The 461,373-nt window shown below is 50.2% G+C and carries 424 protein-coding genes, 5 pseudogenes and 1 other annotated feature (1 of these 430 running past the window's edge); of the genes and pseudogenes, 336 read left to right on the top strand and 93 right to left on the bottom strand.

Annotated features, from left to right (window positions below):
• The first annotated feature begins 313 nt into the window (after positions 1-313).
• The 3 genes from AC3RCL_RS19280 to AC3RCL_RS19270 are packed head-to-tail and all read left to right on the top strand — an operon-like array spanning position 314 to position 2,122.
• Positions 314-907, top strand: coding sequence for an RNA polymerase sigma factor (locus AC3RCL_RS19280; RefSeq protein WP_015734542.1), 594 nt, complete (start codon positions 314-316; stop codon positions 905-907).
• Positions 904-1,506 (top strand): anti-sigma factor family protein, encoded by a 603-nt coding sequence (locus tag AC3RCL_RS19275; RefSeq protein WP_036665620.1) that lies wholly within the window; start codon positions 904-906, stop codon positions 1,504-1,506. Before AC3RCL_RS19280 ends, AC3RCL_RS19275 begins: the two co-directional genes overlap by 4 nt.
• Before the next feature lie 28 nt (positions 1,507-1,534).
• The gene (locus tag AC3RCL_RS19270; protein WP_096773290.1) at positions 1,535-2,122 is read left to right on the top strand and encodes a histidine phosphatase family protein; all 588 of its coding nucleotides are present in this window, start codon (positions 1,535-1,537) and stop codon (positions 2,120-2,122) included.
• A gap of 71 nt (positions 2,123-2,193) precedes the next feature.
• Here the strand turns inward: AC3RCL_RS19270 and AC3RCL_RS19265 are convergent, their stop codons facing one another.
• Complete coding sequence (locus AC3RCL_RS19265) at positions 2,194-2,952, bottom strand: class I SAM-dependent methyltransferase (RefSeq protein WP_492531404.1); 759 nt, start codon at positions 2,950-2,952, stop codon at positions 2,194-2,196.
• A gap of 364 nt (positions 2,953-3,316) precedes the next feature.
• On the opposite strand from AC3RCL_RS19265, the gene AC3RCL_RS19260 reads away from it, so the two are divergent.
• From AC3RCL_RS19260 to AC3RCL_RS19225, 8 genes are all read left to right on the top strand, one after another.
• Positions 3,317-4,471: a hypothetical protein gene (locus AC3RCL_RS19260; RefSeq protein WP_192572468.1), complete on the top strand. Its 1,155-nt coding sequence runs from the start codon at positions 3,317-3,319 to the stop codon at positions 4,469-4,471.
• Positions 4,472-4,578: 107 nt separating this feature from the next.
• Positions 4,579-4,758, top strand: coding sequence for an IDEAL domain-containing protein (locus AC3RCL_RS19255; protein WP_009595190.1), 180 nt, complete (start codon positions 4,579-4,581; stop codon positions 4,756-4,758).
• A gap of 104 nt (positions 4,759-4,862) precedes the next feature.
• Positions 4,863-5,300: a DUF2487 family protein gene (locus AC3RCL_RS19250; protein WP_213577775.1), complete on the top strand. Its 438-nt coding sequence runs from the start codon at positions 4,863-4,865 to the stop codon at positions 5,298-5,300.
• 169 nt (positions 5,301-5,469) lie between these two features.
• Positions 5,470-6,015, top strand: a complete 546-nt coding sequence (locus tag AC3RCL_RS19245) for a Rieske (2Fe-2S) protein (protein WP_015734548.1) — start codon at positions 5,470-5,472, stop codon at positions 6,013-6,015.
• A gap of 15 nt (positions 6,016-6,030) precedes the next feature.
• Entirely contained in the window at positions 6,031-6,702 is a 672-nt protein-coding gene (gene qcrB / locus AC3RCL_RS19240) for a menaquinol-cytochrome c reductase cytochrome b subunit (protein WP_006209500.1), read from the top strand.
• A 21-nt stretch (positions 6,703-6,723) separates the two neighbouring features.
• On the top strand, positions 6,724-7,611 hold the full coding sequence (locus AC3RCL_RS19235; RefSeq protein WP_009595210.1) for a menaquinol-cytochrome c reductase cytochrome b/c subunit: 888 nt from the start codon (positions 6,724-6,726) through the stop codon (positions 7,609-7,611).
• A gap of 133 nt (positions 7,612-7,744) precedes the next feature.
• Entirely contained in the window at positions 7,745-8,377 is a 633-nt protein-coding gene (locus AC3RCL_RS19230; protein WP_015734550.1) for a DUF1405 domain-containing protein, read from the top strand.
• 66 nt (positions 8,378-8,443) lie between these two features.
• Positions 8,444-9,301, top strand: a complete 858-nt coding sequence (locus AC3RCL_RS19225; protein WP_015734551.1) for a sporulation protein YpjB — start codon at positions 8,444-8,446, stop codon at positions 9,299-9,301.
• Between the two features lie 42 nt (positions 9,302-9,343).
• On the opposite strand, the gene AC3RCL_RS19220 is transcribed toward AC3RCL_RS19225, so the two are convergent.
• Positions 9,344-10,213 carry a YitT family protein gene (locus AC3RCL_RS19220; protein WP_015734552.1) on the bottom strand — a complete coding sequence of 290 codons (870 nt, stop codon included), beginning with the start codon at positions 10,211-10,213 and terminating at the stop codon, positions 9,344-9,346.
• A gap of 223 nt (positions 10,214-10,436) precedes the next feature.
• On the opposite strand from AC3RCL_RS19220, the gene AC3RCL_RS19215 reads away from it, so the two are divergent.
• The 31 genes from AC3RCL_RS19215 (at position 10,437) to AC3RCL_RS19065 (ending at position 39,228) form a co-directional block, all read left to right on the top strand.
• On the top strand, positions 10,437-10,766 hold the full coding sequence (locus AC3RCL_RS19215; RefSeq protein WP_015734553.1) for a nucleotide pyrophosphohydrolase: 330 nt from the start codon (positions 10,437-10,439) through the stop codon (positions 10,764-10,766).
• A 49-nt stretch (positions 10,767-10,815) separates the two neighbouring features.
• A complete protein-coding gene (locus AC3RCL_RS19210; protein WP_009595137.1) occupies positions 10,816-11,361 on the top strand; it encodes a tetratricopeptide repeat protein in 546 nt (181 codons plus the stop codon).
• Positions 11,362-11,372: 11 nt separating this feature from the next.
• Positions 11,373-12,176: a 4-hydroxy-tetrahydrodipicolinate reductase gene (gene dapB / locus AC3RCL_RS19205; protein ID WP_009595251.1), complete on the top strand. Its 804-nt coding sequence runs from the start codon at positions 11,373-11,375 to the stop codon at positions 12,174-12,176.
• Positions 12,177-12,194: 18 nt separating this feature from the next.
• Positions 12,195-12,614 carry a methylglyoxal synthase gene (gene mgsA, locus AC3RCL_RS19200; protein WP_015734554.1) on the top strand — a complete coding sequence of 140 codons (420 nt, stop codon included), beginning with the start codon at positions 12,195-12,197 and terminating at the stop codon, positions 12,612-12,614.
• Positions 12,614-13,321: a bacillithiol biosynthesis deacetylase BshB1 gene (bshB1, locus tag AC3RCL_RS19195; RefSeq protein ID WP_036665612.1), complete on the top strand. Its 708-nt coding sequence runs from the start codon at positions 12,614-12,616 to the stop codon at positions 13,319-13,321. Before mgsA ends, bshB1 begins: the two co-directional genes overlap by 1 nt.
• 31 nt (positions 13,322-13,352) lie before the next feature.
• Entirely contained in the window at positions 13,353-14,516 is a 1,164-nt protein-coding gene (bshA, locus tag AC3RCL_RS19190; RefSeq protein WP_015734556.1) for an N-acetyl-alpha-D-glucosaminyl L-malate synthase BshA, read from the top strand.
• 44 nt (positions 14,517-14,560) lie between these two features.
• Complete coding sequence (locus AC3RCL_RS19185) at positions 14,561-15,859, top strand: CCA tRNA nucleotidyltransferase (RefSeq protein ID WP_192572464.1); 1,299 nt, start codon at positions 14,561-14,563, stop codon at positions 15,857-15,859.
• A complete protein-coding gene (locus tag AC3RCL_RS19180; RefSeq protein ID WP_492531395.1) occupies positions 15,846-16,835 on the top strand; it encodes a biotin--[acetyl-CoA-carboxylase] ligase in 990 nt (329 codons plus the stop codon). Before AC3RCL_RS19185 ends, AC3RCL_RS19180 begins: the two co-directional genes overlap by 14 nt.
• A gap of 281 nt (positions 16,836-17,116) precedes the next feature.
• A complete protein-coding gene (gene panB / locus AC3RCL_RS19175; RefSeq protein WP_492531393.1) occupies positions 17,117-18,004 on the top strand; it encodes a 3-methyl-2-oxobutanoate hydroxymethyltransferase in 888 nt (295 codons plus the stop codon).
• Entirely contained in the window at positions 18,001-18,891 is an 891-nt protein-coding gene (gene panC / locus AC3RCL_RS19170; RefSeq protein ID WP_492531391.1) for a pantoate--beta-alanine ligase, read from the top strand. Before panB ends, panC begins: the two co-directional genes overlap by 4 nt.
• Entirely contained in the window at positions 18,884-19,267 is a 384-nt protein-coding gene (panD, locus tag AC3RCL_RS19165; protein WP_015734561.1) for an aspartate 1-decarboxylase, read from the top strand. The genes panC and panD overlap by 8 nt, the downstream gene beginning before the upstream one ends.
• 110 nt (positions 19,268-19,377) lie before the next feature.
• Entirely contained in the window at positions 19,378-20,007 is a 630-nt protein-coding gene (locus tag AC3RCL_RS19160; protein WP_009595155.1) for a hypothetical protein, read from the top strand.
• Positions 20,008-20,176: 169 nt separating this feature from the next.
• Positions 20,177-23,053, top strand: coding sequence for an ATP-dependent DNA helicase DinG (gene dinG / locus AC3RCL_RS19155; protein WP_492531388.1), 2,877 nt, complete (start codon positions 20,177-20,179; stop codon positions 23,051-23,053).
• A gap of 65 nt (positions 23,054-23,118) precedes the next feature.
• Complete coding sequence (locus AC3RCL_RS19150; protein ID WP_009595150.1) at positions 23,119-23,784, top strand: redox-sensing transcriptional repressor Rex; 666 nt, start codon at positions 23,119-23,121, stop codon at positions 23,782-23,784.
• Entirely contained in the window at positions 23,759-25,060 is a 1,302-nt protein-coding gene (locus AC3RCL_RS19145) for an amidohydrolase (RefSeq protein WP_096773303.1), read from the top strand. Before AC3RCL_RS19150 ends, AC3RCL_RS19145 begins: the two co-directional genes overlap by 26 nt.
• A 31-nt stretch (positions 25,061-25,091) precedes the next feature.
• Positions 25,092-25,610: a cell wall elongation regulator TseB-like domain-containing protein gene (locus AC3RCL_RS19140; protein WP_192572459.1), complete on the top strand. Its 519-nt coding sequence runs from the start codon at positions 25,092-25,094 to the stop codon at positions 25,608-25,610.
• 257 nt (positions 25,611-25,867) lie between these two features.
• Entirely contained in the window at positions 25,868-26,401 is a 534-nt protein-coding gene (locus AC3RCL_RS19135; RefSeq protein WP_492531385.1) for a hypothetical protein, read from the top strand.
• Entirely contained in the window at positions 26,394-27,896 is a 1,503-nt protein-coding gene (locus tag AC3RCL_RS19130; RefSeq protein WP_015734565.1) for an AAA family ATPase, read from the top strand. The genes AC3RCL_RS19135 and AC3RCL_RS19130 overlap by 8 nt, the downstream gene beginning before the upstream one ends.
• 134 nt (positions 27,897-28,030) lie before the next feature.
• Entirely contained in the window at positions 28,031-28,903 is an 873-nt protein-coding gene (locus tag AC3RCL_RS19125; protein WP_036665598.1) for a 3-hydroxyacyl-CoA dehydrogenase family protein, read from the top strand.
• On the top strand, positions 28,900-30,108 hold the full coding sequence (locus tag AC3RCL_RS19120) for an acetate/propionate family kinase (RefSeq protein WP_015734567.1): 1,209 nt from the start codon (positions 28,900-28,902) through the stop codon (positions 30,106-30,108). Before AC3RCL_RS19125 ends, AC3RCL_RS19120 begins: the two co-directional genes overlap by 4 nt.
• A 30-nt stretch (positions 30,109-30,138) precedes the next feature.
• Positions 30,139-31,434, top strand: coding sequence for an asparagine--tRNA ligase (asnS, locus tag AC3RCL_RS19115; protein WP_009595170.1), 1,296 nt, complete (start codon positions 30,139-30,141; stop codon positions 31,432-31,434).
• Between the two features lie 18 nt (positions 31,435-31,452).
• Complete coding sequence (locus tag AC3RCL_RS19110) at positions 31,453-32,199, top strand: DnaD domain-containing protein (RefSeq protein ID WP_213577796.1); 747 nt, start codon at positions 31,453-31,455, stop codon at positions 32,197-32,199.
• Positions 32,200-32,678: 479 nt separating this feature from the next.
• Positions 32,679-33,368 (top strand): HAD family hydrolase, encoded by a 690-nt coding sequence (locus AC3RCL_RS19105; protein ID WP_249732679.1) that lies wholly within the window; start codon positions 32,679-32,681, stop codon positions 33,366-33,368.
• Between the two features lie 19 nt (positions 33,369-33,387).
• Positions 33,388-34,053 (top strand): HAD family hydrolase, encoded by a 666-nt coding sequence (locus tag AC3RCL_RS19100; RefSeq protein ID WP_492531380.1) that lies wholly within the window; start codon positions 33,388-33,390, stop codon positions 34,051-34,053.
• A 286-nt stretch (positions 34,054-34,339) separates the two neighbouring features.
• On the top strand, positions 34,340-34,609 hold the full coding sequence (locus AC3RCL_RS19095; protein ID WP_492531378.1) for a CD3324 family protein: 270 nt from the start codon (positions 34,340-34,342) through the stop codon (positions 34,607-34,609).
• Between the two features lie 146 nt (positions 34,610-34,755).
• Entirely contained in the window at positions 34,756-35,790 is a 1,035-nt protein-coding gene (locus tag AC3RCL_RS19090) for a phosphotransferase enzyme family protein (RefSeq protein WP_492531376.1), read from the top strand.
• Between the two features lie 63 nt (positions 35,791-35,853).
• Positions 35,854-36,678, top strand: a complete 825-nt coding sequence (locus AC3RCL_RS19085; RefSeq protein ID WP_492531374.1) for a CPBP family intramembrane glutamic endopeptidase — start codon at positions 35,854-35,856, stop codon at positions 36,676-36,678.
• Between the two features lie 232 nt (positions 36,679-36,910).
• On the top strand, positions 36,911-37,402 hold the full coding sequence (locus tag AC3RCL_RS19080) for an RNA polymerase sigma factor (RefSeq protein WP_255250451.1): 492 nt from the start codon (positions 36,911-36,913) through the stop codon (positions 37,400-37,402).
• Entirely contained in the window at positions 37,399-37,857 is a 459-nt protein-coding gene (locus tag AC3RCL_RS19075) for a hypothetical protein (RefSeq protein WP_492531372.1), read from the top strand. Before AC3RCL_RS19080 ends, AC3RCL_RS19075 begins: the two co-directional genes overlap by 4 nt.
• 23 nt (positions 37,858-37,880) lie before the next feature.
• Positions 37,881-38,996 (top strand): hypothetical protein, encoded by a 1,116-nt coding sequence (locus tag AC3RCL_RS19070; protein WP_096773308.1) that lies wholly within the window; start codon positions 37,881-37,883, stop codon positions 38,994-38,996.
• Positions 38,997-39,087: 91 nt separating this feature from the next.
• A complete protein-coding gene (locus AC3RCL_RS19065) occupies positions 39,088-39,228 on the top strand; it encodes a hypothetical protein (protein ID WP_009595238.1) in 141 nt (46 codons plus the stop codon).
• Positions 39,229-39,283: 55 nt separating this feature from the next.
• Here the strand turns inward: AC3RCL_RS19065 and AC3RCL_RS19060 are convergent, their stop codons facing one another.
• The 8 genes from AC3RCL_RS19060 to AC3RCL_RS19025 all read right to left on the bottom strand — a co-directional run bounded on the left by AC3RCL_RS19060 (position 39,284) and on the right by AC3RCL_RS19025 (position 47,121).
• Positions 39,284-39,577, bottom strand: a complete 294-nt coding sequence (locus AC3RCL_RS19060) for an SdpI family protein (RefSeq protein ID WP_015734579.1) — start codon at positions 39,575-39,577, stop codon at positions 39,284-39,286.
• A 124-nt stretch (positions 39,578-39,701) separates the two neighbouring features.
• Positions 39,702-40,358 carry a methylthioribulose 1-phosphate dehydratase gene (locus AC3RCL_RS19055; protein ID WP_009595132.1) on the bottom strand — a complete coding sequence of 219 codons (657 nt, stop codon included), beginning with the start codon at positions 40,356-40,358 and terminating at the stop codon, positions 39,702-39,704.
• A complete protein-coding gene (locus tag AC3RCL_RS19050) occupies positions 40,359-41,039 on the bottom strand; it encodes a 2-hydroxy-3-keto-5-methylthiopentenyl-1-phosphate phosphatase (protein WP_096773310.1) in 681 nt (226 codons plus the stop codon).
• Positions 41,036-42,250, bottom strand: a complete 1,215-nt coding sequence (locus AC3RCL_RS19045) for a 2,3-diketo-5-methylthiopentyl-1-phosphate enolase (protein WP_492531368.1) — start codon at positions 42,248-42,250, stop codon at positions 41,036-41,038. Before AC3RCL_RS19045 ends, AC3RCL_RS19050 begins: the two co-directional genes overlap by 4 nt.
• Positions 42,247-43,116: a pyrroline-5-carboxylate reductase gene (gene proC, locus AC3RCL_RS19040; RefSeq protein ID WP_213577813.1), complete on the bottom strand. Its 870-nt coding sequence runs from the start codon at positions 43,114-43,116 to the stop codon at positions 42,247-42,249. Before proC ends, AC3RCL_RS19045 begins: the two co-directional genes overlap by 4 nt.
• Before the next feature lie 36 nt (positions 43,117-43,152).
• Complete coding sequence (locus AC3RCL_RS19035; protein WP_492531365.1) at positions 43,153-44,400, bottom strand: glutamate-5-semialdehyde dehydrogenase; 1,248 nt, start codon at positions 44,398-44,400, stop codon at positions 43,153-43,155.
• A gap of 57 nt (positions 44,401-44,457) precedes the next feature.
• Positions 44,458-45,561, bottom strand: a complete 1,104-nt coding sequence (gene proB, locus AC3RCL_RS19030; RefSeq protein ID WP_217993017.1) for a glutamate 5-kinase — start codon at positions 45,559-45,561, stop codon at positions 44,458-44,460.
• A gap of 366 nt (positions 45,562-45,927) precedes the next feature.
• Complete coding sequence (locus tag AC3RCL_RS19025; protein WP_096773313.1) at positions 45,928-47,121, bottom strand: pyridoxal phosphate-dependent aminotransferase; 1,194 nt, start codon at positions 47,119-47,121, stop codon at positions 45,928-45,930.
• Between the two features lie 254 nt (positions 47,122-47,375).
• On the opposite strand from AC3RCL_RS19025, the gene AC3RCL_RS19020 reads away from it, so the two are divergent.
• Entirely contained in the window at positions 47,376-48,188 is an 813-nt protein-coding gene (locus tag AC3RCL_RS19020; protein ID WP_492531363.1) for a carbon-nitrogen family hydrolase, read from the top strand.
• Positions 48,189-48,280: 92 nt separating this feature from the next.
• Entirely contained in the window at positions 48,281-48,466 is a 186-nt protein-coding gene (locus AC3RCL_RS19015) for a hypothetical protein (RefSeq protein ID WP_009595149.1), read from the top strand.
• Between the two features lie 133 nt (positions 48,467-48,599).
• Here the strand turns inward: AC3RCL_RS19015 and AC3RCL_RS19010 are convergent, their stop codons facing one another.
• Complete coding sequence (locus AC3RCL_RS19010; RefSeq protein WP_015734588.1) at positions 48,600-49,532, bottom strand: LysR family transcriptional regulator; 933 nt, start codon at positions 49,530-49,532, stop codon at positions 48,600-48,602.
• A 184-nt stretch (positions 49,533-49,716) separates the two neighbouring features.
• Here AC3RCL_RS19010 and leuC point away from each other — a divergent pair, with 184 nt between their 5' ends.
• The 20 genes from leuC to AC3RCL_RS18910 all read left to right on the top strand — a co-directional run bounded on the left by leuC (position 49,717) and on the right by AC3RCL_RS18910 (position 78,630).
• Positions 49,717-51,141: a 3-isopropylmalate dehydratase large subunit gene (leuC, locus tag AC3RCL_RS19005; RefSeq protein WP_036665580.1), complete on the top strand. Its 1,425-nt coding sequence runs from the start codon at positions 49,717-49,719 to the stop codon at positions 51,139-51,141.
• Positions 51,142-51,161: 20 nt separating this feature from the next.
• On the top strand, positions 51,162-51,764 hold the full coding sequence (gene leuD, locus AC3RCL_RS19000) for a 3-isopropylmalate dehydratase small subunit (RefSeq protein WP_015734590.1): 603 nt from the start codon (positions 51,162-51,164) through the stop codon (positions 51,762-51,764).
• A gap of 235 nt (positions 51,765-51,999) precedes the next feature.
• Entirely contained in the window at positions 52,000-53,436 is a 1,437-nt protein-coding gene (locus tag AC3RCL_RS18995) for an N-acetylmuramoyl-L-alanine amidase family protein (protein WP_452519515.1), read from the top strand.
• Between the two features lie 41 nt (positions 53,437-53,477).
• A complete protein-coding gene (locus AC3RCL_RS18990) occupies positions 53,478-54,173 on the top strand; it encodes a GerMN domain-containing protein (protein WP_096773316.1) in 696 nt (231 codons plus the stop codon).
• Positions 54,174-54,374: 201 nt separating this feature from the next.
• Positions 54,375-55,760 (top strand): N-acetylmuramoyl-L-alanine amidase family protein, encoded by a 1,386-nt coding sequence (locus tag AC3RCL_RS18985; RefSeq protein WP_096773317.1) that lies wholly within the window; start codon positions 54,375-54,377, stop codon positions 55,758-55,760.
• 38 nt (positions 55,761-55,798) lie between these two features.
• Complete coding sequence (locus AC3RCL_RS18980) at positions 55,799-56,401, top strand: GerMN domain-containing protein (RefSeq protein ID WP_452519512.1); 603 nt, start codon at positions 55,799-55,801, stop codon at positions 56,399-56,401.
• Between the two features lie 78 nt (positions 56,402-56,479).
• A complete protein-coding gene (locus tag AC3RCL_RS18975) occupies positions 56,480-59,209 on the top strand; it encodes an S-layer homology domain-containing protein (RefSeq protein ID WP_492531357.1) in 2,730 nt (909 codons plus the stop codon).
• An 85-nt stretch (positions 59,210-59,294) separates the two neighbouring features.
• Positions 59,295-59,966 (top strand): endonuclease III, encoded by a 672-nt coding sequence (gene nth / locus AC3RCL_RS18970; RefSeq protein ID WP_009595169.1) that lies wholly within the window; start codon positions 59,295-59,297, stop codon positions 59,964-59,966.
• Positions 59,967-60,224: 258 nt separating this feature from the next.
• Positions 60,225-60,506: a hypothetical protein gene (locus AC3RCL_RS18965; protein WP_015734596.1), complete on the top strand. Its 282-nt coding sequence runs from the start codon at positions 60,225-60,227 to the stop codon at positions 60,504-60,506.
• Between the two features lie 204 nt (positions 60,507-60,710).
• Entirely contained in the window at positions 60,711-64,352 is a 3,642-nt protein-coding gene (locus AC3RCL_RS18960; RefSeq protein WP_492531354.1) for a dynamin family protein, read from the top strand.
• A gap of 542 nt (positions 64,353-64,894) precedes the next feature.
• Positions 64,895-66,673 (top strand): ABC transporter ATP-binding protein, encoded by a 1,779-nt coding sequence (locus AC3RCL_RS18955; RefSeq protein ID WP_015734598.1) that lies wholly within the window; start codon positions 64,895-64,897, stop codon positions 66,671-66,673.
• Positions 66,670-68,535 carry an ABC transporter ATP-binding protein gene (locus tag AC3RCL_RS18950; protein ID WP_492531352.1) on the top strand — a complete coding sequence of 622 codons (1,866 nt, stop codon included), beginning with the start codon at positions 66,670-66,672 and terminating at the stop codon, positions 68,533-68,535. Before AC3RCL_RS18955 ends, AC3RCL_RS18950 begins: the two co-directional genes overlap by 4 nt.
• A gap of 141 nt (positions 68,536-68,676) precedes the next feature.
• Entirely contained in the window at positions 68,677-69,138 is a 462-nt protein-coding gene (locus tag AC3RCL_RS18945; protein WP_009591358.1) for a GNAT family N-acetyltransferase, read from the top strand.
• A 343-nt stretch (positions 69,139-69,481) separates the two neighbouring features.
• On the top strand, positions 69,482-70,240 hold the full coding sequence (locus AC3RCL_RS18940) for a CAP domain-containing protein (RefSeq protein WP_192572443.1): 759 nt from the start codon (positions 69,482-69,484) through the stop codon (positions 70,238-70,240).
• Between the two features lie 144 nt (positions 70,241-70,384).
• Positions 70,385-71,236 carry a GDSL-type esterase/lipase family protein gene (locus AC3RCL_RS18935; protein WP_492531349.1) on the top strand — a complete coding sequence of 284 codons (852 nt, stop codon included), beginning with the start codon at positions 70,385-70,387 and terminating at the stop codon, positions 71,234-71,236.
• A 35-nt stretch (positions 71,237-71,271) separates the two neighbouring features.
• Positions 71,272-72,240, top strand: coding sequence for an ABC transporter ATP-binding protein (locus tag AC3RCL_RS18930; protein WP_213577834.1), 969 nt, complete (start codon positions 71,272-71,274; stop codon positions 72,238-72,240).
• Entirely contained in the window at positions 72,233-73,222 is a 990-nt protein-coding gene (locus tag AC3RCL_RS18925; RefSeq protein WP_375119436.1) for an ABC transporter permease, read from the top strand. Before AC3RCL_RS18930 ends, AC3RCL_RS18925 begins: the two co-directional genes overlap by 8 nt.
• A 114-nt stretch (positions 73,223-73,336) precedes the next feature.
• Complete coding sequence (parE, locus tag AC3RCL_RS18920; protein ID WP_492531346.1) at positions 73,337-75,316, top strand: DNA topoisomerase IV subunit B; 1,980 nt, start codon at positions 73,337-73,339, stop codon at positions 75,314-75,316.
• A gap of 11 nt (positions 75,317-75,327) precedes the next feature.
• Complete coding sequence (gyrA, locus tag AC3RCL_RS18915; RefSeq protein ID WP_036665571.1) at positions 75,328-77,787, top strand: DNA gyrase subunit A; 2,460 nt, start codon at positions 75,328-75,330, stop codon at positions 77,785-77,787.
• 411 nt (positions 77,788-78,198) lie between these two features.
• Positions 78,199-78,630 carry a MarR family transcriptional regulator gene (locus AC3RCL_RS18910; RefSeq protein ID WP_036671860.1) on the top strand — a complete coding sequence of 144 codons (432 nt, stop codon included), beginning with the start codon at positions 78,199-78,201 and terminating at the stop codon, positions 78,628-78,630.
• Between the two features lie 153 nt (positions 78,631-78,783).
• On the opposite strand, the gene AC3RCL_RS18905 is transcribed toward AC3RCL_RS18910, so the two are convergent.
• The 5 genes from AC3RCL_RS18905 to AC3RCL_RS18885 all read right to left on the bottom strand — a co-directional run bounded on the left by AC3RCL_RS18905 (position 78,784) and on the right by AC3RCL_RS18885 (position 84,835).
• Positions 78,784-80,145: a lytic polysaccharide monooxygenase gene (locus AC3RCL_RS18905; protein WP_492531342.1), complete on the bottom strand. Its 1,362-nt coding sequence runs from the start codon at positions 80,143-80,145 to the stop codon at positions 78,784-78,786.
• 410 nt (positions 80,146-80,555) lie between these two features.
• A complete protein-coding gene (locus AC3RCL_RS18900; protein ID WP_492531340.1) occupies positions 80,556-81,275 on the bottom strand; it encodes an RluA family pseudouridine synthase in 720 nt (239 codons plus the stop codon).
• 4 nt (positions 81,276-81,279) lie between these two features.
• Entirely contained in the window at positions 81,280-82,143 is an 864-nt protein-coding gene (locus tag AC3RCL_RS18895) for a class I SAM-dependent methyltransferase (protein WP_015734608.1), read from the bottom strand.
• A gap of 123 nt (positions 82,144-82,266) precedes the next feature.
• Entirely contained in the window at positions 82,267-82,785 is a 519-nt protein-coding gene (locus tag AC3RCL_RS18890; protein WP_492531338.1) for a GNAT family N-acetyltransferase, read from the bottom strand.
• 88 nt (positions 82,786-82,873) lie between these two features.
• On the bottom strand, positions 82,874-84,835 hold the full coding sequence (locus AC3RCL_RS18885) for an endonuclease MutS2 (RefSeq protein ID WP_192572438.1): 1,962 nt from the start codon (positions 84,833-84,835) through the stop codon (positions 82,874-82,876).
• 554 nt (positions 84,836-85,389) lie between these two features.
• On the opposite strand from AC3RCL_RS18885, the gene pepF reads away from it, so the two are divergent.
• The gene (pepF, locus tag AC3RCL_RS18880; protein ID WP_492531336.1) at positions 85,390-87,189 is read left to right on the top strand and encodes an oligoendopeptidase F; all 1,800 of its coding nucleotides are present in this window, start codon (positions 85,390-85,392) and stop codon (positions 87,187-87,189) included.
• 113 nt (positions 87,190-87,302) lie between these two features.
• On the opposite strand, the gene AC3RCL_RS18875 is transcribed toward pepF, so the two are convergent.
• Positions 87,303-90,317, bottom strand: a complete 3,015-nt coding sequence (locus AC3RCL_RS18875) for a PAS domain S-box protein (protein WP_492531334.1) — start codon at positions 90,315-90,317, stop codon at positions 87,303-87,305.
• Positions 90,318-90,532: 215 nt separating this feature from the next.
• Positions 90,533-90,814, bottom strand: coding sequence for a GNAT family N-acetyltransferase (locus AC3RCL_RS18870; RefSeq protein ID WP_492531332.1), 282 nt, complete (start codon positions 90,812-90,814; stop codon positions 90,533-90,535).
• Positions 90,815-90,946: 132 nt separating this feature from the next.
• On the opposite strand from AC3RCL_RS18870, the gene AC3RCL_RS18865 reads away from it, so the two are divergent.
• The 4 genes from AC3RCL_RS18865 (at position 90,947) to AC3RCL_RS18850 (ending at position 93,378) form a co-directional block, all read left to right on the top strand.
• Positions 90,947-91,267 carry a hypothetical protein gene (locus AC3RCL_RS18865; RefSeq protein WP_492531330.1) on the top strand — a complete coding sequence of 107 codons (321 nt, stop codon included), beginning with the start codon at positions 90,947-90,949 and terminating at the stop codon, positions 91,265-91,267.
• Positions 91,268-91,390: 123 nt separating this feature from the next.
• Complete coding sequence (locus tag AC3RCL_RS18860) at positions 91,391-91,846, top strand: VOC family protein (RefSeq protein WP_492531328.1); 456 nt, start codon at positions 91,391-91,393, stop codon at positions 91,844-91,846.
• A 277-nt stretch (positions 91,847-92,123) separates the two neighbouring features.
• Positions 92,124-92,708 (top strand): TetR family transcriptional regulator, encoded by a 585-nt coding sequence (locus AC3RCL_RS18855; protein ID WP_375119440.1) that lies wholly within the window; start codon positions 92,124-92,126, stop codon positions 92,706-92,708.
• A 127-nt stretch (positions 92,709-92,835) separates the two neighbouring features.
• A complete protein-coding gene (locus tag AC3RCL_RS18850) occupies positions 92,836-93,378 on the top strand; it encodes a DUF6022 family protein (protein WP_096773515.1) in 543 nt (180 codons plus the stop codon).
• A 155-nt stretch (positions 93,379-93,533) separates the two neighbouring features.
• On the opposite strand, the gene AC3RCL_RS18845 is transcribed toward AC3RCL_RS18850, so the two are convergent.
• Together AC3RCL_RS18845 and AC3RCL_RS18840 are read right to left on the bottom strand one after the other, a co-directional pair.
• The gene (locus tag AC3RCL_RS18845; RefSeq protein WP_492531325.1) at positions 93,534-94,475 is read right to left on the bottom strand and encodes an aldo/keto reductase; all 942 of its coding nucleotides are present in this window, start codon (positions 94,473-94,475) and stop codon (positions 93,534-93,536) included.
• Positions 94,476-94,498: 23 nt separating this feature from the next.
• On the bottom strand, positions 94,499-95,494 hold the full coding sequence (locus tag AC3RCL_RS18840; RefSeq protein ID WP_486047472.1) for a Gfo/Idh/MocA family protein: 996 nt from the start codon (positions 95,492-95,494) through the stop codon (positions 94,499-94,501).
• A gap of 122 nt (positions 95,495-95,616) precedes the next feature.
• On the opposite strand from AC3RCL_RS18840, the gene AC3RCL_RS18835 reads away from it, so the two are divergent.
• A complete protein-coding gene (locus AC3RCL_RS18835; RefSeq protein WP_096773335.1) occupies positions 95,617-96,453 on the top strand; it encodes a helix-turn-helix transcriptional regulator in 837 nt (278 codons plus the stop codon).
• A 172-nt stretch (positions 96,454-96,625) separates the two neighbouring features.
• Positions 96,626-97,216 carry a hypothetical protein gene (locus AC3RCL_RS18830; RefSeq protein ID WP_192572430.1) on the top strand — a complete coding sequence of 197 codons (591 nt, stop codon included), beginning with the start codon at positions 96,626-96,628 and terminating at the stop codon, positions 97,214-97,216.
• Between the two features lie 119 nt (positions 97,217-97,335).
• Here the strand turns inward: AC3RCL_RS18830 and AC3RCL_RS18825 are convergent, their stop codons facing one another.
• Both AC3RCL_RS18825 and AC3RCL_RS18820 read right to left on the bottom strand, forming a co-directional pair.
• Positions 97,336-98,148 (bottom strand): hypothetical protein, encoded by an 813-nt coding sequence (locus tag AC3RCL_RS18825; RefSeq protein ID WP_492531322.1) that lies wholly within the window; start codon positions 98,146-98,148, stop codon positions 97,336-97,338.
• A 183-nt stretch (positions 98,149-98,331) separates the two neighbouring features.
• Positions 98,332-98,952 carry a DUF1796 family putative cysteine peptidase gene (locus tag AC3RCL_RS18820; RefSeq protein ID WP_492531320.1) on the bottom strand — a complete coding sequence of 207 codons (621 nt, stop codon included), beginning with the start codon at positions 98,950-98,952 and terminating at the stop codon, positions 98,332-98,334.
• A 529-nt stretch (positions 98,953-99,481) separates the two neighbouring features.
• Here AC3RCL_RS18820 and AC3RCL_RS18815 point away from each other — a divergent pair.
• Complete coding sequence (locus AC3RCL_RS18815; RefSeq protein ID WP_492531318.1) at positions 99,482-100,867, top strand: MATE family efflux transporter; 1,386 nt, start codon at positions 99,482-99,484, stop codon at positions 100,865-100,867.
• Between the two features lie 200 nt (positions 100,868-101,067).
• Complete coding sequence (locus AC3RCL_RS18810) at positions 101,068-102,390, top strand: IS4 family transposase (protein ID WP_492531316.1); 1,323 nt, start codon at positions 101,068-101,070, stop codon at positions 102,388-102,390.
• Between the two features lie 248 nt (positions 102,391-102,638).
• Here the strand turns inward: AC3RCL_RS18810 and AC3RCL_RS18805 are convergent, their stop codons facing one another.
• Positions 102,639-104,291, bottom strand: coding sequence for an FAD-dependent oxidoreductase (locus tag AC3RCL_RS18805; protein WP_492531314.1), 1,653 nt, complete (start codon positions 104,289-104,291; stop codon positions 102,639-102,641).
• A gap of 245 nt (positions 104,292-104,536) precedes the next feature.
• Here AC3RCL_RS18805 and AC3RCL_RS18800 point away from each other — a divergent pair, with 245 nt between their 5' ends.
• From AC3RCL_RS18800 to AC3RCL_RS18760, 9 genes are all read left to right on the top strand, one after another.
• The gene (locus AC3RCL_RS18800) at positions 104,537-104,797 is read left to right on the top strand and encodes a metal-sensitive transcriptional regulator (RefSeq protein WP_492531312.1); all 261 of its coding nucleotides are present in this window, start codon (positions 104,537-104,539) and stop codon (positions 104,795-104,797) included.
• 129 nt (positions 104,798-104,926) lie between these two features.
• Positions 104,927-105,154: a sulfurtransferase TusA family protein gene (locus AC3RCL_RS18795; RefSeq protein WP_036665542.1), complete on the top strand. Its 228-nt coding sequence runs from the start codon at positions 104,927-104,929 to the stop codon at positions 105,152-105,154.
• Between the two features lie 89 nt (positions 105,155-105,243).
• Positions 105,244-105,729 (top strand): DsrE/DsrF/DrsH-like family protein, encoded by a 486-nt coding sequence (locus AC3RCL_RS18790; protein ID WP_015734628.1) that lies wholly within the window; start codon positions 105,244-105,246, stop codon positions 105,727-105,729.
• A 43-nt stretch (positions 105,730-105,772) separates the two neighbouring features.
• Positions 105,773-106,138: a rhodanese-like domain-containing protein gene (locus AC3RCL_RS18785; protein ID WP_492531310.1), complete on the top strand. Its 366-nt coding sequence runs from the start codon at positions 105,773-105,775 to the stop codon at positions 106,136-106,138.
• A gap of 30 nt (positions 106,139-106,168) precedes the next feature.
• Complete coding sequence (locus AC3RCL_RS18780; RefSeq protein ID WP_492531308.1) at positions 106,169-106,465, top strand: rhodanese-like domain-containing protein; 297 nt, start codon at positions 106,169-106,171, stop codon at positions 106,463-106,465.
• Between the two features lie 112 nt (positions 106,466-106,577).
• The gene (locus AC3RCL_RS18775) at positions 106,578-107,165 is read left to right on the top strand and encodes a sulfurtransferase TusA family protein (protein ID WP_486046930.1); all 588 of its coding nucleotides are present in this window, start codon (positions 106,578-106,580) and stop codon (positions 107,163-107,165) included.
• 109 nt (positions 107,166-107,274) lie between these two features.
• Positions 107,275-108,402, top strand: a complete 1,128-nt coding sequence (locus AC3RCL_RS18770) for an MBL fold metallo-hydrolase (protein WP_492531305.1) — start codon at positions 107,275-107,277, stop codon at positions 108,400-108,402.
• A gap of 169 nt (positions 108,403-108,571) precedes the next feature.
• Positions 108,572-109,354, top strand: coding sequence for a sulfite exporter TauE/SafE family protein (locus AC3RCL_RS18765; RefSeq protein WP_096773346.1), 783 nt, complete (start codon positions 108,572-108,574; stop codon positions 109,352-109,354).
• Between the two features lie 113 nt (positions 109,355-109,467).
• Positions 109,468-110,073, top strand: coding sequence for a class I SAM-dependent methyltransferase (locus AC3RCL_RS18760; RefSeq protein WP_492536409.1), 606 nt, complete (start codon positions 109,468-109,470; stop codon positions 110,071-110,073).
• A gap of 17 nt (positions 110,074-110,090) precedes the next feature.
• Here the strand turns inward: AC3RCL_RS18760 and AC3RCL_RS18755 are convergent, their stop codons facing one another.
• On the bottom strand, positions 110,091-110,894 hold the full coding sequence (locus AC3RCL_RS18755) for a helix-turn-helix domain-containing protein (protein WP_492531303.1): 804 nt from the start codon (positions 110,892-110,894) through the stop codon (positions 110,091-110,093).
• 245 nt (positions 110,895-111,139) lie between these two features.
• Between AC3RCL_RS18755 and AC3RCL_RS18750 the strand changes: the two genes are divergently transcribed.
• The 3 genes from AC3RCL_RS18750 (at position 111,140) to AC3RCL_RS18740 (ending at position 114,802) form a co-directional block, all read left to right on the top strand.
• Positions 111,140-112,600 (top strand): sulfatase family protein, encoded by a 1,461-nt coding sequence (locus AC3RCL_RS18750; RefSeq protein WP_492531301.1) that lies wholly within the window; start codon positions 111,140-111,142, stop codon positions 112,598-112,600.
• A gap of 83 nt (positions 112,601-112,683) precedes the next feature.
• A complete protein-coding gene (locus tag AC3RCL_RS18745) occupies positions 112,684-113,670 on the top strand; it encodes a formylglycine-generating enzyme family protein (protein WP_096773349.1) in 987 nt (328 codons plus the stop codon).
• A 130-nt stretch (positions 113,671-113,800) separates the two neighbouring features.
• Positions 113,801-114,802: a phosphotransferase gene (locus AC3RCL_RS18740; protein ID WP_492531298.1), complete on the top strand. Its 1,002-nt coding sequence runs from the start codon at positions 113,801-113,803 to the stop codon at positions 114,800-114,802.
• A 90-nt stretch (positions 114,803-114,892) separates the two neighbouring features.
• Here AC3RCL_RS18740 and AC3RCL_RS18735 read toward each other — a convergent pair whose 3' ends face one another.
• Positions 114,893-115,489, bottom strand: coding sequence for a YjgB family protein (locus tag AC3RCL_RS18735; protein ID WP_192572421.1), 597 nt, complete (start codon positions 115,487-115,489; stop codon positions 114,893-114,895).
• 328 nt (positions 115,490-115,817) lie between these two features.
• Here AC3RCL_RS18735 and AC3RCL_RS18730 point away from each other — a divergent pair, with 328 nt between their 5' ends.
• A complete protein-coding gene (locus tag AC3RCL_RS18730; protein ID WP_090911724.1) occupies positions 115,818-116,615 on the top strand; it encodes a formate/nitrite transporter family protein in 798 nt (265 codons plus the stop codon).
• 28 nt (positions 116,616-116,643) lie between these two features.
• Here AC3RCL_RS18730 and AC3RCL_RS18725 read toward each other — a convergent pair whose 3' ends face one another.
• The 4 genes from AC3RCL_RS18725 to AC3RCL_RS18710 form a co-directional block, all read right to left on the bottom strand.
• The gene (locus AC3RCL_RS18725; RefSeq protein WP_096773351.1) at positions 116,644-117,171 is read right to left on the bottom strand and encodes a GNAT family N-acetyltransferase; all 528 of its coding nucleotides are present in this window, start codon (positions 117,169-117,171) and stop codon (positions 116,644-116,646) included.
• A gap of 212 nt (positions 117,172-117,383) precedes the next feature.
• Positions 117,384-119,222, bottom strand: coding sequence for a UbiD family decarboxylase (locus AC3RCL_RS18720; RefSeq protein WP_492531295.1), 1,839 nt, complete (start codon positions 119,220-119,222; stop codon positions 117,384-117,386).
• 107 nt (positions 119,223-119,329) lie between these two features.
• Positions 119,330-119,971, bottom strand: a complete 642-nt coding sequence (locus AC3RCL_RS18715) for a GNAT family N-acetyltransferase (RefSeq protein WP_492531293.1) — start codon at positions 119,969-119,971, stop codon at positions 119,330-119,332.
• The gene (locus tag AC3RCL_RS18710) at positions 119,968-120,525 is read right to left on the bottom strand and encodes a hypothetical protein (RefSeq protein ID WP_492536407.1); all 558 of its coding nucleotides are present in this window, start codon (positions 120,523-120,525) and stop codon (positions 119,968-119,970) included. The genes AC3RCL_RS18715 and AC3RCL_RS18710 overlap by 4 nt, the downstream gene beginning before the upstream one ends.
• 168 nt (positions 120,526-120,693) lie before the next feature.
• Here AC3RCL_RS18710 and AC3RCL_RS18705 point away from each other — a divergent pair, with 168 nt between their 5' ends.
• Both AC3RCL_RS18705 and AC3RCL_RS18700 read left to right on the top strand, forming a co-directional pair.
• A complete protein-coding gene (locus AC3RCL_RS18705; RefSeq protein ID WP_375119481.1) occupies positions 120,694-121,293 on the top strand; it encodes a TetR/AcrR family transcriptional regulator in 600 nt (199 codons plus the stop codon).
• Between the two features lie 140 nt (positions 121,294-121,433).
• Positions 121,434-121,895: a hypothetical protein gene (locus AC3RCL_RS18700; RefSeq protein ID WP_192572418.1), complete on the top strand. Its 462-nt coding sequence runs from the start codon at positions 121,434-121,436 to the stop codon at positions 121,893-121,895.
• A gap of 396 nt (positions 121,896-122,291) precedes the next feature.
• On the opposite strand, the gene AC3RCL_RS18695 is transcribed toward AC3RCL_RS18700, so the two are convergent.
• The 5 genes from AC3RCL_RS18695 to AC3RCL_RS18675 form a co-directional block, all read right to left on the bottom strand.
• The gene (locus AC3RCL_RS18695; protein WP_009591356.1) at positions 122,292-122,570 is read right to left on the bottom strand and encodes a YxcD family protein; all 279 of its coding nucleotides are present in this window, start codon (positions 122,568-122,570) and stop codon (positions 122,292-122,294) included.
• A gap of 3 nt (positions 122,571-122,573) precedes the next feature.
• Complete coding sequence (locus AC3RCL_RS18690) at positions 122,574-123,017, bottom strand: membrane protein (protein ID WP_015734645.1); 444 nt, start codon at positions 123,015-123,017, stop codon at positions 122,574-122,576.
• Positions 123,018-123,072: 55 nt separating this feature from the next.
• Complete coding sequence (locus AC3RCL_RS18685; RefSeq protein WP_096773357.1) at positions 123,073-123,651, bottom strand: PadR family transcriptional regulator; 579 nt, start codon at positions 123,649-123,651, stop codon at positions 123,073-123,075.
• 204 nt (positions 123,652-123,855) lie between these two features.
• Positions 123,856-124,425 (bottom strand): beta-class carbonic anhydrase, encoded by a 570-nt coding sequence (locus tag AC3RCL_RS18680; RefSeq protein ID WP_492531289.1) that lies wholly within the window; start codon positions 124,423-124,425, stop codon positions 123,856-123,858.
• Between the two features lie 51 nt (positions 124,426-124,476).
• Positions 124,477-124,806: an iron-sulfur cluster biosynthesis family protein gene (locus tag AC3RCL_RS18675; protein ID WP_492531287.1), complete on the bottom strand. Its 330-nt coding sequence runs from the start codon at positions 124,804-124,806 to the stop codon at positions 124,477-124,479.
• Positions 124,807-124,935: 129 nt separating this feature from the next.
• On the opposite strand from AC3RCL_RS18675, the gene AC3RCL_RS18670 reads away from it, so the two are divergent.
• From AC3RCL_RS18670 to AC3RCL_RS18560, 23 genes are all read left to right on the top strand, one after another.
• Positions 124,936-126,456, top strand: a complete 1,521-nt coding sequence (locus AC3RCL_RS18670; RefSeq protein WP_096773359.1) for a carboxypeptidase M32 — start codon at positions 124,936-124,938, stop codon at positions 126,454-126,456.
• 198 nt (positions 126,457-126,654) lie between these two features.
• Positions 126,655-127,659: an ABC transporter substrate-binding protein gene (locus AC3RCL_RS18665; RefSeq protein ID WP_096773360.1), complete on the top strand. Its 1,005-nt coding sequence runs from the start codon at positions 126,655-126,657 to the stop codon at positions 127,657-127,659.
• Positions 127,660-127,699: 40 nt separating this feature from the next.
• On the top strand, positions 127,700-128,473 hold the full coding sequence (locus tag AC3RCL_RS18660; protein ID WP_492531284.1) for an ABC transporter ATP-binding protein: 774 nt from the start codon (positions 127,700-127,702) through the stop codon (positions 128,471-128,473).
• Between the two features lie 5 nt (positions 128,474-128,478).
• The gene (locus AC3RCL_RS18655) at positions 128,479-129,312 is read left to right on the top strand and encodes an ABC transporter permease (protein WP_015734651.1); all 834 of its coding nucleotides are present in this window, start codon (positions 128,479-128,481) and stop codon (positions 129,310-129,312) included.
• A gap of 138 nt (positions 129,313-129,450) precedes the next feature.
• On the top strand, positions 129,451-130,431 hold the full coding sequence (locus AC3RCL_RS18650) for an aromatic acid exporter family protein (RefSeq protein ID WP_192572413.1): 981 nt from the start codon (positions 129,451-129,453) through the stop codon (positions 130,429-130,431).
• Positions 130,432-130,559: 128 nt separating this feature from the next.
• Positions 130,560-131,120, top strand: a complete 561-nt coding sequence (locus AC3RCL_RS18645; protein ID WP_015734653.1) for an outer spore coat protein CotE — start codon at positions 130,560-130,562, stop codon at positions 131,118-131,120.
• A gap of 106 nt (positions 131,121-131,226) precedes the next feature.
• On the top strand, positions 131,227-132,492 hold the full coding sequence (locus AC3RCL_RS18640) for a putative amidoligase domain-containing protein (protein ID WP_492531281.1): 1,266 nt from the start codon (positions 131,227-131,229) through the stop codon (positions 132,490-132,492).
• A gap of 61 nt (positions 132,493-132,553) precedes the next feature.
• Complete coding sequence (gene mutS, locus AC3RCL_RS18635; RefSeq protein ID WP_492531279.1) at positions 132,554-135,325, top strand: DNA mismatch repair protein MutS; 2,772 nt, start codon at positions 132,554-132,556, stop codon at positions 135,323-135,325.
• 38 nt (positions 135,326-135,363) lie between these two features.
• Positions 135,364-137,346 carry a DNA mismatch repair endonuclease MutL gene (gene mutL, locus AC3RCL_RS18630; protein WP_492531277.1) on the top strand — a complete coding sequence of 661 codons (1,983 nt, stop codon included), beginning with the start codon at positions 135,364-135,366 and terminating at the stop codon, positions 137,344-137,346.
• A gap of 17 nt (positions 137,347-137,363) precedes the next feature.
• Positions 137,364-138,143: a class I SAM-dependent methyltransferase gene (locus AC3RCL_RS18625; protein ID WP_015734657.1), complete on the top strand. Its 780-nt coding sequence runs from the start codon at positions 137,364-137,366 to the stop codon at positions 138,141-138,143.
• Positions 138,133-139,080, top strand: coding sequence for a tRNA (adenosine(37)-N6)-dimethylallyltransferase MiaA (gene miaA / locus AC3RCL_RS18620; protein WP_492531274.1), 948 nt, complete (start codon positions 138,133-138,135; stop codon positions 139,078-139,080). The genes AC3RCL_RS18625 and miaA overlap by 11 nt, the downstream gene beginning before the upstream one ends.
• A gap of 53 nt (positions 139,081-139,133) precedes the next feature.
• On the top strand, positions 139,134-139,373 hold the full coding sequence (hfq, locus tag AC3RCL_RS18615; protein ID WP_009590863.1) for an RNA chaperone Hfq: 240 nt from the start codon (positions 139,134-139,136) through the stop codon (positions 139,371-139,373).
• 188 nt (positions 139,374-139,561) lie between these two features.
• Positions 139,562-142,249 carry a transglycosylase domain-containing protein gene (locus tag AC3RCL_RS18610; protein ID WP_492531272.1) on the top strand — a complete coding sequence of 896 codons (2,688 nt, stop codon included), beginning with the start codon at positions 139,562-139,564 and terminating at the stop codon, positions 142,247-142,249.
• 99 nt (positions 142,250-142,348) lie between these two features.
• Entirely contained in the window at positions 142,349-142,906 is a 558-nt protein-coding gene (locus AC3RCL_RS18605; protein ID WP_015734660.1) for a ribonuclease FAU-1 family protein, read from the top strand.
• Entirely contained in the window at positions 142,906-143,559 is a 654-nt protein-coding gene (locus AC3RCL_RS18600) for a YdcF family protein (RefSeq protein ID WP_192572408.1), read from the top strand. The genes AC3RCL_RS18605 and AC3RCL_RS18600 overlap by 1 nt, the downstream gene beginning before the upstream one ends.
• A gap of 82 nt (positions 143,560-143,641) precedes the next feature.
• A complete protein-coding gene (locus AC3RCL_RS18595; protein ID WP_213577879.1) occupies positions 143,642-144,625 on the top strand; it encodes an AAA family ATPase in 984 nt (327 codons plus the stop codon).
• Between the two features lie 121 nt (positions 144,626-144,746).
• Positions 144,747-146,039, top strand: a complete 1,293-nt coding sequence (gene hflX / locus AC3RCL_RS18590; RefSeq protein ID WP_492531268.1) for a GTPase HflX — start codon at positions 144,747-144,749, stop codon at positions 146,037-146,039.
• Between the two features lie 146 nt (positions 146,040-146,185).
• Entirely contained in the window at positions 146,186-147,439 is a 1,254-nt protein-coding gene (locus AC3RCL_RS18585) for a methionine gamma-lyase family protein (protein ID WP_192572406.1), read from the top strand.
• A gap of 81 nt (positions 147,440-147,520) precedes the next feature.
• Positions 147,521-147,931 carry a MerR family transcriptional regulator gene (locus AC3RCL_RS18580; protein WP_006209652.1) on the top strand — a complete coding sequence of 137 codons (411 nt, stop codon included), beginning with the start codon at positions 147,521-147,523 and terminating at the stop codon, positions 147,929-147,931.
• A gap of 60 nt (positions 147,932-147,991) precedes the next feature.
• Entirely contained in the window at positions 147,992-149,320 is a 1,329-nt protein-coding gene (gene glnA / locus AC3RCL_RS18575) for a type I glutamate--ammonia ligase (RefSeq protein WP_015734665.1), read from the top strand.
• Between the two features lie 210 nt (positions 149,321-149,530).
• A complete protein-coding gene (locus AC3RCL_RS18570) occupies positions 149,531-150,214 on the top strand; it encodes a stalk domain-containing protein (RefSeq protein WP_492531264.1) in 684 nt (227 codons plus the stop codon).
• A 141-nt stretch (positions 150,215-150,355) separates the two neighbouring features.
• On the top strand, positions 150,356-150,892 hold the full coding sequence (locus AC3RCL_RS18565) for an RNA polymerase sigma factor (protein WP_492531262.1): 537 nt from the start codon (positions 150,356-150,358) through the stop codon (positions 150,890-150,892).
• Positions 150,885-151,691 (top strand): hypothetical protein, encoded by an 807-nt coding sequence (locus AC3RCL_RS18560; protein WP_213577884.1) that lies wholly within the window; start codon positions 150,885-150,887, stop codon positions 151,689-151,691. The genes AC3RCL_RS18565 and AC3RCL_RS18560 overlap by 8 nt, the downstream gene beginning before the upstream one ends.
• 70 nt (positions 151,692-151,761) lie before the next feature.
• Here AC3RCL_RS18560 and lexA read toward each other — a convergent pair whose 3' ends face one another.
• Positions 151,762-152,388: a transcriptional repressor LexA gene (gene lexA / locus AC3RCL_RS18555; protein ID WP_009596010.1), complete on the bottom strand. Its 627-nt coding sequence runs from the start codon at positions 152,386-152,388 to the stop codon at positions 151,762-151,764.
• Between the two features lie 176 nt (positions 152,389-152,564).
• On the opposite strand from lexA, the gene AC3RCL_RS18550 reads away from it, so the two are divergent.
• From AC3RCL_RS18550 to AC3RCL_RS18530, 5 genes are all read left to right on the top strand, one after another.
• Positions 152,565-152,936, top strand: a complete 372-nt coding sequence (locus tag AC3RCL_RS18550) for a LysM peptidoglycan-binding domain-containing protein (RefSeq protein WP_492531258.1) — start codon at positions 152,565-152,567, stop codon at positions 152,934-152,936.
• A gap of 291 nt (positions 152,937-153,227) precedes the next feature.
• Positions 153,228-153,434, top strand: coding sequence for a DUF896 domain-containing protein (locus AC3RCL_RS18545; RefSeq protein WP_015734670.1), 207 nt, complete (start codon positions 153,228-153,230; stop codon positions 153,432-153,434).
• A 158-nt stretch (positions 153,435-153,592) separates the two neighbouring features.
• Positions 153,593-154,117 (top strand): hypothetical protein, encoded by a 525-nt coding sequence (locus tag AC3RCL_RS18540; protein ID WP_009596012.1) that lies wholly within the window; start codon positions 153,593-153,595, stop codon positions 154,115-154,117.
• A 43-nt stretch (positions 154,118-154,160) separates the two neighbouring features.
• Positions 154,161-154,952 (top strand): HAD family hydrolase, encoded by a 792-nt coding sequence (locus tag AC3RCL_RS18535; protein ID WP_015734671.1) that lies wholly within the window; start codon positions 154,161-154,163, stop codon positions 154,950-154,952.
• A gap of 294 nt (positions 154,953-155,246) precedes the next feature.
• Positions 155,247-155,651 carry a FixH family protein gene (locus tag AC3RCL_RS18530; protein WP_090911668.1) on the top strand — a complete coding sequence of 135 codons (405 nt, stop codon included), beginning with the start codon at positions 155,247-155,249 and terminating at the stop codon, positions 155,649-155,651.
• 99 nt (positions 155,652-155,750) lie between these two features.
• On the opposite strand, the gene AC3RCL_RS18525 is transcribed toward AC3RCL_RS18530, so the two are convergent.
• On the bottom strand, positions 155,751-156,287 hold the full coding sequence (locus AC3RCL_RS18525; protein WP_090911665.1) for a cupin domain-containing protein: 537 nt from the start codon (positions 156,285-156,287) through the stop codon (positions 155,751-155,753).
• 169 nt (positions 156,288-156,456) lie between these two features.
• Here AC3RCL_RS18525 and metH point away from each other — a divergent pair, with 169 nt between their 5' ends.
• From metH to AC3RCL_RS18415, 22 genes are all read left to right on the top strand, one after another.
• Positions 156,457-159,897 carry a methionine synthase gene (metH, locus tag AC3RCL_RS18520; RefSeq protein WP_492531254.1) on the top strand — a complete coding sequence of 1,147 codons (3,441 nt, stop codon included), beginning with the start codon at positions 156,457-156,459 and terminating at the stop codon, positions 159,895-159,897.
• A gap of 86 nt (positions 159,898-159,983) precedes the next feature.
• Complete coding sequence (gene rnz, locus AC3RCL_RS18515; protein WP_096773378.1) at positions 159,984-160,910, top strand: ribonuclease Z; 927 nt, start codon at positions 159,984-159,986, stop codon at positions 160,908-160,910.
• Between the two features lie 359 nt (positions 160,911-161,269).
• The gene (locus AC3RCL_RS18510) at positions 161,270-162,058 is read left to right on the top strand and encodes a TIGR01457 family HAD-type hydrolase (protein ID WP_492531251.1); all 789 of its coding nucleotides are present in this window, start codon (positions 161,270-161,272) and stop codon (positions 162,056-162,058) included.
• 54 nt (positions 162,059-162,112) lie between these two features.
• Positions 162,113-162,931 carry a DNA-formamidopyrimidine glycosylase gene (mutM, locus tag AC3RCL_RS18505; RefSeq protein ID WP_492531249.1) on the top strand — a complete coding sequence of 273 codons (819 nt, stop codon included), beginning with the start codon at positions 162,113-162,115 and terminating at the stop codon, positions 162,929-162,931.
• Positions 162,921-163,769, top strand: coding sequence for a deoxyribonuclease IV (locus AC3RCL_RS18500; RefSeq protein WP_096773381.1), 849 nt, complete (start codon positions 162,921-162,923; stop codon positions 163,767-163,769). The genes mutM and AC3RCL_RS18500 overlap by 11 nt, the downstream gene beginning before the upstream one ends.
• A 15-nt stretch (positions 163,770-163,784) precedes the next feature.
• Entirely contained in the window at positions 163,785-164,123 is a 339-nt protein-coding gene (locus tag AC3RCL_RS18495) for a cyclic-phosphate processing receiver domain-containing protein (RefSeq protein WP_096773382.1), read from the top strand.
• A 53-nt stretch (positions 164,124-164,176) separates the two neighbouring features.
• Positions 164,177-164,467 carry a thioredoxin family protein gene (locus tag AC3RCL_RS18490; protein ID WP_492531246.1) on the top strand — a complete coding sequence of 97 codons (291 nt, stop codon included), beginning with the start codon at positions 164,177-164,179 and terminating at the stop codon, positions 164,465-164,467.
• Positions 164,464-165,237 (top strand): ABC transporter ATP-binding protein, encoded by a 774-nt coding sequence (locus AC3RCL_RS18485; protein ID WP_433939348.1) that lies wholly within the window; start codon positions 164,464-164,466, stop codon positions 165,235-165,237. Before AC3RCL_RS18490 ends, AC3RCL_RS18485 begins: the two co-directional genes overlap by 4 nt.
• A gap of 5 nt (positions 165,238-165,242) precedes the next feature.
• Positions 165,243-166,319, top strand: a complete 1,077-nt coding sequence (locus AC3RCL_RS18480) for an SAM-dependent methyltransferase (RefSeq protein ID WP_213577898.1) — start codon at positions 165,243-165,245, stop codon at positions 166,317-166,319.
• 159 nt (positions 166,320-166,478) lie between these two features.
• The gene (locus AC3RCL_RS18475; protein WP_492531243.1) at positions 166,479-167,945 is read left to right on the top strand and encodes a serine/threonine protein kinase; all 1,467 of its coding nucleotides are present in this window, start codon (positions 166,479-166,481) and stop codon (positions 167,943-167,945) included.
• A 28-nt stretch (positions 167,946-167,973) separates the two neighbouring features.
• The gene (locus AC3RCL_RS18470; RefSeq protein WP_492531241.1) at positions 167,974-169,077 is read left to right on the top strand and encodes an SAF domain-containing protein; all 1,104 of its coding nucleotides are present in this window, start codon (positions 167,974-167,976) and stop codon (positions 169,075-169,077) included.
• Positions 169,078-169,131: 54 nt separating this feature from the next.
• Positions 169,132-169,839, top strand: a complete 708-nt coding sequence (locus AC3RCL_RS18465) for a hypothetical protein (protein ID WP_015734685.1) — start codon at positions 169,132-169,134, stop codon at positions 169,837-169,839.
• Positions 169,836-170,705 (top strand): CpaE/TadZ family protein, encoded by an 870-nt coding sequence (locus AC3RCL_RS18460; protein ID WP_096773388.1) that lies wholly within the window; start codon positions 169,836-169,838, stop codon positions 170,703-170,705. The genes AC3RCL_RS18465 and AC3RCL_RS18460 overlap by 4 nt, the downstream gene beginning before the upstream one ends.
• Positions 170,692-172,605 carry a pilus assembly protein CpaF gene (locus tag AC3RCL_RS18455; RefSeq protein ID WP_492531238.1) on the top strand — a complete coding sequence of 638 codons (1,914 nt, stop codon included), beginning with the start codon at positions 170,692-170,694 and terminating at the stop codon, positions 172,603-172,605. The genes AC3RCL_RS18460 and AC3RCL_RS18455 overlap by 14 nt, the downstream gene beginning before the upstream one ends.
• Positions 172,595-174,667, top strand: coding sequence for a hypothetical protein (locus AC3RCL_RS18450; protein WP_492531236.1), 2,073 nt, complete (start codon positions 172,595-172,597; stop codon positions 174,665-174,667). The genes AC3RCL_RS18455 and AC3RCL_RS18450 overlap by 11 nt, the downstream gene beginning before the upstream one ends.
• An 83-nt stretch (positions 174,668-174,750) precedes the next feature.
• Complete coding sequence (locus AC3RCL_RS18445) at positions 174,751-175,209, top strand: hypothetical protein (protein ID WP_009596009.1); 459 nt, start codon at positions 174,751-174,753, stop codon at positions 175,207-175,209.
• Positions 175,210-175,233: 24 nt separating this feature from the next.
• Positions 175,234-175,629 carry a hypothetical protein gene (locus AC3RCL_RS18440; RefSeq protein WP_492531234.1) on the top strand — a complete coding sequence of 132 codons (396 nt, stop codon included), beginning with the start codon at positions 175,234-175,236 and terminating at the stop codon, positions 175,627-175,629.
• A 5-nt stretch (positions 175,630-175,634) separates the two neighbouring features.
• Entirely contained in the window at positions 175,635-176,189 is a 555-nt protein-coding gene (locus tag AC3RCL_RS18435) for a hypothetical protein (RefSeq protein ID WP_492531232.1), read from the top strand.
• Positions 176,176-177,165 carry a hypothetical protein gene (locus tag AC3RCL_RS18430; RefSeq protein WP_492531230.1) on the top strand — a complete coding sequence of 330 codons (990 nt, stop codon included), beginning with the start codon at positions 176,176-176,178 and terminating at the stop codon, positions 177,163-177,165. The genes AC3RCL_RS18435 and AC3RCL_RS18430 overlap by 14 nt, the downstream gene beginning before the upstream one ends.
• A 122-nt stretch (positions 177,166-177,287) precedes the next feature.
• The gene (locus AC3RCL_RS18425; RefSeq protein WP_492531228.1) at positions 177,288-178,841 is read left to right on the top strand and encodes an ABC-F family ATP-binding cassette domain-containing protein; all 1,554 of its coding nucleotides are present in this window, start codon (positions 177,288-177,290) and stop codon (positions 178,839-178,841) included.
• 313 nt (positions 178,842-179,154) lie between these two features.
• Complete coding sequence (locus tag AC3RCL_RS18420; protein WP_492531226.1) at positions 179,155-179,964, top strand: aminoglycoside phosphotransferase family protein; 810 nt, start codon at positions 179,155-179,157, stop codon at positions 179,962-179,964.
• Between the two features lie 183 nt (positions 179,965-180,147).
• Positions 180,148-181,224 (top strand): ThiF family adenylyltransferase, encoded by a 1,077-nt coding sequence (locus AC3RCL_RS18415; RefSeq protein ID WP_492536406.1) that lies wholly within the window; start codon positions 180,148-180,150, stop codon positions 181,222-181,224.
• 84 nt (positions 181,225-181,308) lie between these two features.
• Here the strand turns inward: AC3RCL_RS18415 and AC3RCL_RS18410 are convergent, their stop codons facing one another.
• On the bottom strand, positions 181,309-184,671 hold the full coding sequence (locus AC3RCL_RS18410; RefSeq protein WP_492531224.1) for a discoidin domain-containing protein: 3,363 nt from the start codon (positions 184,669-184,671) through the stop codon (positions 181,309-181,311).
• Positions 184,672-184,938: 267 nt separating this feature from the next.
• Between AC3RCL_RS18410 and AC3RCL_RS18405 the strand changes: the two genes are divergently transcribed.
• Positions 184,939-185,658, top strand: a complete 720-nt coding sequence (locus tag AC3RCL_RS18405) for a response regulator transcription factor (protein WP_192572338.1) — start codon at positions 184,939-184,941, stop codon at positions 185,656-185,658.
• Between the two features lie 40 nt (positions 185,659-185,698).
• Here the strand turns inward: AC3RCL_RS18405 and AC3RCL_RS18400 are convergent, their stop codons facing one another.
• Both AC3RCL_RS18400 and AC3RCL_RS18395 read right to left on the bottom strand, forming a co-directional pair.
• Complete coding sequence (locus tag AC3RCL_RS18400) at positions 185,699-186,193, bottom strand: C40 family peptidase (RefSeq protein ID WP_009596005.1); 495 nt, start codon at positions 186,191-186,193, stop codon at positions 185,699-185,701.
• 268 nt (positions 186,194-186,461) lie between these two features.
• On the bottom strand, positions 186,462-187,106 hold the full coding sequence (locus AC3RCL_RS18395) for a thiamine diphosphokinase (RefSeq protein ID WP_492531221.1): 645 nt from the start codon (positions 187,104-187,106) through the stop codon (positions 186,462-186,464).
• A 137-nt stretch (positions 187,107-187,243) separates the two neighbouring features.
• Here AC3RCL_RS18395 and AC3RCL_RS18390 point away from each other — a divergent pair, with 137 nt between their 5' ends.
• Entirely contained in the window at positions 187,244-187,891 is a 648-nt protein-coding gene (locus tag AC3RCL_RS18390; RefSeq protein ID WP_009595985.1) for a trimeric intracellular cation channel family protein, read from the top strand.
• 70 nt (positions 187,892-187,961) lie between these two features.
• Positions 187,962-188,426: a low molecular weight protein-tyrosine-phosphatase gene (locus tag AC3RCL_RS18385; protein WP_096773396.1), complete on the top strand. Its 465-nt coding sequence runs from the start codon at positions 187,962-187,964 to the stop codon at positions 188,424-188,426.
• A 303-nt stretch (positions 188,427-188,729) separates the two neighbouring features.
• Here the strand turns inward: AC3RCL_RS18385 and AC3RCL_RS18380 are convergent, their stop codons facing one another.
• Positions 188,730-189,458, bottom strand: coding sequence for an alpha/beta hydrolase (locus AC3RCL_RS18380; RefSeq protein ID WP_036665370.1), 729 nt, complete (start codon positions 189,456-189,458; stop codon positions 188,730-188,732).
• Positions 189,459-189,714: 256 nt separating this feature from the next.
• Between AC3RCL_RS18380 and pdhA the strand changes: the two genes are divergently transcribed.
• From pdhA to AC3RCL_RS18340, 8 genes are all read left to right on the top strand, one after another.
• On the top strand, positions 189,715-190,782 hold the full coding sequence (pdhA, locus tag AC3RCL_RS18375) for a pyruvate dehydrogenase (acetyl-transferring) E1 component subunit alpha (RefSeq protein ID WP_036665657.1): 1,068 nt from the start codon (positions 189,715-189,717) through the stop codon (positions 190,780-190,782).
• Between the two features lie 166 nt (positions 190,783-190,948).
• Positions 190,949-191,926, top strand: coding sequence for an alpha-ketoacid dehydrogenase subunit beta (locus tag AC3RCL_RS18370; RefSeq protein ID WP_009589183.1), 978 nt, complete (start codon positions 190,949-190,951; stop codon positions 191,924-191,926).
• A 29-nt stretch (positions 191,927-191,955) separates the two neighbouring features.
• On the top strand, positions 191,956-193,278 hold the full coding sequence (locus AC3RCL_RS18365; RefSeq protein ID WP_015734700.1) for a dihydrolipoamide acetyltransferase family protein: 1,323 nt from the start codon (positions 191,956-191,958) through the stop codon (positions 193,276-193,278).
• Between the two features lie 3 nt (positions 193,279-193,281).
• Complete coding sequence (gene lpdA / locus AC3RCL_RS18360) at positions 193,282-194,697, top strand: dihydrolipoyl dehydrogenase (protein ID WP_009589200.1); 1,416 nt, start codon at positions 193,282-193,284, stop codon at positions 194,695-194,697.
• A 196-nt stretch (positions 194,698-194,893) separates the two neighbouring features.
• Positions 194,894-195,688 carry a thymidylate synthase gene (gene thyA / locus AC3RCL_RS18355; RefSeq protein WP_492531217.1) on the top strand — a complete coding sequence of 265 codons (795 nt, stop codon included), beginning with the start codon at positions 194,894-194,896 and terminating at the stop codon, positions 195,686-195,688.
• 68 nt (positions 195,689-195,756) lie between these two features.
• Complete coding sequence (locus AC3RCL_RS18350) at positions 195,757-196,245, top strand: dihydrofolate reductase (RefSeq protein ID WP_492531215.1); 489 nt, start codon at positions 195,757-195,759, stop codon at positions 196,243-196,245.
• A 341-nt stretch (positions 196,246-196,586) separates the two neighbouring features.
• Positions 196,587-198,074: a glutamate synthase subunit beta gene (locus AC3RCL_RS18345; protein WP_015734702.1), complete on the top strand. Its 1,488-nt coding sequence runs from the start codon at positions 196,587-196,589 to the stop codon at positions 198,072-198,074.
• Between the two features lie 115 nt (positions 198,075-198,189).
• Positions 198,190-200,481 carry a type IA DNA topoisomerase gene (locus AC3RCL_RS18340; protein ID WP_492531213.1) on the top strand — a complete coding sequence of 764 codons (2,292 nt, stop codon included), beginning with the start codon at positions 198,190-198,192 and terminating at the stop codon, positions 200,479-200,481.
• A 73-nt stretch (positions 200,482-200,554) separates the two neighbouring features.
• Here AC3RCL_RS18340 and AC3RCL_RS18335 read toward each other — a convergent pair whose 3' ends face one another.
• Positions 200,555-201,292 carry an HAD family hydrolase gene (locus tag AC3RCL_RS18335; RefSeq protein WP_213577925.1) on the bottom strand — a complete coding sequence of 246 codons (738 nt, stop codon included), beginning with the start codon at positions 201,290-201,292 and terminating at the stop codon, positions 200,555-200,557.
• A gap of 16 nt (positions 201,293-201,308) precedes the next feature.
• On the bottom strand, positions 201,309-202,226 hold the full coding sequence (locus AC3RCL_RS18330) for an ArsR/SmtB family transcription factor (RefSeq protein ID WP_015734705.1): 918 nt from the start codon (positions 202,224-202,226) through the stop codon (positions 201,309-201,311).
• Between the two features lie 129 nt (positions 202,227-202,355).
• Between AC3RCL_RS18330 and AC3RCL_RS18325 the strand changes: the two genes are divergently transcribed.
• From AC3RCL_RS18325 to AC3RCL_RS18300, 6 genes are all read left to right on the top strand, one after another.
• The gene (locus tag AC3RCL_RS18325; protein WP_277748629.1) at positions 202,356-203,537 is read left to right on the top strand and encodes an MFS transporter; all 1,182 of its coding nucleotides are present in this window, start codon (positions 202,356-202,358) and stop codon (positions 203,535-203,537) included.
• A gap of 83 nt (positions 203,538-203,620) precedes the next feature.
• Positions 203,621-204,340: a phosphonate ABC transporter ATP-binding protein gene (locus AC3RCL_RS18320; RefSeq protein WP_009589188.1), complete on the top strand. Its 720-nt coding sequence runs from the start codon at positions 203,621-203,623 to the stop codon at positions 204,338-204,340.
• A gap of 140 nt (positions 204,341-204,480) precedes the next feature.
• Positions 204,481-205,725, top strand: coding sequence for a hypothetical protein (locus AC3RCL_RS18315; protein WP_139083827.1), 1,245 nt, complete (start codon positions 204,481-204,483; stop codon positions 205,723-205,725).
• A 3-nt stretch (positions 205,726-205,728) separates the two neighbouring features.
• Positions 205,729-206,427, top strand: a complete 699-nt coding sequence (locus tag AC3RCL_RS18310) for a response regulator transcription factor (protein ID WP_009589197.1) — start codon at positions 205,729-205,731, stop codon at positions 206,425-206,427.
• Positions 206,424-207,878 carry a sensor histidine kinase gene (locus tag AC3RCL_RS18305; protein ID WP_492531208.1) on the top strand — a complete coding sequence of 485 codons (1,455 nt, stop codon included), beginning with the start codon at positions 206,424-206,426 and terminating at the stop codon, positions 207,876-207,878. The genes AC3RCL_RS18310 and AC3RCL_RS18305 overlap by 4 nt, the downstream gene beginning before the upstream one ends.
• A 185-nt stretch (positions 207,879-208,063) precedes the next feature.
• A complete protein-coding gene (locus AC3RCL_RS18300; RefSeq protein WP_277748631.1) occupies positions 208,064-208,591 on the top strand; it encodes a GNAT family N-acetyltransferase in 528 nt (175 codons plus the stop codon).
• 147 nt (positions 208,592-208,738) lie between these two features.
• Here AC3RCL_RS18300 and AC3RCL_RS18295 read toward each other — a convergent pair whose 3' ends face one another.
• Entirely contained in the window at positions 208,739-209,953 is a 1,215-nt protein-coding gene (locus AC3RCL_RS18295) for a glucose-1-phosphate adenylyltransferase (RefSeq protein ID WP_096773405.1), read from the bottom strand.
• A gap of 223 nt (positions 209,954-210,176) precedes the next feature.
• On the opposite strand from AC3RCL_RS18295, the gene glgB reads away from it, so the two are divergent.
• Together glgB and glgA are read left to right on the top strand one after the other, a co-directional pair.
• Entirely contained in the window at positions 210,177-212,156 is a 1,980-nt protein-coding gene (gene glgB, locus AC3RCL_RS18290; RefSeq protein ID WP_492536402.1) for a 1,4-alpha-glucan branching protein GlgB, read from the top strand.
• Positions 212,153-213,586: a glycogen synthase GlgA gene (gene glgA, locus AC3RCL_RS18285; RefSeq protein WP_096773407.1), complete on the top strand. Its 1,434-nt coding sequence runs from the start codon at positions 212,153-212,155 to the stop codon at positions 213,584-213,586. Before glgB ends, glgA begins: the two co-directional genes overlap by 4 nt.
• 91 nt (positions 213,587-213,677) lie before the next feature.
• On the opposite strand, the gene AC3RCL_RS18280 is transcribed toward glgA, so the two are convergent.
• Entirely contained in the window at positions 213,678-215,426 is a 1,749-nt protein-coding gene (locus AC3RCL_RS18280) for an alpha-glycosidase (RefSeq protein WP_492531205.1), read from the bottom strand.
• 577 nt (positions 215,427-216,003) lie between these two features.
• On the opposite strand from AC3RCL_RS18280, the gene AC3RCL_RS18275 reads away from it, so the two are divergent.
• From AC3RCL_RS18275 to AC3RCL_RS18265, 3 genes are all read left to right on the top strand, one after another.
• Entirely contained in the window at positions 216,004-217,446 is a 1,443-nt protein-coding gene (locus AC3RCL_RS18275; protein WP_036665363.1) for an ABC transporter substrate-binding protein/permease, read from the top strand.
• Positions 217,433-218,155, top strand: a complete 723-nt coding sequence (locus AC3RCL_RS18270; RefSeq protein WP_192572328.1) for an amino acid ABC transporter ATP-binding protein — start codon at positions 217,433-217,435, stop codon at positions 218,153-218,155. Before AC3RCL_RS18275 ends, AC3RCL_RS18270 begins: the two co-directional genes overlap by 14 nt.
• Before the next feature lie 186 nt (positions 218,156-218,341).
• Positions 218,342-219,073: a 3D domain-containing protein gene (locus tag AC3RCL_RS18265; RefSeq protein WP_492531202.1), complete on the top strand. Its 732-nt coding sequence runs from the start codon at positions 218,342-218,344 to the stop codon at positions 219,071-219,073.
• An 80-nt stretch (positions 219,074-219,153) separates the two neighbouring features.
• Here AC3RCL_RS18265 and AC3RCL_RS18260 read toward each other — a convergent pair whose 3' ends face one another.
• Positions 219,154-220,002, bottom strand: coding sequence for a polysaccharide deacetylase family protein (locus AC3RCL_RS18260; RefSeq protein ID WP_492531200.1), 849 nt, complete (start codon positions 220,000-220,002; stop codon positions 219,154-219,156).
• A gap of 166 nt (positions 220,003-220,168) precedes the next feature.
• On the opposite strand from AC3RCL_RS18260, the gene AC3RCL_RS18255 reads away from it, so the two are divergent.
• From AC3RCL_RS18255 to mobB, 7 genes are all read left to right on the top strand, one after another.
• Positions 220,169-221,191, top strand: a complete 1,023-nt coding sequence (locus tag AC3RCL_RS18255) for an NADH:flavin oxidoreductase/NADH oxidase (protein WP_036665360.1) — start codon at positions 220,169-220,171, stop codon at positions 221,189-221,191.
• A gap of 160 nt (positions 221,192-221,351) precedes the next feature.
• On the top strand, positions 221,352-222,020 hold the full coding sequence (locus AC3RCL_RS18250; protein ID WP_009589445.1) for a PspA/IM30 family protein: 669 nt from the start codon (positions 221,352-221,354) through the stop codon (positions 222,018-222,020).
• A gap of 199 nt (positions 222,021-222,219) precedes the next feature.
• Positions 222,220-222,624 carry a DUF350 domain-containing protein gene (locus tag AC3RCL_RS18245; protein WP_009589371.1) on the top strand — a complete coding sequence of 135 codons (405 nt, stop codon included), beginning with the start codon at positions 222,220-222,222 and terminating at the stop codon, positions 222,622-222,624.
• A gap of 31 nt (positions 222,625-222,655) precedes the next feature.
• Complete coding sequence (locus AC3RCL_RS18240; protein ID WP_009589430.1) at positions 222,656-223,162, top strand: DUF4178 domain-containing protein; 507 nt, start codon at positions 222,656-222,658, stop codon at positions 223,160-223,162.
• A gap of 10 nt (positions 223,163-223,172) precedes the next feature.
• Positions 223,173-223,904, top strand: a complete 732-nt coding sequence (locus AC3RCL_RS18235; protein ID WP_015734720.1) for a DUF4247 domain-containing protein — start codon at positions 223,173-223,175, stop codon at positions 223,902-223,904.
• 187 nt (positions 223,905-224,091) lie between these two features.
• A complete protein-coding gene (locus tag AC3RCL_RS18230; protein ID WP_213577944.1) occupies positions 224,092-225,381 on the top strand; it encodes a molybdopterin molybdotransferase MoeA in 1,290 nt (429 codons plus the stop codon).
• Positions 225,378-225,881, top strand: coding sequence for a molybdopterin-guanine dinucleotide biosynthesis protein B (gene mobB / locus AC3RCL_RS18225; protein ID WP_492531196.1), 504 nt, complete (start codon positions 225,378-225,380; stop codon positions 225,879-225,881). The genes AC3RCL_RS18230 and mobB overlap by 4 nt, the downstream gene beginning before the upstream one ends.
• Before the next feature lie 10 nt (positions 225,882-225,891).
• Here mobB and xerS read toward each other — a convergent pair whose 3' ends face one another.
• Entirely contained in the window at positions 225,892-226,974 is a 1,083-nt protein-coding gene (gene xerS, locus AC3RCL_RS18220; RefSeq protein WP_015734723.1) for a tyrosine recombinase XerS, read from the bottom strand.
• A gap of 201 nt (positions 226,975-227,175) precedes the next feature.
• Here xerS and AC3RCL_RS18215 point away from each other — a divergent pair, with 201 nt between their 5' ends.
• From AC3RCL_RS18215 to AC3RCL_RS18190, 6 genes are all read left to right on the top strand, one after another.
• Positions 227,176-227,679: a GNAT family N-acetyltransferase gene (locus tag AC3RCL_RS18215; protein ID WP_213577947.1), complete on the top strand. Its 504-nt coding sequence runs from the start codon at positions 227,176-227,178 to the stop codon at positions 227,677-227,679.
• A gap of 82 nt (positions 227,680-227,761) precedes the next feature.
• Positions 227,762-228,535: an SDR family NAD(P)-dependent oxidoreductase gene (locus AC3RCL_RS18210; RefSeq protein WP_492531193.1), complete on the top strand. Its 774-nt coding sequence runs from the start codon at positions 227,762-227,764 to the stop codon at positions 228,533-228,535.
• Positions 228,536-228,659: 124 nt separating this feature from the next.
• Positions 228,660-229,547, top strand: coding sequence for an aldo/keto reductase (locus AC3RCL_RS18205; protein WP_192572321.1), 888 nt, complete (start codon positions 228,660-228,662; stop codon positions 229,545-229,547).
• A gap of 532 nt (positions 229,548-230,079) precedes the next feature.
• The gene (locus tag AC3RCL_RS18200; protein WP_096773417.1) at positions 230,080-231,426 is read left to right on the top strand and encodes an ABC transporter substrate-binding protein; all 1,347 of its coding nucleotides are present in this window, start codon (positions 230,080-230,082) and stop codon (positions 231,424-231,426) included.
• Positions 231,427-231,543: 117 nt separating this feature from the next.
• Positions 231,544-232,401: a carbohydrate ABC transporter permease gene (locus AC3RCL_RS18195; RefSeq protein ID WP_009589479.1), complete on the top strand. Its 858-nt coding sequence runs from the start codon at positions 231,544-231,546 to the stop codon at positions 232,399-232,401.
• A 21-nt stretch (positions 232,402-232,422) separates the two neighbouring features.
• Positions 232,423-233,295, top strand: a complete 873-nt coding sequence (locus AC3RCL_RS18190) for a carbohydrate ABC transporter permease (protein WP_096773418.1) — start codon at positions 232,423-232,425, stop codon at positions 233,293-233,295.
• Positions 233,296-233,415: 120 nt separating this feature from the next.
• Here the strand turns inward: AC3RCL_RS18190 and AC3RCL_RS18185 are convergent, their stop codons facing one another.
• Entirely contained in the window at positions 233,416-234,354 is a 939-nt protein-coding gene (locus AC3RCL_RS18185) for an NAD(P)-dependent oxidoreductase (protein ID WP_492531190.1), read from the bottom strand.
• A gap of 285 nt (positions 234,355-234,639) precedes the next feature.
• Between AC3RCL_RS18185 and AC3RCL_RS18180 the strand changes: the two genes are divergently transcribed.
• Entirely contained in the window at positions 234,640-235,074 is a 435-nt protein-coding gene (locus AC3RCL_RS18180) for a MarR family winged helix-turn-helix transcriptional regulator (protein ID WP_096773420.1), read from the top strand.
• A 56-nt stretch (positions 235,075-235,130) separates the two neighbouring features.
• Positions 235,131-235,766, top strand: coding sequence for an NAD(P)-dependent oxidoreductase (locus AC3RCL_RS18175; RefSeq protein WP_213577953.1), 636 nt, complete (start codon positions 235,131-235,133; stop codon positions 235,764-235,766).
• Positions 235,767-236,106: 340 nt separating this feature from the next.
• On the opposite strand, the gene AC3RCL_RS18170 is transcribed toward AC3RCL_RS18175, so the two are convergent.
• Together AC3RCL_RS18170 and AC3RCL_RS18165 are read right to left on the bottom strand one after the other, a co-directional pair.
• Complete coding sequence (locus AC3RCL_RS18170) at positions 236,107-236,325, bottom strand: alpha-crystallin domain-containing protein (protein ID WP_492531187.1); 219 nt, start codon at positions 236,323-236,325, stop codon at positions 236,107-236,109.
• Positions 236,326-236,333: 8 nt separating this feature from the next.
• Positions 236,334-236,567: a hypothetical protein gene (locus AC3RCL_RS18165; protein ID WP_492531185.1), complete on the bottom strand. Its 234-nt coding sequence runs from the start codon at positions 236,565-236,567 to the stop codon at positions 236,334-236,336.
• Between the two features lie 120 nt (positions 236,568-236,687).
• Between AC3RCL_RS18165 and AC3RCL_RS18160 the strand changes: the two genes are divergently transcribed.
• The 5 genes from AC3RCL_RS18160 to AC3RCL_RS18140 are packed head-to-tail and all read left to right on the top strand — an operon-like array spanning position 236,688 to position 238,399.
• Positions 236,688-236,909, top strand: coding sequence for a spore germination protein (locus tag AC3RCL_RS18160; protein ID WP_090911556.1), 222 nt, complete (start codon positions 236,688-236,690; stop codon positions 236,907-236,909).
• A gap of 18 nt (positions 236,910-236,927) precedes the next feature.
• Entirely contained in the window at positions 236,928-237,155 is a 228-nt protein-coding gene (locus AC3RCL_RS18155; RefSeq protein WP_096773422.1) for a spore germination protein GerPB, read from the top strand.
• Between the two features lie 47 nt (positions 237,156-237,202).
• Positions 237,203-237,820, top strand: a complete 618-nt coding sequence (gerPC, locus tag AC3RCL_RS18150) for a spore germination protein GerPC (RefSeq protein WP_213577958.1) — start codon at positions 237,203-237,205, stop codon at positions 237,818-237,820.
• Positions 237,798-237,983, top strand: coding sequence for a spore germination protein GerPD (locus AC3RCL_RS18145; RefSeq protein ID WP_015734741.1), 186 nt, complete (start codon positions 237,798-237,800; stop codon positions 237,981-237,983). The genes gerPC and AC3RCL_RS18145 overlap by 23 nt, the downstream gene beginning before the upstream one ends.
• Positions 237,980-238,399, top strand: a complete 420-nt coding sequence (locus AC3RCL_RS18140) for a spore germination protein GerPE (RefSeq protein WP_492531182.1) — start codon at positions 237,980-237,982, stop codon at positions 238,397-238,399. Before AC3RCL_RS18145 ends, AC3RCL_RS18140 begins: the two co-directional genes overlap by 4 nt.
• 60 nt (positions 238,400-238,459) lie before the next feature.
• Here AC3RCL_RS18140 and tlp read toward each other — a convergent pair whose 3' ends face one another.
• Positions 238,460-238,687 carry a small acid-soluble spore protein Tlp gene (tlp, locus tag AC3RCL_RS18135; RefSeq protein WP_492531180.1) on the bottom strand — a complete coding sequence of 76 codons (228 nt, stop codon included), beginning with the start codon at positions 238,685-238,687 and terminating at the stop codon, positions 238,460-238,462.
• Between the two features lie 222 nt (positions 238,688-238,909).
• Between tlp and AC3RCL_RS18130 the strand changes: the two genes are divergently transcribed.
• The 4 genes from AC3RCL_RS18130 (at position 238,910) to AC3RCL_RS18115 (ending at position 242,048) form a co-directional block, all read left to right on the top strand.
• Positions 238,910-240,208: a WD40/YVTN/BNR-like repeat-containing protein gene (locus tag AC3RCL_RS18130; RefSeq protein ID WP_492531178.1), complete on the top strand. Its 1,299-nt coding sequence runs from the start codon at positions 238,910-238,912 to the stop codon at positions 240,206-240,208.
• A gap of 207 nt (positions 240,209-240,415) precedes the next feature.
• Positions 240,416-240,598 carry a hypothetical protein gene (locus AC3RCL_RS18125; RefSeq protein WP_492531176.1) on the top strand — a complete coding sequence of 61 codons (183 nt, stop codon included), beginning with the start codon at positions 240,416-240,418 and terminating at the stop codon, positions 240,596-240,598.
• Between the two features lie 218 nt (positions 240,599-240,816).
• Complete coding sequence (locus AC3RCL_RS18120; RefSeq protein ID WP_015734745.1) at positions 240,817-241,233, top strand: DUF2500 domain-containing protein; 417 nt, start codon at positions 240,817-240,819, stop codon at positions 241,231-241,233.
• Positions 241,234-241,298: 65 nt separating this feature from the next.
• Positions 241,299-242,048 (top strand): SDR family NAD(P)-dependent oxidoreductase, encoded by a 750-nt coding sequence (locus tag AC3RCL_RS18115; RefSeq protein WP_486046985.1) that lies wholly within the window; start codon positions 241,299-241,301, stop codon positions 242,046-242,048.
• Between the two features lie 110 nt (positions 242,049-242,158).
• Here AC3RCL_RS18115 and AC3RCL_RS18110 read toward each other — a convergent pair whose 3' ends face one another.
• A complete protein-coding gene (locus AC3RCL_RS18110; RefSeq protein ID WP_492531173.1) occupies positions 242,159-246,577 on the bottom strand; it encodes a cadherin-like domain-containing protein in 4,419 nt (1,472 codons plus the stop codon).
• A 200-nt stretch (positions 246,578-246,777) separates the two neighbouring features.
• On the opposite strand from AC3RCL_RS18110, the gene AC3RCL_RS18105 reads away from it, so the two are divergent.
• From AC3RCL_RS18105 to AC3RCL_RS18070, 8 genes are all read left to right on the top strand, one after another.
• Positions 246,778-249,111 (top strand): AraC family transcriptional regulator, encoded by a 2,334-nt coding sequence (locus tag AC3RCL_RS18105; RefSeq protein WP_492531171.1) that lies wholly within the window; start codon positions 246,778-246,780, stop codon positions 249,109-249,111.
• 137 nt (positions 249,112-249,248) lie between these two features.
• Positions 249,249-250,880, top strand: a complete 1,632-nt coding sequence (locus AC3RCL_RS18100; protein ID WP_492531169.1) for a type 2 periplasmic-binding domain-containing protein — start codon at positions 249,249-249,251, stop codon at positions 250,878-250,880.
• Between the two features lie 84 nt (positions 250,881-250,964).
• Positions 250,965-251,924, top strand: coding sequence for an ABC transporter permease (locus tag AC3RCL_RS18095; protein WP_009589453.1), 960 nt, complete (start codon positions 250,965-250,967; stop codon positions 251,922-251,924).
• A gap of 13 nt (positions 251,925-251,937) precedes the next feature.
• The gene (locus AC3RCL_RS18090) at positions 251,938-252,819 is read left to right on the top strand and encodes a carbohydrate ABC transporter permease (RefSeq protein WP_036665327.1); all 882 of its coding nucleotides are present in this window, start codon (positions 251,938-251,940) and stop codon (positions 252,817-252,819) included.
• A 14-nt stretch (positions 252,820-252,833) separates the two neighbouring features.
• Positions 252,834-253,961, top strand: a complete 1,128-nt coding sequence (locus AC3RCL_RS18085) for a glycoside hydrolase family 88 protein (RefSeq protein WP_492531166.1) — start codon at positions 252,834-252,836, stop codon at positions 253,959-253,961.
• Positions 253,962-254,134: 173 nt separating this feature from the next.
• Positions 254,135-254,770: a copper resistance CopC family protein gene (locus tag AC3RCL_RS18080; RefSeq protein ID WP_277748641.1), complete on the top strand. Its 636-nt coding sequence runs from the start codon at positions 254,135-254,137 to the stop codon at positions 254,768-254,770.
• Positions 254,770-255,858 (top strand): copper resistance D family protein, encoded by a 1,089-nt coding sequence (locus AC3RCL_RS18075; protein ID WP_492531164.1) that lies wholly within the window; start codon positions 254,770-254,772, stop codon positions 255,856-255,858. The genes AC3RCL_RS18080 and AC3RCL_RS18075 overlap by 1 nt, the downstream gene beginning before the upstream one ends.
• A 145-nt stretch (positions 255,859-256,003) precedes the next feature.
• A complete protein-coding gene (locus AC3RCL_RS18070) occupies positions 256,004-256,438 on the top strand; it encodes a GNAT family N-acetyltransferase (protein WP_492531162.1) in 435 nt (144 codons plus the stop codon).
• Between the two features lie 125 nt (positions 256,439-256,563).
• Here AC3RCL_RS18070 and AC3RCL_RS18065 read toward each other — a convergent pair whose 3' ends face one another.
• Positions 256,564-257,436, bottom strand: a complete 873-nt coding sequence (locus AC3RCL_RS18065) for a helix-turn-helix domain-containing protein (protein WP_492531160.1) — start codon at positions 257,434-257,436, stop codon at positions 256,564-256,566.
• Between the two features lie 200 nt (positions 257,437-257,636).
• Here AC3RCL_RS18065 and AC3RCL_RS18060 point away from each other — a divergent pair, with 200 nt between their 5' ends.
• From AC3RCL_RS18060 to AC3RCL_RS18040, 5 genes are all read left to right on the top strand, one after another.
• The gene (locus tag AC3RCL_RS18060; protein ID WP_492531158.1) at positions 257,637-260,321 is read left to right on the top strand and encodes a family 78 glycoside hydrolase catalytic domain; all 2,685 of its coding nucleotides are present in this window, start codon (positions 257,637-257,639) and stop codon (positions 260,319-260,321) included.
• Between the two features lie 132 nt (positions 260,322-260,453).
• Positions 260,454-260,876: a cell wall hydrolase gene (locus AC3RCL_RS18055; protein WP_009589484.1), complete on the top strand. Its 423-nt coding sequence runs from the start codon at positions 260,454-260,456 to the stop codon at positions 260,874-260,876.
• An 88-nt stretch (positions 260,877-260,964) separates the two neighbouring features.
• Positions 260,965-261,366: a spore coat protein GerQ gene (gene gerQ, locus AC3RCL_RS18050; RefSeq protein ID WP_374705876.1), complete on the top strand. Its 402-nt coding sequence runs from the start codon at positions 260,965-260,967 to the stop codon at positions 261,364-261,366.
• Between the two features lie 443 nt (positions 261,367-261,809).
• Entirely contained in the window at positions 261,810-263,129 is a 1,320-nt protein-coding gene (locus tag AC3RCL_RS18045) for a hemolysin family protein (RefSeq protein ID WP_192572301.1), read from the top strand.
• 162 nt (positions 263,130-263,291) lie between these two features.
• Positions 263,292-263,789, top strand: a complete 498-nt coding sequence (locus tag AC3RCL_RS18040; protein ID WP_009589388.1) for a hypothetical protein — start codon at positions 263,292-263,294, stop codon at positions 263,787-263,789.
• A gap of 68 nt (positions 263,790-263,857) precedes the next feature.
• On the opposite strand, the gene AC3RCL_RS18035 is transcribed toward AC3RCL_RS18040, so the two are convergent.
• The 4 genes from AC3RCL_RS18035 to AC3RCL_RS18020 all read right to left on the bottom strand — a co-directional run bounded on the left by AC3RCL_RS18035 (position 263,858) and on the right by AC3RCL_RS18020 (position 268,246).
• Complete coding sequence (locus AC3RCL_RS18035) at positions 263,858-264,676, bottom strand: DUF4367 domain-containing protein (RefSeq protein WP_492531155.1); 819 nt, start codon at positions 264,674-264,676, stop codon at positions 263,858-263,860.
• On the bottom strand, positions 264,654-265,244 hold the full coding sequence (locus tag AC3RCL_RS18030) for an RNA polymerase sigma factor (protein WP_036665307.1): 591 nt from the start codon (positions 265,242-265,244) through the stop codon (positions 264,654-264,656). The genes AC3RCL_RS18035 and AC3RCL_RS18030 overlap by 23 nt, the downstream gene beginning before the upstream one ends.
• 370 nt (positions 265,245-265,614) lie before the next feature.
• Complete coding sequence (locus AC3RCL_RS18025) at positions 265,615-266,844, bottom strand: aminopeptidase (RefSeq protein WP_277748646.1); 1,230 nt, start codon at positions 266,842-266,844, stop codon at positions 265,615-265,617.
• Between the two features lie 169 nt (positions 266,845-267,013).
• Positions 267,014-268,246, bottom strand: coding sequence for an aminopeptidase (locus AC3RCL_RS18020; RefSeq protein WP_036665303.1), 1,233 nt, complete (start codon positions 268,244-268,246; stop codon positions 267,014-267,016).
• A gap of 145 nt (positions 268,247-268,391) precedes the next feature.
• On the opposite strand from AC3RCL_RS18020, the gene AC3RCL_RS18015 reads away from it, so the two are divergent.
• On the top strand, positions 268,392-268,679 hold the full coding sequence (locus tag AC3RCL_RS18015) for a hypothetical protein (RefSeq protein WP_009589418.1): 288 nt from the start codon (positions 268,392-268,394) through the stop codon (positions 268,677-268,679).
• An 88-nt stretch (positions 268,680-268,767) separates the two neighbouring features.
• Here the strand turns inward: AC3RCL_RS18015 and AC3RCL_RS18010 are convergent, their stop codons facing one another.
• Positions 268,768-270,120: a TrkH family potassium uptake protein gene (locus AC3RCL_RS18010; protein ID WP_192572296.1), complete on the bottom strand. Its 1,353-nt coding sequence runs from the start codon at positions 270,118-270,120 to the stop codon at positions 268,768-268,770.
• A gap of 77 nt (positions 270,121-270,197) precedes the next feature.
• Between AC3RCL_RS18010 and AC3RCL_RS18005 the strand changes: the two genes are divergently transcribed.
• From AC3RCL_RS18005 to AC3RCL_RS17990, 4 genes are all read left to right on the top strand, one after another.
• Positions 270,198-271,115 carry a DMT family transporter gene (locus tag AC3RCL_RS18005; RefSeq protein ID WP_192572295.1) on the top strand — a complete coding sequence of 306 codons (918 nt, stop codon included), beginning with the start codon at positions 270,198-270,200 and terminating at the stop codon, positions 271,113-271,115.
• A 111-nt stretch (positions 271,116-271,226) separates the two neighbouring features.
• Positions 271,227-272,363: a zinc-dependent alcohol dehydrogenase gene (locus AC3RCL_RS18000; RefSeq protein WP_492531151.1), complete on the top strand. Its 1,137-nt coding sequence runs from the start codon at positions 271,227-271,229 to the stop codon at positions 272,361-272,363.
• Between the two features lie 169 nt (positions 272,364-272,532).
• Positions 272,533-273,267 carry an AzlC family ABC transporter permease gene (locus tag AC3RCL_RS17995; protein WP_036670975.1) on the top strand — a complete coding sequence of 245 codons (735 nt, stop codon included), beginning with the start codon at positions 272,533-272,535 and terminating at the stop codon, positions 273,265-273,267.
• Complete coding sequence (locus AC3RCL_RS17990; RefSeq protein WP_009589408.1) at positions 273,258-273,584, top strand: AzlD domain-containing protein; 327 nt, start codon at positions 273,258-273,260, stop codon at positions 273,582-273,584. The genes AC3RCL_RS17995 and AC3RCL_RS17990 overlap by 10 nt, the downstream gene beginning before the upstream one ends.
• A 102-nt stretch (positions 273,585-273,686) precedes the next feature.
• On the opposite strand, the gene AC3RCL_RS17985 is transcribed toward AC3RCL_RS17990, so the two are convergent.
• The gene (locus AC3RCL_RS17985; RefSeq protein WP_277748648.1) at positions 273,687-274,628 is read right to left on the bottom strand and encodes an NAD-dependent epimerase/dehydratase family protein; all 942 of its coding nucleotides are present in this window, start codon (positions 274,626-274,628) and stop codon (positions 273,687-273,689) included.
• A gap of 173 nt (positions 274,629-274,801) precedes the next feature.
• Here AC3RCL_RS17985 and AC3RCL_RS17980 point away from each other — a divergent pair, with 173 nt between their 5' ends.
• The 6 genes from AC3RCL_RS17980 to AC3RCL_RS17955 all read left to right on the top strand — a co-directional run bounded on the left by AC3RCL_RS17980 (position 274,802) and on the right by AC3RCL_RS17955 (position 281,601).
• Positions 274,802-276,727, top strand: coding sequence for an LTA synthase family protein (locus AC3RCL_RS17980; protein ID WP_375119532.1), 1,926 nt, complete (start codon positions 274,802-274,804; stop codon positions 276,725-276,727).
• A 200-nt stretch (positions 276,728-276,927) separates the two neighbouring features.
• Positions 276,928-277,926: a biotin synthase BioB gene (bioB, locus tag AC3RCL_RS17975; protein WP_492531148.1), complete on the top strand. Its 999-nt coding sequence runs from the start codon at positions 276,928-276,930 to the stop codon at positions 277,924-277,926.
• A 127-nt stretch (positions 277,927-278,053) separates the two neighbouring features.
• Positions 278,054-278,443, top strand: a complete 390-nt coding sequence (locus tag AC3RCL_RS17970; RefSeq protein ID WP_015734771.1) for a rhodanese-like domain-containing protein — start codon at positions 278,054-278,056, stop codon at positions 278,441-278,443.
• A gap of 150 nt (positions 278,444-278,593) precedes the next feature.
• A complete protein-coding gene (locus AC3RCL_RS17965; protein ID WP_492531146.1) occupies positions 278,594-278,932 on the top strand; it encodes an antibiotic biosynthesis monooxygenase in 339 nt (112 codons plus the stop codon).
• A 172-nt stretch (positions 278,933-279,104) separates the two neighbouring features.
• Positions 279,105-280,358, top strand: coding sequence for a DHH family phosphoesterase (locus AC3RCL_RS17960; RefSeq protein ID WP_492531144.1), 1,254 nt, complete (start codon positions 279,105-279,107; stop codon positions 280,356-280,358).
• 73 nt (positions 280,359-280,431) lie between these two features.
• A complete protein-coding gene (locus tag AC3RCL_RS17955; RefSeq protein ID WP_492536400.1) occupies positions 280,432-281,601 on the top strand; it encodes a cell wall-binding repeat-containing protein in 1,170 nt (389 codons plus the stop codon).
• Between the two features lie 281 nt (positions 281,602-281,882).
• Here AC3RCL_RS17955 and qoxD read toward each other — a convergent pair whose 3' ends face one another.
• From qoxD to pdxR, 5 genes are all read right to left on the bottom strand, one after another.
• Positions 281,883-282,170: a cytochrome aa3 quinol oxidase subunit IV gene (qoxD, locus tag AC3RCL_RS17950; protein WP_009589381.1), complete on the bottom strand. Its 288-nt coding sequence runs from the start codon at positions 282,168-282,170 to the stop codon at positions 281,883-281,885.
• 1 nt (position 282,171) lies between these two features.
• On the bottom strand, positions 282,172-282,768 hold the full coding sequence (gene qoxC / locus AC3RCL_RS17945) for a cytochrome aa3 quinol oxidase subunit III (RefSeq protein WP_009589471.1): 597 nt from the start codon (positions 282,766-282,768) through the stop codon (positions 282,172-282,174).
• Positions 282,765-284,708: a cytochrome aa3 quinol oxidase subunit I gene (gene qoxB, locus AC3RCL_RS17940; RefSeq protein ID WP_009589459.1), complete on the bottom strand. Its 1,944-nt coding sequence runs from the start codon at positions 284,706-284,708 to the stop codon at positions 282,765-282,767. The genes qoxC and qoxB overlap by 4 nt, the downstream gene beginning before the upstream one ends.
• Positions 284,709-284,771: 63 nt before the next feature.
• Complete coding sequence (qoxA, locus tag AC3RCL_RS17935) at positions 284,772-285,776, bottom strand: cytochrome aa3 quinol oxidase subunit II (RefSeq protein ID WP_492531141.1); 1,005 nt, start codon at positions 285,774-285,776, stop codon at positions 284,772-284,774.
• A gap of 1,005 nt (positions 285,777-286,781) precedes the next feature.
• Entirely contained in the window at positions 286,782-288,230 is a 1,449-nt protein-coding gene (gene pdxR, locus AC3RCL_RS17930; protein WP_492531139.1) for a MocR-like pyridoxine biosynthesis transcription factor PdxR, read from the bottom strand.
• 145 nt (positions 288,231-288,375) lie between these two features.
• On the opposite strand from pdxR, the gene AC3RCL_RS17925 reads away from it, so the two are divergent.
• On the top strand, positions 288,376-288,993 hold the full coding sequence (locus AC3RCL_RS17925) for a LysE/ArgO family amino acid transporter (protein WP_492531137.1): 618 nt from the start codon (positions 288,376-288,378) through the stop codon (positions 288,991-288,993).
• Between the two features lie 98 nt (positions 288,994-289,091).
• Positions 289,092-289,904: a sugar phosphate isomerase/epimerase family protein gene (locus AC3RCL_RS17920; protein ID WP_492531135.1), complete on the top strand. Its 813-nt coding sequence runs from the start codon at positions 289,092-289,094 to the stop codon at positions 289,902-289,904.
• Between the two features lie 101 nt (positions 289,905-290,005).
• Here the strand turns inward: AC3RCL_RS17920 and AC3RCL_RS17915 are convergent, their stop codons facing one another.
• Together AC3RCL_RS17915 and AC3RCL_RS17910 are read right to left on the bottom strand one after the other, a co-directional pair.
• Positions 290,006-291,853 (bottom strand): ABC transporter ATP-binding protein, encoded by a 1,848-nt coding sequence (locus AC3RCL_RS17915; RefSeq protein WP_492531133.1) that lies wholly within the window; start codon positions 291,851-291,853, stop codon positions 290,006-290,008.
• Positions 291,846-293,582, bottom strand: coding sequence for an ABC transporter ATP-binding protein (locus AC3RCL_RS17910; RefSeq protein WP_492531131.1), 1,737 nt, complete (start codon positions 293,580-293,582; stop codon positions 291,846-291,848). The genes AC3RCL_RS17915 and AC3RCL_RS17910 overlap by 8 nt, the downstream gene beginning before the upstream one ends.
• A 193-nt stretch (positions 293,583-293,775) precedes the next feature.
• Here AC3RCL_RS17910 and AC3RCL_RS17905 point away from each other — a divergent pair, with 193 nt between their 5' ends.
• The 3 genes from AC3RCL_RS17905 to AC3RCL_RS17895 all read left to right on the top strand — a co-directional run bounded on the left by AC3RCL_RS17905 (position 293,776) and on the right by AC3RCL_RS17895 (position 295,704).
• Positions 293,776-294,702, top strand: a complete 927-nt coding sequence (locus AC3RCL_RS17905) for a M15 family metallopeptidase (RefSeq protein ID WP_332294265.1) — start codon at positions 293,776-293,778, stop codon at positions 294,700-294,702.
• Complete coding sequence (locus tag AC3RCL_RS17900) at positions 294,699-295,259, top strand: VanZ family protein (RefSeq protein ID WP_492531129.1); 561 nt, start codon at positions 294,699-294,701, stop codon at positions 295,257-295,259. Before AC3RCL_RS17905 ends, AC3RCL_RS17900 begins: the two co-directional genes overlap by 4 nt.
• A gap of 61 nt (positions 295,260-295,320) precedes the next feature.
• Entirely contained in the window at positions 295,321-295,704 is a 384-nt protein-coding gene (locus AC3RCL_RS17895) for a hypothetical protein (RefSeq protein ID WP_096773521.1), read from the top strand.
• 132 nt (positions 295,705-295,836) lie between these two features.
• On the opposite strand, the gene AC3RCL_RS17890 is transcribed toward AC3RCL_RS17895, so the two are convergent.
• On the bottom strand, positions 295,837-297,063 hold the full coding sequence (locus AC3RCL_RS17890) for a nitrate/nitrite transporter (RefSeq protein WP_096773461.1): 1,227 nt from the start codon (positions 297,061-297,063) through the stop codon (positions 295,837-295,839).
• Positions 297,064-297,500: 437 nt separating this feature from the next.
• Here AC3RCL_RS17890 and nirB (AC3RCL_RS17885) point away from each other — a divergent pair, with 437 nt between their 5' ends.
• The 4 genes from nirB (AC3RCL_RS17885) to AC3RCL_RS17870 all read left to right on the top strand — a co-directional run bounded on the left by nirB (AC3RCL_RS17885) (position 297,501) and on the right by AC3RCL_RS17870 (position 303,408).
• Positions 297,501-299,654: a nitrite reductase large subunit NirB gene (gene nirB / locus AC3RCL_RS17885; RefSeq protein WP_492531126.1), complete on the top strand. Its 2,154-nt coding sequence runs from the start codon at positions 297,501-297,503 to the stop codon at positions 299,652-299,654.
• Positions 299,655-299,685: 31 nt separating this feature from the next.
• Positions 299,686-301,806, top strand: a complete 2,121-nt coding sequence (nasC, locus tag AC3RCL_RS17880) for an assimilatory nitrate reductase catalytic subunit NasC (RefSeq protein ID WP_492531124.1) — start codon at positions 299,686-299,688, stop codon at positions 301,804-301,806.
• 74 nt (positions 301,807-301,880) lie between these two features.
• Positions 301,881-302,103 (top strand) — a binding site (T-box leader).
• A 43-nt stretch (positions 302,104-302,146) separates the two neighbouring features.
• Positions 302,147-302,614 carry an HIT family protein gene (locus AC3RCL_RS17875; RefSeq protein ID WP_192572280.1) on the top strand — a complete coding sequence of 156 codons (468 nt, stop codon included), beginning with the start codon at positions 302,147-302,149 and terminating at the stop codon, positions 302,612-302,614.
• On the top strand, positions 302,611-303,408 hold the full coding sequence (locus AC3RCL_RS17870) for a PP2C family serine/threonine-protein phosphatase (RefSeq protein WP_492531122.1): 798 nt from the start codon (positions 302,611-302,613) through the stop codon (positions 303,406-303,408). The genes AC3RCL_RS17875 and AC3RCL_RS17870 overlap by 4 nt, the downstream gene beginning before the upstream one ends.
• A 75-nt stretch (positions 303,409-303,483) precedes the next feature.
• On the opposite strand, the gene AC3RCL_RS17865 is transcribed toward AC3RCL_RS17870, so the two are convergent.
• Positions 303,484-304,704: an RNA polymerase sigma factor gene (locus AC3RCL_RS17865; RefSeq protein ID WP_492531120.1), complete on the bottom strand. Its 1,221-nt coding sequence runs from the start codon at positions 304,702-304,704 to the stop codon at positions 303,484-303,486.
• Between the two features lie 194 nt (positions 304,705-304,898).
• Here AC3RCL_RS17865 and AC3RCL_RS17860 point away from each other — a divergent pair, with 194 nt between their 5' ends.
• A complete protein-coding gene (locus tag AC3RCL_RS17860; protein ID WP_192572277.1) occupies positions 304,899-305,300 on the top strand; it encodes a hypothetical protein in 402 nt (133 codons plus the stop codon).
• Between the two features lie 91 nt (positions 305,301-305,391).
• Here the strand turns inward: AC3RCL_RS17860 and AC3RCL_RS17855 are convergent, their stop codons facing one another.
• A complete protein-coding gene (locus AC3RCL_RS17855) occupies positions 305,392-306,303 on the bottom strand; it encodes an aminoglycoside phosphotransferase family protein (protein ID WP_492531118.1) in 912 nt (303 codons plus the stop codon).
• Between the two features lie 238 nt (positions 306,304-306,541).
• On the opposite strand from AC3RCL_RS17855, the gene AC3RCL_RS17850 reads away from it, so the two are divergent.
• Both AC3RCL_RS17850 and AC3RCL_RS17845 read left to right on the top strand, forming a co-directional pair.
• Entirely contained in the window at positions 306,542-306,856 is a 315-nt protein-coding gene (locus AC3RCL_RS17850; protein ID WP_192572275.1) for a DUF1904 family protein, read from the top strand.
• Between the two features lie 151 nt (positions 306,857-307,007).
• Positions 307,008-307,952 carry an aminoglycoside phosphotransferase family protein gene (locus AC3RCL_RS17845; protein WP_492531115.1) on the top strand — a complete coding sequence of 315 codons (945 nt, stop codon included), beginning with the start codon at positions 307,008-307,010 and terminating at the stop codon, positions 307,950-307,952.
• 91 nt (positions 307,953-308,043) lie between these two features.
• Here the strand turns inward: AC3RCL_RS17845 and mraY are convergent, their stop codons facing one another.
• The gene (gene mraY, locus AC3RCL_RS17840; RefSeq protein WP_492536398.1) at positions 308,044-308,994 is read right to left on the bottom strand and encodes a phospho-N-acetylmuramoyl-pentapeptide-transferase; all 951 of its coding nucleotides are present in this window, start codon (positions 308,992-308,994) and stop codon (positions 308,044-308,046) included.
• A gap of 244 nt (positions 308,995-309,238) precedes the next feature.
• Between mraY and AC3RCL_RS17835 the strand changes: the two genes are divergently transcribed.
• The 15 genes from AC3RCL_RS17835 to AC3RCL_RS17765 all read left to right on the top strand — a co-directional run bounded on the left by AC3RCL_RS17835 (position 309,239) and on the right by AC3RCL_RS17765 (position 319,218).
• Positions 309,239-309,532, top strand: coding sequence for a phage integrase N-terminal SAM-like domain-containing protein (locus AC3RCL_RS17835; RefSeq protein WP_492531113.1), 294 nt, complete (start codon positions 309,239-309,241; stop codon positions 309,530-309,532).
• Between the two features lie 71 nt (positions 309,533-309,603).
• A complete protein-coding gene (locus tag AC3RCL_RS17830; protein ID WP_492531111.1) occupies positions 309,604-309,969 on the top strand; it encodes a tyrosine-type recombinase/integrase in 366 nt (121 codons plus the stop codon).
• A gap of 60 nt (positions 309,970-310,029) precedes the next feature.
• Positions 310,030-310,569, top strand: coding sequence for a P-loop nucleotide/nucleoside kinase family protein (locus tag AC3RCL_RS17825; protein ID WP_492531109.1), 540 nt, complete (start codon positions 310,030-310,032; stop codon positions 310,567-310,569).
• 245 nt (positions 310,570-310,814) lie between these two features.
• Positions 310,815-311,261: a GrpB family protein gene (locus tag AC3RCL_RS17820; RefSeq protein ID WP_492531107.1), complete on the top strand. Its 447-nt coding sequence runs from the start codon at positions 310,815-310,817 to the stop codon at positions 311,259-311,261.
• A gap of 196 nt (positions 311,262-311,457) precedes the next feature.
• A complete protein-coding gene (locus tag AC3RCL_RS17815; protein ID WP_492531105.1) occupies positions 311,458-311,964 on the top strand; it encodes a hypothetical protein in 507 nt (168 codons plus the stop codon).
• 389 nt (positions 311,965-312,353) lie between these two features.
• Positions 312,354-312,698 carry a DUF6602 domain-containing protein gene (locus AC3RCL_RS17810; RefSeq protein WP_492531103.1) on the top strand — a complete coding sequence of 115 codons (345 nt, stop codon included), beginning with the start codon at positions 312,354-312,356 and terminating at the stop codon, positions 312,696-312,698.
• A 700-nt stretch (positions 312,699-313,398) separates the two neighbouring features.
• Positions 313,399-313,938 carry an NUDIX hydrolase gene (locus AC3RCL_RS17805; protein WP_192572664.1) on the top strand — a complete coding sequence of 180 codons (540 nt, stop codon included), beginning with the start codon at positions 313,399-313,401 and terminating at the stop codon, positions 313,936-313,938.
• Positions 313,939-314,076: 138 nt separating this feature from the next.
• Complete coding sequence (locus AC3RCL_RS17800) at positions 314,077-314,412, top strand: HIT family protein (RefSeq protein WP_492531100.1); 336 nt, start codon at positions 314,077-314,079, stop codon at positions 314,410-314,412.
• An 11-nt stretch (positions 314,413-314,423) separates the two neighbouring features.
• The gene (locus AC3RCL_RS17795; protein WP_492531098.1) at positions 314,424-314,726 is read left to right on the top strand and encodes a GNAT family N-acetyltransferase; all 303 of its coding nucleotides are present in this window, start codon (positions 314,424-314,426) and stop codon (positions 314,724-314,726) included.
• A gap of 377 nt (positions 314,727-315,103) precedes the next feature.
• The gene (locus tag AC3RCL_RS17790; protein WP_492531096.1) at positions 315,104-315,613 is read left to right on the top strand and encodes a P-loop NTPase family protein; all 510 of its coding nucleotides are present in this window, start codon (positions 315,104-315,106) and stop codon (positions 315,611-315,613) included.
• Positions 315,614-315,847: 234 nt separating this feature from the next.
• Entirely contained in the window at positions 315,848-316,372 is a 525-nt protein-coding gene (locus tag AC3RCL_RS17785) for an ATP-binding protein (protein ID WP_492531094.1), read from the top strand.
• A gap of 279 nt (positions 316,373-316,651) precedes the next feature.
• Positions 316,652-317,104 carry a hypothetical protein gene (locus AC3RCL_RS17780; RefSeq protein ID WP_492531091.1) on the top strand — a complete coding sequence of 151 codons (453 nt, stop codon included), beginning with the start codon at positions 316,652-316,654 and terminating at the stop codon, positions 317,102-317,104.
• 200 nt (positions 317,105-317,304) lie between these two features.
• Positions 317,305-318,072 (top strand): nucleotidyltransferase domain-containing protein, encoded by a 768-nt coding sequence (locus AC3RCL_RS17775; protein WP_492531089.1) that lies wholly within the window; start codon positions 317,305-317,307, stop codon positions 318,070-318,072.
• A 232-nt stretch (positions 318,073-318,304) separates the two neighbouring features.
• Entirely contained in the window at positions 318,305-318,535 is a 231-nt protein-coding gene (locus tag AC3RCL_RS17770) for a hypothetical protein (protein WP_492531087.1), read from the top strand.
• A 293-nt stretch (positions 318,536-318,828) separates the two neighbouring features.
• The gene (locus AC3RCL_RS17765) at positions 318,829-319,218 is read left to right on the top strand and encodes a hypothetical protein (RefSeq protein ID WP_492531085.1); all 390 of its coding nucleotides are present in this window, start codon (positions 318,829-318,831) and stop codon (positions 319,216-319,218) included.
• Between the two features lie 103 nt (positions 319,219-319,321).
• Here AC3RCL_RS17765 and AC3RCL_RS17760 read toward each other — a convergent pair whose 3' ends face one another.
• Positions 319,322-320,515, bottom strand: coding sequence for a transposase (locus AC3RCL_RS17760; RefSeq protein ID WP_487717185.1), 1,194 nt, complete (start codon positions 320,513-320,515; stop codon positions 319,322-319,324).
• A gap of 343 nt (positions 320,516-320,858) precedes the next feature.
• Between AC3RCL_RS17760 and AC3RCL_RS17755 the strand changes: the two genes are divergently transcribed.
• From AC3RCL_RS17755 to AC3RCL_RS17715, 9 genes are all read left to right on the top strand, one after another.
• Positions 320,859-321,095 (top strand): hypothetical protein, encoded by a 237-nt coding sequence (locus tag AC3RCL_RS17755; protein ID WP_492531083.1) that lies wholly within the window; start codon positions 320,859-320,861, stop codon positions 321,093-321,095.
• A gap of 171 nt (positions 321,096-321,266) precedes the next feature.
• The gene (locus AC3RCL_RS17750) at positions 321,267-321,863 is read left to right on the top strand and encodes a chloramphenicol phosphotransferase CPT family protein (protein WP_492531081.1); all 597 of its coding nucleotides are present in this window, start codon (positions 321,267-321,269) and stop codon (positions 321,861-321,863) included.
• A 202-nt stretch (positions 321,864-322,065) separates the two neighbouring features.
• On the top strand, positions 322,066-322,719 hold the full coding sequence (locus tag AC3RCL_RS17745; protein ID WP_492531079.1) for a lysozyme inhibitor LprI family protein: 654 nt from the start codon (positions 322,066-322,068) through the stop codon (positions 322,717-322,719).
• Positions 322,720-322,894: 175 nt separating this feature from the next.
• Positions 322,895-324,088, top strand: a complete 1,194-nt coding sequence (locus tag AC3RCL_RS17740) for a transposase (RefSeq protein ID WP_028407136.1) — start codon at positions 322,895-322,897, stop codon at positions 324,086-324,088.
• Between the two features lie 178 nt (positions 324,089-324,266).
• The gene (locus AC3RCL_RS17735) at positions 324,267-324,803 is read left to right on the top strand and encodes a GNAT family N-acetyltransferase (RefSeq protein WP_492531076.1); all 537 of its coding nucleotides are present in this window, start codon (positions 324,267-324,269) and stop codon (positions 324,801-324,803) included.
• A gap of 194 nt (positions 324,804-324,997) precedes the next feature.
• Complete coding sequence (locus AC3RCL_RS17730) at positions 324,998-325,558, top strand: RNA polymerase sigma factor (RefSeq protein WP_228468945.1); 561 nt, start codon at positions 324,998-325,000, stop codon at positions 325,556-325,558.
• Positions 325,519-326,481, top strand: a complete 963-nt coding sequence (locus AC3RCL_RS17725; protein ID WP_277748714.1) for a hypothetical protein — start codon at positions 325,519-325,521, stop codon at positions 326,479-326,481. Before AC3RCL_RS17730 ends, AC3RCL_RS17725 begins: the two co-directional genes overlap by 40 nt.
• A gap of 107 nt (positions 326,482-326,588) precedes the next feature.
• Entirely contained in the window at positions 326,589-327,371 is a 783-nt protein-coding gene (locus AC3RCL_RS17720) for a hypothetical protein (protein ID WP_375119589.1), read from the top strand.
• A gap of 122 nt (positions 327,372-327,493) precedes the next feature.
• The gene (locus AC3RCL_RS17715; protein ID WP_009593567.1) at positions 327,494-327,610 is read left to right on the top strand and encodes a hypothetical protein; all 117 of its coding nucleotides are present in this window, start codon (positions 327,494-327,496) and stop codon (positions 327,608-327,610) included.
• A 50-nt stretch (positions 327,611-327,660) separates the two neighbouring features.
• Here AC3RCL_RS17715 and AC3RCL_RS17710 read toward each other — a convergent pair whose 3' ends face one another.
• Together AC3RCL_RS17710 and AC3RCL_RS17705 are read right to left on the bottom strand one after the other, a co-directional pair.
• Positions 327,661-328,719, bottom strand: coding sequence for an anthranilate phosphoribosyltransferase (locus tag AC3RCL_RS17710; protein WP_492531073.1), 1,059 nt, complete (start codon positions 328,717-328,719; stop codon positions 327,661-327,663).
• A complete protein-coding gene (locus AC3RCL_RS17705) occupies positions 328,716-329,339 on the bottom strand; it encodes an ANTAR domain-containing response regulator (RefSeq protein WP_015734881.1) in 624 nt (207 codons plus the stop codon). The genes AC3RCL_RS17710 and AC3RCL_RS17705 overlap by 4 nt, the downstream gene beginning before the upstream one ends.
• Before the next feature lie 351 nt (positions 329,340-329,690).
• On the opposite strand from AC3RCL_RS17705, the gene nirB (AC3RCL_RS17700) reads away from it, so the two are divergent.
• The 6 genes from nirB (AC3RCL_RS17700) (at position 329,691) to AC3RCL_RS17675 (ending at position 335,727) form a co-directional block, all read left to right on the top strand.
• Entirely contained in the window at positions 329,691-332,123 is a 2,433-nt protein-coding gene (gene nirB, locus AC3RCL_RS17700; RefSeq protein WP_492531070.1) for a nitrite reductase large subunit NirB, read from the top strand.
• A gap of 13 nt (positions 332,124-332,136) precedes the next feature.
• Positions 332,137-332,457 carry a nitrite reductase small subunit NirD gene (nirD, locus tag AC3RCL_RS17695; RefSeq protein WP_015734883.1) on the top strand — a complete coding sequence of 107 codons (321 nt, stop codon included), beginning with the start codon at positions 332,137-332,139 and terminating at the stop codon, positions 332,455-332,457.
• A gap of 83 nt (positions 332,458-332,540) precedes the next feature.
• The gene (locus AC3RCL_RS17690) at positions 332,541-332,753 is read left to right on the top strand and encodes a hypothetical protein (protein ID WP_492531067.1); all 213 of its coding nucleotides are present in this window, start codon (positions 332,541-332,543) and stop codon (positions 332,751-332,753) included.
• Between the two features lie 89 nt (positions 332,754-332,842).
• Positions 332,843-333,007: a hypothetical protein gene (locus AC3RCL_RS17685; RefSeq protein WP_492531065.1), complete on the top strand. Its 165-nt coding sequence runs from the start codon at positions 332,843-332,845 to the stop codon at positions 333,005-333,007.
• 8 nt (positions 333,008-333,015) lie between these two features.
• Complete coding sequence (cobA, locus tag AC3RCL_RS17680; protein WP_249732696.1) at positions 333,016-333,771, top strand: uroporphyrinogen-III C-methyltransferase; 756 nt, start codon at positions 333,016-333,018, stop codon at positions 333,769-333,771.
• Between the two features lie 306 nt (positions 333,772-334,077).
• A complete protein-coding gene (locus AC3RCL_RS17675) occupies positions 334,078-335,727 on the top strand; it encodes an FAD-binding dehydrogenase (protein WP_492531063.1) in 1,650 nt (549 codons plus the stop codon).
• Between the two features lie 127 nt (positions 335,728-335,854).
• Here the strand turns inward: AC3RCL_RS17675 and AC3RCL_RS17670 are convergent, their stop codons facing one another.
• Together AC3RCL_RS17670 and AC3RCL_RS17665 are read right to left on the bottom strand one after the other, a co-directional pair.
• The gene (locus AC3RCL_RS17670; RefSeq protein ID WP_492531061.1) at positions 335,855-336,772 is read right to left on the bottom strand and encodes an aldo/keto reductase; all 918 of its coding nucleotides are present in this window, start codon (positions 336,770-336,772) and stop codon (positions 335,855-335,857) included.
• Positions 336,773-337,006: 234 nt separating this feature from the next.
• Positions 337,007-337,309: pseudogene (locus AC3RCL_RS17665) on the bottom strand (cytochrome P450); the annotation flags it as partial.
• Positions 337,310-337,468: 159 nt separating this feature from the next.
• Between AC3RCL_RS17665 and AC3RCL_RS17660 the strand changes: the two are divergent.
• Positions 337,469-337,990 carry an AraC family transcriptional regulator gene (locus tag AC3RCL_RS17660; RefSeq protein WP_492531059.1) on the top strand — a complete coding sequence of 174 codons (522 nt, stop codon included), beginning with the start codon at positions 337,469-337,471 and terminating at the stop codon, positions 337,988-337,990.
• 158 nt (positions 337,991-338,148) lie between these two features.
• Here AC3RCL_RS17660 and AC3RCL_RS17655 read toward each other — a convergent pair whose 3' ends face one another.
• Entirely contained in the window at positions 338,149-338,868 is a 720-nt protein-coding gene (locus AC3RCL_RS17655) for a glycosyltransferase family 2 protein (RefSeq protein ID WP_492531057.1), read from the bottom strand.
• Positions 338,865-339,356, bottom strand: a complete 492-nt coding sequence (locus AC3RCL_RS17650; RefSeq protein ID WP_492531055.1) for a hypothetical protein — start codon at positions 339,354-339,356, stop codon at positions 338,865-338,867. Before AC3RCL_RS17650 ends, AC3RCL_RS17655 begins: the two co-directional genes overlap by 4 nt.
• On the opposite strand from AC3RCL_RS17650, the gene AC3RCL_RS17645 reads away from it, so the two are divergent.
• Positions 339,342-340,535 carry a transposase gene (locus AC3RCL_RS17645; protein WP_492531053.1) on the top strand — a complete coding sequence of 398 codons (1,194 nt, stop codon included), beginning with the start codon at positions 339,342-339,344 and terminating at the stop codon, positions 340,533-340,535. The genes AC3RCL_RS17650 and AC3RCL_RS17645 overlap by 15 nt on opposite strands.
• A gap of 89 nt (positions 340,536-340,624) precedes the next feature.
• Here the strand turns inward: AC3RCL_RS17645 and AC3RCL_RS17640 are convergent, their stop codons facing one another.
• Positions 340,625-341,050, bottom strand: coding sequence for a glycosyltransferase family 2 protein (locus AC3RCL_RS17640; RefSeq protein WP_492531051.1), 426 nt, complete (start codon positions 341,048-341,050; stop codon positions 340,625-340,627).
• Between the two features lie 277 nt (positions 341,051-341,327).
• Here AC3RCL_RS17640 and AC3RCL_RS17635 point away from each other — a divergent pair, with 277 nt between their 5' ends.
• Positions 341,328-342,239 carry an NAD(P)/FAD-dependent oxidoreductase gene (locus tag AC3RCL_RS17635; RefSeq protein WP_492531049.1) on the top strand — a complete coding sequence of 304 codons (912 nt, stop codon included), beginning with the start codon at positions 341,328-341,330 and terminating at the stop codon, positions 342,237-342,239.
• Between the two features lie 237 nt (positions 342,240-342,476).
• Positions 342,477-344,213 (top strand): ABC transporter ATP-binding protein, encoded by a 1,737-nt coding sequence (locus AC3RCL_RS17630; RefSeq protein WP_492531047.1) that lies wholly within the window; start codon positions 342,477-342,479, stop codon positions 344,211-344,213.
• A gap of 120 nt (positions 344,214-344,333) precedes the next feature.
• On the opposite strand, the gene AC3RCL_RS17625 is transcribed toward AC3RCL_RS17630, so the two are convergent.
• On the bottom strand, positions 344,334-345,158 hold the full coding sequence (locus AC3RCL_RS17625) for a TerC family protein (RefSeq protein WP_096775504.1): 825 nt from the start codon (positions 345,156-345,158) through the stop codon (positions 344,334-344,336).
• A gap of 275 nt (positions 345,159-345,433) precedes the next feature.
• A complete protein-coding gene (locus AC3RCL_RS17620; RefSeq protein WP_492531044.1) occupies positions 345,434-346,348 on the bottom strand; it encodes a DMT family transporter in 915 nt (304 codons plus the stop codon).
• Positions 346,349-346,475: 127 nt separating this feature from the next.
• Between AC3RCL_RS17620 and AC3RCL_RS17615 the strand changes: the two genes are divergently transcribed.
• The 3 genes from AC3RCL_RS17615 to AC3RCL_RS17605 all read left to right on the top strand — a co-directional run bounded on the left by AC3RCL_RS17615 (position 346,476) and on the right by AC3RCL_RS17605 (position 349,252).
• Entirely contained in the window at positions 346,476-347,345 is an 870-nt protein-coding gene (locus AC3RCL_RS17615; RefSeq protein ID WP_192572199.1) for a LysR family transcriptional regulator, read from the top strand.
• A gap of 157 nt (positions 347,346-347,502) precedes the next feature.
• On the top strand, positions 347,503-348,096 hold the full coding sequence (locus tag AC3RCL_RS17610) for an RNA polymerase sigma factor (RefSeq protein ID WP_492531042.1): 594 nt from the start codon (positions 347,503-347,505) through the stop codon (positions 348,094-348,096).
• Positions 348,062-349,252: a DUF4179 domain-containing protein gene (locus tag AC3RCL_RS17605; protein ID WP_492531040.1), complete on the top strand. Its 1,191-nt coding sequence runs from the start codon at positions 348,062-348,064 to the stop codon at positions 349,250-349,252. The genes AC3RCL_RS17610 and AC3RCL_RS17605 overlap by 35 nt, the downstream gene beginning before the upstream one ends.
• Before the next feature lie 64 nt (positions 349,253-349,316).
• On the opposite strand, the gene AC3RCL_RS17600 is transcribed toward AC3RCL_RS17605, so the two are convergent.
• The gene (locus tag AC3RCL_RS17600; protein ID WP_492531038.1) at positions 349,317-349,937 is read right to left on the bottom strand and encodes a flavin reductase family protein; all 621 of its coding nucleotides are present in this window, start codon (positions 349,935-349,937) and stop codon (positions 349,317-349,319) included.
• A 97-nt stretch (positions 349,938-350,034) separates the two neighbouring features.
• Here AC3RCL_RS17600 and AC3RCL_RS17595 point away from each other — a divergent pair, with 97 nt between their 5' ends.
• Complete coding sequence (locus tag AC3RCL_RS17595; protein WP_492531036.1) at positions 350,035-350,724, top strand: ArsR/SmtB family transcription factor; 690 nt, start codon at positions 350,035-350,037, stop codon at positions 350,722-350,724.
• A 93-nt stretch (positions 350,725-350,817) separates the two neighbouring features.
• Here the strand turns inward: AC3RCL_RS17595 and AC3RCL_RS17590 are convergent, their stop codons facing one another.
• On the bottom strand, positions 350,818-351,357 hold the full coding sequence (locus AC3RCL_RS17590) for an NADPH-dependent FMN reductase (protein ID WP_009593544.1): 540 nt from the start codon (positions 351,355-351,357) through the stop codon (positions 350,818-350,820).
• Between the two features lie 309 nt (positions 351,358-351,666).
• On the opposite strand from AC3RCL_RS17590, the gene AC3RCL_RS17585 reads away from it, so the two are divergent.
• Complete coding sequence (locus tag AC3RCL_RS17585) at positions 351,667-352,839, top strand: GNAT family N-acetyltransferase (protein ID WP_492531033.1); 1,173 nt, start codon at positions 351,667-351,669, stop codon at positions 352,837-352,839.
• 127 nt (positions 352,840-352,966) lie between these two features.
• Here AC3RCL_RS17585 and AC3RCL_RS17580 read toward each other — a convergent pair whose 3' ends face one another.
• Positions 352,967-353,659 (bottom strand): DUF421 domain-containing protein, encoded by a 693-nt coding sequence (locus AC3RCL_RS17580; protein ID WP_036663446.1) that lies wholly within the window; start codon positions 353,657-353,659, stop codon positions 352,967-352,969.
• Between the two features lie 309 nt (positions 353,660-353,968).
• On the opposite strand from AC3RCL_RS17580, the gene AC3RCL_RS17575 reads away from it, so the two are divergent.
• From AC3RCL_RS17575 to AC3RCL_RS17460, 24 genes and pseudogenes are all read left to right on the top strand, one after another.
• A complete protein-coding gene (locus AC3RCL_RS17575) occupies positions 353,969-354,115 on the top strand; it encodes a hypothetical protein (RefSeq protein ID WP_186326410.1) in 147 nt (48 codons plus the stop codon).
• 450 nt (positions 354,116-354,565) lie between these two features.
• Positions 354,566-356,476, top strand: a complete 1,911-nt coding sequence (gene thrS / locus AC3RCL_RS17570; RefSeq protein WP_492531030.1) for a threonine--tRNA ligase — start codon at positions 354,566-354,568, stop codon at positions 356,474-356,476.
• A 132-nt stretch (positions 356,477-356,608) separates the two neighbouring features.
• Positions 356,609-357,118 (top strand): ClbS/DfsB family four-helix bundle protein, encoded by a 510-nt coding sequence (locus AC3RCL_RS17565; protein WP_492531028.1) that lies wholly within the window; start codon positions 356,609-356,611, stop codon positions 357,116-357,118.
• Positions 357,119-357,340: 222 nt separating this feature from the next.
• Positions 357,341-358,462: a glycoside hydrolase family 88 protein gene (locus AC3RCL_RS17560; protein ID WP_492531026.1), complete on the top strand. Its 1,122-nt coding sequence runs from the start codon at positions 357,341-357,343 to the stop codon at positions 358,460-358,462.
• Positions 358,452-360,047, top strand: coding sequence for a heparinase II/III family protein (locus AC3RCL_RS17555; protein WP_492531024.1), 1,596 nt, complete (start codon positions 358,452-358,454; stop codon positions 360,045-360,047). Before AC3RCL_RS17560 ends, AC3RCL_RS17555 begins: the two co-directional genes overlap by 11 nt.
• Positions 360,044-361,519, top strand: coding sequence for a spore germination protein (locus tag AC3RCL_RS17550; protein WP_492531023.1), 1,476 nt, complete (start codon positions 360,044-360,046; stop codon positions 361,517-361,519). Before AC3RCL_RS17555 ends, AC3RCL_RS17550 begins: the two co-directional genes overlap by 4 nt.
• 62 nt (positions 361,520-361,581) lie before the next feature.
• Positions 361,582-362,790 (top strand): Ger(x)C family spore germination protein, encoded by a 1,209-nt coding sequence (locus tag AC3RCL_RS17545; protein WP_452519166.1) that lies wholly within the window; start codon positions 361,582-361,584, stop codon positions 362,788-362,790.
• A complete protein-coding gene (locus AC3RCL_RS17540) occupies positions 362,787-363,008 on the top strand; it encodes a hypothetical protein (protein WP_192572182.1) in 222 nt (73 codons plus the stop codon). The genes AC3RCL_RS17545 and AC3RCL_RS17540 overlap by 4 nt, the downstream gene beginning before the upstream one ends.
• Before the next feature lie 21 nt (positions 363,009-363,029).
• Positions 363,030-364,124 carry a GerAB/ArcD/ProY family transporter gene (locus AC3RCL_RS17535; protein WP_492531020.1) on the top strand — a complete coding sequence of 365 codons (1,095 nt, stop codon included), beginning with the start codon at positions 363,030-363,032 and terminating at the stop codon, positions 364,122-364,124.
• Positions 364,125-364,270: 146 nt separating this feature from the next.
• A complete protein-coding gene (locus AC3RCL_RS17530) occupies positions 364,271-365,050 on the top strand; it encodes a MerR family transcriptional regulator (RefSeq protein WP_492531018.1) in 780 nt (259 codons plus the stop codon).
• Positions 365,047-365,703, top strand: coding sequence for a GAP family protein (locus AC3RCL_RS17525; protein WP_492531016.1), 657 nt, complete (start codon positions 365,047-365,049; stop codon positions 365,701-365,703). Before AC3RCL_RS17530 ends, AC3RCL_RS17525 begins: the two co-directional genes overlap by 4 nt.
• A 185-nt stretch (positions 365,704-365,888) precedes the next feature.
• Positions 365,889-366,476, top strand: coding sequence for a biliverdin-producing heme oxygenase (locus tag AC3RCL_RS17520; protein ID WP_096775530.1), 588 nt, complete (start codon positions 365,889-365,891; stop codon positions 366,474-366,476).
• 269 nt (positions 366,477-366,745) lie between these two features.
• Positions 366,746-369,034, top strand: coding sequence for a 5-methyltetrahydropteroyltriglutamate--homocysteine S-methyltransferase (gene metE, locus AC3RCL_RS17515; protein WP_492531013.1), 2,289 nt, complete (start codon positions 366,746-366,748; stop codon positions 369,032-369,034).
• A 299-nt stretch (positions 369,035-369,333) separates the two neighbouring features.
• Positions 369,334-370,776 carry an N-acetylmuramoyl-L-alanine amidase gene (locus AC3RCL_RS17510; protein ID WP_492531011.1) on the top strand — a complete coding sequence of 481 codons (1,443 nt, stop codon included), beginning with the start codon at positions 369,334-369,336 and terminating at the stop codon, positions 370,774-370,776.
• Positions 370,777-370,866: 90 nt separating this feature from the next.
• Positions 370,867-371,445 (top strand): annotated as a pseudogene (locus tag AC3RCL_RS17505) (response regulator transcription factor); the annotation flags it as partial.
• 809 nt (positions 371,446-372,254) lie between these two features.
• Complete coding sequence (locus tag AC3RCL_RS17500) at positions 372,255-372,707, top strand: hypothetical protein (protein ID WP_492531009.1); 453 nt, start codon at positions 372,255-372,257, stop codon at positions 372,705-372,707.
• A 73-nt stretch (positions 372,708-372,780) separates the two neighbouring features.
• A complete protein-coding gene (locus AC3RCL_RS17495; RefSeq protein ID WP_492531007.1) occupies positions 372,781-373,668 on the top strand; it encodes a YwqG family protein in 888 nt (295 codons plus the stop codon).
• Positions 373,669-373,755: 87 nt separating this feature from the next.
• The gene (locus AC3RCL_RS17490; RefSeq protein WP_492531005.1) at positions 373,756-374,487 is read left to right on the top strand and encodes a class I SAM-dependent methyltransferase; all 732 of its coding nucleotides are present in this window, start codon (positions 373,756-373,758) and stop codon (positions 374,485-374,487) included.
• 235 nt (positions 374,488-374,722) lie between these two features.
• Positions 374,723-376,342 (top strand): histidine kinase N-terminal 7TM domain-containing diguanylate cyclase, encoded by a 1,620-nt coding sequence (locus tag AC3RCL_RS17485; protein ID WP_492531003.1) that lies wholly within the window; start codon positions 374,723-374,725, stop codon positions 376,340-376,342.
• 123 nt (positions 376,343-376,465) lie between these two features.
• The gene (ytxJ, locus tag AC3RCL_RS17480; RefSeq protein WP_009591778.1) at positions 376,466-376,804 is read left to right on the top strand and encodes a bacillithiol system redox-active protein YtxJ; all 339 of its coding nucleotides are present in this window, start codon (positions 376,466-376,468) and stop codon (positions 376,802-376,804) included.
• Positions 376,805-376,843: 39 nt separating this feature from the next.
• Complete coding sequence (locus AC3RCL_RS17475) at positions 376,844-377,176, top strand: thioredoxin family protein (protein ID WP_036663416.1); 333 nt, start codon at positions 376,844-376,846, stop codon at positions 377,174-377,176.
• A 490-nt stretch (positions 377,177-377,666) separates the two neighbouring features.
• Positions 377,667-379,439: a methyl-accepting chemotaxis protein gene (locus AC3RCL_RS17470; protein ID WP_492531000.1), complete on the top strand. Its 1,773-nt coding sequence runs from the start codon at positions 377,667-377,669 to the stop codon at positions 379,437-379,439.
• Positions 379,440-379,485: 46 nt separating this feature from the next.
• On the top strand, positions 379,486-383,217 hold the full coding sequence (locus AC3RCL_RS17465) for a non-ribosomal peptide synthetase family protein (protein ID WP_492530998.1): 3,732 nt from the start codon (positions 379,486-379,488) through the stop codon (positions 383,215-383,217).
• Positions 383,218-383,372: 155 nt separating this feature from the next.
• Entirely contained in the window at positions 383,373-384,050 is a 678-nt protein-coding gene (locus tag AC3RCL_RS17460; protein ID WP_015734929.1) for a serine/threonine protein kinase, read from the top strand.
• A 147-nt stretch (positions 384,051-384,197) separates the two neighbouring features.
• Here AC3RCL_RS17460 and glsA read toward each other — a convergent pair whose 3' ends face one another.
• A complete protein-coding gene (gene glsA, locus AC3RCL_RS17455) occupies positions 384,198-385,139 on the bottom strand; it encodes a glutaminase A (RefSeq protein WP_015734930.1) in 942 nt (313 codons plus the stop codon).
• Positions 385,140-385,667: 528 nt separating this feature from the next.
• Here glsA and AC3RCL_RS17450 point away from each other — a divergent pair.
• Together AC3RCL_RS17450 and AC3RCL_RS17445 are read left to right on the top strand one after the other, a co-directional pair.
• A complete protein-coding gene (locus tag AC3RCL_RS17450) occupies positions 385,668-386,018 on the top strand; it encodes a DUF2512 family protein (protein ID WP_015734931.1) in 351 nt (116 codons plus the stop codon).
• 203 nt (positions 386,019-386,221) lie between these two features.
• Positions 386,222-386,680 carry a hypothetical protein gene (locus tag AC3RCL_RS17445; protein WP_015734932.1) on the top strand — a complete coding sequence of 153 codons (459 nt, stop codon included), beginning with the start codon at positions 386,222-386,224 and terminating at the stop codon, positions 386,678-386,680.
• An 88-nt stretch (positions 386,681-386,768) separates the two neighbouring features.
• On the opposite strand, the gene AC3RCL_RS17440 is transcribed toward AC3RCL_RS17445, so the two are convergent.
• Positions 386,769-388,565, bottom strand: coding sequence for a hypothetical protein (locus AC3RCL_RS17440; protein WP_492530994.1), 1,797 nt, complete (start codon positions 388,563-388,565; stop codon positions 386,769-386,771).
• A 485-nt stretch (positions 388,566-389,050) separates the two neighbouring features.
• Between AC3RCL_RS17440 and AC3RCL_RS17435 the strand changes: the two genes are divergently transcribed.
• The 12 genes and pseudogenes from AC3RCL_RS17435 to aac(2')-IIb all read left to right on the top strand — a co-directional run bounded on the left by AC3RCL_RS17435 (position 389,051) and on the right by aac(2')-IIb (position 407,278).
• A complete protein-coding gene (locus tag AC3RCL_RS17435) occupies positions 389,051-389,464 on the top strand; it encodes a YugN-like family protein (protein WP_009592953.1) in 414 nt (137 codons plus the stop codon).
• 267 nt (positions 389,465-389,731) lie between these two features.
• A complete protein-coding gene (locus AC3RCL_RS17430) occupies positions 389,732-393,196 on the top strand; it encodes a glycoside hydrolase family 2 TIM barrel-domain containing protein (protein WP_492530991.1) in 3,465 nt (1,154 codons plus the stop codon).
• Positions 393,197-393,348: 152 nt separating this feature from the next.
• Complete coding sequence (locus AC3RCL_RS17425) at positions 393,349-394,125, top strand: alpha/beta hydrolase (protein ID WP_492530990.1); 777 nt, start codon at positions 393,349-393,351, stop codon at positions 394,123-394,125.
• A 97-nt stretch (positions 394,126-394,222) separates the two neighbouring features.
• A complete protein-coding gene (locus AC3RCL_RS17420) occupies positions 394,223-396,607 on the top strand; it encodes a polyprenyl synthetase family protein (RefSeq protein ID WP_492530988.1) in 2,385 nt (794 codons plus the stop codon).
• A gap of 138 nt (positions 396,608-396,745) precedes the next feature.
• On the top strand, positions 396,746-397,540 hold the full coding sequence (locus AC3RCL_RS17415; protein ID WP_492530986.1) for a DUF2935 domain-containing protein: 795 nt from the start codon (positions 396,746-396,748) through the stop codon (positions 397,538-397,540).
• A gap of 312 nt (positions 397,541-397,852) precedes the next feature.
• Positions 397,853-399,196, top strand: a complete 1,344-nt coding sequence (locus tag AC3RCL_RS17410; protein ID WP_492530984.1) for a helix-turn-helix domain-containing protein — start codon at positions 397,853-397,855, stop codon at positions 399,194-399,196.
• A 15-nt stretch (positions 399,197-399,211) separates the two neighbouring features.
• Positions 399,212-399,715 (top strand): VOC family protein, encoded by a 504-nt coding sequence (locus AC3RCL_RS17405; protein ID WP_249732698.1) that lies wholly within the window; start codon positions 399,212-399,214, stop codon positions 399,713-399,715.
• Between the two features lie 351 nt (positions 399,716-400,066).
• Positions 400,067-401,299, top strand: a complete 1,233-nt coding sequence (locus tag AC3RCL_RS17400) for an RICIN domain-containing protein (protein WP_486047804.1) — start codon at positions 400,067-400,069, stop codon at positions 401,297-401,299.
• 129 nt (positions 401,300-401,428) lie between these two features.
• Positions 401,429-403,025 (top strand): annotated as a pseudogene (locus tag AC3RCL_RS17395) (amidohydrolase).
• 655 nt (positions 403,026-403,680) lie between these two features.
• Positions 403,681-404,766, top strand: coding sequence for an aspartate-semialdehyde dehydrogenase (gene asd / locus AC3RCL_RS17390; RefSeq protein ID WP_192572152.1), 1,086 nt, complete (start codon positions 403,681-403,683; stop codon positions 404,764-404,766).
• Between the two features lie 235 nt (positions 404,767-405,001).
• Entirely contained in the window at positions 405,002-406,378 is a 1,377-nt protein-coding gene (nhaC, locus tag AC3RCL_RS17385) for a Na+/H+ antiporter NhaC (RefSeq protein WP_492530981.1), read from the top strand.
• Positions 406,379-406,549: 171 nt separating this feature from the next.
• The gene (gene aac(2')-IIb, locus AC3RCL_RS17380) at positions 406,550-407,278 is read left to right on the top strand and encodes a kasugamycin N-acetyltransferase AAC(2')-IIb (RefSeq protein WP_096775562.1); all 729 of its coding nucleotides are present in this window, start codon (positions 406,550-406,552) and stop codon (positions 407,276-407,278) included.
• A gap of 68 nt (positions 407,279-407,346) precedes the next feature.
• Here aac(2')-IIb and AC3RCL_RS17375 read toward each other — a convergent pair whose 3' ends face one another.
• The 3 genes from AC3RCL_RS17375 to AC3RCL_RS17365 form a co-directional block, all read right to left on the bottom strand.
• Entirely contained in the window at positions 407,347-407,556 is a 210-nt protein-coding gene (locus AC3RCL_RS17375; RefSeq protein WP_492530978.1) for a hypothetical protein, read from the bottom strand.
• Positions 407,557-407,656: 100 nt separating this feature from the next.
• Positions 407,657-408,508: a serine/threonine protein kinase gene (locus AC3RCL_RS17370; RefSeq protein WP_192572149.1), complete on the bottom strand. Its 852-nt coding sequence runs from the start codon at positions 408,506-408,508 to the stop codon at positions 407,657-407,659.
• A 125-nt stretch (positions 408,509-408,633) separates the two neighbouring features.
• Positions 408,634-409,506, bottom strand: a complete 873-nt coding sequence (locus tag AC3RCL_RS17365) for a helix-turn-helix domain-containing protein (RefSeq protein WP_375119633.1) — start codon at positions 409,504-409,506, stop codon at positions 408,634-408,636.
• A 145-nt stretch (positions 409,507-409,651) separates the two neighbouring features.
• On the opposite strand from AC3RCL_RS17365, the gene AC3RCL_RS17360 reads away from it, so the two are divergent.
• Positions 409,652-411,211: a HEAT repeat domain-containing protein gene (locus AC3RCL_RS17360; protein WP_492530975.1), complete on the top strand. Its 1,560-nt coding sequence runs from the start codon at positions 409,652-409,654 to the stop codon at positions 411,209-411,211.
• Positions 411,212-411,417: 206 nt separating this feature from the next.
• Positions 411,418-413,502 (top strand): DUF5054 domain-containing protein, encoded by a 2,085-nt coding sequence (locus AC3RCL_RS17355; RefSeq protein ID WP_492530973.1) that lies wholly within the window; start codon positions 411,418-411,420, stop codon positions 413,500-413,502.
• A gap of 84 nt (positions 413,503-413,586) precedes the next feature.
• On the opposite strand, the gene AC3RCL_RS17350 is transcribed toward AC3RCL_RS17355, so the two are convergent.
• The 3 genes and pseudogenes from AC3RCL_RS17350 to AC3RCL_RS17340 form a co-directional block, all read right to left on the bottom strand.
• Positions 413,587-414,126 (bottom strand): 4-hydroxyphenylacetate 3-hydroxylase C-terminal domain-containing protein, encoded by a 540-nt coding sequence (locus tag AC3RCL_RS17350; RefSeq protein WP_492530971.1) that lies wholly within the window; start codon positions 414,124-414,126, stop codon positions 413,587-413,589.
• A gap of 163 nt (positions 414,127-414,289) precedes the next feature.
• A pseudogene (locus tag AC3RCL_RS17345) lies at positions 414,290-415,048 on the bottom strand (4-hydroxyphenylacetate 3-hydroxylase N-terminal domain-containing protein); the annotation flags it as partial.
• A gap of 197 nt (positions 415,049-415,245) precedes the next feature.
• Entirely contained in the window at positions 415,246-416,031 is a 786-nt protein-coding gene (locus AC3RCL_RS17340) for a M15 family metallopeptidase (RefSeq protein ID WP_340966245.1), read from the bottom strand.
• Between the two features lie 178 nt (positions 416,032-416,209).
• Here AC3RCL_RS17340 and AC3RCL_RS17335 point away from each other — a divergent pair, with 178 nt between their 5' ends.
• The 23 genes and pseudogenes from AC3RCL_RS17335 (at position 416,210) to AC3RCL_RS17225 (ending at position 442,127) form a co-directional block, all read left to right on the top strand.
• Entirely contained in the window at positions 416,210-416,773 is a 564-nt protein-coding gene (locus tag AC3RCL_RS17335; protein WP_036663379.1) for an SMI1/KNR4 family protein, read from the top strand.
• 36 nt (positions 416,774-416,809) lie between these two features.
• On the top strand, positions 416,810-417,784 hold the full coding sequence (locus AC3RCL_RS17330) for a phosphotransferase enzyme family protein (RefSeq protein ID WP_492530968.1): 975 nt from the start codon (positions 416,810-416,812) through the stop codon (positions 417,782-417,784).
• Between the two features lie 121 nt (positions 417,785-417,905).
• Complete coding sequence (locus AC3RCL_RS17325) at positions 417,906-418,502, top strand: hypothetical protein (protein ID WP_015734956.1); 597 nt, start codon at positions 417,906-417,908, stop codon at positions 418,500-418,502.
• A 32-nt stretch (positions 418,503-418,534) separates the two neighbouring features.
• Entirely contained in the window at positions 418,535-419,296 is a 762-nt protein-coding gene (locus AC3RCL_RS17320) for a class I SAM-dependent methyltransferase (protein WP_492530966.1), read from the top strand.
• 166 nt (positions 419,297-419,462) lie between these two features.
• A complete protein-coding gene (locus AC3RCL_RS17315; protein ID WP_492530964.1) occupies positions 419,463-420,683 on the top strand; it encodes an amidohydrolase in 1,221 nt (406 codons plus the stop codon).
• 7 nt (positions 420,684-420,690) lie between these two features.
• The gene (locus AC3RCL_RS17310) at positions 420,691-422,163 is read left to right on the top strand and encodes a sensor histidine kinase (protein WP_492530962.1); all 1,473 of its coding nucleotides are present in this window, start codon (positions 420,691-420,693) and stop codon (positions 422,161-422,163) included.
• A gap of 3 nt (positions 422,164-422,166) precedes the next feature.
• Positions 422,167-422,863 (top strand): annotated as a pseudogene (locus tag AC3RCL_RS17305) (response regulator transcription factor).
• Between the two features lie 130 nt (positions 422,864-422,993).
• Positions 422,994-424,475 (top strand): S-layer homology domain-containing protein, encoded by a 1,482-nt coding sequence (locus AC3RCL_RS17300; protein WP_492530960.1) that lies wholly within the window; start codon positions 422,994-422,996, stop codon positions 424,473-424,475.
• Between the two features lie 163 nt (positions 424,476-424,638).
• Complete coding sequence (locus tag AC3RCL_RS17295; protein WP_492530958.1) at positions 424,639-425,400, top strand: DUF4253 domain-containing protein; 762 nt, start codon at positions 424,639-424,641, stop codon at positions 425,398-425,400.
• Positions 425,401-425,811: 411 nt separating this feature from the next.
• Positions 425,812-426,288 (top strand): hypothetical protein, encoded by a 477-nt coding sequence (locus AC3RCL_RS17290; RefSeq protein WP_051425366.1) that lies wholly within the window; start codon positions 425,812-425,814, stop codon positions 426,286-426,288.
• Positions 426,197-426,784, top strand: a complete 588-nt coding sequence (locus tag AC3RCL_RS17285; protein WP_251495129.1) for a hypothetical protein — start codon at positions 426,197-426,199, stop codon at positions 426,782-426,784. Before AC3RCL_RS17290 ends, AC3RCL_RS17285 begins: the two co-directional genes overlap by 92 nt.
• A 31-nt stretch (positions 426,785-426,815) precedes the next feature.
• Complete coding sequence (locus tag AC3RCL_RS17280) at positions 426,816-429,242, top strand: glycoside hydrolase family 95 protein (RefSeq protein ID WP_492530955.1); 2,427 nt, start codon at positions 426,816-426,818, stop codon at positions 429,240-429,242.
• A 241-nt stretch (positions 429,243-429,483) separates the two neighbouring features.
• Positions 429,484-431,199, top strand: coding sequence for an alpha,alpha-phosphotrehalase (gene treC / locus AC3RCL_RS17275; RefSeq protein ID WP_036663371.1), 1,716 nt, complete (start codon positions 429,484-429,486; stop codon positions 431,197-431,199).
• A gap of 27 nt (positions 431,200-431,226) precedes the next feature.
• The gene (treP, locus tag AC3RCL_RS17270) at positions 431,227-433,263 is read left to right on the top strand and encodes a PTS system trehalose-specific EIIBC component (protein ID WP_492530952.1); all 2,037 of its coding nucleotides are present in this window, start codon (positions 431,227-431,229) and stop codon (positions 433,261-433,263) included.
• Between the two features lie 63 nt (positions 433,264-433,326).
• Entirely contained in the window at positions 433,327-434,064 is a 738-nt protein-coding gene (treR, locus tag AC3RCL_RS17265; protein ID WP_015734967.1) for a trehalose operon repressor, read from the top strand.
• Positions 434,065-434,245: 181 nt separating this feature from the next.
• Positions 434,246-435,028: an SDR family NAD(P)-dependent oxidoreductase gene (locus AC3RCL_RS17260; protein WP_036663369.1), complete on the top strand. Its 783-nt coding sequence runs from the start codon at positions 434,246-434,248 to the stop codon at positions 435,026-435,028.
• Positions 435,029-435,564: 536 nt separating this feature from the next.
• Entirely contained in the window at positions 435,565-436,647 is a 1,083-nt protein-coding gene (locus AC3RCL_RS17255; RefSeq protein ID WP_015734969.1) for a Gfo/Idh/MocA family protein, read from the top strand.
• 159 nt (positions 436,648-436,806) lie between these two features.
• On the top strand, positions 436,807-437,322 hold the full coding sequence (locus tag AC3RCL_RS17250; RefSeq protein ID WP_015734970.1) for a DUF3189 family protein: 516 nt from the start codon (positions 436,807-436,809) through the stop codon (positions 437,320-437,322).
• Positions 437,323-437,526: 204 nt separating this feature from the next.
• Positions 437,527-437,742 (top strand): hypothetical protein, encoded by a 216-nt coding sequence (locus tag AC3RCL_RS17245; protein WP_015734971.1) that lies wholly within the window; start codon positions 437,527-437,529, stop codon positions 437,740-437,742.
• Between the two features lie 156 nt (positions 437,743-437,898).
• On the top strand, positions 437,899-439,494 hold the full coding sequence (locus tag AC3RCL_RS17240) for a spore germination protein (RefSeq protein ID WP_492530948.1): 1,596 nt from the start codon (positions 437,899-437,901) through the stop codon (positions 439,492-439,494).
• 36 nt (positions 439,495-439,530) lie between these two features.
• Entirely contained in the window at positions 439,531-440,736 is a 1,206-nt protein-coding gene (locus AC3RCL_RS17235) for a Ger(x)C family spore germination protein (protein WP_015734973.1), read from the top strand.
• 9 nt (positions 440,737-440,745) lie between these two features.
• Entirely contained in the window at positions 440,746-440,985 is a 240-nt protein-coding gene (locus AC3RCL_RS17230; protein ID WP_015734974.1) for a hypothetical protein, read from the top strand.
• A 17-nt stretch (positions 440,986-441,002) separates the two neighbouring features.
• Entirely contained in the window at positions 441,003-442,127 is a 1,125-nt protein-coding gene (locus tag AC3RCL_RS17225; RefSeq protein ID WP_492530945.1) for a GerAB/ArcD/ProY family transporter, read from the top strand.
• A gap of 200 nt (positions 442,128-442,327) precedes the next feature.
• Here AC3RCL_RS17225 and AC3RCL_RS17220 read toward each other — a convergent pair whose 3' ends face one another.
• On the bottom strand, positions 442,328-442,723 hold the full coding sequence (locus tag AC3RCL_RS17220; protein ID WP_015734976.1) for a CopG family transcriptional regulator: 396 nt from the start codon (positions 442,721-442,723) through the stop codon (positions 442,328-442,330).
• Positions 442,724-443,049: 326 nt separating this feature from the next.
• Between AC3RCL_RS17220 and AC3RCL_RS17215 the strand changes: the two genes are divergently transcribed.
• Positions 443,050-443,613 (top strand): dihydrofolate reductase family protein, encoded by a 564-nt coding sequence (locus AC3RCL_RS17215; RefSeq protein WP_145036043.1) that lies wholly within the window; start codon positions 443,050-443,052, stop codon positions 443,611-443,613.
• 80 nt (positions 443,614-443,693) lie between these two features.
• Here the strand turns inward: AC3RCL_RS17215 and AC3RCL_RS17210 are convergent, their stop codons facing one another.
• The gene (locus tag AC3RCL_RS17210) at positions 443,694-444,500 is read right to left on the bottom strand and encodes a phytanoyl-CoA dioxygenase family protein (RefSeq protein WP_036663364.1); all 807 of its coding nucleotides are present in this window, start codon (positions 444,498-444,500) and stop codon (positions 443,694-443,696) included.
• Positions 444,501-444,633: 133 nt separating this feature from the next.
• Here AC3RCL_RS17210 and AC3RCL_RS17205 point away from each other — a divergent pair, with 133 nt between their 5' ends.
• The 11 genes from AC3RCL_RS17205 (at position 444,634) to AC3RCL_RS17155 (ending at position 457,972) form a co-directional block, all read left to right on the top strand.
• The gene (locus AC3RCL_RS17205; protein ID WP_492530942.1) at positions 444,634-445,440 is read left to right on the top strand and encodes a helix-turn-helix domain-containing protein; all 807 of its coding nucleotides are present in this window, start codon (positions 444,634-444,636) and stop codon (positions 445,438-445,440) included.
• Between the two features lie 607 nt (positions 445,441-446,047).
• Complete coding sequence (locus AC3RCL_RS17200; protein ID WP_492530940.1) at positions 446,048-449,287, top strand: NHL repeat-containing protein; 3,240 nt, start codon at positions 446,048-446,050, stop codon at positions 449,285-449,287.
• Between the two features lie 428 nt (positions 449,288-449,715).
• Complete coding sequence (locus AC3RCL_RS17195) at positions 449,716-450,675, top strand: ABC transporter permease (protein ID WP_015734981.1); 960 nt, start codon at positions 449,716-449,718, stop codon at positions 450,673-450,675.
• 37 nt (positions 450,676-450,712) lie between these two features.
• A complete protein-coding gene (locus tag AC3RCL_RS17190; RefSeq protein ID WP_096775595.1) occupies positions 450,713-451,609 on the top strand; it encodes a carbohydrate ABC transporter permease in 897 nt (298 codons plus the stop codon).
• Positions 451,610-451,674: 65 nt separating this feature from the next.
• Positions 451,675-453,267 carry an ABC transporter substrate-binding protein gene (locus AC3RCL_RS17185; RefSeq protein ID WP_145036051.1) on the top strand — a complete coding sequence of 531 codons (1,593 nt, stop codon included), beginning with the start codon at positions 451,675-451,677 and terminating at the stop codon, positions 453,265-453,267.
• A 119-nt stretch (positions 453,268-453,386) separates the two neighbouring features.
• Complete coding sequence (locus AC3RCL_RS17180; protein WP_009590558.1) at positions 453,387-454,514, top strand: GntR family transcriptional regulator; 1,128 nt, start codon at positions 453,387-453,389, stop codon at positions 454,512-454,514.
• Positions 454,515-454,709: 195 nt separating this feature from the next.
• Positions 454,710-455,675, top strand: a complete 966-nt coding sequence (locus AC3RCL_RS17175) for an AAA family ATPase (RefSeq protein ID WP_492530936.1) — start codon at positions 454,710-454,712, stop codon at positions 455,673-455,675.
• A gap of 15 nt (positions 455,676-455,690) precedes the next feature.
• Complete coding sequence (locus AC3RCL_RS17170) at positions 455,691-456,341, top strand: RNA ligase family protein (protein WP_340966279.1); 651 nt, start codon at positions 455,691-455,693, stop codon at positions 456,339-456,341.
• A gap of 232 nt (positions 456,342-456,573) precedes the next feature.
• Entirely contained in the window at positions 456,574-457,035 is a 462-nt protein-coding gene (locus tag AC3RCL_RS17165) for a hypothetical protein (RefSeq protein ID WP_492530934.1), read from the top strand.
• 40 nt (positions 457,036-457,075) lie between these two features.
• Positions 457,076-457,426: a DUF4181 domain-containing protein gene (locus tag AC3RCL_RS17160; protein WP_015734987.1), complete on the top strand. Its 351-nt coding sequence runs from the start codon at positions 457,076-457,078 to the stop codon at positions 457,424-457,426.
• 96 nt (positions 457,427-457,522) lie between these two features.
• Entirely contained in the window at positions 457,523-457,972 is a 450-nt protein-coding gene (locus AC3RCL_RS17155) for a DUF1569 domain-containing protein (RefSeq protein ID WP_492530932.1), read from the top strand.
• Between the two features lie 109 nt (positions 457,973-458,081).
• On the opposite strand, the gene AC3RCL_RS17150 is transcribed toward AC3RCL_RS17155, so the two are convergent.
• Entirely contained in the window at positions 458,082-458,567 is a 486-nt protein-coding gene (locus AC3RCL_RS17150) for a hypothetical protein (RefSeq protein WP_492530930.1), read from the bottom strand.
• Positions 458,568-458,832: 265 nt separating this feature from the next.
• On the opposite strand from AC3RCL_RS17150, the gene AC3RCL_RS17145 reads away from it, so the two are divergent.
• Both AC3RCL_RS17145 and AC3RCL_RS17140 read left to right on the top strand, forming a co-directional pair.
• Entirely contained in the window at positions 458,833-460,641 is a 1,809-nt protein-coding gene (locus AC3RCL_RS17145; RefSeq protein WP_036663348.1) for a sensor histidine kinase, read from the top strand.
• A protein-coding gene (locus tag AC3RCL_RS17140; protein ID WP_492530927.1) for a response regulator crosses the window boundary here: on the top strand, positions 460,638-461,373 show its 5' end (the start). The gene runs 911 nt beyond the window's last position; the window shows 736 of its 1,647 coding nt (coding positions 1-736); the start codon lies at positions 460,638-460,640; the stop codon falls past the right edge of the window. Before AC3RCL_RS17145 ends, AC3RCL_RS17140 begins: the two co-directional genes overlap by 4 nt.

Raw genomic sequence — 461,373 nt, 5'->3', positions numbered from 1 at the left:
TCTCCACTCCTATCCAAAATATTGCACTTTGTGCAACCGCCTTCAATGATGAAGGCGGATTTTTTTTGCCGATTTTCCTATCCGTGGAAAACCTTCTGCCACAAACCTGAACTTTTCTCCAATATGTGCTATAATGCTAGAGTGCTAGTGTAGAAGATTTGGGGAAATTGCCAAATACATAGAATAGTCAGACAACATGAGGCGTAACTATATATGGTTTGACGGTACTTTTGCACAAATCCTTGATTTTCCTCATGAAGGTGGAAATGACAAGGAATGGGCACCGGTGGGTGAAGGAGGAACGAAAAATCATATGACGGATTCCCAACTAATCCAAGAAATTAAGCAAGGCAATACCGAACTTTATTCCGAATTAATGAGGCGTTATCAGAGAAAAATATTGGCATTTGTCTATCATATGTTAAAAAGCTCGCACATGGAGCTAATGGCTGAAGATTTATGCTCGGAAACGTTCTACAAGGCTTTCCGGAGCCTGCATTCCTTCCGGGAAGTGGATGCATCCTTCTCGACTTGGCTCTACACCATTGCGCGCAACACCGTGCTGAGCGAACTTCGCAAGCATCGCAGCGGCACATTGCCCTTGGAGGAGAGCGGGGTCGTGCCAGTGGCGCCGCTGGAGGTCGCCCCGGAGCAGGCGATCCTGCGCAGTGAACGAGTACATATGGTAAGGGAAGCGATTAACAATTTACCGGAGAAACAGAGATCTGCGCTGATTCTTCGGGAGTATGATCAACTGGATTACCAGGAAATCGCAGATATTTTAGGTCAAAGCGTCAGTTCGGTTAAGTCACTGTTGTTCCGGGCCCGCGGCAGCGTCAAAATTCAGCTCGAACCCTATTTTTATGAGCCGGTTTTTGAGGATCTGAGAGGGATGAAGAACAGATGACTTGCAATGAAGCCCAAGAGCTGATGGAAACGGTCTGGGATTTACCGGACAACGATCTGCGGCGACAACGGCTGATTGCACATGTTCAAACCTGTAGCTCATGTGCAGCGGAGTACGAAATGTGGGTGGAAAGCCAGAACATGGTTCATGCCCTGGAGCATGAGATTCCCGACATGGACGCTGAACAGATCAACCGCAACGTGATGGACCGCATTTATCGCGATTTTCCCTGGCTGGTGGAGGAAACGTCCAAGAGCCGGGCGGTAAGCCGGGTGTTCCGGAAGCGGCTGACGCTGATGATTGCCGGTTTTCTGGCCTTGTTCGTTTGCAGCTTTGTTTATTTTGCAGCGACGGGCAATCAACCGGATCCGGTTCCGGAAGCCGTAACGACAGGGATTATCCCTACAGGCGTAGCGGATACGGCCCAAGGCTTGAATACCAAGGACGATTACAACATCCCAAAAACCAACAGCGGCATTATTGATCCTTTTGTGGTTGATATGAGTCCCACTCAGCCAGAATACTGGATGATACTTTCCCTTTTGGGAATCGGATGCGCTTTGTTTTTCCTAAAAAGACTAAATCGGGTCAGAAGATAAAATATGGATAGGATGGAGGAGAGGCGGCATGCAGATCGGCTTGGTTCGCCATGGATTAACGGATTGGAACGCTCTAGGCAAAATCCAAGGCCAAACGGACATACCACTGAATGAGGAAGGCCGTCGTCAAGCGCGTTTGCTTGGGGAAAGGCTTCTGCAGGAGCATTACCGATGGGACTTCGCGATCAGCAGCGGGCTCTCCCGCGCTGAAGAAACCGCGAAAATTATTTCGTCCATGCTGAACATTCCCTTGGCGCCGCCGGATAACCGCTTGCGTGAGCGCAAGTACGGTCAGGTGGAAGGCTTGACAGCGGAAGAGCGTGAAACCCGGTTCGGTGCCGATTGGCACATGTTGGATCTGGGCCAGGAAACGGATCTGGAGCTTCAGTCCAGAGGGCTTGTCTTTCTCGATGATATGTGGCATAAACATCCGGAAGCCAATATTCTTGTTGTCAGTCATGGCGGTTTTTTAGCGCAGTTATACAAGCTGGTGTGCCGTGGTGCCCTGAGCGAACGGATCGGCAATCTGTCGCTCACCGTCCTGGAGAGAAAAGAGGATGACTGGTCTCCCTTGCTGTTTAACTGTACCAAGCATCTGTTGACGAACCAATCGTAAATATGAGCGTGTATTAGTAGAAGGAGCCTTCCGACGGGAAGGCTCCTTCTTTATGTTGGATAGGTTGAGGTTTACACTTCGGCGATTAAAATAAACCGGTGCTGCTGGACCTCGAAGTAGCCATTGGTCCGGATCATCCGGTGAATATGATGTAAAGGCTCGATATAGCGCTCCACCTTAAAATCAGGAATCTGCCAGGGAATCGCTATCAAATAATAAACCAGTGCGCCGATGTCGTAAAATCGCTGCGGTAAAAAGTCCTCGCGGCTGAAGGTAATCTTGAACCCGTGATCCTGCAGCTCTTGGGCCGCTATGGCCAGGTTCCAATGAGCGAACTCTTTATTCAGCGGAACGCCAAGCGATTCGTTAATCCCATAACAATCGGTTCCGCCGGATTGCTGGGTTACAAACACCCCGCGATCGTTCAATATTCTTCTTACTTCCGCTGCCGAATAGGATTCATGCTGATTGATGATCAGGTCAAAATAACGATCCTTTAAAGGAAGCGAGGAATCTTCTTCAAAGTAGACAACGTTTACACCCAGCGGCTCGAGTCTTTGCTTTGCAATCTGAACGTTCGGTTTGTACCCTTCGGTGGCATAAACGGATTTCGGGAGCGGCTGCAGGGAGGATAAGAATTCTCCTCCTCCCGTACCCATGTCCAGCATCGTAGCGGCATTTCGCATCAAAGGAAGCACCACGCTGCCCAAAGACCAGGGGAGAGCGTGGGACTGCATGCGGCCGGAAGCGGTAATACGCGAAAAATCCCATCCCGAAAAATGGTGATCCATGTTTTGAATGAACTTTAAAAATTCAGCATCTTTTATCATCTCTGCATAACCTCCAAGTCATTTATCATGAATAAGTTTCTTCATATAAAATGCTCTTAAGGGAGGTCCGCGGATTCGATTCGCACCAAGTTATATTTCGTGTTCCTGCGTTCTTATCATGATGATCCTCCTGTATGGATGGAATCAGCCCGTCTTAAAAAAGCTGGGCTTCATTTTGTATTCGTTATAAAAACATCAAGTGCGGTTTCCTGTAACCGTTTGTATGTATTCTATCATTTAATAAGAGAGCATAGTCATTTCTATATAGAAATAATCAAAAAATATTTCATCAAACCGACGAGCATCAGGTATCAAAAGTCCGAAACCTTCCCATAATGGTTGTAAAACGGCGAGGCGATGGAAGATGAATCTAGCGGATATGCTCACATATGCCGATATTGGACAGCTTAGCAATATAGCGAATCACTATGATTGTGACGCTAAGCGGAATTCGAAGCACGAATTGATCCAGAGCATCCTGTCCAAGCTCGGGCGAAGAGAGTTTTTCGAGGAGCAGGTCAGCAGCTTGTCACCGAGCGATTTGCGTTTTCTGAACAATCTGGTCTTTGACACTCGAACAGGCTACAGCCTGGAAGAACTGACGGCCGCCATCCGTCATACGGCGGATTTGGAGGAGAAAGAAGATAAAGCCTCTTCAAACAAGAAGGCAGCTGCCGCCAAAACGGAAAGTCCGCGGGAGGCGGTCGCGCGTTATCGCCGGAGCGGCTGGCTGTTTAACGGTTTTACCCATTCCACTAAGTATTTGTTTCAAGTGCCCTCGGATTTGAAGGAGCGGTTCCGCGATGTGCTGCGGGAGCGGCTTCATCAAAATCTGCAGCGATTGCCGCATGATCCGGAAGCATACCGGGATGAGCAGGGACTAGCCGCGGAAGATCTCAAGCTGATTCTTAAATATGTAGGCGGGCACGATATCGAGCTGAACCAGGAAGGATTCATGTACAGGCGAAATCAGCAGCAGCTCATGAGTACGCTGCATATTTCGGAGCCGTTGATTACCAAAGGAGCGTGGCGGTTCGGGTATGGCCGTTCCTGCATTGAATATCCCGACCGATTTGCGCTGCTGTACGATTATGCCTACGCCAAAAAATGGATCAGGGAAAACCACGCCCGGTTGATCCTGAGTGAAACCGGAGCCTCGTTTCTTGAGGAAGGAAATCAAGTTAGCGTGATACAGATATTCCGGTTTTGGTTAAGACTGTATAAAGGCGCAATTCCCAATATATCTTCTCTTGTTTACTGGATAAGTCAGTGCGCAAGAGATTGGGTCACGGCAGCCTCGCTTTACGAATCGCTGGGCTGGCTAATCCGTCCTTTCTATTATGATAGTCCGCAAAACATCTTGGAGCAGCGGATTATCCGCATGCTGATGCATTTGGGGATGCTCAGAATAGGGGAGAGCCAGAGCATGGGAACATCATACAAAATGACCGCGCTTGGATTGAAGGCAGCGGAAGCCGGCATACATATCAGCGATTCGAATGATGATCTGATCCTCTAGCATGGTTGTTTGGACAAGTTCGCAGCAGCCGTAAATATGTTGGAAGTTAAGCAATTAAAGGGAAAGAATATAAGCTATACGCAAATTTAGTTTGGAGGTGCATCCTAATGGATAAGATGAAGGTTACTTACGAGGTTATGTTAGGTCTGGCGGCCGAAATGGTGTGGGACGAGGCATTGCGCAAGCATCGGAGCGAAGAGCTGTACAAGGAAATCGACGAAGCGCTGGCTTCCGGCGACGAAGTGGCTTTCCGAACCCTGACGGATGAACTGAGGACTTTGAATTGAAGAAATGCTTTATCGCATTTCTTCTTTTTTTTGCCTAACCTGCCCTTTCACTCGTATAATGAAGACAAAATCATGATGAGTGAGCAGAAAGGAATGTATCTTGCATGAAATTTAGTGAAGTGGACGAGCAGACGTGGCCGGAGCTGAAACCTTATTTTGATACCTGTCTGATTCCGTTTACCGGACTTTCGGGTACGGAAACGCCATGGGAGGCGACAGCCGCGCTGGAACGGCTCCGGGATTTTATGGATATGGCAGAAATTCCGTTTAAGGGAAGATTGGTTACATATCCTGCCGTACAATATGGAAATACTGAAGATATGAAGCTTCTAAATGAAGTTTGTCACAATGTCAAATCCATCGGCTTTAAGTTCGTGGTGGTCATGACAGCCGATTCCGAGCTCTCTATAGAGGATGTGCCCGAAAGCACGCTTGTCCTGTCGCGGCGCAGGCTGGAAGGCAGTGACTCGATCCCTATGCCTGCCATCGTATCAGGACAGATCAGCGAAATGTGGCAGCAGGAAAGCCGTGTTGAATTGTGACAAAAAACCAACAATTTATGAAAGGGCTATTGGAAGCGAACCCAAATTTGGGATTCAAATTCTTGACGGTCTTGGGTGCCTAAGATATTATTAGTATGTCCTAGTAAGTCGTGTGATTTTAATCATTGATGACACTTAAGAACGGTTGACAAAGGGGGTTGAACACAGAATGAGCAGCAACCACAATGACGAGCATGAAGAATCGCACAATCCACCCCGACAGAAAGAGATGTCCCGCAGACAATTTCTTACATACACGTTGGGCGGTGCCACAGCTTATATGGCTGCTGGAGTAGTTTTGCCAATGCTCCGCTTTGCCGTTGATCCGATTCTTCAAAATAAGGAAGAAGGGTCTTTTGTAAAAGTCGCGGAAGAGAGCAAAATTACCAACGATCCACAGGAATTCCATTTCGAGCTCAAACAGCAGGACGGCTGGTACAACAGTACAGCTACTTTGACGGCGTGGATTCGTAAGAACGATCAAGGTGAAATTGTAGCGCTTTCACCGATTTGTAAGCATTTGGGATGCCTTGTTGGATGGAATAACAACAAGAATTTCCCGGATGAATACCACTGCCCTTGCCACGGTGCGCGTTATACACCGGACGGTAAGAACCTGGCAGTCGCGCCGAAGCCGCTTGACCAGTACGAGACGAAAATCGAGAACGGCTGGATTTACCTCGGCGCCATCGTGCCAAATACCGTAGTTAAATAGGAGGCGTAGATTCAGATGTTGAAGAATGTCTACAACTGGATTGATGAACGTCTCGATATCACGCCGATTTGGAGAGACGTTGCAGACCACGAGGTACCGGAACACGTAAACCCGGCGCATCATTTCTCCGCGTTTGTGTACTGTTTCGGCGGCTTGACGTTTTTTATCACAGTCATCCAGATTCTGTCGGGAATGTTCCTGACGATGTATTACGTACCGGATATCATAAACGCTTACAACAGTGTCGAGTACCTGCAAACACAGGTTGCCTTCGGACAGATTGTCCGCGGCATGCACCACTGGGGCGCAAGCTTGGTAATCGTTATGATGTTCCTGCATACGATGCGCGTGTTCTTCACCGGCTCTTACAAAGCGCCGCGTGAAATGAACTGGGTCGTTGGTATGCTCATTTTCTTTGTTATGCTCGGCCTTGGTTTGACAGGCTACCTGCTGCCATGGGATAACAAAGCTTACTTCGCTACAAAAGTTACACTGGAGATTGCGAACTCCGTACCTTGGCTTGGACCTATCATTAAAGAATTGCTGCAAGGCGGTACGATCGTAGGTGCCGAAACGCTGACGCGTTTCTTCGCTATTCACGTATTCTTCCTTCCGGCTGTCCTTCTTGCCTTATTGGTAGGACACTTTATCATGATCCGCAGACAAGGTATTTCCGGTCCACTATAAGAAGAAGGGAGGCGCATATTTATGGCACATGGTCATAAATCTGATGAAAAAGTAGTTTATGTCGGCGATTCGCGTGTGAAAAAAGGCAGCGGTTGGGTTACGCCGCCGGATTACACCGCATATCCCGGCAAATCAGAAGCGTTCATTCCTAACTTCTTGTTGAAGGAATGGATGGTTGGTGTAGTTGTATTGGTCGGTTTCCTTGTTCTGACCATCTCGGAACCGGCACCGCTTGGTTATCCGGCGGATCCGGGGGCTTCGGTCATTCCGATGCCGGACTGGTACTTCCTGTTCCTGTATGAATATTTGAAGCTTCCGTACGCATCCGGTGATTATGTGGTACTCGGCACGATTGGCGTTTCCGGCGTGGCCTTTGGCTCATTGCTCCTGGTTCCGTTCCTGGATACAGGGAAAGAGCGGAGGTTCTACAAGAGACCTATCACTTCGGCGCTTATGATTCTGTCGTTGTTTGCCGTCATTTATCTGACCAATGCTGCATGGACGCATTATCAGCATGAACTGGAAGCTACAGGCCAGAAGCCGGAGCATATTCAGCGGGAAGAAGAAGCTCACGAGAAGCGTGCCGCTGGTCTGCCAACTACCAGCGGCAAGCAGCCTGAAGACAGCATCGTAGCGATTGTGGATAAGGATAATCCTGCAATGGAGACCTTTAAAACGGCTACTTGTATCTCCTGTCATGCTGCAGATTTGAAAGGGGCATCCGGACCGTCGCTGCGCGGCGTCGGTGACACCCATACAAAAGAAGAGATTGTGGCGATCATCGAAAATGGCCAAGGCAGCATGCCGGCTATGAAAGAAACGGCACTCTCTGCTGGAGTTACTGAAGAACAACTCGACCAGCTGGCGGATTGGCTCGCAAGCCAAAAAGCAGAAGCGGCTGCAGAGTAGCATGCATTAAAGAACCTGACCGTATTACGGTCAGGTTCTTTTTTAAATGCGTACGATAGATGAAATATGTCCCTGGTTTAGGTATAATCGGCATTAGTCTAAAGAATACAGGAACAGGATTGGAGGACCGAGTTTGTCAATTTCGTTTTTATGGAGCCGGGAATTTCTAAGCAAGCGATCGATTCTCTGGCTGCTGCTCGTATGCAACGTACTTGGAACGATCTATGGATACATATGGTACGGCGCTCAAATGGCCGATACGGTGGAACATGGCTACATATGGCAGGTCGTATTCGTGCCGGACAGCCCGACGGCCAGTTTGTTTTTCAGTTTGGCGCTTTTGCTGCTTCTCTACCCGCCTCGGAGCCTCGGCGGCGCGTTGTTTCAGCAATTCATAGAGGCACTGGCAGTCGTCACATCGGTGAAGTATGGCATATGGGCAGTTGTTATGATATTTGCCGGACAAGCCCAAGGAGATGTGCTGGCATGGCAGGATTGGATGCTTGTCGCTTCGCACACGGCGATGGCAGTAGAAGCCTTGCTGTTCGTCCGATTGTTTCATTACCGCTGGACAGCCCTAACCGGGGCCATTGCCTGGACGCTGCTGAACGACACCGTCGATTATACATATGGCGTGTTTCCGTGGCTGCCCGGTCCGTTATATGATGACCTGCCAGCCGTCCAGCTGTTCACTTATCTATTGACGCTCTTCAGCGGTTTCGCCGGCTGGATCTTCATGAAATACGGGAATCCCAAGCAACGCTAGCTGTTTCGCCGGCACGGTTCTATGAGCATCCCTTCTGCCATACATATACGGTAGGAGGGATGTCCCATGTTACGAATCTTTCCGAAGCTCCTTCTGTGCCTGTCCGCACTGCTTCTGCTGGTTACCGCAGGCTGGGGTAATCCCATATGGGCTAGCCCGGCGGCAAACGGACAGTCGGAGTCTTCGCCCGCTGCATCCATTCAGGCCAAAGCGCTGAACAAGGAGGTGGAGCAGTTATACCGCCATGTGGAGGAAGGCAATGTACAAGCCGTGTTAGAGGATATTCGCCGGGTATCCGGGCTGTTTGAGGCTTCCTCATTTCAAGGATTGACCGGCGTCGAAGGGATCCACGCGTTGGCTGAGAGCATTCTGGAGATGAAAGAAGCTACGGCACGGGCGACGCAGGAGCCCCAGCACTGGATGGTGTCCGCCGGCAAGCTCCGAATGGCAGCGGATAGCCTGATCCATGCCAGGGATGCGTTATGGCATCAATATTACAAGGTCATACGCGAAGACCTGAGAGTCATGGGACAGTATGCGCAGCAGCACGATCAGGCTGGCATGAGACGAGCCTACGACAGCCTGAGCGAGCATTATGAGCTCATCCGTCCTTCCGTTGTCATTCAGCGCAAGCCCGAGGATGTCAACATGATGGAATCTTGGATTTCCTATGCAGGGGGGCTGGTGGCATCCGGAGACGCGGCGCAAGTGGAGAAAGTGGTCCCGCAGGGCGAGGAAATGATGAATATGTTATTCGGCAAGAAAAAAGACGAGCCTGCGCTTGCTCCGCTGGGAGAGGTTAAAGAGCCATGGACTTGGCAGCTGGTCATTGCCGCTTTTATTTTGGCGGCATTAACGTTTGCAGGGTACCGCAAATACCGCGGCCAGCTGTACAGCGCAAAGCCGATGTTCCCCCGAAAGTAGTCGAATATCCATCATGGTCCGAATAGCCCGGTGCAAACCGGGCTATTCCTCTTTAAAACCTTCCCCGTGCACGTCATTGACATCATTAATGATAATAAAAGCCCGAGGGTCCAAGGATTTGGCGATTCCCGTAAGGCGGCGAATTTCCTGCCTCGATACGACGCAGTATACCATATGCTTGGCTTGCATGGAGTAGGCGCCGATAGCCGGGATCAGCGTGACCCCACGATCCATTTCCGTGGATATGCGATTTGCGATATCAGGCGCACGGTCACTGATGATGGTGAAGGCTTTGGCAGCATAAGCCCCTTCCTGTATGAAATCGATCACCTTAGAAGCGATGAACACGGCGACCAGGGTATACAATATGCGCTCGAGCGGGATAAAGAATAAGGATAGACCGATAATCAAAATATCGAGGGATAAAATGATCTGGCCCATGCTGAAGCCGAATTTCCGGTTGATGATTCTGGCAATGATGTCGGAGCCGCCAGTCGTCCCGCCGAACCGGAAGACGATGCCGAGCCCGGCCCCCAATGTCACTCCAGCATAAAGCGCAGCCAGAATATAATCATGCTCGGTGTGAAAAGGCACGACATACCCGCGGTCGATCAGTAATTCGAACAGCCACAGAAACAGGGTTAAGGATGCGATGCCGAGTCCTGTATAGACAGACTGGCGTTTGCCGAGTATTTTCATTCCGACCAGGAACAGCGGGATATTCAATGCCATGGTTGAAATGGACGGCGATATGTTAAAGGCGTAATTTAGCAGTACGGTAATGCCGGTGACCCCACCCTCCATGAGTTCATTCGGAATGATGAAATACAGCAGTCCGAATGCGTATATGGCGGAACCGGCGATGATCGGAATGATCGTTTGCAGCTGATGGAGCAACTTGGACGTTTTCATAAGACCCCTCGCATTTCCAATAGTGGATATTTCCGATTGTCTGCAGATTGCTTCGCACCTGTCTAGTATGCGCCGATATGGTTTCAGCAATAAAAAATTATTTGTTTTCAAATCCGCTTTACGATAACATAGGTTTAAAACCAATCGCTCGTATGAAAGAAGACTGCCCCAGCTTGAAGGTTACAAGCTGAGGCTGACTGTGCAGTGAAGGGAGTTAAGAGTCTTGGGAAAATCAATGGCTGAAATGCAGCAGGAAGTCGATCGATACATATCACAATTCAAGGAAGGTTATTTCAGTCCTTTATCCATGATGGCCCGAATGTCGGAAGAGGTGGGGGAACTCGCCCGAGAGGTTAATCATCAGTTCGGCGAGAAGCCGAAAAAAGCGGATGAAGCGGAAAATTCCATCGAAATGGAGCTCGGAGATATATTGTTTATTACGATCTGTTTTGCCAATTCCCTCGGCATCGATCTCGCGGAAGCGCATGATAAAGTGATGCATAAATTTTCTACGCGCGATGCCGATCGTTGGACGAAAATAAACACCGATTAGGCAGCTGCTACATATGCTGTACCAAACCCGCTGTGGGGAGGGACAGCCCGTGAAACCTGAAAGTTATATACAAAAAGCATATCGATGCATACTTCAAAATGATTTCGAAGAAGCGTTGCGTTGGTTTGAGCAAGCGATCATCGCGAATCCGGGAGATGCCGAAGTGCATTATCGGTGCTCCATTACCTACGGCAGAAGCAACAAGCTGGAGATGGCGATTACGCATGCGGAGGAAGCCGTCAGGCTGCAGCCGGACAAACCGGAATATGCTCTTCATTTACAGCATATCAAGGCTGCGGAGCTGGTGCAGCGAGCAAGAAAAATGGTGGAAAACCGCAAGGATGTGACCAAGGCTGAATTGTATCAAGCCGTTGGACATCTGAAATCCGCCGTAGCCATGGACCCTTTGTATGCTCAGGCTTATGTATGGCTTGCTCTTGTTTACAGTGAACTCGATGAGCATGCGCTCGCCATTACCACGCTTAAAGAGGTGATTTCGTTGTACCCGCAGGAGAGCGGGCTGCAGCATATTATGGAGGAACTCAAACAGCGCTTGAAATCATATATGCAGGATACAGCATCGGATGGAAAGTGAGGATATGTAACATGGCAAACAAATGGACAGTTGCGGTCGTCGGTGCCGGCGGCCGTATGGGTAAAGAAGTAGTGAAGCTTGTATTGGGCGACGAGGAACTGGAACTGGTTGCTGCCGTCGGCTTGTCGGATGCGGGTGCCGATGCAGGAACGCTGGTAGGTCTGCCTGCTTGCGGCATTACGGTGACATCGGATCTGGAGATGGCGCTTGTCGAGTCCAAACCGGACGTCATGGTTGATTTTACGGCGCCTCAATTTGCATACAGCAATACGGCGTTGGCCATCAAGCACGGCGTTCGCCCGATCATGGGCACGACCGGCTTCACGCCGGAGCAAATCGAAGAGTTGGACAAGCAATGCACGGAACAGAACATTGGCGGTTTGATCGCGCCGAACTTTTCCATCGGAGCCATTCTGATGATGAAATTTGCAGCCCAGGCGGCCAAATATTTGCCTCACGTTGAAATTATCGAAACCCATGGCGACCAGAAGCTGGATGCTCCGTCCGGAACATCGATCAAAACAGCGGAAATGATTGCGGCGAACCGCGAGGAGATTCGTCAAGGCAATCCGAAGGAAGAGGAAGTCATTGAAGGTGCAAGGGGCGGGTATTACAACGGCTTCCGAATTCACAGCGTTCGTCTGCCGGGCGTTTTTGCCCAGCAGGAGGTCATTTTTGGCGGTTACGGTCAAAGCCTGAAGATCCGACATGATTCGTATGAACGTGCAGCTTATATGCCGGGCGTGAAAATGGCTATAGAGAAGGTAATGGGCTACACCGGATTGGTCTATGGATTTGATCATTTTATTGACTAACATAGGGGAGAAATTACTATGAATATTGCATTTATCGCGCATGACCGCAAAAAAGAGGAAATGGTCAATTTCGTTATCGCTTATGAAAATGTATTCGAAGATCATAAATTATACTCGACTGGAACGACGGGAACCCGGATTATGGAGCAAACCAAACTCAGCATTCACCGTTTTGCCTCGGGACCGCTGGGCGGCGATCAGCAGATCGGAGCTCTTGTGGCGGACAATGAGATGGACCTGATTATTTTTCTGCGGGATCCGTTGATGGCACAGCCTCATGAACCGGACATCAATGCACTCCTCCGTTTGTGCGACGTGCAGGGAATACCGCTTGCTACCAATGTGGCGACGGCTGAGATTCTCGTCAAGGCGCTGGACCGCGGCGATTTTGCATGGCGCGAACTCGTTCATAAATATAAACCGGGTGTGGATAGCTGATGAACACCAAACTGGACATATTAATCTTCGGAGCACATGCAGACGATGCCGAGATCGGAATGGCAGGAACGATTGCAAAGCATACGGCAGCTGGGCTGTCGGTCGGGATCTGCGATCTCACGCAGGCGGAAATGTCGTCGAACGGCACCGTCGATCTTCGCAAGCAGGAGGCAGAGCAAGCTGCCGGTATTTTGGATCTCAAGGTCCGAACGAATCTGGGGCTGCCGGATCGCGGTTTGTTCGTGACGCCGGAGCATATTGAACGGGTAACGGCCGAGATTCGCAAGTTTTCTCCTTCTATTGTATTTGCTCCCTACTGGGAGGATCGCCATCCGGACCATGTCGCTTGCAGCCGGTTGGTTGAGGAAGCGGTATTCAATGCCAAGCTTCGCCGATACATGCCCGAGCAGCCGCCGGTTAAGGTGGACGAGCTTTATTTTTATTTCATAAACGATATCGGAAGAACGGATTTGGTCGTTGACGTTACGGAGCATTACGGCGTTAAGGAGCAGGCTTTGTCTTGTTACCGTTCCCAGTTCGAGAAGGCTGAAGAAGATGCAGTCTCAACCCCGTTGACCGAGGGGTACATCGAGCGTGTGCGGGCCAGGGATTCACTGCTTGGGGCGCGCAGGCTTATTCCTTATGCAGAGGGCTTTGCTTGTAAAAGTCCGTATGTTGTTCATCTATTCGGCCCCAAGCAGGCATAATATATAGAGGCGTACATAAAGGAGGCCTGACATGAATCAACAACCATTAAAAATCGGCATTACCTGTTACCCATCGCTCGGCGGGTCAGGAGTCGTGGCGACCGAGCTGGGCAAACTCCTCGCGGAGCAAGGCCACCAGGTTCATTTTATCGCTCACAGCATTCCGTTCCGATTAGGAACTTTCCATAAAAATATTTTTTATCATGAAGTTGAAGTAAACGACTATTATGTGTTTCGTTATCCCCCATATGACCTTTCGCTGGCGACCAAAATGGCTCAGGTGGCAAAAATGCAGCAGCTTGACGTGCTTCATGTGCACTATGCCGTGCCGCATGCCGTATGTGCCTTCTTGGCCAAGCAGATGGTCGGAGATCAGCTGAAAGTCGTTACGACGCTCCACGGAACCGATATTACGGTGCTGGCGCAGGACGAGTCGCTGAAGGATTTGATCCGGCTTGCCATTAATGAAAGTGATGCCGTTACCGCCGTTTCTCAGGATCTTATTCGTGAGACGAGGGAGCTGCTGGATATAAGCCGTGACATCGACCTTACCTATAATTTCGTGGATCCGCGGGTGTATTATCCGCGGGATTCGAGATCGCTGCGTAATGATTATGCCGATCCGAACGAAAAAATCATGATGCATATTTCCAACTTCCGTCCCGTGAAACGGGTGGGCGACGTATTGGAAATATTCGCCCAGGTGCAGGAGCAGGTACCCGCTAAACTGCTGTTAGTCGGGGAAGGGCCAGAGCTTCCGAAGATCCAATGCCGGATCAATGAGCTGGGGCTTGGCAGCAAGGTGCATTTTCTCGGCAAACAAGACGAGATTGCCCATGTGATCTCGATGGCGGACGTGCTTCTGCTCCCATCCGAGAAAGAAAGCTTTGGCCTGGTCGCCCTGGAAGCAATGGCGTGCGGAGTGCCAACGGTCGGATCCACGGCAGGCGGCATTCCCGAGCTGGTTACCCATGGGGAAACCGGGTATCTGGCTCCAATCGGAGACACGCATTCGATGGCTCAGCACGTGCTTGAAATATGTAAGGATGAAGCCCTTAGCGAACGGCTGCGCAAGGCATGCCTGCAGCGCTCCAAAACGATGTTCTGCAATGAATTGATACGGGGCAAGTACGAGGAAATCTATTACCGAGTATTGGGACGGGAGGTTAGCGAGCTGAAGCCGGTTTGCGGCTAAGCTCGACCCTCTCGTTGTTTTTCGGATAAAAGGAACGGGAAACTATGGCAGATATGTATAATTCGATTCGATGGCGCAACGCGGACCCCGACATGGCCGAGCGGAGTGCGGATGTGATCCGTACTCTGCTTCGGCATGGACATGAAGCGTATTGGGTCGGAGGCTGTGTCCGTGATGAATACATGGGGCGCAGGGTCAGCGACATGGATATTACCACCTCCGCCTTGCCGGAAGTCACCTGTTCCGTCTTCCCCAAAGTAATTCCAACAGGAATCAAGCACGGAACCGTGACGGTGCTGATGGAAGGCCAGTCTTTTGAAGTGACGACATATCGGGTGGAGAGCGGTTATGAGGACCATCGTCATCCGACGGAGGTCGCTTTCGTCGGGGAAGTGAAGGAAGATTTGAGGCGTCGCGACTTCACCATGAACGCAATGGCCAGAGGAATTGACGGTTCCTGGGTTGACCCCTTCGGCGGACGAGAGGATATTGACCGGAAGGTGATTCGCTGCGTGGGCGATGCCCGTGTTCGTTTTCGCGAAGATGCCCTGCGCATGGTGCGCTGCATCCGTTTTGCCTCCGTGTTCGGTTTCTCCATCGCACTCCGTACATGGAGAGGGATCCTCTCGGAGAGAGACACCTTAGGATGGATTGCGATGGAACGCATCCGCAGCGAATTCGAGAAAATTCTGGCTGGGCCGTCCCCGCTGCGCGGATTGGAGATGTTTGTCCGGAGCGGACTGCATTCCCGGATGAAAGCGCCCTTTCCCTATACCACGCATGATAGGAAGACGATCGAAGCCATGGAGCGGATTGAACCGGACCATGCGACGATCCGTTGGTCCTTGCTCCTGCTCGGATGCGGCATTACAGCTCAGCAAGCAGAGGAGCTGCTGCGATCATGGACCTTCTCCAATAAGCAGCGTGAATCCATCGTGAAACTGCTCTCGCTGCATGAATCCTATCTGCAGCAACCGAATGCGGGCGATGCCGAAAGCAGCAGGCTTAAGTGGATCAGTCTAGTCCTTGCCTACGGGGTCGAGGCAGCCCAAGGATGGCTGGAAATGCAAACGGCTTTGCATCACGCGGGAGCGTCTTCTGCTCCCCTGACCTTCATCCGGCAGCTTGACGTGTGGCTGCAGGATCTCCGGATCCGCAGCTTGAAGGATTTGGCCATCACCGGCAGCGAATTGCTTGAGACGCTGGGCAGACGCGGAGGCCCATGGCTTGGGGAACTTCTCGGGCTGCTGCTGGGGAAAGCGGCGGCAGGTTTGATTAACAACGATAAGGAATCGTTGATTGAAGAAGCAAAGCGGGTGGTAATTCATAATGAAGGATCATGATCAAGACAACGCACTTTTGAAAATGTTCCAGGAGAATGCCGGTCAGTTTCTGTCCGGGGAAGAGATTAGCCGAAAATTGTCCATCAGCCGGACGGCCGTATGGAAGCAGATCAATAAGCTTCGGAATGCAGGGTATGATTTCGAGGCCGTTCCGCGGCTTGGCTACCGCATGTTGGACGAGCCGGACCGACTGAGCTGGGATCAACTGACAGCGGGCATGACCAGTCGGTACTTCGGCAAATCGATCAAGCTGCTGGACAAAACGACGTCAACTCAGGAGGATGCCCGGCAGTTGGCAGAAGAAGGGGCAGCCGAAGGCACGCTTGTCATCTCGGAAGAGCAGACAGGCGGCCGGGGCAGAATGGGAAGGAAATTTCATTCCCCGAGAGGCAAAGGCATATGGATGAGCCTGGTGCTCAGGCCGAAGCAGCCGCTGCATCTAACCCAGCAGCTTACCTTATTGACAGGCGTGGCGGTATGCCGCGCCATCGCTAAATCCGCCGGCGTGCAAACCGACATCAAATGGCCGAACGATATTCTGTATCAGGGCAAAAAGGTTTGCGGCATTCTGCTGGAGTCCGCAACCGAAGATGAAAGAGTACGCTACTGCATTGCCGGCATCGGAATCAGCGCGAATCTGAAAGAAGCGGATTTTCCAGAGGAATTGCGGAACGTTGCGACGTCGATTCGCATCGCCGGCGGGAAAACCGTCAACCGGTCATCTCTGATCCAGTCCATCATGACGGAGATGGAGGTTTTATACGAATTGTACAACGAGCAGGGTTTCGAGCCCGTAGCCTCGCTCTGGGAAGCTTTATCCGGTACGGTGGGCCGCGAGGTTCAAGTACAGACGGCCCGTGACCGTTTTAGCGGGATTGCGACGGGACTCAACCAGGACGGCGCTCTGTTGGTCCGCAACCAGCATAATGAACTCGTTCCCGTGTATTCGGGCGATATTCTTTTTAATACCAGGTAAATGAAACATGGTGAAATCGGAGCTGGAATTTGATATACTACAACTATAGAGGCGGTATCGCCATGAGCGAATTGCACTCTGCAGCAAATGGGAATTATGATTTAGAACACCTTCATAACTGTTATGCCGGTTACGTTGGATTCTGCTCTGAGCCGAAAGGACCGAGACAGAAGGGACGATCGCGAGTGACTCTTTTTTGCCTTTCGGACTTTTTAGCAAGTACGTGCTAAAAGGTTTTTTTTATTGTGTCTAACTACATCACACAGGGAGGCTGTGTCACAATGGCAGGCAAACAAGCACTGAACATCGTGAAACTGAAGAACATGAAGAAGAAGGGCGTACCGATCACGATGCTGACCGCGTACGATTATCCTTCCGCCAAGCTGGCGGAAGAAGCGGATATTGATATGATACTGGTGGGCGATTCCCTCGGCAACGTCGTGCTGGGTTATAACTCCACGATTCCCGTCACGCTGGACGACATGGTGTACCACACGCGCGCCGTCGCTCGCGGAGCCGAGGATACGTTCATCGTAGCGGATATGCCGTTCATGACTTATCATGGAGGCATCGATAAAAGCTTGCGCGGCGTTCGGCGATTGATGCAGGAAGGTCATGCGCATGCCGTGAAAATGGAGGGCGGCGAAGAAATCGCCGATACCGTAAAACGGATCGTACAATCCGGGGTCCCGGTGCTGGGCCATATCGGTCTGACGCCTCAGTCGGTAAACCAGATCGGCGGCTACCGGATTCAAGGCAAGGATGCCCAAGACGCGCAGCGGCTCATGAACGATGCGAAGGCGCTTGAAGCGGCCGGCGCATTTGCTATCGTGTTGGAGCTGGTTACGGAAGAAGCGGCTGCTGACATATCCAAAGCGCTGAGCATCCCGACCATTGGCATCGGCGCCGGTCGTTATTGTGACGGCCAGGTGCTGGTATTCCATGATATATTGAAATACGCGTCCCCTTATCGGGACAAACGCTTCGTGAAAACCTACGCCGATGTCGGCTCCGTTATCCGCGAGGGTATCACGCAGTATGTGAAGGAAGTGAAGGACCGCGCATTCCCTGCCGAGGAGCATGTGTTCAAGACGGAGAACAATGCCGGTTCCGAAACGACAACGGCATTATATGGAAGCCAAAAGGAAAAGGTGGGCACGACATCATGAAAGTGATTCGCAGCATTGCGGATTTAAGATCAGAGCTTCGGGACCGGCTGGAATCCGGCAGAGGCCCGGTAGGTCTCGTGCCTACGATGGGTTATTTGCATGAAGGACACGCCAGCCTGATGCGCAAGGCGCGGGAAATGTCAGGCACGGTGGTCATCAGCATCTTTGTCAATCCGATTCAGTTCGGACCGGGCGAGGATTATGAAACTTACCCACGGGATGAAGCGCGTGACCTGGCGTTGGCGGAATCCGAAGGGGTGGACGTGGTATTCATTCCTGCGGTAGAGGAAATGTATCCTCAGCCGACCAAAACCAAAATTGCCGTAGCTGAAATTACGTCATTGTTGTGCGGGGCCTCCCGCCCCGGACATTTTGACGGTGTCACCACGGTTGTTAATAAATTGTTCAATATCGTAAAGCCCGACTATGCCTTCTTCGGGATGAAGGATGCGCAGCAGGTGGCCGTCATAGAACAAATGGTACGGGATTTGAATATGGATGTGACCATCGTGCCATGTCCGATCATTCGCGAATCCGACGGCCTTGCCCTAAGCTCGCGGAACGTGTATCTGAAGCCGGAAGAGCGGGAACAGGCGCTTGTGCTGTCGGGCTCGCTGCGGACGGCTCAGGAGGCAATCCGGCAGGGACAAGCGACGACGGCAGGAGAGATCCGCGCTCATCTTCGGGATTATATATCCCGTTCTCCGCTCGCTGATATCGATTACGCGGAATTGCTCACCTTCCCGGAGCTTGCGCCCGTGGAAGATTCATACCGCATTGTGGATGAAGACAGACCCGTCATCATGGCGCTGGCCGTGCGTTTTGGCCGCACCCGTCTCATTGACAATGCATTACTTCAACCAAAAGTAGGGGGATCCCATGTTTAGAACGATGATGAAATCCAAAATCCACCGCGCAACGGTGACGGAAGCCAATCTGAACTATGTGGGCAGCATTACCATTGATGAGGATCTAATGGAGGCTGCAGACCTTCTGGAGAATGAAAAAGTTCAAATCGTGAACAATAACAACGGCGCCCGTCTGGAAACGTACGTAATCAAAGGCGAGCGCGGCAGCGGCGTCATCTGCTTGAATGGGGCAGCCGCACGGCTCGTACAGCCCGGCGACAACGTCATTATCATTTCTTATGCCATGATGTCCAAAGAGGAATACGACCATCACACCCCGACGGTCGTGATCGTCGACGAATCGAATAAGCCGGTTACGACGGAGTATCGCGAAGTTCACGCCGCCATTCTCTGAAGAACCAAAATGTGTCGGGACCCTAAAGGGATGAAAAGACCGTCTTCTACAGAAAATGAGTTCAGGTCGACGCACTGATCTCATTTTTCCGCTAAGGGTGGGATGCAGCTATGTTTCAACATGTATTCGCCGAAATGAACAACATGTTAGATGAAATTGTGAAGCATTACCCTTCTGCTCAAGGTCCCCAAAAACAGGCGCTGGTACAAAACTGGAACATGCTCAAAAGCATGAGCGAGGGCATTATCGAGGAGTGGCTGCATTTTGAAGAAAAAATGGCCATCTTCCGCGAGAGTGCAGCGTCACCTCCGGTTTTTCCGCCGACCGAAGCGCCTGAATTGCAGCTGGATGCGTTCGTTCGCGGTCAAGGTTACTACAAGCTGTTGATGTTCCAGCCGGCCATACAGCAGTTTGAGGCAGCCGCTGCGGTATTTCCGGACAGCCTTCTGATCAAGTTGTACATTGCCATGTCCCATCTGTATTTGGGGCAAACCGCCCAAGCATCCGACGTACTGATCTCCATCCTGCCCCTGGCTGACAACAGAAAGCTTCGGGCGATGATCTACAATGCGCTTGGATGCATCGAGGTGTTGAATGGACAGCAAGCAAAGGCCGAGGAACATTTTGCACTGGCAATTCATAGCGATCCAACGCTTCCCGACCCCATGATCAACCTGGAGGTCTGCAAGCAGAATCGCGGTGAGCTCCAGTACGGCAGCCAATTGATCTCTTTGCTGTAGAAATCAAGCCACAACAAGAAGCGATGCCAGAGCTCACCTTGAGACTTTGGCATCGCTTTTTGCGTACGGGAGCGGTACAGAAAGCCAGGGGATTTTTTACCCGGAATGTTCAAAACCCGCAACTTCTGGTATGCTGTTAATTAGTCTGGAGGAAAGGGATTTTATCGAAATGAAATTTGCCGTATTGGATTTTGAAACCACGGGCAACCAGTCTGCAGATGAAATCATTCAGGTTGGACTGGCCATCATCGAAGAGGATCGAAGCATATCCCGCGTATACGGCACCTATGTCAATCCCGGGATTCCGATCCCTCCTTTTATTACCGGTTTGACCGGCATTTCCGACAGTGATGTAGCGGATGCTCCGTCATTGGAAGAAATGATGATGGAGCTTGTGCCCATGCTCGACGATGTCGTATTGGTTGGACATAACGTCGCTTTTGATTTTAACTTTTTGCAAAACGCGCTCGATCGCTGCGGCTATTTACCGTTCAGCGGCCGTATTCTAGATACGATGCACTTCTTAAAAATATGCTTTCCCTCGCTCCCGTCCTACCAGCTCGGGATGGTGTCCTCTCATTTCGGCCTGGAGCATGACCGTCCGCACCAGGCGGACAGCGATGCGCTTGCCACAGCCTATGCGCTGCTGAAATGTTTGGAGGAGATCGACGAGCTTCCGCTGCTCACCATTCAGCGTTTAAGCGACCTGTTTGCCGACGAGGACAGCGATTTGGCCTGGTTCTTTGACGGCATTCGTTCCGACAGGGAGCACCGAGCCGTACAAGCGGGAGACACCCATACGTACTACCGCCAGTTTGCCTTGGCGGTGGATGATTGGAACGATATAGCACCTGTCAGAGATGAGACGGAGCCCAACCCTTTGGCCGATGTAAGCTTCGAGCAATACATGAACGATGTCCGTGAACGCCTGAAGGAAACGCTGCCTCATTATGAGAGCAGGGATGCCCAGGACATGATGTTCCAGGAAGTGATGCAGGCGCTGGATGACAATAAACATCTATTGATCGAAGCGGGCACGGGAACCGGCAAATCCCTTGGATATTTGCTGCCGTCGATCTATCAAAGCGTGAAGCAGGAACAGAAGGTTATGGTGAGCACGCATACGATCAACCTTCAAGAACAGCTGCGTGACCGGGATATTCCCCTGCTCACCCAGGTTGTTCCTTTTCCTTTTAAGGCGGCCATTTTCAAGGGCAGGGGACATTATTTGTGTTTGAGAAAATTTGAACATAAAATAAATAGAAGAGATTTTCATTCCCCGAAGGAAGACGTAATCACGGCGGCCCAGATGCTGGTCTGGCTGACCCAGACGGAGAACGGGGATGATGAAGAGCTAAACCTTGGCGGACGCGGAGGGGATTTCTGGGAGACCATATCCAGCGATTCGGATTCTTGCCTCGGACGCGCCTGTCCTTGGTTCCGCAAATGCTACTATCACAGGGCCAAGCATGAAGCAGGCATCGCGGATGTCGTCATTACGAACCATTCGAAGCTGTTCACCGACGTGAAGGCGAATCATCAGCTGCTGCCAAGCTATGAGCGCCTCGTCATCGACGAAGCGCATCATCTTGAGGATGTCGCCGGCAAGCACCTTGGCTTGCAGATGAAGTATTTTTCGGTGGTCCATACCTTGACCCGTTTGTACAAAGACAGCCGAAGCGGGCAGCTCCCGGCTCTGCGCCAGCTGCTGCAAGCTTCGCCGCACGAGAAGGCAGTCGAATGGTCTTCCGTCATCGACCGTTTGTATCCGGACCTCATTACCGCAAAAGAGAACTGGGATCGGCTCAGCGATCAATTGTTCGGACTGCTTCCGGAACGCGGAGACGCTTCTCCGGGAGATGCCGGCCAATTCTCGCTCCGCCTGTCCCCGCTTAAGAAGCCGAAGGATTGGGATTCGATGGCCGAACTGGAGCATCAAATTCATCTGACGCTGGGCGATGTCGTGCGCAAGGGCGATAAGCTGATCGCCGAAATGAAGGAAGATTTGGATGACTACAGCGCGGACAGCCTGTTAACCGACCTATCGGGCCTATTTAAGGACCTGGCCTCGCATCGCGAAGACCTGCGCTCCTTCATGGCCCTGAACGATGAGGGCACGGTATACTGGATGGAGGCGAACGGCAATTTCCGCAGCAAATCGCTGCAGTTGTATGCCGTGCCCGTCGACGTGAGCGCTCATCTGAAGGAATTGTTTTTTGACAAGAAACAAAGCGTGATTCTGACATCGGCGACCTTGTCGGTGGACAAATCGTTTCAGTTCATGATCGAAAACCTGGGTCTTCAGGAAGCGGCTGAAGCGGGGAACCTGAACACGGTTCAGCTCCCGTCCCCGTTTAATTACAGGGAACAGGCCCTTCTTGTCGTGCCGCGCGATTTTCCGAGCGTGAAGGGATCGGTCGGGGATGCACTCTTTGTGAATACGCTCGTGAAGTCTTTGGCCGATACGGCCGTCGCTACGCATGGCCGCATGCTCGTCCTGTTCACTTCGTACCGGATGCTGCGCCAGGTGCACGAGCCGCTGAAAGAAGCGCTGGCATCAAGCGACATCACGGTATTGGGACAAGGTATGGACGGAACCAGCCGTACCAAGTTAATCCGAAGATTTCAGGACAGCAGCGCTTCCGTGCTGCTGGGCACCAGCTCCTTCTGGGAAGGGGTAGACATCCCGGGTGAGGCGCTGACTTGTCTTGCCATCGTCCGGCTGCCGTTCCAGCCGCCGAATCACCCCTTGGTCGAGGCCAAGAGCGAACTGCTGCAGCAGCAGAAGAAGAATCCCTTCATGAAGCTTTCGGTTCCGCAAGCGGTCATTCGTTTCAAACAGGGGTTTGGGCGTCTGGTGCGAACAGCACAAGATAAAGGGATCGTGATCGTGTACGATACGCGGGTCATTGAATCCTATTACGGGAAGTATTTCTTATATTCCTTGCCGGGGCCGAAGATGGAGCATATGCCGACAGAGGGGATCGTTCCCCGAATTTCGGAATGGCTGCAGGAAGAGGCAAGCGCGGGAAACCAAGCGGAATAAAGTGAAACCAAGCACGATCAACAAAAAAAGATGTAGTTATTAACCTATTATTAGGGGGAGCATGCATGAAATCGGAAAAAATTTCGGAAGCCGTGGTCCGCAGATTACCTGTATACTTGCGCTATTTGAATGAGCTTCAGAAGAGGGAGGTTTCCACGGTTTCCTCCCAGGAGCTGGGACAGAAGCTGGACCTCAATCCTGCTCAAATTCGTAAGGACCTGGCGTATTTCGGTGATTTTGGACGGAAAGGGATCGGATATGATGTTTCTTATCTGATCGAGAAGATTCGCCAGATTCTGAAGCTGGACCAGAAGATCAATGTCGCATTGGTCGGGGCCGGTAATCTTGGACATGCATTATCGAATTACAATGCATTCCTGAAGGATAATATGAAGATTGTGGCGATTTTCGATTCGTATTCTCCCAAAGTTGGTATGAAAATTAACAATTTGGTCGTACAGCCGATGGAAGAGCTGGAGAAGACGGTTCATGAGCACGGCATTCGAATCGGGATTATTACCGTTCCGGATTTCGAAGCGCAGAACGTAGCGAATCAGCTTATCGCCTCAGGGATCGAGGCGATTCTGAACTTTGCGCCAACCATCCTGAAAGCCCCAGCCCATATCCGGATTCATACGGCTGATTTTACAACGGATTTGCAAAGTTTGGCCTATTATTTGGATAACGGCAAGGAGGATGCAGCACATGACAACAACGAAGTGGATGGTTAAGAACGGAACGTTTGCAGTACTGGAGGAAGGCCAATCCGTGCTTCGCGGATACCTGGTGGTTGAGAACGACCGGATCACGTACCTGGGCGAGGAGGAGCCCGTCGTGGAAGAGGGGACAGAAATTATCGACGGAACCCATCTGTTCTTCCTGCCCGGATTGGTGAACACGCATGGACATGCCGCCATGTCGCTTCTTCGCGGCTATGGGGACGATCTGGCACTGCAGGTATGGCTTCAGGAAAAAATGTGGCCGATGGAAGCCAAATTCACGTCAGACGACGTATATTGGGGCACATCGCTCTCCGTGCTGGAGATGATCAAGGGCGGAACCACGACGTTTGTGGATATGTATGACCATATGGATCAGGTCGCGAAGGTTGTCCAGGACTCGGGAATGCGCGGCGTCCTGACGCGCGGCGTAATCGGTTTATGCCCGCCCGAGGTACAGCAGCAGAAGCTGGATGAGGCGGTGGCATTCGCGAAGGATTGGCATGGCAAGGCTGACGGCAGAATTACGACGATGATCTCGCCGCACGCGCCTTATACCTGCCCGCCGGATTTCATCGAAAAATTCGTTCAAGCATCCCATGACTTGAACCTGCCTTTGCATACCCATATGTCCGAAACGGAAACTGAAGTGGCTCAGAACGTTAAGGATTACGGGCTTCGCCCCGTTGCCCATTTGGAGAAGCTGGGCATGTTCTCCCGTCCTACGCTCCTTGCGCATGCCGTTCATCTGACCGATGAGGAAATCGAAGTCTTGGCCAAGCATCAAGTAGCCGTATCGCATAATCCCGGAAGCAATTTGAAGCTTGCCAGCGGAGTCGCCCGCGTACCTGCGCTGCTGAAAGCCGGCGTAACGGTGTCGCTCGGTACCGACGGACCTGCTAGCAACAATAACCTGGATATGTTCGAAGAGATGCGGCTGGCTGCCCTGATCCATAAAGGAGTAAGCGGGGATCCGACGGCCATTCCGGCCTCCGAAGCGCTCCGAATGGGCACGGTATACGGAGCCAAGTCCGCTTTCCTTGAGGATATCGGTATGCTCGCGGTTGGGATGAAGGCCGATATGATCGCATTGAATACGGATCAGGCGCATTTCCTTCCACGGACCGACTATATTTCTCACGCGATCTACTCTGCCAGCGCGAAGGATGTAGAGCATGTATGGGTTGACGGCAAGCAGGTGGTGAAGAATGGCGCGAGCCTTACTCTCGACGAGGAACGCATCCGCCGGGAAGCGCAGCGTGCATTTGAGCGTCTTACAACCCTCTAGGGAATAATCAAGGGGAGCGAGGAAGACGGATTTGAAGAAAAAAACGAAGTGGATATTGCTGAGCGTGTCCGGCGTCCTGCTATTATTGCTTGGCCTACAGCTCTATTATTCCTATGTTATGAAAGATACGTGGAATGAAGAAAGAATGGCGATCCTTGCAGCGAAACAGCATGGCCAATTGGTCTCGTCCGACAAGACCTATAAATCGGTATGGGGCGAGGACAATAACTATTGGGTGGTCAGCGGGAAAGATAAAGACAATCAAGACCGCATGGTCTGGGTGAAGTTTACGGACGATAACGTTCCTGTTGAAGGGACAGATGCCGTTCAGTCGGTGTTATTGAATACGGGCATGTCAGAGGCCGTGATGCGGGACCAGATCCGTAACGAAATGCCGGGTGCGGTCATCAAGCGATTGCTGCCGGGAATGTATGAAGGCGAGTATGCCTGGCAGCTGCAATATGAAAACAACGGTCAGCGCGGCTACAGATTCTATCGTTTTCAAGACGGAAACGCCATCGGAAATGATATTATTCTTCCTAATCAATAAGAAAACAAATGAAAGGCGTCCCCTCATAGGGATGCCTCTTTGGCACATAAACATGTAAGCGCATACAGAAATAAATTGGTAAAACTGTTCTAAATATTTTCACAGACAAGCATGAAAAAGTATATAAGATATGATATACTCATACTTGTACGAATTGAGCAGATCAATTACATGCCTCACCATATATCGTTGTTATATGTATTATTGTGCTGCAATTGCTATACAAAATTTCATATCGAAATTGAAGGAGGAACTTCATGAAACTGCGCATTGTACCTATCATGCTGACTGTCGTGATCTCAGCATCGGTCCTCTTTGGCGGTTGGTTTCTGTATCGGCAGATGGCTTTGCAGAATCCGCTCGCAACTGTTGTGTCACAATACGATGGCGTGAAAAGTTCTCATATAGATATTAAACAGGATACCGTGACTTTGAATCTTGATTTGGCTCCGAATGCGAATTTACAAGGTTTGGTTCAGCATATTAAGCAGGAAGGCAAGTCCGTGATCGGGAAGCGGGAATTGAGAATCCAGGTGGAGGACCATTCCTCGGAAGCATTGGATCAATGGTGGGAGCAAGCGATGCTGTCGGTTGCCGAAGCGATGGACAATAAGCAGTATACCGATATTCAATCATCGCTCGAGCAGCTGGCTGCCCAGTCGCCGAATTTGAAAGCAAAAGCAACGATCGATGACACCAATGTCTATGTCAGCTTGTCGGACGGCAAGTCTGGTAAATTTATAATCTTGCCGCGTCAACCTGGCAAAATGGAGGTGTGGAATCATGCCTAAATTAGCTAAAGAAATCATGTTAGGCTTCATTCCGGTTTTGTTGGTATTCCTTGTGTTTGTCGGCGTGAACATCGTGCCTCTCTTAATAGCGGCAGGACTCGTAGGCGGCTTGCTGTTTATAGCCAAGATGAAGGGCGGCATCGCGGTTGGTGCGGGAAATGAGCGAAAGCGGAAGAAGAGCGGCCCGGCCAAGCTGACGTTCGAGGAAATCGGCGGGCAGGATAACGCTAAGCAGGAGCTGCGGGAAGCATTGGATTTTCTGATTCGTCACGAGGATATCAAGAAATTCGGCATACGTCCATTGAAGGGGATTCTTCTCACAGGGCCTCCGGGAACAGGGAAGACCTTGATGGCCAAGGCCGCTGCCCATTATACCGATTCTATATTTGTCGCTGCTTCCGGCAGTGAATTCGTGGAGATGTATGTCGGCGTCGGTGCAGGGCGTATCCGGGATTTGTTCAAGGATGCCCGCAACCGCGCGGCCAAAGAAAACAAGCAAAATGCCATCATCTTCATCGATGAGATCGACGTCATCGGCGGTAAACGCGAAGGCGGCCAACAGCGAGAGTACGATCAAACGCTGAATCAGCTGCTGACCGAAATGGACGGCATCTATTCGCAGGACACGCCTCGCATTCTGGTGATCGCCGCAACGAACCGTAAAGAAATGCTGGACAGCGCGCTGCTGCGTCCAGGACGATTCGATCGCCATATTCAAGTGGATCTGCCTGATAAGAAGGGCCGGACGCATATCTTGAACCTGCATGCGGGCAATAAGCCGCTGCATCAAGATGTCGACCTGGAGAAAATAGCAGAGGAAGCCTACGGCTTCTCGGGTGCACAGCTGGAGAGCGTCATGAACGAAGCCGCCATCTATACGATGCGCGAGAACGAACAATTTATCCATCAGCGTCATCTGTCCATGGCGATTGACAAGGTCATGATGGGCGAGCGTTCCGACCGTGAATCGAATTTGGAGGAGAAAAAGCGTGTTGCCATCCACGAATTGGGACATGCTATCATGGCAGAGCTGGTGCGCCCAGGCAGCGTGAAGCAAGTCGCGCTCAGCCCGCGCGGCAAGGCGCTTGGTTATGTTCGCCATAATCCGCAGCAGGAACAGTATTTGTACACAAAAACCTTCCTGGAAGAGCAGATTATGATCGCTCTTGGCGGCGCGGCCGCCGAAGAGATCTATTACGGGGGCCGAAGCACGGGCTCCAGCAATGACTTCGAGCAGTCGCTGAACATCGTGGAGACGATGATGAAGTCGGGTCTGACGTCGCTGGGTATCGTTAACATGAACATGGTTACTACCGAAGAGCTGATGAAAGAGAACAATGTGATATTGGAAGAGCTGATGAATCGCACCAAAACTCTTTTGGAGCAGAAACGGCCGATATTCGACAATTCTCTTGACATCCTGTTGAAGGAAGAAATTCTCTCGGGAGAACAATTTCGTTGTCAATTTCGTGAAAACGCGCTTTTACCAGCATAAATTGTTATGCTGGTTATTTTTTTTTACTTTTTTGTCGTGCTAAGATATTATTATACTTTGTGCTCTAAAATGTATTTTTCGACAAATGGGGTACAATTAAAGTATAGAGATAAGGAAAGGGTGGAGTAGAAACCATGTACTTCAAAAAAATCGGCGTTGTAGGCGGCGGGACCATGGGGCAGGGCATTGCGGAGATGCTGGCAGCCAAGGGCCTTGACGTACTGCTCGTAGAGAAAACTCCAGAGAAACTGGACTATTCATACCGAATGATCGAGACCAGTCTAGATAAACAACTGGAGAAATGGGGAATTACCCAGGCAGAGAAGAAACTGATCCTGAACCGGATTCAAAAAGTAACTCATTTTGCGGAGCTTAGCACCTGCGATATGGTAATTGAGACGATCATAGAGGACTTGGATGCAAAGAAAGAAGTATTTACACAGCTGGATCAGGTTTGTCCAAGCCACGTAATATTAGCAAGTAATACATCCACGCTTAGTTTGACGGAGCTCGCCAGCTCCACCAAATATCCTGAGCGTGTTATTGGCATGCACTTCATACATCCCGTTTCCAAGGTCGACCTCGTTGAAATCATTCGCGGCTTGAAGACTTCAGATCATACGTTTAACGAAACCAAACGCTTTGTTGAGGAAGTTTCGGATAAAAAGGGCATCATGGTCTATGAATCTCCAGGTTTCGTCACCACCCGCATGATCACGCTCATGATCAACGAAGCGATGCATCTCCTGCAAGAAGGCGTAGCCTCCGCGGAAGATATCGACGACGCCATGAGAATCGGATATAACTTCCAGCACGGACCGCTGGAAATGGCCGACCGTTTCGGCCTGGATTCCATTCTCGCCGCGCTGGAGCGCATGTTCCGCGAGTACGGCGAACTGAAATACCGTCCATCGATTGTCTTGAAGAAATTGGTTCGCGCAGGACAACTGGGCGTCAAAACCGGAGAAGGCTTTTTCAAGTACGACAAGGATGGTGACCGGGTATGAATATTCTCGTAATTAATGCAGGCAGTTCTTCGCTGAAGTATCAACTGTACGATATGACGGATGAATCCGTGCTGGCCAAAGGATTGGTTGAACGGATCGGCATGGATTCCTCGATTCTGACGCATAAGCCGACAGGAAAACAGGACGTAACCGAAGTCAGCGAAATTCTGGAGCATACTACCGCGATCCGCAAAGTGCTTGGCATGCTGACAAACGAGGAGCACGGCGTGATCGATTCCATCGAAAGCATTCAGGCCGTAGGGCATCGCGTGGTGCATGGCGGGGAATCTTTTAAAGAGTCCGCTCTCGTAGACAGTGACGCCAAAGCGGAAATCCGCCGCTTGTTCGATCTGGCTCCGCTTCACAATCCGGCCTCGATGATGGGGATCAAAGCCGCAGAAACCAATATGCCTGGCGTTCCGCAGGTCGTTGTGTTTGATACGGCGTTCCATCAGACGATGCCGGAGAAATCGTACCTGTACGCTATTCCGAGAGTACTTTATAATAAGTATAAAGTACGTCGTTACGGTGCGCACGGTACTTCCCATGCCTATGTCAGCCAGGCAGCGGCAGAATTCCTGAACCGTCCGCTGGAGGATCTGAAGATCATTACCTGCCATATCGGGAACGGGGCTTCCCTCACAGCGGTAAAAGGCGGCAAGTCCATCGATACTTCCATGGGCATGACGCCGCTGGAAGGGCTCATGATGGGTACGCGCAGCGGTGATTTGGATCCTGCGATCGTGCCGTTTGTCATGAATAAGGAAGAGCTGACCGTCAACGAAGTGAACTCCATGCTGAACAAGCACAGCGGCTTGCTGGCGATTTCCGGAATCAGCAGCGATATGCGCGAGATCACGGAAGGCATGGAAAAAGGCGATCCGAACTCCACATTAGCTTTTGAAATGTACGAGTATCGTGTCCGTAAATACATCGGTTCTTATGCTGCCGCCATGAATGGCGTGGATGTCATCGTATTTACGGCGGGCGTCGGCGAGAATTCGATCGTTCTTCGTCAAAGAGTGCTTGAGCAGCTTACCTATCTCGGAGTAGAATTGGATGAGGAGCTGAACAGCATTCGATCCGGCGAGCCGCGCCGTATTTCCGCGGCGAACTCGAAGGTTGAGGTACTCGTGATCCCTACCAATGAAGAATTGGTTATCGCGCGGGATACGCATCGTATCGTTCAAGCTTCCAACCGTTAAATAGTAGTGATATAAGGGAGAGATTTATGCATGGCCACCAAAAGTGTGATTCGTAACGTCAACCAGCATGTCGGCGAGACCGTCACGATCGGCGCCTGGATCAACAACAAGCGTTCCAGCGGGAAGATTCAATTCCTGCAGCTTCGCGACGGCTCCGGCTATATCCAGGGCGTTGTAGTGAAGAGCGAAGTATCCGAACAGGTATGGGAAGACGCGAAAAGCCTGACACAAGAGAGCTCTTTATATGTGACGGGTGTTATACGTGAAGAGCCGCGGAGCCAATCGGGTTATGAGATGACGGTTACCGGCATTGAAATTATACATCTTACGGAAAACTATCCGATTACGCCTAAAGAGCACGGTGTCGATTATTTGATGGACCATCGTCATCTGTGGCTTCGTACGCAGAAACAACGTGCGATTATGGTGATCCGTGCAGAAATTATCCGCGCCGTTCAAGAGTACTTTGATACCAACGGCTTTACGCTTGTGGATCCGCCGATTTTGACTCCGACTTCTGCGGAAGGCACAACCAATCTGTTCCACACGAAATATTTTGATGAGGATGCCTATTTGACCCAAAGCGGACAGCTGTACATGGAAGCTGCTGCCATGGCCCTCGGCAAGGTATACTCCTTCGGGCCAACATTCCGCGCCGAGAAGTCCAAAACCCGCCGTCACCTCATCGAGTTCTGGATGATTGAGCCGGAGATGGCCTTCACGGACCATGAGGAGAGCCTTCAGGTGCAGGAGCAGTTCATCAGCCATGTGGTGCAATCCGTCGTTAAAAACTGCCGTCAGGAGCTTGAAACCATCGGTCGCGACATATCGAAGCTGGAGGCGATCCAGGCGCCGTTCCCGCGGATTACGTACGATGAGGCGATTGAATTCCTGCACACGCAGGATTTTGATATTCCTTGGGGCGAGGATTTCGGCGCGCCGCACGAAACGGCCATTGCCGAGAAGTATGACAAGCCGGTCTTCATTACCCATTATCCGGCGGGCATCAAGGCTTTCTACATGAAGCCGGATCCGAATCGTCCGGAGGTCGTGTTGTGCGCGGATATGATCGCGCCGGAAGGTTACGGCGAGATTATCGGAGGATCGCAGCGGATTGACGATCCACAGCTGCTCGAAGAGCGCTTCAAGGAGCATGACCTATCGATGGAAACTTATCAATGGTATATGGATTTGCGTAAATACGGCACCGTGCCTCATTCCGGATTCGGCTTAGGCCTTGAGCGTACCGTTGCGTGGATTTGCGGCTTGGATCATGTTCGTGAAACGATTCCGTTCCCACGGACCCTGTACCGGATGTACCCGTAAGCCGTGAGAGGTGAGTCCATGGACCACGGCAACGCGGAAACCGGCATGAACGGTTGGACGGCCGGCGCCGCTGCCGGCATGAGCCAAGGGATGGCGATCATTCCTTATGCCCTGCTCCGGCATTACCGGTCACTTGGTTTAAGCGATCGCGAAGCGATGCTGGTCATCCATTTGATCGGGTATCAGCAGGTGGAGTTTAAGACGTTTCCTTCGCTGGAGGAGCTTGCGGAGGTAACGGGCTCTCCTGCCGCCTTCATCGCTGCAAGCCTGCAGCGCCTGATGAAGGTAGGACTGATCGGCATTGATGAATATGTCGACGAGGGCCAGGGAATTCATTATGAGCGATACAATCTGAACGGATTGTATGAGAAGCTTGCTGCGTGCCTGGCCCAAGAGGGCAGGGACAAAAGCCCTGAAGCAGCCAAGTTTGCTTCACCTCTGTTGAATGCCCGTCCAGCTTCCGGTAAAACAGCTGCATCGGAGAAACCCGCTCCGGAGAAGGAAGAGCGGAATCTGTTCACCATTTTCGAAAAGGAATTCGGACGTCCGCTATCGCCGATGGAGCTGGAGACAATCTCCGGCTGGGTCGACGCGGACCGCTACCCGGACGAGTTGATCCTGTTAGCGCTAAAAGAGGCGGTATTTGCGGGCAAATTGCATTTCCGCTACATTGACCGGATCCTGCTCGAATGGAGCCGCAACCGGGTGCGTACCGCACAGGATGCCAAAGCCTATACGCAGAAATTCAGAAATATCGGAAGATAGCTCAGAAGCACGTCCATGAAGGACGTGCTTTTTTTGTATGTGATGGAAATATTCCATTTCCAAGAGATCTGACTCATGATGGAAAATGCGGTCTTATACGATAAATTTGCAAAATGCAGAAACTAGCTGTCCCTTTTTTCCGCTGTCATGTGTTATAAATCATGAAGGCACCTTCAGTGATGATTTGCTGATGAGAGGGGAAGGCCTAGCATGGGTGGATTAGGCCCAAAATCTTTATTACCATATCACATTGAACAGCAAAGGGAAGCTAACAAAAGAGAACATGATAGAAATCGCAGAGCGCTTTATTAACTAACGACATGTACATGTCCCAAAGGTTTTGTGAAACCTAAGCCCTTGGGACTTTCTTTATGCAGCCGGCCGGGTCCAGCGGCCGTTTCAGGTCCTGATTAGCAGGAGAACCCCTCCGGATTAGCGAATGCATATAGTTGCAGCATCGGCCGGAGGGGGAGATGGAGATGAGATACAAGGCCATTATTTTTGATCTGGACAACACGTTGCTAGACTACAGCCAGAGCGAAAAGAAATGCATGCAGCAGGCGCTGGAGTTATACCGTCTGCATGAGGATTTGACGTGGGATGAGTTCTGGGGGACATTCGGACCGATCAATTTTAATTACTGGATGAACCGAGTTCAGCATAATCACGACATTAGGCAGGTGTTGGAGCATTCCTTCACGGACACGTTCCTTGGATTGAAGCGGGAATTTAACCAGTGCCGGGAGATCTCGGAAACATACTGGGGGTTATTTTGCAGTTCTCCCCATTTGGAGCCGCATGCCGATCTTATACTGGAGCACCTGCACGGCAATTTTGCGCTCGGCGTGATCTCCAACGGCATTGGTGAAGCACAGCGCAAACGTCTTGCGGCAGGAGGCTTGTTTCATTATTTTGATTCCTTCATCATTTCGGATGAAGTAAAGTACTGGAAGCCGGATCCGCATATCTTTGAGCTTGCTTTGCAGGAATTAGCGGTTGACTCAAGCGAGGTGCTGTACATAGGGGATTCGCTTACGGATGATTATGAAGGAGCAGCGAATGCAGGAATTGACTTTTGTTATTATAATCGCCGGGGCGCCCCTTTAAGCGACCGTCATCGGCCTGCTTATACGATCAAGGATCTTATGGAGCTTAAGGATCTGACTTAGGAATCATGAAAGAAGGAGAATGATCGAATTGAAATACAAGCATATTCTATTTGATTTGGACGGAACCCTGACCGATCCGCGCGAAGGCATCACGAAAGCTGTGAGGCACGCACTCGGTCAGCAAGGGATTATCGTCAACGATCTTTCCGAGCTGGAATGTTTTATCGGTCCCCCGCTCCAGGAGACCTTCACCGAAAAGTACCATTTCAACGAGGCCGAGGCTTGGGAAGCAATTCTCAGCTATCGCGAATATTTCAAGGACACCGGTCTGTATGAAAATGAAGTATATGTCGGCATTCGCGATGTATTGGATTTACTGTTATCGCAAGGGCGACAGTTGTATGTCGCTACCTCCAAGCCTGCGGTTTTTGCGGAAACGATACTTGAGCATTTCCAGCTGTCCGCTTATTTTACCATGGTGTGCGGAAGCGAACTGGACGGCACCCGGTCCGCCAAAACCGAAATCATTCAGCATGTTCTGGATACCTGCCGCATTGATGCTTCGGAAGCCGTCATGATCGGAGATCGGATGCATGATTTAATAGGAGCACGGAATTGCGGGATACACAGCATGGCTGCAGGTTACGGCTATGGTTCGGAGGAAGAGCTGACGGCATGCCAGCCGACCTATTTCTTCAAAACGGTGGAGGAGATGCTCCGGTCGTTTGCAAGCTTAGCGGTTTAGGATCTCCTGCCGATGAGACGGAGGCTTCGATTTTTCGCCTAACATCGGTTATAATGGTCATAACCAGTCGGAATGTCATAATTTGTGAAGGGAGGGGCATGATCATGATCATGATGGGAAGATTGACGATGAGCTCTATGCAAAGTCTATATGATGAACAACGGCGGTTGTTTGCATGGAGCGATGAGAAAGTTACCGCCTGATTACCTCGCGTAGAGAGGGCCGTTTATCTATTGGACTTTGCATCCTTAAAACCTTTATTTTAATTTTAAGGAGCAGAGCTACCATGAAATATATAAACGCGGATATTATACTTCCCGAGGAATTGCTGAAAGAAGTGCAAAAATATGTACAGGGCGGGATGGTATACATCCCGAAACCCGAAGGATTGCGCAAGAAATGGGGAGAAAACTCGGTCAGCCGGGTGTATTTGAAAAAAAGAAACCTGGAAATCCGGCAGCTGTTTGCTTCGGGCACCACGATTGACCAGCTTTCTTCTCAGTATTGTTTATCCTGCGATTCCATCAAAAAAATCGTGTATACCAAAAACAAGTAAAAGCAGGTCACATTGGAACTGATTCTGATGTGGCTTTTTTCTTGTGTTTAAAAGTCATTTTAAACTAATCGTTATATAGGAAATGCAGCTGTTGAGCAATTATAATCATACAAGAACGTTCAAATCAATAGAGCAGAGGTGAGTTCATGAATGAGTTTTTTCAATTTGAAACAGAAGAACAAAGATGTGCGCTGCTCGAAAGAGCCAAAAGGGTTGCGGTATCGGCACTTCAGCAATATAACCTGAGATGGGTTGAGATTGAATTTATCGGTATTTCGGACACGATTACATATCAAGTTAGGACGAACACAGATGAAACCTGCTTGTTAAGAATTCATTCGGATCGGCGGTGCAGTAATGAAATCGACCTGGAGCTTCAATTTCTGGATGCCCTTATTACCGCAGGTATCAAAGTGCCGACAGGTATAACCACTCCAAGTGGGTTAAGATGGTTGACAATCGATACAGATCATGGATTCAAAGCACCTCTTGTCACCGTTATGAAATGGGTGGATGGTGTGCATGCGCATGAAAGACTTACAGAAGACCAGGCTTATCAGGTAGGTGTTTTGATTGCCCGACTGCATGAAGCGGCACTTGGCTTCGAAAGACCTTCTGATTGCCGGGGGCCCGTATGGGGGATAAACACTTATAGAGAAGCGCTCGCCAAGTTGGAACGATATGTGGGGACTTTTTTGTCGGAAGCCTCATTTACACTGTACCAACTCGCAGCTGAAAAGGTTATATCCCAGCTTGATCATATGAACGCTGACGATTGCAACTACGGTCTCATTCATGCCGATTTGCATTTGGGGAATCTGGTATTTGATGGGGGAATTCCTCACCCGATCGATTTTGGTAGATGTGGCTACGGTTATTTTCTTTACGATTTGGCAGCGGTAATGTTGTCACTCGTTCCGAAACAACGTTTAAAAGTGCTTCAAGGATATGAAAGCGTGCGGAAGTTGGGCTCGGATTATATTCAGTCTCTGGAATGCTTTTTCATCATGATCATGATGGAGAATTATAGTCACCATGCCTCCAATCCAAGAGAGACAGAAAGTCTGAAGAGTGAGCAAATCTATGCGCTAGCCTATATCCATGAATATTTGCGCGGGAGCGCGTTTCTGCTGAATGTGGTGGAGCCCATAGAAATAGACGAAGCACCAATCTCTAGTTGATCCGGCCATGATAGAAGGGTATCATGATATCATCATAAGCGTTACAGAACGGGAGAGAAAAGCTTGCAAGTTACGCACCGCTCAGGTGAACATATCACCTGCTTGATCATCATGATCGCCACCATCGTATGGGTTCAATGGACATCATTCCTTCTATCCGTGGCGTGGGGAATCGGACTGATCCTGTTAATATATACTTTGTTCAAGTTTATAAGAGTACGCAAGATATCGATTCAGATAAATGACACGGCCATCGTGGCGCTTATCATAGTGATAGGTTATTTGCTCTATCATTCTTCTGGTGAAATCATCAAAAATGGATTAGCGGGCCACGATGCCTGGGCGATCATCCTATCGAGGTTAAGCCTGATATTATTTGTATTACCCTTTGCGCTCGCGGCCATGTTAACGAAGAAAAAACCGCTTTATCTTGCCAAAGGCACCTGGAGGTCAACGATTTATTTTCCATGGATTTTCAAGGGCCCGCTCAAGGACCCGATCTGGCGGTTTATGCTGATATTCCTGGTTATGGTTTGTGCCGTATTTTCATTTTTTATGGACTGGGGACAGCCTGAACTCCTGGCTCTTGCCGGTTATGCCCTTTCTTTTGCGCTGATCAATGCCGTCCTTGAGGAACTGTTATGGCGGGGATACATACTTAGTCATTTTGTAAGTGGGTTTGGGGAACTGAAAGGGCTTGTCATCGCCGGAGTTACCTTTGGTTTATACCATTACCACCTCGGTTTTTCATGGCCCGTTTGCCTGTTGTTTTCCATCTTTGGTATCATGATGGGAGGCGTAGCTATTCGTTCGAAAGGATTGGCTCCCGTCATGGTCATGCATTTTGCGATGAACGTTCTATTCGTCCTTAGCGGTATGATTCTGTAACCTTCCTAAGGGCGTCGATAGACGTTCTTTTTTGTTTTGGCCGGTACGGGTAAACTAGGGGACAAGCTGTGTTGGTCTTGTTTTTAGATTCATCCATATTTTTTTTGAAAAAAGTGCAGGGGCAGCTCATAAAGCTGACGTCTATGTATTTGGGAAGGAGGGGAGAGTTATTGATGCAGAAACGTTAATTGCGCGCATCCTGCAAGGTGAGCAAGAAGCCTTTCGGGAACTGGTGAACCAATACAGCCAGCACGTGTTCCATACGGCATATTCGGTCCTGCGGGATGCCAAGGAAGCGGAGGATGCGTCGCAGGAAGTGTTCATACAAGTATACAAAGCTCTCCCCCAGTACAGATCTGAAGGTTTTAAGACCTGGATTACTCGCATCGCCTTGAACAAAGCGATTGACATGAAGAGGAAGCTTTCCCGTAAACCGCCGGAGCAGCTGCCCGGCGAACATGAAGAAGTGCTGGATAAACTCCCTTCCCGGGACGAGGATGTGGTTTCTCTGCTCATACATAAGGAGAGAAGAGAGGAACTTCGAGAGAAAATTGAAGCATTGCCGGACAATCACCGCGCCATTATTACGGCTTTTTATTTGGAAGAGAAAAACTACGAACAAATCGCAGCCGAGCTGAATGTCACGGTCAAGACGGTTGAATCGAAATTATACCGGGCCAGACAATGGATTCGGAAATCGTGGAAGGAGGAGGAGTGGAAATGAACGCCAAGGATCACGAGCTCAAGCTGCTGACCGAACGTTATGTTAGAGGGGAAGGCTCGCCCGAAGAACGAACTTCATATGAAGAGCTCATGCTAACGGATGACGTCGTGCTGGAGATCTATATGCAGGTTCTGTCGGAGCTTGATGCCGAACTTCCCGGTATGGCAGATCCGGAAGCATTTGCCGAGCAGGTGGTGGAACATGAACAGATTAAGCCATACACCCCGAAAGCACCGCTGCGGATTCAGGAACGGCCCAAGCGCTGGTACGAACGCGCCATCGTCCATTATGCCATAGCGGCGTCCATTACGATGCTGTTCCTCTTCACCGGGGCATTCGACCGGCTGCTTCCCAGTGAGATTAGCGGTCAGGTCCCTTTATCCGATACGCCTTCCTATAGTGAGCAATGGGTGGAAAAAACAACGGGCTGGCTGGACCGGCTATTAACCAGATAAGAAAAATGAAAGGAAGATGCTTAGTGCAACCGCAACGAAGTAAAGGTTTTGCCTTTATACTCAATATCCTTCCGGGTCTCGGCCATTATTACTGGGGGAGGAAGGGACGGGCGCTGTTATATCCGCTGCTGTTCTTCGGAAGCCTGTTCGGCGGGATATTGCTTGGAATCATGTCGGCTTCCGACGCAGTATTTGCGCTGGGACTTCTCGGTGCTTTAATGATCTGGGGGATCAGCATGCTCGATCTGCTCATTGCGTTGATCCGTTATACCCCCGTCACGATTATTCATGATGAATTCGGGCGGCCGATGGAGATTCGCCAGGACAAGAGCGATGAGTCCGAGCGCTTTTATACCATCCTGCTGTCCTTCATTCCCGGCCTTGGCCATTTTCAACTGGGCTTGATGCAGCGCGGGCTGTCATTCCTGATCGCCTTTTTCGGACTTGGAACGATTCTGGTGTTCCTGACGGGGTTGACTCATGAATCGGTGTTCCTGCTGTTTTTGGGCATGCTGCCGATCATATGGCTTTATTGCATGTTTGACGTGGTACAGCTGGTTCACCGCAAGCAAGCCGGGGACCTGCTCATAGACCGCACGCTGTTTGATGAGCTGGAGAGCGGCCGGGAGAGCGGGCGCCGCAGCAAAGTGTTTGCCACCTTGCTATCGGCGTTTCCCGGAGCGGGTCAAATGTATTTGGGTTTGCAAAAACGCGGACTGCAACTCATGGTTCTATTTCTTGGCAGCATCTATGTACTGGATGTGCTTAAGCTCTCGGTATTCCTGTTTTTGATCCCGTTGATCTGGTTTTATGCCTTTTTCGATGGTTTGCAGCAAGTCAGCCGCTATGGCCGGGAGCCGCTCCGGGATCGGCCGATCATCTCGGGCCTTGGAAATCAGCAGCGCTGGCTCGGGCTTGGCCTGCTCATTCTTGGCATCTATTTCGTATTTACGAGCGTAGTGATGCCTTATGTTGAAACGCTGTTTCCGGATTTGCACCTGGATTACCGGATTCGAACCTACATGAAAACCGTGATCGTAGCGGTGCTTCTCATCGGAGGAGGAATCAAGCTGATGACAGGCTCGAAGAAGGATTCACGGAGTGGAAATCGTCCATTTTATGATTCCGACAACGATTGAAATGTCTGATCATCACCTGAAAGATTCCAACCGATGATCAAGCGTGCGCAAATCAACCAGTATTGATGAACGAGACATGGGGGGAGATATTGTGGCCAAGAATCTGTATTATTTGTTGTATATTGCTCTGTTTGTTGGGACCTGTTTGTTTGTCGTCAATGCCTACTCCTCGCCGGATCCGGTACCGTCGCCTTCGATCTCTTTATCGGAGCAGGATCAGAATCGGCTATGATTCACCTAGCGTTTAGCGTTCCAAAGAAAAAACCTGTAAAACGATTGTGATCGTTTTACAGGTTTTTTAGCTTTCGTTCAACGAGAATATAAATCAGGATAAAAACGATGACGGTTGAAATCACGGTCGTCATGAAATGGCCGGTAAGCCTGGCGATCAACAGCAGGATGACTCCGAAAATCATCAGCAGCAAGCTGACGTAGGCGTTGGCAACTTTAAAATTCCGTTCATTTTTGAGTGAAGACGTCGTTTTGTAAGCATAAAAACTTGTGGAGCTTTTAGGCGGAATCAAAAAGAGGACCAACCCGTACAAAATAAACACGACGCCGATGGCTAAGCTTTCAAGCACCCTACACACTCCTCTGGAAGGATAAGCCGGATGCACCCCGAACCGAAGCGTTCGGATTTCAGGGTGCCAGGACCTGTCGCGCGGGATATCCGGCTGATTAAGCTCAATCCCCGCAAGGCTAAAATTACTTGGAACCTGCTGCATTCAGAAGCAAACGGCGGTAGGAATATTCGAATATAAACTCAAAGGCCTCCAGATGTTTTTTGGCTTCGAACGCATTTTTGCCCCAGGCATAGATGCCGTGGTTACGCAGCAAAATGCCGGGTACCGCCGGATCGAGCGCGCCGGGAACGAGCTCTGCAATCCGCGGAATGTCCGCATAGTTCGGCAGGATCGGAATGCGGATCGCCGCGTCCTCTTCCCAAATGTTAAAGGCTTTGATCAGCTCGATTCCTTGGGCAGGCACGTAACCTTGTTCACCATACCAATCGCTGATCAGGTTGTTGTCGATGGTGTGCACATGGAAAATGGCGCCGCAGCCGGTTTTCCGGTAGATTTCACAGTGGATTAAAGTTTCCGCGCTGGGCTTTAAGCCGGTTGCTTCGCAAGGGACACCGTTCTGGTCCACAAAGAGATAATCCTCCGGCGTATGTACGGATTTGTCTTTTCCGCTGGCCGTGACGGCAAAATAAAACTGCTCCGGATGGAATTCGCCAACACGGACGGAAAGATTGCCGCTGGTACCCGGGAACCAGTTTCTGGATGCAAACAGTTCCTTGATTCCTCTAAGTTCCTGCAGCGCAGCCTGCTTCTGTTCGAGCTGGATATCTGAAAATGCCACTTACAGCACCTCCTGCGTAAACTTGTCTTTCATGTCGTTCTGAATATCGGTAAATGTCTCGAATGGTACATGAAACACGCCAAGCTTCTTGCACTGCTCGGTGAGCGTGGAGCGGGAATAGACCAGGTCGGCCTGCTTGGCGCCTTCAAAATCGGTAAGGCTGTCACCGATGAGAATCCGGTAATATCGGTCGGCTGGAAAACGGTCCATCACCGTAACCTTGCACATGCCGCAGTCGTTATGGCAGGATTCCTTGCAAGGATGCGGCCAGGTAATCTCAATGCGATCCCCTTCGAAATCGGCACCGTTGCAGAAGATATGGTCCGCCGGAATGCCAAAGGGCTTCAGCAGAGGATCGACAAAGAAATCGATGCCGCCGCTTGTGACATAGAACTCGATCTGCTCGGATTTCAAATAGTCAAGGAACGCTGCGAAGCCTTCCCGTATCCCGGCATGGCTCAGCACATACTCGGTAATTTCTTCTCTCATGGAGGAAGGGAAGAGCGCGAACATGCGGCCAACGCCTTCCCGAATTGAAATGGTGCGGTCAACCGTATCCTGCATGATCGGCTCGAAGCCTTCCGGTTTGAAGTGTTTCATGATGGCAACGATGTTATCGTTGTTCGTGATAGTTCCGTCGAAATCGCAAAAAATAATCGGCTGTTTTGCTCCTGATGTCATGCTTCTCCTCCCCAGATGTCCAGCGCGGCTTTCAGTTCTTCGTGCTCTTCGGCATAGTGGGCAAGCGGCACGGATTTCATCGTTGCCTCAATCGCCTGTACAAAGGCTTTGCCGCCCGCTTCGGTTCCCATCGGATGACCGTGGATTCCGCCGCCTGCGTTAACGACCACATCGGTACCGAAATCCCGGATGATACGCGGAACGAGTCCCGGATGAATTCCCGCGGACGGTACCGGCATGCTTCGCTTCACGCCAAGCTTAGCGCTATGCAGCTCGTCGCGAATGGCGAGATTCTCTTCCCTCGGCATCGTAACGGAGCCGTAAGGAGAAGGGAAGAGCACCAGATCGGCTCCGGCGATCCGCATCAGCTGGCCGAGCAGCACAGGTGCCGCAATCCCATAGTGCGGAGAAGGATAGATGGCGCCGGCAAGCGCTGGGTGAGCCGCGATGGGTACCGTAATCTCCGAATCGCTGCTCAGCTCGTGCAGGACGTCATACCCGTAGGACAGCACATTGAAGAGCAGGGCATTGGCGCCTGCATCGATCGCGCGCAATGCTTGCTCGCGCAGCTGCGATGTACGGCCGGTCAAATTGGCCGCGTACAGCAGTTTTTTGCCCGTCTGCTGTTCGATGTCCGCAGCGGCTTGAATGCACATGCTGACCCGTCTTTCAATCGGGGTGAGGTCGTTCTCGAACAGGATTTCGTCATCCTTGATCAGATCCACGCCGCCGAGCGCCTGGCGGATAAATTGGGCTCTAAGCTCGTCCGCATTCAGTCCGATCACCGATTTGAAGATGCTCATGAGCAGCGGACGGTCATGGACGCCGAGAGGGCTTCGGATGCCGTCGATGCCATGCTTCGGTCCGGGAAATGCACTCAGGAAGTCGGGAGACAGATCCAGGGACGTCAGCTTGATGCGCCCGTCCATGGAGATTTTGCCGAACACGGTCACCAGCAGGGCAGGAATATCCCGGCTAAAATTGATGTCCGGGTAAGCGATGCTGACATCCGCATAACGGCTGCCCGGCTCCCAGCCCTCGTGAACCTGAATGTCAACGACCTCGCCAAGATGTTTCTGCATGGCTTCGCGTTTGGCCTGCGGCAGCTCGGTCCAGCTGCCAACCGTCATGCCAACGGCAATGGAGGTCGCTTTCTTACGGAAATCCGCCTGGTCGTCATAAATTCGGTACGTTGCAATACAGCGGCTCATGAGATCTGCTCCTTCAGCATGGCGCCCATTTCTTTGGAGCGCTCAGCGCAGCGGTTTACGGCGGCAATGACCGTTTCGAAGAAATCGCCTTTGTCGAGCGTTTCCAGGGCAGCTTGCGTCGATCCGTTCGGCGATGTAATCTTCGCGCGCAGCGACGACGGCTGTTCCCCGGTCTGCTGGACCATGCGGGCGGCACCCAAAATGGTTTGAAGCGTCAGCTCGCGGCTTTGCTCCGGCGTCAGGCCGCCGCGGATTCCCGCTGCGGTCATGGCTTCCATCATGTAATAGAAGTAAGCCGGGCCGCTGCCGGATATCCCGGTCAGGATGTCCATCTTCTCTTCTTCGATGACCGTCACGTGGCCAACTGCCTCGAACAAAGTCAGCACGAGATGACGCTGTTCTTCGCTGATTTCCTTCGAGAACGCAATGCCCGTGGAACCAAGCCCGATCGAAGCGGATGTATTCGGCATCGTTCTAGCAATGGGCTGCTGGTTTCCTAGCAGCGTCTGCGTCGTATAAATCGAAAGTCCGGCGATCACGGAGATGATCAATTGGTCGCTGGAGAGCTTGGGTCCCAGTTCTTTCAGCGCTTTGGCGGCATCCTTCGGTTTCATGGCCAGCACGATCACCGGCGAGGTTTTCAAAATTTCGATTTTGGCGGCCTCGTCGTTGTTGATCTGGACGCCGTAGCGTTCGCTCAGTTCCAGAAGGCGCTGGGCGTTGCTACGGTTCAGCATCGTAATATTCTCGGGAAGCACGACAGAACGGCTCACTAATCCTCGTACGATCGCTTCGGCCATCGAGCCTGCGCCGTAGAAGGTGATTGCTTTATCTATTAAAGGTCGGTTCTGCGGGGATTGGCACATCGTTTTGTTCCTCCTTAATGGCTTGGGATGAATGATTTATTCGCGTATTTGACCACTACCGATAATAACATATTTGGAGGAAGTAAGCGCGGGTAACCCCATAGGTCCCCGGGCATGCAGCTTCTGGGTGCTGATCCCGATTTCGGCGCCGAAGCCGAATTCAAAGCCGTCGGTGAAGCGGGTCGAAGCGTTATGATAGACAGCCGCTGCGTCTACTTCCTGCAGGAAACGCTCCGCATGATCCTCGTTCTCCGTTACGATGCATTCGGAATGCTTCGTGCCATATACCGAAATGTGCTCGATGGCTTCATCCAAGCGGTCCACGACTTTAATGTTCAAAATATAGTCGTTATACTCTGTCGCGTAATCCTCGGATGTTGCGACGGCAGCCCAAGGAATATATTCCAGGGTTCGCTCGCATCCGCGCAGCTCGACGTTACGCTCACGGAAAACTTCGGCCAGCGAAGTCAGGTGCGATTTGGCATACTCCGCATGGACGAGCAGGGTTTCCATGGAATTGCAGACCGAAGGACGCTGCACCTTGGCATTGATGCTGATGGCGGCGGCCATGTCCGGCCGTGCCGATGCGTCCAGGTACGTATGGCATATGCCCGCCCCGGTTTCGATGACCGGCACGGTCGCGTTCATCACGACGTTCTGGATCAGGGAGCTGCCGCCGCGCGGGATGATGACATCCAGCAGTCCGTTCAGTTTCAGCATTTCATCCACGGAGGAGCGGTTCGGGTCCTCGATAAGCTGAAGCGCTTCTTTAGGCAGCGCAGTGCGTTCCATAGCTTCGTGAAGCACTTCGATGATTTTGCGGTTGGAGGAGAGGGCGGATGATCCGCCCCGCAGGACGACCGCATTGCCCGTCTTCAAGCACAGCCCGGCGGCATCGACCGTCACATTGGGACGTGCTTCATATATGATGCCGATCACGCCAAGGGGAACGCGTTTCTTCACGATGTTCAGTCCGTTCGGACGATCGATCGTTTCCAAGGTGTCGCCGATCGGGTCCGGCAGCTCCACGATTTGGCGCAACCCTTCGGCAATGCCCTCGATTCTGGCTTCGTTCAGTGCCAGCCGATCCAGCAGGGAAGCAGAGGTGCCAAGTTCCTTCCCGCGCCGAAGATCCTCTGCGTTGGCTTCCATGATATCTGCCGTCCGCTGGATCAGGGCGTCGGCCATGATCAGCAGCGCCTGGTTTTTCTCCTCCGTGCTCAGTCTGCCAAGACGAAATGCAGCCTGCTTGGCGAGCTGAGCTTTATTGCGTACCTCACTCATAATGATTCCTCCTTCGTATAGGTGATAAAAAGATTTAACTTCGGAATGCGATACGGACTATTTTAACGTAATCCATTCATCGCGGTGAATAACCTCGAGCCGATGGATTTCGCCGATAATACCGATGACTTGGCTGCTTGGCAATCCGAGCACGGCCTGCAGCTGGTCCTCGTCGTAATTGACGATGCCTCTGCCGAGCCTTACGTTGTCCATATTGACGACTTCCACCACATCGCCTGCATGGAAACTGCCTTCGATCCGTTTAACGCCAACGGGAAGGAGGCTGTGCCCCCCGTGGATCAGCGCCTTCTCGGCACCGGGATCGACTACGATCCGACCCAGCGGCGAGGACATAAAGCCGAGCCATTGCTTTTTCACAGGCAGGGCCGACAGGTGAGTGGCAAAATACGTACCTTTGCCGCTGTGCCCCAATGCTTTCACCAGATCGCCGGGCTCGTTGGCTTTGCCGATGAATACGGGAACGCCGCCGCGGGTGGCGATTTTGGCGGCATCGATCTTCGAGCGCATGCCGCCGGTTCCGACGCTGGAGCCGGCCCCCCCAGCCATGCTGTAAATTTCATCGGTAATGTCATGAATTTCCTCGTATTTTATGGCATCCGGCGACTTGCGCGGATCGGCCGTGTATAAGCCGTCCGTATCGGTCAGGATGATTAATTGCTGAGCGCGGACCAGGTTGGCGACTAGTGCGGATAACGTATCGTTATCGCCGAATTTCAGCTCGTCAATCGAAACCGTGTCGTTCTCGTTAATGATAGGGATGACGCCTTGCTTCAAAAGCTCCGTAATCGTCATGCTGGCGTTGTTCATGCGTTTGCGGTTCGCAAAGTCCATTCTCGTCAACAGAATCTGGGCCGCTTTCAGTTGATGGGAGGCCAGCGCATTCTGGTAAGCCCGCATGAGCAGCGCTTGGCCCAATGCAGCGGATGCTTGCTTCTCATGGAGCAGCTTGGGCCTCGTCTCGTACCCGATCTCCCTAAACCCTGCTGCGACGGCTCCGGAGGTCACGAGGAGAACTTCATGGCCGGCCTCGCGGAGCCCGGCAAGTTCCCCGGCAAAAAACGCGACCGAATCCAGATTAAGTCCGCCTTCGTCTGTCGTTAGGGAGCTGCTTCCAATCTTTACGACGATGCGCGAGAGCATCGTGATCACTTCCTTGTATTTATGATGGTAGGAATGGCTGTTACGAATCCATTTCCCTGAAAATAAAAAAACTTTCGTCCTGTATGAGAAAGGACGAAAGTTGGACTTCCGCGGTACCACCTTTATTGATGAGCGCAGCCCATCCGGCTTTGGCCCTGTAACAGAAGGCGCTGTCCTGGCAAGCCAGGCCGCTCGGGGGTAGGATTCGGAAAGGGGTCACGGCAAATTCTTTCAGCCCATGGAATTTGCTCTCTGATCATCGTGCCGCATGCTTTCGTACTGGTCCCGTCTTTGCGTTTGGGAAACTGCATTCGATTGTTATTGCAAGAATAGCACATCGTTTTTGATTTTTCAAAAGGAATTAGGTTAGCCGAACAGGTTCAGCTTGCCGATCCGGTAGGCGGCTTCCCGCATTCGTTCCTCGCTGCTTAACAGGCCGACGCGGACATACCCCTCGCCGTGATCCCCAAAGCCTACGCCAGGCGCGACGGCCACCTTGGCCTCCTCCAGCAGCAAGTCGGCAAAAGATACCGAGGTGTATCCCTTCGGCACGGGCAGCCAGCTAAAGAAGGAGCCGGCCGGTTTCGGGGCCTGCCACCCGATTTCGGACAGGGCGCCGAAGAAGGCATCCCTTCTCGACTGGTAGCGCGACACCAGTTGGTCGACGCAGTCCTGCGACGAGGTGAGAGCCGCAGCAGCAGCCGCTTGGATGCCGCCGAACAGACTGACATAGATATGGTCCTGCAGCATATTGATCAGCGAGATGATGTTTCGGTTCCCCAGGGCGAAGCCGACGCGCCATCCTGCCATATTGTAGGTTTTGGAGAGGGTGTAGAATTCCACGCCCACCTCCTTGGCGCCTTCCGCTTGCAGGAAGCTGACCGGACGGTCTCCGTCAAAACCGATCGCCCCATATGCAAAGTCACTGGCTACCACGATCCCGTGTTCGGCGGCGAATGCCACCGTATCCTCGTAGAAGGATAAAGGAGCGACGGCGGATGTGGGGTTGTTCGGGTAATTCAGGAACATCAGCTTCGCTTTTTCCCGGTCTGCAGGCGATATAGCGCCATAGTCGGGAAGGAAGCGGTTATCTGCGGTTAAAGGCATGAACTTCATTTGCGCGCGGGCGAGAGCAACGCCTGACCAGTAATCCGGGTAACCCGGGTCCGGGACAAGACAGACATCCCCGGGATTCAGGAGGATTTGCGGCAGCTGCACCAGCCCGGTTTTTCCCCCGAACAGAATGGCGACTTCCGTTTCCGGATCCAGATCGACGTTATAGTCCTCCTTGTATCGATGCGCGATGGCTTCCTTCAGAAAGGAAAAGCCGGTAAAAGGCGAATATTTGTGAAACTGCGGATTGTCGGCCGCCTCCTTCAGGCTCGATACGATATGAGGCGGCGTGGGCTGATCGGGATTTCCCTGCCCGAGATTGATTACATCATGCCCTTGAGACACTTGGCGGTTTACCTTGGAGACCAGGGTCGCGAAAAATTGCGTAGGCAGCTGGGCCATGATCTCGGCCGGCTCTATGTGGAAAACGTCTGGCTTTTTGTTCATGCAGGTTCATCACTCCGTTATCTGATTACACTCTAAATATGTCTATAATGGAAAACAATTAGGATTAATTTAACACGATTTATCAGGGGTGTATAGAGGGAAATGGGGCTAGGGTGTTGCAGCAGCGGCGCTGGAGAGGCTATGATGATGACATATAAGAGAAGGTTGAACCCTGGAAGAAGAGCCGGCCCATGCGTTTCATGATCGCATGGAGGCCGCCCTTGGATTCAACTCAAACAACGGGAGGCTGCAAGATGACTGGAGAAACAAAGGCTCAGCTTCATATCGCACTTATTCAAGCTGACATTGAAATAGGCAACGTCCAGGCCAACATGGATAACATGCTCGGCATGATGGAGAAGGCGGCAGCGGCGAACCATAAGCCGGACGTGATCGTGCTGCCGGAGATGTGGAACACCGGATATGCGCTGGACCGGATCCAAGAGCTCGCCGACCCTATGGGGCAAGAAACCTCTTCGATGCTGAGCGAGTTTGCTCGAAAGCACCGCATCCAAGTCGTCGGCGGTTCCGTAGCCGAACGGATCGAAGACCGGATTTATAACAGCATGTACGTATTTAACCGGAACGGGGAGCAGATCGCCAAATATTCCAAAATCCATTTGTTCCGCCTGATGGACGAAGAGAAGTTCCTGCAAGCCGGACAGCATACCGTAACCTTTGATCTGGAAGAAATGAAGGCGGGCGCGTCGATCTGTTACGATATCCGGTTCCCGGAATTGTCCCGCACCCTCGCGCTCGGCGGCGCTCAAGTGCTGTTCGTGCCTGCGGAATGGCCCCATCCGAGGCTGCATCATTGGAGAACGCTGCTCATCGCCAGGGCGATCGAGAACCAAATGTATGTCGTTGCCTGCAATCGCGTAGGAACCAGCGGCGAAACGGACTTTTTCGGTCATTCCTTGATCATTGACCCATGGGGCGAGATCATCGCCGAAGGGGATGAGCGGGAAACGATCGTGACAGGCATGCTGGATTGCAAGCTCACGGATGAAGTGAGAGGACGCATACCGGTTTTTGAGGACCGTCGGCCTCATTTGTATTTCCAATAGAACATGTAAGATCCAAACCTCCAAATATGAAGTTTCATCTGGGCAGCGGCGGGTATACTATGGGTAATCCGTCTGAGAGGAGGCTTTGAATCATGGCAGAGAACAACCAATTCGACAGCCGAAACAATGAACAGGAACAAGAACAGAAAGAGCAGTTCCGCAATTTTGTTGAGAGCGTAGCCGGAGGCGGGAACGGGAAAAACGAATCGATTCAGGATCAGTCCCGTACCGCGGACGAACAGAACCGAATGATCGACCAGCATAATTTGCGAAAATAGGGTTCGGTTTATGATGATCATGGGTAATCTTTTGGCTTTCAGGTAAAAAAGAAGAAGAGGCACAGCCGTTTGTCGTTTGACGATGGCTGTGCCTCTTTGCTTATTATTCGTTTTAAACTGCATCCATTTGCGATTATTTATCTTGAACGCCTTCTACCACAAGCTTGTCCATGACCTGCTTGAACGTGTCGATGAACGCATCCGCCGCTTTGGACAAATACCGGCCGTTTCGGTAAGCGACGACCAGCGTGCGGCTCGGCACCGGATCCGCGAGCGGCAGATATACCGGAATAAACTCGCTGCGTTTCGCACGGGCAATGAACCGGGGAACCAGCGTGATCCCCATCCCGGTAGCGACCAGAGACTGGAGGGTCTCGATGTTGCTGCTCTCGAATACAACGTTCGGCTCGAAGCCGGCCTCCCGGCATATATCGAAGGTTAGCTTCCGGAAGCCCTGACCCTTCTTGAGCACGACAAACGCTTCGTTCCGGATTTCGTCGATCGTAATGGGGCGTACGGGATCGGAGGCCGCCCGCAGCGCAAGCGGGTGCTGGGGAGGAACCGCCAAATCGATCATTTCCTCGCCGATCGGAATCCAGGACAGGGACGGCTCCGCCAGGGGCAGCGCAAGCAGGCTGAGATCCGCCTTGCCGCTGGCCGTCAGCTTCTCCAGATTCATGGAGGAGTCCTCCAAAAGGGTGATTTCGATATCCGGATATCCTTTTTTGAAAGCAGGCAAAACTCGGGGCAGCAGATGAGAGCCGGTTATCGGCATGCTGCCGACGACGACTTTCCCCTTGCGTAGCTGGGAGATGTCCGACATCTCCTGTTTCAGCTGCTCGACGGCGTCCATGATCTTCTGCGCATGCTCGACAAAGCTGGCACCGGCATGGGTAAGCTCGACGTTGCTCGTATTGCGCTGGAACAGCAGCACCCCGAGCTCTTTCTCCAGCTTGGAGAGCTGCTGGCTCAGGGAAGGCTGGGCGATATGAAGCTTCTCCGCGGCGCGCGAAAAGTTTTTGTCCGCCGCGATTTGCAGCGTATATTGCAGTTGTCTCAATTCCATGTAAGCATCACTCCGTTATAGCTGAATCCTATTACATCTATAGATATTATATCTTGGAACAATGAAGAAGGAAATGATATATTACTATCAACGTAAAGATGATGCGTTGCAGGCCTTCCCAATAGGGATAAGGGACTCAAGCAATTATCTTCTCATGGACGTAAAGAACAATGGGGTGATTATGATGAGTAAGAAGACAATGTTCGAAAAAATTTGGGATAACCACGTGATTCATCAGGAAGAAGGCAAGCCGGGTATTTTGTATATCGACCTGCATTTGGTCCACGAGGTGACTTCCCCTCAGGCATTCGAAGGTCTGCGTCTCAGCGGCCGCAAAGTGCGCCGCCCGGAACTTACCTTCGCCACGATGGATCACAACGTACCAACGAAAGACCGTTTTAACATCACGGATCCGATTTCGAAGCAGCAAATCGACACCCTGACCAAGAACTGTCAGGATTTTGGCGTTACCCTGTATGATCTGGACACGATTGACCAAGGCGTAGTGCACGTTATGGGCCCTGAACTTGGCTTGACGCATCCCGGCAAAACGATTGTGTGCGGCGACAGCCACACATCCACTCACGGCGCATTCGGTGCGCTGGCGTTCGGTATCGGTACGAGCGAGGTTGAGCACGTCCTGGCAACCCAATGTTTGCAGCAGGCTAAAGCGAAAACCATGGAAGTTCGTTTTGTTGGCCGCCGCAATCCGGGCGTAACGGCGAAGGACATGATCCTTGGCGTCATTGCGAAGTACGGAACCGATTTTGCAACAGGCTATGTCATCGAATATACGGGCGAAGCCATCCGCGAGTTGTCGATGGAAGAGCGTATGACGGTGTGCAACATGTCCATTGAAGGCGGAGCCAGAGCGGGCATGATCGCTCCGGATGAAACGACGTTTGAATATTTGCGCGGACGTCAATATGTTCCGCAGGGCGAAGCTTTTGATGCCGCTGTAGCAGCTTGGAAAGAGCTTGTGACAGACGAAGGCGCCGAGTTCGACGTGGTGGTTGAATTCGACGTGGAAACGCTGATCCCTCAAGTAACCTGGGGAACGAGCCCGGGAATGGGTACCGACATTTCCTCGACGGTTCCTAACCCTGCAGACTTCAAGACCGAGAACGAGCGCAAGGCAGCGGAGAAGGCGCTGGAATACATGGCGCTTGTGCCAGGGACTCCGATGTCCGAGATTCCGATCGACTATGTCTTCATCGGTTCTTGCACGAATGGACGCATCGAGGATTTGCGGGCAGCAGCAGCTGTAGCGAAGGGACATAAAGTGTCCAGCAATGTGACCGCCATCGTCGTTCCGGGATCGGGCCGAGTGAAGATTCAGGCCGAAAAAGAAGGGCTCGACAAAATTTTCGTCGAGGCAGGTTTCGAATGGCGCGAAGCAGGCTGCAGTATGTGCCTTGCGATGAATCCGGATGTACTGAAGCCTGGACAGCGCTGCGCTTCCACATCCAACCGGAACTTCGAAGGTCGCCAGGGCCGCGGGGGCAGAACGCATCTCGTATCGCCGGCAATGGCAGCGGCAGCTGCGGTTAAAGGACGCTTCGTGGATGTACGTGATTGGAACTTTGCAGCCGAAGAAGTTGTGAGCTAAGAAGGACGGAGGAGAAGTTTATGCAAGCATTTACGAAATTAAACGGTATTGTCGCACCTGTCGACCGGGTGAATGTAGATACGGACGCAATTATTCCTAAACAGTTTTTGAAACGGATTGAACGCACGGGATTTGGACAGTTTCTGTTTTACGAGTGGCGGTTTGATGAAGAGGGAGGCAACATCGACAGCTTCTCGCTGAACCAGCCCCGCTACCAGGGTTCGACCATCCTGATCTCGCGTGCCAACTTTGGCTGCGGATCTTCCCGCGAGCATGCGCCTTGGGCGATTCTCGACTACGGGTTCCGCGTGGTCATCGCTCCATCGTTTGCTGATATTTTCTACAACAACTGCTTCAAGAACGGAATTCTGCCGATCAAATTGTCGGAGGAGCAGGTCGAAGAGCTGTTCCAGCGGACGGAATCGAACGAAGGCTATAAACTGAACGTGGATCTGGAGAACAAAACGATTACCGATGATCAGGGATTGCACATCGACTTTGACCTCGACGAGCACCGCCGTCAATTCCTGCTTCAAGGATTGGACGATATCGGTTTGACGCTGCAGCATGAAAGTGCAATCGATGCTTACGAGAAAAAACATGGGGAGCGCTTGTTCGCCTAATTTCGCAATCAGGCTTCAAAAGTTTACAAGACTATTAAACTTCCATTTCCTGTGTAGGAAATGGAAGTTTTTTTTGGTATTATGGAATTAATATGCAGAAGCAGCCAAGATAGATCTACGTTTGATGTCAGTATTTGTCCGGAAGCATGCATACGGGAATACTGATTTACATAGTTTAAGTTTTTTTGCTAGATTTGCTTTTCAAATTCAATCATGGGATGATCGAGGTGGATTCATGAAGAAGTTAGGGTTTGTAATGGTGTTGATAGTCTTCTTGCTGGCGTTTCCGAAGAGCGGCGAGGCCAGTTCTTCAAGTGCGACCATATTTCTTGACGGGGAACCATTGAATTTGTCTTCGGGCGTCCAGGTCGCCAACATGAAGGGCAATGTGATGATTCCGATACGCGTGGTATCCGAGAATCTCGGTTTCAAGGTGGGCTGGGAGAAGGCCAGCCAAACCGTAACGGTTGAAAACAGCGAGAAGACGGTCCGCATGGTGGTCGGCAGCCAGCAGGCCGAGCTGAACGGGGCCCAGGTCGATCTGAATTTGGCGCCTGTCTTGAATGGGCCTACCACGCTTGTGCCCCTCCGTTTTGTAAGCGAGCAGATGGGGCTTGACGTGAAATGGGACAACCAATCGAAGGCGGTGTACCTTTCAAGCGCCGCGCTGCCTACAACCGGAGCCGAGATTGATCCAGGTGAAGGAACCAATCCGGGCAGTCAGACGCCTCCGCCTGCGGAATCTGGAAATAAGGGTTCATTGACGGGGCTCAGCTTTAGCGATAACCGTCTCATGATTGCAACGGAAGGCGCTGTGACGCCGAAAGTGTTCAGCATGACGGGGCCTGACCGGATTGTTATCGATCTTCCGGACACCGTCTACTCTGCTTCATTCCTAAGCGGACATGCCGTGAACGCGCAGAACGGCGGCAGTATGGAAGCTGCGGATTATTCCGACGTTACGAATATTCGATATGCCGTGTTCAGCGACAACCCGCCAACCGTGCGTATCGTATTGGATTTGACTGGACCTAAGAATTTTGCGGTGACCCAGGAATCGGGCATCATCATCGTTGATCTGAACGCAGAGGGCGAAATTCTCGTACCGCCGGTGCCGCCGGTTACCGGGAATGGCAAGAAAACGGTTGTCATTGATCCCGGTCACGGTGGTATCAAGCCGGGGTCGATCAGCCTTACGGGAAAAACGGAGAAATCATTTAATTTGGATATTTCCCTTAAGGTTGAAGCACTGCTCAAAAAAGAAAAGAATATCAATGTAGTGATGACTCGCAGCGACGATTCACATCTTGAGCTCAGCGATCGCGTGAAAATCGCAAATAATTTAAAAGCAGATATTTTCGTGTCTATTCATGGAAACAGCAACGCGTCCAGCAGTCCCAGCGGTACGGAAACGTATTATACGAGAGATTCCAGCAAGTCATTGGCGGATGTGATCCATAAACATCTTGCAAAAGCGACAGGTCTCAAAGATCGTGGAGTTAAATACGGTAGCCTTCATGTTACGAGGGAAACGACGATGCCGGCTGTCCTGCTCGAGATTGGCTTTTTGAGCAACAAGGGTGACGAAGCCCAGTTGTTTAAAGACGATTTCCAAAATCGTGTTGCACAAGGTATTGTAGAGGGTATTAAAGAATATCTTAAAGTACAATAATGTGTACAAGATTTGATGTAACTTAGAGGGGGACACAAGCCATGAACAAAAAATATTGGATGACCGGATTGCTGGCGCTTCTGCTTGCATTTAGTGCCGGCTGCGGACAGAAGCCGACTGCGGCCCCCGCCGAGACGGGCCCGGATACTGAAGCTGGACAAGTACAGACGCCGCAGGACGAACCGGGCGATGACAAGGCGGCGGATGATCAGAAGCAGGGCGAAGCCGAAGCAACTACCGTGAACGCGAGCGAAGGAACAAGCACGCCGCCGGAGAAAACATCCGCTGGAAGTACGGGTACGCCAGTCGATACGAAGGACGTGAACGCTGCGGAGGATCAAGCGAAGAAAGCGAATATTAAACTCTATTATACGGACCCGGAGATCATGGATTTGAAAGAAGCCAGCAAAGAGATCACGTACTCGGGCGAAGAGGATAAATATAAGAAAGCCTTTGAAGGTCTTCAAAAGAGCGGAGATGCCGAATTGAATCCATTATGGTCGGATAAAATCACGCTGAAATCACTTAAGTTCGACAACGGAGCATTGACGCTGGATATCACCAAGCCGGCAGAGGCGAATCTTGGAGCTGGAGGGGAAATGTTTGCGATTGATGCCTTGCAAAAAACGTTCTTCCAGTTCGATGAAGTGAAGTCCTTGGAATTGCTTGTAGACGGTAATCAGATTGAGAGTTTAATGGGGCATGTTGAGCTGGAGCATCCTATGACTCGAAAATAGAACAAAGGAACTAATTCTGAATTTCATATGAAGGACTAAACACCTATTTCGCTTGTCGAAATAGGTGTTTTTTTGGTAAATAGGGAACAATTTCGCAACTTTCAGTGAGTCTAAGCGTCTATAGGTTGTCAGGTAATGTCGGACAGGCCGAGTGCAGAAACGCCAATCTATGGCAAAATAATAGGATGGTAGGGGTGAAGGATGAAGAAGTTCGGTTTTTTAATGTTTCTCGTTGTCATCATGATTGCGTTTCCTAAAATGGCGGATGCGAGTTCGTACAGCGCAAGGATTTACCTGGATGGTCAACAAATCAATCTGTCATCTGGCGTGAAGGTGGAGAACAACAACGGTACCGTCATGGTCCCGATCCGCGTCATTTCCGAAAATCTCGGTTTTAACGTGAATTGGAACAAGGCAGCGAAGACGGTAACGGTTGAAGACGCCTGGCAAAAAGTGACGATGGTGATTGGAAGTCAGTATGCCGACATAAACGGCCAGCGTGTTCTAATGACGAAGGCGCCTGTTCTTCGAGGCGGAACGACCCTCGTTCCGATTCGCTTTGTAAGTGAGCAAATGGGCCTTCAAGTAAGATGGGATAACACGCAGAAAGCAGTCTATCTTACCTCGTCTTACGATGGCAGTAACCCTGGCGAAGAACCCGGCGTCGCTACGTCGACCGTGGACGGCCTCAGCTTCAGCGAAAACAGGCTGATGGTCGCCGTTACGGGCAATGCGAAGCCAAAGGTATCGAAGCTCAGCAGTCCGGACCGCATCGTCATTGATATGGCGAACACGAATTTCTCCGAGACGTTCAGCAGCAACGCCGATTTCGATGACGTGACGAAGAGCGGCCAGATGACGGTGTCGGGTTACCCGGACGTCAAAGCCGTCCGTTACTCCCTGTATAACAGCAACCCGATGACCGTGCGGATCGTCATTGATCTGAACTATGCCAAGAACTACACCGTATCAGGCCTTGAGAACGGATCGGGCCTGTTCATTGTGGATCTCAACACGACCTCTAACCCTGCGCCGGAACCCGGTACGGGCGGAAAGAAACTCGTGGTCATTGATGCGGGACATGGAGATCATGATCCGGGAGCGATCGGGGTAACGAAGAAGAGGGAGAAGGATTTCAACCTCGCGATGGCGCTGAAAGTTGAGAAGTTGTTGGCCAAAGAAAAGAATATCGAAGTCGTTTTGACTCGCAGTAACGATACTTTCCTCGAGCTGAAGGATCGCGCGAAGATTGCGAATGATCTGAAGGCTGATGTTTTCATATCGATACATGCTAATAGCGGCCCATCCACTGCAAGCGGAACCGAAACGTATTATTACAATGAATCTGACAAAGCGCTGGCGAATGCCCTTCATAAAGAAATCGTGAAGGCCATGGGTTTAAAAGACCGCGGAGTGAGATACGGCAACTTCCATGTTATTCGCGAGACCAAGATGCCTGGCGCCCTGCTGGAAGTCGGGTTCCTGAGCAACAAGACCGATGAGAGCAAGCTGTTTGATCCGGCAACGCAGGATCGGGTAGCCGAGGCAATTGTCAGAGGCATCAAAAATTATTTGAAGGTTGATTAACGATACGACAGTGATCGTGATTGCAGGAGGTGGCTATTTTGAATAGAAAAATTTGGGCAGTCGGACTTTTGGCAGCCGTTATGCTGATTGGTGCCGGTTGCGGACAGAAACCCGGAGCAGCACCGGACGATACGCCGGAGCAAGTGACACCTGCACCTGATGATCAGACAGGACAGAGCAATGGGGGAACATCGAACGGTTCGGGGGGCACGTCAACAGGGAACGGCGGCAATGAAGCGACAGCGCCGGAATCCAAAACGGAGAGCATTAAAGCTTACTATACGGACCCGGATTTGATGGAGCTGGTTGAAGGCTCGGCAGAGATCTCGTATAAGGAAGATCAGGAAAAATACGAAGCCGCATATCAAGCATTGCGAAAGAGCGATAAGGCCGACATGGTTCCCCTATGGGAGAAAATCGAGCTGAATTCGTTGAAATTCGAGAACGGCGCTCTGACGCTCGACGTGACGGTCCCTGACGAAGCCAACTTGGGTGCAGGCGGCGAGTCGTTTGCCGTCGATGCCATCAAGAAAACGTTCTTCCAGTTTGACGAAGTAAAATCACTTCAAATTCTGGTCGATGGTCAGCAGACCGAATCGTTGATGGGGCATGTCGATTTAGAAAATCCAATGACTCGGTAATGATGGTTGAAGGAGATCACGATCTGCTGTCGAATATTAGTATATGATGAAGCAGTAGTAATTGAGAGGGGAAAGAAAATGGTACTTAGACACAGCAAACATGTTCATTCCAAAAAAGTGGTCTCCGCCGTCATGGCCGGACTTATAGCATTCGGAGGCGGAGCTTCGATCGTCTCGGCAGATGAAGAAGCAGCAAATGCGACAACGGCAAATGCACCCCAAACGGCCATTAACGTATTCAGCGACGTGAATGCCGGTTATTGGGGAGAAAAGTACATTTATCAATTAGCAGCACAGGGGATCGTGACCGGGAATAACGGAAAGTTTCGTCCGAACGATCCTGTAACGCAGCAGGAAGCTGTGACGATGGCGATCCGGTTCTTAAGCATGCAGGATCAATTAAGCAGCGGCGCTGCGACATTACCGACAAATGTTAAAGTGAACGATTATTTTACGAAGTATGTTGAACTGGCTTTTCAGCAAAACCTGCTCGACAAGCAAAAAGAATCCGGATACACGGACGAGAAAGTCATCTGGGGCGCGCAGAAAGCATCCCGGGAATGGATAACCGAAGTGCTTGTCCGTTCCATTGGACGTACCGCGGAGGCCAATGCCGCCAAAAATAAAGCGACAGGCTTTGCGGACAACGCCAAGATATCCCCGGATCGTTTGGGATACGTTAATGTGGCGGTTGAGCTGGGCCTTGCCAAAGGCGTGAACGGAAACAAATTCGATCCGCAAGGGGCGGTTACCCGTGCCCAGCTTGCAACGTTCTTCAGCCGGGCTCAAGCGTACATTACCACGAATTACGAGAATCAGTACAAAGGCTCCATCGCTTCGATCGAGAACGGCAAGCTGGAGCTGTATGCCGACGGCAAGCTGAACTCATTCAAGCTGGATTCTTCCACGGCTTATTTTGCGTCCGATTCGGAGAAAAGATTGCAGTTTTCAGACATCAATCCATACACGCAAGCGGTGGTCGTCGCGAATAACGGAACCGCTGCTTACGTGGAAATTACGGATTCAACCCAGCAGGTGGAGCGGTTTGACCGCACCTATGCCCGTTTGTCTCCGAACAACGTGATTTGGCTTGATACAGGCAGTACATTTGAAGAGCTGAGTTACGAGCCAAGCACGGTTTTCCTGGACCAGAACGGTATCCAAATCGATCCGAAGACGCTTGCTGCAGGCAGCTTACTTACCATTGAGCGCGAAACCTACAGCCCGCAGAAAAAAATCGTGTCGATTCGCGTGAAGAGCGGCTTGGTGAACAAGACGGGAGCGGGCGTCGTCCAAAACGTGGACACGGCGAACAAAAGAGTAACCCTTAAGGACAGCACCGGTTATGAGGACACGTACACGTGGGCCGATGCTACCGTCATTCGCTATCAGAATCAAATTCTGTCACCGGCGGAGCTGAAGAATGGTTATGCCGTGAATTTCACGGTAAAAAACAGCATTCTTCAATCGGTGGAGGTCACGCAAAGCGTCGACCGCACGATACAGGCGATGCTGTATTCTGTTGAAGAGAACGGAAAAACCATCACGTATAAGCGCAGCGGAAGCACGCAGCTCGAAACGAAGTTTCTGGCAGAGAAGCCGGAAATTATTATGAGTGGCGTGGCGAAGCCCGTTTTGTCCGATTTGCTCGCTGACGCCGTATCCGGCGATCAAGTGACGCTGACCATCAATGGCGAGGAAAAAATCACGAAGATCGAAGTAACGGGCCGTCAAATGGAACAGCTGGATGCCGTCACCATCGTCAATTACGATGCGAAGACGCACTGGCTGACCGTCAAGGATGCTAACAATCAGCCTCGCGTCATCATCCTGGACGATAAGACGAAGCTGGAATCGAGCAACGGAACAACGCTGGATAAAGTGGAGCCGCTGCTCGGAGCAGGACGCAAGGTCAGCGTATCGCTCATTGGCACCCGTGCGCTTTCACTGGAAGTGGTTTATAAAGTTGAAGGTAAAATCAGCAGTATTAACACAGCCAAGAAAGTGATATCGATTGTGGCCGCCAACGGAAAAGTGGAGGAAATTCCATACAACAGCACGCTGCTTGTAGAAATCTTCGGCAAATCGAACGCTTCCCTGGCGGATGTGCGTGTCGGCGACGAGGTTTCGGCGCAGCTGTCGACCAACCAGGATTACTTGCAGAGCCTGAAACTCAAGACATCCGCGCAGTTCGAGGTCGTATTCACCGAACCGGCAAAAAACCGCATTCGAGTGAAAGCGAATGGCGCTACAAGCGATATTTACACGGACAAAGCAACATTGACCGGCGATAGCGGACAAGCGATCCTGCTTGCAGACCTGCGTCCCGGAACTCTCGTTAATATTACGCTTCAAGGCTTAACGGCTGTTTCGGTTGCCGAAGTCAAATTAACGCTTGGCGAAGTCACCAGCTTGGATGCTTCGGGCAATGTATTGACCGTGAAGGATCATTCGGGCAACAGCCAGACCCTAGGCGTAAGCGGCGGCGTCAAGGTCGTCAAGAATGGTTCGACGGCTTCAAACTTAAGCACGTTGACGCAGGGAGATCGCGTAGAGATTCGAAAAGACATTCAAGGCGTAACGATCATCCAAGTCCTGGAGAAAATCGAGCGTGCGTTCTGGCAGGCGAACAACACCGAAATTCAAGTGAAACGCAAATCGATTAACGATAATTACCGATTTACGTTATCCGATAAAGTATTTGTTCATCAAGGTGACACGACTTTGTCCGTGCAATCCCTTAAGGAAAATGATAATATTGTACTGTACTTAAACAACGGTGTCGTTGTTGAGATCGTAAAACAGTAAATTATCGACCTGGGATTGCTCGAGAAACACCGTCTTGATGCGGGGATTTCCGCATCAAGATTTTTTTTTGCGGGAGGGAAATCATATGAATGCGGCAACGGTGCGGCATATTTTGGACACGATGGAGAGCATGTTTCCGGATGCACATTGCGAACTGAATCACAGCAATGCGTTTGAGCTGACCATCGCCGTGCTGCTGTCCGCCCAGTGCACGGATGAAACGGTAAATAAAGTAACAAAGGATCTGTTTCAGAAATACAAAACGCCTTTGGATTACGTATCGGTACCGATCGAGGAGCTTGAGCAGGATATCAGACGGATCGGGTTATACCGGAACAAGGCCAAACATATTCAGAACTTGTGCAGGATTCTGATCGAACAGTATGGCGGGGAAGTACCGGAGGCTCATGACGAGCTGGTCAAATTGCCCGGGGTTGGACGCAAGACGGCCAATGTCGTCGTATCCAACGCCTTTGGCGTGCCTGCCATTGCGGTGGATACGCATGTGGAGCGGGTATCCAAACGGCTTGGACTGGCTGCTTGGAAAGATTCCGTGCTGGAAGTGGAGAAAAAGCTGATGAAGCGGGTGCCGCGTGAAGAATGGACGATGACGCATCATCGGATCATTTTTTTCGGAAGGTACCACTGTAAAGCTCAAAATCCGCAATGCCCGGTATGCCCGCTGCTGGATGTTTGCCGCGAAGGAAAGAAACGTATGAAAACCTTAGCAGTCAGGAAGAATAAGGAACAACCGTAACACCAGCTAGAAACAGACAAAAAAAAGAAACAGTTCATCTGATTCGGGGGAACACCGAACTTTGACAGCCGGCGAATGGGCATCATTGCAAGCAAGCCAGCGCGCTTGCCTTTGTCTCCGGATTTCTATTTCGGCCGCATGGGCGAATGGAAATCTGGAAACAACTGTGCCGAATAGAAATGCCGGATATTCGCAAGGTGAAAAAGGAATGCACCCCGGATCAGCAGGAGCTAAATTTAAAAGAGGATGGGATTACACATGAAATGCATCTCTGTTTACACCGACAATTTTGAATTGTTCTCGGATATTTTTGAACATGTGGTGGAGAGCCAGAACCAACTGAGCGAGAATGAAGAGCAGGAAGTGGAAGGCGTGACGTTCAGCCACTCCGGGGATGCTCCCGAGCATTATTTGGAGCGTATGTCTCAGAAGCCGGAAGTGGTCGTGATGCGCGATAAGTCTCGCGGTTTAACCATTTTGCAGCACGGAAACGTGTTCGAAATTTTGATTCCGGCAGAAGAGAACACCGTCGTATCTTAAGTTCTTCAAATTTGATGTTTTAAAAAATGAGATGTTGAACCCATGGCAGGCAAGGAAGCGATTCTTCCTTGGCCTGCCATTTTGCATAGAGCGGGACAAACGGCGGATCATGAAATGATTCCTTTACGGCGCAAGCGGTGATAAAATAAAATGATGTGAACAGATGGTGTCAGAGATGGAGAGATCAATGGACAGGAGCGAGAAATGACATTGAAGTTGATGACTGATGAAATCGGATACAGCATGACGGAACTAAATAGAGTCCGGGACCGTTTTTTGGACTGGAATGACGAGTCTTCCTCCGCATTGACCGAGGATTTGATACGCAAGGGTACTGGCGGCGAGCTCACGCTTGCCTTCTGCGGTCATTTTTCAGCTGGGAAGTCAAGCATGATCAATGCGCTTTGCGGCAAAAAGGTGCTGCCCTCGGGTCCGGTGCCGACGAGTGCCAATGTGGTCACGATTCGAAGCGGCGAGCCCCAGGCATTGATTCACCGGACTGTCGCGGACCATGGGGAGCCTATCAAGGTAACGATCGACGAACTTGCGGAATACTGCAAGGAGGGCCGGGAGTATTCCGCGATTGAAGTGTGGGATGACGTGCCGCTGCTTGGCGCGGACGGAGTATTGATGGATACCCCCGGCGTCGACTCGACCGACGACGGGCATCGGCTAGCGACCCATTCCGCTTTGCATATGGCGGATATCGTGTTTTACGTCATGGATTACAATCATGTGCAGTCGGAGAGTAATCTGATGTTTGCCAAGAGCCTGTCGGATTGGGGGAAGCCGCTATATTTGATCGTGAATCAGATCGACAAGCATCGTGATGACGAGCTGACGCTGTCCTCTTACCTGAACGACGTCAAGAAGGCGTTCGCCCAGTGGAAGATCACGTACAAAGGGTTGTTATGCACCTCGCTTAAAGTGCAGGACCATCCCTATAACCAATGGGAGACGCTGAAGTCTTTGATCGGCGAACTGATATCCCGGAAGGAGCCGCTGCTGCGCCATAGCGTTTCCTGCTCCGTTCGTCATGCTGCGGATCAGCATGTGGAAGCCTATACCCGCAGTCATCAGGAGGAGAAGGAACGGCTGCTGGAGGAAATGGGCGGCGAGGAGGCCGCAGCGGCGCTGCAAGCGCGCTTGCAGGAGCTGGAAGAACAAAAAAGAACCGTAGCGGGGCTGCCGGAATCGGTTCGCGCAGAACTCCGCAAGGAAGCCGATAAGCTGCTGGCCAATGCCAATCTAACGCCGGCGGATGTTCGGGATTTAAGCCTGTCTTTCCTGGAGAGCCGGAAATCCGGCTTTAAGGTCGGGTTCCTCTTCTCGGGCGGCAAGACGGAGGAAGAGCGCCGTCGCCGTCTGGAGGCCTTCCATCATCGTTTGGAGGAACAGACCTCTTCGCAGGTCGACTGGCATCTGCGTTCGCTGTTCCGCAATAGCGTCGAGCAGCATGCGGAATGGAATGCCGAATGGGAACGTTTGATGGACGCCGAACTTCCGGGCGTGCGGGAGGATATGATTACGCGAACCGTGAATCCGGAAGCCACGGTGTCGGGCGAATATGTATTGAACTATAACCGGGAGCTGGCCGAGGAAATCAAGGGCAGCTACCGCATGGCCGTGTTGGTGCTTGCCGACCGGCTGAAGGCGGCATTGACGGACGCTGCGGCCGTCCGTCTGCAGGAGCTGGAGCGCCAGGGCGCCGAGCTCCTGGCGCAATCCGCGGCTTCCGCCAGCTACGCAGCCCTGCAGCAGGCGGAAGCCGCCCGCGCGGCCGAGCTGGCCGAGCTGCTCCCGCCGCGCACCTCCCTCACCCCCGGCCTCCTGCCGGAGGTGAGGGAGCCGGAGGGGCAGCCCGCGCATGCGGCTGCCCAGGGCGGCGCCCCGGCGGCGCAGCCGGGGCAAGGGCGCACGGCGCCCCGGGCCGCCGCTGCGCAGGCGGCACCGCAGCGGCGCCAGCGGCTTGAGGCCGCGGCAGCCGAGCTGCGCGCAGCGGCGGCGCTGCTGGCGCCGCACCCCGCGCTGGCGTCGGCCGCGCGGGATCTGACCGCCCGCGCGGATGCGCTTGCGGGCGGCTCGTTCACCCTGGCGCTGTTCGGAGCGTTCAGCGCCGGAAAGTCCTCCTTCGCCAATGCACTGCTTGGCGAGTCGGTCCTGCCGGTATCGCCGCATCCGACAACGGCGGCGGTGAACCGCATATTGGCACCGGCCGAAGGAAGATCACATGGTACCGCAGACGTGCGTATGAAGAGCCGCGATATGTGGTGGGACGATTTGAAGTATTCCTTCGGCGTGCTGGGTCTCCAAGAACCGAATCCGGCCAATTGGCGGAGCGTGGCTGAAGGTTTGAATCCGGCCGGAATTCACCCGGCAGGCCTGCCGCATTACGGGTTCCTAAAGGCCGCCGCCTCCGGCTGGGATGAGATGGAGTCCAGGCTCGGCACCACGGAAACGGTAGAATTGGCCGAATATCGGGGATACGTGGCGGACGAAACCAAATCCTGCTTTGTCGACGGGATCGATCTGTATTACAGCTGTCCGATGACGGAGCAAGGGATCGTGCTGGTGGATACGCCGGGAGCGGATTCCCTGCATGCCCGGCACACCGGCGTCACCTTCAACTATATTAAGAATGCGGATGCGATTGTTTACGTAACGTATTACAACCATGCGTTCTCCAAAGCGGACCGGCAATTCCTGTCCCAGCTGGGCCGGGTCAAAGACAGCTTTGCCTTGGATAAAATGTTCTTTATCGTCAATGCGGCTGATCTAGCTCAGTCCGAAGACGAGCTGAATGAGGTGGTAAAGCATGTGCGCACCAATCTTACAGCCAGCGGCGTAGGCAGCCCGCATATCTTCCCCGTCTCCAGTCTGGCTGCGCTGGACAATAAGCGGCAAGGGGACGAGGAGAAATTGCAGGCATCGGGATTCCCTGTTTTCGAAGAAGCACTGGGCCGATTTGCGGTGGAAGAGCTGCCAAGGCTGTCCCAGCGTGCCGGTTATGATGAGATCGCTTCTGTGAGGGACCGTATCCGGGGGTGGGCAGAAATGGCCGCTCAGGATGAGACCACGCGCAAGCGGAAAATCGGGGAGCTGGAAGAGGTGCAAAACCAAGCCATGGCCCGCCTTAACGCTTTGGCGGAGCAGGAAATGGCACGCGACATCGGTCAAGAAAGCAGCGAGCTGCTGTTTCACGTGCGGCAGCGGCTGGATTATGCCATGAACCGTTTCTTCCAGGAGTCGTTTAATCCTTCCGTGCTTCGGGAGGATGCAGGGCATTTGAAATCGGCATTTGCGGCTTGCGGACGTGATTTGATGCGAACGATGTCCGTAGAGCTGGATCAGGAACTATGGGCCACCACGCTTCGTTTGGAGACGGCCGGCCGCAAATTAACCGAAGCCGCGGCATTTAAGGCCGCAGCCGATATCAACGGCATGGCCGAGGGCCTGTCACTGGCCATACGCCGGGATCCGGACTGGGCACCGCCGGAGCTGGACGAAACGGAGCTGCAAATCCAAGGGGATTGGTTAACCTTCTGGTCGACCTTTAAGAATCCCAAGCATTTCTTTGAGGGCGGCGGAAGTTCCAAGCTGCGCGAAGCGGCTGAGCCGAAAGTGAAGGAAGCCGTGGCGGGTGTGGTCGGCCTGCGGGAAGAGCAGCTGACGGACCACTATGTTCGAATGAGTGAACGTTCACTGCAGCATCATGTATCCGCATTGGAGGAACAGCTGAAGGAATCCATGGCTGCCATACTGGGTTCGCTGCAGGACGGCCAGTCTCCGTTGATGTGGCGTCAGCTGGCGGATGATTTGGAAGCCATGATAAAGTCAGCGCAGTAAAGACGGAACATTCCCGTCTAGCATGAAGCAAGAGTTGCAATAGAATAGCAGCATGGTGCGAACTTCTGGTAAGGTCCGTTCCCTTTTACCGGATGAATGAACGCCAACCACATGTTGAACCTTCGAAAGACGTCCCATATGCCATCCGTGGCGGGGCGTCTTTCGTCCTATTATTATCGATGGACCGCTCTCCTGATGAAAGCGGCATAGGACGATATGGCATATTTTTATCCGCTGCAGCGAACGTGAATAGGATGAAACCAGCTTAGGATATTACCCTTTTTCAAGCATGTTCAAAAAAGTCGAAAATAGCGGATAAAGCCTAACGGTTGAAGGGACTGACAATGTGATTATATCCCCTAGTAATGATGAGAATTCCCGATGATTTCATCATGAAACAATGATAAGTTATACTATTTGCCCCCTTTAGGTCCTTTTGGCTCATTTATGACGTTTTTCTCTCTTTGCCGTGGGTTCGGGTCGATGATAAACTTCATAAATGCTACATAACCTGAACGTAAAAAATCCAAAGGAGGATAAACATGAATGTTCTCAGGCAACTGCAGGGCTTCTTTTGGGAGAAACGAAGTTATCTTTTTCTTTCCATTCTGTGTCTGGCGATTGCAACCGCTTTAGGTCTTGTCTATCCGCAGCTGTTAAAAGTGCTGATTGACGATGCAATCAAGCTGGAGAATTACGGCATCGTACCGCAGCTGGCACTCACCGTGCTGGGCGTGGTCATCCTTAAAGCTTTCATGCAGTTTTTGCATGGATTCTTTGGAGGGAGGCTGGGGAATTACCTGGCTTACTCGTTGCGAAACGCCTGCTATGAAAAGTTGCAATTTCTATCGTTCCGCTATTACGACACGGCTCGGACAGGGGATTTGATGTCGCGGCTGACGGGGGATTTGGAAGCAATCCGGATGTTTATCGGCTTCGGTTTTGCCCAACTCCTCAACCTCGTACTGATGGTGACTTTCGGTTCCATCATGATGTTCACCATCAGCTGGAAATTGACGCTGGTTACTTTGGTAGCGATGCCATTTCTGGTGTTCGCAGCTCTGAAATTCGAGTCCAAGATCCATCCGGCGTTCCAGGAGATGCGCCTGGCGCTCAGCTCGCTGACTACCGCGGTGCAGGAGAATATTACGGGTGTTCGTACCGTTAAATCCTTTGCTCGCGAGCCTCACGAAGTGGAGAAATTCTCCGAACGGAATGAGCGTTACAAAACCAATCAGATATTCGCCTCTTCCCTGTGGGCCCGTTATTTCCCGATGATGGAGCTCTTTGCGAATGTCAGCGTCGTCATTTTGCTTGCCGTCGGGGGCGCCATGGTTATCCAAGGTTCCATGACGGTAGGGGAGCTGGCAGCATTCTTCACCTTAATTTGGTACATAATCGGACCTCTTTGGGGGATCGGGTTCCACATTAACAACTATACGCAGTCGAAGGCTTCGGGTGAACGGGTGCTGGAGCTGTTGAATCAGCCCATTGATGTCGAAGACCGTGAGCGTGCGGTAGATTTGGTGCCAAGCCAGGTGAAGGGTCATGTCGTGTTCGACAATGTCACCTTTGCTTACGGCAACAAGATGGCTGCTGTCAAAGATATCAATCTGGATGCTCGTCCCGGCTCCGTGATCGGTTTGCTGGGGGGAACAGGTTCAGGGAAGTCAACCATTATCCAGCTCTTGATGCATGCCTATAACGTGAATCAGGGCAGCATCAAGTTAGACGGCGTGAACATCAACGATATTAAGGTCCGGAGTCTGCGCAGCCAGATTGCAACGGTCTTCCAAGAGACTTTCCTGTTCTCGTCCAGCATCCGCAACAATATTTCTTACGGGATGAAGGACGTCAGCATGGATGAAATCATTCGGGTAGCCAAGCTGGCCAAGGCACATGATTTCATTATGGAAATGAAGGATGGCTACGATACCATTGTCGGTGAACGGGGGATGGGTCTTTCCGGCGGACAGAAGCAGCGGATCGCGATTGCCCGTGCCCTTCTGAAGGACCCGAAAATCCTGATCCTGGATGATGCCACCAGCGCAGTGGACATGGAAACAGAGCATGAAATCCAATCCGGTTTCCAGGAAGTCATGAACGGCAGAACGACCTTTATTATCGCTCACCGTATTTCTTCCTTGCGTCATGCGGATGAAATTCTCGTTCTGGATGAAGGTAGAGTCGTGCAGCGCGGCAAGCATAACGATTTGATTGCGGTGCCGGGACCTTACCAGGATGTGTACAAAATACAATATGCGGACCTGATTGCAAAGCAAGCTCAAGCAGGAGGTACGCCAGGGCAGGTGCAAGCATGAACGCCAACGTAAATACTGAACCGCATCAGAAACAAAAGATTCCGAGGCCGCGGAAGCCTTCGGAAGAAACCAATGAACGTTTTGTATACAAGGACGACGATGCGATCGAGAAGCCGTTTAACTGGACGCAGCTGACGCGTCTGATCTCGTATATGAAACCATATGCCAAACAGATTCTCCCGTTGATCGGCCTCATGATGATTATCGGCACGATTACGAAGCTTGCCATTCCATTCCTGACGAGTTTGGCTATCGACCAGGCCATTGACCCGAAGGAAGGAAATCCGAGCCTGACCCTGCTGTATCAGATTACGATCGCCGTTCTGGCGATGTATATCATTCAATGGGTTGCCGGGATATTCCGGATCAAGTTTACGAATATCATTGGTCAGCGGGTTATCTATGACCTTCGAGCAGATTTGTTCCAGCATATACAGCGCCTATCCTTTAATTTCTTTGACAAGCGTCCGGCGGGATCCGTGCTGGTTCGCGTTACGAACGATGTCAACTCCCTGCAGGATTTGTTTACGAACGGGGTTGTCAATCTGATCATCGACTGCGTGCAGCTTGTCGGTATCGTAGTCATCCTGCTATTAATTAACTGGAAGCTTGGTCTAGCTGTTATCGTTACCGTTCCGATCATGTTCTTTATCTCTACGAAACTCCGTGTGCGCATCCGGCGTGCATGGCAGGAGGTACGGATCCGGAACTCGCGGATTAACTCCCACTTGAACGAATCCATTCAGGGAATCCGCGTTACCCAAGCTTATACGCAAGAAGAAGAAAATATGAAATTTTTTGATAACATGAACCTGGACAGCAAAAAGTCCTGGGATAGGGCGTCGGCCATGAACCAAGGGTTTGGGCCTCTTATCGAGATTACCGGGGGGTTCGGTTCCCTGATCTTGTTCTGGCTTGGTGCCGTATTGATTCAGCAAGGCGAGCTCACGATCGGTCTGTTGATTGCCTTTACCCAATATGTCGGGAACTTCTGGGAGCCGATCAATCGGCTTGGCCAAATGTATAACCAGCTGCTTGTCGCGATGGCATCGTCCGAACGTATCTTTGAATTCATAGACGAGAAGCCGAGCATCGATGATCAGCCTGGCGCGAAGAAATTGCCGACCATTAAAGGGGACATCAAGCTGGAGAATGTGGTGTTTGAATACGAAAAAGGACGCCAGGCTCTAAAAGGCATCAATTTGGACGTGAAGGCAGGCCAGTCGATTGCGTTGGTCGGTCATACCGGATCAGGCAAAAGTACCATCATTAATTTGCTCAGCCGCTTTTATGATATTACGGACGGTAAGTTAACCATCGACGGGTACGATATTCAATCGGTGACGGTAGAAAGCCTCAGGAATCAGATCGGCATCGTGCTGCAGGATACCTTTATATTCTCGGGTACGATTCGGGATAATATCCGCTTTGGCCGTCTGGATGCGACCAATGAGGAGATTGAAGACGTGGCCAAGGCTGTGGGCGCCCATGAGTTTATAGTCCAGATGCCGGGCGGCTACGATACCGAGGTCGAGGAACGCGGTAACATGCTGTCCATGGGGCAGCGGCAGCTGCTATCCTTTGCGAGGGCGCTCCTTGCCGACCCGCGGATTTTGATTCTGGATGAGGCAACGGCAAGTATCGATACCGAGACGGAATTAAAAATCCAGAGTGCCCTTAAAGTGCTGCTTCAGGGACGTACCTCCTTCATCGTGGCGCACCGTTTATCAACGATCCGCCATGCCGATCATATCGTTGTGCTGGATCACGGGAAGATCATCGAAGAAGGAAATCACGACCAGCTTATGCAGAAGCAGGGGACATATCATGGGCTGATTGAAACACAATACCGATTTTTGTAAAAACGGCTTAACAAAGGTTTAACAAAACGGACACAAATGTAAAAAAAATGTCGCTTGATACTTGCAATCTTCTTCATAAACTTACAAAATAGAAGTAGAGTTTACTCAGAATTCATAGAAGAAGGGAAGCATGAGGGTATAATGAGCATCGAAAGCGTAATTTCTGCGCCTGCACTGCTGATTCGAAACTTTGAGAAGAATGATTTGGAAGCTGTCACATCCTTGATGCGAGAACTGAATTATCCGACCACGCTCAACGTCATGCGTGAACGGATGGAGTCCATGAACGACAACCCGTTATACGGCAACCTGGTTGCCGAGGTTGATGGAGACGTCGTCGGCATGATCATGCTTCGTCAAGTCAAATCCTTCACTATGACCGAACCGGTCACTCAAATTACTTCGGTTATTGTAACCTCAAGCTACCGCGGCCAAGGAATTGGCAAACGACTGATTCGCGGTGCAGAGACATGGGGAAGACAGCATGGTAGCCACCTCTTGTTTCTCACAAGCGGCAACCGGGAAGAACTTGCTCCCGCACATGCATTTTATGAACATATTGGATTTGAAAAGGCTGGTTACCAGTTCAGCAAAAAGCTGTAGCCTGGGCCTTTTCATTAACCCACCCCGTTTTCGGGGTGGGTTTTTTCTTGTTATGACCTAGATTCTATGGAAGTTTAGAAGATTTTACTGCTTATCACAGATACAAGGAAGTCATTCGATCAGGACCGGTATTGGTTTCTGGGGCCCTGAGCATAAAGTAGGAATTCAAGGACTCCTTTCCAACAATTGTAGGATTGCCGAAGGTATCAAATGTGTTACAATGTGTTCGTACCTGATTACAAAAATGTAACCAATGCCTGACCGCCCCACACCCAACTAGTTCAACATCTTAGAACGGCGGTCAAGCAAACTCTACAACTATGAGCATAGGAGATGAGTATTCATGAACAACCATTGGATAAAGAAAATCGCAGGCGGCAGTATCGCGGCTGTATTGGCTGTTGGCATCATGCTGCCGACAACGGCTTCGGCTGCACCTGCTGATAGCAATAATTATGTAAACTGGCAACAGAAGATCCAGAAATTCCTGGAGAGCCAAGGCTTGGAGTCGCAGTTTAAATGGGTGGTCGTCCAACAACCGCAAACGGAAAAGCCTCAGGCGGACAAGCCTGCAGAGACGCCTCAAACAAGCAAGCCTGAGACCAGCAAACCGGAAGCAAGCAAACCGGAAGCAAGCAAACCGGAAGCAAGCAAACCGGAAGCAAGCAAGCCTGTGAGCAAGCCATCTACGACTCCGTCCCAGCCTTCCGAATCTGCGGGCACAACGGAGCAATCGAATTTTGCTTCCGAAGTTGTCAACTTGGTGAACCAAGAGCGTTCGAAAGCTGGCCTGAAGCCGCTCACGGTACATGCCAAGCTGACAACGGTAGCACTGGACAAAGCGAAGGACATGAGCAATAACAATTATTTCAGCCACACTTCGCCAACGCACGGCTCTCCATTCGATATGATGAAGGCTTACGGCATTTCTTACGGCTATGCCGGCGAGAATATCGCTAAAGGGCAGCGCACGCCGCAGGAAGTCATGAACTCTTGGATGAACAGCCAAGGTCACCGCGAAAATATCCTGTCTCCTAATTTCACCATGATCGGTGTGGGATATTACAACGGATACTGGGTTCAGGAATTCATCAGCCAATAAGCACGGATGTTGTTTTACATGATAGGCTGCCCCGGGCGCGCAGAAAACTGCGTCCGGGGCAGTCTTCTTTGCGTGTTTTGATTTGCAAATTTTTTATAGAAGTCTTAAGGTAATGTACATGAGGATTTTTGTAGGGGGAATGTCATGAAGTCATCTGCATGGATATGGCGTATCACGGCCTCCGTGTCGATTATCGTAACGATTGTGCTTATATTCGGTTTCGTGTATGCGTTTAAGGATATTAATGATCCTCAAGGTCAGCCCTTGCTCACCGGCGGCGAATCCGCCGAGCCAGGCCAAGAGACTGCGCTGCCGAAGCCGGAACGGGCTCCGTCGGAAGCGGTGCTGCCAAATGATCTGAAAGTGACGGCGATCGGAGACTCGCTTGCCAAGGGAACGGGGGACAGTACCGGGGGCGGTTTTGTCCGCCGAAGCGTCGAACAATTGAACGGCGATGGACGAACGGCCAGCCTGCTGGCCAATCTGGCAATAAACGGAATGACCACCGAGGGACTTCTCCCTAAGCTGGACGACAAGGGAATACAGTATGCCTTGAAGGAAGCCAACGTCATTATGCTGTCTATCGGGGGCAATGATATCTTTCAAGGAAGCGGGCTGATGGAGGGGGCGGCGGATGCCGGCGAGCTGGAGCTCGATCCAGCCATGCTGATGGGCGCATTGCCGCAGGCCTCCGAACGCTTGCAGACAATTCTTGAGAAGATTCGGGACATTAATCCGAATGCCCGAATTGTTTATATCGGCTTGTATCATCCCTTTTCCGATTTGGAAGAATTGCTGATACCCGGCAATGTCGTGGTCTCAGCATGGAATCATGCGGTCATGGAGCTCGTAAACCGGGATCCCAATATGACGCTTGTCCCTACATTCGATCTGTTTCAGCATAAGCTCGGCGAGTATCTGTCCACGGACCATTTCCATCCGAACGGGGCAGGATATCAGGCCATCGCGGATCGAATTGTAGAAGGTATGCTGTAGCATGAAGAGGATGTCAGGTGGGGAGATGGAAATCGATGAATGAACAAGCGCAGGAAATCGTACTATCCGTCCAGCATGTAAAAAAGAAAATCGGTCGAAAATGGATTATACATGATGTGTCGTTCGATGTGCGCGCGGGCGAAATATTCGGGTTCCTGGGGCCGAACGGAGCAGGAAAAACAACCACGATCCGAATGCTTGTGGATTTGATCAAGCCGTCATCCGGCAGGATCGAGGTCTGCGGTTACGATGTGAACCGCCAGCAGGAGCAGGCGCTGCGCTATATTGGTTCCATCGTGGAGAATCCGGAGATGTATTCGTATTTGACCGGCTGGGAAAATCTCGAGCATTTTGCGAGAATGCAGCCCGGTATTGACGATCAGCGGATACAGGAAGTTGTGGATACGGTCAGGCTTGATCGAAGAATCCATGACAAGGTCAGCACTTATTCACTTGGCATGCGGCAGCGTTTGGGGATCGCCCAGGCCTTGCTCGGCAGGCCGAAGCTGCTCATTCTGGACGAGCCGACGAACGGTCTTGACCCGAAGGGAATCAAAGAAATGCGGCAGTTCATCCATCAGTTGGCCGAGGAGGGCTTGGCCGTATTTGTTTCCAGCCATCTGCTGAGCGAAATTCAGCTGTTATGCGATCGGGTAGCCATCATAAGCAGCGGAAGGGTGCTTGCGGTAGGCGAGGTCGATGAATTGATTGCCGGCAGCAGCGATCATGTCATCTGGGATCTAAATCCCGCCGTGCAGGGCAAACGAATTCTGCAGAAGCTGGATTATTGCGAGATCGTGGACCGCCCGGAGGATGTGCTTGACGATAATGTACTGGCAGGCATGTCACCGGATGCCGTTGTGACCCGAATGCATGCTGCACATGCATCAAGGGCTGTGGAAAGGCTGGTTGGCGCCGGCGTGCAGGTCCGGGAGGTTCATCGGATCAATCCTACGCTGGAGCAGCTGTTCCTGCAGATGACGGAGGGTGAGAGCATTGAGTAACCTGTTGCCCCTGATCAAGAACGAATGCATCAAAATTATCAAGCGTAAGCGGTTTTATGTGGTTCTTCTGGTTCTCCTCGTCCTAGTGCCCATGTTTACATACGCCCAGATGAAATCCGCGGAACGGAGCCGGGAGAAGTTTAACAGCGACTGGCGGCTTGAGCTTCAGCAGCGGATCACGGATAATGAGAATTCGCTTAGCAGTGACCGGGTGCCGGATGAATGGAAACGATATCGGCAAATCTTTATTCAGCAGATGCAGTATTATTTGCAGCATGATGTGAATCCTAATCAACCAAACGGGGTAACGTTCACGCGGGAATTTCTGAACAATGCGATATCCTTGTTTATCCCGCTGCTCATCATGGCCATTGCTTCGGATATCGTTTCCGGAGAGCGGACGACCGGCACCATTAAGATGCTCCTGACAAGGCCGGTAAAGCGCTGGAAAGTGCTGCTGAGCAAACTGGCAGCCTTGATTATGTTCACGTCACTCATTGTCGTGTCCACCTTTGTCATCGCTTACCTGATCTCGGGTCTCGCTTTCGGCTACAAAGGGTTTGACATCCCGGTATTCACGGGTTTCCAAATTGTCGGGTCAGACGTGGATATGTCCGGCGTTCATGCGGTGCCCCAATGGAAGTATTTGCTGATGCAGGGCGGTTTGGTCTGGTTTGTCGGCGTATGCGTCGGCATGCTGGCTTTTATGGTATCCGTCCTGGTTCGAAGCACGGCGGCAAGCATCGTCATTATGATGGCGGCATTGATCGCCGGAAATATTCTGACGAATATGGCGTCGGCATGGAGCAGCGCGAAATATTTGTTCATGGTAAACCTGAATTTGACCAGTTATTTGGCGGGCAATTTGCCGCCGATCGAGGGCATGACCTTGAATTTTTCCCTTGCCGTATTAGCCATTTGGGCGATTTGTGCGGTTATTGTTGCATTCAGTGTCTTTACGAGAAGGGATATCTTGAATTAAAATGGACAAAGCATGAAACATTTGTTTGCATTTTTTAGAGAACCGCGTTCTTCTAAAATATTGGAATGTAGAAATAGAAAACACGAGATACGTGAAATTGAAGGAGGAGCATGAATGGTCGAACAGATCGATATGTTTGCAGAGTCATCAAAGAACGGCGGTACTAACCGTTCAGGATACGATGCTGACGACATTCAAGTGCTCGAAGGCCTTGTTGCGGTACGCAAACGGCCAGGCATGTACATAGGGAGCACAAGCTCGTCGGGTCTGCATCATCTGGTATGGGAAATTGTGGACAACGCCGTAGACGAGCATTTGGCCAAGTACTGCTCGAGAATTGAAATTACTTTGCATAAAGACGGATCCGCGACGGTATACGATAACGGGCGCGGCATTCCGACCGGGATGCACAAGACCGGCATTCCTACGCCGCAGGTGGTATTCACGATTTTGCATGCCGGCGGCAAATTCGGCGGTTCCGGATACAAGAAGTCCGGCGGCCTTCACGGCGTTGGCGCATCCGTAACCAATGCGCTGTCCGAGTGGCTGGAAGTGGAGATATACCGCGAAGGTAAAATTCACCGCCAACGCTTCGAGTACTGGCAGGACAAAAAAGGAAAAGAGCATGTCGGAGAACCGGTAACCGGTCTTGAGGTGCTGGGCAATACGAACAAAACAGGGACGAAAATCACGTTTAAACCGGACGCGCGCGTGTTTACCGCGGGAACGCATCTGAACTACGACACGCTTGCAGAGCGCTTACAGGAGATCGCCTTCCTGAATTCAGGACTCCGGATCGTCTTGAAAGACGAGCGGAGCGGGAATGGGGAAGAATTTTTTTATGAAGGCGGCGCAAGCCAGTTCGTGCAGTTCTTGAATGAAGGCAAGGACGTGCTGCACGATGTGATCCATTTTTATGCCGAGAAGGATGACATCGAAGTCGAAATCGCCCTTCAATATAATGCAGGATACACCGAAACGCTGGCCTCGTTCGTTAACTCGATCCCGACGCGCGGAGGCGGTACGCATGAGACGGGCTTCAAGACGGCGTATACCCGCGTCATGAACGATTATGCACGAAAGAACAATCTTCTGAAGGAAAAGGACAAGAATCTGGAGGGGAATGACCTCCGGGAAGGCATGATGACCGTAATCAGCGTCAAGATGGCTGAGGTCGAATTCGTGGGTCAGACGAAGGACCAGCTGGGAAGCGCCTCTGCGCGGAGCGCGGTGGACAGCATCGTTACCGAGAAGATGCAAATTTTCCTAGAGGAAAATCCGCAGATCGCCCAAACGCTGCTGAAGAAGGCCATTCAGGCCTCCAAAGCGCGCGAAGCGGCCCGGAAGGCAAGGGATGAGATGCGCAGCGGCAAGAAGCGCAGCGAGAGTTCCAATCTTGGGGGCAAGCTGACACCGGCTCAGTCCAAGGATTTTTCGCGAACCGAATTGTTCATTGTCGAAGGGGACTCCGCTGGCGGCTCGGCGAAACAGGGGCGGGATTCTAAGATCCAGGCGATCCTGCCGCTTAAAGGGAAGCCGATGAACCCGGAAAAATCCAAGCTGGCCGACATCCTGAAGAATGACGAATACCGTGCGATCGTATCCGCGATCGGCGCGGGGATCGGCACGGAGTTTACCGCCGGGGACAGCAATTATTCGAAAATCATCATCATGACCGATGCGGATACGGATGGAGCCCACATTCAGGTGCTGCTGCTCACGTTCTTCTACAGATACATGAAGCCGTTGATTGATGAAGGCCGCGTCTATCTTGCACAGCCTCCGTTGTATAAAATCGCCAGCAAATCCGGCAAGCTGGAAACCGTGCGGTATGCCTGGACGGATGAGCAGCTGGCTAATTATTTGAAGGAATTCAAAAATTTTGAGCTGCAGCGCTACAAGGGACTGGGCGAGATGAACCCGGAGCAGTTATGGGAAACGACGATGAACCCGGAAACACGCACCTTGCTGCAGGTTCAAATCGAAGATGCCGCCAAAGCGGAGCGGCGCGTGTCTACGCTGATGGGAGATAAGGTAGATCCCCGCAAGCGGTGGATCGTTGAAAATGTCAACTTCGCGGAGTTTGAGGAATAGAAGGTGAATGAATGAGTTTATCGGAGCAATTTTTGCCGGCATTTCTGGAAGAGGTTGTAGGTGACCGATTTGGCCGGTATTCCAAGTATATAATTCAGGACCGGGCGATCCCGGACGTTCGTGACGGCCTGAAGCCCGTTCAGCGTCGGATTCTGTACGCCATGTACGATTCGGGTAACACACCGGATAAACCATACCGCAAATCGGCGAAAACCGTCGGGGATGTCATGGGTAACTACCATCCGCACGGGGACTCATCGATTTATGAAGGCATGGTTCGGATGGCCCAGCCATGGAAAATGGGACATGTGCTTGTGGACGGTCACGGAAACTGGGGTTCCCAGGACGATGATCCGGCAGCAGCGATGCGTTATACCGAGGCCAGGCTGTCGCCGATTGCCATGGAGCTGCTGCGCGATATCGAGAAGCGTACCGTGCTCTTCAAGGACAATTTTGATAACACGGCGAAGGAGCCGGTTGTGCTGCCTTCGCGGTACCCGAATCTGCTTGTGAACGGAGCTAGCGGGATTTCCGCGGGCTTCGCCACTGAAATCCCGCCTCACAATCTGCGGGAAGTGATCGATGCGTGCATCGCCGTCATGCAGAAGCCGGAGATCGAGCTGGACGAGATCATGACGTTCATAAAAGGCCCGGACTTCCCGACCGGCGGTATCATCATGGGCGGCGAAGGCATTTTGGATGCCTATCGGACAGGCAAAGGCCGGGTCTATCTGCGATCCAAGACGGACATTGAATCGCTTCGTGGTGGTAAACAGCAGATCGTCATCACGGAAATTCCTTATCAGGTTGTTAAGTCCAGACTGGTTACGGCGATGGAAAACATTCGTCTCGAGAAAAAAGTCGAAGGCATCGCCGAGGTACGGGACGAGAGCGGACGGGAAGGGCTTCGCATCGTCGTGGAGCTGAAGAAGGATGCCGACGCGAACGGGATTCTGGCTTATTTGTTCAAGAAAACCGACCTGCAGATTACGTACAATTTCAATATGGTTGCCATCGTGAACAAAACCCCTCAGCAGCTGGGGCTTAAAGCGATGCTGTCGGCCTATATCGACCATCAGCGTGAAGTCGTCACCCACCGGACGCAGTTCGAGCTGGAGAAAGCCGAGGATCGGGCACATGTATTGGAAGGCCTCGTCAAGGCGCTCAACATACTGGACGAAGTGATTGCGGCTATTAAGGCTTCCAAGAATCGCCAGGATGCCCAGAACAATCTGCAATGGATGTTCGGTTTCACGGAGAGACAAGCCGACTCGATTCTGACGCTGCAATTATACCGTCTTACCAACCTTGAAATTCATTCCCTGCAAAAAGAGCTGGACGAGCTGACGAAGAAAATCGAGGGCTTGCGTGCGATTCTCGACAGCGATAAGAAGCTGATTGGCGTCATTCGCAAAGAGTTGATCGAAATTCGGGAGAAGTACGGCATCGACCGGCGTTCGGTTATCCAGGAAGAAGTGGAAGAGATCAAGGTGAATCTTGAAGTGCTTGTTAACGCCGAGGATGTGCTCGTAACCTTGTCGAATGAAGGCTATATTAAGCGTACCAGCATGTTATCCTTCACCCGCAGCGGCGGTGAGCTGGAAAGCTCAGGCGTCAAGGAAGGGGATTACATCACGCGGTTGTTTGAAGTCAATACCCTGGAGAATCTGCTGATCTTCACGAGCCGCGGGCAATATTTCTTATTGCCGGTGCATCAGGTTCCGGAGTACAAGTGGAAAGATGCCGGTACGGCCATCGTTAACGTGATCCAGGTACCGAAAGAGGACCATATCGTATCGGTCATCCCGGTTTCGAACTTTGACGAAGCGGGCAAATCGCTTGTCTTCGTGAGCCGCAAAGGGCAAGTGAAGCGGACAGATCTCAAGGAGTACGTAACCAAACGGTCTGGCGCGGTTGCGGCAGCGAAGGTAGCTGCGGAAGACAGCATCATCCAGGTCGTTATGAGTGACAGCAATAAAGATATCGTGCTGATCTCGAAAGAAGGGATGAGCATCCGCTTCAATGAACAGGAAGTCAATGCCATGGGACGCGTTTCCGGCGGGGTTCGGGGAATCCAGCTTCGAGACGGGGACGAGGTCGTTGCGGCATTATGGGTGGAGAACGATGAAGGCGAGATTTTGACCATCACGGATCTTGGATACGGCAAACGAAGCTTGCTGTTGGATTATCCGGCCCAAAGCCGCGGCGGAAAAGGCATGGCCACGTTTGAGTTCAAGGAAGGCAAGCGGGTGAAGCCAAACGGCAGCGCCATCGTCGGCGCGTTCTATTGTCGCGAGCCGCTGCAGATTAACGCTTATAGCGAAGACGGGCAAGCTTTCCCGATTCACACGGAGAAGGTTCCGATTATGGAGCGTAAATCGATTGGTAAACTACTGGCCGATGTCGGCAAGAACGGGCAGATTGTCGATTTGGTCAGTCTCCCGCATGCAGAGTTAGGCAAAGAAGGTTAGGCAAGAGCGAGCCTTTCCTTTAATTCGGATATGGTTTGAATAGAGATGAATGGACGAAAGCACCTTCGATGAACGGTTGTCGGGGTGCTTTTGTTGTATTTAGCGTTGGATGACGCATATTTGAATTTATACTATTTGACATATGTCTGGCGCTGTCGAAGTAAGCTGAATGTTGAGAAACGCCGTCACACAAGGCATGACGGGTTTTGTCGCTTGATTGGAAATTATATTTTTTAACGAAAAAAGAAGGATATTGGCTGGCGTCCAGCGAAAAGTTAATCCTATAAACTATTATGAAAAATCATGACGCTGGCTCAAACGGAAGTTCATTCATCGGAGTACAGTTCCGCAAACTCAGATGGTATTTCGATGTTTGATCATGACAGTTATAACGGAAGGGACGGGATAAACATGCATACTGCCGAATTCGCCAAGGTGTGGTCCAAGCTGGCCAAGGATTATAAACTCCATATGGAAGCCGGATTGGCCCCGACATTGACGGAGTCGCAACTCATGGTGCTGGAAGTGCTCGCTGAGCAGAAGCGGATGAAACCTTCCGATTTCATTCCTTACCTGGCTACAAGTCCGGCTGCCGTAACGATGCTATTGGACCGGATGGAGAAGAACGAATTGATCAAACGGGAACGGGACGCAAATGACAGACGGATCGTCTGGGTGACGATATCCTATAAAGGACGCGAGGAATATACGCGCGGATTACAGGTTAGGGAGGAGTACCTTTCCCGGATCTTGAACCGCATATCCTCGCATAATCAACAGCTGCTTGTCTATCTATTGGGAAAGATCAGCACGGCTCCGCAGGAGGTTCTGGTCGAGGCGTAGGCATTTTTGACCCAGCACCCTACATGGAATGCACAGAAGCCCCCGTGTCTGGCTGCCTGCGGCAGCTCCGACTTTGGGGGCGGTTTCATTGTTTTGCTAATATTGCTTTCTAGTCACGTGATCAAATATGAACCTTGGCAGATTTTGATGAAGTTAATACTTAAGCAGCCATAAAGCCGGCACGTTAGCGGGTTCCCATCCAGGCAGGGACGTATGGGCTTGGCGGCACTCATAGGTTTTGCCTCCATACGTGACCAAAGCTCCCTGCTGGTATGAAGTATTCGGAGCCCAGGCCGGAGTTTCCGGTACAGAGCCGTCCGCCGTGGTGACTTGCAGCTCATTGCTGGTTGGGGATACGTTGCCTGCCGCATCGCGTGCTTTTACGGTAAAGCTATAGGTCGTGTTTGGCGATAATCCGCCAACTGTATAGGATAGCGTGCTGCCGGACACCGTCGTAACCAGCGTGGTGCCCCGATATACCTCATAGCCGCTTACTCCGACGTTATCCGTGGAAGCGTTCCAGGCTAATGATACGCTTGTGGACGTCGATCCCGCAGATCGTAAATTGGCTGGAGCCGTCGGAGCTTGGGTGTCCGGAACGGGATTTGATGTGCTGGCGGTTAGCGGGCTGCTCGCCTGTGATACGTTGCCTGCTCCGTCACGGGCTTTTACCGTAAAGGTATAGGAGGTGCCTGCTTGCAGGCCGGTAACGGTGTGGCTCAGGGTGGATCCGGATACCGTTGCCACTAGATTGGAGCCTCGATAGATTTCATAGCCTGTGACTCCTACGTTATCCGTAGAGGCGTTCCAGGCGAGCGAAATGCTGCTGCTTGTAACCCCTGTGGTTCTCAGATTCGCCGGCACGGTCGGTGCCTGCGTGTCCTGATTGCCGCTGCCGTTATTCAGGTTCACGTCGATCACGTTATAGAAGGCATTTCCCGTATCGGCGATTTCCCATACGGCGAGGATGAGATAGTAGCCGGTGCGGTCGGTAGGTACGTTACAAGTATGGGTTACGGTGTTCGGCGGTTGTTTGCCGCCGTCATTGAAGGAGCAGAACAATTCGAGATCTGCGCGTGCGAGGGGTTTGCTGGAATCCCAGCCTTTTTTCGTAATATAATATTTCCAATCGGATGTAGCATGGGCTGCGGTCAGCACCCACTTAAACGTGTTCGGCCCGCCGTTCATGTTTACCTTGCTCCAGCGGGTTGGCGTCTGTTCATACAGTTCGGTAAAGATTCCGGCACCGGTGATTTGGCCGTCCGCCGGTCCGCCGATCGGAAAGTTCCCTTTCCCTTCCAGGGAATGCGGTTCATAGATGATTCTGCCGCAGTTGACGTTCTCGCCGAGCTTGCACTTATAACCACGACTGGCCGGTGATTCGATATAACCATGAGCGGAAACGCTGCTTGCCGTAATGATCATAATGGTGAAAAACAACAGTGTGCTTCCTAAAAAAATCCACAGCGGTTTCAAATGCAAGCGGTGATTTGTTTGACACTGAGCCTGATCCATAACAAATACCTCCTTGAATATTGAATTTGAAATTCAGCGGACTCCTGCTGCTGATCAAACCTCCTTATGCTGCGGGTTTACTTGCTCTGCACTAAACAGGACCGAACCGGCTAGCGACTTCCTTCATGGATTATCCTTGATCATCCTCCTCCTCGGCAACCGTGATCTATATAAACCCCAAGATGAGGTTCATACCATGATTGTACAAATCAACTAAAAAATGTTAATCTATTCTGGTTACTATTCTTTGCCATTCTTTGTTAAAAGTAAAGGGATAATATATTATGATAGAGGGATAAAATATTACATTATATGTAATTAATTACATAGTCATAGCATTAGGCGTAGACATACAAAAAAACGAAATCCAATGATGGATTTCGTTTTTTTAACATACATTGATAGGTTCGTCATGTCGATCCCAGCTGGTCCATATTGAAGATACTCCAGGGATAAACGGAAGGCGGCAAGGAACGAATGGAGATGTCCTCTTTGGTAACAGGGTGAGGGAACCCGACCAACACGGACCATAAGGCAATCTGTTGGCCGGCCTTGTTCACCTTGCTTCCATACTTCTGATCGCCGAACAGCGGATGACCCGCATGGCTGAGCTGAACACGTATTTGGTGCGGTCTGCCCGTGCGCAGCTCGATCAGGACAAGACTTACGCCTTCCGCTGCTTGTAGCACCGTATAATCCAGAATGGCTTCCTTGGCTCCGTCCGTCCCTTTGGAGGTAACATGGACGGTGTTGGTTTTCGCATCCTTGTACAGCATGTTCACGAGCCGGCCTGAAGTTTTCGCTGGAACACCGTGAACGACCGCTACATACTGCTTACGGAAGCTGCGGCTCCGGACGGCCTCCGATAATCGGGAGGCGGCTTTGGACGTCTTAGCGAATACCATCGCTCCGCCCACGGGACGGTCAAGGCGGTGCACCAATCCCAAAAAAACGTTCCCCGGCTTGTTATAACGCTCCTTGATGTCCTGTTTCAGTATGGTCAGCATGTCGGGATCACCGGTAGCATCCTCCTGCGAGGGGATGTTGACCGGCTTGGTTACGCCCAACACATGATTATCCTCGAAAAGAATCGGCACGGCCGGATACGTTGCTGGTCCCCGTCTGCTCATCGAATCAGGACTCCCATCGGCCCAGGATGCCGCATGGCAGGTTCATGCCGGAGCGGGTAATCGGCAATCCGATTTCGCCTGCGCTGATCAATCCGCCGTACTTCGGCTTCATGGTCATGGTGAGCATGTTGTTCAGAACGGTCGGGGAGATGCCGGTCGTGTAGGAGTTAATCAGCATGAACAGCGGGTTATCCGATACGATGCTCATGCAGCTTTCGAGGAATGGATACAGGCTCTGTTCCAGCTTCCACGTTTCTCCGCTTGGTCCGCGCCCATAAGAGGGAGGATCCATAATGATCGCATCGTATTTGTTTCCCCGACGCTGTTCCCGCTGCACGAATTTAAACACGTCATCCGTAATATAACGTATAGGGCGGTCAGCCAGGCCGGACAATGCAGCGTTTTCCTTGGCCCATTGAACCATCCCCTTCGCAGCATCCACGTGGACGACCTGAGCACCGGCAGAGGCCGCAGCGACGGTAGCTCCGCCCGTATAGGCGAACAGGTTCAGCACGCTGATCGGACGACCGGCGGAAGCGATTTTGTCCATCATCCAGCGCCAGTTCGCAGCCTGCTCCGGGAACAAGCCGGTATGTTTAAAATTGGTCGGTCGGATATGAAATTTCAATTGGTCGTACGAGATGGTCCATCGATCCGGCAGCTGCTTTTTCATGTCCCATTGCCCGCCGCCGGACGAGCTGCGGTGATAATGTCCGTGTACATTGCGCCATTGTCCGTCTTCACGTTCAATCGGCCAAATGATCTGCGGATCCGGACGCCTTAGAATGACATCGCCCCAGCGCTCCAGCTTCTCACCGCCACCGGTGTCGATGACCTCGTAATCTTGCCAACCTTGAGCTACATACATGTTGAAAACCATCCTTCAAATAGTCATTTAGACTTTATTGTACAACATATTGAAAGCTGAATGCCACCAAGGATTGCTTGCCTCAACCCTACCACTCGGATGACACGGTCTATGAAGTTCGGCTTACCCCAAATTTTCGAATGCGGAATGAAAACGGAATTCGCCATGAAGGTCATGAAGTGCGCCTTGCTGAAGCTCGGCGACCATGAACACCTCATCGGAAACGGCGAATTGGGATACATCGATTCCATGGTTTCGGGCCTGGACAAAACCGTAACGCGGATAATACGAAGGATGGCCGAACAGAAACACAAGCGGATAGCCATGCGAGAGACACCGCCGTTTCCCCTCTTCAATCAGTTGCCCGCCGATCCCCTGCCGTTGATACTTCGGAAGCACAGCCAGCGGCCCTAGCGCAGCTACCCGATGGGTATGATCGCCGTCAAGAAGGCTCCCCCGGCTAAACATAATATGACCCTTGATGATCCCGTCCTCTTCGGCAACCATAGACAATTCCCTTTCAAAAGCTCCGTCTTCCCGCAATCGTTGTACCAGGATCGCTTCTTCCTGACCGGAAAAAGCCTGGATGAGCAGCTCGTTGACCTGCTCATAATCATTCTTGGTTTCGGTACGTATGTTCATCGTTATCTCTCCTTCAATATATGGTTCATGTTTCTTTATTTCGTTATTCGTGTTCGTGCATTCGGCCGACTTATCGATCCAGGCATCGTTACTCCGGCTTCGTTTCAATTTGCAATCCTTCAACATGCTTGCGCTTCATCAAATTGCGCTTCTTCCGGTTCTCTTTGCTTTCAAAAACGATATCCAGATCATAATCCTCCGGGTAGAGATCCTTAGCCGCAATATAGGGCTTCAACCGTTTATGGTTGATTTTCAAACGCTCCTGTTGAATCATGACACCGATATGACCTCTAGCGTCCATGGTTTCATAAACGGTGCCGCTTCGTTTCAAATATGGCACATAGACCCGATCTCCTAGCTGATAAAGGGAAGAGGCGGGGGCTTCGTCTTCTTTATTCTTGTCGTCTACGGGTTGATCCGGACCCTCGATAGGGAAGGAATCGTATTCACCCGGGGTTGGTTCTCCGGCCCGTTCTTCGGTGTCCGAGCTATCCTCGTGACTGTAGGCCGCAATACCTCTTGTCGTCCCCGCCTCCGTGATTTCCCGCGATCTGGCTATGATCGCTTCCGGAATCCCCAGCTTAGCAGCGATGACAAAAGCATAACTGTGACCGGCTTCACCAATCCGCAGGCGGTAGAGCGGCTCGAGGGTGTCGGCATCAAATTCCATGCGGGCATTCTCAAAGCCTGCCGTGCGATCGGCAAAATTTTTGATTTCGGTAAAATGGGTAGTGACCACGACCGTTGCTTGACGTTGAAACAGCTCTTCCAGAATGGCGATGGACAACCCGACGCCTTCACCCGGGTCCGTTCCGGAAGCCATTTCATCGAGCAATACCAGCGTGGACCTGCCGGCCGTCTGCAAAATGTCGCGGATGTTGCGGATATGGGCCGAGAATGTGCTCAGGGCATGCTCCAAACTCTGCCCGTCCCCGATGTCGACGGACACCTCGTCAAAGACGGCGCAATGGCTGCCCTCCGCTACGGGAACCAGCAAACCGGACTGAACCATAATGGTGATCAGCCCAACCGTCTTCAGCGCTGAAGTTTTGCCGCCGGTATTTGGACCCGTTATGATTAAGGTTTTATATCGTTTCCCGATGGTGAAGTCCAGCGGTACCATGGAGGAGCCGATTAAAGGGTGAACCGCGGATTTGAGATGGATGAATCCCTCCTGGTTCAGATCCACATTGCGCCCTCCGATGGAAATCGCGTATTTGCCCCTGGCTATGATGTAGTCGTAGATTCCGACGGTATCGGCGTTGGTTCTCAGTTCGTATTGATACTGCTCGACGAGTGCCGTCAAATCGCTCAGCACTTTGGTTTCTTCCCGGACCTCATCGGCTTGCAGGTGGTTCAGTTCCATCTGAAGCCCCTGCATATCGGCTGGTTCGATGAATACCGTCTGCCCGCTGGCCGATTCATCCAGAATCGAGCCACTCACGGCTTTTCGGTGTTCCTTCTTGATGGGCAGCACGTAACGTCCTCCGCGTTTGCTGACGACATGCTCTTGCATGATCCCTTTGTAACGGCTCATCAGGCTGTCGAGCTTACGCTTGATCCGTTCCTCGGTTACGATGATTTTCTTGCGGATTTTCGCCAGGTCTTTGCTGGCGCCATCCACAACGCGGCCGGCATGAATGCTGCGTTCGATTTCGGACAGGAGCGGGCGCAGTTCATGCATGGAAGAGGCGTAGGAACTGATCGTCGGAGCAATGCTGCTCTTGGCGGCCATATATTGAATGAGCTGACGGCAGCTTCTGAGATACTGGACCAAATGGCCGAAATCGCGCTCGGACAGGACATATCCGGTGCCGAGCAAATCCAGGATCAACTCAACGCCCTCCAGTGAGGGAATAGGCACGCTAGCCCCGCTTTGCAGCAGGGTTTTGGCTTCCTCCGTTTCATTGAGCTTATTACGGATGGCCTTCATCTGGGTGAGGGGGGCCATCTTCTGAATGTGCGAAATGCCCAGATAGGATACGGCAAAGCGTTCGAGTTCGGTGCGTATTTTCTCATACTCCAATTTGTTTAATGCCAATGGCTTCATGGGTTACATTCTCCTTTAGACTAAAATGGTGGAAGGTAATACAACGCAAAAAAGGCGGAAAGCGAACTACTCAGGTTCGCTTTCCGCCCAAAGACCGTTATTCCGATGGATATGGCGTGGGACATCTCCAAATAACCCCGCTGAGTAAAGAGGGGAGACCCAAAAAATCCGTGCTGAACTCAGCACGGATGACCATATCATATCGAAATAAACCCTAAAGGGGCTTCAATTGATATCCGCAGTTCTTAACTAATTCAACGGACGAAATGAGAATCCATCAAAAAATAAACATATCCCCAAAAAGGAAATGCCCAGAATTTTACATTTCGATCCATATGAAATTGGGTTAGTTAAGAACGACCACCGACATCAAAATCTCTCCTTTAGATAAGAGTATGGATTAACTATATCCATAAACACGGTCGGAAGTCAAGGCTTAAATGAGGAGGCGTTTCCCGTAAAAAACTGTGATAAGATGGAAGGGTGACGCTGCTGCTAATCCTTAAGCCGTGCAGCAGCCAGTGATCGCTTAAGACAGGAGAGGAGCTGTATCCATGGGGAAATTGCTGACACGAAGTGAGGTTCCAATCGAGGCTACCTGGAATCTGGATGATTTGTTTGTCTCGCAAGAAGAATTTGAAGCGGGTCTCAAAGCGCTTGAATCGCAAGCTGCTCAATTGACGCGGTTTAAGGGCAGGCTAGGCGATGGTGCATCTGTACTTCTCGAATGCCTAAATGAACAGGAAGCGTTGATGGAGAGCATCGGCCGAGTCGGGGCATATGCCAGACTGCGTCAGTCGGAAGACGGAACCAACCCGTCCAACCTGGCGAATTCGGCCAAAACGGGCGATGTGTTGTCCCGCATCCAGTCCTCCTTAACTTTTATTGAATCGGAGCTGTTGGACCTCCAGGACGGAACCCTCGAGCATTACATAACGAAGGAAGAAGGGCTGGCGCCTTATGCCCGAAGCTTGACGCTGCTGCTGGAGTCCAAGCCTCACCGCTTGAGTCCTGAGACGGAGAGCGTGCTTGCATCGCTGGGCGAGGTGCTCGGTTCTCCTTACCGCATCTATTTGCGCAGCAAGCTGTCGGATATGACCTTTGATGACATTCAAGTGAATGATGAAACCAAGCCGGTCTCGTTCCGTCTGTACGAGAATTCCTACGAAATGTCCGAGGATACGGAGCTTCGGCGCGAAGCCTATGCGTCTTTTACGAAGTCGCTGCAGGGGGCGCGTCACACTTTTGCCGAGGCGTACGCCACGGAAGTGAAGAAGCAGGTGGTGCTGTCCCGGCTTCGCGGGTATGACTCCGTTACGGATATGCTGCTCAAGCCCCAGCAAGTGACAATGGATATGTACACTCATATCCACGATACGATTCTGAAAGAGCTTGCTCCGCATATGCGCAGGCTGATGAAGCTGAAGAAACGCGAGCTTGGTCTGGATCAGATGCTGTTCTGCGATTTGAAAGCGCCGATGGATCCGGATTTCAATCCAAGCGTAACCTATGAAGAAGCTTGTGCCACCATCTCCAGCGCCTTGTCGATTCTTGGTCCCGAATACGGCGAGATCGTTGAATCCGCGTTCTCCAACCGCTGGGTGGACTATGCCGATAATATCGGCAAATCTACAGGAGCGTTCTGTTCATCGGTTTACGGAGTGCATTCCTATATCCTGATGGCATGGGCGGACAATATGCGCAATGCCTTCACGTTAGCACACGAGGTAGGGCATGCGGGCCATTTGATGCTCGCTGCACGCTATCAGCGCATCACTAATGCCCGTCCGTCCATGTATTTTATCGAAGCGCCGTCAACGATGAACGAGCTTCTCTTGGCGGATCACTTGCTGAGTCAATCCGAGGATAAGCGGATGCGGCGCTGGATCATTCTCCAACTGCTGAGCACCTATTACCACAATTACGTGACGCACCTTCTGGAAGCGGAAATGCAGAGAAGGGTATACCGCTATGCGATGGCCGATGAACCGATTACGGCAGACAAGCTGTCCGAGCTTAAGGGCGCAGTGCTTTCCGATTTTTGGGGAGACGCCGTGGAACTTGACGAAGGCGCGAAGCTTACCTGGATGCGGCAACCGCATTACTATATGGGACTATACCCTTACACCTATGCGGCAGGCTTGACCGCTTCAACAGCTGCGGCGCAGCTGATCCGCGAGGAGGGCCAACCGGCCGTGGACCGATGGCTTCAAGTGCTCAAGGCCGGCGGCAGCAAGAGCCCGCTGGAATTGATGGCCATGGCGGGCGTCGATATGTCCACGTCGGAGCCGATTTCCAAAGCGGTGGCTTATGTAGGCAAACTGGTAGACGAACTGGAATCCCTCTACCAATAGAACGAAACCGATCACTCGGTGCGAAAACGAGAAAAAAGGTGGTCCACAGCATAAGAAGCCGTGGATCCCCTTTTTTTGACGCAGATAGATTGAGAACGAAAAGTGACCGAATGTTACGGGTTCGTGTGAACATCCTGCAGCGTATGGGTCGGAATCGTAAAATAGAAGGAAGAACCGACATTCTCGCGGCTCTCGACGCCAATGACGCCGCCCATCAGCTCAACCAGCTTTTTACTGATCGCAAGCCCTAATCCGGTACCGCCATATTTACGGTTCAAAGATGGATGCAGCTGCGAGAAGGAAGTGAACAGCTGATGCTGGAGCTCGGGCGCTATGCCGATTCCCGTATCCTTTACTTGAAAAGCAAGCGTGAACTCTTGGGTGCCCGTCCTGCGAAGTCCTTCCACGTTCAACGTTATGCTGCCTTCATGCGTGAACTTGATGGCATTGCTGATGAGATTCACAAGCACCTGCCGCAGCCGCAGGGCATCGCCGATAATCACGTCGGGGACATTGGCGCTGTTGATGTTGAACGATAAGGACAACCCTTTTTCCTTGGCTTTCGCCGAGAATAAATCAACGACGACTTCGAGCAAGGAGCGCAAATCAATCGGTTCATGATTGAGGGTCATATTGCCGGTCTCGATTTTACTGAAATCGAGGATCTCGTTCAGGATGTGCAGCAGCGAGCCGCTGCTCTCCATGAGAATATGGATGTAATTCTGTTGGTCTTCGTCTAGCTCTGTCGTGCTTAACAGCTCGATCATCCCGATAATGCCGTTCATCGGCGTCCGGAGCTCGTGGCTCATCATGGTGAGAAATTCCGTCTTTGCTTGATCCGCCCGTTCGGCGTTCTCCTTGGCGCGGATGATCTCTTTCTCGTCCGTAATATCGCGGAATACCATGACGGCGCCTTTGCGCTCTCCTTGATCCCAAATCGGATTAACCTGATAATCGGCTAAAAAGCTGGTACCGTCTCCTCGCCAGAGTACGATTTCGGCTCTGGACAGCGGTACGCCTTGTTTGACTGCCTGAACGAGAGGAGAATCTTCCCCGCGATAGAAAGTACCATCATGGCGAATTTCCTTGATGATCTGGTCGCACGGTCTTCCAATGGTCGTTGCAGGCTCGTAATCAAGCATGGCTGCCCCGGCCGGATTGATGAAAGCGACTTGTCCGTGAATGTCCAGACCGATGATGCCCTCCGATACCGTATTCAGCAACAGGGTGAGCTCCCGGCTGAGCTTCTTGATCTCTTCCATCGTCCGAATGCGTTCGGTGATGTCCCGGGTAATGCCATAAACGCCGACGACTTCGTCATCCACGAAAATCGGAATGTTGATGGTATTGATTTCGATGGGACGTCCATCCTTATGAATGATGGTCAGATCATAGCTTTGGGGTATGCCTTCCTTCGCTTGATTAAAATGAAACAGCGTGCGAGCCTTGTCTTTTTCTGCTACAATCGGCCCGAAATACATTCCGATAAGCTCGTCTAGCGTATATCCCGTCAATTCCTGGAGATTCTGGTTGGCCGTTATATAATCACCGTCCAAATTCATGGAGTATACTGCCGATGGATTGTACTCGAACAGGGAACGGTAGCGCTGCTCGCTTTCCTTCAGCTTAAATTCCATTAATTTTCGTTCGGAAATGTCGCGGGCAATCGAAATAATTTCATTCTTCTGACCACCCTGCGTGCTGATATATTTGCAATTGACCTCAAACCAGATGTGCCTGCCATCCTTATGTATATAGCGGAAGGTGATCGGTGTGAGCATTTTGCCTTCCAGGCAATTCTCTAAATAGTCCTGTAGCGGCGCAATATCCTCAGCGTATACGTAGTCAAAAGTACTGGTGCCGACCATCTCTTCGGGGCGATACCCGAGCAGGGCGTAGCAGGAAGGGGAGCAGTAAAGAAACGTAAAGCAGTCAATGGTGCTTCGCGATATGAAATCGAGCGAATTTTCGGTGATGAGCTTGTACTTATTCTCATTCTCCAGCGACTGCTGCTCGATCATCACCTGTTCGGTAATATCCTGTGCCATGCCGACCATCTCCATAGGTCTTCCTTCGTTCGTAACGGTGACCTCCCACTGGGCTCTGATGGTTCGTATTTGTCCGTCTTTAAGCCGGATCCGGTATATGATTTCGTCTGCTTTACCCTGTACGGCCGTGCGCACAACCTGTTCCAGCCGTTCGCGATCCTCCGGAATGACCAGGGACATCAGCGTGTCATGATTCGGCTCGATGGCATTGATCTGATACCCGTAAATTCGCCTCATTTCATCGCTGTAGGTAAGCGTATGCGTGATCAAGTCCCAGCGCCAGGAACCGATCTTGGCAATCCGCTGCGCATGGGCCAGCGTATCCTCATCCGTTTTACGTTTGGTTATGTTTCGTCCTATGGCCAGTACCTTGTCAATTTCACCTTGAGCACCCCGAATGAGCTGAAACGACGTTTCAAACCATAAATAATGTCCTTCCTTATGGCGAATGCGTCGAACGAAACTATCTTTCTCCGAATACAGTTTGCCTGGTTCCTTCATTTGCTCGGAATCGACTTGATGGTAGTATTTACCGCGGTGTTGGCCCATCATTTCCTCTTGGGTGTACCCCAGTATGTCAGTGGCAGAAGGTGAGATGTATTCGATAATGCCGTCGGCGCTGCTGATGGATATGAGGTCTTGTCCGCTTTTTGAAATCAGTGCCAGCAGTTCGTCATTCTTGATGATCGGCGGTAAAGTCGGCTCCACCTGCACGGTCCCGGGTTCCAGGCAGCACATGATCCACGGTGTCCTGTCTTGTGAGGGGGGCTCCAGCAGGGAGATACTCACAGTGACATGTACTCGGCGCCCGTCTTGGCGGATAAAATAGGAATCTTTTGAGAGAGTGGACGTTGGGTCATATATGAATGCTTCTAAAGTTTGTTGAATAGATAGGTTGGATAAAACTTGGATTTCGGAAGGTTTGAGCTGAAGCAAGTCAGAACGCTTGGTTTCCGTTATTTCGCAGAATCGGTCGTTCACCATCGCAACAGGCTCGTCAACCGCAGAAATCAGGATCGCCCCAAAAGGCAATTTGTCAAACATCTGTTCCCAGACCCAATTCTCCGCTGTTTGCATCATGTTAATAATTGCCTCCCTAAGCTAAGCTATACCATTTGATCATAGAGGATAGGATCGCTCTATCGCAATAGAAAATACCAAAGTTAAATATTGACTGGAAATCCGGGCGCGCGAAAGCCAACCGATAAGGGGAGCATTCTTATGGCTGGCCAAGTTCAAACTAACAGATGCTTCATTTTTGATTGCATGTTTACCATTGTTGTTTAGCAGCATATTTACTTGTGCAGAAGTACGCGATCGTCGAGGTTTTTATCAAAATAATGCCCGGCATAGGAGCAAGCGGGGATGATTTTCAAGTTTTCTTCCCTGGCGTATCCGATCACTTTTCGAACGAGCTTATCAGCAATGCCTTGACCCCGAAGCCCTGGAGAAATATAGGTATGATCGATGCTGATCACTCCGTTTCCTTGTGGGGAGTAGGAAATTTCGGCTACTTTTTTGCCGTTGTCCTCAATATAAAAGCTGTTTGGCCCCGTTTGTATATTTCGTTTGTCCATGATGTCTAACCTCCTTCATCTGGTTGTACTATACCCGTATCGGCGGTGCATTAAACGGATTCCGGATAGGCGAACACCCTTGAGAGGGCAATTGCATACAATGCGGGTAGAAGAGAATGAAGGAGGAGCAACATGAACCAATATTCAACTCAACCGCAAATGCTGTTTCAATGCGATCACCAGTTGGTGCATTCCATGAAGAAACATAGAGAAAGCGCCCATTCGGCCATGAAAAACGTGGTGAATCGCAAGGTAAGAGTGCATACGATGGATGATGAAGCCATAGAAGGTATCGTCATCAATGTCGATGCAAAGAATGTGTACATTCTTGTAGAACAAGGCAACAGAGGTTTCTTTCCAGGATACCCTCCATTTGTGCCGTACGGCCCCAATCCTAATGTCGTATTGCCGTTAGCCTTGTTCAATCTATTGGCAGTCAGCTTGTTGTGGTAGCAAACGAAGAACCTGCGGACCGCAGGTTCTTTTTTTATGAAAAATTTTAAAAAATAATATTTACATACATGCTGTATGTATGTTAAATTGGGATCATTCCAATTACAAGGAGATGTTTTCCATATGAAACTTCAAGGATTTTATCCTGTCATCATGACAGAGCAGATTGCAGAAAGCGCAGACTTTTACACACGGTTGTTTGGTTTTGAGGTTGTTTTTGAAGCGGATTGGTATGTAAGCTTGAAGAAGGAAATCGAGGGACCCATCGTTTACGAGCTGGCGATCCTGTCCAAAGATCACCCGACGGTTCCCTCTGCTTATCAGCAGCGTGTACAGGGGCTGATACTCAATTTTGAGGTGGAGGATGTGGATGCCGAGTACGAAAGGCTGGTCATCCATGAAAAGCTGCCGCTTCATCTGGACATTCGTGATGAGGAGTTCGGCCAGCGGCATTTTATTATCAGTGACCCGAATGGGGTGCTGATCGATATGATTAAGATCATTCCACCTTCCCAAGCCTTTATGGAGCAGTATAATGAAGAGGTGTGGTCCACGAAGGATGACGGCACCGGCGAATGAGTACATCCTTTCGCGCAGAAGGATTACTTCGGTAAGAGAGCTTGCGGATTTTCTGTCAGATTGAGGTAAGCCGCATGTACCGGAGCTTCCTCGGGGGCATTTATTAAAAGCCGCAAGCCGCTGACTTTTACATCCGGAATCATCTGATAATACCGTCCATGGATCCGTCAGCATTCGCTAAGCTCCATGGCGAAGGGTGTAAGACCAGGAAATGCTGGGGCTTCCGTCGTCCTTGAGAACAGCATCCGAATGATGCATAGGAGAGAATAACGCAATCATGAGAAGAACCAAAAGCGAAGCGAACGAAACCATACAGCTACTGCTAAAGGTGGCCAGGGCACAGTTTGCGGAAAAAGGCTATGCCCATGCGGCTTTAGAAGAGATTGCCGACGAAGCTCATGTTACCCGCGGCGCGCTGTATCATCATTTTAAGAATAAACAAGGGCTGTTTCTCGCCGTACTCGAATTAGTGCAGACGGAAATTGGGCAGCGCGTGGAGGCGGAAGCCGACCGTTACGTGGATCCTTGGGATCAGCTGCTGTTTGGATGTCGGGCCTTTATTGCGACCGTGGTCGAACCGCGGAATAAGCGCATTATGCTTATTGACGGCCCGAGTGTCGCAGGCTGGGAGTCATGGCGCGAGATGGACGAGCAGAATTCGATGAGCCACCTGAGGGAACAGTTGGCCTTGATGCAGCATCAGGGAATGATGAAGGCCGCTCCGGTTGATGCCTTGACGCATGCCCTGTCCGGAGCCTTAAACGAATGCTCGTTGTTGGTGGCACAAATGCCGGAAACGGATAAGGGCATCGAGGAAACCATGCATGTGATTGCCGGCATGCTGCAGGGATTCAGGCTTTAAAGGTTTAAAGCACATGATAAGGTTCACCCCTAATATGGGCCATATATCCAGCAAATCTTACAATTTGCATGAATGTTGTAAGCTGGAGAGGTACATCCAAAAATCCATGAAATGGAAAGGGGTTAATATGAATCCATTGAAACCGCTGCAAGCATTTTTGGAAGCACAGCAGGACAAACCGATCGAAGCCATCGGAAGCTATATTTCCGAACATATTGAACAGAACTGGGAAAAGGTGCTTACCGATAACCGGGAAAAACTGCGAAGGGCATACAACGAGGGTGGGGATATGGCGTACGGGACGTATTTAAACCTGTTATTCTTGCCGGTACACAGGCAGCTCAAGGAAATGGGAATACGTCCCGCACCGAAATTCCCGGGCGACTTCGACATTTCAAGGGAATGGGGAAGCGAGGAAGGAACCGACCAGCAGCGCTGGATGTGGAGCACCGTTTTGTCGCCGGAGGAAGAGCCGCTAGGTACCATCGTCACGATCGTATACCACGACCATACCCAGTTTCGGGTCCCAAGGCAGCCGCGTATTCTAGCCTTGCATGAGACAGGCAAGGAAGACGTCGTTGCGGTCCTTTCACTGAAGTCGGCGGACTTTAGCGAGGCGCTCGAATTTACGGCAGAATATGAACAATATCTGCGGAGTTTGCAGGAGTAGGGGGGCCCGGCACCGCGCATTCATCACCAGCTGATTTCAGAGTAAGCCTCCATGCCTGAGCTGAGTTACTTGAAGACACACGTCATTTAAAAATAGAAGACGCCTTGAGCCGGATGATGTTATCCTGGCTCAAGGCGTATTTCTCGTAAAAGGAATTAAGATCGTTTATCAATCGTCAGGTCTAACCAGTCTAATTCTTCCTTCGTCAGGCGGATGTTCGAACCCTCGTCGCAGGATTTCAATTCCTCGGCCGATTGTGCGCCGATTAGCGCGCAAGTAGGGAAGGGCTGGTTCAGTACGTAAGCGAGCGCGATCTGTATGGCAGTCACATTCTTCGAAGCAGCAAGCTGTTTGGCGCGCTCTAACCGCTCCCAGTTCGCATCGCTGTAAAATACCCGCACAAGATCCGCGTTGTCCCGAATCTCCGGAGTGAATCGCCCAGTGAAGAATCCTCGCGCTTGGGAAGACCAGGAGAGTAGCGGAAACTGTTCAGCTTCATGCCAGGCCATCGTCTCCGCATCGGCTGAGACGCAGCCTTTCCAGAAGGGTTCGTTCGGCTTGGCCAGGCTGAGGTTCGGGCTGCTGAAGGAAAAGCCGACCAAGCCGTTTGCGTCAGCATAGGCATTGGCATCCCGAATGCGTTCCCAGGTCCAATTGGATACCCCGATGGCGCCTACACTGCCGTCCGCAATATATTCGTTCAGAGCCTCGATGACTTCCCCCGCCGGAACCTCAGGGTCGTCACGGTGCAATGCGTACAGATCGATGAAATCCGTCTGTAGTCTTTCGAAGCTTATCGTGATGTCGTTTTTGATGTCTTTTTTGCTGACGCGAGGGCCGTTTTGGTCATGGTGGGCACCCTTTGTCAGAATGACGAGCTGATCCCGGTTCCCCCTTTCCTGCATGTATCTGCCGATGACTTCTTCGCTCTGACCGCCGCAGTATATATGTGCGGTATCAACGGAATTGCCGCCGATCGCAAGGTAAGCATCCATATTGGCGGCAGCTTTCTCGTACGAATCATGATAGAAATAGTCCGTTCCTTTCATGAGCGCAGAGACGGGTTTGTTTAATCCCTTGATTGATATATATTTCATGTTCATCTCCTCCTTGAGTGAATTTACAGCACGATTCTCGTACGTTCGTGGGCAGATTGCAGGCAGGCATCGATGACTCTCATGTTGCGAACCGCATCCTCCGTCGAGTAGCGGAGAGGCTTGTCGTACAAAACGGCTTCCGCTATCCGGTCACCTTGTTCGCTGTATGCGTTTGCATGAGGAACCTCGATTTCTTTGCGTCCATCGCCGGTCGTTAAGAAGAAGTTTGCTCCGTTCTCAGGCAGGCTGTAGGCGTATGGGACTTCAATCAGGCCATCCGTGCCAACAATTTCAAGGGGATTCCGATAAGCCGCCCACATGCCGCAATCAAAGGTCAGGGCAACGTTGCCTTCAAATTCGATCAAGCCGGAGGCCATCATGTCGACATGATCATGCTCAGGCGAGAAGAAGGCTTGAACGGTAACCGCTTCCGGTTCTTTATCCAGCAGGATGCGCGCGGCATTGATCGGATAACAGCCGACATCATAAATCGAACCGCCGCCCCAATCTTTGCGAAACCGGACATTTCCATGATTGGCCGAGCTGTTAAAAGTAAACGCGCTGCGAATGCCCCGAATTTCCCCAATGGCACCGGAGTCGATCATTTCCTTCAGCACGTCGTATCGCGGATGATAACGGTACATAAAGGCTTCGGCTAGAATCACGCCTGCGGCCGCGGCCGCGTCAGCCATTTCGGCCGCTTCTGCTTCCGTCAGCGCCAGCGGTTTTTCGCACAGGATATGTTTGCCGGCTTCCGCTGCACGGATGCTCCATTCTTTATGTAGATGGTTAGGTAGCGGGATATAGACAGCATCTATGGAAGAATCCTCAAGCAAGGACTCATAACTGCCGTATGCAGTCGGAATCTTCAGTTCCTCGGCGGTTTGCTCTGCTTTTGCCTGGTCGCGGCTGGCGATGGCAACGACTTCATTGAAACGGGATTGTTGCAGACCGGGTATGACCGAACGTTTGGCAATGCTGGCGCATCCAAGTATCCCCCAACGAAGTTTTTGAGTCATGTTCATCAGCTCCTATACAACTTATTAAGATTATATTGCGATTATAAAAGACAAGAAATAAAATTGATATAATATTATTTTGTAGTGTTATACAACAATATTGTCATTATAGGAGGATGGAGATGAAACGACAAAGCCATCTGCTGACCCTTCCGCAAATGCCGTTCTTCTGTCTGCCGGAATCGGTAGGGATCTACCGGGATGAGCCGGATCACACGGTGACGCGGGCAGCCGGTTCTTTAAACAATTTCAATATTCACTATGTTGCTTCCGGAAAAGGGCATGTTGAAATCGACAATGTCGTTCATACGCTCGGCCCAGGGGAAGCCGTGCTGTATTTTCCCATGCAAGCTCAGCATTATTACAGCAGCGAGGACGACCCTTGGGATGTCCGCTGGTTCCATTTTTATGGCAGCGGCCTGCAGAATTATTTCATCGAGCGCGGATTTCATAAAAGCCAGCTTTGGAGCATTCGGCAGCCGGCGGCCTTTGAGGAAGCGCATGAAGCGCTCTTGAATGAGGCGGAAACCCATCGCATGCTGAAGCCTGCGCAATTGTCCACCTTGACGTATTCCTTGTTAGCCGTATTCGTCGAACAGGCGTCCTCCTTATCGGATAATAAATCCAACAATTCGGCGAACCGAATTCACGAGCTGCTGCCCATCATGCAGCAGGAAGCTGCACAGCCGTTTATTTTGGAAGAGTGGGCGGCTAGGTTAGGCGTATCCACGTACTATTTTTGTAAATTATTCCGCAACGTCATGGAGATGACGCCGATGGATTTTGTGACGCGCTGCCGTCTTCAGATGGCTAAGCAATGGCTGCTCGATCATAAAGATAAAACGATCGGACAAATTGCAGTGGAAGCGGGTTACCCGAGCGTCAGTTACTTTAACAAGCGATTTATGGAGCACGAAGGCATGACGCCATCTTCCTATCGTCGCTTGTATGGGGTATAGTTATATGGATTACGTCGTCAGGTCAGGTAAGAACTCGACTTAGGTCCAGGTCCTAATCACACCTATAGTCGGTTATGGAAACGGCTTGCCTCAACTACAATGAAATTAACGAAGGATTTGACGAAATCCGGATTCTATGAATAGTTCATCAATGTATGTGGGGGAAAGCCAAATGTCCGATAACAAAAATATATATGTTCTACTGACTGATACGGGAACGATGTTTACGAAATTGATCAAACGAATCACTGCTGCGCCTTATAATCATGCCTCGCTGGCGCTCGACGAGAACTTGAATGAAGTGTTCAGCTTCGGACGAAAGTGCGCCAACAATCCTTGGGTCGGAGGATTCGTGGAGGAGGATGTGTATGAAGGAACTTTTCGCCACTTCCCCGGCACGCGCTGCGCTCTGCTTCGTCTCGAAGTCACCCCTCAGCAATATGAGGCGGCAAGACGCGTGATCCGGCATTACCAGGATGAAGAGGAAGCCTATGGCTATAACCTCATCGGCATGTTCGGCGTGCTGATGAGACTCGATATTACGAGGGAACGATCCTATTTCTGTTCGCAATTCGTCGCCGAAGCGATGAAGCAAAGCAAAATCCATTTATGGGATCGGCCTTCCTCGGCAGTAACGCCGAATGATTTTTTTCAGCATCCGGCGTTTGAGGTTATCTATGAAGGGATGTTATATGATTATCCGCTGCTCGATCAATCCAGATTGGCCGGATGCCAATACCCTCTCCAAACGGTTGCTCGATGAATTATAAAATGCGAATCTTTATGTTAAACATCGCCCCCTTCTACCCATGGTGGAAGGGGGTTCTTATATCATCGCATTGCCGAAATGCCTCTATATGCTAGGATGGACTCGGTAAAACGTTACCTTAATTGTGCATTAGCGCGCGCGATGACGGTCTCGATTTTTTGTTCGTAAGTATGGATGCTTTTCTTTTTGGCCAGGATCTCCCCTGAGAGCGTCAGCAGCCTGGACAGGGCATCGCTGGTTCTGGCGGATTCATTGGCCTTTACGGCGGCTTTGAAATTTTTCCACTCGGTTGTCATTAGTTTATTTGGCGTAGTAATAGCGCTTTTATCGCCTTTGATCTTGCTTTTGTACGGATCGATTTCGGACAGGATGGAACGGACTTTAGCCGCTTTGGAAGTTCTCTCTTTTTTGGCCGCCGTAAGCGCAGCCTGCTTGTTTCGTATATCCTCACGTCCCAAGGCAACCAGGAGCTTCATGCCGCCGGCCTGCGACTGCAGCATTTTGGATAGCGATTTGTCCTTCAGTTTTTTGGCTGCGGCGATTTGTTTATTGAGCGCGGAATAGGTATCAAACAGCGGCTGGTATTTGGATTTGGCTGTTTGGAGTTGATCCTCCAGCCTGCGGATTTTGTCCTTGTCGATTTCGCTGATTCGTTTGCGAGTTTCCGAAGCTTTGGCTTCATTGGCATAACGAAGGGAAGAAATTCGATCGTCCCAATCCATGACCTGTTTCCGTTCCGATTTAAAATCATCGTACTGCTTCTTCAGTTTCGAACGAACGGTTCCGCCGGCCCGGTCTGCCGTGGCATTCAATTGAGCTTGAACCGAATCGGTGAACTCAATGGCTGCAGCATTCGCGAAAGGAATGGGGGTAAGGGTGAGTAGCAGTACCATGGCAAGGACTGAAAACCATAATCTTCTAAACATTATAATCGCTCCTTCTCTCATTATCATTCCAGCCCAAAAGATCAAGCCGGGAACCTCCGCCAACGACAAAAAGCACCCGTTAGAAAGGCGCAATAAACGCCTGACTTACGGGTGCTTCCTTCGTAAGGGTTACTGATATGCTTTTTTGTAAATATACGGGAAAAATCTGATTTTGTCAAACGTTTATTCCCCTGTCGTGAGCGAAAACCCACCGAGAAGGCTCTTCCACGCATCCGAATTTCCCTCCCAGGTCGCCCCCTTCGGGATTTGCTTGATGAGCGCCCGATCCGAGAACGAGGGAAGATTTACGATTTGTTCACGGTTGCCAAGCAGGACAAATAACAGGGTTACGTTCGGGTTGGCGTATGTTTCGCGAATAACCTGGTCTATCGTTTCGGCATCCTTTATATGCGGGATGATGCGTACGAGAAGCGTCTTCCGATCCGAATTCAAGCAGCGGTTATAACGCTCGATTCTTCGATCCAGCCGTTCGCGGAAAGCAGGGTAGTCATATAGCGGCTGCTCTTTCGGGTCGTTCCGGAAGTCGTGGAAGGATAAACAAGAGGATCGTTTGTCGCGTACATAATAACAGTTGACGGATTTACCGTAGATATCCAGGTTTTCCCGGAGCATGAATTCGCTGAATCGATGATGGATGACTTTGCAAAATTCTCGGGTTGATGCGAAGTTGAACCAGTCCCATGGACCTGCCATGCGACGAAGGTTGTTTCTTCTGAGCTGAGCGGCAACCTGACAGTTGTGCCCCAGGCTGAAAACGGCATCGAACTCTATTTGGGTTGTCATGCTACCAGACCTCCTCCAATCTATCATTTGATATCATATGCAGCTTGATAGAGTTGGTATGGAGTAGTGACCAAGGGAAGGCTTGGGGACCGCCAAATCAGCATTGATGTAAGCCGAGGAGCGGAACACCGCACCCAAAAAACGAAGCGAAAGATGGATGCGCCTCGTTTTTTTCATATATTCATATTTTACGCGAAAGATGTCATTTGCATCAAAGAGTCCCCGGGTTCAAACCATCATAAAAAGTGTTACAACCTGCAGGCTCACATGAAGCTCCGTTTATCAGCGGTTTACGGTCATTTCCTGTGCCTTGCATGCGTTGACAGAACCCGGGTCTGGTGATATCCTCCAATCAAAGACGGGGTTTATCCGGGATCAAATGAATCCATCCGTATTGTCCCCTTGGCGAGGGAGTAAGCTCTCCCAAGCGGAACGGTTACGGCTGCCATTTCTAAATACCGTAAGCCTGAAGCTCTTCGCATGAAGAGTTTTTTCTTTTTATATTACAACGAAAAGAATGTGATGACAGATGTTGGTTCGATTACGAACCCAAATGAACGGTTTGCTTCAACATCATTTATCCGGGGAGTCGATGGACTACCGGCAGATTTTTGCTTTATTTTTTCCGATATTGATCGACCAGGCATTCATCATCGGGTTGAACCTGGTCAACACGGCCATGATCAGCTCGTCCGGCGTATCGGCGGTCAGCGCCGTGAACATGGTGGACTCCTTGAACATCTTCTTGATTAATGTGTTTGTGGCGGTTGCAACCGGGGGTACCGTCGTAGTGGCGCAGTATAAGGGAAGCGGCAACGCGATGATGGTATCCCGGGCATCCGCCGCCACGGTAACTTCGGTGGCGATGATCGCTTTAGCGATCGCGCTGCTGATCATCGGCCTTCACCAGCCGGTGCTGAATCTGCTGTTCGGCTCAGCGTCGCCCGAAGTGCTGGAGAGTGCGCGGATTTATCTGATCGGAAGCAGCACTTCCTTTCTCGGGATTGCGATTGTGCAGGCGGTCTGCGGCGCGCTGAGGGGTATCGGCAAGACCCGCGCATCACTGGCGTTGTCGCTGATCATGAACCTGCTCTACGTTCTGCTGAACATCGTGTTCATCACGCTGCTGAATATGGGCGTTATGGGCATGACTCTGGCCATCAACATCGCCCGTTTTGCCGGGGCCGCCTGCGCGCTTTATTATCTGTTTAAAGTAGACGCAACGCTGCATATCCGCCTAAGGGACCTGTTTCATTTTCCGATATCGATGCTGCGCAAAATTATGTTTATCGGGCTTCCGTTCGCAGCCGAGCAGATGTTCTTTAACGGAGGAAAGCTGTTAACCCAAGTGTTTATCGTCAGCCTGGGAACGTACGCCATAGCAACGAACGCAATCGGATCTTCGCTTGCGGCCGTCTTTCAGATTCCAGCCAGCGCGTTGTCTTTAACGATTGTGACCGTCGTCGGTCAATGCATCGGCCGCGGTAATATAGCGGATGCCCGGAAGTTCATCAAATCTTTTTTGTGGCTTGGCGCTATCTCGCTGGCCTTGATGGGTTTGATTTTGATGCCGCTCTACCGCCCGCTGGTCGGGTTGTTCAACCCGCCTCCGGAAATCGTGAACGATCTGTTCGTGGTGCTGTTGATTAATACGCTTGTACAGGTTCCGCTATGGTCGATAAGCTTTATTCTGCCATCGGCGCTGCGTGCGGCAGGCGACTCGCGTTTTACGTCGATCACTTCGATGCTGACCATGTGGCTGTTCCGGGTGATTCTCGGTTATATTATGGGGATCGTTCTGGGCTGGAGCATTCTTGGCGTATGGCTGGCCATGAACTGCGAATGGGGCGTGCGAGGAGCGATCTTCCTATGGCGCTTCCGCGGCAAGAAATGGTATGCGCATAAACTGATTTAGCCATTATCTATTTCAAATAAAGAAAAAAAGCCCCGCATCGGCGCAATGTCATTTAGTTAAGGCTCAGGACCAAACATCAAGAAAAGAGCAGGTTATCGAAAAGATAGCCACGCTCTTTTTTTTGTATATGGCATAAAAAGACTTGACAAGTCGTTAGAAATGTGTGGCGAAGCCCCTTGAAAAACGAGGAGGTTTTGCCAATGAATGAGTACGCGAACGCGCTAAAACAAACACTGACATCCCTCATACGAGAGATGTCAGCCGATCCAGCACCTTATGTCAAAAACCCTGAAAAGGATTTTACCCGAAAGAAAAAGCTGCCCTTTGAAACGGTCATGCAGCTCCTGATCTCCATGGGCGGCAATAGCATTTATAAGGAACTCTTGGAATCTCAGGGCTATAACGTACACACCGTGACCACGTCTGCCTTTGTCCAGCAGAGGAATAAAATCCTGCCAACTGCTGTGGAATCCTTATTTCACAAATTTACGCAATCGTATACGGATATCAAGTACTACCGAGGATATCGATTGCTTGCCATTGACGGTTCGGATTTGCATATCGCAACGAACCCTGCCGACACGGATACATATTTTCAAAGTCAACCGAACACGAAAGGCTTTAACCTTCTGCATTTGAACGCAGCCTATGACTTGTGCAACAGACTTTACGTGGATGCCATTGTTCAGCCCCGTAGGTTGTGGAATGAGGGCAGGGCACTGGCCGATATGGTGGACCGCTCCCCCATCCAAGGAAAAGTCATTGTTATTGCCGATCGCGGCTATGAGAGCTACAACAATTTTGCGCATATTGAACGTAAAGGGTGGAACTACGTCATACGCGTAAAGGATTTGAACTCCAATGGTATTCTTTCAGGCTTGCGTTTGCCCACTAGCGGAGAATTTGATCTTGACGCTCAAGTGATACTCACCAAAAAACAAACCAAAGAGGTCAAGGCTCATCCTGAAATGTACAAGTTCGTCCCTTCCCATTCCTCATTTGAATTTGTGGATTTGCAGAAGAACTTGTTTTACCCGATTTCCTTTCGGGTTGTTCGTTTCCTCCTGCCTACTGGCGCTTATGAAACCGTCATTACCAATCTATCTGCAGACGAGTTCTCACCCGTCGAAATCAAGTCCATTTACAGCATGCGATGGGGTATTGAAACCTCATTCCGGGCATTAAAATACACCGTAGGTCTTACGAGTTTTCACGCAAAAAGACAAGAGTCCATCGCTCAGGAGATTTTCGCAAGATTAATCATGTACAATTTCGCCGAAATGATTACCTCGCACGTAATCATTTCCCGAAAAGATAAACAGCACCAATACCAAGTCAACTTCACGGTTGCCGTTCACGTTTGTAGACATTTCCTGCGCTCGCGGGACGATGAACCCCCGCCTAATGTAGAAGCGCTGATAGGTAAGAATATTTTGCCGATTCGACCCATCCGCCCAGGACAGCAGAATACGCGCAAAATCCGCTACAAATCAGCTGTTAGCTTCGTTTATAGAGTAGCATAAACCGGCCCCAATGAACATTTTTAAAGCGGGTATATCGTCCGCTTAGTTTGCTGTACGCATTTTCACTTGTCTCCATGAGAAAACAAACGGCACAGGGCGCTTCCCCATGCCGTTTCAGAATCCATCGTATTTCCAATCTTGCCTTTGAGCTTATCTTAATGACATTGCTCATCGGCGGGGCTTTTTTTGTGTTGTTTTGAATAGCAATCCGGTTGTCCATCGATTCAAGGCAGTTTAAGTTGGATCGATTAGGACGGCTTATACACGGACGAGTATGTTTTCCAGCCGCCGTCGAGATTCTTAACCCGAAAGCCGTGCTCGTTCAAAATACGTGCCGCTAAATATCCGCGCAGCCCAACCTGGCAAGTCACATACAGCGTTTCGCTCTCCGGTAGTTCCTTCAGTCGGCTGCGCAGATCGTTAAGGGGTATGTTAATGGAACCTGCGATATAACCGGCTTCCCTTTCCTTAGGTTCGCGAACGTCGATTAAGGTTGCACCGTTTTCAACCAGTTCGTCGATTTCATGCCATTGGACCGTTTCAACCAAGCCATCCAAGATGTTGGCGGCAACATATCCGGCATAGTTAACCGGGTCTTTGGCGGAGGAATAAGGGGGCGCGTAGGAAAGCTCCAGCTCCGTCAAGTCCCATACATTGAGATTTCCCTTGATTGCTGTAGCAATGACATCGATTCGCTTGTCCACGCCATCTGCTCCAATCGCTTGCGCCCCATAGATTTGACCTGTTTCCGAATGGAATAACAGCTTCAAGGAGATGGGATACGCCCCGGGGTAATACCCGGCATGCGACGAAGGGTGAATATGGATGGCGTGATAAGGTAGGTTCATCTGCTTTAGGCGCTTTTCGTTAACACCTGTCGCAGCAACCGTTAGAGCAAATACCTTGGCAATCGACGAACCGAGCGTGCCTTTGTAACGATTGTTTTTACCATAGATATGATCCGCAACCAAGCGTCCCTGCCGATTGGCAGGACCGGCGAGCGGGATAAAGGCCTGGGTCTGAAGGACATAATCCTTTACCTCAATCGCATCGCCGATGGCATAAATGCTCTGGTCGGCGGTCTGCATATATTCGTTAACTTGAATTCCGCCGCGATCATTGACGGGAAGTCCGGCAGCCGACGCCAGCATGCTCTCTGGCCGAACGCCTATCGAAAGCAACGTCATCTCGGTTGATATTCGTTTGCCGCTGGAAAGCTCGATTTGTTGGCCGCCGTCATGAAATGCTTCTACGCCATCCTCAAGAATCAGACGAACTCCTTTGTCTTTAAGGTGCGACTGAACAATCGCCGCCATTTCGTAATCCAGCGGAGCCATCACCTGGTTGGCCATTTCGACGACTGTAACCTGGACGCCGCGATCCGCCAGATTCTCGGCCATTTCCAGCCCGATAAACCCGCCCCCGACAATAACGGCTTCCTTCGGCTGGACTTCATCCACGTACCGCTTGATTCGGTCGGTGTCCGGGATATTCCGTAACGTGAATACGTTACGAGCTTCGGACAAGCCGGGAATATCCGGCACCACGGGCTTCGCGCCGGGCGACAGGATTAGATAATCATAGCTCTCGGTGTAGGTTTCGCCGGTAGCAAGGTTTTTAATCGTAACCATTTTTTTATCACGCAGAATGGACGTAACTTCGCTGAGATTGCGAATATCCAGCTCGTAGCGGCGGCTAAGGCCGGGTACGGTCTGCACCATAAGCTTATTGCGGTCGGTTATAGTTTCTCCTATATAGTAGGGCAGACCGCAGTTGGCAAACGAAATATATTCCCCGCGTTCCACTAAAACAATGGCAGAGCTCTCATCCAATCTCCGCAGCCTGGCAGCTGCCGAGGCACCACCTGCTACGCCGCCGACAATGACGATTTTTTTGCCCATCGAATATTCCTCCCTGAGTTGGTGTAAATTACGTATGGATTGATGTATACCCTATGGGGTATCATAGCATAGGGCAGCATAAAAAGGTGTGACAAAAATCAGACATGTCTGTTAAGCGGCAAGTTAGAATGAAGCTGCGGCAGACGAGACTTGACAAAATACCCATGGGGGTATATATTAAGGGCATGCACTATATGCTTTAAATCATGCTTCCTAATAATAGGCACAGACAGGAGGGAATCGGGATGGATTACAATGATCAAATCAAGAATCGGGTGAAACGCATCGAAGGTCAATTGCGCGGCATTCTGAAAATGATGGAGGAGAACCAGGATTGCAAGGAAGTGATCACCCAGCTGTCTGCGACGCGGACGGCGATCGATCGGACGATCGGCGTTGTCGTCAGCTCAAATCTTGTGGAATGCGTACAGCAGGCCGCAGAGACCGGGCAGGATACGGAGAAGCTTGTGGTTGAAGCGGTAAATCTGCTTGTTAAGAGCAGATAATGGGGAAGTGTCCTTCATTTCAATATCAGGATCCACCAAAATGATTGACAGGACCTTCGACATCGTTTAATATACCCCAATGGGTATTTGATTGAACCATATACTCATTCATTTTAAGGAGGAATCATGATGAACGCGGATAAACTATTGGACGTTAAAGGCTTGGCCTGTCCCATGCCGATCGTGAAAACAAAGAAACAGATGAAAGAAATGGAACAAGGTCAAGTGCTTGAGATTCATGCAACGGATCAAGGCGCGAAGAGCGATTTGACGGCTTGGGCCAAATCGACGGGCAACGAGATGCTGGAACATCAAGAAGATGGCGGCGTGCTGAAGTTTTGGATTAGGAAGGGATAATTTTTTTGAACATTATAATACCCCTAAGGGTATTTTAGTGACTTTGTATTGGAATTATTCATAAACGCATTACAGGGGGAGATCATAACGTGACAGAAACAAAAAAGACAACGATCGTATTATTCAGCGGTGATTATGATAAAGCGATGGCTGCCTATATTATTGCCAACGGTGCGGCCGCATACGACCATGAGGTGACGATATTCCACACCTTCTGGGGGCTGAACGCATTGCGCAAGGATGAGGATGTCCTGCTGCCCAAGAAAAAAAGCTTCATCGAGAAAATGTTCGGAAAGATGATGCCGCGCGGGTCCAACCACATGGGACTTTCCAAGATGAATTTTGCCGGGATGGGTCCCAAAATGATCAAGGACGTAATTAAGAAACACAACGCCGTTCCGCTTCCGCAATTGATCGAGATGGCGCAGGAGCAGGACGTAAAGCTGGTTGCATGCACGATGACGATGGATCTGCTTGGGCTGCAGCAAGAAGAACTGCTTGACGGCATCGAGTATGCGGGCGTTGCGGCGTATTTGGGCGACGCTCAGGATGGCAATGTTAACTTGTTCATTTAAGGAAAACAGCGGCGAAGCTTGCTGTTATAAAGGGAGGGGAAAAATGGATATTCTCAATGTATTGTTCATTGCACTTATCATTCTGATTGTCGTTTGGAGAATTCTCCCGGCCAAAGGAGTCAGGCAGATTACCGCGGCACAGCTAAAACATGAGCTGAAGGATGCCAATGCGAACAAGCAGTTCATCGATGTCCGGACGCCGGGAGAATTCAAGGGAAATCACATTCGGGGTTTCCGCAATATTCCACTGGATCAGCTCTTGTCGAGCAGAGAGTCGCTCTCCAAAGAGAGGGAAGTGGTATTGATCTGCCAAAGCGGTATGCGGAGCAACAAAGCCAGCAGAACATTAAAGAAAGCAGGATTTGAGAAGGTAACGAATGTGAAGGGTGGCATGAATGCCTGGTCGTAAACTTAAAAGTAAAAGGAGTGCTGATCAATTATGAGAGAAATTTCTCCAAAAGATCTAGAGCGGATGTTGAGTGACGGGACAGCCGTGAATATCATTGATGTGCGAGAAGCGGAAGAAGTCGCTGAAGGGAAAATTCCGGGCGCCGTCAACATTCCCCTCGGTCTGATTGAATTCCGCAAGCAGGATCTTGATCGGTCGAAAGAATATATCATGGTATGCCGTTCCGGCGGCCGCAGCGGCCGTGCAGCTGAATATTTGGAAAGCCAAGGCTATCACGTCGTCAATATGTCGGGCGGCATGCTCGCATGGGAGGGCAAAACAGAGTAATCGTGTCTGTTTGAAAAGAATGGGTGTGTTAGTCACCCCCTTTTTTTGAAACGAAATATACCCATTGGGGTATTAGGGTCTAACAAACAAAACAATGGAGGTTGTATGTGATATGACAGCAATTGAATCGAATATGAAGCTGGACGCTAAGGGGCTGGCATGCCCGATGCCCATCGTCCGCACGAAAAAAGCGATGAAGGATCTTGAAGCCGGTTATGTGCTGGAGGTAGAGGCAACCGACAAAGGTTCCAAGGCCGACATGCAGGCATGGGCGGAAAGCACGGGCCATCAATATCTCGGTACGATTGAAGAGGGGGATGTGCTGAAGCACTATCTTCGCAAATCGTCAGGGGAAGAAACGGCAGAACGAAGCTATCCACATGTAGCGTCTAATGATCAGCTGGAGGAGAAACTTGCGTCCGGAGCGCCAATCATCGTCCTGGATGTGAGGGAAGCGGCGGAGTTTGCTTTCAGGCATATTCGCAATGCCGTATCGATTCCGCTTGGCGAACTGGATGAACGCATGGTCGAGCTGAACAAAGAGGATGAAATCTATGTCATCTGCCGTACCGGGACAAGGAGCGACCTCGCTGCGCAAAAGCTCTCAGCTAAAGGCTATGCAAGCATTATAAACGTGGTGCCGGGCATGAGCGGCTGGAGAGGAGAAACATTGGGCTTGAATGATGGCGCAGATGCTTAAGATGGCTGTCCAATAAGCATGCTTAGCACTTCGTATTTACAATGGGCAGCCGGAAGGAATGTGCAATTTATCAGATCCAATGACTGAATTTAAGAGGAGGAAGAGCACCATGACAATGAGAGAAATGAAAGCGCAAGAAGTGGCCATGAAGGTGATTCGCAAAGAGAGCCTGTTTCTATTGGACGTGCGGAACCCTTCGGATTTTGAAGATTGGAAGATTGAGGGCGAAGGAGTTCGGCATTTGAATATCCCTTATTTTGATTTGATTGACGGCGTGGAAGAAATATTGGATCAAATCCCGATGGATCAAGAAGTGCTGGTTGTATGCGCCAAGGAAGGCTCGTCGGTGATGGTGGCCGAGATGCTGGCCGAGCACGGACGGAATGTCGCGTACTTAAAAGGGGGGATGAAAGCCTGGAGCGAACATCTTGTCCCGCTGAAAATCGGCAGCTTGGCGGATGGCGGCACGCTATATCAGTTTGTTCGTATCGGCAAAGGTTGTTTGTCTTATATGGCGGTATCGAACGGCGAAGCGGCTTTGTTTGACGCTACCCGCATGACGGAGGTATATCTTGAATTTGCCGAAAGCGTGGATGCCCAAATCAAGCATGTGTTCGATACCCATCTCCATGCAGACCATATTTCCGGCGGTCGAATGATTGCTGAGCAGACAGGAGCCGTATACTGGCTTCCGCCAGAGGATGCCAGCGAGGTCGTGTTTAAATACGAGCCGTTGAAGAACGGCGATCAAGTGGTGATTGGCGGGAGCACCATCCGCATCGATGCGCTCCATTCTCCAGGCCATACCATCGGATCCACTTCGTTTGTCATAGATGACCGCTACCTGCTGACAGGCGATATTCTGTTTATCGATTCCATCGGCCGTCCGGATCTGGCGGGACTGGCAGACGATTGGGTCGGCGATTTGCGGGAGACGCTCTATGCCCGCTACCCCCATCTATCGGATGATCTGACCGTGCTGCCGGCGCATTTCATGATCATGGACGAATTGAACGAGGACGGGACGGTCGCGAAGAAATTGGGAGAGCTGTACCGGGAAAACCATGGCCTCAACATCGCCGACGAGACGGAATTCCGAACATTGGTAACGCAGAATCTGCCGCCGCAGCCTAACAGCTATCAGGAAATCCGTCAAATCAACATGGGGAAAATGAACCCTGACACCGAGCGGCAGCGTGAGATGGAGATTGGGCCGAACCGCTGTGCCGTACGTTAATTTTGACAAGGACGTCTGATGTTAAGAGGCAGGATTATTCATAATTAGGAGTCATAGCAAGGGGCGATAACAAGATCGGCCATGGATATAAACGTATGAAACAAGATGTAAAGAGATCCGAGGGAACCAGAAGGTTCCCTTTTCTAAAGAGAAATAAGGGGGCAGCACGATGGAACTAAGTATCTCCTTCATCATAACGATATTTTTAATCGGATTCATTGGCTCTTATATATCAGGGATGGTTGGCATCGGCGGATCGATTATCAAATACCCGATGCTGCTGTATATCCCGCCGTTATTCGGCCTTGCGGCTTTCACCGCGCATGAAGTATCGGGCATCAGCGCCGTACAGGTATTCTTTGCCACGATCGGGGGCGTGTGGGCATACCGCAAAGGCGGATATCTGAACAAAACGCTCATTATCTATATGGGTTCGGCCATATTGCTGGGCAGCTTCATCGGCGGTTTCGGCTCCAAGATGATGAGCGAAGGCGGCATCAATCTCATCTACGGCATATTGGCGCTGGTTGCGGCCGTGATGATGTTCATCCCGAACAAAGGGGTGGACGATATTCCCCTGGATCAGGTCAAGTTCAATAAATGGCTGGCCGCTGTGCTTGCTCTTGTGGTCGGAATCGGAGCCGGTATCGTCGGAGCGGCCGGCGCGTTCCTGCTCGTTCCGATCATGCTGGTTGTATTGAAAATACCGACGCGGATGACCATTGCCACATCGCTTGCGATCACCTTCATCTCATCCATCGGTTCGACGGTTGGCAAACTGACGACGGGGCAAGTGGATTATATCCCCGCCCTTATTATGGTTGTTGCCAGCTTGATCGCTTCTCCACTCGGTGCGGCCGCAGGCAAGAAGATGAACACAAAGATACTGCAGATCATTTTGGCCGTTTTGATCCTGGCAACGGCCATCAAAATTTGGCTGGACATTCTATGATGGTTCTATCGTTAAGTAAGAGGCGATGCTGCAGAGGATGAAACAGGCATGGTAATATGGTGATATGCCCAATGTTATTCAAGTAATTGATGATCAATAGGGGGGATCCAATGATGAATCCATGGAATGAACGGTTTCAGGGCGAAGACTATGTCTTCGGAACCGAGCCCAATGTATTTATAGCCGACATGCATAAGAGGTTGGCATTAACGGGTAATGCGCTTGCGATCGCAGAGGGCGAAGGACGAAATGCGGTATTTCTGGCACGCGAAGGCATGAACGTTACCGTGTGGGATTATGCGGAGTCCGGCCTGAACAAAGCCAATAAGCTGGCCGAAGCCAGCGGCGTTGAGATTCGCACCGAGCTTGTGGACCTTGGGGAAGCGCAGTGGACGAAGGAGCAATGGGATGAGATCATTTGCGTGTTCGGACATTTTCCCAAAGAATTGAGAACAAGGACGCTGGAAGGCGTGAAAACCGCGGTGAAGCCGGGAGGATATTTTCTCACCGAAGTGTATTCCCCGTACCAGATTCCTTATCGAAGCGGGGGACCGCAAGATCCTCAGTTTTTATACGCGCCCGGGGATTTCCTCGAAGCTTTTGCGGTTTGGCGAATTGTCCATTTTTTCATGGGTGAGGTCGTTCGGCAGGAAGGACAGGGGCATCAGGGCTTGTCCCATGTCCTTCAGTTTGCGGGGCAAAAGCCGTCCATCAAATAAATATTTGCGAATAAGCATTAGGTGAACAGATTGGATACATCGGACCGGTTGCCCTGTTGCACATAGTCGGAGGGTGACAGACCGGTGTATTTTTTAAACATGCGATAAAAATAGGACGTATCATAATAACCCAGATAGTGGGCGATATGAGCGATTGTCATGTCGGAATGAAGCAGCAGGCCGCACGCTTCCAGCACGCGCAGCTGGTGCATGTACCGAATCGGGGAATGACCGTACACCTCCTTGAAGAGGGCGGTGGCATAATTGGGGGAACGATGGATTAACTTCGCGAGTTTATCGATTTCAATCGGTTCGCGGTAATGGTCCAACAGATACATTTTGATGGTGTCCGCATAATTTCTTTTGCTTGGCGGCAGCTCGGTCTTCTCGAGTTCCCGGGCCAGCATGCCGAGCAGCTCCTGCATGATGCCCTGACAGATCATGGTGCGGTAGCTTTTGCCGCCGCGCATTTCCTCGAATAATCGCTCGCAGCGGCGGTAGGCATACTGGATATGCGCAAGGTTGAATTTGAGGAATTGCCCTCCATCCAGAAACGGAATGCCTGTGGTTACCTGAGGATCCATCGTAAAGAGAATGGTGTATTTCCGATGAGGGATGCCATTCCAGTTGCCGCCGCTCCGTTTGGTCGATTGCGGGATGAAGAGCACGTCTTCTTCTTCCGCAATGATCTCCTCCCCGTTGATTTCATACCTCACTTTGCCTTCTCTTACCACAACGAGCACGTTGTAACGGATCGTCTCTAGCTGAGTCCGCCAGTTCGGGATATGATCATCAAAATTCACGCTCATTAACTGGATCACAGACAAGCACCTCGCAGTGATTTTATACCTATAGCCTAGCATATCTATGCTTCCAATGAGTAGGTGTTTGTTGGTATTTACAGGTCAGCTAACCTAAATTGAAGTAGAATCGTACAATAAATTAACGAAATGTACATCGACTCAACAGGAAGCATTGGCCTATAATTTCTGTCAATAGCAGTCATTTTGCAAACGCTGACATGTAAGGATAAGAGAAAAGGGATGAGGAAGGAAGCGATACGTGTATGAGAGTATTATTGTTGGATTTGGACTCGACCAGACCGGATCATTTAGGGTGTTACGGATACCATCGGAATACGTCGCCCAACATTGACCGGATAGCGGCGGAAGGCGTACGCTTCGACAATTACTATACCTCCGACGCTCCATGTTTTCCATCAAGAACCGCGCTGATGACCGGCAAGTTCGGCATTCATAACGGCGTCGTGGGTCATGGAGGCTCGGCAGCCGACGTGCGGCATGAAGGCATTACGCGGGATTTCCGCGACAAGCTGGCTTCGGAGAGCTTTCCCGCCATTTTTCGCCGGGCCGGCATGAAAACCGCGTTGATCAGTCCGTTTGGAGAGCGCCATTCCGCCTGGACCTTCTATGCGGGCTTCAATGAAATGTATAATACAGGCAAAGGCGGCTTGGAGTCGGCTGAGGAAGTGTCTCCGGTCGTGCTGGACTGGCTGGATCGCAACGCCGATGAAGATAACTGGATGCTCTATGTGAACTTCTGGGATCCGCATACGCCGTATCGTGCACCTCAGTCGCTGGGCAATCCGTTCGAGCATGATCCTCTTCCGGAGTGGTTATCCGAAGACGTGCTTCAGGAGCATCAGAAGAAGGTCGGCCCGCATGGTGTAAACGAAATTAACATGTATAATAGTGATGTATCCCCCGATTACCCGCGTCATCCCGGAGAGATTCGGACGATGGAGGATTTGCGGACGATGGTGGACGGCTATGATTGCGGCATTCGGCATATGGACGAGCATATCGGGGCCATCTTCGAGCTGTTGGAATCCAAGGGCGTTATGGATGACTTGATCGTAATCATAACGGCGGATCATGGCGAGAACATGGGGGAGCTTGGGATTTATGGAGAACATGGCACAGCGGATCAGGGAACCTGCCGCATTCCGATGATTATCCGAGGGCCAGGCATCATGAAAGGGATATCGGATCGCAATCTGCACTATCATCTGGATCTACTGCCTACGATGGCGGAATATATGAACGTGGCACCGGCAAGAAGCTGGGATGGAGTCAGTTATGCCGAGACCCTGCGAAGCGGACGCGAGAGCGGCAGGGAGTATCTGGTGGTATCCCAATGTGCACACGTCTGCCAGCGAAGCGTGCGGTTTGGAGATTGGCTGTACATTCGTACCTATCATGACGGCTTTCATCTGTTCGACAAAGAAATGCTGTTCCATATCACCGAGGATGTGTATGAGCAGCACAACCAGGCGTCTCAAAGACCGGATCTTTGCCGGGAGGCCGTCTATCTGCTGAATGAGTGGCATGATCATATGATGTCGACAATGCCGTTTGACGTGGATCCATTGTGGACGGTCATGAAAGAGGGGGGACCTTACCACGCCAAAGGTCATTTGCCCCGGTATATCGAGCGTTTGAAGAACACGGGCCGGGGAGAAGCGGTGCCGGAGCTGATGCGCCGTCATCCTCGGGAGTTCGTGTAATCGCAATAGCAAGGTGAAGCAGGATAACCGCTCTGACAGCGGTTGTCCTGTTCTCCGTATCAAGGATAGGAGGAACAAATAACATGGGAGAACCACATTCCTGCTGCGCAGGATCCAGAGCGCACGTGCAGTCGACGGGATCCGGCCAGAAGGCTCTTATTGGCACTATGAGAGACGAAAAGTATGATGAACAGTCTCATCCTGATTTTCATACCGATATGATCATGCTGCCTGGAGGGACGTTTACGATGGGCACGAATTCGAATGAAGGTTTCCCTCGTGACGGGGAAGGGCCGGCTCGCAGCGTAACCGTCTCCGGATTCGAGATCTCGTCCCATGCCGTAACGAATGGGGAATTTCAACGGTTTGTGGAAGCCACCGGTTATGTGACGGAAGCGGAACGGTTCGGCTGGTCGTTTGTATTTGAACTGCTGGCTTCGGAGGAAACGAAGGCAGCAGTAGCCCAGGTGCCGCAAGAGGTGCCTTGGTGGCTGGTGGTCGAAGGGGCATACTGGGCAGCACCCGAGGGGGCGGATTCCAGCATCGAAGACCGAATGGACCATCCGGTCGTACATATATCCTGGAACGATGCCGCGGCTTACTGTCAGTGGGCAAGCGTGCGGCTTCCGACGGAAGCGGAATGGGAATATGCGGCTCGCGGCGGTTTGGAGGGCAGGACCTATCCGTGGGGAGATCTGCTGAAACAGGACGGAGAGCATCAATGCAACATATGGCAGGGCAAATTTCCGGTCAAAAATAACGCCAGCGACGGGTACATCGGAACCGCGCCGGTGGATGCCTACAAACCGAACGGTTACGGACTGTACAACATGTCCGGCAACGTATGGGAATGGTGCGGCGATTGGTTCAGCCCGTCGTATCATCAACAGACCTCGGCGAACAATCCGTTCTATGGGGAGCCTACCGGCAGAAGGTCGATGCGCGGGGGTTCGTACCTGTGCCACAGATCCTACTGCAACCGTTACCGAGTCGCGGCGCGGAGCGGGAATACACCCGACAGCTCGACGGGCAACTGCGGTTTCCGGGTGGTGAGGGATGCGGTGTTATAGAGCTTATCGTTGTTAATAGACAATGCAGCTTGGCGTAAAGGTTATAATTGCGAAAACCAAAGAAATTTCGCGAAAAATGATGATATTTTCGGATTACGATAGGATTTATAAAGGTAAGAGAGGATGGATCATGATTCAGCAGCTTCTGCAATCGTATTGGCCCGAGTGGTACGGAGATACGGTGAACGGCCCAACGGGCTGGAACAATACGACCCTTTTTATTCATAACCCGCATCGGCGTTCGGTCATGCGCATTTACAATACGCATCGTGACAAGGCAAGGATCGAATTCGAGTTTGCGGTTTTGGACTCGCTCCAGCGGGCACCCCTTAGCTTTAAGGTCCCAGCGCCTGTTCCATCAACGTCTGGCGATAAGATGGTTTGGGTTCAGGACGGAAGTGATCGATACGCTTGCCTATTCGAATACATTGAAGGAGCGCGACCGGATGAAGAGAGCATTCAAGCGACTTATTCCTTCGGGGAAAAAACGGGAGAACTGGTAAGTGCACTTGCGGCTTGTTCGATTGGAATGGAGCCGGTGTATCCGCCCTATTACGAGCTGCTTCAATCGTATCCTTCGTGCAGCAGGACATTCATTCAGGATTTCTGCAAGCGACCGCCCGTCGAGTTCCAGGAACAAGGAAACGCGCTGCAAATCCTTCAAGGAGCGTACACCGAGATATCCGGCAGGCTGGAATCCCTGAAAAATCTGCCGCAGCAGCTGGTCCACGGGGACCTGAACTTTTCAAACCTGCTCGTAGATTCGGAACAATCGGGCAAGGTCATCGCGTTGCTCGACTTCGAGTTTTGCACAAAGGATGTCAGGGCGATGGAACCTGCGGTCGTTATTTCGGGATTCTTGGGAATGGCGGAGGAGAAGGTCGCTATCCGGCAGTTCTGCGAAGGCTTTGCCAGCCGCGTACGGCTGACCGAAGAGGAGATTGCTGCCATACCGGTACTGCTGCGCTTGCGTTTGGTTGACGTTTTCTTGCATTTTTTGAGCCGCTATCGGGAAGGGACCGATGATTCCCATGTGCTGCAGGAGCAGATCGGTATGCTGGCAGCCGGATTGAAGCGGCTGGAGCAAAGTCAGGCATGGATGGAAGACGTGTTGACACAGTATTTGATGTAAACCAAAAACCCCGATCTCTTCAAGAGACCGGGGTTTTTCTTAATGTGGCGAACCGTTATTCAAGAAAATTAAAATGAATTGATTCAACCGTTACTTTTTCAGCAGATTAATATGATCCAGTTCCGTGCTGCTGTTGAAGATAAACTCCAGCTTATATTCACCACGATGGTAAGTCAGCTTGGTTTGCTTCGTTTTTCCGTTCTTGAATGTGGTGGTGGCATCCGGAGCAAACCAATTCTTCTTCAGCATTTTCATGGTGATGCCGCCGATGTTCGTCTGTCGTTCCACATTGGTGCCAAAATAACGCATTTCGCGAATCTTATTCAGCTTGTAGGAGAAGGCGTAGCCCGGATTCCCCATGTTGGCCCCGTATACGTCGAAGGCATCGGCATCCTTGCCTGGCACGGGAGGCTCGCCAATGGCCTTGTACACGTCCTGCTTCGTGCTTTTACCGATCGTTAATCCGCTGACCGCACCGGGGAATTGTCCCTTCAATGCAGGTTTATAAAAGCTGTTGAGCGTCTTGAGCGCGTGCTCGGCAGCATAATCCTCGGCGCTTGCCGCCGTGGCGGCTTCAGCCTGCTGCAGTGGCAAAACAGCATGATTTGCTCCGAATGCACTAAGGCCGACGACGCCCGCCATAGTCAAAGTGACGATTGCTTTTTTAGCTGGTTGCTTCAAGTTCATGTTGCATCCTCTCCTTTGTAACAACTACTTACCACATGCGCTGCGTATCAAACAAGTGATCCTGACTTATCTTCCCATGATAGTTGATGCTTAAGGGCAATGGGTTACGATTCTATGAAGATGACATTGCAGATTTGATACCTGGAATAAGAAGCCTTGCTCGATCCTAATGGTTTGAACGATGAATCGGGTACGCCAATCGGCCGAACATTGATGAATCCGTCCATGACCTGAGCGTTATCGGAAAATGGGGTAATAGTACAGAGGTGATATGAATTTTTGGAAAAATCGTGTAATCTATATAGAACCGACTTTTTCAGGAGGAATTATGGAAACCGAATCCTTACTCAAGGTGGAGCAGCTTGCTCTCAAAAAACACAAAATTTTTAAACAAAGCCAGCTGCGCTACATCGCCCGCTCCATGCTCGCCAGCATGTTTATCGGCTTTGGCGTCATCGTCGCTTTTAAGACGGGCAACTTTTTTTATCTGGAGCATTCCCCGCTGACTTATCCGATGGCTGCCCTTACGTTTGGCGCGGCGATTATCCTGATCGCGTACGGGGGAGGGGATTTGTTTACAGGGAACACGTTTTATTACACGTATGCCGCTCTCCGCAAGAAATTAAAGTGGCTGGAAGTAGTCAAGCTGTGGATCTTCAGTTATGCAGGAAACATCCTGGGGGCCTGCACGTTTGCGCTGTTGATTTTCTTAACGGGATTATTCACCGATTCCTCCGTGAACGGATTTCTGCTCAATGTGGTGGAACACAAAATGACCACCCCGACGATGCAGCTGTTTTTTAGAGCGATTCTGTGCAACTGGCTCGTATGCCTTGCCTTTTTCATCCCCATGTCCCTGAAGGGCGACGGAGCCAAAATGTTTGCCATGATGCTGTTTGTTTTCTGCTTTTTCATCTCCGGATACGAGCACAGCGTTGCGAACATGTGCACCTTTGCCATTGCGCTCGTGCTGAATCATCCGGGCACGATTTCGTTTGATGGCGTATTGCATAATCTGATTCCGGTAACGTTCGGCAATTTGATCGGCGGCGTTCTATTAATGGGCTTTATGTATTATTTTGTGAACAAGCCTTTTCTGGATGCGAAGGAATCCTCTGGTGAATAAGGTTTGGAAGCGCGCAAGCTTAGCTCCGCTAGCCTTGTAACAATGAATACACCCGCGTATCGTGTGCCGTGCCGTTCTGATAGATATACTGGCGCAGGGTTCCTTCCGCTTCGAATCCGAGCTTGGCCAGCAGTGCATGGGAAGCCTGGTTCTCCATAAAAACGACGGCACCGATGCGGGTTAGGCCAAGCTCCTGAAATCCATATGCCAGGATGGCGGAGGCCGCTTCGCTGGCATATCCTTGCCTCCAGAAGTCGGGATGGAGCTCATATCCGATTTCTGCTCTTCTATGCCGTGGGGACCATGCGTTATATCCGATCGTCCCGATCAGGCCTTGCCTATCTTTCCTTTCGATGCCCCATCGAATCCCGCGCTGCTCTGCGTAGTTGTTAGCGAACAGCTCAATGAATCGACGAGCTTGCTCGGGGCTGGTCAACGTGTCTTGACCGTAATAGCGGGTCACCTGCTCATGCGAGAAGCAGCTGTAGATCGCCTCGGCATCCTGAAGCCGGATTTCACGCAACCTTAATCGTTGAGTCTCTAGTTCTGGAAACATGATGTCCCTCCTTGGATAAACCGTATTGGCTAATATGGATTAGATTTCATTATATAAGATGTATTGATAAAGAGAAGTGGATTGCACGGAATTCGCGTTGTTTCCATAAAAAAATAAAGGGCTGGTCGCAAAGTCAAATGGACGTTGGACCAGTCCTTTTTACAATTTTATCCCTTCACTTCCTTTTACAGCTAACCCGCGGTTCTGAGCTTTTAACGCAGCGAAATGCGGCTTAAGCTGGCGCCGTTCGCAAACAAACGCTGGATGCTGCGTTCAACCTCTGCGTCCGGTATCAACGGAGGGGCTTGGTGCGGTTTCGTGCGGGCATCGATAATGACCGTGTCGCAGCCCCAATGCTTGTGCTCATAGCGGCTGTTCACGCCGTGAATGTCATGGGAAGGATTGCTGCGCGTAAAGGTTGCCCAAAGAAAATTGTTGAGCGTTGCGCTCATGAATTCACTGTCATCGCACAGAATGATCATCGGGCAGGAAGGAAGCGAACCTCGTTCCCGGATGGCATCGCTAAGGCTCGACATCTCCTGCGCCACTTCGGAATAACTCGTAAAGGGGGCTCCCTGGATGGCGACAATGCCGGGCATGATCCATTTTGCAGGCGCATACCCGGGAAGATCCGTTAACGCCTCAGGCACCGCTTGGCACAAATCCCTTTTTTTATCCCCGACCGCCGCAAATACGACCTTGCTGCCGGTGTTGAGTCCGGTTCCGGAATAATCGAGCGTATCGATCGTGGTATTGGTCTGAAAATGGATGTCTCGTTGCAGATCGATGCGTTCCAATATATAGGTCAAGAAGTCCTCGATGCGATGCGTGCTTAAAGGCTGGTTCTCTTCAGCTGCAATGAATAAATACTTGGCCAAGCTTAATTGGCCCGTGCCCAGTATCCGGTTGGAGATGGTGAGAAGCTCAGCCGGCTGCTTTACTTGTTGATATGGGGTATACCGTTCGCTGCCGATGGCAAAGAGCAGGGGGTGTACCCCGGCAGCATCAACCGCATGGACTTCCTTGACCCCCGGAATTTCTTGCCGGATCGCCCCGCCGGTCAGCTCATGAATCAGCTCCCCGAAGGACGTATCTTCCTGCGGCGGTCTTCCGACGACCGTAAACGGATAGATGGCCTGCTGCTTGGCATAGACTTTATGCACTCGCATGACGGGAAACGGATGGACCAGGCTGTAATAACCCAGATGATCCCCAAAAGGTCCCTCGGGCTTGGTTTCGCCGGGATGGATCTCCCCCGTAATAACAAAATCCGCATCGTGGCTGATGCAGTAACCATCCACATAGCTGTACCGGAAATGTCGTCCCGACAGCAGTCCGGCAAAGGTAAGCTCGCTTATGCCTTCCGGCAGAGGCATAACCGCTGAAATCGTATGGGCAGGGGGCCCCCCGATAAAACAGCTCACTTTCAGCGGCTGACCCAGCTTATTCGCCTTCGCTTGATGGATGCCGATGCCCCGGTGGATTTGGTAATGGATGCCGACTTCCTTGTTCATTTCATATTCATTGCCTGTGAGCTGAACCCGATACATGCCCAGATTGGAATTCATCACGCCCGGTTTCTCCGGGTCTTCGGAATACACTTGGGGCAGCGTGACGAAAGCGCCGCCGTCGTCCTTCCAGTGCTTAATGAGCGGCAGATCGGAAATTTGGATTTCCTGAAATCCGGGTGGCAGGGCACCTGTTTTTTTGATCGGCAGTGCAGATTTAGCTGCCAGTCCCGTTCCGATATATTTAAAAGGATTTTTGAGCGCCTTCATCGGATCGTTGCGCAGCGCGATAACGTCTTGCGTTGATTCGAAGGTTTCCCGAAAAATGAATTTGCTGCGCTCGATCGTGCCGAACAGGTTGGATACCGCACGAAACCTTGAACCTTTTACATTCTCAAACAGGAGTGCCGGGCCGCCTGCCTCATAAACCTTCATATGTATGGCCGCCATTTCCAAATGAGGATCGACCTCTTCATGTATACGAACCAAATGCCCATGTTTCTCCAAATCAATGATGCATTCTTCCAGATTATGATATTTCATTACATAGCTCCAATCCCTTGTAGATAGTGAACTTATTCTACTATTATCGACAATCTCATGGCGAAGGTCAATGACGCCCGATATAGAATGGACGAACGGCTCCGTCATTAAAAATCGTCTTTCTGATAGAACATGCAATACAAGGTCAGGGCGTTGATTTTTTCTTCATGCCTCAAAACAAATCCCCATCTTTGATACAAATTAACATTCTCCTTATTTTCAGTATCGAGCGCGATTCCATGTGAATTGTGATCCGAATTAACCACTTGAAGCAGGTGCCGCAGCATTGCTGTTCCAATTCCCCTGCCTTGGACCTCCGGATTCACTCCGATCATAATGAGATAATGGTGCGGAGAAAAAGGAGCAGCCGATCTCGTAATGCCCATATAGGCATTCAGGAATCTCAATGTTTTGACTGGGAGTTGGAATAACAACGGCAAGAGTCTTCCAATCAGCAAAAAAGCGCCCTTCAAACGCTTAAGCTTGCTTATGCCGGGTTTCTCTACAATGAAGGTACCGAGCAAGATTTCGTTTTCATAATAGCCCCATATTTCTTCATGCAGCAGAAAGCTTTTATCAAACATGAAGGAGACAAATGCAGCCGCTCTGCTGCTTGATTCACGATCAAGCTCTGGATCGCCAAATGCATGCAGAAACAAAGGATCCCGGGCAAATGCCCGGTTCATAATGGATGAAAATAAGATTTTATCTGCTTGGGTCAGCTTGGATACTCTGCATGGAATGTTCATGATTTCTCTACTGCTTTGCCATAATGATCGACAGCAAAGCTGTACAATACTTTCAGCATAAACAGGGTGCCGGCCAATAACATGTAGGGCTGGATGCTGGACAGCAAGAACGTAACCCCTATGCCGATCGACAGGAGCAAGCCTCCTATAAATCGCTGCGATGATTTCCCGATCAGCGCATTCACGGTCACAGCTCCAGCGATGGTATATGCCCATATACCGACGGCATACCCGATATCGGTATCCAATAGAAGCGCAATTATGATGATATGCACATGTATCGCAAGGAACACTGTCCGATTCGTTTTTCGGGACGCGTAGAAATTACTGGTTGAGATTGTGAAATTGGCAATGCAGCCGGCGAATATATCGAAGATAAGCAATAAGGCAAGGGCACTGCGCCATATAGGCAAAGAGTTTGTGATTTCAGGATAAATGAAGCTCACCGCGATGGTTAGAAGTCCACCGAACAGCAGAATGACCAGAATAGAGCCAACGGACTGCTTTTCACCAAAAACATCATGCAGAATCGAAGGAATCTTTACGATTTTCATCACGTAACACACTCATTTCTTTTGTGATTTAAATTAAATTATGTAGTATTTGAATTGATTTACTATAAAAACAATATAACTCCAAATAGGTGGTTGTCAATTGTTTTATAGTGAGAAGATTGAAGTACTCTAAAACTTGATATATACTTCAATTGAGGTGGGGAACATATGAACGGGTATGAACGAAGAAAGCTGCTAAAAATCGAACAGGTCTTCGATGCCGCATTCCAGCTCTTTACAAGGCACGGTTACCAAAAGGTCAGCGTGAACGAAATCGCCCAACAGGCAGGAGTTTCTCCCGCGACGATATACAACTATTTCGGAACCAAAGATCAGCTTTACCATGATATGATCATGAATTGGATGGACAAGCAGTTGGCGGAGTATGACCGTATACTGGAATCCGACCTGTCATTCCCGGAGAAGACCAAAGCAATCATGCTGCTGGAAGCTAATAATTTGACCTTCTTGTCGGAAGAGTTTCGTCGAATTCAAGCCTTTGAAGATCACAGCATCGATCTGAAGATTCGGCAGGAAAGTGAGCAGAAGATTAAAGGCTTTTTCATGAAGTTTGTTGCACTCGGGAAACAAGAAGGTTATATCGATAAGGAGCAAACCGAAGAGGCGACGATGCTGTTCTTCACGATGTTCATGAATGAGCTCGGCCGGCGCTGGGATTCGGCTAACCGCGAATTCGCCATCAGCATGGAGAGCTTGATGGAGCTGTTCTTTTACGGGTTGGCGGGACAACATCATGGTGGAGAATAACGATGAAACGGTTTACGATCAATCGGGACCTGTTTAAAAATGCGGTAAGGGACGCCCCGCGAAGTTTCTCATTGAATCGTATAATGGGGAGTAGACGAATAAGCTGAAGTACAGCTTCACTAGAAGAGGAGGGAACGGTTTTGTTTCATCCAACGAGTCTCTTCATGCCTTTTCTGGTTCTGCTTCCTAATTTCTTGTTCTTTAGACGCGCGCCGCATAACATGTCCGGTCGGCCCAATCCCAGCTTGATCTTCTCGGTTGCCGAAGGGATCGGGCGAATCGGGACCATGATCGTCCCTTTATTTTTTGCGGTGCAGCTCCGGCACGGGTACGAAATCATCTCGCTCATCGTAATGATTCTAGCGCTATTGCTATACTATGGGGGATGGTGCCGATACTTTTTGAACGACAGGGATTATGGGCTGTTATTCAAGCCGGTTATGGGGATTCCGGTACCACTAGCGATAACTCCGGTCCTTTATTTTCTTGCTGGTTCGGTGGTTTTGCATTCCATCCTGTTGTTTATGTTCAGTATCGTTTTTGCTGCAGGTCATATCCCAAACAGTTTAAGAGAGCACGAACGAATCTTACATAGGGACTAAACTGCTTCGTTATCTCAAGCTTCTGCAAAAATACAAGGTGGATAATGCAACCACCCTTTTGAAGTATGCCTAGGATGAGATCCAAGAAATGAAGGATATGATCAATAAATTCCTTTCTTCAGATCGGTGAAACAGTATGAGGAATGGCATAAGGAGGGCAAGCGGAAAGAGCTTGATTCGCCTAATCCGGGCAGAAACGCAGGTAAAGACTAAGCGAAGCTAATCATTATGGCGTTCGTATAACTCGTATAACTAATAGAAGAAGGCGCAGATATGGTTGAAGTGCTTTTCTTGGACGGGTACTTCATTCGGTGTACGAACGGATCTACATTTTGGTAATCCAAAAAGCAGCCCCTCGCACAATGGCGAAGGGCTGCTTTTATATAATTCATAGCCTTATTGCTGAACAATGGCAATAATTTCATCTTCCAGCTCAAGTCTTACCTGCTCGCTGTATGCGCGGATATTGTACTCGGAGTGAAGGTAGCGGAGAATGGCCTCGATGAGGTTGGCCTCAATCAAATACTGAGTTCTTCCGTTGACCCATACTTCGGCCGTATATCCCGTATCTTCGTCCCAGCTAAGCTCAAGTGATACGTCCGTTGGTTTGACGCCTCTGCGTTCTGCTTGGTGAAGGCAGACCGCATTGACGATTTCGTCCATGCTTAGAACCATGGATTAGTACCGGTTATTGTGATTGTTGTTGTCGCGAGGCTCGTTTTGTTTACGACGATTCTTCACGGCACGTACAACAGCCATAACGATCATAATCAAAGCCCAGATTGCGATCAGGTTAATGAGCAATCCCATAATTTCGCCCATGAAGCCCATGCCGGCGAACATGCTGCCGAAGAGCAATCCGGCCAGACCGCCGATCATAAGTCCTTTCATCAAGCTGCCACCGCTAAAAAATCCTGGTTTTTTCGTGTTAGCGGCTGCCCCTGTATTGGATCGGTTGTTCGTTTGTTGCACATTATTGGTATCATTCTTTTTCGGAGTGCTGTTGTATGACTTGGTTCCGGATTTGAAACCTCCGCCACCTCTTCTGGCATCTGCGGAATCAGGCGTCAGCGCTACAAAGAACAGTGTAATCGCTACTAGAATCGTCAATACTTTTTTCATCGTGTTCTGTCGAACCTCCCAGTTAATTTAGAGTATAAAGAGTAATACGGACGAGTCACGATAGGGTTTCAAAATTTGTGCGGCCATGGTTTGAGGCTGTAGCGCGTTGCTGCTGTCTCAGTAATTCCAGAACCCAATCGCACCATTTCAGCTCGGTTTCAGCCATCATCAGTCCTTTGGTAGCGAGCACATAATTGCTGAACGCCTTGCTTCCGATCTCGCGGGTGTCCTCCGGAATCCCCGCTAAAATCTGCTCATAGTAACGCTTTTTCTCCAGATACCCGATTCTGCGGTCCTCGAAAATATCGACGGCGATGCCGATCTCCGTCAACCACAGGCAAAAGGTTCGAAGAGAAAGCTCATCCTTGGTGACTGCAGGCGCAATCGGTTGGTACATCCATTCACGCAGCTTCTGCATGCCTTTGTCTGTAATCGCATAAATTTTTTTGTCCGGTTTATCGCTTTGCTGAACCCAGTGCGAGGACAACAGCTGTTTCTCCTCCATGCCGGACAGCAGCGGATAGATCTGACTGTGTTTGGCTTGCCAAAAAGGCTGTATGCGAAGCATCAAATCGTATCCTGATGATTCTCTTCTTGCTAGTAATCCTAACAAGCCGTATGACAACGTATTCATGGACATAACTCCCTTTGAAACGCATATCGTGGACGCCAAGGCAGGAATGATAATCCGCCTATCGGTCCGGTTGATAAAAAGTGTACACTGAAACTGTATGGTTTGACAACCGGGGGAGGGGGCTTTCTCTCTGCTTTTGACAAAATTGTGACTAAAAAAGCACAAACGCGTGCGCGTTTGTGCTTCCATTTGACTTTGGTTGATTTATTCGTTCTCGTATCCTTCCACGACGAGATCAAGCGCACCGGTGTTGGGGTCGATGACCATGCCATGGACGGGTACGTTTGAAGGAAGGAGCGGGTGGTTTTTAATCAGGCTGACCGTATTTTTTACGCCGTCCGTAATGTTATCGAAACCGCGAAGCCATTTGGATAACCGGATGCCGGAGTTTTCCAGCGTGGACAGCACTTCATCGGAAATGCCGCGGTCTCTCATATGCTGGATCATATCCTCTGCGTTCAGGGATGCCATGCCGCATTCGTAGTGGCCCACAACGATGACTTCTTCCGCGTGAAGCTCGTACAGCGCAACCATGACGCTCCGCATCACGCTCCCGAAAGGCTGGGAAATGATTGCGCCGGCGTTTTTGATGATTTTGACATCGCCATTCTTGAAATTCATCGCTTTCGGCAGAAGTTCGACCAAGCGCGTGTCCATACAGGTGATGATCACGAGTTTCTTCTCAGGAAAACGCCCTGTCAGATAGGATTCGTATTCTTTATTCTCTACAAAGCTGCGATTGTGTTCCAGTATGCTGTTAAGGTGTTTTTCCATCGATTTTTTCTCTCCTTTTGTGTATCTATTATTCATTTAGAATGCTGCTGCTTATGCTCTGGTATCCACTACCTGGATATTGGTGCCATAATGCTGTCCGCTGCTGTCCAGACGGAAGGCGTATGCGGCCGGATCGGCATCGATTTTCATCTTCTCTTCAAAAAAAACAGCTTGCTTGCGGTTCACGATAAACGTTACCGGGCTGTCCGTTTCGACAGCAAGATCATCCGGCGTCGGCTCATCTACAATACGCAGGCCTGGGACGCCGTTGACGGCACATCCGCATCCCTCCGTGTCATAGATCAGCCTGATTGCACCCGGCTTGTCCCCGAGTTTGTCCTGCAGCTTCAGCTCGGCTTGCGGGGTGAGTTGAATATTCACGGCATCCTGACACTCCTTTATATGTAGATTGTTATTTATTCTTTCTGGAAGTTGATTATATACCTTGTAAAAAGTATCATCAATAGAGTAAACAAGAATCCTATCATAAAAAAAAGAAGGTGTGCCGGTATGGCAGTACAACATTTACAGCAATGGGAACAATTTGAACGATTGGTTCGCAAAATCATGAGTTACTACGAAGCTATTGGCCTACTTCATTGGGATTTACGGACAGGCGCTCCGCGCAAAGGAACCGAGATCCGCTCGGAAACGATCGGGGTTCTCTCCACAGAAGCATTTAAACTGCAAATATCGGAAGAGATGGGAGAGCTGTTGTCTTTCTTTGCCAAGCCGGAACAGGCTGAGCAGTTGGATGATCGCAAACGCCGCATGATTGAAGAAGTGCGCAAGGTATACGACCAGAGCAAGTCCATCCCGCCTGAGCGCTTCCAGGAATATTCCATTCTCGCCGCCCAATCGGAGACGAAGTGGGAGGAAGCGAAAAAGAACAGCGATTTTGAAGGCTTCGAACCTTACTTAACGAAGATCGTTGCGTTCAAGCAAGAGTTTATTGATTATTGGGGCGTGAAAAACACCAGATACGATACGCTCCTTGATATGTATGAGCCGGATTTGACGGTGGAAAAGGTGGATGCCATCTTTGACCGCTTGAAAGCGCGTTTGGTACCGCTGGTGCATGCGATCCAGGAATCGCCCTTCAAGCCGAAAGCAGACTTCTTGAAGCAGCTGTTTCCGAAAGAACAGCAGGAGAAATTCAGCTTGTTCCTGCTGGAGCAGATGGGCTACGACTTTGAAGCGGGACGCTTGGACGAGAGCGTGCATCCATTTGCCACGGGCTTGAACCCGGGAGACGTGCGGATTACGACCATGTATCTGCCGGACGATGTGCTGAGCGCGGTATTCAGTTCCCTGCACGAGGGAGGCCATGCCCTTTACGAGCAGAATATCGACAAGGAGCTCGCGGGGACACCGCTCTCCGGCGGTACCTCCATGGGCATCCATGAATCCCAATCCCGTCTGTGGGAAAATATGATCGGCCGCAGCCGTCCGTTCTGGCGCCGTTATTTCGCGGATTTGCAGCAGCACTTCCCGGAACAGTTGAAGGACGTGGACGTAGAGGACTTCTACCTGGCCGCGAACAAGGTGGAGAACTCCCTGATTCGCATCGAAGCGGATGAGCTTACGTATAACCTGCATATCATCATTCGTTATGAGATCGAGAAGAAACTCTTTAATGAAGGTTTGGCGGTGAAGGATCTTCCGGAGACCTGGAACGCGAAGTATAAAGAATACCTCGGCATTATGCCGCCGAACGATGGGATGGGCGTGCTTCAGGACGTTCACTGGTCCGGCGGGGATTTCGGGTATTTCGCCTCGTACTCCCTTGGCAACATGTACGCGGCCCAGATGCTGCACACCATGCGCAAAGAGCTGCCGAATCTGGACCAGCTCATCGAAGCCGGGAACCTGGCTCCGATCAAGGAGTGGCTGACGGACAAGGTATATAAATACGGAAAGAGCGAGAAGCCGTCCGAGATCATCGAACGCGTCACCGGTGAAGAACTGAATCCGGATTATCTGGCCGATTATCTCGAAGAGAAATATAAAGAGATCTACAAACTGTCATAATCACGAGAAGCGCAGCCGGAGAGGCTGCGCTTTTTTTATTCGGAAGAGTTTTGAAACCGGGTCCTTTTTATTCGTTCCCTGCGTAAGTGGAGCCAATCCAAATTTGCCGGTCTGCTCTAACCAGGCGTTTAACCTTTGGGCTGACGCTTGCATATGCTGAAAAGAAACATTGGGTCTATGGGAATGGAGGGTTATCGAATGAAGCGTCAAAAATGGTGGGGGCTGGCTTTATCCTTGCTTCTGGTCTGCGGAGTTGCGCTTGCCGGGTGCGGGGGCGGCGGATCGGCCACGAAGGTCAAGATCGGCGAAGTGACGCGTTCGATCTTCTATGCGCCGCAGTATGTCGCGTTGGAGAAGGGATTTTTCAAGGAAGAGGGGCTGGATGTCGAGCTGCAGACGACCCCGGGCGGAGACAAGACGATGACGGCTCTGCTGTCCGGTGCCATCGACGTGGCGCTTGTCGGCTCGGAAACTTCGATTTACGTGTACCAACAGGGGTCTGAAGACCCGGTCATCAATTTCGGGCAGGTGACGCAGACGGACGGCACGTTTCTGATGGCCAGGGATGGATCGGGTGATTTTGACTGGAACAGCCTGAAGGGCAAAGTATTCCTCGGTCAGCGTAAGGGCGGAATGCCGCAGATGGCAGGCGAGTTTACGCTCCGCAAAAAAGGAATCGATCCGCATGCGGACCTGGAGCTGATTCAGAACATCGATTTTGCGAACATCGCATCGGCGTATGCTTCCGGTACGGGTGAGTTTGTCCAGCTCTTTGAGCCGCAGGCCTCCATATTTGAAAAAGAAGGCCGTGGCAAGGTGGTGGCTTCCTTTGGCGTAGAAAGCGGGCATCTGCCGTACACCGTGTTTATGACAAAGCAAAGCTATATCGACAAGAACGATGCCACGGTGCAGAAGTTTACGAACGCCCTGTACAAGGCACAGCAATGGGTGGATGCGAGCAGCCCCGAAGATATCGCGGATGCGATCCTGCCTTATTTTAAAGACAGCGACCGCGATATCGTGGTGTCCTCGGTCAAGCGCTACAAAGAGCAGGGCAGTTATGCCAGCGATCCGATCGTGGACGAGGCGGAGTGGAACAATCTGCTGGACGTGATGGAGCAAGCCGGGGAACTGAAGGAACGGGTAGCGCCGGATGCCATCGTCAACAACAGCTTTGCCGAAAAAGCCAAACAAGCTAAATAATCACGTACTCCTGATCCATAGAACGAAAGGAGAGAGCACCATGGTACCGGTAGTTGAATTGAATGATATCGCTCATGTATATGTCACCGATCGGGAAGCCTCTCTGGCTGTGGAAGGAATTCATTTGAAGGTGGAGCCGGGGGAGTTCATCAGTCTGGTAGGGCCTAGCGGCTGCGGGAAAACGACCATCTTGTCCGTCATTGCCGGCCTGCTTGTCCCCTCCAAAGGGGCTGCTTACGTAAACGGCAAACCGGTAAACGGACCGTCGCCTGAAGTCGGGTACATGCTGCAGCAGGACTATTTATTTCCTTGGCGCACCATCATGGATAACGCCTTGATCGGATTGGAATTGACGGAAAGGCTGAATCCGCAAAGCCGAAGCGTGGTAGGGAATCTGCTCAGGGAGATGGGGCTCGGGGAGAGCGGTAATCTGTATCCGGCGCAGCTATCGGGCGGAATGAGGCAGCGGGTAGCGCTCGTCAGGACCTTAGCTACGGATCCGGGACTGCTGCTGCTGGATGAACCTTTCTCCGCGCTGGACTACCAGACGAAGCTGCAGCTTGAGGATTTGATCGTGGAAACCTTGAAGGAGCGGGGAAAGACGGCCATCCTGGTCACTCATGATTTATCCGAAGCGATTGCGATGAGCGACCGGGTCATTCTCTTGAACCGTAATCCCGGGCGGGTTCATCGTTTGTTTGATATTCCCGACAACATCCGCCGGGCGCAGCCGTTTTTTGCTCGCAAGGAGCCGGGGTTCAATGAATTGTTTCATGAAATCTGGGGCGAAATGCAAACGATCGGGAAGGAGTGAAGCCTATGACATCAAGGGATGAGCCGTCAGCTTCTTCTTCGAAGGGCTGGCTCCAGAATATCTATGCAAACCACATGAAGCGAAAGAAAAGCATGCAAAACCGGGTACTGACCGTTCAGCTCAGCCTGCTGCTGCTGTTCTTTATCTGGTGGGAAGCGGCGGGCAGATTCAAATGGATCGACGTGCTGCTGTTCAGCTACCCCACCAAAATCTTCGCGAACATATGGGATAACATGATCAGCGGCGAGTTATGGGGACACCTGGGGGTCACGGTAGGGGAGACGGTTGTCGGATTCCTGCTCGGCACGCTCGTTGGCACGCTGATGGCCGTATTGATCTGGTGGTCCCCGTTTCTCAATAAAGTGCTGGATCCTTATATGGTCGTGTTCAACAGCATGCCGAAAGTGGCGCTGGGTCCCATATTCATCGTGATGTTCGGCGCCGGCTTTACCGCCATTGTCGTCACTACGCTATCCATTACGGTCATTGTGACCACGCTCGTCGTATACAATAGCTTTAACGAGGTGGATTCCAATCTGATCAAGGTCGTCCGCACGTTCGGCGGAACCAAGCGCCAAGTATTTCAACGGGTCATCTTGCCGGCTTCCTATCCCGCGATCGTATCGACCCTCAAGGTTAACGTGGGCATGGCATGGGTGGGCGTCATCGTCGGCGAATTTTTGGTTGCCAAATCGGGTCTCGGTTACTTGATTATGTACGGTTTTCAGGTATTCAACTTCACGCTCGTGTTATCGAGTCTGCTCATCATTGCCGTTGTTGCAACGGCCATGTATCAAATCGTGGTATATATAGAAAGGAAATTGTTGACCCATCGCTAAGCAGGCATCACCTGCGGCGTCAGGCATGGTTGTTAACGGCATAAAAATAAGCTAGGATGAAGATACCTTATATATGCGGCTAACATGATAAAGAAGCAGATATAGCCATCAACAACTCGCCTGGAGGCTCTTCATCACATGGGATTTCGTGTCATCAAAACAGCAGCGGCCAGCCTGCTTGCCATTTTAATTACAGATGCTTTGAACATACCGGGGGCTACGTCCGCCGGTCTTCTTGCTATACTCGGCGTTGACGTTACGCGCAAACGGAGCGTGCGCTCCATATCGTCCCGATTTTTTGCGTCATTGCTGGGACTTGTACTGGCGTGCATTTTATTTTATTTTCTCGGTTTTCATTACTGGGTGCTGGCCTTGTACATATTGCTTGCATTTCCCGCGATATCGAGGGCTAATTTCAAGGAAGGCATCGTGACCAGTTCGGTTGTGGTGTTTCGGGTGTTTCAGGGGGAAGAGATCGGACTCGGCATATTGCTCACGCAAATCGAACTCCTGATTATCGGCCTCGGGTCGGCTATGCTCGTGAACCTGGTTTATATGCCGAACAGCGAGGGGGCGATGATGGAGATCCGCCGCAAGGTGGATGGGCTTTTCTCCGTCATTTTCCATCATTTCTCGCTGACGCTTCGAAACCCCGAACATATATGGGACGGAAAAGAGCTGATCGAGGCCAATCGGCAGATCGAAAAAGGGATAGAGGAAGCAAAGCGGGCTTCGGAGAACCAGATGATTCATCCGGACGGCTCCTGGAACATCTATTTTTATATGCGTAAGGAACAGATGGAGAATATCCAGAGCATGATGCATCAGATCTCCCAGGTGTACGAGCGGCTTCCGCACGGCGTGCTGACGGCTGAAATTTTCGATCAGTTAAGCCAGGATGTCGTTGCCGAAGGCTATACGGGGAAGTCCGAAGGTCTGCTGATTGAGCTGGAGGACAGGTTCAAGGAGATGGAGCTCCCGACGACCCGCGAGGAATTCGAGGTCCGCTCTGCGATATTGCAGCTCTGCCACGAGCTGGAATACTATTTGAATATCTCCAAAAAGTATAAAGCGCCCACGGCGAAAAAACCGCAGAAGCGCGCGGATTCGGCCGTATAGCTTAGCGATTTTCAAAAATAAATCTGATATTTTTAGCATCATATGAATTTATTTGGACCACTTCATTCAACATTCGCCCATGTCTTGCATACACATGTATGGAATGATTGTATGGAGGAGGTTCGAAGATGTCATTGAGTCATAAACACCAATGTAGAGAAATCATCACGAAGGCGATCTGCGGCAAGGGTCGTAAGTTCTCTACCGTAACACATACCGTGACTCCGCCTAATAATCCGACCAGTATTTTGGGGGCTTGGATTATAAACCATCAGTACGAGGCGGTTGCCGCCGGAGACGGAATTGAAGTTATTGGTACTTACGATGTAAACATCTGGTATTCCTATGACAAAAATTCGCAGACCGATGTGGCGAAAGAAACGGTATCGTATGTAGAACGCGTGCCTCTTTCCTATCTGGATCCGAAGCATCGTGCATCCACGGTGGAGGTTTCGGCTGAAGCGACGCAGGAGCCGAGCTGCGTCGAGGCCAGCGTATCCTCGAATGGCACGAGCGTCATTCTGCGGGTAGAGAGAGAGTATGCGGTGGAACTGGTAGCCGAAACGAAGGTCGTTGTCAAAGTATGCAGCTACCCTCACGGCGACTACGAAGACAAAGAATTCGACTACGTCCTGGGAGACGACGTCGATGATTACGAAGATTACGAAGGTCTGGAGGATGAACTGTAAGTTAACCCTCCTGTAGGAATGATTATAATCTTAGCATATGCAGCGAGGGCAGCTTTGCGGAGGGCGGATGCCCTCTTTTTTATTTTTATTTGCAGGGGGAATGGGGATGGTTAGAATGATCGTACGACCGGCGGTCGAAAAAAAACATGTGTCGCTTCATGGATCTGCTTTGCTCATGGCGCAAGCACGGTTGATCCGATCCGGGATTCCGTGTGGATTGAATTCGGGTTCAGTCGAGGAGAAACGTTACGCCGCCAGGTACGCGGTGCATGTCGACCGGCTGGCTGCAGCCAAGATCCGCCAACATCAGATGGGCGGCAGCGAAGCGGCGTTCATGCCCGATCCCGAGAGCGGAAGATATGAAGATGGACTGCATCGAAGATTGGAGAAAGCGGCTCTGCGGTCGCTGTACACGCTGGGCGTCGATGAAGGGGAGGTCATCATTACGGCCCTCCCAGGTCGAAGATACGTAGTGGAGGATGTCCGCATGCCAGCTGACCGCAGCAAAGCCGTAATGAGTGCCAAGGGTCAGGGGTCACGGCGGACGGAAGGGTACCCTGCTAACAACGAAGAAGGCGATTCTTCTCTTGTTTCATCGTTACTCATGGGCATGGATCCGGAGTTTGTCCTGATGAAGGATAACGGAGACATCGTGTTTGCATCCGAATTTATGGAACGCGGCGGGACGGTCGGAAGCGATGCCGTTCGTTTACGGGGCGAGGTGATTTATCCTATTGCCGAGCTCAGGCCGTCGCCCAAGGCGAATCCGAAGGAATTGCTGCTTGAAATGCAAAAAGCTCTGCGCGAAGCTCATCTCCTGATTCAGGATCGTTCACTGGCATGGAAGGCAGGCGCCCTGCCTTATGGCGATTTTCCGCTGGGAGGCCATATTCACTTCAGCGGCGTGCCGCTGTCCCTGTCTCTTCTTCAGACCCTGGATAATTATGTGGCTCTGCCGCTGGCGCTTCTCGAAGACCCCAACGGGCGTCTGCGGAGGCCCCGTTACGGTTTCCTTGGGGATTTCCGTAGGCAGCCTTACGGCGGGTTTGAATACCGTACGCTGCCCAGCTTCCTCGTCTCGCCGCTCGTCGCGAAGGTGTCGCTTGGCGTTGCTTACCTGGCTGCCCGCTACAGCGATCGCCTGCCGGGGAGGCCGTTAAACACCGAACGGTATCACCGTGCCTATTACGAAGGCGATAAATCCGTGCTCAAAGAGTGTATTGCAGGCTGGCACAGGGATCTGTCGGCACTGCCGGAGTACCCGGATTTTGCCCGTGAAATCGAACGGGCTGTAGCGCACATGGAGACGGGGCGAACCTGGGATGAGAGCAGGGATATCCGGCCGCTGTGGAATATTCCAACCAAGCCGTGATGCCTTACGGTCAATTTCTGTTATAATGGAGGTCAAGCTAGAAAGGTAATGGAGGTACGTCATGGCTAAATATACGCCGATGATTGAACAATATTTGAAAGTCAAAGAACAAGCGCGCGATGCGTTTCTTTTTTTCCGCTTGGGCGATTTTTACGAAATGTTTTTCGATGACGCGATCCTTGCGTCGAAGGAATTGGAGATTACGCTGACCGGCCGCGAAGGCGGCGGTGCAGAGAAAATACCGATGTGCGGGGTTCCTTATCATTCCGCTGAAGGTTATATCCAACGGTTGATTGAAAAGGGGTACAAAGTCGCCATCTGCGAACAGATGGAGGATGCTTCGGTCACCAAAGGCATGGTGCGGCGGGAAATCGTCAGGGTCGTCACGCCGGGGACCATCATGGACGGCAAGGTCGTTCACGACAAATCGAACAATTACATGGTGTGCGTAACGGAAGCGGGCGGCTTCATGTCCTTATCCGCATGCGATTTGTCCACCGGTGAGCTCTATGTGACGTCGGTGCCTTCATCGGAGGAATGGCTGAGGGACGAGATTGGCATTTATGAGCCTTCCGAAATTATCGGGGATGCATCGCTGCTTGGGATCATCTCATCGCAGGCGCTGCCGGGCAGCCGAAATATCGTATATACGGCCTGGGATCGAAGAGAAGACGCATTGGTTCGGACCCAATTCGGAGAAGCGGCATGGGCCCGCCTCGAAGAGGAGAGAAGAGCCTGCGTATCCCTGCTCATCTCGTATTTAAGCGAGACGCAGAAACGGTCGCTGGGGCAGCTGACTCAAATCGCTTCCTACGAGCCGGGACAATACATGGTTCTGGATCCGTTCACGAGGCGGAATCTGGAGCTGGTCGAGACGGTTCGTGAACGCTCGAAGAAAGGCTCGCTCCTATGGCTTCTGGATCGTACGGAAACCTCCATGGGAGCCAGACTCCTGCGGCGGAGAATCGATAAACCGCTGCTGTCCCGAAGCCGGATCGAGGAGCGGCTGGAGGCCGTCGAGCATTTGTATAACCAGTACATACTGCGCGAAGATTTGCGGATGGCGCTGAAAGAGATTTACGATTTGGAGCGGCTGGTCGGCCGGATCGCGTTCGGCAGCGCGAACGGACGCGATTTGAATGCGCTCAAGCTGTCATTGCGGCAAATTCCTTCCCTGAAGGAGCTGTGTGCCCAGTCGCCTTCCGAGACGCTGCGGCGCGTGGCAGCGGATACCGATGTTTGCGACGATCTGTGCGAACTGATCGAGAATGCGATTGTGGATGAGCCGCCGGTGTCTGTGCGCGACGGAGGAATCATCAAGCCGGGGTACCACGAACGGCTGGATGAGTTTCGGGAAGCGAGCACCAGCGGCAAACGCTGGATCGCCGAGCTGGAGGCCAAGGAACGTGCCGCTACCGGGATCAAGTCTTTGAAGATCGGTTATAACAAGGTGTTCGGTTATTATATCGAGGTCACCAAATCCAATCTGTCATCCCTGCCGGAAGGCCGCTATGAGCGCAAGCAGACGCTGGCCAACGCGGAGCGTTACGTCACGCCCGAACTGAAGGAGAAAGAAGGACTGATCCTGGAAGCCCAGGAGAAAATGGTGGATCTGGAGTATGCGCTCTTTACCGAGCTGAGGGATAAGCTGAATACCCAAGTGAGCCGGCTGCAGAAACTCGCCGAACGCATCGCCGAGATTGACGTCTATCAGTCGCTGGCTGCCGTCAGCGCGGAGTACCGGTTCGTCAAGCCGGAGCTGAGCGAGGGCTATGATTATATCGTTGAAGGCGGCCGTCATCCAGTGGTGGAAGCCGTCATGAAGGATTCGTCGTTTATCGCCAACGGAACGGATTTACGCAAGGACGGATCTTCGATCCTGCTCATAACGGGTCCGAATATGGCCGGCAAAAGCACGTACATGCGCCAGGTGGCTCTATTATCCATTTTGGCGCAGATGGGCTGCTTTGTCCCGGCGGAGCGGGCGGTTATCCCGCTGGTCGACCGGATCTTTACTCGCATCGGCGCCGCCGACGACCTGATCGGCGGTCAGAGCACCTTCATGGTGGAAATGGCGGATATCCAGGTGATGACGGAAAAAGCGACGCCACGCAGCCTGATCATCATTGATGAGCTTGGGCGCGGTACGTCCACGAGTGAAGGCATGGCCATTGCGCAAGCCGTGATTGAATACGTGCATGATCATATCGGCTGCAAGGCATTGGTATCGACCCATTTCCATGAGCTGGCTCACCTTCAGGAGAGCCTTGGCGGGCTTAAGAATTATTCCATGGCGGTTCAGGAAAGCGGCGACAAGGTGCATTTTCTCCGCAAGCTGATCCCTGGCGCGGCGGACAGCAGCTATGGCATTTATTGTGCCAGACTGGCAGGTTTGCCCGGCAGTATCATTGATCGCGCTTATGGGCTGCTGCAGGGCCTGGAGATGGCTTCCCTGGCCGCAGTGGCATCGGAGCAAGGGATCGCGGTCCATCGGAAGGAGCCGGCGTCCGATGTCTCTTTGGATGTGAGACGCAGCGGTCCGGAAGCTTTGCACGAATTCCGTGAAGAGACGATGCCGTATGCCGGCAGCCTGAACGGAGCAGACCCGAAAGGCGGCGTGGTGCAGCTCTCCATTTTCGGCGAGGAGGAAGTGCCTGAATCCCGGAACGCCAAGATGGGCAAGGATCAGCACTCTTCTCCGCAAGAAGCTGTTCACGATCCTGCTGTTAAGAGCATCATAGATGCCGTCAAAGTTGCCGACGTCATGAACATGACGCCGCTTCAGGCGATGCAGTTCCTGAATGACCTGAAGCTTCAAGCGAAGGATATATGATGTCTGCATGGGAATGAAAAGGAACGGAGGTAGGAACAATGGGGATTATTCGGATTTTGGACGAGCATATTGCAAACCAGATTGCTGCCGGCGAGGTGGTGGAACGGCCTGCCTCCGTTGTCAAGGAGCTGGTCGAGAACGCCATTGATGCCGGGAGCACCAAGATCGACGTCTCGGTCGAAGAGGGCGGACTGGACAGCATTCGCGTGACGGATAACGGCGCGGGCATTGATCCGGAGGATTGCGAGACGGCTTTTTATCGCCATGCGACAAGCAAAATTGCCGAGGGCCGGGATCTGTTTCAGATCACCAGCCTTGGTTTCCGGGGGGAAGCCCTGCCGTCCATAGCAGCCGTCTCGAAGGTGCGCCTGGTTACGTCCAATGCCCAGGATGGCCGCGGACGGAAAATCGAAATCGAAGGCGGCCATCTGCGAGTGAACGAAGAGACGGCCGCGCCCAGAGGAACGGATTTCCTCGTGAAGGAATTGTTTTACAATACGCCGGCAAGGCTGAAATATATGAAAACGATCCAGACCGAATTAGGGCATATATCCGATTATATGTACCGCTTGGCGCTTTCCCGGCCGGATATCGCTTTTACGCTTCGGCATAACGGGAACTCGCTGCTGCAGACGCTGGGCAACGGCGATGCCCTTCAGGTCATAGCGGCCGTATACGGCACCCAATCGGCCAAAGCCATGCTGCCGTTCGAAGCCGAGAATATGGACTATACGTTAAGCGGGTATATCAGCCGTCCGGACTATACCCGGGCCAACCGGAACGGCATGTCGCTCATCATAAACGGGCGGTATATCCGGAACTACGGCTTAATGCAGGCGATATTGAGAGGTTATCATACGCTGCTGCCGATCAACCGGTTTCCGCTCGTCGTCATTCAGCTGTCCATGCATCCTTCGTTGATCGATGTGAATGTGCATCCTTCCAAGCTGGAGGTGCGGTTCAGCAAAGAGCAGGAGCTGTTCGCTTTCGTGGAGGAAGAGGTCCGCAAGGTGCTGCAGCAGGAAATCCTCATTCCGCGTCCGGCCAAACAGAATATCGGCAAAAGCGACAATGCTTATATCCAGGAACAGCTGTCATTTCCACAGGCGCAGGGCCATGTCGGAGCGGCCCGCGGCGGGCAGGATCGGGATCTTGAGATCCCAGGCAGCAACGAGCGATCCGCGGGAGGAAACACGCCGCTTCCAACGCCGCCTGCAGCGTGGCCTGATAAGCAGACCCTTGCACCGTCTCCAACCGGTATCAAGCGTTCTTACGGGGACGGAACAGCAGAAACAGCCGCAGCTTCGCAGATGCGTGAGACGGCCGCTTCGTCTTCGTATCGGAGCGATTACCGCAATGAGGCCAGGGGAGGTGCGGGAATCCCTGCCGTGACGAAGGAGTGGCTGCAGGCCGTTTCAGGGCCGGCTCCCGAAATTCCGCCTTTTCCGGAGCTAACGCTTATCGGCCAGCATCACGGCACCTATCTCATTGCGCAGAATGATACCGGTCTGTATCTGATCGATCAGCATGCCGCGCATGAGCGGATTAACTACGAGTATTACTACGAGCAGTTCGGCAACCCGGCGGACGCCTCGCAGGAGCTGCTCCTGCCGATCACGCTGGAATTCACGCCCTCGGAATCGGAGAAGGTAAAAGAACGGCTGCATTGGTTCGAGAAGGTCGGCGTTTATATGGAGTTTTTTGGCGGCCATACCTTCCTGGTCCGTTCGCACCCCTTCTGGTTCCCTAAAGGCGAAGAGAAGGCCATCATCGAAGAGATGGCCGAATGGGTGCTGAATGAGCGCAATATCGATATAGCCAAGCTGAGAGAAACCTCATCGATCATGTGTTCGTGCAAGGCTTCCATCAAAGCCAACCAGAAGCTGACGGAGCAGGAGGCGATGACGTTGATCCAGCGTTTGGGCGCCTGCCGGCAGCCTTACACCTGTCCGCACGGACGACCGATCGTGGTTTCGTTCTCGGCATACGATTTGGAGAAAATGTTTAAACGCGTCATGTAACAGCAAGGAGGACCTTCATGATCATTACAACTGGAGAAGCGGAAGCGCCGGACATCGTCGAGCGCGCCAAACGTTTAGCCCAGGAAACCGGCTGCCGTTACGTCCAGCGCGGCGGCCATTCATTGCGAAAATTAGCCCGCAGGTTCGGGGACGACGACGTACTGGTGGTACTGAACGGACATGTGCGTTTGAGCGGACCTGGCGGCTCTGTCATGGAATTTCACCCGAGCATGGGCTTTGTCCGATTGAAGCGGGTGCTGAACGGAAAACCCGATCCCATGCTGGAGGCATCGGGGATGGAGGAAGGGGACTCCGTGCTGGATTGCACGGCGGGCCTTGGAGCCGACTCCCTGGTATTCTCGGGCAAGGGAGGGGCGAACAGCCGGATCACCGCCCTGGAAAGCTCGCTGCCTTTGTTTGCGCTGCTGAAAGAGGGGCTACGGACCTATGAAAGCCATCTGGAAGCCAGCGATCAGGCGATGCGGCGAATCGAGGTCAGGCACAGCCATCACCTGGATTATTTGAAATCGCTGCCGGACCAAAGCGTCGACATTGTCTATTTTGACCCGATGTTCCGCGAACCGATCACCGACTCGGCTTCCATCAACCCGTTAAGGCATTATGCTAACGGCGAGCCTTTGGATGCGGAAAGCGTGAGGGAAGCGATCAGGGTCGCGCGCAAAACCGTCGTCATGAAGGAAGCGCGGTCCAGCGGAGAATTCGAGCGGCTCGGCTTTGCACTGCCTGAACGGGGAAAATCCAAAATAACGTACGGAGTGATTTCCATTGACAGATGAAACCAAACCGAAGCTGCTGGTTCTCATCGGACCGACAGCGGTAGGCAAAACCAAAATGAGCATTGAAATTGCGAAGGAATTCGGATGTGAGATTATATCCGGCGATTCGATGCAGGTATACAGGGGCATGGATATTGGCACGGCCAAAATTTCCGAGGAGGAAATGGAAGGCGTCCCCCACCATCTCATTGACATTCACGAACCTGATCACCCGTACTCGGTAGCCGAATTTCAAGAGCAATGCCAGCGGTTGATCGCCGAGATCACGGAACGGGGGAAGCTTCCGTTCATCGTTGGCGGAACCGGGCTTTACGTAGAGTCGGTATGCTACGGTTATCAGTTCAGCGAGACCGGAGCGGATGAAGTTTTTCGGGAGGAGCAGTTCCGCTTCGCCAATGAACATGGAGCAGAGGCTCTCCATCAGAAATTGGCAGAAGCCGATCCTGAAACTGCCGAGCGGCTTCACCCTAACGACCTACGCCGGGTCGTTCGTGCTTTGGAAGTATTGCATGTGACCGGCATCCCACTTTCGGCCCAGCTGGCGCCTCAAACCAAGCAGTCTCCCTATGACTTATGCTTGGTCGGTTTGACAATGGACAGGCAAATGCTATATAACCGTATTGAAGAGCGAATTGACCTTATGCTGAGCCAAGGACTTGTCGATGAGGTGGCGGCGCTCATGGACAAAGGGTTCGCTCCGGGGCTTGTATCCATGCAAGGGCTGGGTTACAAGGAAATCGTGTCGTACCTTAAAGGGGAGTTCAGCTACGAGGAGGCCGTCGTGCTGCTTAAGCGCGATACGCGCCGTTTCGCTAAGCGGCAGCTATCTTGGTTTCGCCACATGAAGGACATCGAGTGGGTAGACGTCACCGACTCGGGAAATTTTTCTGCTAACTATCAAAAAATCCGTGCTATAATAGCAGGAAAGTTTCACTGAAATCTTGAATATATTTTCAAAACAATCTAATTGAACCATTGGGGGTACGGCTAATGAACAAGTCCATTAACATCCAAGACACGTTCTTGAACCAACTGCGCAAAGAGAACATTCCGGCCACGGTATACCTTACAAACGGCTTTCAGATCCGTGGAACGATCAAAGCTTTTGACAATTTTACCATCGTGATTGACAGCGACGGCCGTCAGCAAATGGTGTACAAGCATGCTATCTCCACGTTCATGCCGCAGCGTAATGTGTCCCTGATGCAGGATAACAACAGCGAACAATAGATTTTAGAATGGATTCATAGAGAGCAAAAAATCATACCGCCTTTGATTAATTTGAAACTTTTTGGTTTATAATTCGTTTAGCTTATAAGGAGTGCAGAGAGCAACCTGAGAAGGTTGTTCTTTTCTTTCCGAGGCACCACTCGAGAGTCAGAAGGTTTGATCCCGCAAGGGAGTAAGGAGGGGGACAAATGGCTGGAAAAGATAATCAGATGTCTCGGTTGAATAAAAACAAAGACAACTCGAAGACGTCCAAAACCACGAAACCGAATGCGAAGAAGAAAAAGGGCAAGGGAAAGCGAATTGCATGGGCGCTGTTTTTCACGGCCGTCATTGCGATCTTCTGCGCGCTTGCAGGTTATTTGTTCATCCTGATCAGCGGAGAAAAGCTGCTGGAACAGAATCAGGATAAATTGACCGCTTACGGTACTTCCAAAGTTTATGACCGCAACGGAACGCTGATGGGCGAGTTGTCCCTGCAGAAGAGCGATCCCGTGAAGTACGAGGATATTCCGGAGAAATTGATACAAGCATTCATTGCAACTGAAGATAAACGGTTCATGGAGCATAACGGCGTAGACATGTGGTCGATCGGCCGTGCAGCCGTCAAGGATATCATGGCCCGGTCCATGGTGGAAGGCGGAAGCACGATCACGCAGCAGCTGGCGAAGAATATATTCCTGACCCGGGACAAAACATTCTTCCGTAAGGCGACTGAAATGTCGATCGCGCTGGCGCTTGAGCGTCAGCACAGCAAACAAGAAATTATCGAGATGTATTTGAACCGGATTAACTTCGGCGGACCTTATTACGGCATCAAAGCCGCATCCGAGCGTTATTTCGGCAAGTCGGATCTGAACAAGCTGGATTTATGGGAAATGGCGACGCTTGCGGCAATGCCCAAAGGGCCGTCCCGCTATAATCCGCTCAAGAATCCCGACCTTTCCAAAGAGCGGCGCGCGGTCGTCCTTACCCTGATGGAACAACAGGGATATATCACGGCCGAAGAGGCAGCGGAAGCCAAGAAGGTGGACTATGCCTATACGCCGCCTGAAAGACAACAGAAGTATACGGCGTTTATCGATTATGTCATGGAAGAGGCCGAAGAGAAGTGGGGCCTTACCGAGGATGACGTTAACATTGGCGGTTATCAGATTTATACCACGATGGACGTGAATGCCCAGACGGCCATGGAAGAGGAATTCAATAATCCGGCCAACTTCGAAGAAAGTCCCGATGACGTGCAGGTTGAAGGCTCCATGGTCATCATTAACCAAGAGACCGGCGGGATCGTCGCCATGGTCGGCGGTCGGGAGTATACGCGCGGCGGGTTCAGCCGGGCTACCGACAGCCGTCGTCAGCCGGGCTCCGCTTTGAAGCCGATTGTATCCTACGCACCGGCGCTCGAATCCGGCAAATTTACGAAGGATTCGAGACTCAGCAACAAAAAGCAGTGTTTCGGCAGCAATTACTGTCCGAATAACCTGCACGGTTACTCGGAGACGATCGGCATGCCGGAAGCGATTCAGCGTTCCGAGAACATCCCGGCCGTATGGCTGTTGAACCAAATCGGCGTGAAAACCGGATTTGATTTCGCCCAAAGTCTCGGCATCAAGATGTCCGAAGGGGATGCGAACCTATCCTTGGCCCTCGGCGGCATGGATACCGGTACGAACACCTTTGAGATGGCTCAAGCTTTCAGCGCTTTTGCCAATGGCGGAGAATTCAAAGAGGCATTTGCGATCAAACAAATTAAAGACAACAAAGGCAAGGTTGTGCATGAGAACAAAGGCAGCAAAGGGAAGCGCGTGATGAGCGAGACGACGGCTTCGCAAATGACGGACATGATGCGCCGCGTCGTAGAGGACGGAACGGGTAAGAATGCCCGGATCAGCCGTCCGGTAGCCGGTAAGACGGGAACCACGCAGAGCGGCTACAAGGGCGTCAGCTCGAACCGCGACGTATGGTTTGTCGGCTATACGCCGGAATTAACGGCAGCTGTATGGATGGGTTACGATAATCCTGACCGCCAGCATCTGCTGAAGCGAAGCAGCTCGATCTCTGCTTCCTTATGGGGCAAAGTGATGGAGAAGGCGGTTCAAGGCTATGAAGCCAAGAATTTCCCGAATGTCGAGCCGGTACAGCCGCCTGTAGAAGAACCGGCATTAAGCGCAGTCAGCGGTTTGACGGGCTCTTATAACGGGGAGACCCAGACCGTATCACTGAGCTGGAATCCGGTTCAAGGCAATGTTCAGTACCGCATATACCGTAAGGAAACGTCCGAGTCCGAGTACACGCGCATCCTCGATTCTTTGGGTGGAACCTCCATTGAGGATATGAGTGCGATGGAAGGATTGACATACGATTATTACGTAACGGCCTTCGATCCATCAACCGGCGATGAATCGGAACCTTCGAACATTTTGCAGATCGTGGCTGTTTCCGAGGAATTGCCGCCTGAGGATCTGGAACCCGATCCGGGAGACACTCAAGAACCGCCACCGGTGGATAATGGTGAGAACGGGGAAGGAAACGAGATACCGGGTAATGAGAATGGTAACGGCAATGGGAATGGTAACGGCAACGGCAACGGTTCGGGCGAACCGGGCAATGGCGAAGGCCATGGGAATGGAAACGGAAACGGAAACGGAAACGGAAACGGAACGACTCCGCCTGACAATGGAAACGGAGCTGGGAATGGTCAGGATGGCCAAAATCCCGGCGACGGAACGGATGGCTCAGGAGATGGAACGAGCTCCGGTGACGGTGGCACGGGAGGAACCGACACGGATAGCGGCAATATCCCTACGGTTCCGGGAACGATCGTGGATCCGTCGGATCCGGCGAACGCGCCTGACCAGTCCCAAGACAGCCCATAATAAATTCGGAAGCCTCCGCATGTTTGCGGAGGCTTCTTTGTTTTGAGTGTGTTACCCAAATGTGGTAAGCTGGGAATACGAATGGGGAGGAAAAGTTCCATGAAACGTAAATTCGGAGATCGGGCGAATTGGCGCCGTATCACGCGCCGGCACTTCACTTCCCGGTATGTGGAATGTGAGCAATTTACAGGGTATCTCACGTTATATACCATCTATGGCCTGAAAGAACCGTTGTGGAAGACGTATGGCCGTCATACTTACCGAATCGCGGACAAAGGCTATTCATGGCTGCAGTATTATCCCAAGGACAGCCATTACATCGTTACGGCCATGTTTGACGACAAGCGAAATATTGTTCAATGGTATATCGATATTTGCAAGAAACAGGGTGTAACCGATCAGGGCGTTCCATGGTTTGACGATCTATACCTGGACGTTGTGGTCGTCAAGAATGGCGAAGTGTTCTTGCTGGATGAAGATGAGCTTGAGGATGCCCTGCGCCGGAATGATATTACCCGGGATGATTACAGGCTTGCCAAGGTGACTGCTCGGAACCTGCTTCGGGCCATCGACGCACATGAATTTCCTTACTTTATGATGTCACTGAAGCATCGCGACCAGTTATTTCATAACGGAGAGTTCAGGAGGAAGAAATAATGCGTCAGGAAATACATAAAGGCCTGCCGACCGCAGGCACAAGAAAGAGAGCGTGGTATCGGCGAGGGATCTATACCCTGCTCTCGCTCGTCGTTCTCGGAGTTTTATGGTCAGGTTATGCGTATTGGAAAATCGAAAGCGCCGTCAGCAGACCGGCGGAGAAAGCGGACGTCGGCATCATTTTGGGCGCCTCCATGTGGGGGGATCAACCAAGTCCCGGCCTTCGCGAACGCCTTGAGCATGCGCTGGTTGAGTACAATGCCGGTCGATTTGATACCTTCATTGTTACAGGCGGTCTGGATAAACCCGACTACAATTATACCGAAGCCGAGGGGATGAGAAACTTCCTGGTCGAGGCAGGGGTGCCCGAAGAACGAATCTTCCTTGAGAACGAAGCTACGAGCACTTACGAGAATTTGCTATACAGCCAAGCGATCATGGAGGAGCACGGGTGGAACACCGCTATCATTGTAACCCATGATTACCACGGGACGAGGGCCATGGAGGTCGCAACAGCCCTTGGCTACGATCAACCCTCGATGTCGCTGACGGAATCTACCGTTCTGCCCATGGCCAAGCACAAGTCCCGGGAAGTGCTGGCTTATACGAAATGGACGGCGGATCGGCTGTTGATCGCCATGGGTGTCCTATGAGGACGAAACTTCTAATAAGCAGGCTGTAAATAGAATACATTGGAATAGATAGTCAGCCCTTTGGATAAAGAGGTGAGGAGCAATGAACGGGCGTGTAACGGCCGCTAACGGCCGATCTGAAGGACGGCCATCCCGGCAGATAAATGTCGTGCTCCGCAGCGCGGAACCCCCACTCATCAGCAGTGCGGTTCCGGAACGCGAACCGGCCCCTTCGCCGAACCCTGTTTCCCAGCACAGTCTATTCCAGGAAATACAAAAAGAGCTGGATCAGCTGGTAGGTCTCGAACAGATCAAAGACCTGGTGTTTGAAATCTATGCTCTGCTTCAAGTAGCCCAGATGCGTTCGGAAGCAGGCTTATTAAGCGGCGGTCATGTATACCATATGATTTTCAAAGGAAATCCCGGTACGGGCAAAACGACGGTCGCCCGCATCGTGGCGAAGCTGTTTCAGAAGATGGGCGTGCTGAATAAGGGTCATCTGGTCGAAGTGGAGCGGGCGGACCTCGTAGGCGAATATATCGGCCACACGGCACAAAAGACCAGGGAACTGGTCAAGAAGGCGTTGGGTGGCATTTTGTTCATCGACGAGGCCTACAGCCTCGCGCGCGGAGGCGAGAAGGATTTTGGCAAGGAAGCGATCGATACGCTTGTCAAAGCCATGGAGGATCATAAAAACCAGTTCATTCTTATTCTGGCGGGTTACAGCGACGAGATCGATTTTTTTATGGATTCGAATCCCGGTCTCTATTCCCGTTTTCCGATCCAGATGGACTTCCCCGATTACAATCTGGATCAACTGATCCAGATTTCCGAGCTGATGGCGAAGGAGAGGGATTATATCTTGATGCCGCAGTCGCTGACCAAGCTCAAGGAACACCTGCAGATGGAGAAGGATCACGGACTACACGCCTTCAGTAATGCACGTTATGTAAGGAATGTCATCGAGAAATCGATAAGGAATCAATCGGTTCGGCTGCTGAATCAGTACGTAACCGGAAATCCCGGCAAGCTGGAGCTTATGACCCTGCGGCCGGAGGACTTTAAGTTAAACGGAAAATTACAATGATTTTAAGCTTGTCTTCGAACATAATGAAGGGGTAACGCTGCTTTCTTTGGATCATAATGTTTATTGCAGGCAGCAGCGGTTAGTTAAATTAGGAGACGTATCGTTAGAAGGAGTTGGCTATATGACAAATATAACGCATGATACCCGGACAGAGATCGAAGATAAGGCCGTTCTGGTCAGTTTGGTAACGGACGCGGTTAAACGCACCGGGATTAATCCGGAACACTCGCTGCAGGAGCTGGTTCAGCTGGCCGAAACCGCTGGAGTAGAGGTGCTGGATGTCATTACGCAAAATAGGGAAGTGCCGGATTCCAAATGGTTCATCGGCAAAGGGAAAGTCGAAGAGCTGCGCATGGCGGTTGATGGCTTAGGCGCAACCACGGCCATATTCGACCAGGAATTATCGGGGGCGCAGGTTCGAAATCTGGAAGAATCGCTTGATGTCAAGATTATCGACCGGACTCAATTGATTCTGGATATTTTCGCGCAGCGGGCGAAAACGCGTGAGGGAATTATCCAGGTGGAGCTGGCCCAGCTTACGTACCTGCTCCCGAGGTTGTCGGGACATGGCAAAAATCTGTCCAGGCTCGGAGCGGGAATCGGGACGCGCGGACCGGGGGAGAGCAAGCTCGAAACCGACCGCAGGCATATTCGCGACAGAATCAGCGATCTGAAGCGGCAGTTGGATGAAGTCACCCGGCATCGGACGCTCCATCGGGAACGCCGGAAGAAGAGCGGGGCCGTGCAGGTTGCGCTTGTTGGTTACACCAATGCCGGCAAATCGACTTTGTTGAATCGGTTAACGGCCGCAGACGTTTACATCGAAAATCAATTGTTTGCGACGCTGGATCCCACTTCGCGCGTGCTCGAGCTGCCAAGCGGCAAAGAAGTCGTGCTTACGGATACCGTAGGATTCATACAGAATCTTCCCCATGATCTGGTGGCTGCGTTCCGTGCGACGCTGGAAGAAGCAAACGAAGCCGATCTGATCCTTCATGTCGTGGATGCTTCTTCACCTATGCGGGACGAACAGATGGCAGTGGTTCAGTCCATTCTTCAGGATTTGGGTGCCGCCGATAAACCTCAAATCGTCCTGTTTAACAAAAAGGATGCATGTGAGCCGGGGCAGTTGGAAATGCTGCCGACGGGTGAGGGGCAATTAAAGATCAGCGCGTACGTTGATGAGGATTTGGAATCGGTGCGCGAAGCGATTCAGGACCGGCTCTCCGGAGGCAACGTCACGTTCCGGATTCCGGCCGACCGCGGCGATTTGAACTCGGTAGTATACCGGGTCGGAGACGTGCTGGAGCAGTCTTTTGACGAGAATGATATCCTCTATGAGGTCCGGATCAATAAAGCGGATTATGAAAAGATGGGTTATTTGCTTCATAAGTACGTTCAGAATGGATCTTAAGCATAGGAGTAAATGCGCATAAGCCCCTGTTCAGGGGCTTATATTGCGTGTTCGGGGCGGTTTTGAAACGTTGATGAGTTCTATGTAACAAAAATATGTGTTAAGATGTGAGACATCATGTGTATAAGAGGAGAGAGCAGTTCGTCATGGCAAGATTTTCGCAAGATATACTTGAATTGAGCAGTGAGATTGAGTCCAAAATCAGTCGGCGTATACGGGAGATTGACACCATTGTTGATTTTAATCAGTGGAAGGTCATTGATGCTTTCCAGAAGTTTCAGGTGAGTGATTTCCATTTTGCGGGTTCCACCGGCTATGCCTATAATGATCGTGGCCGTGAAGTGCTGGATGAAGTTTACGCTGACGTATTCAGAGCCGAATCTGCCCTGGTCCGGCCCCATTTTGCTTCGGGAACCCATACGATCTCGACGGCTTTGTTTGGTGTATTACGACCGGGAGATGAGCTGCTGTATATTACAGGGCGTCCCTACGATACGCTGCATAAAGTCATTGGCGAGCCCGGGGACGGCACCGGATCGCTGCGCGATTTCGGTATCGGCTATCGTGAGGTGGCCCTGACAGAACAAGGGGACATTGATTGGGAGCGGGTTGAGAGTGCCATTGCGCCTTCAACGAAAGTTATCGGTATCCAGCGTTCCCGGGGATATGATTGGCGGTCTTCGTTTACCGTTGCCCAGATTGGCGAGATGGTAAGCCGTATACGGTCCATTCGCGAGGATGTAATCGTGTTTGTGGATAACTGCTACGGTGAGTTTACGGAGCGTCTGGAACCGACGGAGGTCGGCGTTGATCTGATGGCGGGTTCCCTAATCAAAAATCCTGGCGGCGGCATTGCCGAAACCGGCGGCTACATATGCGGCAAAGCAGCCTATGTCGAGCAGGCGGCGTATCGGTTGACTGCACCCGGAATCGGACGTGAAGTAGGGGCTATGCTGGGAACAACCCGAGGAATCTATCAGGGCTTATTCCTGGCACCTTCCACCGTCGGGCAAGCCATTAAGGGAAGCGTCTATGCTGCTGCGATGTTTGAAGCCGTGGGATTTACGACCAAGCCGGGCTGGCAGGATGAGCGTACCGATTTGATCCAGGCGGTATCTTTTAGCGGAGCGGAACATCTGATCGCTTTTGTACAAGGGATTCAACGGGCCGCTGCCGTGGACAGCCATGTGGTTCCCGAACCTTGGGATATGCCGGGATATGAGCATCCGGTGATCATGGCGGCAGGCACGTTCATTCAGGGAGGAAGCCTGGAATTGTCCGCGGATGCGCCTATCCGTTCACCCTATATCGGCTACATGCAGGGTGGTTTGACTTATTCTCATGTTAAATATGGGGTACTTATGGCACTCCAAAGCATGAAAGATCGTAAACTATTGTAAGTTATCCTTACATGCGGTTGACGTGGCTGATCAGGAAATGTACAATAGGATCAGAATAACCACTTGGAAGGTTGATGAGATATGGGTGATGAGATTCGGAGGAATATGGCGTTATTTCCGATAGGCATTGTTATGAAGCTTACGGATCTATCTGCCAGACAAATTCGCTATTATGAGCAGCATAATTTAATTGTCCCAGCCCGTACGTCGGGCAACCAACGCCTGTTTTCCTTCAATGATGTGGAGCGACTGCTAGAGATTAAGGCTTTGATTGAAAAAGGCGTGAACATTGCCGGTATTAAGCAAGTCATGAACCCGGTCACGAAAGAGTCTGAAGAGGCTACCGTCATTACGCCGGATACGGAGAACAGACGCCGTGAGATGTCGGAGTCGCAGCTGCGCCGTTTGCTGAAGCAGGAATTGATTACCGCTAAAAGACCGGGTCAGGTTTCATTGATTCAAGGGGAATTATCCCGGTTTTTTAATAAATAGGATTGCCATGCTGTCATTCTTCATGGAGTCTAGTTTTTTATTTAAAAAGGAGAGGATAAAGTGAGTTATACCAGAGAGGACATTCTACGCATCGCCAAAGAAGAAAATGTTCGATTTATCCGCTTGCAATTTACAGATTTGCTGGGAACGATCAAAAACGTTGAAATTCCGGTAAGCCAGCTGCCTAAAGCGCTTGATAATAAAATGATGTTTGACGGTTCTTCCATCGAAGGGTATGTGCGTATCGAGGAATCCGATATGTACCTGTACCCGGATCTGGATACCTTCATGATCTTCCCTTGGGTATCCGAGGATCGCGTCGCACGTCTGATCTGTGATGTTTACATGCCGGACGGCACCCCGTTTGCGGGAGATCCGCGCGGCATTCTGAAGAGAGCACTGAAGGAAGCCGAAGAGATGGGCTTCACTTCCATGAATGTCGGTCCGGAGCCGGAATTCTTCCTGTTCAAAACCGACGAAAAAGGCAATCCGACGATGGAGCTGAATGACCAAGGCGGATACTTTGACCTGGCGCCTACGGATCTCGGCGAGAACTGCCGCCGTGACATCGTGCTGACGCTGGAAGAGATGGGCTTCGAAATCGAAGCTTCTCACCATGAGGTTGCGCCTGGCCAGCACGAAATCGACTTCAAGTACGCAGATGCGATCAAAGCGGCTGACCAGATTCAAACCTTTAAATTGGTTGTTAAGACGATCGCTCGTCAGCATGGACTGATTGCAACGTTTATGCCAAAACCGCTATTCGGCGTAAACGGCTCCGGCATGCACTGCAACCAATCGCTCTTCAAAGGCGGCGAGAACGCGTTCGTTGATGAGAGCGACGAGCTTGGCCTGAGCGTAACGGCTCGGAACTATATGGCGGGTATTCTTAAGCATGCACGCGCGTTTGCTGCGATCACGAACCCGACGGTGAACTCGTACAAGCGTCTCGTGCCTGGTTACGAAGCACCTTGCTACGTGGCATGGTCTGCAAGTAACCGCAGCCCGATGATTCGTATTCCAGCATCCCGCGGTCTGAGCACGCGCATCGAAGTGCGTAACCCGGATCCGGCTGCGAATCCGTATCTGGCTCTGGCAGTCATGCTGAAAGCTGGCTTGGACGGCGTTAAGCGTGAGCTGTCGCTTCCGGCACCGATCGACCGCAACATCTACGTGATGACGGAAGAAGAGCGCATCGAGGAAGGCATCCCAAGCTTGCCGGCAAACCTGAAGGAAGCGCTCAACGAATTGATCCGCAGCGAAGTCATTTCCGATGCACTCGGTGACCATGCGCTGGCTCACTTCTACGAGCTGAAAGAGATCGAATGGGATATGTATAGAACGCAAGTTCACCAATGGGAACGCGATCAGTACATTACGATGTATTAATAGAGGAATCCCCGCTGCTAAGTGGCAGCGGGGATTTTTTTGTCTAAACCGTAAGTACGTTTTTAGCTTACGTGTTTGAACAACTCAGGTATTATAACTTTTAGTCATTAAGGTCTTTAAGACGACACTCCATTGTTTTTATGTGATTGAATTCATCCATGAAGTCACTTACAATATTACTTGAATTCCAATATATAGGAGGTTCGGGTGATGAAAAAGAAATATATTCTATTACTCTCAGTGGCAACGATGTTAGGAGGAATGACAATAGGGGTAGGAGCTGCTCCTGCACTAGAAAAAATAAGTGCAAATTTAAACTGGGGAATTAAATATGAGGTTAATGGTGAAGATTGGGTTCCAAAAGATCAATCAGGAAAAAAACTTGCAACAATTACATACAACAACTCAAATTATATCTCTGTAAAAGCGATCTCCGAGGCACTTGGCTCTGTCGTTGAATATGATAGCAAGAATCAAAAAATTATTATCGGAGAAAAACCAGATACAACAATTATAACCAAAGAAGGAATCAAGATTAATAGTACTTCCTTCACCACAAGTGATAAGCAGTACACCGAACATAATGGAAAAGATTATGGTTCTGGTATCGTAATGAGAGAAATTAATAATTCTGAAAAAACGATCATTCTTGAACCAAAAGGAAAATATAAAGTACTAGATCTTTCATTGTTACCGATTAATATCCGTAATGATATCTCTGTAACGATATATAATGGCAAGACAAAGATAAAAGAGCTTATGCTGTCGCCTAAAGATATTGGACAGCATATCGTTATTGATATTGAAGATGCAAATCAAATTGAAGTAAATGTGAAATTTCAGAAAGATATAACAGGAGATGACACTATATTCCTGACAGGTACATATAAATAATTCTTTTACAGAATCAGTTTAGTCACGCACTAATATTAGTCCATAAAGAATCTTCCCTTACCTACGGGAGATTCTTTTTTATTTTGCGAAAAAAGGAACCTTTGCTCGCTTCCATGACTCTAATTAGATGAGGTGAATCGGTTGGAGCTCGAATACTTAAAGCAGATGACGGTCATGGACAGCCAGACGCTGGATAAAATCATGAATGAATATGGAAACGATGTGTGGAATTATGCGTATTTTTTGACCAAACAGCATGCCTTGGCAGACGATATTGCACAAGAAGCCTTTATTAAGGCCTATTACGGCATACATACCTTTCGCGGTCAGGCGACGCTGAAAACGTGGCTGCTAACGATCACGCGACATACGGCGTTTCGGTACAAACAGGCTTTTTTCTTTCGGAAAGTCATCCTTAAAGACAAGCTTACCGCCAGTTCGTCAAGTCGGTCAGCAGAAGCGGAATATTGGGACCAGCAGTATGCGGATGAAATATGGGCAATGATTATGACTTTGCCGAGCAAGCTTAGGGAAGTATTGGTCCTGGACCTATACTATGAAATGCCGATGCATGAGATTGCGAAGCTGCTTCATATTGCGATAGGCACCGTAAAATCCAGATTGCATCGGGCCAGGAAAAAAGTACAAAAACTAATGAAGGAGAAGAACGATGAGTGAGGATAAACCAGACTGGTACAACCGTGCTAAAAAAGCTCCTTTTTCAAATGAAAAGTTCACGTCCGAAATGAAAAAAAACGTGCATAGGTCCGTGATTTTCACCGACAGCAAACCTAAACGTCGAAAGTACTTACAAGTTGGATTGGCTGGCGGGTTCATGCTTCTGATTATTTTAATTGCCTTTCAATTGCCTTATGGCGGGGACGAACAACAGAGAGCAGGGACTAAGCCCCCTACTAAAGAGGAGACAATCCGGGCACAAGGCGTAACGGATGAAGGAAGGTTAAACGTTATTGCAGTTGGACAGGAAAAAATAACGACATTGGGTGCACCGAGCTGCTTCGGTATCGAAACGGATCGGTCGTTTACCGGAAACTACAGCGTGCAGTATAGCACTAACCAAGTTACAAATGAAGTCACTACGCTGGAGGGGCTTACATTTATTCAACCGACATCTGCTCCGGTTGATATGATTCGCCTGCCGTTTCAAGATGCCGATGTATTTATACTCGCACCGCAATATAGGGACTGTCATGGCATACAAATCTATGCGTTCGCCGTAGAGCATGAAACGGGTAATGCCGTGCAGCTTCGATTTCAGGATGAGTCCTTGGTATCCTACTTTTCGTATTATAGACCCGGTACGGCTCCCGAGGTGAAGGAGAATAAGCTTGTTCTGCAGTCTACCGAGGGACCGGGAGGCGAAGGTTCGCCGGACTATGTTTCTGAAAGAATGTATCAATTAGATCTTAAGCAAAATGCGTTGGTTCTAGTGTTGCGTAAGACCGGAACGTTCTAGTGCATGTCCTAAAAAAGAGGTTACCATTCCAATATAAGGAAGGTAACCTCTTATTCATAATTCTATGGAATTAGTGTACGTCCCTGAAGAGACCGATCACTTTCCCGAGAATCGTAACATGGTTCAAGCGCAGCGGCTCATAGGTAGGATTCTCCGGCTGCAATCGTACATGGTCCTTCTCCTTATAGAAGGTCTTCACGGTTGCTTCATCTTCTTCTGTCATTGCTACGACAATGTCACCATTGTCCGCGGTTTGCTGCTGGCGAACGATGACGTAGTCACCGCTGTGAATACCGGCTTCAATCATACTGTCGCCGACTACGGACAACATGAACACCTTATCGTCGCCCACGTAATGCTGCGGGAGCGGGAAATAGTCTTCAATGTTCTCCATGGCCGTAATCGGCACGCCTGCTGTGACTTTCCCGACGACAGGCACTCTGGCAATGGTGTGCGTAAACAGATTCGCGCTCTCGGATTCTTCTTGGCCAAGCAGCTCGATCGCTCTTGGTTTCGTAGGGTCACGGCGGATCAGGCCTTTCTTCTCCAAACGGTCCAGATGACCATGGACCGTAGAACTGGAAGCTAGTCCGACAGCCTCGCCGATTTCCCGGACAGAAGGCGGGTAACCCTTGCTACGAACTTCGTTGCGGATAAACTCTAAGATCGCCAGCTGGCGGCTGGATATTTTCGACATGCCGTATCAACCCCATTTAGTAACGTTTGGGAAAATTATAACATAGAACTACCGTTCGTACAAACATAAGTTCTAAAATAAAAATAGAACAAATGTTCTTTTGGGTATTGAATCAAACAAGTGTTCGTGTTAAGATGAATCCATAAGAGAACACTTGTTTGGGAGATGATGATTCCATGTTGAAATACAGTACATACCGCAGCATTTATGAGAACGTTCCGGTGGTAACAGAACAATCATCGAAGACTTGGGGCATTTACTTTAAATCGAAGATAGCTTCGATCCCTTTGAATAAACTGTTGTTCACCCTGCTAATTGTGGCCATCTTTTGGACAGGTGCATATTCCGTTTTTGCCGGTGGGACAGAGAAGCCGACTGGAGAGAAGCAGGTGATCGTTCAATATGGCGATAGCTTGTGGCGAATAGCTTCCCTTCACAAACCTGCGGATATGGATACACGCGTATATCTGGATAGCATACGAAGAATGAACGGATTGAAGGGTCCGGACATACAGGCTGGGGAAGTGCTGTCATTGCCGGTTTGGTGATTTGACGTTGCTTCTAACCAATTGGCATTCATACTCCATATAATCACCACATACTACTGGTTACTTCCTGTTTAATGACACATCATATTCTGCTTGTCAGATTGAATCATTTACGCGTAATAGCGCGTTTACAATAGATAACTATAGATTACCTCCCCATAGACGGTATTCGTTTATGCGCATCATATATTCCTATTTGTTCTTAGAAGAGTTTGCAAGGGCTCAGTTGCCTTGACAAGCTCTTTTTCACATGTTTAAGTTATACATGATATCGAAATTGGAGGAGAAGTCATGGACATCGATACTTTGGTAGAACGCATCAATGTATTAGCAAGAAAGAAGAAGAATGAAGGGTTGACCGAGGAGGAGCTCAAAGAACGGGCCGAGCTTCGGGAAATATACCTTAACAATATTCGCAGTAACTTTAGACAACAGCTGGAATCGATTGAATGGGTTGATGAAAACGAACAAAAAGGCGGCCCGCGATTAAAGCACTAGTCGATAACCGTTCAAGGATATATATTCAGAGGATCCGTGAACAGATCGAAGGATAGCATAATAATACTTGGGGTACCGGCCATTCGGATAATCGATTACGGTTACCCCAAGTTTATATGGTTTATAAACATTTTGATTATGAGTTCAGGGGGAACCAAATGTCACGTTCATGGGAAAGAAAAGTCAGCAAAAATATGTCGCAACTTAACAAACAGCGCAAAAAGCAGGGATTGACCTCGTATCAAGGGTCTGCGATTAATGATAAGCATGACGTGTTTAAGGGACGTAAGTATGTACTTCCGTTAGTGCTTGTTGCATTGGCCGGTTTGTATGCGCTTCTCGGAACGGCAACTTCACAGGCAGCCGGCGGAAGCAATGATGTATTGAATTGGGTTGGCGTCAGCTTGTATATCCTGTTGGCGCTCATGATATTTCTCCGCAAGCCTTATTTGAAGATAGAGCGGGCCTCCGTGTCGACCATGAAGTTCAACCGGGAACGCCGTCTGGCCGTATCGGATATCGAGAAGATCAAATTGGCTTCGGGTTCCGTCGTGATCCAAGGCAAGGGAAAAGCAGGCAACTGGGTGTTCTCACGAATGATGAATCTTTACGATACCAAAGCCATGGGCGAAAGATTGGAAGAGTTTGCAAAGACTCATCAAATTCCAGTGGAGCACAACTAACCCGATTGAGTAGGTCACAATGTATATGAGGAGTGGGAGAGAAATGCCGATTGCTGCGGTTTTGTTTGATTTGGACGATACGTTGTTGTGGGATGAACGCAGTGTAGAAGAAGCGTTTGAAGTGACATGCCAAGCCGGAGCGGCGGAAACCGGCGTTGATGCCGGCGCGCTTTTGGCCGCGGTGCGTGAAGAAGCAAGAGCATTGTATGAATCCTATGATACTTTTGCTTTTACCAAAATGATCGGGATCAATCCGTTTGAAGGCTTGTGGGCTAATTTTACGGCTGGATCCCAGCCTGAATTCCGAAAGCTGCAAGAATTGGCTCCCGTATACCGCAAAGAATCCTGGCGTCGCGGACTTCATCGCCTTGGCGTTGATAATGAAGCGTTGGCTGAGACGTTGGCAGCGCAATTTGCTGCGGAACGCAGAACAAGACCTTACGTATATGAAGAAACCTTTGAAGTGCTGAAGGAATTGCAGGGTAACGTGAAGCTGCTGCTTCTAACGAACGGAAGTCCGGATTTGCAGCAGGAGAAGCTTGATGGCGTTCCGGAACTGGTCCCTTATTTTGACCACATTATTATCTCGGGTGATTTCGGCAAAGGCAAGCCGGATGTTTCCATATTCAAGCATGCGCTTGATCTGTTAGGCGTCGAGGCGGATCAGGCCGTGATGGTGGGAGATAAGCTGACCACAGATATTAAAGGCGGCAATGCCGCAGGACTGCATACGGTTTGGATCAATCGGGTAGACCGGCCTCATGATCCGGCCATTCAGCCGAAGTTTGAGATCAAACATTTATCCGAGCTGCATGCTATTGTGGCGTCCTTATAAATGACGTGATCAAGAGTTCACGACTATTCTACAAGATCTATTAGTGAGATATATTAGCGTACATAGGAACAGTCCTGGCAGCAGCTGATGCGATTCGGGGCTGTTTTTTTGTTGGTTGCCATGTTTGAAAGGAAAGAGGCTGTTGGCAGTGACAAACGTCACACAATTGTAAGCTGCATGAGATAGAAGTTAAAGAATAATGCGATATAATGAATTAGGAAAATGACGCTGTTTGTAATGGACCATTACGTGAATAAATCATACATAGCATGAATTCGTAAAAGAGGTGGTTGGATGACCAGGAAAAAGATGGCCTTTATTGCAGCCATGGTGTTGATGGCGGTTGCGCTTGCCGCATGCAATGACAGCAAGGCGGAACCCAGTGATGATGTGATGGCTGAGCCGATTATCGTAGAGCTCTCTCTGACCCCAGAGAGCATTAAGGCAGGCGAGAAAGTGTTGATCGAAGCGAAGGTAACACAAGCAGGCAGCCCGGTCGAAGATGCAAATGACGTGGAATTCGAAGTGACGCTGGAAGGCGGAGGCGTTCAGGCAAAGGTTCCGGTCAAACATGATCAAGGCGGGGTCTACAAAATGGAGAAAACCTTCGAGGAAGCAGGAACCTATCGCATCGTTTCCCATGTCACGGCAAGAGGGCAGCACTCCATGCCGCTGAAGGAACTGACGGTAACCGAGTAATACACCATACACAGCCAATAAATAAGGCAGCGCATCCATCCGTTGGGCGGATCATGCGCTGCCTTATTCCATTTTCCTATTCAGTCAGCCGCTTTAGGCTTATTGGAATTGGGGATCTTCTACCGGAGTAGCTACCCAGCCGTTCTCTTCAATAAAGAGACGAACCGCAATGATCTGCTTGTTCTCCATCAGCGTGAAGAAATGAGGCGTATTTTCCGGTACGGAAATAACGTCGCCCGGCTCAAGCTCTACGTTAAAGTAACCGACATCGTCGGAGCCTTTAATAATGAAGATCCCTTTGCCGCCAACGATCGCTCGGATTTCGTCTTCCGAGTGGGTGTGAACTTCTTCGAATTTTTTAAGCAGGTCCTCTATATTGGGCGTGGACTCGGAAAGCGTGATGACATCCCAGATTTTGTAGCCGCGTCTTGCAGCCAGGTCGCGAATTTCTTCGTCAAAAGTGTCCAAAATGCGCTGCTTATCTTCATCACTCAGCTTGAAATTTTCTTGAAGATCTGCCGGGAGTTTATCCATATTCCAATGCTCATAAACAACCTCTTGGTTATTCAGGAATTCCCGAACATTTTCTTCCCCAGTAATGCGTTCGTTCGTGTTGCGAATCACGATTTCTGCCATAGCTTTAACCCTCTTTCTCCCGTTGGATTAATATGTATTATAGCCCCCCTCACCGCATTTGTCATCTGCAAATGTAGATTTATACCGATAGCTGCGCAATATTTCGACTTTTCTATTGAAAAGTATTCTGATACACTAAGATTTAACGTTTTCGGGGGAGGTTTATGAGTTGAACAAGCCTAGCTTACAAGAAGTGCTTAAAGAACGAATATTAATTCTTGACGGTGCCATGGGCACGATGATCCAGCAAGAGGACCTCTCGGCTGAAGATTTTGGCGGCCCGGAGCTGGATGGCTGCAATGAAATGCTGGTCATTCATCGGCCCGACGTCATTCAAAAAATACATGAACAATATCTTGAAGCAGGTGCCGACCTGATTGAAACCAATACATTTGGCGCAACGTCCGTTGTGCTTGCTGAATACGATATACCTGAACTTGCCCGGGAAATCAACCTGAAAGCGGCTCATCTGGCCCGCGCTGCAGTTGAGAAATATTCTACGCCGGACAGCCCGCGATATGTCGTGGGTGCGATGGGTCCGACAACCAAGACGCTGTCGGTTACCGGCGGCGTGACCTTCGCCGAATTGATCGAGAGTTACGAGGAGCAAGCCGTGGCCTTGATTGAAGGCGGCGTGGATGCCCTATTGCTCGAGACGTCGCAGGATACGCTCAATGTGAAAGCAGGGAGCATTGGGATTCGACAAGCGTTTGATAAGACAGGCGTCACCCTTCCCATCATGATATCCGGCACAATCGAACCGATGGGAACAACGCTTGCGGGGCAGAACATCGAGGCGTTTTACATTTCTTTGGAACACTTGAATCCCGTATCCATCGGCCTGAACTGTGCGACGGGGCCGGAGTTCATGCGCGACCATATCCGTTCCTTGTCCGAAATGTCGAGAAGCGCGATCAGCTGTTATCCGAATGCGGGTCTGCCTGACGAGAATGGTCAATACCATGAATCTCCTGAATCGCTTGCCCAAAAGATGGGGGCTTTTGCTGAAAAAGGTTGGCTTAACATCGCAGGGGGATGCTGCGGTACGACACCTGACCACATCCGGGCTTTAAAACAAACGATGGATGGCTTCACCCCACGTCCGCTTGAGGGCAGGCACTTGCCGGCATTGTCCGGCATCGAGCCGGTATATATCGAGCAGGAAAACCGTCCGTATATGGTGGGCGAAAGAACAAACGTTTTAGGTTCGCGCAAATTTAAGCGTTTGATCGTGGAAGGAAAATATGAGGAAGCTTCCGAGATCGCTCGTGCTCAAGTCAAGAATGGCGCCCATGTCATTGATGTATGCGTACAGGATCCGGATCGCGAAGAAGCTGAGGATATGATCCAATTCCTGGAGCTGGTGGTCAAAAAGGTGAAGGTGCCGCTGATGATCGACACAACCGATCCGGCGGTCATTGACTTGGCCCTGCAATATTCGCAAGGGAAAGCCATCATTAACTCCATTAACCTTGAAGACGGCGAGGAGAAATTTGAGCATGTGACTCCGTTGGTGCACAAATACGGCGCTGCGGTCGTCGTAGGGACCATCGATGAGAGCGGTCAAGCGATTCATCGCGACGACAAGCTCAAGGTGGCGCAGCGGTCTTATGATCTCTTGGTGAACAAATACGGTATTTCGCCTGAGGATATTATTTTCGACACGCTTGTGTTCCCTGTAGGTACGGGTGACGAGCAGTACATCGGATCAGCCAAGGAAACGATAGAGGGCATTCGCATGATAAAAGAAGCCATGCCCAAAGTGCATACGATCCTCGGCATCAGCAACGTTTCCTTCGGATTGCCGGAAGCGGGCCGTGAAGTGCTGAACTCCGTGTATCTGTACGAATGCACGAAGGCCGGATTGGACTACGCAATCGTGAACACGGAAAAGCTCGAGCGCTATGCCTCCATTCCGGAGGAAGAGCGGCGTCTGGCGGAGGATCTGATTTATCGAACCAATGATGAGACGCTGGCGGCATTCGTCGCCGCGTTCCGGGATAAAAAGGTAGAGAAGAAGGTAAAGGTATCCAATCTGACGCTGGAAGAAAGACTTGCCTCTTATGTGGTGGAAGGCTCCAAGGAAGGCCTGATTCCGGATTTGGATGAAGCCTTGACCAAATACGGCGCGCTGGAGATCATTAATGGCTCGCTAATGGCAGGGATGACCGAGGTTGGCCGCTTGTTTAACAACAACGAGCTCATTGTGGCGGAGGTGCTGCAAAGCGCCGAAGTGATGAAAGCCTCCGTGGCGTATTTGGAATCCTTTATGGAGAAAAACGAGTCGTCGGTCAAAGGGAAAATCATGCTGGCCACCGTGAAGGGCGACGTCCATGATATCGGTAAAAACCTGGTGGAGATCATCTTGTCCAACAATGGTTACCAAATCATTAATTTGGGTATAAAAGTACCACCGGAGCAAATTATCGAGGCTTACCGGCGGGAGCAGCCTGACGCCATCGGGTTATCCGGTTTGTTGGTCAAATCGGCACAGCAGATGGTATCCACCGCCCAGGACTTGAAAAACGCGGGCATTAGCGTTCCGATCATGGTTGGCGGGGCCGCGTTGACGCGGAAGTTCACGAAGACGCGCATCCGCCCCGAATATGACGGAATGGTGCTCTACGCGAAAGACGCGATGGACGGGCTTGCATTGGCCAACCAGCTGAGCGATCCGGTGCTGCGGACCCAAATGGCTGAAGAGATTAAGGCGGAGCAGGAAGCGGATGCAGCGGCGCCACAGGTTGTAAAAGTAATGCCGAAGCTGTCTGAAGGACTCCGATCCAAAATATCGACCGAAGCCCCGGTGTATATACCGCCGGATATGGAGCGGCATGTGCTCCGGAATTATCCGATTTCGCACATCCTGCCTTATATCAACATGCAGATGCTGTTGGGACATCATTTAGGCCTTAAAGGATCCGTGGAACAGCTGCTCAAAGCCAATGATCCGAAGGCGGTATCGCTTAAGGAAACCGTTGACGGCATTCTGGAAGAGGCAGTTCAATCGGGAATCATACAGGCACATGCCATGTACCGTTTCTTCCCGGCGCAGTCGCGAGGAAATGATATTATCATATACGATCCAAAGGATGCATCGAAAATATTGCATACCTTTACGTTTCCAAGGCAGCAGGTGGAGCCGTATCTGTGCTTGGCGGACTTCCTGAAATCCGTAGACAGCGGGGTGATGGATTACGTCGGGTTCCTGGTCGTTACGGCAGGGCACGGCGTCGGGAAATTGTCCGGGGAATGGAAGGATAAAGGCGACTATCTCCGTTCCCATGCACTTCAATCGGTTGCCCTGGAAACGGCTGAAGGGCTGGCAGAGCGAATTCACCATATGATGCGGGATACGTGGGGATACCCAGATCCGGCAGACATGACGATGAAACAGCGCCTGGGAGCGAGATACCAAGGCATTCGCGTATCCTTCGGATATCCGGCATGTCCGGATCTGGAGGATCAGGAGCCTTTATTCAAATTGATGCAGCCAGAAGATATCGGCGTTCATCTTACCGAGGGTTTCATGATGGAACCGGAGGCGTCGGTATCCGCGATGGTGTTCAGCCATCCGGAGGCTCATTATTTTAACGTGGATAAAGCTTAACATTAGAATACCGGTACAGCCGGTTTGAAATCCTCCGAATGTTTCGGGGGATTTCTCCGGTTTACAACCGAAAGGGGAGAAGAGGGATGGAACTCTATTTTCTAGGAACAAATGCGGGGGTTCCGACGCTGCAGCGTAACGTGACCTCGATTGCACTGCGAATGCTGGAAGAACGAAGAAGTCTGTGGCTGTTTGATTGTGGAGAAGGCACGCAGCATCAAATATTAAAGTCCCCGCTCAAGCTGTCCAAGCTTGAAAAGGTATTCATTACCCATATGCATGGTGATCATGTATTCGGTTTGCCAGGTTTGCTATCCAGCCGAGGTGCCCAAGGGGTAACATCACCCCTGACGATATATGGTCCCCCAGGCATCAAAGTCTTCATTGAAACTACGCTGAGCATCAGCCAATCGCGCGTTCCTTATACGATGGAGGTCATCGAGCACACCGGTGGCGTTTTGTTTGAGGACGATAATTTCCTCGTGGAATCGGCCAAGCTGGATCACAGGGCCGAGAGTTACGGCTACCGTGTCGTGGAGAAGGATCTCCCCGGCAGTCTGGACCTGAAACGGTTGGCGGACTATGGACTCAAGCCAGGGCCGCTCTATGGCAAGCTGAAAAGAGGGGAAAGCGTGGAACTGGGCGACGGCCGATGGATTCATGCCTCGGATGTGCTCCTGACACCGAAAAAAGGGAGGGTGGTCACGATTCTCGGGGATACGCGGCCATGCGCAGGTGTGGAGGCTTTGGCCAAGGACGCGGATCTCCTGGTCCATGAGGCCACGTTCATGGAGGATCTGTCGGAGCTCGCGCACGAATACTATCACAGTACCGCCAAACAGGCGGCGGAAGCGGCTGAACGGGCTGGGGTAAAAGCGCTGTTCTTGACCCACTTCAGCTCCCGGTATAAGGATATCGATCATTTACAGCCGCTGCTAAACGAAGCGCGGGAGATATTTGCGAATACGCGATTGGCGGAGGATTTCGGGTTGTATCCTATCCAGCGTTCCTAGGCACGCACAGCGGTGAATTAAGTGGAAATATCGGGTGGTCGGGGGCATTATTTTCCGGGAAAGCGCAGGATGCGACAAAGCGGTTCATAAAGGCTAAGACTTGGACAGTCTTCGATTTCTTTCGACGCGTCGACCGTCAGAATGAAGCGATCGGCATGACCTTGCAACCGGTAATGGGCTTCTTTACAATAATACTATCGGTATTTCTAAGTTCATTATAGTAAAGGACAGCTGAATGCCTGCAGCCATACATATATTTATGATGATTAACCCTTACGACACGGCCTTGAATGGTCACCTTTTCATCAGATGAATCATTTATGCCGTGAAGGAAAGAAATAAAGAAGGTGCATTTATTCATGGAAAAACCAAAGGGATTGCTGATTGACCTGGACGGAACGCTGTACCATGGCCGGAATCGAATCGAGGGGGCTGACCAGCTGATCGAGCGGTTGAAAGAAATGCAGATTCCGTTCCTGTATGTAACGAACAATTCTTCACGCACGCCGGAGCAGGTGGCGGCTCACCTGATGGAGATGGGGATTCCTGCCTTGCCGGAGGAAGTATGCACATCCTCCCTCGCTGCAGCTAAATATATCGCTGAGGAGTCGCCCGGTGCCAAGGTGGCGATGCTCGGGGAAGATGGACTTCGCGAAGCGCTGTTGTCCGCGGGCCTTACCATCGTGGAGCAGTCCCCTGAATACGTCATTCAAGGAATCGACCGCTCGTTTGATTACGAGAAGTTAACCCGTGCCGTTCGCTGGATTCAGGAGGGAGCTGTGTCGATCTTGACCAATCCGGATCTGCAGCTGCCATCCGATACCGGCCTGATGCCTGGTGCTGGCTCGCTTGGGGCTGCGATCGAGGCCGCTTCGGGAGTTAAGCCGACGGTTATCGGTAAGCCGTCCTCGATCTTGATGAAGTATGCCTCGGATCGCTTGGGTTTGGCTCCGGAAGAAACTTATGTAATCGGAGATAATATCCGTACGGATATTGCCGCTGGCGTGCATGCCGGCTGCAAGACGGTTCTCGTCATGACCGGAATCACGACCGATCGCAATATGGAAGCGCATCTGGAAGCCGCCGGCGTCACGCCAGACTATATAAGCCGGGATTTGAACGAAGTGATCAGCCTGCTGTGTTCATGATAAGCAAAAAGTATTATACATAAACTTGTGTGTTGACGAAAGGGAAGATGAATCATGCCGGAACTGCCGGAAATGGAGAATTACCGAAGATTGTTATCTCAGAGCATTCTGAATGTGCCGATCACCGATGTGGTCGTGAACCGCGAAAAATCCTTGAATGTGACGATTGACGAGTTTACTTCGGCCCTGAAGGGAAGCAAGGTCATTTTTGTGGAGCGGAGAGGCAAACACCTCATATTCCATTTGCATAACGGAGGCAGACTCCTGCTGCACCTGATGCTGGGGGGCATTTTGTATCTGGGAGGCAGGGATGAGGAGCGCCCTTCCCGTTCGACCCAGGTCGAGATCACGTTCGGTGACCAGGTGCTGTATTTTATCGGCCTTCGCCTGGGGTATCTGCATTTTCTAACAGCGAGGGAAACCGAGAACGCCCTAAAAGACCTTGGTCCTGAGCTTCTGGATCGGCGAATGACCAAAGCGCGTTTCGTCGAACTGATTGGAAAACGGCGGGGCGCCTTAAAAACGACGCTGGTCAATCAACAAGTCGTCGCCGGCATCGGCAACTGTTATGCGGACGAGATCGCTTTTGATGCCCGAATCCACCCGCTATCCAAAATTCAGGATTTGCCGGAGGAGTCGCTAGAGCAGCTGTACGACAGCACCGTCAAAGTGATGCACGAGGCGACGGACGGCGGAGGATACATGGAAATGCCCTTTCAGGAAGGGGATGTGCTGACAGGTGCTTATAACGACGAATGCAAAGTGTACGATCGTGAAGGAGAGCCCTGCGTTCGCTGCGGTACGCCGATCGTGAAGGCGGAGCACGCCTCGCGCAAAGTTTTCTTTTGCCCGAATTGCCAGCATGAAGTCTAAAGTCCGGATTGGAAGCCATGTCAGCACACGGGGCGGATTTCTCGCGGCAGCCCAGCATGCAGCCGGGATCGGTTCACTGGCGTATCAGTATTTTCCGAAAAATCCGCGCAGCCTTCACTTGAAGACGCCGGATGTCCGCAATGCTGCGGCTTGCGCGAAGTTTTGTCAGGAGCAGGGTCTCGTCTCGATCGCGCACACGCCTTATCCAACGAATATGGCGGTTGGTTTGACCCGGGGAGAAGAATTTTATCGGTTGACCGTGGATTCCCTTAAGAATGATCTTATGATTGCCGAGGCTTGCGGATCGCTGGGCATCGTTGTACATTTTGGGCATCTCAAGAGCCAGAACGTGCTTGAAGGGTACCAGAACATTATTCGCTGCATGAATGATGTGCTGGCTTCCTGGGCGGGCAGGGCCAAGCTGCTGATCGAAAATCAGGCGGGAGACCATGGAGCTATGGGAATGACGCTTGAAGAGTGCGTTAAGGTTAGACAGCTTGCCGATTATCCGGAAAAAATAGGCTTTTGCCTGGATACCTGCCACTTGTTTGCCGCCGGAGGCTGGGACTTATCGAATACGGATGAGCTCCTTGCCAGAGGCAAGGAGCTAGCCTATTGGGAATCGGCGGTAGCCGTTCATTTAAACGATTCGAAATATGGAGCCGGCTCAAGAAAAGATCGCCATGCCCGCATCGGGCAAGGCATGATAGGAACAGAAGCATTGAAGCGCCTGGTTCTGGCACCGGAACTTGCGGGTAAGGCATTTGTCTTGGAAAGTGAAAAAGGAGCTGACGGCACGCATCGGGAAGACATCGCCAAGGTGCTGTCCTGGTCCTGATAGGGAGAGGGTAGGATGATTCATCTTTATTTAGACGACTGGCGCCCCAATCCGAAAGGATTCGCGCTGGCTCGAAACGGGGAAGAATGTTTGCTGATGCTCCGTGAATGCGAAGTGGACGTTCTGTCGCTTGATTTCGAACTCGGGCATGGCCAGATGAACGGCGGAGACGTCGTTGCGGCCATGATTGCCGAGAATCTACAGGCTAATGAAATATATTTGCACACCTCAAGCCCGTCGGGCAGAAGAAAAATGTATGAGCTGCTGTATGAGCACATGCCAAAAAGCGTCAAGGTCCACAATGGACCGATGCCCGATTCCGTGCTGCGGGAAGTTGCCCAAGGTTCAAGATGATTGAGGTTACGCAGCGCGAACTGTTGGAGAGGCTAGAATGGCAGGAGCGTCTGATGAAGCGTGACGCGAAGGCGGATCCTGTCATCGTTTTTTTGCATACGCCATTATGCGGTACTTGCGCGGCAGCGCGTAAGATGCTGGATGTCGCGGAGTTTGTGGTGCCCGATGTACAGCTGCTGGCAGCGGACGTGAATTTCCTTCCGGGCATCGTGGAACGGTATCAAATTCGAAGCGTCCCGGCACTGCTCGCGATCCAATCAAGCCCTGGAGCAGACCCGGAAGTGCTTTATCGGATGGGCTCCGTACAGGATATCGTCAGTTTTATTAGGAGCGTGAAGCCATGATTTCTTTGCAGCACCTGTCGCTCATTCGGGGGAACCGCCACATTTTGAATGATGTCAGCATTGAAATGAAGCCGGGTGAAAATTGGGTGATCCTGGGCAGGAACGGATCCGGCAAAACGACGCTGCTGGAAATGATGACGGGATATATGTTCCCTTCCAGTGGACGCGTAGAAGTGCTGGGCCAAGTATACGGCCAATGTGACGTTCGGGAGGTTCGTAAATCCATCGGTTATATCAGCCAATCGCTGCTGGAGAAATTAACGCTGAGCGACCCGGTGTGGGAGGTTGTCGCAACAGGGGCGTATGCCTTTTTACGCTTTTATCAGGACATTCCGGAAGAGGCCAGAAGTTTAGCCTACAGCCTGCTGAACGAAATGGATTTCGGCCGCTTGGCGGAGCTGCCTCTCGGGACCTTGTCCCAAGGGGAACGGAAAAAAGTGATGCTGGCACGCTCCCTCATGTCCAATCCGAAGATTCTGATTATGGATGAACCGTGTGCCGGTTTGGATTTGTATGAACGGGAGAAGATGCTGCATGAGATTGACAGGCTGAGGCAGCGTAATATTACGGTCGTGTACGTCACGCATCATGTCGAGGAGATTGTCCCTCTATTTACTCATGTGGCGCTTATTAAAGACGGGCGGTTGACGGCCGCGGGACGCAAAGAAGAAGTATTGAACCATGAACTTATCAAACAAACTTATGATATCGACGCTCAGCTGGAATGGGATGGCGGACGTCCCTGGATCAAAGTTATTTCTGGAGGTTAATCCGTTTGGACGAATTAAATGTAATACAGGAACATGAGGTACAGAATCAGAACCATCGGGATTTTCACAGTAAATGGGTATGCACGGCAAATCATGGTTTCGCTCCGTATGCCCAGGAAGAGCTGCGCCGGATGTTTGGCAGCCTAAAAAGCACCATGATGATACCAGGCGAGGTGTTTTTGATGACACTCGGCAGCTCCGAAGCTGAGGCTAAGCGGCTGATTACGTCAAAGCCGCCTATTTTCCTGCGGCATCTCTTTCCGGTACAATGGGAAATCGCTGCCGAATCCGTAGACGCAGCGCTGCAATTGACAGCAGATCATGTGCTGAGACGGGAGGAGATTAGCCAAAGCCGCGCATCCATCCAAATCCGCAAGACGGAGAACAGTTCATGGACGGAGAGCCCTGCAGCCCTTCGGGACGATTTGCAGCTTCGCTTGGCACCGCTTGAGCTGGAATACACGGTCCAGGCACCCGAATGGATCATTTCACTATTCGCTGCTGACAATGTCTGGTATGCCGGTGTGTCGCGTCCGGAGGACAACCTGTCGGATTGGAACGGAGGCGCGGTCCGTTTTCAGCGGGAAGAGGGTCAAATCTCAAGAGCCAAATTTAAGCTGCTTGAAGCCGAGAAGCAGTTTGGAATACCCTTCGAGACGTTCCGCAAGGCTGTCGATATCGGAGCAGCGCCGGGAGGCTGGACATCCTTTTTATTGGAACGCGGCTTGCAGGTTACGGCGGTGGATCCGGCGAAAATGCACCCATCCCTGGAAGGGCATAAAAACCTGCGTGTCATCCACAAGAATGCTGCAGACGTAACGTTTAGAGAGCATGAATTTGATCTGCTGGTATGCGATATGAGCTGGAGTCCCAAACTGATGGCCCGAATGGTGACCGGGCTGCTGCACAGCCTTGAAACGGGCGGCACGGCCGTCGTCACGGTCAAGCTGCTGACCAAGAAGCCAATGGCATTGGTGAAGGAGATCATGTCGGTATTTGAAGCGTCCAGAATGCAGATTCAGGGAGCGAAGCAGTTGTTCCATAATCGGGACGAGATTACGCTTTATATGATTAAGTATTAAAAAAGCCTTTACAAGTTCAAGTATTTTGTTCTATAATGATTCCAAAATTAACCAACGGCAACTTAAAGGGAAAGCATCCCGCTATGATCACGTTTCAGTGATACGGCGGAGTGCTTTCCTTTTTTGTTGTGCTTGTAAGTCAGAGGAGAGGGCATTGAGATGAATCAGCCTTGCAAATTGGTGCATGGGGATGTATTGGGTGAGCGTTACGTCATTGACCGCGTCATCGGCGAAGGGGGCATGAGCTGTGTATATCTGGCCGAAGATCTGAAGCTGCCCGGGAAGCAATGGGCGGTGAAGGAGACTTTGTCTGAACCGGGTATGCAGCGCACCGTTCAGGATGAGGCACAGCTTCTGATTAAACTGAGCCATCCGCGTCTGCCGCGCATCGTCGATTTTTTTCGTGATGAGGACAACGGCTATACCTATTTGGTTATGGATTACATTCAAGGCATGACGTTGGAAAAATATTTCCGGGGTTACCGTGGAAACGTGAATCCGGACTTCATCATGGAGCTGACGGAGCAGCTGCTGGACGTCCTGGAGTATCTTCACCTTCACGAGCCCCAAGTCATATTCAGAGATTTAAAGCCTTCGAACATCATGCTGACCGATCAGCTGGAAGTCCGACTCATCGATTTCGGAATCGCGAGAAGCTACAAGCATGAGAGCGGCGAGGATACGGTCAAGCTCGGCACGGTCGGATTTGCGGCACCGGAGCAATACGGTGGCAGGCAAAGCGATGCCAGATCGGATTTGTACGGATTGGGGGCGCTTCTGCTTTATCTCTCGACCGGCGGCAAATTCAGCGAATGGATCACGGGAGTGGAGCGCCATATTCGCGGCGATTTGCCAAGAGAGTTAGTGCCGGTTATCCGAAAGCTGCTTCAATATGCTCCGGAGCATCGATATCAATCGGCAGCTGAAGTTCGGTCCGCGCTGAAGCGGCAGCATTCGATTTCCGCGAATCTATCTTCGGTTCAAACCAGCACGGTGCCCGGGACGCTTGTTGCGGCCGTACTAGGTGCATCGTCCGGCGTAGGAACAACGCATAGCTGCATCGCCTTCGGACATTTCCTTGCTTCAAGGTACGGAAAGGTAGCCGTCATTGAAATGAGCGCCAAATCCACCTCGTTCAGCCGCATACAGGAAATAGCGGAGGGCGGAAGGCTCGGCTCTATCCGCAAATTCGAGATTAACGGGATCCACTTTTGGCGACAAACAGCGAGGAGTGAAGTGATTTCGCTGCTCGGGGGCAGTTACGATGCGGTTGTATTGGATTTGGGGGCGTACAGGGACAGCGAAAGGCTGGAGGAATTCCTGCGGGCCGATCTGCCGATTGTTATCGGTTCGGGAGCGGAGTGGAGGCGGCATGATGTGGCAACGCTGGCCCGAATGCTGTCCAGGCACCCGCAGCCGGGCCGGATCTATGCCCTGCCCCTTGCCGGAGAAGAAACGATTCAGGAGATGAGGAAAACGCTAGGCACGAATAAGGTTTATGCCTTGCCCCTGCAATTGGACCCTTTCGAAATACCTGACAGCAGTCGGCAGGCATTCGCCCGGCTCTTCCAGGACTACTTGCCGCAGGCTGAACGGAAGCGAAGATTCAGGTTTCTTAAGAATTGACCGCATTTGAACTGAAGGAGATGAAGCCATGCCGATTATCAGGAGGCGAAGCCGCAAACTGATATTTGCCGGACTTGCCGGCGCAGCCGTAACTGGGGCTGTATGTGCCGGCGCCATGTTGTATTATGTGCACGGCTCTAAAGAGGAGCGGCACGTGGAGCGCACCCAATACGAGCAGCGAATCGCGGAGCTTGAAGAGACCCAGCTGCAGCAGCTCAATTCGATTCAGGCGGCATGGGTCCCGGTAAGAGATATTCCGCCGGGTCAATTCATAGAAGCCGAGGACATCAAGGAAGTGCGTTTGCCGTATGACGGCTCGTCCGGCAATCTCTTCTCGGGCAGGGAAGAGATTGCCGGGAAGGGCGCCAAGATTGAGCTGCTTCAGGGAATGCCGATTACCGGCGCGATGCTCTTTGAAGAGGAGCCGACGCGGCCCGATCTCCGTCACCGGGAGATGAAATCCGTATATCTGCCAAGCGACTTGCAAAAGGGGGATGTCATTGATGTTAGAGTCCAGTTCCCAACCGGACAGGATTACATCGTTTTATCCAAAAAGAAGATCGACAGGCTCCAAAATCCGGCATTTTGGACAACGTTAAGCGAGCAGGAAATCTTATTGCTCTCCAGCGCATTGGTTGACGCTTATCTGCATGATGCTACGCTCTATGCGCTTACCTATGTAGAACCCGAGCTGCAAGAGAGAGCGATTCCGAACTATCCGCCGAACGCGGAGGTGACGAAGCTGATTGCAAGCAACCCGAACATCGTGAAGAAAGCCGAGAAGCAATTGGAGCTTACGCTCCGAAACACGCTGGAAGACGATTTAAGCAAACTCCAGCCGAGTCAGCAAGCGCAAGTGTCCGACATGCCTCCTAATTCCGCCTATGCTGGCGGAGCCAGGAGTCCGGATTCTTGGAGCCCGGCATCCAATATAAATCCCCCTGCAAAATCCGCTACCGGAACGAGTTACGATGGCATTCTCCCGAACGATGACGTGAATACGGAGGTTACGCTTCGGGAAGAGAAGGCTTCGGAGGCCGAGCAGATTTTGGGGTCAACCGGGAGGACAGATGCCCAGGACGGCAGTGATAAGACACGGCCAGAGGCTGATTTCATATTCTCGAGCCCGTAGGAATGACAAAGTGAGCCCCTGAGAACAGTTGGTAAGCGAAGGAGTGTAACCAAAGTGAAGAGGTGGATATTTTCGGGCATCTGCGACAAGAGCGATATGCTCCTGTACATGTGCAAAATACTAGCCAATGGAGACAGCAGGGTGCTGCTCGTCGATGGCGCGATAGATGCGAAGTACAGACATTGCATTAGCGTAATGCATCCACAGCTGCCGGTCATGGAGTTTGCCGGTTTCGATGTGGCAACAGGATTTGGGAGTTATACGTCACTGATGGATTATCTGGAAGAAATGAATGAGAAGAAATATGACTATATTGTGATGGACGTGGAGAAGCCGCAATTTATGGACAAGGATCAGTGGGATACGGCGGATGCCCATGTTTGGGTCAGCGGATTCGAAGTAACGGGATTGCGAAAGAGCGCGGCCTTGCTGGATGAACTAAGAGCCGCAAGAACAGATGACCCGCTGCCGCCTTTCCATCGCGTATACGTACAGGTTATCGAAGACCTGGCGGACGGGTCCTATATTGAAGGCTTTATGGAGGATAGCCGGATTCAATGGCTGGGCCCCCCTGTGAAGATGCCTTGGGATGAGTTGTTTTTTGCGCTGAAAATAAAAAACGAACATGCAGGCAGACTGGGCATCAAGCCATTGTCACGACAGTATAAGCGGTCGCTTACCGAACTGATTCGGATCCTGACGGAGATGGAGCAGCGGCATATCCGCCGGGCGTTTAGGCAAGCGGGAAGGAGGCATGCATGAGTCTGATTGCTGTATGGAGCCCATTAAAAAGCGGGAGCGGCAGCACGCTGTTGGCCGCATGTTTACCGATCGTATTGGCGTTTGAATACCAGGTCAAAGTGCTGCTTGCCCATGGTGGACAAGCAGGAGAACGAGTGGAACAGGCCTTTGCGCTGAAGGAGGAAGCGTTCGATTATATGGCGGCGTTTCAGGATACCGGATTGGATGCCCTCGAACGGCTCAATGCAAGCGGGAGGCTGAATCCGGATAATGTCCGCAATTATGCCCTGCCGCTGCTGTCTGATCGGCTAGATCTTTTGTGCGGACCGAAGCCGACGTCGGCCAATGATTTCAGTTCTGCTAGACATGCGGAAGGTGTGAATCGGACTGAACTAATGTTCAAGGTCTTGGCGTCCTCCAAACGAAGTTATGACGTTACCGTAGCGGATGCCGGAAATGGTGTTCCCCGAGCTGCGGATCGTGCAATACTTCAAGCGGCAGACTTGATCATCGTTGGATTGAATCAGAATTTGCATGTCCTGAAGAGAGAGCTTGAGAAGGAAAGACTTCCTCCGGAGCTGAAGGAAAAAGACTGCTTGTACATGATCGGCAAATATGATCGGGAGAGCAGCTGCACACTGCAAAATATGAAGCGCCGCTTTGGAATCAAAACGATGGCGGTTGGCGTTCCGTATTGCTCCCGCATGACGGATGCATGGAATATGAGTTCGATTATTCCCTACATGCAGCGCAACCGTGGGGGCGCGGACCTGAAAGGTTTGAATTCACTGTATAATGCCGTCCGTCACCTGGCTGATGCGTCGGCTGAACAGCTCGGACTTCCGTCCGGCCGTTCGAAAGCGGGGGGCCTGCATGCTTTTGGGTAACGCCTTGAACACGATGTGGATCATCATCCTGGTTTTGTTAGTCGTGTTGTTTGTCTATCTGCGTTATATGGATACCCGCAAACCGGCGGCTGCTATAACGCGGGGCTCGGATCCCTATTCGATCGAAGCCATGACGGCATTTGTTAAGGAAAGCCTGCATCAGCTGACGCACAGCCAATTGTCTGATTTAGGGCTGCACGAAGAAGCGTATCGCCGCAGGCTGAACAAGCGGAGCGAATTGCGAAGCGCGCTCAAGGGCTGCGTATCCGGTGATGCGATGGACAAGGCGTATGTTAAGGATTTTTTAAAGCAGCTGCTTGTCAAGGATCTGGGATTGAACGAGTCCAACATTGATGCAGCCATTCCGTTTGAAAGCCTAACCGAATTAACGGCCCAGGATCAATTCGAGATTCTCTTGTACTTGTACCAGCAGCGGCACGGGGAGGATGCTTTATCCGTACTTCTGGAGACATACGATCTTGCGCAGCCTCGCGTCATTCCCGGTTACGGGGAGGGCAGCGTTTATGCGGTTACCGCGGAAGACATTGCTTATATTTATGAGTCAGAGCAGCGTACGCTTCTGTTTCAGGAGAAGCTGGATATCGTCGTTCAGCGCATTTATCAGCAGTACAAAGGATTTTCCGTCGTGGATGAAATCAGGGATCAGCGGATTGACGGGATCAGTGGGGGAGTCAGCGGCGTTCCCGTCGACCGCGATAGCGGACAGGGTACTTCTTTTTACGGACCGGATGATTTTTTGGGGCTAGGTCTTTCGAATGCCGAATTGCCTGCATCAGGCTGTGAGAGCGTCTGGATTTTTTACCGGGGTGTTTCGCTTCATCTTGCTTTTTTATCGTTTGGTTCGATGCTGGAGCTTAAGCGGGTATGTCAAAACATATACAAATATAATCATCCGGGACAGCTGTCGGAAGCCAGCGGTTACAAAGTGAATGAGATGAAGGATGGCTCCAGGGTTGTTGTGGTAAGGCCACCGTTTGCCGAATCCTGGGCATTTTTTGTACGCAAGTTCGATTTGCCCAAGGCTACGCTTGATCAATTGATTACGGGGAGCGGCTCCGAGCTGGTGATCGGTTTATTGAAATATTTGATGAGAGGCAGCCGGATTACGGCGATTACCGGTGCTCAAGGATCAGGAAAAACTACGCTGCTGATGGCAATGGTTGGCCATATCTATGCCTCCTATACCCTCCGGGTTCAGGAGATGGCCTTCGAGCTTCACTTAAGGAAAATCTACAGCCGCAGGAACATTCTCAGCTTCAGGGAAACGGAGCATATCAGCGGACAGGCAGGGCTGGATCTGCAGAAGAAAACCGACGGTACGGTCAATATCCTTGGTGAGGTTGCTAGCGACGAGGTTGCGTCATGGATGATACAGATGTCTCAAGTGGCAAGTCTGTTTACCGTGTTTACCCATCATGCCAAGACATTCGGGGATTTGGTTCAATCCCTGCGCAACTCCCTGCTCAAGAGCGGCGCGTTCAGGCAAGAGCACATTGCCGAGCAGCAGGTGGTCAGCGTGATCAACTTTGACATTCATATGAGAAGAGACGCTTTCGGTAACCGTTACATAGAGCGAATTACAGAGTGCATTCCGGTGGATAAGGGGGCTCTGCCGCAATTCGAAGCTTCTACGGAAAACAATTGGAAGAGCAGCATGGAGGAGTATTTTCATTTAAGCTCAGAGCATATGCGGAGACTGAACGAGGACCGCTGCTATGTGTCCCGCAATGTGATTGAATACCGGGACGGTGCATATATTGCTTGCGCCAAACTATCCGAAATCAGCATTCGCGAAATGACCGAGCAGATGCATCCGGAGGATGCGGAGGAATTCAGAATATTTCTGGACTCGGGCTGGGGGGAACAACGTGGCCTCTAAAGACGTGTTAATCCTGATATTCATTACATCCCTGACGCTGTTCTCGATTACGTTCGGTTTGGTGTCGTTGATGTCCAGAAGACGAGGAAACCGTGGAAATTATGCCGGAAGGTTCGATGCGGGTGAAGCAAAGTCGTTTCGCGGTATATACCGTCAATGGTTCCAATTGGCTTATATGTATGGAGTGAAACTCCCGCTCGTCCAATCGTATATCAAACGGATCAGACAGAGAATCGCGATCATCCATCCTTACGATGAAATTTCGCTTCGGTATGAGACGGTGAAGCTTGCCTGCGCGATTACAGGGATTATCGGGTTAACGGCCTTATTGCTGATATGGAGTCATCCGGACCTGGGGTTTATCGTGATAGTCATCCTTGCCGCCGTGGTTATTAACAATATGCTTGTTGAGATGTTCATTAACCGGCTGGAGCGGAAGCTGCTTGTTCAATCGGTTGAATTGTTCTCCCTCGTCCGTCATCATTATCAGCAGCATGGAATGGTCGAGGAGGCTTTGTATGAAGGGGCAGAGACTTCGGGACATGAAATCTCCATACATGCCCATCGGATCTATAATGCCCTCGTATCCCAAGATCCTAATGATGAGCTGGAGCGATATTATGAGGTAGCGCCTAACCGGTATTTAAAGGCGTTTGCGGGCATTTCCCATCTGGTAATGGAGTTTGGCGATCATGCGAGAAAACAAGGCTCTATTTATCTCCTTGGGCTCAGCGGTTTGACCAAGGAAATCCAATTGGAAATATTGCGAAGAGATAAGCTTGATTACTTGATGAAGGGCTTGAATGCAATTGCGCTGGCCCCGGTTTTTTTTACGAAACCGATCGAACGGTGGGCGAGAAGCAGTTTTCCGTCGATGGATGAGTTTTACATGAGCAAGCTCGGATTTGTGACCAAGATATCCATTTACGTCATTATCCTGATTTCTTACATCCTGCTCCAGAAGCTCCAGCAAAATCGGGAAACCGACTACCGTGCGGTGGCACGCAAGGTGTCGTGGGAAGAAAGAATGTACCGAATTCCAACTATTCGCTGGCTTGCGGGGATCATGACTCCGACCCCAGGCACGATGAAATATGACAGCCGGGTTCGGCTGCTGAAGGAGAGCAATGCGAAAATCAAATTCGAGTGGCTGTATATCAGAAGGGTGACGTTTTTTTTCCTCGGTTTCTTTTTAGCGCTGTCGCTGGCCGTTGGACTGCATGTACAGTCTAGGCATCATTTGTTGTATGTCCCCGTTCCATTAAATCATTCTCTGTTCGGACAGATGAATGATGATGAGCGCTTGCAGGCAGAGGAGACTGCCCGGCGGGATCGGGTAATCATGGAGCAGCTGCAAATGTCAACGAAAGCAGCGCATGATCAGATCCAACAGGCCGTAAGAGATACAGATTCTGTTGGTTTGACCAAGGAACAAATTGAGATTGCAGCCGATCGAATCATGACCAAGCTGAAGCGGTATGATAGCGAGTATTTGAAGTGGTGGGAGCTGCTGCTCTCCTTCATGGCAGGTATTGCAGGTTATGGGGCGCCACTGTGGCTGCTGTATTTTCACCGGAAAGTGCGAAACATGGAAATGCGGCATGAAGTATATCAATTTCAGACGGTCATATCGATCCTGCGCGGTATGGAGCGAATCACGGTTGAAGTTATATTGGAATGGCTTAACCGGTTCGCCGTTATTTTCAAGGTTCCCATTCAAAAAAGCCTGCTTCACTATGAACATGGCGCGCAGTTGGCTTTACTGGAGCTGAAGGAAGACGTCTGGTTACCCGAATTTCAACGGTTGGTGGACAAGCTGATCCTTGCGGTGGATAAAGTTCCGATCAAGGACGTATTCGACGATCTCGACGGGGAGATGATATTCAGCTTCGAGCAGCGCAAGCAGGAATATGAAGCGATGATCGACACGAAAGCCGCATGGGCGCGGATGATCGGTTTTACTCCGATGTATGCGCTGATCTTTATGTATCTTGTCATTCCGCTGATCGGCATGAGTTTCTCCCAAATGGAAACGTATTATGAGCAAATTCAACGACTTTGAAGCAATACAAGGCCTAAGCACTACTGAAACGATAATCACTAGGTTCATATAAAAAAACAATAAGGGAAATGAGGGGGATTTCAATGAATAACGCATCATCCGCATTAAAGGTTGCAGCAGGCATATTTTTGACCATTGCCCTGATTACGATCGTTGTCATTTTGTTTATTTCGGCCCAGGAGGCAACCAAAACCGCCCAGAACAATTTTTCGGATATACAGACGGAGCTGTCCCAGGCAGCCTTTACCGTGTATGACGGAACGACGATCAGCGGTTCTCAAGTTACGAATGCACTGCGCAAATATAAGGACAAGGATCAGTTCGGCGTTTTCATTGCAACAGGTAAAAATAAAGCAGGGCAATGGTACGGCAACGTACTGGAGTCGGACGGATCGATCCTGAATCCGGATTCCAGGCAAGGGAACATCAACCTTGTCATGGATGAGAAAAGCCCGGAGTACGTCAACCCAAGCGGGAAGTTTAGGGCGACCATCGTGAAAGACAATTCCAACGTGATCCGGGGCATTAAATTCGATCAATAGATATGAATAGAAAGGTGAATAAACTTGCGCGAAGCAACAATAAGCATGCTTGAATTGGCTGCGGGGGTGGCGTTGTTTCTCGGCGCATCCTTGTATGCTTTCCATATTCAGGCAATGGTTGGCGGCGGGATAACAGCCGCGGACCGAATGACTCAAGAACAGCATGCCGGAGTGACAACCGTAAAGATGACTAACGATAACGGGAAGCTGACCTATGTTGGAAGCGAAGTCTTGTTTACGCTGCGAGAATTAGAGGCAGGCGACTTTACCGTTGATGTGGATGGAACGGTGTTCCATTCAGGCATTCATCCGGAGGAGCTGGATGTTTCGATCATCGACTTAAATGCTCGGTATCATGCGGAGTACATTCGGGGAGCGGATGGGGAAGTAGATCGGATCCAGTTTCTAAAAGCGAGGTAACAACCATGTCTAATTCGGTATCGAAATGGTTTGCGGCATTTCTGGTGCTCCTTCTGTTATATTTGGTTCCCGCTGGCGAGATGGCAAGAAGACAGGATGACCTGTCACGACTCATCGTTTATCAATCCGTTACCAAATTCGTAGACAGTGTTCGCACTAAGGGATATATTACCCCGACCATGTATAATGACTTCCTTCAAGAGTTGGCGGCCACAGGGAACATTTACAATGTCGAGATGGAGCATCATCACAAGAAATACCACCCGGAATATGCCGATCCTTCGGATCCCGGATCATTCTTGAACCGTTATTCCGTTGTATATGATGCTTATTATCAGGATGATCTGATGGGGTATCTGTTCCCGGACTCGAATCTGGATAAAAGCGATGATAGCCGCCGCTACCGTCTAACTGCCGGCGATCACTTTCAGGTTAGCGTTACCAGCTTGAATCGCACACCCGGATTGGTGATATTCGATACGTTGACAGGATCCAATTCAGAAGGAACAGCAGCTATCGCATTCCCTTACGGAGGATTGGTTCTGAATGAAGATTACTGATCTTGCCATCGTGTTTACTGCCGTGTTCTTCCCCATGTTTCTCGTCCTAGGCATGCGCGCCGAGAGCCTGGAGGATGTCCGGTTTGTCGAGATGAAATATACGCGTGCTCTGCGCACGGCCGTTCAAGACGGCGGGATGAAACTGAACGATAACGAGACGCAGTCCAAGGAGTCGGCTTATGATTCCGTGAAGTATATGCGTGCGGATAAAGAACAAGCGCTGGAGTCATTTTCCCGGACATTGTATATCAACATGGGGATCGGAGATGACAAGGCTGCACAAGCTGCCTTATGGTGGTATATTCCTGCCATCGTTGTGCTGGACTATGACGGGTATTATTTGTTTGTATCACAGCCCTATGTTGACGATGACGGCAAGGAGCTTATGGAGCATCGATGGACTCCCAAAATTCCTTATGCCTGGAATGATGGCAGCGGCAACAGCATTCAGTTTACGCTGGATTCTTACGTTCAGGTATATGAATCCAATTCCTCTATCTGGCATTCTGGATTTCGGAAGGATCTCATTGGCAGAACAGGCGTGGCTTTGTTGGATCATGAGGATGTGTTTGAACAAGTCCGGCGGATCACCATCGTGAATACGGTTCAAGAGCGTCTAGCCTATTACATACAGCTCCACAATCAAGTGGCGCTGCGGAACGGAATCTCTTATACGTTCACGCTGCCTTTGATTTCCCAGGAAGAGTGGGTAAATACGATTGATGATATCGGTATGATGGCTTTCATTCAAGGCATTCCCATGGGCGAACAATATTACAATAACTACGCGCTTGGAGGCGGCCGACTCGTTAAAGCTCCGACCTATTTCGGCGCGGTGGATGACAGGGGGCTCCCCTATTATTATCGGGATACCTGCTCATTCAACGATCGGGTGGAGGAGGTGTTTCCGAATGCCAAGGAAGCAGCGGCAGCCGGTTATCATGAGAAAAGCTGTTATAATCCCGGTGTCCCGTGATCCCCGAAAATCGTAGTTTCGGCCGGACTCGATGATGTGTTACAATAAACTCTTGACTGTGTACAATTCGCTAAATTAACATGAAATAAGTTCATTTTATACAGACAGGAGTTACTATAGCCATGAGTTTATTGACCGTAGAGAACGTATCGCATAATTTCGGGGATCGTACTCTATTTAAGAATGTATCTTTTCGTTTGCTGGCCGGCGAACATGTCGGTCTTGTCGGAGCAAACGGCGTAGGCAAATCAACATTAATGAATATTTTGACGGGTCAGCTGCTTAAAGACAGCGGCAAGGTAGAGTGGACGCCGAAAATCCGTTACGGATACTTGGATCAGCATACCAAGCTGACACCGGGGAAAACGGTACGCGATGTTTTGAAGGATGCCTTTCTGCCCCTGCTGGAGCTGGAAAAAGAAATGATGGAAATCACCAATAAGATGAGTGATGCGACTCCTGAAGAGCTGGAACTTCTGCTCGAACAGATGGGCGAGATTCAGGAGCAGCTGGACATCGGGGATTTCTACATGCTGGACGTAAAGGTTGAAGAAATGGCGAACGGTCTAGGGTTGTCCGTGATCGGCCTGGATCGCGATGTGGCGACATTAAGCGGTGGGCAGCGCACCAAGGTGCTGCTGGCGAAACTTCTGCTGGAGAAGCCTAACGTTCTTCTATTGGACGAGCCTACCAACTATCTGGATGTTGAGCACATTGAATGGCTGACTCAATATTTGAAGCAGTACCCTTATGCGTTCATTTTGATTTCCCATGATACGGAATTTATGAACCAGGTGGTCGACGTCATCTATCATTTGGAATTTGCGAAATTAACGCGTTATACAGCGAACTACGAGAAGTTTCTGGAAATGGCCGATATCAACAAGAATCAGCATATCGATGCCTACGAGAAGCAGCAAGAGTTCATTAAGAAACAGGAAGACTTCATTCAGCGGAATAAGGCCCGCTACTCCACGTCCGGCCGAGCAAAGAGCCGGGAGAAGCAGCTGGATCGCATGGAACGGATTGACCGTCCTGAGGAAGCGGCTAAACCCGTGTTTAACTTCAAGGAAGCCCGCGCCAGCGGTAAAACGGTATTTGAGGGCATTGATTTTGAGATTGGCTACGATCGGCCATTGCTTCCCAAAATGAGCATCATGATCGAACGCGGAGAGAAGATTGCCATTGTCGGATGTAATGGCGTGGGTAAATCAACGCTGCTCAAGACCATCTTAGGGAAAATCCCGGCCTTCACGGGCAAGACATATCAAGGGGACTTTCTCGTGCCCGCTTATTTCGAGCAGGAAGTACGTCCGGGGAATATCACGCCGATTGATGACGTGTGGAACGAATTCTCACATTTGAACCAGCACGAGGTTCGTGCGGCCCTTGCTCGCTGCGGACTCAAAAACGAGCATATTACCCGTCCGATGAAGGCGCTTAGCGGTGGCGAACAGGCAAAAGTCCGTCTGTGTAAACTTCTGATGCGCGAGAGCAACTGGATTCTGTTTGACGAACCGACAAACCATCTTGACGTTGTGGCCAAGGAGGAACTAAAACGTGCCTTGAAGGAATACAAAGGCACCATCCTGTTGGTTTCCCACGAACCTGAATTTTATGAAGATTGGGTAACGAAGATCTGGAACGTCGAAGATTGGTCCAACCAGAACGCTTGACCCCATTGACGGATCACAATCCAGCGCACAAGTTGGATGATGAACCTGAATCTAAACGAGTTTAATCGTTACTCCTTAAGGATGACCGGAAGCACGCTGCTGGTCATCCTTTTTGGCGTACTCGATCCTCTGCGGCTCTCGGTCCTGCTATGGATGAATCCTTTTTTATGATATGCTAGAAGCAACTTGACATGAACGGAGGAGATGTTGATGGAAGACATGGATTTGACCATCGGGGCATCAATATATGAAGGGAATACACTTCCATAGCCCCATTAACCGTGTTATTCCCTTCCGAAGGGGAGACGAGTTCATGAATTCGGAAAATCCAACAGGACAGGGAGAGAGCCTTATTCTCTCCGCCGAGAAGTCGGTTGTACGACGAGGTCAGGTTGTGTATCGACCTTGCGGGGAATGGACCCCGTCCGTACACTCCTTATTAAGGCATTTGAAGCAAGCAGGGTTTACGTCCCTGCCCGATATTATTGGCTCGGGTTGGAATGAGGAAGGTCAAGAGACGTTAAGTTATGTAGAGGGCGAATTTGTTCATCCCGGACCTTGGAGCGATGAAGCCATCGTCGCTGTAGGACGATTATTACGTCAGCTTCATGACGCTTCCGCTACATTCTCGCCGGGTCCCCAGGGAGTATGGAAACCGTGGTTTCTACGTGAACTAGGCGATGCCGGGGTTGTATATAGCCATGGTGATATTGCGCCTTGGAATATGGTTACCCGCGATGGGATGCCTTACGCTTTAATTGACTGGGAATTCGCGGGACCTGTACATCCGCTTGTTGAGTTAGCCAGGGTATGCTGGCTCTTTCCGCAGCTGCACGATGATGATGTTGCCGAAAGAGTCGGCTTGCCGGATGCTAATGCCCGTGCAAGGCAGCTCCGTTTATTGGTTGACGCTTATGGCGTCGAACCTTCTCTTCGAACGGACTTGTTGGATATGATCGTAGAGGTGGTTGTGCGGGAAACGGCTGAAGAAGCCATTGAGCAGCAGGTATCGCCGGAAACGGAAGGTCTGTTATGGGGGATCGCCTGGAGAGCTCGGAGCGCTGCCTGGATACTGCGTCATCGTAGTATCCTTGAGAAGGCGCTGAATACCCGATTGTATTAAGGCGAAATTCGTTAAACCGCCCATCCTGTTTAGCGGGATGGGTATTTTTGATCATGAATAACTTTTAGTCAGATTTTATGAAAGTCAAACTTCATTAGCATGTTCGGAGAAATGGATCGGGAGGAAACATACATGTCTGGACTACACGATAACAGGGGGAAGGCAATCCTCAAGGGACACCAAATGAACACTGCTTTGGAGTCCTCGGAGGGCAAGGAGGCTGCTAAAGCGGAAAGAGAGGATCGGTATTCCAGGCAAGAGCGGTTCACGCCATTGGGAAAGGAAGGACAGCTTCGCCTCTGGAACAGCCGCGTGCTCGTTCTCGGCGCAGGGGCGCTGGGAAGCGCCGTGTCGGAGACCTTGGTTCGCGCAGGCGTCGGACACGTGACCATCGTGGACCGGGATTACGTGGAATGGAGCAATTTGCAGCGTCAGCAGCTGTTTACCGAGCAGGATGCCATCAACCGGCTGCCAAAGGCCGTAGCTGCTGCCAAGCGGTTATCCGAGATCAACTCGGACGTCAGCGTGGAAGGTGTCGTTATGGATGTACGAGCCCACGAATTGTCGGTGCTGTGCCAAGGCGTTGACTTGATGATGGACGCTACCGATAATTTTGGAACCCGGCTGATCTTGAACGACATCGGTTTCAAGCATGGAATTCCGTGGATTTACGGGGGATGTGTCGGAAGCTCCGGGATGAGTTTAACGTTTTTACCGGGAGAAACCCCATGTTTGAACTGTTTGCTTGGAATGATTCCTTTAGGCGGCGACACTTGCGACATTAACGGCATTCTCCCCCAAGCGGTACAGATGGTCGCTGCCCATCAAACGATGGAAGCGCTGAAGCTGTTATCCGGAAACCGCCAAGCCTTGAGGAAAAAGATGCTGTCTTTTGATTTATGGCGTAACGAACAGTTGGAATTTGGAGTAGACCGTGCAAAAAAATCGGACTGCTCCACATGCGGCGAGGAACCGACATACCCTTATCTGTCGGCTGAGCATGCCGATAAAAGCGAAGTGCTGTGCGGCAGGGACACCGTGCAGATCCGGCCGGGCAGACCCAAGCAGCTTCAACTGGAGGAGATGGCGGATCGATTGAACAGCCTGCCTCAAGGAAAAGCTACCGTTACCCCATATATGATCATTTTTCAGGCAAGTCCGCACCGTTTGGTTATATTTCAAGACGGCAGAACCCTGGTGCATGGCACATCGGATATCGCCAAGGCTAGATCGCTATATAATCAATACGTTGGCGGTTAAATAAGAAGGAGCAAAGCTAACGTGCTTCATCCCAAATCGTAAACGACAAAGGAGTGAGCCTCACAGGCCCACTCCTTTTATCGTTTAATCCCCAATCGCTTCATTCAAAATTAAATGGAAACCATTCTGGATGAAATAGAGATCAGGGTGAGCGATATTTTGCATGGTCAGATTGTTGAATGTTGCGGACCCGTTGCCCGTGTACGTGTAGATCGCCGCACCCGGATGCGGACTCGAGAATCTCGAGGACGTTACTCCGTCAAGTCCCGTACCGTCTATACGGATATGGTTAAACACGATGTTCTCAAACCCGCCGCCATAACCGAACTGTACCGCACTGCGCTGGGTGTTCAGAATATCGATGTTGGTAAACGTAACATTGCGGATCGGATCATTCGATGCTTCAAGGTCGATGGCCCCGCGCTCCCCGTTGTACAAGTCTTTACTGGTGCCACTGCCGATGATGGTGGTATCGGAGAACAGAATGCCGGTATTGTTCTGGAAATGATATCCCGGGAATACCGTGTTCATTCGGATGCCGGAACCGCCAACGGTGTCTACAATCAAATTGTGAGTGGCCTTGTGACCGCTCCCCCCAAAGAAAGCGATGGCCGCCGCGCGCCAGTTGTTTTCGATGGTGTTATAGGAGAAGGTGTTGTTAACACCCGCTGGTGCACCGTTCACGTTACTCGTCCAGACAGCGAGTCCATCGTCGCCGTTATTTCGAATGCTGCTGTTGCGCACCGTCGAATGGCTGGTCCCCTGCGCAAAATTAACCCCATCCGCTAAGTTGTTGCGGATCCGGCTGTTTTCTATGATCAGCCCTTCCGCGATCTTGGCCGGCGTATGGGCATAATCGCCAACCCAGAATCCGCATTCGAAATGCTCCACCCACACATTGTGAATCTTGGAGTTGGTGCCGAAATTGTCCATGAATCCTTTGTAAATGGCATTCTGATTATATCGGGACCGCAGATTCGAGTTGAGATAGATATGGCTGAAATCCAGCTGGCCCGCGATTCGAAGCGAGATCCCGCCGGAAGCCGCATTCGGGTTGGTAAATTGGATGTTGGTGTGCCAGATGCCTGCCCCCATAATCTTCATGTCATTGATCATATTGCCGACCGAGCCGATCTTCCACATATTGCCCAAATGGAACGTCCCCTCAGGAATGTATAGGGTTTTGCCTGATGAGGCCGCTGCCTGCACGGCAGCCTCAAAAGCCGTTAGGTCATCTTGGCCGTCGTTGGGGATCGCACCGAAATCCGTGACAGAGACCGAGTTGGCAGGACGGGCGATAGCGGCAGGTACCGGCTCGATTTCGATGAAATCGACGCCGTATTCCAGGTTATCCGCATTAGACTTCTGAATACGGAGTTTGTCTCCCGGCTGAAGCGGCGTATCCATTTTCCAGTGTACTTCATCGAACCGGAATAGAGGACGTCCTCCTCCAGGCGCATCTGCCGGATGATCGCTGGAAAAATACTGCCAGCTGTAGTAGGACGTTAATGGAACCGTCTTCTTCTTCGAACCGTTTACATAGACGTCGAGCGAGCCGTCTAATCCCATGCCGTCCGATGAGTCCGGCATCGTATATCGCATGGTGATGCCTGCGCCCCCTTCGCCTTCACGAACCGTCCATTCCAGGTTGGATCCGCTTGTAGGGAGAGCAACATAACGTTGTCCGGATGCTTCCGATGCCGTGAGCGCTTGATCGAACGTGGGCGCTGACTTTAGCAATGCGCCGCCGCCGCGTATGGCGTCATCGGTATCATAGCGGGTATACGGCATGCTGGCACCTCGTGATGAGTACACGGTTAGGTTGGCATGACTGACATTGTTCTCCCGTTTAACCGGTACTTCGTTAGCATCGGGTGCCACGGAGGTTGTTAATGTATAGCTGCCGTTTGCAGCGGTCCATGTGCCGGGAATTTGGACGGTGGCGGATGCGCCTGCGGCAAGGGCACCATGGTAGCTACCGTTAAAGGTCTGGATCGTTGATCCGGCCGGATTCTTCAGTGCAACGGAAATCGCATGCGAGCCGCTAGCCGTGGCTTTGTTGCCTTGGTTCTTAAGATTGACGGTAAAGGCTACGGCATTGCCAGCCATAGGCGTGGTTGGCGTCCACTGTATCGTTCCTACCAAATCGGAGCTTTCCACGCTGCCAATAACCAAAGGGGACGAATGGGAATAGCTGTTGTTCCCATCGTTCAGCTCGATGATGTTGTCATCCTCGTCGACCTTGGCGCTGAGGGTATACGATGAAGCCGCTGGGGCTCCGGTTTGCAGGGAGACCGTGGCGGAAGCTCCTGCTGCAAGCGGCCCTAACGGCGAGGAGCCTGCTTTTGCGTCATTCAGGTAAAAATTGACCGTCGTAGCGCCGGCTTCCGCGCTTCCAATGTTTTTAACCGTGGCATGCAGTGTGATATCATCGTTTTCGCTCGGAGAAGGCGGCGTCCAGGACATATCCGTAATGGTAAGGTCCGGGTTCTCGCCGGCGGTGCCATACACTTCAATTTCCGCAATCTGTCCCGCAGGGGCGCCGGAATTCGATGTTATGTTCAATTGCAGACGTTTAACCGTTGCATTTACCGGAATCGTTACGAAATTTCCGGAAGCTGGGGCGAACGTATAGGACTGAGCCGGCACCAGATTACTAAAGGTCGTTGTAGTTTGGTCATGCCCAAGGACTTGTATGGTTTGCGTGCGGGCGCTCCATTCCGTAGACGGATTCAGTTTCAGTACGATGGAGGTAATATCATGGTTTGATTCCAGATCCAGGGTCAGCGTACTGGGGTTGCTCCCGCCTTCCCAGTAAGTTTGGACGTTGTTGTCGTTAGCATGGGCCGCTACATACGTGAAAGTGCTTGAGGAGGCGGTGATCGGTTTGCCACTCGCGACATTGTTTCCCGTTGGAGGCGTCGGCGGGGAGACGGATGGTCCATAAATTTCAAATTCAGACAACTGCGCAGCTGGCCATGTCGTATTGTTGGCTACACTTAAACGAACATATCTCGTGCTCGTTTCGTCAAAACTCACGGTCACCGAGTTTCCTTCGGCAGGGTCGAATGCATAGTCGGCCGGACCCGTGATATTTGTGAATGTCGTGCCGTTCAAGCTGCCTTGTACGCTCAGCGTTTGAGTCCGCGGCTCCCAGCTGGCAGGAAGTTTTAGGACGAATTCGTTGATGCTGGTGGCGGTACCGAGATCAACTTGTATCCATTGCGGGAACGCATGGTTGGTGCTTTCCCAGTACGAATTTGGATTGCCATCGTTTACGTTGGACGGCCCGTAGGTTTGGGATTGGCCGCTAGCCGTCACGTTTTTGCCGATGGATAGGTTTATTCCGCCTGCTGCAGAAGCCTTAGCGGGAGGCCCGGCGGCCGTGAATACAATGGATACCAGCATGATTACGACTAGAGGCCATCCCACGAGTTTGTTGCGCATATTATTTTTCCTCCTTCATCATGGTTGATGAGTTATACCGGGTAAAGATATCCCCCTTTCCTGATCTTATATCCATTATAAAAATAACGTCTCGACCGAAATAAGATGCAATTCTACGGAAATCGTATGCGATCCCAGCATCTTTTGGATCAGGCTTGAATTTTTGTAAGAAAATGCGTTCTGGTTGTTCTTCATCCATTGCAGGAGTGAAAGCAGGATGAAACAGACATACTTACATTATTAAGCGATGAAAGCGGGGGAGAACCCGTGGACAAAGTCATTTTGATCGCGGCAGACAATCAAGCTCGGATCCAGACGATAACGGAGATACTAGAACAAGCGGGTTATAAGGTTACAGACGCTGCGAATTATTCGGAAGTGGTTGCCGCACTGCAGCGCGCAGGCGCAGACCTGCTGCTCATCGACAGCAGACTGCCGGGTATGAACCAATTCAATCTCGTGGAGCGACTCGCGGGCAGAGGGGAACAGCTCCCGATCATTGTCATCGGAAGCGATGGTTCTAACGAAGCGATTCATGCTTTGGAAGCTGGAGCCCATGACTACATCCCAAATGACAGGGATGAGAGGGAGCTGTTGGCGCGAATTGCCAATTTGCTGAGGCTTTTTCAGACAGGACGCGCGGAACAGGAGGAGATCATCCGAATCGGAGATCTGGTGATCGATCCTTTGAGCCGCAATGTAATTCGGGAAGAGGAGCCCGTGGAACTGACTCATCGCGAATACGATTTGCTGTTGTTTTTGGCTCGAAGGCAGGGGCAGGTATGCACGCGTGAGGATATTTTAAAACAGGTATGGGATTATGATTTTCATACGGGTACCAACGTGGTCGATGTCTACATTCTCCATTTGAGAGAGAAGATCGATAGAGGGCGCAAGCAAAAACTGCTTCGTACGATACGGGGTGCCGGTTATAAGCTTTTATCCCAGAAAGAAATCGATGCAAGCAAAAAAGACCGCCTTCCCTGAGCGGAAAGACGGTCTTCGATATGATAAGTGGAAAATAAGACTACAGTACGCGACGAGCTTTCAGGTAAGTCTTGCTCCAGTTGCCGGACAGGCTGGAGATCGTTACGCCAGGCTTGCCGTAAGTGTGCAAGATTTTGTTGTTGCCCATATAAACGGCAACGTGTGTTACGTTTCTGCCATTCGCACGGCTTCCGCTTGAGAAGAATACCAGATCGCCGGCTCTCAGGTTCGATTTCGAAACGGCCTTGCCGACCTTGGATTGGGCAGCGGACGTACGCGGCAGGTTCACGCCGTATTTTTTAAAGATATGTTTCATGAAGGAAGAGCAATCAAACACTCTTGTCGTGGATGTGGATGCTCCGAATTTATAAGGTGTTCCCATATATTGTTTACCGAAGTTAACGACTCGAGTTCCTGTGCTTACGGATGCTGCTTCTACAGGTGCCGGCGGTGCAACAGTTAGTACTGCGCCTACGCCCAAAGTTGCGCTCAAGCTGATGACTACGGCTTTCTTAATCCAATTCTGTCGATTCATGTTGTATGACCTCCAAGCAGTTATTGTTTTTTGCGATGAACCGAGTATATCAGATTTGAAACCGGCCATAATCTGGATAATCGGCGGAAGCCCTTGGGCCGCATGAAATGAAAGCGAATTATTAAAATATCATTAAAAGTAACAAAAAATTAAGAATTGCGGCTGATTTGCGAGTTCTAAACAAGAAAAAACCCTTGATACACAAGGGTTTTTCAAAAGAATTACGAGGTTTAATATTTTGCGATAAAAGATGACAAAATAGTAATGATTAGCGATCCTTGCTTTGAATAATGAGCAGCAGACCGCCTTCGATCCGAACCGTTCCTTTCTCCTCGGCCAGCCTGTTGCTGACCCCTAGCGACTGCCCCAATCGCAATGTGGCATCTTGGAGCGGATACTGAAAACCTTCGAGATAAATGCCGGTAACTTCCGTGGTGAGCGGCAGAAGGGAGACATATGTAAACCCTTTGTTCTCGACATGACAGCTGGAGCCCGTCAGGGTAATAAAATTGTTTTCATCTAATATGGAACACGGGATATGATGCTGAAGGCCGCGTATGAGCATGTGGATATTGGCCAGCGTATGATCCAGGCGCGTGCCCGTAGCCCCCAGAATCATGATGGATTCGGGCGAGCGTTCCATAGCCAGCTCGAAGGCAAGCTCGGTGTCGGTCAAATTTTTATCGATCGGGTCACAATCGATGACCTTTCCGCTCATGGAGTGGACACGATCCATCTGCTCGGGCGGAATGGAATCGAAATCTCCGACGGACAGATCGGGTTTGATTCCATGTTCAATCAAGAAGAGAGCGCCGCGATCGGCTCCTATAATGAAATCCCCTTCTTGGACCTCATTCAGGAATCCCGTTGACAACTCCCCACCTGTGAAGATCAGGACGCGAGTGTGTTTCATTATATATTCCTCCTTTTTCGAGAGAATTGTCATTGAATTCTAGTATAGTGCAGTTTTCATGCTTGCACAATTTTAATAGGCGCGGCTACAATGTAGTATGTAAATTGACGGGGGAGCGGGGGAACTGAATTTTGGACATGCATGTGTTTGACGTATTCAGCATCATTGGCACCATTGCGTTTGCCATGTCCGGAGCTTTTGTGGCAATGGAAGAGGAATACGATATTTTGGGGGTTGTGGTGCTTGGATTGGTCACGGCCTTCGGCGGGGGTATTATAAGAAACGTCCTGATCGGCGTGCCGGTTACCACCCTGTGGGGTCAGGGAGATTTAATCATGCTGGCGATGATTTCGGTTTTCGTGGCGTTTGTGCTGCCGCTCGGCTTGATTCAGCATTGGAAGAAAACGGAGGCCTTGTTTGATGCAATCGGGCTATCCGCTTTCGCGATTCAAGGAGCATTATATGCTACGCAAATGAATCATCCATTGAGCGCGGTCATCGTGGCGGCTGTGCTGACAGGCAGCGGCGGAGGAATGGTCCGCGATTTGCTGGCCGGGCGGAAGCCGCTCGTGCTGCGCGACGAGATTTACGCGGTCTGGGCCATGGCAGCAGGTGTCGCTATCGGCTTAGGGGTCGCCACCAAGACCTGGCAGCTGTTGACCTTATTTGTTATAGTCATCGTTTTCAGGATGCTGTCCGTTCTATATAAATGGAGATTGCCCAGAAGGTCGCTGCACGCAGCCCAGTCTTCGGCAGCCAGCGGAAAAGAAGTCAGATCCGGTTAAAATAAGGTATGGAACAGATTAAATAAAATTTCTCGATTGCGATTCATCATAGCGTGGAGGTGGAAGGACCATGGTATCCGTTTTGTTTGTATGTTTGGGCAATATCTGCCGCTCGCCCATGGCGGAAGCGGTGCTGCGGCATAAAATAGTACAGCGCGGGCTGCAGGATCAAATAAGCGTGGATTCGGCCGGCACCGGGGATTGGCATATCGGCAGCATTCCCCATGAAGGCACGAGAAAGCTGCTCGACAGCTGGCGAATCAGTTATGAAGGAATGGTCGCGCGCAAGGTAGTCAGCGAGGACCTTGAACGTTTCGATTACGTTATCGGCATGGATGATTCGAATGTAACGAATATCCGCAAGTTAGCTGGAGGCGATCAGGCTGAGATTTTGAAGTTCATGGATTTGCTGCCGAACGAAAAATTGCGCGAGGTGCCCGATCCGTATTTCACCGGAAACTTTGACGAAGTGTACCGGCTGATTGATGCGGGGTGCGACATCTTACTGGACAAAATCATGGAAGAAAAGCTATAATCGATTCGAACAAGCGGTGAATCAGCCGCTTTTTTGAAGAACATCATTGAAAGCGATACCAAGAAGAACGGGCTGCTGAACATAAAAGATGAACAATGCACATTCCATAAAAAATGCGCGGTTGTTCATCTTTTTTTGGAGTGGGGCAGAAGCTGCAGACGATCATGTCTTAGCTTTGGCTCACAGGTATTCTTTTTGCCAACGGATTTCAATCGTAACGCGTGGAGTCCCGAGTGGGACAGTTAAACCATTTTGCAGTAACAGGTCATTTATATAGCCCATGGATTTTGCCGATTCAAACATTTAACCAAGGAAGTACATAAGGGCAGCAGGGAGCTCTTTTTGCCAAAATCCCCAAAGGTGACGACCTTCTTTTTCAAGATATGATACGGTAGCACCCCGTTCTTCCAGCAAAGCCTTTGTTGAGCGATTTAATTCGACGAAGTTATAGACACCTGTATCGGTTGCGTAGTTGTCTTCTTGCAAGCCTACAATCATGTAAATGTTGAGCCAGGACAAATCACGCTCTTCCTGAATCATGTTCTGGGTCTTCTCATAGTAGGCCCCGGACAAGCTGATGATTCTTGTGAAAAGATGCGGATAACGCAAGGCCAAATGCACGGAGACGCTTCCCCCGAGGGAGTCGCCGGCAAGCACTCTTTCCGCAGGCTCTTTGCGCACGGGATATTTTTGCTCCACGAAGGGAATAATCTCTTCGGCGAAGCAGGACAGGTAAGCATCGAAGCGGTTGCCGAACGGCGCGTACTCCTCGGTTCGTACCTTGGTGTTCACTTCCACGCCCACAATGATGAACGGCTCCACGCCTTCTTCGAGGATGAGCTGGTTGGCCCAGGTCGCGATGCGGCCGAAGTTGAAAAATTCCTCTCCGTCCTGACAGTAAACGACGGGATAGCTGAGGATTTCATTGTATCCGGGAGGAAGATAGATGCGCAGCGTTCGAGTCTCCTGCAAAAACTTGCTGTCAATCACTTCTTTTACGATGGTTCGCTTCAATAAACGTTCATTCGTCATCATTCGTCACCTTTTTCGGGTTAGTTTTTGAAATGCGGTAAACAATAAGTTAAAATTACCCTGACATGTTGAAGTTGTCTGCTGTTCTATGATGTTTGTCATACTGTTATAGTATTATTCGTCAACTGTTATACATACAAACGTGAAAGAATATGAAATTTTATCCCGTATTTCTTTGACGAATGGAGTGAAACAGGTGTATAATAATTCTATAACAGCGGAACTTGATATTCAAATATTTATTGAGGTGAAAAAAATGACCAAGGTTCCTTATGAAGTATATACCGAGGAAGTAGGTACTCTATCTGTACTTTCCCCGGATGGCAAAATCGTAAACAAAGATCTTCTGCCTGAATTGTCGGACGATCAACTGAAAGAAATTATGTACCGTATGGTATTTACCCGTACTTGGGACGACCGCGCCGTAAACCTCGGCCGTCAAGGACGTCTCGGTTTCTACGCTCCTGTATCCGGTCAAGAAGCTACGATGGTAGGCAGTGAGTTCGCGCTTGAGAAAGACGACTTTATCTGCCCGGGCTACCGCGATATGCCGCAAATCGTATGGCATGGACTTCCGCTCTACCAAGCATTCCTTTATTCCCGCGGACATCAGCATGGCGGACAAATTCCCGAAGGCGTTAACGTATTGATGCCTCAGATCATCATCGGCGCGCAAATCCTGCATGCCATGGGTATCGCGATGGGCTACAAATTGAAGAAGCAAAAACAAGTGGTTATTACGTATACCGGTGACGGCGGCTCTTCCGAGGGCGACTTCTACGAAGGCCTGAACTATGCAGGCGTGTATAAACTGCCGGTCATCTTCTTCGTGCAAAACAACGGCTATGCAATCACGACTCCGTTCTCCAAGCAAACAGCAGCATTGTCTATCGCGCACAAAGCTGTAGCAGCCGGCATCAAAGGCGTTAAAGTTGACGGCATGGACGTTCTCGCGGTGATCAAAGCGGTTCAGGATGCTGCAGAGCGCGGCCGCAACGGTGAAGGCGCAACGCTGATCGAAGCCGTGACATACCGTTTCCGTCCGCATTCCTTGTCTGACGACGCTACGAAATATCGTACGAAGGAAGAAGAGGGCGAGTGGAACGAGAAGGATCCGATCGCGCGCCTTGCGAAGTACCTGGAAGCCAAAGGCCTCTGGACAGAAGAAGATACAGCTCGCGTGAAAGAAGAAGCGAAAGCGAAAGTCAACGAGCAAATCAAAAAAGCAGAACAAACGGAAAAAATGACGGTACCTGGTTTGATCGACAGCATGTTCGAGCAAACGCCGAAGCATTTGGAAGAACAGAAAGCCGATTTCCAATAAGAGTGACGGGCCGATGATTGTCAAAGGTTGATCCTGGATGATCATCCGGTTTGTCATGGGCGCATCAGGTCTTGTTTTTAAATAACGTTTAACATCGATATATAGCCTTATAAGGCATCACACTGGAAGAACAGTGAACTGTATTTCTTAAGGAGGAAATGAAGCAATGGCACAAATGAACATGAAAGAAGCGATTCGCGACGCCATGCGCGTTGAATTGAGCCGTGACCCTAACGTTGTCATCTTCGGTGAAGACGTAGGTAATGTCGGCGGTGTTTTCCGGGTAACGGAAGGCCTTCAAAAAGAATTCGGGGAAGAGCGCGTATTCGATACGCCGCTGGCAGAGTCCGCTATCGGCGGTTTGGCGGTAGGTCTCGGTATTCAAGGCTTCCGTCCGATCGCTGAAATTCAATTCGTTGGATTTATCTTTGAGGCGCTCGACCAAATCGTCGTTCAAGCAGCGCGTATGCGTTACCGTTCCGGCGGACGCTACAACTCCCCGATCGTGTTCCGTACACCATTCGGCGGCGGGGTAAAAGCGGCTGAGCTGCATACCGACGCACTCGAAGGTTTGATCACACAAACCCCGGGTATTAAAGTTGTAGTACCTTCCAATCCTTATGATGCAAAAGGACTCATGATTGCAGCGATTCGCGACAATGACCCTGTATTCTTCATGGAGCACTTGAACCTGTACCATGCGTTCCGCGCTGAAGTTCCTGAAGGTGATTACACCGTTGAGCTTGGCAAGGCTAACGTGGTTCGCGAAGGAACGGACGTTACGATCATCGCTTACGGCCTGATGGTTCATACTGCTACGAAAGCGGCAGACGAGCTTGAAAAGAACGGAATCAAAGCCGAAATCATCGACCTGCGCACCATTTCTCCAATCGACATCGATACCGTGCTGGCTTCGGTTAAGAAAACCAACCGCGCCATCGTGGTTCAAGAAGCGCAGAAATCTGCCGGCGTAGCCGCAGAAGTAATCGCTCAAATCAACGAGAAAGCGATTCTCCACCTGGAAGCACCGGTGCTTCGCGTTACGCCGCCAGACACCGTGTATCCATTCGCTCAAATCGAGGACACTTGGTTGCCTACTCCGGCGCGTATCGTTGATGCCGTAAATAAAGTATTGAATTTCTAATAGCAGCAATTTCTAGGGAGGTTTTTCAGTTGGCAAAATTCGAATATCGTTTTCCAGAGCTGGGCGAAGGTTTGCATGAAGGTGAAATCATCAAAATGCATATCAAGCCGGGCGACAAAGTAACAGACGACGACATCATCATGGAAGTGCAGAACGACAAGGCGGTCGTAGAAGTTCCTTGTCCCGTGAACGGTACGGTTCAAGAAGTTTTTGCCAAGGACGGTCAAGTATGCCGTGTCGGTGAAGTGGTTGCAATCATCGATGCTGAAGGTGACATTCCTGAGCAAGAGGCTCCTGCCGAAGAGCAGTCCGCTCAAGAAGCCGACGCAGCGAAAGGCAGCGCAGATACGACGTCTTCCCCGGCTCAAGATGCTCCTGCTGACGCTAAACAAGGCGGAAACGGCGAAGCAGCGACGCCTGCAGCACCTAACCGTGAAGTTCTGGCTACGCCAAGCGTGCGCAAATTCGCTCGCGAGCAGGGCGTTGACATCGCACAAGTTCAAGGCTCCGGCAACAACGGAAAAGTGACCCGCGAAGATGTAGAAGCCTTCAAGAACGGTGGCGGCCAAGCAGCAGCAGCTCCGGCTCAAGAAGCTGTTTCCGAGACGAAAGCGGCTCCTGCAGCAGCATCCGCAGCGGTGGACACTCGCGCAGAAGAAGAGCGCGTGCCATTCAAAGGTATCCGCAAAGCGATCTCGAATGCTATGGTTAAATCGGCTTACACGGCTCCTCACGTTACGATCATGGACGAAGTGGACGTAACCGAGCTGGTAGCGTTCCGTACCCGCATGAAACCGATCGCTGAGAAGAAGGGCACGAAAGTTACGTATCTGCCATTCATCGTTAAAGCACTTGTTGCGGCAAGCCGTCAATTCCCTGCTTTGAATGCGATGATCGACGAAGAAGCGAACGAAATCGTGTACAAAAAGTACTACAACATCGGTATCGCCACGGATACTGATAACGGTCTGATCGTACCGGTTATCAAAGATGCGGATCGTAAGAGCATCTGGATGATCGCTGACAGCATCCGTGATCTGGCTGCACGCGGCCGTGAGGGCAAACTGGCTCCTAACGAAATGAAGGGCAGCACGATTTCCATCACGAACATCGGTTCCGCAGGCGGCATGTTCTTTACACCGATCATTAACTTCCCAGAGGTTGCTATCCTCGGTACCGGCCGCATCAGCGAAAAAGCGGTTGTGAAGAACGGCGAGATTGTTGCAGCACCTGTTATGGCATTGTCCTTGAGCTTTGACCACCGTATCATCGACGGCGCAACGGCTCAAAACTTTATGAACTATATTAAACAACTGCTCGCTAACCCTGAGCTGCTTGTTATGGAGGTGTAACTAATGGTAGTTGGAGATGCTTCTTTAGATATTGATACTCTAGTCATTGGTGCTGGTCCTGGTGGTTACGTGGCGGCGATTCGTGCCGCCCAACTGGGTCAAAAGGTTCTGATCGTTGATAAATCGGAACTCGGCGGCGTTTGCTTGAACCGTGGTTGTATTCCTTCCAAGGCTTTGATCGCTGCAGCTCATCAGTTCGAATCCGCGAAGCATGCCGATGCATTCGGTATTTCCGTGGAGAACGTAACCGTTGATTTCGCGAAAACGCAGGAATTCAAAAACGGCGTTGTCAAAAAAATGACCGGCGGCGTAGCCGGTTTGCTGAAAGGCAACAAAGTGGAAGTTTTCAACGGCGAGTGCATGTTCATCAACGAAAACGAAGCGCGTGTATTCAATGATCATGAATCTCCGCGTTACCGCTTCAAGAACTGCATCATTGCTACAGGTTCCCGTCCAATCGAACTGAAGCCATTCCCGTTTGGCGGACGCATCTTGTCTTCCACCGAAGCATTGAACCTGCCTGAAGTACCGAAGAGCATGATTGTCATCGGCGGCGGCTACATCGGTGCCGAGCTGGGTCAAATGTACTCCAAATTCGGTTCCAAAGTAACGATCATCGAAGGTCTGGACAGCGTTCTGGCTGGCTTTGACAAAGACATGACAAGCCTCGTTACCAAGAACATGAAGAAAACCGGCATCGAAATTATCACAGGTGCTAAAGCTGAAAGTGCTGAGCAAAACGATAAAGAAGTTACCGTGAAATACTCCGTGAATGGCGAAACCAAAGAAGTAACAGCTGATTACCTGCTGGTTACGGTTGGCCGTCGTCCGAACACGGACGGAGAGCTTGGTCTGGACCTGATCGGCCTCGATATGGATGAGCGCGGATTCGTGAAAGTCGACCATCAAGGACGCACCAGCATTCCGCATATCTTCGCAATCGGGGATATCGTGTCCGGCCTGGCGCTTGCACACAAAGCTTCCTACGAAGGTAAAGTGGCTGCTGAAGCGATCTCCGGAATGCCGTCCGTCGTGGATTACAAATGTATCCCGGCCGTTGTGTTTACGGATCCTGAATGCTCCAGCGTAGGTTACACCGAAGCTCAAGCGAAGGAAAAAGGCCATAAAGTAAAAGCTGGCAAATTCCCTTACGCAGGCAACGGACGTTCCGTATCCTTGAACCATCCGGAAGGCTTCGTGAAAATCGTGGCCGAAGAGGGAACAGGGCTTATTCTCGGAGCGCAAATCGTGGGTCTGGAAGCTTCCAACCTGATTGCCGAGCTCGGCCTTGCTATTGAAATGGGCGCTACGCTTGAAGATGTAGCTTTGACCATCCATGCGCATCCGACGCTGGGAGAGATCGTTATGGAAGCGGCGGAATTGGTAATGGGTCATCCGATCCACATCATTGCCCGTTAATCCGTAGACGTATTTTCGAGTCATTATATATTCAGCCAGGAGGCAGAGAACGCGCAGGCGGTTTCTGCCTCCTGTTTTTTTATGAAGATATGCCAACGGATACCCGCCCTCTCCGGGCAGGGTTATTTTAAGCATCCCAATCATTCCGTGAACATGGTAGACTGAGGATATGAGATTTTAGTGAGGTGACTATGAGATGAAACAATATTTGGAGCTGCTGCAGGACATACTGGATCATGGCGTAGAGAAGGGAGACCGGACGGGTACGGGAACGTTGTCCGTATTCGGAAGACAGCTGCGTTTTGACCTATCCCAAGGGTTTCCGCTAATGACAACCAAGCGGATTCACCTGAAATCGGTCGTACATGAGCTTCTGTGGTTCTTGAGCGGCGAAACGAATATCCGGTACCTAAAAGAGAACGGCGTGCGGATATGGGACGAATGGGCGGATGAAAACGGGGATTTGGGCCCTGTCTACGGCTCGCAGTGGCGGGCATGGGAAACGCCGGATGGACGCCATATCGATCAGATTGCGGGTGTCATCGATTCGATTAAGAATAATCCCGATTCCAGACGACATATCGTCAGTGCCTGGAACGTGGCGGAGATTGATAACATGAAGCTGCCGCCGTGCCATTTTGTATTCCAATTCTACGTGGCGGGCGGGAAGCTTTCCTGTATGCTTACCATGCGCTCGGTGGACAGCTTCCTCGGGCTGCCGTTCAACATTGCCAGTTATGCGCTGCTAACCCATATGGTTGCCCAGCAGTGCGACCTGGAGCCGGGTGAATTCATCTGGTCGGGCGGCGATGTCCATATTTATTCCAACCATATGGAGCAGGTGAGAACGCAGCTTGAACGCGAGCCATATGCGCTGCCGAAGCTGGTGATCAAGCGCAAGCCGGACAGCATTTTTGATTATACGTACGAGGATTTTGAATTTGAGGGTTATCAATACCATCCGACCATTAAGGCGACGGTTGCCGTATAAGTTTAAATTGGGTTATGGAGGCTCCATGCGGTGACATCCATAAGATCAATGGAAGGAGAGACGGTGTAATGATATCGATGATATGGGCAATGGGCAAGGACCAGGTGATCGGGCTGAACGGCACGATGCCGTGGCGCTTGCCGCGGGATATGGCCTTCTTCAAGGAGAAAACCCTCCATAAAACGATCCTGATGGGGCGCAAGACTTGGGATTCCTTTGGCGGCAAGCCGCTGCCTCACCGAAAGAACATCGTGCTGACGAGAGATGAAAGCTTTACGTTGACGGAGGATCAGGGCATCGTGATCCATGACATCGAGAACGCGTTACCCTATTCGAAGAATGAGGAACTGATGGTGATTGGCGGATCGCAGATTTATGAATTGATGCTGCCGAAAGCGGATCGTCTGTACTGCACGTTCATTGACGAGAGTTTTGAAGGGGATACGTACTTTCCCGAAGTGAACTGGGAAGTATGGAAGATCGTCGAAGAAGTTCCCGGCATCACGGATGAAAAAAATCCGTATGCCTACCGTTTCGTTACGTTTGAACGGAAATAAACAGCTCGATGGCACGATTCGGAGGGATAGACTTACCGCCTTCCGTCCATGTTGACAATGCTTTCATAGTAGGATAATACAAATGATCATGCATATAGTCCATTTAACAGGCGAAAAGCGAAATGCTACTATATTTCTAATGTTTATGCAAATGGCTGCTTAAATAGCCGCGAGTAGTGGGGATTCATGCTTTGATAAAAATTTTTTTAGCATAAATAGAAAAAATAAATCAGGCTGAAACCTGTTTCTTGGCTTATCTGACGATAGATGTCGGATGATTTATGATATGATAAATTGTACATGGTAATCAGCATGGATAGAACGGATGGGGGTAAAGCAGTATGTCTACACCAACAGGATTTATGGAATATCAGCGCCAGCTTCCGGCAGACCGGAGCCCGGCTGAACGAGTTAAAGACTGGGAAGAGTTTCATAAACATTTAGAAGAAGATGAGCTCCAGACCCAGGGAGCACGCTGCATGGACTGCGGTACGCCATACTGCCATACAGGAATCGATATGGTCGGCGGCACATCGGGCTGCCCGATCCATAACCTGATCCCGGAATGGAACAATCTTGTATATCGGGGCTTGTGGAGAGAAGCTCTGGAGCGTCTCCACAAAACGAACAATTTCCCTGAGTTTACCGGACGCGTATGTCCAGCGCCTTGCGAGGGTTCTTGTACCGTCGGTTTGATCGGGGAGCCGGTTACGATCAAATCCATCGAGCAGGCGATTATCGACAAAGGCTTTGAAGAAGGCTGGGTCGTTCCGGAGCCGCCCGAGAAGCGCACAGGAAGACGCGTAGCCGTTGTCGGTTCCGGTCCGGCAGGACTGGCGGCAGCAGCACAGCTGAACAAAGCGGGCCATTCCGTCACCGTCTACGAGCGTGCGGACCGCATTGGCGGCTTGTTGACCTATGGGATACCGTCCATGAAGCTGGACAAGGGCATCGTGCAGCGCCGTGTCGATCTGCTCGCGGCGGAAGGCGTCGAATTTGTCGTGAACACCGAGATCGGCAAGGATATTCCCGCCAAGCAGCTGATGGAAGACTATGATGCCGTCGTACTCTGCGGCGGTGCAACAAAGCCGCGCGAATTCAACATTGAGGGCAGTGATCTCAAGGGCATCCATTACGCGATGGATTACCTGAACGGAACGATCAAGAGCCTGCTGGATTCCGGTCTTGAAGACGGCAACTATTTGTCGGCAAAAGACAAGGACGTTATCGTCATCGGCGGCGGCGACACAGGCTCCGACTGCGTGGCCACGGCGCTGCGTCACGGCTGCAGCAGCGTTACCCAGTTCGGTACGCATAAACAGGCTCCGCTGCAGCGCGATCCGATTGCGAACCCTTGGCCGCAATTCCCGAACGTGTATACACTGGATTACGCCCACGAGGAAGCCAAAGCGCTGTTTGGCAACGATCCGCGGGAATTCTCCATCATGACCACGAAATTCGTCGGGGATGATGAAGGGAACCTGAAAGAGCTTCATACCGTTCAAATCGAGCGCATTGTAGATGAAACCGGCCGTAAAGTGTATCAGCCGATTCCGGGCACGGAAAAAGCGTTTCCTGCACAAATGGCGTTCATCGCGATCGGTTTTGACGGACCGGAGCAGACGCTGGTAGAACAGCTTGGACTTGAAACGGACCGTCGTTCCAATGTTAAAGCGCCGTATGGCAAATATACGACGAATGTGGATAAAGTATTTGCAGCCGGCGACATGCGCCGCGGACAAAGCCTTGTCGTGTGGGCGATCAATGAAGGCCGCGAGGTGGCACGCGAGGTAGACAAATATCTGATGGGCGCGACCGTACTGGTTTAATCCTTCTCCTAAATATGCTATCATGAATATAGTAGTTAAAGGGACTTCGCGAGAGCGAAGTCCTTTTTGGAGTTAGCCTCCGAGCCAGGCTGCTCATCGGGGAGGAGAATGTCATTTGAAAACGTTGGTCATTGCCGAAAAGCCGGATATGGGACGGAATATCGCTGCGGTCATCGAGCCGCGGGCCAAGAACAACCGTACATATCTTGAAGGTGAGCAATACATCATAACTTGGGCTATCGGACATCTGGTTGGGCTGGCGGAGCCGGATGCATATGATCCGAAGTACAAACGCTGGAATTTACGGGACCTGCCTATCATTCCGGAGCAATTCAAAATCATCCCGAATCCGAAAACCAAGGATCAGCTGAAGGTCATTGGAGAGGTAGCCAAGCGCTGCAGCCATATCGTGAATGCCTGCGATGCGGGACGAGAAGGACAATATATTTTCGCACTAATCCAACAACAATTAAAACTGAAACAGCCTGTAAAAAGACTATGGATCTCGGATTTAACGCCGGAAAGCATTGGCCGCGGCTTTGCGGAGCTCAAGGACGGCGTTGAATTCGAGAATTTAACGCAAGCTGCGCGCGCACGCAGCGAAGCCGATTGGTTGATCGGCATGAATGCGTCGCGCGCCTTTACGACCCGCCATCAGACGTTGCTGTCGGTTGGCCGGGTGCAGACGCCGGTGCTGGCACTGATCTATGACCGGCAGAAGGAGATCGAAGCCTTCGAATCGCAAACGTTCTACGACGTGAAAGCTTTGTTCAAGCAGGATCAGCTGGAGTATACGGGAACCTGGCAGGGAGAGCGGCTGACCTCGCAGGAGAAAGCAGAGACGATTGCAGCCAAGGTCCATGGAAAGAACGGCACCATCACTAAATATGAAGTGAAGGAAACGAAAGAATACCCGTTCAAATTGTATGATTTGACCCTGCTTCAGCGTGAAGCCAATGCCAAGTACGGTTACTCTGCCAAAAAAACGCTGGATCTTGCGCAAGCGTTATATGAACGCCACAAGGTGATTTCCTATCCGCGTACGAACTCCAACTATGTGAATGAACAGAATATCGAAGGCATGCACAAGGCCCTTCATATGCTCAAATCGACCTCGTATGCATCAATGGCCGCAGGAGCGGATCCGAACCGGGTGCACGTCAACAACAAAGCGGTATGCAATCCGCAGCGGGTTGAGGATCACCATGCCATTCTGCCGACATTAAAGCGGCCGGGCACGCTCAGCAAGGAAGAGCAGCATATCTACGATCTGGTCATCACCCGGTTTCTGTCGCATTTTTATCCTCCGGCCATGTACAAGCAGCATACGGTGCTCACCGAGGTCGAGGGGGAAACATTCAAGACGGGAATCAAGGAGCTTTTGTCGCTTGGATGGAAGGTGTTGATTGCCCAGGATACGGAGAAGAAGAAATCCAAATCTTCCAAGAAGGGGAAAGAGGACGAGGAAGAGGAGAATCAGGAATGGAACGACCGTTCCTTTGACCTTACGCCCGACAAGCCGGTGCAATGCAAAAAATCCGAAGTGAAGGAAAAGGCTACCCAGCCGCCAAAAAGTTATACGGAAGGCACGCTGCTGAAGGCTATGGAAAGCGCCGGTAAGTCCATTGAGGATGAAGCGCTTCGGGATGCGATGAAGGATAGCGGTCTCGGAACGCCGGCAACCCGGGCAGCCACCATCGAGCGGTTGAAAAAGGTCGGATATATTACGATGCAGGGCAAAAAAATCACCGTAACGCAAAAAGGAAGAACGGCGGTGGAGCTGATCCGGCATGCCGGCGTCGAATTGCTGGCTTCGCCCGAGATGACAGGCCAATGGGAGCGGCGCCTCCACCAGATCTCCAAAGGCGAAGCTTCTGCTGACGTATTCATGCAAAACGTGCAAAAGTTCACCGTTTCGATCATAAACAAGGTTTCCTCGCAGCGTCCGGCGCCTTCGTCGCTTTTCGGCGGAGATGAGGACAAGTCCAAAGGAAGAGGGAAGCGAAGCGCGTCTAAAGCGGCCCCAGCCTCGAAAGCGAAGAATGAGCGCACGAGCAAGCCCACTCCGAAATCAGCGCCTGCCGCTTCAAATGAAGCGCCGTCCGTACGATCTCCCTTGGGGCGCTGCCCAAGACCCGGATGTGACGGGCATATTATTGAAGGACGCAAAGGTTACGGCTGCGCGAATTTCAAAACCGGCTGCAGCTATGTCATCTGGAAGGAATTTGCCGGAAAACAAATTTCTCATGCGATGCTGAAATCCTTGCTGCTTCAGGGAAAGACCCAAGTGTTATCCTTTAAGAACGAGGACGGCAGCACGTATAAGGGCAGGCTTGTCCTTGCTGCGGGCGGTAACGGGCAGCTGGCCGTTCAGGCCGTGGACTCCAGTGCGGCCGTAAAATCGTAGAACGTCGAGGGTTAAGCCAAAATAACGAGCCGATCCGGGATATTACTCCAGGATCGGCTCGTTGTCCGTTCGATTAAGTTAAATGCTCTTCAATGACTTCCGGCACTTCAGTCAACGCCGAAACGGTATAGAGCACATTATGCGGCTCTTGCTTCAGCTCGACCAGATTATACTGCCACTCGCGCTGCTGCTTGATGTAGATGCTGTTAATGCCTGCCGTCAATGCCGGAACGACATCCGTGCGGAGCGAGTTGCCGATCATCCACGTGTTCGAGCGGACGAACGACCCCATGCCGAGAATCTCCTCAAGCGCCGTGATGTTTTTATGCTGGCGGATATAAATCCGGTCTTTAAAATAGTCCGCCAGCTTCATCTGTTCGATTTTTCGCTTCTGTATTCTCGTTTCGCCCCCGGTATAGAGGTGAAGGCAGTGGCCATCCTCTCGAAGCTTCTCCAGCGTTTCGACCATGCCGGGGTAGGCTTCAATCTCCTGCTCGTATACGCTGAGCCCCAACTGGTAGAGAAGCTCCTCTTCCTTAGGCGAGGTATCTCTCCCGTGAATTCGGCCGAAAAAATGGTATGTATCGATTAGGGACTGGGGGAAGTTCGCGCTCGCGAATCCCATCTTGTCGATGCCGGCTACGTCGATTTCCATTTGCTTGGCTCGGATTTCTTGGGTGGTTACTCCATAAGGCTGAAACCATTCGGTCATCCATTCGAAATAATCGCCGAGAATCAGGTCGAAATACTTGTTGCAATGTATTAATGTATCATCCATGTCGAAGATAATATGCTGAGATGTTTTACTCATGGTACGCTCCTTCATACTAGGAAAGTCGAATGTAAGTCTCCAGGAACATTTGCAGCTCGGCTGCACCATCCGGCCGCAGGCTGAATCTTTCGTTATTTTCGGATTTCAGATGGGAGCGCAGCAGGCCCGCCGCCCTCAAGATCATCAGGTGGTGCATCAATTGCTCGTAGGGCTGTCCCAATTCGGACGCCATTTCGGACACGGCCTTCGGCTCATCCGCAATATATCTCAGCAGACGCAGACGTTCCGGATCCGCGAGAGCCTCGGTCATGCGCAGGAGAACGACGGGCGGCTCATCCTCGTCTTCTTCCGGTATATCAATAGGGTACTGCAGCAGGAGTACATTATCATAGAAGCAATAGGTATTGATCGGACGAAAATGCGTACCCGGGAACAAGACCACGTTTTCTTGCGGCACGTTATCCAGAATGACTCCGCTGGAAGCATATTCGATCAGATTTTCGTCGTCCATTTTCGGAAGCAGCATTCGTTTCTCTTCGGCATCTTCCTCCAGAAGATGGTACAGCTCAGGCTCCACTTCGGAAAAGTAGTGCTCATACCAGAGCTTCATCAACGGTGTGTAGTTTTCTCGAATTCTGGACGTTTCATCCCGCGTGAGGGACGGCAAGTGAGGCTGAAGCAGGCCATGAAGCTCTTCCACCGGGGAAGATTCGATCCAGCCCAGAAAATCAGGGATTTCAAGGTGCTCTCCTCGAAGCATGATCAGGGCGTATAAGACATCGTAATCCGCGAGCGGCCATGAGCGGGCTCCACTGAACTGGACACGTACATGCTGCGGCAAACGCTCATCCATCTCCGTTATCAGCTGTTTTCCAATATCCAGGTTATCGGTCCATTTCCTTGTTGCATATATCATGAAGCTGCCCAGCAGCTCATAAACCATGGATACATCGATACTAACTTTATATTTCATGAACGGATACCCTCCCAATTGATGGCATTGTTATTATTATGGCTTGTATCGATTGGGCTTGTCCACTATAATGTTCATTTGGCTGTTTAAATTCATCGTTTTTTCATATTAGAGGAGGACTATATTTCAGTGACAGAAGCTGTTACCCCCCGTCAAGGGAGAACTCATTATTTTATTTTAATTGCCGTCGTGGTTGCGGCTGGTTTAAGCCAGGGACTGCTATTGCCGGTGCTGGCTATTTTTTTGGAACGGATGGGCATCTCATCCTCCATGAACGGATTGAACGCGGCTGCTTTATATGTAGGCTCATTTGCCATGACGCTGGTTGCGGAACGGCTTCTCGGCTGGGTCGGTTTCAAAAAACTGATCGTATCGGGTCTCGTGCTGGTGATGCTGTCGCTGGTCGCTTTCCCGTTGATTCCGAGCGTAGCCGTCTGGTTTGTGCTGCGGGTGCTTGTGGGCATCGGCGATAGCGCGCTGCATTATGCCGCCCAGCTGTGGGTGCTGATGATGTCAACCGTGAAGAACCGGGGGCGGAGCATTTCCTTTTACGGCATGTCCTACGGTCTGGGATTTAGTATAGGGCCGCTCGGCATTCCTCTTCTGAAATACGGCGAAGCGGTACCGTTTCTGATTCTGGCTGTGCTGTTCTTGTTCATTCTGCTGGTCGTTCTGTTCAAACTTCCGAATTTGAAGCCGGAAAAAAGCGAGCAAGGAGAGCAGCAGCCGGCCGGCCGCTATCTCAAGAGCTACCGGCTGGCCTGGTTTGCCTTGATTCCTGCATTTTTATACGGATACATGGAAGCGGGGATTAACAGCAATTTCCCGGTCTATGGGTTAAGAAGCGGGTTCACTTTAGGCGAAATTTCGACATTGCTGCCCTTTGTCGGCATCGGCGGACTCCTGCTGCAGCTTCCCCTCGGCATCTGGAGCGATAAATTCGGACGCAAGCGGGTGCTGACGATCGCGGGGATCGTGGGAGGCTGCAGTTTCCTGCTGATTCCGGTAGCCGGAACGAATTTCTGGGCAACCTTACTATTACTGACGGTGGCCGGCGGCTTGGTCGGTTCTTTCTTCTCCCTCGGTCTGGCTTATGCCGCGGACATCCTTCCCAGGGTGCTGCTGCCGGCGGCCAACGTCGTGGCTTCCTTCCATTTCAATGCCGGCAGTATCGCAGGGCCGAATGCGGGCGGCGCTATCATGGAAACCGGGTGGAACGGGGGAATCTTCGTTTTGCTCGGCGGCTTGTATATTGTGTTTGCGTGCACGGGTTTATGGTTCAAAGGCAACAGCGTTTCATCCGATAAATAGAAACATGCGTTCTCATGGCAATTGCTTTCGCTTTCTTCTAAACTAGAGAGTAGGAATATGCACTTGACGGGAGAGACGATAACATGATTAAAGTGGATCGGCTGAAGAAAACGATGGGTCCTGAACGTACACCGGTGTTAAAGGATATCACATTTCAGATGGAACACGGGGAAATGATCGGTCTGATCGGTGCGAGCGGAAGCGGAAAAAGTTTGCTGATGAGCTGTCTGTCGATGCAGCAAAAATGGGACGGCGGCAAGCTGACGATTGACGGCGAAGATATGATGAATCCCGCCGGAAAACGAAGAATTCGACGGGAATGGGCTTATCTCGAGCAGAATCCTTCCCTAAACGTAAATCGAACGGCGCTTAAGAATGTATTGATCGGGCAATCCAGCCAAACGCCGCTGTGGCGGATGGTTACCGGGATGGTCCGGTCTGATGATTATATGGGAGCCATGGATACGATCGAGCACCTGGGTTTGCTGGACAAGGCAAAACGCAAGGCCGGCGAGCTGAGCGGCGGCGAGAAGCAGCGGATTGCCATTGCCCGGGCGCTCGTTCACGGTGCTAAGGTGATTTTGGCGGACGAGCCTGTCACGGGACTCGATCCGGCCTCTGCCGAGCATGTTTTGAAGACGCTAAAAACCTTGTGCGAGGAAGAGCGTCTGACGGTATTTACCGTCATCCCGCTTGAGCTTGCGGAGAAATACTGCACCCGAATCATGGGGCTGTCGGGCGGCCAGCTGGTAGTGGATGTGACCGGAAGACGTTTAACCCATGGCGAGAAGTCAAGACTGTAATTATTGATCACTTGACGCAAGGCGAAAGCATAGAAATGAGTTGATACTTATTGAAATATAGAGTGATGCAAGCCCTCTTGGCCGGCTTGTTACTATTTATCATAAGCGGCTGTACCTTTATCCAGGATCCGGTGTCTTTAATGAAGCGACCGGATCTGCCGACGGACAAAGCGACGCTGAACGGCGCCATCCAGTCCGCGCTCCAGAAGATCAAACTGGACAACGGCGCTATCATTCGGCCGCGAAGCGACGTCGACAGCAGTTCGATCCGAATTCATGACCTGGACAATGACGGCGTTATGGAAGCCGTCGTTTTCTATCAGACGCCGGATGAAGAGGTGAAAATCCACGGCATGATCATGCAGCAGCAGGGTGATACCTGGGTGAAGAGCCTCGATTTCGACGGAGAAGGGACGGTTTTGGAGTCATTTGATTTCGTTGATTTTACGAACGACGGCAAGGTTGACATCGTAGCCGGTTTCTCCCGCGGAGAAGAGAATCTTCAGAACCTGCTGGCCGTGTATTCATTCTCCGGGGATTCGCTCGAAAAAATCCCGGCTTTGCCGTATACGCACTTCAATATCGGAGACATGAACGGCGACAAGGTCAAGGATATTACGGTGGTATACCTCCAGCAGAAAGAGCTCTCGTATATCAGCACCTATCAATACGACAAATTCGAGGATGCTTTCGTTGAGCTGAACAAACTGGATTTGGGACCAAATATCGAAAGTTATTACAATGTTGTCGCAGGTAAAGTGGCCAAAAACAAAGAAGGTATCATCTTGGATGCTTCGGTCGTGTCCAACTCTTCCTATTCCAAGCTCATTATCATGGAGGACAACAAGTTTATTGACGTGCTCCAGGATGAACTGCTTACTTACAAGGAACTGCCGGTTGAGAGCGAGGACGTGAACGATGACGGTATTTTAGAGTTTGGTGTGCTTACTAGGCCAAGCGGCTGGGAAGATCGGCTTATCCTGGACGAAATCCCGTTCTTCACCACGTACTTCCAGTGGGACGGAGAGGTGCGGGAGAGCAACGAAGTAGAAGGGCTTCAATTCGTGCTCCAAAGATACTACGATATGAATAATCGCTTCTATCTGGATTTTCCGCCGGATATGTACAATAAAATTACCATTACGCCGGAATCCAACAAAAATGCTTATTTGAATTTTGTCATGACCGACACGGGAGAGTCCGTCGCGGAAATCAAGTTTTTCTCCACAGCCCAGTGGGGGAAAGCCGAATCCGATTGGGAGATCTTGGTGAAGGAGAAAAACCGCGTCATCGCTTATCGAAGCCATGGCGATCTGAAATTGAGTAAAAAAGATAAAAAGCCAAGCAGCAACAATGTGGCTCCTATCGAAAGAAAGGGGAACTAGACCTTGAGTAAAGTGCTCATATTAGAAGATGAAGAATCCATTCGCAGTTTTATCGTAATTAATCTGAAACGGAACGGCTTTGAGGTGCTGGAGACCGAGAACGGCAATGAGGCCCTTCGCTTGCTGCAAACGACGCCAGACATCGATATCGCCTTGCTCGACGTCATGGTTCCGGGAATCGACGGCTTTGAAGTATGCCGCAGAATCCGGGAAACGAACGAGCGGATCGGCATTATTTTCCTGACGGCAAAAGTTCAGGAGCAGGACAAAGTGTATGCCCTATCCGTCGGAGCGGATGACCACGTAAGCAAACCGTTCAGCCCGACGGAACTGATCGCCCGGCTGCAATCCCTTCTGCGCAGGGTGAACGTTCAGCGTGCGGGTGCCGCCAAGGTATCCTTCCAATCGGGTCCGTTCACGCTGGATCTGATTTCCAAGCAATTCAAGAAGAACGGGCAGCCGGTGGAGCTGACGCCTACGGAGTTCTCGCTGGTGCAGTTCTTCCTGGAAAAAGAAAACACGCCGCTTAGCCGTGATGTGCTGCTTGATCACGTATGGGGCAAAGAATATATGGGCGATCCCAAAATCGTGGACGTGAACATTCGGAGACTTCGCCAAAAAATCGAAGGCAATCCTTCCGAGCCGGAATACCTCCAGACGGTATGGGGACACGGCTATAAATGGAAGGGTCAGGGACAATGATCATCAAAAAAGGCATTCGGCGGCAAATCGTGCTGCACTACTTCCTGGTAGTGTTCATCGCCTTGCTGCTGATTGAGGTTATTTTTCTAATCGCATTACGATCGTATTATTACGATACGGTGTACAACCATATGGTGAACCATATCCGTACCGCCAACGATTTCTATCAGCCCTTTCGACTGACCTCGTCGGACAACGTCAATCAGCTGAGCGAAATGGTTCGCCATTTTGAACTGTATAATACGGAGCTTCAAATTTTGAACCCGGCTGGGCAAGTACTCTCAACTTCGACCGGCTTCGAAATAGAGCAGACCATCAAGACCAGCGATGTCACCCAAGCGCTTGCAGGCAATACGAGCCGTTGGATCGGCAAACAGCAAGGCACGGGCCAGATCGTGATGGCGGTGTCCCAGTCGGTTTCGAACGGTTTTGAAAATACGTATATTCTCCGTTACGTGACTTCGCTGGAATACGTAAACGACAAGCTGATGAAAATGACGCTGTTTGCCGTCAGCATCGGGGCGGCCGTTCTGGCGATCGTGCTTGCTTTCAGCATCGGGCTGGCCAATTCCATCGTAAAGCCGCTCAACAACATTACCACGGTGTCCGCTCAGATGGCCAAAGGCAAGTTCAACGTGCGGATCAAGGGCGACTACAAATACGAGCTTGGCGAGCTTTCGTCGACCTTGAACTACATGGCGCAGGAGATTGTGCGAAGCAATCAGGTGAAGGATGACTTTATCTCCTCGATTTCGCATGAGCTGCGAACGCCGCTCACAAGCATCAAGGGCTGGAGCGAAACGCTTGACTCCGGCGGCTACGATCCGGAAGAAACGAAAATCGGAATGCAGATCATCTCCAAGGAAACCGACCGGTTAATCGGCCTTGTCGAAGAGCTTCTGGATTTCTCCAAGCTCCAGCAGAATGAGATGAAGCTGGTGAAGGGCATCGTGAATTTACGGGAGCTGCTGCAAGAGATCATGCTCAATCTGTGGACGAAAGCCGAGAAGAAGGGCGTTCAGATCAAACTGGAGTCCGACGAGAAGCCGATTATCTATGGGGACGTCAACCGCTTGAAGCAGGTATTCCTGAATATCGTGGACAACGCGGTTAAATTCTCGCATGAGAACGGGGTAATCAACCTGTCCTTCGCGATGGAAGAGAAGTTTGTTATCGTTACCGTACAAGATCACGGGATCGGCATCTCGGACGAGCATCTTCGGCGGGTAAAGGATCGGTTCTTCCAGGTGAATCCACTTAACGGGGGAACGGGACTGGGATTAGCGATCACGCAGCAGCTCGTTGAGCTTCACGGGGGCACGATGGAAATGGAAAGCGAGCTCGGGCACGGAACAGCCGTGATCGTCAAGCTGCCGCTGCCTGAGGGGAAAATACCGATGGCCGGCGGGTTGGAGAACGGTGAGGATGACGCAGACGGGCCGATGGCCTAAGCTTTGCCGGTAATCCGGCAAAGCTTTTCTCAACTTTACACCCGCAAAGTATTTGGACTAAGGATCGAAGCATAGTCTCCACTTTGTGGGGGATTGTTTTGGGGTCCCCGCAAAGTAATTGGAATATGCATCGGAGCACAGGCTCCACTTTGTGGGGTTATGTTATAGAGGAGGGGAGTACAGGAGTGGAATCCGCAGCAATGTTTTCAACGGAGCAGGGGCGGTTTGAACTACGAAGGGCAGAAGCCGTGCACGCAGGAGAGATGCTGGCGCTTCTAACGGAGGCGGCCGAGGTGATGGAGCAGCAAGGGCGCAAGCAGTGGAGTCCCTCGCTTTTTTCCCTGGACCTAATGACACAGTACCTGGAAGAGCGTGAAGTATTCATCCTGTGGCATGAAGATAAGGCGGCCGGCATGTTTACGCTGCAGTACGGGGACCCTGACTACTGGGGAAAGCGGGACGATCCGTCCTACGGTTACTTGCATCGTCTGACCGTACGCTTCGCTTATCGGGGGCTGGGTCTTGGGAACAAAATGATTTCCTTTGCGGAATCGTATTTGGTTTCCAAAGGGAAACGGGGCTTCCGATTGGATTGCGTATCCCATTTGCCTACGCTGAATCGATTTTACCAGCGTCAGGGATTTCAATTCGTGGCCGAGCAGGATATGGGCGGTCGCATCGTGAATTTATATGAAAAGAATTTTGTTTCTTGATCTTAAAGTTTCGAACCTCCGTCGCATGCGCTTAGACAAAGTCAGCAGGGCACGATACATGAGAAAAAGCGATCCGCTACGGATCGCTTTTTTGTGTTAATGGCCTGAAAGAAATTCTCGGGGCTCTATTCTGTTCATGACATTCGTTCAGGATGAAGAGACATTTGCACGCAAGCGTCCTTTTTCGTATACATCCTGAAGGAGCCGGGCCGGCTGGGTACGAACCGTTGGTTTCGGAAGCACCGTCTCGTATGGTCCTACGACCACGACATTGCCGGGAGCCCCTTTCACAACGGCTCCGTCCTTGATCACTGCACCTTCCCCGATGATGGCGTGCTCGATATGGACGCCTTTGCCGATTTTGGCATTCGGCATGACCACGCTATCCTTCACGATGGAGTATTTGCCGATTTCTGATCCGCAGAAGATGACGGAGCTTTTGGCTTTTCCTTCGAAGGTGCATTGGTCATGAATCAGGCAGTCCGTATGCTCCACATTTCGGGTACGTGCTGCCGACAGCTTGGTTTTCCAAGCACGCGTATACATAGGCCAGTCGGCTCTCTCAAGGACGAGCTCATTTTGGCTAAGCACATCCATATGGGCTTCCCAGAGGCTTTCTACGGTGCCGACATCGCGCCAGTAGCCCTGGAAGCGGAATGCTAGCAGCGACTCTTCTCCGGACAGCATCTTAGGGATGACATCCTTTCCGAAATCATGGCTGGAGTTCGGGTCAGACGCATCTTCGATCAGGTGCTGCTTCAGATAGTCCCAACGGAACAAATAAATGCCCATGGAGGCAAGATTGCTTTGCGGTTCTGCCGGTTTTTCGGCAAATTCAATGATATTGAGATTATCGTCAACGCTCATGACGCCAAATCGGCTGGCGTCTTCCCATGGTACTTCCATCACGGAGATCGTGGCAGGAGCCCCTTGCTTCATATGGGCTTCAAGCATTTCCCGGTAATCCATCTGGTAAATATGGTCCCCGGACAAGATGAGCACATGCTCTGGATTTTGATCATCGATGTATTGAATGTTTTTATAAATGGCATCTGCCGTTCCCAAGTACCCGTCTTGGTGTGTGCTGTTGGATGGAAGAAGGGCAATGCCTTCACGTCCTGTATGTGTTAATCCCCAGGGTTCGCCTTCGCCGATATGTTCGTGTAATGATTCTGCCTCATATTGCGTAAGCACTCCAACCGTATCGATTCCGGAGTTTACACAATTGCTGAGAGGAAAATCGATTATACGATAATGTCCGCCAAACGGAACGGCGGGTTTTGCCAGCCTGGACGTAAGGGGAGCCAATCGTTTACCTTCTCCACCCGCCAGAAGCATAGCAATACAGTCTTTTTTCTTCATCACGTTTCCCTCCCAATGTATTTTCACGTTGTTCATTACATAAACGACATTCCCGGGGTTTGAAACGATTATATTGAAAAAGTAATTTGAAAATTACAAAATTATTTTTCAGGGACATTTTTTATTTTCAACCTGGTTAGAATGGGGTAATAGCATTAATAATATTGGATTTTTAAGAAAAAGCAGGTGACGACGATTGAACCAAGCAGTTAGGGAAGGAAACATGACTCCGGAACAAGTGTATTTATTTCATGAGGGTACCTGGTTTCACAGTTACCAATGTATGGGTGCACACCTTGCCACAGAAGAAGGAGAAAGAGGCGTGCGTTTTACGGTGTGGGCTCCGAATGCCAGGCAGGTAGGACTTGCCGGAGACTGGAACGGCTGGGATGGTTCCCAAGACCCGTTATATAGGATGCCCGATTCGGGAATTTGGAGTCGGTTTTTCCCTGGGATGGAGACTGGAACTTTTTACAAATATCAGATCACGGGGCCCTTCGGAGAAACGTTCCTAAAGGCCGATCCTTATGCATTTCATGCCGAAGTACGACCTGCGACGGCATCGGTGGTGACCGACCTCTCAGGATATCGCTGGAATGATGCCGCATGGAGAAGGAAGAACAAATCCCCATATGCCAAGCCGGTGAACATTTATGAAATGCACTTCGGGACCTGGCGGCAAAAAGAGGACGGTTCGTTCTTTACATATCGGGAATTGGCCGATCAGCTGATTCCTTATTTGCAGGAAATGAGTTATACCCACGTAGAATTTATGCCCTTGGCGGAGCATCCCTACGATCTTTCGTGGGGCTATCAGGGCACCGGATTTTATGCGCTGACGAGCAGATACGGAACTCCCCATGATTTCATGTTTCTCGTCGACCAGCTGCACCAAGCCGGCATCGGCGTGCTGCTCGACTGGGTGCCCGCACATTTTGCCAAGGATGCCCACGGGCTTCGGCAGTTTGACGGGGCGCCTCTTTATGAGTATGCAGACCCCCAAAAAGCCGAGAAACCTGGCTGGGGAACATTGTCTTTCGATTATGCCAAGCCGGAGGTAATTTCATTCCTCATCTCCAATGCCTTATTTTGGATGGATATGTATCATATTGATGGTCTTCGCGTTGATGCCGTGACGAGCATGATCCGTCTTGATTTTGAGAAGCGTGAGGGTCAGTACAGCCTTAACGAGCACGGAGGCTTGGAAAACCTTGAAGCGATATCCTTTCTGCAGGAATTGAATAAAGCCGTGTTTCGATATTACCCGAATGCCTTGATGATGGCCGAGGAGTCGAGCGCATGGGCGGGGGTTACGGCACCTGTGCATGAAGGGGGTCTTGGCTTCAATTACAAATGGAATATGGGCTGGATGAACGACACGCTGTCTTATATTGAACAAGAGTTCGATCAGCGGCCTACCCATCATAATTTACTGACATTTCCCATTTGTTATGCCTATTCGGAGAATTTTACATTGCCGCTTTCACACGATGAAGTCGTCCATGGAAAGAAATCGTTGCTTAATAAAATGCCGGGAAGCTACGAACAAAAGTTTGCGGGTCTGCGGATTTTGCTTGGATACCAGATCACCCAGCCCGGGAAGAATCTGCTGTTCATGGGGGGAGAGTTCGGCCAGTTTATCGAATGGAAGGATCAGGAACAGCTCGACTGGCTGCTGCTGGACTATGAAAGCCACCGCAAGCAGTTGGCATATACGGCAGCTCTAAACCGCATGTACGTGGATGAAAAGGCGCTATGGGAGCAGGATCACCGATGGGAAGGCTTCGAATGGCTCAGCGCCGATGATCATGAGCAGAGTGTCGTATCGTATATGAGAATGGGCACCAAGCCCGGCGATACGCTGATCATCGTCATTAATTTTCAGCCAAAGGCATATGACCAATATCGGGTCGGTTTGCCGAGAGCGGGGAAATATGTGGAAATTCTGAATTCCGATCATGCCGATTACGGCGGCTCCGGACTGCTGAACGACGGTGAGATGAAAGCGGAGAAGAAGATCTGGCATGGCCAAACCCACAGCCTGGAGATCAAACTGCCTCCATTAGGCATGGTTGTTTTAAAGAAAAAGCCGCCTCGATCGAGGAAATCGCAAGATCGATCGGACGCGTCGCTGAAGGCGGCAGCGGCAAGAGAGAAAACAGAACAAAAAACGATACGGAGCAAAAGGGGGAAGCAGGATTGAAATTGTTATTTGCAGCTTCGGAATGCGGACCATACATCAAGACAGGCGGACTGGCGGATGTGATCGCTGCTTTGCCTAAATCCCTTCGCGGCATGGGCGAGGATATTCGAGTCGTGCTGCCGAAATATCGCGGCATTCCGGAAGAATACAGAGAGCGAATGGAGCATGTGGGAGAAACCCGGGTGCGGGTAGGCTGGCGCGAGCAATATTGCGGCATCGAGTCCCTGGTGGAAGACGGCGTAACGATCTATTTCGTGGATAACGAGTACTATTTTGGCCGAGACGGCATTTATGGTTACATGGACGATGGCGAACGCTTCTCTTTCTTCAACCGTGCCGTGCTTGAGGTGCTGCCGGTAATCGGATTCCAGCCGGATGTGCTTCACTGTCACGACTGGCATACCGCCATGATTCCGCTGCTTCTTGAAGACGTCTATCGTCATGATCCCTTCTATGCGGGGATTCGAACCGTGTTCACGATCCATAATCTGCTGTATCAGGGCGTATACCCGTACGAGGTGCTGGTTGATCTGCTCGGCATTCACAGCCGGCATTTCACGGCCGAAGGCGTGGAGTATTACGGAAACGTGAATTTCATGAAAGCGGGCATCGTTTACGCAGATCACGTAACGACGGTCAGCCCAACCTATGCCACGGAAATCCAGACGGGTTATTACGGATACGGACTTGACGGACTTCTGTCGGCCCAGGGCTCGAGATTGAGCGGGATTGTGAACGGCATTGATACCAAAAGCTACAATCCGGCGACAGATCCGCATCTCGCCATGAAGTTCCGGAGCGGACTGAACAAAAAAACGCAGAACAAAATCGCCTTACAGGAAGAGCTGAATCTTCCCGTGGCGCCGCATATTCCGTTGATGTCGATGGTAACGCGATTGGTCGATTCGAAAGGACTCGATTTGGTTATCCGCATTCTGGATGAGCTGCTCTACTATGACGAGATTCAGTTCGTTGTCCTGGGAACGGGAGATCCTTCCTATGAGCATTGGTTCAGGGAAGCGGCAAATCGCTATCCCACCAAAATGTCGGCCCAGATCCGGTTCAATGAGCCGTTATCGCGGCGTTTTTATGCCGGCAGCGACCTGTTCCTGATGCCTTCCAAATTTGAACCGTGCGGTATCAGCCAGCTGATCGCCATGCGGTACGGCAGCGTACCCATTGTCCGAGAAACGGGCGGACTGAACGATACGGTTCAGGCATACAACGAGTATACGGGCGAAGGGAACGGATTCTCCTTCAAGGATTACAATGCGCATGACATGATGAACACCATCCGCCGCGCGACCTCCATGTATCGAATGCCCGAGCACTGGCGTAAAGTGAGCAAGAACGCACTGGGCGGGGATTACAGCTGGAACGTTTCGGCAAAGGAATATCAGGAAATCTATCAGCAGATCACCAGCCGATAATAACCATGGCTTTCATGACGCAGGGGTGCCCGGATAGCGAAGGAATAACAAGCTATCCGGGCACCCCTGCGCTGTCTGAATATGATCGAAGCTAATGTTTCAATTCCCGGCATAAAATGCGATACGCGTACGGTTCCAAATCGATATGCATCGTACCGTTTACCGGTTTTACAGGCTCTTGGGTTTCGGCATCGATCCAATCGGTCGTGACGATGGGATGCGATAGGGTACGCTTCGAGTCGCTGTTGTTGATCCAGACGATAAAATGCATGGTTTCGTCGGCACGTTCGTACACGATGCAAGGATCATGAAGATTCGCCTGCAGGAAGCGGAAGCGGCCTTGCCGCAAGGCCTTATGCTCTTTCCGCAGCGCGATCATGCCTTGATAAAATGCATACAGCTCCTGGTTTCGCTTCTTGGGATCCCATTCCATGCATTTGCGGCAATCCGGGTCTCCATCCCCGGTCAAGCCGATTTCATCCCCGTAGAAGATGCACGGCGTGCCCATGAAGGTGAACAGGAATACGACGGTGAGTTTCATGCGCCGGATATCTTCTCCCACGCGGGTAAGCAGCCTGGGCGTATCGTGGCTGCAAAGCAGGTTGAAGACTACTTCGTTCGTCTGCTGCGGATAACGCATCAGGATCGAGCCGATGCGGTTGGCGAAGGTGAGTCCGTCCATGTTGCCGTTGAAAAACTCCAGCACCTTATCGGCAAAAGGGTAATTCATCACGGAATCGAACTGGTCGCCTTGCAGCCAGATCAACGAGTCGGACCAAACCTCGCCTACGATGTATGCCTCGGGGTTGGCCTTCTTGACAACCTGCCTGAAATCCCGCCAGAAATGATGGTCGATTTCATTCGCGACATCCAGACGCCAACCGTCAAGCTTGATCTCCTTAATCCAATACTCGGCGACGCCCAGCAAGTACGCCTTGACTTCGGGATTGGCAGTATTGAATTTCGGCATGTTTCCGAAGAAGCCGAAGGTGTCGTATGTCGGTATGCCGTCCTTGATCTCGCAAGGAAACCGGTTCACATGAAACCACCTGGCATATTTGGACTTCTCGCCATGCTTCAGGACGTCCTGAAAGGGCGGGAACTCCTCGCTGCAGTGATTGAATACCGCATCCAAAATCACACGAATGCCTTTTGCGTGGCAAGTATCCACTACCTTTTTCAACAGTTCGTTATCGCCAAAGTGCGGATCCACCTGCTTATAATCTACCGTGTCGTATTTATGATTGGAGGGGGAGAGGAAGAGGGGGGTAAAATATATGGCGTTAATGCCCAGGTCAACCAGATCATCCAGGTGATCCAGCACGCCCTGCAGGTCACCGCCGAAGAAGTTGTCCACCTCCGGCTTGCCGCCCCAGGCTTCGGTTCCGTCAGGACTGATGGCCGGGTTCCCGTTGGCAAAGCGTTCCGTCATGATTTGGTAGAATACGGCTTCTTTGGCCCATTCCGGTACTTTGAATACATCGACTTCATGTATGTACGGAAATTCAAAGTAGCCTGCCGGCGGATAGGGGTAATCCCATCCGATTCCGCTGTCGACCATATACACCGTTTCGTCTCCCGCATGAATCCGGAATCCGTATGACAACCTTTTGTATTTGGGCCTGACTCCGCATTCCCAGTAATCAAACATGTCGTCAGAGGCGGCCTTTTCCATGGTGATCTCGAAGTACGTACGGTCCCAATCATATTTGTCGCCCGTCATGGCAACAACTGAATCAATGTCGTTCTTCTTGGTTCGAATCCGAAGATGAATGGTGTGTGTATCGTAAGCATAAGCCCATTTATCTCTAGGAACATGATACAGCGCTTCTAACAGCATGGTTACACCTCCTATATGAGTAAAGCTATAGCTAATTAATAACCAGCTGCTGGCTTGCCTGAATCATGCGTGAATGAGACAGGCGGCTTGCAATGTAGATGGACCGAAATCATGCGCTTCTATAAGATGGGAAGGCAGCCGATAGATTATGCATCCGTCCGTAAAGTGTTCCCTTCCTATATTCCATATCTTTAATTCCTATTTTGGATAATTCTAAAGTCCTGTGTTTACATTTTAATGTAGGGAGAGGAGAAGCTTGCGGTTAGGATGAAATATAAACATTAAATTCCATTTATTTTAGGGATAGAATGGATTCAAACCCGCTTGATTATTTTAATAATTAGTTATATTCCACAAACTGAATCATGTGTGACATGATCACTTTAAGGGTATGATGATTTGACCGTTGTATTAAAATAGTGGAATGACATACTACAAGTTGATTTTGCCTGTAAGTTACAAATTGAAAACCCATCAATTTTCATTGCATATTCATGCATCCTGTTTTATAATGACTCAGTTGCTTTTTTTCTAAAGGTTTAATCTATTTGTAACAGTTAGGGGAGAAATGAGACATATGAAACGTAAATTTACAGCGTGGATGACCCTGTTCATGGTGGTCGTGCTGTCTTTCGGCAGCCTCGTCCATGCGGAAGGCGAGAAGAAAACGGTAATTCTCGGAACAAGTGCCGACTATGCGCCATATGAGTTCCATAAAACGATAGATGGCGTGGATACCATCGTCGGATTTGATATCGATATCGCGAAGGAAATCGCCAAGGATCTTGGCGCAGAGCTCATTATCAAGGATACGTCCTTTGATGCGCTCTTGCCAGAGCTGACGAGCGGCCGCGTGGATTTCGTCATATCGGGCATGAATCCGACGGAAGACCGCCGAAAAAGCATTGATTTCTCGGAACCTTATTACGCTGCGGAACAATCGGTCGTAGTCCGCAAGGAAGACGCCTTGAAATTCAACACGCTTGAAAGCCTGGAAGGAGCCCGGATCGGGGTTCAGAAAAGCTCCATTCAGGAATCCATCGCAAAAACGATACCGAATGCCAATGTAGTATCGCTCGATAAAATCCCGGATTTGCTGCTGCAGCTGGAATCCGAGCGCGTGGACGTCGTCCTTGCGGAGTACCCGATCGCAAAGACCAACATGAATGAAGCGACCATGGCCATCACGGATGCCAAGCCGACGGCGGAGAACGACGCATATGCCATCGGGGTCCGCAAAGGAAACGAGGAGCTGCTTGGCAGCATTAATGCTACGCTCGAGCGCTTAAAAGAAAATAACCAGATCCAGAAATTTGTCGACGATGCCAGCGATCTGGCTGCAGGACGAACAGCAGAGAACTTGAATACCTTTGAATTTTTCTGGAAATATCGCGACTATTATGCCAAAGGCATTCAATTTACGTTGCTTATTTCGGCCCTCGGCGTATTTTTCGGATTCATTCTCGGATTGATTATCGCGTTAATGCGGATGTCCGGCGTAAAAATCCTTAAGTTCTTGGCTACCGCATATATTGAAATCATCCGCGGCACGCCGATGCTGGTCCAGCTGTTTATTATCCATTACAGCTTGGCGGCGTTTGATATTAAATTCTCACCGATCCAGTCGGGTATTTTGACGCTCTCCATCAACAGCGCTGCCTATTTGGCAGAAATATTCCGCGCAGGCATTCAGGGCGTGGACCGGGGACAACTGGAGGCCGCACGCTCACTCGGGATGACCAAGGGCAAAGCCATGCGTCATATCATTTTGCCGCAGGCGCTGAAAGGGGTACTCCCTGCGATCGGTAACGAATTCGTTGTCATTATCAAGGAATCGTCCATCGTATCGTTCATCGGGGTATTCGATATTATGTACCAAGCCCAGATTTTGCGCGGTTCAACCTTTGCCCCGCTGAACCCGCTGCTTGTGGCGGCCATGATCTACTTTATACTGACATTCGTTCTTTCGAAGCTTCTGGGTGTCTGGGAAAGGAAGTTGAGTGCAAGTGATAACCGTTAAGGATCTTCATAAATCGTTTGGCAAGCTGGAAATACTGAAGGGCATCAATATCGAGATTGCAAAAGGAGAAGTGGTGGTTGTCATCGGACCGAGCGGCTCCGGTAAAAGCACCTTCTTGCGCTGTCTCAATCTGCTGGAAGTGCCGACCAGCGGCGAAATTTCATTCGAGGGTGAGCTGATCACCGCCAAGAACCACAATATCAATGCCACCCGCGAGAAAATGGGCATGGTGTTTCAGCAGTTTAACCTGTTTCCGCACAAAAAGGTCATCGATAACATTACGCTCGCCCCTATCCAAGTAAAAGGGGTTTCGGCGAAGGAAGCCGAGGCTACAGCAGACGAGCTGCTGAAATCGGTTGGACTGCAGGACAAAAAGGAGTCTTATCCTTCCCAGCTGTCCGGCGGACAGAAGCAGAGAATTGCCATTGCGCGAGCACTCGCCATGCAGCCCCATGTCATGCTGTTTGACGAGCCGACCTCCGCACTCGATCCCGAGATGGTGGGCGAGGTTCTGGAAGTGATGAAGAAGCTTGCCGAAGGCGGAATGACGATGGTCATCGTGACCCATGAGATGGGCTTCGCCCGCGAAGTGGGAGATCGGATCCTGTTCATGGACGGCGGCAAAATCGTGGAGGAAGGCACGCCGGACCAACTGTTCGGCAATCCGACCCATCCCCGTACGCAAGAGTTTTTAAGCAAGGTATTGTAACTTTTTCATCCGGAATGTAACAAATTAAAAACAGCGCCTAGCCTGGTGTTTCAGGCAGCGGCGCTGTTTTTCTTTGTGTGTTGGTAACAATTGCTTGCGGTATAGGTTACAAAATTGTGATATATTCATGTTCGTTGACATACTACATCCGATTTACCAAGCTACATATAAGGGAGGCATCTTTAGATGTTACAACAAATGAAATCTTGGACAAGAAATCGTGGACTTAACAAAAATAATAAGATCGCTGGAAGAACAGCAAAATGGTTTACCATTACAGCCGTGGCACTCGGACTGACTTTTGCCGGAGGCGGGCTGCAAGCACATGCAAGCTCCGTGCATGTTGCTAAGAACGGCGATACGTTCTATTTCTTGTCCAAACAGTACGGCGTTAATATGGACAAGCTGATGAAAGCTAACCCAACAATAAAGGCAACGAATATTTACCAGGGGCTCAAAATCAACATACCAGGGACGGTATCGATGAACTCGTCGGCATCCGCGGCGCCAATCGCTCCAGGAAACTCCGGTTTCACGCCAAGCTTGAATGTTATCCCGCAGAATAACGTAGTCGAAGCATGGGGCAAGACGTTTAATTACAGCAAAACTTTATCCGTTAAAGCTACTGCGTATTCCTCTGCTGCAAGCGAGAACGGCGGTTGGGGCGCGGTTGACTATTTCGGGAATTCCCTTAAGCTTGGCACCATCGCCGTTGATCCCAAGGTAATTCCGCTCGGTACCAAGGTCCTTGTAACAGGACATGAGCATCCAGGATTGCCTAAAAAGGCATTTGTGGCAGAAGCACGTGATATCGGCGGAGCCATAAAAGGGAATAAGATTGATATCTTCATCCCAGGCTCCCAATCATCCGTAAATCAATTCGGCATCCAGGATATCAAATTGTTCATTATCGATTAATTCATATATTCATGATGAATCGTAAAGACGGCTTCACTGGTCAACTTCCAGTCAGCCGTCTTTTTGCGTTTATGCAGGCTCTATCGCGATTCCGGCACGTTTAACATATCCGGAAGCGTCACGAAGCTGTACCCTTTGTTTCGCAGTTCCGTTATGATGTCCGGGAGCGCATCGATGGTACCGGTAAGATCGGAACCCACGCCGCCGCCGGCATGCTGGAGAACGATCGATCCCGGGCCGACCGCAGTCATAATATTACTCTTGACCTCTTCCTTATGCAGTCCTTTCCAATCGAGGGAATCGACATTCCAATTCACGACCTTGTACCCGTTTTTGCGCGCCCATTGGAGCTGCTCTTCATTAATATCGCCATAAGGCGGTCGGATCAGCCGCGGGTCGACTCCGGTCAGCGACTTCAAAATCGTGTTGGTACGCTCAATTTGGCTTTTGAATTTCTCCAGGCTCAGCTTGTTCAGTTGGGCGTGATTGTAAGAGTGATTGCCAATAGCATGTCCTTCTTCATGAATGCGTTTCATGAGCTCAGGGTGTTTCTTGGCACGGTCTCCTACTGCAAAAAAGGTGGCCTTCACCTGCTGTTCCTTCAGCACATCGAGTACTTTTCCGGTAAATCGGGGATCCGGTACATCATCAAAGGTAAGCGCCACCTGTTTGACCCGTGGTCCGCTTGCGCGAAACGTGTCCGGGTATTTCCTCAGCAATTGGCTTAAAGACGGCGCGTCGTCTGATGGTTTGCTCTGATTTCGCTTCGAATGATCCATGACTTGGCCGGACTCCGACATGACGGAAGCATCCTGAGGTTGTGGTGTCAGATTATGTAAACCGGACGCGTTTGCCGGGATGCCCGGCACAACGAAAAAGAATGAAAGGATCCACAGCAGGCAGATTCCTGCGCGGCATCTTTTGAACATCACGATCGGCCCCTTTAGCTTTTTAGTATGGTATGCCCAGTTGGACAAACAATTATCCTCAATATGGGAATTCGACGGTTTTTAGTTTTCCCTCGGAAAGGTGTATAATAACCCCTAACAGATTTTATTACATCTTAATCATTTGGATGTGGAAGGAGATAATCGCTTGGCTGACTTGTTTACACCCTACAATTTCAAGAATTTGACCCTCAAGAACCGCATTGTTATGCCACCGATGTGTCAATATTCCGTAAAGGCCGGGGACGGGATTCCGAATGATTGGCATTTTGTGCATTACGTCAGCCGTGCCGTGGGAGGCACTGGCTTAATTATTGTGGAAATGACAGGCGTTCACCCGGACGGACGCATAACCAATCAGGATACCGGGATCTGGGACGACAATCAAATTCCTGCCTATCGCCGCATTGTCGAAGCCGTGCATTCTTATGGAACCAAGATTGGTATCCAGCTCGGCCATGCCGGCCGAAAGGCGCAGGATGCCGAGCCGTCGGTAGCCCCGTCGGCAATCCCGTTCAGTTCCCATTACAAAATGCCGAAGGCACTCTCCACTGCCGAAGTGGAAGATCTCATACAGGCCTTCAGGGAAGGAGCTCGCCGGGCTGTTGAAGCCGGATTCGACACGGTTGAGATTCATGGCGCGCATGGTTACCTGATCCATCAGTTTCATTCGCCGCTGACGAATCAACGCAGTGACGAATATGGCCAAGACCTCCCCCTGTTCGGTGAACGGGTTGTCCAGGCCGTTAAGGAAGTGCTGCCCGAAGGCATGCCGATCATCATGAGGGTATCTGCAAAAGAATATGTGGACGGCGGTTATGATGTGGAGTACTGTGCGGAAATCTGCAAACGATACCGGGATGCCGGGGTCGATATTTTTCATATCTCCTCCGGAGGAGAAGGGGTCGTCGGTTCCAATGGCGGTCCGGAAGCGAAGCCGGGTTATCAGGTCGATCTGGCTGCGGAGTTCAAACAACTGCTGAAGGTCCCAGTGATTGCAGTAGGGCTGCTTGATGATTACAATGTCGCCCAAGAGGTGGTTTTGTCGGGCAAGGCGGATATGGTAGCGATCGGAAGGGGCATGCTGCGGGATCCGTACTGGGCGGTTCATGCTGCCAAAGCGCTTGATGAAGAACAGAAAGTTCCGAAGCAGTATGAACGTGGATATTAAGAATCAGTGCGTGTTCAAAATTCAGATTTCAGCACCGATAAGGTGATCCCAAGATGACTTTTAACAACCACTAAAAAAATTTTGAAACCGTTTGGGATCATGCAACGTAAACATTTAACATATACCAGTATTTTAAAGCGAAAGCGAGAGGAAGAGAACGATGTCCATATTTAAAAGATTGCGTGACTTGACCATGTCCAATATTAACGCCATTATCGACAAGGCTGAAGACCCGATCAAGATGACGGACCAGTACATCCGCGATATGACCGAAGACCTTGAGGATGCCGAGAAGGCGGTAGCTGCCCAAATCGCCATCGAGAAACGCTTCAAAGCCCTTTATGAAGAGCAAGCTGCTCTCGTGGAAAAACGCACGCAGCAGGCTCATACGGCAGCGCAGGCGCAAAACGTTGAACTTGCCCGTCGTGCGCTGGAAGAGAAGAAGGCAGCTGAAGCCAAGCGCGACGAGTACAAAGCAAGCTACGATCAGAACAAGCTGGCAGCCGACAACCTGCGCGGCAAGCTGGAGGAAATGCGCAAGCAGCTTACAGCGATGAAGAACAAGCGCGAGACGCTGGTTGCCCGTTATAATGCGGCTAAAGCGCAAACCGAGATCAACAAAGCAATGAACGGTTTCGGGTCTGACACGGCTTCGGCCGGGTTGAAGCGGATGGAAGAAAAGATGCTGGCCATGGAAGCGCGTGCCGAAGCAAGCAACGAAATGTCGACGCGCGAGAAATCCCTCGATGAAGAGTTCGAGAACCTCGGCAAGGACAAAGCCGTTGAGGATGAGCTTGCAGCCTTGATGAAGCAATACGAGAACAAGTAATCCGGGTCTGGTGGTCTGACAGGTAAATAGTATCGATGGCGAGGGAGACGCAGCAGGGCTGAATACTACTGTGCTTCTCCTTCGCTTTTGTTTGATACCGGATATATACGGGACTACCCCTTTAAGGTTGTCTATCTTCATTTGAAGCAGTCTGATCAGGGCAAGTTGATATGTATGTTGAATGTGTGGAGGCTTAGAGATGGATTTTGATATGATCTTGCGTGTATTGCTTTGGACGGCGGTCGGCGGGCTGCTGTTGTTTGTATTGATGTTCGTGGATTCCCTGTTCACGAAATATAACGATCTTGAAGAAGTGAAAGCGGGTAACATGGCGGTAACCACTAGGCTGATCCTCAAGCTGGTCGCCCAAGGGTATATTTTATCCGTGTCGATCGGAACGTCCTATCACCTGCTGGAGGCGATTGTGGTATCGGTCGTTTCGTTTATCATATTGTTTGTTCTCGAAGCGTTGACAGAGCTCATGCTGCGCAATTTTGGCAAGCTGAACCTGGATAAGGGAACCCGCGAGGGCAAAACCGGTTACGGTTTGTTTGCAGGATCGCTGCATGTGGTCGGAGCGTTAATTATTACCGCATGCTTATAGAACGCATAATGGAGATAGGGGATTAGGAAAGATGAGTATGTGGAAAAGAATCAGCAATTTATTTAGCAAGCCCGAGCCGCCAAAGGTAGAGAAGAGCATGCTGCAGCTGGCTCCGGGCGATATTTGCGAAGTGTCTCTGGTTACTTACGAAGTCACGGGCCGCGTGCACAATCGAGGCCGCAACGCGGTCGTCCTGACGCTTCAGGATGGCAGCACCATAGCTTATCTTCACATCGAAGAACGCGAGACGGTTCAATATGCACTCTACGCGCCCATCGATGGACGCCTGGATTCGCCGGATGAGGTGCCGTCCATCATCGATCTGGACGATCATGTGTTTCATTTGGAAGAGGAGTACGGTGGACATGTTTCGATATCCGGCCGTACCGCGTTTATGCAAAGCGGGGAGCAGCACGTATGGCAGTACCAATCCGATGATTACAAGCTGCTGCGAATCGAATGGCAGAATGGACGGTTTATGCTCTATGAAGGCGAGAAAGTGATACCGGGGGACGTAAGGGTTATCCGGGCGACTTAGGAGTGGTGGCATGAAGGAACGCTCTTTTTTATCTGTAAAAATCATACTGGTACTGAGTCTGTTCGTATCTTTATTAAGCGGATGCGGAGCGCCGAATATCAAGGACACGTATCCGCTGGAGTCCGTCAATCGGGACGGAAATGCAACATCCTACGTGTATCGGGCAGCTGATAAAAGCGTTCCCGAAGTGGCGAGCGAGCTCATGGCGGCCAATACGCCGGATCAATCTTCTCCTGAGGATACGGAGCGGATGTTCTTGGTCTATGGCGATGAGTATTACCATTTGCAGCAGGATCCCCAGAAGCCGGCCGATACGCTGATCGAAATCGATTCCAAGGAATATGTTCAGCGCAATTACGATTCCAGTTTCCTGCAGGGATACTTGACCGCCGTCCTTATCGGGAATTTGTTTGATTCGATGGGCGGCGGGGGCTATCGCGGCTATACCAGCAAAGATGTGTATAAACCGGCTCAAGGGAACTATAAAAAGCCGACAAGCCAAGATAAGAAGATCGCTCCGCCGTTGACGGTTGACCGGAGCGGGAAAATTACGCGGCGCGGTCAGGATACGGTCGGCACGGGCGGAAGCCTGTTCAGACGGAATCCGGATTCGAGCGGTGACCGCGGCTCGATCAAACGCGGCGAAAGCGGCGGAAGTTTGTTCGATTCGCCGAAGAAATCGTACAAGAAGCCCAAGACCCGGATCGGATCCGGTAAGATTTCCCGAAGGGGCCGAAGGTAAAACAATTACGTTTCATGCGCATGGTCTAAGGGCCATGCGTTTTTTAATGTTTCGAAACGAAAATATACAACCGTCAGATACGTACATGCGATTTCTTGGAGATCAGCCGCTCGGTTTGAAGATTGCTCGGAATGTAGTACAGTAAGATTATCAGTCTGGGATATAGTCAGAAAGCGAGGAATGCGTTGTGAAAGATCATGAACCGATATCGCCCAAGAAGCCAAACCATAAATTCGATCGGCGTGCACTACAGGTATCAGACGCGCAAGCGTTAGCAACTTCTTATGCGGATTGCGGCCAGGAGGAGCTCATTCGGCTGCAGGACAGCGATGGCCGGGTGCTTGCATCCGATGTCGTCGCTCCCCACCCGTTCCCGGCTTTTGCCCGTTCGGGCATGGACGGTTATGCGGTGTCGTCAGCGGATTTGGCGCCATGCGATCAGGGGGAAAAGGTTTGGCTTGAGGTCGTCGACCATATCCCGTGCGGATATGTCTCCTCCGTGCCGATCGTACAAGGCAAGGCTTCCCGTATCATGACGGGCGCCCAGGTGCCCGAAGGCGCAGACGCTGTCGTGATGCTTGAAGCGACGGAGCTTCGCGTGGAGGATGGTGTAACCTATGTAGGCTTTAAGCGTTCCATCGAGAAGGGTAAGAATATTACCCCTCTCGGGTTCGAACTCCAGGAAGGCGATATGATTCTCCGCCGAGGGACTCGCATCGGGCCGGGAGAGATTTCGGTTCTGGCTACGTTTGGCATACATAAGGTTGGAGTGTATCGTCAACCGGTCGTGGGCATCTTCTCGACGGGCACCGAGCTGCTCGACATAACCGAGCCGCTTGAGCCCGGTAAAATCCGTAACAGCAACACCTATATGCTTGCATCGCAAATTCGGGAAGCGGGCGGCGTTCCGGTGATCATGGAGGCCATTCCCGATCATATCGAGCTTGCCCGTCAGAAGGTGGAGGAAGCGCTCCGGGATTATGACATCGTGGTTACGACAGGCGGCGTCTCCGTAGGCGATTACGATATTATGGGAGAGCTGGTGACATCCGGCGGATTGGACATGCTGTTTAATAAAGTCACGATGCGTCCGGGCAGCGTGACAACCGCGGCGGTGAAGGAGGGGAAGCTGCTCTTCGCGCTCTCCGGTAATCCGGGGGCATGCTTTGTCGGATTTCTGTTGTTTGTCAGACCTTCGATTCGAAAAATGCTGGGCATGGAGCAGTTGTATTTAACCGAATGGACAGCCGAGCTGGGTTCGGATTATGCAAAGGTGAATAATTTTACCCGTTTTGTCAGGGGCAGCCTCCAAGCGGTAAACGGCAAACTTGTAGCCACGCCCGCCGCCCTGGATGAATCGAGTGTCATGATCACGATCAAGGACAGCGACTGTTTGATTGTTATACCGCCAGAGCTTAGAGGGGCGGTTAAAGGCCAAGCCGTGCAGGTGCTCGTTCTTCCAGGGGGTTGGTCATGAAGGTCTTCCAGTTCTGCGGGTACAAGAACAGCGGCAAAACCACGCTCATTGCGGCTCTGATTCCGCAATTGAAACGACAGGGCATCAGGATAGCCGTCATCAAGCATGATGGGCATGGCTTTGATATGGACCGCGAAGGGACGGATACTTACAAATTCCGCGAGGCCGGAGCCGAGGGGATTGCCATTGCCTCGCCGGGCCGGACGGCCATGCTGAGGGAAACGGAGCTGGACCTCGATACGTTGATACATATGTACACTGATTATGACATGGTGCTGGTCGAAGGGTATAAGATGATGCCTCACCCAAAACTGGTGCTGCTGCGGGGAATGGAGGACAGGGGGCTGCTGGATCAGGTCGAGGAGATCCAGGGAATCGTCGTGAATCCCGACATACTAAAGGAACCGCCCGGCCTGCAGGAGATTCAGCATCGGCTGGCGGTTCCCTTGTTTACTTGGAATGAGACGGAGCGGATCGCGTCGCTTATACTATCACTGTAAAAAAACATAATTACTCGTCGGAACGCCGCTCAATCGCCTCGGACATCGTTTTGTCCGTCAAATGGGCATACACTTCGGTCGTTTCGGTGGAAGCGTGCCCCAATTGTTCTTTCGTTTTATATATGTCATTTTGAAGATAGTAATCCGTTGCAAACGAGTGCCGCAGCTTGTGCACGGTCAGGGACGGCTTGCCAAAACGCTTGGCGTATTTGATGATCATTGCCTGAATCGCCCGTTTCGTCATGCGCTGTCCTTCATTCTGGCCGTTGCGCAGCGCGACGAAGAGAGCTTTTTCTTTTTTCGGCACTTTGTAGCGGGTCTGCCGCAGCTGCAGATAATGCTCGAGATCGTCTTTGGCCTGCGCCCGGAAGTAGACCGGGGTTTTAAAGGTTTCATCGTTATTGCCCTTACGATACACATGCAGCATTTTATTGTTCAGGTCGATGTCTGCAAGATTCAAGTTGACCACTTCGGATACGCGAAGACCCGAGTTTAGAATAAGGCTGGCAATGCAGGCATCTCGGACTTTGTTCTGTTCATGCGCGTATAGAGCCTGTTTGTTATTCTCCACATCGTGCCCGTATCCTTCGTGAATGTAAGTGATGAAATCCTGAAGCTCTTCTTCTTCCAGTATTTTTCCTTTCAACTTGGCAGCCGTATCTTTGGGCTTGTGAATCCGTTTGATCTCCACTTTGGCCATGATGTTGCGTTTAAGGAGCGGGTAAAAATCCTCATCCTCCGCAATCTGGCTTAAATAATGGAACAGAGAGCGAAGCGATGACAGCTTGCGGGAAACCGTAATTCGGGAGTTGGTGCCTTCCCGGCGCGTGGTCAAATATAATCGGTAACCTGTGATGCTGTCCATGCGAAGGGTCTCCAGCTCAAGCAGCGTCACGTCTCGGTTAGAGGCGGCTTGTGACAGCCCTTCCGACCGGAGCCAATTAAAAAACGTTTCATAGTCCCTTACATATTCGAGCAGGGTGGAGGGGGAGAGATCCGGAAGTTTGTAGTCGATAAATTGCTGCACAAACCAAGGCATGGCCGGCGCTTTCTCATCGAGTCGTGCGCGGTCGATATCTTTTTGTATATTCATGTTCCACCTCGAATGATTGTCTTTATAGCGATAATCGCTGTCATTATATACTAGTGTAACATATGGAAAGTCCGTCGTGCTTAATGCCTCACACGATCGTCTCCTCGATCCGATGGCCGCTTGTGTTTCAACATAGACGGATACTATGATGAAGATGGGAAGCATTTAATATGATAGTGAAATGCCTAGGGAGGCGGCAGCATGATTTCAGAACGAGCGGAACGCATGGGAATTGAACTGGTTCCCAAACGGAAGCAAGCCGTTATCGTAAACTTGATGCAACTGTACTTGTACGATTTTACTAAATACCTGGATATCTCGGTGAACGATCAAGGATTGTTTTTACCCTATCCCGATCTCGATGAGTTCTGGAAAAAGCGGGAACGGAAATATCCATTTCTGATTACGTTTGATCAACGGCCGGCCGGTTTTGCCTTGATCGAGCGTATGGACAACGCCGCGGAAGCCGACTATTACATGACGGAATTTTTCGTTATGCAAAAATACAGACGTACGGGATTGGGGACTTGGGCGGCGACCTGGCTGTTCGATCATTTCCAGGGACGCTGGAAGGTGACGCAGGTCAGCAGCAATATACCGGCCCAGGCTTTCTGGCGAAAAGTCATCGAGTCCTATACGGGCGGGCGTTATGAGGAATACGTGGACCCCGTTCGTTTAAATCCTTCGCAATATTTCAATTCCTAGTAAGTCAGCATGAAATCAACTTTTGACGTGTTTCAACTGAATACCTGAGCTGTTTGCATATCTATAACTTGGAGGGATTCGAATGTATTTGCCCAGCTTTAATCTGGAAGGAAAAAAAGCCTTTGTAACAGGGGCGGGGCGGGGAATCGGGCGCGCGATAGCCGTAGGCTTGGCGGAGGCCGGATGCGACGTTGGCCTGATGTCCCGAACCCGAAGCGATCTGGAGGAGACCGCGGGTCTGATTGCCGGCTTGAAGAAATGTCAAGCCTATGTGCTGCCGGGCGATCTGACGATTCGGGAAGAGATGGAGGCGGCGATCCGCGAATTTGTGGACCAGGCGGGGCAAATCGATATATTGGTGAACAATGCCGGCATGAACATTCGTACGCCGGCGCTGGAAGTGACCGATGACGAATGGGACTTAATCGTGCAGACCAATTTGAAATCGGCGTTTGTCGCATCTCAAACCGCTGCCCGTTATATGAAGGAGCAGGGGAATGGAAGAATCATCAACATTTCTTCCGTAGGCGGCCATACCGCCCTACGCACGGGCGTTGTCTATGGATCGACCAAGGCTGCTCTAATCCATATGACCAAGGTGCTGGCGATGGAGTGGGCGCAGTATGGAATCCAGGTCAACGCCGTCGGGCCTTGGTATTTCCGGACGCCGCTGACCGAGAAGCTGCTGAATGACGACACTTACATGCAGGCTATCCTGGACCGGACGCCGCTAAAACGCGTAGGAAGCCTGGAAGAAGTGGTGGGGCCCGTCGTTTTCCTGGCTTCCGAAGCCGCCAATTACATGACCGGGCAGACGCTGCTGGTTGACGGCGGGCTTAGCATTTATGGATTTTGATACGGGATTCTTTTCATGGATGCAGGTGCTTGAATCCTTTGGCAATTGTATTGGAACAAAGCTTTCAAGATTATCCATAACGGGTAATGTAGAATGGTAATCATAGGGAGGAGAGTGAAGGACGATGGAACGTAGAGCATTTGGGCGGACGGATATGCAGGTCAGTGTATTGGGATTCGGCGGTGCCGAGATCGGACAGTCGGATCAGAAGACGGTGGACCGGCTGCTGCACAGCGCGATTGACGCAGGCCTTAACATGATTGATACCGCGGAATGTTACGGCCACAGCGAGGAATTGATCGGCAAAGCGCTGTCGGGCCGCAGAGATGATTATTACCTGTTTACGAAATGCGGGCATGCCTCCGGACTGGACTACCCGGATTGGGATCCGGTGATGCTTGAGCAAAGCATTGACCGGAGCTTGAAACGGCTGCAGGTGGACCACGTTGATGTCATACACCTTCACAGCTGCTCTGAGGAAATTCTGCGGCAGGGCGCTGTGATCGAGGTGCTGAAAAAAGCAAAAGAGCAGGGGAAAACGCGGTATATCGGCTACAGCGGCGATTCAACGGATGCACTGTACGCCCTTCAAACCGGCGCATTCGACAGCTTTGAAACTTCGCTGAACATTGCGGACCAGGAGGCGATCGACCTCACGATTCCCCTTGCCATGAAGCAGGGAATAGGGGTTATTGCCAAACGTCCCGTAGCCAACGTAGCCTGGAAGCATGAAACATTAAGCGAACGGGACTATGCCTATCCTTACTGGGTTCGGCTCGGCGAGCTGAACTACGATTTCCTCTCTGACGTTCAGCAAGGCGTTGAGACGGCATTACGGTTCACCCTAAGCACGCCGGGCATTGCGACGGCCATCGTGGGTACGGCAAATCCCGATCGTTGGGGGCAAAATGCCGCACTGCTCGAGAAAGGGAAATTGCCGGAGGAGGTTTACGAATCCATCCGCGGCCGCTGGAGAGAGGTTGCCGGATCCGACTGGGTAGGTAAAGTGTAGATCGCGGCTTGCTTAGAACCTGAGATTCAGACCGAATAGAGTAAGAGGTTGATGCGCCTTAAATACCGTCTTGGTATCCCGGAAGAGCTTGTCAAGATTTCTTGACAAGCTCTTTGCCGTGATGAGAGCGCGGATGCCGCGTTTCGGCAGATCGATACCGATAAAGTGGAATGATGTTTCCGGGGAGGGCCGGCCATGCGAATGGCGGGTCTTTTTTTGTTGAATAAGAGAGCATGAGCGTTTCGATGGTGAATAATTATATTAATTCAACATATGAAAAATTCATAATAGAGAAATATCAAACACTTACGTTACTCTTGCCGCTCCGACGTTCCCGCTTAACTATGCCTTAACCTAACACAATGATATGGCCTAAAAAAAGAGCTAGGGTGCGAAGAAAAGTTGACATGGAAATATTTCCCCCTGCTAAAGATGAATGTCCCCCTTTGAAAGCAATAGGGCTTGGAATAAAATTCTGGTAGACAGCAAGTGTTTGCATCAGGTTCTGAAAACATACTTAGGGGGATTAGAAATGAAAAGGACTTCCATGTTACTCATGAGTGTCATGCTGCTGCTCTCCATGTTCCTCGCAGCCTGCGGAAACAGCGGTGGCACCAACACTCCTGCCGCTGAAGGAGATGCGCCGAAGACGGAAACAACTCCGCCGGCGGAAGAGAAGAAGGATGAAGCCGCTCCGGTTTCGCTTCGCGTGTTCTCGACCTTCGGAGGTACCGACGCAGCTCGCGAAGCCTTCCAAGCCGCGTTGGATGAATTCACGAAAGAGCATCCAAACGTAAAGATTGATAACGACACCATGTCAGCAAATGATGACGGTTTCAGAACGAAAGTCAACACCGATATGAACAGCGGCAACGAGCCAGACCTGTTGTTCTACTTCATCGGGGCTGACGCAGAAGGGTTCGTCAATGCCGGCAAAGTCGTGCCGCTGAACGAAATTCTCGACGCTGACGCTGACTGGAAGAACGGATTCATTCCTGATGCGCTTGAGCTTGCCAAGCAGAAAGACGGCAACATTTACGCTGCACCTTTGACCGGCTTCTACGAAGGATTGTTCGTTAACAAAAAAATCTTCGAAGAAAACGGTCTGGAGCTCCCAACCGATTGGGCGAAGCTGACCACGGCCGTTAAGGCATTGTCCGAAAAAGGCATTATTCCTTTGTCCGTACCGTTTGACCAATCGCACTACCTGATCGAGCATACCATTTTGTCTGCGGCTGGTCCTGAAGGACAAAATAAAGGCCTGCTCGATGGCATCGATCCAAACTGGGAAAAAGCTTATGCCGCTATGAAAGAATTGTATGATCTTGGCGCATTCCCTAAAGATGCCGCAACAATCGACCTGAGTATGTCCGGCAACTATTACAGCGAAGGCCTGGCAGCCATGACCATCGAAGGATCCTGGGCCATCGGCGGCTGGAGCGACGATACTCGCGACAATTCCACGGTTGTGCCATTCCCGACGGTTCCTGGCGGCGTGGGCAGCGGCAATGATATCGTAGGCGGATTCGGTTCCGGCTTCTACCTCTCCAAAGCCACCTATGACGATGCAGCCAAAAAAGAAACAGCCATCGCTTTGCTGAAACACCTGACTTCCCCGGCGTCCATTCAAAAAATCGCTTCGGCTAACGGCGGTACACCTGCTGCTGACGTCGAAGTGACCGGATTGCCGCAAGTCGCGCTCGACGGCTTCGCTATGGCAGCAAAAGCAGCCTCCATCAGCGCACCGGTTGACAGTAAAGTTTCGCAAGAAACGTTCGGTAACCTTCGTGCCAGCGTTCAGCCTGTAGTGGAAGGCAAGAAAACTCCTACTCAAGCGATCGAAGAAGCGAAGAAAACCGAGGATGCCAACAAAAAATAGTTGTTATCAGAAACGGTAGAAATAAAAGTGACGTACGCCGCCCCTCTGCTTTCATTCGGGCGGCGTAGTCATTTCGGCATGGACGATGAAGAAAAATAAACATCAAGGGTGATTAATATGAAGGGTGATCGCAAGTACATTGTGCTGTTTTTATTACCCGCAGCGGCCATCATGACAATCTTTCTATATTATCCGTTCTTTAAGAGTTTGTATCTCAGCTTTTATCGCACAAGCGGCTTTTTCGACAAAAAGTTTGTGGGCTGGGCTAACTATGAGAGACTCGTTACGGATAAGCTGCTTGGCGCTGCAACGCTGCACACGCTGGAAATTATGCTCTATGTTATCGTGTTCCAGGTGGGAATTGCGCTAGTGCTGGCCGTCCTGGTAGATAACATATCCAAGCTGAAAGGGTTCTATCGAACCGTATTCTTCTTCCCGGTGGTTATATCCGGTACGGCTATATCTTTGTTGTTTGTGCTCTTCTACAACTACAACTTCGGTTTGCTGAACAACTTGCTGGCGAATTTCAACATCGAGAAGGTATTGTGGCTGGATGCGAAAAATGCGCTTAAAGCGGTATCGATCCCAACGGTATGGCATTATGTGGGTTTTTATTTCGTTCTGTTCTTGACCGCCATGTCCAAAATACCTTCGGATTATTATGAAGCTGCAAAATTGGAAGGAATCACGGGCCTCAAAAAAACAACGATGCTTACAATTCCGCTTATCATGAGTGACATCAAGGTCGTCATTACCCTTGCCATTACGGGTACGTTGAAGGTGTTCGAGTTCATCTGGGTCATCACGAGCGGCCAGAACGGAACCGAGGTGCTGGGGACGTACATGTACAAAAAGGCCATGGTGGACCAGAACTTTGGTTACGGATCGGCGGTTGCGATATACATGGTGGTCTTTGGCGTGCTGCTTGCGTTGATAGCCAACCGTTTGTTGAAAAGAGACGAGATTACATACTAAGCATTATAGGGGTGTACTGTTATGGAGCCAACCATCGTCGTTGAACACAAAACTCAGCGCGTTAGGAAGCATCGGTTTAGTCTAGGCACCACGTTGATGTACGTGATTTTGACAGCGTGGTCCTTAACGACCATCTATCCGTTATTCTGGATCGTGAACAACTCGTTCAAAGTATCCCGCGATGTGATGAATAATTCCTTTGGCATCGCCTGGGAACCGGTGTTTGTTAACTATCAGAACGCATTTGACCGCATTAATATCGGAAGAAGTTATATCAATAGTTTGGTGATGTCCTTCAGCACCGTATTCTTGGTATTATTGCTTGGAGGATTAGCTGCTTACGTGTTGTCCAGGTTCAACTTTCGAGGAAAGCGAACCATCTATTCCATTTTGTATGCGACGCTGCTGATTCCTGCGTTTGCAACCGTGGTTCCGGTATATGAGCTGCTTATCAAAACCAGTCTGGTCAATACATACTGGGGTTTGATCTTTCCCCAAACGGCAGGCAATCTGACGTTTGCGACCTTGGTTATTGCCGGTTACATGGCAACCATTCCGAAAGAGCTTGAAGAAGCGGCATTCATGGACGGCTGCAACCGATGGCAGATGTTTGTGAAGATCTTCGTTCCGATCTCTCAGCCCGTATTCGCGTCGGCAAGCATCTTCGTGTTTATGTGGTCGTATAACGATTTGTTCTCGGCATTGATCTTTGTGAACAAAGAGAATGTCCGTCCAATCGTTGCCTTGCTCAATGAGATCAGCTCGCAATACGGAACGGACTTTGGTCTGATGGCGACGGCAGTATCATTGACGGTTATTCCGGTTCTGATTGTATATCTGTTTATCTCGAAATATATCCAGAAAGGTCTGACCGAGGGAGCCGTCAAAGGTTAAGGAAACGGCGAACTCAACGAATAGGCAAGTCAAGAGGGGACATGAAGTCGCCTGTTTGACTTGCCTATTCGTTGTTAGGTTTCATACGAGTATTAAACTGCAGCGAGCGCGATCGGTCAATTATGGCGAGGTGAGATTATACTCGATCAAGCGGGAGAAGCCGTCTTCTCCATGGCCGGCCTGGATTGCTTTTCGGGCAATTGCTTTTGCTGCGATTAAGACGCTGCTATCAATTCCATGATGTTCGGCAGCGTGGATGATATGCTCCATGCTCGTTACATTCGAGATCAGGTTGGAACTGTCCCCAGGGTAAACGCCCCGATCCGCATCATGCGCCATATAGGTCATGATATCCGGCATAATGCGAATGATATTGTGCGCATAAGGGGCGATGTCTTCCGCAGCGATGTTCTCCGCCCGTGCAATGGCCAGCGCGTGCACATAACCGCTAATGGCTGTCCAGAACACATCTAGCAGCGCCACGTCATATGCCGCTGCACGACCCGGATCCTCGCCCAGGAACGAAGCGGTTCCGCCCAGGCTGGCGAGTATACGATGATGGCTGCGATAAACGTCTTCTGGCCCGCTGTACAAAATGACGGCCGAAGGCTCCCCAATCGTAGGTATCGGCGTCATGATGGCGCCATCGATGTAGTCAATTCCGTTGCGGTAAGCCCATTCCGCCATTTCCCGCGCACGTTCAGGTACGTCGGCTGTCAGGTTTATAAGCGTTTTTCCTTTCAATGCACTTGTCTCAGAAGACAGAACGGCGTTCGCCGCATCATAGTTGAGTACGCAGATGATAATAAGCTGACTGGCAAGCACCGCATCCTTAACGGACGGAGCCAGCACGGCACCTTGCTTTACCAGCGAGTCAGCCTTTGCCGATGTCCGGTTCCACACCGTTGTGGAATGGCCGCTCCTGATAAATGCACCGGCCAGGGCTTGCCCCATGGGTCCGAGCCCCAGCACCGTTACGGCGGTTTGGCTGCCGTTTGCCGGCGTTTGCCGAGTTTCGGATTCGAGCATTTGTTCTTGATGTTGTTTCGATGGTTTCATTGTATACCTCCTTAAGGATTAGCTTCGAATACAGTGTAGACCTTGACACTAATGACAAGGTCAACGATTTTTTACAACCCTAGCGGAGAGAATAATATTTCAACATATGAAAAATTCATAAAAGTACTAGTAACACGTTCTACCATCAGTGGAGCATGCTTACGGCTGAATCCGAACTTATTGACAAACGAAAGAGGAAAAAGCATTGAAACTAACCAAAATAAAGTTGTTGACAATAACATAGTTCAATGTTAATTTGTATATACAAATGAGAGGTGGCTGGATATGAATATCGATGATTCCATTTTAAGCTCGTGCCTGTTTTTTACGTCAAATCGGTTTGCACGTTCCATGACCAAGATGGCGGAGGATGCATTTGCAAAGGCCGGCTTATCCCCAACGTACTCCTATGTGCTGGTGGTGATCCATCAATATCCCGGAATTACGCAGAAAGAGCTTAGCGATAAATTGTCGATTGCTCCATCCACAAGCACCCGATTCATTGATAAGCTGGAGGAGAAACTTCTGGTAAAGCGCAAATCCGAATGGAAGGAAACGCATATTTTCTTGACGGACGAGGGGATGGCGTTATACCGGGAGCTGAACCAATATTTTGAAAAGTTATACGGAGAGTATGTCACCCTCTTGGGGAAGGAGCATAGCGAACAGTTAGCGAAACTTCTCCATGAATCCAGCGAATTGCTGAAAAGGGGAATGTAGCCTCTGTCTTTTTCACCACTCATTTGTACATACAATTGATAAAGGAGAGATTCGAAATGCAGATTGGTATTATCGGTGCGACAGGGAAAGCGGGAAATCTGATTCTCAAGGAGGCACAAGCACGCGGTCATGAAGTAACGGCGATCGTGCGTAATGCATCCAAAATCTCCGATTCCAGCATAAACATTTTGGAGAAGAACGTGCTGGATCTGACCAGCGCCGATCTTCAGCGGTTCGACGTTGTCGTGAATGCATTTGGCGCGGCGCCTGGACAGGAGACTCAATATGTGGAAGTAGGCCGGGTGCTGATACAAGCATTAAAAGGCACGGATACCAGACTGTTTGTTGTCGGAGGAGCCGGCAGCTTGTTTGTGGACGAAGCCAAAACGCTTCGACTTTTAGAAACGCCCGATTTTCCGAAGGAATATTATCCGACGGCATTCCATGCCGGCGAGAATTTGAAGGACCTGGAACAAACTACGGATGTAAAATGGACGTATCTTAGTCCGGCAGCGTTCTTTAATCCGGAAGGTCGGCGGACAGGGAGTTATCAGGAGGGCAAAGATCAAGTCATTGGCAACGCTAGCGGTAAAAGCTACGTCAGCTATGCCGATTACGTCATCGCGGTGCTCGATGAGCTTGAGCAGCCCAAACATCTCAACGAGCGCTATACGGTCGTTTCCGAGGCTTAACAGGCCCGGACATGCGGCCTTCATATAGATCTTTGAATAAGCTGGTTTCTTAACCGAAATCAGCTTATTTCTTTTTTTATGTTATTTCAACATATGAAAAATTCACAATAGAAAACACCTCAAGCGATATCTAGCTACTTCCTCTTAAATGCAGCCCGACCACTTACAAAGCACCCATGATATAGGTTTAAACAAGGAAAAACCCCATTACGATATCGCAATTCAGGCATCTATAAGTATTAGATAAGATGAGTCAAAACAACCTGCAAACAACGGTTATTGCATGCAAGTTGTTTTGAACGGTGCTTCTGTTGGCTGTCCTTGTTGTTATCCGTCTGATTCACAAGAAACGAATATTGATATCGCGCAGGCGGCCGGGAGACATTTTCGGCATCTTAATTTGAAGCGTAGGCTGTCTATAGGTCGCAATGGATTGCGCAGGCAGTATGGGGACGGGTAAAGATATGGTTTGGTGTTGTTCTTTTGGCAAGCCGTTGATTTTGATCTGCGTCCGGTTCAGCTGAATCCATAAATTTTCCGGATGGATGCGTTTGGGCACATAACATTTCACGACCAGAAAGTTATGAGTATAAACGTTTCATAGCGAAGCGAGTGCGGGTCCGGTAGAATTTCGTTTCCGGCAGTCGCTTTTCGGATCGTATCCTTTACATAATCCTCAATGATCGTGGGATCTAACTGATAATCCTCATTGAGATGATTCAGATCCTTAAATGGAAAGGAATTGTTGTTAAAGAAAGAGTCCTGTGTCAACCAGTCCGGCTTTTTGGATCTTGAGCTCACGATAATCCCTCCTACGTTCTTTGTTCCAGTGTATGGGCGAAGGAATGTTATAGTGACATCTGGGCATCCGACCACATAGAATAAATCGAAGCGGACGATTTTGAATAAAGAGGTGGAATTGTGGTTTCAATTATCGGCAATATGAAAATCGTAAACGTGGGCCCCAGTTCTACGGTATTAGTTGGAAATACAGGAGTCATCGATTTAAACAGCACGACAAAAGCTTATTCCGGCGCCAACTCGTTCACCACCGGCGATACTATTGGTGTGAATACTACAAACAACCAGGCCAGCAGCACGAATACATTCGATCCGGACTTGATTGATTCGCCAAATGTTTAATTAAGGTTGTGAGCCCCAGTGAATCTAACGGTACATCAATGCATTAATATACAGCAGCTTCGGGTTGACGCGGTGACCAATTCCTCGGTGCTTCAGATTGGAACCGCAGGTGAGATCCGCGCATTATCCAATATATATAACACGGGCGGTTTTACGGGCCCTGCTCCGGAGTTCGAGCCTCCGAATAATATGGCCCCCCTGGTTCCGTTACCTGCGCCGATTGAAGATCTATATCGGCCAGAATGAGGCTCATATCATACGCATACAATCATTAGGGAGCGGGGGGAGATGCTATGTATCAATACCATATCCAGCAATTGTTCCATTGCCTTCAATCCCAGACGGAGCAGCTTAACAGAATGGAACAAATGCTAAAGGAAATACGTAATGAAATAAATCAATTACAGCAGGGCAATCAAAAGTCGACGGATCACGTCGAATATAATTTTGATTTATTGAAAATCGAAAAATTGGAAGGAACCTTAAACATTGGACTGACACCCTCAGATGGGAAGTCTCTGGGGGATATCACCGTCAATGGCCAGCCGGCAGAACAATTACAGGCGGTAGCTGCCGGAAGGGATCTTTACTCAAACATACATCAGCAGGTATCAAGCCACTTGGAACATGCAGTGCCGGCGCGACTCGAGCAAATGAATCCCCAGTCCAATCACGAACTTGGAGATCAATATGCTTCGGTGATGATAGAAGATATCCGAAAACAACTCGGAGATCGCATCAACGTTTACTTACAGCAATACCACTCGAACAGTACCGCGATAAATCCAGGTGATGTTGAGCAAATGATCGCAAATCAAATGAAAAAAGAAATCGATACGGCAGTCGAGCATCATCTTCATAATTTGCAACAAGGAAAGAGGAATACGAATGAAAATGACGGTCATCAATAAAGAGCTCCGGGTTGGTTCGATCCGTATTACGGCGATCTCCAGCTCATCCGTGCTGTTGATCGGAGATACCCGGGTCATTAATAGCAGTTCCATCTACGACACTCCTTCCGAATCCCTGCAGATCACCCCGCTCGTTCCGTTATCACCGGCTACCGCACCATGAAGCGCCATGTACTCGTTGATAACGTATATATCAACAATATCTCTAATAGTTCGGCGTGCATTTGCGGCGAATCGGGACATATCGATGCCTATACCCGGGCATTGGCGATTCAACGTCAAGTTCCGGTTTTTTTTGAGGACGAAGGCAATTATGAGGACTATCCGATTTTTTCGAGATCCATACCTGCATGGCAGCTTCCGTCAGAAGTAGACTTAGACGTTATACATGACCATAAAACGATTCATGTGGGATGCCTGGACGTGATATCGACAGCGTCTGCATCGGTTGTGCAGGTAGGTTCGAACGATACGATGGAATTGGAATCAAGGGTGAAGGCGATCAGGCACTTTATTACGGATGCGTCCCAAGAATTAAAGGATTATAAAGGCGTCATTGTCAGAAAGAGCCCACGCTAGTGTGCGGCAAAAAACAGGAGGAGCTTCATAAGCTCCTCCTGTTTTTTTGCGGTCTGAAGTTTATTCTCCTTGCTGGTGGGCAGCCTCGTCTTTAATCTCATCCCGGAAGCCGGAAATACTCTTTTCGCGACGAGCATTGCGGTCTTGAATCTGTTCTTTCTCGCTTGCGGGAATCTCATCCCCGAACTCCTGAAGATAATCTTCTGCCTCGCGGAAGTTCTCGATCGTGTTTTGGACGGCCTGCTGCAAATGTTCGACATTGTCTTCGCGATTATCAGGTTTAGCCATGAAAGTTCACCTCCTTGTATGTAATGATCTTGCTCATTCGCACACCTCAAAAGTCTTCCATAATCGAAACATCCTTATGCATCTGAGAATGACGCTATCAAAAAAGCTACAGTATTGTAAATTTTGCAAGCCGGTTCTTTACATTTCCGTAGGATGTAATATGTTATAATGTCGAAAAAGCAGACTTGCCGGCATGACATCGAATAAGAGGAGGAAGAATTCTTGATATCTAGACGTTTTATATTCTGGCTCGGTATGCTGATGATGATTGTATTCATGTTAGCAGCCTGTACCTCAGAACCGATAAAACAACAACAGCAAACTTCTACTGTAGAAGACCCTCCTGAATCAATTGAAGATGAAGAAGAAGGTCAGACCATCACACTAGTAACGCCGGATACGGCCATGAAAGCACCTGAGGAAAAAAGCAAATATCAGATACATACACGGTTGACGGATTTCCATCTGCTCAATGAGTCAACGGGGATTGCTTGGGGGATCACGAACACAGAACTGCGTCTCTATCAGACCGAAGATTACGGTGAGACCTGGGTCGATATCTCTCCATCATCCAATGTCCAATTCGTTGATAAGCTGGAGTATGGGAAAGACATCGTGTTCACGGATAAAAATCATGGTTGGATTATACGAAACAAACAGAGATCCGCCGAAACGATCCTGCTCAATACGACCGACGGGGGCGGCAGCTGGAAGCTCTCTTCGCTTCCGGAGACGGGAGTCGTTACGGCAATGTCCTTCGTTTCATCCCAGCAGGGATGGATTATGGCGAAAGGCGATCTCTCCCGGGGATCGGAAGAGAAGTCGCTGTTTCACACCAGCAATAATGGCGGAGTATGGGAGGAGATTATGCAGAATACGGAGTATCCGACATCCCGAATTCCGGGAAGCGTCATTCCGCGAACCGGATCCGTCATCGGATTAACGTTCACGGATTCGCTTGTCGGGTTTGCAACCATCCGTGAAATGCAATCTTCCAAGTTGTATATAACACGTGACGGAGGACAGAAGTGGAAGTCTTCCGGCCAAGTATTCAAAAGCAAGCTGCTGGATGCGTGCGGTTCCGTTTTTGCCGGGACTCCCAAGTATCTGGGCAAAGGTGGAAGCGGAAGCGAGATTTATATACCGGTTACCTGCGTGAAGGAAGATCAGGCGAACTATTTGGGTTACTTTACGGCCGATACGGGGAAGTCATGGAATTTGGTGTCGTTCCCCATGACGGGAAATAGCGGGAAGGGAACCATCCAGCCTGTCTTCCGTCGTCTGCATGACGGATGGAGAATGGTGAACGGCATCGTCTATCATACGAGCGATATGGGCAAGACCTGGACACCATTCCCTAGAAGCAAGCTGTTGTCCGATAATCTTGCAAAATATCCGAATGTGGTCAAATTGCAATTCACATCGTCGGATGTCGGCTGGATGCTGATTGAAACGACGGACAAAAACCGATCGCGCCTGATGAAAAGCAGTGACGGCGGCGTAACCTGGCAGGGGTTGTAATATCGACTAATAACCTACAAGCTGGATCTGATTCGCCAATCGAAAACTCTCTCGATGACGAAGGCTTTATCGGCTAAAACCAACGGTTCCGATAAAGCCTTTATAAACATATTATATTGTGAAATAAATCACAAATAAAATTCAACCTGTATGCTACTATAAAGATGTAATCAGGTACGTCAAAAAGTTTGGAAGGGGACGATCCTTATGCATACCGATCAAATGACGATAAATTACCTTCGCTTGTGCTACCATTGCGATGATGCATGTTTATGTCAGACGGAGGAGCAATGTCTGGCTTGCTGGAACGAGCAGGACATGGCACCGCAGGACCATGAAATGACGGGACAAGAAGAAACGATGAAGTGGATGAGATTGGCTTACGATTAAGCGGGTATGAACAAGATGAAGACAATGAATGGATCAGGGCGTTATAAGGTTCCGTGAAGAAGCTGATGACTGGCACATTGCCGGCATCAGCTTTTTTTGGCGCTCCCAGAAAGGGACAAGTTCTTTAAAATTTCAATCAAACTTTCCATGATGCATGAGTTAAATTGTCCGACATAAAGCATATACATATTTCAAGACAAGGTGGAGGGGGGAGCCGTATGGGATCGGGGTCAGATTGGATGTTCGATTTTTTCGGCAGCGTTATGCCCGTGTTTTTCATCGTCGTCATCGGGATCATTTTGCTGTCGGCCGGTAAGGGAATCCTGCAATGGAGTCAGAATAACCGACAGCCTTTGCTATCGGTCGATTCCAAAATTGTGAGCAAGCGAACGGAAGTGAAACATACACAGCAGACGGATGATACGATGTCGAGCCGTACTCGTACCACCTATTATCTGACATTCGAAGTGGAGAGCGGAGATCGCATGGAATTTGCCGTAAACGGCGAGGAATTCGGCATGTGCGCGGAAGGGGACGAGGGACTGCTTCGTTTTCAGGGAACCCGGTACTATGGATTCGTCAGGCACCCCAGAGCGCATCTTCATGTGGTCCGGGGTTATGAACAACCTAAATAAGAGGCTGGTTCATTTTATGACGCCTTCTCCTGTGGTATATAATGTAGGAGAAGGAGGAGCTGCCTATGAAATTTCAGGATAAAACGGTGGTGATAACGGGCGCTGCGAACGGGATAGGCCGCGGATTGGCTGAGGCTTATGCGGCTAGCGGAGCTCGAGTGATAGTAAGCGATGTTCATGAAGAGCAGGGCAATCTGGCGGCAAACACCTTGAAGGATCAAGGATTTCATGCCGTCTTCATCCCCTGCGATGTGAGGAAGGAAGAAGAGATTAAACGCCTGATGAACCAAGCGGCCCAATATGGGGGCACCATCGATATCTTAATAAACAACGCAGGGGTCTCCCGATGGAAATCACCATATGAGCTTACGGTGGGAGAATGGGACGACGTAATCAACACGAACGCCAGAAGCTGTTTTTTGGCTACCCGCGAGGCTGCCGCATATATGAAAAAGAGTGGGAATGGCGGGGCTGTCGTCAATATATCCTCCACGCGTTCCATCATGTCCGAGCCGAATTCGGAAGCTTATGCGGCTTCCAAGGGAGCCATCGTTGCGTTGAGCCATGCCATGGCCGTTAGTCTGGGGCCCGATGGAATTCGGGTGAATTGCATAAGTCCGGGCTGGATTGAAACCGGGGATTATGAAGAGCTTCGATCCGAGGACCATAAGCAGCACCCTGCGGGTCGGGTCGGGATTCCGGCCGATATCGCCAAAGCCTGCTTTTATTTTACCGATCCGGAGAATGACTTTGTAACAGGGTCCCATCTGGTGGTGGACGGCGGCATGACCCGCAAAATGATATATGAACCTTAACTTGTTGCGGATAAAATAAAAAAGGATCGTCTCCTCGGGGACGATCCTTTCCTGATTATAACCCGTATTCGAAAAAACAGTGGCGAATATCTCAATATAGCCGCTTGGACTTAACGGACGGTTATAGCCATGGAATCCGTCTTGCCGCTCGTCCGGTCGGTTACGCTGACAACGGCAATTCCGCTTTGATTCGCGCGGGCAACTCCCTGTGCGTTAACGGAGATGATATGGGGGTTGCTGCTGCGATAGCTGAGTTTGTCGAGGGATTCCTTGCGGCCATCGGGGTGAAGAAGTTCAGCCCGAAGCTGCTGCGTTGTCTTGGAAGTCATTAGATCCTTGCCCAGCAGCCGGAGAAAAGGCTGATTTCCATCGAATGCGGCCGTGACATGGAGCGTTTCAACGAATCCGTAACGTTGGTCCTTAACCGAGATCGCAGCGCTTCCCGGAGATATCGCCTTCATCCGTCCGGTTGAACTCACTTGAATGATATCCGGAGCATCGGATGTGTACGTCAGCTCTTCCGCCTGTTCACGCATCCCGCCCGGAAAGCCGTACCAGGCTTCGATCTGTTCCGATTCGCCCAGTTTGAGCTCATCTGAAGCTTCCACGCGCATCACGATCGGGGCTAGCGGGTACACGCCGACTTCGGTGAAGCTATTCCACGGGTTGGCATTATTTCCTTTGCCCAGTATCCGAATGTATCGGGCTGTCGTTTGCTCCACAAGAAAAGTTTCAGGCTGCACAGTCGTGCCGGAAGTCAGCCCATTCTCGTAGATGGTCGACCATTCTTCGCCATCGACGGAGGCAAGAACATCAAACCGGTTTTTACGGGTATCCCCTAAATATATGGCCAGCGAAACAGCGCCCACTGGCTTCAGCTCTCCCAGGTCAAGCTGTACGTATTCCGTACCCGGCGCGGACCAGCGAGTGCTCAGGTTGCCGTCGACGGTATGTTCCGGAATGTTCGCCGATTCGGGAACGGCGCTCGCGGTAACATGCCGTACCTGATATTTTAGATGGTTCGGCGGTTCACCTATGGCCGGATTCCGGGTGAATTTGATGGTATATCTATTGCTCAGATTCGGTTGAGCGTCGTTCTGAATGACGATGGTTGCCGTACCCGGAATCGTATCTGCCTGATCAATGGCCACGGCATGATCGGCTTCGGCCGTCATCACAGGCGGAGAGGGAGCATCAAACGGAAGTCCGACTTCATAATACGTGACTTCTGGACGAAACCCATGGAGCGGCATTCCGTCCATTAATAAACGGTTAGCCATAGGTCGGGCTGCCGGTTCGGGCAGATCGCCGTCAGGTATGGTCCATTCCAGCAGGGGAGTAAACCCCGTCTCCGCTGGAGGTATCGGATCGTTTGCGTATAAAGGAACCATGCGAACGGACAACCGGACATCCTGGACGTGCTCCAGGTGTATGGTCAGCTTGCGCATGCCTTCGTTGCTGGATTGGCCATCCGGATTCGGGGAGGTGGCCAGCGGCGCTGCATCCATGACGGAGAACCGGGCGCCGGCCGGTCCTTCGACCAGCTCAACATACAGCCGCTTATCCAGTTGTGAAAGAATGGCGGCGCGTCCATTCTCCACAATCTCCACGTCCGCTCCGGTGTGCATGAACCAATACAGCTCTGAAGGAAGCTTCAGTTTCATCTCATCCTGGACGACCAGCTCGCGTCTATCGGCGGAGAGTTTCATTCCTCTTAACATCTCGCCCGCGTCTTTCCGGTACAGGTCGGTCATATTTAGAATTGTATAGGCTCCTCTTGGCTTCGATTCCTTTTTTATCGTAACGGCTGTGCCGTAAGGCTCTTGCTGAACAATCGGATTCTGGGCGGGATTGATGACGATGGTATTATGTCCCTCGGTTTTTTTGCGGTAATACGTCCAGCGATTATAATTGTAATCCCAGAAGCCGGGCAAGCTGTAGGATTCGTTCCCCAGATCGGATGCCCACCTTACGCCCAGCGCGTCAAAAACGAAGGTACCGCCATCCAGATCGTTATGGCTTCGCATCGTTTCGTTAACGCCTTTCATGGAAGCAAACAAGGCATAGGGATCATCCCATGCGCTCCGCATGGAGGCCGATTCAATGCCGGTGAAGAAACGATCCAGCTCCGTCGGAACCGTTTCAAACATGCCAGGCTCGTAAAACACCAGATAGAGAGGGTGGAAGTAGCCCTTGCGCTCATACAGATCGCCAATAAACCAGGCGTATTCAGGTTTGTTGAAGAACGAGGCGAACCATAAGGATTCATACATGTTGTAGCTGACGCCGCCATCATAAAAATTGAACACGCCGCCTTCGCCTAGCAAATGATACGGATAAGCGCCCGATGCCTCGTATCCCGGCAGCAGGGACAGCCCAAAATCGGTACCCAGGCTTTTATTCAAGCCTTGAATATACATGGCCAAGTATTGGCCTCCATAATGCCAATAAGCAGGACCTTCCGGCCAAGAACCGTCCACGGTATAGTGACGAAGCGCATATTGCAGCTTCTGAAACGTGCTCTGGATGACTTCCAGCGCCTGATCCTCGGTCTCAGGCTCATCCGCAACGGTTAACGCAAGCAGGCCAAGGCCTCCGTTGTCTACCAGGTTAATGTTATTGTGCTCCCCGTTATGGCGGAATTCACCCCGGTACCAATCGAGCGCGACAGCAAGCGCATGATCTCGAATCGCCGCATTCAATTGGGATCGCTGAGCTTCATTCAAATCGTCGTATATCCAATCGTAGGCCAGCGCAACGGCGAAAGACAATTCGGACAAGGCAAGGATGTTGTTTGTTCTGCCGCCCCAATCGGGGTAGTGCGTCATCGCTTCCAGTTCCTGCCACGCACGTTCGGCATAACGGGATTCGCCGGTCAAGCGATACATGAGCGCGGTCGGAATCAAGCGGTCGCGTAGCATGTAGGCATTGCCGCCATTAGGTTGGTAGGTTAGCGGCGAAGTTGCAAGGACGGGGTCCGCTTGATTTCTCAAGAGTTCCATCCACTCCGTCATATAACGATCTCCGCTTGCCAGCAATTGCTTGGAGCGGTTCAAATCGTCCGTGGATGCGAGAAGGCGCGGATGGGAACGGGCGGATGAGGCATGACCGTGCAGCGATTCCGAAATTCGATCTGCCGTCGGCCCGACAAAGACCAGCATATCGCTTTCCGTACGTCCGCCACGTCCATCTTCAGCCGATACGCGAAAACGGTCGTACCCCAGATAGTTTTCATTAGGAGCATATCGATAAGTACCCTCGGCATCCACTTGAACCGTGCCCTGTGCCGGCGGTGCTTCAAGTTTCCATGCGATCGGATCTCCATCCGGATCCTTCGCTTTCGTGAACTGGCCGGAAAGGGAAGTATTCATCGTCGTATAACCCCATTCCAAATCCAACAGGGGAGCAGCATTCACAGGAGTAACGTGGATCGTGCCCTTTCCGAATTTGGCGCCGCCCGTATCAGCCTGCAGGGCAGCAAACTGGAAGAGGTCCGTACCGCTAAAGCCGCTGTCGGGATAGTAGGTAAAGCTGCCGTTCTCCTTTACGGTAATCTTGCCGTGCGCAGGCTGGGAGACGAGGAGATACGTATGGTCGGCACCGCTGCTGTCGCGCGCGGACAATTGCCCGAGCAAAGCTTGGCCTTGAGCCGTTTCGCCTTCGTAATCGTCCACCAGCAAGGTGTCCGGCGCATTGACGCTGACCGCCATAGAGGCGGTATGAGCACCGTCATAAGTCGCTGCCGTTACGGTTGCAAGTCCTGTGGAAAGGCCGGTTACGTCACCTTGATCCGTCACTTCCACGACTTCCGGATTGGACGGAGACCACTGCAGCTGAGGGGGAGGTGACGAACCTGGCTCATAACGGACGGAAGGTGTTATGGTCTCGCCCGTATTCAGATAGGCCACATCCGGTTCGATCGCGATGGATTGAAGCGGCTCCTCAACCAACACATCGTCGAACCAAGCTTTGCCCGTTCCGGTTTCCAGAAACAGCTCAACGGTCAATAGGGGCGGTGAGGCTGCATTATCCGGAACGGTGAACAGCTTCTCCATATACGTCCAGTCTTGGGTGCCCTTGAGCGTTCCGACATGAACCAGCACATTGCTGGTGCCGGTTCGCTTCATTTGATATCGGATGAGCGCGGCATTGCTGACGGACTCCGTTTTGACCCAGCCGCTGATCCGATACGTTTTCCCGACCTCTACCGGGATGGACTGGGTTATGGCTGCCCGGCTGGACGTTCCTGCGGGACCTTCGATGCTGACCGATTGTTTCCCGGATTTGAATATTCCCGAATCTACTCCCAATATGGGCGAGCCTGTTGGAAGCCACTGTCCCCAATTTGCCGGCTTGATTCCGCCTGACCAGCTGGACCCCGCCTCCGTTGCCTCAAAACCGCTGTTCACAAGCAACCCCTCCTGTACCTGATCTCGTTCGCTCTCTGCCCATGCCAATGGGGGCGGCAAAAAGCCATGAAGCCCCGTAATCAGCACGAGTACAATCAGAGCCATTCGTTTCACATCCATTCCCTCCCGACTGATATCGATTTCCGGCCATGAAACCGGAACACTTCCATCGTAGAGGAAGCCGCTGCGTTCGAGTATGATACAATTTCGTGATGCATTAACATTTTTGAAGAAAACCTGTTCATGTTAAATAAAAACAGTATGATGTAATTAATGTAAGTGCGGAAAGAACACATCTAAAGAATGGAAGGAATGAGGGTATGGGGAAATTGACGACAACCACTGCAAGAAATGAGCGATCCAATCGCGTATCCGTGTTCGTTACGTTGCTCATGTCCTATCTTGTGGTACTGCTGATCCCGGTCATCGTGTTCTGGGGTCTGTATACCCAAATCGAGCGAATTATGATCGAGAATGCCAACAACTCCAACATGGCACTCATCGAACAGGCCAAGCAGGTCGTGGACAGCCGATTGGATGAAATGCATTTGATTTCTCGGAACATTACTTCACATCCGAGACTGGATACGCTGTTAAAGGCAGGATCCCCTCAAACCGGAGCGGAGCATTACAATTACTACACCTTCATGCAGGAAATGCAGCGGTACCGAAACAGCAGCAGTTTTATCACCGATTTTTATGTGTATCTTGATGAGAGCGATACGGTTCTCAGCCCAACCTTAAAAACGACGTCCAGCGTCTTGTTCTCCGATATCTACGGATATGAAAGCTTAACCTTTCAACAATACCAAGCGGATATACTGCGCGGCGTCCATTTCAACCGGTATCTGCCCGTAACGGAGGTCGGCAAAGGCCTGAACCAGAAACGAATGCTCACATATATGCAAACGCTTCCATTCGGCGAGAAAAACAACCCCAAAGGCGCCCTTGTCATACTGATCGACGAAAGGCAGATTACAGGCTTGCTCGAGGAGATCGTGAAAACCAACAACGGAACGATATCCATTAAGGATGCCAGCGGTCAAGTGATTCTTCGTGCCGGTGAAACCGCAGTATCCAATGTGGGTAAAGCTGAGGATAAGCAGGCCGTCATGACGGTATCGTCCAGATCCGCACGCAGCGGGTGGGAGTACGTGTCGGTCGTGCCGGAAAAAGTGTTTATGGAAAAGGTGAATATGGTCAAACGAATGGCCGCAGGCGTTCTCGGCATCTGCCTGGCCGCCGGAGTTGCCGCTTGCGCGTACATGACGTACCGGGCGTATTATCCCCTGCGCGACATTATCCGCTTTATCCGCCAATCCCATCCGGTCAAGGAGGGGAAGGTACGCAACGAATATGATTTCATCAAATCCACGATGGCCGATTCCTTTGGCAAGCAGACGGAAATGAAGGAGCAATTGTCGAGGCAAACGCCGGTGATCCGGTCCAACTTTTTGCAGCGTTTATTGAAGGGAAACGTGGATGCGGCCGATATGTCGGAGCATGCCCTGGAATTCATGGGGATATCGTTTCCGCATCCCGGCTTTGCCGTTGCCCTGATCGAGCTGAGGGATGCCAGCGGGTTCATTCATAACGAACGGGAAAGCGAATGGGCCCTGATCCGCTTTGTCACAGGGAAGGTGGCCGAAGAAATTCATCCCTTTACCGCGTATTCCGTGGATCTGGAGAAGAACCAGGTCGCCATGATTCTGAATATGCCGGAACCTCTGCAGGACAAGGCGGGCGAGCTGTACGATTGGGCGGAACAAGTGAAGCTGGTGATCGAACAGCGCTTCAAGTCCGAGATCACGATCGCGATCAGCGATATCCGTTCGGATCTTGGATGTTTGGCAAGCGGATATACCCAAAGCTTGAAGGCGCTGGAATATTCCATTTTTACGGCCTATAAACCGATTTTATTCTACGATGAAATGAAGCAGAAAACGGGGGTGTATTATGATTTTCCCATTGAGACGGAAATCCAGCTCATCAACGCCATGAAAAGCGGGGATACGGATAAGGCTCAGGATATCATTCAAAGTCTGTACCACAACAACTTCAGCGGTCAATCCATCTCGCCCGAGCTCGGCCGACTCATGTTCGCGAACCTGCTCAGCACGATGTTCAAGCTGCTCAACGCCTTAAATTTGAAATACGAGGACGTATTCGGTCAGGCAGGCAAATCGATCGAGGACATTACCGAGGGCAGCACGGTAGAGGAGCTGTACCGGGAAGTGAAATGGATGTTCGGCCAAGTCTGCCTGTACGTAAGAGACCAGAGAGGCGATTCCTCCTCGCAGCTCCTGGATAAGATAAAAAGCTACATCGCGGAGCATCACGACGATGCCATGATCAGCCTGGCTTCCATTGCCGAGCAATTCGATATCACGCCGCCCTATCTGTCGGCCTTCTTCAAGAAGAACAGCGGGACCAATCTGACCGATTACCTGGCGAAAATTCGGATCGAGCGCTCCAAGGAAATGATGCGGGATGCCAAAAATACGATTTCGCACATCGCCCGTTCCGTCGGTTATACCAGCGATGTCGGTTTTATCCGGGTATTCAAGAAATACGAAGGGATCACCCCGGGAAAATACAAGGAAACCCTGCATTCCCTATCATCAACCTTAAGAAATGATCATCTCAATTCTTAATCGCTGTATATGGATCCAGAAACTGTACGATATACGTTGAAAGCGCTTCAGCATTAATATTTGAGGCAGGGCCGGCATCAACTCGGCCTGAACATTTGGGATGATCATTCATTAGGAAAAAAGGGAGGCGTCGTGATTTGAAAACAAACCGGAAACGTATGACGAGACTGGCCATCTTCATGCTGATTGTGGCTATGATCGCCGGGTGCAGCGGAAAAGGCTCGGGAGCCGAGGATCCTGCCGGCGACAAAGGCAAGGAAGGAACGGGCGTTGCCTCAGGCGGAGAAACGGGGTATCCCGGCCAGCTGACCTATTGGGTATCGCTGAATGCCAACGCATCGGCAACGATGCAGGATATGAACGGCATTGCCGCCTATCAGGAAATGGAGAAATTGACAGGGACCAAGGTTGAGTTCCAGCATCCGCCGGCAGGGCAAGAGGCAGACGCCTTCAACATTATGGTCTCGTCGGGCAACTTGCCGGATGTCGTGGAGTATGGCTGGGCCAACGTATCCGGAGGGCCGGATAAAGCGATATCGGACGGTTCGATCATTCGCCTGAATGAGCTGATTGAAGAGCATGCTCCAAACCTATCGAAACTGCTGAACGAACACCCGGAATACAAAAAGCTGATAACGACGGATGGCGGAAACATTTACGTATTCCCGTTCATCCGCGGAGACGAGTATCTGCTGACCTTTAACGGCCTTATCATCCGCCAGGACTGGCTGGATCAGCTCAACCTGCAAGTGCCGGAAACGATTGACGAGTGGTATGAAGTGTTAAAAGCGATCAAGACCCAGGATCCCAACGGGAACGGTCAGGCGGATGAAATCCCGCTCCTGCTTGATATGGATATGACGGGCATTAACCATGCATTTGTCGGCGCGTGGGGAATTACGACAGGATTTTATCAGGTGGACGGGAAGGTACAGTACGGCCCCATCCAACCGGAATTCAAATCTTATTTGGAGACGATGAGCAAATGGTATGCCGAAGGCCTGATCGATCAGGATTATGCGGCAACGGACGGGACGCTCAAAGATGCCAAAGTGACCAACAATCAAGTGGGTGCCTTCTCCGGATACATGGGCAGCAGCCTCGGCCGCTATTCCGAACTCATGTTAAAAAGCAATCCGGACGTCAGTCTGGTGGGCGCTCCCAACGTTGTGCTAAAGAAGGGGGACACGCCGCTTCTTGGACAGAAGGATTCGCCGTTCAACGGATTTGGGGCGGCTGTGACGAAAGCGAACAAATTCCCGGCGGAAACGGTGAAATGGCTCGATTACAAATATGGGGAAGAAGGGCATATGCTGTTTAATTTCGGGGTTGAGGGAGTCAGCTACGAGATGAAGGACGGGTACCCGACCTATACCGACGAAGTGATGAAGAATCCAGATGGGCTGTCGATCACCCAGGCGTTGTCGAAATACAACCTGGCCAGTTATTCGGGACCTTTCGTTCAGGATCGCCGTTACGTCGAGCAGTATTCCGCGCTTCCTCAGCAAAAAGCGGCCATTGAGACATGGATGAAGGCGGAGAACGACCGTTTAATGCCGATTATTTCGCCGACGGCAGAAGAGAGCACGCGTTATGCCTCGATCATGAACGATATTAATACGTATTACGAAGAGATGGTCAACAAATTCATTATGGGCGTGGAGCCGATCAGCGGCTTTGATCAATTTGTCCAAACGGTGCAGGGAATGGGCATTGAAGAAGCCCTTCAGATTCAGCAGTCTGCGCTGGACCGTTTTAACAGCCGGTAAGTTGTAGAAGCGCATGAAGAGGGAGAAAACGGGCGAGCCGTATCCTTCTTCATGCGGGTTATTTTTCACAGAGGAGGGCATACGGTGCAGCTAAAGGAAGAAACAAAACGCATGACGATACAGAGCAAATCCGAGAGCTTCAGCGCAAGAGCAGCGAAGGACTTTCGCCGGAATTCCACGATCTACCTGATGCTGCTGCCGGTTGTGGCGTTTTATGCCGTGTTTCATTACGGACCGTTATACGGCCTGCAGATTGCGTTCAAGAACTTCTCCGCAGGGCTCGGCATCTGGAATAGCCCATGGGTCGGCTTTCAACATTTCAGCGATTTTTTTAACGGATTTTTCTTTGAGCGGGTCGTTTCCAATACCATTATCCTCGGCGCGTACGATCTTATCTTCGTATTTCCCGCCTCCATCGTGCTGGCCTTGATGCTGAACGAGGTGCGACATCGGATCTTTAAGCGGACCGTACAATCCATTACGTATATTCCCCATTTCATTTCCGTTGTCGTTGTTGTCGGGATGCTGGTTGATTTTTTGGCGGTGGACGGCCTGATCAACCATATCATCACCTACTTCGGCGGCAAGCCGATTTCGTTCATGCGGCTGCCGGAATGGTTCCGCACCATCTATACCTCGTCCGCCATCTGGCAGGGGATTGGCTGGGGCTCCATCATTTATCTGGCAGCGATTTCCAATATTGATCCGTCCCTGTATGAGGCGGCGAAAGTGGACGGTGCCGGCCGCTGGAAGCAGATGCTTCAAATAACGCTCCCTGGCATCCTGCCGACCGTGATCATTCTGCTTATCTTGCGGATCGGTTCCTTTATGGCGCTGCAGGATGAGAAGATCCTGATTATGTACAACCCGGTCATCTACGAGACGGCAGACGTGATCGGGACTTATGTCTACCGCAAGGGAATACTGGAAGCAAGCTACAGCTTCAGCGCCGCTGTCGGCATGTTCAATTCCTTGATTAACTTTGCGCTGCTCATTGGAGCCAATTATCTCAGCAAGCGGTTTACCGACACGAAGCTGTGGTAGAGAGGGGGATCTCATGCGAACTACTAGATCGGTCAGTGAAGTCCTGTTTGATTCTGCGAATGTCATTCTATTGTGTTTGTTATCGATCATAACGTTATATCCGTTTCTCTACGTATTGTTTGCTTCGATCAGCACGCCGGCCGAATTCGTTCAGCACCGGGGCATCCTGCTGTGGCCCAAGGGCTTCTCGCTGGACTCCTATCGTATGGTATTCGAGAACCCGAATATCATCCGAAGTTACCTCAACACGATATTTTATGTAGTCGTCGGCACGACGCTGAACATTCTCATGACGGCTCTCGGAGCCTATGGTTTATCCAGGAAAAACGTGATGTGGAAAGGCGCCATCATGATGCTGATCGTGATGACGATGTTTTTTGACGGCGGGCTCATCCCGAAATACCTGCTCGTGAAAAATATGGGTCTGCTTGATACGTACTGGGCTTTGATTATTCCAAGCGCCATGACGACATGGAACTTGATTATTATGCGAACGGCATTTCAAGGGGTACCCGATGCGCTCGAGGAATCCGCGCGGATCGACGGAGCCACCGACTGGACCATTCTGTTCCGGATCATCATCCCGTTATCGCTGCCGGTCATTGCGGTCATGGTCCTCTTTTACGGGGTGTGGCATTGGAATAAATGGTTTGATGCCCTCATCTATCTAAGGGACCGGGACTTGTTTCCGCTGCAGTTGATCCTGCGCGAGATTCTGATCCAGAACGATACCAGCAGCATGATGACCTCGGTAGGAGGGGGAGATCGGATGCCGGTTGGCGAAACGATTAAGTATGCGACGATTATGGTGGCGACGCTGCCGATCTTGTTTCTGTATCCGTTCTTGCAGAAATATTTCGTGAAGGGCGTCATGATCGGCGCCATCAAAGAATAGGAGGTATGTGAACCATGTGGGAACAGGCCATCATGGATGCGGTTGAAAAGACCAAGAGGAACATCGGTTTATTTCCGATGAAATTCCCTCACATCACGGCGGAGAAGCGATACGAGTGGGGAGAAAGCAATGACTGGATTGAAGGATTCTACACCGGAATGATCTGGCTGTGTTATGAATATACGAAGGACCCGCTGTTTAAGGATACGGCAATCGCTCAATTGGAGGATTACAAGGCGCGGCTGGAGGAGAAGCGGCATCTGGATCATCATGATATCGGATTTCTGTACCTGCCCTCCGCATTGGCCGCGTGGATCGTGGATGAACATGAAGAGGGCAAACAGCTGGCCCTAAAAGCAGCCGACCATCTGATGCTGCGCTGGCGGGAAGAAGGCCAGTATATTCAGGCCTGGGGCCGGAAGGGCGACGAGAAGAACGGCGGCCGCATTATCATCGACTGCATGATGAACATACCGCTGCTGTATTGGGCGTATGACCAAACAGGCGACGAACGCTACAAACGCGTGGCCGTCGCGCACGCGGAGAAGAGCCGCCGTTATTTAATGCGAGGGGATGATTCTTCGTACCATACCTTCTACTTCCAGCCGTCGGACGGGAAGCCCATCGGCGGTGGGACGCACCAAGGATATCACGACGGCTCCACCTGGACGCGCGGGCAAGCATGGGCCATCTACGGATTTGGGCTTTCCTACCGTTATACCCGTGATCCGAAGTATTTGGATACCGCCGTGCGAGCTGCACGCTATTTTATCGAGCATTTGCCGGAAGACCATGTCGCCTATTGGGATTTTGACGTTCCGATCGAAGCGGGTACGCCTCGCGACAGTTCCGCTTCCGCCATCGCCGCATGCGGGATGCTGGAGATCTTGGAGCACCTGGAAGAGGAAGATGGCAATAAAGGGCTATTGACAGACGCCGTCGAGAAGTCCATGATCTCCCTTGTAAACCGTTATTCCACTATCGGTGAAGCTGCCGAGGAAGGCTTGATCAAGCATGGTTCCTATTATGTCAGAGGCGGGATGGGACCGGACGATTACATGATCTGGGGGGATTATTATTATCTCGAGGCCTTGCTGCGACTGACCAAAGGGATACCTGGCTATTGGTACGAGAGAGGATAGTAGAACCGGATCCGTGAACTATAACGGGAACGCCGCAATCTGTGCGGCGTTCCCTTTTTTGTGTAAAATAGGATAGGATCATTGTTCACAATATACTCATTAGCATTGAGAGAACGTCTTTGTTATGATGGGGAAGATTCAAATTTAAGATAAATGGTTTGGAGGAGATAGGCATGTTGAAACATGTGAAAACTTCGGTTCTGCTGACCTTGGGTCTGCTGCTTGTACTGGTGTTCCCGACAGCAACGTGGGCGCATTCCAAGCTGGAATCCAGTACGCCCGCGGCAGACGCCAAGATCACGGAAAGCGTGAAAGAAGTCAATCTGTCATTCAATGAAAATATCGATGAAAATTTAAGCACCCTCAAGGTGAAGAATGCGCAAGGCGAAGAGGTTGAAGTATCGGAAGTCAAGGTTAGCCAGAACACTATGGCTGGAACGCTGGCAGCACCGCTTCCATCCGGTTCATACACGGTGGAATGGAAGATCGTTGGCGGAGATGGACATCCCGTTGACGGAACGTATGCTTTCGAAGTCGATGCACCGGAAGGGGAAGCTGCTCCGGAGACTTCTGCCGACACCGAAGAAACGCCTGCGGATACAGGAAGTACACCGGATGAAACAGCAACGGCGGATGATACAGCCGCAGACAACGCAGATCCGTCGACGGATACGAATCAGCAGGCGGAGAATACGCCGGCTAATGACACATCCGAAGGAAACGGGTCGACCGTGTGGATCGTGATTATCGTCATCGTGGCCGTTGTCGCAGGATACTTTGGAATTAAAGCATCCCGGAAGAGAAAGTAATGTCTTATTATTGGTTAAGCGAGCCGTTTTTATATTTAGCATACGCCATTCTGGCCGGGATCACGGTGTTGTCCCTAGTACCGAAGGCTTATAAGCCGGACATTTCGGTACCGGCCTGGCTCGGCCCAGCGGCGGGGGCAGCCATCATCCTATTCGGCTTTGTGCCGCTGCTGCAAATCATCATGTTTTTCAAGGATGATATCGGATTCTGGCAGTCCTTTAACAGCATCATGTTCAAATTCAGCGAGGGCGAGCGTTATGCCTGGATACTGGTTCTTTCGATCCTATTGGCGGTACTGACCCTGATCGTCCGACGGAAGCCCGGCTCTCCCTTACGCTGGCTCATGCCCGCTGTTCTGTTGGGCATTGCCGTCGCCATGTCTTCGTTCAACCACGCTGCATCCCTGTTCGATGGCGTTGGACAGCTTGCTTTCTTCGCCCATTTCACGGCGATGGCCATATGGACGGGAACGCTGCTGCTTACAGGATGGTTCAGCACGGAACATGATCGCTGGAGTGCGTTTCTCCGATGGTTCCATCCATTAGCCATCGCCTGCGTCATCCTTGTCATCGGATCGGGTCTGTTCCTGATGACAGCCGTGACTCCGGAACCCGTAAACAGCTGGACGTTGTCCTACGGTCAGGCCCTGCTGGTCAAGCATATTCTCATTCTGCCGCTGCTGGTGTTCGCGTTCGTTAACGGTTATCTCGTCAAGCGCAAGCTGCGCAGGGATACAAGCTATCGACCTGCGGCATGGGCACGAAGCGAGGGAATCCTGATCGGGCTGATTTATATCGTCACCGGCTACATGAACCAGCAGCCGGCGCCGCACGAGGTCGTGGATACATTGGCGTCATATGGCCCTGCAGCAACGTTTGTCTGGTTCCATCCCGGGTTTACGATCGGTGAATTGGCCTTTTCGTGGAGCTGGATCGGGATACTCTGCCTGTGCCTTGGGCTTGGTCTCCTCTGGAATGTCGTAAACGTATTTCGCAGGAACCGGGCAGCAGCCGCCGGGCTGTTAAGCGGGTTAGGCGCCGTTGCGCTGATATATTGCGGTTTGATGTTCTCGGTTACCGCGGTTTAATTTGTTTGAAGTGAAAGGTCCTTGCTGTTTAATCAGCAGGGCCTTTTTTTGGTATGGGAGCAATGATAGATGGCTGGATAAAGGTGGTATACTTGGGGGTGAAGATCGAACATGGACCAAATCTTGAACTGGGGGGAAATATGATATGGAAAAAGTGAAATTTATTCGCTTAGCATCTCCTACGGATGCATCCGTACTGGACCGATTAAACGAGGAGTTTAATGGGGTTAGGATGCAGCTGGAGGAAATTAAATGTAGTTTGGAACAAGCGGATGAGATCGTGGCCATCGCTTATTTAGGCGATGATCCTGTAGGATTTGCCTGCGCCCAATCATTTAAGTCCTTTTGTTACCGGGAGCTTGTCGGCGAGATAACGGAAATGTACATTCAGGAGCGGGCAAGAAGGCAGGGTCTGGCAGGAATGCTGCTCGTTTTTCTGGAGGAACAATTGTTCGCGCGCGGGGTGAGCACGGTTAAGGTGCTTACGGGTCATGATAATCGCCATGCCATCGCAGCATATGAGAAATCAGGTTATAAGCGGGAGGATGAAGTGCTTCTGGAGAAAGAGCTGGGGGAATAGGAACGTGATAGCGTCCAGGATATCAGATAAGGGTCAGCGAATAATCGTGCATGTACAAAAGCATGATATCCGAGTTATATAAGGATCATCATGCTTTTATTATATTTGCTGGAGAATCCGGTCAATTATCCATGATGCTGCGTTCCGGAGCGATATTGACCCGGCGTGAGTCCCGTGCTTCGCTTGAATACCGAGTTGAAGGAATGCATGTCCTTGTAACCGACTTTTTCGGCGATCATACTGACTTTGTCTGTCGTGGTTCGCAGCAGCTCGCGGCTCATTCGAATGCGTACGGTCTGCAGATAATGATGCCAGCTCTGGCCGGTATATCTGCGGAACAATCGCTGAAGATGGCGTTCGCTGAAGCCGCTGATCTGCGCAAGACGCGTCAGCGTGAGCTCATGCATGTATTGTCCCTCCACGTATTGAAGGACATCATGAAAAGAGGGATGCGAAGGCTCCGAGGTCATAGGCTGTGAATGCTCGATGGCCCGGCTGAACTCAATGATCAGCTGTAGCAGCAGCGTATGCAAATAGACGGCTGAGCCGCTGATTTGCATGGCATATTGTTCATAGAGGGAGACGAACAGCTTCTCGAAACGGTCATGCCGATCCGTAATGGCCCGGTACCCAAGCGAGCCGTCTTCCATCTGTTTCAATAAGGAGGCTGTCTTCGAATCGGAAGCAAAGGCAATCAGTTTCGGAAGGAGTTTAACGGAGAATATGCAATTGTTCACGATGAGCGGCTTCCCGTTCGAAGAGGTAGGCCGGAATACGTGAGGCATTCCGAGCGGTATATAGAACATATGACCTTTGCGAACCCGCTGCACCGAGTTCTCCATGTGATGGAAGCCTTCTCCCTCAGCAATATACGCAATTTCCAGAAAATCATGGTTATGGTAAGACCCCGTAAAATTCTCCGCGTTACGATTTACATACATCAGGGTGTCATCCCGGAAAAAATAATCTCCGTAATAGGTTTCCATCGGTCGTTTCATCCTGTTTGCTCCTTTTCATAAATCGAGGATGGATGTCCGTTTTACCGCATTAAATTGTCCGTTATCCCCATCATCCTGCTTGGAGGTTCACTTATAATAATAGTTGAAACAGGGACAGAAATGAAAGCGTATATCAAGCCAAGCGGCTAATTCAAACGGATTGTTGAAGCAGCCTTCTTGAAGTGAACGGAGGAATGAGCATGTTCAGCGTAACGGATGTACGATGCGAATATCTTCATCAACCGATAGGTATCGGAGAGCGAAAGCCGCGCATCAGTTGGAGTTTGGCCTCGGACGAAAGAGCCGTCAGCCAAACCGCTTATGAGATTGAGGTTTCCAACGAGAAGGAATTTGCCAAGCCCTGCTGGACATCAGGGAAAACAGCCTCATCGCAGTCGGTTCACGTGGAATTAACGGGGCTGAGCGTAACATCATGTAAGCGCTATTTCTATCGCGTGCGTGCCTGGAACCAAGCCGGGGAATTGACGGAATGGTCCGACACGGCCTACTGGGAGACTGGAAAACTGGAAGGGGAGCCATGGGTCGGACAATGGATATCTGCACCACGATCCTTGCTCCCTGTTGAAGACGGTCACCTCCCGCTGCTCCGCAAGAGCTTCAGCTTAAAGTCGCCCATTACGAAAGCAAGAATATATGTCACGGCGCTGGGCCTTTATGAACTTGAGCTTAACGGACAGAGAGTGGGAGACTGTTATTTCACGCCAGGCTGGACGAGTTACGATCATACGATTCAGACGCAGACCTATGACGTGACCGAGATGCTGAAATCTGGCCAAAACGCGATCGGCGCTTGGCTCGGTAACGGTTGGTACAAGGGACAGCTGGGCTGGGAGGATCGTCACGCGATTTATGGAGATCGATTAGCGCTTCTGCTGGAGCTGCATATGACGTATGCTGACGGCAGCGAAGAAGTGATGGCAACCGATTCAAGCTGGCAGTCGGCCAAAGGCCCGATCACCATGTCGGAGCTATACCATGGCGAAACCTATGATGCGCGCCTCGAACTGGACGGCTTCAGTTCGGCAGGTTATAACTCGGTTGATTGGCATGGCGTGGAAACGATCGACCAAGGTTACGACAAGCTGAAGCCCCAGATCAACGAGCCCGTGAGAGCCGTTCAAACGGTGCGGCCCGTGGAATGTCTGACCACGCCCAAAGGTGAAACCGTCATCGACTTCGGACAGAATTTGGTAGGCTGGGTCCGTTTTAGCGTGTCCGGTGCGGAGGGCACAACGGTGACGCTGCAGCATGCGGAAATCCTGGATGCCGAAGGTAACTTTTATACGGAGAATCTCCGAACCGCTAAACAAACGATTCAATACACGTTAAAAGGCGGCGGGAACGAAATCCATGAACCTCATTTTACGTTCCAAGGCTTCCGATATGTTCGTTTAGACGGTTTCACGGAAGATCAGCTGGACCTCCGGCATTTCGAAGCGGTCGTGCTCCATTCGGATTTCGAAGAAACCGGAACTTTTCAATGTTCGGATCCCATGGTGAATCAATTGCAGAGCAACATTCGATGGGGACTGAAGGGGAATTTCCTCGACGTGCCCACGGATTGCCCGCAGCGTGACGAGCGGCTTGGCTGGACCGGCGATGCCCAGATGTTCATCGGGACGGCGGCCTATCTTGCCAACGTGGCGCCTTTCTTTACGAAATGGCTGTCGGACCTGGCCGCGGAACAGCGCGATGACGGAGCGGTTCCGTTCGTTGTTCCGCATGTGCTCGGCGATGAAGCCTATGCTTCGGCCGCATGGGGAGATGCAGCGGTCATTTGCCCGTGGACGGTGTACGTCAATTTTGGCGATCGACGGATATTGGAGCGTCAATATGAGAGCATGAAGCGCTGGGTCTCCTACATTCAAGCTCAAGGGGAGCATGAATATCTGTGGAATACCGGCTTCCATTTCGGCGATTGGCTGGGACTGGATGCGAAATCCGGGGACTATGTGGGTGCTACGGAACGGGACTTTATCGCTTCGGCGTTTTATGGTTATTCGGTGGAACTGCTTAGGAAAACCGCGGTCGTATTGGGACGAGAACAAGATGCTGCCCTGTATGCCGAGCTTAAAGAAAAGGTTGTCGCTGCATTCCGTAACGAATTCGTGACCCCGTCCGGAAGGCTTGCGGCGTCGACGCAGACCGCGCACGTGCTTGCGCTTATGTTCGGGCTGCTGGATGAGGCGGCGGAAAAACGCGCGGCGGATCGTCTTTATGCATTGCTGGAGGAGAGCCGGTTTCATTTAACGACCGGTTTTGTGGGCACGCCTTATATTAATCATGTGTTAAGCCGGCACGGCATGCACGATGCGGCGTATAAGCTCCTCCTGCAGCAGGACTATCCTTCATGGCTGTATCCGGTGACGAAAGGCGCCACGACGATATGGGAGCATTGGGACGGCATCAAGGAAGACGGCAGCTTCTGGAGCCGCGACATGAATTCATTCAATCATTATGCATACGGAGCCATCGGCGAATGGCTGTATCGTTCGGTTGCCGGCATACAGACCGTGGAGGATGCGCCGGGTTATAAACATATCCGGTTTGCGCCTGTACCGGGCGAAGGCCTGACATGGGCGGAAGGCAAAATCGATACGATGTATGGAACCGTCCGGTCATGCTGGCGGATGGAAGATGATGGCGAGTTTCAGCTGGAAGTGTGCATTCCGCCTAATACGACTGCTGAAATTTGCCTGCCTGGTGTTTTTGACGTTTCAAACGTTAAGGAAGGCAGCACGGTCCCTCTGAACGAAGCGAAGGGGATCCATTCGGCAGTCGATGGCGAAGCGGGTGTTGTGATTCAAGCGGGCTCGGGGGAGTATACGTTCCGTTATGTATACAACCATCCTAAAGCGAAGTAAGGCATGATAGCAGGAGACCAAAGTTCTTTACCGCGACGGACGCGGTAAGGAACTTTTTTTTCGTATCCAGGCACATTTCTGGGCGAATGCACATACGATACAAAGTGATCTTAAGGAAGCGAGGGGAACTCTGTGGCAGTCATCAAAGCGAATTCGAATGATGTGGATCTTCTGGCAAGATTGATCCGCGCAGAGGCAGAAGGCGAAGGTGAGCAGGGCATGCTCATGGTAGGGAATGTCGGGGTGAACCGGATACTGGGTAACTGCCTGGATTTTCGAAACATCCGCAACATGAACGATATGGTATTTCAGAGCCCGGGTGGTTTTGAAGCAACACAGAAAGGCTATTTTTATCAACGGGCCAGGGATCGGGATCGTCAGCTAGCCCAAAGGGTCATTAATGGGGAACGCATATGGCCGGCTAGCAACGCGCTATGGTTTTTCCGCCCGGCAGGGGACTGCCCGGCAACCTGGTACAATCAGCAGAACACAGGCCGATTCAAGGCACACTGCTTCTTCACCCCGACATATGCCGATTGCCCGTCCGTTTTTTGATTTATGTTATACAACCGCTTAGGCGGGAGTTATAAATTAAAGGAGGAAATTACTTATGTACAATCAAGGTGTGCCGCCTGTGAACTTCATGAATGGAGTCCGTTATCCGGGAGTGCCGAACCGCGGGACCGCTGGTTACACGGCAAACGTTCCACCGCAGGTGCCCAGCGGAAGTCCAATGACGCCGGGAGGCACCGTTGTTCCGGCACCGCCGCAATTCGAACAATCTTACGTGGAGAATATCCTTCGATTGAACCTTGGGAAGCAGGCAACGTTTTACATGACGTATGAAAACAATTCGCAATGGAATGCCAAGGTGTTCACGGGCATTATCGAAGCCGCCGGTCGCGATCATATCGTCATCAGCGAACGGACGACAGGGCGCCGGATCATCCTGCTGATGGTGAACCTGGACTATGTCGTGTTTGACGAGCCGCTCAATTACCAATATCCGGGCGTGATCGGCAATCCGCCTCCAACGGCAAGATAAATCTATTTTTGCGAATGCCCCAATAACCTTCGTTTACACCGATGTGAAACGGAGGTTATTTCATTTGGCCTTGGCAGAATATTCAATGGCATGCGTTTTCTAACGACACTCCGCGCGGCCGCATAGTATTATTTTAACATTATGAATGTTTATTCATAGAATCGTTCAATTCATCGGAAAACGAGTGTTAACGGCTGAGAATCAAATTAAAGCTCATAACAACGATGATTAATGTCATAAGACAACGTTTGACTGTGTATCGTAGTACTATATAATTACTTATATAGCTTGAATAAGTCGGAATAAGACAAGGAGATGAGACCATTGGGAAGTTGATGCGTAGTCCGAACACGCTGTTATGCTTGATGGCACCACACATTTTTAATAACCGAAGGAGGTGTTCCTATTCGTCATAGCATGCTGTATGGCGGGTAGGAGATCGATTGAGTGACCCCTTACCGAGTTTGATAAGTTTAACCTTGGTATTGATTCTCGTCCTATTAAACGGATTTTTTGTATCGGCTGAATTGGCTTTTGTTAAAGTGAAGAGCAGCCGGATTGACGCTTTGGTTGAAGAAGGACATAGACGTGCACAATTTGCGCAGAACATACTGAAGAACCTGGACGGATATATATCCGCTTGCCAGTTTGGGATTACCATCGTGTCCATCGGCCTTGGCTGGATCGGCGAGAGAACGATTTCCGCCATGATTACGCCTTGGTTCAACGGAATAGGATGGAGCAACACAGCCGTTCATGCGGTGTCCTTGGTATTAGCCTTCATCTTGATCGCACTCATGCATATCGTATTCGGTGCATTAGCGCCTAAGACGGTGGCCGTACGCAAGGCGGAACAAATCACGCTGCTGTCCGCAGGCCCGCTGCGGGTATTTTACACCATCATGTTCCCGTTTATCTGGTTTGCCAATGGGCTTTCCAATAACGTTCTTCGCATATTCCGGATGAAGCCGGTGGTTGAACGCAATGTCCATACCGAGGAAGAACTGCGGGATATGATGAAAGAGAGCAGCGAGAGCGGATTGATGGATAGCACGGAGATGACACTGGTAGACAACATTTTTGAATTTGCCGATACAACGGCAAGGGAGATCATGATCCCCCGTACAGAAATGATCTGCTTATACAACAATCTATCATTGGAAGAAAATCTGAAGATTGCAAGCGAGGGCATGCGAACCCGTTATCCGATCTGCGACGAAGACAAGGATCATATCATCGGCTTTATTCACATTAAAGATCTGATGCGCGGCTTCGTTGGCGACCAGCTTTCCCTGATTCGCCCGATCATTGCTGTTCCTGAGTCAATCAAGATCAGCGAACTGCTGCGAAGAATGCAGCGGAGCAAGACGCAAATCGCCATTCTTATCGATGAATACGGCGGGACCTCGGGACTCGTGACCCTGGAGGATATTATGGAAGAAATCGTCGGTGAAATTCAAGACGAGTTTGACGAAGAGCGTCCAGGCATTGAAAAGGTGGGGGAGGATGAATACTCCATTGATGGATTGATGCTGATCGATGAAATCAATGACCAATTTGGTCTGAATGTGGATACAGAAGATTACGATACCATCGGTGGATGGCTGTCTGCGCGCCTTGAGGTGCTTCTTCCGCACAAAGGCCAGTCTGTTATATACGAAGACTGTCGCTTTGTGATCGAGGAGACGGAGAATAAACGCATCTCCCGGATACGCCTGATCAGGCAAGAGCAGCAGCTGATACAGGAAGAAGCGGGCGCGTAAACTGGATATTAGAAGAAGCAGCGACATTAAATGTCGCTGCTTCTTTTTATTTGCAGAAAAGTTTCAAAAATTATATCAAACCGTGAAAAAATAGAAACTTTTACGCTAACACGACGTGTTAAAATATGGATGTTCCTATCATATTGAAAGAAAGGTGATATTATGTCGAAAGTACGCAGTCCAAAACGTATAGCTTCAGCACTTGCAGTCAGTGTTTTATTAAGTTTATCCTTGGCAGGAGGGGCTTACGCGGACTCCGCTGCAGACATTGCACCCGGTGCTTTGACGACTCCGCCTCCGGTTGAAATGAATTTGAATTCTTCCATCAGCCTCTTAGCGAATAAATATTTGATCAACTACTATTCTACGATTAGCAAGGCAAGCGGCACCCAAGTGAGCATCAACGGATTTACGGGCGCTGGACAAGCCGTAGACAGCATCGGCATTAATTATGTTCTACAGCGCTGGACAGGGTCGGCTTGGGTGGATGCTGGCAGTGCATATGAAAACGGAACCAACAAGCTTTCGCTTAGCGGCACCAAAAATTTCAACGTTCAGGCAGGCTACTATTACCGTGGCAAAACCATTCATTGGATTAATGAGAACGGTACATATGAGGAAGGGACTTATTATACGAACTCGATATTAGTAGAACAGTAATTTCAATAGGTTATAACAAAGAAGGACACTTTATGCAAGTGTCCTTCTTTGTGTGTGCAGGTATGGTCCTAGTGTATGCTGTTGGCGATTTTAATGAATTCTTCTCTAGAGAACAATCCGCTAATATTCACCAATATTTTGTCATTGTCATGCAAAAAGCGGAGGTTGGTTTCAGTCAGGTAGGCTACGGCTCCGGATTTCAGCTTCAGCGTCTCGGTAACCTTTCCTCCAAGGCCGATGGACCGTTCTGCCGTCATGTCGATTAAATCGATGTAGAATACCTTTTCATCCGCATTCTTGTAGTGAAGATGAAGATCCAGGATCGGCGCGCTCTCGCTTTCCGCGATTCCCGTCGCCTCATAGAACTCAAAGCCTGGCGGAATATAGCCGATTTCAGGGATCTTGAATAATACGCGCTTTTGCGATTCGATTAAGGATTCGTCGGAATCCGTAAAGGGAACGTCTTCGGTTTCCACCAATTCAGCGGGCGGTACTTGATCGGCGTTATCTGGGACAGGGCTTATATCCGGCGGAGGCGCAGTAAGGGCCTTGCTGGGATCGACGGGCTCTTTCTTGCCGAATATCTGGCCCGTAATGCCGTTGCCCCAATCCACGATTTGCTGATAAATTGGCGATACGGCTTGCGTGACGGTAGGCTGGGAGAACACGAATGCCCCGAATGCCATGGAAGCTGCAATTATACCGGCCAACTGAAATCTGCGGCGTCGCTGTTTCCGATTGTTAAGTTTCTCGACCTGCAGCTTGACTTGCTGCCAGGATTGTCGCTTGGATTCGTTGTCCGTAGGGAGTGAGGAACGTGAAGCTGCACGATCAAAGGCTTCACCAAAGGCCTCGTCAAACCAATCATCGTATTTTTCGTTGCTCATCCAATTCACCCCACTCTCTATACAGCATTTTCTTAACGGATTCCCTGGCCCGGAACAAACGCTGCTTCACGATCTCTTCGCGAGTATTCAGCAGCTCCGCGATTTCCCTGTAGGTCAGGCTGTGCTTCCAACGATACTCAATCAATAGCTTGTATTCAGGCTTCAACTGGTCGAGGTACTGCCCGATCGATTCCTCCAGCAAATTCGATTCCACCTGGTGTTCGACGTTCGTGGAAGAAACTACCACGTCCTCTTCATTAATAAAAACACTATCGACATCCACTTGGTTACGGTATTTTTTATTTTTTCTTAAATAATTCATGGTTGAGTTTTTCGCGACGACACGGAGCCAGCCCCGCATCTTGCTTTCCGTTTCGAACTTCGGCTTGCTTGTGATCACTTTGATAAAGGACTCCTGAATGATATCCTCAACAGCAGCATGATCCCGTACGACATACAGTATTTGCCCATAAACGAGGTCATAAAATTCATAATAGATTTCTTCCTGAATAGGTTCGCTCAGATCAGCGAAATCTGCTGCAAGGAGGAGCTGTAATCGGTTGGACACGCGATAATCCCCTCTCTGGTGTAACCATCCTATTTCTCTCATCATTTTACAACATATCGGGTAAAAAAGCCCTACAAATTCTAGTAACAGCCGACTCTGGAGACCGGAGGCATCCCGGCTTATCCTATGGAATTCATGGTATGGGGCCCGCTTTTCGCCTCTGTTATCGGCAAGCCAATGAGCTGCGCCCATCTCTTCATCATATGCTCGGCCATCAATGGGTATTAATCGAATCTGGGATTGACTCGGCAAGAGAAAGGGCGGGGATGGACCAGATAAAAACAGGGCAGCCTCTGAGAATCAGGCTGCCCTGTTGATCGTTCTTAATCGAATGTTGGGTTGCTAGTCATGGTAACGGGAAATATGGCGACTATGCCCAGTTACCATCGATGAAGACCGGCTCTTCCTTGCCATCATGCGTGATACCCGTAATCTGAAGCTCCTTGGAGCCCATCATGAAGTCGACGTGGGTAATGCTGGTGTTCAGGCCGCTTGCCTGGAGCTGTTCGGACGTCATGGTCTTGCCGCCTTCTAGGTTGAAGGCATATGCGCTCCCGATAGCCAGGTGACAGGAGGCATTTTCATCAAACAGCGTGTTGTAATACAGGATGCCGCTTTCCGAGATCGGGGAGCGGTGGGGGACAAGAGCCACCTCGCCCAGATAATGCGACCCTTCGTCCATGGAGATCAGTCGGGTTAAAGTATCCTGGCCTTGTTCGGCGGAAAAATCGACGATGCGCCCGTTCTCGAACGTAATCGAGAAATTGTCGATGATGTTGCCGCCGTAGCTCAAAGGCTTCGTGCTGCGTACGGTGCCGTTGACGCCGGTTTTGAGAGGGGCGGTGAATACTTCCTCCGTCGGGATGTTGGCAACGAAGCGCTCGCCTTTTTCGTTGTGGCTGCCCGCCTGGGCCCATATATGACCCTCCGGCAGCTCGATTGTCAGATCCGTTCCAGGTGAAGTGAACCGGAGCTTGTGATATTTCTTGGCATTGAGTTCATCCGATTTGCGTTGAAGGGTATGGATATGCTCCTCCCACGCCCCAATAGGATCTTCCAGGTCCGCGCGAACCGCGTGGAAAATCGCGTCCCACATTTTGTCCACCTGTTGGCCGGCAGGAACGTCAGGAAACACCTTGGCGGCCCAATCGGGGGAAGCGTACGCTATGCCGGTCCAGCTCATTTTGTCGGCCTGCTGGTATTGCCGGTATTTCGACATGGCTGCGCCATATGTACGTTGATAATTGGATATACGCTCGGGATCGACTCCTTTTAACAGGTCGGGGTTCGAGGAGAGGATCGTCAAGAAAGCGGCTCCTTGTTCTGCAAGTTCGGTTACTTCCTCTGCGTAATAAGTCGGCGGTTCCAAAAAAACTTCGTCGGGCGCCAGATCGTACCGAATCCGATTCACGATTTCGTCACTGTAATTCACTTTCACTTGCTTGGCACCCGTTTCGTAGGCTTTCTTCACGATCAGACGCACCAGCGGCGCCGCATCAATCATGGCGTTAACCACCAGCGTTTGTCCCGGCTGCACGTTGGCGCCGACCTTGACTGCTAGCTCCGCATAGCGTTCCAATTTTTGTTCAAAGCTGGACATGACAGACCCTCCATTTCTTATATGCTGCCTCATAGCAACTTCAAGCGTTGTTTAGATTATCGCACAATTTTTAAGTTTGTAAATCAACCTCGGGTCAATTAAAGTCCGAAAAAGTTAAAAGAAAGCAGCTACTTCGCGAGAAATAGCTGCTTAATGCTGCATCTTATTCTTAAAATGCCCAGTTTCCTTTCAGGAATACGGGTTCTTCCTTGCCATCTGCCGTAACGCCGTAAATATCCATGTCGCCGGAGCCGATCATGAAGTCGACATGGGTTACGCTCGTATTGAGGCCGCTCTGAATCAGCTGCTCCTGATTCATGTCCTTGCCGCCCTCGAGACAGAAAGCATAAGCGCTGCCGAGCGCCAGGTGGTTGGAGGCATTCTCGTCAAACAACGTGTTGTAATACAGGATGTTCGACTCCGAGATCGGGGATTGATGCGGCACAAGCGCCACTTCACCAAGGTACCGTGCACCTTCATCCATGTTCAGGAGACGCTCCAAAGTCTCATACCCTTGCTCCGCCGTGAAGCTGACCACCTTGCCTTCTGCAAAAGTAAGGGAGAAGTTGTTTATGATGTTACCGGCATAACTCAATGGCTTCGTACTATGTACGGTCCCGTTGACGCCTGTTTTGAGCGGAGCGGTAAAGACTTCCTCAGTCGGCATGTTAGCCACGAAGGAGTGTCCTCGTTCGTTGATGCTGTCGCCTTGTGCCCAAATGTGCCCTTCCGGCAGCTCGATGGTAAGATCGGTTCCCGGCGCAACATAGTGGAGCTTCTTGTATTTCTTGGCATTCAGCACGGAGGATTTGGCTTCAAGCACTTCGAGATGTTGGTTCCAGGCCTCTACCGGGTTCTCCTGGTCCACACGTACGGTGTGAAAAATCGCATCCCACAATTTGCCGACCTGCTCGGATTCCGGAACATCCGGGAATACCTTCGCGGCCCACGCGGCCGAAGGAACTGCGACCAGGCACCAGCTGAACTTGTCGGACTGCTGATAGGCACGGTATTGCTTCAATGCTTCGCCCCGCGCCTTGTAGAAGTTTCCGATGCGCTCGGAATCGATGCCGCTGAGCAGATCGGGGTTCTCGGCCAGCACGTGCAGAACGGCTGCCCCGTTCTCGACCAGCTCCGTCATTTCTCCGGCATACCATTTTGGCGCTTCGGTAAATACGTCATCCGCAGCTTTTTCGAATTGAAGCCTTGTTATCGTTTCGTCGGTCCACAGGATCTTAACGAGGCGGGCCCCCGCTTCGTATGCCTTCTTAGCGATCAAGCGGGTAAACTCGGCGGAATCGACAGGAGCATGGACCACCAGCGTTTGCCCTTCCTGTATGTTGACTCCAACCTTTACGGCCAACTCGGCATATTTGTCCAGGTATGTATTGAAATCGGACATTTGGAACCCTCCAATGCAATTAATAATGTAACACCCCATATTATACTAGATCGAGCTGTATAAGAAAAACCATAATCAGCGATCAAGAAAAGTGATATACTGAGTCTTGTGAGTGCTTTACAACGTAACGAAGGAGCGTGAAAACGTGTCACAAGTCCGAATCGAGCGTGCGGATATGAAGCGGGATGATGCCGATCAATTCGTGGGATATACCGTATTTTCTATAGATGGACATGCCTCATCCTACGAGATCACCTTCCTGAGCAAGAACGGCCGGGATTGGGATTACAGTCTGAACTTTGCCGGCGAGCCGGGAATCGAGGAGCAGTTTCTCCAGATAGACGAACGGATCGAAAACGATGACGAGCTGTTTGACGATTTGCTGGATGCAGCCATTGATGCCAGCGAATTCGGGGAATCAGAGGCGGACTAAAGAAACGTATTTAAGAAACAAACCGTACACCTCTCTTAGATGGAGGCGTACGGTTTGTTTACATGCGGCAATGAGCGGGCCGGATAGCTTATCCTATTGTGATTCGTCCTTCGGGATGGCGATACAGCTCCTTGTTATTCTTGCGGCTAAGCGCGTAGGCAAGCGTTAGCGGTCCCAGCCGGCCGAGGAACATGAGCATGGCAATGGTAACCTTGCCAACCCCGGAGAGCTCGGTGGTCAGACCCATGGATAACCCGGCCGTGCCGAAGGCGGATACGGCTTCGAACAGAATCCTTAAGAATTCGCCTGATTCCGTAACGGACAGGAACATCGAGGCGCCTACCAATAGCAGCAGCGATAGAATCGTCAGCGTGATGGAGCGGTAAACCAGGGCTTGGGAGATGCGGTTGCGATAGAGCACCACATCGCGTTTTCCCTGAATCATCGTGACGACGGCACCGATCAGCACGGCAAAGGTAGTCACCTTGATGCCGCCTCCGGTCGATCCGGGGGCTGCCCCGATGAACATCAGGAGAATCATGAAGAACTGGGACGATTGCTCCAGACTCGCAATGTCCAGGGTGCTGACGCCTCCCGAACGGGGAGTGATCGATTGGAATATGGAAGCCATGATCTTTACCGGATACGAAAGAGGCCCCAAGGTTTTGGGATTGCTGTGCTCCAGGATAAAGATCATGACGGCCCCGATCACGATTAACAGGGACGTCACCGTCAAGACAACCTTGGAATGAAGCGAAAGCTTTTTGCATTTCGGATACTCGATGAGATCAAAGATAACGATGAAGCCGATGCCTCCAAGGAAAATCAGGAACATCACGATGATATTGACAAAAGGATCCGCTACATAGGTGGCAAACCCTGAGAAGGGGCCGTGAATTTGGCCAAAGAGATCAAAGCCTGCATTGTTGAAGATGGAGATGCTCTGGAATATGCCGAAGTATGCCGCATCGGAAAGCGGCATGATGGCAGAGAACCTGAGCGTCAGCAGCAAGGCGCCCGCGCCTTCTATGATCAGCGTGTAGACCAGCACTCTTCGGATGAGATCCACGATGCCTTGTATTTGGTATTGTCCCATCGCTTCCTGAAGGATCATCCGCTCCCGGAGCGAGATTCTGCGGTTGAACATCAATGCAATCCAGGTAGCCGAGGTCATAAACCCCAAGCCACCAAGCTGAACCAGCATAAGCATGACAATTTGTCCAAACATCGACCAGTGGGTGCCCGTATCCACGACGGTTAACCCCGTCACGCTGATGGCTGACACTGCCGTGAAGAGAGCATCTACCAGCGGAGTCGAAGTCCCGTCGGCGGTAGCGATAGGGAGCTTAAGCAGAAAAGTTCCGATCAGTGTGATCGATGCGAAACCGATCGCCAGAAATTTAGGAGGCGTCATTTGATTGCGTAGGTCTTTCTTTTTCATGCCGATTATCCTTTACCGAAAGTTTAATTTTGAAATCAATCTCTAATATAACACGAAAGGTGAATCATTTAACCATCATGAATTCGAACCGAGCACCGATTCCCGTTTTTATCCCGTTATTTATAGGGATTATAGCCATATCCTTTTCATCGATTTTCGTAAAATGGTCCGGTAGTCCCGTTTCCATTCAGGCCATGTACCGATTGGTGATCACGTTTCTGATCATGCTGCCGTTCGCGGGAAAGTACATGCCCGTTATCCGATCGCTGAAGCGCTCCGAAGTGCTTCTGCTGATTCTGTCAGGTGCGATGCTGGCCCTGCACTTTTTGTTGTGGATGGGCTCCCTGAAGTGGACTAGCGTAGCCAGTTCTACGATCATCCTGGCCCTTCAGCCGGTATTCGTCATGATCGGCGCCTACATCTGGTTTAAGGAGAAAACGTCGCTGGCGGCCATAGGAGGTATGGCCATCGCCTTTCTCGGCGTGTTCCTTCTCATTGGCAGCAGCGGCTTCAGCGGGAGCAAGGGACATCTGACCGGCGATATCATGTCTTTGCTGGGGACGGCCGCGGTGGCCGTCCATATGCTGCTCGGACAACTGTTGCTCAGAAGGCTGCCGTCATTCCTGTACAGCTGGCTGGTTTTTGCGGTAGCTGCTGCCGTATTGGCGGTATATAACGTGGGCATGCAGATTCCTCTGACCGGGTATTCCGCTCGCGAGTGGGGGATATTCGCCTTGTTGGCCGTCGTGCCCACGGTATTCGGTCATCTGCTATTCAATTGGCTGATGAAGTATGCGACTGCCTCCACCGTGTCGATGAGCGTTCTCGGAGAGCCGGTTGGAGCGAGTCTGCTGGCTTTTCTCCTGCTGAATGAGTCGATGAATTCGCTGCAAGCCGCAGGCGGAGCGCTGGTGCTGTTAGGGCTGGTATTGTTCTTGAAGGTCGGCAGAACCAAAAAGCAGCCGGTGGACGTCCAGCCTGAAGCGCTGGGCTGATCCCGCATTATTTTGCCTGGATAGACTAGTTCCCGCAAAATTAGCGCACACTGAACATTAAAAAGACAAAATATTACAATTATGGAATAAAGGCTTAGAACGGGGGCGCGCGTGAAAGCAGTCACTTATCAAGGCAGACATCGGATCAAAGTGAAGGAAATGAAAGACGCCGTTCTTCGGCACAGCGACGATATCTTGATTCGAGTCACCACCACGGCCATCTGCGGATCTGACTTGCATTTATATAACGGCGAGCTGAAGCATCTTAACGATGATTACATTATCGGCCATGAGCCGATGGGGGTCGTCGTGGATGCAGGGCCGGAAGTAAGCAAGGTCAACGTGGGGGATCGGGTGATCATTCCTTTTATCGTGTCTTGCGGCAAATGCATATTCTGCCAGAATCAAATGGAAAGCCAATGCGATTATGCTAACGAAGCCAAGGATACCGGCGGTTTTTTTGGATACAGCGACGCGTACGGCGGCTTTCAAGGCGCGCAGGCGGAACTGCTGCGGGTACCTTACGGTAATTTCATGCCCTTTGTCATCCCGGAGGATGCCGAAATGGAGGATGAGAAGCTGCTCATGCTGTCCGATGCGCTGCCAACCGCCATGTGGAGCGTGGAGAACGGAGGAGTTAAGCCCGGCGATGTCGTCATTGTCCTCGGATGCGGCCCGATAGGATTGTTAACGCAGAAGTTTGCATGGCTGAAAGGAGCGAAGCGGGTCATCGCCATCGACCATGTGGACTACAGGCTGGCGCATGCCAGCCGCACCAATCATGTGGAAACCTACAACTTCGAGAAGATACCCGAGATCGTGAACTATATCCTTGAGATAACCAAGGGCGGCGCCGACGTGGTCATCGATTGCGTGGGCCTGGATGCCAAACGGACTGGCATCGAGATGCTGGGCAGCATGCTGAAGCTTCAGGGAGGCTCCTTGGGGGCTTTTCGCATGGCTGTGAGAATGGTGCGCAAATACGGGACCATCCAGCTCACGGGCGTATATGGGCTTATCTACAATGCATTTCCGCTAGGCGAGCTGTTTGAACGCAATATTACGTTAAAAATGGGTCTTGCCCCGGTCATTCATTACATGCCCCGCCTGTATCAAATGTTGAAAGAGGGGGCGGTGCATCCTTCGGATATTATTACCCACCGGTTTCCGATGGAGAAGGCTGCCCTTGGCTATGATATTTTCAATGAGAGGAAGGATGGCTGTATCAAAGTCATCCTGAAGCCTTAGACCACGCCAATCCAATTAAAACGAGGAGCGTTTCGGAAGATGAGCAGCACGTCCGGAACGCTTTTTTATTTGTATGGAAAAAAAACGATCCCTGGCGTTGACAAGCCAGCAAGAAGTATTCATAGTAATGAAAAATAGAATTGTAGAGGGAGAGAGGAATCGAACACAGATGAGCACCAAGTCAGAACGGCTTCCCGCCGATATCGAGGGAAACCAGGCCAATTCCTATCTTCAAGGATTCAAGGATTGCATACCAACACTGCTGGGATACCTGAGCATCGGTTTTGCGGCAGGCGTCGTCGAGCGTACCGCAGGTTTCAGCCTGCTCGAGATCGCGCTCCTTTCGCTGCTGCTCTATGCGGGCTCCGGACAGTTCATAGCCGCGGGGATGGTAGCCGCCGCAAGCCCGGTCTTATCCATTATTGTCACGATATTTTTCGTAAATGCCAGGCATCTGCTGTTAAGCGCGGCGATTGCACCGTATTTTAAAGGGTTGTCCTCGGGAAAAAGCTTCTTCATCGGTTCCCTGCTAACCGACGAAACGTTTGGTGTGGCGGCAGCCAAGGCGGCCGAGCAGAAGAGGCTGGGTTATCGGTGGATGGTGGGACTGAATATTACGGCGTATCTGTTCTGGTGTGCAGCGAACGTTGCGGGAGGTCTTGTCGGAGCGTGGATACCGGAGCCGGAGAAGTTTGGCCTTGATTTTGCATTGCCTGGCATGTTTATCGGATTGCTGGCCCTGCAATGGATCAGCCGAAAGAAGTATAAACTGGACTTCATGGTGATTATGGTCGCCGCCGTTTCGGTAATCGCGATCAGTACGATCATGCCGGGAAGCGCAGCGGTCATCGCTGCGATTATGGTTGCGGCTACAGCAGGGATGGTGATCGAACGATGGAAATAAGATGGCATATCGCCATACTGATTATCGGATGCGCTGTCGTCACCCTGATTCCAAGGGTTCTGCCGCTCATGATTCTGAGCAAGCTCCGCATTCCGGAATTGATGATCCGTTGGCTGGATCATGTGCCGATCGCGGTCATGGCGGCGCTATTAGCGCAGGAGCTGCTCGTTAGTGACGGACGCGTGGATCCGGGGGGCCATACACTGGAACTGATAGCGGCTGTCCCTGCTTTTCTGACCGCATTTCTTACGAAAAGCCTGTTTGCCACCGTCATTGTCGGGATCCTAACCTTGGTGGGGCTCCGCTTGCTGATCTGACCAAACGAAGCGTTATGCATGAGATGTTTATCGTAGCCCTAACCGGAACGCTTGCAAACAGCCGTATTCCTTGGAATGACGAGGAATGCGGCTGTTTTATGTTCATTTGCCAGGGTCGCTTTGGGAAACTAGTGTGCCAAGCCAGTGACGGTAGGTTTCTTTCATGCCTTTTTCCAAGCTGAACAACGGACTCCACCTCAGCCGCTCCCGGGTCTTTTCATTATTCAGGCAGCTGTGCCGAATATCGCCGATCTTCGCGGGCAGATAATCGACATCGATGCGGTCTGGGTGCAGCCGGCTGATGAGATCGACGATCGTATTGACGGAATGGTCGGTGCCGGTGCTAACATGAAGCACACTCTGATCACCATGAAGGATGGAGGCAAGGTTGGCGTCAACCACATCTTTGACATAAATGAAATCCCGGGTCTGCAGACCATCGCCGTATATTGGGAGCGGCGCGCCTTGATACAGGCGTTCGCCGAAGACCGCCACGACGCCGCCTTCTCCCTTTGCGGTCTGACCCGGTCCGTAGACGTTTCCATAACGAAGAATGGTGTATTGCAGGCCGAAGAAGCGGTGATAAAGACGGATATATTGTTCGCCTGCTACTTTCGATAGCGCATAGAAGGAGACCGGGTTAACCGGATCGTCTTCCGTTAGCTGAGATCTCTCGAGGTCTCCATACACACCGGCTGTCGAAGCAAACACGATCTTACGAACGCCAGCCTTACGGCAAGCGTCCAGTATGTTTAGGGTGCCCATGACATTGGCATCCGCATCAAGCCGAGGTTCCTGGATCGATCGCTGCACATCGGCCTGTGCTGCTAAATGAAATACGACATCGGGCTTCAGCACCGAGATGTATGCCGTTGTCTGCTGACTGTTTACGTCAGCTACATGTAAAATCGCCTCACTGTGAAGGCGACCTGGTTCTCCGGTTGTCAGGTTATCAATTACATGGACTTCATAGCCTTGATTAACGAGTCCGTTCACCAGGTGGGAGCCGATGAAGCCCGCTCCGCCGGTTACAACCATCTTCATGCATAAACCCTCCAGCCTTTGATTGGGATGCATTATCCTACGTGGTACGGATGGATCATGCATTGGACACTTGACGGGGGAGCGAAGGAATGGGCGGATTAGATCGGTGTTTACATTCCTGTTATAATGGAAGCTGCAAATTAACATTACTTTTACAAAAGAGGGAATGGGAAATGGAACGCTACCTTGAACAAAGGTTGAAATTATGTGTACTCGTTTTTTTGACGCTCTTAGTCAAGCTGATCCTTCTAAGAGTGTTTCTGTTTAATGGGATTGCATGGGGGAAGGTGCTTACCGATGCACTGTCGCTCCTCGCCCTGATTAGCTTTCTGGAACTGCTGCTGCCGGTCAGAGGGAAAAAGACGGTCTATGTGATTCTAAATGTCGTCTTATCTTTCATCATGTTTGCATCGGCTGTTTATAACGTTCATTTTGGGTCCATACCGACGTATACCGCGCTTGCGGGTATCGGTCAAGTAAATCAGGTACGGGCCAGCATTACGGCTTTGCTAGAGCCGGAGCATTTTCTATTCTTCCTGGACCTGCTGCTCCTGCTGGTCATATGGGCGGTCCGGAAAATACGTTCACGCTCCCAAAGGGGCTTGCATTTCGGTGGAGCTCGTTCCGGATATTCCGTAACCTACTCACGCAGGCCTGGTCTGATGTGGCGTACTTCCATGACCGTTGTTCTTATCGTAGCGGTTGTTCTGTCCGGACTGATCATTCGCAAAGAATGGGGAATCGAGAATGAAATCGTGCGGGCGGAGCAAATGGGGTTCATGAACTACCAGGTGTCTGCTGTCGTGCGTAACTCGCAGGAGAAACGTGCGCTGGCTGAGGGAAGTCTGCAGGACACCATCCTGCGGTCCCAGCAGCTGCTCGCGACGTATCCTTACGTCAAGGAAGCAAAGGATAAGCCGGACTATTTCGGCGCTGCAAAAGGCAAAAATCTGATCATCGTCCAGATGGAGTCCTTGCAGAACTTTCCGGTGGGTCAATCCCTGAACGGCCAGGAACTGACACCGGTGATGAACGAGCTTGCGGATGGCGGCCTGTATTTCCCCCACGTCTTCCAACAGATCGGCCAAGGCAATACATCGGATGCCGAATTTGCGGTGAATACCTCGATCTATCCGACAGGAACGGTTGCCATGTCCACCGGTTTCGGAAATAAAGAGCTGCCGGGCCTTCCGCGTCTCTTGAACAAGCATGGCTATGCGACCGGCACATTCCACGTGAATGACGTGAAGTTCTGGGATCGCAGCAAGATGTACCCGGCGCTTGATTTTCAGCATTATTACGACAAGCCGTATTTTACGAATGATAACTTCAATGAATTCGGTCCTTCCGATGAAGAGTTGTTCCGAGTCGGCGTAGACAAGCTGCTGGAGAACCAACAGCAGAATAAACCTACCTATGCCCACTACATCACGGTCTCCAATCATTCTCCATACCATGTAAAGGATGAATTCGCGAAGATCACCTTGCCTGCCGAGCTGGAAGGGACCCATTTGGGAAACTATCTGAAGTCGGTGAACTATTCCGATTATGCGCTGGGAACGCTGGTAGACCGCCTGAAGCAGAACGGGCTGTGGGATGAAACGGTACTGGTCGTATATGGAGACCATTTCGGCATCAATCCGGCAGAAGCGGATGCGGAGATGATCTCGTCAACGCTGGGCATTCCTTACCATGAGCGCGTCAGTCGATTTAACATTCCGCTCATCATTCATGTTCCCGGCATGAAGGAAGGGAAGGTGGTTGAGCAGGTAGGGGGACAGGTGGATATTCTGCCTACCGTCGCAAACCTTCTGGGCGTCTCGCTCGATGAGGAGGGGTTTAACGCGTTTGGGCATGACCTGCTGAACGTGGACCGCAACGTTATAGGAATGAGGTATTATTTGCCGACGGGATCATTCTTTAACAACGACATTCTGTTCGTGCCGGGAGACGGGTTTGAGGACGGTACCGCAGTATCCTTGAAGACGCTTGAGCCCGTAACGGATTTCGAAAAATACCGCAGCGATTACGACTATATATTGCAGCTGATGAAAATGTCCGATGAGTACGTGAAAATGCTGCCCAAGCGGGCACCGTAAAGCCAACAATTCGTTAAAATAGGAAAGGGATTGTTTCATTAAGCCGGAAACTGGCTTTGATGAAGCAGTCCCTATTTTTATACGGAGGCTTCAGTGAAGGATTGCCTCACTTTCGTGGCCTGTGCTATTATTATCCTTATTGTTAACCTATTCATTATTAAAAATGGTTGACAATCAGAATGGAGAGGGAGATTTTGAATATGACAACACAAACCCATTACGATTGGTTGACGCTGGCGGATCGGGTCGTGAAAGGACATGAAGTGACCCCGGCCGAAGCCTTGGCGGTTCTGAACAGCGAGGACGGGGAACTTCTGAACATTATGCAGGCCGCCTACCACATCCGTCGCGAGTATTATGGAAACAAGGTTAAGCTGAACATGATCGTGAACGCGAAATCCGGCCTCTGTCCTGAGGATTGCGGATATTGCTCCCAGTCCATCGTGTCGGAAGCGCCCATCGAAAAATACGCATGGCTGACCAAGGACAAAATTCTGGAAGGCGCGCGCGAGTCGATTCGCCGTAAAGCGGGAACTTATTGCATCGTGGCATCCGGACGCCGCCCTTCCAATCGGGAGATTGATCATGTAGCCGAAGCGGTGAAGGAGATTACCCGGACGACCGATCTGAAGGTGTGCTGTTGCCTGGGCTTCTTGAACGAGGAACATGCGCGCAAGCTCGCCGATGCCGGGGTCCATCGATACAACCATAATCTGAATACTTCCAAAGATAATTACGGGCATATTACGACTACGCATACATACGATGACCGGCTTGACACGGTGAAGCAGGCAAGCTCTTCCGGAATGTCCCCTTGCTCCGGAGCGATTTTCGGAATGGGGGAGAGCATAGAAGAACGGGTGGAGATTGCGTTTGCTCTGAAATCGCTTGGAGCGGATTCGATTCCATGCAATTTTCTGAATCCGATCGAGGGAACCCCTCTGGAAGGACGCAGGGAATTGACACCGATTATGTGTTTGAAGATTCTTGCCATGATGCGGTTTGTTAACCCGACGAAGGAGATACGGATTGCAGGGGGGCGGGAAGTGAACCTGCGATCCCTTCAACCCCTTGGCCTGTACGCGGCGAACTCCATATTCATCGGCGATTATTTAACGACAGAAGGCCAGGCCCATACGGCCGACTGGGGATTGATTGAAGACCTTGGGTTTGAAATTGAAGAAAACGCGCTGTCATGATGTATTGACAATTAGGTGCGGAGCACATACTATATACCCGTAGGGGTAGGATTGGCGTTTTTTTAAGCCCGTGATCTTACCGCCATGCATCATGCTGAAACACATGATATTGATGGGGGAATGCTTCGTGCTGATTGCATCTGCCGCACTGATAATCTTTATATCCGGTCTCTACTACCGGAGGTATGTACCTATAACAGGTTTGCGCTTCATGAAGTGCAGTGATCTTCGTCTGGCACAGAAGGAATGCCCGAATCTGAAAGTGCTTGATGTACGCGATGTGTCCGAATTCATGGAATGTCCGAGGAAAGAGACCATAAACATCTCGCTTGGAAGGTTGCCGTATGTGTGGGAGAAGGAGCTCAAGCCCGATGATTCCGTAGTTATCGTAACGCCCAAGCGCTCGGATGGAATCCTGGCTGCGCGCAAGCTGAAGAAGGCCGGCTTTACTTCGCTTTTTTATTTGCAGGAAGATTGCACGGCGTGCAATTCCGTGCAGCGCGCATCGATGAATTGATCCCGATCTGATCAGCAGGTTCATGCTGGTCAGATTTTTTTTTGCAAAAGTTGAACGCTTTAATGGTTTGACAATGATAATCGTTATCATTTAGAATGGTATATAGTTCGTTTAATTAGGCAGATTTTCGCTAAGGGAGTGTTTATGGATATGTTGATCGAGACTAAAACGATTATTGTTAAAGCAGGCACCTCCAACCTGGTCGTGGAACGTTTCAGCAAGCCGGGACCCATTGAAGAAATTGAAGGATTTATCGATCTGAACGTTCTTGTGAAGAATGCGAAACGTACCGACGAAACGGAAGAAGTTATCGTGATGATACGCTGGGAGTCGAAAGAAGCGTGGAAACGCTGGGAAACCAGTCCCGCGCACATCCAAGGACACCGCGACAACCGCGGAAAGCCGCAGCCTGAGCATGTCATCAGCTCCAGCCACGGCATGTACGAGGTCATGGCATCCAAAGGGCCGAGACCGATTCAACAGGCATAATCATTCTCTATATTCCAGAAGAAGCGGCTGCAGCAGCCGCTTCTTCTTTTTTAGTTTCCTTGTCGATTCTAAGGGGCTGACAGGGGTTAAAACGACGGAATTTAGGGAACCGTAAAGGGATGAAAGGCAAGAACAACTAATCATTCCACCTTCTGCTGGGAGGAAGTCAACCATGTATCATCTGTACAGCCATAACGATTTGGATGGCGTCGGCTGCGGCATCATCGCCAAATGCGCCTTCGGTGAAGGAATCGATGTCCGTTACAACTCCATTCACGGATTAAATCAACAAGTCGAAAGGTATTTGAACCGGACCTCCGTTCAGGAGAATCCATACGATATGCTGTTCATTACGGATTTGTCGGTCTCTCCTGACATCGAGAAGGAATTGAACGTGTTTGTCGAAGAGGGGGGACAGGTGCAGCTTATCGATCACCATAAAACCGCCCTCCACCTCAATGAACACAGCTGGGGACAAGTGGATGTAACGCATCGGGACGGCCGCTTGGCATCGGCAACCTCGCTGTTCTATGAATATTTAATCGAGCATGGACATCTCGGCAGAACCGAAGCGCTGGACGAATTCGTTGAGCTGGTGCGTCTCTATGATACATGGGAATGGGAAGAGAGCGGCAAGATCGAGGCTAAGCGCTTGAATGACTTGTTCTACATGTTGTCCCTGGACGAATTCGAGAGCAAGATGTCTGAGCGCCTCCGGGAATCGCACGAGGGCTTCTTCTTTGATGAATTTGAACAGAAAATCCTGGACATGGAAGAGAATAAAATCGAGCGTTACATTCGCCGCAAGCAGCGGGAACTCATTCAAACCTTCGTCGAGGAGCATTGCGTCGGCATCGTTTACGCCGAATCCTATCATTCCGAGCTTGCCAGCGAGCTGGGAACGAGCTATCCCCATCTTGACTACATCGCGATACTGAATATGGGCGGAAGAAAAATGAGCCTTCGAACCATTCATGATCATGTGGACGTGTCCGAAGTGGCGATGCGGTATGGCGGTGGCGGCCATGCCAAGGCTGCGGGGTGCACCATAACAGAGGATGTGTATCAATTGTTTGCGGCGGACTCGTTTGAGCTGGAACCGATCCGGTTCGATGCTTCGCGCAATCAGTTCAATATCAAAGGAAGCGAGTCCGGCGTGCTGTACGAAAGCTGGGGCGAGGATTTGCTGTTTGTTTACGCCCATGCCGGGGAATGGGTGATCGAGTGGAACGGAGAACCTCTCCCATTCCGGTTCAGGTCGTTCGAGGAAGCAGAGCGGCATATGAAGCGCCAGTACGGGGTCTGGTTGTCCCGGGATGACGTATTTGTGAAGATGCTGAAGGAACAATGGATCCGAAACCGTACCCATGAGCGTCCAGGCTTGCCGCCGGATATGGATGAGGAGAAATTAATGGAAGATCTGTAGACCGATCAGCAGGAAGAATGATCTCGCACGATGCGCTGTATTGTGAAGACAGGAGGAATATTCGGTGAAAAAAATGATCGCCGGCTGGGCCCTTGCCCTGCTGACGGCAGGTATCCTCGCTTGGAGTCAAACGCAGAGCCATTCCGAGCCCTCCATTCCCTCGGCGGTTCACAGCAAAGAACTGCTGAAGGATGTTCCCGTACCTTGGTCCGCCACGAAAAACACGATTCGGTTGAATACATCCGATCCAGTAAGTGCGGCCGTACTGACTTCCAAGACGCTGTGGCAGTCCACGAACGTGCACAGCCGTCCGCAGACCGTGATCCTCGTGGATTCGGCTCACTGGTCGATCGCGGCTGTCAGCGTCGATCTGACGCAGCTTAGCGAGGGGCCTTTACTCTTCGTTGAAGAAGGGGGGATCCCGAAGGAAACCTTGGAAGAGCTGAGACGGCTGAAGCCGAGGGGGGCGGAGCACAACAAGGGGATTGAGATCATTACCGTCGGCCCGATCTCGGATCAGGTGATGAAAGAGCTGAACGGACTTGAATACAAGGCCGATCACATTCCTGCCGGGGAAGCCGCGGAAGCTGCAGCAGCAATTGATGCCTATGCTTCCAGGGTAAACGGTTCAGTACCGACCTCGGTTATTGTCGGATCGATGGAACGGCCCGACTATACGCTGCCCGCGGTAAGCTGGATTGCCCATATGCCGGAAACGATGCTGTATGTCAGCGAGAAGGACGTGCCCGAAGAGACGGCGCAGGCCCTAAGGCAGCGTAACGGGAAGGCCAATATCTACGTCATCGGACCTGAAAAGGTGGTGTCCCAGGCCGTTGAAGACGAGCTGCGGCAATATGGGAAGGTAACGCGCATAGCCGGAGACGATCCGTATGAGAATGCCATTCATTTTGCCCAGTATCATGATCCCGGGACGGGTTTTGGCTGGGGAGTACAATCGCCGGGATACAGTTTCTCCTTCTCGAGGCCGGACTCGCCGGCATTGTCCATTGCGGCCGCTCCATTGTCCCATATGGGTAAACACGCCCCTCTATTGTTTACGGAGCGCGACGGAGTGCCACGCTCGATTACGAAGTATGTTGACTCGATCAGGCAACAGAGTGACGCCACCAAAGTGGATACTCCCTATAATCATGCCTGGATCATCGGAGATGAACAGACCCTGACCACCAAGCTCCAGAGTGAGATTGATGAAATTCTGGATACGCCTGCAGGACATGATTGATGGAGCCGCAAATAGCATTGGCAGATGAAGCTGCATATGGAATGCAAAAAGAAACCGTTCCTCGTAATTGGCGGGCCGCACGTCCCTAGTTCCGAGAAACGGTTCTTTTGCATGTTTGAAGTACGATAGGGGAATGATTCGCTTGCAGCACCTTCAATAGAAAAAAGAGGGTATCCCTCGAGATCCAGGATCTTTTGGGACGCCCTCTTTGATATTGGTCATACGTTCGTGATAACGAACGATGATCGACGGTACACGTTCACCCCAGATTTTCGCGAGACTTAAGCGTACCAGCCCCATATGAAGATGAACAGCGTTCCGAAGATGGTAACCAGCCCTACGAACAGGGCGAACGCAATGTTGATATAGACGGACTTTTTGTCTTCGCTTTCGCCGACGTGCATGAACAGCATAAGCTGAACGGCTGCCTGCAGGATCGCGGTGACCAGCAGAACGGCCACTTTCGAAGCTGCCGGCATATCCAGCAGAACGACGAGCGCGACAGCTGAAAGGACGAGGGACGATATATAACCCGCTACATGCTTAATTGGAAACAGCTGTTTTAACATGTCACATCAGTCCTTTCAGATACACGAAGCTGAAAATGAAGATCCACACAACGTCCAGGAAGTGCCAGTAGAGCGAGAAGATAAAGGACTTGTTGGCTGTGGAATGATCCAGTCCATGCTTTTTAAGTTGAATCAGAATGGCGGTTCCCCACAGGAGACCGAAGGTTACGTGAGCTCCGTGCGTGCCAAGCAATGTGAACAAGCTGGAGGAGAAGGCGCTGGTTGAGAGCGTTACTCCTTCATGAACATAGGTGAAGAATTCAAAGATCTCGATCCCGAGGAATCCCGCACCCAGCAGCAGGGTGATGACCATGAAGATCATCATCTGCTTTTTCAGGCCCAGACGCATCGCATGAACAGCCAAACCGATGGTGAAGCTGCTCGTTAAGAGCAGGAACGTCTCAAGCAGGACCGGCGTAATTTCAAAGATTTCCGCTCCGCTCGGACCGCTGGCAAAGCGGTTCACGAGAACGAAGTAGACGGTAAACAAGGTAGCAAAGAGCGCAATTTCAGCTCCGAGGAACAGCCAGAAGCCGAATATACGATTGCGGTTTTCCTCTGTTCCATATTCCAGCGGCTGAGTGGCATCTATTTTCATACCGTATCACCCCGCAGTTTCTGTTCGGTTTGAACAATCTCTTCAACCGGAATGTAATACCCGTGATCACGGTCGAAGGACATGGTAGCCATAATAATCAATACCGCGATACCGGCAACGATGGATGGAATCCACCAGCTGAATACCAGGAAGAAGCCCAGGAAGAAGAAGGCGATGCCCAGTATAAACGGTTTTCCGGTGTTGCTTGGCATGTGAATCTTCGTGATTTTCTCGTCCGAAAGCGGCTCGTTGTTTTTCTTGGAGAACCAGAAGGCGTCACGGCCTTTGACTTTCGGCGTTACCGCAAAGTTGTAAACAGGAACCGGACTTGGCGTCGACCATTCCAGTGATCGTGCATCCCATGGATCTCCCGTTTTGTCGCGCGGCTCGTAACGTGTACTCCAGTAAATGTTGTACACCAGAAGGATGAATCCGATCGCCAGTCCGACAGCGCCGACCATCGACAGCATATTCAGCGGACCAAAGCCGGTCTCGGCCGAATACGTGTACGTACGGCGGGTCATCCCCATAAGTCCCAGGAAGAACATTGGGAAGAACGTAACGTTAAATGAGATGGCAATGAACCAGAATGCGATTTTGCCAAGCTTTTCGTTCAGACGGAAGCCGAACACTTTAGGGAACCAGTAGTGGAAACCGGCAATGACGGCGAATACGGCGCCTGGAATTAGCACATAGTGGAAGTGGGCCACCAGGAACATCGTATTGTGATACTGATAGTCGGCACTGGCCATCGCCAGCATGACGCCGGTTACGCCGCCGATCGTAAAGATCGGAATAAAGGCAAGCGAGTAGAGCATCGGCGTCGTAAAGCTGATTCGGCCCTTGCGAAGCGTAAAGAGCCAGTTGAATATTTTGATCCCGGTCGGTACGGCAATCGCCATCGTCGTGATGGAGAAGAAACCGTTGACCATGGCCCCTTGACCCATCGTGTAGAAATGGTGGGCCCATACCAGGAAGGACAATCCGGAAATAATCGCCATACTCAATACCATGGAGCTGTAACCGTACAGGTTCTTTTTGGAGAACGCTGAGATGATCTCGCTGAAAATACCGAATGCCGGCAGAATAACGATATATACCTCAGGGTGACCCCATACCCAGAACAGGTTGGCCCAGAGCATATCCATACCCCCGTTGGCCATCGTGAAGAATTGCGAGCCGAAGATGCGGTCGAACATCATAAGCAGAAGCGCAATCGTAAGCACAGGGAAAGCAAAGATAATGATGACGCAAGTGATCAATACCGACCACGTAAACATTGGCATGCGCATCAGGGTCATACCCGGCGCGCGCATTTTCAGGATGGTTACGATAAAGTTAAGGCCTGTCAGCAAAGTACCAATCCCTGAAATCTGAAGCGACAGAGAGTAGTAGTTGTTGCCGACCGTCGGACTGAATTCGATACTGGCCAGCGGGAAGTAAGCGGACCAGCCGGCATCAGGCGATCCTCCTATAACGAAGGAAATGTTGAACAGCATCGCTCCGGCGAAGAACAGCCAGAAGCTGATTGCGTTCAGTTTAGGGAATGCAACGTCACGGGCACCGATCTGGAGCGGAACGATGACGTTCATCAGACCGAAAATAAACGGCATGGCCATAAAGAGGATCATGATGACCCCGTGAGTCGTGAATACTTCATTATAATGCTGACCGGTCAGAAACTTCATCTCCGGTGCGGCGGTCTGCGCACGCATCATGATCGCGTCGACGCCCCCGCGGAACAGCATGATCAATGCACAGATGATGTACATGACGCCAATTCTTTTGTGATCCACGGTCGTCAGCCATTCCCGCCACATATATCCCCACTTCTTGTAATAGGTCAAGCCGAAGAGGATTGCGAGCGAGACGAGCACGATACTCACCATGGCGCCGTAAATTAACGGATCACCGGTAACGAAAAATTCGTCCCATTTCATAAAGGCCTAGCTCCTTTCTGGATGTATGAAGTAGATCGGGTGAACAACGTTTCACTCACCGATTTAATGTCCATCATGTTGATGATTTGGGCTTTCTTCAGCCGGGAAGTTCGGCAGCGGTTCGTTTGGATCCACGTTCGTTTCGCTGTCAAATTCCGTTTCTTCCGTTGTTGCAGGATCCGGGTGGACGTCTTTATGGTCCTGATGCTCCTCATTGCCGTTGACGTCACCGCCATGATGATGGTCTTCGGATGGCGGCGGGCTGAATTCCAGATGCGTGTTAGAGAAGGTCATTCGTCCGACATGCGCGGTCTCCAGAAGCTTCTTGAACTCATCTTCCTTCAGTTCAGGCGCCGTATCCTTTACATCCTGAACCCACTCATCATACTCGGCAGAGGTCATGGCAAGAGCTTCGAACTCCATATGGGCAAAACCTTCGCCGTTGAAGTTCGCGTTACGGCCCATCATCGAACCCGGTACGTCGGCAACCATGTTCAGCTTGGTGATCATGTCGCTCATCGCGTACTTCTGTCCGTGAAGCTGAGGGATCCAGAAGCTTGTGATCGGACCGAACGAATACAGTCGGAACTCGATCGGACGATTGGTCGGAATGTTAACGTAATTGACGGTTTCGATTCCTTCTTCCGGATAGCTGAAATGCCATTTCCAGTTCGAAGAGGAAGCATAAATGACCAGAGGCTCTTGGTTCTCGTAGCCTTCAGGCACGTTCTCGACGGCCACCGTCGTTTTGACGGTTACGACCGAGAGCACGGCAACGATCAGGATCGGAATGGCAGTCCACAGAATCTCCAGCCATTTGTTGCCCTCTTCATGTGGCGGTTCATAACCTTCGTTGGATTTCTTGGCTCGATATTTCGTGAGCATGTAGATATAGAGCGCGTAAACTACCGCTAGGATTCCGACCATCATGAGAATGGAGAATATGATTGTATCGGATAGGGTTCTGGCAGCCGGTCCTTTCGGATCTAATACCGTGAGCGAGCTGCAGCCCGATAAGAGCAAGGTAAAGCATATAAACAATGCAAATAACGGCCCTCTTTTGTTCATGATGTACCCCTTTCCTTGAAACGTTCGTTCGATTCAATGTTACTGACACATCTATAGTAGAAAGTTCCGGTCGGCTTTGCAAAACACATAAACTTGTATAAATAACAGATAAATCCATATTCGTGTCAATGTATGTAATTTTATGTGTTCAATTTGTTACAAAAGGGGAGGGTTGTGAGCGAGATCATTGTAGTGGCGCGGTTTTGAGGCAGTTCATACTTTGTTCAAACATTCACGAGAGTTACCAGTTTCGTCACAATTCCGGGCCTGTTTTTCACTGGTTTCACCTCCTTAACCTGCCGAATAAATCCCAGTACTGATAAGGGTTTAGACGTGAAAGTGTAATTTTTCACAATAAAATCGAACTCGATTTTTATTTCCAGTTTACTTATTTAACCAAAAGGCTCGAAGACGCTTGTGATATGATATAACTAAAAATTGGAACGTGATATTTTGCTGGGAATTGTGAAACGCTTGACAGGAAAGAGAGGGGAGCCGGTGCGGTCGTTCTGGATATGGTTTTTATTTCTTGTTTTGAGCTGGCTTTGCGCCTTCGTCCCTGTGCTGCAGCATGTTGACCCGGATCCATTGCCTTGGCCATTGGGAAGCAGCGCCATTTTTTTCACGGGCTTCTTTTTGGCGCCGTTGTTCCGCGCCAGGCCTGCAATGCTATTTGTCACACTGCTCGCAACGTCGGTATTTTCGGTAATCTCCTTGGGACCCGCGAGTACGGATGCAACGAACCCGTAGGATATTTGCGATGAAAGCTGAGAGAACTCGATGAAAGTGAGTGTTCTGCAAAGTTTGCTCGACGGACTTCTCAGCATGGTTAATTGCTGCTCATCGGGGTATTGTGCATGGGCATTGGGATCAATCTGATGGAACGGCGCGTCATGTGTAGGCTGCAAGCAAGCATAAACGATAACATGACGGCGCGCTGAATAAAGAAAGGGCTAATCCAGAGGGGGTACGGCATTCCTCGGAATAGCCCTTTGCTTTTGCTGTTTACAACACATGGAGGCGAATAAGCTCCGCAAGCCGAATAAGTCCCTTCTCCAGTTGATCGTAGGAGGCGTAGGCAAAAGATAACCGCAGATGCTGCTGGTCGTTACGGTCATAAATATTTCCGGGATTGAGCAGCAGGCCTTCCTTCAACGCCTGCTCGAATAACGTACGAATGGAGATCGGCTTTGCGATGCGGAGCCAAACATAAAATCCGCCTTGGGGTTTATTCCAGTGGGCAATATCTCGAAAATATCGTTCCAGCAACGACAGCGTAAAGTCTCTGCGTTTCATCAGCTCTGCCCGGGTCTGAACGAGATGCTTCTCATAGGATCCGCTCGAGAGCCACTCCGCGACAGCATGCTGGGACAGCGAGCTGGACCCGTAATCGGTCTGCATTTTAATGTCGGACAGCCGATCGATGACAGGCTCCGGCCCGACGACCCATCCGATGCGCAGACCGGGCCCGAGGGTTTTGGACATGCTGCCCATATAGAGCACGAGTCCTTGTTTATCCGAAGCTTTCAAAGGGGGCGGAGAGGGAGTATCCAACCATAAATCGCCATACACATCATCCTCGATGACGGGCAATCTTTCTTGGGCACAGATTTGCAACAGCTCCGTCCGTCTGTCGGAAGACATCATCGTGCCGGTAGGGTTATGAAAGGCAGGGATCGTGTAGAGCAGGGCGGCTCTGTGCTGACGCTTGAGCCTTCCGATAGATTCCGTTCTGATCCCTTTGGCATCCATCGGGATGCCGTGCAAATGCATACCAGCCGACTGGAATACATGAATCGAGTTCAGGTAAGTGGGATTCTCCACCAGGATGGCGGAACCGTGATGCAGCAGCCCCAGGGAAATAAGCTGCAAGCCCTGCAGCCCGCCGGAGACGATAAGAATGGAAGAAGGAGAGGCGGATATCCCCTTCTTATTCAAATAATCGCTGATGATTTCCCTTAAGTATAGGCTGCCTTTCGGTTCCGAATATCCCAAAGTGAAACGGCTGGACATGCTGCCGTTAAACGTCTCCCGCATTTGGGCGGTCGGGAGGAGCTCAGGCGAAAGCTCGCCAGTACCGAGTCGGATCACTTCGGGATCGGTTTCCGCACGGTTGATCTGCTGGATCATATGGATGTTCGGCTGGTAGGAGCCGGATTTCACGTATTGATTCCAATCAGGCGGGGGCGTGGCGGCCAATACGCTCCAAGTATTGTTCACAATAACCGTGCCTTGTCCCACCCGGGATTCTATGAAACCGTCAGCCGCAAGCTCACCCAAGGCATAAACGATGGTGCTGCGGTTGACTTGAAATTTGGCGGCAAGCTCCCTCTGCGGGAGAAGTCGGGTTCCGACAGGCCATTCCCCGTTCATGATTCGGCTCTTTATGTGATCATAAATTTGCTGATGCAGGGGCACTTCGGAAGCTTTATTCAATTTCCATTCTTCTGTCATGGACAACCTGCTTTCTGACAACGTTTCTATAGTATTATGCCCAGTTTACATCATTGGTTGGGTCGAATACCAACCAATTGGTTGGAGACGCAGTCAAGCACCTCCATTACAATGGTGAAAATATGTACTGGAGGTTTGCTTTCAAATGATAGGCGTTATACTTCATGGATTCATTCTGGCTATTGGCCTAATTCTTCCCTTGGGTGTGCAGAATGTGTTCGTATTTAATCAAGGTGTCGTCCAACCCCGGTTTATTAGGGCGCTGCCCGTCATTATTACCGCATCGTTATGCGATACGCTGCTGATTTCATTGGCGGTGTTGGGCGTATCCGTGATCGTTTTGGAATATGAATGGATCAAATTGACGTTATTTACATTGGGAATCTGCTTCCTGGTCTATATGGGAGCGGCGACGTGGAGGAGTAAGCCTTCAGGTCAGGACCCGGAAAGCGCTCGTTCGTTCTCTCCCAAGAAGCAAATCGTATTTGCCATGTCCGTGTCGCTGCTAAATCCCCATGCCGTTCTGGACACGATGGGCGTCATCGGCACGAGCTCGCTTCAATATGAAGGGGCGGACAAAATGATTTTTACCGTTGTATGCATCGCCGTCTCCTGGTTGTGGTTTCTGGGACTCGGAATTGCCGGCAGGGCCGCGGGAAGGATGGATCCGTCAGGCAGGCTGCTGTCCGCGCTGAACCGAATATCGGCGGTGATTATGTGGGGGACGGCCGCTTATCTCGTGCTTCGATTGGTTCAAACCTAGTGAGGAGAAATGTAGAAGGAACTGAGAATTTATGCTAATTAATGGATGGAAAATGTGGTAAGTTTGTATGTAACCCGGGAATAGGAGGAGGCAATGCGATGAACATTTCGATTGGCGGCTATTCTTTTTATAACACGTTTCTCGACGGCAAAATGGATGTGTTCGGTTATTTGGAGACGGTGAAGTATCGCTACCGAATGGATGCGGTTGATTTGTGGAACGGTTTTTTCATCGATCGAAGCGGCCCCATATACAAGCTCGCCGACGAAAGCTACATACGTAAAATCAGGGAAGCGCTGGATGAGAAGGAGATGAGCGTGGTTAACTTTGCTGTTGATGGGGCTCACCTATGGGATCCCGACCCTGAAATGCGGGAGAAGTTGTATGACAATGCGCTTGCCCATCTGGATGCCGCAGAAATTTTGGGGGCCGAAACGGTGCGGATCGACACCGGCGGCGGTTATAAAGAAGCGGAGCCGATGCCGGACGAACAATTCGAATATCTGGTTAAGCGCTATCGGGAATTGGCGGAGCGTGCAGGGGATAACGGTTATACGGTAGGCCCGGAAAACCATATGGGCGCCTCCCTCCTCCCACGGGAAATGAAGCGGATTGCGGAGGAAGTCCGGCATCCGGCATTTGGTTTCCTGCTTCACCTAGGAAGATGGAGGGCGGATGAGGCGGAAGGCGACGAGATGGTTGCCCCGTGGACGGTGCATACGCATTTCGATGCGAAGACCGCGGTTCATCCCGATGCGGAGGAGAAGGTGCGCAGCCTGCTTGCCGGGGGCTATCGGGGATATTGGGGCGTCGAATACAACGCGCCGGGCAACCAATACGTGGAGATGGAATGGATCGTTGGGGCAGTGAAGCGGATCGTGAGCAATGCCGGTCGAGTCGTACAAGAATGAGATGATGTTTTCGCATAAGGATAAAAAAACAGGACCGATTCTAGAGAATCGGTCCTCGTATGATTTTGCGGGTTGCAGCATAAGAAAACTTTCAATACCCGTTAGCTGGTCAGCTTAAATTGGCTGTTGTACAACTCGTAGTAGAAGCCGCGCTTGGCCAGCAGCTCTGCATGTGTGCCGCGCTCCGCGATTCCGCCATGATTCATGACAAGAATCTGGTCGGCCTCGCGGATCGTGCTTAGACGATGGGCGATGACAAAGCTGGTCCGGCCTTGCATCAGGGCGCGCATGGCGGTTTGAATATGCATCTCGGTTCGGGTATCGATGCTGCTGGTTGCCTCGTCGAGAATCAGAATAACGGGATCGGCAAGCACGGCGCGAGCGATCGTCAAGAGCTGCCGCTGGCCCTGGCTCAGGTTGCCGCCGCCCGACAGGAGCTTCGTATCATAGCCGTCGGGCAGCTTCATGATGAAGTCATGCGCATTGGCAAGCTTGGCGGCGGTTTCGATCTCTTGGTCCGAGGCATCCAGCCGGCCATAACGAATGTTCTCCCGGATCGATGCCGAGAATACATAAGCATCCTGAAGCACGATCCCCAGCTGACTGCGCAGACTGTCCTTATCCAGTTGGCGGATATCGCTGCCATCTATGGTGATTACGCCATCATCAATCTCATAAAAGCGGGTGAGAAGATTGATAATGGTGGTTTTGCCGGCGCCTGTCGGGCCGACGAGGGCAACGGTCTCACCCGGCCGGGCGGTAAGCGAAACATCCCTCAGAATCGGGACGCCTTCCTTATAACTGAAGGACACATGGTCAAATCGTACCTCGCCATACATATCGTCCGCTTTTTTCGTCTGTTCATTGCCTTGGTATTCGGACTCCGTATCGATAATCTCAAAGACCCGTTCTGCCCCGGCAACCGCGGACTGCACCAGGTTGAACTGGTTCGCCAGATCGTTCAAAGGCCGTTGAAACTGCTTCGAATAATTCAGAAACGCAACGACGACCCCGACGGTTGTGAAATCCTTGAAAGCCATGTAGCCGCCAACCGCTGCAATCAAGGCAAAACTGACGTTATTCAGCACGTTCATAACCGGACCGACCGTGCCCGAATAGATCTGGGCATGGATGCTGGCGTCGGTCAGCTTTTTGTTCATGTCATCAAACTGGGCAGCGGCATGCCGTTCGCGGCGATAGACCTGCACGACCTTTTGGCCCGAAACGGTCTCATCAATGAATCCGTTAAGCTCACCCAGCAAGCTTTGCTGCTTGGAAAAATGCTTCCTTGTCCGGCTTGCCACCGTCTTCGTGAACAGCATGACGAGCGGAATGGTCACCATGCTGAGCAGTGTAAGCCACACGTTCAGGTACAGCATGATGGCAAGCGATCCGATCAGGGACAGAACGCTTGAGATGAGCTGGGTTACGCTCTGGTTCAACGTACCGGAGACATTCTCGATATCATTGGTCGTGCGGCTCATCAATTCGCCGTGCGTCTTGCTGTCGAAGAAGCGGAGCGGCAGGACCTGAAGCCTTGCAAAGATATCTCGCCGCATGGCCAGAATGGACAGCTGGGAGACTTTCACCATGACATGCTGCTGAAGCCATGCCGTGAGCGCGGTGCCTGCATAAACGGCAAGGAGTATCGCACATAACCCCACGAGTCCTCTGATGTCTCCCGGGATGATGTAATGATCCACGGCATTCCCCAGCAGATAAGGGGCCATCAGTGAGAGCAGCGTCGTTATAAGCGTGAATACGAAAACAGCCATCATGCCGCCTTTGAACGGACGGATATAGCTCCATATCCGGCGTATCGTATCCATCGTATGTTTCGGCTTGGCTTTGGCTATTGTCATTCCGCGGATGGCGTTGCCGCCTCGCATGCTAAGGTCCGGACCGTCGGTATGACGGGCATGCTTGGAATCCTGATTCGGTTTAGCCATGAGAAGTCACCTCCTTGCCGAATTGCGATCGATAAATGTCCTGATATACTTCACAGGAAGCAAGCAGCTCGCTGTGCGTGCCTTTCGCGATCAATTCCCCGTCATCCAGCACCAATATCAGGTCGGCGTCGATCACGGATGAGATCCGCTGGGCTATCATAAGGCAGGTCCGGTCTTTCATCAGACGGGCCAGCTCTTTCCGAAGCCGCGACTCCGTTCCCGTATCGATGGCGCTGGTGCTGTCATCAAGAATCAGAATGGCGGGTTGAAGCAATAATGCCCGCGCAATGGATATCCGCTGTTTCTGTCCGCCGGACAGGTTCACGCCGCGTTGTCCAAGCACGGTATCGTAGCCATCCGGCATGGAAGTAATGAAATCATGCGCTTGGGCAGCTTTAGCCGAGGCCATTACTTCTTCATCGGAAGCGTCCGGTTTCCCGTAGCGGATGTTGTCCCTTATAGTGCCTGTAAAAAGGATGGATTCTTGCAGGACGATGCCGATTCGTTCGCGCAAAGCGGACAGCTCCATTCTCCTCACATCGGTTCCGTCGATTCGTATCTGCCCGGAGGTCACATCGTACAGACGGGGGAGCAGGGATACCAGAGAGGTTTTACCCGAACCTGTTGCACCCATAATGGCTACATGCTGTCCTGGTCGAACCTTGAAACTGATGTCGCGCAGTACGGGCTTCTGCATCTCCGAGTTATAGGAAAAGGTAACGCGGTCAAACATGATCTCTCCTTGCTTGTACGCATCGGTTGCCGGTTGAACCTTGTTCACAATTTCGGATTCTGTACGCATGACCTCCTGAATACGGTCAGCGGAGACCTTGGCCGTAGAAATCCTTACCAGCATCATGGCCACGGACGAAACCGAGAACAATACCTGCGTGACATAGTTTATAAAGGCTACCAGGCTACCGACCTCAAAGGATCCGCCGATAGCATCCTTTCCGCCGAACCACAGGACGGCCACGATGCTGACATTCAGAATCATGGTCAGGATGGGCATGTTGAGCGCAACGATCCTCTGGGTTTTTACCGAAACTTGCGTGAAGTCGTGGTTCGCATCATGAAATCGGTCCTTCTCGTAACCGGCACGCACGAATGCCTTGGAGACCCGGATTCCGGCGAAATTTTCCTTTAGTACCGTATTCACCTTATCGAGTTTCTTCTGAACGGTGGCGAACAAGGGCAGGGTAGCCCGGATCAGGAAAAACATCACGACGAACAGCAACGGAACGGCAATAGCCAGAATGATGGCCAGCTTGGGGCTGATGATCACCGCCATGATCATGCTTCCTATGGCAAGAAACGGTGAGCGTACGAAGATGCGCAGCAGCATCTGCACCATCGTCTGAAGCTGAACGATATCGCTCGTAAGCCGGGTGATGAGCGACCCGGTTGAGATGTCGTCCAGATTGCGGAAAGACAGGGTCTGAACTTTGCGGAACAAATCCCGGCGAAGGTCGGCGCCAAAACGCTGTGAAGCAATGGAAGAATAAATCGTGCACCCGAGACCTCCAAGAAGCCCGATGGCTGCAGCTCCCAGCATGAGCAGCCCTGTACTGAGGATGTGTGCCGTATCGTTCTGCATGACGCCGCGGTCGATAATGCTGGCCATCAGCATGGGCTGAAGCAGATCCATGGCGACCTCCAGCAGCATCAACAGCGGTGCAAGCAGGGCTGCTGTCCAGTGAGGACGTAAATAACGAAATAGTTTAAGCAAGAATAATGGCACCTTCTTTATTCTTATTAGTCTAAATACCAAGGTAAGCCATGGGCTTCAGCCTTGTCAAAGGGTAAAGAACGAAAGCCTGGGAGGGATTCGCATCTCTTAAGAAAAACTTTAACTTTTCCCTACTTTTCCTTAAACTATATTCTTTAAGATGGTGGGACAAAGATAGAGGGAGTTGTTGAAATTGAAGAAGGGTTTGATATTGCTCGTGATCTTCCTGTTGGTCGGATGCGAGACCGCACTAACGGAGACGCCAAACGCGAATGATAACGAAGGAACACATAAGGAACAGGATATGAACGCTGGCTCCGACGCGCAGGCGAATCCTCAATCAGAATACGATAACGATGGGAATAAAGCGGCTCAAACGGTCTCAGTGACAGATGAACAAGTAACGCAGGGGAATCTGGTTTTGGTCAACAAGGATCACCCGCTGGATCCGGCAGCCGTACCGACGGATATCGTGAATTTGTTTCACGATCAAGACTTAATGAATGGTTACGTCGTTCTTGACAACACTATCCGTTTATCGCGCACTGTGGCGGAGCGTTTTGGCGATATGATCCAAGCAGCAGGAGAGGACGGGGTCAATCACTTCATGATCAGCAGCGGGTACCGGGATGAGAGCGAACAAGAGGTGTTATATCGCGAAAAAGGTGCCGATTATGCATTGCCACCAGGCTACAGCGAACATAACCTCGGGTTATCCATGGATATCGGATCTACGCAGAAGGCGATCGATCAATCTCCGGAGGGCGAGTGGCTGAAGAAGCATGCTTGGGCGCATGGATTCATTTTGAGATACCCCCAGAACAAGACGGATGTCACAGGGATCCAGTATGAGCCGTGGCATTTTCGTTATGTTGGGCTTCCGCACAGCATGATCATGCACGAGCTGGATTTTACGCTCGAAGAGTATCTGGATTTTCTCAAGGAGAAAAAAAACTATAAGGCAACCGTAAACGGGAAGGCCTACGAAATCGAGTACGTACCCGTCCAGGCGAAAGAAACGGAAATTGAAGTTCCGGCCGGCAGCGAGTATGAGATATCCGGCAACAACATCGATGGCATGATTGTGACGGTGCAGCTCGGCAAGGATGAGAATGAATGAAACTAACGCCTAAATGGATGGTATTATTGCTGTATGCGTTGTATGTATATGTGCTGGTCAAAATCATTCTGTTCAAATTCGGCGACGTGAACATTTCGTTTCTGTGGCATCAACTGCAGCGTTCGATGGATAATCCCGAATATATGCAGAATCGATTGCAATTTGCCAATTTTACGCCGTTTAAGTCCATTCATCAAAATATGAAACGACTCTCGAGCCCGCATGACGTGATCAATCTGTTCGGAAATATCGCGATTTTCATACCCAATGGCATATTCGTCAGTGTATTGCTGAAAAACAAATGGATGGGATGGCTTGGTGCTTTCGTGACTTCCTTCGGGCTAAGCCTTGGGCTGGAGTGCTCGCAGATTCTCTTTTCGATGGGAAGCTTTGATGTGGACGATTTAATCCTGAATACGGCTGGCGGGGTGATAGGCTGTTCCATGGTCCTCGTCTTAAAACTAACCTTATCGGAAAAACAATCCCATATTGATGAGGGTAGAGGCGGGAAGGGCAAGCTGTTATCGGGGGCGAAGAAGCAAGAGGCCTCATCTTGAACCTGATGATGAGTACCGATTTGACGTTGAAGACATATCTATAAAGGCGGTGGTTATGATCGTGAATAAACGCTGGAAAAGGATCTTGTTCGGTTCCATCGGATTGGTCTTTGTCATGTTCGTCATAAATATCGCATTATATATCCATTCGATCGGTTGGAATAATATCAAACTGATGTATTCGCTTCATACCACCGACAAATCCGTCGTAAAGATTGATGATCCTTCGAACGGCCATGGACTGTATCTTACGAAGATGAGGCAACCGGCTGAAATGATTAAGGAGCGGATGCAGCGCGAGGATTGGCATTATGTTATGCAAGAGGGCTCCGGCTATTTTTTTGAAAAGGATGACCAGGATGTCGTGGTGACAACCAAGATATGGCCGAATCGTTATTTTGTCAGAATTTCGGTTCAGCATGACGTCGTGAATTTAGCTGACTGATGGCATGGCCGTTATCCCAAACAAAAAAAGCATCGATAAGATGCTTTTTTTGCTTGGGTGCCCGCTAATCGACCGTTTCTATGGCAATATGCCGTGAAACGGTCGCAGCGTTAACATGGATCTCGCTTTCTCTCACGCCTCGGCCGATCCGGTCTGCGCGCCGGATGGCACGCCGCGGAGCCAGCTGCGCCGCCATTTCAGCTGCATCACAATCGTAAGGGCCAGCGATGCGGCGGCAATGAAGCTCAGAATGATGAACCCGGCGGTGTATGAGCCTGTCGCTTGGTACAATCGACCCAATATCAGCGGAAGCGCGTAGCCGCCCAAGCCTCCGGCAGCCCCGACAATCCCGGTAACCAGGCCGATCTCGCCGGCAAACCGTTGAGGGACAAGCTGAAATACGGAACCATTCCCCGCGCCCAGGCACATCATGCCGATAAACAGCAGCGAGACGACAAGCCATAGCGGCGGCAAGAAGGAGACGCCGATCAGCATAATGGCAGCTCCGGCATAGAGAAACATCAGCATTCGCGAGCCGCCGATACGATCGGCCAGAAAGCCGCCTACAGGACGGAAGAAGCTCCCTGCTATGACGCAGATCGTTGTAATGTCCGCAGCCTGAACCGCGGAAAGGCCATACTGGGTGTTGAAGAAGATCGTTAAATAGTTGGCGAGCCCGACAAAGCCGCCAAACGTCACGCAGTACAGGGCACAGAATACCCAAGCATCGCGCTGTTTTAACACATTGCCATATTCGGACAGCCGTTTGGGGGCAGGCCGATTCGGACTGTTGCGGGCAAACAGCGAGAAGTAGATGAAGACCAATACAATGGGAATGATGGCAAGTCCGAAGACAATCTCCCAGCTTCCGAAATGCTGCGCCAGCCGGTTGGCGAACAGGGTCGCCAGAACGGTGCCGCTGTTCCCGGCTCCGGCGATTCCCATCGCCAGGCCTTGATGTTCTTTGGGATACCACTGTCCCGCAAGGGGAAGTGCTGCGGCGAAAGAAGCTCCCGCGACGCCGAGAAGAATCGCAACGACGTATAATTGATCAAGGGAATCTACCCATAACCAGCCAAGCAAAAGAGGGACCAGCGTGACGATCATCCCGATCTGAGCCGTTAGCTTCGGGCCGATGCGATCGGCAAGGAAACCTAGTACGAGCCGAAGTATCGAGCCGCCCAGAACGGGAAGTGCCACCAGATTTGCCTTCTGCACCGGATCCATCGGATAATCTCCGGCAATGACTACCGCAAGCGGTCCGAGCATGCCCCATATCATGAAGCTGATATCGAAATACAAAAAAGCACCGAACAGGGAGGGCTTGTGCCCGCTTTGCCAAAATCCTTTCTTCTCCATAGTTATCGCTCCTTATCCAAATGTGTACGTTCTCTATACCTGGTGCGGATCTCCAGATGCAGGCATAAAAAGGCCGCAATTCGCCCATTGCAGAACGACTTGCGGCCTCGTTGCCCAAGACGCAGACACGTCATTGTGTCTTCCGTCTGTGAAATATATGATTTTGCTGATTCACATTATAGATAACAGGTCAAATAAATGTCAATATACATCACACAAAAAAACGAATAATTATTAACTATTAAAATTCCGATGAATTTATGTCACATATATTGACATATCGAATTTCGTCAACTAAGCTAGATGTATGTTACGAATACCAATATGGCACAAGGATGTGCCGGTTTTGATGGCAATGACGCCCTTTCCTGCTCCCAGGGAAAGGGCGTTTCGTATTTTCTTACATGAAAGTGACAAGGGTAGAGTGGAGGTAATTCATGAAGAGAAAGAAGCTCGTTGTTGTCGGAAATGGAATGGCAGGGATACGGTGCGTAGAGGAAATACTCCAGCTTGGGCCGGAGCTTTTCGATATTACGATATTCGGCGCCGAACCTCGCCCCAACTATAATCGGGTTCTGTTGTCCAAAGTTCTTCAAGGCGAACATTCCCTCCAGGATATTATCCTGAACGACTGGTCTTGGTATGAGCGGCATGGCATCCGGTTATTGACCGGTGAAGCCGTTCATCATATCGATGTCAAAGCCCGCTGCATCGAGACTGTCTCCGGTAAACGGGAAGGTTATGATGCATTAATTCTGGCAACAGGCTCATCCCCTTTCGTTCCGCCTATCCCCGGGACGGATAAGGAAGGCGTCCTTTCATTTCGGACGGTGGATGATTGCACGAAAATGACCGAAATGTCCAAGGTCTACACAAAAGCGGCCGTCATTGGCGGGGGATTGCTGGGGTTGGAGGCTGCCCGGGGACTTCTCCATCTCGGCATGGAAACCCATGTGGTTCATAATGCCCCTTACATCATGAACCGGCAGCTGGACCGGACGGCAGCCCATATGCTGCAGCGGGAGCTCGAAAGCCAAGGGATGCGATTCCACTTGGCGATGGATACCACGCGAATCGTTGGCCGAACAAGGGCGCAGGGTCTTCGGTTTATCGACGGAACTCGGCTTGATGCGGATGTAGTGGTGCTTGCCGTAGGGATCAGGCCTAACGTGGAGCTGGCCCAGAGAAGCGGTCTGCTGACGGGGCGGGCTATCCTGGTGGATGACTACATGAGGACAAGTGAGCCGAATATTTATGCGGTGGGTGAATGCGCGGAGCACCGGGGGATTAGTTACGGCCTAATCGCTCCCCTGTATGAGCAAGGAAAGGTGCTTGCCCGGGTTATCTGCGGCAGGCAGGCCGAACCTTATGTCGGTTCGATTCCTTATTCCCAGCTAAAAGTCTCGGGTGTGGATGTATTTTCGGCCGGCGCGATATCGGGGATCGATGCGGAAACCGCCATTCAGCAATACGATGCCGTAAGCCGTACGTACAAAAAAGTGATTATGCACAAAGGCAGGGTTACGGGTGCCATTCTGTTCGGAGACACGACTGAGGGTTCCGCGCTGTTGTCCATGGTGAAGAAGGGCACGGCTGTCTCGGAGCTTATCCCGCAAGAAGGCATTGTAAGCTCGGCGGAAGCAGCTGCACAGACGCTCCCGGATCATGAAACGGTGTGTGCTTGCAACGGCGTGAGCAAAGCGGAGATCATGCAGGCCGTTACCGATCGCAATCTCCAAAGCACGGATGAAGTTAAGCAGCTGACCAGGGCATCCGGTTCGTGCGGCGGCTGCCGGCCAATGGTGGATGCCCTGGTCAAACATGCGCGAAGCGGCAAAAAGAGGGCTTCGCAGAGGGCGGCCATAACGCAAGGCGAGATTCCCGTATGTGAATGCACGAAGCTGGGGCACTCCTCATTGAAGCAAGCGATTACCCATGCGGTGAGTCAAGGCTGTCATACGATATCGGATTTCATGCTCCAACAGGGCTGGAAGAAGCCGGGCGGATGCATAGTCTGTCGGCCAGCCCTGCGTTATTACCTTGAAATGACGGGGATAGGGAACGGTGATGAACCGGTTCGGAAGACTTGGCATGATGTCTCCGAAGCGGATCATGGACTCTACCAAGGCGTTCAGGTATGGATGGAAGACACGGAAGGCTCGAGGATGGAGGCGGCAGGCATTCGGCGCATTGGAGAATGGCTTCGCCTTCGATGGCAAGAGGTATCGCTGCCTTATCCTGTACATGCAGGGGTGTCCGATCGTCTAGCATCGTCCGTCAGCATACTGGTTCAGGGGATCGGAATATCGTCTTCGCCCGCAGGTTGGGAGGTTTATCTCGGCGGTCATGCGGTCCACCCTGTCCGTGAAGGACAATTGATCGGCGTTGCTGAACGTGAGGAAGATGTAATACAGCTCGTATCCGCTTGTTTGCAGTGGTACCGGCAGAACGGCTTGTATGAGGAACCGTTGTGGAAATGGGTGGAACGTACGGGTGTGACTTCGATCCGGGAGCATGTTCTGGACCACGATCTGCAAAGAGAGCTTGCAGAGATGCTGTCTCGGCGGGAATGGAAGACACAAGTGGGTTAAACAAGCGAAATATAGGGAGAGGCGGTCAGTTATGGTTTATTCGGAATCGTCCGCTGCGGGAGGAGCTGCGGCCGTGGTAGAGACACAATGTCCGTTTTGCAGCGTACAGTGCAAGATGACGGTTGAAGAGGAAGAGAAGAGCATCCCGGGACGGTTCAGGGCCAAGTATAAGGTGGAGGGGATACCGAACCTCGCTTCCGAAGGCAGGGTGTGCGTCAAAGGCATGAATGCGCATCAGCACGCAGCCCATTCGCAGCGGCTGCAGCATCCACTGATCCGTTCAAACGGCGAACTCGTTCCTTGCTCTTGGGATGAAGCGATGGCCGTGATTAGCGATCGATTTCAGGCGATATCCGAGAGATATGGTCCCGATGCCAATGCCGTCTACGGCGGCGGGTCCCTGACCAACGAAACGGCCTATTTGCTCGGGAAATTTGCCAGGGTGGCGCTCGGTACCCGGTATATCGATTATAACGGCCGTTTCTGCATGTCGGCCGCAGCTTCTGCCGGGAGCAAAACCTTTGGAATCGACAGGGGGCTGACGTTCAGGCTGTCCGATATTCCTCTTGCCCGCTGCATCGTGCTGGCCGGCACCAATATAGCGGAATGCCAGCCTACGCTGCTCCCTTACTTCAACCAGGCCAAGGAGAATGGGGCGAAGATCATCGTCATCGATCCGCGCAGAACCGCAACGGCCGCAATAGCCGATATGCATTTGGCGATCAGACCTGGGACGGACGCCATGCTGGCGGATGCGATGCTGAAGATGATCGTGGATGAAGGTCTCTTAGACGAAGGCTTCATTCAAGCAAGAACTACGGGATACGAGGAACTGAAAACCTATTTGGGCAGCTTCGATTTATCACGGGCTGCCGATTTATGCGGATTAGATGTGGAGCTGATCCGGGAGGCCGCCGTATCCTATGCTATGGCGGATACCGGGATGGTGCTGACGGCCCGAGGGGTGGAGCAGCAGACGGATGGCCATCTTGCGGTACGCCGTTATCTGAATCTGGTCTTGGCAACAGGAAAAGTCGGGAGGGAAGGCTGCGGATACGGGGCGATCACCGGTCAGGGAAACGGCCAGGGAGGAAGAGAGCATGGGCAGAAGGCCGATCAGCTGCCAGGCTATCGATCGATCGAGAATGAGGAGGACCGGGCATATGTTGCCTCCGTGTGGGGCGTTAAGGCTTCCAGCCTGCCTGGAAAGGGCGTCTCTGCCTACGAGATGATGGAGCTGATTCATGAAGGCGAAATTAAGTCGCTCTTCGTGATGGGGTCCAATCCCGTTGTTTCGAATCCGAATGCGGGGCTTGTGGAGGAAGGCTTGAACCATCTCGATTTTCTGGTGGTTGCGGATATGTTTATGTCCGAAACGGCCCGATTCGCCGATCTTGTCCTGCCGGTAACCTCCTATATGGAAAATGAAGGTACGCTTACGAATTTGGAGGGACGGGTTCTTCTCCGGAAGGCGGCGCGACAGGCGCCTGGGGAGGCGCGTCATGACTGGATGATTCTATGTTCGATCGCAGACAGATTGGGCAAGGGTGAATATTTTGACTTTCATGAGCCCGAAGAGATATTTAATGAGCTGAGGCTTGCAAGCAAAGGCGGCATTGCAGACTATTTCGGCATCACCTATGATCGGTTGCGCCGGGAAGAGGGAGTATATTGGCCGTGTCCCTCTGAAGAAGAATCGGGGACGGGGCTTCTGTTTCGGCAGTCGTTCGCCCATCCAAACAGAAAGGCCGTGTTTTCCGTGACGCCGGGGAATCCATGGGTGGGGGTGTCCGAGGAGTATCCGCTCATTCTGACCAATGGCCGTCTTCTGTCACACTACTTGACGGGCGTGCAGACCCGGAGAAGTCCTTCCCTGCTTGCACGCGAGCTTGAAAATTTCGTGGAGATCCACCCGATTACCGCGCAGCGTTACCGAATTCGCGACGGGGAGTGGGTGGAAATCGTGTCGGAGCATGGACGTTTTTCCGTACGCAGCAGGATTAAAGAAGATATAAGAGAAGACACGCTGTTCGTCCCGATGCATTGGGGCGGCGTGCAGAATGTCAATCATGCGACCCGGCCGGAGCTGGATCCGTTCTGCAAGATGCCCGGTTTTAAGACAGCTGCTGTCCGGATACGGTCATTGAGGTAAGGGTGATGCAACAATGAGTCCGTTCTTCATTGACAGGATGAATAAGGAAAATTATAATAGGAACAATTTTATATACAAACACAATGATTGGGAGTAGTAGAAATCGTTCATGGTTCAGAGAGCTGCAGCAATGATGAAATGCAGTCCATGAGGATTCCGAAGCTCGCCCATGAGTGGTGAGGCAGAAATGGAGTATGCCTTGACGTTTAGCCTTCGTGATCGGGCTTCAAGCGGATTTGATGAAGATCGGATCAAGTAGAGTGGTACCGCGCGGGTAGTTAGCCTGTCGTCTCTTATGGGATGGCGGGCTTTTTATATTTTATCGAAGGGAAGGGTTCATATGGTTAACGCGAAAGAGCGCGATTGTTTTATCTGTCGAAAGCATCGGGGAGAGATCCAGCTACCGGGGGGAGCGATTTATGAGGATGAGCTGCTCTACGTAGGCCATATTTCTTCCGATTCCAACGAAGCTTATCTGGGATATATTATGATCGATATCAAGCGGCATGTTTCGGGATTAGCGGAGCTGCGGGACGATGAGTCGGCCGCCGTCGGACGGATGCTGACCCGGGTGAGTCGCGCCTTGAAAGCATGCTTAGGCGCGGAACATATCTATTCCTTCGTGCTGGGAGATCACGTCCCTCATCTGCATATCCATCTGATTCCGCGTTATCCGAATACGCCCCCGTCTTATTGGGGGTTTGGAATCAGCGGCTGGCCGGAAGCCCCTCGAGGTGATGCCGCTCAGATCGAAGAAGTGTGTTCGCGAATCAGGCGTTGTATGGCGCAGGATGAGGTTTCCCCATGAGGCCCTATATCGTGAAGTGGCACGGCAGCTCCAGCATGTTCCTCGACGATCCGCAGACGATTGCGGTTTCCCATGGGGTACTGGGCCGGTATGGCGGCAGCTCGGCAGCCGGGGCGGATAAAAACGAGGATGGCGCTTATATCTGGATCGATGCGGAATCTGATTTGGAATTCGTCCTGCTGCTGGATGCCCATGAAACCGATGAGAGCGCCCAGCTCGTCTTATCCTATATCGATGGGGCCGCTTCCGAGATTGCTGGCATCCTCCGAGAGCCAATCGAGCAGTGTTTTCAAAACCTGCATGACTATTTGCTGGGCATGTTGACTTCCGAACGCTTTCGCGAGGATTGCAGGGGAATTGCGGGTGAAACTTCCTGTCTGCTATGCTGCAGACGCGAAGAATACTTGTGGTGGTTTAACGTCGGGGATTGCCTGCTTTATCTGCTTCATCCCGAATTGACGGCGCTCGGGCAAACCTTGCTCAATCAACGGAATTTCTACGAATGGATAGGGAAGGTAAACACCTTCGATAAGCAGGTCCCTTGTTATTCCACGGGCGTAAGAGAGCTGCGCTCCGGGAAAAACGTGATTGTATTAAGCACCGATGGCGCTTTAGATTGGGGACCGTTATTTCTGGAACATATGAAACAGCTGCGTGGCGTTGATCTGGAAAAAGGCGTGAAGGATTTCATGCAAATGTCGCATGAACGCGGGATCAAGGACAGCGTCACCATGATTGCATGGCAAGTGGAGCTCGAGCATCATCCCAGCTATCCATCCGATGGTTCAAGATAGGAAATGCATGCAAGGCATGATGAATTCAATTGAAAAAGGCTAGGAAACCCGGTCAATGACCGGGTTTCCATTGATTTAATTAAGCTGGTGCTGGAGATTTTTCGTCCACTGTTCATGAAGATCTTCCTTGGAAAGATGGAAGATGCCGTAATAATCATCCGGATTGCGAATGAATTGGTTCAATGAATCTAACCCGTATTTTTCAATCATGAACGCAACGATCAAATATGAAAACTGAAATCCTGTTTTGCCGAAATCCCAGGAATCATCATTCAGATCCTCGAAGCTTGGAAATGCCCGACTAAGAATAGCTTCGGTCGTCGTGCTTCGGATGAAGTCTTCCGACATCTGCTGAGCTTCGTACCCCCCGATGCCCTGACGGATCCATCTAGGTGCCAGCGGATTAATATCACTAATCAACCACATGGCATACAAGTGCAGGGTGGACCGGAGGATCGAGTGGTAGGTATGCTCGGGTCCCGGGTTCAAGGGCGAGACGATTTTTAACGTGCAGTTATCGAACGTGCCCATGAACCAATTAGGTGCATCGCTTTCGCCTACGGCTTGATGGAATGTGGGCAGGTCGGGATAAATTTCAATAACGATTTTGCGGGAAGGCTGATGATTATATTTCGCGGCCATCTGTTCTACATTATTCTTGAGTTCTTGAAACAGGTCCTGATGCACCTTGTTCTGATGATGATTTGCCTCACTTTTACTTTCAATGGATATCAAGTCGAGTATCGACATAATCGTGATGTCACCCCATTCTCTTAATTCTTTCTTCAGCTTCGCTAAGGACCGATACAATCGGTTTTTCACCGCACTCTCGCGCATGCCGACAATCTGGGAAATTTCCTGCAGCGTACAATCCACAAAAAATCGTAAAGATATGATCTGCTGATCCCGTTCGCTTAACTTCTTAAGCGCCGCTCCGATATCAATTCGAATATCAACATAACCTGCAAAATCAAGGGAGATGGACTGCGATTCAAAACGTGTAAAGTCATAAGGTTTTTCATTTTTTCGCGCTAAACTTCGATACTCATTTTTGACTGTGTTTTGAGCAATTTTGAAGATCCAAGTGAACAGACTGAATGTTCCGTTAAACTTATCAAGGTTCTCCATTGCCTTTAAAAACACTTGCTGGGTTAAGTCATCTGCCGCCGTCGGATTCAATTTCAGTGCGAGATAATGCCGGATCCTCGGGCGATATTCATCATACGTATCTTCAAATGTTCGTTTTGTTCCTTGATTATCCGGATAACCAGGGAGTTTGTCATGAGCTCTAGACATGGATAAGAACCTCCTCTTGACCTTACAGTTTATTAGACACCGGAGGTATGCAAAAAGCCACAGTGGAACGAAATATTCTCGGAATCTAGGTTTTTATGCATTTATATTCATCATCCTATAAAGGCACAAGAAAGAAAGGCGTTCTGTGCATATGATGTCATCATCATGGATATGGGAAGCGAGGTGATCCTTATATGCCTTCGAAACGCGCAAGGAAGTCCAGATCCGCTTCCAAACCGAGACCGCCGCAGCATTGGGTAGGTCAGCCGGTCGTGGTCGTTCTGAAGGACGGCAGCTATTACGTCGGCGAACTGAATCAGATCCAAGGCGGGGAAGTGACGCTATCAGGGCTCCGGGCCAACAATAAGATGCCGGCTGCGATTGCCCGAAGCGGAGACAAAGCGCAAATATCCGGATTTTTAAGCGACCTCTTTGGCGGACCTCCAAGCGCTGCGTCAGCCGAAGGAGCTGAGGAGGGAGTGGCGGCTGCGCCTGCAGGCCCTCTCGGCTTCCTGGGACAGATCGTGCCTCATATTAAACTGGGCATGAACGTGATAAAAGCCATCATGCCATTAATGGGAGTGTTGAAAATCTAACCAAGGGCAAAGGTCTGATCGAACAAAAAGAAGCTTGAACCCTCAAGCTTCTTTTTGTTATGCCGTTTGATACAAAAATCTCATGGATGCATCAAATCGAGATGGCACGCTTCATAATCGATTTGGCTTCCTGTGCAACGGCTTCGTCCTTATCGTCGATAGCCTGCATGAAGATGAGCATGGGGATATAAACGGCGATTAAACGAGCCAGCACTTTCGTTTCTTCGTCCACGCTGCCATAGGCTTCAAAAAATCCCTCCCTTGAAGCCGGAGGCAAGAAGCTGTAAGCAATGCTCAGGTCGCAGGCGGGATGTCCGATGCTGACGTCGCCCCAATCGATGATGCCGGAAAGCTTGCCTGTTTCGTCCACCAGCATGTTTTTGAAATGGAGATCTCCATGAATAAGAATATGTCGCTGCTTGGCCCGATCCAAGGAAATGCCGTGCAAATAGTCGGCGATCTCCTTCATTTCTGCATCCGTAAAATGGAGGGTAAGCCGGGCTAGAAAGTCCAGCATTTTATCCCTGCGCCCAGCGAGATCGGTCAGATTACGATGGTCCACCGCTACACCTTCTTGCTGCGCTATGTCCACGGGAAAGGCATGCAGGTTCTTCAGAAAGCGCGCGAGCGCTGCCGCCGACTGCATCCGTGTTTCATCCGTCAATCCAATCGGAAACGACCCGGAAAGATAGGTGTACCCCAGAAAAGGCGCGGGGTAGTCTGCGCTTTCTTTTCCGAAGAAAAGGGGCTTAGCATAGGGTAACGTTATGTAATTCGCCAGCTTGGGCAGGATTTTGGCTTCGGTTTGAAGTAAAGGGATGGCAAATGCTCTTCTGGGAAAACGAAACACATACTCTTCGCCGATGCGATAGACAGTATTGTCCCAGCCGCTGCCGATCTCTTGGATGGGTAATGAGGATAGCTGGGGGAATTGACGGTAAAGCAGCAGCCGGACTAACGGCTCCGTCACTTCCCATTCGGCATTCCAAGGATTTTGTCCCATATTCGTCTTCACCTCCATGAATGAATAATTTCCATAAAACGGAACACTTACTCAGTGTATCGGAATCCCATCGTACGGGCAACGGAAAGGACAGCTGTAATTGAACTTTACCGACCAATTTAGATATCTGTATCATAGTGATTCCTTTCACAATAACATTATTGTATAGTAGAAGAGAGATAAAAGTCACTTGCGGACATCCAGAAGACCAATAAATCGATGAAATGAAGGGATAAGTGTGCCATATTTACGTTTTAAAGGATTTTCAGAAGTTTTCCTCGAAGAAATAACGCCAACCGTGGTTGAAACATTCGCCGGTATTGTTCAAATTCCGAAAGAAATCGTGAAAATCGAACAGCTTCCATATCGGATCATTACGAATACGCCGTTATCCGTCGAAATCCTGATGTTCCAGCGGGCTCAGGAGACCCATGATGCGATTGCGGCCAGCATACACCAGATCCTGTCGGAGCACGGGTACCGGAACGTACATATATTCTTCGTGATTCTCAATCGGAATCTCTATTATAAAGAAGGCAGGCCATTAGAATAAAATAAGATATGATGAGTGAAAACAAGGATGCTAGAAGAGCATCCTTGTTTTTTTAATTAAAATGAATGATGGACTTTATGTCATATCTTCTTACCGTTATGATATATCAAAGAGATTATGAGGCATGGTAAGTGCATGGATAGGAGGAAACATGGACCGACTACAGGGCATTTTGAAGGAATATTACGGTTTGGCTCATCCCTTTATTGTACCCCAGCAGGGCGGTTGGGCTGCGCTTGCTTACAAAGTGAGTAACGGCGCACAGGACTATTTCCTGAAAGTTTATGAGAAAAGCCGGGCCTCCACGCCCAAATTGACTGCGCTGATTGACGATTATGTTCCGATCCTGCTGTGGCTTGAGGAGCATAGTCGATTAAAGGGCAGCATTCCGGTGCCGATGCTGACGACAGACCGACGTTATCGATGCGAGGATAACGAAGGCATTTATTTGTTGTATGAATATATCGACGGGGACACGATCGCAGACCGCAAGCTGACGGAGAATCAAGTGAGACAACTGGCAGAGATCATCGCTGAGCTCCATCGTTACGGGGAGGATTTTCCGCTGGTGACAAGTGCCATGACGGAAAGCTTTACGGTGCCTTTTCTTGGTCAGCTAAGGGAGGCGCTGGACGCGGGGAAGCCGGATGACATCGGGGAAGTCATGAATCCCCATATCGACTGCTTGATGGGTTTGATGCTTGAAGTGGAAGCGCTGTCCGAAGAGCTGAAGAAACGCGATCTTCGCCTGGCGCTGTGCCACACGGACGTGCATGCCTGGAATCTGATGTCGGATGGTCAGCAATTGATATTGATTGACTGGGAGGGGCTAAAGCTGGCGCCGGTCGAAGCGGATATGATGTTTTTTGTCGCTGAACCCTACTTCGAATCATTTATGAGGATTTATAAAGAAACGCAAAGCGATTACGAGATGAACAGCGAGGCGCTGACGTTTTATCAAGGCAGACGTAAATTGGAGGATATCTGGGAGTTCATGGAGCAGCTGCTATGTGATGTCCAGAATGACGAAGAACGCGCGTCCACGCTTCACAGCCTGAAGAAAGAGCTTGAAGAGATCACGATGTCGAAATCCTAATCAGCGTTGGGTTTCAATATGTAAAAAGCCTCCTGGCAGAGTTCGGGGCATCTACCAGGAGGCTCTTGCTTGGCTTGTCCATTGGAATGGTTCACATGACGTATTTTGCCAGCACCCAACAGAGCAGAGCCATAAACCAGGAGACAAAACCGAAGATCATCACGATTTTGTTCTCGCTCCAGCCGTACTTGAGACTGAAGTGGAAATGGATCGGGGCCATCCGGAACAGGCGCAGCTTGGTCCGTTTGTAATACCATACCTGCAGGATAACCGAAAGCTGCTCCGCCAAATAGATCAGGAACAGCAGGGGAATCAGAATTTCGACCTTCTCGATCACCGCAAGGAATGAAAGGGAGCCGCCGATAGCGAGGGATCCCGTATCACCCATAAAAGCCCGGGCCGGATGAATGTTGTAGAGCAGCAAGCCCAGCAGACAGCCGATCATGACCAGCGAGAACATCTGAACCTCCGGTTTATCGGAGATCAGGAAGAAGAAAAAGTAGGTCGGAATGGCCACATTGATCAACAGTCCGTCCAAACCATCGGTAAAGTTGATGGCATTCGCCGAGCCTACAATGAACAGCAGCATGATGATAATGTAGACGCTGATCGGCAGGTGAAGCTGGAATCCGTTGAAAAGCGCGATATCACTTGTCAGCGAGAAGGACTGGAACAGGACATACAATAATGCCCCGGTAAACAGGAACTGAAGCACAAGCTTCGTTCGGCCGGATATTCCGGACGGGTCCTGCCACGCCGCTTTTTTGAAGTCGTCCATAAACCCGATCGAGCTGAACAGAAGAAAGGTGGAACATAAGAAAACAGTCAGCGGCGTAGGTTGAAACTGCAGCGACATCCCAATGCCAATCAACAAAATAAGGCCAGCCATCAACGGCGTCCCGCGTTTGGCTTGATGATCGGGAGGCAGCTCGGTCCGGATCGGCTGCGTTAGCTTTAAGGTGCGCAAACCCCAGATGAGCAGCGGCGTAAATAGCGTCACTAGCAAAAACGATAGTCCGGACACACCCAGAAATCCATTCATCTCATACACATCGCTTTCTATCCATTTCCGTTAGTTCATTGTATTTCGATGGAATGGACAAATATTCCTTCAAATTTCTAGAATTGATAAGTGCCGTTAATGGACAAGCGTTCGTCAGACCATGGCCGCCATTTCTCGTGGAATGTAGGGATACCAATTCAACATCCACCACATCGGAGCTTACAACGTCGATTGCGGCGATTGGAAGCTCTTTTTGCTTTCCAATAATTAGGTTGCTGCTATAATGAGAGGATGGAAATGTGAGATAAAAGCTTATTGTAGTCAAGTCCATCGATTTCACACTTTTGTACAACAGCAAAATTATGGGATGGGTCACGAGAACATGATTCAGAGTTATTCCGTGCACTTACTTCATAGGAAATGTTCCCATTCCTATGTTAATCAAGCGCTCAGCGCGATCAAATTCTATGTTCAAAATGTACTATTGCATGAGGAGACAGTCTCTTATGTTCGCCCTAAGAAAGAAAAGAAGTTGCCGAATGTGTTATCGATGAACGAAGTGATGTTGATCTTATAAGTACTCCATAATTTTGGATGTTCCCAGGTCAACACCCAGAGCACCATATAACTGAACGAACGGTGCAAAAAGTGTTTGAACAAGCACGTACTGCCTCTGGAATCCAGAAAAAGGTTAGTATTCACGCCTTACGCCATTCATTCGCTACCCATCTGTTGGAAGGTGGAATTGACATTCGCTTCATTCAAGAGTTGCTCGGTCATCAAAGTGTACGCACCACCGAAAGGTACACACATGTGAGTGTAAAGGACATAAGAAGGATCAAAAGTCCGTTAGATCAATTGGAAGAGGAGATTCCGGGAGAAATCGTAAACATGATTGGTGAAGGAGTGTTCTCGAACTTCGTAAACACCTCCAGAGATGATATTTTTGCGAAGTTCGTGAAAAAGACGTTATCGGAAAACAACGCAAAAAAGAAAAATACAAAATTCTATTAAGAGATATAATGAGGACTCCAGAGAATATTAACCTGACTTGAGGATGAAAGGAGAATTTTGGTGATTAACAATCTTGAAATATATGATTTTCTTTATCAAGCAGACGTTTCCGCTCCATTAGCAGTATTGATGTGTGGAGTGGCTGGATCGGGAAAAACAACATTTGCTCAACGACTAGAGCAGAGGGGCTTTGTACGTCTCTCCATTGATGAAGAAATTTGGGCTACAAATGGTCGTTACGGAATTGATTATCCAGTTGAAATCTATGAGCAACTAAAAGTTGAAGCCGAATTAAAGCTGCGTAATGAACTAGTAAATCTTTTGAATGATAAGCGCAATGTGGTTATTGATTTCAGTTTTTGGCAGCGGAAGAGACGGAATGAATATAAAAAGCTAATTGAAGATGGAGGAGGAGAGTGGAAACTGATTTATTTGAAAGTTCATCCTAATGATTTACGTGAACGACTTCGCATTCGGAGCCAGCGATTCGATGCTAATGCTGCGTTTACAATAACAGAAGAAATATTATCTTCATTCCTCAAGGGTTTTGAAGTGCCTTCTGGAGAAGGGGAAATTATCGTAGAAGCTAAAGAATATTAAAGTGAACTAATGGTGTAGGAGTTTCAATGAAGGCGCTGACATCCAATAACATTATATTCACGCATGCGGAGCCTGGTGGCTCCTTGGTCCGCAAGAAGAGATCGGCATGGGAGAGGAAGCAGCGGACACATCCGCACCGACTTAAGGCTGCTGGCGCAGCCTTAAGTCGGTGCGACGTCGTGAATATGGGAACGTTATCGGAAACCTACGCGAAACTAAAAACACAAATCTTATCGGAGGTTATTATGTCAGATCCGATTATTGTAGTACCTTATGATTTTTCGTGGAAACAAGAATTTAAAAGTATTGGTTTAGCGATTCGACAAGCACTTGGCGAGCTAGCTATTCGAATAGATCATATCGGCTCAACTTCTATAGAAGGATTAGATGCAAAACCTATTATTGATATTCAGATTTCGGTCCGATCATTCGAACCGATAGAAATATATAAAACTAAACTTGAGAACATAGGATTTATCTATAGATATGATAATCCTGACCTAACAAAACGATATTTCCGTGAAAAGCTTGGAAGAAAACGAATTCATATCCATATAAGAGAATTTGGAAGTTGGTCTGAACAATTTTCACTCTTATTCAGGGATTATCTTCGGACTAATGAAGATGATTGCAGAAAATATGCGGAAGTGAAAAATGATTTGATGAAACAATATCGAAATGAGCGGGATTGATATGTGGAAGGCAAAGAACCAATAATTTGGGAAATCATGAGCAAGGCCAGTAAATGGAGTCAAGTTACTGGTTGGAAACCAGGAAAGACCGATATGTAAGTATATCGTAGAAGGCGTAGATATCATATAACATTGCATTCACGCTGCGGGACTTACAGCCCTTGGTCCGCAGGCGGGATCTCTCCTTCGGAGGTTCGTGAATGCGGTAACGTTATATGAAATCAGCGCAAAAAGGGAGGTGAAAATCCTGGAAAGACTAAGGGGATTTTTTAAATTATCATGGATATTAATCATTATATTTGTTGTGTCTATACTGGGATTAATCCTCTATTTCACTTACCCATTAAAGATTCAAAATGTATTACAACATACAGATAATATTGAGAGAATTCATGTTACTTTTATTTCTAATGGTAACTCTTCTGAATACTTGTTAACCAAAGATCAGGGGATAAACTTTGATAGGGCAATTCAAATATTGGATTCGATTACATACACTAGAAAATTAAATACTTTTCGAGGCGGGGTTGGTGATTTAATTATCATGACAGTCTTTTATAGGGAAAAGGATGGAGTAAGTAATAACTACTTTGTTGATATTCGTGAATTGGGGATCATTATTAGTCATGAAAAGGAATATAGAATGAATGGGGATTCAAAGGAAATAATTAATAAACTTGTTGATTGGATAATGAGTCAATGAAAGTAAACTCGAGGATGGCGCAGACTCCATATAACACCGTATCTACGCTGCGATCCATTCGGCTCTTGGTTCGCAAGAAGAGCTAAGCAGAGAAGTGGATTCATCGAACAACCCTGCGAGGCCTAAGTCCGTCGGACTCAGTCGCTGGCGCTCCTTTAAGCCTCTCGGGTTCGTAGATACAAGAACGTTATCGGAAATCAATGAAAAAACAGATCCGCGTTTGAACCAAAGAGCAGAATAATGCAACAAGAAAGATCGCTGACCCTGCGAATACAAACAATATCATCTCCGAAGACTTATATAAGTACGAGAAAGAAATTATTCAGAAAAAGGCGAGAGAAAGTCGTTCTCAAAAATACTGGAAAGACATTATATGGTAGGGACCTATTATGACTAACAAAGTGAATATGAAAGAACTATTCCTTGAAATGCAGCAAGAAATGATTATGAAACTAAACTTACTACGCAAGCATATTACACATGCTCCTACCAAGGGGAATGCGGTTGAATCAAGTTGGATTGAGTTTCTTGGTACTTATTTACCGAACCGATACTGCGTAGATACTGCCTTCATTGTGGATAATACTGGGACACGCAGTGATCAGATTGATATCGTCATTTACGACCAACAATACTCACCTTTTGTCTTTTGTCATGCTGGTGTTAAGTGCATACCTGCTGAGAGCGTCTACGCAATCTTTGAAGTAAAGCAAACGCTAAACAAGCAAACATAGTGTATGCGGCTGAGAAGGCAGAGACGGTTCGCGCTCTCAATCGCACGTCCGTGCCTATCGTTCATGCTGGTGGAACTTATCCACCAAGACCAGTTTTCGAGATCGTAGCTGGTATAATTACCACATCCTCCGACTGGACCCCACCTTTCGGAAAGTGACTGAAGAGTTAAAGTCGTGGCAACGCCTCAACATCGGCTGTGCATTGGACAGCGGTTCATTCCTCCTAAGACCGGATGGGACATTTGATACCAGTTCAAAGGAAGAGACTTTGATTTTCTTTTTTATTAAATTGTTTACTCAACTACAAAATCTGGGGACCGTTCCTGCAATGGATATTGATTTATATAGTCAGGCACTTGAATCTATTTAACTATTAATTGTTGATAATAGCGATTAAGCTTGAAATCTCGAGAATGTTAGTTACTCAGGGGAAGCATTGACATCCGATAACAAAACATTCCTACATCGTCGCATTCGCTCCTTGGTCGCCATAAGAATTTTCGGAGAAGTGGAATCAAGGCGACACATTCAATCGGCTAAGTCTGACGACCCGTTCCCTTCGGTCACTTAATCCGCTCGAACGTCAGGAATGCACAACGTTATAGGAAATTTGGGCAAAACATATATAAACAAACTGAGCCAGGCAACTGGTGATCTTTGTAATGCTCGAATAGAGACATCGAATAAAAGGATTGATCTGATGAAATTAATTAGAAGAATTACTGATAGTGATATTTTCGGTGGAACTCCTGAATTGATTGAGTCGGTATCACGATATGCTTCAAGAGGTGTCCTAATTGATGAAGAGATGAATGCAGCTATGATGTATATGTCAGAAATTAATCTATACAAATTGCCAGGTGGAGGAATCGAAGAAAAAGAAACAATAGATCAATCATTTTTAAGAGAGATTAGAGAAGAGACTGGATATGAAGCTAAAGTATTCCATGAACTGGGATATATTGAAGAACATAAGAAGAAAAATGATTTTATGCAATTATCCTATTGTTGGATAGCATATGCAAGGAGAAGAGTCAGCGCTGTAAAACTTAGCGAAAGCGAAAAGCAACTTGGAATGGTGGTTAATTGGATGACTTTAGATAGGGCAATGGAATTGATGAATGAGTCATTGATAAACTGTAATGATTATTCAACAAAGTTCATGATTCTGCGTGATAAGACTATCCTAAATATTGCATATGAAATATTAAAAAGGAACGAAAGTGAACATTTTAAGTGACTCGAGGAAGGCCCGAACATCCTATAACATCATTTCCACGCTTCGGAGCCGTAAGTCGGTGGGACGTCGTGGATACAGGAACGTTAGATGAAATTACGATGCAAGTTCTTATCAAAATCAAAAACTATGAGGTGCATAATGCCAAGACTAATTACATTGGCTGATGGAAGATCAGTAGAAGTTGAATGTGTAAGCTGCGCATTGACAAGTGGTTTGATTTCTTCAACAGGTGGAGTAATTTTTGAATCAAGCAACTTTCATGTCCATCAAGATATTGCTTACCCAATTAAAGGGTTAGTTATATTAGCTTCAAAGAGGCATTTTTACTGCATGGATGAATTAACAGATGAAGAGCGATTAGAATTTATTTCGTTAATCCATAAGCTCAGAAGTGAACAAAGAAAACGATTGGGAATTGATAAGGTCTATTATTTTTATAATGAGGAACCGAAGCAATTATTTTATATAAGATGAGGTATTGAAACATGGAATCCTTGGGGATAATACCTGCGCAATTATGCGATGTGCACATTTTAAGCCAAATGAATAAAGAGCTTATTGAAGACGAAAAAAGCGATAACCAAATGACAATAAATGAATTGAACAACAGAATGAAAGATTTTTTGGATAATGATTGGAAGGCAACTTTACTTGTCTTGGGTGATCATGTTGTAGGGTATGCCTTATATCAGGAAAGAGAGGACGTAAGCAATGGGAAGAACAAAACCTTCCATATAAGACAGTATTATATCAGTAGGAAATATCGAAGAAGAGGATTAGGAAAATAAGGAATAGATTTATTAAGAAATGAATTATTTCAAGATTCAACTATATCTATTGATGTGTTAGAAAGTAATCCGACTGGAAGAAGATTTTGGGAAGAATTTGGATTTAAAACATACTATACAAACATGAAATTTAAACCATAAGAATCTGACAGTAGTTCTAGAGGTCCATCATATAACACTGTATTTACGCTGCGGACCATTCAGCCCTTGGTTCGCAAGAGGCAATTCAGGAAGACAACTCTGCTCACAACCCTGCGAGGCTAAGTCTGCCGGACCCGGTCGCTTTGCTCCCTTAAGTCTCTCGGGTTCGTAGATACAATAACGTTAGATGAAATCATCGCAATATTTTTATTGAAAGTAATTCATTGGAGGAATAAATGAAAAGGGTCTTAGTCATTGGTTGTCCTGGCTCAGGTAAGTCAACTTTTTCATCAAGACTAAGTAAAGAATCAGGCTTACCTGTAATTCATTTAGATTCATTTTACTGGAAACCAGGATGGATCAGTTGTAGTAATCAGGAGTTTGATGAAATACTACAAAAATTATTAGTTCAGGAAACCTATATCATGGATGGAAACTATGGAAGGACATTAGATTATAGAATTCCTTATACGGACACTGTTTACTTTTTCGATTTTCCGCGATATCTATGTCTTTATAGGTTAATGAAAAGGATAATCTTAAATCATGGTACAACTGGAGAATACATGGGGAAGGGTTGTCTAGAAAGCATTGATTATAAATTTATAAAGTCAGTATGGAATTTTAGGAAGAATCAACGAATGAGAATAATTAATATATTAGAGAAGTACAAGGGAAGTAAGAGTATCGTAATTTTTAGAAAGCCAAAGGAAGTAAAAAACTATTTTAAGAGTTATTCCAAGTAATTCGAAGAAGGCGACAACATCATCTAACATAATATCTACGCTGCGGGCCGTTCGGCCCTAGGTCTGCGAGATGTGATTCGGGGTAGCAATTTCGGCAGACAACCCTGCGAGGCTAACTAAGTCCGTCGGACCCGGCGTGTTTGCGCCTTAAGCCTCTCGGGTTCGTAGATACAGTAACGTTATCTGAAAGATCGGCAAAAATCATAATAGAAAACATTGATGGGAGAGCATTTTATGAGCCGCCTGGTAATCATGACGGTTGGAAAAACTCATAGTGGAAAAACCACTTTTGCTAAAGAATTAGAATCTGTACTACAACAAGCCATAGTCATTGATCAGGATAATCATGCTGAATTTATTAATAGCCATTATAAGAAACTTCGCCCTATAGAAGGTCCCAATACTTTAAAATTCTCTATAACAAATGCTATTGTTAACTATGCTATGGAGCAAAGCAATTTCCACATTATCTTAAGCAATTCCAATTTAAATAAATCAGGAAGAACAAATGTACTCCAGAACTTTCATGACAATGGATTTGAAAGTATTATAGTCCACTTTAATTTACCAATTGATTTATTGAAAGAACGTGTTACACAAACCCAAAGAAGTAAAGCTATTTTTAGAAGTGCCTTGAACTTTTTGGAAGTATTGGAGAGACAAGAAAATACGATAGAAGTTCAACCTACTAAAGATGAGGCTAATTATCTATTTGACATCAAGGACCCCAATGATACTTGGAAATTATTCAACAAATAAAAGAGATAAGTGAATTTAGATAATTCGAAGAGGGCCGATCCATCAGATAACATGGTATTCACGCTGCGTCGCTATCGCTCCTTGGTCCGGCCGAGGTAGAAGAAGTGGAATCAAAGAGTCATTTCATTTGCAGAGAAGCTAACTCAGCCGGACAACCCTGCACAGCCTAACCGGGTCGCGCCACTCCCTACGGTTGTTTAAGGCAGTGAGTGTTCGTGAATACAATAACGTTATCTGAAGCCGATGGAATAGTACTAATTAAGATAGGAAGTGGAGTCTTTGAGGTATTCAGAACTCTCCATGCTTAAAAACATTTATTTATATCAGATATTTGAAACACAAGATAATCATCTAAGATTATTATTTAGTAGGAGTAAGGCAAGTGAAATTGCTGAGACAGTTACAATAGGTGAAATTGAAATCAAAGATTCATATTCAATAGACATAGATGAATCATTACCACATATTCAAATAGATTTCGAACGGTATATAGGCTATTCAGTAAGAAACGAAAGTTATACTGTTTGGGATGATTATGAAGAATTTGAAGGCAAGATATTTAGAATCTACAGTAAATCAAGATATCTGGATTTTATAAGTACAAGTACTATAGCGACAGAAGAATATCCCGGACCATACAAGCACTATGGAATATCCTGTTTAAATCATGTGATAGATATCGTATCAACGACTGATCCGATTATAGTTGAAATACCGAGAGATTTATTTTGAGAGTATTTCAGTAGGTCATCAGCATCAGATAACATTATATTACGCTGCGTGGCTTACGCCCCTTGGTCGTCAGATGTATAATCATGGTAGATAATCGGACGACACACGAGCCGACCTAAGATAGGAGCTATCTAAGGCCGGCTCGCGTCGTAATACAATAACGTTAGCCGAAAGAAGTTCTTAGTTTAGGAGGAGTCTATATGATATTAGAAAAAGTTATAAATAGAATTGCAATACAAAGTGAATATAAGGATTTTGTTGATAAGTATATAGATCATATACTTACCGAATTTAAAGGAAAGATTCATAGCATTTATATGTGTGGCTCGATTCCAAAAGGAACTGCTAAACCTTTTAAATCAGATGCAGACTTTACTATTGTATGTGTAAATCCCAAAGATATTGATTACGAAAGATTGTCAAATATTAAAGAAAGGCTTTTGGAAGAATATCCAATAGTAACTAAGATTGATACGATAATTTGCTCGATTGACGATGTATTAAGTAAACCGAATGAGTGGGGTTTTTGGGTTAAGATAATTTGTGTTTGCATGTATGGTCATGACATTGGTGAAAAAGTACCACCGATCATTATTTCCCCAGAGTTCATTCTAGACTTAAATACAGAGACCAAGGAAGAAGTAGATCGTGTACGTCGTTCACTTTCTACTGCTAGTGATCACACGATGAAAACTAGATATATTAAAGGGTATTCGAAGAGATTAATTCGTGCATTATACTCTTTGGTTTTAACAGATACAGGTGTATGGCAGGATGACATTATTGAGATGAAGAATGCCATAATAAACTATTGCGAGATTGACTCCGCTTTAGTTGAGTATCTGTATGCTTGTTACTTGGATAGTGATGTACTTGTTGAAGAGTTTCTGGGAATTGCAGATGAAGTATATAGCTATTTTGAGAACGCCTTAAATACAATGGCTGCTTCCAGAACTTCCCTCGACTAACACCATATTGACGCTCGGGGTCACTCTGAGAAGCGAGTGACCCCATCCAGCCCCCTAAGCCCGTCGGGACGTCACTGCATTAGGAGTTCGGCAAGCCTCACAACTATAAGCAGCGACTCTAAGGGGCCAGGACGTCGTGAATACAAGAACGTTAGTCGGAAACTCTCAAAACATTAGCAACAATTATGATCATACCTCTAAATATTAAATAGAACATAAGGAATATAAAAACATGAAAAGGTTCTCTGTTCAGAAGTCAGAATGGTCTGATAAACGTGAAGAAGACTATAAAAAAGAATGTTTTAATATAGTGTATGAATTTGGTCATGAATTGAATGTTGAGGATGACCGAGTGTTTTTAATGATGAGTGAAATGAATATTGAAATATTGAAACCATTAAAGTTCGGTTCATTTTGGTATGAAACATGGCTAGAGATCAGAAAAATTTATAAAATAGATTAGTATAATAATGATTGAACGAGAAGAAAATGAAACGATAATTTAAATAACAAAAAACTTTATAACGACCATGTATTAGGTAGTAATTCATAGAAGTGAGAGCATCGCCTAACATAGTATCTACGCTTCGGGCCATCGGGCCCTTGGTTCGCAAGATGAGGGTAACAGAGAGGTTTATTCAGTCCACAACCCTGTGAGGCTAGGTCCGTCGGACCCGCGCTGACGCTCCTTTAAGCCTCTCGTGTTCGGGATACAATAACGTTAGGCGAAATCATTATAAAGAAGGAAACCATTATATGAACATTAGGGGAATTATCCTTGAAGGGTTTTCGAACGCGGGTAAAACATCGCTACTTAAAGCGATAAAACAATATCAAGCGATTGACGAATCAGCCGAGTTGAGCATCGTTATACTTGGTGAACATTATTCTCAGATTCTGAATAATGTTTATGGGGAGTTTGTTCGATTATCAAGAGATCAACATCTTGAACTATTAAGAGATAGAGTTGATATGCTAAAGAATTTAAATGATTGGGCGATTAATTTAGGACCATGGAAAAGAAAATCTAGAGGACTCTTTTTTGTATTAGAGAGGTTCCATTTAAATCATCGAGTCGCATTCTCGGATTCAGAAGATACAGAAATAACTAGTATTGAGAACGATTTAAATGAGCATTTTGCATAATTCCGTTTTTGTGTAACAGACAGCAGAAATCAATAGCCCCAGACTACTAAGTGACTCGATTCTAAAAATGGGCAGACCAGCAGAATTTCATCAGTTTCAATTTTTAAGCTGCCGTTTGTTGTTTTCTAGAAACAATGGAAAGAGCGGATACGAGCAGCACGATGGCATTCAAATACTGGTGAGTCGTTACTTTCTGGATGCCCCAGACATGCATGCCATCAGCCGAAAGATAGGTTTTCATTCTGGAGTTGCATCGTTCCACACTTGTACGCTTGTTGTAAAGCTCCTTCCAGCGTTTTGTATCTCGATGAGGGCTGCAGTATCGCCGAAGATCGTCCTTCGCATCCACCTTGACGACCATACCATAGTTGGAAGTCGAGCAAGCCGCCATGCCTAATGGGCAGTCGACTTTGCCCGTGGCATGAGGACAACGGAACTTCAAGTAATCGCCGTCAGCACCCCAGTAAGTCATGGCGAACCCCATCGAGCAACATGGCGTTCCGGTTGCTGTCATCCCGGCAGGAGGTTCTTTCTCTCCTCGGGGGTTCAGAGGGATGATGGCTTGCGCTTTCACGTTTCGAGCGGCTTCGTAAACTTTCATTTGATCGTAGCCCGCATCGAGCATAAAGAATTTCGCGCTCGTTTTGGCAGCTACCTTCGCAATCAGACCAGGTGCCATTTCTCCGTCATTGACATGTGCGGGCGTGACTTCTAGTGCTAGCGGAAGTTCGCTTTTCGTGTCAACAGCTAGGTGGAGTTTGTATCCGAACCAAGTGACTTTGTGGCCGAATGAATCGAACTTTGCGCCCCAGTTGGCATCGCCGGTCTGCTCACTTTTGCGCTTGGGTTGCTTCTTCTCATAAGCATGGATGGCGGCGCTGTCGATCGCAATGTGGCTGCCGTCGATGATGCCCTCTTGCTGACAGAGGTTGACCAGATTCTCGAATAGCTGCTGTGCCAATTTTTTCTTTGTCAGTTCGGCGAAGACCCGGCTTAGCGTAGAAATAGACGGTGCTTTGCGATCTAATGAAAGTCCACACTGATAGCGAAATCGAAGATCTGTTTCCAATCGATGATGCAAGCCAGTAAACGTTTGAATATGCTCAAGCGGCGCAGCCAAAAGTGCACGAAGAATTCCTTCTCTACAGTGCCCGTCAGCGCCACGGGGTGAACGACTTCTCAATTGCTTGGCATAAGGGCGAAGATCCAAGACGCTAAAAAAAATGGGCAATCGATCTTTTGATTGCATTTTTAACAGATCCTCAAAGGAAAATAGACTTTCTTGGAGAATATACAAGTGACTTCACTTCCTCTCGGAGTTTTTGGGTTTGGTCACTTGAAAACTTCTCCAAATTGGGGTGAAGTCCCTTTTTTATGTTTGAAAATCCTTGTGTATCAAGGGCTCAGATTAATGCAAAATGCTCAAATAAAATAGGAGCTAAATGTATCTTGTTAACTATATCTAATGATATTGTTGAAGAAAGAATAATGAGCAGAAATCCAAATAACTGGATTAACAAATCAAGAGAAGATATTGATGTGGCGTGCAAAGAATTAATCGAAACCCAAAATAGACTCAGAATTCAATCGTCCAAATCAAAGGTACCAACAATTTAAATAAAATAGGAGCTAAATGTATCTTGTTAACTATATCTAATGATATTGTTGAAGAAAGAATAATGAGCAGAAATCCAAATAACTGGATTAACAAATCAAGAGAAGATATTGATGTGGCGTGCAAAGAATTAATCGAAACCCAAAATAGACTCAGAATTCAATCGTCCAAATCAATGGTACCAACAATTGAAATAAACACTGATAATAAAGAATGGGATAAGTATGCAAGATTAATCATGGAAGAAAATGACTTCGCCTAACATAATATTCACGCTTCGGGGCATTCGCCCCTCGGTCCGGCCGGAGTAAGAAGAGGATTCGGGGAGGCAAATGACATTAGCAGGGAAACGATTTCAGCTGGACGCATACGACTAAGTCGTGGACACGAGAACGTTATCTGAAAGATACGCTTATAAGTGAGGGTGATTCGTTTGAAGCAAGGACAGATTGTGTTCTTGAACGGAACTTCAAGTTCAGGAAAGACTAGTATTTCTATGGAACTGATCAATCAGAAAGAGATTCTTTTTCATCATTTATCCATAGATGATTTTTTTCATAATTTCAATGATCTTATTAATAACAAATTTCCAGATTTAAAACCAGTAAAAGAATTGGATGATGTAGTTATCGGACAAATAATGTTTGATCCTATAATCTCCATGTACTACGCCACAATTAAACTGTTTTTAGAATATGGTCTGAATGTAATCGTCGATACCGTAATCGAAAATGACAAGTGGTTTAATGATTATCTTGATGTACTTTTTGATTATCCTACATTATTCGTAGGTGTAATATGCTCGAGAGAAGAACTCACAAGAAGAGAGCAAATCAGAGGAGATCGAATGATTGGACTAGCAAATTCCCAGTTCGACAAAGTATATTGCTTTAATGAATATGACCTTGAAGTAAATACTGAAGAGTTGAATCCAACAGAATGTGCCGAAAAGATATTGAATTTTATTAAGTCCGATCAGGATTACTCGGCATTTAAGAAATTAAGTAAAAGAAATGTTAGTAGTTTATAAAAGGCATCCCATCAGATAATACCATATTCACGCTGTGGGGCTATCGCCCCTGGGTTGTCAGATGAATAATTATGTAAGAAGTTCAGACAACAAACGTGCCAACCTAAGATAAGAGTTATCTAAGTCTGGGCCGTTTCGTCAATACAAGAACGTTATGCGCCATTTCCGGTAAATATTAAAGAAATATTTAAGGAGATCATTTATGAAAGGTAAGATACTCATATTATTTTTTATTACGATAGTGTTTTCATCTTGTCAAAATAGTAGTCAATCGACTACCTTGAACAGCGAAACTAAATCAATAATGAATTCTGAACTGCCATCTGATGTAGTGAGTACAGGTAATGGAACAGAATCGAAAGAAATAACTGAAGGTCGTACAGATCCTTCTAACTATGAAGTGTTAACCATGAGCATTGGGAACCTTGATTTGAAAGGAGAATTTTATGATGAAATGCTTCGAAATCCTATAGATCATGATTATGAGGTGGAATTTAATGAATTTCAAAATTCCAAAGAGATTATTACAACATTAGAATGGGGGGCGTTGGAAAGCAAATATACAGAGATTTGGGATAATGAGTTAAATCATATATATAAAAAGCTTCTTTCTAAGTTGGATAGAGAACCAAGAGAAGCACTAATTGAATCGCAGAAAGAATGGTTACAGTATCACTTAAGGGAAATAAAATTTGTAGAGAAGTCATTTATTAATAATGGTTACCTTGGATCACAAGGATCGGTAAGCCTAGGCAGGGTTATAAAGGAGAGAATTAGGGAAAGAACAATGCAATTATTTGAATATCGATATTTGCTAGATGGTGAAGTTGAGTTTTTATACCAAAGTAAAAAATAGAGTTGGAATCTTGATTAAAGGTTTTTAGCACTACAGACCTTATATAAATGAGTATTTTGCAGTAATCTAAGCCCTTGCTACGCAAGGATTTTCAGGCATAAAAAAGGGACTTTACCCCAACTTGCAGAAGTTTTCAAGAGACCAATCCAGAAAACTCAAGAAGGGGTAAAGTCTCTTGTATATTCTCCAAGAAAGTCTGTTTTCCTTTGAGGAACTGCTAAAAATCGAGTCAAAAGATCGTTTGCCGATCTTTTTCAGTGTGCTGGACCTCCGTCCTTACGCGAAAGAACTGAGAAGTCGTTCACCCCGAGGAGCCGACGGGCATTGCAGAGAAGGCATTTTGCGCGCCCTTCTTGCTGCTCCTCTAGAACGTATCCAGACATTTACTGGTTTACATCATCGACTGAGTACCGATCTTAGGTTTCGCTATCAATGCGGACTTCCACTCGACCGCGAGGCTCCATCCATCGCTACATTAAGCAGAGTCTTTGCCGAGCTGACGAAGAAAGAGCTGGCCAAACAGTTGTTCGAAGACTTGGTCAATCGCTGCAAGCAAGACGGCATCATCGACGGAAATCATGTTGCGATCGACAGTGCCTCGATTCACGCTTACGAAAAGAAGCAGCCTAAGCGAAAAAGCGAGCAAACGGGCAATGCGAACTGGGGAGCGAAGTTCGACTCCTTCGGTAATAAAGTGACTTGGTTCGGCTATAAGCTCCACTTGGCGGTGGATACGAAAAGCGAACTTCCACTTGCGCTCGAAGTCACGCCAGCGCATGTGAATGATGGAGAAATGGCGCCGAGCCTGATTGAGAAGGTTGCTGTCGATAAACGCACGAGATTCTTCATGCTTGATGCGGGCTATGACCAAATGAAAGTGTACGAAGCGGCTCGAAAGGTGAACGCTCAAGCCATTATTCCTCTCAATCCTCGGGGAGAAAAAGAACCGCCCGCTGGCATGACGACAAACGGAACACCCTGCTGTACGATGGGGTTCGCGATGACTTACTGGGGCGCCGACGGCGATTACTTGAAGTTTCGTTGTCCGCATGCCACAGGCAAAGTAGATTGCCCGTTAGGCATGGCCACTTGCTCAGCGTCCAACTATGGCATGGTCGTCAAAGTCGATACGAAGGACGATCTAAGGCGATATAGTAATCCGCATCGCGATACCAAGCGCTGGAAAGAGCTTTACAATGAACGAACCAGCGTGGAACGGTGCAATTCTCGAATGAAAACGTATTTGTCCGCGGATAGCCTGCATGTCTGGGGCGTTCAAAAAGTCACTACGCAGCAGTATTTGAACGCCATCGTCCTACTCGTATCTGCGCTCTCAACTGCTTCGAGAAGAAAGCAAGCCGCCGCTTAAAAAGTTCAAACTTCAAAAATTCTGGAGGTCTGTCCTTTTTCAGAAAACGCGTGATTTAGAGACGAGACAATGTCTGTTCTTCCTATGATTTATCCAAATTCGGAATTATGCAAAATGCTCATATAGCAAAATGCAGTATTTCAAGCGTTTGGAATATGTCTAGGATGGAGGAAATTATATGAAAGTTACCGTGGAGTTAACCGACGCTTCCGCCAAATTTATGATTAACAATCTATATCCGCTATATTTGCATGATTTATCGGAGATATGGGAGTGGAAGCCGAATCGATACGGCGTCTTTGAGGATGACGATACTAGAACCTTATATGACCAGAATCAAGTTTTTGATATATGGTGGGAGAAGCCCTCGGTTTTGTTTCCCTATCTGATTCGAGTGGAAGGTATTCCGGCAGGGTTCGCCCTCGTCGCAACCCCGCCATACACTTTTGGCAGTGAATTTTACATGAATGAGTTTTTTGTTATGAAACCCTTCCGGGGCAAACATGTTGCTGAGAATGCTGCATCGCAAGTGTTCGGGAAGCATGCCGGCAGCTGGGAAGTCCAGACGAATGCCACCGATCGCAATAAGCGGGCTCAGACATTCTGGAGAAAGACGATGCACAATTATGTTTCGCCCTCTCCCATGCAGGAATTTGTTGCAACGAGGGACGACAAAGAGATGCTGATCTTTCAGTTTGTATCATCGCGGGTGTAAAGTCCGACACACATATATGTCTTCTAAACAAAAGAAGTGATCGACATGGCGAAAAAACAATTCATACTTGAGGTATGAGTTGTTTTTTTATTTATGTTTTCGGGTGTCCCTTTTTTGGAAGATGAGGGGTTATACAGACGTAAATAAGATTTACACGGAGGTGCGTCTTCGAATTGGATTCGATCGAGGAGTACGTGAGACGTGTTAAGGCCGGAGAGGTGGATTGTTTCGAGCCTATCGTCGAAACGTACAAAAAACAGATTTACCTATATTGCTGCCGAATGCTCGGCTGCAAGCAGGATGCGCAGGATGCCGTCCAGGATATCTTCATCAAAGCGTTTACCAAGCTTTATACCTATGAAGCCAAAGTTTCATTCTCATCATGGTTATACAAGATTGGATATCATCATTGTCTCAATATTCTTCGTAAGCGACGGGTTCGCATGCGAGTAAGCCGACTGATCAAACCGGCGGGTTATGCTGATAGCGTGGAAGAGACGCTGGAGCGCAAGTGGTTTAGCGAACCGTTGGAATATGCCATGACCAAGCTCTCGGCAGAGGAGCGAAATCTGCTTGTGTTGCGGGTTTTTGAAGATAAACCATTTACGGAGATTGCCCAGATTCTGGATAAGAATCTAAGCGCGGTGAAGAAAAAATATGCTCGAATGAAACAGAAAGTCATCCAACTGATCCAGGAGAAGGAGGGGGCGGGGTTATGCGAGATTCGGGACAGCCGGAGCAAGATCGAATTCTGAGAAGCATGGAAATGCACTCCGTGGATGAAGAAGTAGACGTGACTCCCGCCATCATGCAAAAGGTGCGACGAATTCACCGGAAGAAACACGGAAGAAATGACGGCAATCGGAAGAAAACCTTAATGATTGCAATGCTTACTGCGATTTTGATTCTTTCGTCGCTTAGTGTTTACGCCAGTCATTATTTGATACAGATCAAGAACAAGGAAGGCGAAGTCATTCTGTCTACCATAAAGCCATGGAAATATTCCGAATCGGAATATAACGCCAAACGTGTGAAAGAGACGGAAGAAGAGCTGAGAAAGAGGTTAAAGCCGGGAGAACAGGCGGTATTTTATATCAAGGACCTGCACATGACGCCACTCGTCAAAGAACAACCTCTGAATTATTTTTATATGTTGACTAAGCATTCAAATTATCAGGAACTCGCAAAAGAAATCGAGGAAAAAGGCGCTCCCGTGCTTCAAGAGCCTGAATATGTACCGAAAGGGTATCGTTATGATTATGGACAGATTCAGATTAGGAACAATCCCGTATGGGGCACACCGGAGTATGAAACTCTTCTGAACGAACTCAAAGAGCAGGCAGAGAAGTCGGATGAAGAACAGGGACTGTTCTATAAGATTGTTCCTTGGTTCAAGATTGCATCTACAGGAATGGAATATCGTAAAGGCGAAAATCGGATCAAGATGGTAGCTTATGCCCGAGAGAAGGGCTCCAAGGCCGGGGTGCCCACAAACCAAGCCGTAAAAATAAAGGTGAAAGGGAAAGAAATGATTCTGTCAGCCAGTCCATCCAGCCCTTCGCGCAGCTTGACTTGGCTAAGCGACAATGAAGAGGTGCTGTATATAATTACGGATGACCCAAAGGATCCGTTGTCCAAGGATGAGTTTGCGAAGATTGCGGCAGGGCTTATTCCGTAAAGGCATCCGATTTTTTACAAAATGTCCTTTTGATGACGGCAAGGTGTTATATGAGATGTTAATAAAACTCAAAAGGCTTTGCCGCCGAAAGGAGCACGAATGGTAACATGATAAAAAACAAGATGAAAGTCGCATTATTTCTCGCAGCCACGATGATGGTCGGATCCGTCAACGCATACGCAGCCAGTACCGAAAGCGCATCGATATCGAAGACGATATCTGCCAAACCGGAGAAGGGAATCGTTTCATATGACGATCAAATCACGGACTTGGTCAACAGGCTTAAGCCAGGTCAGATGATTGCCTACTATGCTGCCGATCAGGAATTTAACCGGACAGATCAAATCTACTTCGCATCCAAAGGCTTTGCTTTCACTAAGTATACGGATTATTTGGCGAAGTCGAAGGCAATGAGTGCACCGTCCCTGACCAAGCCTGCAGCCTTGCCGAAAGGGTACACTTTCAAGAACGCGGTTGTATACTTAAAGAGTCCTGAAAGAACGTCGAGCTTGTACAAGAAGCTGGACAAGGAATTGAAGGGGAAGGCTGGAAACGGCGAGAAGTTCGTGTATTCCGAGATCATGAAGGTAAATGAAGCATCCGCCGCGATTCTGAACTATGAAAAAGGCAAAGTAAAGCTTCAAGTCGTAGCGAGTGATATCGTTCCCGAACAGCCGATAGGCGGAACGCCCGTACCGCAGGAGAAACCGAACGAATCAAAGGAAACCATCGTCATTAACGGTGTCGAATGTGTCTACACCGCCGACTCGAAGGGAAGGGATCACCTGGATTGGGTGGATGAGGAGCAACAGATTCGTTACAGCATTTGGGCGGAAGACGTCAAGTCTGATATTCTTCGCTATGCCCAAAATATGCTTGCTCAAAAATAGAAGCTCTGCATTAGATCCGGTCGATGCAATAACCCATGTTTTTATTTTTTGCTCTAAAGTCTAAACTCTTTCATATAACAAGCATAGGATATTGTGTTCCGAAAATAAAGGAGGTTAGAACCATGGGTGAAGTTGCCGGTTACAATGGCGGAGGATACGGATCGGTTGGAGCGGTGCTGGTTCTCTTTATTCTCTTGGTCATCATCTTGTCTGCTTTCGGATTCGGATTTGGAGTTTAATAGGTTATGACAAAAACCCGCACCGTTTACTCGGTGCGGGTTTCTTCCGTTCATTGCGAGGCATGCCTTCCCATTGGCGAGACCACATCGGATTCTATGAGCAAGGACAACCATTTGCTATATAACTCCCACGGTTTCCCTGAGTCCAGCAATGCTTTGCAGGTATATATTCCTTCTTCGACGGAGCTGACTTTGTCCGCCAACTGTAAACGTACCGCACCATTCAGCAGCACCTGGTAGATAAATGCGAGGTCCCCTTTGCCCAGCAGAACCTCCGCCGTAGCGTCAGCTTGTTCGGAAGGAGTCCAGCCGATGTCCGGAACCGGCACATCTAGCCCGTACGCCTCGGGATCGATGATCTGCAGGCTGGCCTTGCCGTTCTCGATCCGGTATGTCCGCGTTGGCCGGTGAATGAATAATTCATCGGAGCCTTCACTGCCTTGAATAATGATCGCTTTACGGTAATCGAGTTTCATGATCAGTCGGCTTAACCGGTCAAAAACCGTATTATGGTATACGCCGAAGGTTAAATAAGGGGAATGGGAATAATCGACAAACTTTTCCGCCGTGTTGAGTACGGTCCGCATCCCCAGTTCCTCGCGAATCGGGCGAAGGTGCTTAAGCGGAGGGCACCATTCTTCCGCATCTACATATAATACGCCCGTCCGTTTGGCCGCCCGGATGCATGAGTCTTTTGCCAATGCCGGTCCGGTTATTCCTTTCGCCGCGAGTATATCGGACAAGGTAATCCCCCACTTTGGAGGGAGGGATGCAGTCCCGTGCAGCGTAACAGGGAGATCGGCAGCCGCGAGGACAAAAGCAGTGGCTAGCGTCGAGAAAAAAGATGACTTTCTGCCGTCATAAGGACCTGCGCAGTCGATACCCGCATGTAGAAACGAACGGTCCGCATATTCACGACTGACCTTCACGAAGGCTTCCAATTCTTCCACGCTTTCCATCTTGATGCGTTCAGCGATGAAAAAGGCGCCGATCTGCGCAGGAGTAGCCTGTGCACCTAGTATCGATGCTGCAGCCAGAAGCGCTTCCTCGTAAGTCAGGTCCCGAGCGCCGCGTTTGCCGCGGCCGACTTCTTTCAATAAGTGGATCATGATTTTTTGGCACCTCCTGAACCGGTCTCTTGCAGCAATTGATACAGCTTAACGATCGAGGTGGCGACGTCCACCATTCTTTTTCTTTCATTCATCGCCTGTTTGCGCAGGACATCGTAAGCTTCGGATTCCGAAATTTGTTTCATTTCGCATAAAATGCCTTTGGCCATATCAATCCATTTTCGTTCTTCAATTCGGGCTAGGAGCTGCGTTTTTTCGTCATGCCACTGTTGACGTTCGTAAAAATGCTTTGAACTAAAATGAAGCGTCCAATGCAGCTCGTGCTCCTTCATGGAGGGAAATAAAAGTCCATCAATTGTAACATCATCTTCACATGCTTCGAGAGATTGCGAAGCGGCATGATCGCTGCACCACCACAGAACCGGCACGCGCTTTTGTTGTTCAAGGGTACTGCACCATGGCTTGATCGAGGAGACCGGAAGATGGAGAACCGTTCCGTCAGCCTCCATGATTCCGGCCAACGCTTGCTTCTCATTGCGAGCAAGGTGGATCTTATAGCCGTATGAACGAAGGATAAATTCCGGAAGAAGCGCCTTGGCAGCTGTGTCACTTCGCTCTGAAGCAGGGACCGGATGGTGGATAACCAGCAATGAACGCATGGATTGACGCTCCCTTCATAAATGAAATCCTGTCAGAGGTTAAGCTTTAGCACAAAACAGAAACTATGTTAATTTATATAACATAAATCACAAGCGGATGTCGATAATTAATTAATTTTCTTAATTTCGTGTCAAATATGTTGACAGAACTCAAATGCGTAGTGTATATTTCCCTCAAGAACTTTATACTTCCCGGATACAACGTTGTATCCCATTAGCGGCAAAGAAGCCTGTTTTCGTTCCCGGTAAGAGTGTGCCAACTCTACTGGATCGAATGCAGGCTATTTTGGTTTTTTAAGATTTGTTGATGGATGAGTATATCGAAGGTGTTAGACGGAGGGAGAGCGAACCATGACAAAAAAGAAGTTAGTGATGATTGGGAATGGCATGGCAGGAGTGCGGGCTATCGAGCATTTAATCAAGCTTGCGCCCGAAGCGTATGAGATTACGATATTCGGAGCGGAGCCTCATCCGAACTACAATCGGATCATGCTGTCATCCGTCCTCGCAGGCGGAACCGATCTGAAGGAAATCATGATTAATGACTGGGATTGGTACAAGGAGAACCGGATCCAATTGCATGCAGGACATACGGTGAACCGGATCGACACGCTGCATCGCAAAGTATTCTCCGAACAAGGAGCTGTCGCTCCATATGATGCTTTGATTATTGCGACCGGCTCCAATCCGTTTATGCTGCCTTTGCCGGGTGCCGACAAGGAAGGCGTGATCGCCTTTAGGGACATCCAGGATTGCGAAACGATGGTGAAGACGTCGAAGCAATATAAGAAAGCGGTGGTCATCGGGGGAGGCCTCTTGGGCCTGGAGGCCGCTCGAGGTCTTCTGCATCTGGGCATGGATGTATCCGTGGTTCACCTGAATCCCTATTTAATGGAACGGCAATTGGACGAGACGGCAGCCAAAATGCTGCAGCGTGAACTCGAAACACAAGGAATGACGTTTTTGCTGAATAAAAATTCGGAATCGATCTCGGGTCGGAAGCGGGTGAGGGCGCTCCATTTTACGGACGGGAGCAGCGTCGAGACCGATCTGATCGTGATGGCCGTCGGGATCAAGCCAAACATCTCTTTGGCACAGTCCTCCGGGATCGAGGTTAATCGCGGGATCGTCGTTAACGACTATATGGAGACGAACGTCCCCGACGTCTATGCGGTGGGCGAATGCGCGGAGCATCGGGGCATCGCTTATGGTCTTGTAGCCCCGCTGTACGAACAAGGAGCGGTACTCGCCAAGCATCTGGCAGGTGTGGAGACGAGTGGATATGCCGGTTCCGTCACGTCAACGAAATTAAAGGTATCCGGCGTGGATGTATTCTCCGCAGGTCATTTTGCAGACCCGGAAGGAACCAGATCCATGCGATATCAAGACGAGGTCGAAGGGGTATACAAAAAAATCGTCGTCCGCGAAGACCGGCTCATCGGGGCTGTTATGTTCGGCGATACGGGGGATGGACCGAAGCTGTTTTCGCTCATGAAGAGCGGGGAATCCATCAGGGGCAGAGAGAAAGAGCTTCTGTTAGGCTTCGCGCCTAATGCAGGCGTTGTATCACCGGAGCAGCGGCTGGCTCAGCTGGCGGATGATGAGATCATTTGCGGCTGTAACGGCGTATCGAAAGAAGCGATCAAAGATGCCATTCTTACGAAGAACTGCAATACCGTCGCATCCGTTAAAGCTTGTACCAAAGCTTCGGGATCCTGCGGCGGCTGCAAACCTCTTGTCGAGGGACTCGTTCAATTATACGCCGGGGATGCTGCCGGGGAGCCGGTAAAAGAAGGGATATGCGGATGTACTTCGCTGGGGAGAGATGAAATTATCACCGAGATCACCCGTCTTGGACTGGGTACCGTGAAAGAAGTGATGAATGTGCTGGGATGGGACAATCCGGAGGGGTGCTCCAAGTGCCGTCCATCGTTGAACTACTATCTCGGCATGCTGTTTCCGGAATCCTACGTGGACGAGAAGGAATCCCGTTTCACGAACGAGCGGTACCATGCCAACATTCAGAAGGACGGCACGTATTCCGTGGTGCCTCGGATATACGGTGGGGTGACGTCGCCTTCGGTGCTAAAGAAAATCGCCGAGATTGCAGAAAAATTCGATGTGCCGATGGTCAAGATTACGGGCGGACAGCGGATCGATCTGCTCGGCGTCAAGAAGGAGGATCTGCCGAGGATGTGGGAGGAGCTGGATATGCCTTCCGGTTATGCCTACGGTAAAGCCCTCCGTACGGTTAAAACTTGCGTAGGGTCCACGTTTTGCAGATTCGGCACGCAGGACTCCATAGGTATGGGCGTGCGTTTGGAGAAAGAATTTGAGCGGCTGAGCACCCCGGCCAAAGTGAAACTGGCGGTTTCCGGATGTCCTCGGAACTGCGCGGAAGCCACCATTAAGGATTTTGGCGTTGTGGCAATTGATGGCGGCTGGGAATTGCACGTCGGCGGCAATGGAGGCGTTCATGTCCGGGCCACGGAATTGTTATGCGTCGTAAAGACCGAAGACGAGGTAGTCGAATGGGCCGGAGCCTTTATCCAATATTACCGCGAAAACGCACAATGGAATGAACGGACGTCGGTTTGGATCGAGCGAGTGGGCCTGGACCATGTGAAAAAAGCATTGGAGAAGAAAGAGGACCGCGCCGCTCTTGTTTCCAGAATAAAGCTGGCTTTAAGCAAGCAAAAGGATCCGTGGAAGGAGATTACGTCAGACAGCGGGCTTCGTAAAAATTTCGTGCCTTTGCCTGACGCCGAAGCTGTGACGAAATAGGGGGAGAACCAATATGGCGAAACTGCACGTAGGATACGTGAACGAAATCGATCCTAAGGGATCAAGAACCATTGAAATCGGGGGAACGGAAATTGCGCTGTTCCGCTTGTCGGACGGGAATATTCTGGCCGTCGAAAACAAGTGCCCGCATAAAGGAGGCAAGCTTTCGGAAGGTATGGTGTGCGGGAAGCAAGTGCACTGTCCACTGCATGATTGGAAAATCGATCTGTGCAGCGGACAGGTTCAAGAGCCGGACACGGGTCATGTAAACACTTATCAGATAGAAGTGGATCCGGCAAGCGGCGCGATTTACTTGCTGGATCGTACAGCTTAACGCATTGTCAGTCATATTCCGCTGTCATGTTTGAGGCTGTCATAAATGTTAAGGATTGATTTCATTAGAAGGAGTAGACCGACATGGATTACGTGAAACCGGATCAGGTGATGCATGACATGATCGAGGCTGGGGCCGCGAAGGCGCGGCTGAAGACTTCGCAGATGCTTATTCGCGGCATACTGTCCGGCGCTATCCTGGCATGCGCCACCACGCTAGCATTTACGGCTTCGACCCAAACGAATATCCCGAGGCGGGCGCGCTCCTATTTCCGGTTGGCTTTGTCATCATTGTAGTGCTGGGCTTAGAGCTGGTCACCGGAAGCTTTGCGCTCTTACCGTTAACCGTTCTGCAGAAGAAGGGGTGGCTCTGGAATCAAATCCCCGTGCTTATAGGTAGCTTTATCGGCGGATCGGTATTTACCGGAGCGATGCTGTACTTTGCCCAATATGGATTCGGCAAGAGACGCGGGGTTGCGCGGATGGCGACCGGCTATTCAGGCCGCGGAATAATGGAGGCGACGGCAGTTTCCGTCGAGATCAGACGATGAGGCCGGGCATGGTGTATATCGTCGGCGCAGGTCCTGGAGACCCGGAGCTGATTACGCTGAAAGCCCTCCGGCGTATCCAGGAAGCGGACGTCATCATGTACGATCGGTTGGTGAACGATGAGCTGTTGAGTTACGCTAAGAAGGATGCTTTGCTTGTATACTGCGGCAAGGCACCCGGACGCCATTCTCTTCCGCAGGAAAAGATCAACGAGAACATGGTGGCCTTTGCCCTTGATGGTCATCATGTTGTCAGACTCAAGGGAGGCGACCCGCTGATCTTCGGTCGAGGGGGAGAGGAAGCTTGCGAATTGGCTGCACGCGGCATTCCCTTCGAATTCGTGCCAGGCGTTACCTCGGCTGTGGGTGCTTCCTCGTCCGCAGGAATTCCTCTGACTCACCGCGGAGCCAGTACCTCGGTTGCTTTTGTCAGCGGAACGAGCTGCCATGGTAATGAGCAGAGCGTGAGGTGGGACTTGCTGGCGCACAGCGTGGATACGCTTGTGGTGTACATGGGTGTCAGCAGAATGGACGGCATCTGTAAAGAGATGATCGCTCATGGCAAGCCGCCGTGGACTCCCGCCGCCATCGTCGAGCAGGGAACCTGGGCAGAAGAGAGAATCTTCACGGGTACGCTCGGAACCATCTACAGGATTTCTCATCGGATGAACGTGAAAAATCCGGCCCTGCTGATCATTGGAGAAGTGGTGCGGGTCAGAGAGCAGCTCCTGAAACTGGCGGCGGAGGCGCAGGAGAAGACCGGTTAACCCTTGTGCAGACATGAGGAGTTGCGCAGCCTACAATTACGCTAGAACGATACGAAGATACTTTTAACCATGGAGTGAACCCTTCTTGATTTGGGGTTCACTTTATTTTGCTGTGGAACATGTTAGCGGGGATGGGTAGGCATACAATAATACGGACCCGGCATTCGAGAATAGCCGATTTTATGCCGTCGCGAGAGGAAAACGCTTACACCGCAAAGAATATCATGTTAACGCCATCTGTAACGATCAAGCTGGAGTGAAGTTGACATTACTTGTTTTAGAAAAGGGAAAGAACGGGGGAGACGCATGAAATATGACGTCATCGTGGTAGGAGCCGGCTTATCGGGTCTCGTGGCTACCGCCGAAATGGCCGAGGCCGGCAAGCGGGTGCTGCTGCTTGACCAGGAACCGGAAAGCTCTATTGGCGGGCAGGCATGGTGGTCTTTTGGCGGTTTATTCCTTGTCGATTCGCCCGAGCAGAGAAGACTGGGGATCCGGGATTCCCGTGAACTGGCATGGCAGGATTGGATGGGAGCCGCTGGTTTCGATCGGGAGGAGGACGAGGATCTGTGGGGGCGGAAATGGGCCGAGGCTTATGTCGACTTTGCCGCCGGCGAAAAGCGGGCATGGCTGCATTCGTTAGGAATTCGGTTCTTCCCAGTCGTTGGCTGGGCGGAACGCGGCGGATATCTCGCCGAGGGCCACGGCAATTCCGTTCCGCGTTTTCATATTGTGTGGGGAACAGGGCCAGGTGTCGTACAGCCATTTGAGTCCAGGGTCAGAGACGCCATCCGTTCCGGCGCAGTTGATTATCGTCCGCGTCACCAAGTCGATGAGCTGATTACGCGCGAGAATGCTGTCATCGGAGTAAGGGGCTCGGTACTTGCACCGAGTTCGGCCGGCCGGGGCGAAGAAAGCTCCCGCGAGGTCGTTGGCGACTATGAATATTATGCGGAGGCTGTGGTTGTCTCCAGCGGAGGCATCGGCGCCAACCATGAGCTGATCAGGCAGCATTGGCCGTCCCGGTTAGGCAAGCCTCCACGAGCGATGCTCTCCGGCGTTCCCGCGCATGTGGACGGACGGATGCTGGGAATAACGGAGCAAGCCGGCGGGCGGGTCGTCAATCGAGACCGGATGTGGCACTACACGGAAGGGATTAAGAACTGGGACCCGGTATGGTCCAAGCACGGCATCCGGATACTGCCGGGTCCATCGTCAGTATGGCTTGATGCCAAGGGGCAACGGCTTCCTGCTCCGAATTTCCCGGGCTTCGATACGCTGGGAACCCTGAAAGCCATTCAGGATACGGGCTTTGACTATTCCTGGTTTCTTCTGACCAGAAAGGTCATTGAGAAGGAATTTGCCCTGTCCGGCTCGGAACAAAACCCGGATTTGACCGGAAAGAGCATCCGTAAAGTGCTGGGAAGAGTTGGCTCGGGCATTCCTGGCCCTGTGCAGGCATTTCTGGATCACGGCGAGGATTTTGTTGTCGCCGATTCACTGCCCGAGCTTGTGGACGGCATGAATAAGCTTGCAGGCAGCGATCTGGTCAAGCTGGACGATTTGAAGCGTCAGCTTGCCGCAAGAGACCGCGAGATGGACCAGGCTTTTACCAAGGATCTGCAGATCACGGCGCTCCGGGGAGCAAGGAATTATATAGGCGATCGCTTGGTGCGCGTAGCCAAGCCGCATAAATTTCTTGATCCGGCCCATGGTCCATTGATTGCGGTACGCCTGCATATTCTTAGCCGAAAAACACTGGGCGGGCTTCAAACGGATCTCTCGGGGAGGGTGCTGAGTGCATTCGGCGAACCGATTCCCGGGCTCTACGCGGTCGGAGAAGCGGCCGGCTTTGGTGGTGGGGGCGTTCATGGTTACCGTGCATTGGAGGGAACGTTTTTGGGCGGCTGCCTGTTTACGGGAAGGCAGGCGGGGCGGAGCATTGCACAACTGTAAGGTTCAGGAGGTCGTCCATCCTTGGAAAATTGTGCAAAAGGACCCTTATCGTTGTCATCTTCTCCCCAGCCATAATAATGAAACGGCCTCCCATCGAAGTCGATGGGAGGCCGTTCTCAGTTATGGCTTAAGGAAGGATGTTGCCGGCCGCGCGGTAAATGGCGTACCATTCCTCGCGAGTCAACGTGACATCGCCTGCTTTGATGCAGTCCTTCAAACGGTTGATATTCATCGTTCCGATGATGGGCTGCATTTGTGCAGGGTGGCGAAGAAGCCAAGCAATGGCAATCGTCGTATTGGTAACGTTATATTTTTCAGCGATTTCATCAATCTTCTGGTTAAGCTCAGGGAACTTGTCGCTTCCAAGGAATACGCCTTCGAAGAACCCGTATTGGAAAGGCGACCAAGGCTGAATCGTAATGTCGTTCAGTCTGCAGAAATCCAGAACGCTGCCATCGCGGTTAACCGCGGCGTCGTTCTCCATATTCACGTTGATTCCGCTTTGTATCATGGTGGTATTGGTGATGCTAAGCTGCAGCTGGTTGGCCACGAGCGGCTGCTTCACCGCTCTTTTCAACAGCTGGATCTGCATCGGATTCTGGTTGGATACGCCGAAATGACGCACCTTCCCCGAGCTCTCGAGCTGATCGAATGCTTCAGCCACCTCTTCAGGCTCAACCAAAGCATCCGGACGGTGGAGCAGGAGAACGTCGAGATATTCGGTACGAAGTCTTTTGAGAATGCCGTCGACGGAATTCAAGATATGCTCTTTGGAGAAATCGAACATGCCCTGACGGATACCGCATTTGGATTGAAGAATGATCTTCTCGCGGACTTCCGCATTCATATGTATCGCATCTGCAAAAATCTCCTCGCAAGCTCCGCCGCCATATATGTCGGCATGGTCGAAGAAGTTGGCTCCTTCCTCCAGTGCGGATTGCACGAAACGTTCGGCTTCGGCTTTTTCCAGCGAATTTATGCGCATGCAACCAACGGCTACAACAGGTACTTCCAGTGAACTGCTTCCTAGTTTCATCGTTTTCATGATTGCGGTCCTCCCATTCAAAATTGATTGATTGTACGGCCGCCGCGCTATAGTGTAGGGGCAGCCGAGAACGTGTAAGCGAACGACTAGATGAATAGGTTCATGCTGACAGTCTCTAGTGTATTGTGACATGCAGACGGCGCAATGTACAAGCTTTAATTTTCTCTCCCATGCAGCCATGTGGGTTATGGATCCCACATGCGATTTCGGAAGCGCCCTGGGATTCACCGCATCCTAATGTAGGACCTTTACTTTTCGAATGACGATCCGGCTGGGAGGAAGAGAAGGCATCTCATGAAAGCTGAAGCTTACGTCCTGCACGGGCACTTCATAACTCATCCGGTTAGCCAGAAAGTCCAGACTTTCCTTCATGATCTCAAGCGTAATCCATTCCCCGGCACAGCGGTGTCCCGTATGATGATCTCCGCCGCCTTGAGGGATGAAGTTAAAGGGACTTCCGTTCCAATGTTCGAAGCGATCCGGCTTGAACAGCTCCGGCTGATCCCATAGGCCGGGATGATGGTTCGTTCCGTATAAATGTTCTCTTCCGATTTGAACAATTTCACACCGCTGTTCTCAACTATCATAATCCAAGCCAAAAGTTGAAACCGGGCTGCTCCCTTGCAGGATTCCCTTGCGTTGACGAGAATTTGATTAAGTAATATTTCAAAAAGATGAACCCAGGAGGTTAAGAAAATGGCTGCAGAAATAATCAGGGTGTACAAAGAAAAGATCCCGTCCGCGCGCTTGATCGGCAAACGGTATACGGACGAGCATCGAAATGCGGCAGGAAGCTTCGCGGACCAGTGGGAAGAATGGTTCGCCAATGGTTGGTTCGAAAAGATCGGGCAGCTTGGTTGTTTGCCGGAATCGGAGGGTGCTTCTTATGGTCTTATGCGAATGAACGGGATTCAGTTTGAATATTGGATCGGTATGCTTTTCCCGAAGCATATCGAAGCGCCGGAAGGATTTGACCATGCGGATCTGGAAGAAGGCGCTGCGGGTATATGTTGGTTATATGGCAAGGATAACGGGGAGCTGTTCGGTATGGAGCCTCATAAACGATGCATGGCGAAAATCGCCGAACAAGGCTGGAGCTTGGACGTGAACCCGTGGTTCTTTGAACGTTATCATCCAGTCCGTTTCATGATGCCGGACGAGCAGGGGAATGTCATCTTGGATTATGGCGTTTATTTAATGAGACGTTCGATTCGCTAGGCATGAATGAGAGCCGCTCCAATGGAGTGGCTCTTAACCGTTCTTCTGATTCAGTTAAACAAACTACACGCCATACTCGAGCTCGCCGTTTCTGTGGAAATGCTCGGGTCGCCGGTGCATTCATTACGATATACGGAACATTTAGATTCATGCAGCGCTTAGCCTCTGCTCACGAATTTCTTTGCATTGTCTACGTTCAGCTTTTTAACATGTTGAGTCAATAGATTCTTGTCACTGACGATCCAGGTGTGATTGGTGGAGTTGCGTCTTCGATTCGCTAAGAAATGATACGGACTGCCCGAGTATATTCTATAGTTACGAGCTATACAATCAGCACAAAATTGGACGCACTCGCTGCGATTTTGATTCGGGAACGCTACTTGATCGAATACATGCCGTTTAACCAGCATGGTCGCCCCTTGAACAAGGCGAACCCATTGATTGGCCATGTTAGGGTAACGGTGCAGAAGAGCTTTTTGTCCGGCAAGCTGCATGAAGTGCGCTCTCTTTCCTACAATATCAGTGCGAGTCTTGATCATGAGACGGACGCTTTCGTTCAAATAATCAGGTGCGTAATAGTCATCATCGTCAAATTTAGCAATGAGGCCGTGTTTGGAGACCTTGACTCCATAATTAAGGCAGCTGCCGAGTGATAATCGTTCCGGTTTGCTATATATTCGGACGTTGCGATATGACTTGGCTGCCATTTGATATTCCGGCAGCTTGAGACTGCCATGATTTAAGATGACGATTAACTCTTTGTTCCTGTAATTCTGTCTGGCGTAATTCTCCAGCAGATTGTGCAGGCATTCCGGTCTTTTGGTGCAGGTGATGATCGATACGGCAGGCTGTGATGGGGATGATGACCGGTGCGTCATGCTCGACCGCCTCCGGTCGTCCGCTGTACGAATTTTTTGAAATCTCGCACATTCGGAACTTTAGGGTGCTTGGCCATGAGTTCCTGATCGCTAATGATCCATGTATGACCGGATGAATTTTTCCGCCGCACTGCCGTAAAATGATACTTGCTGCCGGAATAGACTTTGAAGCCCTTTCTTTTACTTCTTGTGCAAAAAAGATCGTCTTCACCGACGCTTTGATTCGGAAAGCGTACTTTGTTAAAGACGTGCTTCTTAAATATGAGCGTAGCCCCCGGCAGCATGGTTACGGTTCGATTTTCATCGTTAGGAAAGCGTAGAATTAGAGTTTTGGAGCCTTGTAAATGAGCATTTTGCATTAATCTGAGCCCTTGATACACAAGGATTTTCAAACATAAAAAAGGGACTTCACCCCAATTTGGAGAAGTTTTCAAGTGACCAAACCCAAAAACTCCGAGAGGAAGTGAAGTCACTTGTATATTCTCCAAGAAAGTCTATTTTCCTTTGAGGATCTGTTAAAAATGCAATCAAAAGATCGATTGCCCATTTTTTTTAGCGTCTTGGATCTTCGCCCTTATGCCAAGCAATTGAGAAGTCGTTCACCCCGTGGCGCTGACGGGCACTGTAGAGAAGGAATTCTTCGTGCACTTTTGGCTGCGCCGCTTGAGCATATTCAAACGTTTACTGGCTTGCATCATCGATTGGAAACAGATCTTCGATTTCGCTATCAGTGTGGACTTTCATTAGATCGCAAAGCACCGTCTATTTCTACGCTAAGCCGGGTCTTCGCCGAACTGACAAAGAAAAAATTGGCACAGCAGCTATTCGAGAATCTGGTCAACCTCTGTCAGCAAGAGGGCATCATCGACGGCAGCCACATTGCGATCGACAGCGCCGCCATCCATGCTTATGAGAAGAAGCAACCCAAGCGCAAAAGTGAGCAGACCGGCGATGCCAACTGGGGCGCAAAGTTCGATTCATTCGGCCACAAAGTCACTTGGTTCGGATACAAACTCCACCTAGCTGTTGACACGAAAAGCGAACTTCCGCTAGCACTAGAAGTCACGCCCGCACATGTCAATGACGGAGAAATGGCACCTGGTCTGATTGAGAAGGTTGCTGTCGATAAACGCACGAGATTCTTCATGCTTGATGCGGGCTATGACCAAATGAAAGTGTACGAAGCGGCTCGAAAGGTGAACGCTCAAGCCACTATTCCTCTCAATCCTCGGGGAGAAAAAGAACCGCCCGCTGGCATGACGACAAACGGAACACCTTGCTGTACGATGGGGTTCGCGATGACTTACTGGGGCGCCGACGGCGATTACTTGAAGTTTCGTTGTCCGCATGCCACAGGCAAAGTAGATTGCCCGTTAGGCATGGCCACTTGCTCAGCGTCCAACTATGGCATGGTCGTCAAAGTCGATACGAAGGACGATCTAAGGCGATATAGTAATCCGCATCGCGATACCAAGCGCTGGAAAGAGCTTTACAATGAACGAACCAGCGTGGAACGGTGCAATTCTCGAATGAAAACGTATTTGTCCGCGGATAGCCTGCATGTCTGGGGCGTTCAAAAAGTCACTACGCAGCAGTATTTGAACGCCATCGTCCTACTCGTATCTGCGCTCTCAACTGCTTCGAGAAGAAAGCAAGCCGCCGCTTAAAAAGTTCAAACTTCAAAAATTCTGGAGGTCTGTCCTTTTTCAGAAAACGCGTGATTTAGAGACGAGACAATGTCTGTTCTTCCTATGATTTATCCAAATTCGGAATTATGCAAAATGCTCAAATACATATAATGTGCACGTTTCCCTATAATATCGGCGTTCGATCTTCTTAACGACTTCAGGCTGTCCGACAAATAGTGGGGGGCGTAATAGTCGTCATCATCGAATTTGGCAACGATGCCGTATTTCGTTTTGCTTACGGCGTAATTTAGGCACGCACCCAAAGTGACATGCTCCGGCATGCGGTAGATTTGTATGTTTCGATGCTTGTTGGCTATTTGCTGGTAAGGAGAGAGGGCGATTGTACTATCGTTGACGACGATAATGAGCTCTTTCTTGGCATGGGATTGTCTAGCGAAATTATGGAACAAGTTTTTAATATAATTAGGGCGATTCGTACAGGTAATAATGGATACGCCTTGCGTTTTGGATGAATTGTTGAAGCTTGCTGCCATTCCGTCACTCTCCTTATCTATGAGGATAATTTCTATATCACAATAGAGTATGTAAAGTATAAATAGAGGTAACGGCATTACGACTCGACCAACTTTTAAAATTTTTATAGCAGGAGGGCATTGCATTACAGATCTTGTTTATCTATAATGGATGACATAAGTCCATAATATGATTTGTCCTTGGCATTCTTCCCTGGGCAAAGGGAAATAGACAAGGAGTCATGTCGTCTTGCGTTCATATTATGGACATTAAAGATCCAGAAGGGTGATGGTGTGCATGACGGAGCAATTGCATGATGTCGTTATTATCGGCGGAGGTCCGGCAGGATTGAATGCTGCGCTGGTATTGGGAAGAGCGAGGAAAGACGTGGTGTTGATTGACGAAGGAAAGCCGCGAAACAGGGTTACGCGGGAAACCCACGGTTTTCTTACGAGAGACGGTACAAGCCCATCGGAGTTTCGCCGCATAGCAAGAGAACAGATTACCGCCTATCCCTCCGTCCGCTTCGTAGAGAATACAGCTGCCGCCGTAGAGGGAGTCGACGGTGATTTCCGGATTACCACGGGAGAGGGAACGATATACCGGAGTAAAAAGCTGCTGTTCGCCGTTGGGAAGAAGGACAGCCCGTTGGATGTTAACGGATTAGCCGACGTATACGGAAAGAGTGCCTTCGTCTGCCCATACTGCGATGGATGGGAATTGAGGGACCAACCGCTCGTCGTCATTGCCAAGGGTGCGGGGGCGCTGCATTTTGCCAAAGTGATCGCAGGGTGGAGCGACCGGTATACCATCTGTACGAACGGACCGGATGAATTGACGGATGAACAACGGCAGGAATTAAAGGATCATGACGTGCCTCTATTCAACTCCCCGATTCATCGCATTGAATCGAACGAGGGGATGGTGCGGCAAGTCGTATTGGAGGATGGAGCGGTCATTCCGTGCACGGGCATCTTTTTCGCGCCGAAGCTGGTCCCTGGTTCAGAATTGCCGGCGGCTGTAGGTTGCGATATCAATGAAGGTGGAAGTGTGGTCATTGATGCCTTCGGCAAAACGAGCGTGCCGGGCGTCTACAGCGCCGGTGATGCAGCCACCGAGATGTATCAGGCCATTGCGGCCGCTTCGATGGGAGCCATGGCAGCGGCCGCCATCAACGGCGAGCTGCTTAACGAACGATGGAATCGTTAATCCGTGAGTATACGAGAGGCAGGCTTTGGTTAGCATCCAAGCCTGTTTTTTCGTTCCTAGGGGATTTTTTAATTCTAAATCATTCTTACACTCCGGATTGGGGTCAATTATCGGCTATGATGAAATTATCAAGTACAAGGAAGGGTGTTTACGATGAGAACAACAATGGCGTTTATCATGAATCAAGTTTGGAGGGATATGAATAATTAACCCTCCGGCATAATGGAGGAGAGCGAATTGAATTCTCGGACCAAGAAATTTTTATCCTATTATAAACCGTACCTGGGGTTATTATTTGCAGATTTGGCATGTGCTTTTGTTGTCTCGGCCATTACGCTGACGCTTCCGCTCTGTATACGATACATCACCATCAACGTGCTGGAAGGGAATTCTCAAAGCCCGCTGATTCAAATCTATGCGGTGGGTGCCGTCATGCTGGCCATGGTCATCATCCATACTCTGTGCGATATGTTCATTTCATACAAAGGACATATGATGGGGGCTTATATGGAAAGTGACATGAGACGGGAGCTGTTTGACCATTTTCAGAAGCTGTCCTTTGGATTCTACGATGAGCACAAAACCGGGCAGCTAATGACACGGACCACCAATGACATTCTGTCGCTGACCGAATTGTATCACCATGGTCCCGAAGATATCGTCATTTCCGTTCTGAAGTTCCTGGGAGCATTCATCATCTTAATGTATATCGACGTGAAGCTTACCCTGATCGTATTTCTCTTTCTCCCATTTATGGCCGCGTTTGCTTTTTACTATAATAAGAAGATGAACGCGGCGTTGCGGGTAAACAAGGACCGGATCGAGGATATCAATGCACAGGTAGAGGATTCTCTTTCGGGTATCCGCGTGGTGAAGTCTTTTACGAACGAGTATATAGAGAAGGGGAAATTCGCCTATGCCAACAAGCGGTTCGTTGACAGCAGAAGGGAAGGGTATAAGAGCGAAACGTACTTTCACGAAGGGCTGGTCGGTTTTACCCAGCTTATTACGATTACCGTTATTGTGTTCGGCGGAGCTGCAATCGTGGAAGCCTCGCTGGAACTGGCGGATTTGCTGACCTTTTTCTTATGCATCGGCATTCTGATCGAACCGATCCAGCGCATGGTTAACTTCGCCAGACTGTACCAGGAAGGCATTACGGGATTTGACAGGTTCATGGAGATCCTGGAGGTAGAGCCCGATATCGAGGATGCCGATTTTGCCGAGACGATCACGCAGGTTCAGGGGAACATCGAGTTTCAGAATGTCAGCTTCAGATACAAGGACCGCTATGGATACGTGCTGAACCAGGTATCGCTGAGCATCAAGCCTGGCGAGTATGTTGCTCTGGTTGGTCCCTCAGGCGTAGGCAAGACCACGCTGTGTTCGCTGATTCCGCGTTTTTATGAAGTTAGTGAAGGACGCATACTGCTGGATGGGCGCGATATCCGGGAGATTACGCAGCACTCTTTAAGAAAAAATATCGGGATCGTGCAGCAGGATGTATATTTGTTTGCCGGCTCCGTCTTCGATAACATCCGGTATGGCAACATGGAGGCCAGCGAGGATGAGATCATCGCAGCAGCCAAAAGAGCGAATGCCCATGATTTCATCATGGCACTGCCGGACGGTTATGAAACGGATATCGGCCAGCGCGGCGTCAAGCTCTCCGGAGGACAGAAGCAGCGGCTCAGCATTGCGCGTGTGTTCCTGAAGAACCCGCCGATTCTCATATTTGACGAAGCGACCAGCTCCCTGGACAATGAAAGCGAGAGAGCGGTCCAAGATTCGCTGGAACGGTTAAGCGATAATCGAACAACGCTTGTCATCGCTCATCGGTTGACAACGGTACGGAATGCCCAGCGAATCGTCGTATTGTCCGAAGACGGGATCCAAGAACAGGGCACGCATGAAGAATTGCTTGCCCTTCAAGGCGCTTATGCGAATTTATATCATATGCAATTGACAATATAAGCATGAAGAAAGGCGATTTGTGAACGGTTGAAGCACCGTCAGCAAATCGCCTTGTCTTGTTTGATGAATCATGTTAAGAAGTTGCCTCATGCGTGGTATACATTGCACGCGGAAGAGGATTTAGCCTTGCAGCGTTTTGCCCGGCTGTTGTTCTTCCACTTCCTTGATGGCATTGTCTTCATCCTGCACTTTCTCTTTCGAAGAGCCAAACCATCCGATCACGGCAATCAGCACGAGAACGATGTAGAAGGAAGCCTTCCAGATCGAGCTCTCAGGGAAGTGATGGTCGATTAGGGCTACATCGGGGTGTGCAAGGGTAATCACCGCAAGCTTGACGCCTACCCAACCAACAATCAGAAATGCGGCCACTTCCAGTCCGGGACGCTGCTGCAGCAATTTTACGAAGTAGGATGCCGCAAAGCGCATGATGATCAAACCAATGAATCCGCCCAGGAAGATGACGATGAATTGACCTCCGTCCAGGCCGCCGATGTTCGCCAATCCGCTTGGCGGCAATGCGACAGCCAACGCTACGGCTGCGAGGATCGAGTCTACGGCAAACGCGATGTCCGCCACTTCGACCTTGAAGACGGTCATCCAGAAGCCGGATTGCTTCTTGGGCTTGTCCGGTTTCGGTTTTGCGTCTTCCGTCGGTTTCTTGCCTTTAATAAAGTGTTTCAACGTGTGATTGATCGAAATGTAAAGAAGATAGAGTGCGCCGATGGCTTGTACCTGCCATACATCCACCAGGAACGAGATTAAGAACAGCGATCCGATCCGGAACACAAAGGCTCCGAGCAGCCCGTAGAATAATGCCTTTTTGCGCTGGTTCTCCGGTAAATGTTTGACCATGATGGCAAGGACCAGCGCATTATCCGCCGCCAGCAATCCTTCCAGTGCGATGAGCACTAACAGTACCCATCCATACTCCAATAAAAGCTCCATGCCATTTCCTCCTTGTTGTATTATTGAAGGCACAAAAAAGACCTCCACCGGCAGGTGAAGGCCTTTTGAAATCAAAAAGAGACCTTCACCACAGAGTGTGTGGTAAAGGTCTCGCAAACAACGAATCGTTGCCAACAAAGCCGGGGACATTTCCCGTAATGACGACTTTGCTGTGACAGCTACTCCCCTTTAATCACGTTCCTGCATAACTGATATCGCCCTCAGTTAAGCCGTGATATAAAGATATAAATTTTTTAGAGATAAGTCAAGCTTTTTTACTTGAATTCAGCAGAATAGGACTCCAACGCAACGGGTCTGTTTTTCATGGCCGACCGTTTCCTGAAGTTCACATCAACGCTGGATAGAACAACGCTAAGAAGGACAAGCGCAGCTCCTGCATACTGGTTGGAATCCATGACCTCGTTGGCAAACCAGTATCCGAACAGCGCGGCGAATACAGGTTCCAGCGAAAATACGAGACCCGTTCGGGTGGCGGTTGTATACTTCTGGGCGATCGTCTGGAAGATGAACCCCAATCCGCTGCATACGACGCTGAGGATCAGGACAGCCGTCCATGAGTCGATGGAGCTTGGCCATGCCGGTGTTTCCAAGAGAAGTGACGAGAGGAACGCATACAATCCGGTAAATCCCAGCTGCAGGATGCCGAGGCTTAACGCGTCGACCTTCTGCGCAGCCGTGCTGACGATATTGATATGAAGCGCATAACATAATGCCGCCGCTATGCAGAACAGGTCCCCGATCTTAAATGCAAAAGGGAGCTGGATGGTCAGCAGCGCGATGCCCGTTAAGGCAAGCAAAATACTGACGATCAGTTTCTTCTCTATTTTTTTCTTAAAGAGGAACGTATGTATCAATGGGACAAACACCACCGTTAAGCTGATCAGAAACCCGGCATTGGATGCTGTCGTTGTTTTCAGGCCAAAGGTCAAGGTCGTGAACATGATAAACAAAATAAAGCCCAGGAGCATGGCGTAACGGATCGTCTTCAGGTTAGCCCGGCGCAAGCGCGGGAAAAAAATCGCTCCTGCAAGCATAAAGGCCAATCCAAATCGTAGGGCTATCAAATTGAACGCTCCGAGCGAATCCAGTCCCATTTTCATAAAAAGATAGGACGAGCCCCAACACATGGTGATAAACAAAATCATAAGATCGGCCTTCAGCGGTTTCAAGTTCTTCTTCCTCCTTCAAGTGATTGAACAGAATCAGTATACTCACGTACAATAGACAAGTAAAACGAATGTTCTTAATAATAAACATGAGTAAAATTCATGTATAAAATAAACCGGAGGATTCCCTATGAGTATTAATAAATTCAAAGTTCTAGTAAAGGTCGTCGAGCTCGGAAGCTTGACCAAAGCCGCCGAAGTGATGGGATTTACGCAGTCCGGCGTCAGCCATATGATCAACAGCCTGGAAGATGAGTTCGGCTTCTCGCTGCTGATTCGAAACCGTTCAGGCGCGAAGTTGACGACCAATGGCGAGGAGATCGTGAAGACGATGCGGGAAATATTGAAATGGAACGAGCATTTGGAGCAGCAGGTGGCTTCCATTCATGGAATCGAGCTGGGAACCATTCACATCGGCACCTTTACCAGCGTCGGCGTTCACTGGTTGCCTGGGATTATCCAGGATTTCCGGCGGGATTATCCCCATATCGAGATTCGTTTGGTCGAAGGAGATTATCGGGAAATTGAGGATTGGATCGCGGAGGGCAAAATTGATTGCGGCTTTCTGTCACTTCCGACGTGGGATACATTCGATGCGATTCCTCTGCATCAAGACCCGATGCTCGTACTGCTGCCAATGGAACATCCGCTTAGCTCCGAGGACTCCATTGCCTTAGCCCAAATTGAGAATGAACCGTTTATTATGCCCAGCAAAGGCTCCGATTACGATGTGAACCGGGTGCTGGAGAAAGCCCCGACCAAGCCGGATATCAAGTATACGCTTGGAGACGATTATGCCATTATGGCCATGGTGGAGAAGGGCCTGGGCATCAGCATTCTTCCCGAACTTGTGCTGCGAGGGCAGCGGCGGAATATACGGCTGATCGAATTGAAGGAAAAGAGCTTCAGATCGCTTGGCATTGCGGTAAGCTCCTTGCGGGAAGTATCTCCGGCAACGAAACGATTCTTGAATTACGTTAAAAGTTACCCGAAGCTGTAGCCGCCCGTAACGACACAGAATTATGCCCTTTCAGAGCATCCGGACTCTATTAGCGTCAGGGTCTTATTCATGCGCATTCTCCACATCAAATAAATCGTGTCACAAAATCCCTTGTTCGGATTGTTATATATGTAAACAAAGAAGGAGGTGAGCTCGCTTGCAGCCAACCATCCCCGGGGAAGCGGAAGGAAAAAGAAAGGCCATCGAAGAGGTTATCGAACAAGTCAAAGCAGGAGACAAACATGCATATCAAGCGATCATCGTCCAGTTTGAACGGCAGATGTACACTTACTGCTACTATATTCTGAAGAACCATGCGGAGACAGAAGATGCCGTGCAAGAGATCTTTATCCGTGCTTATGAGCATCTTCATCTGTATAAGAGACAAGTATCCTTCTCTGCCTGGTTGTATAAAATGGCCTATCATCATCTGATCAATATTAAGAGAAAGCAGAATCGTTTTCTCAATCTGATCGCGCATTATAAAGAACAGCAGCCGGTGGTGACAGTATCCCAGCACGATTCGGTTGTGTACGAGCTCTTAACATACCTTACAGCAGAAGAACGCCATATATTGCTGCTCAAGGCCGTAGAACAGTATACCTTCGAGGAAATCAGCGGCATCATGGGACTCAAATCGGCAACGATCAGGAAAAAGTATGAACGCTTGCGTCATAAGTTAATGGACCGAATAAGCCAAAAAGGAGAGGTGGCACGTGGGACAATTGCCGGAACAAACGGAATACGCTGAGATGAATGCACTCGAACAAAGGATTCGCGAATCGTCTTTACCGAGAAGTATGAGTGATCAAATCATGAACCGAATTGGAGAGCGTGAAATGACAAGATTATCAACCAAACCTAAACCGAATGTTATTAAAAGAGCGATACTCGTTGCGTCCGCGGCAGCTGTGATGGGAGGAACCGTGATCGGTTCGGGGTTTGTATCGCCGGTAATGGCAGCAACCCTGAAGCAAATTCCAGTGCTCGGTGTACTATACGAAGGAACCAGCGAAGATGCAGTGAAAGCCGCCATAGAGCAAGGGATCCTATCCGAACCTAACTTGAGCTTAACTCACGATGGCGTGACATTGAAGGTAGCTGACCTCCTATATGATGGAACCCGGTTGTCCTTTATCCTGGAGCGCGAGGGAGTGGATTTACCGGGTACAGCTTCTCCGTATATTAGCGAAGATGCTACGTTAATCGGTAATCAGGATAGTGAGTATATTAAGTCGAGGAAAGTAGCTAAGGAAGATCAGGAAAAAGGCTATATCGAAATGCCGCGAATTCTGGTAGACGGACAAGAAGTGGCGATGGGCGAGGGGACCTTTGGAGATTATCCGCAACAGGACAATGCCTATATCGTTGAGCTTACCAAGGGTCTGAAATTACCCGAACAATTCGAGCTGACCATTCAGGCCAACGTAACTCAAGTGAACGAAACCTTCGAATTCAAGATTCCTGTAAACGTCGCTAATCCATCGATTGTCGTGAAGCCGGACCAGGCCACGAAATCGGATGGGCCATTCAGTTATACCGTCAAGCAATTGGATATTTCACCGGTATCGACCCGCCTGGTTCTGGACAGTAAAGGCGAGGTGCCGGCTTCTGCAGAGCAAACAGGCGAATACAGCGCCAGCATGGTCTATTATGAGCTGGTGGATGATCAAGGAAATGTCCTGAGTCCAAGAAAATTCGAATATTTCCATAGCGAACCCCAAACCGAATATCATATCGACCAATTGTACAGTCCTCTGAACGGAACGCCGAAATCCATTACGATTAAGCCGTTTACGCTGACCGTCAATCCAAAGGATTGGAGTGTTATAGGGCAAGATCAGGATAGCGTAGGAGATAAAACCTATCTGAAGGATTTGGAAATGACCATTCCGGTCAAGCCGTAAACCTAAGAGCATGACAGGAATGGCCCGCCATACATGGCGGGCCTCTTCCTTATGCTCCCGAATATTAGGTTTCGGCTCGAAAGCTTTTGCCTAATGACGGGCCGAGCCCATAATAGTGCCGGAAATTGTAGATGAGCGGACTCCATTTGCCAGGGTCAATGTGTTGTTCATTCGTTATGATGCTGCGATGGGCATGCACCTGTACAGCCTGTGTTTCGACAATGGCAAAAAAGGGCGAATCGTCAGGTAGCCGAATGTGGTTCACCTTGGCTTCAATCTGGATCGGACACTCCATGATACGGGACGGCCTTACGGCGACAGAATCCGCTGGCGTTAATCCGCTTTGCGCATACTTATCTTTTTCAAATGTAAATCCGCTCATCAGCTTGTGGTCCGGAACTGGATGTTTCCCTGTCAACGGGGCTAATCGTTCGACATTCTCCCATAAGGAAGGGTCCGGAATATTGATGACGCATTCAGGATGCCGTTCCAGGTTCTCAATCGCCTTCCCCCCGAGTCCGATGCCAAGAATGATATGTTCTCCCAGCGCCCATGATGAGGAGATGGGACTGATATTGACGGTGTCATCTTCATTCAGGGTGTTGAGCAAAATAACAGGGGTTCCATAATACAGGATTTTCGGTTTATTTAGTTCAGTGTCGATCATTTGAGCGGTTTTTTTCATAAAATGTTCCTCCCATTAACGGTTCTATCCCAAATCATTGTAGAATAGAAAAGGTTCGATGCTCATCGAAATATGGATTACATCAGGAGGGATGGAGATGAATGCGAGTCCGAACATAGCACAGGTAGCCTCACTCTTAAGCGATGCATCGAGAGCAGCCATCATGACCGTCTTATTGGATGGTCGTTACCACCCGGCAGGAGAGCTGGCGTACATGGCAAATATCAAACCGCAAACGGCTAGCTTTCATTTATCCAAAATGGTTGCGGCGAATCTGGTGGCCGTCGAAAAACAGGGAAGGCATCGTTATTACGGAATAGAGAACCAGGAGGTTGCCAGAATCATGGAGAGCCTTCTATCGATAACGCCTCCCGTTGAAATAAGATCATTCAACCAAGCTTTGGAGCACGAAGCCATACGCCATGCAAGGACTTGCTACGATCATCTTGCGGGGAGTTTGGGAATACAATTGACGGATTCGCTTCTAAATGCAGGGATTTTATCCGAAGTGGATCATCAATTTACGGTTACCGAAAAAGGAGAAGGCTTCTTCAAGGCGTTTCAAATCGATCTGGAACGCGTGAAGAAAAAACGCCGCTCCTTCACGCACCGGTGCTTGGACTGGAGTGAAAGACGTCATCACCTTGCCGGGGCGCTGGGCCATGCGCTGTTGGAAAGACTACTCGAATTGGGTTGGGTGCAACGCATTCCGAAAACAAGGGCCGTTAAAATCACGCCCGAGGGCAAGCAAGGGCTAAACGAAACGTTTCATGTTGATATCGAATAGGCGCAGGTTTTCGGTATGAAGCGTGGATGCCTGAAAAAAAGGACTGCCGCCGCCTCATCGAAAGATGGAGCGGCGGCAGTCCTATATTAGAGATTAGCGCAGCGTCTTCAAAGCACCGCTCCAAGCAAGCACTTGGTCAAGCATGCCATTCAGGTTGACAAGATGCAGATCTGCCGGTTTGAACACAGAGCCGTTCTCGAAATCAGTGAATAACGAGAGGGCAGGATGTACGCGAACGTCCGCTACGGACAGCTCGCCCAGGATTCCGCGCAGATGCTCGGCAGCGCGTGCGCCGCCAACAGAACCGTAACTCACGATGCCTGCAGCTTTATTGTTCCATGCCTCACGGGCATAATCGAGTGCGTTCTTCAATGAGCCGGAAATACTGTGGTTGTACTCCTGAACGATGAATACAAAGCCGTCCAAACTTGCAAGTTTGGTATTCCAAGCCGTTGCTTGTTCAGTCGCGTCGGCTTCGCCCAAAAGCGGAAGCTTGTAATCCGCGATATCTACGATTTCGTAGTTTGCATCTCCGCGCTCGTCAGCGATACGTTTAACCCATTCACCTACTTGCGGACTTAAACGACCTTGACGGGTACTGCCTAAAATAATACCGATATTCAATTTGGACACTGTTCTTACCTCCCGATTATTCTGAATATATTGTGATCATGGTGTTCTTGTTATTTTGCATGAGCTAATCATAATCTTAGTGGGTTATCTTTGTCAAGCAGCTTACTAAAAGTTTGTGTAAAATATTCTAAGTTTTTTTGTATCCATGCACGGTGGGATATTCACCTGAAATCGGACGGTGTTTTGTACCGCGTAGGGAGCTGCGATGTTATACTGGTCATGTGCCTTGGAACCAACTTTTTCGTGCCGGGATCACACGCGTCATTCAGCAATTAACGTACATATGTAGATTGGAGAGGTGAAGCAAGAATGGAACTTAGACAATTAAGAACGGATGAATTTGACATCAGCACGAGTTTATCCGAATATGCCTTTCAATATACGCTGACGCCGGAGCAGCGAGAGTCCAATCAGAAGCATTTTAAACCAGAGCGATTCTGGGGAATTTTTGACGGGGAAGAGCTGCAGGCGAAACTGACCATCATTCCGCTGCAGGTCTATTTGCAGGGGAACACTTTCGCGATGGGCGGCATTGCGGGCGTGGCAACATGGCCGGAGAACCGCAGACAGGGACATGTCTCGACGCTGCTTAAGCATGCATTGCAAGAAATGAAGGGCAAGGGACAGACCCTTTCCTTCCTGCATCCGTTCTCGATCCCGTTTTATCGCAAGTTTGGCTGGGAATTGTTCGCGGAATATTATAAGTACGTCATTCCGGTGTCCAAATTTCCGCGTAAAGTGGAGGTGCCGGGCCGCGTTGTAAGAGATGTAAACAACATTGCTGTACTGGATGGCATGTACCAGGCCTATGTCAGCCGGTATAACGGTACCCTAGTGCGCGAAGAGGCATGGTGGACAAGATTCGTCCTGCAGGGAGACAATCACAGCGTTGTTTATTATTCTGCCGAGGGCAAACCGACGGGCTATGCGTTATATGAGCTAAAAGACAAAGAACTGGTGTGCGACGAATTTGTTTTCCTGAATGAAGAAGCCCGAAGCGCGCTCTGGACTTTTTTTGCGAACCATGATTCCAGGATCGAGCAGGTGACCATGACGATGGTGCCGACGGATGACCAGCTGCCCTATATGCTGCCGGATCCCCGCGTTACCCGGGAAACGGTTCCTTACTTCATGGCCCGTATCGTGGATTTACAATCCTTCGTGGAGCAGTATGCTTTTGAAGCGGGGCGGGAAGCTGTCCTGACCATCGAGGTGGAGGATTCCTCAGCGCCTTGGAATGCAGGCCTGTGGAGGCTGTCGGTGAATGGAGAGGGGAAAGCGGAGCTGTCGGAGCTCCCATCCGATCGAGGGGAGCAGGCGGAGCTGTCTACCGACATTCAGACACTGTCGGCCTTGTTTACCGGATATAAAAGACCGCAGGCACTGTATTCCATCCACCGCCTGACCGGAGATGCTAAGGCGGCAGCACAGCTGGAAACGATGATTCCTGCAGGCCAAACCTACCTCATGGATTTCTTTTGAGAAAGTGATAACGCTTGGTGCTCCGGAAGAATATCGTCGAATTCGCTTTGTCGTTAGAATATACGAAACACGCAAAAAAGCCTGGGAACCAGGCTTTTTTGCGTTGCGATCATCTAAGGGGATAAATTCAATCCTGAACCTCTTTTTTGGAGAAAACATAGAGCTTTCCGTCATCCCCATACTCCGCGTATGCGATATCTTCCAAGGATTCAAAACCTTGCTCCCGCGCTTTCGATTGAATCTCATTGTGTTCGATGTGCTTGCCCAGCATGGATTCCTCGAGCAGCCTTCCCTTGTCGACAACCGTTACCGTGAAGGGATCCGGCTTGGCTTCGATGCCAAGATCCTGGGCCGTCGGCGGCTCGTATTCGGGTTTGCGCATGACGGATAGCGAGCCGTCCGTTTCCAGAATGGCGTATTTGACTTCGGTTAATGAGAAAATATTTTGCCGTCTGAGCATGGACAGCAGCTGTTTATATTCCATGTCGTATTTATCGAGCAGCTTTTGGTTGAGCTTTCCGTTATCGATCAGAAGAACCGCCCGCCCTTCCGTTAAATAGCCGAACTTGACAAAGTGGGTGGTTGCCTTCTCGAAGAGGAAAGACATGGTTGTCCATAATGCTAGAGCAAATAACAGATGGGACAATTTTACTTTATCATCATAGAGGCTTGCCCCAACGATTTCACTCAGGATTAAGGAAGATAGGAAGTCAAGCGGTGTAAGCTGACTGATGGTTTTGCGCCCAGTAACAAAAGTGATGATCCATAGTCCGAAAAAGCTGATGATCAGTTTGACTCCTAAATCGATAAACATATCCATGGACAACCCTCCTTGGGAAGCAGTGTAATTGGTAAGTTATTAAACGTTTTCGCTTCGCGCAGAAACAAGGGAGATTTACCCGGTTAGGGTATTCATTGACGTAATGAACAATATTCAATAATCGATCTTTAAGAATGAGAGCTGCTGGTTAACAGCGGCTTTTTTGTTTTAAGCTATGGATTCATTCGTGAATTTGACAACTTCTCAATAGACGCTTGAAAGTGACGCGGCGTCATCTTGTAAGATATAATTCCGTCAACGAAAATCACGGAGAATGTCATACATATCGACAAGAGGGAGATGGGAGAATTGAAAAAGGGAGATATCATTATTTACGCATGCGTCATCATCGGGGCCGGGATCGGTTTAACGCTAGACAATGCTTTTCCGGGTGTTCTGGTCGGTTTGGGTATTGGATATTTGGTCAAAATGACCCTGAAGGACGAGGAATCGTAAACATGGAAAAGATGCTGACATAGGATACATGAGGGAAGGATTTGTTATCCAAATTAACATCGAACTATCTTTGAAATTAGGTTTGACAATTAGAAAAAACTGACTTATAGTACTTTACTATCAGCAACGATCAAAGACATGATTCGTGAAACGACCTGTCCAGAGAGAGAGGCGATTGGTGAAAGCTTCTTCCGCGCTTGTTTCTTGAATTACCCCTTTGTAGCTGTGTTTTTGAACCCAGATCGGTCGTTCGACAATCGAAATGGAACTAGATAACACCGAATCATCCCCGTTACCGGATGTCTGAATGAGGATCCGACAAAGCGCGCGGCAGTACGAGCGTTTGCCATTATCGGATCAAATTAGGGTGGAACCACGAGCTGAACGCACTCGTCCCTTAGGGATCGAGTGCTTTTTTGCGTTCAATCTAAATTTGATGGAGGGATCACAATGTCAATTGTAGTAACGCTGCAGGACGGAAGCAAGAAGGAGTATCCCGCACAAACGACGATGATCCAAATCGCGGAATCCATCCATTCAGGACTGAAGAAAAATGCGGTTGCAGCCAAAGTGGATGGCAAACTTGTGGATTTGAATCGTGAGCTTCGCGAAGATGCGGAAGTGAGCATCATTACACTGGATTCCGAGGACGGATTGTACGTATATCGGCACAGTACGGCCCATCTGATGGCTCAGGCCGTGAAACGGCGATACGGCAGTGAATCTGTTCATCTTGGGGTGGGACCGGTCATTGAGGATGGTTTTTATTACGATATGGATCTGGGGCATTCCATTACGGCCGATGACTTGATTGCCATCGAACGAGAAATGCAGAAGATCGTTCAGGAAGACCTGCCGATCCTTCGCAAGGAAGTGGGGCGTAAGGAGGCTGAACGTATATTCCAAGATGATCCGTATAAAATGGAGCTTATTCGTGAACTACCGGAGGACGAGGTTATTTCGGTATATGAGCAGGGCGAGTTCGTTGACTTATGCAGAGGGCCGCATCTTCCATCCACGGGCAGAATCAAAGCGTTCAAATTAATGAGTGTGGCGGGTGCTTATTGGCGGGGGAACTCCGACAATAAAATGCTGCAGCGAATCTACGGAACGGCGTTTCCCAAGAAGTCGCAGCTGGATGAGCATTTATTGCTGCTAGAAGAAGCCAAGAAACGGGATCATCGGAAGCTGGGAAAAGAGCTTGGCCTCTTTATGTTCTCGGAAGAAGCGCCCGGCATGCCCTTCTTTTTGCCGAACGGGATGATCATTCGCAATGAGCTGGAGCAATTCGCAAGAGGGCTTCAATTCCATCGCGATTACGATGAAGTGCGGACTCCGCTGATGATGAACAAGCGCCTGTGGGAAATGTCCGGTCACTGGGATCACTACAAAGACAATATGTATTTTACGCAAGTAGACGAGACGGAGTATGCGCTGAAGCCGATGAACTGTCCAGGACATATGTTGGTCTACAAAAACTCGCTGCACTCCTACAGAGAGCTGCCCATTCGCATCTCCGAATTCGGTCAGGTTCACCGCCATGAGTTCTCAGGCGCTCTTAACGGCATGATGCGGGTGCGCACGTTTTGTCAAGATGATGCGCATATTTTTGTAAGGCCCGATCAGATCCAGGAAGAAATCAAACAGGTTATTGATTTTATCAGCCGAGTGTATCAAGTCTTTGGCTTTGAATATACAATCGAGTTATCGACAAGGCCGGAGGATTCCATGGGCTCCGAGGAACTATGGGAGCAAGCGGAGTCTTCGCTGCAGCAGGTACTGGATCAATTGGGACTGCCGTACCGGATTAATGAAGGGGATGGAGCGTTTTACGGACCCAAAATCGACTTTCATATCCTCGATTCCTTAAAGCGAAGCTGGCAGTGCGGCACCATCCAACTGGATTTCCAGTTCCCTGAAAAGTTCGATCTGTCCTATATTGGAGAAGATAATCAGAAGCATCGGCCGGTTGTCATTCACCGGGCGGTGTTTGGATCCATCGAGCGTTTTATCGGGATCCTTGCGGAGCATTACGGTGGGGCTTTCCCGATGTGGCTTGCTCCCGTACAAGTGATGATCATTCCGGTGTCGGATCACTATATCGATTATTCCTTGAAGGTGAAGAAGCGTCTGGAGAATGCAGGCATCCGGGTGAACGTCGATGTCCGAAATGAAAAGCTGGGTTATAAAATCCGTGAAGCGGGACTGTTGAAAACGCCTTACACGCTTGTCCTTGGCGAGAAGGAAATGAACTCCGATCACGTATCGGTTCGTAAACGGGGCGAGGGCGAGCTTGGCGAGATCGCCATGGATCAAGTCATTGAACGGCTTCGGAACGAGATAGAGTCCAAAGAATTTTAATTCTTCGTTGTGGCTGCGGCTTTCCGCAAAGGGAGCGGGATGATCTTCGTCACCGTGTGCGACCCCAAATCATGGTATGATTTGGATGTGCCTGTTAAGCGGTACATGTTAATGATGAAGGAGAGAGTAGCGTTGCAAACGTACCCGAGCAAAGAGGCTTTCATCGCTGAAATTCGACGAACGTATAAGCTGTTTGACCAAGAATTTGATGATGTCCCGGAGGATAAAAAGAATCATCGCATTGGCGAAGTCGACAGAACGCCGCAAGAAATGATCGCCTATCAGCTTGGTTGGCTGTCTCTCGTCATGAGCTGGGAGCGGGATGAACGAGCCGGCATCGAAGTTACGACGCCGGCCCCTGACTATAAATGGAATCAATTGGGGGCGCTGTATCAGCGTTTCTACCAAGCGTATGACGGCTATTCTTTGGAAGAATTGCGTAGCATGCTGAAGCAGAGGACGGATGAATGGTGCGAATGGATCAACCGGTTGACCGAGGAAGAGTTGTTTCGTCCGGGCGTTCGAAAATGGACGGTAACCAGCGCCAGCTGGCCGATGTGGAAATGGCTGCACATCAATTCCGTCGCCCCTTTCAAAAGCTTCAGAACCAAGATCAGAAAGTGGAAAAAGTTCGTCGCGTAACGCTTTACCGCTTCAAGGGCAAAACGAACGATCCGAGGTTTACCTCGGATCGTTTTTTTGGTTGGATTAGAGCTGAATGGGAAGGCGGGTTCCTTTTTTACCGACTAAAGGCTGCAAAAGTCAAAATAATGCACATCAAGGCAAAAATCGGCTCTACTAGAACCGGGCGACTCTCCTTATCATGAATCGTAATCAGGATCGATTTGAAGGGAGCAAGGTGTTATGTGGAGCAATGCGATTCAAGATGCCGTAGAGAAAATCCGGAAGAACATGGATGCCTTCGGGGCAAGATTTCCCCACGTCAGCAGGGACGGAGCTTATTTGCTGAATGACAATGACGACTGGACGAACGGCTTCTGGAGCGGCCTGCTCTGGCTGTGTTATGAATACACAGGCGACGAGGCCTTTAGATTGGGAGCAAAACGAACAGTGGAAGATTTTCGCCGCCGCTTTGCAGAAAAGAAGGTGCTTGATCATCACGATATCGGGTTCCTGTATTCCTTGTCCTCGAAAGCGGAATGGATCGTCGAGAAGGACGAGAGTGCCCGCCAGTTGACGCTTCAGGCTGCGGATCTGCTGCTGAAACGCTGGCGTCCAAGCGGAGGATATATTCAAGCGTGGGGTCCGGAAGGAGACGAACAGGAAGGCGGCCGCATCATTATCGATTGTTTGATGAATCTGCCGCTGCTGTTCTGGGCGGGACAGCAAACCGGAAATTCCCAATATCGGGAAATTGCAATCATGCAGGCGGAGAAGACAAGGCGCTATCTCGTACGGGGAGACGACAGCTCATACCATACCTTTTTCTTCGATCCCCATACGGGGGAGCCGATCGGCGGTGCCACGCATCAAGGCTATACGAACGGTTCGACCTGGACGCGGGGACAAGCATGGGGGGTATATGGCTTCGCGCTGGCTTATCGATACACCGGAGATCACGCATACCTGGATACTTCCAAACGAATGGCCAGATACTTCCTAGAGCATTTACCGGAGGATCATGTCGCCCTTTGGGACTTTAACGCTCCCGTAACCGCCGAGACTTACCGCGACAGCTCGGCTTCCGCCATCGTGGCAGCGGGCTTGCTGGAACTGATTGGACATTTGGAGGAGGGGGATCCCGAAAGAGCCGGATTTGAACAAGGATTGAAGGATTCCATGACCTCGCTGGTCCGCCACTATTCCACGATCGGCCAAGAAGCGGAGGGTCTGCTGCAGCATGGCTCTTATCATGTGCGGGGCGGCTTGTCCCCGGATGATTTCATGATCTGGGGAGATTATTTTTATCTGGAAGCTTTAATTCGGCTGGAGACCGGCAGCAAGGGGTACTGGTATGAACGCTGATGCCATGGAAGCTTCGGCGAATGCTGTTTTGGAGATTTTGAACCTGAAGGATCCCGCTATGGGTTCGATGCAGGATGCAGACGATCAAGGTCATCGGCACGATTTACTGTGTAAACTGCATCAATACTTCACCTGGCGGAGGACACCGGGATGGTGGATGAGCAGCGAGGATAAGCAGTATATCACCGATTACGTGAAGCAATATTGCGCAGATGAACTGGAAACCGTGATGAAGACGGCGGAAGAAGTGGTGCAGCAGACGTTCCTGTTCCGTTTTCCGTGGGATATGGAGCGGAGCCAAATTCCCGTTACATTTGAGGGAAGCGTGGATTGGTGCCATATTCCCGATCAAGACGCGGAGTGGGCTTACATGCTGAATCGGCACCGCTATTGGGTGGCGCTGGGACAAGCGTATGCGATGACAGGCGAAGAGAAGTATGCGGAGGCGTTTTGCCGCCAGCTCGAAGACTGGATCGATCGGAATCCTGTCCCCAATGAGCCAACGACGGATACGCTGACATGGCGACCAATCGAAGCCGGTCTGCGCAGCGCGAACTGGATCAAGTCACTTCGATACATGATCGGCAGTCCATCCCTGACTCCGCTGCTGCTCGGCAAAGCCCTGATTTCGCTTCACGAGCACGGGGAGTATCTGGCTGCTTCCTTCACCAGCTGGAAGCATATCAGCAACTGGGGCGTTCTGGAAACGTGCGGTTTGTACCATATCGCACTGTACTTCCCCGAGTTTAAGAGCTCGGCACGATGGCGGGAACTAGGGGAAGAGAGACTGAATGAGACGGCCCGGCTTCAGATCATGGTAGACGGCATTCACTGGGAGCAGTCGCCAACGTACCATCATGAGGTGCTGGCTTGTTATCTGGACTGCGTTCACCTCGCCAATCTCAACGGGTTGGAGCTTGACGGCCTATTCCGGCATAAGGTACGCGAGATGGCCGAAGCCTCCCTGTACTGGGCAAAGCCGAACCACAAGCAGCCGATGCTGGGAGACAGCGACGACAGCGATATCCGTTCCATTCTGACCTACGCCGCGTGGTTATTTGAGGATCCCGTTTTGCGCTTTGGCGGATATGCTATGCCGGATTACGATCATGCCTGGCTGTTCGGCATGTCGGGCATCCGGGATTACGAAGCGATGGTGCCCGCGGAGCCGCCATCCCTAAGCCGAGCTTTTCCCCATTCCGGCCATTATACGATGCGGACGGGCTGGGGCGAAGATGCGCAGTACCTTTATTTTCACTGCGGTCCGCTCGGGGGTGGCCATGGTCACGCCGATATGCTGCACATGGATCTCCATGCGTACGGCCGGGATCTGCTCACCGATCTCGGAAGGTACAACTATAGCGACCTTACACCGCTGAGAAAAGCTTTAAAGGAGAGTTCAGCCCATAATACTACGGTCGTCGACGGGATCGGGTTTACCGGGGTCAAGGATACCTGGTCTTTCGACCGGATTGCCGGGCCACTGGGCTGTAGATGGATCAGCAAGCCGGAGTTCGATTATGTCGAAGGGGCGCATGACGGCTATCTCTATGGGAGTGATCCGTTGGAGGAGTCGTTTCCATGATGATGAAGAATTTAACGCCGGGCGAAGCCCCGCAAGAAAATTTGCCGGCATCCCTGACGCTATTTATTGACGATTTGAAGAACCGCTTCGGACAAAGCGGAGACATTATTTACCGCGAGCTTCAACTAGGCGCCATACCCTCGGTCATGGTCTATATTGAGGGGATGGGAGATCCCCGATATCTAATCGAAGCGATTCATGCCGATATGCCGCTGTTCATGAATCTCCCCGACCAGCGTCCGGAAGAACGCATGAAAATGCTGCAGGAACTGACGATCACGATGGGAAAAGTAGGAGAAGCCCGGACCTTTCAAGAGGTTGAAAAGAAATTGCTCTCCGGCAATACGATCATCTTCATGGATGGAACCGCCACCTCCCTGTATGTGGGAACGGAAACGCTGAAACAGCGTGGAGTGGAGGAAGCCAGCTCGCAATCCGTGGTAAGAGGTCCGAGGGAAGGCTTTACCGAGTCGCTTCGAGAGAATACGGCTTTGGTCCGGCGGAGAATTCAAAGCCCTAAACTGCGCTTGGAGGAGAGAACGGTGGGCGAGCACACAAATACGCAGCTGGCCGTGATGTACATGGAAGGATTATGCGATGTCGATGTACTGAACGAGCTGCGCAGAAGACTGGATGGAATCAAGCTGGACAGCGTCCTGGAGAGCAATTATATTGAGGAGATGATTCAGGATCATCGCTACAGCCCTTTTCCTACGGTATATAATTCAGAACGGCCCGACGTCATTGCGTCTGCCATTTTGGAAGGGCGCATTGCTATTTTCTTAGAAGGAACGCCCTTTGTTCTGGTGGTTCCCGCCCTGTTCGTCCAGCTGTTTCAATCGAGCGAGGATTATTACCAGCGGTGGGATTTTGCCAGCTTGGTTCGACTGCTTCGATACTTATGCTTCGGAATAGCTCTCCTTACTCCCTCCCTGTATATTGCGATTACCACGTTCCATCAGGAAATGCTGCCGACCAACCTGTTGACCAGCTTAATCGGACAGCGGGAAGGGGTTCCCTTCCCTGCATTCATCGAAGCGCTGATCATGGAGATTACGTTCGAGATTCTGCGCGAGGCGGGCATTCGGCTGCCTAAATCGATCGGCCAATCCGTCTCCATCGTTGGTACGCTGGTCATCGGGCAAGCCGCCGTGGAAGCGGGTCTCGTATCGGCCGCGATGGTGATCGTTGTGTCCATGACGGCGATTGCGAATTTTGCCCTGCCGGCTTTCAATATCGGAATCTCGGTTCGGATCTTGCGATTCGGGCTCATGGGAATCGCTGCGTCATTCGGATTGTACGGGATGATCATCGGCATGATCATCATCGGCCTCCACCTATGCAGCCTCCAGTCCATGGGGGTTCCGTATATGACCTCATTCGCCCCCATAAGATGGCGGAGCCAGAAGGATGCCTTGTTGCGATTGTCCCGCCACAGCATGAAAAAACACTTGACCAAATCCAAGACATAGGCCGTCAAATAACGAGGACTTGCTTTCTAAGTCTCTATTTCATACAGAGGGGGCTGGTTATCGTGTTGGAAAGAAAAATACTTTCAGTCCTGCTCGTATTATGCTTGACCTTCACCCCTGGATGCTGGAGCAGAAAAGAACTGAATGAGCTGGCCGTCGTCATGGCGCTTGGCATCGACACCCATGAGGATGGGTATGCCATTTCTGCTCAGGTGCTTAACTCCGCCGAGGCCGGCTCCAAAAAAGGCGGATCGATGGGCAGTCTTCCGGCCGTGACCTATAAGTCCGTCGGCAAAACCATACCCGACGCCCTGCAGCGCATGTTGAGCATGGCCCCCCGGATGCCGTATCTGTCCCACGTTCGCGTGTTGGTATTCGGTGAAGATCTGGCCAGGTCAGGGGTCAGCGATGTCCTCGATTATATCTCCCGGAATCATCAGCTTCGAACGGACTTCTTTATGCTCGTCGCCAAGAATGGAAAAGCTGCGGAGATTCTGGAGGTCGTTACGCCATTCGAATATGTTCCGGCGAATTCGCTCTATTCCTCCATTCTGATCTCGGAAAAAAAATGGGCGGCGACGGGGAAAGTCACTTTGCAGCAGTTCGTGACGGAGCTAAAGCGCAGCGGGTCAGACCCGGTATTATCCGGAGTCCAATTAAGCGGCAGTTTAGCTGAAGGCCAGTCCATGGAGAACGTGAAGCAAATCAATCCTTCCACGCTTCTTCAGCACACGGGGCTCGGCGTGTTCAAGGGGGACCGGTTGGTCGGATGGCTGGGGGAACCTCCCAGCAAGGCCGTCAATTATGTCCTGAATAGAGTCGACACCACGACGGGATTCATTGCATGTCCGGACGATGGTATTGTCGGATTCGCCGTGAACCGGGCGGACACAACGCTGGACGTTAAGCTCAATGCGGATGGTACCCCCGCTTTTTCCGCCGAATTGGAGATCGAGGCCGACGTGAATGCCGTTCAATGCGCGATTGATATCAGTCAACCTGCCGTCATCGACGAATTGGAGAAGGACATCGAGGATAAATATAATGCTAATATTCGGAAGCACATCGGGCTGGTCCAGCAGCGTTATGGAGCCGACGTTTTTGGATTCGGCGAGGTTCTGCACCGAAAATATCCGGACGTTTGGAAAAAATACCGGGATCATTGGGGCGAAAGCTTTAAAACGATGAGTATCCGGGTGGACACCGATGTAGCGATCCGCCGGGTCGGATCCATCATACAACCCTTAAACCAAAAGGTGGATGAGCCGTGAATTGGCATTGGTTATTCATATTCTTTCTAGCCGTCGTCTTCGTTACGGAAACCCGTCATCTTCTGAAGCTGCGCTCCATCCGGGACATCATCGTATTCTATGCGGTATGGGGAGTAACCTTGCTGGCTTTGATCGGAGATATGATGGAGGTGCCTTATTTAAGGCCGCTGGACTGGATCGGCGCCTTGGTGCAGCCCCTGAGCGGATTGATCTCATAATGAGGAAGGGTTTGGTAATACGTGATCAAATACAAGGATATCGCACCGCGGCAATTTTATATACTGGCATTCGGTTTGACCATCGGTACCTCGATCCTGGTTACGCCTTCCGGATTTGCGCATACCGCCCGGGAAGATGCGTGGATGGCCTCTCTCTTCAGTTTGTTCATTAACCTCCTCATGGTCGTGCTGTATATAGCCATTGCGCGCCTCTATCCCGGCCAATCGATCTTCGAGATCCACGAAAAGGTGCTGGGGAAGCTGCTGGGCAAACTCTTCTCGCTGATCTATTTGTTTTATTTTTTGATTCTAACAGGTACTTTGCTTGGCAACCTGGGCTTTTTTCTGAGCAGTGAAATGATGCCGGAGACCCCGATCGAGGCCATTCAAATCTTGTTCTTAATAGCGGCCGTCATGTGCGCCAGAATGGGCATCATTCTGTTGGCCCGCGTCGGTGAATTGATGTTTCCATGGATCGTATTTCTGTTTATGGTTCTTGTCCTCTCGCTTATGCCCCAGATCGATTGGAACCATATCAAGCCGATGCTGGAGGAAGGCTGGATGCCCGTGGCTAAGGCCGGTTTCCATTCTTCCATGTTCCAGGAGCTGATTGTGTTAATGGTATTCCTGCCCTTGGTCAAAGGAGAGAAGGAAGGGGAGAGGGCATTGATGCGGGGAGCCGCTTCAGGCGGGCTCGTCCTTAGCATTACCGTCCTGCTCAGCGTGCTAATTTTGGGGATTGAACAGACGGAGAACAGCACGTTTCCGGCATATGCTCTTGCGAAGACGATTAATTTAGGAAACTTCTTTCAACGTGTCGAAGGCATATTGATTACGCTGTGGATCCTGACTTTTTTTATCAAGATTTCTCTCCTGTATCTTTCGATTCTTCAAGGCATGAAAACCGTGTTCGGTCTGAAGGACCAGAATTCGTTAATCTATCCGTTGTCCGTGCTGTTTGTCATCGTGGCCTGGAATACATACATCAACACCGTTTATGTCGCCGATATCATTCAGAACGTATGGTCAAGCTATGCGCTCCTCCACTTGATCGTGATTCCCATCGTCCTCTATCTGGTCGGGATAACGCGAACGAAAATCCTCAGCTTGAAATGAAACCAGCATGGTATGGAAAAAGCCCGAAAGCCGGGGCTTTTTTTGTTTTTTATCTGCATGGACTTGATTTTTTTTGAAAATGACTTGAAAGTGACGTTGCGTCATCTTGTATAGTGGAGTTACCGGAGAACTCAAGAAAGCAGGTGATGAAATCGATTCCCATTCAAGAATTGTCCAAACAGACGGGCATTACGGTAAGAACGCTACGCTATTATGATCAGATCGGCCTGCTGATTCCGGCAGCCAAGACTCCGGGTAAACACCGGATATACAGCGAGGAGGAGCTAAAGAAGCTGCAGCAAATTCAGTTTCTGAAAAAGCTGGGCTTCAGCTTGCAGGAAATTTCGGATATGATTTCGAACCCGGAATGGAACTGGTCATCCAGTTTGATGAATCAGTTGGACTTCGTGAAGAATGAACAAAACAAGCTGAACCAAATGGAATCCGCGCTCCGCGCCGTCCTGCATAGCATCGCCGTGGAAGGGGAGACAAGCTGGGATGTGATTCAGAAGCTGATCCATCTCTCAGGAAGAGACCCCTCATTAAAGCATGCGTTCCGACAACAAATGTTTGAGAGGCGCGAAGAAGAGCTGCTGGACCTTCTCCCGAATATGAACAGCACAGATCCGGATTCGCTTGAATGGATCGCTCTGCTGGGACAGCTTAAAAAGCGCATGGAGAACGGACCCGGTTCTCCTGAAGTACAGAGGATCATCAGACGCATGGACGAAAAACGCAGGGAGCGTTTTGAAGGCGAAGACCCCTTCGTGGATAAATTGTGGGAGATCCGCAAATCTCCTGCGCAGTCCGAGCAGATGGGCTTGTATCCCATTGAGGAAGAGCTTCTTCAGTTTATGGAGCTGGCATTTAACATCTATGCTGCAGGACTGGAAGAAACACTAGACGAAGAGGGGGAGACATCATGACAACGGAACTGCTGCTCTCCGTAGGTGCGTTGTCGCTCTTGGATACCTTGAGCCCTGCCACGCTCGGCGTAACGGTCTATTTGCTGTTGACGGAGCGAGATCGGTTGATCACCCGATTATGGGTCTATTTGTTTACGGTGGCAGGCTTTTATTTCCTGGTTGGTGCCGCACTGATGCTCGGTTTGGATGCTGTTCTTCAGAGCGTAACAGGCATCTTTCAGAATCGAACGGTAAGCTGGGTTATGGCTGTTACCGGCGGCGTTTTGTTTGCAGCCAGTTTTTTTGTCCCAACGAAAAGGACGACGGAACCGCGACGTCCAAGATCCAAAAGCCTCGGGGCGATGATCGGGCTGGGCTTCACCACGTCCCTGCTGGAGGTGGCAACGGCACTGCCCTATTTTGCGGCGATCGGTCTCATGACATCGGCCCAACTAACGCCGGTTCAATGGGTACCCCTCCTGGCTGCGTATAATGTGATCATGGTGCTTCCTCCGCTCCTATTGCTCGGTGCAAACCTTGCATTTGGCCGCATGATGCAGCGTCCGCTGGAGAAGCTGCGGCTGAAAATCGCCCAGAACTCCGGATCGGTGCTTTCGTGGGTTTTGTGCATTGCGGGACTGATTTTGGTGCTGAACAGCATAGACAACCTATAATGATCGCCTCTCGTTTTTTTCGTTCCCGGCTTCCGAAACCGAGGAGCCTGCCATGTATTCATATGAATCTCGTTATGATATATTTATCGCAGGGTTCATCGACCGTCAGACACCTCGGTATAAGGTTTGCTGAAGATGTGCTTTGATCCAGCAACACAGCTCCAAACATGATAGGGGGTTATCCATTGAGCACACGGATTTTAGAACGGTTAAGAGAAGAGACGGCAGCGCAGCATGAACAAATCGAACAGAATCCATACGCGAAAGCTGCATTCGACCAGACCCTGACGATTGATCAATATCGATCGTATTTAGCGAAGTTTTACGGATTCATTAAACCGGCTGAAACGAAGTTTATGGCAGAGGATGCCGTGAACGATATGGGATTGGATATGTCGATTCGGATGAAGTCGAAACATTTGGAAGAAGATTTGATGCATCTGGATATGACTCAGGATGAAATAAATCAGCTTCCGCTGTGCAGCCGGCTGCCCGAGCTGGGCACGCCTGCGCAAATATGGGGGTATCTCTATGTGATGGAGGGGTCCACGCTCGGTGGCCAAATCATCACGAAACAACTGATGAAGTTCTTGCCCGTGAGTCCAGAGTCGGGCATTCGCTATTTCCACGCATACGGTCAAGAGACCAAGCCAAGATGGACCGAATTCCGGGAAGCGCTGCTGTCGAGCGGCTTGAAGGATTCCGATGAAATCATCGATTCGGCGAAGGAAACGTTCCGTTTGCTGGATGCTTGGATCCGAGATTCGGCATAGATATCACAGTCATCTTATTTCAAATAATAGAATCGCATGGAAGACCGTCATGAGAAACCGCGTAGTAACGCGGTTTTTTGTGTTGGTTCTTTTCAGATCATTCATATGACAAGGCATGATCGGCAAGAAGGAAGGAGAGCCTTCATTCATCATCTCAGCTCTCTCGCTATAGCCGCAGGCTATAACTAGATATAGCTTATTTGAGTTACACTATATCGGGCAATACGTGATATCTTTCTTGTAACAATTTGTATAGGAGTGTTACATAGATGGCAAAAAGCAGTGTACTGGGATATCCGCGTATAGGCGCTGATCGGGAATGGAAGACAGCTTTAGAAGCGTTCTGGGCGGGCAAGCTCGAAGAATCGGAGTTTCACAAGCAGCTGCGGGAGATTCGGTTGAATCATTTGCGCAAGCAGCAAGAGAGCGGAGTTGATCTGATCGCCGTCAATGATTTTAGTTATTACGATCATATCCTGGACACGGCCACCATGTTCGGCATCGTACCCAAGCGGTTCCCATATGAGGGCGGCATTGTTCCATTGTCTGTATACTATGGGATTGCACGCGGCACGAAGGATGCTACAGCAAGTGAAATGACCAAGTGGTTTAACACCAATTATCACTACATCGTGCCGGAATTGGACGGAGCTGTTCCGGTTCTTACCGAGAATAGGCCGCTTGCAGCCTATCGGGAGGCCAAAGAGAAGCTCGGCATTGAAGGCAAGCCGGTCATTGTCGGTCCGCTCACCTTCTTGAAATTGTCCAAAGGCTACCAAGCCTCGGAAACGAATGCCTGGCTTGATAAATTGCTGCCTCTGTACGTTCAGATCCTTCGGGAGCTCGCACACGAAGGCGTTCAATGGGTACAGATCGACGAGCCGATCCTGGTTACGAAATTAAGCGAAGCCGATCTGGAGCGATTAAACACCATCTATGAAACGTTTGCGGCTTCGGCACCCGGCCTAAACATCATGCTGCAAACCTACTTCGAATCGGTGGAAAATTACCAGGACATCATCCAGCTGCCGGTTAGCGGCATCGGCCTTGACCTGGTGCACGGATACAAAGGCAATCTGCAAGCCATCCAACAATCCGGATTTCCGGCGAACAAAGTTTTGGGTGCGGGGATCATTGACGGACGCGGAATCTGGAAGGCCTCGCTTCGCGAGAAGCTGTCGCAATTGGAGGAGCTGACGAAATATGTGGCCGCCGAGCGCTTGATCGTGCAGTCTTCGTGCAGCTTGCTTCATGTACCGGTGACGGTAAGCAAGGAAACGAAATTGCAGCCTGAACTAAAGGACGCTCTCGCTTTTGCAGACGAGAAGCTGATTGAATTGGATCTGCTGACGAAAGCCATCTCCACGGGAGCTGCCCGGATCGCGAATGAACTGGAACATAACGACCTTGCGCTTCAGGCGCTTAAGCAGTCGGAAGAGCGTAATCGGCTCGACGTTCAGCGAGCTGTAGCCGAGGTTAGCGCTCAGAATCCGGCTCGCAGTCTTCCATTCGAGGAGCGTCATGTCGCCCAACAGAACAAGTGGAAGCTGCCTATATTCCCGACGACGACCATCGGCAGCTTCCCGCAGTCAGCCGAGGTGCGCAAGGCTCGCCAGGCGTGGCGCAAGGGGGACTGGAATGACGAGCAGTACGAGCAATTCATTCACGAGCAGATCGATATTTGGATCAAGCTTCAGGAAGAGATCGGTCTGGATGTGCTTGTGCACGGCGAGTTTGAAAGAACGGATATGGTGGAGTTTTTCGGAGAGAAGCTTGGAGGATTTGCCTTCACCCAGTTTGGATGGGTGCAGTCCTACGGCTCCCGCTGCGTGAAGCCTCCTGTTATTTTCGGCGACGTGGCATTCGAGCAGCCGATGACGGTAGAAGAAACGAAATATGCGCAGTCGAAGACGAGCCGTCCCGTGAAAGGAATGCTGACCGGGCCGATCACGATCATGAACTGGTCGTTCGTACGCGAGGACATCTCAAGGGAACAGATTGCGTACCAATTGGCTTATGCCCTCAGACAGGAAGTCGAAGCGCTCGAGCAGGCCGGCATCGGGATGATTCAGGTTGACGAACCCGCAGTCCGCGAAGGGCTGCCGCTGAAGGAAGAAGATCAAGCCGAGTATCTCGCATGGGCTGTAAAAGCCTTCCGCATGACGACCTGCACGGTGCAGCCGACCACGCAAATTCACACGCATATGTGTTATTGCGAGTTCCATGACATGATCGATTCGATCGAGGCGATGGATGCCGACGTCATCTCGATCGAAACCTCGCGCAGCCATGGCGAGCTGATCCATAGTTTCGAGGTGAATACGTATAAACTGGGGATTGGGCTCGGGGTATACGATATCCACAGTCCGCGGGTGCCTCGCGTGGAAGAGATGACCGGCATGATCGAACGGGCACTGCGCGTATTGGATCCGAAGCTGTTCTGGATCAATCCGGACTGCGGCCTCAAGACGCGCGGCAAGGAAGAAACGGTTGCCTCCCTTCGTAACATGGTTCAAGCCACGGAGATCGCCCGTTCGTCCTACTCGCTGAACGTGTAGCAGCCGCAGATTCAAACCTTCGGCGGTTCGATTGAGGTCGATATCACGTTGGACGTTTCGGGTGATTACTGGTCGCACTGGCTTAATGGATATAATTAAGATATGAATTTCGGGAAAGCCGCACCTTGTGCGGCTTTTTTTGTGCTGTAGGATGTATCAGCTCCAAACCTATGAAAATATTTTTTACAGTTTTGTTTCGGACACAAGTTGTTGACATCTTGGCAAAATCGTTGTCACATCCGGCCTTTATATTCTTCTTATGGAATCGTATCTAGCACGATCACCCAGAAGGAGGAGCCATGATTGATCACAAGAAACGCAAAAAATTCCCCATCCTATTCTATGTTCTGCTCATTGCCATCATGTTTATTGTCGGATTCAGATTGGTAGTCAACACAGGTGCATCCACGGTGGAAATGGTACCGGCATCATCTGCCAAACGCGCGGAGCCCTACCAAACACTTCCTGCCATGCCCAATCATCAAGGGACATTTCGGATCGTCATCGACCCGGGCCATGGAGGCAAAGATCCCGGAGCTACTGGCGTCAGCGGCGCTTATGAGAAGGCGTTCAACCTGTCCCTTGCCGGACGGATTGCAGCCCTCCTTGAGGAGGATCCTATGTTTGAGCCTCTCTTGACGCGCACGGATGACCGTTTCATCGAGCTGGAAGAACGGGCAGCGATCGCGAATGATTGGAATGCGGACGCCATGATCTCCATCCATGGCAACACGTATACGGACCCCATGACGTCGGGGACCGAAACCTTATACCGGCATGAGGACAGCATTCCTTTGGCCCAAACCCTGCAGGAGCATGTAGTGAAGGCGCTCGACCTGCGTGATCGCGGTGTAAAGGAAGAGCAGCTAAAAGTGCTGTCTACACCGACGATGCCAGCCGTGCTGATCGAAGCGGGGTATCTGACCAATGCCGAGGATGAACGTTTGCTGCTGAGCGATGAAGGACAAGAGCTTGCGGCACAAGCCATCGTGGAAGGGCTCAAAGACTACTTTACGGGCTCGGAACGACTTTCGTATGATCTGCAAGCAAAGGGGGATTTAGATAAACCGCCCGGGCCCACTTTAAACGGGACCGGGAACCCATCCATGGAGAAGAAGGTGCACTTTAACGGATCGGCAAAAGACGGAAAACAGGTCGCCCTCACGTTCGATGATGGCCCGGATGCCGTTGTTACGCCCCAAATCCTTGATATTCTAAAGGAGCATCATATTAAAGCTACCTTTTTCATATTAGGAGACCGGGCGGAGAGACATCCCGAGACCGTGCGGCGAATTGCAGAGGAGGGGCACGCGATAGGAAACCATTCCTGGTCGCATCCCAACTTCAAGGAGTTAACGATGGAGGAAGCGACGAAGCAGATAACGGATACGCAGGAAGAACTGAACCATATTATCGGTTATCGGCCATCCTTGTTCAGGCCTCCTTACGGCGCTTTGGATGCGGACAAGGAGAAGGCTATACAGAATATGGAATTAGCGATCGTGAACTGGTCCGTGGATACGATGGATTGGTCAGGGGTGTCCGCGCAGGAGATCATGAGGATCATCGACACGCAGTTGAAGCCCGGAGGCATCATTCTTCAGCACACCGCAAACGGGGAGAATCAACTTGCCAACACGCTTGAAGCCCTGGAGTTGTTCATACCGGATTTGAAAGACCAAGGCTATTCATTCGTCACCGTACCAGATCTGCTGCATTTGCCTGAATCTCAGCCTGAATGAACTTGTTACTATAGATGGATTTATCATAAGCAGCCCGTATATGCTAAAATCGATTCATTAAACCAGGTCAATGGAAAGAATGGAGACTTCATGATAAAAACAAAAATTCTCATTATCGAAGATGAGGAGCCGATCGCCGATCTGCTGGCTTATGGCCTCGCGATGGAGGGTTTTGAAACCCGTACCGCGTCCAGCGGTGCCGCAGGCTTTAGGGAGCTTGCGGCATTTCATCCCGATCTGCTGCTTCTGGATTGGATGCTGCCCGACCAAAGCGGGCTCGATATATGCAAAAAAGTAACAACGGACTATAACATCCCCATATTCATGATTACGGCAAAATCCGACATTACGGATAAAGTGCTCGGGCTTGAATTTGGTGCCGATGACTATATTACGAAGCCCTTCGATCTGAGGGAGGTGGTCGCCCGAATTCGCACGATCCTCCGGCGGCTGGATCAGGCGAACCAGGGGGATAGGGAAGGGGCGCCGGAAGCCGTGATCCGCTTTAAGGGCATCGAGATCGTAACGGAAGAGCGACTGGTCAGGAAAGACGGAAGCCCGGTTGATCTTACGCCGAAGGAATTCGACCTGCTCATGACCATGTACGGTCACCGGGGGAAGATTTATACCCGCTCGGAACTGCTGGATTTAGTCTGGGGTTATGATTTCATGATTGTCTCGGATGACGGGAAGATGGCGCTCATCGTTCTGGATGAATACGGTCACGGTCGTCGAATTGCTATGGGAGCCGTCAACGGCAATACGATTGATGTTCAGTATGAGCATGAAATCGGGGCAGACCAAGCCGCATGGTTGAACGACGACCAATTCGTGTTTTTAGGAACGGAGGGAACCTTGTACGTATATGACCGCAGAAATCACGAGCTGTCCATTCTACTGGAGAAGGTGGATAGCTTTGAGTTCTCGCAGGATCGCAAATATGTCGCCTATTCCCAGAACGGGGAGGATACGATTTATGCAGGTAAGCTTCAAGGGAAGAATGTACTGAGCGCAGAGCCCATCTATCATGGGGTCATACCTTCTAAGATGTATTGGAGTCCGGACCATCGCCGGCTGCTCGTGAACGGCCGCAAAAATTATTCCAAAGAGAAGGGACCGGTTGCGATCGAACCCACGGATCAACAGCCATTTATAATCGAGTTCAAGTAAAGGGCAGAGGGTTCTTCGACCACCCATAGCGATTTTCCACAATGCGGCAGATTGAACGATAGGCTTTCGGTCTGCCGCTTTTTTCATGGATTCCGGAAGACATTCATGTCCATTTAGAGATTCGGCATTCTTTTGTAGAGAGGATTGACAGATCGAACCAAAAGATGTTAAATTATCCGGCAACTAAACCTAGGCTGACGGGGTTTATATTATGAGAGTGCCGTGCCATTAACGTGCATAAGTGGAGGGGATATGAAAAAAGTGAATGAGATCGCCCGTAACCTAAAGGAAATCAAGGCGGTATCGCGATGAGTGACAGGTCATGGCGTATTTTTTTTGCAATCGTGGCGTTGATCATATTGTCGGGGGCGGTCTTTTCATTAGTTCAATCCAGAACGACCTACAAGGAGTTGATGGGCAATCAGATCCATGACACGCAGAAGATAGATAAAATTATCATTGAGAGAAGGGGCAGTTCTTACGATGAGGAGCGAATAAGCATTTCCGATCCGGCAACCATTGAACGGATCATGAATAGCTTCGCCGATGCGAAGTTACAAAGGATCGACCAAGATCCAAGGGGTACGGATTACTGGATCTGGATTGATGTCGAATACAAGCACTATCTAATCCATTATACGGAACCGGATATCGTCCGGATTTCTCCGTATAGAGGCATACATAAGAAATATTCCTGGACCTACAGGATCACCAATGGCTATGATAAGTCGATCATTCAAGATCTATTTAAGGAAGAATAACGAGGGACTTCGGATTAGGGTTATTTCGTAATCATGGCAGATTAAATTTTATGAAAAGATGAGGAACCGGACGATGAAGCTAACCGAACAAAATTTGAGCAAAATGCAGAATATCATCAAGGAGCATCAATTCGAACATGCCGCAGAGTATTTAATCGAGCATACGCGGCAAGGCGTACGATTATCCAAAAAGAAGATGGAGGACTATGCCGAGTCAAACAACTCGCGCTTTGGCGGTGACCCGGATCTTCCCGAAGCGGTGGAGTGGCCCCTCAATTCGGAGGGAAAACCAATGACGTTTCTGGCACAGCTCCAGTTGAAGGATGTGGCAGCTCAGGACGCCACTAGCTCGCTGCCGACAAGCGGAATGCTGTATTTCTTCGTTGGCGTGGATGAACCCGCCTATAACATTGAGCACCGAGTGCTCTATCTTCCCGAGGGTCAGAGTTCGGGAGCGGTTCGACGACGCGCTCCCGAGGAAACCGCGTTAGACGAGGTGTTCACCGGCTACCGTGTGGAGGCCCGAGCCACGTTGGAACCGCCTAATTACGGTTATGTGGATGATGAGCTCATCGAGGATGACGAGCATGATTATGAATCATACGAGGAGCTGTGCTTTCAATTGACGGGCCTGGATTCCGGCGACGTCGGGACCATCTTTGGCTACCCTTCTACCCAGCACGGCGACTGCGAGTTTGAGGCTGCGCTCATGCTGTTAACCGGCTCGGAGTACAATTACTCTATGGATGCGGCCATGCAGCAGATCACCAAGCATTGCGGCGGCAGCGCGGAACGCGCGCAGCAGGAAATTCAGGATACGGTGCTGCTGCTGGCTGTCGATTCGGACGACGATGTCGGTTTTTGCTGGTGGGATGCCGGAGAACTGCAATTTTTCATTCGGAAAGAAGATCTGCTGGCCAACCATTTCGAGCGCACGTATTGTTCCCTGTACTCAAGCTGATCGTCAATCAAGCGAGTTAGCAATATTTTAAGGCAGCGATGGCAGAGGAGCAGGAATACAGCAGGTACATATGGAGGTTATGGAACCATGAAGGAGAAGGTTTTGAAGGCATACGACAAGCTGGCTGGGGACTACGAACGGCATGTGGATTCGCAGAGCGGGCACAATGCCTTTTACGAGAGGCCGGCCATGCTCCGGATGCTGCCGAAGAACATGGAGCGGATGTCCGTATTGGATGCCGGATGTGCCGCCGGGTGGTATACGGAGCAATTGATTCAACGGGGGGCTAGGGTAACGGCGATCGATCTGAGCCCGTCGATGATTGAAGCCTGCAAAAGGCGAGTGGGCAGTGAAGCGACCATCGCTGCATGCGATCTGACCGAGGCCCTGCCATTTGCTGATGAAGCTTTTGATTACATCGTAAGTTCCTTGACGCTTCATTACATTGAGGAGTGGCAGCCAACCTTTCGCGAATTTCAACGGGTGCTGAAATCCGGAGGCCGCTTGATTTTCTCCGTGCATCATCCCTTTATGGATTTTAAACATTTTGATCGGCAAGACTACTTTGCCCGAGAGTTGCTGACGGAGATTTGGAACAAACCCGAGTCCGGTCCCGTCGAGGTCGCTTTCTATAGAAGACCAATGCAAGAAATCATCAACGTGACTTCCTCCTGTTTCAGCGTCGAAGAGATTGTCGAGCCGCAGCCGAGCTTAGAGCATAAAGACAAGCCGGAGGCGGAGGCCTGGATGGCAAAATGGTATGATCGATTAATGACGAATCCTCATTTCTTGATCGTGAAAGCCCGAAAATCAAAATAGCAAAAGGAACCGCGAACCTGCGGTTCCTTTTTGCTATTCATCCCGCATGGAGGAGCGTCGGGCAAGAAGACCGAAGTCAGCGGTACCTTTTACGAGAGCGCATCGTTTCCAACAGAGGGTATCAAGCTTCCAACAGATGGAACATTGTTCCGATAGGTGTACTATGGTACGATCGGAATAAGATTCGATCGGTGATCATGGCCGATTCACCACACGCAGATTTGGAGCCTACATAATGGGAACACCTTACTCCGCTGTTATTACGCTGATCGTCACGGCAGGCGTACTGAACATTATCATGGGTCTTTACGTGCTGTCAGGACGCTCGAAGCTTGCAACGGTAAAAACCTTCTTCATCTTCAGCATGCTGGCCCCGATTTATACATTCGGTGCTGCACTCGAATTGTCCAGCCGTTCGCTTCAAGAGATTCAGTTCTGGATCAAGTTTGAATATCTGGGGATGCCGTTCTTGCCGCCCCTTAATTTATTGATCATTCTGACTTACTTGGGCATGGAACGTTATTTGAGACCCGGACTGCTGATTTCAATGTTTGTCATACCGGTCGTAACCCTGCTGCTTGTTATGACCAACGAACGACATCATCTATATTATCGGGATATCCTATTACGGCCGGACGTTTCCGTTTTGAAAGTGGATATCGTAGCCGGACCCTGGCATATCATTCAAGGCGCCTACACTTTCGCCTGCTTGATAGGCGGGGTCGTACTGCTGCTTCGCAGCTGGCGCAAGATGCCATCCTACCGCTTTCAGCTGGGCACGATGCTGGTTGGTCTTGTCCTGCCCCTTATCGGCGATTTTCTCTATCTTGGCGGACTCACGCCCGATGGTATGGACCCGATCCCCGTCATCATGACGTTGACCTCGGTCCTTTATCTCTGGGCATTGACATCCAAGGGTTTGTTTCATGTGGCGCCGATTGCGAGGGATAATCTCTTTTCGAGCATGCGGGAGGGCGTCCTCGTATTGGATCTGGACAACCGTTTGGTTGACTTCAATCCGGCTGCGGCAGCCATGATGCCGGAGCTGAGCCCTTCGGCCATTGGAGAACCGTTACATGAGATGTGGCAGCTTCACACCGCAGAGCCCATTTTCGGTATGGGGGAACGGGAAGGTCCGGATACGGGGGAAGCGGACATTGAAGAGATTCGCTGGCAATTAGGTAACCATTCGCTTCATTATCAGATCAGGTCTTCTACCGTTCGCAACCAGAGAGGACGAGAGGCCGGACGATTAATCGTCCTGATCGACGTAACCGATAAGGCGCGTCTTCAGGAAGAGCTGCGGCAGATGGCCTACTACGATGGTTTGACTCGAATCTATAACCGCTCGCACTTTATGAAACTCAGTTACGCCCTTCTGAATCAGGCGGTTCGGAATCGTGAGCCGCTCGCTTTCCTGCTGTTCGATATCGACCATTTCAAACGGATCAACGATGTTTACGGCCACGATATTGGCGACCAAGCCCTGCAGCACATCGTCGAATTAACGCGGAAGACACTGCGGGCTGAGGATCTGTTCGCCCGTTATGGCGGCGAAGAGTTCGCCGTTGCCATGCCCGGTCAATCGACTTCGGAGGCAACTGCCGCTGCGGAGCGGATCCGTGCCAAGCTGCTCGCGCAGCCGATGACTACGCCGCAAGGATCGCTGATGATTACAGCCAGCTTCGGCGTTGCCGCGGTGAAGACAAGCTCCCATAACGGCACAGTCGATGCGGAAGCAGAAGAAGCTTGGTGGGATACCGAATTAAAGAAGGTATTGAAGCAGGCGGATCGCGCGCTATACGAAGCCAAACGCTCCGGTCGGAACACGATTCGGGTGTCGGATGAGGAGTAATACCAGCATAGACTCAGGCTCAATGGAACCTTCATATGAAAAACAGCGGAATCTATGTGTATAATAGCTATTGGTTGTATAATGAATGCAATGCGATATATCACATCCAAGGGAGAGAATCATATGTTATGGAATGAAATCACGACACTGGAAGAATGGGACCACATTCTGAAAAAATCCTCTGAACGCGGTCAAGTCATTTTGAAGCACAGCACGACATGCCCGGTTAGCGCCAACGCTTTGGCAGAGTTTGAATCTTATTTGAAAAAGACGCCAAACGGCGATGTGGATTACACCTTGGTCAAAGTCATCGAATCCCGTCCGGTTTCCAATAAAATCGCCGAGGATTTGAACGTGAAGCATGAATCGCCGCAAATCATCTACGTCAAGGACCAAGCGAAGTACTGGACGGCTTCCCATTGGGCGGTAACAACCGAGCACATCACAGCCGTTCTGGACTGAACAACAGCCTGCATGTCGACGGAAAGCAAGGTGTTCATCATGAAAGATCTGGAAGAACTGACATCGATCGAGGCGATCGAACGATTTATTGAAGATCACACCTTCAGTTTTGTATATGTATCCCGGGAAGATTGCAGCGTATGCCATGCGATATTACCCAAACTTAGAGAACTGTTAACGCAGTTCCCGCGTATCTCGCTGGGCCGTATTCAGGCCGAAGCGGTAGGGGAAATCGCTTCGAGATTTTTGATATTCACCGCACCAGCGCTCCTCCTATTCGTAGAGGGCAAAGAGCTTGTGAGGGAAGATCGATTCGTACAGTTCGGGGAGTTAGAGCGAAAATTAAATCAAATCATGAATTTCGTTAACTAGGCCTCTTTTTCATGCAATGAATGCATTAGGCGATATTCCAAAGTCTTTTGACTTATCGGAATGTCGCTTTTTTTGCGTTTGTTTTGTGATGCTGCTCCACGCGATCCCTTCGGATGAAAGTTCGAATAATTGTCGGAAACCGGGACTTATTTGCACTCGGATATTACTAAAGTATTAAAAATCGACATGGAATAGCCGATCTATTAATAGTACAAAAGATGTAAGGTTATGGAACCATGTAGAGCAAATGCATCGTTGTTCCCCCGTTTCGCATAACAAGACGGTTTCGAGAAACACCCCTTTACCAGAATCATAACGGAGGAAGAAATGCGCTTCTTTACATCTGAACAATTTTGAAAACGGTCATGTATTACGAAAAATCCCTGAAATTTTCATTGTATCCAGGAAAGTAGGTGATGCGAAAAGTGAGTTAAAAGGGATCCCTGTTATATATGAAAATACATATGAGTTATCAAAGGAGAGACACCGAGTGAGTAAGACAAAAACGTTCTCTAAAGGTATGCGTTTCAAAAATCTTAGCATTGTTACAAGAAACATGATATGGACAAGTCTCTATATCATGATCACGGGCGCCATCGTCATTGGTGCAAGCTTTTATATCCAGGACAACGTGCTGACCAAGCAGCTGCAATCCGATTCGGGGAAAATCATGGATACTTTGGTCAAGTCCGTATCCGTTCAAGATGCTGAAGCGGTTAAAGGTTCCACCGACCGGAATTCGGACATCCAGAAGAAGCTAACCGGCACGTTTGATGAGCTGTCCGTTACGTATCCTAACATCGCGCAAGGATATATTTTTGGACCTGAGCTGGAGGACGGCAACAAGACCTCGATTATCGCTATGCCTACGGCGGTGCTGGACATGTTTGCCGAAGAGAATTTGAATCTGGGCGACCTATATGAACAGCCGAAAATTCATGCCGACGCGGTCCGTGAAATGATGAAAACGAAAAAAATCGTTTATACCAAAGCGTATACAGACAATTACGGGACGTGGATCACCGTGCTGCATCCCTTCCAGAATTCGAACGGAGAAATTTTCGCTTACATGGGCATCGACGTGGATGCCAGTTTGATCGCCTCCGGGAAGCAGGAACTGCTCACCAACACGCTTTTTGCGCTGTTGATCACCCTGCTGATCGTATTGGCCCTGCAGTACTTCACGATTAGACGCACATTCGCCCCGATTCAGGCTTTAATGGGAGCGCTGGACAAACTGAGCAAAGGCGATTTCACGGTTCAGTTAAAAGCAGGCGATGATGAACTCGGGCAGGTCAATGCCAAGTTCAATACGACGGTGAATCATATCAATGAGCTTGTTACCACGATCAAATCGGTGTCGGAGCAATCCGCTGAGCAGTCCAAGTTCCTCTTCTCGGCCGTGGAAATCAACAATAACAATTCTTCGGCGATTACCAAGAACATGGAGGAAATGTCCGATCGGGTCGCTGTCCAGAGCACTTCCATTACGGAAAGCGTGGTGTCGCTTGAGGAGATCTCATCCGGCGTATCGACGATTGCCGGCAATACATCGGATTTATCCGAAATATCCATCCAGATGAAGGCGCAGTCGGAACGAGGGAACCACAATGTGGAGCAGGTGATCGAGCAGATGAATTCGATTGATCATTCGGTCAAAAATTCGGTGCATATCATCGAAAAGCTGCAGAACCGCTCCCATGAGATCGGACAGATCGTACAGGTTATTACCGAGATCGCTTCTCAGACGAATTTGTTATCGCTCAATGCAGGAATCGAGGCGGCCAGAGCGGGCGAAGAGGGCCGAGGTTTTGCCGTCGTTGCCAGCGAAGTGAAGAAGCTCTCGGAGGAATCGAGAAAATCGGCAGACCAAATCATTGAATTGGTTCGTTACATCCAGGATGAGACGGCATCCGCGGTAGAAGCCATCAGCGAAGGCGAACACAACGTCGCCAAGGGGATGGAAGTTGTCAAAGAAACCGGTGAGCTGTTCAAAGGCATGCTGGTGGCCACGGATACGGTTACCAGCCAAATTCAAGAGGTGTCTGCAGCAACCCAGCAGATGGTGGCCGAGACCGAACAGATCACCGCTGCGATTAAACAACTGGCTGAGCTCGCAGAGAAGAACTCGACCGTGTCGGGCGAGATCCGGATCAGTGCCCAGGAGCAGCAGGCTTCCTTCGCCAAAATCTTCGAATCTGCCGAGCAGATCAATCAGGTGTCCGCCGAACTGGAGGCTCTCGTAAACAGACTGCGAGTGTAATGACGCCGGAATAGAAAAAGCATAGAAAAAGATGGAGCTGAAACCTTTGAATACTACGTTGATGATCGAACAAGGCAAAGAATATTGGTTGAATGAACTGCAGCTACCTTTACCGGGATTCTATCTGTACACCGATGGTCCAGCGCATCTTCAGCATCAAGATTTCGATCGCATGGCGATTCCCCTTCGTATCGAAACCGGTAAAATCCAGCGGTTCCGCGAAGCGTATAACATCAAGTCATGGATGCTGACAAGCTATGCGGTGTTTCTGTACCGCATGACGCACGATTCGGATTTGCTGATCGGCGTGAACAATGAGAAGGGCAATTTGCTTCCGCTAAGAGTGAGCATAAGCGAAAATGATTCATTTGCTCGTTTGTATGAGCAAATTTCGGCCAAGATGGAGCAGATTGAAGCAAGCATCCTTTCCCTTTCTGACATCGAAGGTTTTATCGGTCAGCCGCTCCATCTGCGGACGATTTACGGCCGGAACGGCAACGGCTATGCCTACGGTGAAAGCGGGCTGAACTGGGTGGTTCAGGAGGAGGAAAGGGATCAATGGACACTTTATGTTTCCTATGCCCAGCCATTGTTCAAAGAAGAAACGATTGAAAAATTCAGCAGGCACTTCGAGCTGCTTGCGGCAGCCGCTCTTGAACATCAGGAGATGCCGGTTAGCCGTCTGCCTATGCTGACGGAAGAGGACCGGAATGCCTATGCAACCCTTAACGACACGAAGATGGAGCTTCCGGAAGATCCGACGCTTGTGGCGATGTTCGCTGCGGTTGTGGAGAAATATCCGAAGCGAATTGCATTATCTTCCGGCCAGGAGCAGATCACGTACGAACAGCTTGACAGGCAGTCGAACCAAATTTCCCATATGCTCATAGCCAAGGGGCTGCGCAAAGGCCAGTTCGTTTCGATATTTATGAAGAGGGGCCTCGATACGATTATCAGCATGCTCGGCGTCCTCAAAGCCGGGGGAGCCTATATCCCGCTGGATCCTTCCCATCCGGATGAACGAAATGCCTATATTATCGAGGATACGGCATCAAACATCATTCTGACGCATCCGGATTTCACGGCGAAACTGAATGGACTATTGGCCCAAGTCCAAACCAAACCGGAATATTACTGTCTCGATGACCATGTCGATTCCTATCCGGCAGAAGCTTGCGGCGTGGGCGTGACGGGCGATGATCTGGCTTACATCATTTATACGTCCGGTTCTACAGGCAAACCGAAGGGCGCATTGATCGCCCATCAAGGCGTCGTGAATCTGGCAATCGCCAATCGGGAGAATTTGCAGATGAGCGAACAGGATATTATTCTTCAATATTCCACATTCAGCTTTGATGCTTCCGTTTACGATATATTCGGCTCACTGGCTTGCGGCTCGCGTCTGCATCTCCTATCGGATGAGCAGCGCTTCTCCATAGACGCCTTTACGGAAGCGGTGGCAGACACCAACGCAACGCGCGTCGCGATATTGCCTACGGTATTCTTCAATCAATTGGCAGCGTATTTGCCAATGGAGGACACACACAAATACCGTAACATCAAAACGATCGTGGTCGGCGGGGAAGCTTTGGCGGGAGAAACCGTTCGCATGTTCCGGAAGAAGCTTCCGATTCCAATCGTGAACCTTTACGGCCCTACCGAAACGACCGTCGTAGCAACAGGGCATGTCGTGGATTATCCGATTTCGGAGGATCTGGCCACCGTGTATATCGGCACGCCTTTTGCCAACTATGAATTGTATATCGTAAACGAACATGATGAATTATGTCCGACTTGCGTAACGGGGGAATTGCTCATCTGTTCGGTAGGCGTAGCCAAGGGATATTTGAATCAGCCCGAGAAGACCAGGGAAGCCTTCATTCCGGATCCGATAATGCCCGAATCAGGCAAACAGTACTACCGTTCGGGCGACTTGGTGCGGCTGCTGCCGAACGGGCAGGTGGAATACCGGGGAAGAAAAGATTCACAGGTGAAAATCAGAGGCTTCCGGATTGAGATCGGGGAGATCGAGGACAATCTGGCAAAGCATGAATGCGTGAAGGATATCGCGGTCATTCCGAGAACGGATGAGGACGGAAGCAAAATGCTGGCGGCATTCTACACGTCCCATGATGGACAGGCCGTCCCCGCCAAGGAATTGGTACAATTCTTAAGCCGGAAAGTGCCGAGTTACATGGTTCCTAAATACATCTGTTTCGTGGAAGAAATGCCGTTGTCCCCGACGGGTAAAATAGACCGCAAGAAGCTGGCTATATACGACCTGTCGATGGAGGCGGAAGAGGATAACTCCCGATACGAAGCCCCGGTTAACGATACCCAACGGGATATCGGCGCAGCTTGGGAAAAAGCGCTGGGACAAACCAAAATCGGCATCCACGACGATTTCTTCGATATTGGCGGCTATTCGCTGAAAATCCTGGAGATTCTGGTCCTCCTTAAGCCTCGATATCCGCAGTTGAAGATCAATGATTTCTTTGTATTTCCAACCATAGCGAAACTAGCGGAGAGAGTTGCGGAATTAAGCAGCCAGGATATCCTCGTCGATCCATTGGTTGAACGGGATCTGCCGATTCAGGATTTGGCGGAGTATCCGATCTCTTTTCCTGTCAATCATGCTTCGGAACAAACGGTGTATACCCAGCAGCATATTTTGCTAACCGGCGCAACGGGGTATTTGGGATCTCATTTGCTGCACGAACTGCTGTATCAATCCACCGCAACCGTATATTGCCTGGTTCGGCCGTCAAAGCTGATGGAGCCGTATATCCGCCTGGAGCAGGTCATGACGGGATATTTCGGCGAAGACATACAGCCTCGAATGGACAAGCGGGTGATCGCGATTCAGGGCGACTTGGAGCAGGAGTCTCTGGGGCTTGGGGCAGAAGACCTCGCCCTGATTGAAGCGCGCATCGATTCCATCATCCATTGCGGAGCTGAGGTGAAGCATTTCGGGGATGCCGACTATTTTGCCCGAGTTAATGTTGAGAGCACGGACAGACTACTAGCTTTGGCCCAAAAGAAACCTAATACCCGTTTCCATTTTATATCTACGCTTGGCATTCCGGAGGACCTGGCGCTGGGCGGCCAATGGGAGGCGATCGTTGCCGGAGCGGGATACGAGGAGTCTTCCATTGAGAATGTCTATACGAACAGCAAGCTGGAAGCCGAGAAGCTGGTCATCAAAGCCGGTAAGGAACGAGGCATTCCGGCAGCGGTATACCGGGTCGGCAATTTGTCCTGTCACTCCGAGAACGGAATATTTCAGAAGAACATAGACAACAACGCGTTTTATCGCATGCTGAAAGCGATGGTGCTGTTGAAGAAAGCGCCTAGCGTGAAGTGGCAAGTGGATATTACGCCGATTAACTATGCGGGGGAAGCGATTACTGCGCTGCTGCTTCAGCAAGAGACCGTCGGTCGAGTATTCCATATTTGCAATCCGGTTGCCATTCCTTACGAGGACATGGTGGAGCATTTTAAAGATTATGGATATGACATTGCCTTGATGGACTGGAAGGAATACGAGGCATGGTTATTGGATCCGCAGCAGCCGAAGAACAAGGAAGGCCTGGAGCTGGCCATGGCACAGTTTGAAGGCGACGGGGCGAAGAATTCCGTTTACCGGTATACTTGTCCTCAAACTTCGGAGTTCCTCCGCAACACGGGCGTGAAATGCGCTTTGCCGGACAAGCCGTTTTTTGAAAAGATGATGGATTATGCCGCTGGCATTGGATATTTCGTGAAGCCTGAGTATTGATATTCAGGTTAGCAAGCAAGAAACCGCGAATGCTTTCGCGGTTTTTTTGTAATTTTTTGTGCGTATGGTACGGCAAGTCGGCAAAGATGTTTTTAGGGCTCGATTATGGTACGATCATACTGAATTAAGTCCATAATCACCAAATGAGGTGGCCCATGAATAACGAACAATGGAAGCAGGCAGAAACCGCGCTGGCTTGCATGGAAGTGATCAAGAATGGCACCAACGACCCGGTAACGATTGAAGGCGAATCGGATGACCTGCGCTGTGTCGGAATCGGTACGGATGCTGCGGTATTCGTCTATGAACCTATGCCGGCATATGCATATAAATTGTATGCTGTGGAGGCGCTGCCCAAGAAGGAAGCGGAGATCAAGGTCTATCAAGAGCTGATGGGCAGTCCTTATTTTCCTGTATTTTATGGGACAGGCGAGCGTTATGTGGCGATCAGCCATGAATCCGGATTAACCTTGTACGATTGCTTGCTCTATGGTGTGCCCGTTCCTAGGCAGGTCATAGAGGATGTCGAAGCAGCACGCTCCTTTGTGCGTAGCAAGGGCTTGAACCCGCGGGACATTCATTTGAAGAATGTACTGCTGCAGGACGGCAGAGGGAAAGTGCTCGATGTATCCGAGTATGTTCAGGATGGCAACGACAAACGATGGGAGCATCTCGTGTGGGCTTACGACAATGTATATCCGCTGCTTGAGGGTAAGAAGCTGCCGCTCTGGGTATTGGAAGCCGTGAAGAACGGATATTACCGTCTTGATCCATCCAGCGTGAACATGCAGGAATTCGCGGATCGGATCGGCAGATTGTTTTTCAGAAAATAGCAGTTGGATTCATACGAAGATGGCAGGAGGGTTTGACCGAAGAGAGGCGGACACTTCCTTATGTTATGTTGTCGTTATTATATTTGAGAAAAATGCTGCGAATCAATCCCCCTTAAGCATATGCTCTTGCTTCAGGGGGATTTTTACTTAGAACATACTCCAATCCATCTCCCGGGACAAGGTTTGCAGGAGATGCACGCCGGCATAACTGTTCCCTTTATCATTCAGTGCCGGGCCTACCACGCCGATGCCGTAACGTCCCGGTACTAATGTTAATATGCCTCCTGAAACGCCGCTTTTGGCCGGCAATCCTACCTGAATGGCAAATTCGCCCGACGCGTTGTACATCCCGCATGTCGTCATGAACGTCTTGGCGATTTGAACATACCTGCGAGGAATGAGCGTTTTGCCGGTTAGCGGATCCAAACCGCTGCAGGCCAGGACCAAGCCCATCCGGGCTAAATCGGCACAATCCACAACAATGGAGCAGTGCCTGAAGTATACCTCCAACACCTCTTCAACATCTCCGCTGAGAACCCCGTTTTCTTTCAAAAAGAACGCTATGGAACGATTTAAATTTCCGGTATCCGATTCCGAGCGGTAAACGCCCATATCATAATCCAAGTCGGCGTTCCCGGATAGCTCTTTAAGAAACTGAAGAATTCTGCTTGACTTCTCGTACGGGCTGCTTCCGTTAATCAAGGAAGAAACGGTAATCGCGCCTGCATTAATCATCGGATTGAAGGGAATGCCGGGCCGAACCAGCTCCAGCTTCAGCATGGAATTGAAGTTGTCTCCGGTGGGCTCCATGCCAACCTTGCCAAAAACGGTTTCCTCTCCATTGTCCATCAGTGCCAGGATCAGCGTGAATACCTTGGAGATGCTTTGCATCGTAAAGCGAAGCCCGCAGTCCCCGGCTGTGACGGATTCTCCCTGAGCGCTTAGAAGGGTAATGCCCAAGGCATCATATGGAGCTTTGGACAGTTCGGGAATGTAAGAGGCGACTTTACCTCTGTCTGAGCATGGCGAACTTGCTTTCAGCCAGTCCGGCAGCCGCTGCCGGATGGCTTCGAGGTCGGGAGATGTCATCGTTTATACCCCTCCATGGATACATATTGATGAGTCCGAGTCGTTACTGCTGTTTTGTTAAGCTTTATGTAAGGTTCGTATAAAAATCGTGTAAGGTTCGGCTAGAAATCCATCTTGAGTTTCGCATCCGCAAAAATTCACAAATTACTTTTTATATTTCGCCTCGATGATTAGTAGTATCGTCAATTACTTCACATTTGTTTCAGTGAAATACGATAGGCGATACAGTCCGCCGCGGAGGGACTCAACAAAAAACAGTTCGGACACAAATCAGACTGATGTTATTATATGAAAACTTTCTGATGGGCATGCTTGTTTCACTGCTAGCCGGTATTGCGATGTTGGCCAAGGTATGATAGCTGAGAGCATAGAGACAGAGGCTATCCTTTTCAGATAGGGATCGAGTTGGTCGTTATGCGGACGATGGCCAAAGTATCCCGCGGCTCGTCAAATCCCTAACGGGCGGGAATAACCCGGAGTAATCATAGCAGAAGCTGGATACACTACCGTAAAAGGAGTGTATATGTTATGAAACTGCTTGTTAAGTTATTGGTGCATGGGGTTATGATTACGGCACTGTTGGTTTCCCTAACCGATGCTTCTTTCATCGGGGCTGTATCAACATCAGTGGGGATCGCCATCATTGCTTACTTGGTAGGGGATTTATTTATTCTGCCTCGCACCAGCAATATGATCGCCACGATAGCGGATGCCGGCTTGGTATTTGTCATGCTGTGGATCATCGGCGCCGTTGCCAACTGGACCATTGATTTCTCGGAGATTCTGCTGCTAGCAGTACTTGCGGGGGCATTTGAGTATTTCTTTCATAGCTGGATCAGGGGCGAGCATCTTCTTAACAAAAAACAGCGAGCCTCGTAACTGCGCATTGCGTAATGAATCACGGACGTGCGCTTCTATAAGCAATATCACTTTAGCCTGAGTAATCAGGCTTTTTTTATTCTCTGAGTCTTGGACCAGCTGCCGTGGCATTGTGACAAATATTATTTCTTAATCAGAGAAGAGGGAATAGATTCGATGTAGGCGACCTTCGAATCTTAAAGAGAATTGAGGCATGTTAGGAGATGGTCAATATCAAAGGAAAGCGATCCCATGCCTTGATTGGCCTTCAAGCATTCTTGGCGATCGGCGCGTTGGCAGGGGGAACGATGCTTATAACGGATCCTAGTGGTGAACTCATTGGGATGCCCAGCTCATTATTGAAGGACTCTTTCTTTCCTGATTATTTAATTCCAGGCATTCTTTTATTCTGCGTGTTTGGCATCCTGCCTCTGATCACGGCTTCCGGACTGATTCTAAAGTGGGAGTGGGACGCAGCTCAAAGATTCAATATTTTCAAAGAAAAGCATTGGTCCTGGACCTTTTCTTTATATTCGGGTTTTGAGTTAATCATCTGGATTATGGTTCAGGTGTATATCCTGGATTCCGTTTCCTTCATACATCTGGTATATGCCATGCTTGGTTTGATGATCCAGATGGCCACGATACTACCATCCGTACAAGCAAAATATACGATGCAATGAAGAGAGTAAGTCACACCGGCTGAAACGTCAATGAAATAACCCCATCGCTCCTTTATGAGCAATGGGGTTATGTTCTTTCTCTTACATTTTACGGCTTCGCGCTTTTCCAATACGCATAAGCATGCACGACGCTGCCGGTAAAGGAAGGCGAATCCTTTAATAAAGCAGGCAGCTTGGCAAGCTCTTCCTCCATATAGGCGGCACCTTCTTCGTGGAAGGTGATATGATCGCCTTCATGACTGGCTTTGATCTCTACCGATATCTTGATGGGCTTGCCCAGCTCATCGGCAAATGCAATCTCTTCCTTGGAAACCCCGACGATGCCGTTGGATCCCTCCGCTACATCCCGGAAGGCCATGAGGGAAACATGGTCCATACGATTGATCATCCACTTGCTGAGCGACATGTCTTCGCCGGTGACTTTATATTTATCCAGCCACACGGCCATATCCATGCTGGCTTCCAATGAAGAATCCTTTTTCAATTCCGTAACGAATGCATCCAGATTCGCGGTCCATTCTGAAATAACCTGCTGCGAATCCTCTTTCCATGCCGGCAGCACGTAGGGCTCAATGTCCAGGTGAATGCCGTGGAAACGCTCATCGCCTTCAACGGCGCGATTGTAGCTCTTCACATAATTGACGAGCCGCATCATTCTCGGCCGGTTCTCCTCAAGGGCCCATATCGGATGCCCGCCCATGGCATGAACCTCGATTCCTGCCGCAGCCGCTTGTTTAACAAACGACGAGTACGAGCTGTACGGCTGTTCCAGATCAAGGCGTACATATAGCCAGTTCAATTTCTTCTCTTTGGCAAAATCAAGAATTTCCTGACTGTTTTGAACGACTTCATGGGCTTCCCATATATAAGTGCCTCTTACCATAGGATCCCTCGTCACCGGATCCGCATCCGGCACGCGATCGCCTTCACCGGGTTCTGGATCTGGATTCGGCTCCGGGGCCGGTGATGGGGAAACGGGATCCGTGCTTCCAGGGGGGACGATCTCATCAGCAGACATGCTTTGCCAGTTGCGAATATCGTGGATTGCGACACCGGCAAAGGATGGGTAAGAACCGAGCGCACTGGAGAGATGATCCAATTTTTGATTCAACTTGTCCTTCCCGTGTCCATAAAAGGTGGTATAAGACTCGCCTGGCATCTCCTTGGTATTAACTCCGATCAGGATCTGTTTCCCAAGCCTGTCGGCAAGCTCAAGCTCAGCCCGCGTCAAGTCCAGGATCCCATGCTCGGATTCCACTTCATTCCGGTAAGCCATGACGGTAACATGGTCAAACGCACCGATCAGCCATTCATTAAGTCCGGTTCCATCCGCCAAGGCGTATTGGTCAAACCAGAAAGGAATATCGATCCCGAGCTCGAGTCCCTTTCCGGAAGCTAGGCTCAGGAACGCCTTAAGATTTTGTTCCCAGGCGGTGATGATTTGGTCCTGTTCAGTTTGCCACTTGGCAAGCACATACGGTTCTACATCCAGATGAATCCCGTCGAATCGAGCACCTGCCGCAACCTTGCCGTTATAGTCAATTACCCAATCAGCGAGACCAAGCATGTCATCGAGATGTTCGGTGAGCGCCCATCTAGGGTCTCCGCCCAAGGCATGGACCGCGATTTGGTCCTCATGCGCACGCTCTATAAACGCCTCGTATATCTCCGACGACAGCTGACGATCGATCTGCAAGTAGATCAGATTAATGCCTTCTTCGCGGGAAAAATCAAGCAGCTCTTCGCCGCCATCCCGTATCAGGTCCGTCTGCCATATCCAAGTCGCTTTTTTTGAATTATTTTCGCCGTAAGCCGGGGTATGCAGCCCCACCAGAAGCATAACAACCAAGAGACTAGCAAGCTTCTGGTAACCTTTCACTTTCATGTTTTCCCTCCGTTTCTCTGCGAGAACTCCACGTATTCTCTGTTTAGTAAACGGGGTTATTATAGCATTGATAGTTCAAAAAAAGATGAGCCCAAGTTCTTACGGGACATTATAGACACCAATCAATCGAACGGGTGATCGGTATAAAAGGAACTAGATACAAAATGGAATAATATAACTAAATGACATAAATTATATGAATATGAACAAGAATAAGGCTAACAGCTCAGGAAGAAAGTTGCGTTTTTGGCGCTTGGTTGGTCCAGTGTCACTGTTTTGGGAAAGGTCAGCATTATATTTAATAGCTGCGATCCAGAATGGGAGAGCTATGTCATCATGACTAGTAATTTAAGACAGTGGGCAAGCATAAGCGATTTCAGCACCCGAACACAATCGGTCATCAGGATACCGCAAGCAGCAGCGAACCGTATAAAGGCGGGAGTTCACGTCCATCCTAGAACTAAAATGTGAAGGTGGGCGTTAACATGATTAATTTGGAATCGCGACTGGAGAATATGGAGGATCGTTTCGTAAACATCGATACTTATCTATGCAAACACGATTTTACGTTAGCCAGCAATTGGGATTACAAGCATGGCTATTTGGATAGGAGATTGGATCAGGAGCGGATGGTGTGGCTTCGCATTCCCTTTCACGTAACCAAGGGCAGCTTGGATGGCGAATGCGGCGGATGCCATGCAACGATCAAGCTTGGCCGACCATTTGTCTTCAGGCATATATATAATAAGGGGACCGATAAGCATGCGAGACCACGTTTATTGGGAGCTCTCTTCGATCAATTCCAGTCGCCGATCGACCCTGACGCCTCGGTGGACGATATGTGGGTTGAACAAGCGAGAAAAGTCTTGGACGAGGTGGAGACGGGGTATTTGCATTAACATTAAGATATCCTAAGAGATTCGGGACGCTTGGTCTCTTTTGGCACATCTGCAATATAATGAAGCAAGGGCTCTGATGCATGCTGCATGCGAAGGGCTCTTTTTTTTGTCCAGTGCAAGAATATACATAAATTAAAGATCATCCTTTGAAAACCTTAGAACTTTTTTGAAGAAGGCTCAAATGATAAAGCATCCTGATATAGTAAGATTGACTGAATTTGCGGTCCCGCATTGATTAATAAATAAACGAAGAAGGTGATATCACCCATGAATAAAAGAGCTTTATTTAATGATGGATGGACGTTTGCAAAAAGCGGTTTGGACGTTGAAGATTCGGAGAATCTACAATTTCAGCCTGTTGATCTTCCTCATGATTGGCTCATACATAACATGGAGGATTTATACGAGAACAGCATTGGCTGGTACCGGAAGGAATGGTTGCGGAATAATGACGGCGGTCAGGTCTTCCTCTGTTTTGACGGTGTGTACATGGATTCTTCCGTCTATGTCAATGGTCGTCCTATGGGCGAATGGAAGTATGGCTATTCTTCATTTGAACACGAGATAACGGAGGCGCTCCGGGACGGTGAGAATGTCATCGTCGTAAAGGTTGTGCATCAAAGCCCGAACAGCCGATGGTACTCCGGGGCAGGCATTTATCGGAATGTATGGTTAAAGACAAGGGAATCCAACCACATCGTCACGGACGGCGTTTATATAGCGACTAAGCATCAGGAAGATGGATGGCTGGTTGAAGTCGAGACGGAAATGAAGGTCGTGGATGATGTGCTGATCAAGCATGTGATTTTGAAGGATGGACAGATCATCGCCGAGGCTTCTGACCGGGTCGACGCCAATCACACGTGCAGCAGTGCAGGCAGCATCCTGAATACGCAAACATTAGCTGTCAAGGATCCGCTGCTCTGGAGTCCGGAAGAACCTAATTTGTATCAATTGGTAACCGAAATGAAGCTGAGCGGAACCAAGCGTTCCGCAGTTTCGCAGTATGCAATCTTGGAAGCCGTCACTCATAACGTGGGATTCCGACACATTCGGCTGGATCCTCATCAAGGGTTCCTGCTGAACGGCAGCAAATTCAAATTGAACGGCGTATGCGAGCATCATGATCTCGGCGCTTTGGGAGCAGCCTTTAACAAAACCGCATTGGCGAGAAGGTTTAAAATTCTGAAAGAAATGGGGGTTAACGCGATTCGCACCGCCCATAATATGCCGGCTAAGGAGCTGATGGAGCTTGCGGATGAAATGGGGCTGCTGATTGTATCGGAAGCCTTCGATATGTGGGAGCGGCCGAAAACGCCTTATGATTATGCCAGGTTCTTTCGGGAATGGGTTCAGCGTGACGTGAAGAGCTGGGTCAAACGGGACCGCAACCATCCGAGCCTTATCATGTGGAGCATCGGGAATGAGATATATGATACTCATGCGGACGAGAGGGGCCAGGACATCACAAGAATGCTGATGGATGAGGTTTATACATACGATCCTAAGCAAAATGCAAAGGTTACCATTGGATCGAATTATATGCCTTGGGAGAACGCGCAGCAATGTGCCGATATCGTGAAGGTAGCAGGATATAACTATGCCGAGAAATATTACGAGAACCATCACCGGGAACATCCGGATTGGATCATATATGGCAGTGAGACCGCGTCCGTCGTACAAAGCAGAGGCATCTACCATTTCCCGTTCGAAAAATCCATCCTGGCCGATGATGACGAGCAGTGTTCCTCCCTCGGCAACAGCTCGACTAGCTGGGGAGCGAAATCGGCGGAGGCATGCATCCTGGCTGAACGGGATACGCCCTTCTCGCTCGGTCAATTCATATGGACAGGGTTCGATTATATTGGTGAGCCTACGCCGTACCATACTAAAAACTCCTATTTCGGACAGATTGATACGGCAACCTTTAAAAAGGACTCCTATTATATCTATCAAGCCGCTTGGACGGATTACAAAACGAAGCCCATGGTGCATCTGCTGCCCTATTGGGATTTCAATGACGGTCAGATGATAGATGTTCGCATCTGCTCCAATGCGCCAAAAGTAGAATTACGACTCAATGGGGAAACCGTGGGTACGCATGACATTGACCATGCACGAGGAAGAGAGCTGGTTGGGTGGTGGAAGATTCCTTACGTCAAAGGCGAATTAATAGCGATCGCTTATGACGAAACAGGCCGTATCGTAGCCACGGATGCAAAACGATCGTTTGGCGATGCCAAGCGGATCGTCCTGCGTCCGGATAAAGAAGAGCTGAGGGCCGATGGAACAGATCTCATCTTCGTTGAGATCACCATGGAAGATGAGGATGGGCACTCCGTCGAGAATGCCAATAACCGGGTGGAGGTCCATGTCACGGGGGCGGGACGGCTGCTGGGTCTCGATAATGGGGACAGCACGGATTACGATCCGTACAAAGGCCTAAGCAGAAGACTGTTCAGCGGCAAGCTGATGGCGATCATCGGTGCGACATTGGAGCCCGGCGGAATCGGGATCGAGGTGTCCTCCACAGGCATGGAGCGTCAATCCCTTCATTTGACTTCCATACCCGTACAGGATGATGTGACGCAAGGAATATCCGCAAGCATGAGGAATGAAGAGGGACCATGCCTGACAGGAAACAGGGACGAGATTCCGCTTCGCAAGATTGAGCTGATCAGCGATAAGGGTCAGGTCTTTGATCCGGGGAATCGACAAATGACAGTGCGGGCCATATTGCATCCACTGGCAGCTTCTTATCAGGAAGTCGAATGGGCCGTCGTAAACGATGCCGGCATCGAATCCAATATTGCGAGCGTCGAGGCCAATGGCCATGCTGCCATCGTAACAGCCCTTGGCGACGGGGAATTTCGATTAAGATGTACGAGCCGGAACGGGACAGGTAAAACCCGGCTCATCTCCCAGCTTGAATTTAAGGTCGACGGTTTGGGTGCAGCATACAAGGATCCATACTCTTTCATATCTGCTGGATTATATGATTACAGTCAAGGTGAAGTCGGGAACGGAAACGAAAGAGGCGTAGCCACGAGCAGAGACGGCGAGACGCAGGTCGGGTTCCGGGACATCGATTTTGGCCCCCATGGCTCCGATACGATTACCATTCCGATATTTGCTCTTTCAAGCGAAGCGTACGCTTTGCAAATCTGGGAGGGCATGCCTGGCGAAGAGGGCAGCTCCCTGCTGGCCGATTGCATTTATCAGAAGGAGTCCAAATGGAACGTGTATCAGGAAGAAACCTACCGATTGTCCAAGAAGCTGCGCGGCATTACGTCGATTTGCTTTGTCTTTCGCCAGAAGGTGCACATCAAAGGGTTTTATTTTCAACCGGGGAATCGAGCCTTTGAGCCCAACTTTGCCGCCGATTGCGACCGGATTTACGGGGATACCTTTACGGTGTTGGACAACAGGTTTGTTCAAGGGATAGGAAATAACGTCTCCCTCGAGTTTGACGAGATGGATTTTTTAGCCGACGGTGCATCGAAACTGGAGGTGTACGGCAGATCCGCCTTAGATAAAAATACGATTCATATTCGGTTTGCGCATCCGGATGGCGAAAGCAACCGGCTGGTCGAATTTAGGCAAGCCTACGAATATGAAGAGCAGGTATTCGATCTGGAGCCCGTGGCCGGCAAACAGAAGGTGACGTTCATCTTCCTGCCGGGAAGCCAATTTGATTTTGGCTGGTTCCGATTTGTGCGAACAGATTCATAATTTGCGAGATAGACCAAGCTGCCGATCAACTCGGCAGCTTGGTTTCGTTATGAAGGATGTAAGGATTTCCGAACAGGCGCGTAGGAATTTAATTAACCCTACGGTACAATTTGAAATGACATCATATTTGGATTGAAGGGACCGTGATAGACATGAAGCAAACCCATAAACCGAGGAGCAAAAGATGGATCAGGCCATTCGTTTGGATATTGTCCATCTTAGCCATCATTATCATCGCGGGTCTTGCCATACTGGATTCACTTACTTACGAGCCGCTGGATGAAGCGAAAGCGGTATTTCAAAGCGACACGAGGGTAGCGGTTGAACGCATCCAAGACGGCTATCGCTTCGAGCCCGTAAACGGGCAGATGATTCAGCCCGACATTATTTTTTATCCGGGCGGATTGGTGGAGCCCGAAAGTTACGCGCCTTTTGCCAAGAGAATGGCAGAGAAAGGGCATCGCGTGTATGTTGCCTCCATGCCGCTGAATCTTGCCATATTCGGACAGAACAAGGCGGATTCCTTCATAGCGGAGCATCCAGACAACCGATATGTCATCGGCGGACATTCCTTAGGCGGCGTTTTTGCCGCGAGATATGCCAAGGAACATGCGGATGTCATTGAAGGGGTCTATTTCATGGCCTCATACGCTGACGATGGGGGCAATCTGAACGGATTAAACCTGTCCGCGCTTCAGATCACCGGTACGCAGGACGGCGTTCTTGATCGAACGAAATGGGAGGCTGCCCAAAAGAATCTGCCGGACGCTACCACCTATGTAGAGATTGAGGGCGGAAATCACGGGCAATTCGGAGCTTACGGTATGCAAAAAGGAGACCATAAACCCGCTATCACCGATGCCGAGCAGCTGGACGAAGTGTCGGAGGCCATGGGGCGTTGGCTTCAGTCTATGGATGATTCCCTGTAACTGTAACTGAAATGTAACCCGATTGAAACTTCTGCGTATAAAGGTTATAAACATGGATGCATGTTTAACATTTAAAGAAGTTGAGGGATTCCATCATATGAATGTGGCATATACAGATTACGCCGATACGGGATATCGGCAGGCTGAGCAGAAGGCTGCTCAGTATTTTGCATCGCTCCATGTACAGGTAAAGGATAAGAGTTATGTGCCTATCCTGACAGAAGACATTCTAATATGGAAAAGAAAGCATGTTCAACGTCAATCATGGCTGTCCTCTATATTGCCGGCGAAGAAAAAGCCGGATAACCGGGATTATCATAGATACATCGGATGGCTCAATTATACAGGCGAATTGGATGATTATTTGGATCGAAGCATTTCCTATATTTATATGAGGGATCTGGGCATGGCGCTGGATTCCCCTGATACGAAAGAGAGAATACGACGAGTTGTTGCGAATACCCGAAAACTTCTGGTTCGCTCAAACGGAGCAAAAGAGGGAGACACGCCGGATTTTATGAGTCTGGCGGGATTGTACCGTTGGGCGCAAAAGGAAGGCATTGAAACAGCCGTGATTTGGGTCATCAACAAACTGAAGCATGTAGCCTCCCATATCCCGGACAAGATGGATGCAGAGCAAGCCCAGCGCAAATTAATCAAAATTATCGTCGGGGTTGTCATGCATGTTATGGAAGATTTGAATGGCGAAACATCGCCAGCGGAACGCTCAGCGCGTCTTGACGATGCGATCCGGCTGGGTTATTCCTACGGATTAACCTATCCTTTCATAGACGATCTGCTCGATTCAGGGGTCTTGAACGCCCAGGAGAAGGAACAGTACTCCCACATGATACGGCAGGCCCTGCTTACCGGGAAAGTACCGGAACTTGGCCAGTGGAGCGGTAAAAACATGGAGCTCGTTCATTTCGTGCATCAGGAGCTCCGGGATGCATTCGAGTATATTCAAGGGCGGCAGCGCCCGGAAACGCAGCAAACTTTTTTCGAGCAGTCCAACGTGTTTTTTCATTCCCAGCATATTGACCGCATCAAGGACCTTGCGAATCCCGATTATACCAATGAAGAATTATATCTGCCGATCATCTTGAAATCCTCTTCGTCGCGATTAATTGTCCGTTCCGTAATAAGCGCAGCGGCGGATGAAGGCTTCGAGGACCGAACGTTCTATTATGGGATCTACAACCAGTTGGCCGATGATTTTGCCGATATGTTTCAAGACCTGAATGACGGGGCGGTAACACCTTACACTTACTATCTAAAATATCGCGGCCAACGCCAGGACCTCATCAATCCTTTTGAATTATACTTGGCGGTGATTTCCCACCTGATTCATAACGTGTACCATTCGGACGCCAAGACGCGAGAGGTGATGCTCGACCGGGCCATCAATGGACTGAAGCGCTGCAAAGAACGCGTCGGCACCGAGAAATACAATGAAATTATGGATATTTTCGCTTCCGGGAACCCGGAATTCAATCGTCTTATCCAGCACATGGTTTCCAAAGCCGATCAGGTGGATTTCCTTGATAAATTGCTGCGTGATCAGATGGTAACCGTACTTAGAAACGAGCGGAAAGAGAAGGATTATTTTATCGATACGTTTAAATCCGTTCGAGATGAGATTAACCAACATTTGCAAATCGACAAGACTCCCGGCATACCGCCGATGAAAGAGTCGCTGATCGATGCGGCCAATTATTCGCTGGAAGGGGATGGCAAGCGCCTGAGACCCATTCTGACTTGGGTAATGGCCGTGAAGGAATATGGACTGCAGGCATCAGCCATCGTGCCGCTGCTGAGATCGCTTGAATACATGCACACCGCTTCCTTGATATTCGATGATTTGCCTTCCCAGGATAACGCCTCTACTCGTAGAGGGCGGCCGACCTTGCATCAGGTTCACGATAGCGCCACGGCGGAAATTACCGGTTTGTTCCTAATACAGAAAGCGATCGAAGAGCAATCCTCCCTGGAAGGGTTTGACCCGAAAACGGTGTTGAAGCTGATACGGTATTCGTCCCAGCGAGCGGGAGATATGTGTTCCGGCCAGGCGATGGATTTGAATTCAAAAGGAAAGGCCTTGTCCTTGGAGCAGTTGAATACGGTTTGTTACTACAAAACGGGGATCGCGTTCGAGGCATCGCTGGTTATGCCCGCCATTCTGGCTCAGGTGAAGGAGACGGAAATCGCAATCCTGAAGAAATTTGCTTACCACGCAGGCATTGCTTTTCAGATTCAGGATGATTTGCTGGATGTGCAGGGGAACGTGGAGCAGCTTGGCAAACCCGGGGGACAGGATGCGGAGAACAACACCTCGACCTTCGTGAGCATTCTGGGGCAGGAAGGGGCCAGCCGGGAAATGTGGGATCATTATTGCCAGGCGATGGAGGCGCTGCAGGAAATGCCGCGCAATACGGCGTTTCTCAAGCATCTATTGAACTATATGGTTAATCGTGAACGTTAAGATGGTCCCGTAACGCGTAGATTGTCGGTAGTCTAAACGAAGGCAAGCGATTGCTCCGGCTGGAGTCGTCAATCGTTCTACTCCCACGGCAGCTGCATATATTTTCTGAGAATAAAGCTGCCAGAGGAGGCAAGGCCAATGAGTGATCCATTGTATGAGCACCGGTTTTGGCTGCAGATTCTTGGGGACCATTGCCGTTTTATTTTTACTGCGCTGTCGCCTAAGGAAAAGGCGGACATCGCTACCGCAGAATCCTTAATGACCAGATTTGATAGGCTTCTCAGTGAATCTCGGCGACCGGATGCATCTACATTCATCGCTAAACTGAACGAAGAAGCCCTTCGTGCTTCGCAAGAATTGCGCGAATTCAAGCTGAATTTATTAGAACGGCAGCTTGCAGGCACCATAGATTTTCTCCTGACCCCGTCCTTTATCAACCACATGGTAAATGAATTGGAGGAATACCTGCGAATTTTGCAGGCCTTGCAAGAGGGGAAGGGAGTGCCGCTGTTCCATCCTTTGCATTATGATATGGTCTGGCTGCAGGATGCCTTTGGTCATGCGGCAAGTCTGGCCGCCGATCTGGATTTTGCCGAGAAGCCGTTGATTGCCAAAAGCATGGCGTTCCAGAAAGATTTTGAAGGGTTTTATCTGAAGGCTGTTGAAATGACAGGGTACCTGCGGACCCGCCTGAAGGATTTTCCCGCCCTGCGCAAATTTCATGCCGATGTAAACCTGGAAATGAGAGTGTTCATACACTTTCTGTCGGAACTCGAGGAGCTTGAGCTGCGCGGGGAAGTGCTGGACCGGATCAACCCGCTGATGCCGGATCATATGTATCGGGAAGAATGCTATTATCTGTCCAAGCTGGCTGCTCTGGGCGAAGTACAGAGCCCGAACTGCGATCCGACGAAGCCGAGAGTCACAGGTTGATGGATGAAGGATGGGCTCTTTCTCGAGTTAAAAAAGGCAATCTTTACTTTCTTCTCATGGGGCTAAACATTCACTGGAAGAAGGGCCCCGTCGCACTTATGGCGATCTACGGGAGCAGCATCTCCAAGCAAGCCGACCAAGTTAACAATTTGAATGGAAAGCAGTTCTCTTGCTGTCAATGAAGAGGCTGCTTTTTTGATTTTGCCATGACGAGATCGAGTTTTTGATAAAAAAGTACAGTTCGCCTTCGCTGAAATTTGGTATGATGTCTTCATAGGAAGCTACAATCATAAGTGAGAGAAAGGACAAGAAATGCAGACCGGTGAAATCGTTCAACGCGCCATTGATTTTGTCGAAGATCATCTCACGGAACCGCTGGCACTCGAGGAAATTGCCGGCGTGGCAGCCATGTCATTGCCGAATCTCTATCGATTGTTTCACAGTATAACGGGACACCCCGTCAAGGAGTACATACGAAAACGCAGGATCAGCGAAGCTGCCAGCTGTTTGCGCAATACCGACCTGCCGACCATCGATATCGGGTACCGCTGTGGATTTGAGTCCTACCCGGCATTCATGAAAACCTTCAAAAGATGCACAGGTCTAACTCCAGGAGCATACCGGAAAGCTCGGCTGGTCTACAGTTTTGAACGGATGAACCTGAATGAACGGACAACATTCTTGGGAGAGCGGGATGCCTCTGAACGCTTTCCTGAAGTAAGGGTTACCCGTTTGCTTCCCCGGAAAGGGATTGGTTGTCTGTTTGCTGCAGAGCATGAGAAAGGGATAGAAACCGCGGCGATCGAGCATTTCCGGACGCTTATGTCTTCTCACCATATCGATATCCATGAGCTGAGGCTCTTCGGTTGGAACGTGGATCTGGAGGATGAAAGCAAGCCGTTCGGATATCAATTGCTCGCTGTTGACGTGAAGGAGCGTGCCCGGATGATGAATCATCCGGAACTGCAAGCCATCGTTCTTGATGGCGGGCTGTATGCAGTGGTCCGAACGCCATCGGTGGCGGAAGACTGCATTCAGAACACATGGAACCGTTTGTTCTCCGAATGGCTGCCCCGCAGCGTGTTTGAGCAAGGAAAGCATCATTTCATGGAAGAATATGTACTGAACAAGAATCAAATCGTTCGCATGAAGCTTTACCTTCCCGTGGAACGAAGCAAGTTGATGGGAAAGATCGAAATTGTGGAGTTGTCCACGCTTAAGGCGATAGCCTTTCGCAGAAAGGGGCCGGACTGCGTGGAACAAGCGGATGAAGCTTCGATTGCCTGGTTATCGCGTAACGGGTTTAGGGGCGACTCGCGTATTCGCGTATTCATGCGCTGTGACGACGCTCTGCTGAAGCAAAGCTCCGCCTACGAGATTTATATAGTTCCGCCGGAGGAGTTCCTTCCAACCCTTGAAGATAAGGACATGCAGGTTGAGTTGGAAGGCGGTACCTATGCCTGCCTGGAATCAGGTGCTTATGGCGCGATGACAGGCGTACTTCATCGAATTTATCGATGGCTCGATGCTTCAAGCGAGTTTACGCCGGATCCAGAACGCCGGTGGTATGCCAGTTACGACCTGGAGGGGGCGTCAGATGATGGAATGATCCAAGCGAAGTGTTATGTTCCGGTTAAAATCAAGCAGCAGACATAAGAATGGAGGGAGCTCATGAGCAGATGGCCTGTCGGAAAAGAGCTGCCGGAAGGGTATCGACCGTTTAAGGCACCACGCGTGCTAAAGATGATCCAGGGAGGAAAAACCATGAACGAATCCATGCAGAATACGGACAACCATACACAGGCAAGCCCCATTAAGAACAAGGTGGGCAGCATATTCATTCCGGTACGGAATATCGAAGCGTCGCGCAGCTGGTACTGCCGCGTGCTGGGCATCCCAGAGGCCGATTGCCAGATTATGAACGGACATTTATGTCCTTTGCCCATGGAAGGTACGGGCGTGATTCTGGATACGATGCCGAAGTGGGGAGGAGATCAGCCCGAGGGAGCACCGTCTATCGATACTCCCGCCTTCATGCTGATGACAGAGGACCTGGAAGGTTCTTTGGAATATATGAAGAAGCTCGGCGTGGAACTCGTGACGGAAATCGAGCACAACCATTGGTTCGTCGTGAAGGATCCCGATGGGAATAAACTCATGATATGTCGTGAATAAGTTAGAATTTGTACGAGGAAATAGGGAAGTGACAGAAGCCGGCTCTAGCAGCCGGCTTTTTGATATGGAGAGAAGCATAAGGAATTTAATGTAAGAAATAAAATACGAATGTAAAATAATATAAATTTAGGTTGATAGTGGCATACTACAGGAATATAATGGAAATGTAAGCGCATTATTTACGGTGTTTTATAGGAGAACAACAAGTGAATCTTCCATCATAGATTGGTTTAAGGCAAGACGAGAGAACGAGAAAGAGAGGTGATACGAAGCTTCAGTAGACGGTCCGCACGATGCTGGCACACTAGGTATCCATGAAACCTGAATCCGATGAAAATAGGAGGGAACATGATGCTAAGAAAAGGAATATGTGTAGTTCTGCTGTTTAGTCTTCTGGTCGTTCTATTGCCTGTGAACAAAACCAATGCGGCGCCGAACTGGAATTTGGTATGGAGTGACGAGTTTAACGGGACCTCGCTCAACAGATCCAATTGGACGCCGGAAATCGGTACCGGCAGCGGCGGATGGGGAAACAATGAGCTGCAGTATTATACCGATCGCGCACAGAACCTGCAGGTCTCCGGCGGTAACCTTGTCATTACGGCGCAGAAGGAATCCTATGGCGGGATGAATTACACCTCTGCCAGGATCAAAACCCAGGATTTGAAGAGCTTTACTTACGGGAAAGTGGAGGCTCGAATCAAGCTGCCGTCGGGCCAAGGTTTGTGGCCGGCGTTTTGGATGCTCGGAAGCAACATCAGCACGGTCGGCTGGCCGAAGAGCGGAGAGATCGACATTATGGAACGGGTAAATCTGAATCCATACGTGAACGGTACCGTTCACTGGGATGCAGGAGGTCACGCCGAATTCGGTCGGGTATCCGGCAATCTGGATTTTTCCCAGTTCCATGTCTACAGCATTGAGTGGGATTCTAAATACATCCGCTGGTTTGTGGACGGTCAGCAGTTCAATGAATTTTATATTGAGAACGGAACGGGCAATACCGAGGAATTCCAGCGTCCGTTCTTCTTATTGCTGAACTTGGCGGTTGGCGGAAATTGGCCGGGCAGTCCGAACAATTCCACGCCGTTCCCATCGCAGATGCTGGTGGATTACGTACGCGTGTACCAAGACACGGGTGCATCGAATGTCATCAGCGACGGGATTTATACGATCGCTTCCAAGGCGAGCGGCAAAGTGATGGATGTCGTGGATGTGTCCACGGTCAGCGGCGCCAAAATCCAGCAGTGGACCAACTACGTCGCCAATAACCAAAGGTTCCGGGTGGAAAGCACGGGAGACGGATACTACAAACTCACGGCCGTGCACAGCGGCAAAGTTCTCGATGTGCCGAATTCGTCCACTTCCGCCGGCGTTCAGCTGCAGCAATGGAATGATAATGGTACGGATGCACAGCGATGGAGGATCATTGATGTTGGCGGCGGTTATTATAAACTTGTGTCCAAAGCGAGCGGGCTTGCAGTCGATGTAGCCAGTGCCTCCACCGCGGACGGGGCTGCCGTTCAGCAATGGACGGACAATGGCACGGATGCGCAGAAGTGGGCTTTCACCAAAATCAATTAAGCTTGGACAGGCAGTCCCGTTTGGGACCGCCTGTTTCATTTTGGGGAGGGTTGCCTTGGGGCTGCGCCGGCTGACGAGCTGAAGGCATGTCTGGTATAATGATGGGAAAAGTCCGGAGGAATCAGACACATGGAACCTGTCCTTTTTACAAACGGTCTTCTTTATTCACCGCACGCTGCAACGACTGCGGGACGATATATGTAGAAGACGGCATCATTCGTGCCATGGGAAGTGCGGCCGAGCTGCGTCTGCAGTTATCGGGACGGGATTATCGAACGGTGGATTGGGAGGGGGCTTTCGTGCTGCCAGGCCTGGTGGATGCCCATATGCATCTCGGCATGCACGGACTCAAGCTGGGCATGCTGGACTTCACCGAGGCGGCTTCGAAAGACGAGATGCTGGCTATGCTGCGAGCTCGGGCTGCGGTAACGCCGCCTGGGGAGTGGATCATGGGGCTGAATTGGAACGAGAACCATTTTCCGGACCCGGTAATCCCGAATATGATGGAGCTTGACGACATCACTACGGAGCATCCTGTATATCTGACGAGAACCTGTTTCCATGCTTTCCTCGGTAATTCGGAAGCGTTTCGAAGAGCGGGGATCACTGCAGACACGCCCGATCCGGAGTCCGGCGCTTTCGGCCGGGATGCCGATGGCCGGTTGAACGGCTGCATTTACGAGAATGCTTCGGTCCCTTTTACCATGGTCCAGCCGGAGCCTGACCCGTCCAAGCTGAAAGCTGCGATGCTTCAGGCATGCCGTGATGCCCTTCGGCTCGGCCTGACGGCAGCGCATACGGAAGACCTCCGCCTGCTGGGCAGCGTGGAAGCGATGCTGCGGATCCATCGTGAACTGCGCGAGGAGGGACTGCGCTTCCGTACCCATCAGCTGATGTTCCATGGCTTTCTTGATGAAATGGAGGAGCTCGGCGTCAAGGCAGGCAGCGGGAACGAATGGAATCGCATCGGAGCGGTTAAATTGTTCGCGGACGGGGCGGTTGGAGGAAGAACGGCGCTGCTCAAGGAGCCTTACCATGATGCGCCGCATACCCGCGGACTGGCCATGCATTCGCCAGAGGAGCTAAGGGAGATTGTTGGCAGGGCGCGCAGGCTGGGTTATCCCGTTGCTTTTCATGCGATCGGTGACGGCGCGGCAGAGATGATGACGGATGTGCTTGAAATCCTTCCGCTTAGCAGAGCTGCGAAGCTTCCCGACACTTCATTCATGCCCAAATTGTACATCCCGATACGGTTAAGCGAATGAGCAAGCTGAAGCTGGCCGTGGACCTGCAGCCTCGGTTTGTGCCCAGCGATTTTCCATGGGTGCTGGAGCGCGTAGGTCCTGATCGGACAAGCTGTTTGTATGCATGGAAGAAGTGGCTGCGTTCGGGGCTGCCTTGTTCCGGCGGCAGCGACGCTCCCATAGAGCCGCTGAATCCGCTGCTCGGGATTCATGCTGCCATTACCAGACGCAAGCCGGAGGAGCATCACGCAGGCTATTTGCCGGAGGAGAAGCTCAGCCTGACGGAAGCGATTGGGCTGTTTACGCTCGGCAGCGCTGGGGCAGCAGGAGAAGCGGATCAACGAGGAACACTGGAATTGGGCAAATATGCCGATTTCACGGTGGTGGATCGCTGCTTGCATGATGGGATGGATCCGGACGAGTTGCTGGAGACGAAGGTTAGAATGACGGTCATTAACGGGGAAATCGGTTATGCCGAGTAGGTGTCACGACAGGAACAGGTCTTAACCATCTTGATCATTCTCGTGAAAATTTTATAAATATGGTTTACCGACGAAATGGTTTTATATATAATAATCATAACAAATGCGATGACGAGACGAGTAAATAAACGAATTCTTGTACAGAGAGCTCCGGCAGCTGAAAAGGGGCGAAGCGTTCTTTATTGAAAAAAGACTCTGAGCAGCACAAGGAACTCTCAACGGAGGGGGATGGTGTGCCAGGAGCTCCTGTTACAGAGCTAGAGTATCTGCATTCCAGTGTAATGCCGTACTCGATGAGGCGAATATGGTGACATATTGGCAAATTTGGGGTGGTACCGCGAGTATAACAATCTCGTCCCTGAGACTTACGGTCTTGGGGGTGGGATTTTTTTGTTAAGTGATCAAAAAGGTTAGACATCAGTGGCTTGCCGTTCTTATATCGCAAGTAACCGTTCTGATATAACCGGTCCGTCTTCTGAGAAAGTAAACTTTTCTTATATCTAAAGAAATACGATGGTACAAGGCGGGAAACCTACACGGATCTTGCCGGATTGAATAATTATCTAGTAGTAGCTTATTTATTGCATGCTTTTGTCCGTACGGTACATCGATGTATGGGAACATGACGCCATTATTGAAAGGATATGAGTAGCGAATGTCACAAAAACTTAGAGTAGGTATAGTCGGTGGAACAGGAATGGTGGGTCAACGTTTTATGCAATTGCTGGATGGGCATCCATGGTTCGAAGTGACCACCATTGCAGCCAGCCGCAATTCGGCCGGCAAAACGTATGAAGAATCGGTACAGGGCCGCTGGAAGCTGGCTACGCCGATCCCCGAGCAGGTGAAAGGCATTGTCGTTCAGGATGCATCGCAGGTGGAACAGGTTGCCGCAGAGGTTGACTTCGTATTCTGCGCGGTCGACATGAAGAAGAACGAGATTCAGGCATTGGAAGAGGCCTATGCCAAAACGGGCACGCCCGTCATCTCCAACAACTCCGCCCATCGCTGGACGCCTGACGTTCCGATGGTCATTCCGGAAATCAATCCGGGTCATATCGACGTGATTGCCGCACAGCGCAAACGTCTGGGAACAACAACCGGGTTCATTGCGGTGAAGCCGAATTGTTCCATTCAAAGTTATGTGCCGGCGCTGCACGCTTTGCTTGATTTCAAACCTACGAATGTCGTTGCCTCCACTTACCAGGCAATATCCGGGGCCGGCAAGAACTTCACCGATTGGCCGGATATGCTGGACAACGTGATTCCGTATATCGGCGGCGAGGAAGAGAAGAGCGAGCAGGAGCCGCTTCGCATCTGGGGCAGCGTTGTGAACGGGGAGATCGTGAAAGCTGAATCCCCATTGATTACGACGCAATGCATACGCGTTCCCGTAACCGATGGCCATTTAGCTACCGTGTTTGCTTCGTTCGAGAACAAGCCGTCGAAGGAGGAAATCCTGGAACGCTGGCAGCAGTTTAAAGGCAGACCGCAAGAGTTGGAACTCCCTAGTGCGCCTAAGCAATTCATTACGTATTTCGAAGAAGAGAACCGGCCGCAGACGAAGCTGGATCGCGACATTGAGCGCGGAATGGGCGTTTCGGTTGGCAGATTGCGCGAGGATTCCCTCTACGATTATAAATTCGTGGGCCTCTCGCATAATACGCTGCGCGGTGCAGCCGGCGGAGCCGTTCTGATTGCGGAACTGTTGAAAGCGGAAGGTTACATTCAAGCGAAATAACGATACATCCTATATATGATAAAAGACGACTGCAGCAAGCAGTCGTCTTTTTTTTGGTGATTGTTCATGATTCCTACATTGACGGCGTCCGTCCTTATCGTTTATAGTGTTACTCTGCGCTTCAATGCAAAGAAGCCAAAAAGCCGAAAAGCATAAAAGCAAAAAAGTCAAACATTCATCATCAATGGACGGGAGGTTTCTCTCGCCACGACAATGGATAAGGAGTCTTAGCATCATGGAACGACATCTCAGTTTCTCAAAAAGCATCATTCTTATCGCGTTTATTCTGGCGCTGCTGTTTGTCTCCATCTTTTTGCTGAAAGCAGAACCGCATCTTCCGCTCTTGACAACCACCGTCGGTACGGCGGCCTTGCTGCGTTTGTTCGGGTTTTCCTGGAAGCAGCTCGAATCCGCCATCATTCAAGGAATTCAAACGGCGATTATGCCGATTCTCATTCTTTCGCTCATCGGCATTTTGATTGCGGTATGGATGATGAGCGGCACGGTACCGACCATTTTATACTATGGCATGGATTATATCGAACCGCATTATTTTGCCGTAAGCGCATTATATGTGACCATCGTGGTCTCGATGTTCACCGGAAGCTCCTTCACGACAGTCAGTACGGTTGGGGTTGCCTTTATGGGAATCGCGGTAACGACAGGAATTTCTCCGACGCTGGCTGCCGGAGCGGTGATTTGCGGCGCTTGCTTCGGTGATAAAATGTCGCCGCTCTCCGACACCACGAACTTTGCTCCCGCGGTCGCCGGCATATCCTTATTCACCCATATCGGCAATATGATCTACACGACAGTGCCGGCCCTTGTGGTGACAACGGTCTTTTTCCTGCTTGCGCCCACAAGTAACGCGCTGGATTTGTCCTCGATTAATCTAATCAAGGCGGCGCTTCATGACGGATTCCATATTCATTGGCTGACGTTGATGTCGCCGCTTGCCGTTATCGCCTGTTCCGTCAAGCGCATGCCGATCCTGCCGACGCTCATCGCAGGCATTGTAACCGGACTGATCGTGACGGCCTTCGTTCAGCAGCAGACAGCCGTCGATGTCTGGTTCAGCGTGATGCAGAGCGGCTACAAGAGTACGGTTGCCAACGAAACCGTTGCTTCCATTGTCAACCGCGGCGGATTGCAATCCATGATGTGGTCCGTATCGCTGATCTTGATTGCATTATCCTTGGGAGGGCTGCTTCAGCATTGCGGCGTCATCGAAGCCTTCTTCCGTAAAGTCATGCAGCCGCTGAAGCGCAGCAGCAGCGTGGTCGTGATGACGGGTGCATCTTCCATCGCGGTTAACGGCATGACGGGCGAGCAGTATTTATCGATCCTTTTGCCCGGTCAAATGTTCAAGGAGGAATATACTCGCCGAAACATACCGGCCAAGACGCTGTCACGCACATTGGAGGATTGTGGAACGCTGGTTAACCCTTTAATTCCATGGGGCGTCAGCGGTGCTTTTTTTGCCACGACCCTTGGAGTACCGGTCATCGAGTACGCACCTTATGCAACTTTCCTTTGGCTGAGCCCGCTCTTCACGTTTGCGTACGCTTTGATACCGCGATTGCAGCGGAACTCCCTTGGCAGGAAGGCATGATCCTAGATAGGCACGATCCCATGTTGGCCTTGTTTCCCTGATACAAAGGGAGACAGGGTCTTTTTATTTATCGTTTATATTCATTTGTGCCCAACCCGTTGTTCGAAAAATCTGCTACGATGGAGATGGATGAGGCGAAACTATGGTTGAAATTCTTATGGGGGTGAAAGCATGAACCAGCGGATAGGACATGAGCCAACCGCTAAGGATTTGATGGAGATGCACGCACGGGTCATGTTTACGCATGACCTGGATAGTCGGATGCGAACCATTAACGAGCCTTGGCCGGGAGAGGAGCCGGCTCCCCGATTTTTCTTGGGTCGAACGATCGACGGTTCAGCCGTTTGCCGGCTTCGTTATGATATTCAGGACAAACTTGCCGAGCAACTGACGGCGCTGGTTGAAAATGAACCGTCTCTTAACGAAGATTTTCAAACGAGACCCAAGCACTTCGATGACTACATGAATCTGCTGGCTGCTGATCAATATACGAGCGGACCTTGTTATCGGATTCTTGACATCACAACGTCATCGCCGAACATGCAGGCGGTATCGATCACCGGAGACAATATAACCGAGTATTCGCTCGCCGGTTTGGAATGGCTGAACGCGGAAATCGACTACGCCCAGCCTTGTGTCGCGATCATTCAAGATCAGAGGGTGGTGTCGGTCTGCCGGAGTGTTCGCGTTTCTGCGGAAGCGCACGAAGCCGGACTGGAGACGTTAGCCGAATTTCGAGGGAGAGGTTATGCGGCCGCCGTTGCTGCCGGTTGGGCAATCGAGGTGCGGAAAATGGGAGCATTGCCCCTGTACAGTACCTCATGGGATAATGCTTCTTCCCAGAGAGTGGCCGGTAAATTGGCATTGTCCTATTACGGCGTCAACTTCACGATTCGGTGAAACGATAAAAAAATCCCTCAACATGCAACCACGTTGAAGGAGGTAGTGTGCTATATGATGTTGAATGATTAGCTTGAGCTGCCTCTTCTGTTTTTATAATAGCCATGACCTTGGTTGCCGTGCCTGCGTTTGTAATCGGAAGACGATCCTTTGCGGCGAGAATACCCGTGACTGCTGCTGTATTTTCTTCCGTAATTCTTCGCGGAACTGCTGTAACACTTGCGGCCATGACTGTGGGACGTCGAGTGGAGAAATTTGTTCATGATTTTTCGTAACATGTGGAATTTCCTCCTTTCTTGTTCGGAATCATTCCATATCATTTAATCGGATCGTAACATAAATGAAACCCCGGAATCAAATAAAACGCTGCCCGTCTTATCAGAGGGGCGGTTTTTTTGCATTCGCGAGCGTCTGGAGCTCATTCATGAATTGCAAGGAACCGGAGTAAGGTCTGCTCAACTGCAGCAAGCGTTTGATCATATCCCGGAGTTCATCCGAGAGCTGCAGTTCTTCCTGCCAGCTTCGATCCCCGATTGCGCTCGGGTCGTCGTCCGGATCATAGGCAGAATAGAGCATGAACAACATAAAGTGACCGATGTCGCGGAGATCCTCGATTTCTTTCGACTCTTTATATTGAACAGAGGAGCTCGTGCCGCCGCGCCGGAACTTCTTTCGGACAGGCTGCCGGAGAGGAGGGGGTTCACCGATCCTTCGTGCCAGCCCAAAATCGATGAGATGGATACGGCCATCCTTAAACAGTACATTGGGAATCCGCAGGTCGAGATGAACATAGCCTTGTTCGTGCAGGTAACGGACCAGCTCCAGAAGCTGCAGCGCGATATGGAGACATTCGGCTTCCCCGTATTTCATGCCATGTTCGAATATTAAATCCTCCAGCGTATCCCCGTCCATATAAGACATGACCAGATACGAATGGCGGCTGTCCGTGAAAAAATCCCGATATGCCGGAATTTGCGGATGCTGAAGGGTGCTTAATATCACGGCTTCCCGATTCAGCAATTCTTTGGCGTAATCGCCTTTGCTTGGCCGTGACTGTTTGACGGCGACTATATGACCGCTCTGTTGATCCCGACATTGATAGATGATGCCGTAACTTCCTTCGCCAATCATTTCTTGGACGGTGTAGCGACTCCCCAGCACCGTATTCTCTTCAGCCGGGTAATCCCGCCATGCGTTGATAAAGGAGCCGAGGTTCGATAAAAAGCGCATTATATTCCAACCTCTCCTGTTTAGGTCCTTCGCCTAATTCTGAGCGTGTGCCATTCCTGATTATCGTACATTATAAGCGATGTTACGCATCGAGGTATACATCGGATTGGGGCGAAGTTCGTTCGTCAGTCGGCTTCCATCTGATGTTTCCGATACTCCAGGGGCGACAGTCCGTTAAGTTGACGGAACAGCTTCGAAAAATAATGGATGGATGAGAAGCCGAACTTCTCGGCGATCTCGGTAATGCTGATGTCCGTATTGCGCAGATCCTCCTTGGCCCGATGGATGCGAAACTGGTTAATATACTGCGTCGGCGGCAGCCCCGTCGAACGCTTGAACAATTCGAAGAAATAACCTCTGCTGATCCGGAGCTCCTCATAATATGCTTCCAATGGCCGCAGTTTGCCGTGAAGGATATCCTGATCCAAACGCTGCAGCAGCTTGTTCATTCTGTGATCGGGTATCGCCTCGTCCTGCAGGGCGAAGGCAAGGAAGTATTCAATGAATTGCAGGAATTGGCTCTGCGTCTTCACGCTGCGCATATAGGTATGCTCATTCTCATACTGGTTCCCGGTGTAGAATTTTTCAAACCAATCGCTCCATAGGCTGACTTTCTCTACTCTCATGAACTCGGGTAGGGCGTAAGGAAAAGCAGGACCTACATAGGAAGGATTCAGTTGGGCCATGTCATAACAGATTACGCTGGGGTGATCGGCCAAATGCCTGCGGTCCACATGGGCCCAGTCGAAATAACAGCACACATGGACCATGGGATCCACTCTGTCCGCTATCCAATCATGCGGCTGACCTGCCGGAATGTACACAAGGGAACCTGGGTCGGTGATGTGCGTTCGCCCACGGGTGCGAACGATGCCCCGACCCTCGGTAATGAGATAAAGGGATGACGAATAACAGTGACGGTTGTTATTGCTTTGACCTTTGGAAAAGGGGTATCTGGTGGCATACAGCACATAGGGATGGAAGACGGCAAAATCCACGTATTCATTTCCACATCCTTCAAGAAAAGATTCTATTAATATTCGCATGACGATTGTACAAAAGCCTGACGTTTATGTAAATACAAGGATCGCGGGCGTTGTTATACTAACACTAATTCATTTCATGCTTGAGGAGGGAATTGAGATGTTGGACAGTCAATGGCTGTTGACGGATGAACAAATCTGTCAGTTTATCATGAAGGGGTATGTGGTGCTTCATAACGAATTGCCGGATCAGCTGCATGCTGAAGTCAGGGATAAAATCAACGCCGTACTGCACGAGGAAGGAAATCCCGGCAATAACATCCTGCCCCGCGTACCCGAGATTCAGCAGTTCTTCGAAACGCCGGTCGTTCAAGGGGCTTTGACGAGCGTGCTCGGACCGGACTACTACATGCATCCTCATCGGCATTGCCATTACAATCAGCCGGGCGATCCGCTGCCGGGGGGCGGGCAGTGGCATAAAGACGGTTACTGGTCCAGCATGCGCAGCCACCGACCTTGGTGGGCGATGATATTTTATTACATGCAGGATATCACCGAGGAAATGGGACCTACCGCCATCATGCCCGGTACCGCATACTACGATAAGTTCGTAGGCGATCAAGGCGAGACGATACTCCCGACCGGCAAAGCGGGGACGATGGTTTTGGTGCATTTTGATTTGTGGCACAAAGCTTCGCTTAATGTGTCTGGCATGGATCGATACATGCTGAAGTTTCAATTCGTTCGATTGCGTACGCCGGAATCGCCGAGCTGGAATCATCTAGGGACCGAAATGAAGCTAACGGGGGGAACCCCTTACGCGCACTTGAATCTTTGGAGGGATGTATGGAACTGGATGCGCGGCGAACCGGGTCAGGAGAACCTCTCGGCAACGGAAGACGAAGTCCCGATCGAGCCATTGGCCGAAGAATTAAAATCCGAGGACGAGGTCATTCGCGCCAGGGCGGCGGATCAAGTTGGAATGTTAGGAGAGAAGGCCGCTTCCTTAGCTCCGGAACTGGGCCGAATGTTGAATGACAAGGAGCCGGTAGCTTTGAATGCCGGTTATGCGCTTGGCCGGCTGGGATCCGCAGGAACCGATGAATTGCTGCGTCTTATGTCCGAAGGTACAAGGCAAATCGCGGAAAGAGCGGCTTACGGACTGCAGAGTGCCGGCGCTGGAGCCGTTCCAGGACTGCTGACACTGCTCGAACATTCGGACGAGAAGCGCAGAGCGCTTGCTGCTTTTGCGTTAGGGGCGATTGTGCCTTCGACGCGTGAGGTTTCGTCTGCATTGATTGCATGCTTACAGGACCCGAGCGATTGGGTTCGTCGAAACGCAATCGAAGCGCTGGGCATGATGGGGAGTGAGGCAGGCGAAATGTGCCAGGCCTTGGCCAACATATTGGAAGAGTCGATACTGCAAGAGGGGGACGGAACAGCGGAAACCCGGGATAACGACAACACGCAGCAAAGTTATATCCTGAACAAACTCGGATATACGGCAGCCTTGTCATTGCTGCGAACGGCCTCGCCACAGGATGTTCCCATCGTCATCCATTCGCTAGAGCAAGCGCTTCTCAGCAAGGATCGTTACGTCAGGGCGTATGCCTTCGAAACGCTTACCCATCTGCGGACACCCGAAGCGATGGAGGTCCTGATCCGATATTACCGACCGGCCAGATGGTGTCCGGACACAACGAAGGCGAGCACGTTCTGATATCCGTATTTTCCTTTCAAGCCCTTCTCATTCCAAGCCGAAGTGAGAGGGCTTTTCGGCATGCCCGTGCTCTGGCTCTATTCACGCTAGGTGTCCTTATTTTGCAAAAGCATGACCCTATCATGCAAAGACTTGCTCGATGCGCTCTAGTAAAATGGGCTCAAAGTTCGGCATTAGCCGATCATTGTTGAAGGAGGCGGTCATGCATGGCAGCATCAATCAAAAGAGTTCATGTCGTATTCAAGACCCATCTGGACATCGGGTTTACCGATTTGGGAAAGAACGTAATCGACCGATATATGGAACATTTCATACCCCAGGCCTTGGAGCTGTCCGAACAGCTGGCGAATGAAGAGGGGGATGTAAAATTCGTATGGACCACCGGCTCATGGTTAATCCATGAATTTCTGCAAACAGCTTCTCCCGACATGCGGGCGCGCATGGAAAAAGCCATTGGGGATGGACGCATGGTCTGGCACGGGCTGCCGTTTACAACGCATACCGAGATCATGGATGCCGGTTTATTCGAATTCGGGCTGTCCATTTCGGGCGATTTGGACCGAAAGTACGGAAAAACCACGATTGCCGCAAAAATGACGGACGTACCGGGCCATACCCTAGCCATGGTGCCTCTGCTGGCAAAACACGGCATACAATATTTACATTTAGGCGTTAACATGGTCTCCAAAAATCCCAAGGTGCCGGAGATGTTTGTATGGCGTGCTTCCGACGGCTCGGAGATTATCGTACATTATGCGGATAGTTATGGTAAGCCCTATCAGATGGAAGGGCTGGAGGATGCCTTGTATTTTGCCCATACCCACGATAATCATGGTCCATCCACGATGGAGGAGATCCGGGCATTATTCGAACAGCTGCGACGGGAATATCCAGGGGCGGACATCATGGCCTCGACATTGGATGCTTTTGCCGCGCGGCTTCAAGCGGTGAAAGACCGATTGCCTGTCGTCAGCGAAGAGATCGGGGACTCGTGGATACACGGGATTGCCTCGGATCCTTGGAAAATCGCCCGCTACCGCGAATTGTTAAGGCTTCGGGATCGCTGGATCGAGGATGGTCGATTGGATAGGGACAGTGAGGCGTACGCTCGATTTTGCAACCGTCTGATGTTGATTCCCGAGCATACTTGGGGGCTGAACAATTCCGTGTATCTCGTCGATTTCGTGAATTATTCCTCGGCTGATCTAGCCGCAGCAAGAGCACGGGATATTGTTGAAGACAATACACGGAGGAAATTCGATTACCTATGCCAGCAGGCAAACGGCACCAGATCGTACAGCCATTACGAGAGTTCCTGGCAGGAGCAGCGGGATTATCTTGAAGAAGCTCTTCAATCGCTGCCTACGACGCTAGCGGCTGAAGCGAGAACCGAGCTGGATCGGATGAGTCCGCAGCATACCGTCCTTAGCTCGGAGCCGGTGCAGCATAAACAGCCGATCGAAACGAACGAGCTTTACGAATTAGGCCAGTTTCAGGTGAGTTTCGCTGCCGACGGTTCGATTAACCGATTGATGGATCGATCCGGAAAGGCATGGGCGGGAGAGCATCAGAGACTTGGCACTTATATGTATGAAACCTTCGGCCAAGAAAACTACAACCGTTTCTTCAAAGAATACATGACGAATCTGGATATACATCATGGCTGGGCGGACAACGATTTCGGCAAGCCGGGAATCGAGTATGTCAAACCGAGGCCGGAGCATCAGCGGTACACCGCGTCCTTGCGAACACTGCACCTGGAGAGGCATGCCGATTATGATATCGTGACCGCAGAAATGAAGCTGCCGGAGGTTCTCAGCAATCAGTACGGGGCTCCACGCCAAATTAACGTATTCTATTCGTTCCATGCGAATGAGCCCGTCATTGAGGTATGCCTAAGCTGGATGGGCAAACCGGCATGCCGTCTACCGGAAGCAAGCTGGTTATCGTTTGTGCCGCTTGTGGATAATCCTCACGCATGGTCGATGGATAAGCTGGGAATGCGGATATCTCCGTTATCCGTCGTCAAGGACGGCAACCGGAACATGCATGGCATCAATTCGGGCTTATATTATGAGGGGGCGGACGGAACAGCGGTCATTGAATCCTTGGACGCGCCGCTTGTGTGCCCGGGGGAACCGAGGCTGCTGCAATTCGACAACTCCTATGCTCCGTTGACCGGCGGATTTCATTTCAATCTGCACAATAACGTATGGGGGACAAACTTTATGATGTGGTTCGAAGACGACATGAGGTATCGGTTCCGCTTAAGCCTGCATTCCCATTCGTAAGCTCATTGTGTTTGTAATGAAACGGAAAGATGTGAGTTATGGGCTCGCATCTTTTTTTCATGCCTAATCATCCAAACCGTCAAATTATGATGAAGTATCGTTCTTGGCGATAAAATCCTGAATCCTGTTCCGCAGCTGATCATGCTGTTCAAACTGGTTATACATGCGATAGGCTACCGTCTGCGCATTTCCGAAGAAGAAGCGTTCAAACTGGGTTTGACGGCCCCCGAAAGAGCCTGCGCCAAGCTCCCAGGCAAGGCGGAACAAGGCGATTCGATCACGCGCCTCCGTGGTCGAGCCTCTTAAATATTGGTTCAGGTAAGGACCTGAATCCGACTGGAAGTCCATTTCGGAAGGGATCATAATCAGGCCGCTGGAACCCAGCAGCTGTATCATCTCCACCATCTCGGGATAAAAATGGGGGAATAACATGCTGGATGCGGTAAGCGGGCCCGCCGATGGAACGAAATAACCGAATTTATCCCGGCTGGCGCCCAGTTCGGAAGCCAATCTCAGGGCTTTGAAGGTCTCCAGATATGCAATGATTTTTGAAACGTTCGCGATCATTTGGGGTTCGAGCCCAACGTTCTGCTCGTCTGCCAAGCTCTCCAGCAAACCTAGCATAAATTCGGTTTTGGCGATAACGGGTGGCCATTTGATGGGCAATATGGGTGTGAAAGCGACTCTCGCCGAATAAACGTCCGGCATAGGCCTCGTCCCCATAGTAAAAGATCCGGTCATGCGGGACCAATACGTGGTCAAAGATGACGAGAACGTCCATCTCTTCGTATCTTGCGCTCAAGGGATAATCATAGGAAGAAGCGGCACCATAACTCTCACGGCATATAAACGTCATTCCGGGCAAATCGTTCGGTACCGCAAAGGCGAATGCGGTTGGATTGACATCATGGAACAACGTGGGCGAAGGCGACGGGAATACCAGCATTTCCTCGCACGTGGCTCCCTGCGTTGCCATCATGAAAGCTCCGGTTATGATCATGCCTTGATCGTTGATCTCAACCACCTTGGCGGCAATCGTGTCCTCTGCAGCATCTTGCTGTCCGGACATTTTACAAGCATAGGGCTGAATGAAGGCATGGGATAACGTAATATCATGATCTCGACAGTACCGGTAATAGGCCCTGAGGTTGTCCGCATACTTCGGATTGTGTTCCTCCAATATATCGGCAGCCGTGTACAGCGACATGATCGCCGTGTTCATATAATCGGGAGAGCGGCCTAAAAAGCCGTTGTGCCTCTTGGCCCAAAGTTCCATCATCAATCTGCGTTTCTGCAAATCCTTGGCATTCCTCGGCGGGAGAAAAGACAGGCCCACCCGTTCTCCGGTATCGGGCGAGGGGTACGTCATCTGCTCGATATAACACGCTTCGCCTTGCATATCGTAAAGCTCCGCTTGGGTCTGAATGATACCCTGGAATGCAGGGTGCTTGGATAAAGGTCCCTGGATAAGCTCCCCTTTATACCAAAGGTTGATGTTTTGCCGATCGATCCGTTCGATGTACTGCTTCCCTGATTTGATAGGCACATTGTTCACCCCGTTTGCGAAAATCGTAAGCTCTAACTAACCTGTCTACTGCTGTTAATGTACGTGCTTCGTCCAAGCGGAGTACATTGTCCGCAGGAAACGCTGCAAAATATGCGGATGTACCTCAGAAGGCGCGACCGGAAGGCTTCATACGAAAAAAACGGACCCGTTTGGGCCCGCTTTTATAAGATTTGCGATTACCGGGCTTGACCCAGATACTGCTCCAGCGTCAGTTGTTGTCTCGTAATTTCTCCGGCAATATAGACGCCCACATAGCGTACATGCCAAGGCTCGTAAGCGTATCCGGTTAATTTCTCCTGACCTTTTCCATAACGAATGATAAATCCGTACTTCGGTGCATTGGCCTTCAGCCATTTGCCTTCCTTCGTATTTCCGAAGCTCTGCTCCAGGGCATAGCCTACGGAAGCACTGGAAATATCCATGCTAAGTCCGGTCTGATGCTCGCTTTGCCCCGGGCGTGCGCTTGTTTTGTTAGCGACAGCCTCGCCCTTGATACTGGCGTTACGCGCGAATATGGCTTTTTGGGTTGCATAGGAACGATAACCCGATACGGCTTTGAGGTCGATCCCGTCCCGTTTGGCAGCAGCGAACAGCTTTTCGAGCGCAGACGCCGCTATTTTTTTCATCTGCTTTTTGGGGCTTGGTCCCGAGAAGCTGAACGGAATTTGGGGTACGACCAAATCTTGCGGTACATAATTCGATGGTAGATTTCTTTGTTTGTTGACGAGCACAACCGTGCTGGACAGATTGGTGACCGTATTTATCCCGTTAACCGACCTCAGCGTCCGTATAGGGGCGTTGTTATCCAAAAACTTCGAAAATGATAGGCTGGCAGAAGATGCTGCGGCCGCTTCCGCCTTATCCAAGCCGGAACCGTTCGGGAACCCGGATAAAGCCAAACTTGTTACGACTGAACCGATGATGACGGATGGCAGGATTGTTTTGATAAAAGTATTGCGCATGTGTATTCCCTCCTCGTTAGTTGTCTATTGAGTATATAAGAGAGTTATATCGATAGAATCTCCGGATTGTTTCTGAATTGTAAACAAAATAGAATAGATTGAATCTAATCATAACCCGAAAATAGATTATAGTAATATATGAAAAAGGGACGATTTTCTACATAAGGAGACTTTATACATGGAGATACGCGATTATATCAAACAAGGGTTTGAGGCCTATTACGCTAAATACAGCGAAATTTCGGAGGATGGGTTCTGCAGGTGGATGCGGCCGGACGTTCCCGCGGAGATGAAGACCGTTGATACCGATGAGGAATGGTCCATATGGAAATTGCTCCCTTCCATTGTGAGCGAAGAGCAGATTGGGGCGATGGAAGCAGAGTATGGATTGAATTTTCCCGAGTGGTATAAAGCATTCATCTCCACGTACCATCATTACTTTGACGTCATACCTGAACAGGCGGTAGACGAGCCGCTGGAGAACGTCAGGAATATGTACAATCCCTTGTTGTGCCGGCTGGGATATCTCCCTTTCACTTGGGATTCCGAATACGGCAAGATCTGGTGTATCGATGTATGTGGAGACGCCGGTGAGGGGATCGAAGCCATCTATGAGATCGAACATGAAATATTGTTTGATCTGGATGAAGAACACACGGATCGGACCGAACTTAAAGAGTCGCTAGTATTTTTGTACCCGGATTTTAAGGCGTATTTTGACGATACGTTCGTGGAGGGCTGACGGGTTCCATTTCAGAAGTATAAGGAGAAGTTTCAAATGCGAAATGAACAGCTGCAGGAAATTTTGAATGAATACGATATCCGGGAACCGGAAATTGCCTTTATTCGGCATAATGAAAATCGAACGTATAAGGTAATAGGCCATGACGGAAGTACATATCTGATGCGCATTCATCAACCGCTAAAAGAAGGCATGGCTGGTCAGCAGCATACCTACGACGGTCTGCTGGGCGAACTGCAAATGCTGGAGCACTTGTCAGGCTGGGATCATCTGCTTGTCCAGAGGCCTATGCGTAATCGGAAAGGTGAATTGATCACGATTTTCGAACACGAGGGGAAGCGTTGGAACAGCTCCGTGCTTACCTGGCTGGAAGGAAGAGACTTGCAGAAGGATGACGTAAGCGACCCGGTACTGGTCGAGAAGCTGGGGACTCGCATTGCAGAGCTGCACAAATTTTATGGCTCATACGAGCAGGAGGGCTTGGACAAGCGTCCGAGTCAGGGGATAGCTTACAATCTATATATGATTGAAGTTATAAAGCAAGGATTGGCGAAAGATTTGTTTACTACCTCCGATGTTTCCATTATTGAAGAAACGATATCGTTGGTTAACGCGCGCCTTGTGGACAGTGGTAACGTTGAGGCCTGGGGGCTTATCCACGGTGATTTAAGCTTGGGGAATATCATCATGACCTCAGATGGAGAACTGAGTTTTATCGATTTTGGTTTTTTTGGACCAGGGTACCATTACACGGATGTTGCCATGGGTGCCATGATGGTTCCTTCAGCCCTTCGGGATATATTCCTGAAAGGATATTATGGCAATGATCATACGGGACAAGAGAAGCTTGTTTTGTTAGAAGGTTTCATGCTGCTGGCCATTATCGGCTACTATGTCTTTCAGATGGAGAATGAATCCGTGCATGCATGGATGCGTGAACGAATGCCGAAGCTGTGCGCCGATTTCTGCACGCCTTATTTGTCGGGTGCACGCATATTTTATTCCGTATAGTTCGATGTCGAATCACACGGTATCCGTGAAAGATAATTATAAGCATTCAATCCCTTGGAAAGCACGCTGATCGGGTGATACCATATGAGATATCAACGATATGATTAGAGGTGAACACCGTATGGCGGAAAGCGAACTTCAACTACAACAAGAGGCTCTCCAGGAGGAAGCTTCTGAGGTAGCAGATGAACTTCGACTTTACGAGTTGTTAAGTCAAGCAGGCGAACCGGTGCGTGTCGGCAGCTCAGCCCTCGGATTGATGGTATGGAGAGACCTGGACATGACGGTAAAATGTTCTCGGCTGAATCAACCATTAACTGCACACATCGCATCGGAGCTCATGCTGCAAGCCGGTGTACGGGAGCTGAAGTTCATCAACGATACCGGTGATTATAATACGGATCCCGCATATCCCGATGGATTGTACATCGGACTAAAATATAAATCACAGCGCGGTAACGAATGGGCCTTGGACATTTGGTTCGTGGATGAACCGGAGAGACAACCTGACTTGAAACATATCATAACGATGCCTGGACGGCTGACTCAGGAACGCCGGGAGGCTATTTTGAGAATCAAAAATCGTTGGGCAAGCCTTGCTGAATATGGAAAAAGTGTACGAAGCTTCGATATTTATACAGCGGTTCTCGAAGACAACGTAAGCACGCCGGAACAGTTTGAAGCCTGGCTGGATCAAAGGTCCGTGAATAAAAGCTGAAAGCCCATGATTCAATAATAGGAGATCTGCATATGGAGATTATCAAGCATAACCAAGACCAATGGGAGCTTAAAGTCAAACAGAAAAATCAGTGGACTGTTCCTGTAAGCAGCGAAGAAATCCAGAAAGCCAGAATGGGCGATTGGTCTATTATCGTCACTTCAACCAAGCCTGTGCCCAAAGAATGGTTTCCGGAACTAAACGGAAAGAATGTGCTCTGCCTAGCTTCTGGAGGAGGGCAGCAGGGACCCGTATTGGCAGCTGCGGGAGCAAATGTAACCGTGTTGGATTTCTCCGAATCTCAACTGGAGCAGGATCGCTTTGTTGCTGAACGGGACGGATTGTCCATTCGGACGGTTCTCGGTTCGATGACGGATTTAAGCATGTTTGAATCGGAGAGCTTTGATTTGTTGGTTCATCCGGTATCTAACCTTTACGTGCCTGATATCCAGCCGGTCTGGCAGGAGGCATATCGCGTGTTGAAGCCTGGCGGCATAATGATTAGCGGCTTTATGAACCCGGTCTTTTATTTATTCGACTGGGAACTGGAAGAACAGGGCAAGCTTCGGGTGAAGCACACCCTTCCCTATTCTGAACTGGATTATGCGACGGAAGAAGAAATCGTGAGAAGCGGGGTAGCATTGGAATTCGGACATACGCTGGAACAGCAAATGGGAGGTCAGATTCAATCCGGATTTATGATTGCCGGGTTATACGAGGATTCCTTCGGAGGCGAGAAATTGTTGGACCGATATGCAAACAGTTTTATTGCGACAAGAGCCATAAAGCTTTAACCTCATGCCTACTTCCATGTCTTCACCAGAAGAGTCATCCTAACGGGTGGCTTTTCTTTTTAATGTATATGTAAAACTTAAGTGAATCCTATATTTTTAATATTATCCATATAGATGTTCCTATGATAGCATAATCGTATATCTGGCAAGGGAAGGAACGATGGATATGAGTACCGCATTTTGGTTAACGAATGCTCGTTTAGAGAGCGGCTATGAAGTTTCAGAAGGCGTTATTACGGGAACAAAAACGGAGATTTGCCACGTATTCATAGAGGACGGGAACATCGCGAAGATCGTGTCATCCGACAAGACCATCACGGATTCATGGCCGCGACACGACGTGAAGGGATTGCTGCTTTTGCCGTCCTTTACCGAAAAGCACTGCCATCTGGATAAAACGCTGCTTGGTGACCGGTGGCGATCCGTAACGCCGGTCTCCAGCATTTTCGAGCGTTTGGATATCGAGAAAGCAACGCTTCCGGCCCTGGATACCCGGACGCAGGACCGTGCGGAACGCCTGCTTCAGATGTACCTGGAGTCCGGGGTGACGCATGTACGAACGCATGTCGATATTTATCCGGAAGTGGGTTTGGCTAACTTCGAAGCGGTTCAACAAGCATTGCACGCATTTGAAGGAAAGTTATCCTACGAGATCGTAGCTTTTCCTCAGCATGGTTTGCTGCGCTCGAAGTCAAAGGAATGGGTGAGACAAGCACTTCGCGGCGGAGCAGGCTTGGTAGGCGGGGTGGACCCGGCGACGGTGGATGGTAATATCGAAGCCTCCCTGCAGGAAATGGTGGAGCTTGCCGTGGAGGCGAATGCGGGAATTGACCTGCATTTGCACGATGCCCATCATCTGGGAACCTTCACCATGAAGCGGTTGGCACAGCTGACCATCGAGGCGGGCCTGCAGGGCAAGGTGGCGATCAGCCATGCATTCGGACTCGGCGATATCCCGACGTCGCAAGCCATCGAAATGGGGGAAATGCTGGCTGATGCAGGGGTTGCCATTATTTCGAGCGTGCCGATCGGTCGCAACATGCCGCCGGTCGGTTTGCTGCACGAGTGCGGCGTAGAGGTAGCCGTCGGTTGCGATAACATTTTTGACGTGTGGTCGCCTTTCGGAAACGGGGACGTGCTGGAACGCGCGGGCCGGCTGGCTGAGGTGTCCCGATGGGTGGATGAACGCTCTTTGGCAAGGACGCTTCAATATATCACCGGCGGCATGACGCCGCTTGGTCCGGATGGCGAGCAGATATGGCCGCAGGTCGGGGACGCCGCCAGCATCGTGTTTGTCGAAGCTTCTTGTTCCGCCGAAGCCATTGCCAGAAGATCGAAGCGCGTGGCGACGATGTTTAAGGGTAGCATCGTTTCCGGTTCGCTTTAGGCGACGCATGTCGATCAGGATCAAGCTGCTGCTGTCCTTTACCGGCATGCTGGTCATCAGCTTGTTGGTTTTCGTCCTGACTGCCAGTTTGTTTACCGTCGCGGCTACCGGCGACATTCGCGGGGTTCGGGATTTTTATAAAGTTCACTACCAGGTTAACCCGCTGACCGAGCAAGAGGAGTCTATATTCCTTGAATTAAAATATCTTGCCAAGAACGAACCGGACGGTCTGCTGGATCAAGAGCTGCTGAAGGAATATGATTTTAAGCTGAGAACCGTGCGGGCAGGCCTGTACGTCCGTAAGGAAAGCCTTCAGGTTTACGAGTCCAATACGTTAAACCAGCCTGAGCTGGAAGCGAATCTCCCTCCATTCGACCTGAACAACAATCAAATCCGCAATACGCTGAGCATCGGGGAACGCTTTTATGCTTATGCCAAATTCGACTTCCGGTTCTCGGACGAGACGAAGGGAAGCGTATACGTGATCCGAGAGCGAAGTCCTTTCGGCGAGGTAACGCGCAAGCTGTTGCCCATCCTTGTATTGAGTCTCGTTGGCATCATTGTGGTTGCGAACGTGATGTTATATCGCTGGATTACGCGCAGCGTGGTCAAACCGCTTGACTTGCTCCGAAATTCGGCCGAACACATCAAGGAGGGGAATCTTCAGTTTTCCCTGGATATGCATTCGAAGGACGAAATCGGCCAGCTGAACGAAACGTTTGAGAATATGCGAAAGCGGCTGCACGAATCGATTCAGCTCCGGCTCCGGGACGAAGAGAACCGAAAAGAGCTGATCTCCAATATCTCACACGATCTGCGCACACCCATAACGAATATAAAGGGTTATGTCGAGGGCATTCGAGACGGCGTCGCGGATACGCCCGAAAAGGTGGATAAATACGTGAATATCATCTACACCAAAACCATCGATCTGGATAAACTCGTGGATGAGCTGTTTCTGTATTCCAAGCTGGATTTGAAGCAGGTGCCGTTTATGTTCCAGCATGTCGATATCATCGGTTTCATTGACGACTGCATCGATGAGCAGCGCTATGTTCTGGAGGAGAAGGACATTCGGCTGGAGTGGAAGGAACGTCCCGGTGATCCTGTCGAGGTCATTGCCGACCTTGAGAAATTAAAGCGAACCGTGCTCAACATCATTGGAAATGCCCAGAATTTCATGGACAAGGGGCAAAAAAACATCGGCATCTCGATCCGGCTGTCTCCGGAATGGGTAACGGTTGAAATCCGGGATAACGGCACAGGCATCGCACCGGAAGCGATCCCTTATATATTCGAAAGGTTTTATCGGGCCGAGTCATCCCGCAACTCTTCAACGGGCGGCAGCGGTCTGGGTCTTGCGATTGCGAGCCAGATCATTGAAGGACACGGGGGTCAAATCTGGGCTGAAAGCGAGCTTGGCGTCGGAACAAGCCTGTACTTTACCCTGAAACGAGCGAACAGGAAGGAGGCGCGGTAACCCATGGCCACACGCATTCTCATCATTGAAGACGAAACGACCATCGCCCAGTTGGAGCGGGATTATTTTGAACTGAACGGTTTTGCCGTCGATTTATGCCATACGGGTGACGAGGGGCTTGAAGCTTGCCCTTAACGAGGACTACAGCCTCATCATTGTGGACCTTCAGCTTCCCGGCATGAATGGCTACGAGTTGTGCAGCCATATCAGGAAGAACAAGGAGGTCCCGATTCTGATCGTATCCGCCAAGAATGAGGAGATCGATAAAATCCGTGCGTTTAATCTCGGTGCCGACGATTACATTACCAAGCCTTTTAGCCCGAGCGAATTAGTCGCAAGATCCAAAGCCCATTTGATGAGATATGTAAGGCTTCTGGGCAAGCAAAGTCCGAGTCCAAGCTCGGAAATTCACATCCGAGGCCTGGTCATCGACAAAACGGGGCGAAGGGTGTTCGTACGCAATCAGGAAGTCGCGTTTACGACACGGGAATTTAATTTGCTTGAATTTCTGGCGAGCCATCCGAACCGGGTGTTCAACAAACATGAATTGTTTGAACGGATTTGGGGCATGGATTCCAGCGGGGATATCGCTACCGTCACCGTTCACGTCCGAAAGCTGCGCGAAAAGATGGAGCTGGATCCATCCAATCCGCAGTACATTGAAACGGTATGGGGAGCGGGCTATCGTTTTTCGGTCTGAATGAGTTTAGAAATTGTTAATAAATATTTTCGAAACGTTTAATCCCGGATTTCTTGGGAGTTTAGGACTCTCATCTATCATGGAGATATGACGATTATCGTTCATCATCGAAGATAGGGAGGACTTACTTATGAAGAAGTATTCGAATAAACTGGCGGCCATGATGCTGGCCGCCGCACTGGGAACGGCGACGCTTCCGTTTCATGTTCTGCAGGCCGATGCTGCACAAGCGCCGCTCGCTGCCCAAGATATAGAGCAAGCCGTTCAAGGGCTGTCCCAGCTGCGCGTGATGCAGGGTTACCAAGACGGCACGATGGGGATAACAAGTCCGATCACACGGGCGGAGATGGCGAAAATGCTGGTGCTTGCGTTTGGACTTGAAGGCAAAGCGGAGACAGAGCCAAGCTTCACGGATGTGAAATCAAACGCGTGGTATGAGCGGTACGCAACTGAGCTGGTAGCACTAGATATGATGCAGGCACCGGACGGACGTTTTGATCCAAGGGGAAGCGTTACCCACGCCGAACTGGTACAGATGGTGTCTAAGGCTCTGAAACGAGATGCGAAGTCCGTGGATTACTGGGCGCAACGTTTTTATTCCGAGGAGGGTCATGCCACTCGAGGTCAAGCAGCCTATTTGATAAGCATTGCACATGACGCAATACCGTCGGAAAAAGCAAAAATCACGAGCGTCCGCGCACTGAATGCCATCACCTTGATCGTCACCTTTGATGCTCCATTGACATCGGACGATGAGTCGTTTGCCAAAGCCAAAGAAGATTTTAAATTTAACGACGGTCTTGCCCTAACGAATATGCCGCGTCTGAAGACGGGTTCTATTTCCACCTATATCGTTCCAACTTCCGTTCAAAAACCGGGGACATCGTATACGCTGACCTATAAAGGGAAAACAGCAGGTACATTTACAGGAAACAGCACGAAGCTGGACATGACCGAGGCTAGACAGGTCACCCAGGATACATTTGAATTGGAGGCGCTCAAGGAGAATGGCGTCGTCGACTACGGTTATGTTATTTCCGCTTATAGCGGAGGCCGCGGAGCCAATGCCTTCGTATTGGATGAGAACAACAGCGCCGATGGCAAGGTCTATCAGATCATATCTTCTGGTCAAGCCAGGGAAGTTACGATTACGCCTGCAGGCGGACAACCTATCGTGGCCAAATACGTACCCTTCACCCAATCCACCGACGGCAAGCAAGAGCCGAAATTCCGATTGCCGGAAGGCCAGACGTTGACGCCGGGCGTCACTTACACCGTTTCTTCGGACTGGGCTCAGATCGCCAATCCGTCATTCGTTGCAGGATCGTTTGCTCCGCTGGACATCATCGGAGCCGAGGCAGTCAGCGACAGTTCCATTGCCATCACGTTGTCCGAGGATCCGGGGGATGAGCTGTTCTCCGGCCGGAGCGTGGAATTGACCGACGCTGACGGCAATCAACACATTGCGACCTATAAATATTCAAGCCGAAAAGGAGCCGTAGGCATATTCGATCTGACGCAGGAAAGTAAATTGAAGCCGGGATCGACGTATACCATCAAACCGGTAGGCGAGTGGGCAGGAGAAACCGATGCGTCCCTGACCGTCAATTAATCCATTACAGCATGGACATGGCTGTCCATACACAAGAGGACGAGCGTAAAGCTCGTCCTCTTGAACTTGTTTATATGTGACTATCTAAGTGGTTCTATCATTTGTAAAATTAAGGGTAAGAACTTATACTGGTTTCAATATCTGCTATATTCGAGGTGTACATATGGTCAAAGAGCTTGCAAATTATTTAAGCGAATGTGATATTGAAGTTATGGATTTGGATGGCTTAACGCTCCCTGTCCCAAAGGAAGGGGAGCACAAGATTCTCATCGCTCCCGGCTACAATCTGGTGGAAATGATGGAGGAAATATGCGAAGAAGAAACCCTTTCTGAATACGTGAACAAGGAGCTGGAGCAAGTTCAGCGGTTAAGCATGAAAGATGTGTTGGGAAAAATCGTGGCTTCGCGATTATCCTATACGGATATTGCGCTGGAACCGGAAGAAATAGAAGGCAAGAGCTTTGAGGAGTTATATCGTTCTTATTCATTATTATGGGAAGGCAGCGAAATGCTCAACGAAGAGTTTGGCGAATCGGATACCGAGCCCTTTGACTGGAATACGTCATGGGTACAGGGAAAGGTGGAAGAGGACGAGCAGGTGATCCTGCTGACGCTGCCGGCCGAAGCCGGATATGAAGCACCGCTGTGGGTTCCGATGGGAGGTTATAACGAATGTCCGCTGCCCGAGCATCAGTCGGTGATTTTTAAGCATTTTCAGCAGAGGTATCAGATTAACATTGTGGCCGTTTCGCAAGATACTTGGATTCTTCAGGCCGGAAAACGACCCCAAACGTTTGAAGAAGCATTACGGCTCGCCAAGGAGCATTTTATTTTCTGCCAATATGTCATGGACGGGTTTCCGACGCTTGGACATTATGCGGACTATTTAATGAAGCGCGATATCTGGTATTTTTGGTGGGATTAAACGTCAGCTGCCGCGTGAAAACGCGGCTTTTTTTATGTGGACAATGGTCAAAATATCCAAAGGCATGGTTATTTTCCGTTATTGTCATAAAGCATCATGAACCTTAACAATCGGATATTTACCAAGCTTGCCGATTCCCCTAATATGGAGTTACTTTCCGTCATTTAGCCGCATGCAGGCCTGGTATGGAAAAATGTACCCTGCCATACGCAGAAGTACCTACCCTTGCGCCGCAAACATCCATTATGATCAAATTTATAGCTGGCGGGAGAACTTGAGTCGTTATTTTTTGAAAACGCTGTCACATAAGGGGGGATATCTATTCTTAAGCAATCGAAGGTTTTTCGCAGCTTTCTCATCTCCTATATTGCCATTCTGCTCATTCCCACCATCGGAGGATACATATCCTACTTGACCTCCATCTCCGTAACGCAATCCATTTCGATTGAGAACAGCATCGTTCAGCTCGAGAAAAGCCAGGAGCTGCTGGAACACAGGATGGCGGAAGTGGAAGGGATGACGCGGCAGCTGGCGATCAATCAAGACCTTAACGTGCTTCTCAACGATCATCTTGCCCAAAGGGATGTTTATGGCATATGGAGAACGATGCGCAATGTGCTGACTTTCGGTCAAACCAACGATTTTCTTCAGCATTACTACATCTATTTGGCGAACTACGACTTGATTGTAACGTCAGGCTCCTCTTATCGGCCGGAGCATTATTATGAGTTTTTTCATTATGACGATCTCAGTTTTGAGGAATGGAAACAACAGATCCTGGAGAAAGCCCATCGCAGTGAAATCAAACCGCTCTCTTCCTTTTGGGGAAAGGGACAACGAAACCTCGGTCATCACGTACATGCAATCGCTCCCGCTGGACAGCTTTAATGATTCCTCCCCAGCCAATGTTGTGGTCGTGATCGATGCACGGACGATTGCCGGATTATTCTCGGGGTTAACCGACAACTACGGCGGCTGGGTCCACATCCACGACGGGAACGGGAATACGCTTGCTCTTCAAGGAAACATGGAATCCGATGTAAGCCAAATCATGAACGATCCGGCATTCGATCAGAACAAAACCAGCCAGTTCTACAAGAATGACCTTGTGATCACCACGCGCTCCGATAAGAGCGGTTGGGTCTATCAGGCCGGCATCCCCCGCAGCGCCTTGATGGAGAATGCCGATCAAATCCAACAAGCGTCCTGGTTCATTACCGGAGGCGCCATGATCGTCGGGCTGCTGTTCGGGTTGTATTTGGCTCATCGGAACAGCGTGCCGATCCATCGGATGATTAGCATCATGAAAGAGCAGTTCGGCAGGGATGAGCTGACGGAGCGCAATGAATTCGACTTTTTGATGAATTGGAGTATGACGAATTGAAATAAAGGAGGCAAGGCGAGTGGAGGCAAACATGAAATTACAGTATGTGAAACCGGCGACGGTCTGGACCGAGGCGCTGCCGATCGGCAACGGACGTCTTGGAGGCATGGTCTACGGCTGCGTGGAGCGTGAAACGATCAGCTTGAACGAGGACACGCTCTGGTCCGGTTATCCCAGGGATTGGAACAACCCGTCTGCCCTGGAAGCGTTGCCGGAGATCCGGGAGCTGGCAAGCCAGGGACGTTATATGGAGGCTGATCAGCTAGGGCGCAAGATGATGGGGCCCTATACGGAATCTTACCTGCCGTTAGGAGACTTATGCCTCAGGTTTGATCATGGAGGCGTGTTTCATTCTTACCGAAGAACGCTGGATATCGCCAATGCCGTTCAACGAGCGGAATACCGCATCGGCGAGGTGACCTACACAAGGGAATGCTTCGCGTCCAGCCCGGACCAGATGATTGCCTTGCGGTTAACCTCGAGCGCTGCTTGCGCCCTGAACTTTCATGCCTATCTGGAAAGCCCGCTGCGTTATACCGTAAAGACCGAAGAAGATATGTACGCCATGTCGGGATTTGCGCCGGAACGCGTCGAGCCCAGCTACGTTTCCTCTGATCATCCTATCCGTTACGGCGATCCTGATCATACCGCTGCCATGGCTTTCAATGGTCGGCTGGCGGTGGCCGAAACGGATGGCCGCGTTACCGTGGATTCAGCTGGCATTCATGTACTGGATGCGAGCGAAGCGGTCATTTACTTCACTGCGGCCACCAGCTTCAACGGATTTGACCAAATTCCCGGTCACCGCGATGGCGGAGACCATCCGGCGGCTGCCGCCGCTGCTCTGACTGCGGGGACCATGAAAGCCGCATGCAGCCAGTCCTGGACAGAGCTGCGCGATCGCCACATCAATGATTATCGCAGCCTGTTTGACCGCGTCAGTCTTCGATTAGGCGAGACGCTGGCTGCAGAAGATATGGACACGGGGGAGAGAATCGAGCGATTCGGTGCCCGGGATCCAGGCTTGGTCGAGCTGCTGTTCCACTATGGCCGCTATCTCCTGATTTCAAGCTCCAGGCCCGGAACGCAAGCCGCCAATCTTCAGGGGATATGGAATGCTTCAACCCGGCCGCCGTGGAGCAGCAATTGGACCTTAAACATCAATGCGCAAATGAACTATTGGCCCGCGGAGGTATGCAATTTGGCAGAATGCCATCAGCCTCTGCTGGAGCTGATCAGAAGCCTGTCGGTAAACGGTGCGGAAACCGCCGCCGTCCATTATGGCACCCGGGGCTGGACCGTTCATCACAATACGGATATCTGGGCCCATACCGCACCGGTCGGCAATTACGGGGACGGCGATCCTTCCTGGGCGCTTTGGCAAATGGGAGGAATCTGGTTAACGCAGCACTTATGGGAGCATTACGCATACAGCGGCGATGAAGCTTATTTACGATCGTTCGCTTATCCCCTGATGAAGGAAGCTTCTTTATTTGCTTTGGACTGGCTTATAGAAAACGACGCAGGCCATCTCGTGACCTCGCCGTCGACCTCGCCTGAGCATAAATTCCGCACGTCTGAAGGGATGGCGGCCATCAGCGAAGGGGCGACCATGGATATTTCCCTCATATGGGAGCTGTTCACCAATTGCATGGAGGCCGCCGGCATTCTCGGCGTGGATGAGGAATTCCGGGAGGAATGGAGCAGCAAACGCGAACGTTTGCTGCCTCTGCAGGTCGGCCGATACGGCCAGCTGCAGGAATGGTCCCATGACTCCGAGGATGAGGACGTATTTCATCGGCACACGTCCCACCTCGTCGGGGTTTATCCTGGACGGCAGCTATCTGCGGAAGAAAGCCCGGAACTGTTTGCAGCTGCCCAAACCTCTTTGGAGCGTCGCGGGGAGGAAAGCACGGGCTGGAGCCTGGGCTGGAGGGTGGCGCTATGGAGCCGGTTCGGTGACGGCAACCGTGCGCTCCGGCTGTTAACCAATATGCTGAGATTGGTGCGGGACGGGGACTCGGAACGTTACGATCATGGAGGTGTGTATGCGAGTTTATTAGGAGCGCATCCTCCTTTTCAGATCGACGGCAACTTCGCAGCTACAGCGGGAATTGCGGAAATGCTGCTGCAGTCGCATCGCTCCTTACTCGTGCTGCTGCCGGCTCTGCCGGATGCATGGCCGGAAGGCGAGGTACGTGGATTGCGGGCACGAGGCGGCTTTGAAGTCGGTATTCGCTGGAAGAATGGAAGACTGACGGAGGCAGAGATCATGTCTCGGTTGGGGAATGTATGCAGCTTAAGCATAGGCAATGGACATGGAAATGGGATTGCGGTTTACCAAGGCGATACCAGCATTCCCATACCGGCCTCCGCCAAAGGCGTATTTTCATTTGAAACAGAACAGGGCTTAACCTATCGACTGGTCACGGATCACGCAGGGGAGCCCGGAGCTTGATCGGCATAATGGAGACCTTTTCGATGGTATCCATACATTATACTATGTTAAAAAAAGACTCCTTCAAGGAGTCTTTTTTACGTGAACTCAGAAGAAAATTCCAATTAAATTGTAATTTTAGTAGTCGAAACGTCCGGGAAGTGGGTATTAATTGTTAAACGGTTGACAACCTGTATATACATGTATATGATTTTCCTATATGCAACCTGTATATACAAGATGACGAGGAGGACCCAGTTACATGCAGAACCCAGGAACCCAATCTCAAGATTGGTGGAGAACTTCGACGGTTTATCAGGTATACCCGAAGAGCTTCAACGATACAACCGGCCGGGGAACCGGCGATATATGCGGGCTCATGGAAAAGCTTGATTATATAAAGGGACTTGGCATCGACATTGTGTGGCTCCAGCCGGTGTATGTTTCTCCGCAAAATGATAACGGTTACGACGTCGCGGATTATTGCAGCATCGATCCTGCATACGGGACGATGGACGATTTCGATGAACTTGTTGCCGAATTAAAAAAGAGAGACATGCATTTGATGATCGACATCGTCGTGAATCATTCTTCAACCGAGCATCGATGGTTTAAAGAAGCCATTTCCTCACGCGATAACCCGTATCGCGACTATTACATCTGGCGGGATCCCGCGGAAGACGGCGGCCCGCCGAATAACTGGCAATCCAAGTTTGGAGGCCCGGCGTGGCAGTATGACGAGGGGACAGGGCAATATTACTTGACATTGTTTGACAAAACGCAGGCCGATCTGAATTGGGAGAACGAGAAGGTCCGGGCGGAGGTTGTGGACATTCTCACGTTCTGGGCGGACAAGGGCGTCAGCGGATTCCGGATGGATGTCATCAATCTCATATCGAAGGATCCCGCTTATCCCGATGATGACGGTTCCGTGGCGCCTGGCGACGGGCGCAGGTTTTATACGGATGGCCCCCGCGTGCATGAATACATTAAGGAATTGAACGAAAAAGTGTTCAAGCCTTACAATCTCGTCACGGTAGGAGAAATGTCCTCCACAACCTTGGAACATTGCATTCGTTACTCGAACCCGAAGGAGAACGAATTCTCCATGACGTTCAACTTCCACCACTTGAAGGTGGACTACCCCAACGGGCAAAAGTGGGAGCTCAAGCCTTACGATTTCGAAGAATTGAAGCGGGTGCTTTCCGATTGGCAGATCGGCATGCAGAAGGGCGGAGGCTGGAATGCCCTCTTCTGGAATAACCATGATCAGCCGCGGGCGCTGACCCGGTTCACCAATGATGGCGAATACCGCTCGGAAAGCGCAAAAATGCTGGCTACGACGCTTCACGGATTGCAGGGCACGCCATATGTGTATCAGGGCGAAGAGATCGGCATGCCCGATCCGAAGTGGAATGACATATCCGAGTTTAGGGATGTTGAATCTCTAAACATGTATACCATCCTCCAAGAGCAAGGAAGAACGCCGGAGGAGGCTGCCCATATCGTCAGGGTGCGCTCGCGCGACAACTCCAGATTACCCATGCCTTGGCATGACGGCGATCAAGCGGGATTTACGACGGGGACGCCTTGGATCAAGCTCGATGAGCGGTATCCGCTGATCAATGCGCAATCCGAAGTGGATAATCCGCAATCGATCTATCATCATTACCGGAAACTGATTGAAATGCGTAAGAACCTTCCGGTGATGACGGACGGTGAATATGTTCGTCTGGATGAAGGCCATCCCGAAATATATGCGTATGCCAGAACGAACAAGGAGCAGACGCTTGTTGTCATTTCCAATTTCAGCGACCGCGACGTATCGTTCGAGCTGCCCGAGAAAATGAAAGACAATCTGACCGAAAGTCGATCAGTTCAGCTGTTAATTGGCAACACAACGGAAGAACCCAAGCTCATGCCAACAGTTGCACTTCGACCGTATGCTTCCTATATGTGGCTTATTCACAATAACTAAATTCATAAATGTCAGGAGCGTAGAGCTATGGCCATTGATCGCAAAAACGTGGAGCGCATTGTCGAGGCAGTCGGCGGAAAAGACAATATCGAAGCCGCTACGCATTGCGTAACCCGATTAAGATTTGCCCTGGTGGACGACAGCAAGGTGGATTCCCGGGCACTTGATGAGAACGACCTGGTGAAAGGGCAGTTCTCTTCCCAGGGTCAATTTCAGGTCGTAATCGGACCGGGTCTTGTAGACCAGGTTTACAACGAAATGATGGATATCACCGGCGGTGCGAGAGTATCGAAGGATGAAGTGAAGAACATTGCGAGCAAGAAGCAAAATCCGCTTCAGCGTGCCATTAAAACGCTTGCGGATATTTTCATCCCGATTCTGCCGGCGATCGTCATGGCAGGTTTATTGTTAGGGATTAACAATCTGCTTACGGGGCCGGGCATATTCTATGAAGGACAATCGTTGATTCAGGTCCATCCCGAGTGGGCGGACGTAGCCTCGATCATCAATCTGATTGCAAGCACCGCTTTTACTTTCCTGCCTGTCCTGATCGGCTGGTCGGCGGTACGTCAGTTCGGTGGCAATCCGCTCCTTGGAATCGTGCTGGGCCTGATCCTGGTAAACCCGGATCTGCTTAGCGCCTACCAGTATGCGGATGCCAAACTTGAAGGCACGGTTCCGGTTTGGAACCTGTTCGGCTTTGAAGTGGAGAAAATCGGTTATCAAGGCCAGGTGCTGCCGGTTCTTGTCTCGGCTTATATTTTGGCCAAAATCGAGAAGTTTCTGAACAAACGCGTCCACGATTCCATCAAGCTGCTTGTCGTGGCACCCGTTGCCCTGTTGGTGACCGGGTTCCTCGCGTTTGTTCTGGTGGGGCCGATCACATTTGCCATCGGCAACGTTCATACTTCAGGCCTAGTCAGCATTTTTGATTCCTTTGCCGCTCTGGGCGGCCTGATCTATGGCGGACTGTATGCACTCCTTGTTATTACGGGGATGCATCATACCTTCCTTGCGGTGGACATTCAGCTCATCGGCAGCGAAGGCGGAACGTTCCTGTGGCCGATGCTGGCGCTGTCTAATATTGCTCAAGGTGCCGCAGCGCTGGCCATGATGTTTATCATGAAGGAGCAGAAGGCGAAAGGACTTGCCGTTACATCTTCCATCTCGGCCTTCTTGGGGGTTACGGAGCCCGCCATCTTCGGGGTCAACGTTCGCCATAAATATCCTTTTATTTTCGGTATGATCGGATCCGGGATTGCCGGCGTGCTGCTGGCCGTGAACAACGTTCTGGCTTCATCGATCGGCGTGGGCGGAATTCCGGGATTCCTGTCCATCTTCCCTAACCAGTGGGGTGTCTTCTTCATTGGTATGGCGATTGTACTGGTCGTTCCGTTCGCGGGGACATTGCTGTTCGGGCGCTACCAGTTGTCCAAGCAGTCTAGACATGCAACTGCAGCGGATGGGAATGCTGCCGGCTTAGATGGAAGAGCCGAAACTGTTAAAACGGAATCGAACGGCAGTCTTCAATCCGAGTCGTTCGCGTCGACGGAAACGGCAAACAGTCTAACCATGGAAGCGGCGCAACAAGGCGCATTAGAGGTCATGGCACCGATCAAAGGGAAAGTGGTTCCGCTGTCAGAGGTACCGGACCCTGCCTTCGCCGAGAAACAAATGGGCCAGGGCATTGCCATCATCCCGTCCGAAGGCAAAGTGTATGCTCCTTTTGACGGCCAAGTCGCCCATCTCATCAAGAAGAGCAAACATGCGATTATTTTGACGGATGCGAACGGAATCCAGATCCTGATTCACGTCGGAATCAACACCGTTTCGTTAAAAGGCGAAGGATTCAAGGCACATGTCGAAACGGGTGCGGAGATAAGGAAAGGGCAGCTGCTGCTTGAATTCGATATCGATCGCATTCAGCAAGCCGGATTGCCGGTCATTACGCCAGTCATTATTCCGGATGGGCAAGACCACATTCAGAACGTGACAGAGTTTGAAGGCGAGGCGCTTCCTGGCGAAACGCGAGTGCTTCAGGTGACACTCGGTAATGGAAGCTGATAGGTTCCTATTTAACATGTGTTGGCTGCTGGAAAATGGTACAATAGCTGATGGTGATAAAGGATGACGAACAACATTTATTGGACGCTGTATAAAGACTATGCCGACCAAATCGAAACCGGCGCTTTGCAGCCCGGCAGCAAGCTGCCCTCGGAGAACGAGCTTGCGGCAACCTATCAAATTACAAGGGAAACGGTCCGCAAGGGATTGAATTTACTCGCCCAAAACGGCTATATTCATAAGGTGAAAGGCAAAGGTTCGTTTGTGCTGGATACCGGAAGAATGAATTTCCCGGTTACGGGGCTTGTCAGTTATAAGGAAATGGCGGAGCGGATTGGCCGGAAAAGCCGTACGATTGTGCATGAAACGGAGTGCGTTCCGGCCGGGGAAGCCATCGCCAAGGAGCTGCACACCCGCCCGGACCGGCTCGTGTGGAAGGTGATCCGATCCAGGGAAATTGAAGGGGAGCGCATCATCCTCGATGTGGATTATTTGCTTGCCGACATCGTGACGGGTTTAACGAGAGAAATTACGGGCGATTCCATCTATCAATACTTGGAGCAGGAGCTCCATCTAAAGATCAGTTACTCGAAAAAAATCATCTCCGTGGAACGAGCTACGACGATGGACCAGTCCTATATGGATCTTGGAAGCGATACCCATGTCGTCGTCGTCCGAGGTTACGTCCACTTGGAAGATACCACGCTTTTCCAGTACACGGAATCCAGACATCGATTGGATAAATTTCAGTTTGTGGATTTTGCAAGAAGGGAATCCAATCATGATTTTGGAGACAAATAGAAGTGAAGTTAGCCGCGAGTTTATCGCGGCTTTTTTTATTGGCTTCCCATGTCGCTCATTCGTAAAGGCCATGCAGATCAGCAGCGTAATAGATGAAATAAAGAGGAAAACTCCTGGTTGATGTTGAAGCTGTACTTAGAGGCAAAGATTCAAGCAATCCAGTTAAAGGAGCTGATGGATCATGGATATGGGACTCCATGGAAAGGTTGCGTTGATTACCGGGGGGAGCAGGGGGATTGGCCTTGAAACCGCCGTTACGTTTGCGTTGGAAGGGGCTAAAGTTGCCATATGTGCACGAGATGAGGAGCAGTTAAGGGCTGCCGCGGATCATATCAGGCATCTATCGAAATCCGAAGCGTTAACCATCGCAGCGGATGTTACGAAACCTGAGGATTGCATGCGAGCCGTAAACGAAACCGTCAGCCGCTACGGACGGCTCGATATCCTGGTGAACAATGCCGGAACCGCCGCAGCGAAGCCGTTTGAGCAGATCGACGACGAATCATGGGCATCCGATCTGGATCTCAAGCTGTTCGGCGCGATTCGTTTTTCGCGTGCGGCCGTCCCTCATCTGCGGAATTCCGGCGGCGGCGCGATTATTAATGTGACGACATCCTGGGCCAAAACGCCGCCGGCTTCATCCATGCCAAGCAGCGTCAGCCGCGCGGCGGGACAAGCCATGACCAAAGCGATGAGTCACGATTTGGCGAAAGACCATATCCGGGTAAACACCGTATGTATCGGAACGATACGGAGTGCACAGCTTGAGGCGCGTTGGAAACGTGAATCACCTGAACTCACCTGGGACCAGTACGCCCGGGATCCGCGCCATAACATCCCGCTCGGGCGTATCGGCGATACGGAGGAAGCGGCAAAAGTCATCGTATTTTTGGCTTCCGATGCTGCTTCCTATGTTACAGGAACTTCCATCAATATTGACGGGGGTTCAGCTCCGGCTTTGTAAGGGGTCAGCATTTAAATGATGGGGATATGATTTGGAGCATGGAGGTTCATGCATGCTGGTAAAATTTATAATATTTTCATAACGAATATTATGTAAACCATGGTGCTTCGGAACGGGCAGCCCTTGTTTGAAGACATGGCGATGATGTCGTAATTTTATATATGATTTGTCGCATAGTTGGACTAAAAAAATGTGCAAGATGTGATACCTTATATGTGGATGTTCGGAAAATAAATGACGGGCTGCCGGAAGGAGTGATTTCCCTCATTGTTACTTTTTTTCTAAGACGCCATAGGGATAGAGCAGTCATAGGACCACTTCCCTAAACGTGGTGCGTACACCAACCCTTCGGATGGATGAAGGTTATCCACATGCCGACTGGAGGCCGCTCTTTGTTGAGGGTGATGTGCCTTTCAGAGATTCGTAGAGGTGTTGTGACAGAATTACATACAACGATCTGCTTGTTTTATAAGGCGTTTCGAATAAGCAGAAATTATGAATTTTTAAAAAACAATGAAAAGTGATGGTGATGATCCATGTCTAAAGTGTATCGTATTGGAATTATCGGCTGCGGCGGAATCGCAAACGGGAAGCATCTTCCGAGCTTAAGCAGATTAAACAACGTGGAGCTCGTGGCATTCTGCGATATCGTAATCGATCGGGCAGAAGCAGCGGCTAGCAAGTACGGTATTGAGGAAGCAAAAGTGTATGGCGATTATAAAGAGCTGCTGCAGGATCAAAGCATCGATATTATCCATGTCTTGACCCCTAATGATTCTCATGCCGAGATTTCCATTGCTTCGCTTGAAGCGGGAAAACATGTGATGTGTGAGAAGCCGATGGCCAAAACGGCCGCCGATGCCAAGCTTATGATGGAAACCGCGAAGCGCACAGGCAAGAAATTGACGATCGGGTACAATAACCGTTTCCGCGAAGACAGCCTTTATCTGAAACAGGTATGCGAAGCCGGCGAACTCGGAAATATTTATTTTGCCAAAGCGCATGCCGTACGGAGAAGAGCCGTGCCGACTTGGGGCGTCTTTTTGGATGAGGAAAAACAAGGCGGCGGGCCGCTTATCGACATCGGCACGCACGCGCTCGATCTGACGCTCTGGATGATGGATAATTACAAGCCGAAGATTGTACTCGGCACCACATACCATGAACTGTCCCGCAAGGAGAATGCGGCCAATGCTTGGGGACCTTGGGATCCCGAAAAATTCACGGTGGAAGATTCCGCCTTCGGCATGATTGTGATGGAGAACGGCGCAACCATTATGCTGGAATCCAGCTGGGCGCTCAATACGCTTGAAGTCGATGAAGCCAAATGCTCGCTGAGCGGTTCGGAAGGCGGAGCCGATATGAAGAACGGTCTTCGCATCAACGGCGAGAAATTCAGCCGCCTGTATACAAACGAAATCGAATTGAACTCCGGCGGGGTTGCGTTCTACGACGGCAAGAAGGAGCAAGCTCCGGATGTTGAGATGAGAAGATGGATCGAGGCTATCGACCAGGATAAGGATCCTGTCGTAACCCCAGAACAAGCTTATGTTGTATCTCGAATCTTGGAAGCTCTATACGAATCCGCAAAAATCGGCAAGGCCGTTTATCTGGACTAAGTCCATCTTAAATCGGATTCATCCCGAAGAAGCCCTGATCATCAGGGCTTCTTTTAGTTGCGAAAGTATCAAGTCTAGCAATCCATGAATCGCGGGCGAATGAGATTTACATAATGGGTAATAATAAGCTCATTAAATCGGAAGGATGGGGTCATGGACATGATATTTATTTATAATGATTATGGCGGAACCCATACAACATCTCTGGCTGCAGCTTATCATTTGAATAAATTGCCGACCAATCGCCAGCTTACGAAAGAGGAGATTCTGGCGGTAGACTATTTCGATAAACTGAATACGTCCGATATGGGTAAACTTATCTTTCACGGTCTGGACGAGAACGGGAACCCCGTGTACACCATTGGACGGGGTTCATCCAAAGTCGTAGTTCCCGCGTTGGAAAATGTGTGCTTGATTCTTCAAGACAAATACCAGAATGACGAGCCGATCGTATTCTCCAACACATCGCCTACCGTGCCCATCATCATGTCGATCGGGGGATTTTTGTCCAAGAGGCTAAAACTGAGTTTCGTCGGCAGTCCGTTATTGGTGGCAGGGGCCAAGCAGTGCTGCAGCACGATCCGCGAGCTGGTCTTATATACTAAACAAACGGCGGCATCGAGGTCCGGCTCGGAGTCCGTTATCGTGATGGAGAACAAGAATTTCTCACCTTAACCATAGCAAGGCATCATGAAGCTGAGAGGATAATCCTGAATTTGCAGGGTTATCTTCTTTTTTTATCATTCGCCGAGCATCTTATGAGCTGCTTGATCTGGTATAATTTAGGGACGCTTGATCGGATCGGGGAACCGTCTCGCATTTATAACTCAGTCCCATCGTCCCGCGGTCCATACGGCAACATGAAGGGGAGTGATGGTAATGAAACGTTTATTCACAATCAGCACTTGGGTTGTCATTGTGACGTATCTCTTACTCCTGATGATGGGATGGTTCAGAGGAACGTTATCCATTCGTGCCGTTATTTTCATGACCGTCATTACAATCTTGATTATCGCCATTGTGTATGGGCTGACTAAACTGATTCGATACTTAAACCGTAAGCTGTATAAAGAGCTGAAGCGCATGATGAAATAATCGTTCGGCTGGTGAAGCATAGGGTGACGCCGGGGGTCAATCGACTCCGTGGATGTCATCCTTTTGTTTGTTCGGACAACATTTTCGCAAAAGTTTACAGCCTGTTTTCTTCGGCAATAATGGGGGAATAGCATCTGTGAGAGGAAGAATGTTCTTATGCGGTATCGAAGAAGAACCGGCCATTCCAACAAAAACAACACCAAAGATACCCCATCGGCTGCTGCAAAGAAGAAAGATTCTAATGCTTTAAGCCCGGAACTCGAAAGCAACCTGAACCATATCCGAAGGACTCTCGGTAACAGCACCGATATCGTCATCAGGGAAATCCCGCTTGACGAAGGCGAAAAACACTATATGGCTGTTGTATACACGGACGGCCTGGCCGATCAAAAGATCATTTCGGAATCCATCATGTCCGCTGTAGCCGACATTGCGAAATCCAGGGCTAGAGAAAATACGGAGTATGGGAAACCATTGAAAGCTCAAAAGGTACTAGAAGAAATCTCTTTCATAAGTAAAGAGATACAGTCCATATCTGACTATAAAACGCTGTTCCATTCTTTATTGTCGGGAGACGCGATCGTGCTGGTTGATGGCTTGGATCGAGGCATCGCGGCCGGCGCCCGGGGATGGAAGGACCGCGGAGTCATGGAAACATCGGCTGAAAATGTCGTGCGCGGCCCGCGCGAATCCTTTACGGAGGCAGTTCGAACGAATACGGCTTTGATTCGCCGAAAGATCAAGGATCCTCATCTATGGATGGAAACGAAGCAGATCGGACGCATTACGCAAACGGATGTCGTTATGATGTACATCGATGGCATCGCCAACGAGAAAATTGTCGGCGAAGTGCGCACTCGGTTGGAACGAATCGATGTTGACAGCATCTTGGAGAGCGGTTATATCGAGGAGCTTGTGCAGGATAAGACCCTGACTCCTTTTCCCACGATTTATAATACCGAGCGACCCGACGTGGTCGCAGCCGAGCTGCTGGAAGGCAAAATCGCGATTATCGTGGACGGCACTCCATTCGTTCTGATCGTTCCTGCCTTATTTGTTTCGTTCTTGCATGCTGCAGAGGATTACTACCAGCGCGCGGATATCAGCTCGTTTCTGCGGATACTGCGCTATCTGAGCATATTCATTTCGTTGCTTGGGCCATCACTTTATGTGGCGATAACCACCTTTCACCACGAAATGCTGCCGACACGGCTCCTATTCGGGCTAGCTGGACAGCGCGAGCAAATCCCATTTCCCGCCTTCGTTGAGGCGGTCCTCATGGAGGTAACCTTCGAAATTCTGAGGGAGGCAGGCGTTCGGCTGCCTAAAAACATCGGATCCGCTATTTCCATCGTAGGAACGCTGGTCATTGGACAAGCCGCCGTTGAAGCAGGGATCATCTCTCCAGCCATGGTCATTGTGGTGGCTATTACCGCTATATCCAGCTTTGTTGTTCCATCTTTTAACATGTCTATTGCTTTTCGGATGCTCCGGTTTCCGTTAATGGCGCTTGCCGGGTCCTTCGGACTGTTCGGCATCTTAGTTGGGGTCATCGCGATCATACTCCATTTGTGCAGCCTTCGTTCGTTCGGAATTCCGTATATGTCGCCTTTTGCCCCATTAATTCCGGAGGGGCAAAAAGATTCCATTTTGCGGCTGCCACACTGGATGCTGATAAACCGCCCCCGACTGATCAATCAGGACAACGAGAAGCGCAGGAAAGACACACCTCCCCAGAAGTCGCGGGAATAGTTGAATGCAGATCAGTGGGAAAGCGAGTGAAATGGAATGAAACGGATATTGGCGCTGCTGCTCCTGCATATCGTAATCATGCTTCTTCTTAGCGGATGCTGGAATCGCAGGGAGTTAAACGAGCTGGCCATAGCGGTGGCCGCAGGGGTAGATTGGGTGGACGGCCGCTACCGACTGTCGATCCAGGTCGCTATCCCTGGGCAGGTTACCGCCAAACGAAGCGGCGGTCCCCAAGCGCCAGCTACGCTGTATACAGCCGAAGGCGACACCATATTTGAAGCGGCGCGGAGGATGACCCAGATTAGCCCGCGAAAAATATATTTTTCTCATTTGCGGATGTTTCTGATGGATGAGGCGATGGCAAGGGAAGGGATAGCCAAAGTTCTGGATCTGTTATCCAGGGATCACGAATTCAGACCTGATTTCTACCTGGCAATTACCAAAGGGGCAACGGTCGAGGAAACCTTGAAAATCATGACCCCCATGGAAACGATTCCTGCAAATAAACTATACGATTCCCTGCAAATCTCCGAGAAGGTATGGTCACCGAGCATGGCCGTAACGCTGGATGAATTGATCAACGACATTACCAGCATTGGAAAACATCCCGTGCTAACCGGACTTGTGATTACAGGGAACCGGGAAATTGGAAAAACAAAGAAAAACGTAGAAAATATCCAAACGCCAAGCCAATTGAAATATTCGGGGTTTGCTGTTTTTAAAAATGACAAGCTGATTGGCTGGTTAAATGAGAAAGATAGCAGAGGATATCGATTTATAATGGGGGACGTTAAAAGCTCTGTAGGTTTCATACCCTGCCATAACGACGGCAAGGTCGTAGTGGAGACGCTTAGGACCGATGCGAAGCTTAAGGGAAGAATCGTGCAATCCCGTCCCGAGATGAGCATCAAATTAAATATCGAAGGAAATATCGGCTCCGTGGAGTGCAGCGGGTTGGATTTATCGCAGCCTGAAACAGTGAGGGAACTTGAAGAGGAAATGGAGGAAAGGTTAACTCGATTTTTGGAGTCGGTGATCGATAAAGTACAAACGGAGCTTAAAGTGGACATATTCGGTTTCGGAGAAACGTTTCACCGATCTCATCCTAAACAATGGAAAGAGATGCAGGATGCGTGGAATGACCGATATTTCCCGAACCTAAAGACCCATGTCAACGTGGATTACAAAATCCGGCGAACCGGCACAACCAATAATTCATTTCTAAATGATATTAAGGAATGAGGCAAATTCATGCTGAATATCGCATTAATTGCAGTTTCAGCCGCAATTATAACCTGGCTTGAGCTGCCTAGGATGCTGCGGGAAAAAGAATACAGGGAAGTCTGGGGATTCGCGGCATTCATGATCATTGCCATAGGAATCAGTGTGGCTCAAACGATCTTGAGAGATATACCAACTCCCTTGGTCATGATTACGATTGCCTTCAAGCCGCTCAGCGATTGGCTTACAGCCATCGGTTTGATCCAATGAGAAAGGGAGCGGGGAAGATGCCTGTAGTAAAAATTTCATTGCGCCAAGTTAGCATTTTAACCGCTATGTATACAATCGGAAGCGCAATTCTTATCGTTCCTTCGGGTACGGCTAACATTGCCAGGCAAGACGCCTGGATTGCCGCCTTGGTTGGGATCGGGCTGGGCTTCATCTTCTTAGCGGTGCAGCTGCAATTGTCCCAAAAATACCCGGAATCGAATTTAATGCAATTGACTGAGAAACTATTGGGAAAATGGATCGGCAAAACGGTAAACTTTCTGTTATTACTAACATTATTTCTAAGTGGTCCAGCATCAGTGTTGCACGAAATTAGTGACTTCATGACCATCCAAATGCTGCCCGAAACCCCGGTTCAGGCGATTATTTTCCTCTACGGAGCACTTGTTGTCTTGGGGGTACGTTTAGGGCTCGAAGTGCTGGCCAGATCAGCGGAGATGCTATTTCCATGGTTTCTTTTTCTGTTTCTGTCCATGAGCATTTTATTGTTGTCAGAAATTAAATGGGAGAATGCACTTCCCATTTTCGAATCGGGAGCCAACCCTATTTTCCCGGCTGCGATCTCTTTCGCTAGTACTGCGTTTCTGCCAAACATCGTGTTGATGATCATCTACCCGGGAGCCGTCAACCGCCCGGCGGAGACAAGCAAGGCCGTTTATATTGGAAGCCTATTGGGAGCGGGGGTGCTTTTTACGATTATTGGATTAGCAATTTTGGTCTTGGGTCCGGACATTGCGGCACGAAATATGTATCCAAGTTATATGCTGGCCAAGAAAATCAATATCGGTAATTTTCTTCAGCGCATTGAAGCGGTCATGGCGGTGATGTGGTTTATCACTTTGTTTTTCCGAATCTCCTTGTACTTTTACGCCATTGCAATCGGCATCAGCCAGATATTTAATATCAAAAATTATCAGCCGCTGGTCGTGCCGCTAGGCTGGATACTTGCCGCGGTTTCCGTCTTTATATATCCCAATGTTCCTTACAAGTTGGAATGGGACGCAAAGACTTGGATTCCGTATACGATCACCGTCGGATTTATATTTCCATTGGTGTTGTTCTGGATGCACGGACTCCGTAAATTGCGGTCCAAAAAAACAAAAAAGTCCTCGAAATCCGCCTGAACGATTGGAGGACAAAGTGGGTTGTTCGATAATCCACTGTAATCGTGATTGGAATGGAAATAGCTTGGCTGTGCGATCCGTCTACTTGTAGACGGTTTTTTATGTTGAACCGGCAGGAAAGGGTAGATTTTCTCTTGCGCACTAATATATGAAGCCACTCAGACTTCATAAAAGAACGGCAATTGTGCTTTATGCAAATCCTAAGGCTTATCACCGATTAAGCCCAACAAAAACATTTGAGAATAAGCGTAACCTTTATAAGTCTTGGATAAACACGAAGGAATCGTAAGATCCAGATCCATGTAGGTAGTCAAGATCAATTGAGTGAACTCCTTCTGGTTCGTCAAGGAATGCTCCTGCAATTGTTTGGCGAATTCCTTGCTGACATGTTCTCTTCCTCCAAGTGCTTGCTGTAATAGGTAACCTGCCAAGTATAACTCGGCAGCTGTATCTTCATCTGTCCCTCGATGCTCAGCTACATAATTGCTGATCCAGTCGCGAACAAGAGTTGAAGGGTCTGTGTTATTCTCCTTCGCAATCTCTTGAAAGCTCTCCTTGAGGTCTTTGGATAGACGGATGTGCAGATTGGTATCCATGGGCAAAGCCTCCTTAACGTAGTGAATCTATTGTACGCATAATGTAAACACGTTGTCAACACAAAATAACTCGCGAAAACACCGGAAAAGCTCCGGTGATAACCGATAGAGGGAGCAACTCCCATCCAGTGCTTGAAATGACGGTTGAAGCAGATACCGTGATAGCCAGAGACAAGAACATATACACGCTAGAAACCGGGACTATCGCGATTTTTTGTTTTATTTGTTTTAAATGATGTGGAAATCAGCAATTAAGAAGAAATCATTGATAGTCGAGTACGATAAAATCAGTGAGTATGCTCAATATGTGAATCGAGGAGGACTTAATGATGGGTAGAATCATTCTGACTATGCAGACTACGATGGACGGCATTGTATCAAATGAAGATCAATGGATGACATTAAATGAGGAAATCTTTGAAGATTATTTAGAGTACTATAATACTATAGACACGATTATTATAGGCAGCAATTCGTATTCATCATTAGCACAGCATTGGCAAAATGCAGAGAATTCATCTAACGACGACCTTGAACGAGCTATAGCCAAGCGCATAAATGCCATCCCCAAATTTGTGATTTCCAGCACGAAAATGGATCTAACTTGGATAAACTCTCAGCAAATTCTAGTAAATGGTGAAAATTCCATGGCTCATGAAATCGAGATCCTCAAAAATAGAGAAGGGAATATCTCGGTAGAGAGTGGAGTAAGAACGTGGCAATTATTTATCCAACATGATTTATTTGATGATCTGTGGTTATTTATACATCCGGTAATCGTTTCACAGGGAGAACGGTTGTTTGCGCTTGCAAATAAACGATTCACTATGAACCTTAACAGCAGTAAAACCTATGGCAACGGTGTACTTGGACTGTACTACAGTAAATAGGGCACTGCTATGAGAAGAGGTCCTATTCGAGGAAACCAGTGCGGCCAGCGTCTCTAAGATGTACGCTGGCCGCCTTTATTTCAATGGGGATAAGCCGTATCGAATTCGATGCCGCACGGACCGCCATTCGGATTGACGTCAAGGTTGATCTCCGTGCCGTCTTCCCGGAACAAAGGCCGATAAAATGCACCGATTTTGGTAGCCGACGCGTTGGCGTAATGGCAGATGAAAGCGCGGCGGAACCGGTTGGATTTGTTGCGGTAAGAGCCGTGGATCAGGTTGCCGTTAAAGAACAGGACGTCCCCTTTGTCCATGATCGCGGGGAGGACCTTTCGATCCTTGGGCGGCTTCACGAAATGAGTGGTAAACGACTCGTTCGAATCGGCTTCTTCCGGGCATACCAGGTCATAATCACTTGTTTTCGGAACGACGAGCAAACCGCCGTTCTCTTCATTAGCCGCGTCGATTGCGGTCCATGCCGCGATGCAGTTGCCCGGTTCCACCTGCAGGTAGAAGTTGTCTTGATGCAGCGCTTGGCCGCGGGAGCCTGGAGGCTTGTAATAGAACATGCTTTGGGCGGCGAGCGCCGGTTCCCCGTACAAATCGGCCAATACCTGCATGACCGGTTTATGCAGCATGTATTTCTTCGCGGTTGCATGAAAGCGGTGCGGATGCATAACGCGGGGATAACGTTTGAGCGGTTCAACGGTTTCATCGTCCAGCACAGGCTCAAAGTGGCCGGGCACGGTCGTGTGGCTGATCTCCTCAAACGTTGCTTCGATCTCCGACAGCTCCTCCTCGCGGAAGAGGCCTTTTACAATCAAATATCCCTCCGTTTCGAATTTGTGCAGCTGTTCTTCCGTCAATACGTGTAACTTCTCTCTCATAGCAATTCCTCCCGCAAATTAATGGTTTTCCTGTTGACAATAGAATAAGGTCTGCTTAACTTGAGAGGAAGTATGATTTCTGCTTAATATTACCGGAATTCTGCTATTCGGGGTACAGAGGAGGAGAGACCGCTTGAGAACGCCGGCTGATAGGCATGCCATATCCTTAGAAAGCACCGGAACCATATTCGGCGATCATTTCGAGCAAGACGATTCTTATCGCCTGCGTCGTCCTAACGGAATGCAGGACTGGCTGCTTGTTTACACGCTGGAGGGTGAGGGCTATTTCCGCACGCCTGCCGGGGAGAAACGCTGCGGATCCGGGCAGCTCGGACTGCTGCGCGCCAACATCGCCCATGAATACGGGACCGTGCAGGGGACGCATTGGAACTTTCTTTGGATCCATTATCCCGGGCTTCCGGAAAACGGGATGCTGCCGAACGAGGAGTTTCTGGTCGAAACCTTGCCCGATGAACGTGTCCGAGGCCGTGTCGAGCTGGCCTTTCGTAATGTGCTGCAAGATTCGCTGGACCGGTTAGAACTGTGGGAAGCTCTGAGTGAGAACGCCCTGCGTGAGATTTTGCTTCTGCTTGCACAGCGGACAAACAAGAGGCTAGATCCCAGAGTCGAGCAAACGCTTGGGTTGTTATCCCGTTCGTTAAAAGAAGACGTCAAAATTGATGCCTTATCCCGAGAGATCGGAATTTCGGGATCCAGGCTGGCGCACTTGTTCAAACAGCAAACGGGATCCACCATTTTGGAGCATCTGAACCAGATGAGGGTTCGCCATGCCGCTTTATTGATGAGCCATTCGGGCCGTACGGCGAATGAAGCTGCCCACGACGTAGGGTTTAACAGTTACAATCATTTTGCCGATCAGTTTCGCAAGCAGTTCGGGGTTTCGCCGAGGCAGTACCGCCAGGCATGCAGGCATCCATGAATGTGCCGGGTTTACATTCGATGCCTGAATGAAGACGGTGCAGACATATCAGACTAACATACGAAATGACAGGGAGGACTGCTGAAGGGCAGTCTTTTATTTTTCTATTCCCGCATTTGAGATATCATCGGTTTCTCAGCCATTTCGCTATGATCCCAATTGTAGATTTTCATAAAGAGCTTGATAAAATTGAGCAAGATACCATCCGTATGACGGTCCCCTGCTGTTTATGCGGGGCCGCTTATGATGCGGCTTTTTTGTCGTTCGGCCTTAACTTTGTGACAGAATCGAGCTTGGTTAACCGCTAGAAATAACAACTTTTCTGCTGTGATGCTTCTGCTTCTTTTGAAATATCCACATTGTCGAATAAAGGGACAAGAGGAATATGGCATGATCGTTATGGATTGACACCATCCCGGTATTTGCCTAATATACGGCCAGACGGTTCCGCTAGCTTTCCATATTCCACCAGAGCGGGTTGCGTCTAATCATGACCAAAGGAGGTTCAGTTTACTAAAAAACAGAGGCTGAATGCCTGCCGGATTCGTTCATAGCTATTAGAGCGGTCTTACGGGATAGTCAACACCGAAATCTAAGGAGGTCATTTATGAGATTTGCAAAAAGCGGCAAGTACCAGGTATTTATGCTGGCATTGTGTCTGTTATTGGTTTGTTCGGGCGGCGGTCTCGCCGCTGCTTCCGGGGAGAGCAGGCTTGCTCAAAAAACATACGGAACACCGGAGGAAATTCTCGTTCCTAACAACTATACGGTTGCCGTGTTCAACGGTACGGCAGGGAAGGAAGAAGGCCGCAACGTTCTTTATGCGACCAGTAAAGGAAAGCCGGGGCATCTTAACGTGATCGATCTGGAGGATTATAAACTGCTTCGCAGCATTCCGATCGGCCCCTCCGAAAGCTCCTGGGCACATACCACGGCACCGGACGGTACCTTGTTCCTTGCGGCCGACGGCGGCGGAGCGAGGCTGTGGAGTTACTCACCGGTTACTCATGTCCCTGTGCAAGTTGCACAGTTCGATGGCCAGTCGGTTCCGAACAGCATCACCACGGATGAACAGGGCCGCGTGTATGTCGGAACCTATCCCGGCGGCAAAGTGTACCAGTACGATCCGGCTACGAAGCAAACCAAAGATTATGGCCGCGTCATCGGGTCGCTTGACCAGGAGTATGTGCGCTCCATCGCTTACCAGGGCGGCAATATATATGCCGGTACCGCGCATAAGCAGATCGTACGCGTGAATTTAGCGACCGGTGAGAAAACAAATATCGCGGCTTCCCTGCCGGTTAAAGAAGACACCGTGTATGACCTGAGCACGATTGATAACCGTTATTTGTTTGCCCGATATACGGACGGAAGCGGCATTCCTGGAGAGGCGTTTATCTACGATACACAGACGGAAAGCTGGCTGGATGTTGTGCTGGAGAACGTAACGGGGCTTCACGCAACGGACTCGCTTGACGGAAAACTGTATTACATGTCCGACAAGAAGTTGAAAACGTTTAATCTTGCCACGCATGAGGTCGAGTTGACCGGCATGGAGTACAACAGCGGATTTAGGGGAGTAGATTGGGTGGAATTTCCCAATAATCCGGAATACCCGGGCAAAAATCTGGTGACCGTCCGTTATGACGGCGGTGTTACGATCATGAACATCGAAACCAAGCAGGTGCACCTGATGCCGCCGGTCATCCCGGGTCTGCCCGGCGTTGTCAACCGGTTGAAAAGCGTATCGGACACTCAATTGATCACCACCGGCTCGCAGGCCCGTTCCTCGCTCGTCGATCTGACCAATAACACCGCAACGCCGTTCAGCATCGGCCAAGCGGATAGCGTTCATGCCGTAGGCAATAAAGTCTATATGGGCGTGTACCCGGAAGGCGGACTGTACGAGTTCGATTTATCGACAGAGCCTGGAATGAACAATCCGAAGAGACTGGCCGTTCTGGGCAACGATCAGGAGAGGCTGGTTGATATCTCCAGTTCCAAAGGCAAGCTCTACATTTCGACGATTTCCGGTTACGGCACTTTGGGCGGCTCGTTGACCGTTTATGATACCGCCACCGGAGAAATCAACGTTCATCGCAACGTCGTCCAGAATCAAAGCGTGCTCAGTACGACGGTTCATGACGGCAAGGTGTTCGGTTCCACCACGATTCGGGGCGGACTGGGCTCCGAGCCGACGGAAGCGGAAGCGAAGATTTTTGTTTGGGATGAAGAGACGCAGCAAAAAATCACCGAGTTTCCGCTCCGGGTTCCGGGGCTAGATAAACCGATATTCATCGGAGATCTTTCGGCCGGTCCGGACGGCTTGATCTGGGGAGCATCCTATGAGTATATTTTTGCGATCGACCCCGATACGTATGAAGTCGTGAAGAGCAAAAAAGTGTATCCAAGCTTGAATTTCAGCCAATGGGCGCATCACCCGCTCCGCTGGTCGGAGGATGATCTGCTTTACGTGCTGTTCAACAATAAATTGACGGTCATTGACCCTGAAACGCTGGAGCATCGGACATTGGCCGACACCTCCAGATTCGATTTACATGCCGACGGGAATCTCTATTTCACGGACATGCAGACCAATACGATTCTGTATCGGATGGAAGTTGACGGAGAGGTCGTGGAAGAACCGCCGCATACGGCTGTTCCCGTCACCAATCCTGGTTTCGAAGAGGAAATGAAGGGATGGAGTCAATTATTCGCTTCAGGCAACGGTTATCGCTATGATCTCAGCACGGAACGCAGTTTCACGGGAACGCACAGTCTGAAGATTACGGACACGCTGAGAACAGCATCCGTTGCCGTCCAAAGTGATGCGATTCCCGTCATCCCGGGAGAGGAATATACGGCAGGCATGAATCTCTATATTGAATCGGGCCAGCCGGGTTTTATGTTCCGATTCTTTGACAGCAATAACGCCACGATTTCCACACTGGAAACCCATTTGGATGAATCGCGATTGGCCCAGTGGCAGAAAGTGACGCTCAGAGGGAAGGCTCCGGCTAATGCGGCTTATGCGAAACTGATTGCGGTAACTTCCAGATACAATGTGGCAACAGCCTATTATGACGATTTCTTTGTAACCGTAAAAGACAGCGTTCCTCCCGTCACGACGGTTAGCCTATCGCCTTCTCCCAACGAGAACGGCTGGGTGAATACCGATGTGTCCTTGTCCATCTCTTCCGACCGCGCGTACTCTATTGCATATGCTGCGGAAGGCGCGCAGCCGATAGAGAAGACCACGGTAAAAGGGAGTACGGCTCAGCTTCAAATCACTGAGGAAGGCGTCACGACGGTTACCTATTCCGCCACCAACTTCTCAGGCGTATCTGAGGCACCTGGAACGCTGAACGTGCAAATCGACAAGACGGCTCCAGTCGTTGAATTCACCGGTGAGCGAACGTACACGGTAACCGACTCCGTATACGTTTCGTGCAGTGCCGTCGACAGTCTGTCAGGGTTAGCTGACAATCCTTGTTCTCTTCCGCTGCTCGAACGTCCTGCCTATTCCTTTGAACCGGGCTCCCATGAAATATCCGTAACGGCAGTCGATCTGGCCGGAAATAAAACGGAATCCGTCTTTCGTTTTGAGGTAGCCGTGACCTATGACAGCTTGATCGGGCTGGTAGAGCGTTTCGCAGGAAGCGATCAGGGAATCGCACAATCGCTGTCTACGAAGCTGCAAGGCGCCAAAGAGGCGGAGGATCGGGGCAACGACTCCGCTAAGCAAGGCAAGCTGAACGCTTTTACCAATCAGGTCAGGGCACAATCCGGCAATAAATTGACGGATGAACAGGCGGATGTGCTTGCAAAGCTGGCAGCATATCTATAAGCAGACTTAGAGCAAGGTAATGAACATCGACCATGCGTTTCTAAACGCTCGTTTATTTAATAGAAACAGCCGCGTAAACCATGCGGCTGTTTCTTTTTTTCGGAATGATACCGGCCCTCCCTTGTGGGATCGTTCGACAACCTACGGCACGCAGGACGATGTTAATAAGGCTGCAACCGTCGAAATTTGTCATAACAATTCCGCGTTTATACAACTAAAGTAGCAATTATTCGATGTCATATTGACTGGAAAATAAAACCTCACTAAAATGTGTTATAACAAATTATTAATTACATAACAAATGTTAGTACAAGTGAATAGAAGGGAGGTGTCATATTACTGTACCAAGCAGATATTGCTGATGATCTCGCACAGCTCAGACTTCTGCTACACGCCATTCGATTAGATAAAGGAGGTCATGATTAAGCATGGACGCCCGATTAAACTCGGCATCCCCACAGCCCGCTCCCAAACCCACCCGGTGGACGCATGTTAAGAGGCAGCTAAAGCGAAATATCGGGCTGTATATCATCATTTCCCCGGCAGTGCTTTACTTTTTGATCTGGCATTATTGGCCGATGTACGGCGTACAAATCGCTTTCAAGGATTTTATGCCCGGGCTTGGCATCTGGAACAGCCCATGGGTCGGGTTCGAACATTTCGAGCGGCTGTTTGACGCCTATTATTTTTGGACGATTCTGAAAAATACGATCGGGATCAGTTTATACGGACTGCTGGTCGGCATTCCCGCACCGATCCTGCTGGCGCTATTGTTTAACGAGATTCGGAATCGCAAATTCCGCTCATTCGCTCAAAGCATTTCTTATGCTCCTCACTTTATTTCGGTCGTCGTTGCAGTCGGTATCCTGTTTTTTTTCATCTCGCCTACGAATGGCGTCTTTAACTCCATCCTAGTCTCCTTGGGGAAGGAACCGGTCGATTATTTGGCAGAGCCGTCTAAATTCTGGCATCTCTATGTCTGGTCGGGCGTATGGCAGGGAGTTGGCTGGTCTTCACTCATCTACAGCGCAGCCATCTCGGGCATCTCGCCGGACCTGTACGAGGCGGCATATATGGATGGCGCCAGCAAATTTCGCCGAATTTGGCATATTACGATTCCCGGCATCGTCCCGACGATCGTCATCCTGTCTATCTTGAGTGCAGGCGGCATCATGAGTGTCGGCTTCGAGAAAATCCTGTTGATGCAAAACGCGATGAACCTGGAAACCTCCGAGGTAATCTCCACTTACATGTACAAGAGCGGACTGCTTAACACTCAGTACAGCTTTTCGGCGGCAGTTGGCCTGTTCAACAATGTGATCAATTTTATCATCCTGATCATCGTTAATGCGGTTGCGCGCAAGGCGGGGGAGACCAGCTTATGGTAAAGGCCGTCGATGCAGGAACAAGGAGGGAACCTAAGAAGTGCTGCTGAACATTAAACGAACGCCAGGAGAAAAACTGGCCGATATCATAATATTAGTGCTGGCGATTCTCGTGACCATCGTCATTTTGTACCCGCTCATTTTTGTTTTGTTTGCGTCATTCTCCGATCCGCGCCAAATATGGGACAAGCCGCTGCTGCTCTTTCCGGCAGGTTTCAACCTGGACAGCTATGCCAAAGTATTCGAGAACAGCGAAATATGGAGTGGGTATGCCAATACGCTGCTTTACGCTCTCGTGGGTACCGCGATCAATATCATGATGACGGTATTCGGTGCGTACCCGTTATCCAGAAAGCGCTTTTATGGCAAGGGACTATTCACGTTGCTGTTTGCTTTTACGATGTTTTTCAGCGGCGGGCTGATCCCGCTGTACTTGGTGAACAAGGAGCTTGGATTACTGAATACGATGTGGGCATTGGTGCTGCCCGGAGCGATCAGCGCCTACAACATGATTATTATGAGAACCTATTTTCAGACTCGGATTCCGGTGGAACTGGAAGAGAGCGCCTACGTCGACGGCTGCAACGATTACCATATGCTGTTCCGAATCGTGCTGCCTTTGTCCATGCCGATCATTGCTGTGATGATTCTGTTCTATGGAGTGGGCCACTGGAACTCGTATTTTGACGCTATGATTTATTTGACGGACCGGGAGAAATTCCCGCTGCAGCTGATTTTAAGAGAAATCCTGGTGCAGAACGACTTCAAGGAAATGGCCGGAATTTCGGTCGGCGCCGAATACGCGGATCAGATGATGGTTAAGGAAGGGCTGAAATATGCGATCGTCGTATTATCCGCCCTGCCGCTCTTGCTATTGTATCCGCTGCTGTCGCGATTCTTTGAGAAAGGCATCATGGTGGGAGCTATCAAAGGGTAAGCCGATATAGGAGCGGTCAATTACCGCTTGGAACTCATAATCATGAAAAGAGGGGATATGGATTTATGAGAAAAGGAATGAATCTTCTGCTTGCTTTCATGTTGACATGCTCGTTGACGCTTTCCGCCTGCGGCGGATCAGGGGGAAAGGCGGAGCCGGAACCAGCCGGAACGGACGGAGACACCGGGAACATCAAGCTAAGGATCGTCAAACGCGGATATACCGATGTGCATCCACCAGCTGATCAATTATGGATGTGGCAAAAATACGAGGAGATGTCCGGAATCGAGGTTGAGTTTGAGGAGCTGGCCGGTTCCGCCGTAACCGAGAGGAAAAATGTCATGCTCGGCTCCAACGACCTGCCCGATGCGTTCTACCGTATTGCCTTCGGCACCGACGAGCTGATGAAATATGGCAAGCAGGGCTTGTTTGTTCCGCTCGAGGACTTGATTGAACAGCATGCGCCGAATTTAAATAAGCTGCTCAAGGACAACCCGGATATCAGAGGAGCGATTACGATGTCGGACGGACATATATACGCTCTTCCATACGTTGATTTTTCGAAAGCGTTCAATTCCGTTCGCCTGTATATTAATCAGGATTGGCTGGATGAAGCGGGGCTTGAAGTGCCCAAGACGACCGAGGAGTTCCGCCAAGCGCTCATGAAGGTTCGGGAGAAGGACAGTTCCCGCCTCGGCTGGGTGCTTGAATCGCAGTACTGGACCTTCCTGGAGAGCTTTCTGGCCGGCAGCTTCGGCATGGGCGAAGGCGGCGCCAAGGCTTTCGGACAGTATCTCTATAAGGACGCTGACGGACAAGTCAAGACGACGTTTAACGATCCGAAATACAGGGAGCTCTTGCGTTATATGAGCGATCTGTACAAGGACGGCTCGTTGGCTCAGCAGAATTTCACGACCGGCTACGATTATGCCAAATGGTCTACGGACGGCTCCAACAATTTGATCGGCTCGTTTGTATGGGAAGGGCCGGGATATATCGGAAAGGAAGCGGCCGAAAATTATGTGGGCATCCATGCCCTGGAAGGTCCGAACGGCGATAGAGTCGCGGGGGTGCTGGGACCGCCGGCCAAAGGGATCTTCGGTTTCGTGATTACCAACAAAAACAAGTATCCGGTCGAAACCATCAAGTGGATCGATTATTTCTACGGTGAAGAAGGGATTAACTTCGCTACCTTTGGATTGGAAGGAGAAACTTACGAACTGGTGGACGGCAAACCGAAATACAAGGACGAAATATTGAACTACAAGGGTGGCGTGCAGCTGGGTGCCTTCCAATATGTTGATAATGTGTATGGCGCTTATTATCCTTATGTTGAGCCTGACGACGATTTGCGGATGGCGGCTCGCGGGACGACGGTCGCTGACGAGATCAAAGCGGATCCTGCCGAGCTGGATGAGCTGGCGCCTAAAGAGCTTTGGCCGGATTTTGTTCCCACGGATGACGAAGCCAACCAAACCAGCGCGATTCTGACCGACATCAATAAATACATGGAGGAGATGCGGGTCAAATTTGTCACGGGTAAAGCGAGTCTGGACACGGATTGGGATAACTACGTTAAGACCTTGGACAAAATGGGGGCCCAGCGTTACCTGGAAATCAAAAGAGCGCAGTATGAACGCTATACGAACGTGAAGTAACCATGACGGGACGCAGGCATGATCGATCGAGGCGGTTTACATGCCAATGATGCAAACGCTATAATTTTAGTTGGACTAGATCAAACCGGAAAATAGATAAAGATGGGATGAGAACCAAGTTGACCAAAGACAATAAACCGCTGTACCGCGTGATGATGGACGAGCTAAAATCGAAAATTTCATCCGGCCTGTACCCTTCCGAGGCCCAGCTTCCTACCGAGGCCGAGCTGAGTACGGCCTTCGGCGTGAGCCGCATTACAACAAGAAGAGCGCTCGAGGAGCTGGAGCGGGACGGGTTCATCTACCGCGTCAAAGGAAGCGGCAGCTTTGTCAAACCCCGGCAGCGGGGGCAGGAGCAGCGATCGGTTGGAACGGAAAAAATGATATCGCTGATCCTGCCTTCCGAAGACGACCGCGGCACGATGGGGTATATTCGCGGCGCTTCGGACTGGCTGAACGCGAACGGCTACTATTTAAGCATTCATCAGAGCGATTATGACTCCCAGAAGGAGCGCGATCTCCTGGAGATGCTGACCCGAAAGGGCATTGCAGCCATTATATTGTACCCGCGGAACGATCATACGAACTACGATATCCTGCATCGGCTGTGCCTTGAAGATTATCCGATCGTGACCATCGATAAATATTTTGACAGCCTCCCGCTCGGGGCGGTCGTTTCGGATAATTGGAGCGGCTCTTATCAAGCTGTATCCCGATTGATAGAGCTTGGACACCGAAAGATTGCGTTTCTGACCGCGGTCAGCATTGAATCCACTTCGTCGGTGCGCGACCGGTATTTCGGATACTGCCAAGCGCTAAAGGACCATGGGCTTCCCCTTGACAGTCGTTATATCAGGCTGAACATGAAGGGTTACCGGGAGAAGGTCGGCGTGGAGCAATTTTATAACGAGCTGCTGGACTCGTACAAGACGGAGGGGGTGACGGCCGTTCAGACGGAAAATGATCTGATCGCCGCCAACCTGCTAAACCTCTGTTTGGAGAGGGGGATCCGCATTCCGGACGATATCTCGATCATTGGCTTTGATAATAATCCGGTCACGGAGCATGTGATGATCCCTCTCACTACCGTCGAGCAGAACTTTTACGAGATCGGCCGCCAAGCGGCCGAGCATGTCGTAAACTGGCTGGAGAGAGGGAAACCGACACCGGGCAGGGCGCTGATCCCTGTTAAGCTGGTGGAGCGGGATACGACCGCTCCTGCTCCGAAAGCGAGATCGGGCAAGTAGATACGACATAAAGGCTGATTGTCTGCGGATGCACTTTCTGCAGGCAATCGGCTTTTTTGTTCGGTATGTAAAAGTTGAATATACATATTCTTTGCTTACTCAAGCAAAGTGCAAGCGTGGTACATTATTTGGAGGGAAGGATTTCGTTTAAACCAAGACACCATGCTAAGCTAGTCGCGAAAGGAGGTGAATTTCATGAGTACGATTCATATGCTGGTCGGGATACCCGGCAGCGGGAAAAGCTATTATGCCAAACAATTGTGCAAAAGCGAGCGGGCCGTGCTGGTTGCGACGGACGCGATACGCGAAAGATTGTTTGGCAGCGAATCCAAACAGAAAAATACGTATATGGTATTTGACGAGGCTTTCGCCGAAATCGAAGATGCGCTGAAGTCGGATCGAAACGTCGTATTCGACGCAACGAATGTCAGCCGGGAACGAAGACTGAAATTTCTGAAACGGTATGGCGATCGACGGGTGGAGTGCCATATCTGCACGACTCCTTATGAAGTGGCCCTGGATAGAGTTAAGAGACGAAAACGCCGGCTGGATGAGAAGATCATGACCAAGTATGCCAAGAATCTTGAATTCCCGGTCATGGGGGAAGGGTTTGTCGATCTGCATCTCGTTCATGAGGCTTGTGAAACTCAGCTGGCAAGAGAGGATTTGGAACAGCTGCTAACGCGCAGGCCGGATCACGATGAGTTGTTCGGTTACTTATCGCAATCCCCCTATTTTCAAACGATGCTGGGATTTGATCAAGAGAATCCGTTCCATTCGAGAACGTTGTCGGAGCATACGTTTGCCGTGCTGGAATACATCCAAAATTGCTATGAAGGTGAAGGCGATCATCTGCTGGCTATGCAATTTGCGGCTCTGTTCCATGACGCGGGCAAGCCGTTTTGCAAAGTATGGAAGCAGGCTCGAGGATACTATTCCTATTATGGGCACGAGCATGTATCGGCCATCATGGCATGTCATGCCTTAAAAGACCTTGGGTATGAGGATGAATTTGTGCTTCATGTCGTCCAACTTGTCAGCTTCCATATGGAAATATTGCATGGAGGCGATGCCGGCGCATCCAAGATTTATCATTTGTTAGGCGAGGATTTGCTGGCTCAGCTGTATTTCTTCGCAGAGGCCGATACGTTCGGCAAGTAAGAGAGGTGAACAACGATGAAAATGAAATACCCCAGAACGATGCATCTGCCCTGGTCCAGAGGTTATACCGACGACGATAAGATTTTGCGGAATACCGACCATTTTAAGGGGCAGGAGGTCGTCATTACCGAGAAAATGGATGGGGAGAACACCACCATGTACCCCGATTTCATTCACGCCAGATCCCTGGACAGCAAGGATCATCCTTCCCGTCATTATGTCAAGACGCTGCATGGGGGCATCAAGTATTTGATTCCGGAGGGATATCGTCTCTGCGGGGAAAACGTCTATGCCAAACATTCGCTTTCGTATTCGGCGCTGCCGTCCTACTTCATGCTGTTCTCCCTGTGGAATGAGTTGAATGAGTGCCTGTCATGGGATGAGACGGAGGAATGGGCGGAACGTCTGGGGCTGGTTACGGTTCCTGTGTTGTACCGGGGAATCTGGGACGAGGAGGCTGCCAAGGCTTGTTATACGAAGCGATCTTGCTGCGGCGGTGAACAGGAAGGTTATGTGGTTAGGCTTGCTTCCGCATTTGCATATGACGATTTTAAGCATAGCGCTGCCAAGTATGTCCGCAAGAATCATGTTCAAACCGACGAGCATTGGCTGAGCAAACCGGTGGAAGCGAATCATTTGGCTGCAGGAGATTTGAACGGTAAGTAAGTATTTTATTGTTTTTAGAATATGAGGTGTTGATCATGTAATTTCTAAATGCTTTTTAATAAAATGATGTGGATACATAGCACTGATATGAGCTGCCGCTAAAATGGGGGCTTTTTTTATTGGAATTATTGCAATATTGCAAATCAGGTTACCATATTTTGTGAGTGCAGGTATAATGAGCATATACTTTAAGTGAATACAGAATCAACCTTATTCGATGATAGGAGATTATATGAACAATAACAGGATGTTTAGCGTTTCGGCACCGTCTGGCATTAGATTAATGGTTTCCATGCTGCTCTTAATCGTTATTCTTCTTGGAAATATCATGTTGGAACAGGGAGAAAGGGATTTCTTTTATTATGCCTGTATAGTGTGGTTAGTTTTTTGTTCCACCGTATTCATCATCTCCTTCTACAGAACCTGCCTGATGAAACCAGGCGTGATGAAAATGCATCAAGACGGGATCATAATAAACGGAAAAGAAATGAACGCAGATTCCGTGGCATGTTTACTGATCAACCAGGACAGGAAACCGGTGATCGGAATCAAGCCGAAAGGGCGTGCAATCGTACCTCTAAAGTTATGTTTAACGTTCACGGAGGATCAGGTGGAGGGAATCAGGCAGCTGGAGATTTGGGCCAGCGAAAGACATGTGAAGGTTTCTAAAGGTTTTTTTATGAGATGGTTGTAGAAAGCACTTGCATTTTATTCCACCTAAAGGAGGATGGTAAATGGAGGGATTATACTCATTTATAGTCCTTGTTATTATAGTTGGACAATGGGTCCTAAGGAAGATCATTGATGTAGGCGAAGAAGAGATGCGTGACACACCGGTGTATAAATGGTATCTTCTGGGCTCATGGGCTTTATTAATTCCGATACTCATTCTTGTATGGACGATGGATAGAAGCAGACCTTATCCCATATGGCCATTCTTATTATCCCTAATCTTCTGCTTTCGCGGATATATGGAGTGGAAATACATACGCGAAACCAGGCGCCATCAAGTTTCAATCCTATTGGCTGCAGTTTCACTTTTCTTCACAGGTTGGATGATATTCATTCTCTTATTGAAATATTAAAACAAAAAAGCAATCCAAAAGAAATGTCCCGTAGATGGGTCAGCTATCATATAATCAGGTGTTTAGACATGGATTTCATTATAGGGAGAGGCAATCATGAATAATATGTTCAATCATTTCGATATGACCCAAATATTAAACCGAATCGACGCATTAAGCCCTCAATCACAACCGTTATGGGGAAAAATGGATGCTGCCCAAATGCTGTCTCACTGCTCCGCGTTCCAAGACATCGCCATCGGCATCACAAACCCGCCAAGAGGCTGGCTAGGTAGGTTGGTAGGGAATTTCGCGAAGCCCGTGTTTTATAATGAAAAACCGTTACCTCGCAACATGTCGACTATTCCGGATATTTTGATTGCGGATCCAAGAGAATTTGAAACGGAAAGAGAACAATTGAAAGAAAAATTGATAGCATTCCAAAAGCACGGACCCGAGAAATGTACCACGCATCCTCATCCTTTCTTCGGTAAACTGACCTCGGAGCAATGGGGGAGGGGATTATACAAGCATCTGGACCATCACTTGAAACAGTTTGGCGTTTAAGGCTCAAGAAACCTATGTAATGTGGATACGGATGCAACCCGTAGAGCCATGACTACGAAGGTTGGCTCTACGAGGTTGAAGGGTCTTGCTGCAGATTATGTATTCTTCTTTATAACCATTCCACGTATTTCTCCATCGTAAACTCGCCTTCCAATTCCAGTCGGGTATCCGGCTTACTGCCATCATAATAATTGACGTCCAACGTCGTTCCAGTCCAGTATACGTTAAATACGCCATGTCCCCTATACTCAATGCGTCCCCGGTTATCATTTACCTCCTGGTTCTCAAAATAATAGAGTCTTGCATCCAGGCTTCTGGAGTTCTCGTTGTAGCCCCGGGCAAGCGCAAATTCCAGTGGTGCAAACTCATTCAGTTTTAGCGTATCCAGGTAAATCGTAAGTTCCGCGTCCGGATTGTTCAGCAGCTCATCCGAATCCGGGAAATCCTGAAGCGGTTCGGTCTCGGTTTCCGTTTCAAACCACAGCATGATTTGCGGCCGTTCATTGACTTGGCTGCGGGTTGCATAGGCTTTGGATTCGGCCAAAGCGTGTTTTTCGGTTCCGTTATAACGGATTAATGTGATCGTTCCCGGCATGTGATTCTCCTTGTCTATTGTATTCGATTATTATAGAATGTCAGATTTGCCTTACTAAATGGTAGCATAAACCAATCATCGCACCAATAAGTTAGCATAACTTTCCCTTACCTTATCTGGCGAATGGAACGATAAAAGTAGAATGTGCAGGGGCGGGATATGGAATCTCCTATTGCGAAAATGATATTTTATTGTAAAATGACCGCAACAGATTAGTTACGACATGGCAGGACTTCTTGTCATTTCAGGAGAGGTTGATCGAGTATTGATTAAACGACAAAGACACGAGCATTTTACCGGAAAGTTCAGCAAGTGGGTTTACGGGATCACGTTTAAACAAAGAGTTCGCTTATCCTTCATCATTATGATAACGCTTGCAATTGGAGCGGTAGGCATGACAACCTATTGGATCGCCTCCAAAGAGCTTCAGAAGAACGCTTTCGAATCCAGACAAGAGACCGTGAACAAAACGACTCAGATTCTGGACGACAAATTGGCCGGGATCTCCAATTCGGTTCGTTCCCTAATGTTCAGCTACGCCTTTAAGGAAATGATGCTGGATGTGCAGAGCAACGACATCTCGAATTATTACGTGCATTTGTCCGAGCTTCAGTATGTGTTTTCACAGGTTACCTTTAACGAGCCACTGATCGAAAGCATACTCATTGCTACCCCGATCGGGGATTTTTATCCAGTATCGCAGCGTCGTTCCCAGACCCAGTCCTTTTATGAATCCAGCATGTATTACGACGTGAAGGAGAATTATGGGGGGATCTGGGTTAAGGGGCACACCGACAAATTTTTTACCGGGAACAGCCGAACGCTTTCCTTTGTTACCAAGGGAACGCAGGAGAACGTTTCCAACACCAACGTATTCATCGTGGTGAACGTGAACGAGAGCGGGTTGATCGGCATGGTCAACCAGCATTCTTCGAATGATGACAGCGATTATTTTGTCATTGATTCGAAAGGCGAGGAAGTCATTCGGACCGCCTGGTCGTCCAGCCATAATCTCATGAAAGATAAACCATTCCTGTACAAAGTATCGGAAGGTAACCAAGGTTCTTTTTTTCATCATTTTGACGAAACCGATTACCTGGTGAATTACACCCGATCCGCCGTGGTCAAAGACTGGAGCCTGTTCGGCATTCAGCAGAAGGATAAGCTGCTGGAGCAAATGAACGGAGTCAAGCGAACCACCTTTTATATCATGCTGTTCTTTCTGCTTCTTACCTGGCTGCTGTCCACCAAATTGACGGCAATCCTGCTCAACCCGTTATATAAACTGCAGCGGCTCATGCGGGAGGTTGAGGACAACCGATTGAACGTCCGTTTTGCCAGCCGGTCTACCGACGAAGTTGCGCAGGTGGGTTATCAATTTAACCGCATGCTGGACGAAATCAATCGGCTCATCGATGATGTAAGGCTGAGTGAATCCGGGAAACGTAAGGCGGAGATGCGGGCTTTAACCGCGCAGATGGAGCCGCATTTTTTATACAACACCCTGAATACGATCTACTGCAAATCGGTGCTTGGCGAGAACGATGAGGTCAATGAGATGATATTGTCCTTGTCCCAGATGTTCCAGTTAGGGCTGAGCGGAGGCAAGGACTGGAACACGCTGGAGGATGAGCTTCTGCATGTGGAGCAGTATTGTCTCCTGCAGCAAAAATGTTATGAGGGGCTGTTTGAGTTTGAAGTTACCGTGACCGACGATTCGTTGTTAACTTGCCTGATGCCCAAAATTCTATTGCAGCCGATCGTGGAAAACAGTATTCAGCACGGGTTTAGGGACATCGGCTCAGGAGGTCAAATCCACTTGCACGTTTGCAGGCAGGGCCAGCTGTTATATCTGATCATTGAGGATAACGGAATCGGCATGGATGCGGATAACGTCATGAAGGGGATGCTGGAGCCGCGGGTCTCCAAGAAGGGTTATGCCTTGAATAATATCGTGAACCGGCTTAGTCTCTTTTATGGTGAAGATGCCGGAATCAAGCTGACCAGTCTTCCCGGCAAAGGATCAAGAACGGAAATATGGATGCCGATTAGAGAAGGGGACGTTGAATCATGACGAATGGATTACCCGTGATTAAGTTATGCATCATTGATGATATTCGAAGCGTGGTCGACATGATCGCACGGAAGCCGCCTTGGAAGGATCATCATATCGAAGTCGTTGGCACGGCACTGGATGGCGAGGAAGGCATCCGCCTCGTGAAAGAGACGAAACCCGATATTGTCCTAACGGACATCCGGATGCCGAAGAAGGATGGGTTGGCCATGACGCAGGAAATTCTCGAAAGTTCTCCTTACACGAAGATTGTCATTCTCAGCGCATACACCGATTTCTCGTTCACGAGACAGGCCATCCGCTTGGGAGCCTTTGATTTTGTGAAGAAACCGTTCTCGATTGACGAAATCATCCAGGTCGTTTTGAAGGCAAAGGCTGCGTACCTGGAAGAATTGCAGGAGCAAAGCAAGGTCTTGGAACTCAAGCAGAACAAGATCAAAAGCTTGCCGGTCCTGCAGCAGGAATACTTGTCATTGCTGATCCATCACCGTACGAATCCGGAAGCGGCATATCAGCAATGGCAAGCACTTGGCATCAAGCTTGAGCCACGGCGATTCAATCTCTTTATCGTGGAAGTGGACCGTTTCATGGACAAATATAAGGAGCAGCCAGCACGTGAAGTGGAGCTAATCAGGTTCAGTTTGCGCAATATTTTGGAGGAAACGATTGGAGGGGTTACCCATGGCGTCGTCTTCAGCGAGGCATTGAACCGCTTGATCTGCCTGATCAATT

Source organism: Paenibacillus sp. MT86 (assembly GCF_058792535.1).
Note: the sequence above shows the minus strand (reverse complement) of the source record. Positions and strands in the feature narration are given on the sequence as shown.

Excerpts from the sequence above, each read along its gene's own strand:
- AC3RCL_RS19280 (WP_015734542.1), top strand. The coding sequence starts at position 314 with ATGACGGATTCCCAACTAATCCAAGAAATTAAGCAAGGCAATACCGAA.
- AC3RCL_RS19275 (WP_036665620.1), top strand. The coding sequence starts at position 904 with ATGACTTGCAATGAAGCCCAAGAGCTGATGGAAACGGTCTGGGATTTA.
- AC3RCL_RS19270 (WP_096773290.1), top strand. The coding sequence starts at position 1,535 with ATGCAGATCGGCTTGGTTCGCCATGGATTAACGGATTGGAACGCTCTA.
- AC3RCL_RS19265 (WP_492531404.1), bottom strand. The coding sequence starts at position 2,952 with ATGATAAAAGATGCTGAATTTTTAAAGTTCATTCAAAACATGGATCAC.
- AC3RCL_RS19260 (WP_192572468.1), top strand. The coding sequence starts at position 3,317 with ATGAATCTAGCGGATATGCTCACATATGCCGATATTGGACAGCTTAGC.
- AC3RCL_RS19255 (WP_009595190.1), top strand. The coding sequence starts at position 4,579 with ATGGATAAGATGAAGGTTACTTACGAGGTTATGTTAGGTCTGGCGGCC.
- AC3RCL_RS19250 (WP_213577775.1), top strand. The coding sequence starts at position 4,863 with ATGAAATTTAGTGAAGTGGACGAGCAGACGTGGCCGGAGCTGAAACCT.
- AC3RCL_RS19245 (WP_015734548.1), top strand. The coding sequence starts at position 5,470 with ATGAGCAGCAACCACAATGACGAGCATGAAGAATCGCACAATCCACCC.
- qcrB (WP_006209500.1), top strand. The coding sequence starts at position 6,031 with ATGTTGAAGAATGTCTACAACTGGATTGATGAACGTCTCGATATCACG.
- AC3RCL_RS19235 (WP_009595210.1), top strand. The coding sequence starts at position 6,724 with ATGGCACATGGTCATAAATCTGATGAAAAAGTAGTTTATGTCGGCGAT.
- AC3RCL_RS19225 (WP_015734551.1), top strand. The coding sequence starts at position 8,444 with ATGTTACGAATCTTTCCGAAGCTCCTTCTGTGCCTGTCCGCACTGCTT.
- AC3RCL_RS19220 (WP_015734552.1), bottom strand. The coding sequence starts at position 10,213 with ATGAAAACGTCCAAGTTGCTCCATCAGCTGCAAACGATCATTCCGATC.
- dapB (WP_009595251.1), top strand. The coding sequence starts at position 11,373 with ATGGCAAACAAATGGACAGTTGCGGTCGTCGGTGCCGGCGGCCGTATG.
- mgsA (WP_015734554.1), top strand. The coding sequence starts at position 12,195 with ATGAATATTGCATTTATCGCGCATGACCGCAAAAAAGAGGAAATGGTC.
- bshB1 (WP_036665612.1), top strand. The coding sequence starts at position 12,614 with ATGAACACCAAACTGGACATATTAATCTTCGGAGCACATGCAGACGAT.
- bshA (WP_015734556.1), top strand. The coding sequence starts at position 13,353 with ATGAATCAACAACCATTAAAAATCGGCATTACCTGTTACCCATCGCTC.
- AC3RCL_RS19185 (WP_192572464.1), top strand. The coding sequence starts at position 14,561 with ATGGCAGATATGTATAATTCGATTCGATGGCGCAACGCGGACCCCGAC.
- AC3RCL_RS19180 (WP_492531395.1), top strand. The coding sequence starts at position 15,846 with ATGAAGGATCATGATCAAGACAACGCACTTTTGAAAATGTTCCAGGAG.
- panB (WP_492531393.1), top strand. The coding sequence starts at position 17,117 with ATGGCAGGCAAACAAGCACTGAACATCGTGAAACTGAAGAACATGAAG.
- panC (WP_492531391.1), top strand. The coding sequence starts at position 18,001 with ATGAAAGTGATTCGCAGCATTGCGGATTTAAGATCAGAGCTTCGGGAC.
- panD (WP_015734561.1), top strand. The coding sequence starts at position 18,884 with ATGTTTAGAACGATGATGAAATCCAAAATCCACCGCGCAACGGTGACG.
- AC3RCL_RS19160 (WP_009595155.1), top strand. The coding sequence starts at position 19,378 with ATGTTTCAACATGTATTCGCCGAAATGAACAACATGTTAGATGAAATT.
- dinG (WP_492531388.1), top strand. The coding sequence starts at position 20,177 with ATGAAATTTGCCGTATTGGATTTTGAAACCACGGGCAACCAGTCTGCA.
- AC3RCL_RS19150 (WP_009595150.1), top strand. The coding sequence starts at position 23,119 with ATGAAATCGGAAAAAATTTCGGAAGCCGTGGTCCGCAGATTACCTGTA.
- AC3RCL_RS19145 (WP_096773303.1), top strand. The coding sequence starts at position 23,759 with ATGACAACAACGAAGTGGATGGTTAAGAACGGAACGTTTGCAGTACTG.
- AC3RCL_RS19135 (WP_492531385.1), top strand. The coding sequence starts at position 25,868 with ATGAAACTGCGCATTGTACCTATCATGCTGACTGTCGTGATCTCAGCA.
- AC3RCL_RS19130 (WP_015734565.1), top strand. The coding sequence starts at position 26,394 with ATGCCTAAATTAGCTAAAGAAATCATGTTAGGCTTCATTCCGGTTTTG.
- AC3RCL_RS19125 (WP_036665598.1), top strand. The coding sequence starts at position 28,031 with ATGTACTTCAAAAAAATCGGCGTTGTAGGCGGCGGGACCATGGGGCAG.
- AC3RCL_RS19120 (WP_015734567.1), top strand. The coding sequence starts at position 28,900 with ATGAATATTCTCGTAATTAATGCAGGCAGTTCTTCGCTGAAGTATCAA.
- asnS (WP_009595170.1), top strand. The coding sequence starts at position 30,139 with ATGGCCACCAAAAGTGTGATTCGTAACGTCAACCAGCATGTCGGCGAG.
- AC3RCL_RS19110 (WP_213577796.1), top strand. The coding sequence starts at position 31,453 with ATGGACCACGGCAACGCGGAAACCGGCATGAACGGTTGGACGGCCGGC.
- AC3RCL_RS19105 (WP_249732679.1), top strand. The coding sequence starts at position 32,679 with ATGAGATACAAGGCCATTATTTTTGATCTGGACAACACGTTGCTAGAC.
- AC3RCL_RS19100 (WP_492531380.1), top strand. The coding sequence starts at position 33,388 with ATGATCGAATTGAAATACAAGCATATTCTATTTGATTTGGACGGAACC.
- AC3RCL_RS19095 (WP_492531378.1), top strand. The coding sequence starts at position 34,340 with ATGAAATATATAAACGCGGATATTATACTTCCCGAGGAATTGCTGAAA.
- AC3RCL_RS19090 (WP_492531376.1), top strand. The coding sequence starts at position 34,756 with ATGAATGAGTTTTTTCAATTTGAAACAGAAGAACAAAGATGTGCGCTG.
- AC3RCL_RS19075 (WP_492531372.1), top strand. The coding sequence starts at position 37,399 with ATGAACGCCAAGGATCACGAGCTCAAGCTGCTGACCGAACGTTATGTT.
- AC3RCL_RS19050 (WP_096773310.1), bottom strand. The coding sequence starts at position 41,039 with ATGACATCAGGAGCAAAACAGCCGATTATTTTTTGCGATTTCGACGGA.
- AC3RCL_RS19045 (WP_492531368.1), bottom strand. The coding sequence starts at position 42,250 with ATGAGCCGCTGTATTGCAACGTACCGAATTTATGACGACCAGGCGGAT.
- proC (WP_213577813.1), bottom strand. The coding sequence starts at position 43,116 with ATGTGCCAATCCCCGCAGAACCGACCTTTAATAGATAAAGCAATCACC.
- AC3RCL_RS19035 (WP_492531365.1), bottom strand. The coding sequence starts at position 44,400 with ATGAGTGAGGTACGCAATAAAGCTCAGCTCGCCAAGCAGGCTGCATTT.
- proB (WP_217993017.1), bottom strand. The coding sequence starts at position 45,561 with ATGCTCTCGCGCATCGTCGTAAAGATTGGAAGCAGCTCCCTAACGACA.
- AC3RCL_RS19025 (WP_096773313.1), bottom strand. The coding sequence starts at position 47,121 with ATGAACAAAAAGCCAGACGTTTTCCACATAGAGCCGGCCGAGATCATG.
- AC3RCL_RS19020 (WP_492531363.1), top strand. The coding sequence starts at position 47,376 with ATGACTGGAGAAACAAAGGCTCAGCTTCATATCGCACTTATTCAAGCT.
- AC3RCL_RS19015 (WP_009595149.1), top strand. The coding sequence starts at position 48,281 with ATGGCAGAGAACAACCAATTCGACAGCCGAAACAATGAACAGGAACAA.
- AC3RCL_RS19010 (WP_015734588.1), bottom strand. The coding sequence starts at position 49,532 with ATGGAATTGAGACAACTGCAATATACGCTGCAAATCGCGGCGGACAAA.
- leuC (WP_036665580.1), top strand. The coding sequence starts at position 49,717 with ATGAGTAAGAAGACAATGTTCGAAAAAATTTGGGATAACCACGTGATT.
- leuD (WP_015734590.1), top strand. The coding sequence starts at position 51,162 with ATGCAAGCATTTACGAAATTAAACGGTATTGTCGCACCTGTCGACCGG.
- AC3RCL_RS18995 (WP_452519515.1), top strand. The coding sequence starts at position 52,000 with ATGAAGAAGTTAGGGTTTGTAATGGTGTTGATAGTCTTCTTGCTGGCG.
- AC3RCL_RS18990 (WP_096773316.1), top strand. The coding sequence starts at position 53,478 with ATGAACAAAAAATATTGGATGACCGGATTGCTGGCGCTTCTGCTTGCA.
- AC3RCL_RS18985 (WP_096773317.1), top strand. The coding sequence starts at position 54,375 with ATGAAGAAGTTCGGTTTTTTAATGTTTCTCGTTGTCATCATGATTGCG.
- AC3RCL_RS18975 (WP_492531357.1), top strand. The coding sequence starts at position 56,480 with ATGGTACTTAGACACAGCAAACATGTTCATTCCAAAAAAGTGGTCTCC.
- nth (WP_009595169.1), top strand. The coding sequence starts at position 59,295 with ATGAATGCGGCAACGGTGCGGCATATTTTGGACACGATGGAGAGCATG.
- AC3RCL_RS18965 (WP_015734596.1), top strand. The coding sequence starts at position 60,225 with ATGAAATGCATCTCTGTTTACACCGACAATTTTGAATTGTTCTCGGAT.
- AC3RCL_RS18960 (WP_492531354.1), top strand. The coding sequence starts at position 60,711 with ATGACATTGAAGTTGATGACTGATGAAATCGGATACAGCATGACGGAA.
- AC3RCL_RS18955 (WP_015734598.1), top strand. The coding sequence starts at position 64,895 with ATGAATGTTCTCAGGCAACTGCAGGGCTTCTTTTGGGAGAAACGAAGT.
- AC3RCL_RS18950 (WP_492531352.1), top strand. The coding sequence starts at position 66,670 with ATGAACGCCAACGTAAATACTGAACCGCATCAGAAACAAAAGATTCCG.
- AC3RCL_RS18945 (WP_009591358.1), top strand. The coding sequence starts at position 68,677 with ATGAGCATCGAAAGCGTAATTTCTGCGCCTGCACTGCTGATTCGAAAC.
- AC3RCL_RS18940 (WP_192572443.1), top strand. The coding sequence starts at position 69,482 with ATGAACAACCATTGGATAAAGAAAATCGCAGGCGGCAGTATCGCGGCT.
- AC3RCL_RS18935 (WP_492531349.1), top strand. The coding sequence starts at position 70,385 with ATGAAGTCATCTGCATGGATATGGCGTATCACGGCCTCCGTGTCGATT.
- AC3RCL_RS18930 (WP_213577834.1), top strand. The coding sequence starts at position 71,272 with ATGAATGAACAAGCGCAGGAAATCGTACTATCCGTCCAGCATGTAAAA.
- parE (WP_492531346.1), top strand. The coding sequence starts at position 73,337 with ATGGTCGAACAGATCGATATGTTTGCAGAGTCATCAAAGAACGGCGGT.
- gyrA (WP_036665571.1), top strand. The coding sequence starts at position 75,328 with ATGAGTTTATCGGAGCAATTTTTGCCGGCATTTCTGGAAGAGGTTGTA.
- AC3RCL_RS18910 (WP_036671860.1), top strand. The coding sequence starts at position 78,199 with ATGCATACTGCCGAATTCGCCAAGGTGTGGTCCAAGCTGGCCAAGGAT.
- AC3RCL_RS18905 (WP_492531342.1), bottom strand. The coding sequence starts at position 80,145 with ATGGATCAGGCTCAGTGTCAAACAAATCACCGCTTGCATTTGAAACCG.
- AC3RCL_RS18900 (WP_492531340.1), bottom strand. The coding sequence starts at position 81,275 with ATGAGCAGACGGGGACCAGCAACGTATCCGGCCGTGCCGATTCTTTTC.
- AC3RCL_RS18895 (WP_015734608.1), bottom strand. The coding sequence starts at position 82,143 with ATGTATGTAGCTCAAGGTTGGCAAGATTACGAGGTCATCGACACCGGT.
- AC3RCL_RS18890 (WP_492531338.1), bottom strand. The coding sequence starts at position 82,785 with ATGAACATACGTACCGAAACCAAGAATGATTATGAGCAGGTCAACGAG.
- AC3RCL_RS18885 (WP_192572438.1), bottom strand. The coding sequence starts at position 84,835 with ATGAAGCCATTGGCATTAAACAAATTGGAGTATGAGAAAATACGCACC.
- pepF (WP_492531336.1), top strand. The coding sequence starts at position 85,390 with ATGGGGAAATTGCTGACACGAAGTGAGGTTCCAATCGAGGCTACCTGG.
- AC3RCL_RS18875 (WP_492531334.1), bottom strand. The coding sequence starts at position 90,317 with ATGATGCAAACAGCGGAGAATTGGGTCTGGGAACAGATGTTTGACAAA.
- AC3RCL_RS18870 (WP_492531332.1), bottom strand. The coding sequence starts at position 90,814 with ATGGACAAACGAAATATACAAACGGGGCCAAACAGCTTTTATATTGAG.
- AC3RCL_RS18865 (WP_492531330.1), top strand. The coding sequence starts at position 90,947 with ATGAACCAATATTCAACTCAACCGCAAATGCTGTTTCAATGCGATCAC.
- AC3RCL_RS18860 (WP_492531328.1), top strand. The coding sequence starts at position 91,391 with ATGAAACTTCAAGGATTTTATCCTGTCATCATGACAGAGCAGATTGCA.
- AC3RCL_RS18855 (WP_375119440.1), top strand. The coding sequence starts at position 92,124 with ATGAGAAGAACCAAAAGCGAAGCGAACGAAACCATACAGCTACTGCTA.
- AC3RCL_RS18850 (WP_096773515.1), top strand. The coding sequence starts at position 92,836 with ATGAATCCATTGAAACCGCTGCAAGCATTTTTGGAAGCACAGCAGGAC.
- AC3RCL_RS18845 (WP_492531325.1), bottom strand. The coding sequence starts at position 94,475 with ATGAAATATATATCAATCAAGGGATTAAACAAACCCGTCTCTGCGCTC.
- AC3RCL_RS18840 (WP_486047472.1), bottom strand. The coding sequence starts at position 95,494 with ATGACTCAAAAACTTCGTTGGGGGATACTTGGATGCGCCAGCATTGCC.
- AC3RCL_RS18835 (WP_096773335.1), top strand. The coding sequence starts at position 95,617 with ATGAAACGACAAAGCCATCTGCTGACCCTTCCGCAAATGCCGTTCTTC.
- AC3RCL_RS18830 (WP_192572430.1), top strand. The coding sequence starts at position 96,626 with ATGTCCGATAACAAAAATATATATGTTCTACTGACTGATACGGGAACG.
- AC3RCL_RS18825 (WP_492531322.1), bottom strand. The coding sequence starts at position 98,148 with ATGTTTAGAAGATTATGGTTTTCAGTCCTTGCCATGGTACTGCTACTC.
- AC3RCL_RS18820 (WP_492531320.1), bottom strand. The coding sequence starts at position 98,952 with ATGACAACCCAAATAGAGTTCGATGCCGTTTTCAGCCTGGGGCACAAC.
- AC3RCL_RS18815 (WP_492531318.1), top strand. The coding sequence starts at position 99,482 with ATGTTGGTTCGATTACGAACCCAAATGAACGGTTTGCTTCAACATCAT.
- AC3RCL_RS18810 (WP_492531316.1), top strand. The coding sequence starts at position 101,068 with ATGAATGAGTACGCGAACGCGCTAAAACAAACACTGACATCCCTCATA.
- AC3RCL_RS18805 (WP_492531314.1), bottom strand. The coding sequence starts at position 104,291 with ATGGGCAAAAAAATCGTCATTGTCGGCGGCGTAGCAGGTGGTGCCTCG.
- AC3RCL_RS18800 (WP_492531312.1), top strand. The coding sequence starts at position 104,537 with ATGGATTACAATGATCAAATCAAGAATCGGGTGAAACGCATCGAAGGT.
- AC3RCL_RS18795 (WP_036665542.1), top strand. The coding sequence starts at position 104,927 with ATGAACGCGGATAAACTATTGGACGTTAAAGGCTTGGCCTGTCCCATG.
- AC3RCL_RS18785 (WP_492531310.1), top strand. The coding sequence starts at position 105,773 with ATGGATATTCTCAATGTATTGTTCATTGCACTTATCATTCTGATTGTC.
- AC3RCL_RS18780 (WP_492531308.1), top strand. The coding sequence starts at position 106,169 with ATGAGAGAAATTTCTCCAAAAGATCTAGAGCGGATGTTGAGTGACGGG.
- AC3RCL_RS18775 (WP_486046930.1), top strand. The coding sequence starts at position 106,578 with ATGACAGCAATTGAATCGAATATGAAGCTGGACGCTAAGGGGCTGGCA.
- AC3RCL_RS18770 (WP_492531305.1), top strand. The coding sequence starts at position 107,275 with ATGACAATGAGAGAAATGAAAGCGCAAGAAGTGGCCATGAAGGTGATT.
- AC3RCL_RS18765 (WP_096773346.1), top strand. The coding sequence starts at position 108,572 with ATGGAACTAAGTATCTCCTTCATCATAACGATATTTTTAATCGGATTC.
- AC3RCL_RS18760 (WP_492536409.1), top strand. The coding sequence starts at position 109,468 with ATGAATCCATGGAATGAACGGTTTCAGGGCGAAGACTATGTCTTCGGA.
- AC3RCL_RS18750 (WP_492531301.1), top strand. The coding sequence starts at position 111,140 with ATGAGAGTATTATTGTTGGATTTGGACTCGACCAGACCGGATCATTTA.
- AC3RCL_RS18745 (WP_096773349.1), top strand. The coding sequence starts at position 112,684 with ATGGGAGAACCACATTCCTGCTGCGCAGGATCCAGAGCGCACGTGCAG.
- AC3RCL_RS18740 (WP_492531298.1), top strand. The coding sequence starts at position 113,801 with ATGATTCAGCAGCTTCTGCAATCGTATTGGCCCGAGTGGTACGGAGAT.
- AC3RCL_RS18735 (WP_192572421.1), bottom strand. The coding sequence starts at position 115,489 with ATGAACTTGAAGCAACCAGCTAAAAAAGCAATCGTCACTTTGACTATG.
- AC3RCL_RS18730 (WP_090911724.1), top strand. The coding sequence starts at position 115,818 with ATGGAAACCGAATCCTTACTCAAGGTGGAGCAGCTTGCTCTCAAAAAA.
- AC3RCL_RS18725 (WP_096773351.1), bottom strand. The coding sequence starts at position 117,171 with ATGTTTCCAGAACTAGAGACTCAACGATTAAGGTTGCGTGAAATCCGG.
- AC3RCL_RS18720 (WP_492531295.1), bottom strand. The coding sequence starts at position 119,222 with ATGAAATATCATAATCTGGAAGAATGCATCATTGATTTGGAGAAACAT.
- AC3RCL_RS18715 (WP_492531293.1), bottom strand. The coding sequence starts at position 119,971 with ATGAACATTCCATGCAGAGTATCCAAGCTGACCCAAGCAGATAAAATC.
- AC3RCL_RS18710 (WP_492536407.1), bottom strand. The coding sequence starts at position 120,525 with ATGAAAATCGTAAAGATTCCTTCGATTCTGCATGATGTTTTTGGTGAA.
- AC3RCL_RS18705 (WP_375119481.1), top strand. The coding sequence starts at position 120,694 with ATGAACGGGTATGAACGAAGAAAGCTGCTAAAAATCGAACAGGTCTTC.
- AC3RCL_RS18695 (WP_009591356.1), bottom strand. The coding sequence starts at position 122,570 with ATGGTTCTAAGCATGGACGAAATCGTCAATGCGGTCTGCCTTCACCAA.
- AC3RCL_RS18690 (WP_015734645.1), bottom strand. The coding sequence starts at position 123,017 with ATGAAAAAAGTATTGACGATTCTAGTAGCGATTACACTGTTCTTTGTA.
- AC3RCL_RS18685 (WP_096773357.1), bottom strand. The coding sequence starts at position 123,651 with ATGAATACGTTGTCATACGGCTTGTTAGGATTACTAGCAAGAAGAGAA.
- AC3RCL_RS18680 (WP_492531289.1), bottom strand. The coding sequence starts at position 124,425 with ATGGAAAAACACCTTAACAGCATACTGGAACACAATCGCAGCTTTGTA.
- AC3RCL_RS18670 (WP_096773359.1), top strand. The coding sequence starts at position 124,936 with ATGGCAGTACAACATTTACAGCAATGGGAACAATTTGAACGATTGGTT.
- AC3RCL_RS18665 (WP_096773360.1), top strand. The coding sequence starts at position 126,655 with ATGAAGCGTCAAAAATGGTGGGGGCTGGCTTTATCCTTGCTTCTGGTC.
- AC3RCL_RS18660 (WP_492531284.1), top strand. The coding sequence starts at position 127,700 with ATGGTACCGGTAGTTGAATTGAATGATATCGCTCATGTATATGTCACC.
- AC3RCL_RS18655 (WP_015734651.1), top strand. The coding sequence starts at position 128,479 with ATGACATCAAGGGATGAGCCGTCAGCTTCTTCTTCGAAGGGCTGGCTC.
- AC3RCL_RS18650 (WP_192572413.1), top strand. The coding sequence starts at position 129,451 with ATGGGATTTCGTGTCATCAAAACAGCAGCGGCCAGCCTGCTTGCCATT.
- AC3RCL_RS18645 (WP_015734653.1), top strand. The coding sequence starts at position 130,560 with ATGTCATTGAGTCATAAACACCAATGTAGAGAAATCATCACGAAGGCG.
- AC3RCL_RS18640 (WP_492531281.1), top strand. The coding sequence starts at position 131,227 with ATGGTTAGAATGATCGTACGACCGGCGGTCGAAAAAAAACATGTGTCG.
- mutS (WP_492531279.1), top strand. The coding sequence starts at position 132,554 with ATGGCTAAATATACGCCGATGATTGAACAATATTTGAAAGTCAAAGAA.
- mutL (WP_492531277.1), top strand. The coding sequence starts at position 135,364 with ATGGGGATTATTCGGATTTTGGACGAGCATATTGCAAACCAGATTGCT.
- AC3RCL_RS18625 (WP_015734657.1), top strand. The coding sequence starts at position 137,364 with ATGATCATTACAACTGGAGAAGCGGAAGCGCCGGACATCGTCGAGCGC.
- hfq (WP_009590863.1), top strand. The coding sequence starts at position 139,134 with ATGAACAAGTCCATTAACATCCAAGACACGTTCTTGAACCAACTGCGC.
- AC3RCL_RS18610 (WP_492531272.1), top strand. The coding sequence starts at position 139,562 with ATGGCTGGAAAAGATAATCAGATGTCTCGGTTGAATAAAAACAAAGAC.
- AC3RCL_RS18605 (WP_015734660.1), top strand. The coding sequence starts at position 142,349 with ATGAAACGTAAATTCGGAGATCGGGCGAATTGGCGCCGTATCACGCGC.
- AC3RCL_RS18600 (WP_192572408.1), top strand. The coding sequence starts at position 142,906 with ATGCGTCAGGAAATACATAAAGGCCTGCCGACCGCAGGCACAAGAAAG.
- AC3RCL_RS18595 (WP_213577879.1), top strand. The coding sequence starts at position 143,642 with ATGAACGGGCGTGTAACGGCCGCTAACGGCCGATCTGAAGGACGGCCA.
- hflX (WP_492531268.1), top strand. The coding sequence starts at position 144,747 with ATGACAAATATAACGCATGATACCCGGACAGAGATCGAAGATAAGGCC.
- AC3RCL_RS18585 (WP_192572406.1), top strand. The coding sequence starts at position 146,186 with ATGGCAAGATTTTCGCAAGATATACTTGAATTGAGCAGTGAGATTGAG.
- AC3RCL_RS18580 (WP_006209652.1), top strand. The coding sequence starts at position 147,521 with ATGGGTGATGAGATTCGGAGGAATATGGCGTTATTTCCGATAGGCATT.
- AC3RCL_RS18570 (WP_492531264.1), top strand. The coding sequence starts at position 149,531 with ATGAAAAAGAAATATATTCTATTACTCTCAGTGGCAACGATGTTAGGA.
- AC3RCL_RS18560 (WP_213577884.1), top strand. The coding sequence starts at position 150,885 with ATGAGTGAGGATAAACCAGACTGGTACAACCGTGCTAAAAAAGCTCCT.
- lexA (WP_009596010.1), bottom strand. The coding sequence starts at position 152,388 with ATGTCGAAAATATCCAGCCGCCAGCTGGCGATCTTAGAGTTTATCCGC.
- AC3RCL_RS18550 (WP_492531258.1), top strand. The coding sequence starts at position 152,565 with ATGTTGAAATACAGTACATACCGCAGCATTTATGAGAACGTTCCGGTG.
- AC3RCL_RS18545 (WP_015734670.1), top strand. The coding sequence starts at position 153,228 with ATGGACATCGATACTTTGGTAGAACGCATCAATGTATTAGCAAGAAAG.
- AC3RCL_RS18540 (WP_009596012.1), top strand. The coding sequence starts at position 153,593 with ATGTCACGTTCATGGGAAAGAAAAGTCAGCAAAAATATGTCGCAACTT.
- AC3RCL_RS18535 (WP_015734671.1), top strand. The coding sequence starts at position 154,161 with ATGCCGATTGCTGCGGTTTTGTTTGATTTGGACGATACGTTGTTGTGG.
- AC3RCL_RS18530 (WP_090911668.1), top strand. The coding sequence starts at position 155,247 with ATGACCAGGAAAAAGATGGCCTTTATTGCAGCCATGGTGTTGATGGCG.
- AC3RCL_RS18525 (WP_090911665.1), bottom strand. The coding sequence starts at position 156,287 with ATGGCAGAAATCGTGATTCGCAACACGAACGAACGCATTACTGGGGAA.
- rnz (WP_096773378.1), top strand. The coding sequence starts at position 159,984 with ATGGAACTCTATTTTCTAGGAACAAATGCGGGGGTTCCGACGCTGCAG.
- AC3RCL_RS18510 (WP_492531251.1), top strand. The coding sequence starts at position 161,270 with ATGGAAAAACCAAAGGGATTGCTGATTGACCTGGACGGAACGCTGTAC.
- mutM (WP_492531249.1), top strand. The coding sequence starts at position 162,113 with ATGCCGGAACTGCCGGAAATGGAGAATTACCGAAGATTGTTATCTCAG.
- AC3RCL_RS18500 (WP_096773381.1), top strand. The coding sequence starts at position 162,921 with ATGAAGTCTAAAGTCCGGATTGGAAGCCATGTCAGCACACGGGGCGGA.
- AC3RCL_RS18495 (WP_096773382.1), top strand. The coding sequence starts at position 163,785 with ATGATTCATCTTTATTTAGACGACTGGCGCCCCAATCCGAAAGGATTC.
- AC3RCL_RS18490 (WP_492531246.1), top strand. The coding sequence starts at position 164,177 with ATGAAGCGTGACGCGAAGGCGGATCCTGTCATCGTTTTTTTGCATACG.
- AC3RCL_RS18485 (WP_433939348.1), top strand. The coding sequence starts at position 164,464 with ATGATTTCTTTGCAGCACCTGTCGCTCATTCGGGGGAACCGCCACATT.
- AC3RCL_RS18475 (WP_492531243.1), top strand. The coding sequence starts at position 166,479 with ATGAATCAGCCTTGCAAATTGGTGCATGGGGATGTATTGGGTGAGCGT.
- AC3RCL_RS18470 (WP_492531241.1), top strand. The coding sequence starts at position 167,974 with ATGCCGATTATCAGGAGGCGAAGCCGCAAACTGATATTTGCCGGACTT.
- AC3RCL_RS18460 (WP_096773388.1), top strand. The coding sequence starts at position 169,836 with ATGAGTCTGATTGCTGTATGGAGCCCATTAAAAAGCGGGAGCGGCAGC.
- AC3RCL_RS18455 (WP_492531238.1), top strand. The coding sequence starts at position 170,692 with ATGCTTTTGGGTAACGCCTTGAACACGATGTGGATCATCATCCTGGTT.
- AC3RCL_RS18445 (WP_009596009.1), top strand. The coding sequence starts at position 174,751 with ATGAATAACGCATCATCCGCATTAAAGGTTGCAGCAGGCATATTTTTG.
- AC3RCL_RS18435 (WP_492531232.1), top strand. The coding sequence starts at position 175,635 with ATGTCTAATTCGGTATCGAAATGGTTTGCGGCATTTCTGGTGCTCCTT.
- AC3RCL_RS18430 (WP_492531230.1), top strand. The coding sequence starts at position 176,176 with ATGAAGATTACTGATCTTGCCATCGTGTTTACTGCCGTGTTCTTCCCC.
- AC3RCL_RS18425 (WP_492531228.1), top strand. The coding sequence starts at position 177,288 with ATGAGTTTATTGACCGTAGAGAACGTATCGCATAATTTCGGGGATCGT.
- AC3RCL_RS18420 (WP_492531226.1), top strand. The coding sequence starts at position 179,155 with ATGAATTCGGAAAATCCAACAGGACAGGGAGAGAGCCTTATTCTCTCC.
- AC3RCL_RS18415 (WP_492536406.1), top strand. The coding sequence starts at position 180,148 with ATGAACACTGCTTTGGAGTCCTCGGAGGGCAAGGAGGCTGCTAAAGCG.
- AC3RCL_RS18410 (WP_492531224.1), bottom strand. The coding sequence starts at position 184,671 with ATGCGCAACAAACTCGTGGGATGGCCTCTAGTCGTAATCATGCTGGTA.
- AC3RCL_RS18400 (WP_009596005.1), bottom strand. The coding sequence starts at position 186,193 with ATGAATCGACAGAATTGGATTAAGAAAGCCGTAGTCATCAGCTTGAGC.
- AC3RCL_RS18395 (WP_492531221.1), bottom strand. The coding sequence starts at position 187,106 with ATGAAACACACTCGCGTCCTGATCTTCACAGGTGGGGAGTTGTCAACG.
- AC3RCL_RS18390 (WP_009595985.1), top strand. The coding sequence starts at position 187,244 with ATGCATGTGTTTGACGTATTCAGCATCATTGGCACCATTGCGTTTGCC.
- AC3RCL_RS18385 (WP_096773396.1), top strand. The coding sequence starts at position 187,962 with ATGGTATCCGTTTTGTTTGTATGTTTGGGCAATATCTGCCGCTCGCCC.
- AC3RCL_RS18380 (WP_036665370.1), bottom strand. The coding sequence starts at position 189,458 with ATGACGAATGAACGTTTATTGAAGCGAACCATCGTAAAAGAAGTGATT.
- pdhA (WP_036665657.1), top strand. The coding sequence starts at position 189,715 with ATGACCAAGGTTCCTTATGAAGTATATACCGAGGAAGTAGGTACTCTA.
- AC3RCL_RS18370 (WP_009589183.1), top strand. The coding sequence starts at position 190,949 with ATGGCACAAATGAACATGAAAGAAGCGATTCGCGACGCCATGCGCGTT.
- lpdA (WP_009589200.1), top strand. The coding sequence starts at position 193,282 with ATGGTAGTTGGAGATGCTTCTTTAGATATTGATACTCTAGTCATTGGT.
- thyA (WP_492531217.1), top strand. The coding sequence starts at position 194,894 with ATGAAACAATATTTGGAGCTGCTGCAGGACATACTGGATCATGGCGTA.
- AC3RCL_RS18350 (WP_492531215.1), top strand. The coding sequence starts at position 195,757 with ATGATATCGATGATATGGGCAATGGGCAAGGACCAGGTGATCGGGCTG.
- AC3RCL_RS18345 (WP_015734702.1), top strand. The coding sequence starts at position 196,587 with ATGTCTACACCAACAGGATTTATGGAATATCAGCGCCAGCTTCCGGCA.
- AC3RCL_RS18335 (WP_213577925.1), bottom strand. The coding sequence starts at position 201,292 with ATGAGTAAAACATCTCAGCATATTATCTTCGACATGGATGATACATTA.
- AC3RCL_RS18330 (WP_015734705.1), bottom strand. The coding sequence starts at position 202,226 with ATGAAATATAAAGTTAGTATCGATGTATCCATGGTTTATGAGCTGCTG.
- AC3RCL_RS18320 (WP_009589188.1), top strand. The coding sequence starts at position 203,621 with ATGATTAAAGTGGATCGGCTGAAGAAAACGATGGGTCCTGAACGTACA.
- AC3RCL_RS18315 (WP_139083827.1), top strand. The coding sequence starts at position 204,481 with ATGAAGCGACCGGATCTGCCGACGGACAAAGCGACGCTGAACGGCGCC.
- AC3RCL_RS18305 (WP_492531208.1), top strand. The coding sequence starts at position 206,424 with ATGATCATCAAAAAAGGCATTCGGCGGCAAATCGTGCTGCACTACTTC.
- AC3RCL_RS18295 (WP_096773405.1), bottom strand. The coding sequence starts at position 209,953 with ATGAAGAAAAAAGACTGTATTGCTATGCTTCTGGCGGGTGGAGAAGGT.
- glgB (WP_492536402.1), top strand. The coding sequence starts at position 210,177 with ATGACTCCGGAACAAGTGTATTTATTTCATGAGGGTACCTGGTTTCAC.
- AC3RCL_RS18280 (WP_492531205.1), bottom strand. The coding sequence starts at position 215,426 with ATGCTGTTAGAAGCGCTGTATCATGTTCCTAGAGATAAATGGGCTTAT.
- AC3RCL_RS18275 (WP_036665363.1), top strand. The coding sequence starts at position 216,004 with ATGAAACGTAAATTTACAGCGTGGATGACCCTGTTCATGGTGGTCGTG.
- AC3RCL_RS18265 (WP_492531202.1), top strand. The coding sequence starts at position 218,342 with ATGTTACAACAAATGAAATCTTGGACAAGAAATCGTGGACTTAACAAA.
- AC3RCL_RS18260 (WP_492531200.1), bottom strand. The coding sequence starts at position 220,002 with ATGTTCAAAAGATGCCGCGCAGGAATCTGCCTGCTGTGGATCCTTTCA.
- AC3RCL_RS18250 (WP_009589445.1), top strand. The coding sequence starts at position 221,352 with ATGTCCATATTTAAAAGATTGCGTGACTTGACCATGTCCAATATTAAC.
- AC3RCL_RS18245 (WP_009589371.1), top strand. The coding sequence starts at position 222,220 with ATGGATTTTGATATGATCTTGCGTGTATTGCTTTGGACGGCGGTCGGC.
- AC3RCL_RS18240 (WP_009589430.1), top strand. The coding sequence starts at position 222,656 with ATGAGTATGTGGAAAAGAATCAGCAATTTATTTAGCAAGCCCGAGCCG.
- AC3RCL_RS18235 (WP_015734720.1), top strand. The coding sequence starts at position 223,173 with ATGAAGGAACGCTCTTTTTTATCTGTAAAAATCATACTGGTACTGAGT.
- mobB (WP_492531196.1), top strand. The coding sequence starts at position 225,378 with ATGAAGGTCTTCCAGTTCTGCGGGTACAAGAACAGCGGCAAAACCACG.
- xerS (WP_015734723.1), bottom strand. The coding sequence starts at position 226,974 with ATGAATATACAAAAAGATATCGACCGCGCACGACTCGATGAGAAAGCG.
- AC3RCL_RS18215 (WP_213577947.1), top strand. The coding sequence starts at position 227,176 with ATGATTTCAGAACGAGCGGAACGCATGGGAATTGAACTGGTTCCCAAA.
- AC3RCL_RS18210 (WP_492531193.1), top strand. The coding sequence starts at position 227,762 with ATGTATTTGCCCAGCTTTAATCTGGAAGGAAAAAAAGCCTTTGTAACA.
- AC3RCL_RS18205 (WP_192572321.1), top strand. The coding sequence starts at position 228,660 with ATGGAACGTAGAGCATTTGGGCGGACGGATATGCAGGTCAGTGTATTG.
- AC3RCL_RS18200 (WP_096773417.1), top strand. The coding sequence starts at position 230,080 with ATGAAAAGGACTTCCATGTTACTCATGAGTGTCATGCTGCTGCTCTCC.
- AC3RCL_RS18195 (WP_009589479.1), top strand. The coding sequence starts at position 231,544 with ATGAAGGGTGATCGCAAGTACATTGTGCTGTTTTTATTACCCGCAGCG.
- AC3RCL_RS18190 (WP_096773418.1), top strand. The coding sequence starts at position 232,423 with ATGGAGCCAACCATCGTCGTTGAACACAAAACTCAGCGCGTTAGGAAG.
- AC3RCL_RS18185 (WP_492531190.1), bottom strand. The coding sequence starts at position 234,354 with ATGAAACCATCGAAACAACATCAAGAACAAATGCTCGAATCCGAAACT.
- AC3RCL_RS18180 (WP_096773420.1), top strand. The coding sequence starts at position 234,640 with ATGAATATCGATGATTCCATTTTAAGCTCGTGCCTGTTTTTTACGTCA.
- AC3RCL_RS18175 (WP_213577953.1), top strand. The coding sequence starts at position 235,131 with ATGCAGATTGGTATTATCGGTGCGACAGGGAAAGCGGGAAATCTGATT.
- gerPC (WP_213577958.1), top strand. The coding sequence starts at position 237,203 with ATGTATCAATACCATATCCAGCAATTGTTCCATTGCCTTCAATCCCAG.
- AC3RCL_RS18145 (WP_015734741.1), top strand. The coding sequence starts at position 237,798 with ATGAAAATGACGGTCATCAATAAAGAGCTCCGGGTTGGTTCGATCCGT.
- AC3RCL_RS18140 (WP_492531182.1), top strand. The coding sequence starts at position 237,980 with ATGAAGCGCCATGTACTCGTTGATAACGTATATATCAACAATATCTCT.
- tlp (WP_492531180.1), bottom strand. The coding sequence starts at position 238,687 with ATGGCTAAACCTGATAATCGCGAAGACAATGTCGAACATTTGCAGCAG.
- AC3RCL_RS18125 (WP_492531176.1), top strand. The coding sequence starts at position 240,416 with ATGCATACCGATCAAATGACGATAAATTACCTTCGCTTGTGCTACCAT.
- AC3RCL_RS18120 (WP_015734745.1), top strand. The coding sequence starts at position 240,817 with ATGGGATCGGGGTCAGATTGGATGTTCGATTTTTTCGGCAGCGTTATG.
- AC3RCL_RS18115 (WP_486046985.1), top strand. The coding sequence starts at position 241,299 with ATGAAATTTCAGGATAAAACGGTGGTGATAACGGGCGCTGCGAACGGG.
- AC3RCL_RS18110 (WP_492531173.1), bottom strand. The coding sequence starts at position 246,577 with ATGGATGTGAAACGAATGGCTCTGATTGTACTCGTGCTGATTACGGGG.
- AC3RCL_RS18105 (WP_492531171.1), top strand. The coding sequence starts at position 246,778 with ATGGGGAAATTGACGACAACCACTGCAAGAAATGAGCGATCCAATCGC.
- AC3RCL_RS18090 (WP_036665327.1), top strand. The coding sequence starts at position 251,938 with ATGCGAACTACTAGATCGGTCAGTGAAGTCCTGTTTGATTCTGCGAAT.
- AC3RCL_RS18085 (WP_492531166.1), top strand. The coding sequence starts at position 252,834 with ATGTGGGAACAGGCCATCATGGATGCGGTTGAAAAGACCAAGAGGAAC.
- AC3RCL_RS18080 (WP_277748641.1), top strand. The coding sequence starts at position 254,135 with ATGTTGAAACATGTGAAAACTTCGGTTCTGCTGACCTTGGGTCTGCTG.
- AC3RCL_RS18075 (WP_492531164.1), top strand. The coding sequence starts at position 254,770 with ATGTCTTATTATTGGTTAAGCGAGCCGTTTTTATATTTAGCATACGCC.
- AC3RCL_RS18070 (WP_492531162.1), top strand. The coding sequence starts at position 256,004 with ATGGAAAAAGTGAAATTTATTCGCTTAGCATCTCCTACGGATGCATCC.
- AC3RCL_RS18065 (WP_492531160.1), bottom strand. The coding sequence starts at position 257,436 with ATGAAACGACCGATGGAAACCTATTACGGAGATTATTTTTTCCGGGAT.
- AC3RCL_RS18060 (WP_492531158.1), top strand. The coding sequence starts at position 257,637 with ATGTTCAGCGTAACGGATGTACGATGCGAATATCTTCATCAACCGATA.
- gerQ (WP_374705876.1), top strand. The coding sequence starts at position 260,965 with ATGAATGGAGTCCGTTATCCGGGAGTGCCGAACCGCGGGACCGCTGGT.
- AC3RCL_RS18040 (WP_009589388.1), top strand. The coding sequence starts at position 263,292 with ATGTCGAAAGTACGCAGTCCAAAACGTATAGCTTCAGCACTTGCAGTC.
- AC3RCL_RS18035 (WP_492531155.1), bottom strand. The coding sequence starts at position 264,676 with ATGAGCAACGAAAAATACGATGATTGGTTTGACGAGGCCTTTGGTGAA.
- AC3RCL_RS18025 (WP_277748646.1), bottom strand. The coding sequence starts at position 266,844 with ATGTCCAGCTTTGAACAAAAATTGGAACGCTATGCGGAGCTAGCAGTC.
- AC3RCL_RS18020 (WP_036665303.1), bottom strand. The coding sequence starts at position 268,246 with ATGTCCGATTTCAATACATACCTGGACAAATATGCCGAGTTGGCCGTA.
- AC3RCL_RS18010 (WP_192572296.1), bottom strand. The coding sequence starts at position 270,120 with ATGAAAAAGAAAGACCTACGCAATCAAATGACGCCTCCTAAATTTCTG.
- AC3RCL_RS18005 (WP_192572295.1), top strand. The coding sequence starts at position 270,198 with ATGAATTCGAACCGAGCACCGATTCCCGTTTTTATCCCGTTATTTATA.
- AC3RCL_RS17995 (WP_036670975.1), top strand. The coding sequence starts at position 272,533 with ATGAGCACCAAGTCAGAACGGCTTCCCGCCGATATCGAGGGAAACCAG.
- AC3RCL_RS17990 (WP_009589408.1), top strand. The coding sequence starts at position 273,258 with ATGGAAATAAGATGGCATATCGCCATACTGATTATCGGATGCGCTGTC.
- AC3RCL_RS17985 (WP_277748648.1), bottom strand. The coding sequence starts at position 274,628 with ATGAAGATGGTTGTAACCGGCGGAGCGGGCTTCATCGGCTCCCACCTG.
- AC3RCL_RS17980 (WP_375119532.1), top strand. The coding sequence starts at position 274,802 with ATGGAACGCTACCTTGAACAAAGGTTGAAATTATGTGTACTCGTTTTT.
- bioB (WP_492531148.1), top strand. The coding sequence starts at position 276,928 with ATGACAACACAAACCCATTACGATTGGTTGACGCTGGCGGATCGGGTC.
- AC3RCL_RS17965 (WP_492531146.1), top strand. The coding sequence starts at position 278,594 with ATGTTGATCGAGACTAAAACGATTATTGTTAAAGCAGGCACCTCCAAC.
- AC3RCL_RS17960 (WP_492531144.1), top strand. The coding sequence starts at position 279,105 with ATGTATCATCTGTACAGCCATAACGATTTGGATGGCGTCGGCTGCGGC.
- AC3RCL_RS17955 (WP_492536400.1), top strand. The coding sequence starts at position 280,432 with ATGATCGCCGGCTGGGCCCTTGCCCTGCTGACGGCAGGTATCCTCGCT.
- qoxD (WP_009589381.1), bottom strand. The coding sequence starts at position 282,170 with ATGTTAAAACAGCTGTTTCCAATTAAGCATGTAGCGGGTTATATATCG.
- qoxC (WP_009589471.1), bottom strand. The coding sequence starts at position 282,768 with ATGAAAATAGATGCCACTCAGCCGCTGGAATATGGAACAGAGGAAAAC.
- qoxB (WP_009589459.1), bottom strand. The coding sequence starts at position 284,708 with ATGAAATGGGACGAATTTTTCGTTACCGGTGATCCGTTAATTTACGGC.
- qoxA (WP_492531141.1), bottom strand. The coding sequence starts at position 285,776 with ATGAACAAAAGAGGGCCGTTATTTGCATTGTTTATATGCTTTACCTTG.
- pdxR (WP_492531139.1), bottom strand. The coding sequence starts at position 288,230 with ATGACAGAAGAATGGAAATTGAATAAAGCTTCCGAAGTGCCCCTGCAT.
- AC3RCL_RS17925 (WP_492531137.1), top strand. The coding sequence starts at position 288,376 with ATGATAGGCGTTATACTTCATGGATTCATTCTGGCTATTGGCCTAATT.
- AC3RCL_RS17920 (WP_492531135.1), top strand. The coding sequence starts at position 289,092 with ATGAACATTTCGATTGGCGGCTATTCTTTTTATAACACGTTTCTCGAC.
- AC3RCL_RS17915 (WP_492531133.1), bottom strand. The coding sequence starts at position 291,853 with ATGGCTAAACCGAATCAGGATTCCAAGCATGCCCGTCATACCGACGGT.
- AC3RCL_RS17900 (WP_492531129.1), top strand. The coding sequence starts at position 294,699 with ATGAAACTAACGCCTAAATGGATGGTATTATTGCTGTATGCGTTGTAT.
- AC3RCL_RS17890 (WP_096773461.1), bottom strand. The coding sequence starts at position 297,063 with ATGGAGAAGAAAGGATTTTGGCAAAGCGGGCACAAGCCCTCCCTGTTC.
- nirB (WP_492531126.1), top strand. The coding sequence starts at position 297,501 with ATGAAGAGAAAGAAGCTCGTTGTTGTCGGAAATGGAATGGCAGGGATA.
- nasC (WP_492531124.1), top strand. The coding sequence starts at position 299,686 with ATGGTTTATTCGGAATCGTCCGCTGCGGGAGGAGCTGCGGCCGTGGTA.
- AC3RCL_RS17875 (WP_192572280.1), top strand. The coding sequence starts at position 302,147 with ATGGTTAACGCGAAAGAGCGCGATTGTTTTATCTGTCGAAAGCATCGG.
- AC3RCL_RS17870 (WP_492531122.1), top strand. The coding sequence starts at position 302,611 with ATGAGGCCCTATATCGTGAAGTGGCACGGCAGCTCCAGCATGTTCCTC.
- AC3RCL_RS17865 (WP_492531120.1), bottom strand. The coding sequence starts at position 304,704 with ATGTCTAGAGCTCATGACAAACTCCCTGGTTATCCGGATAATCAAGGA.
- AC3RCL_RS17860 (WP_192572277.1), top strand. The coding sequence starts at position 304,899 with ATGCCTTCGAAACGCGCAAGGAAGTCCAGATCCGCTTCCAAACCGAGA.
- AC3RCL_RS17855 (WP_492531118.1), bottom strand. The coding sequence starts at position 306,303 with ATGGGACAAAATCCTTGGAATGCCGAATGGGAAGTGACGGAGCCGTTA.
- AC3RCL_RS17845 (WP_492531115.1), top strand. The coding sequence starts at position 307,008 with ATGGACCGACTACAGGGCATTTTGAAGGAATATTACGGTTTGGCTCAT.
- mraY (WP_492536398.1), bottom strand. The coding sequence starts at position 308,994 with ATGAATGGATTTCTGGGTGTGTCCGGACTATCGTTTTTGCTAGTGACG.
- AC3RCL_RS17835 (WP_492531113.1), top strand. The coding sequence starts at position 309,239 with ATGAGAGGATGGAAATGTGAGATAAAAGCTTATTGTAGTCAAGTCCAT.
- AC3RCL_RS17820 (WP_492531107.1), top strand. The coding sequence starts at position 310,815 with ATGTCAGATCCGATTATTGTAGTACCTTATGATTTTTCGTGGAAACAA.
- AC3RCL_RS17810 (WP_492531103.1), top strand. The coding sequence starts at position 312,354 with ATGACTAACAAAGTGAATATGAAAGAACTATTCCTTGAAATGCAGCAA.
- AC3RCL_RS17805 (WP_192572664.1), top strand. The coding sequence starts at position 313,399 with ATGAAATTAATTAGAAGAATTACTGATAGTGATATTTTCGGTGGAACT.
- AC3RCL_RS17800 (WP_492531100.1), top strand. The coding sequence starts at position 314,077 with ATGCCAAGACTAATTACATTGGCTGATGGAAGATCAGTAGAAGTTGAA.
- AC3RCL_RS17795 (WP_492531098.1), top strand. The coding sequence starts at position 314,424 with ATGGAATCCTTGGGGATAATACCTGCGCAATTATGCGATGTGCACATT.
- AC3RCL_RS17790 (WP_492531096.1), top strand. The coding sequence starts at position 315,104 with ATGAAAAGGGTCTTAGTCATTGGTTGTCCTGGCTCAGGTAAGTCAACT.
- AC3RCL_RS17785 (WP_492531094.1), top strand. The coding sequence starts at position 315,848 with ATGAGCCGCCTGGTAATCATGACGGTTGGAAAAACTCATAGTGGAAAA.
- AC3RCL_RS17775 (WP_492531089.1), top strand. The coding sequence starts at position 317,305 with ATGATATTAGAAAAAGTTATAAATAGAATTGCAATACAAAGTGAATAT.
- AC3RCL_RS17770 (WP_492531087.1), top strand. The coding sequence starts at position 318,305 with ATGAAAAGGTTCTCTGTTCAGAAGTCAGAATGGTCTGATAAACGTGAA.
- AC3RCL_RS17765 (WP_492531085.1), top strand. The coding sequence starts at position 318,829 with ATGAACATTAGGGGAATTATCCTTGAAGGGTTTTCGAACGCGGGTAAA.
- AC3RCL_RS17745 (WP_492531079.1), top strand. The coding sequence starts at position 322,066 with ATGAAAGGTAAGATACTCATATTATTTTTTATTACGATAGTGTTTTCA.
- AC3RCL_RS17735 (WP_492531076.1), top strand. The coding sequence starts at position 324,267 with ATGAAAGTTACCGTGGAGTTAACCGACGCTTCCGCCAAATTTATGATT.
- AC3RCL_RS17725 (WP_277748714.1), top strand. The coding sequence starts at position 325,519 with ATGCGAGATTCGGGACAGCCGGAGCAAGATCGAATTCTGAGAAGCATG.
- AC3RCL_RS17720 (WP_375119589.1), top strand. The coding sequence starts at position 326,589 with ATGATAAAAAACAAGATGAAAGTCGCATTATTTCTCGCAGCCACGATG.
- AC3RCL_RS17715 (WP_009593567.1), top strand. The coding sequence starts at position 327,494 with ATGGGTGAAGTTGCCGGTTACAATGGCGGAGGATACGGATCGGTTGGA.
- AC3RCL_RS17710 (WP_492531073.1), bottom strand. The coding sequence starts at position 328,719 with ATGATCCACTTATTGAAAGAAGTCGGCCGCGGCAAACGCGGCGCTCGG.
- AC3RCL_RS17705 (WP_015734881.1), bottom strand. The coding sequence starts at position 329,339 with ATGCGTTCATTGCTGGTTATCCACCATCCGGTCCCTGCTTCAGAGCGA.
- nirB (WP_492531070.1), top strand. The coding sequence starts at position 329,691 with ATGACAAAAAAGAAGTTAGTGATGATTGGGAATGGCATGGCAGGAGTG.
- nirD (WP_015734883.1), top strand. The coding sequence starts at position 332,137 with ATGGCGAAACTGCACGTAGGATACGTGAACGAAATCGATCCTAAGGGA.
- AC3RCL_RS17690 (WP_492531067.1), top strand. The coding sequence starts at position 332,541 with ATGGATTACGTGAAACCGGATCAGGTGATGCATGACATGATCGAGGCT.
- cobA (WP_249732696.1), top strand. The coding sequence starts at position 333,016 with ATGGTGTATATCGTCGGCGCAGGTCCTGGAGACCCGGAGCTGATTACG.
- AC3RCL_RS17675 (WP_492531063.1), top strand. The coding sequence starts at position 334,078 with ATGAAATATGACGTCATCGTGGTAGGAGCCGGCTTATCGGGTCTCGTG.
- AC3RCL_RS17670 (WP_492531061.1), bottom strand. The coding sequence starts at position 336,772 with ATGAAAACGATGAAACTAGGAAGCAGTTCACTGGAAGTACCTGTTGTA.
- AC3RCL_RS17660 (WP_492531059.1), top strand. The coding sequence starts at position 337,469 with ATGGCTGCAGAAATAATCAGGGTGTACAAAGAAAAGATCCCGTCCGCG.
- AC3RCL_RS17655 (WP_492531057.1), bottom strand. The coding sequence starts at position 338,868 with ATGACGCACCGGTCATCATCCCCATCACAGCCTGCCGTATCGATCATC.
- AC3RCL_RS17640 (WP_492531051.1), bottom strand. The coding sequence starts at position 341,050 with ATGGCAGCAAGCTTCAACAATTCATCCAAAACGCAAGGCGTATCCATT.
- AC3RCL_RS17635 (WP_492531049.1), top strand. The coding sequence starts at position 341,328 with ATGACGGAGCAATTGCATGATGTCGTTATTATCGGCGGAGGTCCGGCA.
- AC3RCL_RS17625 (WP_096775504.1), bottom strand. The coding sequence starts at position 345,158 with ATGGAGCTTTTATTGGAGTATGGATGGGTACTGTTAGTGCTCATCGCA.
- AC3RCL_RS17615 (WP_192572199.1), top strand. The coding sequence starts at position 346,476 with ATGAGTATTAATAAATTCAAAGTTCTAGTAAAGGTCGTCGAGCTCGGA.
- AC3RCL_RS17600 (WP_492531038.1), bottom strand. The coding sequence starts at position 349,937 with ATGAAAAAAACCGCTCAAATGATCGACACTGAACTAAATAAACCGAAA.
- AC3RCL_RS17595 (WP_492531036.1), top strand. The coding sequence starts at position 350,035 with ATGAATGCGAGTCCGAACATAGCACAGGTAGCCTCACTCTTAAGCGAT.
- AC3RCL_RS17585 (WP_492531033.1), top strand. The coding sequence starts at position 351,667 with ATGGAACTTAGACAATTAAGAACGGATGAATTTGACATCAGCACGAGT.
- AC3RCL_RS17580 (WP_036663446.1), bottom strand. The coding sequence starts at position 353,659 with ATGGATATGTTTATCGATTTAGGAGTCAAACTGATCATCAGCTTTTTC.
- thrS (WP_492531030.1), top strand. The coding sequence starts at position 354,566 with ATGTCAATTGTAGTAACGCTGCAGGACGGAAGCAAGAAGGAGTATCCC.
- AC3RCL_RS17560 (WP_492531026.1), top strand. The coding sequence starts at position 357,341 with ATGTGGAGCAATGCGATTCAAGATGCCGTAGAGAAAATCCGGAAGAAC.
- AC3RCL_RS17555 (WP_492531024.1), top strand. The coding sequence starts at position 358,452 with ATGAACGCTGATGCCATGGAAGCTTCGGCGAATGCTGTTTTGGAGATT.
- AC3RCL_RS17550 (WP_492531023.1), top strand. The coding sequence starts at position 360,044 with ATGATGATGAAGAATTTAACGCCGGGCGAAGCCCCGCAAGAAAATTTG.
- AC3RCL_RS17530 (WP_492531018.1), top strand. The coding sequence starts at position 364,271 with ATGAAATCGATTCCCATTCAAGAATTGTCCAAACAGACGGGCATTACG.
- AC3RCL_RS17525 (WP_492531016.1), top strand. The coding sequence starts at position 365,047 with ATGACAACGGAACTGCTGCTCTCCGTAGGTGCGTTGTCGCTCTTGGAT.
- metE (WP_492531013.1), top strand. The coding sequence starts at position 366,746 with ATGGCAAAAAGCAGTGTACTGGGATATCCGCGTATAGGCGCTGATCGG.
- AC3RCL_RS17510 (WP_492531011.1), top strand. The coding sequence starts at position 369,334 with ATGATTGATCACAAGAAACGCAAAAAATTCCCCATCCTATTCTATGTT.
- AC3RCL_RS17500 (WP_492531009.1), top strand. The coding sequence starts at position 372,255 with ATGAGTGACAGGTCATGGCGTATTTTTTTTGCAATCGTGGCGTTGATC.
- AC3RCL_RS17495 (WP_492531007.1), top strand. The coding sequence starts at position 372,781 with ATGAAGCTAACCGAACAAAATTTGAGCAAAATGCAGAATATCATCAAG.
- AC3RCL_RS17490 (WP_492531005.1), top strand. The coding sequence starts at position 373,756 with ATGAAGGAGAAGGTTTTGAAGGCATACGACAAGCTGGCTGGGGACTAC.
- AC3RCL_RS17485 (WP_492531003.1), top strand. The coding sequence starts at position 374,723 with ATGGGAACACCTTACTCCGCTGTTATTACGCTGATCGTCACGGCAGGC.
- ytxJ (WP_009591778.1), top strand. The coding sequence starts at position 376,466 with ATGTTATGGAATGAAATCACGACACTGGAAGAATGGGACCACATTCTG.
- AC3RCL_RS17475 (WP_036663416.1), top strand. The coding sequence starts at position 376,844 with ATGAAAGATCTGGAAGAACTGACATCGATCGAGGCGATCGAACGATTT.
- AC3RCL_RS17460 (WP_015734929.1), top strand. The coding sequence starts at position 383,373 with ATGAATAACGAACAATGGAAGCAGGCAGAAACCGCGCTGGCTTGCATG.
- glsA (WP_015734930.1), bottom strand. The coding sequence starts at position 385,139 with ATGACATCTCCCGACCTCGAAGCCATCCGGCAGCGGCTGCCGGACTGG.
- AC3RCL_RS17450 (WP_015734931.1), top strand. The coding sequence starts at position 385,668 with ATGAAACTGCTTGTTAAGTTATTGGTGCATGGGGTTATGATTACGGCA.
- AC3RCL_RS17445 (WP_015734932.1), top strand. The coding sequence starts at position 386,222 with ATGGTCAATATCAAAGGAAAGCGATCCCATGCCTTGATTGGCCTTCAA.
- AC3RCL_RS17440 (WP_492530994.1), bottom strand. The coding sequence starts at position 388,565 with ATGAAAGTGAAAGGTTACCAGAAGCTTGCTAGTCTCTTGGTTGTTATG.
- AC3RCL_RS17435 (WP_009592953.1), top strand. The coding sequence starts at position 389,051 with ATGATTAATTTGGAATCGCGACTGGAGAATATGGAGGATCGTTTCGTA.
- AC3RCL_RS17430 (WP_492530991.1), top strand. The coding sequence starts at position 389,732 with ATGAATAAAAGAGCTTTATTTAATGATGGATGGACGTTTGCAAAAAGC.
- AC3RCL_RS17425 (WP_492530990.1), top strand. The coding sequence starts at position 393,349 with ATGAAGCAAACCCATAAACCGAGGAGCAAAAGATGGATCAGGCCATTC.
- AC3RCL_RS17420 (WP_492530988.1), top strand. The coding sequence starts at position 394,223 with ATGAATGTGGCATATACAGATTACGCCGATACGGGATATCGGCAGGCT.
- AC3RCL_RS17415 (WP_492530986.1), top strand. The coding sequence starts at position 396,746 with ATGAGTGATCCATTGTATGAGCACCGGTTTTGGCTGCAGATTCTTGGG.
- AC3RCL_RS17410 (WP_492530984.1), top strand. The coding sequence starts at position 397,853 with ATGCAGACCGGTGAAATCGTTCAACGCGCCATTGATTTTGTCGAAGAT.
- AC3RCL_RS17405 (WP_249732698.1), top strand. The coding sequence starts at position 399,212 with ATGAGCAGATGGCCTGTCGGAAAAGAGCTGCCGGAAGGGTATCGACCG.
- AC3RCL_RS17400 (WP_486047804.1), top strand. The coding sequence starts at position 400,067 with ATGCTAAGAAAAGGAATATGTGTAGTTCTGCTGTTTAGTCTTCTGGTC.
- asd (WP_192572152.1), top strand. The coding sequence starts at position 403,681 with ATGTCACAAAAACTTAGAGTAGGTATAGTCGGTGGAACAGGAATGGTG.
- nhaC (WP_492530981.1), top strand. The coding sequence starts at position 405,002 with ATGGAACGACATCTCAGTTTCTCAAAAAGCATCATTCTTATCGCGTTT.
- AC3RCL_RS17375 (WP_492530978.1), bottom strand. The coding sequence starts at position 407,556 with ATGTTACGAAAAATCATGAACAAATTTCTCCACTCGACGTCCCACAGT.
- AC3RCL_RS17370 (WP_192572149.1), bottom strand. The coding sequence starts at position 408,508 with ATGCGCTTTTTATCGAACCTCGGCTCCTTTATCAACGCATGGCGGGAT.
- AC3RCL_RS17360 (WP_492530975.1), top strand. The coding sequence starts at position 409,652 with ATGTTGGACAGTCAATGGCTGTTGACGGATGAACAAATCTGTCAGTTT.
- AC3RCL_RS17355 (WP_492530973.1), top strand. The coding sequence starts at position 411,418 with ATGGCAGCATCAATCAAAAGAGTTCATGTCGTATTCAAGACCCATCTG.
- AC3RCL_RS17350 (WP_492530971.1), bottom strand. The coding sequence starts at position 414,126 with ATGCTAGGTTTGCTGGAGAGCTTGGCAGACGAGCAGAACGTTGGGCTC.
- AC3RCL_RS17340 (WP_340966245.1), bottom strand. The coding sequence starts at position 416,031 with ATGCGCAATACTTTTATCAAAACAATCCTGCCATCCGTCATCATCGGT.
- AC3RCL_RS17335 (WP_036663379.1), top strand. The coding sequence starts at position 416,210 with ATGGAGATACGCGATTATATCAAACAAGGGTTTGAGGCCTATTACGCT.
- AC3RCL_RS17330 (WP_492530968.1), top strand. The coding sequence starts at position 416,810 with ATGCGAAATGAACAGCTGCAGGAAATTTTGAATGAATACGATATCCGG.
- AC3RCL_RS17325 (WP_015734956.1), top strand. The coding sequence starts at position 417,906 with ATGGCGGAAAGCGAACTTCAACTACAACAAGAGGCTCTCCAGGAGGAA.
- AC3RCL_RS17320 (WP_492530966.1), top strand. The coding sequence starts at position 418,535 with ATGGAGATTATCAAGCATAACCAAGACCAATGGGAGCTTAAAGTCAAA.
- AC3RCL_RS17315 (WP_492530964.1), top strand. The coding sequence starts at position 419,463 with ATGAGTACCGCATTTTGGTTAACGAATGCTCGTTTAGAGAGCGGCTAT.
- AC3RCL_RS17310 (WP_492530962.1), top strand. The coding sequence starts at position 420,691 with ATGTCGATCAGGATCAAGCTGCTGCTGTCCTTTACCGGCATGCTGGTC.
- AC3RCL_RS17300 (WP_492530960.1), top strand. The coding sequence starts at position 422,994 with ATGAAGAAGTATTCGAATAAACTGGCGGCCATGATGCTGGCCGCCGCA.
- AC3RCL_RS17295 (WP_492530958.1), top strand. The coding sequence starts at position 424,639 with ATGGTCAAAGAGCTTGCAAATTATTTAAGCGAATGTGATATTGAAGTT.
- AC3RCL_RS17280 (WP_492530955.1), top strand. The coding sequence starts at position 426,816 with ATGAAATTACAGTATGTGAAACCGGCGACGGTCTGGACCGAGGCGCTG.
- treC (WP_036663371.1), top strand. The coding sequence starts at position 429,484 with ATGCAGAACCCAGGAACCCAATCTCAAGATTGGTGGAGAACTTCGACG.
- treP (WP_492530952.1), top strand. The coding sequence starts at position 431,227 with ATGGCCATTGATCGCAAAAACGTGGAGCGCATTGTCGAGGCAGTCGGC.
- treR (WP_015734967.1), top strand. The coding sequence starts at position 433,327 with ATGACGAACAACATTTATTGGACGCTGTATAAAGACTATGCCGACCAA.
- AC3RCL_RS17260 (WP_036663369.1), top strand. The coding sequence starts at position 434,246 with ATGGATATGGGACTCCATGGAAAGGTTGCGTTGATTACCGGGGGGAGC.
- AC3RCL_RS17255 (WP_015734969.1), top strand. The coding sequence starts at position 435,565 with ATGTCTAAAGTGTATCGTATTGGAATTATCGGCTGCGGCGGAATCGCA.
- AC3RCL_RS17250 (WP_015734970.1), top strand. The coding sequence starts at position 436,807 with ATGATATTTATTTATAATGATTATGGCGGAACCCATACAACATCTCTG.
- AC3RCL_RS17245 (WP_015734971.1), top strand. The coding sequence starts at position 437,527 with ATGAAACGTTTATTCACAATCAGCACTTGGGTTGTCATTGTGACGTAT.
- AC3RCL_RS17240 (WP_492530948.1), top strand. The coding sequence starts at position 437,899 with ATGCGGTATCGAAGAAGAACCGGCCATTCCAACAAAAACAACACCAAA.
- AC3RCL_RS17235 (WP_015734973.1), top strand. The coding sequence starts at position 439,531 with ATGAAACGGATATTGGCGCTGCTGCTCCTGCATATCGTAATCATGCTT.
- AC3RCL_RS17230 (WP_015734974.1), top strand. The coding sequence starts at position 440,746 with ATGCTGAATATCGCATTAATTGCAGTTTCAGCCGCAATTATAACCTGG.
- AC3RCL_RS17225 (WP_492530945.1), top strand. The coding sequence starts at position 441,003 with ATGCCTGTAGTAAAAATTTCATTGCGCCAAGTTAGCATTTTAACCGCT.
- AC3RCL_RS17220 (WP_015734976.1), bottom strand. The coding sequence starts at position 442,723 with ATGGATACCAATCTGCACATCCGTCTATCCAAAGACCTCAAGGAGAGC.
- AC3RCL_RS17215 (WP_145036043.1), top strand. The coding sequence starts at position 443,050 with ATGATGGGTAGAATCATTCTGACTATGCAGACTACGATGGACGGCATT.
- AC3RCL_RS17210 (WP_036663364.1), bottom strand. The coding sequence starts at position 444,500 with ATGAGAGAGAAGTTACACGTATTGACGGAAGAACAGCTGCACAAATTC.
- AC3RCL_RS17200 (WP_492530940.1), top strand. The coding sequence starts at position 446,048 with ATGAGATTTGCAAAAAGCGGCAAGTACCAGGTATTTATGCTGGCATTG.
- AC3RCL_RS17195 (WP_015734981.1), top strand. The coding sequence starts at position 449,716 with ATGGACGCCCGATTAAACTCGGCATCCCCACAGCCCGCTCCCAAACCC.
- AC3RCL_RS17185 (WP_145036051.1), top strand. The coding sequence starts at position 451,675 with ATGAGAAAAGGAATGAATCTTCTGCTTGCTTTCATGTTGACATGCTCG.
- AC3RCL_RS17175 (WP_492530936.1), top strand. The coding sequence starts at position 454,710 with ATGAGTACGATTCATATGCTGGTCGGGATACCCGGCAGCGGGAAAAGC.
- AC3RCL_RS17170 (WP_340966279.1), top strand. The coding sequence starts at position 455,691 with ATGAAAATGAAATACCCCAGAACGATGCATCTGCCCTGGTCCAGAGGT.
- AC3RCL_RS17165 (WP_492530934.1), top strand. The coding sequence starts at position 456,574 with ATGAACAATAACAGGATGTTTAGCGTTTCGGCACCGTCTGGCATTAGA.
- AC3RCL_RS17160 (WP_015734987.1), top strand. The coding sequence starts at position 457,076 with ATGGAGGGATTATACTCATTTATAGTCCTTGTTATTATAGTTGGACAA.
- AC3RCL_RS17155 (WP_492530932.1), top strand. The coding sequence starts at position 457,523 with ATGAATAATATGTTCAATCATTTCGATATGACCCAAATATTAAACCGA.
- AC3RCL_RS17150 (WP_492530930.1), bottom strand. The coding sequence starts at position 458,567 with ATGCCGGGAACGATCACATTAATCCGTTATAACGGAACCGAAAAACAC.